Here is a 461,373-nt window from a genome sequence, read left to right on the forward strand (position 1 = left end):
ATAGATATGGATATAGTAGAGTGATAGTTTGGCGGAACAAGCGTAGCTATGTTGGATATACGCAGGTGTGAGATAGAGATGGCCGGGCCGAAGTTTGATGGTTTCGTCCGTTAAGATTATGGATGCTTCTCCTTCACAAACATAGTGTATCCGCGCAAAAGGACTCTGAATATCTTTGAAATTCCAATTCGCCTGATGTTCCGCATAGCCAATGTTCAATAGTGTAAAATCAAGTTTATTATTTTCGTTATTCATCATCGCCCGAGGAAGAAATAGTTAGCTACAATATTAGTCGTTTTCTTAAAAAGAATAGCGTTTTTAAAGGGAAAATATCGATAATGTTATAGTTCATTTATCTGTATATGAAGTCTTTTTACATATTTATTTTTTAAATAGCGTGTAAGTGTTTGATATCTAGTTTTCTAAATGTTTATTTTCGTTGCTAACAGTATGGTGTTGGATCATTGCGCTTGGATCGATATCGTGTTATTTTTTATCGTTAATGGAGTTTCTTTATCCGTTCTATATAATTATTTTTGGCTATACCATAGTACCAAAGATCTCAAGACCGTAAATCTCTGAAGTTTGAGCTTGAGCTTTGTTGTGGTAAGTAACAATAGCAAGTGCTATTTAAATCTTGATGCCATTTATAAATGAAAGCTATTAAAATAGTAAAAGAGGGACGGGTAGAAATCGCGGATATTCCTCAGCCTACCATTAAGGATGGACATGTCCTTTTAAAAATAGATTATGTTGGTTTCTGCGGCTCTGATCTAAATACATTTCGGGGCTTGAATCCATTAGTTCAGCTACCGGTTATACCTGGACATGAAATTGGGGCAACAGTAGTTGAATTGGGGACGAATGTTGGACCTGATATTAAGATTGGTAACAGAGTTACCGTAAATCCGTATTCGAACTGCGGTATTTGTACTGCATGTAAAAATAATCGACCTAATGCTTGCCGCTACAATGAAACGATGGGGGTACAGCGCGACGGTGCCATGACAGAATACCTTGTCGTGCCCATACAAAGGGTCATTATGGGTGGACAGCTATCGTCCAAAGAATTGGCCTTGGTGGAGCCTATGAGTGTTGGTTTTCACGCCGTTGATCGGGCCAATGTCACCGACAGCGATATCGTATTGGTGTTGGGATGTGGTATGATCGGAGTTGGAGCGATTGTTCGGTCTGCTTTACGGGGTGCCATCGTTATAGCAGTTGACGTTAGTAAAGAAAAACTTGAGTTGGCAAAAAGCCTCGGAGCGACATTTACCATCAATAGCGCTGAGGAAGACCTGGCGGCTAGCTTGGACATATTGACGCACGCCATGGGGGCTGACGTAGTTATTGAAGCCGTAGGACGCAAGGAAACCTATTTAGCGGCCGTTGATGCCGCTGCGTATACAGGGCGGGTAATATATATCGGTTATGCAAAAGAAGCTATTCCTTTTGATACACAGTTTTTTGTCAAAAAAGAATTGGATATCAGAGGTTCACGCAATGCTACAGCAAAAGATTTCGCAGCGGTAATGCATTATTTAAAAATGAAAAAGTGTCCGATGGAACAGCTCATAACAGGAGTGTATCGTGTAGAAGATGCGCAGTTAGCTTTAGAATCATGGCTAAGCGATCCTGGGCGTGTTTTTAGGCTTTTAATTGAATTTTAAAATTCATATATGTCTATTTTCACGGACCTACCAATAGCGCGATGCATCATCTTTATGCTCAATAATGGAGCAATAATTTATTTTTTAAAAAATACAAAAAGCCTTTTTCATATCGTCGAAAAAGGCTTTGACTTAAATCTCTTATCAGTCCATAACTGATGCCGTGGAGATACAAACTTATTTTTTCTTTCTGGATTTTTTCTCTTCTTCAGCAGGTAAATCTAAAATAGCCATCAATAGTAGATAATAGCCTTTTTCTAATCCCATTTTTTGTGCTTTTTGGTTGATAGTGTCCATATCTTTATTCAATTATTGTTTCTTAACTAATTTGTATTTGGCTAAGTAGAATCAAATGCTGTACCCAAAATTTGTTCTCTATATGCTACCCGTATTTTTAAGCGGTAAATTGCGTAGAGTTTTCTCTCTTTAACAAAAAAATACGTATAATCTGGGTATTAAATGCGATCAAATTATAAGTTAGACCCGAGCTTATAGTAATAATAGCCTGAACATGTTTGCGGTAAAACATTTTCAGGTGAATATTGTCTTTATTTTAGATTAATATTAAAACAGGTATTTATGAAAAAGATAATTCCATTTGCACTGATGTCAAGTTTATTGGTGCTCGTATCAAGTTGTGCAGCGATTGAAGGTATATTTAAAGCCGGCGTATGGTCTGGTATTCTATTAGTTGTCGTCGTGGTTGCACTTGTAATTTGGTTGGTAAGCAAATTATTTGGTGGATCAAGGTAATGACGATTAATTGATTTCTAATTTTTACATGCTTAGAAAGCTATATTTTTTCTACTAGGTATTTCCAGTAGCGTTTCGGAACATGCCTTAAATGAAGTTTCACATTTTTTCGTGATTCAATGGTTGTACTCTTAAAGTATGTTTTCCAAAGATGCTGATAAGCCTTTTCTTGAGGATCGAGATCCACTTCTAGCTGATATGGATCTCGAATCTCATCACTTTCATTTGGAGATACTTCGACAACAGTATTTCCATCGTAATGAAAGCCATAATTTCTTCTTAAATCATAAATTAACCAACATTGGTCTGCAAATCGATTTTTAAAAAATTGTACAACAAGTGGAATGACATTAAAATCGGGCTCAACAACCGCTGTATACAGATAGTCATTAGATTTGACAAATCGTATAAATGCTTTCATACGGTGCCGTTCCCGATTGATCTTTTTAATCGATTGATGCAAACGTAGTATAGGAGGATAACCATAATTATGAATATCCAATTGTTTTTTGCGAAATAATTCGACAATCAGCCGAAATCCATTGAGCCATTCGATCTGATTATCGGACAGAAAATTATGGTAAAAAAAAATCGTTTCTTGCTTTCCAATTATTTTTTCCATCCCTGTGAGAATGCGGTTAGCTTTCTTAGTATCTGTTGAAATCATTCGTTTTTCCGAAAAAAGAGTAATTTCTGCCGCTTTTCCTGTTTTAGGAATGCTGTCGAACTCTTTCCTTTCAAACGCTTCAAATACGCAACACAAATAACCCAAATAACTGCCGTCAAAAATATAGTCCATTAAAATAAAGTTAACTGGCTATTCGGACCTTTAATTTGCGACTGGGGATTATGTTCCAGAATGGACTTTCTGATTTTTTCCGGATAGTGAAAGCCCGCAGTGATCAATGTGTCCTGACAAAGCATAAAATATTTCGCTCGATTATAAGCTATTCCAATTTTTTGCACTTGATGTTCTTTTAATTTTCCATATTTGCGTGCCTGTATTATTTTTTTAGCGGATTGTCTTCCTATCCCCGGAATTCGTATGATCCAATTATAATTAGCGGTGTTAATGTCAATAGGGAAGAATTGTGGGTTGCGAAGTGCCCAGGCAAGTTTAGGATCTATTTCTAGATCGAGGTCCTGATGTTTACTATTAAGTATTTCATGGAGCGAAAAGCCATAAAATCGAAGTAACCAATCTGTTTGATAAAGTCTGTTTTCGCGAACCAGCGGTGGAGCTGTTCCAATTTGAGGAAGGTTGGAGTCCGTTGCGTTAATAGGAATGTAACCCGAATAATACACCCTTTTGAGGTTATAATCTTTATAGAATGTATTTGCAGCCTCCATGATTTGGAAATCACTTTCTGGTGTTGCTCCAATAACCATTTGAGTACTTTGTCCTGCTGGTACAAATAAAGGTATTTTCTTATTGGTTTTTCTGTCCTGCTGAACATTTTGGATTTCATTTTTAATTATTGTCAGCGGTTCGCGAACAGATTGATGATCTTTCTCTGGAGCGACAAGTTTTAGTCCTGCTTCAGTAGGTATTTCGAGATTTACACTCATACGGTCAACATAAAGACCTGCTTCCTTTAATAAAGATTCACTTGCTCCAGGAATAGCCTTCAGATGAATATAACCATTAAACCGCTCTTCAGTTCGAAGTTTCTTAACCACTAACATTAAGCGTTCCATAGTATAATCTGCAGATTTAAAAATACCAGAGCTTAAAAAAAGCCCCTCAATATAATTTCGACGGTAGAAATTCATCGTCAATTCGACAACTTCCTTGACCGAAAATGCTGCTCGCTGTACATCATTGCTACGCCGACTCACACAAAAGGAGCAATCGTAAATGCAAAAGTTAGTCATTAAGATTTTTAGAAGGGAAACACAGCGCCCATCTTCGGTATACGTATGGCAGATGCCACTTGCTGATGAATCACCGATACCACCATTATTTTTTCGCTTACTTCCACTTGAGCTGCAGCTCACATCATATTTAGCAGCATCTGCTAGTATCTGCAGTTTATCATCAAATCCAAACATAATCAATCCATCCTTTTTACAACTGTAAAAATACTAATATTATTAGTAAAACGAGCGCGTAGAATTACGTGTTTTAATTTAGAAAATATCCTACCCTTTTATTTAAGATATACTGTCTGAATTTGGTTAAATAGAAAACGATTTATGGGGGCACGTTGTTCTTTATTAAAAATAATATTATGGCAGAGAATAATTTAAGCGATAAAGACGCTTTAGCAAAGCTAAAAGAAATCGTTGATAAGATTGACGTAGGTACAGTATGCTCTTTTCCACAAGATTCGGACTACCCACATGGTGTCCCGATGAGTAGACAAGAAGTTGATGAAGAAGGTAACATTTGGTACATCTGCTCAGCAGAAAGTGAAACATTTACAAATCTTTCACAAGATTCAAGAGTGTCTTTGTTTTATGCGGATCCTGGAAATTATACCTTTCTCAGTATAAATGGCGATGCGAGTCTTTCCCGGGATCAAGAAAGGATAGATCGTTATTGGAATAAGATGATGGAGGGATGGTTTGAAAAAGGAAAAGAGGATCCAAATATTCAGTTGTTAAAAGTTACTCCCCAAGAAGCTCATTACTGGGATTCAAACTCGAATATGATTGTCAACCTGTTCAAAATGCTTAAAGCGAAAGTAACAGGCGAGTCAGAAGATATAGGTAAAGAGGGAGATCTTAATTTATAGTGTGCTTCATATCAAATGTATAAAAAGGCTCCTCAGTATTGAATATTGAGGAGCCTTTTCTGTGACATGAGCAACATCCCGACAGGTTACGCATTTCCTTTAATAACACGAAGGAGAACTGCTATGATAGCGATTACCAATAGTATATGGATTAGTCCCCCGCCAACAAAGCCGCCGAAAAAGCTGATCGCCCATATGAGCACCAAAATAACTGCAATAGTATATAATAAATTTCCCATAGTAATAAATATATATGTTTATTGAATAACAATATTTATCGAATGATGGTTTACTCTATTTGATCTTTTTTAATCGTTAACCAAATCCTACTACTGGTTATTCTTCTGTGTTTTTTTCCATTTACGGATTTTCCGGTTGCATTTTGATATGGCGAAGCGGTATTAAATTCTGTTATGTGGGTTAAGGTCGATTTGCCATACCATGTAAGGCATAGAGTTTATTGATCGGCAAGGCGTATGATCTAGCCTGAGTTATTGTTTAATGCAATAGCTGTTTTTGAACTTATTATTGAAATGAAGAAAATTGCACGGTTATAAATGAAAATAATATGGTATAGAGTATTATTTTTTGTAAAATTTATTGTTTAAATATGATATGGTTGTGTTTTATTCTGTTTATAACGAATATTGATGTGCGTATTTAAGTGCAGGTTCTTGTAGTGAGTATGCTGTTCAGATATACTGCCAATGAAATAATAAACTTAAAAATTCATAAAAGATGAAAAAGATTTTAATTTTAGTAGCCCTGGTTATGTTTTCCGTTACTGGTACTTTCGCTCAGATTCATAAACCCGTTAAATGGACTGTTGCCAGTAAGAAACTTAATAACAAGGAAGCAATTATTTACGTTAAGGCGACTATTCAAAATGGTTGGCATATCTATTCTCAACATGTAAAAGATGGTGGTCCGATCCCAACTTCCTTTAATTTCAGTAAAGCTACGGATTATGCGCTAGTCGGCAATACAGCCGAACCGAAACCCAAGATCAAACATGAAGAGGTTTTCAAAATGGATGTGGGGTATTTCACCAATGAGGTCATCTTCCAACAAAAAGTTTCACTTACTAAAGGAGCTGCGACAGTAAAAGGCACTGTGGAATGGCAAGCTTGTGATGCTTCACAATGTCTACCTCCTGATGAATACGCTTTCGCTATAACGGTAAAATAGCCTAAAACCATTCAAATTTAAATCAATTGCACGCTTATCTACCAGCTATGGACGACTATGAATAAATTTTATTTAGAATTATTTTAAATAGCTATCTTTGCTTAGAGATTGGAACAAGAGAGGGTATATCTCTACTTATGTAAGTTAAACGATTATTCTTATTATCATGAATACAGTAGAACTGTTTGAAAATGAGCGTGCAAGTGGCTATGATCAATTTGTTGAAACCTGGATCCCCAATTACCATTATTTTTTAGATCAGCTGCCTAAGCTCCTTCGCGAAATAGAGCACAAAGACTTATTAGTGGTCGGATGTGGTACAGGAAATGAAATCGAACGTTTTGTCGACACATCGGAATCTTGGAAAATAACAGGCGTTGATCCCTCACCCGAGATGATAAGTCAAGCGAGGGAAAAATTTGAAGCGGATGAGCATGTTAATCTTGTGGAAGGTTTGGTAAGTGATTTGGATGAAGGAAAACAATATGGCGCCGCGACACTTTTGCTAGTATTACACTTTTTAAAAGACGATGGCCAAAAATTGGGTATGTTGCAAGATATTTGCAAAAGAATGATGTCTCAAGCACCATTATTGTTATTAGACATTACGGGCAATAAGGAGCAAATTCAGCAAAACTTGCGGCTGTTGAAACTTCTTCTGCCTAAAGGTATAGATGAAACACAGATCGCTCAAAGATTGCGACGAATCGAACATGAATTGTTGCATGTTTCTGAAGAGCGCTTAGCACAACTCTGCGAAGAAGCTGGATTTGAACCTCCTGTTCGGTTCTTTCAATCCTCAATATACATGGGCTGGATAACCCGTAAAAAAGATATTATTTCCTTTTCATAGCAAAGGGATTAAAGGAAAGCCCCACATTCATATAACATTAAATATCCCCAGTGCTATTAACTTCACTGGGGATATCCTACTATACATTTTCTATCGATCTTACTAATCTTTCTGATAGAAAAAAGATGCTTTGGGGATATCGACCACCGGTGAATCTTTGACGCTATATTGAAGTTTTAGGGTGAATCCTCCACCTGCTTCGATGAAATCTATAGCAATTGGATGGTAGCCGGGTTCTAACGCAATCTGTCCACTTTTCATAATTGGCGCATGCTGTCCATCATTATCGACGACAGGCTGATCGTGTATCCGAAGGACACCACCATCATCACAAGTGAAATAGAAATTATAAATTCCTTTTTCTTTGACATAGAGGTATCCTCTTATTTTAGCACCAAAAGAAGGCATTTTGATCGTATCACTTAGTGCTACATTGCTGATCACTTCGTGGTGTACTTCGGGACCAGCAATAGCAGATGTATTAGCAAAAGTTCCATTGAAAAAAGTTGCTTTAAGTCCTGGTGCCAATGTTGTTTCATCCACGCTCACACTTTTTTTCCAGGTATCATACTTAAAATTAATTTGATAAAGCTCACTTTTTGCACCTGAAGATGAGATTGTTGCAAATCGAATAGGACCTTCTTTTTTTACTGCGAGCGAATCTTTCAGTAAGGGGCTCTGCTGGGTCGGAAGACTACCGTCGGTGGTATAGTGTATTGGATTTTGAGGAAGTTCATTTGCGACCCTTAATATCGATTGTCCATCGACAATTACCTGTGTTTCGGCAAAACCTTCGAGGTCTGGCATGCGATAGCGCAAACCCATTTTGTCCCAGAGTCCAAAGTGGGAAATCACACGATTTCTATAGCTATCGAATAACGGTTTATTGGTCCATACGCGTTCAGATAGCGCACTTAAACGCGGGAGAATCATAAACTCTAATCGCGCGGTGGAGGGGATCATTTCTGTCCAGATATTGGCCTGAGCACCTTGGATCAAATGTGCTTTTTGGCTGGATATATCCGAAGGGACCACACTCATATTATACACAGCGTCGAGGCTGCTACTATTTGGAAGATAATCAAAATAGAGCGGATTGGTGGGCGTCATTACAACCCTGTGCCCACGGTTCACAGCCTCCTTAGGTGCATTTTTTTCCCAACCACGCCAGTACATGACCATCATGCTAGTGTCTGAGCTGCCGTCCAATATCTCATCCCAGCCGATGCTCTGTTTATTTTTTGAACGGATAAAATTGTTTACCCGTTTGACGAAATAGCTCTGAAGATCATGTAAATTGGCAATTTGCTTTTCTTCCATAAAAGCTTTAGCAGCAGCAGATTTTGCCCAAGAATCTTTTTCTACTTCATCGGCACCGATATGAATATAGTGGGAGGGGAATAGTTCAATGATTTCACTGAGCACATTTTCAACAAAAGTATAACTGCTTTCTTTCCAGGGGCTGATCGGTACGGAGAATTGTTTTCCCCAGCCGGCGGTTTGGCTGTCCAACAGCAGTTCGGGATAGGCTTTTGTAGCGATCATCATATGCCCGGGCATATCTATTTCGGGAATGATTTCTATTTGTCGGCGCTGCGCATAAGCAACAATGTCTCTGATGTCCTGTTGGGTATAAAATCCTCCATACTCTTCTTTTCCGTTTCTTGTTCGGATCAATTCCTTGGGCAAATTAAAGTCTGGATTTTCTTTGGCCTTTGCAAAGCAGGCGGAATCTTGGTTGTTATACGTTCTCCAGGCGCCATCTTCGGTAAGTTTAGGGTACTTCTTAATTTCTATCCGCCAACCCTGATCGTCGGTCAAGTGCAGGTGGAATTTGTTGAACTTATAGCTTGCAATTAGATCGATAAATTTATAGAGGTATTCTTTTGGAAAAAAATGGCGGGCAACATCGAGTTCCACCCCGCGCCATTGAAAAGCAGGCTGGTCTTTGACTGTAAGATAGGGAAGAGCCAGTTTAGCTGTTGTGCCCGAAAGTAAATATAATTGCTGAATTGTCTGTAAGCCATAAAATGCTCCCTTTTCCGAAGCAGCAATGATCTGAATGCCTTTTTGATCTATTTTCAATTCATAGGCCTCATCGGAGAGCCCTTGACCTTTGATCAATTGCAGCGAAGCGCCAGCCCGCTTAACGCTTTTTTTATTCAATTTCCCGAACAGCGCATGGTCGATCCATCCAGATAAAGATGGAGAAGATAGCGCTGGATCGATGTAGTAACCCAATTCTTGTCCCTTTAGCTGAAAAAGACCGGGATTGGATGCTAATTGTTGAGGAAAAGGAATAAGTTGCGGAACAGTAGTTTTGTTTTGCGCAAAGCTCGTCGTCGGCAAGTATAGGGCGCAGGACAGAAGAATGGTTGATAGAATTTTATTCATAAATTGTACTCTTTTGTAATCCACAAGTATGTTAGAATGAGCTGCAATATACCAATATTTCAGGTATTCGATCGCAAAACGCTTCTTTTACTGTTGCTAATTCAATTCATTTGTATTGATAAATGTTTAACCGACATTTATGAATAATGTAGTATATTTAGCGCTGAAATAACCTTTGGACGAGGAAATATTGTGTAGTACACCTTATTTTCGATATTTTAACCTGTTTGCTAATTTGATAATGTGCTGTTTGCTGACTGGGCGCAGTGTATCTCAATTGAAAGTAAACTGTGGTTAAATGTGGAGTTAGATTTTATGGTGTTGTGAATGTTGTATCTATGAAAAATTTGCTAGTAGTCGTTATTTTTCTGTGGCACTTGAGCCAAGTTTTTGCGCAGCCTATTCGCGCCCATTTTTTTTCTATTCAAGATGGTCTGACCAATCAACAGGTATTGGACCTTGTTCATGATGATGAAGGATTTATGTGGATAGCGACAGAGCTTGGCTTAAATCGATTTGCAGGTAAAGCATTTAAGAGCTACTACGCTTCGGACAAACCAGATGGCTTGTCTGTCAATAGTAATGAAATCAATACCTTACTGTACGATAATAAAAAAGTTTTTATAGGTACGCGTGCCAATGGGCTTAATGTCATCGATCTGAAGACCAATAAATTCAGTTATTATACACACGATTCGAATAATCCGAAGTCTATTGCCACCAACGATATTACGGACATGATCAAAGGTGCGGACGGCAATCTATGGCTGGCAACTTACCATCAGGGATTACAGCATTTTGACATCACGAAGAAAGAATTTCGCTGTTTCAATAAAAAGAGTTTACCTATCCTTCCCGAAAATAGTATCTGGTCGTTGGCTGAAGATAGAAAGAGGATACTTTATATTGGTCATGTAAATGAAGGGGTCACCATATTTAATACTATTAGTCAATCTTCCAAAAGATTGACTGTTCAAAATACAAAAGGGCAATTGCCCGACAATGAGGTGAAAGCGTTGTTTTGTGATCGTTTTGATAACATTTGGATAGGCAGCCGAAGAGGGCTTGCTGTCTATTGTCCTTCAACAGGTGAAACTAAGCATATACCGTTGGCAGGAGCATCAAAAAATGGAAATGAACCATTTGTATATACGATTGAGGAAATTGGAAATACGATTTGGATCGGAGCCGAATCTTCTCAGCTTTTTCTTTTTCAGCCAGCATATGGTTTTGATCAGCATGTCTCGGGTATTAAAGAGTTGAAAACTATCGATTTGGGAAAAGGTAATAATGCAATGGTGCAACGTATTGTAGCAGATCGATTTGGGAATGTTTGGCTGGGGTTGTATGGTGGAGGTGTTGGTGTTATAAATCATATTCGCCCCTTTTTTAATGTATTCCCCAAAGAAAATATGCTGCCTGATCGCCTAGCAACAGTAAGTAACATCATCGTTCGCAATAGCCAAACAATTTGGTTGACAACAGAAGGGTCGGGTATCATTGAGATGGGTAAAGATGGTCGTTTGAATAAACAGATAACGCATAAGGACGGCAGTCCGGACGATTATATATTGACTGCTTTTAGCGATCACAATGAACATGTTTGGGCAGGTTTACGCAAAGGTGGAGTAGCTGTCAGATATGCGGGCTCGTCCACATGGCGTGAAATTGATCTTGGAGAGCGCGTGACAGAAGTCCGTGCAATTTATGAAGATCACCGCGGAGGAATTTGGATTGCTGGATATCAAGGTATATTTATATATGATCCAATAAAACATACTGTAGAAAAAATGCTGATTAATAACCCTATGTTAGGTGACTATGCTCCGAGGACGCTAGTCGAGGACGGGCAGCATAATATGTGGGTGGGCACCTATGGACAAGGCCTCTACATCTACAACAGCAATCATCAATTAATTCGAAAAATGGATAGTGAGCATGGCTTACGAAATAATACCATCAACTATCTCTTGCGTGATAGGAATAATAACATTTGGGTGGCAACAAACCAAGGTTTGGCATTACAGGAATCTCAGAAAAAAGTTGGAGACCTAAACATATTGCCCGTTCCTGGCGGCAATGCCTGGCTGTTTGTCAATGGCCTTGCGGAGGATCAGAATGGTCACATCTGGTGTTCGACGAAGTCTGGAATGCTCAGGTTCTTACCTTTAGAAAATCGCTTTCTACAATATGATCAGTCATTTGGTCTACCACTTGGCGGGTTTATTAATGGTAGCGTGGGCAAAGATTTGAAGAATAGGCTGTTCTTTGGAATGCAAGACGGAATATGTTATTTTGATCCGAATGAGATCCCCTCAAATCTACCGTTATCGCCTGTCCGGATAAGCCGATTTATGGTTTTTAGATCCGGTGAATCGAATACTCAACAAGACGAGTATCCCTCGCCTAAAAATGAGATTAACCTCAACTATAAGGAGAATAGCTTTCGTGTCGAACTTGCCGTAATGGATGTTGCGTTGGATGGATTGGTTGAATTCAGTTATCAACTGCAAGGACTCAACAATGATTGGATCTTCCTTGGAAACGAGACGAATCTAGATTTTCGGAATATTCCGTATGGGGATCACGAATTGTTGATCCGGACACGGATGAAGAATGGGCAATGGTCCAATACATATCAACGACTGCTTATTAAGATTGCACCGCCGATATATTTAAGTTTAGGCGCTAAAATAGTTTATTTGATTCTGATACTGCTTATTGTTTTTACACTCATATTCTTTTACTTCAAAAGAATGAAAGCGGAAAGCGAATTGAAACTTAAAGAGAGGCAACATCAACAGGATGAGCAGCTACACTCCGAGCGGATGAATTTTTATACGCGAATTACCCATGAACTCCGCACTCCATTGACGCTTATTTTAGGGCCGCTGGATGATTTGTCAAACGAAGGGGAGCTGTCCGCAAAAAATAAAAGTTTGGTTCAGACTGTACAGAAAAGTGCGAATAGACTTTTTACGTTGGTGAATCAGCTTTTGGAGTTTCGCAAAGTGGAATCACAATTTAAACCTTTGGTACTCGAATCCGGATCTTTACGTGACTTGCTTAATGACATCATTCATAAATATAGAACACTAAACAATAAGCCGCAGCTTCAAATATTATCGGATTTTCCAGAAGTTGAAACTCGTACGCTGTTTGATGCCGAAATTATGCAATTGATTGTCGATAATCTTTTATCAAATGCCTATAAATATACAGATTCAGGTTATATCAGATTGAGTCTGACATATGAGGAAACCAATCTTGCCAACTGGGCCGTATTAATGGTAGAAGATACTGGTTGTGGTATTCCTGCTAAGGATATTGAACGGATTTTTGAAAAATTTTATCAAATCTCCAAGGTTGGAGTTCAAGGTACAGGAATAGGTTTAGCATTAGTTAAAGAATTAACAGCAATCCACCAAGGAAAAATAAGCGTAGTCAGTAAAGAAGGTGGAGGTACAACAGTTTCAGTTCGATTTTTCTTAAATCGCGTGGTCGCTAAAAAATCTGAAGAGCCGGCGTTAAATGTGGAAGAAAGTCGTCCATCACTTGATCCTATTCGTCCACTTATACTCTTGGTTGAGGATAATGTGGATTTGAGCGAGTACCTGGTGAAGGTGTTAAGCAATCATTATGATGTACAGACGGCCGAGAATGGAGCAATAGGATTTGAGCGTGCTCAAGCTGTCGTTCCTGATTTAGTGTTAAGCGATGTCATGATGCCCGATATGGACGGATTTCTTTTGGCTGAAAAGCTGAAAAAAGAGCGGGCAACAAGTCATATCCCAATCATTTTATTAACTGCAAGAGATACCGATGTGGATAGACAGCGGGGGTATGAGCTTGGGATTGATTCTTATCTGACTAAGCCCATAGGGAGTATGCTATTGTTGAAACGTATTGAAAACCTTCTGCAGAAGCAAAAAACAATGAATGCCGTTGTATTGCAAAAGTTAAAATCGGATAATCCGTCGGAACTAAAAGGGGAGATGATTGAAAAAGATGATTTATGGCGTGAGAATACATTCGTTCAGGATTTTATCAAGATTGTAGAAGAGCATATGCAGGATGAAGTTTTGGACGCCGCTACGCTAGCAGAACGGATGAATATGAGCCAGTCCACACTGTATCGGAAACTTAAAGGGATTACAGGGAAAAATATCAATCAACTGGTACGTAAGATCCGGATACATAAGGCAGCCGAACTGCTTCGTTCCGGAAATCACAATGTGACTGAAGTTTCCTTCTTGGTCGGTATCAATAGCGCTATTTATTTTCGTCAATGTTTTAAAGAAGAATTTGGCAAACTTCCGTCCGAATACCAAAAATCAGATGGGAAGGGGAAATAACTTCCATTGGCCAAAGAATACGCTCTAAGAGTCTTTAATCAGTGATTTTGACCGAATATTGTATGTTTTTTGACGGATTTATATATGTTTTGGTGCGGTAAAACTCGCTAAGTTTGGCTTATAATTCAATTATAAATCTAGGGAGGGAGGGCAGCGATGCCGCTGATATAACCACAATAAACCATGGTGTGACATCTATATGTCTTTTCTAACCTGATTATATTTTTTACTGTTTAATTAGCATAATTACTTTATGAACAACCTAAAAATTGTTTCTCTTTATACCCTGTTGAGCGTTGCTCCAACATTGGTATACGCACAACAAGGGAAAATTACGGGGCAGGTTTTGAACAAATCAAACGAACCGATTCTTGGCGCAAGTGTTATCGTTGAAGGGGCGGGTAAAGGGACGAAGACAGACATGTCAGGTAAGTTTGAACTCAATGCCAATAAAGGTATTCTCGTCGTATCATTTGTCGGATATAAAACTTTAAAAATTCCATTGGATGGAAAGTCAAATTTAACTATTCAGTTAGAACGTGATGAACATGTATTGGAAGATGTCGTCGTTGTAGGTTACGGTACGCAACGAAAGGCGACATTAACGGGATCCATTTCAGAAGTAAAGGGAAAAGATCTTGTAAAAAGTCCGCAGCCAAACCTGTCCAACTCTTTAGCTGGAAGATTTTCGGGAGTGGTGATCAACAATCGTAGTGGAGAGCCTGGATATGATGGTTCATCAATCACGGTGCGGGGCCAAGCGACAACAGGTAGTAATGACGTGTTGGTTGTTGTCGACGGAGTGCCGGGGCAGATAGGGGGGCTGGAACGCCTAGACCCAAACGATATCGAAAGTATCTCGGTGTTGAAAGATGCTTCCGCTGCAATTTACGGAAATAGGGCCGCTAACGGAGTAATTTTAGTAACCACCAAACGCGGAAAGAGTGGTAAGCCATCCATCACCTATAGCGGGAATCTTGGATTTAGTTCGCCAACGAGATTGCCCAAAATGGCGGATGCGGCAACTTATGCGCTGTTGCGGAACGAAATCGCTTATGGTAACAGTTCCTCAGGTGGAATGAACCAAATCTATTCAGAAGAACAGATTCAAAAGTTTAGGGATGGATCCGATCCTTTATTGTATCCCAATACCAACTGGGCTGATGTCACCCTGAAAAATACCGCCTTACAAAGTCAACAAAATCTATCTATTGCAGGAGGAACGGAGGATGTCCGCTATTTTATGTCCTTAGGTTCGGTCTATCAAGACGGGATCTACAAAAAAGGTGTTACGAAATATAAGCAATATAATTTTAGAACAAATCTGGAGGCCAATATCACCGATCGATTTAAAGTTGGCCTATCGCTTTCGGGCAGACAAGAAGACCGCAAATTCCCGATAGCGTCGGCTGGAGATATTTTCCGTTCGATCTACCGTGCTTACCCCACAGTAAGTGCATATTATCCGAATGGCTTACCTACAAAGGGAATCGAAGGCTCCAATCCAGCTTTAATGGTGACCGATATAGGTGGCACTGTTGTCAATCCCAAGCAGGTGTTTAACGGTATCCTCAAAGCGAGTTATCAACTTCCTTGGGTAGAAGGATTATCTGTAGATGGTTTTCTTTCAATAGATAAATCCACTAATTTTAGTAAGAATTTTAGTGTTCCATATGTTTTAAATGAATATAAGCAAGCAAAAGATAGCTATGAGGAGTCGATTGTTGGCGGAAACAATAATAAAGCTACACTGACTGAGTCGCATACGAACGAGTCGTTGATTACAAGTAATATTAAGTTAAATTTCGAACGAAAATTTGGCGATCACGCCATCAATGCCTTTGTGGGATATGAGCAGAGTAAGCGACATTTGGAGTATTTCGATGCACAGCGCTTCAATTATCTGTCTACGCAATTGCCCGAATTATCTCAAGGTGGATCCGCTGCTACAGATTATCTCAACTCCGGATATAGCAACAATTACACCCGTAAAAGTGTCATTAGCCGTATAGCGTATAATTATAGCGAAAAGTATTTGTTTGAAGGACAGCTCAGGGCTGATGGCTCGTCAATTTTTCCTTCAAACAAACGTTGGGGGTACTTTCCTTCCGTATCCGCTGGATGGCGAATCAGCAAAGAAGATTGGTTTTCCGACAAGATTGGATTTTTAGATGATTTAAAACTGAGAGCTTCTTACGGCAGCCTTGGAAACGATAATGTGGATGCATTCCAATATTTTGATAATTATACACTTGTGGGAAATGGATTAGTCGCACTTTTAAATGAAAAAAGCCAGATCGAGCCGAATGTTAAATTAGCGAAATTAGCCAATCCTGATATCACTTGGGAAGTATCGAAGAAGCTTGACGTTGGGCTAAATGCACAATTTCTTAAGAATTTTACACTGGAGGCCATTTATTTCAAACAAAAAAGATCAGATATTCTGACCGAACGAAATGCATCGATTCCGGGAGTTTCAGGTATTGTCAATCCCTATAAAGAGAGCAGTTCCAAACCGTTAGTCCCTTCGGAGAATATTGGCAAGGTGAATAGCGAAGGATTTGAAGGAACTTTGTCTTATCAAAAGCCGGGAGAATTTAGCTGGGGAATGTCGGGTAATTTTACCTTTGCTAAGAGTAAAATTATCTTTATTGACGAGGCAAGTGGGACATTAGATTACCAGCGTCAGACAGGACGACCTTTGGGAACCTATTTGCTCTATAATGCTATTGGATTAAATAGAACTGAGGCAGATCTTAAAGGATCTCCGCAAGCTCCTGGTGCGCAAATAGGCGATTTAATTTTTGAGGATTATAATCAAGATGGTAAGATCACCGCAGATGATATGCTGCGGACAAAGTATGGAAATATACCACAGATCACCTATGGTTTTAGCTTAAATGCGGCTTATAAAAACTTTGATGCAGCAGTATTATTTTCTGGGCAAGCCAGGGTTAGCCAACATGTACTTCCCGAATCTGGTACGGTAGGGAACTTCTACAGCAGTTGGGCCGACAATCGATTTAATGCCGTTAATAACCCGAATGGCACATATCCAATGGTTCCCGAACGTGCTTCTTCGGCGGTCAGCGGGGGGCAGTATGGAAATAATTTTTGGTTAAATAATGCTTCCTTTCTGCGTTTGAAAAATGTGGAAATAGGATATACACTGCCACATGAGGTTCTTTCGCGATGGAAACTGGGTGGACTGCGCTTCTACGCGAATGGATTCAATCTGTTGACTTGGACAAAAGTGAAGGATTATGATCCAGAAGGAAGTAGCGGTAGTGGACAATTCTATCCGCAACAACGAATTATTAATGTAGGTGTAAATTTAAAATTCTAAGGAGGAACATAACAGATGAAATCTTTAAGTAAATATTTCCTGCCTTTGGCTTTGGGAACGACTATCTTTTCAGCTTGCAACAAAAACCTATTGGACGTTACAGCAACTGATCGTATTTCTACGGAAGCTATTGAAACAGATACAGCCGTTTTAGAAGCCTTTGTCATCAATAGATATATTGGCGAGAAAATAATATCAAATGAGGCAGATGGTACTAATCCAGGCTTCGGTCGCGGATTTGAATATGCGCTGTGGTCTTCTCTCACAGACGAATCCATGTATACCAATGATGATAATACCTGGCTTATTACCCGTGGACAATTGTCTCCAGAAAATTTAGGTGCTGCCGGATCGCTTTGGGCGCGTAGCTACCGAAGTATCCGCGAGTGCAATTACGCTAAAAAAGTATTGGCTAATATACAGATGAGTACATTGCATAAGCGCCAATTGGAAGGCGAACTTCAATTTATAAGAGCATTTAGGTATCATGATCTCATTCGAAATTTTGGACGCGTTGTGTTGGTGGGAGATACCGTATATGGATTGAAGGATGATCTAACCAAAGCAAGTCTTTTTGAGCGAAAATCCATGCAAGAAGGTATGGATTATGTAATCAAAGAATTGAATGAAGCGATTGAAAAGCTGCCCGCTGAAAATAACGACAAAACTTGGGTCATGGGGCGGGCCACAAAGGCTGCGGCCATGGCTTTAAAATCGAGATTACTTTTGTATGCCGCAAGTCCATTGTATAATGTCGGAAATTGGGCGGCCGCTGCTCAGGCAGCGCAGGAAGTGATCGCCCTAAATAAGTATAAGCTATACACGGGCGGATACCAATCGTTGTTTTTAACAGACCGAAATCCGGAAACTATTTTTGCCAGATACTACACCAAAAATGCCAATCACGTGCACCTCGAAATTGCCAACGGACCAAATGGCTATGGCGGATGGGGCGGAAATACACCTTACCAAAACTTGGTCGATGCCTATGAAATGAAAAATGGAAAAGCCCCTTTCAACGAGGACGGTACCGTCAACACGGCTTCAGGTTACGATCCGAAAAATCCTTATGTTAACCGCGACCCCCGTTTTGACGCGACTATTTTATATAATGGCGCTTTATACAGAGGTAGGGCCGTGGAAACATTTATACCAAAGGGACAAGATAGTCCGCAAGGAAGTGACAACTGGAATACTTCTAAAACCGGATACTATCTGCGTAAATTTATGAACGATGCCTATCCGCTTCAAAATCCTTGGGGTAATGCGGGATTTCAACCGTGGAATTACTTTCGCTATGCAGAAATCCTTTTGAATTTTGCAGAAGCAGCAAATGAAGCTTACGGTCCAGATGTGTTACCTGCTGGTGGTAGCTTAACAGCGCGACAGGCTTTAAATTTGGTTAGAACACGGGCATCTGTCGATATGCCCGAAATTCCTATGGGACAGTCGAAAGATGAGTTTAGAAAGCAAGTGCGTTACGAGCGCAGAGTTGAGTTAGCGTTTGAAGAACATCGTTTTTACGATGTCAGAAGATGGAAGATTGCGATGGTAACAGAAAATATCCCTGCTTATGGCGTGACTATAGATAAAAATGGTGAGAGTTTTACGTATACACGCAAGGAAGCGCTTTCAGGACGCCGATTTGAAGAAAAGCACTATTGGCTACCGATTCCACGTTCTGAGATATTATCTTCGAATGGACAATTGGAGCAAAATCCTGGCTATTAATTAGCATATTTGTTTACGTAAGTTATTCATCCTCTTGGTTCTGTAAGAAGAGCCAAGAGGATGTTTTTGAGAAATAAATCAACCTTTAATAAATCAAATACTCCATGCGATTAACACTTATTACATTTTTATTGATGAATATTGTGGCGGCAGTTTACGCACAAGAATACAAGTATGGCCCAGCAGAAAAAGATTTTGCGGGTTACCTATTCGCTTATTTTAAAGGGAACGCTGTAGCTGATGAGGCTGTGTGTTTTGCGATTAGCACTGATGGCTATACATATAGGGCTCTAAACGATAATCAACCCATCTTAGACTCAAAGGTTATCAGCAAAACTGGTGGTGTAAGAGACCCGCATATTCTTCGTGGCGACGATGGGAAAACATTTTATATGGTACTGACCGACATGACCTCCTCCAAAGGCTGGGATTCCAACCGCGGAATGGTCTTGTTGAAGTCCCAAGACCTCGTACATTGGTCGCATCAAACAATCGACATTCAGCAGCGCTTTAAAGGCCAGGAAGCCTTGAAAAGGGTGTGGGCACCGCAGACAATATTTGACCCTTCGGTAGGAAAATATATGGTGTATTGGTCTATGCAGCATGGAAACAATCCCGATATCATTTATTATGCTTATGCTAATAAGGAGTTTACCGATTTTGAGTCCGATCCTAAAGTACTTTTTCTACCGAAAAATGGTAAATCTTGTATCGACGGCGATATTATTGAAAAGAATGGTCTGTTCTACCTCTTTTACAAAACCGAAGGACACGGCAATGGTATCAAACTAGCGATAACAGATTCACTGACGTCAGGAAGATGGATTGAACAGCCAGGATATAAACAGCAGACTAAAGATGCTGTGGAAGGATCTAGCGTCTTTAAGATCAATCAGTCCGACAAATACATCTTGATGTATGATGTATATGGCAAAGGAAAATATCAATTTTGCATCTCTGATGATTTGGATCGTTTTAAAGTTATTGATCATGAAATTGATATGGATTTCCATCCAAGACATGGTACCATTATCCCCGTTTCCAGACAAGAACTACTTGATCTGACCAGCAAATGGGGAAAACCGAAAGACATGCAATTTACATTTAGAAAGAATCCAGTTTTGGATGGTTTTTATGCTGATCCGGATGTACTTTATTCCAATAAAACCAAAAGATACTACATATACCCCACGAGCGATGGTTTTGACGGTTGGGGCGGCTATTATTTTAAGACCTTTTCGTCCCCGGACCTCAGCAAGTGGAAAGACGAGGGGGTGATTTTGGACCTGAAAAAAGATGTTGCCTGGGGACCTAGAAATGCGTGGGCACCAACAATTACGGAAAAGAAAGTTAAGAACGACTATAAATACTATTATTATTTCACGGCGGCGCAAAAGATAGGCGTTGCGGTAGCAGATTTGCCGACAGGTCCTTTTAAGGATTCGGGAAAACCATTGATAGATTTTAAACCTGAAGGTGTAAAAGGTGGTCAGGAGATAGATCCTGCAGCGTTTAACGATCCAAAATCTGGTAAAAGCTACCTATATTGGGGAAATGGCTATCTAGCCGTAGCTGAACTCAACAAGGACATGGTTAGCATCAAAAAAAACACTGTAAAAGTCATAACTCCCGATAAGACGTTTCGCGAAGGTGCATATGTAGTCTACCGTAAAGGCCGCTATTATTTCTTTTGGTCAGAAGACGATACACGGAGTGAAAATTATCGGGTACGTTATGGAACAGCCACTTCCCCCGATGGACCGATCACTGTTCCGGAAAATAATCTAGTCTTACAAAAAGATCCTGCAAAGGGGATATATGGAACAGGACATAATTCTATTTTGCAGATTCCAGGGAAAGATGAATGGTATATTGTTTACCATCGTTTTAATTATCCCAAAGGTATCGATATGGGTGACGCTGCAGGATTTAATCGCGAGGTGTGTATGGATCGGTTGTATTTTGACGATGAGGGCCATGTAATACCAGTAGTTCCCACGCTTTAATCACTAAACCAAATCTACATATAAATAAAATGAAAAGAATAATAAGAAAGTTGGCCGTTTTAGCGATCTCCAGCTATATAGGTATCCATACCCTATATGCACAGCCCGGGTTTGGCATCGCCGAACGCGTAAACTCAGACTGGCGCTTCCATTTGGGGGACATGGAGATAAAAGCGGTAACGGAAATGAATCGCGTTGGATGGCAACAGGTGAGTTTGCCACATGATTGGAGTGTAAAATACCCGTTAAGTCCTAATTTAGCCAGTGCGACAGGATATTTGCCCGGCGGCATAGGATGGTACAGCAAACAATTGACGATACCCGCAGACGATCAAGGTAAAAAGATTTTTATCTATTTTGAGGGAGTGTACAACCGAAGTGAAGTCTTTATCAATGGTAAATCTGTTGGCAAAAGGCCTAATGGTTATGTATCCTTTTCTTACGATATTACGCCATACATTGAGTTTGGCAAAGAAAATACCATAGCCGTTAGGGTAGACCATAGCCAAAGCGCCGATTCGCGGTGGTATACTGGGTCTGGAATCTATCGGGATGTATGGATTGTTAAGGCCAATCCGCTGCATATCGACCAATGGGGTGTGTACGCCTATCCAGAAATGAAAGGCGGAAAGGGAATTTTAAATACCGAAGTAACTGTGGTCAATAGCGCTGCAGCATCTTCTGCAATTGCAGTCGAGCAGCAGTTGATTGACATGACAGGCCGTATTGTTGCAAAAAAAACGCAAAAAGTACAGGTCGGTGCCACTGATAAGGCAACCGTACAACAGCAGTTGACCGTGTCGAACCCCAAGCTATGGAGTTTGGATCAACCCCAACAGTATACCTTACGGACAATTGTGACGCAAAATGGCCAGCAGATCGATCGGTCGGAGGTGAAAACTGGTTTCAGAGCATTCACGTTCGATGCGAACAAAGGGTTTGCTTTAAATGGAGAGTGGATGAAGGTAAAAGGAGTGTGTTTGCACCACGACGCTGGCGTATTGGGCGCTGAAGTGTATCCAGAAGTATGGCGTCGACGTCTCCTAACCTTAAAATCACTGGGAGTCAATGCTATTCGTACAAGTCATAATCCGCAGGCATCTTCGTTGTATGCACTATGTGACGAGCTTGGTCTTTTGGTGATGGATGAAGCTTTCGATGAATGGGAATTTCCAAAAAGAAAATGGTTGCAGGGATGGAATTTTGGTACGCCCGGCTTTCAAGGATCATACGACTTTTTTGAATCCTGGGGAGAGCAGGATCTTGCTGACATGGTCAAAAGAGATCGCAATCACCTTTCGATTTTTGCGTGGAGTATAGGCAATGAAGTGGATTATCCAAATGATCCTTATTCACATCCTATTCTTAACGGAGAAAAGAAAGAGGGGGGCTTTACACAAGCTTCGTATGGGGGCTACAAAAAGGATGCACCCGATGCGATGCGGTTGGGTGATATTGCCAAACGCTTGGTCGCGGTTGTAAAAAAGTACGATAAAAGTAGAGCGGTTACAGCAGGGCTTGCCGGGGTAGCGATGTCGAATGAAACCGCCTATCCAGCCGCACTTGACATCGCTGGATACAATTATACAGAAAGCCGTTATCAACTGGATCATCAATGCTTTCCTGAACGCGTTATTTTCGGCAGCGAAAATAGACATGATCTTTCTGCTTGGTTAGCGGTACGTGACAATGCGCATATTTTTGGTCAATTTCTATGGACAGGAATCGATTATCTCGGCGAATCCGGACGTTGGCCTTCCCGGGGATTCTATTCGGGACTGCTAGATTTTGCGGGATTTGTCAAACCGAGAGGTTATTATCGCCAATCGCTGTGGTCGGATAAACCTATGGCTTATTTGGGAACCTATCCATTGAAGGGCGGAGCAACGACTACCGATGTCTGGTCTGCATTGGAATCCGAACAGGGGCAACGGAAAAATGAAGCGCCCTCCATGGATGCCTGGCCAATTTGGAACTATCAGGAGGGACAGCAAATCAGGGTGGTCTGTTACACCAATAGCCCTCAGGCGCGATTGGAGCTCAATGGTAAAGTTGTTGGCGAAGAGAAAAATTACGATGAGAAGACAGGTATCATCTTTTGGGATATTCCCTATGCAGCTGGTAAACTAGAGGTTGTTGGTCTGGACACGAATAAAAAAGAAGTTGTTCGGCATGCGATTCAATCCAGCGAGAGGCCCGCAGTTATTCAAGCTGTCATGTTGGGTAATCAGCAAGTCGAAGTAGGTGGAGTGATCCAGATTGCTTTGCAGATCCTGGATGAAAAGGGCGTTCCTGTCTTAATATCTGAGGATGAAATTACATGTGACATCGTGGGGAATGCGCGTCTACTTGGAATGGAAGGAGGAAATAATGCCGACATGGGCGATTATACAGATAATAAACAGCGGGTATATCATGGTAAAATGATTGCTTATGTTCAGGCTTTGGGTAAATCTGGAGAAACGGTCGATGTACGTTTTACCGCATCTTGGTTGAAAACAGCAACGGTCAAATGCCGGATCAAATAAAGAATAAATAAAGTTTACGAAATAAGTAAGTCAATCGATTACCAAGCGTTTAATCTTGGGAATAAAAAGAGCATAGGAAAAACCTTCCATGCTCTTTTTTATTTCAGCGCTTTATCCGTAACTACTTCTTTATAAAATAACGTAATCCAACATTATTAAATAAAAAAAATTATTAAATACTTTTTTTATTGTAAATTTTATTATTAATTTAGCTTCACTATAAATCTAAAGACTGACTCAATTATATCCATGCGTTTAATCATATGCCTTTTATGTGCCGTTGGTACAATGTTGGCCAAAGGACAAGAGCTTTATACGTTACAGTCTGCTCATCTTTCTGGAGTAGATTCTGGCTACGTTTATACACCAAAGATGAAGCCGGACAACCGTGCCTTACCTGTTGTATATGTGTTGCATAGCCATGGGGCGAATTATAAAAGCCTGTCAAGATTTATCGATTTTCAGGCATTGAGCGATCAATATGGCTTTGTCGTTGTATGCCCTGATGGTCTTCGGACGAGCTGGTTTTTAGACAGTCCACAAAAAGGCGGAGCACAATTTGGTCGGTTCCTGACAGGGGAATTAATGCCTTACATACAGGGCAAATATCATACGGATCGGGACAACTCATTTATTACGGGTGTGAGCATGGGGGGGCATGGTGCACTTTGGCTCTTTTTTAACTATCCATCATTTTTTAAAAGTGCTGGTAGCAGTTCGGGAGTCGTCAATCTGAGACATTCGGCTTTCAAGAAGACAAGTCTAGCACAACATTTAGGGCAATACAGCGATCAAAATCCATTATTCGATCGTTTTAGTGTCATCCATAATGTCCATAAGATCGTAGGGACTGAAAAGACATTTATTTTTGATTGTGGTACTGAAGATTACCTATATGGGGCCAATAAGTCCCTTCGGGATAGCTGTGATGTACTCAAGATCAAAGCCACTTATATTGCTCAGCCCGGCGCTCATACCTCTGGCTATTGGGCTAAAACCATTCCGGTTCATTTCGCTTATTTTAATCGTCTGATCCATTAATCGATAACCTATGTTTTATTCACCTTATACTGATCCTTTAGTCCGACAACAAAACCGTGTATCTCTGGTTCTTACGTCGGTATTTGGCGCGTATTTTTCAAATTATTTACTGCAATTAACTTCATATGAATTGGTTTAAATCTTTTTTTTCTATTTTATTGGTTTCTGTCACGCTCTCCTCGCAGGGGCAGGCTGTTGCTTCATACGATGTATTGATTGCTGGGGGAGGCGCAAGCGGTGTTTCTGCGGCTTTGCAGGCTGCCCGTTTGGGAAGTAAGGTCCTTGTGGTGGAAGAGACAAGCTGGTTGGGTGGTATGCTCACTGCCGCTGGGGTCTCCGCTATTGACGGTAACCATCGTATGCCTTCGGGAATATGGGGCGAATTTAGGGCAGAGCTTTATGCCTATTATGGTGGTCCAAAGGCCGTGGAAACAGGCTGGGTAAGCAATACGCTATTTGAACCTTCGGTCGGTAACCGTTTGCTAAAAAAGATGGTTGGAGCCGAAAAAAATATTGACGTTTGGTATAAAAGTACCCTTTTAGACCTGAAAAAACAGGCTAAAGGCTGGACCGTTGCCATTGAACAGGAAGGAAAAAAGAAAACCGTAAACGCTTCTATTTTAGTCGATGCGACGGAATTGGGTGATCTCTTGCCGCGTGCGGGTGTTGCTTACAGCATCGGTATGGATAGCCGCTACGATACGAAAGAAGAATTTGCCCCCGAAAAGGCCAATTCAATAATTCAAGACCTTACTTATGTCGCTATTCTGAAAGACTATGGTGCTGATCCAAAGAGATTGCTAAAGAAACCTCAGGGTTATGATCCTAAAGAATTTGAACATGCCTGTGATGTTAAAGATCCTGCTTCACACAGTGATACGCCTATCATCAATTGTGATCAAATGATTACCTATGGGAAATTGCCGAATGGAAAATACATGATAAACTGGCCTAAAGATGGAAATGATATCTACCTGAATATTATCGAAATGTCGCCAAAGGCGAGGGCTTTGGAGTTGCAAAAGGCGAAAGATCATACCTTACGTTTTGTATATCATCTTCAAAATCAGCTTGGTTTTAAAAACTTGGGGCTTGCCGATGATGAATATGATACAGCCGATAAACTTCCCTTTATTGCTTATCATCGCGAGTCTAGACGCGCTAAGGGCTTGGTCCAGTTGACATTGCCCTATGTGCAGCGTCCTTATGAGCAGGAGCTGCCTTTATACCGCACTGGTGGGATAGTAGGCGACTATACCATCGATCATCATCACCTGAAGAACCCGAATGCACCCAAAATCGATTTTGTTAAGATTCGGGTACCTTCTTATAATGTGCCCCTTGGAAGTTTGATTCCTGAGAAAGTAACGGATTTTATCGTTGCTGAAAAAAGCATCAGTGTGAGCAATATTGTGGCTGGAGCCACCCGCCTTCAGCCAGTGGTATTGGGTATTGGTCAAGCTGCCGGAGTACTTGCAGCGCTGTCCGCAAAACAAGGTGTAAGCCCCAAAGAACTTTCGTTGCGACAAGTGCAACAAGTACTTTTGGATAATCATGCCTATCTCATGCCCTTTATCGATGTTGATCCAAAAGATAGCCTTTTTCAGGCAATCCAACGTATTGGAGCAACAGGTATTCTTAAAGGCAGAGGTGTGCCATACAAATGGGCCAATCAGACCTGGTTCTATCCCGAACACCGTATAAGCGAAGTGGATCTGATCGATGGTATGCGTAGTTATTATCCTGCGGCCGATAAAGTCGCTGGCTCGGGTGCCGATGTGACCGCAGGATTTTTTGCGGCTCTATTGCTCCAAGTCGATCCCACTTTGGATAAAGATAAAATCTGGTCCGTCATTGCAGCAAAAGAAAATCAAGTGTTAACAAGGGCTCAAGTGGCGGTTGTGTTGGATGATATCCTAAAGCCGTTTGAACGGCCAGTGGATTTTACCGGCCAATTTATAACAACAAAAAATTGATTTCCTAACGCATAGAAAAACGAGATGATACCAATTTTACCAAATTCCACAGCGACTCCACAGCAGCGAAACGATAGTTTAGATGTGCTGCAGAGGAATTGCCATCCTTTTAATGGTGCTTTCATCGAGCATTTCATTTGGAAACCTTCCTGCTTGGATGTACCATGCACAGGTGCCACCGCCTAAACATGTATTTGATCCCAGTATAGCGGGTATAACCTGGGTAGATCTGGTTTTTCCGATTTTCCTTTTTACGATGGGGGCGGCCATCCCATTGGCTATGCGGAAAAAAGTGGCTAACCTAAACGCTTGGCGTATTGTGAGTACAATTTTTAAGCGTTTTGTTGCCTTATTCTTTTTCGCCTTATTTTCTTTTTATATGCGCGCTTGGGTTATGAGTGGTGAGCCTGCTGCGTCGCAGTATCTCTTGTCAATTGTGGGGTTTGTCCTGCTCTTTGCACTCTATGCCGATTTAACGTCCTATTTGCCGATGCGGACCGCGAGGCTTGTTCACGTAGCGGCCCTGTTGCTATCTGTAGGGATGCTATATCTGCTGTATGCACAAACGGATAAATTTACCCTCCAGAAGACAGATATTATTATTCTGGTACTGGCCAATATGGCTTTGTTTGGAACACTGTGGTGGTGGCTGACGGCGAAATCCATGTGGTTACGTATGGCGATTTTACCATTTATTATGGGCGTTCTTTTGGGCGCGAAAGAAGTCGGCAGTATCAACGAATTTATCTACAAACTCAGCCCTGCGACTTGGCTTTATCAATTTTATTACCTCAAATACCTCTTTATTATCCTTCCGGCTACAGTTGTCGGCGAGTGGATTATTGCTGATAGGTCGTTGGCCGACAAACCCAGGATGCGGCGGTCTCAACTAGCGTTACAAGGTTCGCTCTGTGCCATTCTCATTGGGCTGAATGTCTTCAATCTCTATATGCGTTATCTCGATATCAATATCGGACTTACCCTGATGTTGATCTTTTCACTATGCTTCTGTTCAGATGTTTTTCGGAAGGGCGAAGTACTGACACTACAGGCAAAAATGGCTGTGCTCGGAAGCTATCTGCTTTTTTTAGGACTGATCTTCGAAGCGTATGAGGGGGGAATAAAAAAGGATTATTCCACATACAGCTATTATTTTGTCTCTACGGGCTTAGCCTGTTATGCGCTAACAATGTTGTGTTGTATCGAGAAACTTGCTTTTGGAAAATCGCTGTTTCGAGGTATAGCACTGGTTGGTAAAAATCCGATGGTCGCCTATACCGCAGGAAATCTAGTGTTGATCCCACTTTTGGCGCTTACGGGACTACAGAGCGCTCTTGATCAGATGGGGGCACAGGGTGTTTTTGGGGGAGTGATGCGAGGTGTATTATTCACTGGAATCGTGGCGCTGTTGACGATCGTGAGCAGCCGGTTAAAACTTTATTGGAAGTCATAAAATGAATGAATTATTAGAACAAACGATGGAGCTTCGCAAAGGGCGTAAGGCACTTCCGCCTATTTTTTGGATCTCCACAACATGGTTTGCCATGGGGCTACCTTTTGTTGCCCTTTCGGGTGCGAGCTCCATTATGTATAAAAATTTGGGGGTATCGGACGCAAAGATTGCTTTTTGGACCTCTTTGATTATGCTGCCCTGGACAATAAAACCCTTATGGGGTCCTTTTTTGGAGCTGTATAAGACCAAGAAATTTTTTGTCTATACCACCCAGCTGCTCACGGGACTACTCTTTGGTCTGCTTGGTCTTACGCTGCAGTTGGATCATTTCTTTAGCTTCTCCATTGCCTTGTTGACCCTGATTGCATTTAGTGGTTCCACACATGATACCGCAGCCGACGGGGTATATTTGAATGAACTGAATGCAAAACAACAGGCAAAATATGTCGGCTGGCAGGGTGCCTTCTATAATGTGGCCAAAGTGTTTTCTGGAGGCGTACTCGTTTATTTGGCGGGGCAATTGGAGCAGGAAATCGGCATTAAATCCGCGTGGATGGTGGTGATGTTTGCTTATGGATTTATTATGTTGGCGATTGGATTGTACAGTATACGTGCTTTACCTGCTCACCACGAAGCTCCCAAATCCACTTCTTTAAAGGAGGGGATGGATACGCTTAAAGACGTTATCATAACATTTTTTCAGAAAAAGAATATTTGGTTTAGTTTACTTTTTATTGTCTTTTATCGTTTTGCTGAAGGGCAGGCCATTAAGATCACTCCGTTATTTTTTAAAGCACAACGTACCGAAGGCGGGCTTGGCCTGAGTACTTCGGAAATTGGATTGCTTTATGGTGTATTTGGTGCCATAGCTTTTGTGTTGGGGTCGATTGTCGCAGGGCATTTTGTATCCAAAAAGGGCTTAGACCGGAGGACACTTATGATCCTTTGTGCCTTCTTTAATATTCCATTTGTAGCTTATGCCTTTCTTGCGATCACATTGCCGACAAACCTTTATCTCATAGCTACTGCTGTCGCCATCGAGTACTTTGGATATGGTTTTGGCTTTATCGGAATTATTCTTTTTATCATGCAAAATATTGCCCCAGGTAAATATAAGATGGCACACTACGCTTTCGGAAGTGGACTTGTTAATCTGGGATTTATGATTCCTTCGATGATCAGCGGCTGGCTGAGTGATCATTTGGGCTATCAAGAATTTTTTATCTGGGTGTTGATTTCTACTATTCCGGCCTTTTTGGTTTCCTGGTGGGTGCCATTGCGAAAACCCGAAAAAGAGCATACCGACGAAAATAATTAATGCATATGAACATACTTTCTTATAGGAACTGGAAGGCCTTATGGTTGCCTTTTTTTTTACCGGCATTGACTTTAGCGCAATCAAAAGGCATTGATTCTACGTTTGATAATCAGCATTATCGCGCAAGGCTTGAGTTTTTTAAAGCGATGCCCAACCAGAAGGACGAAATCGTTTTCCTTGGTAATAGCATTACCGAAGGTGGAAAATGGCAAGAAATCCTCCAACGTAAGCATGTGATCAATCGGGGGATTAGCGGTGATGTGACTTACGGTATTTTAGCACGACTAGACGAGATATTAGCGTCCAGACCACGAAAAATATTTCTGCTCTGTGGGGTGAACGACATGAAAAGAGGAATACCGATTTCCATTATTTCAACGAATATAGAAAGGATAATAAAGCAGGTTAAAAAGCAGTCGCCAAATACAGCGCTTTTTGTGCAGGGAATTCTGCCTGTGAATGAAGCTTTACTGCCAAAAATCTATGAAGAGGTTCGGAATGACAGGATAGTGCTACTGAACAATGCGTTGAAGGAATTGTGTAAGGCACATCAAGTTCGTTTTGTAGACTTACAGCCGATATTGGCGGACGGTAATGGGGAACTAAAAGCTGAGCTAACAATTGATGGCTTACATCTGAAGCAAGCCACCTATTTAATTTGGGCCAATTATTTAAAACAGCAAAAACTATTATGAGATCATTGGAATTTTTTAAGGTGTATCGTATTTTCCAAGGTTGCTTCCTCATTGGAATATATCTATCGGTATTTTCCCAGTCCCTCTCAGCTCAGGAGACTAAAATAGATAGCAGTTACGCCAACTGGTATTATCAACAACGAATGGCCTATTTCGAACAAAGTCCAACCATTAAAGGAGCAATCGTGTTTTTGGGAAACAGTATTACTGAACGGGCAGAATGGCAGGAATTGCTTGCAGATTCAAGATATCCTGTACTGAACAGGGGGATAGGCGGAGATAATTCGTTTGGGATTCTTGCGCGTACCGATGAGGTGTTGCGCGGACGTCCGCGGGCAATTTTTCTGATGGATGGCATTAATGACCAATTCAGAAAGCTTCCGCAGGAAGTGTCGGTCAATAACTACAAGCGTATCATTAAACGAATAAAAAAGATCTCACCAAAGACCCTTATCTATCTTCAGAGTGCTTTACCAATCAATGAAGAACTCACAAAAGAGCCCTATACAAAAGGTAGAAATGTGCTGGTTCCAATCTTAAATGAAAAACTAAGACAGCTTGCAGCAGATGAAAATATTCCATTTGTCGACCTCTGTCCACTTTTTCAGGACAATGAGGGAAAACTTAACGCAGTTGATTCTGCTGATGGTATCCATCTGATACCAAGTGCCTACATAAAATGGGTACAATTATTAAAAGAAAAGAAATATTTATGAGAATTACAGGGACATTTATTGACGAGATTTCCCACGATATTCCGCACCAAAATTGGGGCCCGGAAGAGTGGGATCGGGATTTTGCATATATGAAGGCAATTGGTATAGACACTGTTATTATGATTCGCAGTGGCTATCGTAAATTTATAACCTATCCATCGGCTTATCTGATGGACAAATATGGCTGTTTTAAACCATCGTTGGATCTTGTAGCACTTTATCTGCAGCTTGCAGATAAGTATGAGATGAAATTCTATTTTGGACTTTATGACAGCGGTATTTATTGGGAGACAGGAGATCTGAGTCACGAAATCGATGCCAATCAATATGTAATTGAAGAGGTCTGGGCTAAATATGGGCATTATAAAAGCTTCGGTGGATGGTATATCAGTACGGAAATCAGCCGTAAAACGAAAGGGGCTGTTCATGCTTTTCGTACACTTGGGTTACAGTGCAAGGCAGTCAGTGGGGGCTTGCCGACATTTATATCGCCCTGGATTGATGGGAAAAAAGCTGTGCTTGCCGCTTCTCCCGAGCTTAGTAAAGCCGATGCAGTTTCGGTATTGGAACACGAACGGGAATGGGGCGAAATTTTTGAAGGTATACAAGGAGCTGTCGATGCAGTGGCCTTTCAGGATGGACACATTGATTACGATGAGCTTCCCGATTTCTTTGAGGTCAATAAGAAATTGGCTGATAAATATGGTATGGCCTGTTGGACGAATGCCGAATCTTTCGACCGGGATATGCCGATCAAATTTCTTCCGATCAAGTTTGATAAACTAAGGCTAAAACTTGAAGCTGCAGCGAAGGCTGGTTATGATAAGGCTATTACTTTCGAATTTTCTCACTTTATGAGTCCGCAATCTGCTTATTTACAGGCGGGACACCTTTACAATCGGTACCGAGAATATGCACTGAACCACAATTGGTGATAGGGATCGCGTGTTTACAGCACGCGAAATGACGACAAAAGCAATCTCGAAGAAGTCAGAGAACAAGAAATCGCATTATTGATAAGAGTAGGCCAGAGATTTTAAATGGCCTTTAAAGAGCAAATTCATTTATATATGAATCATTATAGTACAATTTATAAAGACGAATTATTTAATCATATTCTTCCTTTCTGGACGGAGCATTCGCTCGATAGGGAGTATGGGGGCTATTTTACCTGTCTGGATAGAAGAGGTGGAGTTTTTGATACGGATAAGTTTATGTGGCTGCAGGGGCGGCAAGTTTGGCTCTTTTCGAGTATTTACAACAAAATTGAAACACGGTCATCCTGGTTGGATATTGCAGTTCATGGTGCCAGCTTTATGGAAAAACATGGACGTGACGAAGAAGGGAACTGGTATTTTTCACTTGATCGACAAGGGAAGGCACTTGTGCAGCCCTATAATATTTTTTCCGATTGCTTTGCTGCTATGGGATTTGGTGCCCTGTATACAGCAACTCAGGAGCAGCGTTACGCGGAAATTGCTCAAGATACCTTTCATAATATATTGAAACGTCGAACACATACCAAGGGCATATACGATAAGGCTGTTCCAGGGACACGTCCATCAAAGAATTTTGCGTTGCCCATGATTCTTAGTAATCTCTCCATCGAACTGGAGCATTTATTGGAACCTAACCTGGTGCAGGAATTGATTGAGGATATCGTGGTGGAGGTAATGGATGTATTTTATAAAGAGGAGCAGGGGCTTGTCTTTGAAAATGTAAGTCCCAATGGTTCATTGCTGGATAGTTTTGAAGGAAGATTGCTCAATCCGGGACATGCGATAGAGGCCATGTGGTTTATGATGGATCTGGGAGAAAGATTGCAGCGACCAGCGTTGATTGAAAAAGCCATGCGTATTGGTCTTCGTATGTTGGAGCATGGATGGGATGAGAAATATGGAGGTATATTCTACTTTATGGATGCGCAGGGTAAACCGACCCAGCAGTTGGAATGGGACCAGAAGTTATGGTGGGTGCACTGTGAAACACTGGTCTGTATGGCGAAAGCTTGGGTACTAACGGGAAATGAAGAGGCTAAACGTTGGTTCGAACGGGTTCATGAATATACCTGGACGCATTTTAGGGACCCCGAACATGGCGAATGGTTTGGCTATCTCAATCGAAGAGGTGAGGTATTACTCGATCTCAAAGGCGGAAAATGGAAGGGATGCTTTCATGTGCCTCGTGCCTTATGGAAGGTATATGAGGTGTTTGAAAAAGCAAAAATAATCGTGTAACTTAACTGGTATGGATGCTCTCAATGGAATAAATGCGTTGACCCTAGTTTTCGCAGCGATATTGATCTTTGCGATCACGTATCGTTTTTATGGCTTGTTTCTAGCAAATAAGCTGCTCAGGTTGAATGGAAGTCGCCAGACACCGGCGGTGGAGTTTGCTGATGGCCATGATTATGTGAAAACCGATAAAAAAGTGTTGTTTGGCCATCACTTTGCGGCTATCGCGGCGGCAGGGCCATTGGTTGGTCCAGTACTCGCGGCACAGTTTGGTTATCTGCCGGGCGCCATGTGGATATTAATTGGTTGTGTATTAGGTGGTGGTGTGCACGATATGGTCGTGCTTTTCGCTTCTGTACGACATAAAGGAGAAAGTTTGGCAACCATTGCCTCCAAGGAGGTCAGTAAACCTATTGGCACTATTGCCGGTATTGCCGTACTTTTCATTCTGATCCTAACGTTGGCCGGATTATCACTGGCCTGTATCAGTGCGATGCACGAGGCACCATGGTCTTTATTTACGATTGTACTGACAATGCCAATTGCTATTTTAATGGGCTTGATGATGCGCTATCGGGAGGGCTCGGTGACCTTGGCGAGTATCATTGGCGGTATCCTGCTTATTGCAGGTATTATAGCCGGTCATCACCTGATGCAGGTTCCAACTTTTCACGCACTTTTCAACTGGGATGTGAAAACGATCTCTATCGGTATTGCTGTATATGGTTTCTTCGCTTCAGTATTGCCCATCTGGCTATTATTGGTTCCGAGAGATTACCTTTCGACCTATCTCAAAATAGGTACAATTATTATGCTGACGGTAGGAATATTTTTTGTTGCACCAACAATTCAGATGCCCGCCTTGACCTCATTTATCCATGGTGGCGGACCCGTAATTTCAGGACCTGTCTTGCCCTTTATCTTTATTGTGATTGCCTGCGGAGCCATATCAGGGTTCCACGCTATTATCGCAACCGGGACGACACCCAAAATGATCGGTAATGAACGCGAGATCTTGTTTGTGGGATATGGCGCCATGCTTGTTGAAGGCTTTGTTGCCTTGATGGCATTGATTGCAGCTTGTACGTTGATGCCTGGTGATTATTTTGCAATCAATACACCGGTAGCCGATTATGCACAGTTTCTAACGCAGCACCCCCATCTTTCAGCTGTGGATTTACCACATTTTATAGACAGAATAGGTGTAGATCTGCACGGTAGGACGGGCGGGGCAGTGTCGTTGGCTGTAGGGATGGCTCATATCTTCGATAAGGTTCCTTTTATGAACGATATAATGGCCTATTGGTATAATTTTGCTATCATGTTTGAAGCTGTTTTTATTCTTACAGCGATTGATGCAGGTACCAGGGTGGGACGTTTTTTTCTACAGGAAATGCTTGGAACTGTTTTCCCTAAATTTAGCGATAAAAACTGGAAACCAGGTGTATGGATTTGCAGCGCCCTGTTTACGTTCTCTTGGGGATATTTGGTTTATACCGGTAACGTAAGTAGCATCTGGCCATTATTTGGTATTAGCAATCAGCTCTTGGCAGCCTGTGGTCTGATTGTATGTACAACGATGCTCATCCGGATGAATAGGCGAAAATATGTCTTGTTTGCAGCCGTTCCCGGTGTCTTTATGGCCGTGATTACATTTTGGGCCGGCTATCTTCAGGTGGTACAAGGATATGTGCCTAAAGGACAGTACCTACTGGCGGGCTTGGCCGTAGCTGCGATGTCATTGATGGCGATTGTATTTATCGGAACGTTTAAGAAGTGGATACACCTTGCACAACGGAAAGAGCAAGTGAAAGATCAATATGGAGAGGTTGTGAAGGAAATTGTGGAAAGATAAAGTAGCGCGTGGATTTCCGTGAAATCCACGTCTTATGTCTTAATCGATAATAGAAAGCAGACGGTCCCGAATGAGAAGGCAGGCTCCAAAGGCTGCAAGTTTTTCTCCATTATTTGAATAAGCAAGTTTGGTATCCTTGTTAACAATAGACAATGAAAACTTATTGACAGCATTCTTCAGCGGTAACATCAGGTATTCCTCACTTTTGGCTAAAATTCCACCGACGATGATGATTTCTGGATTGAAAATATTGATCAATGTGGCAAGTCCACGACCTAATTTTTCCCCAAGTTCATTGATCAACTCAATAGCGAGATTGTCATCTTTTTTTGCAGCAGCGATAATATCGCTGAGCCGGATATCTTCCAGATCATTGAATTTTTTTGTTAGGATGCTCGTTGCGCCATTTTGCAGTGCTGCTATTACACGGTTTCTAAGTGCAAAACCAGATGCTTCTGTTTCGAGGCAACCCTTTTTTCCGCAGCGACAGATGATATCGTTGTCAAAAATGGGAATATGTCCAAATTCACCCGCGAAACCCGATTTCCCATAATAGATCTTTCCGTTGATTAAAATTCCTAGTCCGATGCCATTGTCCACATTGACAAAAAGAGCATCTTTCTCATCCTTTAAAATTCCGCTGGAAAATTCGCCATAAGCAAGCGCCTTACTATCGTTTTCAAGATAGGTGCGCAATTGCAGCTCCTGTTCGAAATATTTTGATAAAGGATCTTCATAAAAATTAAAATAACTGTAGGAATAACCTGTTCGATAGTTGATACGACCAGAAAGATTGATACCTACACCCAATATTTTATCCTTTTGAATCTGATGTGTGGCAATAAACTGATTGATCTCCCGGCATATATTCTGGAGTGATTCCTGATTATTCTCCAAACGATGTGGAATTTCCTCCTGGCTGGCAATAATGTCTTTTTTCATATTCATGACCACAATACTGAGATGATCATGGCTTACCTGAACACCGACAAAAAATGCTGCATTCGGAAGTAGACCGTAGGAATTCGGTTTTCTGCCAATTCCCGAAGTCGACTTTCCATTGTCCTGGACCAATGCATCTTCTATAAGTTCATTAATAGATTCGTTGATTTTTGGAATACTGATGTTGAATTCCTTGCTTAGTTCAGGAATAGTTGAAGGCCCCTTGGTCGCAAAAAAGGTCAAAATCTCCTTTTTAAGCAAAATATTTTTATAGGCTACACCGCTATAGCTTGCATCATGTAAGTCACTCAAGAATTTTATACTCATAACTGTGTTACGTTAACTTATGGGTAAATATAGTAAATATATCATCATGCAAAATTAAGTTTGTGTTTTTTCTTCTTTAGTTGATCCTAATTAATAAAAAAAATTAGAAATAATTTGAATATTTAAAATTTTATTTCTTATTTAGTGTTGTATAAATAATATACCTAATAATTGTAAACCAAAATACGTTGCCGTGCCGGTGTCAGAACGTTGCATGTTTTATCCAATGAAAAATGTCTGATCATGGTTTAGGTAACCGAGTGACCATAAATACTTATTTTTTAACATAACACTATTTTTTCATTCCTAAATTATGAAACCAACACATGTAAAACGCAGGTATCTTTTTAAGGCATTGGGATTACTTATTGTTTTTATGCAATCCGCAATAAGCTTTGCTCAATCCATTGTAAATGGTACCATACGAAGTCGCGATGAACAGCCTATTGCTGGCGCGACGGTTAAAGTAGTGGGGACTTCTGTAACAACGCGTACAGATCAAAAAGGGAGTTTTACCGTACAGGTAGACCGACTTCCGGCCGAACTTCAGGTTAGTTATATCGGCTATTTGTCGCAGTCGCGGAAGATCACAGTTGCCGGTACACAAAGTTTTGTTTTGCAGTCCGATGAACGTCAGATTGACGAGGTCGTTGTTGTGGCTTATGGTACGCAAAAGAAGAACAACGTTGTTGGTTCTGTCGTACAGATCGGAGGTGATCAGCTCAAGAAAGCCCCGTCGATGAATTTGACCAATGCACTTGTCGGACGTGTTCCCGGATTGACAGCATTACAACAATCAGGACGCCCGGGGGCAGATAATGCGACCTTGTATCTGCGCGGAGTTGGAACTTACGGCGGTAATCGAAGTCCTTTGGTGATTGTCGATGATATCGAAAGACCGCTTTCTACCTTGGCTTATCTGGACCCAAGTGAGGTAGAAACGATTTCCTTTTTAAAGGATGCAGTTTCCACGGCCGCTTATGGTGTACAGGCCGCTAATGGTATTATATTGGTTAAAACAAAAAATGGACGAAAGGAACAGACCAAAGTAACCTATGACTTTGGATACAGCATTGGCCAAAATACCCGCTTTCCAAAATTCCTCAATGGACCGGATTATATGAACTGGTATAACAAAGGAACAGAACTGGACAATGATTTTCTCCGTAATACGAAGCAAACTGAAGCACCTTACATCTACACGCAGGAACTCATCGATGCTGTGGCAAATGGAACCAATACCAATCCGTTATTTGGGAATACAGACTGGATTGGCCTATTGGCAGATAATAATAGCTATTCGCAACATCATGCTGCTACAATTTCTGGTGGAGCGAGCAAAACGCAGTATTTTGCTTCGGTCAGCCATATGAACCAGGACGGGGTGATCGACAATACCAATTTTAAACGCTACAATGTCCGTACAAACCTTAAAAGTGAACTTAATGAATACCTGACGGTTGGTTTGAACATTGGTTTGCGTAATCAAAATACCAATTTACCCGGTATTTCACCCGATAACTCGGCCTATATGAATCCATTTTACCAAGCTGTTCGGATGCTGCCAAATTTGCCTATGTATGCCCCAAATGGACTCCCGGTAGCATATCAGGCCGGAGCAGGATGGGTCAACCCAATTGCTTCCGTAGCAAATTCGGGATACCAGAAGCTCAAAAGCAATATCTTTCAGGGAACAGCAAACATTGATTTTAAAGTTCCGGGAGTAACAGGTTTGCTGGCAAAAGTTCAGGGCGCATACGACTATAATTCGGATGAATCCAAATCTTGGCTGACACCGTATCCGACGATGGGAAGACAGCGGGACCAGGTTGCAGGTGATTTCGTAGCCATGACCACATTGCCCGGGATCACCAAAACATCCCTTCGTCAGAGCTTTGCGGCTAGCTACCGAAGCACATGGCAAGCGAGTTTAAATTACAACCGGACTTTTGGTGATCATAGCATCGGTGTGTTAGGTTTATATGAATATGCAAAAACTCATGGTAATCAATTTGGTGCCGGGGCAAGTAATTTTCCGATCAGTATTATTCAGGAAATAAACTATGGTTCGGCTTCCCAGGAAGATATTATCAAGTCTACAGGTTCCAGTGATGCGGAATCTGCACGGGCGGGATTTGTGACGCGACTGAATTATGCTTTCCGCGATCGTTATTTAGTGGAGTTGGTGTCGCGTTGGGACGCCTCCGCTAACTTTGCCAAGGAAAACCGCTGGAAATCTTTTCCGGCCATTGGATTGGGCTGGGTTGTCTCAAATGAGTCCTTCTTTAAGGAAGCTGTCCCTTTTGCAGATTTCCTTAAATTAAAAGGATCTATTGGGCGTACTGGCAATGATCGTGCGCAGGTGGGTAGTTTCCCTTACATTAATACCCTTTCGCAAAATACAACACCAGTCATTGTCATAGACGGCAAACCGGTCAAAGCCTTATATACCAATGCACCTCAAAACCCACTATTGAAATGGGAAGAATCCACCACATCCAATGTTGGATTTGAATCACGGTTTTTAAATGGAAAATTTGGTTTTGATTTCGAATGGTTCTACCGTTATACTTCCGGTATTCTGGGACAGGTAGGAAACCTTTATCCAGCGTCGATGGGTGGTTATTTTCCGAGTTTGGCCAATATTGGCGAAGTTGATAATCGCGGTTTTGATGCTCAATTGCGTTATAACGACCGTTTTGGTGAATTCAAACTGGGCGTAACCGGCAATATCAACTGGGCGAAAAACAGGTATCTGAAACTGGATGAAGCGAACGGTATCCCTTCTTGGCAGAGTCTCATTGGCAAACCTATCGGAACAAAAATTGGATTTGTCAAAGAGGGGATGGTACAGACCTGGGAGGAAGCACGCAATACACCTTCACCAAGTTCGGGATTTATGGCGCCCGGTTTTTTCAAATTTAAAGATTTGAATGGTGACGGCCGGATTACCCGAACAGATGATATGACCTATATTGGACGCTCCAATGTACCTGAATTAACATTCGGTTTGAATTTCGATATGGCTTATAAAGGCTTCGACTTTTCAGCATTGTTGCAAGGTGCTGCACGTGTTGATGTTGCCCTAGCAGGAGCCTACGAAGGATCGTCCGGAACTTCAGGGGTAGAGGATAATACACCTTTTACGCGACCTTTTTATAATTATGGAAACTCCCCTTATTTCTTGGTTGAAAACTCATGGCGCGAAGACAATCCGAATGCCGAATTTCCACGAATGAGTGCCTATAAAGCAACAGGCATGTCGACGAACAATGCAAATGCCAATTCAGGATGGATCAGAAAAGGAGATTATCTGCGGCTTAAATCCGTGCAGTTGGGCTACACTTTCCCGAAAGGATTGCTGAATGCAGCTAATATTGAACAGGTACGCGTGTTTGCTTCGGGCTCAAACCTTTTCACATGGGATTACTTGAAATACCTCGATCCCGAAATGCCAAATGTCAATAATGGATTTTATCCGCAGCAACGGATTTTTGAATTTGGTTTAAGCGTTACTTTTTAATCTCCTAAAAATTATTATTACAGATGAAATCAACTCTATATACCAGCTGTCGGCAGCTTTCATTTTTAGGCCTGTTGTTTATGGCGTTGGAAGGTTGTTCTGTCGATCTAATTCCACAGGACCGGATCGCAGAAGAGAAAGTATGGGCTGACCCCAATTCGGCAGAACTATATGTGTCGGGTATCTATGCTGAATTTAAAAAATTCCAGTTTGGTCAATTTCCCAATTTAGGCTATGACAACGCAATGGATGCCTTAGCCGATGGAATGAAATTTACCTCAAATACGGCTGGGAATGGTACCGTCAATATTCTTGTATCCAACTCAAACCAGTTTTCTTCCGCAAGTGTGGGCCTGAATTATTGGGCGAGCGGATATGAACGTATCCGTCGTATCAATGAAATGATCAATGGGATTAATACCAAGTCGAGCCTTTCCGATGCGCAAAAACAGGTTTATGAGGCTGAGGGCAGGTTCGTGAGAGCATATGCTTATTTCTGGCTGGTAAAGATCCATGGAAGCGTGATTCTATTCAAGAGTATGGATCAGTATACTGAAAAAGATCACGAACGCTCGAGTGAGGAAGCCGTTTATGATTTTATCCTGGAGGATCTCCAATATGCGGTGGATCATCTTCCGCTCAACAATCTTGCTGGCCGGGCTACCCAGGGCGCGGCCTATACCTTGATGGCACGTGTAGGACTGTATGCAGGCTCTATTGCTAAATATGATCTCAAGCAGTTCAATCAGGATCCTTTGACGGGCATTTCACAGGCGAGGAGCGCGGAGTATTTTAAAAAATCAGCCGATGCAGCGCAAAAAGTCATCGATATGGCTAATGGGGGACTCTATGCCTTGGACGATAATTTTGCAAGCATTTTTACCAATAAAAATACAAAGGAAGCAATCTTTCGGGTAGATTTTGCAGCACCTGATGTCACGCATCAATACGACCTGGGCTATGCCCCACCTCGAGATGCTCCGGGTAATACATTGGTTTATGGTGTACCAACGGCTGAATTGGTCAATGAATTTGAAATGGCTGACGGATCCAAATTCTCCTGGCAGAATGCTGCGCAGGCAGCGGCTCCCTATACAAATCGTGAACCTCGTTTCTATGCGACGATCTTATACAATGGTGCAACCTGGAAAGGAAGAACACTGAATACGTCGACGACCGATGCGATAGAAGGATTTACAACATTTGGCGCGAGTGGTGACCCCAAACGTACCGTTACGGGATACTATGTACGCAAAATGCTTGATCCTACAAATACGACATTCGTTCAAAATAAAAGTACACAAAGCTGGATCGAAATGCGCTATGCCGAGGTCTTGTTGATTATGGCGGAAGCGAAAGCGCAATTGGGCGATTTTGCCTCAGCGACAACCTACATCAATCAGCTCCGCCAGAAACGTGGACTTAATGCTCTTAGCCTTGCCAACAATAATCAGGCAATGGCCGCTGTAGAGCATGAGCGTAAAGTTGAACTCGCTTTCGAGGGACACCGTTTTTGGGATTTGCGCCGTTGGCGAAAAGCTCACATCCTGTTGGATAATGTGAAGTTTACAGGGCATAAGATCAGTCCGAACGGAACAGGATTAACATACGAGGTTGTCTCAGCAGACGCAACCAACAGAAGTTTCAGTACAAAATTATATTATCTGCCCATACCTGAAAATGAAGTGCAGTTGAATGGTGCGTTGACTCAAATTAAAGGTTGGTAAAAATAATAAAGACTAACAATGGACAAAATAAAATTTTATAGTTTATGGGCCTGTGCGATCCTTTTGGGAGGATGTCAAAAACCTAATTATCTGGAGCGGAATGTGAAAAATCAATTGATGGATTTTTACGCTACGATTGATGGGAAAGGGCAAGATCGACTTTTTCTGAGTACGATCAGCAACGATACGGTGTATTTGCACGTAGATTATTATTATCCGATCGATTCGGACAATGAAGTAGATCTTTCGCGACTGATGTTGCGTGCTTCCGTTCCAGCTGATGCCCAGGTGACGCCGGGATTAAATGGATTTACAGACTTGACGGCACCCAAGAAAATTACTGTCACCTCGGGAAACGGTGACGCAAAGGACTATGTGGTCATTGCCGAGAAGAAAGGCAATACGGATATTTCGGGAGTCAAAATTACATTCAAAGACAGCGAACAAAAGGTCAATGAGGTTGAGGGGATCCTAAACGGGAATACGGTGACGTTTTATGTGGTGCCGGGCATGGATCTTTCACAATCTACGCTGAGTTACGTTATTAATAAGCATTCCAGTGGTTCAATAGCAAGCGGTGGTCAGGTCAATTTGGCAAACGGTGCAGAAGTACCCCTGACGATTTCTGGAGCCGGAAATATCAAGCGGCAGCTCAAATTGGTTGTTAAAGAACCTGTCAAACTTGAAAAAGGGGTGGGCATTAGTCGGCGCTTGTTCCTGAAGAAAGCGGCAGACTTGGGCTTCACTGCAAATAGTGAAACGTCCTGTTTTGTGAGTGGCGATTACTTGGTGATTGTGAGCCGGACTTCACCATCTGTATTTAAGGTGTACAACCGTTTCACAGGAGCTTATTCCCATAACCTAACAAATCCTTTCCCGGCAGGTCGCTTGATCTTCCAAGGTGTGAGCGATGAAAAAGGACGATTTATGCTAGGAACTTATACGCCGAATGGACAGAGCTTTGTGTTATACAAATACAAAGATGTTTTTGATACCAGTCCTGTCAAGTTATTGGATCTACTTTATAGCAAACCTGCTGCGGTAGCTGCCGGCGATGGCAATATCGGTCGTAAACTTAACTGGGTAGGGGATATGGACGGAAACGGTCAGTTACTTGCTTCGGTTGCAACCAGTCGTTACCTACTGCGTTGGACAGTCGAAAATGGCCAGATAAAATCTACCGCTGCCGATGTCCTGGAATATAAGGATGGTGCGGCATCATTAGGCTTTCTACCGGAATATCTTCCTTTAGGGGTCGGCGCTAACGCCGAACTGATCGCGAGCACTAACGCCGAACTTGCTTATGTTTCGGGAAGTACATGGGGGCGGCTAGCAGCATTCCCGGCAATTACCGGTACTGCCATGAATGGTGGTATCGCCTTTCAGCGTTTTAACAGTGCAGATATTTTGGCTCAGGTCAAATTGTTTGGAAGCAATGAGATCGGGCAGATGTATGTCTATGATATTAGCGATCGAGCCCGCATTGGTACCACACTGAGTTCACCTACCTATAACCAATTGCGTGTTTATGAGTCGGAACTGTTTACTGGCGGTACCAACGGTAATGCAACCAGCGACATCTGTATGGGAACCTCAGAAAATGGACAAAGGCTTCAGGTGTATATGTTGACAACCTTTGGTTATCTCGTTGCGCAGGAGTTTACAATTTATGCCGATTCAAATTAAAATAATCGTTCCTTCATGCAGCTTGTGTTGCAGTGGAGGAACATTGTATTCATTCGTAAAAAAATAAAATTATGAACAAGCACATCAAAACAAGCTTATTGTTGATGTTAGGTTTAGTTTCGTGTAAAGTTGGATTTGCACAAAAAAATGATTTAAGTAGCGTGTCCAAAAAGATTGTCAGCGCAAATAAAGGCGATATCGTCCTGTTGGAGGATTTTCTAAAAACGGACTTTCCTAAGTTGCCTTACACAAAGACCGTATTACCGGGACCGCAGTATATCATATCTGATGATCCCGAGTATATTCGTGTTCCTGAGGCTATTGCATTACAGGAGACGGTTGACCCTGGGGCTGTTAGGTTGTATGTGTATAACGTCAATGGTGTTAAAGAACCACAAAAAATGCCGCGTAAGATTTCAGCGGTCATTAAAAATCTAGGCCATGAAAATATGCATTTTCGCATGCTGAAGTATGCCTCACAAAAACCGAGTTCAAACTATTTTGAAATTGGAAAGAAGGGGCTTGAGGACTACTTTTTATCTGCTGTAAACAATCAGGTGAAAGTGCTTAAACCAGGAGAAGTAATGGCTATCGATGAAAAACTGGAAAAACAGCTGGTACAATACGATGAACTTGTCCATGGATTTTATGAGTTTGTGGTTGACCAGCCGGCGCAGATCGCTGTCATTCAATTTGCTCCAGATGAGTCTGGGCCAAAAGTGTTTCCGCGGATCAAGACCTTGATTCCTCATAGTCACGCAAACGCTGGTCGCGGTATTTTTCCGATTTCTAATTATCAGATTAATCCGACTGATACGCTCGATACCAAAAAAGGAGCAGTGCAGCTGATTGTGGCCGACGGGCAGGACGATCCATGGATCACGGGAACGATTGGTGCGAAAAAAGAATTTGCCAAGAATGCCGGAAACTATGGTGTGCTGTATAAAACAAAGATCAAATGGAAGAGTACAGACGGAAAAGGATTAGCTTTGGTTAGCTGGAACAGCCGTTCTGGAGACAACCAATGGTGTGGTGGCATGGGACTGACCATGGAACTTGTGGGTAAAGATGGTCAAAAGACCGTGATGCAATATCCCAAAAATGCGCTGATTACAAAAGGTTATCCAGAGGCAATTCTCATCGAAACTTATTGGCCCGACCCAAAGAAGGAAATACAGGAAATTGAATTTACCTATTCTCCTCCGGGAGCTTCCTGTCTACCGACCCCATTAATTTTTGTACCCATTGATCCCAAGAAATAATGAAACATATACTCTTACTTTTTTTACTAGGCTTGACCGCCTGTAGTGCAAAAAATGAATTTGTTAAACCAGAATTTCCGGTTGTAGGTGTTGATGGGAATGAGTATCTCAAGAATGAGGTGCGTCCGGCTTCTTCAAAAGCTTGTTTTCAAGGAGCCTACTATCGAAAAGTTGTTTCCAGTACGGATGTTTGGGTTGGAATCAAAGCCGAGGTTACCTTGCCAAAGATGGAATTTGATCCAGCGCGTTTGAATCCGAGCAAACCAAAGCAATACCTGGATAATCCCTCTGTTTATATGGGTGGTAACATGGGGGGACAAGAAACGGATATTGGTCTTACTTGGGAAGTTATTAAAGATGAAAAAGGAAATGTGACAGAAGACAGGCGGGCTTTTCGACCGTTTTTACGAAGGGCGGCACACAGCTCTGGTCAAGTAAGTCTTTACCAAAATGCACCAGCACAAGACGAATATTATTGGTATCCTGGCGAAAAGGTGCTGATGACATTGGAAATTGTTGGTCCAGGCATATTAAAATTTGCTATACAGGGTAACGGCAAGAAATATGAAGCTACGTTTGAAAGTGCTGGATATACCCTAGGTGGATTGGGTGAGTTTAAGCGGGTGAACGCTATCGATCAGGTGGCCAATGAAGGCAAACCTGTAAAGGCAACAAAAACGAAAGTATTGGAAGCGATTTGGTCCTACAGCACTTTACTCCGCTATGATGCAAAGCAAGTGATCGAAGTGCCTATGCATGCGGGACGAATGACGCAGATGGCTTGCCCAGCGGCACAATATTTTAAAATCCAACAGAATGCTGCCAACCTCAAAAAAGGAGGGGAGACTGTTGTGATTAATGGGGACGGTTTTTAAGATTGTTCAAAGAAAAGTATATTGGGTTGAAAGCCGGTTTTAAGTAACTGGCTTTCAATGTTTCTAACTACGATTAGTTTTTCCTATTCGTATTGCTAAAGTCCTGTTTAACCGATTTAGTGAATGATAAAAAATGCTTTTTTTAAAGTTTTATTTTGTTTATACAAAGTTATTTTCTATTTTAGTGTTGCCCATTCAAGGGCACTTTTCATAAAATAGGTTAATAATATGGCTAAAACACCCGGGGTACCCCATGCTTTCGGGTGTTTTTTTTTATTAATTATCACCTTCTAATGGGCCCTATATATTGGGGTATACCAAAATTATATCATCAATATTTTTTATTTCGATACAGCATCTACATGTTGTTACATAAGCATAATTTTTTCACTTTTTTTTCTTCAATTTTCAACAAGATTACCTTATGATCAAAGCGCAACCAAATCTTGCGTTATCACAGTGCTTGTTCAGTGCTTGTTCAGTGATCGTTCAGTGCTTATTCAGTATTGATTCAGTAAGCACTGACTAATCATTGAGCGACTACTGTATTAAAAATGAATGAAAACTGTTATTGCCCGGAATTTAGTGTTTGATTGTTTCAGTTTTAATCACTATATTGGATATTTATAGTTCTTTGATTGTGGCAATCATTAAAAAGATCGTCGATGCCATAAGGATGAATAAGGTTGCGTGTTATAGATGATCTTTCTTTAAGTATTAATAGCATATCTTATTTTTAACTTTTTTTTGCGTAGGCTCCCTTAGCATTGTATCGTGTTGTTGTTCTTATTTTTATGTATGCTGGGTTAGGAATTTTGTATATATTTGAGAAGAATCTAAAGGCCATTGTCCGACGGGTAGATGAGTGAGAAGTGCTTCATCAGAAGTGACTATTAATTGTTTAAATTATGAAATATCTGTTCCTGTTGTTGTTAAGCATTTGTTTTTTGTCAAGTTGTGACAAAGAGGATGCTGATATTGACGCTACAGAGATTGATGGAATAGCAATGGGCAAAAGGTATCATTTTGAAGGACGTTCTGTTGGCTTTTCTGTGACTCAGTTTTATGTAGATGGTACGGTAGACAAGAATTTCTATTTGGGCACGGTCTGGGGATTGAAAGACACGACGCCGCAGCTAAAGTTAACCACTCTTCGCTCTTATTATAAACCTTTTAAAAACACAGTTTCATCCACACAGCCAACTTTACCTTCGATTCGTATTATCCCAAGTTATGATGCTATTCGAGCTTTTGCAAAGAAAAGCAGGGGCGAACCAGCTGTTTTGGAGCAATCTTCTGTAGGCGCGTTTTTCGACTATAGGGCGATACGTTATCATCTCAATAACAGCCCTGACGTAGATAGTGTGCTGAAGTTGATTCGCCATCACGATTCGACCACAATAAAGAGGGCAAACAGCTTACTATTGCGTCGGGAAAATATTGCATTTAGCCTTCAAGTTGATCTAGCGGATTATGTAAAGGGTTTTAACAAGGAGGAAGTTGAAAAGTTAAAAAAGACTGGATATCATCCGTATTATGTTTCATCCGCAAATTACGGTACACATTCCATTGTAATGGGAGAAAGCGATTTTCCGCGTGGTGATCTGAAAAATGTCCTGGAAAAATTACTTTACAACCAAGAACTGACCGAACTGGATAAAGCGATTTTAAATGGTTCAGACGTATTAATATATCTGCGCGGCGGACGACAAAAAGGTTTTATTAGACGAGCAACAGGTCTCAACCCCATTAAAAAACTTGTTGCAGATTATAAAAATGAACTTGAATTGCAACAGCATAGCTATGATTATCCTATTAGCTATAGTCTAGGTGATCTCAATTCTTATGGACACCTAAAATTTTGGTATTCTTATGATTTTCTTGTACGGGAGGAGAAGGAGTGAATTTGAGTTTAGTCCTGCTCTTAATCCATTGAAGTGCAATAGCACTTGGTTCATCCGAGGCTGAAAGGTTTGTGTTGTGATCTAGTGCTGGGAATAGGCAATACTCGAACGGTTTTCCCTGCGCTTTCAATGCATTGAGACGTTCTATGGATAAGCCTACCGGTATTTGAATATCCTGCGAACCGAACAGCCAAAGTCCAGGTGCAGCTGTCGTTTTTAGCGATGCGACTGGATCGGTATTGATAAATTGATAACGGTCTGGATCATTCATCACATGTTGACGAGCCTCAGTTTCCGTATGTTTATCCCAAAAGTCTTTTCTTCCGTTTGTGAAAAACTGAAATCGGAGCTGTTCGCGTGCCGGAATTACTGCACCACTATACAAGACAAAAAAGTCGATCAATGGATTTTTGTTGGCCGCCAACGGGATGATCCATCCTGCTTGACTAAATCCCAACAGTCCGATTGGAATATTCGGGTTGTCCAGTTGTTGACGGAAAGTTGTTACAGCCTCCTGTGCATCTTTTGCAAGCAGGTTGAGGTTAGCGGAGTCAATATTATTTGTACCAACCTCAGGGCCCGCATAGATTCCCTCCGATTTTCCAACCCCGCGTTTGTCATAGGTAAATACAGCGATACCATTTCGGGCTAAAAATGAAGCGAACTCCGTCATCCTTTTCTCTTGCCCAGAGCCGTGAACAAGGACAATGGCCGCACGGGCATGTTTAGGCTGAAGTATGGAACCTGCCAATTGAATGCCCTCACTCCCAAATATGATATCTTTTGTTAACCAATCTGATTGTTGGGCTTTTGCATTCTGTGGATAGGGTATAAAATATAGAACCATCAACGATAGCAGCATGTTGAATCTGATCCTTTTTACCGAAATGAGCTTCGACGGAAAATAGTCTAATAAATGGATCTTAGGCATAAGAATTTCTCTGTTATATTTGTTGTTATCGAAGTTAATCACTTGAACTTTAAATAATTTGTTTTTTAGGCGGACTGTTCATTTATGTCGGTAAATAGCAGTTTTTTCGCTGTGAATGAATTTAGGACTATTCCAACGCCGGATCAGATCGCATGCTAATCACTTTAAGAATTTTTAGGCGGGAAGTATTTTTGTTGATATGCTGATGGAGACATTTTTGTTCGTTTCTTGAAAAAATGCGAGAATGTAGACAGGTCTTGAAAGCCGAGTTCAATCATGGTCGCCTTGATTGGATTGGGCGCAGCCCTTAGTAGACGCTTAGCTTCTCTTAATAAGCGCAGGTGTATCAATTTAAGTGGAGCAACACTCATATGGTATTTAGTGAGCTTCCTAAGTGCATTTTCAGTCATATTAAGCGCATCTGCATAATAGGCAACATCATGTTGCTCCTTGTAATGTAGCTCGATCAACTCCAGGAATTTATTTAAAGTTACTGAAAGGGATGACGATTGGGGATATCCAATCCGATCCATCAGAATCCGACTAATTTCCTGTAAGCTAATTGATGCACGATTCCCTAAAAGTGGAAATAGCGGTTGAATTCGAGAAAGTTCCGATCCTATTTGTTGTAAATCGTTACGTAGTATTTCAAATTGGTATTCCGTGATGTCTATTATAGGGTGATGCATTAGTAACTTCATATTGATAGGAAGGCAAAGACATAGCTTTTCGAAATTTTGTCTAGAGAGTTTAAACTGATAAGCAGTGGTCTCTTCCATACAAGAGAAGGAACTTGACTGTCCTGGAAAAATTAAATGAATTTGATAGCTTTCTAACGGATATTTTTTCTGGTCAATTAGATGAATACCACCTTTTGATTGCAATAAAGTAAATACAAATTTTTCATTATTCTTAACTTGAATGGTGTAATTTGTAACCCTCCATAATTTGAATAAAAAACCTTGATGTTCTACATGTGAACCACAAACTTTTACATTGCCGGCACAGAATGTAATCCATTTTAATGCGAGAGGATAATTTGGCACGAATTTTAACTATTTTTTAATGTTTGCGTGCGTATTTGACGGACGTTTCCGCTTTCTATGCACACGTGAAAAAAATTATTGATGTATTCGGCGCAGTCGACGCTCAAACTCTTTTGATTGAAAAGCATTGGTGATTAATGTTTCTAGTATTCAAGTTAATATTTTTTTTTGAAATATGGTATTTTTATTGAAAAATAATCGATTGAATAATGAATAATGGATCGTGATACGGTGATTTTGGAGGTCCACTTCTTCGGGGCTATTAAACAAAAAAAGGGTATTTTCGTTAGAAAATACCCTTTTTTTTATAAAATATTCGCTATTGCATTTGTATGCCTTCCATGGCATTCGTGTTTTTGTTTTTCTTAAACATGTTCATATCCATTTTCCCAAAACGGTAGGAAAGGTTCAATTTGATCAATTGCGGATTTGAAAGACGGTAATAGGTTTGAGAAAATCCTTCTCCGGAGGAAACGATTGTATTGCCTCGTGTTCTGAAGATATCGTTGATTGCCAGAGTTGCTGAGGCAGCCTGATTCTTTAAGAAGCTTTTTTTGATGGCAAAGTCGATACCATAGAATGGTTTGATATACCCTTGTGAAGAGCTTTGCGCTTGGTTCATAGGTGGGCCAAATGTTTGAGCCTGCGTTACGGGCATATTTGTTTTGCCCTGATATTCAAAGGCAAGCTGCAGATTCCAGTTTTTCTGTAAGTTGAACGTATTGTTCAATTTTCCAAATACGGTCCACATACCTTCCGATGGTGTTTGTTCGTCGACTTCAATTTTAGAATTGTAGAAGTTAAGGTCTGCCGTCAGATCCCACCATTTTTTAAGCGTATTGGTATACGTGAATTCGGCCCCATAATTTTTGCTGGAGTTGGCATTGATATAGGTGTTAATGAAGTCCATTTTGTTTGTGACCGGATTCAGTTCCTGTGTCAGATAACGTGTAATCAGGTTGTTTGTACGTTTATAGTATACCGTTGCCAAAAATGTACCTTTTCCATGTGTACGACTATAGGACAATTCGCCGGATGTAGTAAATTCAGGTACAAGATCCGGGTTACCGCGCGTAATATTCAAGCTATCCGTGTAGTCAACAAAAGGGATGAGCTGGAAAAAATTAGGACGGTTGACACGACGCGTTACGCTCATCTGTATTTGGTCTTTTTCGGTTATTTTCTTGCTCAAAAATAATGAAGGGAATAAGCTAAGCGGGTATTTATTGTGGAACTTTTCATTTGTATTCAGAAGTTCTCCGTCGTAAGTTGAACTCTCGGCACGTAAACCAACCTTATAAGAAACCCAATCTTTTAAATTACCACCCAATGAGGCATAGGCAGCATAAACGCTGTTCTTATTATTATAGTTTGCCGAAGCTGCTGTGATATTTTCAAAATCATCTTTATCTAAGGCTTTTAAGAAGTTATTGTTGAGGTTTTTAAGTTTATTGATCTGCGCTCGTACGCCAGTTTCGAGTTTCATCCCATTTTTGAATGGTTTGACATAGTCTGCCTGAACAGTCATGAACTGATTGTCACCAGAACCAATGTTTTTTTGGATCTGTGTTCCGCTGATCTCCTTGTTTAAATTGAGATAGTTGGTTGTATATAGGCCGTTCGATGTGTTGGTGCCGCCAAAGTAATTGAAATCGACAGACAATTCCTCGCCTTCAGTTTTGAATTTTTGGACAAGACCGGCTTGCAATCCGCGTGGTTTGAAGCTTCTTTCAGATTCGGAGATCCGATCGCTCATTGAAGTACTGCCTGCAGAAGTGGTCGATATTGTTGAGTTTTCATTGGGTTTAAATTTACCTTGTACCAATACTCCTGCAACAGATAGTGTAGTCTTGGGGCTTAAATCGTAATCTACACCCAATCGGCCAAAGGTGATCATACCTTTTGTTTTGCCTTCGATATCCTGACCTACTTCAGACTCCACACCATTGATTGTACTGATACGGCGACTGTCGCCTTCGGTGTTGGTGCGCATGCGCATATTCATTCCCGTCAGTGATATATTGAATTTATTCTGACGTAGATTTAGACTACCCATAAAGTTGGTGCCGCCAAAACGATCTCCCCCCAAGGTGACCATACCGTTATATCCTGCTTTCTTATTTTTCTTCAGAATAATGTTGAGGATTCCGGCCATACTTCCCGAAGCGTCATATTTGGCAGATGGGTTTGTAATAATTTCGATTTTGTCGATCACGTCGGCCGGAATCTGTTCGGGAGTGAGTGTAGTCGGTTTTCCATCGACAAAAATGGTAGGAGCTGCATTTCTCAATTTTACGTTTCCGTCAATATCGACTTGTACCGAAGGCATATTTCGGAGTACATCAATTGCTGTTCCACCAGCGGCAACAATATTTTTCTCTACATTGAATACTTTTTTGTCAATGTCCATTTCGAGAAGTGCCTTACGGCCAGTGACGGTAACTTCATCGAGCTTACGGTTGTCATTTTCCAATTTGATCGCACCCAGATCTTTACTTGATGTTTTATTGTCGCTATAATCTACCGAAAGATCTATTGGAGCGTATCCGACAGAGCTGATTTTAATCTTCCATTTGTCTTTTGCCGAAATGGCGGAGAAATTGAACTTTCCGTTTTCCGATGAACTGGTGCTTTTTACAAGAATTTCCCTTTCCTTACCTGTCGTTTGGTCTATAATGACCTTCAATAGATTAACCGAAGCTTGCGAAATAGGTTTCCCTTCATTGTCTACAATTTGGCCCGAGATCTGGCCTTCAGACACTGCTAAAGCAGGTCGTCCTCCTGCGGGTGCTTGAGCGTGTACGGCGGCAACTGTGGTTGCCATTAATGCTATTGCTATCAATCTTTTCATTTTTTTTCTTTGCTATGCTATCTTTTATGCGGATTAGGCTACATCATAGTACACAAATTTGAAAAGGATTTTTTAGCTATGCAACCATCTGTAGACCGAAGGAGCGAATGTGTAGACGAATGGATCATTATCATGATGCAATCCGGCGATATTAGGTAAACTGTTCAATATTTTTGATGTATTTTTTACCAATAGGAAGGGCAGCTTCGGGCAAGATTAATCTATTTTGGAAGATCTGCTCAATACGGTTTTTGTTGACAATAAAGGAATTATGTACGCGGAGAAAGTCTGTAGTAGGTAATATTTTTTCCATCCCGCGTAAGTTACTACGCGTAAGAAGTGGCGATTCTCGGTCTACAAGATAAATCTTTACATAGTCTTTCAAACCTTCAATGTAACTGATCTCATGGAGTGATATTCTTGTCTTTTTGTATTCTACATTGACCATAATGTGATCTTGTACAGCAGGTTTTTTCGAACGGAGCAGTATGCTTTCTTCCGCTTTTTGGACTGCGGCGGCAAGTCGGGTCTTTGAAATCGGTTTAAGGAGATAATCTAGGGCATTTAGCTCGAAACCTTCGACTGCATATTGGTGGTAGGCCGTGGTAAAGATAACCAGCGGGCGAGGAGTGAGTTCCCGAATAAATTGCGTGCCCAATTGATCGGGCATTTCGATATCAAGAAAAATCAAGTCAATATGGTGATCTTTTAAATATTCTTTAGCTTCGGCCGTGGCATTAAATTTACCGGCGACCTCAATATGTTCAAAATTTAATAAGTCGTCTTCAAGAATATTGAGCGCGAAGGGTTCATCATCAATCAATATACATTTAATCTTCATCAGTCATCAGTTTGAGTGTTACTTCAAAATCTCCATCGTCGGTCTTTGTAATCGTAAGATCATGACGATTGGGATATAGTAATTGCAATCTTCTATGTACATTCATCAGTCCTATACCTTCATTTGGACGTGTTTCTGTATGTTTTAAGATTCTATTGCGGGATGTGAAGACAATTCCACCTTCAATTTCCTTAAATTGAAATTGTATCTGGGGTGCAGTTTTACTGTCCACACCGTACTTGAAAGCATTTTCTACAAAATGTATGAACAGAAGAGGGGGGATGAGCCTGTTTTTGACGGTATCTTCAATAGCTAGGCTTACATTTCCTTCAATCGGAAGACGAAGAGTTTGTAAATCAATGAAGTTGCGCATATGATCGATTTCTTTAAACAGCTCGACTTTGGGGCCATCTACTTCATAAAGGATATACCGAAGCATTTCGGATAGCTTAACAATAGTCCCTTCGGAATCGGGAGACTGTTTGCGGATAAGCCAACGGATATTATTGAGTGTATTGAACAGGAAATGCGGGCTGATCTGAAGTTTTAACATGGTTAGTTCTGCCGTAGTTTTTTCCAGTGCAATCTGTTTATTGAGTTCTTTTTGTCTAGCCTGTTCGTCATACAGAAAGATCATGGAAGAAGTAATCATACAGAGGGAATAAATAATACCCGGACCGATCACCAGGCGGACAAAAAGAATATTCTCCTTCATCAGATGAGCGAGTTCTCCATCTGGGTTAAAATAGACTATGGTATAATTCAGGGCTACATAAGTAGCGAATCCCAGTGCTATCAATAGTACAAAGATCTTTCTACGGCCGAAAAAATAGGTCGGTGCGACAATGTAACAATGTAAATAAAAATGGGTAGCCAGGAATACGATATTTACTAAATGCGATAATGCTGAATAGGGCTTGAAATCTGCAATCTTATCCGGTTGGTAAAGATAGATAATAAAGGGTAAGAGCAGTAATATTGTCCAGATGACAATATGTAAATAGAATTTTCTGAAAAATCTGCCGATCATGTGATGCCTAATTAATCCCTTTAGTTTTGGATAACCCCAAACTTAGATAAAATGCTTTTTATATACAATATAAATACTTTTCAAAGCAAAAAAAATTATTCAGCAAAGCCTATTGTACAAAGTCATCTGATCTTGCTGCTAATCGATAGGATATTTAAGGCATTCGGTTGAATCCTATGAAAGCGGAAAATAAGCTGAACCGTTGCGAATAGTTTTGTATTTTGCAGGTATAAACTTTAGCGTGCAGCAATAAGTCCAAACCGATAGCAGAACATGAATTTGACATATAATCCGTATTGCGGAAAAAAAACAGTAATCGCTTTGAGTTTTGGTATCACTCAATTGGTCTTAGGTTAGGGAATAATGTGGAGTACTTTAGCAATAATTTGAACAGATCTTATGGAAAGTCATAAAGTTGTATGGGGCATCATCGGATGTGGTGATGTCACGGAAAAAAAAAGCGGACCTGCGCTCAATCTTGTTGATAATAGTCGGCTTATGGCTGTCATGCGAAGGGATGCGGCCAAAGCTGCTGACTATGCTGAGAGACATCAAGTCCCTTTGTGGTATTCACAGGCAGAAGATTTACTTGACAATAGCGATATCAATGCGATTTATATTGCAACACCGCCGTCGTCTCATCTTGGGTATGCACTGGCTGCTTTACGTAAAGGAAAACATGTTTATGTAGAAAAGCCTGTCACTTTAAATTCACTCGAAGCTGAATCTTTACTGGAGGAAGTGAGAGCCAGGGGCGGAAAGTTGGTTGTCGCGCATTATCGAAGAGCATTGCCTCTTTTTTTAAAAGTTAAGGAACTTATTGACCAAAGTGCAATCGGCGAGTTAAGAACCGTACAACTACGTTTGTGGCAAAGCAGAACACCAGATTTGGTGACGCAGCGTGCCGGCGATTGGCGTACTGATCCTTCCATTTCCGGAGGAGGTTATTTTTTTGATTTAGCGCCTCATCAGCTGGATTTGATGCTTTATCTTTTTGGGATGCCTGTATCCTATGATGGTTTTAGTTTAATTCAGGGTGAAAAGATTGCTGTTGCGGATCAAACGACAGGGATCATTTTGTTTGAAAACCAACTTGTTTTTCAAGGAAGTTGGTGCTTCAATGTTGCCAAAGAAAATCAGGTAGACAGGTGTGAAATTATTGGAAGCCTTGGTCGCATTACTTTTTCCATTTTTGGAAATACTGTTGCTGTTCATACCAAATCAGAAGAGAAGGAATTTACATTTGACCATCCTGAAAATATTCAATTGCCGATGATTTCGCGTACAGTTAAATATTTCACGGGTACCGGGCCAAATCCATCTCCGATTGAAGAAGCATTGGTTTTGATGAAGATTATAGATAATTTTTCGGCAATAAGATCATAATACATGACGCCGTTTATACACAGGTGTCTGCTGGCTGGAGTATTTGTGTCAGTTACTATTGATCGTCTTATGTACCGATATTTGTCGGGGAGTCTTCTCAGACATTCAAACAACTTGAGCTGAGGTTGTTTGTTTAAATTAATATTCTTGATACTAAAGACTAAATGTTATATTAGTACTATCACTGGGGAGATGCCAAGCTAATCATCTTCTTGGTATTGAACACAATATCAATATCAATATAAACCAAATTAAACAATGGAGAGAAAAGAATTTATCCGAAGCACGGGCCTATTGGCGGCATCAGCATTTTTTGCACAGTCTAGAGTATTCGGTTTTCAAGCCGATACTGTCCGTGTGGGGCTGATTGGTACTAACGGTATGGGCTGGTCAAATTTGAATGCGATCTTGCATATACCTGGGGTGCAGTGTACAGCACTATGTGATGTCGATGAAAATGTGTTGCGGAATCGCGTGGAGGAATTAAAGAAGCGCCAGATAAATGTGAAAGCTTACGTTGATTATAAAGATCTGCTGAAAGCAAAAGACGTCGATGTTGTTATTATCGCTACGCCAGATCATTGGCATTGCCTACAAATGGTTGATGCTGTTGCTGCCGGAAAAGATGTATACGTCGAAAAACCAATTGGAAACTCCATTCGCGAATGTGAAATTATGGTTGCAGCTGCTAAAAAGCATAAACGTGTTGTTCAGGTCGGGCAATGGCAGCGAAGTCAGCAGCACTTCAGAGATGCTATGGATTTTGTCCACAGCGGAAAACTTGGAAAGATACGTCTTGTTAAGGCTTGGGCGTATCAGGGCTGGATGAAGAGTGTTCCAGTCCAACCAGATGCTTCTGTTCCAGCAGGAGTGCATTACGATAAATGGCTAGGACCTGCTCCAAAGCGAGCATTTAATCCCAATCGTTTTCATTTCAATTTTAGATGGTATTGGGATTACGCGGGTGGCTTGATGACCGATTGGGGTGTACATATGCTGGATTACGCTTTGATTGGCATGAAGGTGTCGGATCCGGTGTCTGTAATGGCTGCGGGGGGTAAATTTGCTTATCCAGAAGACGCTGCTGAAACACCAGATAGCTTAACTACGGTCTACGAGTTTGAGGGATTCAATGTGCAATGGGAGCAGGCAACAGGGATAGATTTAGGACCTTACCAGAAGAATCATGGCGTAGCATTTATTGGTAATAATGGCACCCTTGTGGTAAATCGCGAGGGATGGGAAGTTATTCCAGAAAAAGGGCGAATGGATGCTGTGTCTTTTCAACGTTCACAGGATAACGGATTGGACAAGCATATGGTAAATTTTGTTGAAGCCGTTAGAAAGAGGTCAGCAGAAGGTTTAAATGCTCCGATAGAGGCCGGTGCGCATATAGCCATTTTCTCCCAGATGGGAAATATAGCTTATAGGTCAAAAAAGAAATTATTTTGGGATAAACAAAAGCGCAGTTTTAACGATAGAGATGCAGACCAATATTTGGCAAAAGTGTATCATAATGGCTATAATCTGCCTAAGGTATAAGATCTGCAAATAACCTTATTCTATGTGATCTTAGCAGAATGAATTGCTAGCCAGTCTTCCTTACGATAGCAGATCAGGACTGAGGATAAAAGAAGTAAGGCAGACGATTGATCAGTCTGCACCATGGATAGCTGCAATGGTTTGAATATCGATTTATAAGACGTAATCCATTGCAGCTATTCTTGCAAAAGCGTATGTATTTTATCAATAGACGCCTCGTTCTCCAAAAATTCAATATAAGGTAGCAAAGGTTCGAGGTCGCTCTTATCCATTGTTTCTACGTCGTCAAATAAAGCATTTACAAAATCAGTACAGAAGGATTTTCCAAAACTGTAGGTACTAATTCGGGTAAGATCCTCATAATTGATTTCTGTAGCATTCAAATTAAATACAAGTTCAGGAATTTCGTAATCACCTTCTGATGGATAGCCGATATACTTAAACATACTTTCCTTCCATACACGAAATAAAATCTGATGCGAAACATGTTTTCCGAAGTATTCAAATACCTTGGAAAGTATATCTCCAGCAACTTCCCGCTCAAAAATACCGGTAATGCTTTTGTCAATCAATTCGGCATAGGGAATAAAAATTGTGCTCTCAAAATCAACATCAAAATTAGCTGTGAGCATTTTGGGGATAAGGTCTTTGGGCTGGATTCTTAAAAGTTGTCTTGCTGTTAAGGAGGTTAAATTGTGCTTTTGTTCTCGACCATGGCTGTCGGGGAGGTGTACTGTATGTTCTTTATCGAGAAGCGAAATGACGAATTTCCAATCTTCGGACCTTTTGAGAATCCTACAGTTATGAGCGAGATAGCCGCTCCTCTTGGGGTCGACCTTCTTATCACCGACGATAACTTCTCCAGGCTGAATAATATGTTCTGGAGGAATTTTAAACCTACGTATATGTACAAAGAGTTCTTCTCCGGCAGGTAATGCAATCGTACCAAATCCTTTGTTATTGTCGAACCATTTTACTGCGCCGATAAACATGGCTGGGGTTGAGTTTTGTTTCAATACCATAAAGATAAGTAATAAATGCGTTTATTACGTATTGAAAATGAAAAATTGTTCTATATACCATGTTGTGCTAGCCATTGTCCACTTATCCAAACATTTGGTTAAAAGGTTAAAGTATATATTATTGTTTTACAATTTTTTTTAAAGTTTTGTATTTCAGTTTGTTGACTCTCTGAAGAACCATTTAGTTTATTTTTTGTATATGGACGACGATAATGGCTGATTTGTTGTCACAAATGCAGGGAAGCCAAAATAAAGCCGATACGGCAAAAGAATGGATCAAGAAACATAACGATCTCGTAAAGGAGTGGACACAGTGGGCAATAGTAATTAAATAGTCAACCCATAGGAGAACGTCTATCTTAATTACCGCACCCCAATATTTTGGTGTAAATAGCACTTAAGTAGCGATCGCGGCAATAGATTGGATCATTTCATGATAGTCATCTATGCGGTTCGATGCAGCAGGCAGAAGCTCAATATGCAAATTGATGTATAGGAGATTGCAGCGTGAACGATGTTAATGTTAAGTTAAGCAATCTTTAAGATTGCATTGTTAATATACTACTCATCTTCTAGTAATATAGGTTTCATTTTTTTGGACAAAATTCAAAATAATGAAACCTATTAAACTACCTCAATTTAGGAAAGCAGCTCAGGTGACCTTAGCTATTGCGTTGCTGAATGCGGCACATGTCGATAGCGTATGGGCAAACTTTGCGAATGAAACTACCAAGCTCGAAATTGCCGATCAAGCTATTATTAAAGGGATTGTTAAGGATCAGGACGGCAAACCTATTGACGGCGGCACGATCATCAATGAAACCAGCAAACAGAGTACGCGTACAGAGTTTAATGGTAAATTCAATCTGAAAGGTCAGGTTGGCGATCAAATCCGTGTTTCTTCTTTAGGGTATAAAACAACTACAATAACTGCTACAGATGGGGATCTTGTAGTGGTTTTAGAAAAAGATGATTCAAAGTTGGATGAGGTTGTTGTCACAGCAATTGGTATCAAGCAACAAAAGAAGCAAATTGGTTACGCTACCCAAGAAGTCAAATTAGACGTACTTAAAGAGTCTAAAACAATGAATATTGGTACAGCGCTAACGGGACAAGTATCTGGTCTGATCGTTAATAATCCAACGGGGATTTTTCAGGCACCATCTTTTCAATTGCGTGGTAAGACCCCACTTATTGTCGTAGATGGTATTCCTGTAGAATCTGATTTTTACGACATGTCCAGTCAAAACATTGAGAATATCAATGTATTGAAAGGAACAGCCGCTTCATCTTTATATGGATCACGCGGTAAAAATGGCGCGATCTTAATTACAACCAAAAGTGCAAAAAGTGATAGGCTGGAGTTTTCGGTTGGAACTAGTAATATGTTTTCTGCAGGATTTACGGTTTTTCCTGAATCGCAAAAGGAGTTTGGAAGTGGATCCAACGGTAAATATGAGTTTTGGGATGGTGCTGATGGGGGGATTTCAGATGGAGATATGACATGGGGACCCAAATTGAACTCCGGAATAAAGGTTGCACAATGGAACAGTCCGATTCGCGATAAGCAAACTGGTGAAGTGATTCCTTGGTGGGGTGATGTGAGTGGAACCAAGTATAATGATAAGTCACGTTACGAATGAGTGCCGATTGATTGGGTCGCACATAACAATTTAGAGGATTTCCTTGGAACTGGACTGATTACCGAAAATAATGCGACGTTATCGTATCGTTCGGAAAAGGTAAGCATATTTGGAACAGGGAAATATGCCTATCAAAAAGGTCAGGTGCCCAATACAAAGCTTTCTACAGGTGGGTTAAATTTGAATACCTCTTACCGTTTTACTCCTGAGGTACAATTCGATCTTAACTTATCCTATAATAAAGTGAAATCTCCAAATTATCCAAGGTATGGATATGGGCCTAAAAATCATATGTATACGATTCTGTTGTGGATGGGAAATGATGTAAATGGACAGGAATTAAAGGATCACCTCTATATTCCGGGACAGGAAGGCTATCGTCAAGCTAACTATAACTATGCTTGGTACAACAACCCTTACTTTGCGGCCAATGAGCTGAATCAGGTATACGACCAGGATATTTTGGCCGGGCAGACTGCTTTAACTTGGCGTATTTCACCCGAATTTACCATTAAAGGTCGTGCAGCAGCAAGACAAAAAAATCTATTTCAGGACATGCAAAGTCCGAAGTCTTACATGAATTATGGCGATTCACGGAATGGTGATTACAAAAACTGGGACAGCAAGCAGCTCAACTTTGATGCGGACGTCTTAGCAACTTATATTAAGCAGTTGTCTGATAATTTCGGTGTAACAGTTAATGCGGGATCTTCCACTTTCAAAAGAGATTATCGTGAGCTTTATCAAACTACTGATGGTTTAGTTGTACCATTTGTCTACAACTTAGGTAATACCCAAGGCCCAGTTAAGGCAACAAATACAACAACTGAGAAAATAATCCGAAGTGCTTATGCGTCGGTAAACTTAAATGTGTTTAAGTCCACCTATCTGAATTTTTCGGGAAGAAATGACTGGTCATCCACATTATCAAAAGCAAATCAGTCCTTCTTTTATCCATCGGTTTCACTAAGTAGTGTTATCTCCGATTATTTTAAACTGCCTGCGCAAATTGACTTTGTTAAATTGTACAGTTCCTGGGCATCGGTATCTTCTGATCTGGATCCTTATAGCATTGCTGCGACTTATAAAAAAGATGTTACCTATGGTTCGACGCCATCAGTAACTTATCCTGCAGGTATTATTAATCCTGATATCCTTCCGCAGCAGTCCATTTCTTTAGAAATTGGTGCATCTATGGCTTTCTTTAAAAATAGGCTTTCAGCTGATGTAACGTACTATAATGTTGTTGATAAAAATCAGATTATCGATTTGAGTATTTCTCAAGCATCCGCTTTTACTTCGCGTAAAGTAAATGGAAATAAATACCGTACAAAAGGATTAGAGATTTCTTTGACAGGGAATATAATTAAAAATGAACAATTTTCGTGGACGTCTACTGTAAACTGGTCTCGTGCAATTCAGCGTTTGGAAGAAATTTATAATAACCAAGCGAAATACGGTAATCTTAAAAAAGGCGATCGTGCAGACAGCTATTATGGTACTGTTTGGGAAAAATCGGCTGATGGTAAGGTTATCTTGAATCCGAATACGGGTATGCCGATCAAAAATCCATTTCCACAGTATTTAGGATACTTTCAACCGGACTGGCAATTTGGTTTTGCAAACCAGTTTAAATTTAAGGGATTTCATGTAAATCTTGATTTCGACGGATCTATTGGCGGCGTGATGAATTCGACAACCATAGAAAAAATGTGGTGGGGTGGAAAGCATCCTTCTTCGGTCTTATATCGTCAGGAACAATATGATGCTGGAAAACCAGTTTTTGTGCCAGATGGGGTGATCGTAACAGGAGGTGAGCTTACCCGCGACGTGAACGGTAATATTACTTCAGATACCCGAACGTATACTAGTAATACAAAAGCTGTTGATTGGCAGGCTTGGAGTCAAAATTATCCTTACCAGGCCAGAGTTACAGAGTCTGAAAGTAAACTGTTTGCCAATGTATTTGATCGATCATTTGTAAAACTACGTAGACTGTCGGTAGGTTATGATGTCAATAAGGTGTTTAAATTAAAACAGCTTACGGCCTTAAATGCATCACTATTTGGCTATAATTTAGCCATGTGGAAGAAAGTACCTTATATCGATCCTGATTTTGGCGTTGGAAATGATGGTAATCTTCAGGATCCTTCCACACGATATATCGGTTTTTCTCTAGATTTTAAGTTTTAACAAAATAGTACGATGAAATTATTTAATAAACATATATTTCTTGGATTATTTTCTCTTTCAATCATGACTTCTTGTCAGAAATTGACTGAAGTAAATGTTAATCCAAATGAAGCGACGACAACCCACCCGCAAGCTTTATTGACGAAGGTAGAATGGGATGCTTTTCGGACCTGGCACGGTACCTCACCACTATATGCCTTGAAAATGATTGTGCAAACGGATGGTGAAAATGCGAATCAAATTTATAATTGGCAACGAGGAAGCTTTGAGCAATATGGTAATCTTCGCAATATTACCAAGATGACTGAAGAAGCTGAACGTATTGGCGCTGAAAGTTATTTGGCATTAGCAAAATTTTTCCGTGCGTATTATTTTTATAATCTTACCTTAACGTTTGGTGATGTCCCTTATTCAGATGCAGCAAAGGGTGAAAATTCTGCAATTTTTGCACCGAAATACGATACACAGAAAGACGTTTTGGTGGGGGTATTGAAGGAACTTGAGGAAGCAAGTATTATTCTGAAGAAGAACAAAAACACCATAAATGGGGATATTATTTATGGTGGAAATAGTGGTAATTGGAACAAGTTAGTCAATTCATTTCGCCTAAAAGTATTATTGACGCTTTCGAACAAATCGACTGATCTCCCATTTAATGCAGCAACAGAATTTTCAAAAATATTTACCAATGAGTCTAGAATCACTGATGTTAGTGGTGCTGAAGATGGGCAACTCGTCTTTTTGAATCAAGAGGGTAATCGTTATCCGGAGTTTAACTCTAGCGGTTATGGATCGGGAATGTATATGGATTCAACATTTATCCAACGATTGCAGGACCTGAAAGATCCGCGGTTATTTGTCGTCGCTACACAAACAAGACTGGGTAAAGAAGCGGGTAAAGCGATTAATGACTTTACGGCTTATGAAGGCGGTGATCCGATTGTTCCTTATGCACAGGTGAATGCAAAAGCTGTATTAGGTAAATTATCGAAAGTCCACGAACGATTTTATCAAGATCCCACAGCTGAGCCATTGGTCTTATTGGGCTGTTCGGAGATGCAGTTTATTTTGGCTGAAGCCATTTTGAAAGGTTGGATAACGGGCGATCTCAATGCAACGTATACCAAAGGAGTACAGGCATCGTTCAAATTTTATGAAAAATATGCGAAAAATTTAGGAACTTATACAAATGAAGCACAAGCGGCCAAATATCTTGAACAAAATTCGGTAAGTCTTGACGGAGCTAGCTCCAATGAGCAAAAGCTAGAACGTATCTTGATGCAGAAATACCTACGCTCATTTCATCAGGGGGGATACTCGGCTTATTTTGATCATTTGCGCACAGGATATCCGAGTTTCCGTAAATCTGCGAATGTGAAAACAGCCTATCGCTGGATGTATCCTCAAGATGAGTACAATAATAATACTGCGAATGTATCTGAAGCGATCAAATCACAATTTGGCGGAAATGACAATATTAATTTACAGGCTTGGTGGTTAAAATAATGGATTCAAGGAGGGTATTTTTAAAAAAAGCAGCCATGCTGGCTGGGAGTACAGTCGCTATAAACTGGCTGCCTGAATCAATACAAAAAGCATTGGCGATTGAAGCTCCAAAAGGATCAACTTTTTTGGATGCCGAACATGTTGTATTTTTGATGCAGGAAAATAGATCGTTTGACCATTGTTTTGGAACTTTGAAGGGCGTACGTGGCTTTAACGATCCCCGCGCAATGAAATTACCGAATGGTTTACCTGTATGGATACAAGGAAATAAGGAAGGTGCATATTTTGCACCTTTCCATTTAGATATCGTCAATAGTAAATCGACTTGGATGGGGTCGCTTCCGCATGGCTGGCGTGATATGGTTGCGGCTCGTCATGACGGGAAAATGGATAATTGGTTGGAAGCAAAGAGCTCTGGTAATTCAGAATATAAGGCCATGCCTTTAACAATGGGTTATTATAACCGTGCAGATATTCCTTTTTATTATGCTTTTGCAGATGCATTTACGGTTTGTGACCAGCATTTTTGTTCGTCACTGACGGGAACGAGCGCTAATCGATCGTATTTTTGGACTGGTACAGTGCGCGAAGAACCCCGTAATCCCGAATCTGTTGCGCATGTAGACAATGGTCAGATCAACTACAAGGATGTCAAATGGAAAACCTATCCTGAACGACTGCAAAAAGCAGGGGTCTCGTGGAAAGTTTATCAAAATGAACTAAGTTTACCAGTAGGCTTTAAAGGAGAAGAGGAAGATTGGTTGGCCAATTTTACAGATAACAACCTGGAGTTTCACCAACAATATGGTGTAAGATATCATTTGGCACATTATCAGTGGATGAAAGAACGGGTAAAAGAGCTGCATAAATTTTTGGAAACAAATCCAAAAGAAGAATTGCTGCACAAAGCCAAAGCGGAATTGGAAGATTTGAAAAGAGATGTCATTCATTATACCCCTGAGAATTTTGAAAAGCTATCCCAGTTCGAAAAAGATATCCATCGCAATGCATTTGTGACTAATCTAGCTGATCCCAATTTTCACAAACTTGATAAATTAAGTTATAAAGAAGGTGGAAAGCGGCAGGAAGTTGAGGTGCCGGCCGGAGATGTTTTTTATCAGTTTAGAAAAGATGTTGAAGATCGCCAATTACCTACAGTGTCATGGTTAGTGGCACCTTGTCGTTTCTCGGATCATCCGGGCTCACCTTGGTATGGGGCATGGTACGTATCCGAAGTCCTCGATATATTGACCAAAGACCCTGAGGTTTGGAAAAAGACGATTTTCATCTTAACTTATGACGAAAATGATGGATATTTTGACCATATAGCTCCTTTTGTTCCGCCATTGAGCAGGAACAAAGATCAGGGTGCCGTGTCAGAAATCGACACTTCGGATGAATATGTTACGCTAGAACAGGAGCGAAAAAGGAAAAATAGTAAGAATGTAAGTTTTGAAAGTCCTATTGGTTTGGGCTATCGAGTACCAATGGTGATAGCTTCACCCTGGTCTAAGGGTGGTTGGGTCAATTCCGAAGTTTTTGACCACACCTCCTGTCTTCAATTTTTAGAACATTTTTTGGGGAAGAAAACGGGTAAGGTGATACGGGAAGAAAACATCAGTCAATGGCGAAGAATGGTCTGTGGCGACTTAACAACTTCTTTTCGTCCTGTAGATAACATTTCCAAAACAAGGCTTAATCCGGTAGACAGAGACGGGTATGTTGAACGTATATTCTCCGCCAGGAATAAAAAGCTTCCAACAGATTTTGTGAAAATCGACAGCCAAAAACTAAAGGAAATCAAATCGACAGGTCAGTATCATGCAGCTATGCAGATGCAAGAGCAGGGATGGAAGGATGCTTGTGCTTTACCATATGAATTGCAACTAAGAGTACAGCATACACCAACGATGCTTTCCATCAGCTCAACCTTGGAAAGAAGGCTTAATACAGCTAAAGCGGGAGCGGGTTTGCCTTATCAGGTTATTTCCTATGTGGCTTACGATGGACATCCAGTGGGTAAAGTTTGGAATTTTACGGTATGGGAAGGGGATCAATTAGCGTATGAATGGGAACTCGATAAAATTGTAGGAGAGTACATATCATTTGCTTTGCATGGCCCCAACGGTTTTTACCGTGCGATTGAAGCCGCAAAGTCACATATTCCTGCAATTGATGTATATACGAAAGTAGTTGCTGGAAAGCCTATTCTTTGTGTACAATCAGAGTCGCTAAATTGGGATTTACTTCTTAAAGACTGTTCCTATGATCTTTTCCATGCGAAGGCAATGCGCAAGGATGATCCTGCTTTGGTTGAAATCGATTGCAGCAAGAGTGAAGGTTGGTATGATATCGAAATAACGTGTTCAGAAGATCATGCGGTCAAATTCCGCTATGCTGGACATATAGAGACTGGTAAATCAAGTAAGACGGATCCGTTGATGGGTAAAGTAAAATTATAGCTATCAGTGCTAATCAGAGAAACTTATGCTTGGCAGAAAAGTTCGAGGGGATGATGTTTAACCTCATGTTTTAACTTGAAGCATTAAATGAAAGCGCTGTTTCACGATCGATGAACACAGCGCTTTTGCTTTTGCAAAATAGAGCAAGTTTCTTTTTGTGTGCATTCGGGCAAAAAATGGGATTTGTGTCTCTTAAGTCAAAACGTTATTTTTATGGTTTGGATGGGAGTTCATTAAACAGAGCTAAACGTAATGACGAATATGGAGAAGCAAAAAATTATTTTGGTTGAGGACGAGCAGGACGTCGCTGATTTGATTGTACAAGGCTTAGGCGAGGATGGTTATCGGGTCATTCATTTGGGTCGGTCGGACGGATTGGAGCAGCTTTTGGCGAAGCAAGATGTTTCACTTGTGCTGTTGGACATCCTCTTGCCAGGAACTAATGGACTGGATATCTGTAAACAAATCAGGCAATGGGGGTATACGGATCTTCCAGTAATGATGCTCACAGCCTTGGGAACACCCGAAAATGTGGTTTTAGGGCTTGATAATGGAGCTGATGATTATCTTTCAAAGCCATTTAAACTTATTGAGCTTAAAGCACGCATTCGATCATTGATTCGCCGGCAAAAGTCTATTGTCCAGGCCACACAGCGTGAGCTTCAACCATCAAAAGACACCTATAGTTATGGTTTTTTAAGTATAGATGATTATAAAAAAACAGCCTATTGCGACGGTCAGGAACTTATTTTGACAAGTACCGAATATCGTTTGCTCTTATTGTTTATTCAAAGCCCGAAAAAGGTATTTGAGCGAACTGAACTTTTAGACAAAATATGGGGAATTAATTTTGATATTGGATCAAATGTTGTCGATGTTTATGTGAATTATCTGAGAAAAAAGATTGAAAAAGTAACGAGAAAGAAGGCCATCCATACGGTTATTGGTATGGGATATGTACTAAAAATTGAAGACTGAATATTTCAATATGCACAATTATAACCGTAAGCTTATCTATCTTATTGCAATCCTAGTCATATACGTGAGTTGTTTTGTTGGGTTTATCTTTTATTCCGTTACGAATTTTGCTTTTACTGATTTTTACAAGCGGCTGGATCTCCGGCGAAATATTGCCGCTGAAAAGTTCCTGAATAGTGAATCTGCTTCCCAAGCAGATCAGTGGAGCCTTGATTTTATTGAAAATCTCAATAATCAGCATGAATTTTTGGTGGAATTTGATGGCAAGGATTCTATTTTAAGAAGCCAGGGATTCCACCATGAACTTTGGGATAAAATTAGTAAAAAGGGAACGTCAAATTTCAAGTCGGGCAAGCAATTTTATTCAACCAAATATTTCTCGCAAAACGGACGTCACTATATTGTTGGGGCATCTGCGGAAAATTATTTTTATACCCATCATCTGGCTTACCTCCGGAACTTGCTTATTATAAGCCTGATTTTAGGTATTCTCTTTATTTTTGTCGTTTCTGTTTTCATGAAACGCTCATTCTTAAAGCCCATATTGACCATGATGAAGGAGGTGCAGGCCATTGGTTCCGAAAATCTTTATAAGCGATTGGATGAGGAGAAATATAAAGGTGAACTTCATGGTCTTGCACAGACATTCAACCGTATGTTGACGCGGTTAGAGACCTCTTTTGAAACTCAAAAAAACTTTATCAGCAATGCATCCCATGAACTGAACACGCCATTAACTTCTATTATCGGGCAGGCAGATCTTGCCTTATCTAAAGAGCGCAGCAATGAGGAATACCAACGCACATTATCGAAAATTATTGAATCTGCAGAGCATCTGGAAAAAAAAACTAAAGCACTCTTATTGCTGGCGCGTACAGGTTTTGTGAACAATGCGACAGCGTTCAATCCAGTTCGTATTGATCAGATCGTAATGGATGCCGAGCTGACAGTCAAGGCTATCAACGATAAATTTAAGATTATAACAGATTTTAGCCTATTGCCAGATGATAGCATGCGGCTTAAGGTGAATGGAAATGAAATTTTGCTGCAGCTTGCACTGTCTAATATTATCAGTAATGCCTGTAAATATTCATCCGATAGAACCGCTTACATCGCATTAGGTGCATTGGACAACAAAGTTTTTATTCTTATAAAAGACAAGGGGATAGGAATACCATCCCGAGAATTAGATCATATTTACGATCCTTATTTTAGAGCATCCAATACGAGTGGTATCGATGGCTATGGAATTGGCTTACCTTTGGCAAGAAATATCATTAAGCTGCATGGCGGTTCGTTGAAAGTCAACTCTATTGTAGGGGAAGGGACAACTGTTGAAGTGGAATTACCGACTTATCTGCGATTTTAATCCAGTTTTAATTTCAGTGCATTTTCTAATCCAATTTTAATACTGTTGTTAACTTTCTAATGAAAAGCTAATTTTAGATTCATACCATTGCCATAACTGCGTTTTAACTTTGCTTAAAAAAATAGCATGGCTAAAACAATGCGCATATTAATTCCCAGCGATTTTACGGTTGATTCGCTTGATTTTGTCCGGCAGAGTATAGAAGAATCGGTGGCCGAGCAAATTGATATCATCCTGGTATATGGTAATAAAAGCAGTAGTTCAGCAAGTGAATTGCTCGGTATTGGATTGGATGATCAGCTCGATATGCTCCAATCTGAATCTTTCTTAAATGCTTGTCGTGTGCTGTATCAGCTTTATCAAGACCGCCATCTCAATATCTTTGCCGATATTTTATGTACAGACAATAAAAATTATCTCCGACATTACCTCCGTGGGCAAGCTGTTGACGAAATTAGAATTCCATGCAATTATAACTATAAAAAGAAGACACGTCATTTTTTTAATGTTGCTGAAGCGCTTCGAAATCTCGGGGGCCAAATTCGTTCGACCGTACTTTTTAGCGATAAGGGAGATCCCTCTCATCATAAAATGGCACTGACGAATGGGTAATCAGCAGAAATTGTCCAACTGTATTTGGATTAAATCATAATTTTTAAATTATCTATTTTTTATTTTTATGGCGAAATTTCATGGTGGACCATCCCCTTTGCAGCGTTTGGTTAGCCTCCTACATCCCGAACGTAAAACAATCAATTTTATATTTATTTATGCTATCGTCATTGGTATGTTTAGTCTGACAATTCCAATAGGGATTACAGCGATATTTAATTTTTTAAGCAACGGAGCCATGTATAGCTCTACTTATATTTTAATTGCTTTTGTGCTGTTTGGCGTGGTCATGGCCGGCACGTTACTGATCGGACAACTCACGCTGGTTGAATATTTAGAACAGAAGATCTTTCTAAAATCAGCAATGGAATTTTCGTATCGACTTCCGCGAATTGATCCCAAGGAATTGTTAGGGGAAAATCTTGTGGAATTGGTGAATCGATTTTTTGATGTGATCATTATTCAAAAAGGGATTATTAAACTTTTGATCGATATCATTGCTGCAGTTGTAACCATCTTCTTTAGCGTGGTGTTATTGTCCTTTTACCATCCTGTGTTTTTGGCTTTTGGGCTGGTCGTGATCTGTGTTGTTATCATTATATTGGCGCTATACTATAAAAGGGGATTACGGACGAGCATAGAAGAGTCCGAATACAAATATAAGACGGTGGCCTATCTAGAATCTGTTGCGGAGAATATAGCGCTTTATCGCGGGGACAAAGAAAAAATGCAGGCAGTGACAGACAATACAGATCATATTGTCGGTAAATATTTAGGAGCTCGCAATGATCATTTTAAGGTCTTAAAAAGGTTTTTCATAGGCTCTGTCATGCTTCGTACCCTACTGTTTGGGGCGATGCTTTTACTGGGATCTTATTATGTTGTTGAGCGACAAATGACTTTTGGGCAATTTGTGGCTGCCGAAGTCGTTATCGTTCAAATCGGTTATGCGATCGAGAAACTGATGACCAATCTAAATACAATTTTTGATATGCTGACAGGAGTAGTCAAGTTAGCGGCGATAACAGATCTTGCGTTGGAGGAGGACGCTGCTAATTATGTGGATTAACAAGGATGAGACGAGTCAAAAGACAGTCTCGTGGAGAGATCTCTCTCAGGATGCAGTATCTAAACTATTAAAAGAACGTGGATCACTTGTTTTGGGACGCCTTTTGGTATGCTCTGCGGTTATCTTTGCGCTTGCATTATTCCTGCCTTGGAGGCAGACAATTGCTGGAATAGGTACTGTAACCGCGCTGCGGCCAGAAGATAGACCACAGACGATACAAAATCAAATTGGCGGTCGTATCGAGTATTGGGCGGTTACAGAGGGACAGGAAGTAAAGAAAGGTGACACAATTTTAGTGCTTTCGGAAACTGCCCAATCTTATTTTGATCCAATGCTACCCTTGCGTTTGAAAGAGCAATTGGATGCTAAACAAAGCGGAGAGGATGCCGCAGATCAAAAAATGAAAGCCACCGAAGCGCAGATTCTGGCTTTACGCAACGGTTTGGAATTTCAACTCGAGTCTGCAAAAAATAAGGTGATACAGTCTCAAAATCTCGTGAAAATTGATAGTGCTGAACTCGTTGCGGTTATGAGCTTTTTCGAGACCAGTGAAAAGCGGCTTAAGCGCTACGAAGAAGGGTATAGAGATGGACTGTTTTCTTTGACAGATATTGAAACAAGACGTCTAAATCTACAGAATGACCGAGCTAAAGTTGTTAGTGCCGAAAATAAGCTTTCAAATTCAAGGCAATCTTTAACCAATGCCCGAATAGAATTAAATAACATTCGTGCAAAATATAACGAGTCTTTGGCGAAAGCACAATCTGATTTAAGTTCTGCTTTTTCCTCTAAAGCTTCTGTACAAGGTGATATTGCTAAACTCAGAAATGAAATTTCCAATATCGATGTGAGAAGAGGGTTGTATATTGTTAGAGCCCCACAGGACGGATTTATTGTCAAAACCTTCAAAGCTGGAATAGGTGAAAATATGAAAGAGGGAGAGTCTGTGGCGACATTGCAGCCTAAAAATCCCTTGCTTGCTGTTGAACTTTATGTAAATGCGATGGATGTACCATTGATAGCACCGGAAAGCGATGTAAGGCTACAATTTGATGGATGGCCATCGATACAGTTTTCCGGTTGGCCTTCAGTGGCTGTTGGTACTTTTGCAGGAAAAGTGTCGGTTATCGATAAAGTGAGCAGTACGAATGGCCGATTTAGGATCTTGGTCCGCGCAACAGCGCCGGTTCCTGAAGGGGATGAACCCTGGCCGGTCCAGTTAAATCAAGGGTCAGGGGTATTCGGAAGAATTATTTTAAATAAAGTCCCTTTGTGGTATGAGATATGGCGACAGTTAAATGGATTTCCGCCGAGTTTGGAGCGTGAACCTAAGGATAGTGGAAAAAAGTGATTATACTATGAGCAAATTGAATCTCATTTTTATTGTATTGTATGTTTTTCTATGCCATGTGCTTCCCGCGCAGGAAAAGGTGAATACGGCAAGTAAAACGTTCACTTTGGGCGACATGGAAGAACTTTTGATGGCTAACCATCCGATTGTAAAACAAGTCAATCTATTGAGTGAGACGGCTAAGGCGCAGGTGATGCAGGGATTAGGTAAGTTTGATCCGACTATCAATGCAAGTTTTAAAAATAAACACTTTGGCAATAAGGAATACTACAACGAGTGGAATAGTGAGCTGAAAATTCCACTTTGGTTGGCTGGAGCCGACCTTAAAATTGCTTACGACAGAAATGTCGGTGACTATGCCAACCCTCAATCCAGGACGAACAACGCTGGCCTGTCTGCCGTAGGCTTAAGTATACCACTGGGACAAGGATTAATTATTGATAGCAGAAGAAATACGTTACAGCAGGCAAAAGCAATGGTACGCTATTTAGAAGGCGAGAAGATCAAGCAAATCAATAGCATTTGGTTCCAGGCAGTCTCCGACTACTGGAATTGGTATTTTGCCTATCAGCAGTATCAGTTTTTACTGGAGGGTGTAAAATTAGCAGATCAACGTTTTAAGGCCATCAGTGAACAAACCATCTTGGGTGATAAACCTGCGATTGATTCGATTGAGGCCTCTGTCGTGGTCAAAGAAAGGTGGATAGAGCTTTCGAAGTATGAAGCCGAGTTAAAAAATGCCCGGATTATGTTGTCCAATCACCTTTGGAATGATCAGCAATTTCCAGTGGAACTTCCAGACTATGCAGCTCCTCATAAGGCAGCTGGCGAAATTCTCTTGCCGGACAATAAAGTGATCCATGCACTACTAGATTCAGCCAAAATTGCCCATCCTGAATTGATCAAATTGGCGAGTAAAAATCAACAGCTCGAAATTGAGGAACGCTACCGTAAGGAAATGCTCAAACCAAAATTTACGGTTTCGGGAACATTGATATCAAGCCGCCGCAGTTTCAATGATTTTATACCACCACAGTATGATTTCAACTGGCAGAATTATAAACTGGGGTTTGAATTTGCATTTCCCCTATTTATTCGAAGCGAAAGGGGTAAATTAAAAGAGGTGAGAATTAAGTTAGATCAATTGCATTACGAACAGGCGGTTACCGAGCGCAATATTTACAATGATGTTATTAGAAAATACAACGAATTATTAGCTTATAGCACGCAATTCGAACTTCATGCTTTGAATGTGACTAACCAGGAGCGTTTACTTAAGGGAGAGTTAAACAAGTTTGAACTAGGCGAATCAACCTTGTTTGTGGTCAATAGCAGAGAAAGCAAGCTGATCGAAATGCGCATCAAGCAAGAGAAGCTTTTTACGGATTTTAGGAAGGCACTGGCAGAATTATACTATAAGGCCGGAACTAAATTTTAATCTGATTTTAATCTAGGTATTCTTTTTAATCTCATTTTAATATCCGTTCATACATTCTAATAGAAAGTTAATTCCAGATTCATTCGATTGCCATGGTGGCCTATTAATTTTGTATAAAAATAATTGGATATGGCAAAGGCAACGCGGGTATTAATCCCAAGTGATTTTACAATTGATTCGCTTTTTTTTGTTATTCATAGCATCGAACAATCGACGGCAGAAGAGCTTGACATCATTCTAGTCTATGGGAATAAGAGTAGTACTTCGATCAGTGAATTATTAGGAATCACGTTGGAAGACCAACTCAGCAATCTTCAATCCGAAGATTTCTTGAAAGCCTGCCAAATGATCTGTCATCGGTATGAAAATCGTAGGCTAACAATCTATACCGATATCCTCAGCTCGGACAATCTCAATTATTTAAAGCATTATTTGCGTGGAGCTCGGATTGATGAAGTCAAAGTTCCAACAGATTATCAATTTGAAAAAAGAACACGGCACTTTTTCGACGTCGGACAGGCTTTGCTTCTTTTGAACAGAAGTAAACAGAAGAATGTGAGGATTGTCGAAAAACCTGGAACAAACAAAACCGGGAGGAATGTGTTAGCGGATTTATTTTTTAACAAAAAATGGGATGTTAATTATTAAGAGAAAAATACTGGCAAAATTCAACTTTGTATTGTTGACTTTTCTGCTTTTGGGAGCGAGTTCAATGGTTGTTTTTTATGAAAACCCTGAGCGGCTTTTAGAAGGCGAGTGGGAAGAGCAAGGTTGGTACTTTGAGAAAGTGGAGAAGTCACCTATGTTTAAAAAGCAGACTGTTATTCATGAAGGAATAAAAGATGCCGCAATAGCTCATCTTCCTCCGTTGCAGGATGGGTTATGGCATTTTGAGAGGATGGGTGATAAAAATTTTATTGCACATCATGAGGATCAACAATACAACTGGTTTTTGAAGGGGAGGGGTCACATCCTTGAGCTTCGAAAGAATGATGAGCTTATCGAAAGTTTTGTTATTCAGAAACTGAACAAAAACCAATTGGTGCTGCACCTTAATTTGGATATGCAGACAAAAGGTATAGCGCGTATCGTGTTGAAAAAAGGAGGAAAGGAAAAATATGCTGAGAAAATATAGCAATCATAGGACCATCGAAGATAATATCAAGTTGGGAGGGATTACCGCTTTTTCGGCGGGAATGGTCAATGTCGCTTCCGTTATTGTCTTTTTCTCGTTTACATCCAATGTAACCGGTTATTATGCCGTTTTTGCGCAGGAGATAGCGAAAGGGAATTGGTATCAAGGGGCAGTGGTGCTGTTTTGGATATTACTTTTTTTGACGGGAAGCATGCTTTCGAATCTCATCATTATCCACGGTAAAGGACGTTTTAGTTCCTACCTGACTCATTCTATTCCCTTGGCGTTGGAAATATTGAGTATATTATTTGTAGGGATATATCTGGATGTCTTTTATGAGGACTCTTTAAAGGAAACAGAGATACTTGTTGGTGCATTATTGTTTGCGATGGGATTACAAAATGGTTTAACGGCGAGCATATCAAATTTTGTCGTAAAAACTACACATTTAACTGGGTTGACAACAGATCTTGCCATATTAATTTCGATGTTTACAAAAGAATCAAACCGAAATAATAAGGCATTGGTGGATAAATTTCATTTGCTCTTGAGCATTGTGGGAGCTTATGTACTCGGTGGGCTTTTAAGTGGTATTTCTTTTACCTACTTATCGAACAAAACTTTTTACATAGTCTGTTTTGTTCTTCTAATTATCGGCTTGTACGATCATTATAAATTGTATATGCTGAAAAAACAATTTGTAAATCGTCACCGCTAGGGGGGGGCGACCTAAACTGGGGGCTATATAATTTTATCCAGTTGGTATGGGAAATCTTCGTTCATCAGCTGTTTATAATTGAGGCAGAATTGTTGAAATTTTATACGGGCATCCTCTTGCTGATGTAAGGCAAACATCGCTCTTACTTGAGAGAAAATAGCCTGCTCATTCAAGGGATCCAATAACAGTATGGCATGGGCTAACGCAATGCTTTTTTTATGTTGATGTGCGAGATCCGCTTGTTGAAGTTTCGCCAACAAAATAGGGAGCAAATTTTGTTCAACTTCAGTTTTTAGGGTATCAAATACAGGGTGATCCAATCCTTGCAAGAACTTTCCCCGCTGAATGACTTGAGTTAATCTGCTTTCATTGATGTACGAAGGATCAAGCATTAACTGGATACATGCTACATAATCACAATAGAATTCTTGTGTTGTTTCAATAATAAATCGGCCCTTCTTATGCACAAGTTCTATTCCTGTAAATTCGTTTAGTACTTTTCTTAAATGGTTGATCGTGACTCCTCGCGAGTTCTTGACCTTATCTTCTGATTTGTCAGGCCACATCATCTGGCTGAAGTATGGAGAACTTATACCCGATCGGTGGGATAGGATGAGGCAAAATGCCTGCTTAAGCTTTGTGCTAAATAAATAGGAAACATCCCGTTTGTTTCGATCAAACGCACGAAACTCACCGAAGAGAAAAACTGCATTCGGACGAACAAAATCATCTTTTTCTGGCAATTCAGCGGTCACTGCTATTGGGTAGGTGATGAGTGCCTTCTCATCTAGTAGATTAGTTAACTGTCTTTTTCCTTTTCTTCGCCTCCAAATAAAGTAAGTAATTAATCCAACTACCCCCAATACCATCAAGGATAGGAATACCTTGCGGTGTGAATTGTATCTAGGAAAGCTGTTTAGCTCGGTCAAAGTTATAGGAGTCATGTTTAATGAATAGACCTTTAATGTCGATTGGATATCATCCTTTGATTCCTGAACCAACACTAGGAGTCTGCCTAACTGCTTATCCATATAAAGTTGGGCATGCGTACTTATTTTATCCGAGTAGATCGGGACGGAGTCGCCTACTATGGCAAAATTTCCGTCTTGAATCGAAAAGCGATAGAGTTGAATATTGGATTTTGTTAGATACTCTGGATAGCATAAAACATAAAAGTGCGCATCATCCGGGAAGACCAACCCTCGGGCTGGTACGATATGCTTGTCTTTCCACATGATGTCCCATTTTTTAATGATTTTCTTAGTGTTCAAATTAATCTGATAAAAATCATACAGATATTTTCGTCCAACAATATGTTCTCCGGATTCATTGCCCATACCTCCGAATATGTAGGCGGTATGATCTTGGGTACCTTTTCCAGCGGTAAGAAAATAACGCGGGAAAATTTTATCGCCTGACCATCCCTCTACGGTTTGCCATTTGTTGGAGTCGACATCGTAACGTCTAAATTCATCACTGTATGTCATATTGCCATAGCCCCCGAAAATATAGAACTGCCGATTTCTTTCGTCATAAAAAGAGCCATGATGATTTAGCTCCTTCTTGATCAGGTCGTAACTCTCGACTTTCCATTCGAAATTTTTAAGATCAAGACTGGCGACTGTGGGACCTAAATACGATTGCGTATAAAAAAGTTCATAAACATAGAGTTTATTTGTCGCGGAGTCGATGAAATTATTTCCTAAAACCAGTTTAACAGGACAGGGGTTTTGAAACGCTAACTTATTTGTCTGACTGGTTTTTACATTGTATATGGTTATGGAATCCTGATTAAAATAGTAAATCTCTTTCGTTCGCTGATTGTAACATGAGCCAGCTTGTGAGGGTGAACTGTTCGAAAAAATGTTTTTCCATTTGTAAGAATCTAGCATCAGCCATGTTGGATTGGAAACACTCCCGTAAGCATTGCCGTCTTCATCGTGGACAATATGTCCCACATTCTCCTTTAGCGGAAAGAAGTACTGATGCGTTGCATTTCCAATACGTACATTTTTGATCGACATCATGGGTACATCAATCAGATAATCACTTTTTCCAAAAATAATCCGGGGACTGTATACGCGCGGTAGCTTGACCTTTGGCGATTCAAACGCCTGATCCTGGATCTCGAGCTTAAAGGCTTGTTTTTCAAGATCAAAGGTCAACTGAATGTTTATCCATTCCTCTTTAAACAGTCGCTGCTGATTTATTTTCGCGATGATCAGACTAGTTTTACCTTCTTCATTCAGGCGGAAGATACAGTTTTCTCCCTCTTCATCATAAAACAGATTATATATCGTGTTGTTGTCCTTATTCTTGACACGGAAAATATTACCTAAAGAGTTTGATGCGTAAATGGATAATTGAAATGCTAAGGTAAACTGCTTCTCGAATGAAATCTCCTTTTTATTAAATAATTCGTAGGAGGTTCGTTTATCTATAGGTTCATGGCGCGGCGCTAAACTTGAGCCCCTGAGATAGGGAAAGTCTCGGAATTAAAAGTAAAAAAACAATGTATAGTGTACAGCGTGGCATAGCACAATCAAAAACTTAAACCAATTAGTTGTCGACAATGAGCTGCTTCATGTTACCTGTTGTCTCTTGTCGGCTTTTAATGCAATCGTAACGGTTAGGATATCCCTTACCAATATCTAACAGCGTTAAAAGTATGTAAAAAAATGCGGCCAATAAAATAAAACCTATGTTACAATCAACAAGGGGTATTTGTATCATTAATGATAATATAAAAACAAATGGCGGCTAGGGTTATCGTTTTATTTTTGCGTTTTAACCCAAATTTAACCCAAAAACTAATCAGTCAATACTACCTTGCGGTCGAATTCCTACAGGTATTTCCGGTAGAAACTCGAACTAATTATAAATCGAAAATATTACTTATGAAAGTCTTTAAAAAGCTGCAATTTGTTATTGTTGCTTCTGTATTCATGATGATTGTTCCGTATGGATATGCCGAGGCACAAAAATCTTTTCCCGCTGCCGATATCAAAAACAGTCACACTGTTCAAGAGCAAAACTTACGCCGTTCGATGGAACTTTTTGATCGATCAATGGAAGTTTATTTCTCGGCCGATCGACAAGCTATGTATCGTTTTTATAACCCGGATACAAAGGTTCGCTCCCAAGAAAAAGCAAGTGTATGGATGTATTGCGCTTCGATAGAAGCTGTCAATGCTATCTTAGGTGGGCTTAAGTCGCAGAAAGAAAAGGGAAACCATCGTTTATTTGATCACAACTATAAACGCTATGTAAACCTTTTGGCGGAGCTCCATGGTAATGCAGCCTATTATTTAGGTTCCTTCAACCTTACTTCCTTTACACAGACAAAGGACTGGACAGTGTATGCTGTGGATCGTGTCGGGGAAAAAGGCAAAGCCAATGTAACCGGCGTACTCAATGTTTATGACGATCAGATGTGGATGATAAGGGAGTTGATAGAGGGGTACCGTCTGACTGGTAAAGATACTTATCTAAAGGAAGCCGAGTATCTGACTGCTTATGTGCTGGATGGATGGGACTGTACACGCGATAATCGGGGGCGTGAAAATGGTGGAATACCTTGGGGACCGGGCTACGTAACAAAACACGCCTGTAGCAATGCACCAATGGTTAGCCCGCTGGTTTGGTTACACGAAATCTATAAAACCAAGAAGGACCTGATAACATATCGATATATTGATATAGAAGACCAACAATCTCGTCGTTCGAAAACGATTCGGAAGAGCGAGTATTATTTGGATTTTGCTAAAAGGATTTATGCTTGGCAAAAGGAGCATCTATTGAACGATAGAGGTGTATATGATGATATGATGGGAGAATGTTATCCGGATTGCAGTGTTGCCTACGAAATTGTGGATGGCATTAAATACCGAAAAAATACCCAATTGAGGAAAGCTGTTGGGACCTCTTTTTCTTATAACAGCGGTACAATGATTTCTGGAGCTGCCGATCTGTATCGGGCCACTCAATCAATAATCTATTTGGAAGACGGGGAGCAGTTGACTGATGCCAGTTTCCAATATTTTGCTAAACCAGATTCGCAGGTTGCTGCACACTATACTTATGCGTCGGATGGGTTTAACAACTGGTTTAATGGGGTATTGCTTCGAGGATTTCTTCAGATTTCCCCAGTTTTTAAAAAGGCTGGAAGTTATAAGCAATCCTTTCAACAGAATTTGGACTATGGATACACACACTTTCTGCGTTCAGGCTTATTACCGCAAGATCTTCTCGGGGGGTGGCATGCAGACACAGGTAAAAACAACCTAGAGGGAATGTTCATGTTTGCCTATGCGGCACAGTACGCAATGCTATCTCACGATCATAACGGGAAATAACAGGATGAGGTAGAAGATCAACGGGAGCAAGATTTATTTTAGAAACAAATACCAATAAAACCGAGCCTAAACGCTCATGAAATACTTCAAATAGCACAATCACTAGTTAAAACCAATTTATTAAGATGAAAAAGGATATAGGGAAATCGAGGCGGCGAATCAGCACACTGCTTGTGCTGATGGCGCTGGGTATTCCGTCGATCGGATGGGCCCAACAACGGAATGTCAGGGGAAAAGTATTGGATAGTAACAATAAGCCGATTGCTGGAGTGACGATATCTGTTCAGAACGCAGATAGTCGTATAGAGACAACGACTAATGCGGACGGAAGCTATTCCATTAGTGTTCCTGAAGGTAAAAAGCTATTATTTAAATCCCTCGGTTTCAGTGCAAAGGAGGTGGTTACTGAGGGTAAATCCACCATTAATATCGTATTGCAAAGCGATGACATGCAGCTGGAAACAGTTGTCGTAGTGGGTTATGGTACGCAGCGTAAACAATCACTAACCGGTGCCATTGCATCTGTCAAGGGGACAGAAATGAGGCAGACGAAAAACGAAAATCCACAGAATATGCTAACTGGTCGGGTGGCCGGTGTACGCGTTTGGCAGAAGAGTGCAGAGCCAGGAGCTTATAGTGCTAATTTTGATATACGTGGTATGGGAGCTCCTTTAGTCGTAATTGACGGGGTACCCCGTACAAGTGAAGACTTTCAGCGTCTCAATCCAAGTGATATTGAAGACGTTTCGGTACTGAAGGATGCATCGGCTGCTATTTATGGGGTGAGGTCGGCAAATGGTGTTGTACTTGTAACGACAAAAAAGGGAAAAGAAGGGAAGACGATCGTCAATTATAATGGATCTTATACTTTTCAAAGGCCTTCGGGACTGCCTGTATTGGCTGATGCAATCAGCGCCATGACGGTCTACAATGAGAAATCCATGAACAATATCAATGGTGGTAGCCCCATATATACCGAAAAGGATTTTGAAGATTTTAGAAATGGTACACGACGTTCGTCCGATTGGACGGGTCTGATTTTTTCAAAATATGCGCCGCAGACTCAACACGATGTTAGCTTTTCTGGTGGAAGTAATAAAGTTCAATATTTTATTGGGGGTGGTTATTCCTACCAGCAAGGCTTTTTTAAATCAGGTGATCTCAATTATAATAAATACAACTTACGGTCTAATATTTCGGCAGAATTGGCCAAGGGATTGAAACTTGACTTAAATATCAGTGGCATGGCCGATCAGCAAAATAATCCTTACAACAGTGCTGTTGATATCATTCGGAATTATTGGCGTCAGGGTGTATTGTTCCCTGCATACGCAGATCCTGACAATACCTTGCTAAATTATGAGGGGCTTGATCTAGAGCAAAATACAGTCGCGATGATGGATGCATCTATTTCCGGTTATCGCAAATTCAAAAAGAAGACCTTTCAATCTTCCGCCGCGTTGAATTATGATCTGAGTAATTTATCTCCTTTTCTTCAAGGATTTTCGGCAAAGGCATTGATTAGTTACGATTACCGTGCAGATAACAATTCCCTATTCAGAAAGGAATATTATCAGTATGCGTTGAATAAAACAACGGGTAAATATGATCAGAAACTCTATAACTTGAGTAGTCCAAATCAAATGAAGCGGGAGTTTTATGACAAGCAACAGGTATTGGGACAATTTATTTTGAATTATGATCGAACTTTTGGGGATCAACATAAGCTAGCTGCACTTGTCGGCTGGGAATCACAAAAAAACGATGGCGATAACTTCTATGGATTGAAAAATCTTGCTTTTGGTTCAGATCAATTGCTCGCTGGTGTAGAAGATGGACAAATGACTTCCATGTATGGTGGGATCGGTGACTATTATAATGAAGCGAAGTCTGCGCTATTTGGACGTGTTAACTATGATTTTGCTGGACGTTATATTGCCGAATTCCAGTTTCGCTATGATGGATCTTCCCGTTTTGCAAAAGGGCATCAATGGGGTTTTTTCCCTTCCGCTTCTGTAGGCTGGCGTATCTCTGAAGAGCCGTTTTTTAAATCGATCGACGCTCTCTCTTTTGTTAATCAACTGAAATTACGAGGCAGTTATGGTGTGCTGGGCGATGATTTGTCAGACTCATGGGATTTTGGTTGGGTACCAGGTTATGTTTATCCTGCAACCAGCGGAAACGCTGAAAATGGATACAACAATCAATATGCACCAGGCTATATGTTCGGTGATAAATACATTACGGGTGTAAGTCGAAAGGCTATCGCTAACGAGTTAATTACTTGGTATAAAGCGAAAACCTTTAATGTAGGTTTAGATTTTGAAGGCTGGAACGGATTGTTCGGTTTTACCTTGGATTATTTTGAACGTACGCGATCAGGATTATTTCAACGGCGTACAAGTGAATTCCCTACAGTAATTGGGGCCATAGCCCCGATGGAAAATGCCAATAGTGATCGTCATATGGGATTAGAATTGGAATTGAAACATCGTAATAAAATCAACGATTTCTCCTATAATATTCGCGCGATTGCCACGGTGACTAGAAATAAATATCTCACAGCTGTTCAAAATGGCCCATACAAAAACTCGTACGACCGTTGGCGTAATGACAACTTCAACGACCGGTATCAAGGGATACAATTTGGCTATGAATCGGCAGGACGCTTTGAAAATTGGGCCGATATCTGGAGTTATCCAATTTACAAGGAACGTGATGTATTGCCTGGAGATTATAAATACCTAGATTGGAACGGGGATGGTGAAATCAACGATCAGGATGAACATCCATTTGCCTTTGACCAGACGCCTTGGGTGAATTATAGTTTCAACCTCGAAACCGCGTATAAAAATTTCGATATGAACCTCTTATTTCAAGGCTCAGCTTTGGGTTCAATGGAATATAAGGAACCACTTTATGCAATATGGGGCACAAACGGAGGCGGAACCCTCGAACAATACCTTGACCGCTGGCACCCTGTTAATCCATTGGCAGATCCTTATGATCCCGCAACTGAATGGGTTCAGGGCTATTATGGTTTCACCGGACGATATCCAAAATCCAATTCTGAATTTAATCGGGTGAGTACAGCTTATTTACGTCTTAAAAGCGTTGAATTGGGCTACACCTTTTCGAATTTAGAAACATCCTCTTCGATGCGATTACGTGTTTATGCAAATGCTTACAATTTATTTACGATCACAGGCGTGCGATATGTGGATCCAGAACATCCAGACGATAATTTAGGTCGGATGTATCCATTGAATAAAACCTATTCATTAGGCTTATCGCTTACTTTTTAGCAAGCAAAAAAATGTTACGATGAAAACATCATGATTTATTCAATCTTATTGAGGAATGAATAAATCGGATAGCTTCATCCCAATTGAAAAGCAAATTTATACAGATGAAAAAATTACTCGTTATATTATCATTAGCTGGCTCCATCGGATTTGTAGGTTGTGCCGATCTGGATATCATGCCCAAAAATATTGTCACAGATCAAGATCTATTGAATACCCCAGCTGGTATGGATATCTATATGGCTCGGATGTACAGTCTAATGCCATTTGAAGATTTTAAATATATGGCGCAATGGGGGATAGAGTTCAATGGTTGGCTGGCTGCGATTGGCATTGAAGGAACGGGCGAAGCTGTGACCAGGGATGGAATCAGTACTTCGTTTACTGGCGAGCGGACAGCGTATTGGGAAAGAGCGTTCGAATTACTTCGGGATGCCAATCATCTGATTGAAACTCTACCCAATTACAAGGATAAATTTTCTGAAGAACTTTATAATCATTACTTAGGTGAGGGATACTATGTTCGGGCAACCGTATTTTATGCCATGGCACGACGCTTCGGGGGAATTCCTTTGGTGACGAAAGAACTGCAATATCCGAATACATTGGATAATCTGGAAATACCTCGTTCCAGTGAGGAAGATACCTGGAACCAAATCCTTAAAGACTACGATGAGGCCATTAAATTGCTCATGACGAAGAGTCCTAAAACAGGTTATTCCAACAAGTTTGTAGCGCTGTCTTTTAAGTCCGAAGCCATGCTTTATGCTGGAAGTGTGGCCAAATATAATGAAACTGTTTCTGGTCGCTTGACTGGTCTTGGAAGGAAAACTGGTGTACGGGTGATTGGTTTCGATGCGACCACAGCAAGGGCTGCATCACAAAAGTACTTTGGCGAAGCTTACGCCGCAGCTCGACAGGTAATAGCAGCTGGGGGCTATTCGCTGTATAAAAAGAAATGGGCAGCGAACGATAAAGAAGCTCAGTATCAAAATATGGTGGATATGTTTAGTGACCTCAGTAGTCCGGAAAATATATACGTTAAACAATATGTTTATCCGACATTGACACATAGTTTTGATGCGTTTAGTTCGCCCTTCACTTTTCGATCGCCACTTTCTGCGGGTACTTGTCCAACGCTAGATTTTATGGAACTGTTTGATGGATTTGACAGATACGCCGACGGAACAGTCAAAGTGACTACCGGACAAAGCAGCAAGGACGGGGAGTATAGACTTTACGACAAACCGATGGACTTCTTTAAAAATGCGGAACCTCGCTTGCGTGCTTATGTTATCTTTCCCGATGATATCTTCAAGGATCGAAAAATGGAAATAAGGGCAGGAATATACACCGGTTCAGCACCCATAAAACCCTTGTTCACGGATTATTCTTATGCAAACGCGGATACACGTTACCAACAGCTGGGTGCTTACACAGGCTCACCTAAGACGCTGTACCTGAGTCCAAGAGATGGTAGTGGTCAGCAAACTGTTGATTATAATGGACAAAAAATGAATGCTGCCGGAAACGAAGGGCCATTCTTCGATAATGGTGAGGCGACATTAACTGGTTTTTATGTACGTAAATGGCTGAATACAAATCCTGCAAAAGAAGTGGGGGAAGGGAAGTCTGATCAGCCTTTTATTTTAATGCGTTACGCTGAAGTTTTATTAAATGCAGCTGAAGCAGCTGTCGAACTCAAAATGCTAGGTGCGAATACTGCTGATGGAAGCGATCCTTTACAGATAGCAACCAGTGCTGTTAATGAGATTCGCTTGCGGGCGGGAGCAGATTTGCTAACAGGTGCGATCTCTGGAGATAATACCGGAAGAGATATCGTCCGAAGAGAGCGTCGCAAGGAACTTGCGTTTGAACATAAAGCAAAATGGGATTTGCGTCGATGGCGGGTACTGCATTTTGATGGCCGGGATGGATTTTGGGGAACACAAAAGGATAAAAATCTATATAGCAACAATGAAAATTTTAGGTTCAGGGGGTTATATCCATTTTTTTCCACCTCAACGGGTAAATACTTCTTTGATGCACGATTTCAATGGGTGAGTACCAAAACATTCCGGTATACACCTATAGACTATTATTTTGAAATTCCCGGAGGAGAGGTAGCGAAAAGTCCAGTGATTGACCAGCAACCTAACCGATAAACAAGTATGCTGTGCTGAGCGATTCGAGACGCTAGGCACAGGTCACTTGTAAGGCCTGAAATTCTAATAACAAAGTGAATTATTGGTGGAGCAGCGTTCCGGAAAATAGCAGGCAACTAAATTCGGAACATTCAACCCATCACTAAACGTAAAGAGATGAAAAATAATATTTTCGGCGCGATAGGCATCATATGTATGCTAAGTTCGTGCAGCCTTTTTGAGGCAGATAATTATGAAGCTCCTTCGGTGGCATTAAAAGGTATTGTGGCCGACGCATCGACCGGAGAACCCATATTGACCGATCAGGGAAGTGAGGGTATCCGTGTTCGATTGACAGAGCTGAGTTGGGGTGACAATGTGGAGCACAACCCTGATTTCTATTGCATGCCCGACGGGACGTTTCAAAACACGAAATTGTTTAAAGGTAATTATAATATCACTGTTGATGGGCCTTTTATTCCATTGGTGCGTACCGATGGCGATGGGAAGGTGCTGTCAGATGACAGCAAAAACATGGAGCTGAATGGCTCTCATGAAATCAAGATGGAGGTGCATCCTTTTCTTAAAGTCGAATGGGTCGGAAATCCAGTTGTGGAAAACGGAAAGGTAAAAGCCAAGGTAAAAGTTACCCGCGCCGTAACCGAACAGTTTTTTCGGGATAAAATTGAACCTCTAGGAAATTATAATGTGGATTTTTTAAATGTGACAGATATACAATTCTTTGTCAGCTATTCCTCCACGGTAGGGTATAGAGCGCGGGATGAACGTTGGTCTAGCAAAATTGAGTATGGTGGCAATAGCTTTAACTCAAAATTGGGGCAGGTTATTGATCTCGAATCTGTGGGCGAAATCCCAAAAGGGCGGACGGTTTTTATTCGGGCAGCGTCGCGGATTAATTACGACACGCCTCGGGGAACGGGAACGCGAAGATGGAATTACAACGAAGCCAAAAGGGTCGATATTCAATAAGCACATCTTTATCCATGTTGAGCGAGTCTGTTAAAATCATCGACTCGCTCAACATTTGCTGGATTTTATCGACTAAATCTGTTGAATTATAAGGGGAATATAGGCGTAAACTGTACGTAGTAGAAATAGACAATAACTTATGATAAAAACGAACATACTTTCGCTAATGATGCTAGCGGCGCTGACGACGGTCGCCCAAAAGAAAGATCCGATAAAGACGACATTTCAAAGCTCCAGGGAGTGGCGCCCAACAATTGATAACCGGGCGGATGCGGTGATGGTCTATGGAACAGGTGGGAACCCATCCGACAAATCCCGAAAGATACCCTTTGAAGATCGTGTGAAATCTTGGCGTGATAAGGGGTATATTGCTCATTTTATGACCGGGATTGCCTGGGGCGAGTACCAAGATTACTTTACAGGGAAATGGGATGGTAAGATGCACCTGGATGAGGGGCAGGTCGATGTCAAAGGCGACACCATCTGGCATGGTCATATGGTTCCCTATATTGTTCCTACTGAAAATTATTTAAAGTATATCAAGGAGATGCATGTCAAAAGGGTCATTGATGCTGGTATCGACGCCATATTTATGGAAGAACCCGAATTTTGGGCACGTGCCGGATACAGTGAATCGTTTAAAAATGAATGGAAAAGGTACTATGGTTTTGATTGGCGACCGCAACACGAATCGCCCGAAAATACTTACTTGTCGAATAAATTGAAGTATGCTTTATATCTTCATGCGCTGAATGAAGTCTTTACTTATGCTAAAGCTTATGGAAAAATTAAAGGGATGGACGTAAAATGTTATGTGCCGACACACTCTTTAATCAACTATTCGCAGTGGATGATTGTTAGTCCCGAAGCAAGTTTGGCTTCTCTTCCCTGTGTAGATGGTTACATTGCGCAGGTATGGACGGGAACTTCGCGTGAGCCTAATTATTTTAATGGCGTCGCGAAAGAACGGGTTTTCGAAACGGCATTTTTGGAATATGGTGCAATGGAATCGATGACTGCACCAACTGGACGGAAGATGTTTTTTTTGACAGATCCGATCGAAGATTGGCCCCGGGATTGGGCTGACTATAAGAAAAACTATCAGGCGACATTCACAGCGCAGCTTTTGTATCCAAATATTGCCGATTATGAGGTGATGCCCTGGCCCGAACGTATTTATGAGGGACTGTATAAAACAAGCCCTAATAGTGATCAAAAAGAAAAAATACCACGACATTATTCGACCCAGATGCAGGTGATGATCAATAGCTTGAACAGTATGCCCAAATCAATCAGCAAAGTGTGTGGATCGACAGGGATCAGTGTGCTCTTGGCAAATTCACTGATGTTTCAGCGTTTTCCGGCACATGCCGGATATGATGATCCACAATTAGCCAACTTTTATGGACTCGCCCTTCCTTTCCTAAAACGCGGGGTACCTATAAAAACAGTTCATTTGGAAAATTTAGCGGTCAAGAATGCCCTCGCGGACACGAGAGTCCTGCTCATGTCTTATTCCAATATGAAACCTTTAGCCCCTGAAGCACATCATCGCCTCGCGGATTGGGTGAGAAATGGTGGCGTTTTGATTTACTGTGGAACAGATCTCGATCCTTTTCAATCGGTACAGGAATGGTGGAATAGCAATGGTAGACAGTATCAAAGACCATCCGATCATCTATTTAAGCAGATGGGACTGAAGGACGAAATGGCAAAAGAGGGAAAATACAGGTACGGGAAAGGTACTTTGTACGTATTACGATCCGATCCTAAGGAATTTGTGATTAAACCGAATAATAGTCAGAAACTGCTGGATGTGACCAAGAATCTTTATGAAAGTATTGGTCAAGGGAAAAAGCTGCAATTTAAAAATTATTTTACACTGACGCGAGGCAATTACGATCTGGTCGCTGTATTGGATGAGAGTGTCAGCAATCTTCCTTATCAGGTTAAGGGAAATCTAATCGATCTTTACGATCCGGCTTTGCCTGTTATCACGTCTAAAAGTATTCAGCCGAATGAGCAGTGTTTGTTTGTGAATATTGATCACATAAAGAACAAAAAACAACCACAGGTGTTGGCTTCCGCAAGTCGTATCTACAGCGAAGTAACGGCTAATTATCGGTATTCATTTATTGCAAAAAGCCCGATTAATACGACCAACATTTCGCGTATATTATTGCCTAATAAGCCAAAGCGTGTTTTAGTAGGGAAACGCGATGTGTTTTCGGAAGTAAATTGGGATACGAGAACGAAAACCTATCTACTGGGATTTGAAAATAGTCCTGATGGTGTGCAGGTTGATATTGAATGGTAACCTCCATGTCAAGAAAAAAAACACCGATATGTATCTTGAAGAGTAATTTGAATTTAATTTCGAACAGATGTATTTGAAAGCTTATATGTTTACCTAAGTTTAATGTGTCTAGCATGGATGTTGTGGCTCAAGTAATAGGTCACTTCGATTGTGATTCCTGAAATTCAGTTGGGCTTTGGCCAAACTGTTTTTGAAAATTACGCGAAAAATGTGTTGCGGAACTGTAACCTAGTAAATTTGAAATTTCGTACACTTTATGCTGTTTTTGAATAAGCAGTTCTGCTGCTTTTCGGAGCCTAGTCAAATTAATCAATTCATTGGGCGAGAGGCTCGATACAACATTAATTTTGCGGTAGAGTGTCGGTCTACTCATACAGAGTATGTCGGCCATTCGGTCGACATTGAACTGTGGATCATCGAGGTGCTGCATAATAATTTCTTCAATCTTCAGCAGGAACTCCTGTTCACTTTGATTTTGGCCGATCTGTTGTATCTGGGACATGGGATTTTTGATAAAAAACTCCTTAACCTTTATCCGGTTCTTTAACAAACTAGCTATCTGCGCCCTCAAAAAAGCAGGCGAAAAAGGTTTTTCAATGTAAGCATCAGCACCAAATTCCAGCCCTTGAATTTTTGATTCAATACTATTTTTTGCAGTCAAAAGGATAACTGGAATGTGTGCATACGCGATGTTTTCCTTGATTCTTTGACAAAGCTCAAAACCATCCATTTCCGGCATCATTACATCGCTAACAATCAGATCGAAATATTCAGAAGCTAGTAAATCCAACGCTTGCTTTCCATTAGAACTTGTCGTTATCTGATAATCTTCATTGAGATCATCTGCGATGAATTCGAGCAGTTCGGTGTGGTCATCTACTAGTAATAAATTGGATTTGGCATTCATAATTATGGATTTGTATTGTGATTCAAAGGTAACGTCAAAGTGAATACGTTCAATTGAAGGTCATTTGTAGTATATAACAAGTTACCTTGGTGTTTCAACGTCAGGGATCTTGTCAATGCCAAGCCCAGACCACTTCCAGGAACATTTTTATTTTGTTTTAAGCGATTGAATGGTTCAAAAATTCTTTCCCTTTCTTCTGAAGGAATTAAAGCGCCGTCGTTTTTCACGGTCAATATAAAAATATTTTTCTGTATATCCATATTCAAATTTACCTCAATAAACGATAAGGAATATTTAAGGGCATTATTCAATAGGTTATAACATATCTTGTCAAATGCATCCGAATCGATTTGACCGATAATATCAGGCATAATTTGCGATACAATCTGTTTTCCTTGCGACTGTAAAGTCACTGTAAAGTTACCGATGATTTCCTGAACCATCAGGCTGATGTTTTCCGATTCAAAGTGCAATTTAAACCCTTCCGTTTCGACTTTTCTAAAATCCAGCAATTGATTGCTAAGGGCAATTAGTTTCTCCGTGTTGTTTTGCATGGTCAATAATAGTTTGTCGGTGACGGGATTGTGATCTACCTTATCCATAAGTTTTTCTAAGGGGGCTTTGATCAAGGTCAATGGCGTGCGTATTTCATGCGCAACATCGGTATAGAAATTGATTTTTGAACGATAGAGTTCTTGTTCGCGTAGGTTCTGTACGGTTAAGAGATGTTGTCGATTGCGTTGTTTGATCTTTTCATTAAAATGATAAATTATAAATATAATCAGTCCAGCGGCTATTAATGCATAGCAAATAAAGGCCGGTATACTTGCCCAGATGGGTGGGAGGATCGTAATTTTAAGACTAGCAAAAGTAGGGATTGTATTGCCATTGGGATCTTCTGCTTTTACTGTAAAAATATATTTTCCGGGAGAGAGCTTGGTAAAATATGCACGTTGATTGCTCGTAATGTCTATCCACCTGTCGTCGAGTCCTTCCATCTTATAACTATAATGAATAGAGTGGGGGGCTTGATAATGCAAAGCCGCAAAATCAAGGCTGAAGGATGATTCGTCGTGTTTTAGTTTTATATTCTTAGTGAATAATATTGATTTGGATAGAATATTGGGATCGGTATATTGATTGATCGCTCTGTTGTTGATGTAAAAATTAGTGATATAAATCGGTATTTGATTCTTATAGTTAATTTGGTTTAGCTTTTCCGGATTGAAACGAATAAGTCCATTTATAGTGCCGAAATAGAAGTTTCCATTCTCATCATCAAAAGATGAATTGTAATTGAACTGAATAGTTGGAAGGCCTGACTCCAAGTTGAAAATCCGTTTTCTACCATTGGGAAGGTGGTAGCGTACCAAGCCCTTAGAGGTACTCACCCAAAGATTATTTTGTCTATCTTCTAAGAAGGCGAGCGTCACATTGCTGGGCATTCCTTCTGCTAGACCAATGTTTTGAAAGCCCTCTTGATTTATTTTTTTCTTTGCCATTCCACCTTCTGTGGCTATCCAAATCTGCTGTTGAGAATCCTCAAATAAGCTATTGATCCTATTATTTGGCAAGGAGCTAGGGTCGTTCTGCCGATGTGTGTAATGTTTGAAGTAACGCGTCGTCGGGTGATAACAAAACAGTCCATCTCGCCAGGTGCCTACCCAGATGTTCCCCTTTTTATCTTCCAAAATGCTTGTGTAAAACATGTATTCTGGAACATTATTGATGAGGTGGAACGATTTTTTATCAAAATCAAAGCGGTACAATCCACGTGTTGAAGCTACAAGGATATCCCCTTTCCGGGTTTTATAGAGATAAAATAGAAAATTACTTTGGAGATCGGATGATGGTGTATTACTGTTGCGGTCGATGTGATAGATCACTTTTTGAAGCTTGGGCGAAAAAATGTCGAGACCATTGACGAAAGTGCCTATCAGCAATTTGTCGCCAATAGGGAGAATACCATGGATGTTATTATTTGCCAGATTGCCTAGTTTGTCCGAGAAGTTTTGAATTCTACCCGATATGGGGTCGAGTTTTGATAACCCACCGTTTTCGGTGCCTATCCAGATATTATGGTCGATACCTTTTTTTATAATGCGTACGGCAGACCCTTTTAAGCTCCCCGGGCGGTCCTGTGGTAGGAATTTTTCGATTATACTGTTGTTTTTATGATAATAGTTGATTCCACCAAAATACGTCCCCAACCAGATACCTTCGTCTTTATCCTGTAAGACGTTATAAATAGCATTGTCGGATATGCCCCAAGGATTTTCTTGCTCTTTTTGAATATTGATAAATTGTTGACTAGCTATTTGATAAATAAAGAGACCAGATTCTGTTGCAAACCAATATTCATGATCGTTTGGCTGTAAAATATCTCTTACATAGAGAAATTGCTTCAATTGTTCGGGGCCCAGTATAGGTTTAAGCGATTTGTCTTTGAATCGGTAGCTGTATACCCCAGTTTTGGAAGTACCAATCAATAAGTCTCCTTGGTGATTTTCTTTTATTTTCTCAATACTAAACCAATCTTTAGCACCATATTTTGCTTGAAAGTCGAGCATCAGCACAGGGTTGCCCCCAGCATCTATTTGGAAAATCTTCCCTTCAGGAGTGCCAAAAAACACCGTTCCATTTTTTGTGCAGCTGATGGATGTGATGTACAGGTCTGATTTGGTCAGTTGTCGAATTTCATGACTGATCAAATCATGGAAATAGAGCATTCCGTTGGATATAAACCAAATCTTTTTGCGTTGATCGGTAATAATAACCGGGACATCTGCATTTTCAAATTGTTTGCTCAAGAGTCTAAATTCTTCATCCACGGGATCGTAGCAATAGATTCCCTGATCTGTACCAATCCATATTCTTTTTCGAAAGTCTTCTGTTAACGAAATGATGTTGTTACCACCTAGGTTGTTTTTCCCAACGCTCGAGGCATTAAAATGTTTGAAATTATTGCCATCGAAGCGATTTAGGCCATCTTTTGTGCCGAACCAAAGAAAGCCCTGACTGTCCTGCATACTACAGATGACGGCATTGTTTGACAGTCCTTCATTAATTTGATAATGATTAAAATAATAGGGCTGTGCATGGAGCAACCGCGGAAGCAGCAGAAAGAATAGAAAGCGTAGAAACCTCAGGTTGATCATGATTATTTGGTTATTGATACAAAATAGTGCTAAAATGAAACAATTTAATCTTAAAGTATCTCAAAAATTTAAGACTTTAGCCTATGTATTGTAATCGCTAAAATTATAAAAAAATCTAGAAAAGGACACAAGTTCTATCTAAACAAAGATTATAAACCATTTTAAAATACGACGAATGAAAGGAAAAATGACCTTGCTTGGTCTTTCTGCAATGCTCGCTTTTTGTGTGTCTTGTCAGCAATCGACTGGCTCCAAATCTGCTAAAGTAGATTCTTTAGCGGCCCTTATGGATACTGCACAGTTCCGTGCAACTATTGATCAAAAACAGGCTTACCTCTATAAATTGAGTAATAAAAATGGCGTTCAGGCTTACTTCACCAACTTTGGTGCACGATTAGTGGGTTTGTGGGTTCCAGATAATAAAGGGGAGTTATGCGATGTAGTTTTAGGATTTTCTAAAGCTTCCGATTATAATAATCCAAAAGAGCCATTTTTCGGTACCATTGTTGGACCTTTTGGCAACCGCATCGCCGGAGGGAAATTTAAACTGGGGGACGAAACCTATACGTTGGCGGTAAATAATGGCCCCAATACCTTACATGGAGGTTTCAAAGGGGTGCATTTTGCCCATTGGTCATTAAAATCTTCCGATCCATCATCGCTTACTTTTGCCTATACCTTAACGGACGGAAATGAGGGCTTTCCGGGTAATATTCAAATGGAAGTGACGTATACGCTCAACGACGACAACGAATTGATGATTGGTTATCGGGCTACTTCAGATAAAAAGACGGTGATCAACTTAACAAACCATGCTTACTTTAATTTAAATGGTGAGGGGAGTGGTACCATTCTGGATCATCAACTCCAGTTGTTTGCCAACCAATATACACCTGTAGACAGCACCTTGATACCTACTGGACAGTTGACGCCAGTGAAAGGAACCCCTTTTGATTTCACGAATTTAAAGTCGATTGGAAAAGATATCAATGCCAATGATCAGCAACTTAGCTTTGGAAAGGGATACGATCATAATTTTGTGTTGAGTAGAGAAAAGGAAGGAGACTGGTATAAAGCGGCGCATGTAGTCGGTGATAAATCAGGTATCGTCATGGATATATTGACGGCTGAACCCGGTATTCAGTTTTACAGTGGCAATTTTATGAATGAGCAGGTACAATTGAAGAATGGAAAAAAAGATTCATTTCGCACCGCTTTTTGTCTAGAACCGCAGCATTTCCCGGATGCTCCGAATCAACCTGCTTTTCCAACGACAGTCCTTAACCCAGGAGAAGTTTATCAAACGAAATCCCTGTATCGTTTTTCGGTAAAATAATACATATTTAATAGTGATTGGTTTGAAAGTGCACCGCTGTGAAGTGGTGCGCTTTCTTCATTTAATAGGCTTAATATGATTTTTCAGTTGCGTTTTATTGATTTGATACAAATAGGCAGTTTTTTGAGAAAAATCAATCATCCAACTCATTCATTAAACCTTATTTTTGGATAATCTGTTATAAACTAATCAAGCCAACAATGACGAAAAAAATCGGTTTATTATCTTATTTGATTGGAATTTGTTTTCTAAGTTCAGCGCAAAGCCATGTTGTAATTGCTGTTGATCATCTGCCTGTGGAGGGGAAAAATTTAAGCTATATTAATAACCGATTGCCTTTAAAACAAAATGCCCTGCTAAAATTACCTGTAGGAAGCATCGTACCCGAAGGTTGGCTTGGAAAATATCTGCAGCTGCAAAAAGATGGTCTTACGGGTCATTTGGGCGAAATTAGTGCCTGGTTGTCCAAAAAAAATAATGCATGGTTAAGTACGGATGGGAAAGGAGATTATGGTTGGGAAGAAGTTCCTTATTGGCTAAAAGGTTATGCTAATCTGGGCTACATCTTAAAAGATCCTACAATCCTAGCGGAGTCAAAGATATGGTTGGAAGCCGCACTAAAAAGCCAGCGTCCTGATGGATACTTTGGGCCATTGATGCTGCGTAACAACAAACCGGATCTTTGGGGGAACATGTTGATGTTGTGGTGCCTGCAATCCTATTATGAGTATAGCGGCGACCAACGTGTCTTAACCTTAATGACCAATTATTTTAAATGGCAGGCCAATTTGCCGGATAGTTTTTTTCTGAAGGATTATTGGGAAAACAGTCGTGGTGGTGACAATTTGCTGTCCGTATATTGGCTCTATAACAGAACACCAGGCAATGAATGGTTGATGGATTTAGCAGATAAAATCCATCGGAATACCGCCAATTGGCGGCAGAAAGATGATCTGCCCAATTGGCATAATGTCAATGTTGCCCAATGTTTCAGAGAGCCAGCAACCTATTATCTGAAAAGTCAGTCGACTGCAGATCTTAACGCAACCTACGATAATTTTCATTTTGTCAGACAAGTATTTGGTCAGGTTCCGGGCGGCATGTTCGGTGCTGATGAAAATGCGCGTCCGGGATATACCGATCCCCGTCAAGGGGTGGAAACCTGTGGTATGGTGGAGCAGATGGCTTCCAATGAAATCCTTCTCGGGATAACAGGCGATCCTTTTTGGGCGGATCACGCGGAAGAAGTTGCTTTTAATACTTACCCAGCCGCTGTGACAGCCGATTTTAAAGCATTACGCTATATCACGAGCCCTAATATGACTATCAGCGATAGCCATAATCATGCTCCTGGGATCGATAATAATGGACCATTTTTAATGATGAACCCCTTCAGTTCACGTTGTTGTCAACATAATCACAGTCAGGGCTGGCCATATTATGCGGAGCATCTGTATATGGCAACAAATGATAATGGTGTTGCGGCAGTACTTTATGCCGCATCAAAAGCTGAAATCAAAGTCGGAAACAAGCAGGCTATTCAGATCAGACAAGAATCCAATTATCCGTTTGAAGAATCGCTGCGATTTGAAATAGGAACACAGGGTAAAACGGTTGATTTTCCCTTTTATCTCCGTATACCTGCCTGGGCGAAACAAGCCAAAGTAACTATTAATGGTAAAAGTCAGGCTATAGAAGCTGGAGCAAAATATATTCGGATTGAACGGAAATGGAAAGACGGCGACAAGGTCGAGCTCTCCTTACCGATGACCATAGATCTGAAAACATGGACGGCCAATAAAAATTCAGTGAGTATCCAGCGTGGACCATTGACCTACGCACTTAAAATCAAAGAAAATTATGTGCAAAAGGATAGTAAGGCTTCGGCAATAGGAGATTCCAAATGGCAGGAGACTGCAGATCCATCAAAATGGCCATCCTATGAAATCCTTCCTGCAAGTGACTGGAATTACGGACTTGTACAAAATCAGCTCCAAGCTGTTGACCAACTAAAAGTGGTCAAACGACCATGGCCTAAAGATGCATTTCCTTTTGACGCAGAAGCAGTACCTATTTCGATTCTTGTGAAAGCGAAACGTATTGATGGATGGAAAATTGATGAAAATGGATTAACGGGCGTATTGCCTCTGAGTCCGGTGGAAAGCAAGGGTGCGGTGCAGGAAGTTGAACTGATTCCCATGGGAGCAGCACGTTTGCGCATTGCTGCTTTTCCAACTGTAAAATAGTATAAATACGATATAAATAAATGACTCAACGATTTTTTATGATGAAGAAAACCTTACTTTTTGCCAGTTTGATGATGGCAGCACAATTGAACTTTGCTCAGGATTGGAAACCCGCAGGGTCACATATATTAACTCCTTGGGGCGAGAAAGTAACGGCACAAAAGCCACATCCTGAATACCCTAGGCCACAATTAACCAGAACAAACAATTGGCAAAATTTAAATGGCTTATGGAAATATGCAATCACTCCAGTAGGTACTAAAGAGATTCCTCGTCAATGGGACGGCAATATCCTTGTTCCTTTTGCTATTGAATCGGCATTGTCCGGTGTTGGTAAAGAGGTCGGGAAAGATAAAGCGTTGTGGTATAATAATACCATAACATTGGACAAGTCTGTCAGTAAAAATAAGGTCCTGCTGCATTTCGGTGCCGTAGATTGGCAGTGTGATGTGTATGTAAATAATCAATTGGTCGGAAGACATGAAGGTGGTTTTGATCCATTTTCGATGGATGTGACAAGCTTCCTAAAGAAAGGAGCGAAACAGGAAATAGCCATTCGGGTATGGGATCCGACTGATGATGGTCCACAACCACGGGGTAAACAAGTGAACAAGCCGAATGGTATATGGTATACACCAGTGACGGGAATTTGGCAGACCGTTTGGTTAGAAAGTGTCCCCCAAACTTATATTGTGAGTACCAAACAGACTCCGCGTTTGGACGATGGAGTCTTGGCCTTTCAGGCTTCCGTAGAAGGAAGTCAAGCCGGTGACGAAATAAAGGTGCGTGCATTGGATGGCGGAAAGGTTATTAAAGAACAAACAGGACAACCGAATACATCTTTCGATCTTTCGGTACCTAATCTGGAGCCATGGTCCCCAAGTAACCCTAAGCTCTATGATCTGGAAATTCAGCTGATTCGAAAAGGAAAAGTCGTAGATCAGGCGAAAAGCTACTTCGCCATGCGGAAGATAGCCATGCAGAAAGATGAAAACGGCGTTCAACGTTTAATGTTAAACAATAAGTTTACTTTCCAATATGGTCCATTGGATCAAGGCTGGTGGCCAGATGGTCTACATACCGCACCAACGGATGAAGCGCTGAAGTTTGATGTCGTCAAAACAAAGGAAATGGGATTCAATATGATCCGTAAACATATCAAAGTTGAACCGGCGCGCTGGTATCGGTACTGCGATAGTATAGGTATGCTTGTCTGGCAAGATATGCCTAGCGGCGATCTTGGCGGAAACCATTGGGATATGCAACCAGGAAAGATTTCAGGAGGAAATCGGGATAGAGTACGTTCACAGGAATCTGAGAATTACTACCGGAAAGAGTGGAAAACCATTATGGAAGTGTTGCATAATTATCCAAGTATTGTCATTTGGGTACCTTTCAATGAGGCTTGGGGGCAATTCAAAACAAAAGAAATAACGGAATGGACAATGTCTAATGATCCTTCAAGACTCGTCAATAGTGCCAGCGGTGGTAACTTTATGGAAACTGGACATATCTTGGATATCCATAATTATCCGGATGCAGCCATGCCTGATCCAAATTTGTTTGGCGCTAAGCAAGTGCTTGCATTGGGTGAATTTGGTGGTCTGGGATTACCGATCGATGGGCACTCCTGGCAACAAAAAGACAACTGGGGATACCAAAGTTTCAAGAATAAAACGGAATTATTGGAGCGTTACAAACGTCTTATCCATGATTTGACACGTCTAATTCCGATGGGATTGTCGGCCGCTGTTTATACACAGACAACAGATGTGGAAGTAGAAACAAATGGTTTGATGACTTATGATCGAAAAGTTGTAAAAATGCCTGAAGCAGAATTGAAGGCTGCACATCAGGCGCTTTATAATGCACCTACCAAATAATTGATAGCGATATGGCCGCAACTCGGGTTGCGGCCTAAATTTATAGCTGAAAGTATACCTGTCAACCTAAACCTATTTTATACGAAATCAATGAAATTAAAATTACTAATTGCAACGGCTATTGTATGTCAATCGGTATCGTCGTTTGCACAAAAACAAGTTTTTAAGAATGAGCTTCGTGCGCCTGCCTATCCTTTAGTAACAATCGATCCCAATACAAGTGCCTGGTCCTATAGCAACGAATTAAATGCGGATGTTGTACGTCATTGGACCGGCAAATCCTTCCCCTTATTAGGGGTACTTAAGGTGGATGGAAAAACCTATCGTTTCCTGGGTAAAGAAGAGGCTGAACTTTTGCCTTTGGCACGGATGGGCGAACATGCGGCTTGGACGGGAAGTTACGTTGTCAGCGAACCTGCCTCGGACTGGATGAAACCTTCATTTGATGCACGGCAATGGAAAACCGGGGCAGCGCCATTCGGTACCAAGGATAAAGAGCCCAATGTAGAGACTGATTGGCAGGAACCTAAAATTTGGATTAAAAGGGAAGTTGAACTGACAGAGGATCTGACAGGAAAATCTGTATATATCGAATTTACACATGACGATGACGCTATTTTGTACGTCAATGGTATTGAAGTTGTTAATACAGGTAATTCGACAGGTAAAAATAGTCGGGTCAAACTGCCAGATCATGTCGTAAAAACATTGAAAAAAGGAAAAAATATACTGGCGGGTTATTGCTATAATAGGGTAGCGAACGGATATTTTGATTTTGGACTCTTTACAGAAAAAGAAGGTAGTATTCAATTCGATAATGAAGCGAAGCAGATCACTTCCAATGTGCAGGCAACACAAACACATTATTCGTTTAACTGCGGGCCCGTTGATTTAAAAATTACATTTACTGCGCCCATGTTTCTGGATAAATTGGACTTAATGGCTAGACCCGTAAATTATCTTTCCTATACGGTCCATGCGAAGGATGGCAAGAAGCACCAGGTACAACTCTATTTGGAGGCAGCACCAAATTGGGCACTGAATTCTCCTCTTCAAGATGCTGCAAGCAGTTTCTTTACTTCCGGAAATCTCCAGTTTGTAAAGACAGGAAGCAAAAGTCAGCAGGTTCTAGCAAAGAAAGGTGACGACCTACGGATAGATTGGGGGTATTTTTATATGGCTGGTGCAAAATCAAAGACAAAGTCCGCGGTCGGAAGTAGCCATCAATTACGCTCTAATTTTCTGAAGAGTGAAAATGGCTCTTCTTCAAATGGAGGGCAACAATTGGCGCTGATACAAAGTTTTGATGTTTCATCAAGCTACCAGGATAAGATCTTGTTGGGCTATGATGACCTGTACTCGATCCAATATTTTGGACAAAATCTACGGCCATATTGGAATAATACTGGAAATAGTTCCATTGAAAAGCAATTTGAACTGGCCGACAAAGAGTATACTGTTCTCAAAAAGGCTGCTGATAAATTCGATGCCGAATTATGGGGTACAGCTTTGCGCAACGGCGGTGAGGACTATGCTGCATTATGTGCCTTGGCCTATAGACAGGCAATCGCCGCTCATAAACTTGTAAAAGCACCCAATGGCGATCTGCTTTTACTGTCTAAGGAAAATGATAGCAATGGGTCAATAGGAACTGTTGATGTAACCTATCCTTCGGCTCCGATTTTCCTTTACTATAATCCTGAACTGGCCAAAGCACTAATGAACGCCATTTTTTATTATAGTGAAAGCAATAAGTGGACAAAACCTTTTGCGGCGCATGATGTTGGGACCTATCCTTTGGCGAATGGCCAAACCTACGGTGGGGATATGCCCGTGGAAGAATCAGGCAATATGCTGCTATTAACTTATGCTTTGGCCAAGGTGGAAGGCAATGCAGCTTATGCCAAAAAACATTGGAAAGTGCTGTCTACCTGGGTAGATTATCTAGTCGATAAAGGTCTTGACCCCGAAAATCAGTTGTGTACAGATGATTTTGCAGGCCATTTTGCGCATAATGCCAATTTATCTATTAAAGCTATTTTGGGTATTGCATCTTACGGTTATCTGGCCCAAATGCTTGGTGAAGAGGCTACGGCGAAAAAGTATTTGACCGAAGCAAAAGCAATGGCGATGAAATGGAAAAAGATGGCCGAAGATGGGGATCACTACAAGTTAACTTTTGATAAAAGTGGAACCTGGAGTCAAAAGTATAATATGGTCTGGGATAAATTGCTTAAGATGGATATTTTTGACCCTTCTATCCGTGAAACTGAAATTAAATACTATCTCAGCAAACAAAATAAATACGGACTTCCCCTGGACAATCGTCAGCCTTACACCAAAACCGATTGGATTATTTGGACGGCGACCATGGCAGATGATAAGCCTACCTTTGAGGCATTTTTGAAGCCAGTCTACCGTTTTATGAACGAAACAACCGATCGCGTTCCCATGTCGGATTGGACCTATACAGACCGTCCTAAAAGAGCTGGATTTAAAGCAAGATCCGTTGTCGGGGGCTATTTTATCAAAATGTTGGAAGAAAAATTGGGAAAAGCAAAATAGCTTTCCCTGTGATGCAGAAAATAATATAACAAGATAATAAGATGTTGAATGCAATGTTGTTCAGATATTGGATCGGCGGAGTTGCCGTACTGAACCTGTTGAGCTCCTGTGGAAGCGCTACAGGTTCAGTGAAGCCGTCGGGACAAATAACAGATGCTACGGCTCAGCATAAAACCTATAGCAATCCGGTTTTTGAGCCCATACTTGCTGATCCTACAGTCGTTAGAGACCCACAGCGCAAAATGTTCTATGCATACGGGACAGCCGACAATTGGGGCGACGGAAAGGGACAACGTTTGGTGTCTATTCTACAATCCACCGATCTTGCTCATTGGACCTGGATTGGAACGGCTTTCAGCTCAAAACCGAGCTGGAAAGCCGAGGGGGGAATCTGGGCACCAGATGTGGTGAGGTTAAATGGTAAGTATATCTTATATTATGCTTATTCAACATGGGGAGACCCCAACCCCGGTATCGGTGTAGCCCTAGCAGGTAGACCGGAAGGCCCCTTTATCGACCAAGGTAAACTTTTTGATAGCAAGGAGATCGATGTGCCGAATTCAATAGACCCTTATTTTTTTACGGAAAATGGGCGTAATTATCTGTTCTGGGGCAGTTTTAGCGATGCGAATACGCAAGGGACTTATGGTGTTGAACTGGATAAAAATGGGACAGCGGTACCCGATTTAAATAAAAAATTTAAAGTTGCCGCAGGAGATTTTGAAGCCGTTGTGATTCATAAACGGAAAGGGTATTATTACTTTATCGGGTCCAAAGGCTCCTGTTGTGAAGGAGAAAAAAGCAGTTATCATGTTCTTGTGGGGCGCTCTCGTGATCTGAAAGGGCCCTATGTGGATCAAGAAGGCCGCAACCTTACACAGCGGGGGAGCGGAACGCTGTTGTTAAAAGGAAATGATCAATTTGTGGGGACAGGTCACACTTCGCGCATTATTACAGACGACAAAGGAAAAGATTGGATACTCTATCATGGTATTGATCCAAAGCAGCCTCGTGTCGCTACGGGGGGAAATCGCCGGATGCTATTGTTGGATCAGGTTGTTTGGGATAGGGACTGGCCCAAAATTGAAGGGGCAACCAGCAGTGTTGCGCCGCAACCGACACCAACGTTTAATACTAAATAGAATTTTCAATAGCTAGCAGCGGATCTCCGATCTTCGTCGGTCTTAATTTTCGCTGCCAATAAAAAATATGATACATCAAACGAAGAAACATTTTGAACTTCTTGACGCCATGCGTGGGGTAGCCGCAATCGCAGTCGTCCTGTTTCACTTTATGGAAATTGCACAACCGGATTATCGCAATAGTTTTATTCCACATAGCTATTTAGCCGTTGATTTTTTCTTTTGTTTATCGGGTTTTGTCATTGCCTATGCCTACGATCAGAAGCTGGCCACAATCGGTCTAAAACGATTCTTTCTCTTGCGTTTGCTGCGATTGCACCCATTGGTTATCATCGGTACGTTGATTGGTTTATTCGCATTTATTTACGATCCATTCAGCAGTTTGGCTGGCTCATTTTCTGTTTTGCAAAAGATGGGGATGTTTATTAGTGGGATAACGTTGATTCCATACCCGGTTGTACCAGAACGCTATTTTAATCTTTTTCATTTAAACCCACCTACATGGTCGCTATTTTGGGAGTATATCGCCAATATAGCCTATGCTTTGGTACTGGTACGGATTCCAAAAAAGTTTCTTTGGGGGATAGTGCTCCTTGGTGCAGCAGCGCTATGTGCCGAATCATTTCGTTCGGGCTATTTAGCTGTCGGTTTTGGAGCAGACAACTTTTGGGCTGGTGGAATTCGTTTATGGTTTTCGTTTTCAATGGGACTACTTATTTTTAGATCGAACTGGGCCATTTCCAACAAGCTTCCTTTTTTCAGTGTTCTAGGTCTACTTGCCGCCGTATTTTTTATTCCATTTTCTGAAGCTTATGGTAAATACATTGATCCTATTGTCGTTATCTTCTATTTTCCTTTATTACTCTTACTGGGGATAGGAGGGCAGCCTGTGTTTGGAGGGGTCAAGAAGTTATACAAGTTTTTAGGTGATATCTCCTATCCGCTCTATATCATTCATTATCCATTTATCTGGATTTTTATGAGCTATGTAGAACTTAATCACCCATCGAATAAGCAAATGGCTGTGATTATTGTTATTGGAATGCTGTTGTTGATTTTTTTATCTTTATTAGTCTTTAACTATTTAGATGAGCCTATTCGGAAATATTACAGTCGGAAACTAAAGTAAATGGCGATGAAGCCAGCTACTGATGAACTGGAATACCTCCATTTTGCAGTCTTCATTAAGAATTTCATGCCGCATGCCTGCATATAATTTAAGGGTTATATCGGTCTGTCCCTGTGCCCTTAACTGTGCCGCACTTTTTTCAACGCCTATTCCAAAATCTCCTATTGTATCATCTTGTCCGCTGATAAATACAATTGGTAGATTTTTTGGGATATTCTTGGTAGCCTCGATAGCTGTCGCTTGCAAAGAAAGGTCTAATACGGTATGAAACCCATTGTTGGTAAACAATCCCCCACAAAGTGGATCTTCCAAAAATGAAATACGGTTTGTCTTCCTTACGCTTAACCAATTGCTGTTATTTTGGTTAGGCTCGTTCTTAAATCGAGCATTATTACGTTTGTCAAAAATGCGATTGATCAATTTACTTCTTTCTTTAGGGGCAATACTATTGAGAAGAGTGAGTAAAAGGCGAAAGGCCATGGATCCTTTTTGACGTTGGCCTGTCCCCACGATAATGGCCCCCTTAAATTGCCAGCCAATTTTTTGCAAAACACAGCGTGTGACAAAGGATCCCATGGAATGCCCTAAAATAAATTGAGGAAGTTGCGGATAGGTTTCACGTAAGAAGTTACTCATTGTAATGGCGTCATCAATAAGTTGTTCTTTAGCCTTTTCTTTTTGAAAATAGCCTAAAAGATCAGGTTGTGAAGCTGTTAATCCGTGTCCCAATTGATCGTACGTTAAAACAGCGAATTGCTGCGCTGTCAAATAACTGGCCAGTTCCTGATATCGACCACTATGCTCTTGCATACCATGGATGATGAGTATCGTGGCCAATACAGGATGATCTGTAGGTTCATAGAAGTTATAAGAAATTTTATACTTATTTTCTGCCGTATTAATGACATAAAAATCTGACGATACCCTATTCATGATGCGTTTTGTTATTTATAGTAAAGTAAGACAAATTTATGGTATTTAAAAGGTCAGTAATCATTATAGCTTTCAGGAGCATTACTGTTATTGCCTAAAATAGGGACAAAAAAATAGCGCTATTAATTGTGTTGTTTGAGGCTGTTTTTTAGATTTTACTTAATTTAGAATACACAAAGCGTACACAAAACAAGAAGAAAAGAAATTTGACATGTTGTTCATGATGCGGGGTGAGCGAGAAGAGAGTGATGTAAATAATTTAAAGTAAAAGTTTTGCTGGTTCGTCTAGGCTGCTATGGACATTGCATACCAAAATCATATGGCAGAGAAAAATTCCAGATCATTTACGGATACCGTTAAGACTTATGGGAGTCAGCTGCTGCGTTTTGTTAAGGGTAAAGTAAAGAAAACTGAGGATGCAGAGGATATCTTACAGGAAGTTTGGTATCAATTCAGCCGTTTGACCAATATGGATGAACTGGAGAATGCTGGGGCCTGGCTTTATGCCGTTACACGCAATAAAATTACCGACAGCTATCGAAAAAAGAAAAGTGAATCACTTGATGATCTGATCGCAGGCGACGATGATAGTGAGCGTTCATTTCCTATCCGTCAGTTTCTTTTGGCTGATGACTCCAACAATCCCGAGCTAAAATTATTTAAGGATATTTTTTGGGACGAACTGATGAAAGCATTGGACGAATTGCCAGAAAAACAAAGACGGGTTTTTATGTTGAATGAATTGGAAGACAAAACGCTTCAAGAAATTGCCGTGATGGAAAATGAGCATTTAAAGACCATCATTAGCCGCAAAGGGTATGCAGTGAAGCATCTAAGAGTACGGTTGCGGAGTTTGTATGAAGAATTAAAATTTTAAGGATTACGCTATGATTGGAAGAATGAAAAGACAGCGGAAGGGTAAATTCGCTTTTGTGTTTGTCGCTATTATCGTGGGTGTTTTTTTATTGGTAGCGTTGCTTCAATATTTATGGAATACGTTAATGGTGGACATTTTCAATTTAAAAGCAATTACCTATTGGCAGGCACTAGGACTCTTTGTTTTTTCAAGAATCCTGTTCGGCAGAGGATTTGGTAAACCGGGGGGGGGGAGATTCCGAAAGAGTTTTCCGAGTCACATCGAAAAAGAAGCGGATCTCTCCGAAGAGGAGAGGGAGCGTTTGCGTGAGGAATGGAAGCGTCGTTTCAGCGGACGATGCGGATTATGAAAAAACAATAAAAATTTTAAAGTAAAAACTGTTTTTGGGCGTCTTCTTTTATAAAGGCGCCTTTTTTATGTCGATATACCGAAAGAAATAACAGAACGCGATGATCTGTCAGAATGGATGTTGGCGACACTAATTAATTACAAATATGAAGGTCAAGAAGAAGTACAATTTCAGACAAATGAAGGTATGTGCTTACGGAAACCTTAAAAAAGATGTATTCAAATGAAAAATAAACTTCGATTTATATTGCCGCGCCTGATCGTGCTTACGGCAATAGCAGGATTAGCAACGCTACTTATTGGGACGATCTTTAAACTCTTGTTGTTTGGAACAGTGCTGTTTGGTATAGTAACCTTTGCCGCAGCAAGAATGCGTACGAGAGATCGGCGGGCTTTCCAAATGGACACCCCTCCAGTGCGCCCGAATGTTCAGCGTCACTATGAGACAGTCGTAGCGATCGTGCCGTTAAATGCAAAAAGACGTTATAAGAAAGCAACAATAGTTCCTGTTTATTAATAGTTGCAGAATCGCAATTGCCAATGCAATCCTGCGATCATCAATTGACATTTAGTATTCAAAATTAAAAATTAAAGACATGTTTAAAAGAGATAATTACAGCAGCGGATATTCAAATCCTGATAAATTTTGTGGAAAGCATTTTAAGGACCGTTTTGAAAAATTTCAGCAGCATTTTTTTGATGGCGAACCCATGCAAAGCGCACGGAGACAGCAATTTTTTCCTGTAAATATTGTTGAGAATAAAGAATTTTTTGAAGTACAGCTTTTTGCTGCTGGTCGCAAGAAAGAACAATTCCAAGTCAGCATACAAGAAGGAGTGCTTAAAATTTTATGTACAGCGAATAGACAAGACAATTCCATAGATTATATTTACAAAGAGGAAGCTGGATTAGCATTTGAGCGTGAATTCCAATTAAATGAACAGGTGCTTACAGATAATGTACAGGCCAGTTTTGAGGATGGGGTGTTGACGGTCATTCTCCCAAAAGATCTTGAAAAGGTAGCGAGACCACAAGAGGTCGTTATTGATTAGTAACAATAGTAAACGTAAATCAGTATTTGAGCTGATTTTGAAAAAGGGCAGCATATAGAAATTAGCTGTCCTTTTTTTATTTCTCCGTATGGTTACGATACCACTTTCCATTATACGAAGCTTAAAATGTTGAAAAGCTATTATCACTTATGTAGATAGTACAGCTGTTATGGTATAAGTTTTGTCTATGGTTTATCAAATCATTCGATGGAACAGATCGACTGTATTTATGTACTTTTATGAAAGTTAAAATCAAACAATTTGATCAATTAAAGTATTATATAAAAAAACTTTCTTTTAATATGGACAACAACGAAAAAGACATTAGCAAATGCCCCTTTCACAATGGTACCATGCGCAAATCCGTCGCAGGAGGTGGAACTCAGAATCAAGATTGGTGGCCAAATAGACTACGTGTAGACCTGTTGAGACAGCATGCGAGCAAGTCAAATCCAATGGATGAAGGCTTTGATTATGCAGAAGCGTTTAAACAACTAGACTTGGAAGTTGTAAAAAAAGATTTACATGCATTGATGACTGATTCTCATGATTGGTGGCCGGCAGATTTTGGACATTATGGTCCATTATTCATCCGAATGGCATGGCATAGTGCAGGAACTTACCGGGTAAGCGACGGTCGGGGCGGCGCAGGATCTGGTCAACAGCGTTTTGCACCTCTAAATAGCTGGCCAGATAATGTGAGTCTAGATAAAGCGCGTCGCTTGTTGTGGCCTATCAAACAAAAATATGGTAAAAATATTTCTTGGGCAGATTTAATGATATTAACGGGTAATGTTGCCCTAGAGTCCATGGGCTTCAAAACTTTCGGTTATTCCGGTGGACGCGTCGATTCTTTTGAACCAGAACTGGATGTATATTGGGGGTCTGAAACCACATGGTTGGGCGGAGATATCCGCTATGCCGATGGTTCGGAAGGCGTAATGAAGTCACACGGTGTACTGTCGGCCGATGATGATGCAGACGGTAAATTACACACCCGCAATCTTGAAAAACCATTGGCAGCGGTACAAATGGGATTGATTTATGTGAACCCAGAAGGACCGGATGGAAATCCTGATCCGATTGCTGCAGCAAAAGATATACGGGATACTTTTGGTCGGATGGCTATGAATGATGAGGAAACTGTCGCTTTGATCGCTGGAGGACATACTTTTGGGAAAACTCACGGCGCGGGGCCTGCCGACAATGTTGGAAAAGAACCAGAAGCTGCTGATATAGAACAACAGGGCCTTGGTTGGAAAAGCACTTATGGCAGTGGAGTGGGAGCAGATGCTATTACCAGCGGACTGGAGGTTATTTGGACACAAAAGCCAACAGAGTGGACCAATCTCTTTTTTAAAAATCTGTTTGAGAATGAATGGGAATTAACAAAAAGTCCTGCAGGGGCACACCAATGGGTAGCTAAAGGTGCCGATTCGACTATTCCCGATCCTTTCGATCCAAGTAAAAAGCGGCGGCCAACGATGCTGACTACCGATTTGTCTTTACGTTTTGATCCAGTTTACGAAAAGATCTCGCGTAAATTTTATGAAGATCAAGAAGCATTTGCCGATGCATTTGCCCGGGCTTGGTTTAAATTAACACACCGTGATTTGGGACCGCGCGAACGTTATCTCGGTGCTGAGGTTCCGACTGAGGAATTATTGTGGCAAGATCCCATTCCGGCTGTTGATCATGCGCTCGTTGATTCGGATGATATTCGTGCGTTGAAAACGACGATATTGAATACTGGGCTCAGTATAGCTGAGCTTGTAACAACAGCTTGGGCTTCGGCATCTACCTTTCGCGGATCAGATAAGCGAGGCGGGGCAAATGGCGCTAGAATACGTCTGGCTCCACAGCGTTATTGGCAAGTTAATAATCCGACACGATTACAAAAAGTGCTTACTGCTCTCGAGCAAATTCAGCACGATTTTAATGGAAAACAACAAGCTGGAAAGAAAATCTCTTTGGCCGATTTAATTGTCTTAGGGGGAGTTGCAGCGATAGAACAGGCAGCTCGTTCGGCTGGACATGACATCGAAGTTCCATTCCTTCCCGGACGTATGGATGCATCTCAGGAACAAACTGATGTTGAATCTGTGGGATATCTCGAGCCAATTGCAGATGGATTCAGAAACTACCGTAAAGGCGCTTATACCGTATCTACCGAGTCCCTATTGATTGACAAAGCACAATCGCTTACACTCTCTGTACCGGAATTAACTGTGCTTATTGGCGGAATGCGGGTTCTTCAAGCGAACTTTGACGGTTCTCAACTGGGCGTAATGACAGATCGCCCGGGCCAATTGACCAACGACTTTTTTGTTAATCTATTGGATATGGGGACAACTTGGAAAGCCATCTCGCAGGATCGGGAGATTTTTGAAGGGTCAGATCGTAAATCCGGTGTTAAAAAATGGGAAGCGGGACGGGCAGACCTTGTTTTTGGATCGAATGCGGAGTTGAGAGCAGTTTCCGAAATATATGGAAGTGACGATGCGAAAGATAAATTCGTACAAGATTTCGTGAAGGCTTGGACTAAAGTGATGGAGTTAGATCGTTTTGATTTACATCGCTAATACGGCCGGACAATTAATTCGATCATCGTATTTTAAGATTAGAGTTGGTTTACAATCAGGGCTGGTACACTTATAGTGCCAGCCCTGATTGTATTTTAATGTTAAGGTGTAGTCTTCCGGTCTTCCTGCAGAAATTCGGAGGTGAAATGCTGTTGTTGCTTTTTCTGTCTGAATTTCTCCTCATTATAGGAATGGGAGTGCCCTTTGGGTATCGATAAGGATGACCATGTATCATCCAAACATATTTTTCCGATATAAAGAATCTGCCCAATGTGGTAGGGATAATGTGCTAGCTGCCGTAAGATAGCTTCCATAACGGTGTGTCCTTGATGACGGATATAAATGATTTTAGGGAGATCTTCTTCTTCGAGCGATTCAATTGCTTGAAATAGACAGGCCCATCCGGCATTTCAATAGGTAATAAGCTCATCGCGATCTACCCAGCTGTTCTCAAACTCCTGGTCCCGGTTTCTATTTTGTTTTTCGCCATCGGTGGTGAGAAAATCGGTCCATCGGGAAAGCATATTTCCACCTAAATGTTTAACAATTAATGCAATGCTATTGCTCGAATCATTGGGTTGCCAAAAGAGTTGTTCAGAACTCAATTGTGCAAATGTTTTATCACCCAAAGATTTATAATATTGAAATTGTTTTATACAAGTCCCTAAAAAATTATTCATTACTCCAAAAGTTTGTCATTTATATGCATATTAATATACAAAAATGTCTTGAAACCGAGACCTAAAATAGTTTTTTTGAGCAAAGATCTGGTGTTGCTATCGTTCTCATTAATTTCCTGATACTGGTTTTTTAAGGTGATCAATCTGTAAATTTAGAAGGAGAAGTGGGAGCAAACAGGTCGATAAAAGCAAAGGTGATACCGGGGAAGTACCACCTTTTTGCTAACTAAACATTAAACATAAATAAACAGTCTTTTTCAAGACCACACTAAAAATTACATCACTACTTTGCCGCTAGTTGATTTGTCAACCTGGACATTCTTGGGTTGATTTTTTAATACAATTTTCGCAGATGTAGAAACTTTTCCTTTTAAGTTTTCTTTCACGCTGAGCATAACATTTGCAGACGAATTTGCTTGTATTTGAGCATTTGTCGCTGTAAAACTACTCATATCAACCGATGCGGATGAGTTGGTGCTCAAATTTAAATTTGAAGCATTCCCTGAAATGTTCTGCCTGGATGAACTACTTGCCGAAACCTGCAAATTCTTACTGCTCACTTCGGTTGTTAATTTACTCGAAGAACTTGTTGCAAGGTTGATGTCATCTGCCACTATTTTCTTCAGAGATACGCTGGCTGAAGACGATACGTCTACAGAAATTTTGTTTGCCTTAATCGTTTCATCCGTATAGATCGAACTGCTGGATGATGCCGAAAAACGCGTCGGTATCTTGCTCGAGTAGACAGTTACGCGATTGTTTTTCGCATTTCTGATTGAACTGTTTCTTTTATACTGTACATACAGTGTACCGTTTTTTACAGTCGTTTCGATAAGGGATAAATGTTCGGGATTATCCGCTTCAACAACAACCTCGTTGCGATTCGAGTGAATATAATCTACACGTAATGAAGTTGCCGATGAAATGCCATCTGGAGCAGTGATTTTGCGTGTTTCTCGTTCTTGTGCCTGAGCTATATATAGAAATGAAATAAAGGCAATAGTTAAGATTCTTTTCATTATTTTACTGTTGTTAGTTTAAAATTTTCCCTTTTGTACTATCTTATGTGCTTACACGTACACCTTATTGTGTAGTATAATAGTAATGCCAAAACTTTAAATCCGTTTAACCTATTGATTACCATTGGTTTTGTTCCTGAGTGCTATTTTTGTTAATGCTCATTTTTGAACATACACTGTTCGGTTTCGGACAGTGGGCTGCTTACCATACTCTTTTTACCATACCCTTCTTGTATAGGCTGCTAACCAGAATTGATACTCTAATTGGGAAGCTGTTATAAATGCTTGTCGCATCTTCTCCCGTTTTGTTGCAGTAGTTTCCGCAGCAATTTTGTCAACGTAATTTTTGGCCTTGATTACTCCCTGCGCAAAATCGTCACCGCTATACGTTTCTATCCATTTGGAATAGGGATTTCCCTGCGTATTTGCGGTCGACACAATGTGATCTCCAACCTCCTTATAAATCCAAAAACAAGGGAGTGTTGCCGCCATAGCGACTTCAATGCTCTCAAAGGCACTTACGCTTTTGAGAAAATGGATATAGTGATGGCAGGTTGGCTCAATTTTGCTGCTGTTGTCTTCAGATGTTAAACCAAATGCTCGAAAGTAATTTTCATGCAGTGCTCTTTCAACAAGAAGTGCATTGCGTCCAAACTCGAAATAGTCCAATGCCTGTTGGTAATCTGTGCTTTTAGCACCAATAAAAGCAAGCACGCGACCAAACTCTTCCAAATAAAAAGCGTCCTGCTGCATGTAAAATTGAAATTTATCCAGGGGGAGACTACCATCACTAAGCTCAACGATAAATGGCATAGCAAGTATATCTGAATAAATTGGTTTTATAGCATTCCAGGCATGATCAGTCCAGTTCATATTGTATCAGTTTAAGGGGGGTATGGAAGTGATTTAATGGCCCATTTCCTTTGCCAATGCGGAGATCTTTACTTCCCACTATCGCCGCGTGTATATAGGACAGTGCGATGTCTACTGCGCGATCGAGAGCAACACCTTGTGCCAACTGGCTCGCAATTGCTGAAGAGAGCGAACAACCGGAACCGTGTGTATTTTTGCTGTTAATTTTTTGTGACTTGAATTCAATTGGAGGCTTTTGTTGTTGAAATAAGAGCGATGTTAACTCTTGACTCTCGAGATGTCCACCTTTAATCAGAACAGATTGACAACCTGCGGCCAGTAAACTATTTCCAGCTTTTTCCATCTTTTGAATAGTATGAATAGGTTCATCGACTAAGACACTCGTTTCATCTAAATTTGGTGTAATCAGTGTTGCTAAGGGAAAAAGACGTGTTACGCAGGCCTGAATGGTGTCGTCATGAATAAGTTTGTGCCCACTCGTCGATACCATGACCGGATCAAATACGATAGGTCCCTTATACTTTGTTAAATAGTTACTGATAAGTACTACAAGCTCTATATTGTGCACCATGCCTATTTTGATTGCATCGGGATAGATATCCTCAAAGATTGCATCCAGCTGGTCTTGTACAACCGAGGTAGGTATCTCATAAATACGTCTCACACCTTGTGTATTCTGAACGGGGAGTGCGGTTAAAACATTCATGGCATAGCAGCCCAGTGCTGATATCGTTTTGGTATCAGCTTGTATGCCGGCTCCGCCGCTTCCGTCGAATCCCGCTATGCTGAGTACAGTAGGGACCCTATATTTTTTGTTTTTTGTCATTTTAGTAATGCTTTTAATTGTGCACTGGCCTGTCTGGGATCCGCACTTTGACATATGGCCGAAACAACTGCGATGGAATCTGCTCCCGCGTTCCAAGCTTGTTGTGCGGTTTGGAAATTTATGCTTCCGATCGCAATCAATGGCTTTTCGGTACTATTCCGAAGTTGCTTTAAACCCGTAATTCCCCATTCAGTAACAGTATCTCTTTTGGTAGGTGTTGAAAAGATGGGACTTACACCGAGGTGGTCGACGAATAACATCTGTTGGCTCTCTAGCTGTTGCACAGCTTCTATAGACCATCCAATGGTTAATTTATCACCATATTTTTCGCGAATAGCGAGCGGCTGCAAATCATTTTGACCCACATGTATTCCCCATGCCTCGATTTGGGCAGCGATTTCTACGGCATCATTGATAACGAGCGGAATACCATAATGATCGGTTAGTTTTTTCAAACGGACGGCTTTATCCAAAAATGCGGCTGCATCGTCAGCTTTTTCGCGCAATTGAATCAGATCAACTCCACCAATAATAGCCTCTTCGGCGACCTTAAGCCAATTTTTGGGATAACAATCCCGCTCGGAGATGACTAAGTACAAAGGATACGGGAAAAGCGGATTAATGTGCATATCGTTTGATCTTGAGACTTGATTGTATACGATCTGCATTGAGCCGATAGAGTTCGTCATAAAGATGCAATTGCAGGGTACCCGGCCCACTAGCCGATTGGGCTGCGAGCTCTCCAGCCAGGCTCAAGAGGGAGACCCCTGCGGCAGCAGCTTCAAAATAGCGATCTGTAACAGCTAGGAATGCACCAATGATGGCAGTAGCACTACAGCCAAGTCCCGTCACTTGCGTCATTAATGGGTGGCCGTTATACACTTCAACCGTGTGTTTTTCCGAAAGGATGTAATCTATGTTTCCAGAAATACAGATGATGGAGCCCGTATGCTGTTGCAATAGCTTTCCAAACCTGAGCGCATCTTTACTATCCGCGGTGCTGTCAACTCCTTTTGTATTTGGTTGGTTGGAATTGTAAAGCGTTATGATTTCCGATGCATTGCCACGGATTACTGTTGGTTTTAGCGCTAGTAGGTTGGAAAGTAGATCATTGCGAAATGCTGATATCCCGGCACCAACAGGGTCCAATACCCACGGTCGTCCGATGGTATTGGCGTGTTCCGTAGCGACCAGCATGGCTTCGGCTGTATGTTCACTTAAAGTACCGATATTAATGACGAGCGCTTGTGAAATATCGACAACTTCGCGTACTTCCAATGGGCTGTGTACCATTACGGGGGATGCTCCTAAGGCTAAAAGTGCGTTGGCCGTAGTGTTCATCACAACGAGGTTTGTGATGTTATGCACGAGCGGTTTTTCAATCCTCACCTGCTCCAGTAAATTGATAATAGAATCTTCCATTGTTTTTGCATGTTAAGCTATATTCGTGTGGCTTTGAGGGAAGGAAGAGCGATGGGCTGTGCAGTATAAAGATATGCTGTACAGTGGATTGTTGCTTTTCCCTACGCCGGTATAAACCGAATCAGGTTCAAAGGGACTATCTCAATTCTATACAGAATACCCCCAAAGCCATTCCAAACTTAAACAAAAAAGTGGACTTTTCATATTAAAAGAGGGTGCATCATCATCATGAAAATGAATTGCGCCTTTCAGTCGGAACTAATTTCAGTGTATTCATCCGGGGTATAAGTAACTCGCGCAAAATTTTTGGTTAAAAGTTCTGTTTCTAAAATCTTTCCCCCTTGAAATTTTAAAAACTTCTCGCGCCAGATCTCATTCTTCCGAAAGAATTGATTGTCTATTTTAAGAAATTGGTGCTCTTTTTCAAATACATGGTACGCAAAATCCAACTCTTGGTCGATTCTCAATTCACCTTCTAAACATTTGTGGGTAAACCACAGATTTATTTGAAAGGTGTAAGGGGTATTGTTAGTGAACTGATAGTCCCTATAGTTATAAAATACCGTAGCGCCACTACCGAAAGGTAGTACACGGCCATCATCGGGAAAAGGATCAAAAGAGTGGTGGTAGCGTTCGGTGACCGTAAGCGGGCTATGAAGGACAAGCCAATGGATGAGATTTGATATTTGACAGATTCCACCGCCAATGCCCGCTCGCGCTTCGCCGAAAGAAAGTTCCATTCCAGGCAGATACCCTTTTTTTGCGGTAGGTAGTCCTACCAATTTACAAAATGAAAAAGTTTCTTGGGGCCTGATCAGAATGCTCGTGATCTGTGACGCTGCAATTTTCAGATTGGTAACTTTATTGATCTGCAATTGCATGTTGTTTTCGCCCAGTTTTTTTAATAATACAGACTGGTGTTTTTTAACGCGGAAGGGAAGTTTCTCAGCTAATTTAACAGCCGCGTATTTTTTATCATCCAACAGCCAGCCGGCTTTTCGGTAAATTCTTCGTATGCATACCGCAAGAAAGTAGAGGATTGGATGACGTTGACTTAGCAGTATTCTTTTTCTCAATTCGACCTTTTTTGCTTTCAAAATTAATGAAGAAATGTATGTATTCACACTCTTTTTCTCCTTTTTGAAAAGTTTGTCCCATGATTTGTCCCACGATTTGCGACACGATTTGTACCCTGGTTTTGAGGGCTTGCTATCTTTAGTGATTATAAAGGACGGGTTACAACAGCAATATCAAGAAATAAACAATAGTCGGATAGATTTTCAGCTTCAAGTTATCATTCATGTGTAGAGATATTGCTGTCGTAGGTTTTGCTAGCTAGTTTAACACTTCTTTCAAAAATAATAACGTATGCGCCCAGGCGCGTTTGGCCATCACTGGATTATACTCTGGAGACTCTGGATTCGTAAACGTATGCCCTGAATTTGCATAGGTAACTATTTGCCAGTCTGCTTTTCCTTCATTTAATTCGTTGACCAACCCATCGTAATCTTCTTTGGATACACTTTTATCGTCGGCAGGATGCTCAACAAGCACTTTTGTTTTGATAGCACCATTGGGTCTGTTTGCAGATTTGGATAGGCCGCCATGAATACTGACCACTGCATTGACGGGTAAATGCGCTCTTGCGGCTTCGAGCGCGCCGGTACCTCCAAAACAGTAGCCAATGATAGCAATCTTGTTGGGATCCGCTCCTTCTTTTTTTAGTTGTTCTAATGCTAGCGTGATGCGATGCTGATAAGCCTTATAGTCGGTTTTATAATGTCCGGCAATTTTCGATGCTGCCGTGTTGTCTGAGGGAATGTTCCCTTCACCGTAAATGTCAGCAATGAAAGCAATGTAGCCTTCTTTTTCCAGTTGTAATGCGGCTTGTTTCGCTTCGTTGTCAATTCCCTTCCATGCCGGGAGAATGAGGACAGCTGCTCCTTTTTTTGCCGTATTGGCGGTAATCAATCCGTTGAGTTTTTGCTCACCATCTTGATACGGAATTTGTTTTAGTTCTTGTGCTTGTGAGGTCATGGTAACCATGGTAAGCAGCAATAGGGTCATTACTTTTTTCATATGTAAATAATTTTTCTGACTATGTATTTGCAATCATCGTTACGCTAATATTTATCCTTTTTGATTGGGCTGTTTTTTGCTCTTGGCAACTGAATCAAGACTTTATAGATTCAATAACGCCAATAACGTCGAGTTGCCCAAAACCGTTTTCATGCGCTTTTCCGTACGTCTCAAGCAGTGCTTTTAAAAGCGGATAATCCGCGCCAGCCTGTTGGGCCAGCAGGATATCTTTTAGCATAAGATCCAGCGCGAACGCTGGAGCGTAATTTTCTTCCACAAGCAAAGGCGTTTTCACTTTTGTCGCACCACTGCCGCTGGCACTATCGTTGATAATTTCGAGCATTTGCCCCCGATTAATGCCCAATTTGTCTGAAAACAGGATCGTCTCCGCAAGCCCTTGATAAATGGTGGATAGAAAATAGTTTATGGCAAGTTTGGCCGAGATCCCCTGGCCATTTTCACCAAGATGTTTGATCGATTTGCCCATTTTCTCAAGGTAGGGTTTAGCGCGATAAACATGTTCTGATTTGCCACCGACCATAATAATAAGGTTGCCTTCAGCCGCTGGTTTAGTACTGCCGGCTACAGGTGCATCAATAAAAGCACCGCCTTTTTCTTTTAATTTCGATGCAGTAGAAATGGAGCCTTCGCGCGAGATTGTACTCATATCGACAAATAGTTTACCCTTGACATTGCAGTGAAGGATTTTTTCATATACATCGTCGACAGCATCATCATTCGTGAGCATGGAAAATATGATATCACTTTTATCGACGAGTTCGGCGATATCTTTACTGATCAAATGCTCTTCAAAACCCACTGTCTTACTGCTGTTTCTGTTAAAAACAGCAAGTGGGTATCCAGCTTTTAATAGATTTTTAGCCATGGGATAACCCATATTTCCGAGTCCTATAAATCCTAATTTTTCTATCTTCATCTAAAAATAAAATGATATGAATACCTTTCGAAATTTACTTATAGCTAAAGATACGAATGTTTTGTTCAATCCACCAATACTCTTATTTCGTTGCGAAGCAATACAATTTTATCCTCCTGTTCCAGCTTTTTTAGAATTCGGGAAACAACCACACGGGATGTGTTGAGGTCGGAAGCAATCTCTTGATGGGTGAGGGTGAGTATTCGGTCGTCATTCAGTTTTACCTTCGCCTGGAGATAGTTCATAATTCTTTCTTCCATATTAGAAAAGGCTAAGCTATCAATGGCTTGTAACATTTCATCCATACGGCTTGAATAGCTTGAGATTATGAAATTTCGCCAAGAGGGATATTTTCCCATCCAAAGATTGACAAGTTCGTTGGGAATCATTGCCACCGTAGTTTTTTTCTCAGCACGTGCACGGATTTCACTCTTTTTATTTCCCAGACAGCAGGCAATTGACATCGTACAGGTTTGACCTTTTTCCAAATAATAGAGCAACAATTCGCCTTTATCTTCATCCTCCCGGACAATTTTTATTGCCCCATCTAGGAGAAGGGGCATAGACTTAATGTATTGATTGGTATCGATGATCAGATCACCTTCAAGGAAGGTTTTTATATGCACGTTTTCAACTATTTCAGCGATTAATTGCGTTTCAAGAATGCCTGTATAAGCTTGTTCTATGGATAACATATTTTTTAAATTAGTTAAAGTTAATTATTTTTTAGGCTTATTTCAGCTGTTGTGGGAAGAAAACGGGTAGGAGGAAACGACGGATTGAAAGAAATAATTTTCAGTACCCCATGAGTATAGGCTATAAAATCTTTTATGTAATTCATAAAGACCGGGAAATGATAAATTTTGATTTATTTAAAACCGACAAAATATTATTCTAATTATTTTTGATATTTTTTCATGAATAGAATGAATATATTGTGTTTATTTTATGTATGCAGTATTTTTATTGAGTCTTTTTGCTGAAAGTTACTGTTATTCTGTTGAAGATTAAAATTTATTTTTTCTATATAGAGATATGGTACCATATTGGTATTGTTAAAATTAGTTAAAAAGACAATCAATTCCTAATTTTGCGGCACAAAAACAAAACAATCACATCTAACATGAAAAAGTCTTTACTTTTTTTTGCCCTTGTTTTTGCTAGTTACGGTGCCGTTCAAGGTCAAACAGCAAATACTGGTTCGGTTTCAGGAGTTGTCAAAGAAGCTACTGGACAAACGGTTAAAGGAGCAACCATTAAAATTACCCACATCCCAAGTGGACAAGTTGTAAGTGGCTCGGCCGATGCCCAAGGAAAATTTCAAATTTCAAATCTTCAAGAAGGTGGGCCTTATAAAGTTGAGGTCACTTATATCGGAGAAACGCCAGTTATTTTTGAAAACATCCTATTGAAATCGGGGGAATCGTTGAATATCAATCCGACTTTTACGGGTGGATCTTCAACAAATTTGGATGAGGTTGTTGTTGTCGGTCATGGGGTTATCGATATTGCTGCGGGAAGAAAGACACCGATTGCCGTTTCTACGATCCGTAAGCAGGATTTAGAGGAAAGGGTAGGTGCACAGGATATTACTTCCGCATTAGCTAATACCCCTTCGGTCTATATCACCGGTCAGGCAAAAGGTTTTGGGGAGTCTTCCATGACAACACGCGGTTTTGATCAATCCAATACCGCATTTTTGTTGAACGGTCAACCTATCAATGGTATGGACAACGGAAGTGTATATTGGTCAAATTGGTCGGGACTCACAGATATTGCCTCTTTAGTGCAGATTCAACGTGGTTTGGGATCATCTAAATTAGCAATTTCATCTGTCGGCGGAACCGTGAACTACGTGACACAGTCCACCGCAATGAAAGAAGGTGGTTTTGTCCGCACTACTGTTGGTAACGATATGTTTATGAAGGCAACAGTGGGTTACAATACCGGTCTGATGAAAAACGGTTTTGCTGTTTCGGCAATGTTTACACAGTGGTCAGGTAACGGTTATATGGACCATACGGAAGGTGCTGGACAAAGCTATTTCTTGTCTGTCGGATATAAAGCCAACGAAAAACACAACCTGAACTTTATGGTAACAGGTGCTCCCCAATGGCATAATCAAGGATATACCTCAAAATTGTCGAACTATCTTGCTAATGGCCGACGTTACAACGACAATTATAAGGATGCAAATGGCGTAATGATGAATGCGCAGAAGAATTTTTATCATAAGCCTGTCGCCAACTTAAACTGGGACTGGACGATCGACGATAAATCATCTTTATCTACCGTTGTATATGCTTCTTTAGCAGCAGGTGGGGGCCAATCTTTGCGGAGTGACAAATACAATACAGGTAAATATTTAGCTGCTGATGTGAACAATCACCAATGGTTTGGTATAGTTTCTAACTATAACCGTAAACTTTCAGAATCCTTAAATTTCAATGTGGGTTTTGATGTAAGGGATTATAAAGGTACACATTATCGTAAATTGACTAATCCACTTGGAAATGCAAATGGTGTTGTATTGGGCGGTAATGTTAATTTTCCTAATAAGCCATTGGTTACGAATACATACTCGACAAATCCTTGGAAAGCGTTCTCCAGCAAACCTGATTCGCGTGATGAACGTTTAGCTTGGGATTACAATCAATACATCCGTTATGGAGGTCTGTTTGGTCAATTGGAATATGCCAAAGATGGCTTTACCGCATTCTTCCAAGGATCGGTTTCTGAACAGCAAAACAAACGTTCTGATTATTTTCAATATACACCGGGTAATGAGGATTCTAAAGACGTGAACAACTTTGGATACAACACAAAAGGTGGTGTAAGTTATACCTTGGGGCATCATAGTATTTTTGGTAATGCAGGGTATTATTCCCGTCAGCCTTATCAAAACAATATTTTCATGAATTATGCAAATGATATCAATGAAAATGCCGAAAATGAAAAAATCTTGGGTTTAGAAGCTGGATATAAGTTTGCTTCTCGATTTTTGGATGTGAATGTCAATGTTTACCGCACAACTTGGGAAAATCGCGTTACTGGAAGCTCAAGTTTAGCGACGGCTGATGATGTGAAAAAATACAATCCGACAAATGACCCTGGTATTTTAGTCGAAGGAGCCTATTTATATACAACGAATTACGGCGTAAAACAGGTACATAGAGGGGTAGAAGTTGATTTTGAGGCGCGCCCAATCGAAAAATTAAGCCTGACAGGATTTTTATCGATAGGTGACTGGAAATACGATGGAGCAGTAAACTCGGTCGTACGTAACGATAACCGCGTAGAATTGGGACGTTCACAGGTAAACTTGACAGGTGAGCATGTTGGTAATGCTGCGCAAACTTCCTATGGATTTGGTGCTAAATATAAGGTGTTTAAGGGGCTATCTGTAGATGCAAATTATAGATATTATGAGCGTTTGTACGCATCGAATTATCGCAGAGAAGTAATTGATGGTCAAACATATGGGCGTTATCTGAAATTACCGTGTTTTAATCTTTTGGACGCAGGTCTTTCTTACCATCTTCAGGTGAGTGATAAGAACGACATAAGTTTCCGTGTTAACATGAATAATGTATTGAATAAGTTTTATATTTCTGAAGCAACATCCAGCAATTTGGTAACAGATGTTAACAATTCTTGGAATGGTATAGATACATCCAATTTCGTTTTAATCGGACAGGGTAGAACTTGGAACGCATCGGTAAAATTTACCTTCTAGTAAATTTTACTCTAATTACAAAAAGCTCACAATATTTTGTGAGCTTTTTTTGTTTTTAAATAAAAACTTAATAATTTTAGGTGATCTAATTGTCAACCTGATGTTGCATAAATTAATTTGTTTGGAAAGTTTACAGATCGGTACTGTCTATTTTTCTGCTTTTGTCGTTAATCTGGATGGTGGAAATACTGGCTTTGCTTTATTTATTAACCAGGAAAATGATCCAATTTTTATTTTTCGAAAAGAAAAGCACAATGAGGTTTCCTTCCACGTGAATGAAGAGCAATTCTTCTGGATTGTTAAGAACAGCCAGTTTACACCACTCGAGCGTCAGAACTTTTTTGCTGAATTTGTCGAATTTTTGCGTTTGATGGAAGAAAAGGTTTCAAATTATGTTTTCAAAAAGGAAAAATTAATTCGTTTTACCAATTCAAGAGATATTATCCGTTATAAATATTTGTACCTAACAGGTGAAGTGAACAGATAAGCTTAAGCAATATAGCAGTTGATCGATTGTTAAATTTCTTTTGTAATGAAATTTAGCTTAGTTTTGAGTATGAAGCATATGTTTTCGAATCTAGCTGTTATTCTTCAAAACAATACTCTTGTGGAATCAGATTTTACACTGCCAGTACCCATCCTTCTTGCTAAGTTTTCTTTTTTGCCCATTGCATCGTTTTTTCCTCAATCTTGTCCGCCTTTTCCGTCTGATTGGCTTTCTGCAGTTGGCGATCGCGCTCTTCGATGCCTATTGGAAGGGTTTAATATTGGTATCCTTGCGAATGGTAATCCTATTCCATTGTTTGAGGAGGCTATTCATTTAGCTCATCATGCGCTCGCCTATAGCTATTTGGGACTTTATTATGTTAAGATAGGTTCTTATGACAAGGCCATTGCAACGTTCACAAATGCTATCGAGCACTTTCCAGAAGAACCATTTTTCTATGCCAGCCGTTGTTTGATCTACAGACAGATCGAGGAAGATGAGGGGGCATTTTATGACTATCAGATTGCGAAGAGACTGGATTTTAATTATCATAGTGTATTGGAATGGCAGGAAAATCAGGCTGAATTAACTTATTTCGAGGCTGAAAACCTGGTTATTCAGGAGCTGGAATCAAAATCTCAACAGCTAAGTAAAGACGAGATAAATTCACTGGGGCTTGAATATGTTCATTCCTATAGTTATCTAAAGGCTATCAATCTTTATTCCTGTGCTATTAGTGAGGCTGGCGGTAGCGATCGTAATCTTTTTGTTTTCAGGGGAAGTTTGTACTTGAAATTGACCTGTTTTGAATTGGCATTGTCTGATTTCAATCAGGCCATCGCTCTTGATAAGAACCGAGCTGCTGCTTATATATTTCGCGCAAAAGTTTTTGAATCTTACCGCAATTACCAGCGTGCATTGCAAGACTACGCTCAGGCAGAAGAAATCGATGGTAACTCGTCAATTGTGTATGAAGAAAGAGCGTCTTTATTCGAGCGTTTGGGTAATTTTAAGGAAGCATTACTGGATTTTAACCGCCTTGTAAGGCTCAATCCGGAAGATTTTTATGTGTATTCATTGCGAGCCGATCTGAATGAAAAGCTCGAGAATTTTACCGAAGCGCTGGCAGATTATTCCAAAGCGATCGATCTGAATCCATATTATTCTGATTTGTATTCTTATCGTGCCGTAATTCGCGAAAAATTGGGTGACGCTGTGGGAGCGAGAGCTGACTTGGATAAGTTCAATGAATTGGAAGATGAATAAACAAGGCCGGCCTGAGTAGGGGCCTTGTTTATGCGTTCTATTTCTAGTGGTAAACCCTTATTTGATAATCCTTTTTATTTTATTGGAACGGGTAATGAGTTTGTGTAATTTGTCATAGTCCTCTGTGGCAATAGCGTCATGCAAGGATTGAAGTTGCTTGATATGCTCTTCGAGCACTTCGAGTACGTTTTCTCGATTCTGCTTGAAAATAGGTGTCCACATATCCGGTGAGCTTTTGGCCAGACGAACCGTAGATTCAAATCCGGAGCCTGCAAGTTCGAAAATACGTCCTTGAGATTTTTCTTTTTCCAATACTGTTAAGGCAAGTGCAAAAGAAGTGAGATGGGAGATGTGGGATACATAAGCGGTATGTACATCGTGTTCATCGGCATTCATAAAACAACTTCGCATCTCTAGTTGGTCCGTAATAGCATCGGCGATCTCGAACGCATCCTCATCGGTTTTAAAGGCTTCGACATATACCATCATTTTGCCTTTGAACAAGCCGGCTACAGCTGCTTCCGGTCCCGAATATTCTGTTCCAGCCATTGGATGGGCTGCTACATAACGCCCCCGGTTAGGATGATTCTTAATTTTATGGAGAATATTTGTTTTCGTTGATCCCATGTCAATGACGACCTGATCGGTGACGAGATCCAAAATTTGAGGAACAACATGTAAAATGGCATCGACAGGAATCGTAAGCACCAATACTTTACACCTCTTAATCGCATCCTCTAAGCTTGCCGTTTCGTCAATGAAGCCGATATGCATTGCTTTATCTAAGTTCTTCTGACTTTTATCTACACCGATGATTTTGTCGCAGAATTTTGTTTCTTTTAGGCGAATGGCAGCTGACCCGCCGATCAAGCCTACGCCTACAATGGCAATGTTCATATGTAAACAATTATATTAAGCGTATTTTTGTTCAAATGTTATACATCGAACGCTTCATACCCTGGTTGTTTGTTGATCAATTATTCTTTCGATAATTTCAAAGCAGTTAAGCTGCGCCGAAATCGAATGTGTTAGAAATTATCTTTAATACGTTGGATTGATTCTTTGAGTACCGTTACTGTGGCGCAGAGACTGATGCGAATATATTGATCGCCTTTATCTCCGAAAATTCCGCCAGGTGTGATGAATACCCGTGATTTATCCAAAACAGCGTCGCTGAGCGCATACCCATCTTTATATTTTTCAGAAATATGGGCCCAGACAAACAGGCCTACTTGGTCTTTTTGATAGGAGCAGTCAAGCAAATCCATAATTTCATAAACCTGTTGACGTCTTTCGGCGTAAATTTTGTTTAGATCGGCATACCAGGATGCATCAAGTTGTAAGGCTTTTGCAGCCGCCAGCTGAACAGGTAAAAACATACCGGAGTCCATGTTGCTTTTGAAACGCAGCACTTGATTTATACGTTCTTCGGCACCGACGAGCACACCAATGCGCCATCCGGCCATATTGGAAGATTTGCTCAGGGAATTCAATTCAATGGCCACGTCTTTCGCACCAGGCATGCTCATAATGCTTCTTGGCGTATCCGTTAAAATAAAGCTGTATGGATTGTCGTGGCAAATCAGAATGTTGTGCATTTTGGCAAATTGAATCAGTTCCTGATAAAATGCATCAGGCGCAGAGGCACCGGTTGGCATGTGGGGATAGTTTATCCACATCAATTTAACTTTTGACAAGTCCTGTTTTTTGAGCTCATCCAAATCAATAAGCCAATTCTTCTCTTGCGTTAGGTTATAGGTAATCGCTTCGGCACCACTCAGCCGTACGGCTGCAGCGTAAGCTGGGTATCCAGGATTAGGGATAAGCGCTTGATCTCCTTCTTGAAGATAAGTCATGCAGATGTGCACAATCCCTTCTTTTGATCCAATTAAGGGGAGTATCTCTGTATTTGGATTAAAAGTTGCATGATAATAACGTTGATACCAATCCGCAACGGCCTGTCGTAGGGCAGGAGCACCTTTATAATTTTGATAGCCATGCGCATTTGGGAGTTGGGCATTCGTACTTAATGTCTCGATTACTTCCCGATGCGGGGGCAAATCTGGACTTCCGATTCCTAGGTTGATCACGCGCATACCCTGTTTATTTAAATCATCTATTTCCCTTAATTTTTTGGAGAAATAATATTCTTCGGTGTGCTGCAATCTTTTGGCAACGTCTATTTGCATTTTATTTTACTAAATATGGTGTTTGAATAAGGCTAAATTAGGGAATTATCCATTAAAATGAGATTTTTTTATCGATTTTTCAAGCAGAGCAGGTTGAACGCTTTTGTTCTTTGGATGCAACAATTTAATAGTCCCTTGACACGATAGCTGCTTTTGTTGATTAATTTGTTATTTTTGTTCAATTTCCTCCATAAAAATCTGAAAGGAAGAGGAGAGATCGACGAGTTACCTTTTTGTTAAAAAGTAGTTTGTCTAAGTTGAAATTAAATGAAAACATATTTTAGGCTCTTATCGTTTGCTAAACCCATTGAGAAATTTGCAATCCCATATGTAATTTTCACGCTGATCACGGTTATTTTTAGTACATTAAATTTAGCATTGCTTGCTCCATTACTCCACACACTTTTTAACGCTGGTAATACGACCGTCGAAGCGGTAGAACCCGAGACTTATACCGATATTCTCGCGTGGTTTAATTACTATGCAAGTGTTGCCAATAACCAGCTTGGCGCCTATGGGGCGTTGAAATATGTGTGTATTGTTATTGTAATCTCAGTTTTTATCAGCAATCTGTTTCGTTATTTCTGCCAACGTATCATGGAAAACTTTCGCATTCATACTTTACTCAAATTGCGCAGAGCGGTTTTTGATAACGTGATGGATCTTCATGTTGGCTATTTTACGGGGCAGCGAAAAGGGGATATTGTGTCTAAGGTTGCTTCAGATGTACAGGTGGTGCAGTATTCTGTTACAGGAACTTTACAAGTTGTTTTTAAAGAGCCTTTGCAGCTAATAGCCTATATCGTCATGCTGTTTAACATTTCAGCACAATTGACATTCTTTTCGCTCTTGGTTATTCCCATCTCTGGTTTTTTTATCGCTCGGATTGTTAAAAATCTCAAAACTCAGGCGCATGCTGCTCAGGAATCTTATGGAAACATGATATCCTATTTGGATGAAGCGTTGTCTGGCATCAAAATAATTAAAGCTTTTAATGCGGTATCGTTTATTAAGGACAGGTTTCATAATGAGAACGAACATTATGCGAATATTGGCCGTGCTATGGCTAAACGGCAACAGTTAAGTTCACCCGTTTCAGAATTGCTTGGCGTTATTATGGTGGCAATTATTCTTCTGTATGGAGGTCATTTGGTCCTTTCAGGCGACAAAAGCTTGACCGCACCGGAGTTTATTGCCTACATCGCTATTTTTTCGCAAGTCATGCGTCCTGCAAAAGCTTTAACGGATTCTTTTAGTGGTATCCACAATGGTCTTGCCGCGGGTGAACGGGTTTTGGAACTTATTGATGAAAAGACTGAAGTGAAAGATTCCGAAGATGCCAAACTTGTTAAAAGCTTTGAGAAAAGTATCGTATTTAACCAGGTGAGCTTTTCGTACAACCAAGACAAGGAAATCTTACAGCATATTGATTTAACAATAGAAAAAGGGAAAATCGTTGCATTGGTAGGTCCTTCAGGAGGAGGTAAATCGACTTTAGTCGATTTGATTCCGCGATTTATGGACGTTACGGGTGGGCAGATTCTCTTTGATGGTACAGATTTAAGGGCGCTAAATCAGGATTCTTTACGGGATATGATCGGTGTAGTGAATCAGGAATCTATTTTATTTAATGATACGATTTTTAACAATATTGCTTTTGCAAATGTTTCTGCCAGTCCGGAGGAAGTAGAAACTGCTGCACGGATTGCGAATGCGCATGAATTTATTTTGAAAACAGAGCATGGTTACCAGACCAACATTGGTGATAGGGGTGGTAAATTATCAGGTGGTCAACGTCAGCGCATATGTATTGCGCGAGCAGTATTAAAAAATCCGCCAATCATGCTACTTGACGAAGCAACTTCTGCTTTAGACACTGAATCTGAGAAATTGGTACAGGACTCTCTTTATAAATTAATGGATAATAGAACAACAGTTGTCATTGCGCATCGCTTAAGTACCATTCAGAATGCAGACAAAATTGTTGTTATTGAAGCGGGGAAGATTGTAGAGATGGGCAGTCATAGTGAGCTGATACAGCGTGAAGGATTGTATCGGAAATTAATCGAAATGCAACAATTTACAGATTAGACCACTTTTTAAGCGCTTTGTCAAATTTAGTTGTTGTCACATTTTTTTATTATAACTTTTGTAGCCTTTTCGGTACATTTGATTTAAGATAGGAGATACATTTAATGAACGCAATAGATAAATTGAATTTCTTGATTAACGACAAAAACTTAGCTGTCGACTGGAGAAATATAGCGGAGAAAGTTTTGCGAGAGGAACGTATCACGTTTGATGAAGGGGTTCTTTTGTATGAAAAAGGTGAATTGGGCTATCTTGGTGTACTTGCGAATTATATCCGTGAGAAACGTCATGGTGACCGTACTTTTTTCAATCGTAATTTTCACATTGAGCCGACCAATGTCTGTGTTTATGACTGTAAGTTCTGTTCGTATTCCAGGCTCATAAAGGAGCGGGCAGAAGGCTGGGAGATGGAGGTTGACGGTATGATGGATATTGTCAAAAAGTATGACAATGAGCCTGTGACGGAAGTTCATATCACGGGAGGTGTCGTTCCTAAACAAAACCTCGAGTTTTACGCCGATTTTTTCCGTAGATGTAAGGAGCACCGTCCTGAATTGCATATCAAAGGACTTACACCTGTTGAATATTACTATATTTTTAAGAAGGCAAAACTGAGCCATTACGATGGCCTCAAGTATTTGCAATCTTGCGGGTTGGATTCTATGCCGGGGGGAGGTGCAGAGATTTTTCATCCAGAAATCAGAGAACAGATCGCGCATGATAAATGTACGGCTGAACAATGGTTAGATATTCACGAGCAGGCACACAAGCTAGGTATGCACACCAACGCAACCATGCTTTATGGTCATATCGAACAGTTTTGGCACCGCGTAGATCACATGGATCGCTTAAGACAATTGCAGGATAAGACGGGGGGCTTTCAGACATTTATTCCTTTGAAATTTAGAAATAAAGGGAACCAAATGTCCCATATTCCAGAAGTATCCGTGATAGAGGACTTGAGAAATTATGCCGTTGCTCGGATATACATGGATAATTTTGATCATATTAAGGCCTATTGGGCAATGATCTCAAGAGATACAGCGCAGTTATCCTTGGCGTTTGGCGTAGATGATATCGATGGAACATTGGACGATACAACAAAGATATACAGCATGGCAGGAGCGGAGGAGCAAAAGCCAGGAATGACCACACAAGAAGTTGTTGAACTCATAAAAAATGTTGGCCGTCATCCTATTGAAAGAGATACGCTGTATAATGTGGTTACAGATTATAAAGATGTTGTATTTGATCAAGGTAATCAAAAGAAAAGCTATTACGCATTACCCGTTGTTAATTCATAACTAGACTCATACTTTGAAAAAGACATTTTATTTTATACGGCACGGACAGACTGATCTAAATTTAAAAGGCATTGTACAGGGGAGAGGAGTTAATTCGCCGCTGAACAAGATGGGGGTAGCGCAAGCTCAGGCTTTCTTTGATCGTTACAATACCGTGCCTTTTGATAAAATATATACCTCAACCTTATTACGTACGCATCAAACTGTACAGGGATTTCTTGATTTGAACTTACCTTGGGAGCAGCTCGTTGGATTGGATGAAATAAGCTGGGGAGTTTATGAGGGAAAAGAGCAAACACCGGAGTTGTTAGCTGGTTTTGAAAAATTAGTCGCAGCATGGCGCAATGGAGAATTGGATGTCAGTATTGAAAATGGAGAGTCTCCCAATGAGCTGATGGCCCGTCAGCAGGTCGCCTTGGATCATATGCTAGCTCAGACAGACGAAAAGAATATTCTCGTATGTATGCACGGACGTGCATTAAGGATTATGCTTTGCCTCATGACGGGCGTAGAGGCCCGCTATATGGATGATTTTCCGCACACCAATACTGCTTTATATAAATTGCTGTATGATAATGGTCAATTCGAGATTGTAGACCATTACAACATTGCACACTTAGAAGCATTGATAGATGAATAAAATTAGAGTTTCTGCCGTATCGTATACAAATACGTATCCATTTCTGAATGGTATACGTCAATCAAAAATAATGGAGCAGATCGATTTGAGTGTCGATTATCCAAGTGCTTGTGCACAGAAAGTAATTGATGACGAAGCTGATATCGGTATTATCCCGACAGCTGCTTTATTAAGTCTTCCTGAATATTATATCAATACGGATTTTTGTATAGGTACAGAAGGTGCCGTCGATTCCGTATTTATTTTTGCTAATAAACCTATTGAGGAGGTGGAAACCTTACGCTTGGATAAACAATCGCGCACTTCAAATGGATTAGCCCGTGTATTGATTAAGAACTATTGGAAAAAAGAAGTAGAATTGATCACTGACGAATCTACCGAGCCAGATGCTTATGTATTAATTGGAGATCGCACCTTCGGTAAAAAGAACGCAGTTCCCTATGTCTATGATTTGGGAAAAGAGTGGTTTAATTTTACAGGACTGCCCTTCGCTTTCGCTTTATGGGTAAGCAACAAAGAGCTTCCAGTATCTTTTGTGGAACAATTTAATGAGGCTTTAGCATATGGTGTGGAACATGCAACTGATGTTATTGCCGGTCTACCCGAGTTTGAAGGCTTTGATTACACAAAATATTTAACACAGCATCTCGATTTCCATCTAACAGATAAAAAGCGAGAGGCTGTAAAATTGTATCTTCGCTACTTAAAAGCATTGGGTTAATCGTGAGGTCTTTGACCTGGGCGGAATAATGCTTAAAATTACTACCCTAAAGATTTTCGGATTCAATCGCCAGACGAGCTATTTACATTGATGTATACTGCTTATCTGACGATTGTATTTGTAGCCTAAACTCACCCAACCAGTGTCATAAATAATAGCTAATTGCTCCATAGCATTAAACGAGCGCTTAATGATTGATCAAGAATTTATCTCTTGAAAGAGAGAATATAAGTTAAATAAGGATGGAATTAACACGGGGGGAGAAGGCATCATATCCTGAAAAAAGAAATGCAAGCATAAAATTTGATTCAATACTTGCATCTTTAATGGATTTATCTTGGGGTAATTAGGTGCGTCCAATTTTCACTTTACGTCCCTTAATTTTTTGCCCATTCGCTTTATTGATAATAATGGAAGCAAATTTTCTTCGGACAGCAACGTATGCTGATTTGTCTTTTACTTCTATGATACCAATGTCATCCTTCTCAATTCCTTCCAAATTGAGCAAAAATCCGACAATATCGATCTTGTTGATCTTATCCTTTCGCCCGGCACTAATATAGAGTGTCGCAAATGGTGAGTTTTCAGGGAGATTATAGAATTCCGGGAATTCTTCCTCAGAAATTTCTGTTGGAATGTATGGGTATATTTCTTCCGGTTTGAGGATTACATAGACATCACCCTGAGCTTGCATACGGGCTGTACGTCCATTACGGTGAATAAAATTGTCTTCTTTGTGTGGCAGCTGGTAATGTATAATGGCATCAACTTCTGGAATATCCAATCCCCTTGCAGCAAGGTCTGTTGTGATCAGTACATGATTAGAATGGTTTCGGAATTTGAGAAGTGCCAGCTCGCGATCCTGTTGTTCAAGTCCCCCATGAAAGGTATCGTGGATAATATTGCGATTGGCTAGAAGTTCACTAATGTGGTCTACTGCATCGCGGTGATTACAGAAGACAATCATTTTTTTTGTGCCAATCTTGCAGATGAGTTTAAGTAGTGCCTCTAATTTCTTTTGAACTGGAGCAACTACTTTTCTAATTGTAATCTGCGGGGTATGTTTTGAGTTGTGAAGAAAGTCAACAAGGATGGGCTGCTTTATTTGCGTGAACGGTGGGAGCGTGTCCATCATCGTTGCGGAAGTTAATATTCTTGATTTGATCGTGGGGATGCGTTGAATAATAAAATCCATTTGATGCTGGAATCCGAGTTCCAAGGATTTATCAAACTCGTCGAGCACAAGAGTGTGGATGTTGGAGGGATCAAAATTTTGCTCTTCTATATGCTGTTTTATACGTCCTGGTGTTCCAATGATAATTGCAGGGGCATCTTTGAAAGCATTTTTTTCGATGCGTGTGTGATGTCCACCATATGCGCAAGTGATTTTGTGGCCTGTAGCGACCTTGCGTAGCACTTGTTCAATCTGTAAAGCAAGCTCGCGTGTAGGCACTACTATTAATACTTGAACTTTTCGAGCCTCCGCCTTCAATTGTTGCAAGATGAGTAATGAAAAGGCTAAAGTTTTGCCAGATCCGGTGGGCGAAAGTAGGAGAAAATCGTGATCCTTCTGATACGATTCCAATACCCTTTGTTGCATTTCATTTAAGGATGAAATATCTAATTTGTCTAAAATAGCTTTTAACTGCATTCGACAAAAATACGAAATACTACTATTCTGCAGGGAACAAACAGCGATGAATATTCAAACCCAAGATGATTAATACCATAAGCACCAGGATACCGCTCTAAAAAAGATGATTACCGGGTGCTTGTTTATAGTATAATTAGAATAAGGTCAAATATAGGATTATATTGATTCTTAATAGGTATCGTTTTATAAGATATCAATACCTTCTCTTCTTAAGGACACTTTTTTGTCCTCTTCCCATATACTGACTTGAACTTCGCCTATATGCTGTTTCTTGAGCATAAACATACAGACGCGGGATTGTCCGATACCCCCGCCCATGGATTCAGGCAATTCGTCATTCAGCAGCATGCTGTGAAAAGTCAGTTTTGATTTTTCTGTGCAGTTTCTGATTTCCATTTGATGTGCTAGCGCCGTTTTATCAACACGAATTCCCATGGATGAGAGTTCAAAAGCTGAATTTAGAACTGGGTTCCATACAAGAATGTCTCCGTTCAATCCTTTGTGCCCGTCTTCATTAGCAGTACTCCAATCGTCGTAGTCCGCTGCGCGACCATCGTGAGCTACGCCATTGCTGAGGGCGCCTCCAATGCCATGTAAGAATACGGCACCGTGCTCTTTTGTAATGGCATTTTCACGTTCTTTTGCCGTTAGGTTGGGGTATTTTTGCAACAAGTCTTCAGATGAAATAAAAGTAATGGTTTCTGGAAGAATCGCTTTTGTATGAGGATACTTGTTTTCCACCTCTAATTCGGTAAATCGCAAAGCTTCATAAATTTTTAGTACTGTTTCCTTTAACGAAGCCAAATTGCGCTGATTTTTATCGATTACCTTTTCCCAATCCCATTGGTCTACATAGATGGAATGAATAGGGGTGTAATCTTCATCAGGACGCAGTGCTTTCATATCTGTAACGATGCCTTCGCCAGATAACATCTCGAGCTCTTTTAAACGTACTCTTTTCCATTTTGCAAGGGAATGTACGACGACAGCTCTTTTTTCATTCAATGATTTTATTGGAAATGATACCGGACGCTCAATTCCATTCAGGTCATCGTTTAACCCGGTCCCGTCCAAAACCACCAGTGGTGAAGAGATTGGAATTAGATTTAAGGCTTTTTTTAATTGTTGGACAAATGTATCTTTAACGAAGCTGATAGCAACTTCGGTATTTAAAAGTTTTCTTCCCTCCATATGTGTTAAATGAAATACCATGCGCGGACTGCTACGCATAGTTTTTTATTTTTTATTCAGTTATTTCCTACAAAAGTATGAAAATATCATTGGTTAACGTGTTTGATTGTGATTTTTAATATTTATCTATTAAAAACTTGAAAAAATAAAAAGAATCTAACAAAATGGAGATAGGTTAATATTTAATTACAAAACTAATAATCTTTTGAATAGCTAAAAAGTGTTGGGTTACTTACCAAAAGAGCCTTGAAGTAAATTCAAGGCTCCTTTATATAGTCTACATTATCGGTATTGGCTATACGGAAAAGCTTTCGCCACAAGCACATGTGCGACTTGCATTGGGATTGTGAAATTCAAATCCCTTTCCATTTAGACCATCTGAATAATCCAGCTCTGTACCAGCTAAATATAAAAATGATTTAATATCTAAACAGACTTTCACTCCTTTATCTTCAAAAAATTGATCACCTTTTTTTTCTTCGTTGTCGAAGTTAAGCTTATAGCTTAAACCTGAGCAGCCTCCGCTTTCTACAGCAACGCGCACAAAGTAATTGCTGTCATATTGCTCATCCTTCATGATTTCCTCGATACGAGTTTTTGCCTTGTCAGTAACTGTAATCATAGTATTATCCTTTGTATAGCGCAAAGATACATACAATCTTGCTATATTTCTGCTGTGATAAAGTTTTTAGAATGTCATAAATTAATTGATCAGACTATCTTTGAACATTTTCCATATAGGCGATTGATCGCGTATTTTTTTGACAGTTTCTTTGATCATTTCCGCGCACTGGATAATCTCCTCTTTGGTGGTCAATAGGCTTAAGCTAAATCGAATAGCTGATAATGCGTTTTCTTTGGATTGTCCCATGGCCATTAACACATGCGAAGGTTCCCTGGATCCGGTCACACAAGCCGAGCCAGAAGAAAGTGCCAGTTTGGGGCAGGCAGTCATTATTTCACCGGCTAGGATATGTCGGAAACTGATGTAACTGGTATTTGGTAGACGCGGTACATTTCTTCCATGAATGATGATTTCGGGAATATCGTTTAGCAACTTTTCTAAAAGGTCACGGTTCCTTCCCACTGTGCTATATAATGCGGGATGAATGATTGAGATTGCCTTTCCAAGTCCAACGATTGCAGGGACGTTGTATGTACCGCCTCTAAATTCATTTTCTTGGCCTCCACCTACGATGAGCGGGCTAATTTGAATGGGTTTAGATTTTCTCCGGATGTAGAGTGCGCCGACTCCCTTTGGCCCATGAACTTTGTGGGCACTTAAGCAGAGTATATCAATATTCAGCTGCTGTAAATCAATATCGACTTTTCCAATGGCCTGTGTTGCATCACAAAAAAATAAAACATTTTTTTCGGTGCAGATTTGGGCAATATCTGTGATCGGAGCCAATACACCTGTTTCGTTATTGGCCGCCATAATACAGACCAATATTGTTTGCTCGGTTATTGCGTTTCTCAGATCATCCAGGGCAATCATGCCCTGGGTGTCGACTGGAAGATAGGTAACAACTGCTCCTTTTTTAGCCAATTGCTCACAGCAACTTAATACGGCTTTGTGTTCCGTTGCGGCGGTGATAATGTGCTTTCCTTTCGACTGATATTTTTCGAATATACCTTTAATAACGGTATTGATACTCTCCGTCGCGCCAGAATTGAAGAATATTTCTTTCGGAGCACAGTTAAGCGCAGCTGCAATATTGCTGCGAGCTTGCTGTACCGCAGAATTGGCTTCACGGCCCATTTGGTGATAGACACTTGATGCGTTTGCATAGTTTTGGATGAAGTAAGGTGTCATTTCATTCCATACTTCGTCCAAAATACGCGTCGTGGCATTATTGTCTAAATATATTATATCCTTCATTCGGTTAAAGATATGAATAATGAAAGTTAAGCTGAAGCCTTCACGTCAACTTCCTTTTTTTTGACATTTGGGTCATACCTTAAGCCCGGGGTTAACCAATACATCAGGATGATACGGGAATAGCGGTAGTTGAACGGAGACATTAACACAACGCTCATGATAGCGACTGTCGCATAGAGTATAAATGAAGAATCGTTGCCGGTCAAAATATACGTTGCCATACAAGCGGTAACCATTTCAGCGATTGCGAAAGCATAGGTTACATACATTGCACCATAGAAATAGCCTGGTTCACGCTCATAGCGCAGACCGCAGTATTCACAGTGGCTGTTCATTTTTTGGACTTTCAGACCGTAGGCAGGTCCTTGATACACATGGCCGATTCTGCATCTTGGACATTTTGCTTGCCATGCAGCTTTAAATTCAGATAATTCGTATTTAACTTTTTCCATAGTTATAATTGTTTTCTGAACTCTTCAGGTGTGAGCCCAGCGGATTTTTTAAAAAATTTAGTGAAATAAGAGTTGTCCTTAAATTGCAGTTCATCTGCAATTTCGGTAATATTTAAATTTCGATTGACCAGAAGTCGTTTCGCTTCAAGAACGATACGGTTCCGTATAATTTCTCCAGCAGATTGTCCAATATAGGATTTACAGATCGCATTGAGATGATTTGGTGTGATAAATAACTGATCTGCATAAATGCTGGGCAGTTTTGTGGTTTTAAACTGTTGCTCCACTAATTGCTGAAAGCTATTGAATATTTTATGATTGTAAGGGTTGCCTTTTTCGAGGTGCTCCTTCTCTGTACCAATGGATATATATAATATAAACTGCAACAAAAGTGTACGGATGTAGTCTTCCGATAGTTGCTCAGTTTTCGCAAATATGATTTGATCCAAAATTGCTGTTGCTTGATTTCGATATTGTTCAGTCAAAATAAATATCAGATGTTCAATTTTGCCCTGTAAAAAACTAAAGCGTTCGAGGTAATCTGTACGTAGGAGAAAGGATTGAAAATAATCGATAGAGAAATTGACAACATAGCCGGCTTCATCTCCCACAAAATTCCAGGTATGGACTTGGCCAGGAACCATAAAGTAGATCTGATAAGGCTCAATCTTATACTGATTAAAATCGATAATATGTTCGCCCGAACCTTGAGTGAAGAGAACAAAATGGAAAAAATTATGCTTGTGTGGAAACACCATATCTTGATGTTTGATGATATATGCTTTAAGATCATCAATATGAAGGGTTGTGTTGTTGTTCAGATCAATACTACAACTATCAAGGATAGGTATGGTGTTTTTTATAATCATACTACAAAATTAAGGTAAATATTCTTCTAAAAGTGGTGTTTATTTGTTTTTTTATGGTATTTTTCAATGATTTTGCTGTTTTGGTTGGTAAGGGTGATGTCGTGGTTCAACGGCTGTTTGAATACGCAAGTTGTTTTTGTTTCGCTTAATTTGTAAAAAAAAAGTTTAAACCATCAGATCAAACGTAATCTGCTCGGAAGAAAAAATAATTGGAAAAGGATTTGGCAAGAGCCTTTATCAAGTAATTGGCAATACTGTTTCGAACTCAAGTGAACGAGGGAGTCCAAAAGTTTAATCCTGATCGTCTCCCAGCGCGTGGATAAGGACAAAGTACCTGTAGGCAATAATCGCCTGCTGGTACTTTTTTAATTTTAGCGGATCCATCTGACTGTATCGAGGTAAGATGGCCTTATTTACGCTGTTCAACAGCTGGTAAAATCTTCTTTTCATTGGTGTAATTATTTATTGATAAACTTTTTCATTGATAATTTGTGGCATTTTTTCACCTCTGATCGCTGCCAATAAATTGTTGGCAGCCATTAAAGCCATATTATCCCTGGTTTCTACGGTGGCAGACCCGATATGTGGAAGAATGCATACATTGTCCATTCCTAAGAGTGGATTATCTGGCCTCATCGGTTCAGGGTTTGTCACGTCAAGTCCTGCACCCCATAATTCGCCAGCCTGCAATGCTGCTGTCAGATCGAATTCATTGACCAATCCACCTCTTGCAGTATTGACTAATATGGCGGAGTTTTTCATGCGTGCAAATGCATTTTTGTCAAACCGGCTTTTAGTCTCCGCTGTCAAAGCAGCATGTATGGAAAGTACATCGCTACGCCTTAGCAATTCATCGAAATGTACATATTTGGCACCCAAAACCCGTTCCGCTTCCTTATTTCTACTTCGATTATAGTAGATAATTTCCATGTTATACGCTGCTCTAGCTTTTCGGGCTAGTTCGAATCCAATCCGTCCCAGTCCGTAGATGCCCAGTGTTTTATTGTTGAGTTCGATGCCCAGGTTTTCAGTAGGATCGAACCCTTCCCATTTACCCTGCAATATTCTTTTATGGTTGAAAAATGCTTTTCTTGATACCGCTAGCATTAAAAGAAAGGCGACGTCTGCTGTTGCCCCAGAAAGTATACCCGGGGTGTTGCTTACAGGGATTCCGTGCTGTGTGGCGGCTGAAATATCCACATTATCATAGCCTACGCTCATGAGTGATAGGGCTTTCAGGTTGGGGCAGTTTTCGAAAAAATGGGCATCAAAATTTTGCATCCCACCGTTAAGAACATAGTTGCATTGTTGGCTGGCTTCGATGAGCTCTTTTTCGGATAGTGGTCTGGCCGATTCGTGAATTGTAATCTCGTGGCCTGCGGATTGTAATAGATCTATGCCTTTTTGCGGAATTTTTTTTGTGATGAATATCTTCATGTATGTAAATGCTTTTTTATTATCATAAAAACTTATTGACACTATGACAACAAAAAAAGCCATATTGTTGTTTCAATATGGCTTTTTATTCGTGACGTTTTATTCTTTAATTCTGATGAAGGAGATAATTTAAAATAGCTTTACCTTGATCATCGGTAGAGATAGCTGAATTTGACAGCATGACCACTCCACTTTTTTTATCTGGGGATAAAGCGAGATAGGAACTACTTCCGGCCGTTGCGCCGTTGTGCCAGAAGACTGTAAGGTTGTCGATCAAACTCATATGCCATGCCAAGCCGAGGTCTGTGTCGGGTGGTAGAAAGAATGTAAATAATCTGGTATTTGCCATGGCATTTTCCAATGGAGTTTGCGGCATCTTGAATTGCGCGTTCGCAAATTTCAGTAGATCCTCGAGGGTGCATTTTAGCGCACCAGCTGGAGCAAATACGTCAAAAGACCAAGGCAATGCTTCTTGACCATGTTTGTTGTATACTTTAAAAGTATCTTTCCTCTTAGGTTCCAATACTTGAAAAGTATTGTTCATTTCAAGTGGTTTACAGATGATATCCCTTACAAGCTGATCGTAACTTTTTTTATAAAGACTGCATATGATATCCCCGAGAACAGCATAACCTAGATTGCTGTACTCATACTCTTCGCCCGGATTTTTCTTGTTTTTAAAGCGTGAAAGATAGTTGTAAAGTGCTTTTTTGTCATATGTTTTGTAAGGATCGTTCTCGTTGAAACCGTTAACTTTGTCAAAATTATCCGGAAGCTTCGGTAAGCCGGAGGTATGATTAGCCAACATTTGAAATGTTATTTTTGAAAGCGCTTCATTTTTTTTGAGTGAGTCGGGAAGGAATAGGGCTATAGGCTGATCTAAAGTGACTGTTCCTTCTTCGACAAGATTTGACAAAAGGATAGCGGTAAAAACTTTACTCAACGAGCCAATTTCATAAATAGACGTCTTTGTGGGTGGAGTCTGGTTTCCTTTGGCCGTCTCGCCATAAAAATAAGTTTTGGTTTGTCCATTCTTTATAATACCAATGGCAAGGGATTGCGTATTTTGTTGTTTGAAGTAAGCGCGCGCAACAGAATCGATGAAAAGGTCATCGTTATCTACTGATTTTTGTGTCGCAGGCACCATTGTCATTTTTTCGACTTGTGGTGTTGTGGTTGAAGGAGTAAACTTTAGCGTATGGAATTTTAGGGTAGGATCTGTTGCGAAGACGACATCGTAAGATTTGCTATCGAAGTCCATCTGATAAGTTGCGATTCCTTTTTCAAATTCTTTTTGCGTTGAGCTTTTTACTCTTCCTAATGGGTATAGATTTTCGAGTACCTGCGTGAATCGGGCAAGGCTAAATTGCTGTTTAAATGAATCGCTGGCCAAATTGTAGGCTGAGTCGGTCATCTGGGAATTGATAAAAAACTCCAGCCTATTATATACCCCTCTGTTGATCTGTTCTTCGGAACCTGTTTGGGCAAAAGAGTACGATGAGATGCCCAGCAATATGAGTGTAATAAAATGTTTCATAACTATTGATGGGCACAAATCTACGGAATGTTTAAATTCCAATCAATTGTTTTAATCGCGCATAGCCTGATTTACTGATGTTAAGCTTTTCGCCTGATACTAGTGCTGCAATGTAAGAATCCTTTTCATAAGGTTCTAGTTTGGCCAATTGGTCAACTTTAATGATAAAAGAACGGTGGATACGGACAAATTGATTTGAATCCAACGCTTTTTCGAAAAATGCCATTGTTTTATTTTTTAGGTACATACCGTCTTTGGTATGAATTTTAACATAGTCATCGTAAGATTCTAGATATTTGACTGTATCAATAGGAATAATCTTGATCTGTGTACCTGTTTTGACAACGATACGGTCAATTTTTGTTTCGTCTTGGGCTGTAAGCACCTCATAGTTGGGCTGTACTTTTTTTTCTGGAGCCGAGAAGTTTGTCCTAAATTTTTCTAATGCTTTCTTAAAACGCGCAGGTGATACCGGTTTTAATAGGTAATCTAATGCATTTTTTTCAAAAGCTTTCAAAGCGTATTCATCAAAAGCAGTTGTAAAAATAACGGCTGGCGGGCTGTCAATGAGTTCAAGCATTTCAAAACCCGTTAATTTGGGCATCTGAACATCCAGAAAAATTAAGTCAGGTTCATGAGTATGAATAGCCTTAACGCCTTCAAAACCATCTCCACATTCGGCAACGACAGTTACATCGGTCTCGCTTTTTAAGTAACCGGCAATAATCGAGCGTGCCAGTGGTTCATCATCGATAATAACGACTTTAATCATATTGAGGTATTTTTAGGGTACTGATAAATATATTGTCTAGTATTTGCGTTTCCAGCAGGTCATTTCTTCCATAGAGAAGATACAATCGACGTTGAATGCTCGAGAGTCCAAATCCAGTGCCTTTTTTGGGTTTAGATTGTTCTTCAGTGTCGAAAGGATTGGTGATTTGGATCCATAATTGACCTTCATTTGACTGGCATTTTATTTTTATTTCGACCTGATCCCTTATGTTGTAGAGACCATGCTTAATCGCATTCTCTACAAGGGGTTGGATGATCATTGCGGGTAGTCTGTTGTTAAAAATTTCTTCGGACGAGGAAATGGATGTATTTAGTCTATGGCCAAAACGTACTTTCTCGATATCGAGATAAAGCTGTAGATGGTCAAGTTCTTCTTCGAGTGTGATGATTTGGTTATTTCCCTTCCTTAACGTCCCTCTCAGAAAATCCGAGAGCTGGAATGTCATATTGCGGGCTTCGTCGGGATTTGCACCAATAAGCGCTATAATGGAATTAAGGCTATTAAATAGAAAGTGTGGTTGCAATTGTTGCCTGAGATTGTATAATTCGGCTTCCCGAAGCAGATTTTCGGACTCTTGTTTGCGTTTAATATTATTGATATTGTCTTCTTGAATATTCCAAACGATGTTGATAATGGCAACCGATGTTAATATGAGAAAATTAACAATGCCGCGATACGGTAAAGTTAAATCCAGGAGGGGGGTGAAGTTAGATTGAATAAAATAACTCATTAAAAATCGGCTTAATCCGATGCTTATTCCGCCCATGATTAAGCCGATAATAAGTACTTTCCATATTTCCCTTGGTTGTGGGGTATAGAAGTTTAGTGCAGATGACATGCCATAACAACAGAACATCATGACTACACTATTGATAAAAGAATCTTTGAATGCGAGTTGTTGGTCAAAGCCAGAACGAAGCATTAATAAGTATTGTAACGCGAGATATCCGATAAATACGGATATACATATAATGCCAATTAAACGACTTTTAACACTGAGAAACAGCTTGTTTTTCATTTATTAAGCATTTTTTATGGTTAAATTACCTAGAATACAAGTACCTGTAATATAGATTTTTTTATCCGTATCGGGGTTATAGATCGTTTGGAACCGGCGGTCATCTACAGATCCTAAGATGGAAGCAACGTTACTGAACACCGTCCAATGCGGGGGGATTATTATGCGTGCGCTACCAAACAATTGAAACGTATCGATCACAATCGGCTGTTGGATGTCAGCTTTTGTTAAATCCAGTTCTATACTTCCAAATACATTGGTCAAATTACCTCCTCTAAAATTTTTAGAGTAAATAACTTTCTTTTGCCCTGCAAAGATCGTATTCAGATTGAGGTTATCCTCAAATGACTGTTGGAAAGGATCTTTTCCATTGTCGCCAAAAGCCTGCTGATTAGGCGAGGCTTGTCGGTTTGGATCATATTGTTCATTAAATGGTTTTGATTCCTGGTCATTGAGGCTACCGTCTGTAGTCCCTTCGGTAGGCACGGTTACTCGCTTGTCCCAGTCATAAGATCCTTGTGGCGGATTGGGATAAGTGGGAGGAACCATCGGAGGTTTCCTTTTACTCATAATAAAGTAAATTCCAAGAGAAATGATAATGATAGGAACGGTTACCGAACCAAAGTCGGTACGCATCATTCTCGAGATGAGGCTTGCTCCACCGATGATCAATAGAATAATCGCCGATTTTTTCTGAAATTGGGAATTTATGCCAATGACTAATCCAATAATAATTAATATCGTTTGCCAACCAAATAACCAATCTGGAAACCAGCTTCCTAGATTGAGGTTATTCAGTAATAAGAATATACCTACGATAATTACAATTGCTCCTACAATATTGCGGCTATTATTGCTGTTTGGTATGATGGGTTCTTTTTCCATAATGTTTTTACTATTTATGACTCAAAGATAGCGTCACAAATATATTCTACATATTTGCTTTAGGTAATACAACTTATATTTTCGGTAAATGTAATGATTTCGTCGGTAAAAAATCTCGTTGTTTAATTTTTCATCTTATTATAAAAAGTAGTGGACTGCCACTTTTACGCGTTATTGTGTTTTTTTTTAATATTATTTGGTGGATTAAAATGAATTATTATATATTTATCAAAGATTAAGATTACTTTAAACTTAAATAACAACCAATGGGAGATTTTGAAAACAAAGAACGTGAAGAAGTTTTTTCAAAAAAGGTGAGAGCAGGTAAGCGTACTTATTTTTTTGATGTAAAAGCAACTCGATCGAACGATTACTACATTACTATCACAGAAAGCAAGAAGCGCTTTGAGGATGGCCAGTTTATTAAGCATAAGATTTTCTTGTATAAAGAAGATTTTGAAAAGTTCGCAGAAGGTTTGACGGATGTGGTGAACTACATCAAATCTAACCAGGAGGTAATCGAGAAACGTTATGAGCCTAACTTTGACGATGCATACGCTGAAGAAGCGGGAGCGCGTTCCAAAGACGAGTTTTCGTTCTAGCACTGTAGCGCGAAATCTTATTGAAAAAAAGAAATAAAAGCCACTGATGTGGCTTTTTTATTGTTTGACGAGTATTCCCAGTATGCCGTTCTAGGATGAGAATAGTGGAATGCTTCGCAGAAAATCATTTAATACGGTATTGAATTTTTCGGGTTCCTCAAGATTGGGCAAGTGACCAGATTCGTCAAATTCCATATAGCGGACATCGGGGATATTTTCGATAAGTATATTGGTCTGTTCCTCGCTCATTAGCTTGTCGTGTTTACCTTTTATAACCAATGTCGGGATAATAATTGTTTTTAGTGAATGGCTTGTGTCTGTCCGGGATGCGAGAGCGAGCTGTGTCGCGCAGATGCTGGCGACTTCATTTCTGCGGATACAGCTTTTAATCAGTTCAACTGCTTCGGGATTTTCGCGAATTGTTTTGTCGTGAAATACATTGCCTATAAAACCAATGGCAAAAGGCCGTCTGCCATATTTTAGTAAAGCCTGGATAGCATCGAATCTCTTTTGCTTGGCTTTGTTGTCATCAGCAAGGGAGTTAGTGTCGCATAGGATAAGCCCTTTGAGCTGTTGCCCGATCAATTCATAGGTCCGCAGTGCGATGTAGCCCCCCATGGAAATGCCGCACAGGATGACGTGGTTGAGGTCGAGTTTGCGAATAAATTCTACCAGATCTTTGGCAAAGACATCAATGGAGAAAAAACCATGACCGTTGGTACTGAGGCCATGCCCTCGAACATCAATTGCTATACCCGTATAGTCTTCATCCAAATGCTGAAGCTGTTGTTTCCAGGTGTTTTTATTAAATGGGAAACCATGGATAAATATAATGGTTTTGGGGGAAGGGGCTAAGATGCTTGGTCTGATGTAATAGGAGATACTAATATCTCCAATGCGTATTTTACTGCGCTTTAATTCTCTTTTGTTCATGAATAATAGCATTTGTCCGTGTTTGAAAAAAAAAGTTGATATTTTAAATATAATATTATCAACGAGATAAAAGAAATGTTGTTGTGCAAAGTTTAAAAAAGAGAAAAAATGTTTGTTAAATTGATAAATATAACGATATTTGCATCACCAAAACGGAAACAAATACTGTTTTATTTTGGATGCCTAGCGCTCCTAGCTCAATTGGATAGAGCATCTGACTACGGATCAGAAGGTTAGGGGTTCGACTCCCTTGGAGCGCACGATACAGATTCTGTACGATAAGAAAAAGGCATTCCTAGCTCAATTGGATAGAGCGTCTGACTACGGATCAGAAGGTTAGGGGTTCGACTCCCTTGGAGTGCACGTAATGAAGCCAGTCAATTTGATTGGCTTTTATTTTGGAAGCTGTTTACCAGCTGTCAAAGGAAGGCGATAGACTTCTTTTTGAAAAAAAATTTGTAAAAAAACGAATTCTGACTATATTTGCATCACCAAAACAAATGGGACGGAGTTCTAAACGTATTGGTTTATTGCGCTCCTAGCTCAATTGGATAGAGCATCTGACTACGGATCAGAAGGTTAGGGGTTCGACTCCCTTGGAGCGCACGACTGAAAAGCCTAGTCATCATCTGTGATTAGGCTTTTATTTTTAACCTCGTTTTAATTTCTTAAATAAAACTATGCTAAACCTTGTAATATTTGGCCCTCCGGGTGCAGGTAAGGGAACCCAATCTGCAAAGCTTATTGAAAAATATCAATTGGTGCACGTTTCTACTGGTGATATTTTTAGAGCACATATTAAAGGTCAAACCCCGCTTGGTCAACAAGTGAGTCAGATTATTGCTGAGGGGAATTTAGTGCCAGATTCGATTACAATAGCGATGCTGGAGGAGGAAGTGAAGAAAAATCCGGATGCAAAAGGATTTATTTTCGATGGATTTCCTCGTACTGTTGCGCAGGCTGAGGCGTTGGACGCTTTTTTAGAAGGTATCAACACCTCCATCGCAGTCGTAATCGCACTGGATGTCAATGAGGATGAATTGAAAGATCGTATTGCCAAACGGAGAGAGATTTCTGGACGTGCGGATGATGATGCAGATAAATTAGTGAAGCGTATTGATGAATACTTCACAAAGACGATTCATGTATTGCCTTATTATGAGGCTCAGGGTAAGCTTTCTAAAGTGAATGGTATCGGTGAGATCGAGACTATCTTTAAGAGCTTAACCGATATCATCGATAATTATTAATTAAGGTAAATACTTTTTAGACTGTAATAAATTATAATGGCGCAAGGTTCGAATTTTGTTGATTATGTGAAAGTGTGTTGTCGTTCTGGACATGGTGGGGCAGGTTCGGCTCACTTGCACCGTGATAAACACACGGCTACAGGCGGGCCTGATGGTGGTGATGGCGGTCGTGGAGGGCATATTATCCTAAAAGGAACGACTAATCTTTGGACGTTACTTCATTTAAAATATCGTAAGCATATTATCGCATCAAACGGTGAATCTGGAGGCAGTTCTCTGCGTACGGGTGCAACTGGTCGCGATGAGATATTGGAGGTTCCGTTGGGTACTATAGCAAAGGATGCGGAGACTGGCGAGGTGTTATTTGATATTACAGAGGAAGGTGAAACCAGGATACTGGTGCCGGGTGGAAAAGGTGGTCTGGGTAACTGGCATTTTAAGTCGCCTACGCAACAGACACCACGGTTTTCACAGCCAGGCCTTCCTGGTAAAGAGCAGTGGATGATACTGGAACTAAAGGTTCTTGCAGACGTGGGATTAGTTGGATTTCCAAATGCTGGTAAATCGACGTTGCTTTCGGTCGTATCTGCTGCAAAACCAGAAATCGCAAACTATCCATTTACTACGCTCGTACCTAATTTGGGTATGGTGGGCTATCGGGACAATCGTTCCTTTGTAATGGCTGATATTCCGGGAATTATTGAGGGTGCTTCTGAGGGGAAAGGCTTGGGTTATCGTTTTTTACGCCATATTGAGCGGAACTCAGTGTTGTTGTTTATGGTCCCTGCTGATACCGACCGGACGATCCGTGAAGAGTATGCCATTCTTTTAAATGAATTGACCGCTTATAATCCTGAATTGGCCGATAAACCAAAATTGTTGGCTATTACCAAGTCTGATATGCTCGACGAAGAGTTGGAGAAGGAGATGGAACAAGAACTACCGGAAGATGTTCCTTATATTTTCATTTCTTCGGTTACTGGTAAGAATATATTGCCATTGAAAGATATGATCTGGAAAGCGATCAACTCTTAAAATTCGAAAACATAAACAGTAAAGGCGCTTTAAGATACGAAGCGCCTTTATTGCTTATGTTAATTTCTATAGACAATTAAAAAAAGAGATTTTTTGAAGTTTTTTTGCTAATTTAACTCCATTATTTTATCCATGATGGGAGGAGGCTTTCCATTCCGTCGCCAAACTAAATCTAAATGAAAACAGAAGACGAAAAGTATTGCGTGCAGTGCGGTAAATTGATTACGATCAAGGCCGAAGTTTGTCCGTATTGCGGTGTAAGACAGCCGATATTTTATGCTAACCAGCCCTTTCAACAACAAAATAATACGTTTCAGGACGATAGATGGTTACCGGCCCTGTTGTTTTGTATCTTTTTGGGACCATTTGGTGCGCATCGGTTTTATTTGGGACAAATTGGTACGGCTGTTATTCAGTTGGTCACTTTGGGCGGCTGTGGTATTTGGTATCTGATCGACTTGATTATGATTATTGTCGGAAAATATAAGGATGCGGACGGCAATTACATTAAAAGTCCGATAAACAATTAATGTTTATTTTTGTCCTGAAGTACCTAAGACATCATTGGATATACGCGTTGATCATCGGGTATTTCGGGATTGCTATTGGCTTGCACCTTTTCGCAGATATCCACATTCTTATTCCCTGTGTGTGGAAGGCGATAAGTGGATATAACTGTCCGGGATGTGGCCTTACGCATGCTTTTATTGCGTTGTTGCAATTACGGTGGCAAGAGGCGTGGTTGGAAAATCCATTGATCTACTTGATTGTGCCGGTGTTGATTGCGCTGACTTTGAGAGACTTTATTCGTTTTTGGCGGTTGGAATCAAGGTGAAATAAAAAAATGAAAAATGTTTTCACTTTTAAGCGATAAGTCTTAACTTTGTCTCCCGTGAAAATTAAAGAAAAGACTTTATTGGTAGGTGCCTTAGGAAACGGTTTGTCAATCGTGATGATGCATTGTTAATTGATTTAGCCCATTTTAGGGCTTTTTTTATATCCAATCAAGAAGGCTTTAAAATTCATAAAAGTAAGGATACACATTTTATAATATTACATCGATAATGACCAACTACAGCAAATTGCCTGCAATTTTAGTTTTAGAAGATGGTACAGTTTATCACGGTAAAGCCGCTGGTAAAATTGGTACGACTACTGGGGAAATCTGTTTCAATACAGGAACAACCGGTTATCAAGAGATTTTTACAGATCCATCTTATTTTGGACAAATCATGGTAACCACCAATGCCCATATTGGTAACTATGGTATTGATGAGGACGATACCGAATCAAATCACATTCAGATTGCGGGATTGGTTTGTAAGAATTACAACATCAACTATAGTCGTAAAATGGCTGATGAATCTATCCAAAGCTATTTTGAGGAGGGGAATTTAGTTGGTATTTCAGATGTGGATACGCGTTCTTTGGTAAGACATATACGTGATAAAGGAGCGATGAATGCAATTATTTCTTCGGAAACATTGGATGTGGAAGCATTAAAGCGTCAATTGGCGGAAGTTCCTTCGATGGATGGACTTGAGCTGTCATCAAAAGTAACAACAACAGAACCTTATTTCTTCGGTAATGAAAATGCTTCGTTGCGTGTAGCGGTTTTGGACTTGGGAATCAAGAAAAATATTTTGCGGAATTTTGAAGCTCGTGATGTATATACGAAAGTATTTCCTGCGAAGACAACATTCGAAGAAATGGAACAATGGAATCCTGATGGTTACTTTATTTCCAATGGCCCGGGTGATCCAGCTCCGATGGATTATGCTATTGAGACAGTAAAAGCTATTTTGAACGCGAATAAGCCAATGTTCGGCATTTGTTTAGGTCATCAGATCCTCGCATTGGCAAATGGTATCCGCACCAGTAAATTGCATAATGGGCACCGTGGGATCAATCATCCCGTGAAGAATATCATTGCTAATCGTTGTGAAATTACGTCGCAAAACCATGGTTTTGGGGTTGTAGCTGAAGATATTGAAAATTCTGAGCGCGTTGAGGTAACACATGTTAATCTGAACGATCAGTCTATTGAGGGAATCCGTATCAAAGGGCAAAAAGCATTCTCGGTGCAATATCACCCCGAATCATCACCGGGTCCTCATGACTCACGTTATTTGTTTGATGATTTTGTAGCAATGATCAAAAACTAAACGTATAATTTTATATAAAAACCCTTCATATTTTGAAGGGTTTTTTATTGACGCTACCATAGCAATTGTTCAGAATATGCACATTTTATTCAGAATAAATAGGGGAATAAATACATTTTTTGTTATATTTGGTTGTGGAAAATGTCTGTAGATGAGAGTGTGTCTTATCTACACTAAGTAATGAAAATAAATTATAGTCTAATAAAGAGATGAGTTTAATTATCGATGTTCATGCGCGTCAAATTTTGGATTCGCGCGGTAACCCTACAATCGAAGTAGATGTTACTACACAAAATGGTTTTGTTGGTCGTGCAGCTGTACCTTCAGGTGCTTCAACAGGTGTTCACGAAGCAGTTGAATTGCGCGATGGCGACAAGTCAACCTATTTGGGAAAAGGTGTTTTGAAAGCTGTTGAGAATGTAAATACTACAATTGCTAAAGCTTTAGAAGGTGTAGATGTTTTCGAACAAAATGCCATCGATAAAATTATGATTGATTTAGACGGTAGCGAAAATAAAGGTAATTTGGGTGCAAATGCAATTTTGGGTGTGTCATTAGCGGTGGCAAAGGCTGCTGCCCAAGAGTCACGTCAGCCATTATACCGTTATATTGGCGGTGTAAATGCAAATACATTGCCTATTCCGATGATGAATATTATCAATGGCGGTTCTCATTCTGACGCACCTATCGCATTTCAGGAATTTATGATTATGCCTGTTGGCGCTCCTTCATTCTCTGAAGCCTTGCGTTGGGGTACTGAGGTTTTCCATACGTTGAAAAAAATATTACATGACAGAGGTCTATCAACTGCTGTAGGTGACGAAGGTGGTTTTGCACCAACTTTTGAGGGTACTGAAGATGCTATTGAAACCGTGCTCAAAGCGATAGAGATTGCTGGTTACAAGCCAGGTCAAGACATTTGTTTAGCATTGGATTGTGCTTCTTCTGAGTTCTACAAAGACGGTAAATACGATTATGCTAAGTTTGAAGGCGATAAAGGAGCTGTACGTTCTAGTGAAGAACAAGCAAGTTATTTGGCTGAATTGACAGCAAAATACCCAATTATCTCTATTGAAGATGGTATGGCTGAGGATGATTGGTCAGGATGGAAAACATTGACAGACAAAATCGGTGACCATGTTCAATTAGTCGGTGATGATCTTTTCGTAACAAACACAAAACGTCTTCAACAAGGTATAGATACGCATACTGCAAACTCTATTTTGGTAAAAGTAAACCAAATCGGTTCATTGACTGAAACGATCAACGCAGTGACTTTAGCGCAAAATTCTGGATATACTTCTGTCATGTCGCACCGTTCGGGCGAGACTGAAGATTCTACTATCGCAGACTTAGCTGTAGCGTTAAACTGTGGTCAGATCAAAACAGGTTCTGCATCCCGTTCTGACCGTATGGCTAAATACAATCAATTGTTGCGTATCGAAGAAGAATTGGGTGGTAATGCCCGTTTTATCGGTAAAAACTTTAAATACGCTAAAAAGTAAGCAAAAGCTTGTTTTTAAATATTAAAGCCGAAGTATATGCTACTTCGGCTTTTTTTAGTAATGAATTTTCCAACGATTTTCTTGATGTTTAACTCATTTACGCTCGTGCTTTGTCTTAATTAAAACAGAGTATTGGGGGTATTTTTATTTGGATGAGTCAGATCCAAGTTTAATGTTGTGTTCAGTTTTTTTATAAAATGTGTCGCCAGTAGGGGGGATTCCACCTCAATGTTCTGGTGAATAAAGAAATACAGTTTTTGTAGGCCATTTTCGCGCCATAACTTCAACACATCGATCCATTGATCCAGCCTATCATAATCTGACGAGTGGTTGGCACCAACATAACGGATAAAAGCAGTAGGTGTGGTTAGACGCATATGCAGCATATCTCTTCGGCCTGCAGTATCGACCAGAACATTAGTCACATTGGTCTCTTCCAATAGAGCATATAGTTCTTTTGTGACATCAGGTTTTGAAAACCACTCTTTATTTCGCACTTCCAATGCCAGAGGAACTTCTTTAGGCCAGTCATGTAAGAATAATTTTAAACGAGCCATATCCTTTGGGTTATAATTATCGTGCATCTGTAGGAAGGCCATGCCCAGTTTTTCATCGAAATGAACAATAGCGTCTGTAAAAAGTTTCACCTTATCAGCTGTGTTTAACAGTCGGCTAAAATGACTGATAGATTGTGGAATCTTTGGAAAGAACTTGAAGTTAGCAGGTGTTTTACGTTTCCATGTCTCTACCTGATCTATGCTAGGCGAATTGTAAAATGTAGCATTGAGTTCAATGCTGTTAAATTGTGTGGAGTAATACGCAAGTTCATCTTTTGTACCTCTCGGGTAAAAACCCTTTAAATCCTGTTTATTCCATTTTGCGCAACCTACAAATACCTCGAAAGGCTTGTCATTTTTGAAATGCTGCAATAGTTTTAAGGTTTCTGGTGGAGTTGGGGGAAGGGTAAAGTCAATTTCTTCAGGATGTTCTACTTGGCCGAATTTCATATCAGTTTTTTCTTAATTTATAATCAAATAATACATGAGCCAACAGAGCCAAAAGCGTATAGCATGTACCTACAAAAATAACGCCTGGCCATTGAAAGTGTTGCCATGCCTGTGCAGCAAAAAAGGTGCCTGTTGATCCGCCAATAAAATAGCTGACCATGTATACTGTGTTAAGTCGGTTATTGGCGCCAAGGTTTAGTGCATAGAAATCACTTTGGTTTAGGATGTGCATGGATTGTAGGCCAAGGTCAATCAAAATAACGCCGAAGATCAGTCCCCAATAATAATTTCCAAAGAGGGCAAATAACAACCAGCTAAATAACATTAATAGAATAGCGTACAGGATAATTTTTGCTTTGCTCATGTATACAGTCAGTTTATTGACGAAAGCAGCGGCTAGTGCGCCACATGCGCCAACGAGGCCAAATGCTCCGGCGGTTGCCGGGCCATCGAAGAAAGGTGGGGCTGCAAGGTGGAACACAAGTGTTGTAAAGAATGCAGAAAAAGCGCCAAAGCCCATGGCTCCACGGAATGCAGCTAATTGCAGTACAGGCTGTTTCTTGGCAAAGTCCCAGACCGATTGCATCAATTCGCTATAGGTACCTTTAAAATTAGGCATCACTTCAGGTAACCTGATGGCTATGGCTATGGCCGTAACGATCATGATCGCTGCGGCGATCCAGTACATTTCACGCCACCCGAAGTAAGAACCGATAAATCCGCTTAAAACTCGCGAAAGTAATATGCCGATCAGCAGACCCGACATGACCATTCCTATGGCCGAAGCCTGCTTTTCTTTCTGCGCAAGTTCCGCAGCCATAGGAACAAAAACCTGAGGAATAACCGACGTAAAACCTATCAAAAAGCTGAATATTAAAATCGATAAAATTGAGGTAGAAATAGCCATACCGACCAAAGAAAAGATAATAAAAACGAAGTCGATTAAGATCATTTTCTTTCGTTTAAACATATCTCCTAAAGGAACAATCAGTAAGAGACCACATGCATATCCGATCTGAGTCAACATAGCTGAATTGCTAACCGTAGCCTCATCAACATGGAGATCTTTAGCAATCAAGCCTAGTAAGGGCTGATTGTAATAATTGTTGGCGACAACCAAACCAGTGGCAATGGTCATAAGCCACAAGGTTGCTTTCGGTAATTCTTTTTTTGAATCTATTGTTTGCAACATGGGTAATTAATGTAATTCATCCCAAAGATCCTGAAACTTCTGTTTCAACACTGCCACTTCTTCCTCCAATTGAGCTACTCGATCTAATAAGACCTGGTCATTTGAGGCGCTACCGACGGAACCGCTAGTTTCATAAACTTCAAGATTGATTTCTCCCAATAAATGAATATAACGGACTTCTTTATGTCCTATTTGTTTCGGTAAAGATTTAATGTAACCTTCTTGGGCTAATTTTTCCAATTGTGCATTGATTTCGCTCAACGACTCAAATTCATACAATCTTCCCGAGTTTGAGTTGATTTCACCTGCGGTCATTGGTCCCCTAAGAAGCAATAAACAGATAATGGATAATTCAGAAGGCACGAGTGGAAACTGGATGGCAAAATTGTGTTTATACTTCGTGACACGTGATCCGCCACCTATAACAGTAGCGATTAAGCCCTTTTTCTTCAATACATCCAGTGTAGCAACAATATCTTCTTCTGTATACTGTACAACTGGCTTACGGGAAGTTTTTTGATTACAAGCAGCTTGCAAGCTGTTGATGGTCATCGGGTAATATTCAGGGGTAACTCTCGATTTTTCGATTAGTGAGCCTAGCACACGTTGTTCCATGGCAGACAATCGGGGCAAATTAGTTGTTTCCATTTATTTTCAATAATAAAAATTTATGATCGAGTACAAGTATGCTGTTATGGTCTAATAACAATGGCTTACCGGTTGTTCTTTCTCAAAGATGCCCTTTTTCTCATATAACTCCAAAGATCCAATCGATATTGTTGAAACAAATTGGTACGGGTTATGTATTTAGATTTCTTATATTCGCATGAGTAATATAAGATTTAAGGTGCTTAAGATAGCTTTTCGTCCAGAATTTGTCCACCCCCTAAAAGAAGGGCATCGTTTTCCGATGTTGAAGTATGAGCTCATTCCTCTACAGTTAAAACATGAAGGGATGGCGGATGAGTCTAATTTTTTCAGTCCTGAACTTGCGAGCTTTGAATCCTGTTGTCTGGTGCATGATCCGGTATATGTAAGGCAGTTATTTGAGCTTACACTGGATTCCAAAATGGTCCGTAGAATAGGTTTTCCATTGAGCCAAAGTCTTATTGACAGGGAACGCTATATTCTCGATGGGACAATCCAAAGTGCAAACTATGCACGGGCGCATGGGGTAGCATTTAATATTGCCGGAGGAACCCATCATGCTGGTTATGATTTTGGGGAAGGCTTTTGTTTGATAAATGATCAGGCAACCGCAGCTGGGTACCTATTGAAGCAGCAATATGCCAGCCGTATCCTCATCATTGATTTGGATGTACATCAAGGTAATGGTACTGCGCATATTTTTAAAGGACATCAGCAGGTATTTACATTTTCGATGCATGGCGAGAAAAATTATCCCTTTATCAAACAGCGTTCGCATCTGGATATAGGTTTATTGGATGATATCTCGGATGCAGAATATCTTGGGTTATTGGAAGATAACTTAACGGATATATTCAGGAAATTAGAGCCTGACTTTGTTTTCTACCAAGCTGGGGTGGATATTTTAGAAACAGATAAGCTGGGGAAGTTAAATTTAAGTATTAACGCCTGTCGTCGCAGAGACGAACTTGTCTTTCAGATGTGTTATAAAAATGGCATCCCAGTACAGGTAAGCATGGGAGGAGGCTATTCTCCCGAAATTAAAGATATTGTCAATGCACACTGTCAGACTTTTAAAATAGCAATAGATTTATATAATTTATAAGATAAAAATATGTTTTTTCACCAAGATGCAACTTTTGAAGCGTTATCTATTCACCGCGTGGGCAATAAGGCCCAGGATGAATTTTATATTTTGTCAGATGCACCCGTTTCTCTTGCGGACGATGAAGTACTCCCGGGGCTATTGATGCAATATTTTATGAGTCCCTTTGCTAAGGTGAATGAGGTATATCGTCTGTATCATCCCAATGAAGAATTAGAGCTGAATGAGATTTTCTATTTTGTAAGACAGTATTTCAAGAATCAGCTTCCATTTCATGATTTTTCCCAACAAATTTCAAAACACCTGTATGAAGTTTCCAATCATCCTAAAATCAAAGCAGGAGAGGTGTATGTCGTAGCGTTGAAGAACGTTCAGATCGAAGGGGAAGAACATGATGCCATCGGTATATTCAAATCCGAGAATAAAGAAACTTATCTGAAAGTATATCCAGAACAAGGTGCATTTTTGTTGGAGTATGAACAAGAAGCAATTAATATTAATAAACTGGATAAAGGCTGTATTATTATCAACGTAGAAGAGGAAGAAGGATATAAGGTATTGGTGCTTGACCAGACAAATAGGCAGCAGGAGGCGGTTTACTGGAAGGATGATTTTCTTCAACTGCGCGTGCGCAATGATAACTTTAATCAAACAGGCAATTATCTGAAAGTTTATAAGAATTTTGTGGAGGAAAAATTGGATGAGACTTTTGAATTGGAAAAAGCGGACAAGATTGATCTGTTAAATAAATCCATGAACTACTTTAAGGAAAAGCAAACATTTGTACAAGAAGAGTTTGAGGAGGAAGTGTTGGGGAATCCGCAGGCAATTGCTTTATTCCAAGATTTTAAAGCTGGTTTTGAGGATGAATTTGATACGCCATTTCAGGCAAATTTTGAAATAGCAGACAAAGCCGTAAAAAAAATGGAATCTTCTTACAAGTCTGTTTTAAAGCTTGATAGGAATTTTCATATCTATGTTCACGGTAAACGTGAATATCTAGAGAAAGGTTATGATGAGGATAAGGGTATGAATTTCTATAAGGTTTATTTTGAGAACGAAAGTTAATCGTTTTAAAAATTATTGAATGGAAAAGCGGGATAAAATAGCGGTTTTTACTTTGTTCGTTCTATTTATTGGGACTTTAATTTTCTCCGTGAAGGAGAAAAACAGCCAATGGATTGAGGTCTTTTATGCACAGGGATTTTATCGTTTTTATAGTCATGTGCCGAGGTTTGTGTTTGGTTATATTCCCTTTAGTCTAGGCGATCTCTTCTATGTCGCAGTTGTTGTGTTTTTTTTCTATTTAGCTGCGAAATTAATTGGAAACCTATGGAAAAGAAGATGGAAAAGTTTTGTTCGTTTAGTATTGTCCATGATCAATTTGTTAATCGGACTCTATTGTTTCTTTTACCTATCTTGGGGGCTCAACTATTACCGTCAACCAATCAGCACAAATGTACATCTGCAAGTCGATAGCTTAAGACTAGCCGATTATTTAATGGTATTGAATGATTTTTTGGATAGTACAAATACCTTGCGTGAACATGTAAATCCATCACAATGGGAAGAGCGTAAGGAGGTAATTCAAAAAGAGTTGACCAGGTGGGTCAAAAATGATACAGCTTTTGCGGATTTTTTATCAACAGATCAAATTGGCGCAAAATCACCAATTAATAGCCGTATGGTTTCTTTTTTTGGTGTGTCGGGCTATTTTAATCCATTTACCCACGAAGCTCAAGTGAATAAAGCCATGCCAGCAACTTTTTTACCATTTACTACTGTGCATGAACTTGCTCACCAGCAAGGCATCGGGTTTGAGGATGAGGCAAATTTTATTGCTTTCGTCCGCTTACAGCATCATCCTCAAGCTTTTTACCGGTATTCGGCCTATCTACAGACTTCCCTATATATGTTACGTGAGCTTCAGGGCATGTATCCTGCATTATGGAAAGATTATAAAGAGCGATTAAGTGTAAAGATATTGATAGACTTAGAAAGAGAAAGACAATTTTGGAGTGAATATACTGGTTGGTTCGACGATGTCATGGGATTGTTTTATAACCAATACCTAAAACACAATAATCAACGGGAAGGAATAGCCCGATATGATCGGATGACGCGGCTGGTATTGGCCTATGAGCTTAAAACAAGAGGGTGTAGGCAGTAGTATTGGGATTATATATATAAAGCCGTATTTAAAAAAGAATACGGCTTTTTTATGATTATAACGTTAGTTTTATCGGGTTGAAATTAGTTCAAATGTTCCTTCTATACCGGGGCTCCCAGAGAAAATTTGCCCTTGAGGCAGTCCTCTTAATCCGGTGGGGGCGGTTTTAATCCGGTCGTAAATATTTCTTAAGTCCGAATTAGCATTGACTGCACGTCCACCTGCTACTACATCTGCATAAATATAATTTGTCGCTTTCTTGTCCGTTGTTTGGGGTTTAAGGCTTCCGTTTGTTAAAGTGACTTTAACTTTTCCTCCATTTCCGTTCGGAAAAGTTTTGGTTCCATTGAAAGCGTCATCTCCTTTTGCAATGATATATAGAGATCCTAATTTTTGAAAATTAGCCTTGATGTCAAAATTAGTTCCGTTATTCTTCCCATCGGTTCCATGGATAGTTGCTTTGTTTCCAATTTCAGCATAACCAATGCTGAGCTTGACATTTTTCTTACCATAGAAAGAAAAAGTAGAATTATCCTTCATGATCAAAGTATCGATGTGTATAGCGACAGTAGAATCTCTATTATCGATATTTTTTTTTGCCTTTTTACCAATTTCTAATTTAGAAATATGTTGTACTTCCTGTGCTTTACCTGTTAAGGTCATTGCAAAACAAAGAAAAACGCCTAGAACAATTTTACATTTCATAACCCTTTTAATTAATAGTAACTACTGTAGTTTGACAAATGAAAGGGAAAAGAGTTTAAATTTTAGCGAGATATTTTACAATCAATTTGGCCGTCTTCTCTGAAGCCCCAGGAGAACCAAGTTTTTCAGCAAGGATATCGTAGTTTTCCATCACACTTGCGCGATGCATTTTGTTATTGATCAATTCACCCACTTCATAGGAAATATCGTATGCTGTGCAGTCGTCTTGAATCAATTCTCTTACAGATAAAAAGTTATTGATTAGATTTACGAGCGAGATAAATTTGACTTTGACGAGGAGTTTTGCTATCCATACAGATAGTGGGTTAGCTTTATAGACAACTACCTGGGGCACTTTCAAAATACCTGTTTCCAGCGTAGCAGTTCCACTGGTAACGACTGCGGCTTCTGCGTTATTGAGAATATCGTAGGTTTGGTTGAAAACTACGGGAATATCGATACCTTTAAAAAACTGCCTGTAGAACGCTTCATCAAAATTAGGAGCACCTGCAATTACAAATTGATGAACAGGAAAAAAGAACGGAAGTTCGGCCATGATAGGCAGCATATTAGTAATTTCCATTTCCCGGCTTCCCGGCAAGAGGGCGATGAGTGGTTTTTCTGAAAAACCATTTTCTGCTCTGAAATTGGGGTTGAATTGGTAGGTTGAAATCGCATCTAATAGTGGGTTTCCAACATAATCTACGGGCATGCGCCATTTTTTGTAAAAATCCACCTCAAAAGGCAGAATGCAAAACATGTGATCGACTATCCGTTTGATTTTCTTTACACGGCCCTGATTCCAGGCCCATACTTTGGGGGAAATATAATAGCAGGTTTTAATTCCATGTTTTTTTGCAAAATCAGCAATTTTCAAATTGAAGCCAGGGAAATCGATCAGAATAACAGTATCTGGTTTTTCTTTTAATAGATCATTTTTAACTTGTTTGAGGTTCCTTGATATCTTTGGCAGATTTTTTATAACTTCTATAAAGCCCATAAAAGCCATTTGCGAAGTATGAATTAATGGTTTTATTCCTGCCTCTTCCTGCATTAGATTTCCTCCAACAATTTGAAAAGTTGCATCAGGATCTTCAATTTTTAATGCCTTAATAAGGTTTGCACCGTGTAAGTCTCCTGAAGTTTCGCCTGCTATAAGATAGTATTTCATATGTCAATGATTTATTCTTCAATCATCCTATTGAATATACCTTTCTATTTTAAAATCGGGTATAGTTTTAAAATGGATATTCCCTTTAAATGATCGTTTTTCAACTGTTAAAGATAAGATTATTCTAGGGATATGATGAATTTGCCTATATTATTCCATATATTTAATCAAAGATGGTGAACTTGTAAAGAAAAAATCTTGAGTATAAAAGCTAAATAGTATTTTTGCCTTATGCAACGATTGTGGTATTTAATAAGAAATAAGTATTTGTTAGCCGCTTTGGCTTTTTTGGTGTGGATGTTATTTTTTGATAGAAATGACTTTGCCACACAGTATAGTTATCAAAAACAGAAAGCGAACCTGGAGAGTGAGCGCTCTTTCTACCTTAAGGAAAATGCCGCAATCATTAAAACAATTAACGATATTCGTTCCAATCCACAGGAAGTACAACGTATTGCGCGTGAGAAGTATAAGATGAAAAAAGATAACGAGGATATTTATGTTATATCTAAAGTGCCACCTAAAGAAAATCCTTAATAGCGGAGAAATATATTCAAAACATAAAAAGCAAGCGGCCATCACATTTACATGATGGCCGCCGTTATAAAAAGTGAATAGATATGGGTATTTTAATTCGCTGCTTGAGCTACTAAACCAATGTATAATGGTTTGTTTTCATCATTTGCCTTACCGATAAGTATTAAAGAATAATAATAGCCTCCAGCCAATTTAATTTCGCTCCGGGTCGCGATTGTTTTCCCTGCTTTATCACGTGCTGTTACAGTAAATGTTCCACTTTTTTGCGCAATAAATCCCTGATGCGCGTTTGCCGAGTTCTGTGTTTCTTTAGCTCTATTTGTCCATTCTGAAGGGGAGGTCTCACTGCCGATCTGAAGGGTTACCTGATCTGTTCCCTCCGCGAGATTAAAGAAGCGTAAACCGGATTCGGTGTTTTTAATTTCCTTGTTGATTCTGTCGGTCGTGATTATCTGTACCGGTTTTGATTTTGTTCCAAATAGAAAGGATGTATATATCGTACTGTCTTTTACAGTAATTGTTGTATCAGTCAAGATACTGTTATATTCGGAGGAAACAGCTATTTTTCGAGCTCCGGTGAATAGTCCAACGATTGGCCTATAGCTTTTAAATTCCATAGGATAATTGGGGTTTTGTAAAGCCCCGCCATCCGCATAATAGACGACAGCATTAGCGTCGCTGTAACCATTAACCATGGTAAAGAGCGCCATAGGAATTTTTTGGTCATCATTATCTTTCAGACAGCTTGAAAGTAAGAATGTCGCTAGAACAAGGGAGATAAAATTGAATAATCTATAGTTTTTCATAACTGTGTAACATTAAATCTTTTGTTGTATAAAACACATTGCGCTTGTGTTGTCTATTATACGCACATTAAAGATAGTTTGCTACAGCTAGCTATAAAAATAATAAATTTTTGTGTAGCTGTCATTTAATCCAGCGTGCTTTGGCTATTCCGAGTGTAAAATAGCTCGTATTGCTTGATAGTAAATCTTTGCCGTATCATATCTTCACCGTAGTGCAAATAATTTGGTTGTCCTGATCTGGTGATCCTGATTGAGCGTGAGTCAGCTGAAATATAGGGATTTGGATTATTAATCTAGTAATCCTAATTTTGGGGTATGAACAGTAGAATCAAGAAGATTGCAACAGGTCTGTTTGAGCGCTTTAGACAACGTAAAATTACGGAGACGGAGTTATCACAGGCGGAATCTAAGGCAAAAAACTTAGGTAGCTATGTTGGCGAATTTAAATTACTGATCGCGATGTGTAAAGACGCAATCACAGGTAAGTTTAAGATGAACAACTGGAATCTATCCATCATCATCGGAACGATCATTTATGTGATTTCTCCGATAGATGCCATCCCTGATTTTATTGCTGTTGGCGGCTGGATAGATGATGTAGCTATTGTAGCTTATGCCATCCGTAAACTGTCGGAGGAGATAGAACGTTATAAGCTCGAAAGATTGAACGTTGAAATAAACAATTAATAAAAAAGCAACTTTGTACAAAGTTGCTTTTTTATTAATTGTTGAAGTCTGCTTAGTGCTTAAAGTGTCTAACTCCCGTTGTCACCATTGAAATTCCTTTTTCATTGGCCATATCTATCGACAACTGATCCTTGATTGAACCACCGGGTTGCAATACGGTTGCAATACCTGCTTCCGACGCGATTTCAACGCAATCAGGGAAAGGAAAGAAAGCATCTGATGCCATTGCACAGCCTTTGAGATCAAAACCGAAAGAAACCGCTTTCTCGATAGCTTGTCTTAATGCGTCTACACGGGATGTTTGACCTACTCCTGACGCTAATAAAGTGCCATTTTTGGCAAACACGATTGTATTTGACTTGGTATGTTTAACGATTTTGTTCGCAAAGTATAGGTCTTGAAGTTGTTCGTCAGTAGGTTCTACTTTCGTTACAGTAACCATTTGCGCTGCATTTTCAATTGTTTTGTCTTTATCTTGTAGAATAACACCGTTCAACAATGTTTTGAACTGTTGACTAGGTAATGTAACCTCTTTACGAACAAGAATAATTCTATTCTTTTTCGCGGTAAGTATAGCGATAGCTTCCTCAGAATAAGAAGGTGCGATCAATACTTCAAAGAATAATTTATTAATTTCTTCAGCTGTTGAAGCATCTACCTGACCGTTTGTTATTAAAACTCCACCAAACGCTGAAACAGGATCACAAGCCAATGCATCTAACCAGGCTTGTTTTATCGTTGGTCTGGAGGCAACTCCACACGCATTTGTGTGTTTTAGAATCGCAAATGTAGGTTCTGTAAACTCATCGATTAAATCTACCGCCGCATCAATGTCAACAAGATTATTATAAGATAACTCTTTGCCGCTTAATTTATCAAACATGTTATCTAAATCGCCAAAGAAGACGCCTTTTTGGTGAGGATTTTCACCATAGCGCAATACTTGGGCTTTTTGTTCAGATTGTTTAAAAACTTGAATTGGGTTTTCTTGATTGAAGTAGTTGAAGATTGCTGTATCGTAATGCGACGATGTATTAAATGCGCGTTTGGCAAATTCTTTACGTTGTTCTAGCGAAGTACTACCATCTTGATTTGCTAGTATTTCTTCCAATGTTTGATAATCATTTTTGGAAGAGATAATTACAACATCGTTAAAGTTCTTAGCCGCTGCACGGATCAGAGAAATTCCACCGATATCAATTTTTTCGATAATATCTTGTTCGGATGCACCAGAACCAACTGTTTCTTCAAACGGGTACAAATCCACAATAACCAAATCGATCTCAGGTATCTCATATTGGGCAAGCTGCTGTTGATCAGACGCAAGGGGGCGGCGAGCCAAAATACCTCCAAACACTTTTGGATGCAAAGTTTTTACACGACCACCTAGAATAGAAGGATAGCTCGTGAGGTCTTCAACTGGAACAACATCTATACCTAAATCTTTGATAAAGGTTTCTGTTCCGCCAGTGGAATAGAAGGTAACACCGTATTTGTTTAATAATTCAACTAAAGGAGCTAGGCCGTCTTTATAATAGACTGAAACCAAAGCATTTTTAATCTTTACAGGATGGTTCATTATGATGGATTTGTTTCGTGGCGCAAAGATAGGTATTTAAAATCTTGATATCAATAAATCTACTTTAAAATAAAGGAGAATCTATTTGATAGCTTCTCCTTCGTAATTTTATACCAAATTGAGCTTTAACTTTAGCTCTTCAGAAATTTGATTGGTGATCTCCCATATTGGTTCTGGCTCATCGGTATTATTGAATATTACCTGATCGCAAGTATCTTGATAGGGTAATAGATACTCGTTGTAAGATGGAAGTACATGGTTCACCCATTTGTACATCACATCGTCTTCAAAGTAGCCCCTTTCAACCAAATCGCGGTGTAGGCGTCGTCTCAATGCAATATCTTGATCGGCACTTAAAAATATCTTATGATTGATTAAATCATTAATTTCTGTGTAATAGAAAATGAATAAGCCTTCGATAATTAAAATCGGAGCCGGTTTAATCTCTAGAATTTTTGGTGTTAAGGCAGGATTGTTAAAGGTATACTCTTCCTTATGGATTGTCTCACCATTAAAAAGTGCTTTGATATCTTTATAAAAAGCTTGTCTGTCGATTGATGTTGGAATATCGAAGTTATAGAGCCTATTTTCCTCCTGAGTTTTGGTATTGGCAGGGATGTAATAATCATCTTGGGAAATTAAGGTGACCTCACTAGGCTTGAAATGTTTTAAAAAACTATTTAAGAAAAAAGTCTTTCCAGAGCCACTACTACCGGCAATTCCTAGGACATACGGTTTGTTATTCATTTGTATTGTGCTGTAAAAGCTATTTGATTGTGTTAATTTTCTAGCGGTAATCCATACGCAATTTCCACCTGGAAGCGTTTATCTAATGCTCCTATACTTGCGGCAGCTGATTTTGACAACACGACAATTGCATTTTGGTTCTCGGCATTATCATTAAATTTGCCCACTACTTTTGCGTATGTAACACTTTTCGTCATCGGGTTGGTAATTTTTAGAATGGTACCTACTGGAGCCGACTTGTGTAGCGCAAGGTTACTGGTGCCCTGAGATGAAAGTCCATCAATCCACACACCAATACCACGTTCTGATTTCTCACGGATTCCATAACGGTTTGTTGAAATTTGATTTTCTTCTTTGTTATCATCGTCTGTGGAGTCGGGGCTTACAATTTCGATTCCTTTAGGCTCTACTAATTTTGGTCTTTCCGGTGGGAGCGGTTGATTGGGGATCATGAGTTTCATTCCACCGCTAATGATATTATTTTTTATATTGTTCGCTTTTTTGATATCTTCAACAGAGATACTAAACCTTTTGGATATCGCGTAAAGTGTTTCTTTTTCACCAACAATGTATTCCGTAAAACCCTCTTGCTGCTGCGGATTACGCGGATTTAGCGCTGCCGGATTGCTACGGTCGTTAGTAATGACAGGTTTCGCTTTTCGACCGGTCGGAATCTTAACGATCTGACCAAGATTTAGCGTACCATTACCATTTATTTGAGTCAATTGTCCTACCGTTGTTTTATACTTCTTACTTAGCTGGTAGTAATTGTCTCCTTTTTCAATTTTGAATAGTATAAATTCTTCACCATTAATCACCTCATTTCCGATTGAATCGGGAATAGAATAAGTAGATAAAGATGTTGAATTTTTCGCTTCAACGTGTTGAATAGCTACTACCACGATGGATAGCATAGCTATCTTTTTATATGTCTTTAATTCGAATAAAACTTTCATATATTTTGCAATTATACTAAATACGAAACAAACTCCCGTTTATTATCTGTCAAAAGGAATATTTGTCTGTGAATAAGAAAATAAATGTTGAAGAGCTTTAATTCCAGTCCCGAAACCGCAAGGATAGACTCTATCAACATTTCTCTTGTCGATTGAACTAACCTGATTTGATAGCGATTATTTTTTTGTTTTTCATAGAAAGCCCAAATAAAGTAGTCATTCACGCTATTTATCCAGATATCACCATCAATAGGGAAGTCCTTCAAAAATAGGGGTATTTCACCATTATAGATAATTGGATAGACAAGTTGACTGCTATAAGGTTTAATGGTAATCAAATTTTTGCTTTCAATTGACATCGACTGGATATTCAAAAATAATTCAAGACCCTGCACTACTGTTTTGGGCCTAATAATCAATCCTTGATCAACAAGATTGATGAAAACATAATTAAACCAAGTTTCTTGATACTGTGGGTTGAAGCAATCGATTATCTGTATCCCTGCATCGATAGGTGAATTATTAGAAATCTTCTTTAGTATTAATTTTTTGCATTGAATTCCACCAAGTACCCATTCTCTGGTGATTGCCTTGAAGTCTTGCAGGACATAAGTTCCTTCAAAAGTGATGACGTTGAAATAGGGGAAGGTATCTTCTGGATTTCTTGTTTCTATGGCGATCAATTTATTTTTTGCATCAATTTCTACGCGCCAAATTGGGTATGTAAAAATGAGATTGAAAGCTTTTGAAATTTCCTGATTTGTCATGTGATTTAAATCCAAGGGAACAAACTTAGATAAAGTATGAGTTAAATGCAAAAATAATAGCTAACGGACGTGTCAAAAAAAAAGTCCAGACAACGCTGGACTTTCTTGAAGACAAATATATCTTAAAATTTTGAACCAATTGTTAGTATAACATTTGTTCGTTGGTTTTTTATATCTGCAGCGGGGCTTGCAGCGTTCCAATAGTTTTCGTCGATAGTATAAGGGCTTTCTTTGTAATTGATGGCATTGTAAGCTCCTGTCAAGTCAATATACATGCCACGGCCTAGTTTTGCACCGATGCCCAGCGATGCCGTATAATTTGTATAGTCTGAATTTTTATAAGGGTTACCACTATAGTTGAATCCAGCTCTTCCACTGAAGACATTATCAAACAAAACTTCACCACCGATCCTGGCATTAAATGCGCCTTGATATGTATCTTTGATGTTTTGATTCATGTCTTTTTCTAACGTTTTGCTGTAGTTACCTACATCTCTAAAACGCATAGCAGCATAATCCACCCACTCCACATCTGCGGTTATTAATCCTCTTGAAAAAATTTGGCTTGCACCCACAGCTAATTTATAAGGTGTATTCATATTGTACTCCAGGTAACTATGTCCTGCGTCATCGCTGGTTCGGTACTCTTTAAATGACTTATCTTCATTAGGCCTGAAATAACGAAATTCTGCATTACTATAAGATTCATCCCTGATGCTCATAAATGTTGGCGATTTCGCCGTGAATCCCATGCTGAAAGTAGGCGTGAACTTGTATATGACCCCAAGTTTAAAATCAACTCCAGTACCATCCGTTGCTTGCGCATAATCGTCATACAATTCATAATCTTTATCCAACATCTGATTCTTACTGACGTTCTTTGGATCTAAAAATTGAGAATCTGGATTACTTTTGGCCAAATTTTCGGCGGTTATTGTTTGACCATATTCAGTAAACCAACTTGAGTTGTCATAACTAAATGCTGTAAACCCTAGAGCAGCTCCCAGATATAGCCTGTTGCTATAGTTTGCACCAAACGACAGAACAGATTCGGATTTGCTTCCCTTTTCTAAGATGGAATTGACTTGATTAAAGCCATTCTTTCCATCGTAAGTTCCGCCAACCGTAATCGGTATATATGATCCAGCTTTTTTAGGATCTACGTCGAATAATAATGAATTACCATAAACTTCCTGTCCCCAGCCATTCATACCATTAGGTGACGATAGCCGATCGGAATAGGCATCCGTAATCGAGCTTGTGTTATTAACACCATTATATTGCAATAGATTGTTGTAGATATTGTTGCGGTTATAGGCAATACCCACATTGAAATTTAACCAGCCTCTTTCTAAATTTCCACCATTTCGATAGGTTGGAAGGTGAAAAACAATACCCGCATTATCGAGATTGAAATTATTCTTACTGCTGCTTGAATTTTGACCAAAATAGTCGGTTTTATTTTTGTAGTTAAGGTATCTGGCTGTTACTGAAACGTCAGATTGATTAAAGTACCCCAAACCCGCTGGGTTACCTGTAATCGAACTTATATCTCCACCTAATGCGGTAGATGCATTTCCCATGGCTTTAAAACGAGCTGTTCCCCCATTGTCCCCTTGGGAGAATAAAAGTACATCTTTCGTATATTGCGCTTGAGTAGTCCCTGCTGCACCTAAAACGAATGCAGTTCCAAAAAGTAATTTTTTGATTGTCATATGCTGAAATATCATCAATAATAAAGTAGTAGCACACAACAAAGTGTATGCTACTATTCAAAATGCCATTTAACTAGCGAGTACGTCCTCCGCTTGATCTTGAGCTACCTCCTCCAGAGAAACCTCCACCCGAAGATCTTGAGCTTCCGCCTCCAGAAAAGCCTCCACTAGAGCGGGATGAACCACTATCATAACTTCTAGTCGGTGGTGTATATGAAGGTCGTGATGTCGAGCTTGGGTTGCTTGAACGTGTGTCCATAGACCGACTCATTGGACGTGATACTTCACCAGAACTGTTTCGTGTTCTCGAACCATTATTATAGTAACCATTTGTGCTTCTAGTACTATTTTGATAAGAACCATTCACTCTGTCCGATGTTCTTGAGCGTGCGCCATCTGAGTAAGCTCTGTTTGAAATACCATTTGACGTTCTTGTTCGGCCTCCTGTTCTATCAAAGGAAGAGCTGCGTGTTACGGAACCGTCAGAAGTTCTTGACCTGTTGGAAACAGAAGTAATACGGCCTCTAGAATCACGAGCTACCCCAGTACGATCGTAAGCGCCAGAATTTCTAGCTACGCTGTTGCGGTCATATCCTCCCGAAGTGCGGGATCTTGAAGATGAACTACGCGTGTTGTAGTTGTCCCTATAAACTGATCTACTGGAAGCATAACGTGGTCTTGAGTTGCCCCAGTAACCACCACCCCAGTAACCATTTCCGTACCAACCAGATCCCCAGTAGCCTCCGCCGTACCAGCCACCCCAAGGTCTGTAACCACCATACCATGGCGATCCCCATCCCCAGCTCGATCCCCATCCGACACCAATTGACCAAGAAGAACCCCATCCAGAGTTCCATCCCCATCCCATTCCGAATGATGGACCGTATCCGTACCATCCTCCAAATCCATAACCATACCATGGATCAAAAAATGGGTCGAAGTAGGTCATACCTGGACTAGCGTAATAAAAACGGTTGATCCGATTGGCATATTCCAGATCTTCATAAGAATCACTATTGTAATCCTGATCAGAATATTCATCCTCATAGTAGCCGCCTTGTGCCTGTCCGTTTTGTTCGGATTGATCTGCGTCTGTGTAATAATAATCTGGGCTTTGGTAAACCTTTTGTCTCGCCTGCCCATTATTGCCGTAGACATCGTCGCCATAAATTTGCCTACTTGTACCGCAGGAACCTAAAATGAAAGCTCCTGTTATGGCAAGTGCTCCGATAAATAATCTATTTTTTTTCATAATATCCTAAATCGTTATTTTCGATTATACAGCCTTATTTACTATCTTAGACGCAAATTTCTCGAGGTGGTTTAATCGAAGTAATCAAAAATACAAATATTTTTTTTGAACGCTTTTCGCATTGGAATTACAGACGGGATTTAAGGTAATAATGTTACAATAATTTATCAATCACATATGAGTAAAGGAATAACAAGTCGTGCAGAAGATTATTCGCAATGGTATAATGAGCTTGTAATTAAAGCTGATCTGGCTGAAAATTCAGCTGTACGAGGATGTATGGTGATCAAACCATACGGATATGCTATCTGGGAAAGAATGCAGGCAATCTTAGACAAAAGATTTAAAGAGACTGGTCATAGCAATGCTTATTTCCCTTTATTCATTCCCAAATCATTTTTCTCCAAAGAAGCAGCGCATGTGGAAGGATTTGCGACAGAGTGCGCGGTCGTAACCCATTACAGGTTAAAAAATGACGGTACAGGTAAGATTGTCGTGGATGAGGAGGCGAAATTGGAGGAAGAGTTGATCGTGCGTCCAACTTCAGAAACGATTATATGGAATACTTATCGCGGATGGATCGAATCGTATCGTGATCTCCCTATTTTAGTCAATCAATGGGCAAATGTGGTGCGTTGGGAAATGCGAACACGTCTTTTCTTACGTACAGCTGAGTTTCTATGGCAGGAGGGGCATACTGCACATGCCACAAAAGAGGAAGCTATTGCGGAAACAGAACGTATGCTTGATGTATATGCCGAATTTGCAGAAAAGATTTTAGCTGTGCCCGTAGTCCGTGGAAGGAAAACAGAAAACGAGCGTTTTGCGGGGGCATTGGATACCTATTGTATTGAGGCATTGATGCAAGATGGTAAAGCATTGCAAGCAGGGACATCCCATTTTCTTGGCCAAAACTTTGCCAAGGCATTTGATGTGAAATTTACGTCTAAAGAAGGTAAGTTAGAACATGTATGGGCAACTTCGTGGGGGGTTTCCACCCGACTCATGGGCGCATTGATTATGGCTCATTCCGACGATCAAGGATTGGTATTGCCACCGAAATTGGCCCCGATTCAGGTTGTGATTGTTCCGATTTTTAAGACTGAGGAAGAAAAGGCGCAAATTGATGTATTTGTGAATCAGTTAACAACTGAACTGCGGCTGAAAGATATTTCGGTAAAATATGATGATCGCGATACACAGCGTCCGGGTTTTAAATTTGCTGAATGGGAATTAAAGGGAGTACCTGTTCGCGTCGCTGTCGGTGCAAGAGATATGCAAAATGGTACAGTAGAATTGGCCCGTCGTGATACACAAACGAAAGAAACTGTTGCTCAAGAGGGTCTAGCCAGTACGATTAGTTCGTTATTGGATACAATACAAGAAAATATCTATCAAAAAGCGTTGAATTTCAGAACTTCTCATTATACGGAAGTAAATTCTTATGAAGAATTTAAAGAAGTACTGGAAGGTAAAGGTGGATTTATATCCTGTCACTGGGATGGAACAACAGAAACGGAGAAGCGGGTAAAAGAAGAGACTAAAGCAACAATTCGTTGTATTCCTTTGGAAGCAAAGGAAGAGCAAGGGGTCTGTATATTTACCGGCAAACCTTCCAGTAGGCGTGTGCTTTTTGCTAAAGCTTATTAATGTTTTGCAATATGAGGATACTCATTTTAGGATGTGGTTGGCTTGGAGAGTCTTTTGCGGTCTACATGAAGCATCAAGGCCATGAGGTCTGGGCAAGCACAACAACAGATGAAAAATACCGTCGGCTAAACGCTGAGGGTATTTTTTCGTTTATGCTTGATTTTGATGGAGAAAGCTTTCCGGAAAAGGCTGGTATACCCAATCAATTTGACTTCGTGTTAAATAGTATACCAGCAAGTCAGAAAAATAGCGTAGAAATGCTAGATAACAGATTTTCTAATATCAAGCAATTTTTTAGCCGGATTAGTTGGCAAGCGCATGTGTTTTTAAGTTCTACTGGAATTTATCCGGCTAAAGATGTGGTGTTTGATGAATCTTTTACGAATAGGGCTGAGCTTGCACCGAAGCTCTTGATGGCTGAAGAGTATATGTTGAAATTGGCCAATACCATTGTTTATCGTTTAGGAGGCCTATTTGGTAAGAATCGTGTCTTTGCAAAATATTTCTCTGAGCGTATCTGTACCACTGGAGAGCAGCCTGCTAATTTTGTTCATATTGACGATGTGGTCGCTCTGCTGGAAGCGACTACTAACCGCACACTTAAACATGCCGTTTATAATGTTGTTGCTCCCTTACATCCTAAGAAAAAAGATGTCATTCTTGCTTCTGCAAAAAAATATGGTTATGCTTTGCCTCTCGCGTTCGAAGCAGCTGAAACGACTCAGAAAATAGTGAGCGGGGAATTGCTGCAAGAAGAGCTGGACTATCAATTTGTTTTGCCTGACCCATTGCAGTTTTAGTCTGATTTGTATTTTTTAAAATTAAAAAAATGATTGTCTGAGTGAAGAAAATTAAATAAATTAATTAATTTAATGTTAGTCCTTGCAAGGTAAATTCAGTTACGTTAAATTCACCTAAAAGGTCCTATACGCTGAAATTTGTGATAGCCACGGATCATTTCGGACATCAGGATTTCCTTTAAACAAACCAAGTAATAGATTTATTATTTTAACAGCTTATTATATAAAGCCATGACAAATGTAGAGAGACATCAATATATCTTAAAACAATTAAAAGAAGTCGGCGTAGTTCAAGTAATTGATCTGTGTGAAGAATTGGGAGTTTCTTCTGTAACTATTCGGAAGGATTTGACTTTGTTGGAAGATAGTGGATTGTTGTTTAGAACGCATGGCGGGGCGACACAATATAATCCGTATACCACTGACCGTACTGTATTCGAAAAAGAGAAACTTCGTTCGGATGATAAAAGCAGGATTGGAAAGAAAGCAGCTGAAATGATCGAGGAAAACGACTCTATCATTATAGCTTCTGGCACGACGATGCAGTCGCTTGCCAAGCAGATTGTTCCAAAAGGCAATATCACTGTAGTAACTTCGGCATTGAATGTTGCTATGGAGTTAATAAAATATCCTTCTGTTGAAATTATGCAGCTGGGAGGGACGCTTCGCAAAACATCTACTTCGGTAACAGGGAAATATGCGGAAAATTTGTTAAAAGATTTTTATTGCAGCAAATTGTTTTTGGGAGTTGATGGTATCGATTTGGAATATGGTGTGTCAACTTCAAGCGCTCAGGAAGCACAGTTAAATCGGATTATGATTGATACTGCTCAAAAAGTAGTGGTGCTTGCAGATTCTTCTAAATTTGGCCGGCGAAGCTTTGGGAGAATTTGTGGTTTTGAAAAAATTGATATGTTAATTACAGATAATAAGGTTAATGCAAGCTTTGTAGAATCATTGGAAAAAGCTGGTGTAAACGTGATTGTTGTTTAATACGAATTGAGTTCATGACCATTCTGATTGTTAATTAAAATTCCCCCAATAACTGAATGACTTTATGGGGGAATTTCTATTTTGGATAGTTCGTTTAAATAATCGCTGGTTCCTGCTGGCTCAGGCAGTGGAAACTTCCCAGTCCCCAAATGATGTCGACCGAATTTATTCCAATGACTTTACGTTTAGGAAAGCAGCTTTGGATGATGTCCAATGCTTTTTGGTCGTTTATGTCGTTGAAGACTGGCACAACAACAACATTGTTGGCAATGTAGAAATTAGCATAAGAAGCGGGTAATCTGGTACCATCATAAATAACAGGGGCAGGCATTGGGAGCTCAATGATATGCAGAGATTCTCCATTTAAGAGTTTAAATGAACGGAGCATTTCCAGGTTTTCCTGAAGAATCTGGTAATTCTCATCTGAAGGATCTTCTTCCACAACAGTTAGTACTGTATTTTCATTGACAAAGCGTGTAATATCATCAATGTGGCCATCCGTATCGTCTCCTACTATACCATCACCAAGCCATAACACTTGTTCCTGACCGTAAAATTCTTTTAAATAGATTTCTATTTGTTCTTTCGTTAAGTGCGGATTTCGGTTTTTATTCAATAGGCACGCCGTTGTTGTCATAATTGTTCCTGCACCATTAAATTCAACCGATCCTCCCTCCATGACGATGTCAGGGGTAAATAAAGGAAGATCCAATTTTTGGGCAATGCGAGTTGGAACGATGTCGTCAAGTTCAAATGGCGGATATTTACCACCCCACGCGTTATATCCCCAGTCAACAACTGCTTTTTGATTTGTCGACGGATTAATAATAAAAGCAGGGCCATGATCTCTACACCAAGCATCATTGGTCGGATTAAAATAGAATTCGATATTGCTAAAATCTGTCGTCACTTCTTTGAGGGCCTGTATAGCAAAATTTTGCATTTCCTCATTAGCGACGTTAATTCTTACTTTTTGGCTTTCAGATACGACCCTAATAAATTGACAATAAGGTTTGTATATCGTTTCGATTTTTCCGGGCCATGATTCCTCTTTGTGTGGCCAGCTCAGCCATAAGGCCTCTTGCTTAGCCCATTCTGGAGGAAACGAAAACCCTTGTTTTTTTGGGGAATTGTCAAAGTAGGTCTGTGTAAATGTATTTTTCTGTTCCATACTTATTTTAAGGGGATAAAAAAGCCATTTCAGTTCAACTCAGCACAGCTATGTACCTTCGCAACCGAAATGGCAAGTATATGCAATATTAGTCTTCGTCAATAAAACGTTTGGTGATTGGTGCGTATGTCTCAATTCTTCTGTCCCGAAGAAATGGCCAGTGTTTTCTAAAATAATCCGATTCATTTAAGTCCAATTCGACGACTTCAATTTCCTCTTTGTCATGAGAAGCTAGGTAAAGCAATTTCCCCTGACCATTTGTTACGAAACTTCCGCCCCAGAATTTCATGGCACCATTCTGTTCATATCCAACCCGGTTAACAGCTACCACTGGAACGCCGTTAGCAACTGCATGGGAGCGTTGTATGGTTTGCCATGCGTTATATTGATCTTTGTTGGTTTCTTCGTCCTGATCAGTTGCCCATCCGATAGCAGTAGGATAAAATAAAATTTCAGCGCCCATTAAGGCGGTAATCCGAGATGCTTCAGGGTACCATTGATCCCAACAGATTAAAATTCCTATTTTGCCAAATTTTGTTTTGAATACTTTGTAGCCTAGATCACCCGGCGTAAAATAGAATTTTTCATAAAAAGCGGGGTCATCTGGAATATGCATTTTCCGATATTTTCCCAAATATGAGCCATCCGCATCTAATACGGCGGTTGTATTATGGTAAAGTCCTTCGGCTCTTTTTTCAAATAATGAAGCGATAATGACGACTCCAGCTTCCTTGGCGATAGCCGATAGTGCATCGGTGGATGGACCAGGGATGGATTCAGACAATGCGAAATTGTCATAATCTTCTACATCGCAGAAATATAAAGAGGTAAATAGTTCTTGCAGACACACGATTTGCGCACCTTTTGCAGCGGCCTCCTTTACTTTAGCGATAGCTTTTTCGAGATTCTCTTGTTTGCTTGCGGTACAGCTCATCTGTACAACTCCAACTTTTACTTTGCTCATTCTTTAATGCTTATTTAATTCAAGCACAAAGATACTATTCTTAATTTGGATTTGGTCTTTAGGTAAAAACAAAAAGAGCTCTTAGAGCTCTTTTCGTAATCTTGCCACAGGGATATTCAATGCCTCCCGATATTTTGCTACTGTTCGTCGGGCAATATTATAGCCTTTTTCTTTCAGGATCTCAGTAAGCTTTTCATCAGCTAATGGTTTTCTTTTATTTTCTTTTGAAATACACTCCTCCAATATTTTTTTCACTTCCTTATTGGATACCTCTTCCCCAGAATCTGTTTGGATAGCTTCGGAGAAAAATGATTTTAGAAGAAAAGTGCCGAATTCTGTCTGTACATATTTTGAATTTGCAACCCGCGATACTGTCGATATATCCATGTCAATTTTATCCGCAATATCTTTCAATATCATGGGCTTTAGCTTTCGATCATCACCGGTCAGGAAATAATCATATTGGTATTCCATGATCGCGTTCATTGTTTTGAGTAAGGTTTGCTGGCGTTGTTTAATTGCATCAATAAACCATTTTGCTGAATCAAGTTTTTGCTTGACGAATTGTACAGCTTCTTTCATTTTCTTATCTCTTTGATCCGATTTTTCATAATGCTCGAACATGTGCTGGTAATCACGGCTTATACGGAGCTCGGGTGCGTTTCGGCCATTTAAAGTCAAATGTAGAATACCATCATTGTTACTAATATGGAAATCCGGGATAATATGAAGCTGTTTACCAGCCACTGCGCCAGAGTCTCCAGGCTTAGGATTAAGTTTTAGGATCTCATTCACTACATTTTTTAAATCCTCCGATGAAATGCCCAATGATTTTTCTAATTTATCATAATGCTTTTTGGTAAATTCTTCAAGGTAGTTTGCTACTACTTTAATAGCAAGTTTAATGGTGGGATTTTGAGTGTCTTTTTTTTGCAGCTGGATCAAAAGACATTCTTGCAAATCCCGGGCGCCAATTCCGGCCGGCTCAAAATCTTGAATGACTTTCAAGATATCAAGCACTTCATTTTCTTCAGTCATTACGTTTTGGCCAAACGCTAGATCGTCTACAAGATTGATAATAGGACGTCGTAAGTATCCGTCGTCGTCAAGACTGCCAATAATTTGTTGGCCAATTAGAAAATGTTTGTCATCTAAAGCCAACAGGTCTAATTGCTGTTGTAACTGTTCATAAAAGGAATGCTGTATTGCAACAGGCATTTCTTTCCGATCATCGTCATCATCGCCATACTCATAGCCGTTACCATAATCTTTAAAATCGTCCTCCTGAATATAGTCTTCCAAGCTAAAGTCGTCTGAGTCGAATCCCTCTTCATTGTCAAAATTATCATCGGGATCTTTGTCAGGATATTCTTCTATAGGATCGGTCATATTAGTCAAGCTACCATCTTCTAACGCAGGGTTTTCCTCTAATTCTTCCTTGATTCTTGCATCTAATGAAACCGTTGGAACCTGCAATAATTTTATAAATTGTATCTGTTGCGGAGACAATTTCTGTAATAGCTTTTGTTGTAATGTTTGTTTTAACATGCTAATAGTTGACTTTTTTACATCTAAATTTAAACAAATATCATTATTATTTTAAAATAAAATCGATAATAAATAAAAAAGGGGTATAATATTTGTGGAAGACGGCTAAAAATGAGAAATTAGACCTATCGAATTATGCTCGGTTTTCACGTTATTTTGCGCATACCATTTATTGTTAAAAAATGTAAATAGTTGATTACAGCCATTTATTTAGTTGTATATTTAGCCCCTGAAAATAGATAGAAAGGCACGTCAGGCGGGGTTAAAACCTTTTGCTGGTCAGATGTGTTGAATATAAGGTAAATTTCCATTTATGTTTAAACGTATTAAGAATAGAATTCTTCGTTATTTCGTTATAGCAATATACTTTGTCATTATATTGGTTTGTGCTATACAATTGAATTTTATGTGGCTATTCGGTTATTCTCCGACTAAAAAGGATATTGTTATGCCTAGTGTTAATATCTCAACGGAGCTGTATACCGCGGACAGCGTTTTAATCGGCCGGTATTTCGACGAGGATAGAAATCCAATTCCCTTTGACAGTATCCCGAAAACAGTAACGAATGCTTTGATAGCAACCGAGGATGTGCGTTTTTATAGTCATAAGGGTGTTGACTTTTTTGGATTGGGATCGGGAATTTTATCGACCTTAAAAGGAGATAAGCGTGGTGCAAGTACTATTACGCAGCAATTAGCTAAAAATCTTTATCGCACTCGTTATAATAAGTCGGGTGGTTTGTTGACACGTCTTCCTGTTGCCGGATTAGTGGTAACTAAATTTAAGGAGTGGATGACGGCTTACAAACTGGAGCAGCGTTACTCCAAAAACCAGATATTGGAAATGTATTTGAATACTGTATCGTTCAGTAATAACGCGTATGGAATTGAAACCGCTGCAAAACGATATTTTTCAAAAGGAGCGAATCAGTTGACTCAAAACCAAGCGGCTGTTTTGATAGGGATGTTAAAAGGTACCACCTTGTATAATCCAATTCGAAATCCTGAAAATGCATTTGTACGAAAAAATATTGTATTAAGTCAAATGTATAAAAGTGGCTTTTTAAAAAAAGAAGAGTACGATGGTCTGATTAAAGAAAAGATTGTTTTGAATACAAATAGTCAAGATATCAATGCTGGTGGAGACTCTTATCTACGTACCGCTGTAGCGAAGTGGTTGGAGAAATGGTCAGAGGACAATAATTATGACATTTATACCGACGGGCTGAAAATTTATACCACTATAAATTCTAAACTTCAAAAGCATGCTGAGGAAGCGGTTGCCAAGCAAATGGTAGAATTGCAGCAACGTTTAAATAATACTTGGGATGGACAGGAGCCATGGCGCGATTTGTCAGGTAAAGTTATTCCTAATTTCTTGGATAATTTGGCTAAGAAGACCCCTTATTATGCTTTTTTGAGTAAAAAGTACGCCAATACTCCTGATAGTATTTCTTATTTCCTCAACAAGAAGAAGGAGATGGAAGTCTATAACTGGAAAGATGGAGGTAAGATCGAAAGGGAGATGTCTACAATGGACTCTTTGAAATATTATGCGATGATGCTGAATGCGGGGATGATGTCAATGGACCCTTATTCAGGTGAAATTAAAGCATGGGTTGGTGGAATAAATCATCAATATTTTAAGTATGATCACGTGATGCAAGCGAAACGGCAGGCGGGATCTACGTTTAAGCCTTTCGTATACTTGGCAGCCTTAGAATCGGGAATGTCTCCTTGTGATAAAATTACGGATAAGCCTGTTACCATCAAGATTGATAAAGGTGATTCTGTTGAGATATGGGAACCTAAAAATGCTGACTGGAATTTCTCCTACCGTGAAATGTCTTTACGGCATGCGATGGCCCGCTCCATCAATTCAGTTACGGTTCAGTTAACTGATATGGTCACGCCTTCGAAAGTTGTTGATGCGGCTCACCGTTGTGGTATTACAAGTAAATTAAATCCAGTTGCTTCGGTGGGGCTGGGACCTAATGATGTTTCTGTTTTTGAAATGGTGAATGGGTACTCAACAATGATGAACCATGGTGAGCGCGTGACACCTTTACTGGTTTCTAAGATTGAAGATCATGATGGTAACGTGATTGCAACATTCCAGGCAGAACGTAAACAGGTCATTGATAAGCAAGATGCGTGGTTAATGACTTATATGCTCCGTGGTGGGATGGAAGAGCCAGGTGGTACCTCTCAAGGATTGTGGGAGTGGGATTTATTTAAAAAGGAAAATGAAATAGGAGGGAAAACAGGTACTTCTTCTGAATATGTAGATGGCTGGTATATGGGGGTGACAAAAGACCTGGTTACAGGTATTTGGGTAGGGTGTGATGAGCGGAGCATTCACTTTAAGAACTCGCATACGGGCGAAGGTTCTCGTACTGCATTGCCGATTTTCGGAGTTTATCTGGAATCCGTTTATAAAGATAAAAATTTAGGGTACACCATGGGTAAGTTTCCAAGCCCTTCTGTTGAAATTACAAAATCATACAAATGTGAAACACCGCGTTACAGTGATCCGGAACCAGAACAGGTAGATTCTACTCAGTTAGCTTTGCCTACTGATGAAGGATTTATCGGGCCGGAAGAAGAGGGTGGTGAAGAAGGTCAACTTGAACGTAATAATACGGATCAACTTGATCTTAACAATACTGAAGGTGGTGCGGATAGTTTGCAAGTTGAAAAATCATCCTAGTCGGAAGATGATTCTTTTCAAAATTAAATAACTGCTTTTAATATAGTCTTCAAAAATATAAAATTGCCGCCTAGTTTTTATAGTGGTGGCTTTTTTTTGCTAAGCGGCGTAGCTTGCGCCTCTCTTGGCAAAATCTCGGTGTGGCTGCGGGAATAGATTATTCCAGTTCGGATTTGATTTACGGATCAGTCTTTCAATCTGCATGGCTGTAAAATGCTGTAGTTCGTCTATCTTTTTTTTTGCAGCCTCTAAACTTGGGAAAGCTTCCGTATAGATTATTCGATTTAAACTTGGACGTTGATTGAAGATAAGACTGTTGAATTTCTGTAATTTCATTACTGTGGTCATTATATCGGTGCTGAAGCCAATTTCGAAGTGTTTCCGATTGCTGTCTGTCACTATATATAGAATAAAATTGCTCATAATGCTAAATTATTTGGACGTTTAAAATATATTTACTAATTTTATTGGCACAATATTACTAATAAAATTAGTTTTTGCAAAATATTTTTTTGAAAAAATAACATGTCAAATATTTCGTCCAATCTGAAGTTCCTTAGAAAAGGAAAGAAAATTACACAGCAGCAATTTGCTGATATCATGGAAATTAAGCGAGCGTCTGTCGGGGCCTATGAGGAGGATAGGGCTGAGCCCAAATATGAGTTGTTGAAGAAGATTGCGGAATTCTATGGGTTGACTATGGATGAACTGGCAAACGATGTTATTGACGACAAATGGAAGCCAGTTCCGAAAAGTAATGCATCCAATTTGAGGGTGCTAAGTGTTACTGTAGATACAGATAACCGTGAGAATATTGAACTTGTGCCTATAAAGGCTAGTGCTGGGTATTTAAATGGGTATGGTGATCCGGAGTATGTCGCAGAACTGCCTAAGTTTTCACTTCCAATGGTTGGTCAGGGCACATTTCGTGCTTTTGAAATTAAAGGTGACTCAATGTTGCCTTTGCCGTCAGGATCTATTATCGTGGCGGAGTACGTGGAAAACTGGCATGATATTAAGCCTGGAAGTACATACGTAGTTGTGTCGAAGGAAGATGGCGTGGTCTATAAACGTATCGCTTTTAAATTTAAAGAAGATAAAGGTTTGAAGCTCGTTTCTGACAACAAAACATACGAGCCTTATTGGGTTGAGACGGCAGATATCCTTGAAGTATGGAAGGCGAAGGCTTTTATAAGTACACAGCTTCCTGAACCGACGCCTGAGCCGACAATGGAAACGTTGACGAGTATGATGGCACAAATGCAGAAAACGATTAATGCAGTTGTTGACAACTCCAAGTAGTGAAATATTATTAGCATTTTGAGTGATATTTGTTTTTTATTTTATAAAGTGCTATATTTGCATATCTGAAAGGAAGGGGGCTCGTATTGCCCCCTTTTTTTAATTCAATTAAATAGCATTTCTAGAGGAAGAATAATGCAGCATATAGAGAAACGAGTTGTTGAACTCATAGAAGAGAAAATAGCGGATCGCGATGACTTATTCATTGTCAGCGTGAAGATGCATCCAAATAAAATTCTAGAGATTCTTTTGGATGGGGATAAAGGTATTAATATTGACGATTGTGCACAAGTTAGCCGTCATGTGGGGTTTCATCTGGAAGAAGAAAATGTAATTGATAATGCCTATCGTTTGGAGGTTTCCTCACCAGGTATCGATGCTAATTTTGTAAATATACGACAGTATCAAAAGAATATAGGTCGTACGATTCAGGTTAAGTTGATCGATAATACTAAAATTGAAGGTACATTGGTGACGCTGGATGATACGAAGATCAATCTTCTTCAGAAGATTAAAGAAAAAGGTAAAAAAGCGCAAGAGGTAGAAAAAGAACTTCCTTTTGATCAAATAAAAGCAACAAAAGTGGTAATTTCATTTTAATAATAATGAGTAACAGCAACATCAATCTGATAGACTCTTTTCAAGAGTTTAAGGAGTTTAAGAATATCGATAGACCTACTGTTATCACAGTATTGGAAGAGGTTTTTCGTAGTATGATCCGTCGTCGTTTTGGTACGGATGAAAATGTGGATGTTATCGTGAATCCAGATAACGGGGATTTGGAGATTTGGAGGACACGTGTCGTTGTTGAAGATGAATTTTCAGAAGATGATGATCTTGAAATCGAATTAGCTGAAGCTAGAAAACATGACGAAGACTTAGAAGTGGGTGATGATTTTATTGAACAGATCACTTTGGAGAGCTTTGGTCGCCGTGCAATTCTAGCGGCTCGCCAAACGCTTGTGTCGAAAGTTTTGGAATTAGAAAAAGATGAGGTCTTTAAAAAATATAAGGATAGAGAAGGAGAGTTGGTTATTGGTGAAGTGTATCAGATTTGGAAAAAAGAGATCTTGGTACTCGATGAGGATGGTAATGAATTAATTCTTCCGAAGTCTGAACAAATTCCTGCCGATTACTTCAAAAAGGGCGATGGTATACGTGCAGTTGTACATAAAGTTGATATGATGAATAATAATCCAAAGATTATTATTTCGCGTACCGCACCAGCGTTTTTACAACGTTTGTTTGAATTGGAGGTCCCTGAAATTTTTGATGGTTTAATTACGATCAAAAAAATCGTTCGCGAACCTGGAGAGCGAGCGAAAGTTGCTGTTGAATCGTATGACGATCGTATCGATCCGGTAGGAGCCTGTGTGGGTATGAAAGGATCGCGTATTCATGGTATCGTGCGTGAACTGCGTAATGAGAATATCGACGTTATTAATTTTACAACAAACCATTCCTTGTATATCGCTCGTGCTCTGAGTCCCGCCAGGATTAGTTCAATCAAAATTGATGAAGAAAATAAAACCGCAGCGGTTTACCTAAAATCTGATCAAGTTTCGTTGGCAATTGGGCGTGGCGGACACAATATCAAATTGGCAGGAAAATTGACTGGTTATGAAATTGACGTTTATCGTGAGAATGATGAGTTTGATGAGGATGTTGATATCGAAGAGTTCAGCGATGAAATTGAAAGCTGGGTAATCGATGAATTAAAACGTGTTGGTTTGGATTCAGCGAAGTCTGTGCTATCTCTTAGTGAGGAGGAGTTAGTGAGACGTACAGATTTGGAAGAAGATACAATTCGCGAGATCGTACGTATTTTACAAGCTGAATTTGAATAAAATTCAGCTCGTTAATTTTTTTCTATCTAACATTCGGAATAAATTGTTTATGGATGGAAAAAAACATATTTTTGTAATTATATTAAAATAGTTTATATTATAGATGACTGAAGGAAAAGGAACAAACTTGCTTAAAGCAGCAAAGGAACTCAACATCGGGATACATACCGCCGTCGAATGTTTAGTGAAAAAGGGATATGATGTAGAAGCAAAGCCTAACACTAAATTGAACGGAGAGATGTATGGTGTGCTGTTAAAAGAGTTTCAGGGAGACAAATCACTGAAAGATGAAGCTAAACAAATTGTTATTGGCAAAATTCGTCGTGAGGAGTCGCCGTCCACTTCTCCTAAGGAATCATCTAAGAGTGAGGATACCGAAGATCATGATGAATCTAAGGAAATCTTGGTCAAGAATACGGTAGAAATTCCATCTGCTAAAGAAGCTACTCCTGTAAAGGTGGAGGAACCTGCGCACCAAGGTGGTATGAAGGTTGTCGGTAAAATTGATCTTGACGCTTTACGTAGAGGCGGAAATAAGGTGAAGCGGGAAGAACCTGTTAAGGAAGAGCCTAGAAATACCAAAGAAGTATCTGCAGAGATAAAAGCCGAAGTTAAGGCGGAAGAGAAGAAGGACGTCGAAGTGAAAGCGCCTAGTGTTGAAGCAAAAAAAGAAGAACCAAAGGTTGCTGAAAATAAGCAAGAAGCTATAGAGCCCAAAGCGGAGATCAAAAAACCGGAAGTAGATAAAACAGAAGTAAAAGCAACTCCGGTTGTAGAGACAAAAACTGAGCCTGTGAAGGTAGAAGAGAAGAAAAAAGAAGAAACAGCACCCAAAGCTGTACCAGTAACTCCAATAGTGGAGCCTGTAAAAAAACAAGGTGATGATATTTTTTCTGCTCGCGCAGAAAGATTGACAGGTCCTAAAGTGGTTGGTAAAATTGAATTGCCAACAGCGAGACCTTCCCACAAACCGGTGGCTTCATCTTCTAATGCTGGAAATAACAATGAGAAACGTAAGCGTAAGCGTACGAATCCAAATGGTCCAGTTAATCCGAACGCGGGTCAAGGTCATGGTAATAATAATCAAAACCGTGGGCCACGTGATGGTAATAATCCCAACAATCGAGACCAACAAAACACTCGTGGTGGGAATCATGGTAGTAACAATAATCCAAACAATCGTCAAGGGCAAACCGGAAACCAACAAGGTAGACCAGGTCAAGGTGGTGGAAATAACCAACACCCGGGGAGACCAGGTCAAGGTACTCGACCGCAATATGGAAATCGTTTTGACAATAGAGGTAAGGGAAGACCTGTTGAGAATAAGGAAGAACCTACTGAAAAGGAAATCCAAGATCAAATCAAAGCAACACTTGCTCGTCTAAGTGGTGCAGGTAAGTCGGGGAAATTTGCGCAGCGCGCCAAATTGAGAAGACAGAAACGTGATGATGTTGCCCAACATGCAGAAGAAGCTGCAATGGAGCAAGAGATGATGGCTAAAGTATTGCGTGTTACAGAGTTTGTAACTGCAAACGAATTAGCAAACTTGATGGACGTTCAAGTAACTCAGATTATTGCAACTTGTATGAGTTTGGGTATGTTTGTGTCAATTAATCAACGTCTAGATGCTGAAACTTTAGCAATAGTAGCGGATGAATTTGGTTATCAGGTAGAGTTTATCAAACCTGAGGATGAAGAAACTGCTGAGCTTGAAGAGTCTGATACTGAACAAAACTTGATTTCGAGAGCGCCTATTGTAACGGTAATGGGACACGTCGATCATGGTAAAACCTCATTACTGGATTACATTCGTAAGGCAAACGTTACTTCTGGTGAGGCCGGTGGTATCACCCAACATATCGGTGCATACGCGGTGAAATTGGAAGATGATCGTAAAATCACATTTTTGGATACACCTGGTCACGAAGCTTTTACGGCTATGCGTGCTCGCGGTGCCAAAGTTACTGATATTGTTATTATCGTTATTGCAGCCGACGACGCTGTCATGCCACAAACTAAAGAAGCGATCAACCACGCGCAAGCGGCAGGAGTGCCAATCGTATTTGCATTTACGAAAGTGGATAAACCTGGAGCAAATCCTGATAGAATCCGCGAACAGCTTTCTGCGATGAATATCTTGGTTGAAGATTGGGGTGGTAAGTTCCAAGCGCAAGAGATTTCAGCAAAAACGGGAGAAAATGTTGACCTTTTATTAGAGAAAGTTTTATTGGAAGCTGAGATGTTAGATCTAAAGGCTGATCCGAAAAAACGTGCTGTTGGTTCAGTAATTGAAGCAGCTTTGGATAAAGGCCGTGGTATTGTAACAACGGTATTGATACAAAGTGGTACATTACGCGTTGGAGATCCTATATTAGCGGGATCTCATTCCGGTAAAGTTAAAGCGTTGACTAATGAAAGAGGTGAACGTGTGAAAGAGGCGGGACCTTCTGTTCCAGTACAAATATTGGGGATGTCAGGAGCGCCAACAGCAGGGGATAAGCTTTATGTTCTTGAAAGCGAATCTGAAGCTAGAACTGTAGCCAACAAACGTCTTCAGTTACAACGTGAACAAGGCATGCGTGCTACTAAACACATCACTCTAGATGAAATCGGTCGTCGTTTAGCGATCGGTAACTTTAAAGAGCTTAATATTATCGTTAAAGGTGATGTGGATGGTTCTATCGAAGCATTATCAGATTCTTTATTGAAATTGTCTACTGACGAGATTCAAGTTAACATTATTCATAAATCAGTCGGTGCGATCTCTGAATCGGATGTATTGTTAGCTTCTGCTTCTGATGCGATCATCATAGGTTTCCAAGTACGCCCAACTCAAAATGCACGAAAGTTAGCTGAGAACGAGCAAATTGATGTACGTTTATATTCGATCATCTATGATGCGATTGATGAAATTAAGTCTGCGATGGAAGGTATGTTAGCTCCGAAATTTGAAGAGAAAATTGTTGCTGAGGTTGAAATCAGAGAAACCTTCAAAATTTCTAAAGTTGGTACGATTGCGGGATGTATGGTTCGCGAGGGCAAAATTAATAGAAACAATGATATCCGTGTAATTAGAGATGGTGTTGTTATCCATACTGGTAAACTGGCATCTTTGAAGCGTTTCAAAGATGATGTGAAAGAAGTTTCACAGGGTTACGAATGTGGTTTAAATATTGACCGTTTCAATGATATTGAGGTAGGAGATATTGTTGAAGCTTACGAACAAGTTGAAGTGAAACGTAAATTATAATCAGCGAGTTGACATACGCATAAAACAGAAGGCGGCATTGATTAAATAAAATCAATGCCGCTTTCTTTTACGCTTCATATAATTCTATTGGGAGCTGATCAGGATCAAAAAAGAATGTAAAGCGTCTATTTGTTAGCTCATCTATTCTGATCCCTTCGTGTGATATGCCTGCTTTCTCTAGCTTACTTAATTCCGAGTCGAGATCATCTACTTCAAATGCAAGATGCCTTAAACCTGCAGCTTCTGGGAAGCTAAGTCTTTTGTGTGGAGAAGGAAAAGAGAAAAGTTCGATAATATAGTGATCATTTAGTCTGAGATCCAGTTTATATGAATCGCGTTCTTTGCGGTAATATTCTTGCATAATCTCAAGGCCCAGTACGTCGGTATAAAATTCTTTTGAACGCTCATAATTGCTACATATAATGGCAATATGATGTATTTTATTAAGGTTTAATTTCATCTATAGAAATTTATAGCTTTGAGCCTATTGTGCATTTGTCCCTTTGTATGGTAAAAAACATATGGTATTATCTTTAAAGTTGTTTTGCTCTTTCATATTGTTTAGGCCATGGAATGTCAGCAGCTAATTCTTTCGCAAAATGTAAAGGAAGGTGAGGGTCGTCGAGAAATCCCCTGCCGATTAAAATTAAATCAGCTTGTTTTTTTGCAATGATCTCGGCGGCCTCAACAGCTGTTTTGATCAAGCCTACAGTGCCCACCTTATTCTCCGTATTTTCTTTAATTGCTGTGGCAAAAGGGAGCTGATATGCAGGTTTGATATCTATTTTTTGATGCGAGACTAAACCTCCACTTGACACATCAATGAGATCTACGCCCAATGTATACAATAGTTTTGATAAAGAGATAGACTGTTGTAAATCCCACCCATTCACAGCCCAATCTGTCGCAGAAATACGGATCCATAAATTTTGAGTTGTTATTTCCTGTTTTACTTTTTTAACGATTTCAACAAGAAAACGGATTCTATTTTCGAATGTACCGCCATAAATATCCCTACGTGAGTTGCTCAATGGGGAGAGAAATTGATGGATCAGGTATCCATGTGCAGCATGGAGTTCAATAATTTCATAACCGGCTTGTATAGCTCTTCTCGTTGCGGCTCCGAATTGTTCAATCAATATTTCAATAGCAGCAATACTGAGCTTTTGTGGTTCGTGGTCTCCCGCATGGAATGCGATGGGCGATGGAGCCACCGTTTGCCAGCCCTGAGGGTCCGTTGGTGAAAATTGATTCCTGCCAAGCCAAGGTTTATTGCTGCTTGCTTTGCGGCCAGCGTGCGCTAGTTGTATCCCCGGGACAGAGCCATTTTCTTTGATGAACGCGGTTATTTCTTTTAATTTGTTGATGTGGCAATCGTCCCATATTCCAAGGTCTCCATCACTGATTCGGCCTTCAGCAGTAATAGCGGTTGCTTCTTGTATTATTGCGGCAGCACCGCCGACTGCAAACTGGCCCAAGTGTACCAAGTGCCAATTATTCGCCAACCCATCTGTTGCCGAATACTGACACATCGGAGAAACGACTAAGCGATTCTTTAATAGTATACTTCCGATATTTATTGTTGAAAATAATTGACTCATAATTCCTTGTTTAAACGAGACAGGAATAAAGAACACACCTGCCTTAATACCATTAATATATAATTATATGAAGCCTTTAAAAGGCTTCTATTTAGGTCGTCCTACCTTCTTTTCGATCATTACGGATTTGTAGACCATAAAGAAGCCGATTTAAGCATAGCTCGTCTAGGTAGCTTTAAGTTGGCTACGATCAACGCTGCAAAATCTTCAGGCTGTAAAACTTTTTCTGGATCACCATCGGTAAGTCCAAGATCTTTGGACATATCCGACGCAATCGTACTTGGCATTAGCGTACATACCCGAATATTGTGTTTTCGTACTTCCCGCATTAAAGAATCGGCGAAGCCGATGACGCCAAACTTTGATGCACTATAAGCGGAAGTGGTGGCTGCGCCATTTAATCCTGCTGTCGAAGATACCATAATGATATCGCCCTGATTTTTTTCAATCAGTTGCGGAAGAATAGTTTTTGTAACAAAATACGTACCCACGAGATTCGTTTGAATGATCGATGTCCAATCGGCAGCATCCATGTCGAGCACACTGGAAAACGATGCTACTCCCGCATTGTTAACTAATATGTCAAAGCTACCGAAGGTATTTTTCAATCGCTCGATCTCCTCCTGTACTGCACTATAATTTGATACGTCAAAGACGGCATAAGTGACCTCAGTGCCCAGCTCGGCAAGTTCCGTGGCCGTATCCTTTAAAGCAGCTTCATTTCTACCGGTAATCGCGATATGAACACCTTCTTTCGCTAATGCATAGGCAATAGCTTTCCCCAATCCTCGCGCACCACCCGTAATTAAGGCTCTTTTTCCTGTTATATTTTCCATAACATAAAAATAGGCATGATCTTTTTTATTCCTGTCAGATGAACCTAAAAAAGGCAAATTATTTTGCCTTTTTTAGGATATTTTCGATAATAGGGTAAGTGTTGTTGCGTATGTCTTCAAATTGGTCCACATGACGCCATTCTGCTTTTGTGATATCTTCTGCAGTTTGCGGAATCAATTTAGGTACTTTGTTAACACCCATTTCATACCAATTTGTTGTTTTTAGAACAAATTCACCGTTACGCAAAAAATAAGTATGATAGGAGGTCGTAATTTTCTTCCCTAAATAGTCAATTTTTATACCACATTCTTCTTCGACTTCACGTACTGCGGCTTCTCGCATTTTCTCATTATCTTCCACTTTACCTTTAGGAAGGTCCCATTTCCCTAGGCGATAGATGAATAAATAATCTCCATCACCGTTTTTAACAAGCCCCCCGGCTGCCTTAATAATCTTCATTTTGTTTTTTAAGTTTTGAAACACGGTTTCAAAGTCTTTGTTGATGTAGAGATATGTTTTTGGAACCTTATCAATTTCAGATTGTTTGAAAAGTTTTTGAAGGTCAATCTCTTGAAAACTAACCGTTTGTGGGTTTTTAGTTTTTGAAGGGACGAAATCTGCCAAAATTAGCAGGGTTTCGTTCATATAAATTTTATAAATTTGCGCCATGAATAATTTAAATGAGGTTGAACAAAAAGTTGCTGAATCCTTATTGCAAATTAAAGCAATAAAATTGCAACCTAAAAGTCCTTTTACATGGGCGTCGGGTTGGAAGTCTCCAATTTACTGTGATAACCGTATCACTTTATCTCATCCTGCGATTCGTACATACATTCGTCAAAAGCTTTCTAAGCTTATTCAAGAAGAGTTTGGATCAGTGGATATGATTTCTGGAGTTGCTACGGCAGGTATTCCACAAGGCGTTTTGGTAGCACAGGATTTGGGACTGCCATTTTCTTATGTCAGAAGCTCAGCTAAGGATCATGGTCGTCAGAATTTAATTGAAGGTGAAGTAGTTAGCGGTCAACGCGTAGTTGTAATTGAAGATCTAATTTCGACAGGTAAGAGTAGTTTAGTGGCTGTAAAGGCGTTACGTGAGGCTGGCTGCAATGTTGTTGGCTTGGTGTCTATTTTTACTTATGGATTGCAACAAGCTACTGATAATTTTGCTGATGCAAAATGTCCTTATTTCAGTCTATGTAATTATGATGCTTTGATTCAGGTCGCTGCTGAAAATAGTTATGTATTGGAAGAGGATATTGAGATCTTGAAAATGTGGCGATTGAACCCGGCTACTTGGGGCGACAATTTTCAATAAAGAGGATTAATTTATCGTTATGACTACTATTCAGAATACAACAGAAATCAACAAAAATGTCGGCGAGGTGTATGCGTTTTTGGCGGATCTCAACAATCATGAGCAGTTGATGCCTGAAAATATCTACAATTGGTCTTCGACTACGGACGAGGCGCGATTTACAATACAGAATATGGCAAAATTGGCTCTTCGCGTAGAAGAGCGTGTTGAGAATCATCTTATTAAGTTGACTCCTTTAGAGAAGGCACCTTTTGACGTAACTCTTCGTTGGGAATTGCAAGTTATTGCTGATACAGTGACAAAGGCAACCTTTATCATAGATGCTGATCTCAACATGATGATGAAAATGATCGCTTCTGGGCCGCTTCAAAAATTGGTTGACTTTCAGGTCAACAAATTAAAAGAAAAGCTAGGGTAGGTTGGTTCATAGCGAATATAAAAAAAGCTCGATTAGTAATAATCGAGCTTTTTTTATGCTAGTCTTTCATTGACTTTTTTCCAATTCACAATATTCCACCAATTTTTAATATAATCAGCTCTTTTGTTTTGATAGTGCAGGTAATAAGCATGCTCCCATACATCAAGACCTAAAATGGGAATACCTTTTACCTCTGCAACATCCATTAAAGGATTGTCTTGGTTTGGAGTAGAGCTAATTTTTAAGTTACCTGAGTCATCCAAAAGCAACCAGGCCCATCCCGAACCGAATCGTGAGGTTGCTGCAGCGGCAAACTGTTCTTTGAATTTGTCTAGAGAACCAAATGTCTTATTGATCATAGTCAATAATTTTTCGGATGGCTGGCTCGGCTTATCGGACAGACTTTCCCAAAAAAAGTTATGGTTCCAGGCTCCTCCAGCATTATTCCTTGCTTTTGGAGAGTACTTAGATATGTTTGCTAGAAGTTGCTCCTCTGAGGCTTCCTTGATGTTTTCAGCAAGAATGGCTTCGTTAACGGCATTAATATAGGCCATATGGTGCTTTGTATAATGGATTTCCATCGTCAACGCATCAATATTAGGCTCCAAAGCGGCATAACTGAATGGTAATTTTACTTGGGAAAACTTTAAGGTAGCGGCATGTAATTCAGTAGCTTTCGCGGAAGCAATATCTTGTAATATTGATCCAGATACAGCGATGCCTAGCGTAGCTTTTGCTGCATTTTGAAGGAAGTTTCTGCGTGTTTGCATATAATCTTATTGTGATTAGTTTTGATATAAATATAACGTGAAATTTTGCAAATATTGTCCAAGAATTGTCTGTTAATTGTAATACAACAAAATTGTTATAAATTCATCTGTAGAGCAGCATGCTTTGTTTCGAATTTTGATGTACGGTAATTTTGCTACCCCTAATTTCTATTGTTTTAAAGGCATTTCATGGCAGTTATAGGACAGGTTGGCTAAAGAATTATAATTGTTTATAAAATCAAATTTAGCTAAGTTTGATCTATGTATACATTAAGGATTTCAAAAATCATCCCCCAACCTAATAATAACCTTACTTTTCAGCTTGAGTCTATAGCAGGAGACTATCCTTACTATAAAGCTGGGCAGTTTATTACACTTTCTTTTGTGTTTGGTGATCATGAGGTACGTCGTTCTTATTCTTTTAATAGTTCGCCGGATAATAATGAGCCCTTAAGTATCACAGTTAAGCGTGTCGAAAATGGGGAAATATCCCGACTGCTCCACCATACTATTGTGGAGGGGGATATCGTCAATGCAATGGAACCTCAGGGTTTATTTGTATATGAACCCAAACCGGAAAAGGTTCGGACCTTATTTTTGTTTGCTGCAGGAATTGGCATTACACCCTTGTATGCTATTCTGAAAACAGCGCTTCTTGCTGAAAGTAAGTCCAAAATAGTTTTAATTTACAGTAATAGTACGCTGGAGTTAACACCGTTCCGATCGGAATTGGAGCACTGGGCAGATCGATTTCCTGATCGCTTAACTATTGTGTGGATTTACTCCAATAGTAAATACTTGATGAAAGCCAGGTTAAATAGAGACTATATACATGCTATTGTTAACGATCATTTGTTTGGAAATAAGGAAGATGCTTTGTTTTATACCTGTGGTCCTGTGATTTATATGGACTTATGTCGTTTTACCCTTTTGGGGATGGGGTTTGATTCCAATCAGATAAAACGAGAGACATTTCTATTGCCCGAAAATGAAGAGGATGATGATGACGAGACCGAAAAGGAAGTCGATAGAACAACCTATGCCATCGAACTATCTTTTCAAGGTAAAACTTATCATCTAGAGGTTCCCTACAATAAATCTATTTTAGATATAGGGCTGGAGCATAAAATTAAATTGCCTTATTCTTGTAAATCCGGTATGTGTAGTACGTGTATTTCGCAGTGTACAAGGGGGAAAGTAAGAATGGACTATAATGAGGTGTTAACAGACCGTGAAGTTGAACAAGGAAGAATACTGTTGTGCACAGGGCATCCGATAGAAATGAATACAGCTATTGAAGTGCTATAATTGAGCATTGGTATTTAATCCAAAAATATGCTGTGCAATCATGGGGTGCCAGAAATATTTAAAATTGCATATACACGTAAATTTACCTAAGTTTGGATATAACCGTTTTATAGCTAACTATTATGGGAAAATTACTCTGGAGCCCAACAGAAGAGCAAAAATCTCTAGCTGAGATCAATAAGTTTAAACAATATGTGGAGAATGAGCATGGCTTATTCTTTCCATCCTATCAGGACCTTTGGGCATGGTCAACCACGGAACTGGCTAATTTTTGGAAGAGTATAGCCGCCTATTTTAATTTAAAATTTCATTCAGCCCCTACAAATATTGTCGAGTTACCGGCAGATTACAAAAGCTTTATTGGGACAAAGTGGTTTAGTGGGGCTACCTTGAATTATGCTGAACACGTATTTCGGAACACAACGGAAAAGCGTCCTGCATTAATTTTTCAATCTGAACAGCACGCTAAAAGAGAGGTGTCATGGACTGAGTTGGAATCCATGGTTCTCAAACTCCAAGTCTATTTGAAAGAATTAGGTGTACAAAGTGGAGATCGTGTCGCTGGTGTATTGATTAATGGCATCGAAGCCGTTGCGTTATTTTTGGCTGCTAATTCCATCGGTGCGGTTTGGTCCTGTTGTTCGCCCGACTTTGGGCAGGCAAGTATTCAGGAACGTTTTGAGCAGATTGAACCCAAAGTACTCTTCGCAAATTCCAGTTATTACTATAATGGCCGTCTTTTTGAAAAGGCGGAAAGTATTCAGCAACTTTCGCAGCGGCTACCATCCTTAGTGGCTTGTGTTTTGATTGATGATCCTATTTGGGAAGAGATTATGAAAAAGGATCTTACACAAGTTAAGCTCCAATTTACGGCAATGCCTTTTGATGCGCCAATATGGATTTTGTATTCTTCGGGAACTACCGGGAAGCCTAAAGCCATTACACATGGAGTTGGTGGTATGCTGCTGGAACATATGAAAGCACTTGGACTGCATCAAAATGTGCAACACGGCGATCGATTTATGTGGTATTCTACTACAGGATGGATGATGTGGAATTATGCGCTTTCGGCCCTTTTAATGGGAAATACATTGTGTATATATGATGGAGCTACGAATTATCCCGACAAATTGAGTTTATGGAGGTTTGCACAAGAAAGTAAAGTGGATCATTTTGGCGTTGGTGCTGCTTATCTCATCTCCTGTCAAGATCAAGATTTAAAATCCATGACTTATCAGCCGAAAACAATAGGGTCGACAGGCTCACCACTACCACCAGATGTGTTTGAATGGTTAAATGTACAGTTTCCAGAGAGTCAAATTGTCTCATTAAGTGGTGGTACAGATGTTTGCAGCGCCTTTCTTTCGGGGTGCACGTTGCGTGATGTTTATGCCGGGGAGATTCAATGCCGCACCTTAGGAGCTAAGATAGAAGCGTTTGATGAAAATGGTCATCCACTTTATGGGGAGGTTGGAGAACTCGTTATTTTAGCTCCCATGCCCTGCATGCCCATCTATTTTTGGAACGATGGGGCGAATAAAAAATACTTCGATAGTTATTTTGATAAATATAGCGGTGTTTGGAGCCATGGTGATTGGATTAAGATTACTGACCATGATGGAGTAATTATGTACGGGCGTTCAGATGCAACGCTGAACCGTGGCGGCATACGTATTGGTACTGCGGAGATCTATAATGTTTTAAATAGAACCGAGGGGGTCTTGGATAGTTTGGTTATTTGCGTAGATCATGAAAATGGATCATCTGATATGTTGCTTTTTGTTCAATTGGACACTGGCTTATTGAATGACATGTTAAAAGGTGAGATTAAACGGGTGCTTCGGCAGCAATATAGTCCGCGACATGTGCCTGACGATATTTTTCAAGTAGCGGCTATTCCTTATACGTTAAGCGGCAAAAAACTGGAGCTGCCTATTAAAAAAATCTTTTCGGGGATACCCGTAGAAAAAGCGGTGTCAGTAGACATTATGCGGAATCGAGAATCTTTGTTGGATTTTGAAGCGATTAGCAAAATCTGGAGAAGATCCTAAATATAGCTATAAAATAGCTAATTTAAAAACCCCTCAGATGACGAAGTTTGCCGTTTGAGGGGTTTTCGAATTTAACTTTACTCCACTCAGACCTGTATAACACCTACATTATACCGGTCTAAGATAGGTTTTTCGTTGGCAGCTTCAATTCCCATGCTGATAACTTTTCGTGTTTCTTCAGGTGCTATAATTCCATCAACCCATAGTCTTGCAGCAGCGTAATATGGACTCAATTGCTCGTTGTACCGGTCTTCGATGGATTTAAGGAGGTCGTTTTTCTCTTCTTCATTAATTTCTTGACCTTTGGCCTTTAAAGCTGATTCTTGGATTTGAAACAGTGTTTTGCCTGCTGCGGCACCGCTCATGACTGCCATTTGGGCGGTAGGCCAGGCGTAGATTAGTCGTGGGTCATACGCTTTTCCACACATTGCATAATTTCCTGCGCCATAACTGTTTCCGACAATAAATGTAAATTTTGGGACTACGGAGTTGGCCATTGCATTGACCATTTTTGCGCCATCTTTGATAATCCCCCCTTGTTCAGATCGGCTCCCTACCATAAAACCAGTGACGTCCTGAAAAAAAACAAGTGGAATGCGCTGCTGGTTGCAATTCATGATGAAGCGCGCCGCCTTATCTGCTGAATCACTATAGATAACTCCGCCCATCTGCATTTCCATGGTTTTGCCAGGTTTTTTGGCTTTAATGATCTCGCGTTGATTAGCAACGATCCCGACAGCCCAGCCATCTATGCGGGCAAGGCCGCATACAATGGTTTTCCCATAATCGGGTTTGTATTCTTCGAAAGTCTCTGCGTCTACAATTGCATTCAGGATATCCTGCATGCGATAAGGTTTTGTCCTGTCTTCGGGAAGAATCTCTACTATTTTACTCGGATCAGTTTTTGGGGGTAGGCTTATCTTTCTATCGAAATTAGCTTTTGGATTTCCACCGATTTTATCGATAACATTTTTTATAGCCTCTAAACAACTTTGGTCGTCGGGAAATTTATTGTCTGTCACGCCGGATATCTCCGAATGTGTAGAAGCTCCGCCGAGTGTTTCAGCGTCTACGGTTTCACCTATCGCAGATTTGACCAGGTATGGGCCTGCTAAAAATACAGAGCCTGTTCCTTCGACGATAAAGGCGTAGTCGGACATAATAGGGAGATAAGCGCCTCCTGCCACGCAACTTCCCATGATTGCTGCAATTTGAGGTATTCCCATGGATGACATTCGGGCATTGTTACGGAATATGCGGCCAAAGTGTTCTTTATCGGGAAATATTTCATCCTGCATCGGTAAAAACACGCCTGCAGAATCTACCAAATAAATAATTGGAAGATTGTTTTCCATGGCAATCTCTTGTGCGCGTAGATTTTTCTTGGCAGAAATAGGGAACCAGGCTCCTGCTTTTACGGTTGCATCGTTGGAGACGATGACACATAGTTTGGATTTTACATAGCCCAGTACCGCTGCACAGCCTGCATTAATGCATCCACCATGTTCTTTATACATTCCTTCGCCGGCAAACATGCCTATTTCCAAATATTCTCGGTCTGGGTCCAGTAGATATTCTATTCGTTCCCAGGCTGTCATTTTGCCCTTTTCTTTCAGTTTTTTTATTTTATCGATGCCACCACCTAGTTTTAAATTTTCTCTTTTTTGGCGAAGTAATGCGAGTAGCTCCTTCATAATTTATAATCTTGGTTTTAAAAACTGTTAAATTAAGAATTTCTTATTTTTAGATAAATTTAAAATAAAATTTTAAAATATTTGCAATTTTATTCCTAATTATTTTGATATATTTGAATTGAATTACCGATTGTAAATTTAATATTCATGCTTATGTTTATTGAAAATAAACAACAAATGGATATGATCAGACAAAGTGCACGAGATTTTGCACAGTATCATATCAAACCTTATGTGATGGAATGGGACGAAGCCCAAATATTTCCAATAGAAGTTTTTAAAAAGTTAGGCGAACACGGTTTCATGGGAGTAATCGTTCCTGAAGAATATGGCGGGTCAGGGCTCGGGTATCAGGAATACATTACCGTTTTGGATGAAATCTCCAAGGTATGTGGTTCAATCGGGCTTTCTGTGGCGGCGCATAATTCCTTGTGCACAAATCATATATTGAGCTTTGCCAGTGAAGAACAGAAGAAACATTATCTTCCAAAGTTGGCGACAGCTGAATGGATCGGTGCCTGGGGGCTTACAGAAACCGGTTCCGGTTCTGACGCCGGTGGAATGACGACATTTGCGGAGAGAGATGGTGATCATTACGTGTTAAATGGTTCTAAAAATTTTATCACGCATGCCATCAGTTCAAGTGTTGCTGTCGTTATTGCACGAACTGGGGCTAAGGGGGATAAAAAAGGGATGTCGGCTTTCATTGTTGAGAAAGGTACACCTGGATTTACTGCGGGAAAGAAAGAAAATAAATTGGGGATGCGTGCCTCAGAAACTGCCTGTCTTTTTTTTGATAATTGTCGGATTCATCGGGATCAACTCATCGGTGAGGAAGGGCAGGGCTTTGTGCAGGCTTTAAAATTATTGGATGGCGGACGTATTTCGATTGCGGCACTTTCTTTGGGTATTGCCCGCGGAGCTTACGAGTGTGCGCTGAAATATGCACACGAGCGTGAGCAATTTGGGAAAAAGATTTACGAATTTCAGGCAGTTTCTTTTGCACTTGCAGATATGGCTACACAAGTAGAGGCAAGCGAATTGTTAACGAGGCAGGCGGGCTATTTAAAGGATCATGGGGACCGTGTTTCTAAAATTGGAGCGATGGCTAAACTTTATGCGTCGGAGGCTGCTGTTAGTGTCTCGAATGAATCTGTGCAGATCTTTGGTGGTTATGGATTTACAAAGGACTATCCTGCCGAGAAGTTTTTTAGAGATGCTAAACTATGTACCATAGGTGAAGGGACTTCAAGTATTCAGAAAATGGTGATCGCCAGAGAGATTGAGAAAGATATTTTATAGCATAATGATGAGGGATCAAGTTGTATTGGTTGATTGCCCAAGAGACGCTGTTCAAGGGCTTCATAACTTTATTGAGACAGATAAGAAAATTAAACATATCAATACGTTAATCGAAAGTGAGCTGTTTGATGTTATTGATTTTGGATCTTTCGTTTCGCCGAAAGCAGTTCCGCAGTTGGCGGATACAAAAGCAGTCCTAGAAGGAATCAGAAAGAATGAAAAAGTGAAGTTATTGGCCATTGTCGCCAATCTTCGGGGCGCGCAGGAGGCAGCTCTAGAGGAGAAAATCGACTTTTTAGGGTATCCATTTTCAATATCGGAAACATTTCAACTTCGAAATACCAATATGGGCTTGGCGGCTTCTTATCAGCAGGTGAAAGAAATGAAAGCTTTGGCCGACTCGCAGGATAAATCTCTAGTCGTCTATATTAGCATGGCTTTTGGAAACCCATATAGTGACCCTTGGTCCCCACTTTTTGTAGAAGAGTGGATTGGAAAATTATGCGATCTGGGTATCCGGGAATTTTCTTTGGCAGACACAACTTCAGAAGCCGATGCAAATCAGATTTCGGAATTATTTAGTTTTGTTAAATCTCGTTTTCCAACTCTGGAAGTAGGTGCACATTTTCATGCAAGGCGAGAGGAAAGTCTTGCAAAGATTGAAGCAGCTTACCTCGCAGGTTGCCGTAAATTTGAAGGCGCATTGCTTGGTTATGGCGGCTGTCCATTTGCAAAAGATGATTTGGTTGGTAATATACCTTCAGAACTCTTGTTGCATTATTTTGGACGAGGAACTGATGCTGAAATAATCGGATTGGAGCATAGCTTCAGACAAATGATTTTGTAGATGGAAAAACTGAATTTTATTAAAGTGCACGTTGAGGGGCATGTGTTCAACTTGACCTTAGCCCGTTCGGATAAAAGAAATGCTTTTAGTCCGACAATGGTGAGCGAGATAGCCTATGCATTGAATCTGGCGAATAGCAATCCTGATGTTCGTTTAGTACAAATAGAGGCTGAAGGTCCGGTGTTCTGTGCTGGTATGGATCTTAAAGCTTTTGAGGACCCTACGGTAGATATTGGAAATTCGACAATTCCCAAGGTTGAAAAGTCACTGGCAGAAATATTTGCCTGTTTAGATAAGCCTTCAATCTGTGTTGTTAGGGGCGATGTTATTGCAGGTGGTTTTTTGATAGCATTATCCTGTACGTATCTGTTTGCTCTCCCTCAGGTACGTTTTTCTTTGCCTGAAGTGAAAATTGGGCTCTTTCCATTTCAGGTGTTAGCGTTGCTTACAGAATACATGCCTGAAAGAAAAGCGATGGATCTCTGTATCAGCGGTCGGTCTTTTTCTGCTGAGGAGGCTTTGGAAAAGGAAATCTTGTATGGCATGCTGGATCCCGAAGAAACAGTATTGACAGAATTGAAAAGGACGATTTTGGAAAATGCTCCCTTGGCTATATCACGGGGATTTGTAACACTGCGAAAATTAAAAGAGCAAGATTATGATGATAAGTATAACTTTCTCTTAGAGAGCTTGGCAGATTTGCGTAAAACCAATGATTTCAAAGAGGGGATGGATGCAATGCGAAATAAAAGAAAAGCCAACTGGCAAAATAGCTAATTAAAATGATCGAAAACTAGGTCTGCTTGTCAGCGGTGAGAATTCCCAGGGAATGGAGCTAAGAACGATCAGGAGAGCTAGTCCAAACCAGATTAATAATATTTTAAAACGTCGATCGTTTGTATCGGCGTTTTTGCTTTTAAGGGCACCTAATGTTAAGCAGATTGCGGCAATAATCATCATGCTACTGTGTTCCATGCCAAAGAAGCGAATTTGCCTGAGGTGAACAGCCTCGTCGAAATGTTGCAGGAAGTACTGTGTGATGGGGCTCAGTACATAGAGGCTAAAACCTAAAACTAGCTGAATATAAAAAGAAATAACCGTAGTTTTTACAAGAAATTGATCGGTAGGGGAGAATGGAAGTTCCTTTTTTCTTTTGTAAAAAAAGTTCACGAGACTAATCGTTAGTACAATCAGTACCTCCCATCTCCAAAAAGAATGCATCGCTAGAATGAAAGGATAAATGTAATTCATCATGCAGACAAAGATGGTAATAAAATAGATTTAAAGCTATTTTAAGCAATAGCATCGCATAAAATAAACGGCTGTTTGTCATCAGTTGACTAATCTGTTGTTCAAGGGGTGTCATATTTATATGTATTTATTGTTTATATAAGTACTTTATTGTTTTGGTTATTAGATTGTTTTGCGTTTTTTTTAACTCTTGGTTAATGCTGTTGTTATGTTTAATTCGACGTTTATCTATTAGGCGGAGAATAACGATTAGCTGGACCAAATAGGCCGTCTAAGTGATCGAGAACGAAGGCATTTGCTCGTTAATAACTAATAATGGGGCTGTGCGTCCTATTTTTAGTTGTTTTGAGCCTCTTTGAGGTGATGTTTGTCATTCCCGAAAGGTTTGGTGTGATTTTGATTTGTTTTAGCTTAGAATGCGGTTATTTTGGGTTTTTGAAGGTACTTGCGATTTGCGTTTTTTTTGAGGATGATGCGCATCGAGCGAAATGACGATTTATTTGATTACGAATTTCATAATTTTTTTTAATAAATATCTGTTTGTCATTATATTAAGTTTATTACATAAACTGAGTGTTTATGTTTTCATATGTCCGATCTGCGCTATTAAATTAAAATAATGCCTGAGCGTAAGCAAAGCTCTGCCTGTGTTTTTTAAAATATTTTTGGAATTATACAAAATACGTTTCTATATTAGTGTATTAATTAAATAATACAGTAGTATGGTTACTATCCAAAATCTAAATTTCAGCTATAGTAAATCAAGGCTCCTTTTTCTTCATATGGATCTTGAATTGAAGCAGGGGCATATCTATGGGCTATTGGGAAAGAATGGTGCTGGCAAATCAACTTTGCTCAAGAATATTGCCGGTTTGGTATATCCAGTTTCGGGACGGGTTGATGTGCTGGGGCATAACCCTAATCGAAGGGAACCTTCCTTGTTAAGGGAGATTAGTTTTATTCCGGAAGAGTTTTATCTCCCTGCCGTAAAATCAGAACAGTTTCTGAAGGCTAATGCAGGGTTTTACTCCAACTTCGATCAGGTATATTTTGATCAGCTTATTCGTGAGTTCGATATTCCCATTGAGCAAAAATTAGCAAACATGAGTTATGGACAGAAAAAGAAATATATTATTTCTTTCGGTTTAGCGTCTAACACAAAATTGATCATCATGGATGAGCCAACGAATGGTTTGGATATTCCTTCTAAGGTTCAGTTTCAAAAGATCATGGCTTCTGCCATTACTGACGATCGATGTGTAATTATCTCCACACATCAGGTGCGTGATCTGGATAATCTTATTGATGCTGTTATTTTACTTGATGATCATAAGGTTGCACTAAACGCTCCGATGCATGTGATTACTGATCGCTTATGCTTTAAAAAAGTAAGAGAGTTGCCTTTGGATACACTCTATTCCGAAGAAGGAGTAGGCGGTTTTAATGTTATTCTCCCAAACTCGGCGGCAGAAGATTCGAAACTGGATTTGGAGTTGCTATTTAATGCAGTGTTACAGTGCAAGGAAAAAATTACGGACCTTATTAAACATCATGAATATGTCAAATCTATTTAATTCTACACGTTTTTTTGGACTGATTCGAAGACAATGGATTGGTTTTGGGCGAATTTATCTGATGTCAATAGGGATTATTGCCGGGATAATTTTTGGTTTTTATGCAGTTAATTTGGGATCAAATTATGATGGGATCAAAAATCAGACTGCTTACTCGTTGCTAAATTTCAGAGCACCGTTGTTTTGTATCTTGGGACTCATTTTTGTAACGGTTATCTCGAGCAGTTATTTTGCTGATTTAGGGAAGAAGACCCGGGCGATTTTTGAGCTGATGATTCCAGCGTCACAATTGGAAAAGTTTCTGGTCAGCTTATTCTATACGGTTGTCGTGAGTATTGGTTCATACTTATTGGTCTTTTATTTGATTGATTTGGCATTTGTTTCTTATTTGAGGAGCGTTGGTTCTGTGGTTGTAAATGAAGTACAGCCATCAGGAGAAACGATCAGAGTGGATCTATGGCAATACTTTTTCAAGGTCCAATACCCTGAACCGGCTTATTATTTTTGTTTTGTACCAATTCTTCTGAATGCAATTTTCTTACTTGGTGGGATCGTCTACCAAAACTATCAATATGTAAAGACGGCTATTTTTCTTGTGCTTTACTGTGTAGTTTGGATGTGTCTTTTTGTTTACTTAATGAAGACTCAGACCCAGGATACCGTAGGTACAATGGATAATAACTATTGGTCTGATTCAAATCATATTTTTGCATTGATCGGCGCTGTAGGAGTGTTGCTTGCCATAATGATTTGGGCGGTTGCTTTTTTAAGGTTGAAAGAAAAGGAGATTTAATATGGAGTTCAATGCAAATAAAGCCATTTACCTTCAGATTGCTGAGTACGTATGTGATCATATTCTACTGGCAACCTGGAAAGTGGATGAAAAACTCCCCTCAGTAAGGGAATTGGCAGTTCAGATGGAGGTTAACCCCAATACTGTTATGCGGACCTATGATATGTTGCAGCAGAAAGAAATTATAGCTAATAAGCGCGGGATCGGTTTTTTTCTGACACAAGAATCGGTGAAGAATGTGAAGTTATATAGAAAGGCAATTTTTCTAGAAGAAGATCTTCCCTTGTTTTTTCGTAATATTTATTTATTGGAAATCGGTCTGGATGAGTTAGAGCAACGTTATAGACGGTTTGTAAGTCAGAATTTTAATCAAAATGAGTCATGAAATTAAGTACAAAAATAATAATGGGATTAGCAATAGGCTTATTCGCGGTTCCGATGCTTGTCGCGTCCTACCTTGTTCGTATAAATCGAGTGGATGCGAAAAAATATAATGCTGATGTTGAGCAGGAGGTATCCAAGCCAGGTGCAAAGGATGTTTATTACCGGTCGTTCCCCTTGGCAGCTTTCGATAAGCTTTATATTGTAGGTACCAATGCAAGCGGTGTAGGGTTGTATTGGGTGAAAAGCGATAAGTTTATGGTTAAAGTTAATAAAAGTCAAGCCGACTTTGTGAAAGCGAATGTCGATCAATCTGGCAATCTTACCTTGGATCTTTTATCAGGAGGAGAGGGGGGGTATAAGTCGATCTATATTTTTTCACCTGATCTTAAGGTTTTAAAATTAAAAAATGCGGATATTAACGAGTTGTCCGCCAGGTTGAACGAGTTGACTGTCGTAGGTGATAGCGTTGAGGTATTTTCCCTTGCGGAGAAATCCGTTATAAATACATTGAATCTGAACCTGACAAATTCCACTATTGATGATCTTGGCGGGACGGACAGTAAGGGGAATTCTCTTGTCGGTCGTTTATTTGTTAACACAACGAATAGTGTTTTGGGACTTCCGCGTACGAATTATCAAAGTGCAGATATTGTGGCAAACAATTCAGAAGTTTATTTCAATAGGAAGGGACCTGAAGCCAAAGTTGGTCTTCTGAATATCAAAACTGAAGGAAAATCATCTGTCCGTTTAGATAGTATGCAATGGGGAACATTGAACGGGAATCTATCCAATGATACTAAAATAGATTTGCCTGTCCATGCATTGCGATCATTGATTAAGTAAGGTTTAATTGGTGGATGTTGCGGTCGATCGTTAATAGTAGAGATCGGTATTTTCTGAAAAGGTCAAAATTCCATAGTGGGGTTTTGACCTTTTCTTTAAAGGGATGATGTAGATTTTCGGTGTTCGATACTGCAGTCCAAAAAATACGTCTCGAATTCGAAATAATTCTTTTTGTTTTTTTTCTTTAACATCTGCAAGAGAAGCTCTACTGATTTTTCTGCCATAAGCTGTGTTGGCTGGGTGATTGTTGTTAAAGATGGGTTGAGGCTGTTGGCAAAAGGGGTGTTGCTAAAGCCAATTAAGTTCATGTCATCAGGAATTTTCACCTCTAATTTATTTAATATGTGCAAAACTTTTAGCGACAAGGTGTCTGTCGTTGAGAGGAGTGCATTTGGAGCGGAGGGCTTATTTAATAACGTGTTTATTTTGCTTTCCAGTTCGTCATCGATATTATCTTTTGGGCTTGAGTAGGATATTTCAACAATATTTTCTTCTTTAAAAGGAATAGAGGCATTAAAGAGGGCATCTTTATATCCTTTTATTCTGCTTACATTTCCACCGATATCTTTGCATAATAAAAGAATGATATTTTCGCGTTTGTTTTTGATCATTTCTTCTGTTGCTTGATAGATGACTTTGTTGTTTTGGATTCCGATTTTAAAGGTGTCAAGTTGATGGTTTATCCGGTCAAAAATAATCACAGGGCAGATCTGTTCCATGATATAAAACAAGAGTGATAAACTTGAATCATTTTTTACAGGAGAAATGATTATTCCTTCGATATTGCTTTGTATGCAAAGTTCCAGTGCTTCCTTTTCTTTTTTCTCATCGTTAAATGTCTGCAAGAGGATGAGTTTATAATTCGTCTGTGATAAAATGAGGGAGATGTCTTCATAAAAATCAAAGAAAAAAGAGCTTGAGATAAATGGAACAATGATCGCTAGGGTGTTTGATCGCCCCGTTTTTAAGCTTTTTGCGGAGAAATTTGGTATATAATTAATTTTCTGCGTGAAATCTAAAATTAACTTTTTTGTTTCTGCGCTAATTTCATGGCTATCGTTTAGTGCTTTGGAAATGGTTCCTGGAGATAGGTTTAACTGTCGGCCAATCTCTTTTAACGTAAATCTCTTCATGTGCTCGATCCTCTTTCATTGATTGTAATTGTTCTAGCGTCAATAGATGGTAAGATAGCGCTAGAATTATTATTGAATTATCGGTTAGTGTTTTTAATGTATTAAGCCCGAAAATTCTTGAAATTATAAAGATAAGATAAAAAACATGTTTTCAAATGGAGATCAAGAAAAGCGTTGTTGATGAAAAAGAAGTTTTCCGCAAGTGTTAAACAAAAAAAGCTAATCCTGCGATTAGCTCTTCTTTAGTGATCCCGCTGGGATTGGCTCAGCCCCTCATTTCCCAAGCACGCCCCTGAGCCTCCATTGGATCGAACCCGGCCGACCCTTCTTTCGAATCCTAATATCTTTAAAACAAGAAGAGCTAATCCTGCGATTAGCTCTTCTTTAGTGATCCCGCTGGGATTCGAACCCAGGACCCATACATTAAAAGTGTATTGCTCTACCAGCTGAGCTACGGAATCCTTTCTGTTTTTGAAAGTGATGCAAAGGTAGAATTTCTTTTGATATATGCCAAATTATAGCGTGCAAATTTCGACGAAAAGGCCTTAACTGCTTAATAAATAAACGGATTATTTTTTTATCGCGCTTTTTTTGCATGGATTATTCGGTCTGCTCCATTGATATCTTTTATGAGTTTGACCTGTTCAAATCCTTTTTTGACCATAAGTTCCTTCATTTCTGGACCGAGATATTGATTGATTTCAAAATATAGATCTCCATCTGGGGTTAAATGTTTCAAAGCAAAGGATGAAATAACATCATAAAAAATCAATGGAGCGCTTTCTTCAATGAATAATGCGAGCTCAGGTTCATGAGCCAATACGTTTTGATTCATATGCTGCTTTTCTCCCGGGGTTATATAGGGCGGATTGGATACAATGATATTATAATGTTGGTCGGAGAAAATGTATTCCCATTCAAATATATCCGCATTGATAAATTGAACCTGAGTTTTTAAATTCTTAGCATTTTCTTGTGCTGTTTTTATCGCCTCTTTTGAGATGTCTATCGTTGTTACTAGGGCATTATTGAGATGCTTTGATAAGGTGATCGGGATGCAGCCAGAGCCAGTTCCGATATCTATAATTTTTAGGTTTTGAGAAGATTTGTGGTTTTTGATGATCAGATCGACAAGTTCTTCAGTTTCCTGGCGTGGAATGAGGACCGATTCATTGACCTGGAAAACTTCACCATAAAAATCTGCTTTATTGAGTATGTACTGTATAGGTCTGTGCTTTTTTAGATTCTGAAGGATGCTAAGTACTTCAGCCTTATCCGCCTCCTTGACGATATCTGTTTTTCTCAATTGATAATTGGTTCTATTTAACCCAAACTTTTCGGCAACAACCACTAAGAATATTGCTTTTATTTCATCCTCATCATATAACCCCTGAAGCTCATGTTGAAATAATAATTCGAAATCTTGAAGTATTTTCATGTGTCAAAGGTACGATTTTCATAGCTTTGTATCTATGGATATGCACAAGCAATATATGCATCGTTGTTTGGAACTCGCCCAAATGGGGGCGGGTTCAGTAAGTCCCAATCCAATGGTTGGGGCAGTCATTGTTTTGGACGGTAAAATTATCGGTGAAGGGTATACTTCTCCTTACGGTGGACCGCACGCTGAAGTCAATGCTGTACAACAGGTTATGCAAAGGTATGGTGAAAAAGCAAAGGAGCTTATCGAAGGAAGTAATTTTTATGTCAGCCTCGAGCCTTGTGCGCATTATGGGAAGACACCCCCCTGTGCCAATATGATTGCTGAGCTAAAACCTTTGAAAGTTTTTATAGCATGTTTGGATCCCTTCGGCAAAGTCAATGGTAGAGGAGTGCAGATACTGCGCGAAGCAGGTATTGAAGTTGAAATCGGTCTGCTCGAAAAAGAAGCCGTTTGGCTCAACCGTCGTTTTTTTACCCGTATTGGTCAATACCGCCCATATGTTATTTTAAAATGGGCGCAAACCAGGGATGGTTTTATAGGGAAAAAAAATAAGCAGGTTTGGATCAGTAATGCCGCAAGCCAACAGCTCGTTCATCGTTGGAGAGCAGAAGAGGATGCTATCTTAGTTGGTACAAATACCGCAGTTGTAGATGATCCCAGTCTGAGCGTGAGAAAGTGGAAGGGTAAAAATCCATTGCGTATTCTTTTAGACAGGGATCTTGCCATTCCGCTGGATGCACATATTCTCGATAGTCAGGCCGATACTATTGTGTTTAATGCTAAAAAGACAGATTGGATAGCAAATGTTAAGTATATTGAGCTTGAAAATTATGGTCTGTATCTACCGCAAAATATCCTTTATCAACTTTATTTAATGGATATTCAATCTATAATCATAGAAGGCGGGCGAGCAACCCTGCAAATGTTTATAGATGCGGGGCTGTGGGATGAGGCCAGGGTCTTCGAGTCTGAAACGAATTTATCGAGCGGGATTAAGGCTCCTCTATTCAAGGGGCAAATACTAGAAAGTAAATTAGTTTCCAATGATATTTTAAAGATCTATAAGAAACAGTAATTTTTGTATATTTAGGGAATTATAAGCCATAGCCGGTTAGTTGAATTCTTAAAATTACAATTATGTTAGTTACAGAAAACTTAATGCAGTTTATCTGGAAACTTCGGCTATTCCGTGCAAATGGGTTAAATTCCACAGATGGTGGGGCCCTAGCCGTCGTTCAAGTGGGGCAATACAATACAGATTCTGGCCCCGATTTTCTCATGTCGCACATTAGATATGGAGATAAGGATTGGTTTGGTCATGTAGAAATACATGTTCAATCATCAGATTGGGATCGACATGCTCATCAAGAAGATGTCACTTACAATAACGTGATCTTACATGTTGTTTGGAAAAATGATAAAGTTATCTACCGAAATGATGGAACATCTATTCCTACTTTACTACTTTCGAACTACGTAGATAAAAATTTATTGGAAAAATATGCCAATATGATGAATACCAAAAGCTGGATTCCATGCGAGTATCAGATTAGGCCTATCAATATCTTAAAAAAATCAATGTGGCTGAATACCCTGTCAATTGAGCGTTTGGAAATGAAAGTTCAGCGGATTTTCGTAATTCTGAAACATTTTGACACTGATTGGGAAAAAACCTTCTGGGTATGGATGTGTAGATCTATGGGGTTAAAAGTTAACGCTGATACTTTTCAAGAATTCGGTGAAAAACTGCCTTTGCATATTCTAAAAAAATACCGTTCAAACTTATTTAAAACGGAAGCTATTTTTTTTGGTATCAGTGGTTTATTGCTCAGTAGACCAACTAGTGGGTATGTGAAGCGATTAGTAGACGAATTTAAATACCAACAGCATATTCACGATATAGAAATCGTTTTTGGTGTATGGAAGAGGTTGAGGATGAGACCTTACAATTTCCCCGAACGACGGATTGCTCAGTTAGTTGTTTTATTCAGTAAGAACGAGTTGGGGGTGGCAAAGCTTTTGGCCGTAGATAGCTTGGAGGCGGCGAGAGAATTGTTTAAAATAGAACCTTCAGGTGATTTTTGGGAATCACATTTTTGTTTAGGCACAAAAGACAAAGCTAAAAAATGTGCTTGGATCGGGAAAGAAACTGTTGATCTTCTGGTAATTAATGTAGTTGTCGTATTCCTTTTTTCATATGGAAAATATTTTGGCATTCAGTCCTATATTGAAAAGGCTTTACAGTTATTGGAGGAGCTTCCTGCTGAAAAAAATAATATCGTGCGGCAATTTGCTAAATATGATTGGGATGTTAAAGATGCAGGCAAGACGCAGGGAATGTTGCAGCTGAAGCAGTTTTACTGCGATAGGAAACGTTGTCTTCAGTGCAGAATCGGTATGGAGATTTTAAAAGGTAGCTAGTTTTTTAAAATTTCTGCAATCTCTTTATGACCTTTTTCATACGCTAGATCCATTGGTGATAATCCGGCACTATTGATTATTCTTGTGTCTGCTCCATTTTCAAGTAAGGCAACGATAAAATCGATGTTACCATATTGGGCAGCAAAATGAAGCGGAGTTTCGCCTGTGGCCTGAATAGCATTGACATTGGCGCCCGCATCGATAAGCAATTTCCCAATTTCTTCATTGTTGTTTGAGGCGGCAATATGCAATGCTGTAGTGAGTTGTTCATTTTTGGTTACGGTGTTTGGATTTGCACGTTTGGATAGCAATAAACGAACAATGTCTACTTTGTTGAAATATGTAGCTAAGGTCAATGGCGTAAAACCCTGCGATGACCATTCATTGATTACAGAAGGGACCTGCGAAATAATAGCCTCAAGATAGGATGTTAATCCTGCAGCACAAGCCTCATGTATAGTCATGGACTTGGTATGTTGTAAAAGTACCCGTATGATCTGAGGTTTGTTGTAATAGCATGCTAATAGAAGTGGCGAAATCCCATGACTTGTTGTTTCCTGTAAAAGTTCTGGATTTCCAATTAATAACAGATCAATGTCGTGGCTTTTTCCTTGTTCTATGTATTGTTCTAAAATAGAGAGGCTCATGTGTTTATTAATTGTCTAAATTCTTTACTAAAATAAACTTTATTCATGACAATAAATGTTTGAATGGAGAAATTATTGATAATTTGTGACGATCCATATCCGAATTAAAAGTGAGAGCTTAGCTTTTTTAAAAGGTGTATTGAAATCGAAATAGCCCAAAGAGCCTATTTTTTGATTTTTTATATACACAAATGTGTAGTAATGCACATAATATTTCCGTAAATTAAAAAGTAGATGTACTTTTGTTAAGCCCCTCCCAAGGGCATGTTTTTCATAGGTAGATGTAGGGTCGGGTGTTTCTCACTGCGACCCTTTTTTTATAGCTTTGTTTTATATTTTAAAAGAGATGTCTAAAAGGAAGATAGTTATAGCCATTACGGGAGCTAGTGGCTCAATTTATGCTAAAGTTTTACTTAGGAAGCTGTTGGTATTAAAAACACAAATCGCGGAAGTTGGTATTGTTATGTCGAATAATGCGAAGGATGTATGGCGTGCGGAATTAGGCGATGAAAGTTACCAGGATGTACCTTTCAAATTTTATGATAAAGGAGATTTTTTTGCTCCTTTTGCATCGGGGTCCGCTCGCTATGATACCATGATTGTATGTCCTTGTTCGATGGGTACATTGTCGCGAATAGCGCATGGCATATCCTCAGATCTCACAACACGCGCTGCTGATGTCATCTTAAAAGAGCGGCGACGACTGATTTTGGTTACACGTGAGACACCTTTAAGTATCATTCACATTCAGAATATGAAATTGGTGACAGAGGCAGGTGGCATCATTTGTCCGGCATCGCCTTCATTTTATAGTTTGCCAAAGACGCTTGAAGAGGTAGCAGAAACCGTTGTCGATCGTATTTTGAGTCTTGCCGGATTCGACTTTAAGCATTATCAGTGGGGAGAAAATTCCTAGGTAATCGATGCCGAAATCTATTTTTAATGTTCTTTAATAAATTTGTATTTTGTAACTTTGTTTCTCGAAATGAAGCAATCACAAGCATCAAGCGAAAAAGTTATTTATAGCTATATGATTTATAGTGATAAAGCGCCTTTCCACCTGTTCACGATGCACAAGCTACGTGCTTCGATTAAAACTTTGTATCCTTTTAATTTCAATCACAATCATATATGAAAAGCTTATTGATTACTTCTGTTAAAGTAATTTTACCTGGAAATAAATTTCATCAGCAGCAAGTGGATGTATTTATTGAAGAGGGAAAGATTGCACAGATTGGAAAATCTGTCAAATTAGCGGATAAAGATCGTGAGACCCTCGATGGCTCCGGAAAAATTTTAGCGCCTGGTTTTTTTGACTTACATGCTAATTTTGGAGAGCCTGGGCTAGAAACCAAAGAAGATATCTTAAGCGGAACAGCAGCAGCAGCTGCAGGTGGCTTCACTGGGGTAGCCGTGATGCCTAATACCGAGCCAGCTATTCAAAGCCGTTCAGAGGTCGCTCTAATTGTCAATACTGCGAAAGGAAATATTGTGGATGTACATCCTATTGGTGCTATCAGCAAAAAGAGAGAAGGCAAAGAATTGGCCGAATTATTTGATATGAAGCAAACCGGGGCTGTTGCTTTTAGTGATGGAAACAGGAGTGTTCAACAAGCGGGACTAATGAGCAGAGCATTGTTGTATGCTAAGGGGTTTAATGGATTAATTTTTTCGCATGCTGAAGATGAGTCGATGGCAGGAGGAAACAAGATGAATGAAGGGGCTATGAGTACTTATTTAGGTATGAAGGGCATTCCAAACCTTGCCGAATCATTAATGGTTTCGCGCGACCTCTATCTAGCAGAATATACAGGAGCTCCTATTCATTTTGCTTCCATAAGCACACCAGAAGCTGTTGATCTGATAAAAAAAGCAAAAGCAAAAGGTCTTCAAGTCACTTGCGATGTTGCCGCACATCAATTGGTGTTTACTGACGAAGATATTGTTGGTTTCGATAGCAATTACAAGGTTAGCCCCCCATTAAGAACGAAAGCAGATCTTAAGGTATTACTTAAAGGAATCAAGGATGGAACTATTGATGCTGTTGTCTCGCAACATACACCGCAAGAAATAGAATTCAAAAATGTCGAATTCCATATTGCTAAAAATGGCATTATTGGTTTGCAGACAGTGCTGCCGCTGTTGATTCGTGCCGGATTGAACGAAGAACAAATTGTAAATAGCCTGTCCGTCAGACCAAGGCAAATTTTAGGACTTGAAGTACCTCAGATTGAAGAGGGAGCAGAAGCCAATCTTGTTTTATTTGACACATCGAAAGCATGGAATTTCGATGAGAAAACCAATAAATCCAAATCAAAAAATTCACCTTTATTCGGAAAGACCTTAAACGGTGCTGTCGAATTGGTCATCAATAATAGTCAAATTATTAAAAACGATTAAAAACCATGGAAGCAAATATTAAAGCAGCCGTTGAGGCAGGTATATTAAATTATGGCAAGGTTGATGGAATTTCGACAGCCCCGGAATTCCTTGAAAAGATTATTCGCGTATTCAACACCGAAGTAAGCTATTTGGAAAAGTTAGAACTCTTGGATCAGTCTTTCGATGACTATCCTTTGTTTGACGAACTTCGCGAAATATATGTTGATCTTTTATTGATGAATTTTTTCTCCAACGATGTATTGAAGCTGGAAGATGATTATTTGGATTCAGAAGAATGGGAAGCAATCGAAGATGAAACCATCGATCGTGGGACTGAATTATTGAATATCTTTCTTTATTTAGGGGAATGTAAAGACGATGAGATTGAACCTGAATTGGATGACTTCTTAAAAGAGTTTTTACTGGTTGATGAAGACGAATTTCAAGACGAGCATGAAATTTATGAAGATATCATTGCCAATCAAATTGTGGTCGATAGTCCATATGCTGAAATCGCGAAAGTCGGTAAAGGAATAAATCCAAAAAGCGAGGTATTTGAACTTTTCTATCCTATTATGAGCTTTTTTAGTGAATTTAAGCCCTCTGAAAAGCAATTTGAGGAATATGCTGAAGCGTCTTCCAATAAAGCTTTTGATATTGCCCTTTATCAAATAATGAGTACTTATTATAATAAATAATTTTATGGCAGATTTAATCAACCCAAGTAATGTAGGATTTGATGCGGTAATCGACAAAAAGAAAAGTATTATCTATGGTGTCATATTGGGAATAATTTCTTTTATCCTAGGATTAATTGTCCTGTTTGTTGTCAAAGACTTAAATTCCTTCTGGGGGGTAATGTCGATGTCATTTATCGTTAATACAGCGGTTTTTGTTATCATCGCTGCCTTGTTCGCTTTCGCTCTTCGGAAAGCAAATGGTGGCTACTGGAACTTTTCAATAGCATTGAAATCGATCTTTATGATGCTTGCTATTTCTACTATTATTTCCACCATCGGTACACAGCTCTATGTTAACTTCGTTAATCCAACGTTACAAGAAAAGGTCGTGACTCATACCATTAACGTAACCATTGAGTATATGGAAAAGAATAATGTTCCCGACGAAGTTATAGATTCAAAAATAGCGGAGCTTGAAAAACAAGTTGATTCTATCGGCAAAATTACCTTAGGACAAATATTTAAGGGGTTGGCGATCACCTTGATGTTTCAATTTGTTTTTGCATTGTTACTATCAGCTTTGACAAAGCGAGAAAAATTAGCGATTAGACAGGACGCCATTTAGTGCCTAACAAAATAAAACTGTTCCTACAAGGTATTGCTGAAAAAGTAATACCTTTGTTGGTATTATAACACTATACTTTTAGCATGATTAACATTCACATGGATATTTCTGTTGTTGTTCCTTTGTTTAATGAAGAAGAATCCTTACCCGAATTGACAGCTTGGATCGACCGTGTTATGGCGGCCAATCATTTTTCATACGAAATTATTTTAGTTGACGATGGAAGTAAAGATCATTCCTGGAAGGTTATCGAAGAGTTAAAGTTAAACAACACGAATATTTCTGCTATCAAATTCCGACGTAACTATGGAAAATCTGCAGCATTAAATGTGGGTTTTGCTGCTGCACAAGGTGATGTCGTTATTACAATGGATGCTGATCTCCAGGATAGTCCCGATGAGATTCCTGAATTGTACGACCGAATCATAAATAAGGGGGCTGATCTAGTATCGGGATGGAAACAAAAACGATATGATCCACTAACCAAAACACTACCTACCAAATTGTTTAATGGCGTGACAAGGTCAATGTCTGGCATTCACAACCTGCATGATTTTAACTGTGGTCTAAAAGCCTACAAAAAGGAAGTTGTTAAAAATATCGAAGTGTATGGTGAAATGCATCGTTATATACCTGTAATTGCAAAATGGGCAGGATTTACAAATATACAAGAACAGATCGTACAGCATTATCCACGAAAATATGGTACAACCAAATTCGGCCCAGGCCGCTTTGTGAAAGGTTTTCTCGATTTATTGTCCATATTTTTTGTCGGTAAGTTTTCGAAAAGGCCGATGCATTTTTTTGGGGTTATGGGCGTTATTAGTTTTCTGGCAGGTTTATTTATATCTATTTATCTAATTTGCCATAAATTGATAAGTATTGCCAGCGGAACACCTTTTAGAGATATAACAGATCAACCATTGTTTTTCTTTGCGCTAACCGCTATTATTTTGGGAACGCAATTATTTCTGACAGGTTTCTTGGCAGAATTAGTCTCTAGAAGCAGCTCCGATCGGAATGATTATCAAATTGAGAAAGTCATTTAAGTCGTTATGCGCATTGTGATTTTAGGATCTGCTTATCCATTAAGGGGTGGTGGGATAGCGTCTTTTAATGAACGGTTAGCATCTCACTTTCAGCAGTTAGGCCATGAAGTGGATATCTACTCGTTCAGTCTGCAGTATCCAAATTTTCTTTTTCCGGGAAAGTCACAATACTCGGATGAGTCTGCTCCAGAGGGACTTCATATCAAAACAAAAGTAAATTCTATCAATCCATTTAATTGGATTAGTGTGGGCAAGGAACTTAGAAATGCCAAATATGATCTCCTTATCGTACGATTTTGGATGCCTTTTTTTGGGCCGTGTTTGGGAACCATCCAGCGACAGGTTCGGAAGAATAGGCATACTAAAATAGTATGTATCGCTGATAATATAATTCCCCATGAACAGCGACTAGGAGATAAGTTCTTGATCCGGTACTTTTTGAAATCTGTTGATGCTTGTCTCACCATGAGTAAAAGCGTTCTGGAAGATCTCAAATTGTTAAGCCCGAAAATGCCTGCGGTGTATACCCCTCATCCCCTTTATGATAACTATGGCACTCATCAAAGTAAAAAGGAAGCTCGTAGACTACTTAATATTCATCAAGAGGATAAAGTGATCCTGTTCTTTGGATTTATTCGTCAGTACAAAGGTTTAGATATTTTGTTGCAAGCTTTAACCGATGCCAGGTTGCGTGAGATGGGGGTTAAATTATTGCTTGCTGGGGAATTTTATGATGACCCGGCACTATACTTGGATCTTATAAAGAAGTATAAGCTCGAAGAGTTTATTCTTATGCATACTGATTTTATTCCAAATCAAGAGGTTGGGCGTTATTTTTCAGCTGCGGATTGTGTCGTGTTACCTTATCGTAGCGCTACGCAAAGTGGGATCACCCAAGTTGCTTATCATTTCGATCTTCCAATGATTGTGAGTAATGTCGGTGGATTGCCCGAATTGGTTCAAGATAGCTATGTTGGTTATGTTGTCGAGCCCAAAGCGGAGGAAATCGCAGAACGCATTTTTTCTTTTTACCATTACAACAAAGAAGAACAATTTAGAACAAATATCATAGACGAAAAAAGAAAATTTAGCTGGGAAACTTTCAGTGATGAACTTCTTAAATTGGCCCATTGATCGATAAGGGGTATTTTATTTGTATATAAAATCAAATTTATCTAAGTTTGGAATACTGAGGTAGAATTTTAAAAGAAGGAGAGATTTTGTTGCCGTTTACACAAAGCAGCTTAACTAAGCTAGAGGAATTTTTTAAGGAACAAGGGTATAGAGTTAGGTATGAAAAGGGGTCATTCCGTACAGGTGCTTGTATGTTGCAGACGACAAAAGTTGTAGTAGTCAATAAGTTTTCGAATCTTGAAATAAAAATCCAGTCATTGTGGAACATATTATTGGATATTGAGATTGATTCGGAGGCCATTTCTGAGAAGCTTCTTCCAATTTATGAAGAGGTATTGAAATCAAAAATTATAGCTTGAGAGTTACATTTTTAGGAACCGGAACATCCCAGGGGGTACCTGTCATAGCGTGCCAATGTCAGGTCTGCCAATCGGAAGATCAGCGTGATAAGAGATTACGTTCTTCTATTCTTATTGAGTATAATCAACATACAGTAGTGGTAGACACTGGTCCCGATTTCCGGTATCAGATGTTACGTGAGAAAGTTATGCACTTGGATGCTGTTTTAATGACACACTCGCATAAAGACCATATTGCCGGTTTGGACGATGTAAGAGCGTTTAATTATCAGCAGCATAGTTCTATTTCCATTTACGGTACAGCTGATCTACACGAAGCGCTAAGGCGCGAATTTTATTATGCCTTCACTGAAACGAAATACCCGGGAGCTCCGAGGTTGGATTTGGAGGAGATAAGGGCTGGTGCTTCTTTTCCTTTATTCGGAACGGAAATCATGCCTATCGAGGTACTTCATTACAAAATGCCAGTCTTGGGTTTCAGGATCGGAGAGTTTGCATATATCACCGATGCAAAATTTATCAGTGAAGAATCACGACAGCTATTGAAAGGTGTTAAAGTACTTGTTGTAAACGCACTCCAGAAAGAATCTCATATTTCGCATTTAACCTTGGACGAAGCGATTGAATTTGCCTACGATATTCAGGCAGATAAAACTTATTTTACACATATAGGACATCGAATGGGATTGCATGAAATTGTTTCGAAAGAATTGCCAAAAAACATGTTGCTGGCCTACGACAGGTTACAGCTGGAGATCAGCTAATCTATTTATTATAAAACTATATTTCCGTTTTTCTTGTTATACCTATAAAAATAGATTTAGGTATTAAATTATTAAAAGAAAATGGGAAATTTACTGTATATCATCGCTGTTATTTTGGTTATCATTTGGGCGATAAGTTTTTTTGGAGGTTATGCAGCTGGCAATAACATTATTCACGTCCTTTTGGTCATTGCAATTATTGTGGTATTATTGCGTGTCATCCGTGGTAACGCGTAATACATTTCAAATCAAATTTAAATAGAGCTGGGCAATTTGTAGATCTTGAGGGTAGGTGATCTTTATATTTTTAGCATCACCTTCTATAATAGCGATACTGTTGCCCATCTTCTCTACCACAGACGCATCATCCGTAAAAAGGGGATCTTCCACTTGCTGATAGGATTTTAATAGCAACTCTCCATGAAATACCTGCGGAGTCTGTATTAACCAAATATGATTTCTAGCTACAGCCGAATTAAAGGATACATCTCCCATCCGGACGGATTCAATACTCTTTTTCCCTAATACAATCGCTTGATGATCATAGGCTCCCTCAAATGCTTTGTTTATAAGGTCTTCAGTAATGATAGGCCGCGCCGCATCGTGTACTGCTATATAATCTTCTGAACCGATTTTAAAATTTTCCTCAATGTAATTAATCCCATTTTTAACACTTTCGAATCGGGTTCGACCACCATAAGTGAGATGGATAGGTAAAGTAAAGTTATGCTCCGAACACAATTCATTCCACAATCCCTCCATTACCTTACTGATCACTAGTATTACTTCCGATACAATCTTAGATTGACAAAATCGATTAATTGTATGCATGACAATAGGCAGTTCATTTAAGCAAAGAAACTGCTTTGGAAGATCGCTATTCATTCTGCTTCCTGTTCCGGCTGCAACGATAATGACAAAGTTCATGGTATTGAAAGTTAAGATTTATAAAAGACGTGGATAGCTTGTGACTATCCACGTTTTTTATTTATTATTAAACATAGGATTAAACGATCAACATCGCATCGCCGTAGCTATAGAATCTATATTTTTCCTTCACAGCAACTTCATATGCATTCATTACATTTTCATAACCTGCAAATGCGGCAATCATCACGAGCAAAGTGGATTCCGGTGTATGGAAATTCGTGATCATGGAATTTGCAATACTGAAATCGTAAGGCGGATAAATAAACTTACTTGTCCAATCCGACGCCGCCTTTAAATGATGGTCAGCAGAAACAGAAGATTCTATTGCCCGCATGGAAGTCGTTCCTACAGCACATACGCGACGTTTATTGTCGATAGCTTTATTAACAACTTTTGCAGCTTCATCAGTTATGATAAACTGTTCAGAATCCATTTTATGTTTAGTTAAATCTTCCACTTCAACAGTACGAAAAGTTCCAAGGCCAACGTGAAGAGTAACCTCTGCAAAATCAACGCCTTTCAATTCTAAGCGTTTCATCAATTCTCTAGAGAAATGAAGTCCAGCCGTAGGAGCGGCAACAGCCCCTTCATTCTTTGCGTAAATAGTTTGGTAGCGGAACTTGTCTTCTGGTGTAGCTTTACGCTTGATGTATTTAGGTAGTGGTGTTTCACCTAAGATCTCGATATTACGGCGGAACTCTTCATCGGTACCATCAAATAAAAACCGGATCGTACGGCCCCGAGAGGTTGTATTATCCACTACTTCAGCAACCAGCAAGTCTTCATCGCCGAAATATAATTTATTGCCAACACGAATTTTGCGTGCAGGATCGACCAATACATCCCAAAGGCGAAGCTCATTGTTCAATTCACGCAGCAAGAAAACTTCAATCGTAGCTCCAGTTTTCTCTTTATTACCATAAAGACGCGCTGGAAAAACTTTAGTATTGTTTAAAATCATGACATCTTTGTCATCGAAATAATCCAATACATCTTTGAAAATTTTGTGTTCAATTTTACCACTATCTCTGTGTAGGACCATCAAGCGCGATTCGTCACGATTTTCAGAAGGTTCAGAAGCAAGTAATGATTCTGGTAAGTTGAATTTAAATTGAGATAACTTCATCTTTAATGATATATATTTTAATGTCTACCTTTTAGTGCATTACAGTGCACCAAATATTAGGTTGCAAAAAGCATACAAAGTTATAACTTTTTTGGGTATAGAAGGGCGGTAATTCTAATTTATGTAGATATTTTTAACGATTTTGACATTAAATCAAAACTATATTGTATTTTAGAATACAAATTATGCTATTCTTTAGATTGATATTGGAGAGTTGTCAGTTTGCTTTTTCGGCATTAAAAGACAATCGTACACGCACCCTACTGTCGCTGTTAGGTGTGACCATTGGTATTTTTACGATTATTGGCGTATTCTCCGCAGTAGATACACTTCGGAATAATATTGAGGAATCAGTAAAGAAGATAGGAAGCAAGACTCTCTACATAGAAAAATGGCCTTGGGATGGAGGACCAAATTTCCCCTGGTGGAAATACTTGAATAGACCGGAACCCACATATAATAATTACTTGGATTTAAAAAGCCGAATGACGACTGCTGAATATATGGCTTATATGATCAATATTGGCAATACGACAATAAAATATAAAAGTAATTCTGCACAGGGTTCATCGGTTAATGCCGCGACCTACGAAAACCTATATATTCAAAATTTAAATATCGTAGATGGCCGTTACTTTGCCGAAAGTGAATCGAGGGGGGGCGCCCTCGTGACTGTATTGGGGGCCAATATAGCGGAAGGACTTTTTCCTAATGATGAACCGGTTGGCAAATATATCAATATGCTAGGCCGAAAAATTCAAGTGATTGGCGTGTTAAAGAAAGAAGGAAATGGTGTATTAATCAATACCTCACCTGATGATACCGCCTTTATTCCATTTGAGCTCGCGAGGAATTTGGTCAATTATGATAATTTTTCACCAAGTATAGCGATGGTTATTAAACCGAACTATACGCTGGCCGAGGCAGAGAGTGAAGCAAAGACACTTATGCGTTCAATTCGCCGTATATCTCCTCAGCGGGAGGAAAATTTTTCTATTAATCAGACAACAATGATTACAGGTGCATTGGATCAGCTCTTTGGAATAATTAATCTTGCGGGTTTTTCGATTGGTATTTTTTCAATCCTAGTCGGTGGTTTCGGTATTGCCAATATCATGTTTGTTAGCGTTAAGGAGCGTACACACATCATCGGAATTCAAAAGGCGCTGGGAGCCAAAAATTTCTTTATACTTTCGCAGTTTTTAATAGAATCTATCGTGCTCTGCCTCTTGGGGGGAGGAATAGGTCTGATCGTTGTATATTTTTTAGCATTTCTTGTGCAGGCTGCGACTGGTGTTGCTATCGTCGTTAGTTTGAAAATGGTTATCCTGACAATTTCACTCTCTACTTTTATTGGGCTAATATCCGGCATTGTTCCTGCCTTAATGGCCTCTCGATTGGATCCCGTGGAAGCTATCCGAAGCAATTAAGAGAAGATATGTTTAAAAAAGCTCAATTTTCGATATTGCAGGGATTTTGGCTTTTAATTTTTGCCTATAGCTGTGTGCTGATGGCAGAAATCACTCTTCGCTATCGTGGTTTCTCACTCGACGCTAATTTCCTGATGATTAAACAAACGGAAATTGAAGATCTTTGGTGGTATCGCTACGTGTTTTATGTCCATGTTTGCACAGCTATCTTTGCCTTGCCAGCGGGCTTTACACAGTTTAATACTTATCTATTAAATAAATATCCGCGAGTCCATCGGAGTATCGGGTATTTGTATGTATTCGCCATTTTGCTTTTTGCCGCTCCCTCAGGTTTGCTTATTGGATCCGTGGCAAATGGCGGATTAACATCTATGATTGCATTTGAACTCCTGGGATTGGGATGGTTTTATTTCACCTGGATGGCAGTTCGTTTGGCGAGTCACCGGAAATTTGATAAACACCGCGATTTTATGATCCGTAGTTTTGCCTTAACCTGTTCAGCACTTACCCTACGTTTTTGGAAGCTGGCTTTAGTCTATTTGTTCCAGCCCAATCCAATGGACGTCTACCAGATTATCGCATGGCTGGGATGGATACCAAATTTGTTATTGGCGGAATGTATTATTTATCAAAAAAATCAAAAATTATGAGGAAGAACCTTTATTTAATAGTAATGCTTGCAGCAATAGTTGGCTGTAAGGACGGGAAAAGCAAAAAGAATGAAGCCCACGGGACAAAAGACAGTGTTGTTGTTGAGCATGAGGCACATCAGGAACTCTACGGCAACTGGGTGGGCGAATTTGTGGTTGATGAAAAGACACTGCAAGAAGGAGACGGTTTGCCAATTACAGATTATTCTCCAAAGATAAATTTGACCATAAAAAAAATCACCGATAAGGGTCGTGTATTCGGACAGAATGTGGTGAAAGGAAATCTGCGTTCTTTTGTGGGAAAGCTGGAAGAAAACGGTAGTGACTTTCGGCTATTGTTAGATGAGCCCGGCGATAATAAGTCCGATGGCCGTTTTGAAATTAAGCTTAATCATGATACGTTAATTGGCAGTTGGACTGCTTACGATCCAGGCGTAAAGATTAAAAAACGAAGTTTCAAACTGTTGAAAAAGCAATTCGCATATAATCCTAATCTGATGCTGAAAAATCAGGATGAGGAAAATGGGACTTTGGTTGACTGGATTAACGAAAAGAGAAAAGAGGAAACCGATGTAGATGGAGATTCAACTTATACATACGTTATCCAATATTACAGGTCGGCATCCCCTGCAGTTTTTACGGTCAATGCATCTAAACAAAAGTTGACCGAGAAAGACCTGAAAAATCTTAAGAAATTGGATCTGGAGATTATTCGGAATACGATTTTTGCCCGTCATGGCTATGCGTTTACTAAACCAAGCATTCGCCAATTTTTTGAGCCTGTAGACTGGTATGTCCCTATTTCAAAAGATGTGAATGCAGATTTAAGTCCATTGGAAAAAGATAATATCGCTTTATTGACGAGATTTGAAAAATATGCAACGGATAATTATGACACCTTTGGAAGATAAGGTATAAAATACATTCCGAAACATTTGAAAGATCAATTTCACAAAAAGGGCTTTACAATGTAAAGCCCTTTTTGTGATTTAAACGGTCTATGTTTTATCATTTTTTTCGAATGGAAATCGCATTTTTATGCGCCTGCAAACCTTCAAGTTCAGCGAGTATTTCAACTACAGTCCCAATGTGTTGGAGCCCAGTTTCGCTAATATGTTGGAAAGTAACTTTTTTTACAAAAGAATCCACCGATACGCCCGAGTAGGAGCGTGCATATCCCGATGTAGGCAGCGTATGATTAGTACCCGAGGCATAATCACCCGCGCTTTCCGGGGTTAAGTGTCCTAAAAATACTGAACCAGCGTTACTGATATAGCGTGTTAAAGACTCCCATTGGTCCGTTTCTAAAATAAGGTGTTCCGGAGCGTAATCATTTGAAAATTGTAGCGCTTCCTGAAGGTTATCAACAGTTACCGCATAAGAATTGTCAATAGCTTTTGCAGCAAGTTCCTTGCGCGGTAAGACCGCCAATTGGGCTGCCAGTTCTGTGTTGACCGCATCAACTATAGCCGTAGAAGTTGCAACCAAGACAGCTTGGCTGTCGACGCCGTGTTCGGCTTGTGCCAAAAGATCGGCGGCAACAAAAGCCGGATTAGCTGACTCATCAGCGACGACTAATACTTCGGATGGGCCGGCAGGCATGTCTATACTAACATTTGCCAGACCCTGTATAATGGATTTTGCCTTCGTGACAAATTGATTTCCAGGGCCAAAAATCTTATCGACTTTGGGTATTGTCTCTGTTCCAAATCCCATAGCAGCAACAGCCTGAGCACCTCCAACCAAGTATATTCTATTTATCTTCAGTAATTTTAAACAAAAAGCGACAAACCCATTAATTTTTCCGTTGGATTGGGGGGGAGAACAAACGACAATTTCTTTGCACCCAGCTATTCTTGCGGGAATACCAAGCATTAAAAGTGTGCTAGGTAAGACCGCTGATCCTCCAGGGATATAGAGACCGACTTTTTCAATAGGGCGCACCTCCCGCCAGCATTTTACGCCGGGCATGGTTTCAACAGTGCGTTCTCTTTTTAATTGCGTACTATGGAACTTATGAATATTTTGAAAAGCAATTTCCAGTGCTCTTTGCTGATCACGGTCTATGGTAGATGCTAACGCATCGATATCTTCCTCGTCCAAATACAGCCGCTCAAGTTCAACATGGTCAAATTTAGCCGCATATTCGCGTAACACGACATCTCCTTGCTGGCGTACCTGTTGAATAATTTCCTGGACAACTTCCTGTATCGCATTGTTCGGATCCGTGTTCCTGGCAACCAGTTGTTGGATTTCGGATTTTCCTAACGTCTTGTAATCATATTTTTTTAACATGGTTGTATAAGCGCATCAAGTTTAAAGAATGATTTTTTCAACGGGCATCACAACGATACCTTGGGCACCTTCAGCTTTTAATTTGTTGATCTTATCCCAAAAGTCATCTTCGGTGATAACGGTATGTACGGCTACCCAACCTTCTTCTGCAAGTGGAACAACTGTAGGGCTCTTAACGCCGTGGAGTAAAGAAGTAATAGCTGGCAAATTCTTCTTTTCGACATTCAATACCACATATTTGGTTTCTTTTGCTAAAAGAACAGATTCGATGCGTTGTACTAATTCAGTCAAAACTTCATTACCCTCTAATCCTTTTCTTCCCACCAAAATGGCTTCTGAATTCTTCACATCAGCAAAAGGTTTTAAACCATTGCTTTTTAACGTTCCACCCGTAGATACGATATCACAGATTGCATCACTAAGGCCCAAGCCGGGAGAAATCTCAACGGAGCCAGAGATCAAACGGATGTCTGCATTAATATTATACGCGTTTAGAAAGTTCTTGAGGATATTTGGATAAGAGGTCGCGATTGCTTTACCATTAAGGTCTTTAATGTCCTGAATGCTACTATCTTTGGGGATAGCTAATTTCAATGTGCATTTTCCAAAACCGAGCCTCTTGATGTATTCTACTTTGCATTCAGTCTCATCAATGATGTTTTCACCGACGATACCAAGATCGGCTATGCCTTGTTCTACATAACCCGGAATATCATCGTCTCTCAAAAACAATATTTCCAATGGAAAATTTCCCACTGTGGTAATTAAAGAGCTCTTGTAGTTCTCGAAGTCTAAACCACAGTTTTTCAGTAATTGAACAGATTTTTCGTTTAACCTACCCGATTTTTGGATAGCAATTTTTAAGATTTTTCAACGCTTTATAATGTTAGCAGTAAATTATTAATAATAAGAAATCAAACAAGAGGGAAGGTATTCTACGTAAGAACACATTAAATTAACATATCGCCACAACGGCGATGATGGAAATGAAAATGATGTACGTAAGTATAAACCATGTTTGTATTAATAACTGTAAGCAAATGTATAGTAAATAAATTGGAAATCCAAGGCCATCATTTTAAAATTGTCATCTAAACAGGCTTATTATTAAGCGGATTCTAATTTGGATACAAAAATAAGTGGAAAATATAACGAGTGTCGACTACATGCCAAATCTTGGTGTATGACAATACTGATTTGATGGCTTGGAGCATACAGTTTAGTATACGTTACAGACCAGTAATGAGTTTGATTCAAATTTAAACGTCTTTAATAAGGTGACAACTCACATAAATTTCCTTATTTTTAAGGGGTGAAGAAATTATAAATAGAGAGATTATTTACTGGATGAAAAGATTAGTTTTTATTTTTGTTTGCTGGTTGAATTGTTCCTATATCGGTGCTTTAGCGCAGGAAACACCTGCTTCTACATTAGATATCCAGATATTGGAGTCGATTGTTGAAACCAGGACTGTGCCGCAAACACAAACATTTAAAGTGCTTTCTGATATCAATAATTATGTTCAGATTGCAGTTCCCGTCGGTTTACTGGTTGCTGGTGCTGTCAATGATGATAAAATAATGCGTCAGAATGCTTTGTATGTTGCTAGCAGTACGGCTGTAACTGCCTTGGTGAATGTGGGTTTGAAACATTTGTTTAAGCGCAGTAGGCCTTTTAAAAAATATCCTAATTTCGTATCGGTTCGTACGGCCAGTGGATATTCCTTCCCCTCTGGGCATACGTCTTCCGCTTTTGCTACCGCATCTGCTTTGTCACGTGCCTATTCGAAGTGGTACGTCGTCGCCCCATCCCTTTTATGGGCAAGTAGTGTTGGTTATTCACGGATGTATTTGGGCGTACATTTTCCCACCGATGTATTGGCTGGTGCTGCACTGGGAACAGGAGCAGCATTCGCTTTAGATGGATTAAAGAGATAATATAACATGAAAAAAATGATGCAACAGATTGTTAAAATATTGGTTGTTGGATGTGGAAATATGGGCGCATCTCATGCAAGGGCTTATCACGATTTAGATGGCTTTCAAATTGTAGGTCTAGTAGCTCGTGGAGAGAGCAAAAGTAAGCTGAATGAAGAATTGGGAGGAAACTATAAATTATTCTCGTCTTATGAACAGGCACTTCAGGAAACGAAACCGGATGCTGTGTGTATAGCCACCTATCCAGATACACATAAAGATTATGCTATAAAAGCCTTTCAGGCTGGGGCTCATGTCTTTATCGAGAAGCCTATCGCTGAAAACGTAATTTCAGCGCAACAGGTAGTGGATGCAGCAATAAAATACGATAGAAAATTGGTTGTTGGTTATATCTTGAGATACCATCCATCCTGGATCAAGTTTATCGAGATTTCTAAAACGATGGGAAAGCCACTTGTTATGCGTATGAACCTCAATCAACAGAGTCATGGATATATGTGGGATGTGCATAAAAATTTAATGTCTAGCTTAAGTCCCATTGTTGATTGCGGGGTCCACTATATTGATGTCATGTGTCAAATGGTGGGCGCAAAACCATTGTATGTATCTGCAATAGGTGCACGATTAACCGATGAGATTCCAGCTTGGAACTATAACTACGGGCAACTTCAGTTGCATTTTGAGGACGGTTCTGTAGGATGGTACGAAGCCGGATGGGGACCAATGGTGAGTCAGAACGCTTTTTTTGTAAAAGATGTTTTTGGACCAAATGGTGCAGTTTCCATTGTCGCTAACAAAGCCAGCGATGAGGGGAAATCGGATTCGGTCGCCTCCCACACACAAACGGAAAGCCTAAGAATACATTATAGTGATTTAGATACAGCCAATGAATTTAAGAAGCCCGATGAATGGGTTAACTTATCGGATGAGCCTGATCATCAAGAATTATGTAATCGGGAGCAGCTATTCTTTCTGCGGGCAATTTTAGAGAATTTGGATCTTACTGATTCAATGGAAGATGCTATCAACAGTCTGCGAATCGCTTTGGCATGCGATGAAGCTGTGAAAACTAGATTGATGATAAAGTTGTAGTGCTTTTTCATAAAATATCTTATGAATATTGCACTAGAATATACAGCAAGAAAGCACTTAAATAAAAAAATAGCTTAAAAAATAGAATTTTTGGTCTGTCTTTTGTTATTTAGCTACATATTTAACATTCTTATGAATAATTTACTCAAAGTTGCACTATTATTTGGATTATCAATTTCAACAACTTATGCGCAAGATAAGCAATGGCAGATGGAGTTGGTTTTTAAAGGTGAAGTTTCGCCTGAAAAGTTTGAAAATGACGTTCCAGAATTTGCAAAGGAGTTTTATGAGCCATTTTTGAAAGGAAAAATGGCTTATCGGAATGTAGAGGTTTTGGCTGATGCCGATTATTCTTCCACTATAGTGAATCAAAAAGTCCATGCTGTTTTAAATCGAAAGTTAGCAAAAACGTATTCGTATTCAGCAGGAGATGATGTCGTCACTGCCGAAGCATATCATCCATCGTATAAGATTGTTGGTGTAAAGCCGGAAGAATCCGAAGGCCCTTATGTGCAGCTGCAAGATATGGGCGAAATAAAATCAATTGCGGGCATTACCTGTAAAAAAGCAAAGTTGTTTTTTAAAAACAATGCAGATTCGGCTATCGCAACCGTTTGGTATTCGGAAGCAGTACCGACTTATTATTTGACTGCCTTTCCATTTATAAATGATTTGCCTGGTGGTGTGCTTAAATTGTCTTTAGGTGAAAGCAATGAGCTTGGTTTCGAAACAACAAAAGTGGCCAATACATCTTTTGTTGCAGACTTTCAATTACCTAAAAACGCGAAGGTTATTGACATCTCCGGGGGAGATAATGATAGCCAGGCAGAAAATGTCGGTTTATTTGAAGATACTTTCCCATTGGATAAATCACTTAAATGGACGATGGTTAAGGATAAAAATACCAATGATGAATATTATGGTATAAAAAACACGGCAGGAGAAGAAGTATTGCCTTGCTCTCTTTTCTCTTTAACATACTTTAATGAGGAAACTGCCATTGTTTCAGATAAAGATAATTATTTTTGGTTATTGGATAGGAAGGGGGGAAAGGTAAATAAAGAAGGATTTGACTGGCTGACGCCAGCAAATCAAAAAATTGCCATATTCCAAAAAGACGGTAATTTTGGATTGGTCACAGAAGAAGGCAAAATTCTGCTCGATAAGAAAGAAAACATTAGTAAATTTTTGGACACTTATCTGATGTTCTCTGAAAATGGTAAAATTGGATTGCTGGATGAACATGGAAAAATTATATTAAAAGCGAATCTACTATTTCTAGATGCTGATCACGTCGGGAATGTTTTAGTTCGTGAGAAAGAGGGCGAAGAAACAAAGAAGATGGATCTAAATACTTTCCTAAATGCTTATGTTAAGTAATTTTAAATCCATACAATCTATATTTTATCGGTTACAAAAAAAGGCTTTCAATAGTATGAAAGCCTTTTTTGTATCCGATAATTGAGAAGATATTCAATTATTAGGGAATATTTAAAAACTTATGTGTTTGTAGCGAAATATCCCATTTCGGATTTTCTTTTACGTATTCAATAATAAAAGGGGTCATTTCTTTTGATTTTGACCATTCAGGTTGAAGATATAATCTGCAGTTTGGTCCAACGAGTTGTGCGTATTCTTCTCCCCATGCGAAATCGCTTTTATTGAAAACGATCACTTTAAGTTCACCAGCAGCTTCTAATACATCTTTGCGAGGCGCTTTGAATTTCTTCGGCGATAAACATATCCAGTCCCATTCACCACTCAGAGGATACGCACCCGAGGTTTCAATAAAGGTTTTAATACCCGCCTGATGAAGGCCTTTTGTTAGGTAATCCAAATTATAGATAAGTGGTTCTCCACCTGTAATGACAACTGTTTTCGCAGGATATTTCTTTGCGTTTTCGATGATCGAATCTGCTGTTGTAAGCGGATGTATCGAAGCATCCCAGCTTTCCTTTACATCGCACCAATGGCACCCCACATCGCAGCCCCCCAATCGTATGAAATAAGCAGCAGTCCCGGTGTGGTAGCCCTCACCCTGAATAGTGTAAAATTCTTCCATTAAGGGCAATAGTGTTCCGTCTTCTGGTACTTGATTTGACATAGTTAAAATTTCAGTCTGCAAAAGTAGCAAATATTAATGAGATGCTCAATTTGTCAACTCGCTTTTATCGGGCTTGCTATCATTTTTTAGTTATTCCAATTAACTATTGGATTTATCTATCACATTACTTTACAATAAACTGCTTTCGGAGGTGTAGTAGTAATCTCAACAGCGAGTCAAATGGATACCACTTAGTATACTAACAACGAGAAAACACCCCCTGTTAACCCCTTGTTATTACCCTGTTAATGTTTAACGTGGTGAGAAGCAATTATCACAGCTTACTCCAAGGAGTGCGTGGCCTTCCTTGGCCATAATACCGGTGCCCCATTCGGGTGTAAAATAGAAATGAGCAAGAGAACAATTATAATTAGACCAAAGAGGTATAGTCCAAAGAGGTATAGTGTATTTAATTGATGGGCGGGAATGAAAGGAGGGCTGGCACGATTATAGCGGCCCGTTCAGCACAAAGACATATTATTTATCAAAAATTTTACTAAATTTGTGACACAATTTATTTATTGAAACATAAGTGTAATAACATAATTGTACATGTTGTTTTATGTTTTCTATTTTTTAACGATTTAAAGATCATAGTTGTAAATGATTAATATTACACTACCGGATGGTTCCGTAAGAGCGTATCAAGAAGGGATCACTGCTGCAGAGATTGCGTTATCAATCTCGGAGGGGCTTGCAAGAAACGTTCTTGCTGCCGAAGTAAATGGTGAAGTGTGGGATTCTGCCCGTGCTATTGAAAATGACGCTACTGTCAAGTTACTGACCTGGAATGATACCAAAGGTAAATCCACTTTTTGGCATTCTTCAGCCCACTTATTGGCTGAGGCTCTGGAGGCATTGTATCCTGGGATTAAATTTGGTATTGGTCCCGCGATTGAAACCGGATTTTACTACGATGTTGACTTTGGTGATCGTGAATTTTCGTCTGATGACTTTAAAGCGATCGAAGACAAGATGCTGGAGCTGGCCAAACGAAAAGAAACATTTGAACGTAAAGCTGTTTCGAAATCGGATGCATTGGCTTACTTTACTGAAAAAGGAGATGAGTATAAGCTGGATTTAATCAAAGACTTGGAAGATGGAAAGATTACTTTCTATACTCAGGGGGAATTTACAGATTTATGTCGTGGCCCTCATATTCCAAATACTGGCTTTATCAAAGCGATTAAATTGACTAATGTCGCCGGTGCTTACTGGAGAGGTGATGAGTCTCGCAAACAGTTGACACGTATTTATGGTGTTACGTTCCCGAAGGCATCGGAGCTTACAGAATATTTGAAATTTATAGAAGAGGCGAAAAAACGCGATCACCGTAAACTGGGGAAAGAGTTGGAACTTTTTGCTTTTTCTGAAAAAGTTGGCGCGGGGTTGCCACTTTGGTTGCCTAAAGGTGCTGCATTACGTCAAAAGCTTATAGATTTTTTACAGAAGGCACAGTTGAACTCAGGGTATGAACCTGTTGTAACGCCTCATATTGGACATAAACAACTCTACGTGACTTCTGGACACTATGAGAAATATGGTGCAGACTCATTCCAGCCAATAAAAACTCCTATCGAAGGTGAAGAGTTTTTATTGAAACCCATGAATTGTCCGCATCACTGTGAGATTTATAAAGTAAAACCACGTTCTTACAAGGACTTACCTGTTCGTTTCGCTGAATTTGGTACGGTATACCGTTATGAGCAATCTGGTGAGCTTCATGGTTTAACAAGGGTGCGTGGGTTTACTCAGGATGATGCGCATTTGTTTTGCCGTCCCGATCAGGTTAAAGATGAATTCAAAAAAGTAATTGATTTAGTTCTTTATGTATTCGGCGCGCTAGGATTCAATGATTATACTGCACAGGTATCGTTACGTGATCCGGAGAATCGTACAAAGTATATTGGTACCGACGAAAATTGGGCTTTGGCTGAGTCTGCAATTATTGAGGCCGCAGAAGAGAAAGGGTTACCAACGGTAGTGGAATATGGTGAGGCTGCTTTCTATGGTCCTAAACTAGACTTTATGGTGAAGGATGCTTTAGGACGTAAGTGGCAATTGGGAACAATACAAGTAGATTATAATTTGCCCGAACGTTTTGAATTAGAGTATACTGGGAGTGACAATATGAAACATCGTCCAGTAATGATCCACCGTGCACCGTTTGGATCTTTAGAACGCTTTGTGGCTGTATTGATCGAACATTGCGCCGGGCAGTTTCCGTTATGGCTTGCGCCTGAGCAGTTTATCGTCTTACCAGTGTCAGAAAAATACGAAGAATATGCGCAAAATGTTTTAAATTCGCTAAATAATTCCGATATTCGCGGACTGATAGACTTACGTGACGAGAAAGTGGGCAGAAAAATCAGAGACGCCGAAGTGAAAAAGCTTCCTTATATGTTGATTGTTGGGGAGAAAGAGGTGGAAAATGGCACAGTTTCTGTACGTAAACATGGCTCAGTGGAATTAGGAACTATGACTGCTGAAGCATTTAGAGATATATTAATTAAGGAAATAACCGTTTAATTTTTAAACATTTGGCATTAAAAAGACCAGGTGGTCCAAGACCACCAATGAGAAAGAAAGAACCAGATCACCGCATTAATGAGTTAATCAAGGTACCTGAGGTACGCTTGGTGGGAGATAATGTGGAACAAGGAGTTTTCCCTACACGCAAAGCGTTAGAGTTGGCTGATGAGTTGGAACTTGATTTAGTGGAGATTTCGCCAAATGCTGTACCGCCGGTTTGTAAGATTATCGACTACAGTAAGTTTGTTTACGAACAGAAGAAGAAACAAAAGGAAATCAAAGCTAATGCAAAACAGACTGTTATTAAAGAAATTCGTTTCGGACCTAACTCTGGTGAGCATGATTTTGAGTTCAAATTAAAACATGCAATTAAGTTTCTAGAAAGTGGAGAGAAAGTGCGTGCGTATGTACATTTTAAGGGCCGTGCTATTGTACACAAAGATCAAGGTGAGATTTTATTGTTACGTTTCGCTCAGGCTTTGGAAGATTATGGAAAAGTGGAGCTTTTACCAAAATTAGAAGGTAAACGCATGTTTTTAACAGTAGCTCCAAAGGCTCCAAAAAAATAAAAAGAATTCTAACAGATTGATATAAAATTTATAAGTATTATGCCAAAAGTTAAAACCAATTCCAGCGCAAAGAAACGTTTCAAATTGACTGGAACAGGTAAAATTGCAAGAAAAAATGCCTTCAAAAGCCACATCTTGACAAAAAAGAGCACAAAACGTAAACGTAACTTAACACAAACAAGTTATGTATCTGATGGCGATATGGGCAACGTAAAACGTATGCTTGCTATCGGTAAATAAGTTTTATTCGATTTTATTTAATAATAATTTTTTAACCGGGTATAGGGTCGTAAGTTCATTGAAATACATGGCACCTTCTACCAAACTAATTTTAAAAATATGCCACGTTCGGTTAACGCAGTAGCTTCTAGAAGAAGACGCAAAAAAATCCTAGGCCTTGCAAAAGGGTACTTTGGATCACGTAGCAAAGTTTATACTATTGCTAAAAATACAGTAGAAAAAGGTTTACAATACGCTTACCGCGATCGTAAAACCAAAAAACGCGAGTTTAGAGCTTTATGGATTCAACGTATCAACGCTGGAGCTCGTCAACACGGAATTTCTTATTCCCAATTGATCGGTAAATTAAACGCTAAGAATATTGGTTTGAACCGTAAGGTTTTAGCTGACTTAGCTTTAAATAACCCAGAAGCTTTCAAAGCAGTTGTAGACGCAGTAAAATAGAGTTTTTAATCCGCTGTCAATTTGTTAGAGATATTAAAGGAGCCTATTAGGCTCCTTTTTTTGTTTTAACGACCTAACTCAATAAAAACCATGTTCATCACAATTCTACAAAAATAAATCTGGACAGGTCAAGGTCTCTACAGCAGGTGCAGACAATACGGTAATGAAAGTGAAATAGTATACAAAAGAAAATGGGCTAATATAACAGGTATTAGCCCACCGTTCTATTATTTTTTATATTTACAATTTACTTTCACTCTTTTTCTTTTTCTTGATTACTTTAGGCATCTGAGCCCTTTTTGCTTCATATTGTCGCTCAATGTATTGTATAATTTCTGAGGCAATATCCTTTTTTGTGGCTTTCTCAATACCTTCCAAACCCGGCGATGAATTCACTTCAAGTACTAAAGGACCGCGATCTGAAGGGATCATATCTACACCACAAACCGTAAGTCCTAATTGCGCGGCAGCAGCGATTGCCGTTTCCCTCTCGGCTTTACTTAACCGGATAATCTGGGCAGTGCCACCCCGATGGATATTTGATCTAAACTCGCCCTCTTTGGCTGTGCGTTTCATCGCGCCAACAACTTTGCCGTCAACCACAAATGCCCGGATATCTGAGCCCTTAGATTCTTTTATGAATTCTTGAATAAGAATATTATTGCCAAGACCGTAGAACGCTTCAATAACAGATGACGCCGCTTTTTTAGTTTCAGCAAGTACAACACCGATGCCTTGCGTACCTTCCAACAATTTAATGACCAATGGAGCTCCGCCAACCATACTAATGAGATCGTCGACGTCAGAAGCTGTACGTGCAAAGCCGGTAATAGGGAGTCCAATACCTGCTCCAGATAAAATTTGTAGACACCTTAATTTGTCCCTAGATCGCGTAATAGCTTGACTGGGATTGGCAGAAATGACATCCATGACTTCAAATTGTCTCACAATGGCAGATCCATAGAAAGTTACTGAAGCTCCTATCCTGGGAATAATGGCATCAATATCGCTGAGATCCTGACCTTTGTAATGAATGCTGGGTTTACCTTGCTGAATACCGACATAACACTTGCTGTGATCAATGACAACACATTCGTGTCCTCTTTGTTGTGCGGCTTCTACGAGACGACGAGTTGAGTATAAACTCTTTACTGTCGATAATACGGCAATTTTCACGATTTGTATATTGAGTATATTTTGTGCTAAGATAACAAAATAGCTTGGCTATTTGTTTTATTTTACCAGAGTCTTCTTGGAGAGATTTTCTTTAGAAACATCCACCAAAAACCTTTTGTTTAAGAAATTTTTACCCAAAAGCATTGGATATGTCATCTGAGATCGATTTCTAAAAGAGATTTTAATGCTAAACACTTGGTTGTACAACGCTGCTGTAGTGCGGATGTAATAACGCTTTTCTTCTTGGCCAAAGGAACTTTTTACCAACTTTGTCCTATAGAGTTTTAACTTAAGAGTTTTTGTTTCTTTTGTTTCGAAATTGATGATAAGTTCACCGACAATCCAGTCCTGGCCATCTTCATTAACGATTTTGTAAGAATTACAATGGAGTACAGATGAAGCAGCGCCAGTATCGACTTTCGCTTCTATACCATATATTCCCAACTCAGGTAGATCAAGGGTTTCTTTCCAACCAACAAGAAGTTTTTCTTTCATTTATACCAAATACAAAAAATTGCTTCTAGTGTAGTCATCCGAATGACCACACTGGAAGCAATTATCTTTTATTCGTAGATAAATTCTCCATAGGGAGATGTTATAGTAACTTTTTTAGATATAGAGTCTTCTACCCGGCCAATGATCTGGGCGGCAATTCCAAATGACTCAGAAATGGCGATAATATCCGATGCAATGGATTCAGGGACATACAACTCCATACGATGTCCCATATTGAACACCTTGTACATTTCTTTCCAGTCCGTATTCGATTCTTTCTGTATTAAATCAAAAAGAGGAGGGATCGGGAAAAGATTATCTTTGATGATGTGTACATTATCGACGAAGTGTAGGACTTTTGTTTGTGCTCCGCCCGAACAATGCACCATCCCGTCAATTTGAGAACGATACTTGTCTAGTATTTGTTTGATTACAGGGGCATAAGTACGCGTGGCTGAAAGAACAAGCTTACCCGCAGTTATTTTTTCTCCTGTTTCAACCTCAATTTCATTGGTGAGGTTCTGGCTTCCAGCGAAAACTAGTTCGTAAGGAACAGCTGGATCATACGCTTCAGGATATTTTTCAGCTACTTTTTTGTTAAATACATCATGACGTGCAGAAGTTAGTCCATTGGAACCCATTCCACCATTGTACGCCTGTTCATAGGTTGCTTTTCCATTCGATGCCAATCCAACAATGACGTTGCCGCCTTTGATACGATGATTTGAAATAACATCTTCACGTTTCATCCGACAGGTGACCGTACTATCCACAATGATGGTGCGAACTAGGTCACCCACATCAGCCGTTTCACCACCAGTAGAATAGATGCCAATTCCCAAATCCCGAAGTTCAGATAGAATCTCTTCTGTGCCATTGATGATTTCTGCAATCACCTCTCCAGGAATAAGATTTTTATTTCTGCCAATCGTTGAGGATAAAAGAATGTTATCGATGGCTCCCACGCAAAGCAAGTCGTCAATATTCATGATGATAGCATCTTGTGCAATACCTTTCCAAACAGAAATATCACCAGTTTCTTTCCAGTAAACATATGCCAATGAAGATTTGGTGCCAGCCCCATCAGCATGCATAATATTACACCATTCTGGATCTCCACCCAAAATATCTGGAATTATTTTGCAAAATGCTTTGGGAAATAGTCCCTTATCTATGTTTTTTATCGCATTGTGCACATCCTCTTTCCCTGCGGATACGCCCCGTTGATTGTATTTTAAATCTGACATCTTACGGCAAAAATAAGCAATAGGACTGAATTAATGAATCTAATTCGTGTAATTTAATCACTTATTATTATCCGCCAATGTGCAATCAAATTTTCAAGATTACTTTTTGCGTTCGCTGGACTTGTGCTGGGTAAACAGCTATAAATAATACCTTCCTTTTTGTCGAAATGCTTCAGATACAAACTGTATGCTTTTTGTCCATTAAAGATAATATGTTTGATTGAGGTGTGGGTTTCTAGCAGCTCAGCAATCGGATTGGGGCGTTCATCTTGTATGGCTAAATCCATGCTTCCAGGGCGAGAGGCTTCAGCACAAACATCCCAAAGACCGATATGGTTTCTGAGTAAGATATTTATCCGCTCCGTATAGCTTATCCGCTGCTGTGCATTGAACAGATATTCAATGACTTTCCAAAATCGATTTTGGGGATGTGCATAATATTCATTTTCTGCTAATGATTTATCTCCTGGTAACGAGCCAAGTATAAGAATTTGAGTCGTGCAATTTACTATGGGTAGAAAATGATTTTTTAAGCATATTCAAAAATATGAATTTTAATATTTCATTTGAAAAATTGAAAATAGTATACTATATTTATGATATTAAAATGATATCAAAAATATATTAACAAATTATGGAAAAACTAATTAAACCCATGTCAGGCTATTTAGCTTTATTGATAGCGGTATTTTCATTTGTAGCAGCGGTATTTTCATTTGCCAACGTAGAGGAAAGTTCACTGTATGTCGTATTGGGAGTAGCCTTGATGATTGCTACATTTTTTATTCTAAAGGGACTGATGATTATTAATCCCAATCATTCCCGTGTACTCAATTTCTTCGGAAAATATGTAGGTACCGTTAAGGAAAATGGTTTGTTTTTTGTCAATCCCTTGTATTCAACGATTAAAATAAGTCTTCGTTCGGATAACTTACAGGGACAGACACTGAAAGTAAATGATAAGATGGGAAACCCAATTGAGATTGGGGCAGTGATCGTATGGCAAGTGGGTGACACGTATAAAGCTGCTTATGATGTGAGTAATTATACATCTTATGTACGCACGCAGAGTGAAGCAGCCGTAAGACATTTGGCTGGAAGCTTTCCGTATGATAACTTGGAAGATGAAGGTGCTGAAATAACCTTAAGGGAGGGAGGAGATACTGTAAACCATATTCTTGAACAAGAATTGTCCGATCGTTTGGCACCAGCTGGGGTTATTATTAAGGAGGCAAGAATAAGTCATTTGGCTTATGCTTCTGAAATAGCCGGCGCAATGCTTCAAAGACAGCAGGCAGCAGCTATTGTGGCGGCAAGGGCAAAAATTGTAGATGGTGCCGTTGGAATGGTCGAAATGGCTCTTCATAAGTTATCTGAAAAGGATATTGTGGTGCTTGATAACGAGAAGAAAGCTGCGATGGTCAGTAATTTGATGGTGGTACTCTGTGGTGAAAAAGCGGCCACACCAATTGTAAATACAGGTACGTTGTATCAATAAATGGGATGAAATGGCAGATAAGAAAAACTTTATGCTACGCTTAGATGACCAGATGTATAAAGCATTGGAAAAATGGGCTGCGGACGAGTTTAGAAGTGTTAACGGGCAGATGGAATATCTTTTACATAAAGCACTGCTAGAAAATAAAAGATTAGATCCGGATAAAAAAGCTGCTGACAGGAAATAAGTAATAATAAGTACGAAAAATGTACCTTTGATTTCGTTATCAACGAGGTTAAAGGTATTTTTTTAAAGGTATCAACTACAGAAGATGAAGATTAATCCAGCATACAAGTTATTGGTCGTAAGCACAAGTACAATTTATGGCAGTGAGTTTTTAGAATACATTAAGCATGACTTTGTCGAATTTATTCAGTCAGACGAATTATTGTTTATCCCTTTTGCGAGACCTTCGGGCATCTCATTTGATACCTATACGGCTAAGGTTCAAGAAGCCTTAACAGATAAGGGTGTAACTGTCATGGGATTGCACTGTTTCGCGAATATGAAGAAAGCAATTCAAGATGCCAAGGCTATTTTTATTGGCGGCGGGAATACATTTTTACTGTTAAAAACCTTATATGAATTGGATTTGGTCCAGCAATTGCGTGTACAAATAGCAAAGGGAATTCCATACGTTGGCACATCAGCGGGTTCCAATTTAACAGGGCTAACTATTGGAACCACAAATGACATGCCTATTGTTTATCCGCCTAGCTTTGATGCGCTTGGTTTTTTACCATTTAATATCAATCCACATTATTTGGATCCAGATCCAAAGTCCACACATCGAGGGGAAACGAGAGAAACGCGAATTAAGGAATTTCATCAGCTGAATACGCAGCCCGTCATTGGTTTACGTGAAGGTAGTTGGTTGCATGTAAATGATGGAAAAAAACAACTGCAGGGTGATCTGGCTGCGTTACTTTTTAGGCCTGGCCTAGAGCCCGTCGAGCTAGCGCCTGGATTAATTAATTTTTAAGCTATTGTTAAATCTATAGCAATAATAAACTAAATACATCCATCCACGCAGCACAAGGGGATTTAAGGCAGTATTGGCCCGAACTATCATTAGAAAAAATAGTGTTTCTATTTGTTGGAAATAGTACAAAATAAGCTACTTTTGCCCTAAATCCATTAATTATCTTCCAATGGAACAAAATTCAGCATTACACCCAGCCGATATCGCGGAAGAAATCTCGCGTCTAACTAAAGGGGAACAACATCAGCAGTTTATGAACTATCCACTGGAGGATAGATTGGAAATCTTTTGTTTTTTTGAATTGGATGTTCAGTACACGTTGATCAAATCAATGACAGAACATGAACTTTCTGAATTGCTGAATAATCTGAAACCGGATACCCGAAATGATCTGTTATCGGAACTTCCCGATGATTTAATTAAATACCTAATCAATCTTTTGAATGAGCGGGAGAAGCAGATGGCTTTGGAACTGATCGGTTACAAGGAGGATAGTATTGCTCGCTTGATGACGCCAATGTATGTGCAGGTTCGTCCTTATTATACGGTTGACGACGTCTTTCGGCATATTAAGGTGTTTGGAAGAAAGGCTGAGACGCTCAACTTCATCTATGTAGTTGATGAGAAAAATGTCTTGATCGACGATTTGAAAATTGGTCAACTACTGCTATCGGATTCGTCAACAAAGATTTCTGATCTGATAGACTATAATTTTGCTGCGATTAAAGCTTCAACGCCTATGGAAGAAGCTTTTGAGATTTTTCAAAAATATGATCGAAGCGCCCTGCCTATCGTTACTGAAGCTGGTGTATTAGTCGGAATTGTCACATTCGACGACGTGTTGGACCGAATCGAAGATCGGGATACAGAAGATATACAGCGATTTGGGGGTATGGAAGAATTGGACCTGGCGTATACGAGAACACCCTTGCTTCAATTAATTCAAAAAAGGGCAGGCTGGTTGATCATCTTGTTTTTCAGTGAGATGCTTACAGCGTCGGCAATGGGGTTTTTTGAAGGGGAATTGGAAAAGGCCGTTGTACTGGCTCTATTTGTTCCCTTGATTATATCCAGTGGTGGTAATTCGGGGTCACAGGCTGCATCTTTGATTATCCGTGCGATGGCGCTTGGTGAATTGAAGCTTAAGGATTGGTGGTATGTGATGAAGCGTGAAGTTTCTTCGGGTTTAATACTAGGAGGAATATTGGGTACGATTGGTTTTCTACGCATACTGGCTTGGCATTTTCTGGGCCTATATGATTATGGTCCTTATTGGATCGCAATTGGTTTTACGGTAGCAGTGTCCCTATTGTTTATCGTGCTATGGGGAACGCTATCGGGTTCGTTTATTCCATTTATTTTACGTCGATTTGGTTTGGACCCTGCTACAGCGTCGGCACCATTTGTTGCTACACTAGTGGACGTTTCGGGATTAATCATTTATTTCACTGTCGCTGCTTTCTTTTTGCAGGGAAAGTTACTATAGTTCGATACTAAAGTTAACCATCAAGAGCCTAAATCATACCGCTCATTTTAGGCTCTTTTTATTGAATAATTTCTTTTTTGCTAATGAACTTCTTCCGTTAAACCTTTCATTTATGTCTGCTTGATCAAGGGCATTTCCTGAACGATGCGTTTGTAGTTAAATTTGTCCATATTGATTATAGTTATTATACGTATAGAACCTGAAAGCAAAGACTCTGTTTATAAATTTAGTCTTCGGTAGAGTCTTCCCTTTAAACCTCCTTTTTGCGCAATATAAATTCCTTTTTTCCCTGAAAAGATAAACGCGGCGATACATGCTATTGTTATAAATAAAATAGGTTGGCTCCCAAATAATTCATAACCCATGACAATACAGGCGAGCGGGGTGTTTGTAGCGCCTGAAAATACGGCAACAAAGCCCATGGCAGCCAGCAGGCTGATGGGAAGTGGAATAACGGTGCTTAATGCACTCCCTAAGGTTGCCCCGATAAAAAACAGCGGGGTGACTTCTCCGCCTTTAAATCCGGCAGAAAGGGTGAAAGTCGTTAAAAGTAATTTGATGATAAAGTCATAATAATTCGACTGATCGACAAATGCGTTTTGAATCATCGGGATACCAAGTCCAATATAGTTGCTGCTGTGCGATATGGTAACAATGAGTACCAAAATAATACCGCCGATCACAGGCCTTAGTAGCGTAGCTTTAATTCGTTTGAATTGAAGGCTAAAGAAATCGCTGGTAAATGTAAAGAGCCATGCTGTAACACCGAATAGAATGCCTGCGGCAAGGCTAAATCCAATATTGGTCAAAGACAACATTGGAATAACATCATGAATTGGATAATGAGTGTGTGAAATATTCCATAATTGACAGCTGAAGTTCGCAAGATAGGCGGTAAATAAACAGGGTAGTATACCGAAATATCTTTTTTTTCCAACGAGTAGGACTTCCATACCGAATATTGTTCCGGCGAGTGGGGTACCAAACACAGCGGCAAAGCCTGCAGTGATGCCGATTGAAATTAAGATACGGCGTTCAGTTTTATCGAAGTCAAACCAGCGATTGAGCTGATCGGAAACTGCTCCACCTATTTGTACGGCAGTTCCTTCACGGCCTGCCGAACCTCCAAACAGATGGGTAAGTAAAGTTCCGAATAGGACAAGAGGCGCCATGATAAGCGGAATGCGGCGTTGGGGATGAAGGTATTCTTCAATGAGTAGATTATTTCCTTTGCTTGATGGATTTCCCCAATACTTATAGGACAATGCAATGGCAAATCCCGCTAGGGGGAGTCCATAAATTATCCAAGGATGAGCTTCTCGGTACTGCGTTACCCAATTGAGGGAAAAGAGAAAAAATGCACAAATAGATCCTACGATGAAACCTATCGCACTACAGGAGATAAGCCATTTAAGAAAAAAATGAAGATTGCTTTGATTAGAATGTGTTATAGCCATAAGTCTACACTTTATATAAAATTATTGTTTTATACTAAAATAGTAGACGTCATCAGCTTATTAGGGCGGTTCAGGGCAGACATCATTGCCGTATTTATTTCAAATCTACAAAAAGCGAATGATAATAGCAACCCAGCCTGCGATCATCAGTAATCCGCCGAGCGGGGTAATTGGGCCAAGAAACTTTAAATTCTTTTTCCAGTATTCGGCAAACGATAGAAAATAGATACTTACCGAGAATAAAAGAGTTCCTAATGTGATCAGATAAAATGCAACTCGTTCAGACTGAAGATCAAAGGAGAAATTAAATCCTAAAATCAATAGGGTTAGAGCAGCATACATTTGATATCGAACGCCGACCTCAAACGATTCCAGCTTTTCAGCGGATAGGATTTTTTTGAATGCATGGGCGCCAAATGCACCTAGGATAATAGCGAGGCCGCCAAATAGGGCGGCTGTGATGATGACAACGTTTTGCATGCCTAAATTTACTAAATTGTGGGTTTAATCATATCAATATGAAGGATTCCATAATCAGGGTAGGGCTCGGAGATTTGTTTAAACCCTAATTTTTCATAAAAGGATTTTAAATGAAATTGTGCACCTATCTGTATCTCGCCTTCCCCAAATTCTTTATAGAGCGATTCGATGGAATGAATCATTAATTGTTGACTCAAACCGGTACCGCGGGCTTGCTCAGCGACAATGACCCGACCGATGGAAGCCTGCGGATAGGAGAGACCAGGGGGAACTAATCTCGTGTATGCGATGATATCATCATTGTGTTCTGCCCAAAGATGGAGACAAGCAAAATCCTTATCGTCCAATTCAGGATATAAGCATTCCTGTTCCAAAACAAAAACTTCCATTCGAAGCTTTAAGATACGATACAGTTCTTTATTGTTAAGTTCGTCAAACTTCTTGAGGTTCCACTGAAAATCCATCATTAAAATAAAAAAAAGAGTCAAATTAAATCGATATATCAGGGAAGACATACCCAATTTAATTTGACACGAGTGATTTGAAAACTTTTATGCGAGAAGATTTTTAACGACTTCAGAGATTGTTTTACCATCTGCTTGTCCAGCAAGCTTTTGATTTGTCGCGCCCATTACTTTACCCATATCTTTAATGGAAGAAGCTCCTGTTTCGGCGATAATTGCTTTGACAATCGTTTCAACTTCTGTCTTGCTTAACTGTTTCGGTAGATAAGCCTCAATAACTTTTTCTTCCTCAACTTCAATTTCATACAGATCTTCGCGGTTTTGACTTTTATAAATTTCCGCAGATTCGCGACGTTGTTTGACAAGTTTTTGTAAAACTTTTATTTCCGCCTCTTCGGTAAGATCTTCTGCATGACCTTTTTCTGTTTTCGCTAAGAGGATAGCTGCTTTAATCGCACGTAAACCACGTAATTTTGCCGTGTCTTTTGCGATCATTGCTGCCTTAATGTCTTGGTTGATTTGTATTTCTAATGACATGATATTTAAATTATTTTCGATTGACAATGGTGCCCGTTGCTTGCGCTGTAGGCATTATTAATAGATCGTTGATATTGACATGTGCAGGTCTAGTAATGACAAAAAGGATGGTTTCGGCTACATCTTTTCCTGTCAGAGGCTGCACACCACTATAGACATTTTTAGCTTTTTCGCGATCTCCATGGAAACGAACTTCAGAAAACTCTGTCTCCACCATTCCTGGATCGATAGAGGTTACTTTAATGCCCTGAGTTAGCAAATCAATACGCATGGCCTTAGTCAGCGCATCAACAGCGTGTTTCGTAGCACAGTATACATTCCCATTCGGATAAACCTCTTTCCCTGCAATAGATCCTAAGTTAACAATATGAGCGCCATTTTCGGTATCCATGAGTGGTATCACTGCCTTACTTACATACAATAGGCCTTTAATATTGGTATCAATCATTCTGTCCCAATCGCCGATATCACCATCTTGGATGGGATCCAATCCTTGACTCAGGCCAGCATTGTTGATGAGAATATTTATTTTTTTCCATTCGGGGGGCAAACCGTCAATTTGGTTTGCAACTTGCTCAGCATCCCGAACATCAAGTTCAAAAATATGGATTTGAATTGTCGGGTAGGTAGCGAGAAGAGTATCTTTTAATTTTTCTAAACGATTTAGCCTACGGGCGCAGAGTAAAAGATTGTAGCCCTCTTTCGCAAGTAGCTCAGCGCAGGCCTGACCGATTCCAGAACTTGCGCCTGTGATAAAAACTGTTTTAGTCATATATTCTCACTCTTTGATAACTCTTTGATAATAAAATGTAATTAGATCAGCCTCAACCAATAGTTGTAGTATTGCGCTATTTTGTTGCAATGTAAATCGTACAGATGCCAAATGTTTGCGGCCTAACAATAGTTTCATTGAAACCTGCCTTTTTGTTTATAGCAACAAATTTTTGTCCGTCCGGAAATTGAGCGACAGATTCTGGTAGATATTCATACGCGCTGGAATCTTTTGAAAAAAATTTTCCAATGGTCGGTGTGATAAACTTGAAATAAAAATTGTAGAGTTGTTTAATCGGGAATTTCTTAGGATTTGAAAATTCCAAAATGACAGCCTTTCCACCTGGTTTTAATACGCGGTAAATGTCTGATAGCCCCTTTTCTAAATTTTCAAAGTTCCGGACTCCGAAAGCTACCGTAACAGCGTCGAACGTGTTATCTTCAAACTGAAGCCGCTCAGAATCACCGAGGGCAACTTCAAACTGATTGCTCAAACCCTTACTGGCTATCTTCTTTTTAGCAACCTCAAGCATTCCTTGGGATATATCAACTCCGATAATCTTTTTTGGATTCAAGATTTTAATTGATTCCAGAGCAAAATCACCAGTTCCTGTCGCTACATCCAACATCAGTTGCGGTTTTATGGATTTCAAGGCATTAATGGCTTTTTTGCGCCAGATAATGTCGATTCCCAAAGACAGGAAATGGTTTAAGAAATCATAGGAATGGGAAATGTTATCAAACATATCTGCTACCTGTTTTTTCTTCCCATCCTTGGTATCTTTATAGGGTTTTAATGTTGAGGAGTCGTGCGTCATTTTACAAAGATACGATATATGAATATTTTTTAGTACTTAAAAAGGGATTTGTTTTATGCAAAAGTAAGTTTGTTTCGATGGTAGTGGCAGCTATTGATTTATTCTGTATCATTTTGCTTATTCACAACAACTTAAGTTATTAACATTTATTAATGTGCTGGTTTATAGCGTTATTTTTTTGTTTTCAACATTTTTTTCAACAACACATGTTGAAAACTGTTGGTGTAAAACTGTGTTCTTCAAAGCTTTTGAGGTTTAGATGCTGTTCTTCAAATTCTGCTGTGTGTAACTATGCATGGTGGTGAATTTTATTTTTTATACATTTGTTATCCTATCTAGAATTTGTAAGGATAGGAAAGCTATATTTCTGATATAATATCATGATGAACGACAGTAATTTTGAAGCGAATAATACGGATAATAACAAACGGGGAAGTTATGGTGAGCGCCGTACCAAATTGAATAATTTGGTAAGCGGTTTGGGTAAACTTCCGCCGCAGGCAGTAGATTTAGAGGAGGCTGTTTTGGGTGCTTTAATGCTTGAAAAGAATGCGCTGAGTGAGATTATCGATATTCTGAAACCGGAGTCGTTCTATAAGGAATCACATCAAAAGATCTTTGAAGCGATTTTTGGTCTTTTTCAAAAAACTTCCCCAATTGATATTTTAACCGTTACTTCTGAACTTAGACGGATGGGCGCCCTTGAGATGGTCGGCGGTGCTTATTACATTACGCAGTTGACGGATCGAGTCGTATCGGCTGCTAATATTGAATATCACGCACGTATCATTTCTCAAAAATATATTCAACGCGAACTGATTAAAGTTTCGACCGAAATTATTAATAGTTCATATGATGAGACCTCAGATATTTTTGATCTATTAGATCATGCTGAGAAAAGCTTATTTGATATCGCACAGAATAACCTGCGACGAGATTCAAGAAAGATGGATGATATCATGCGTGAAGCGATTTCAAATCTTGAAATGCTTCGAGATCGCACGGATGGTTTGACGGGTGTCCCTTCAGGCCTGACTGCATTGGATCGAATGACCTCAGGTTGGCAGCCTTCTGACCTTGTAATTATTGCGGCACGTCCAGCGATGGGAAAGACGGCATTCGTGCTTTCCGTTGCACGTAACGCCGCTGTGGAACACGGCAAAGCAGTCGCTGTATTCTCGTTGGAGATGTCATCGGTTCAGCTAGTCAATCGTCTTATTGCCGGTGAAACTGAAATTGAGCAAGAAAAATTGAAAAAAGGAAATCTAGCTGATCATGAATGGCAACAATTACATTCGCGAATCGGACGGTTGACTGATGCGCCTATTATTATTGATGATACTCCTGCACTGAATGTGTTTGAATTTAGAGCAAAATGTAGGCGTCTGAAAGCGCAATACGACATTCAAATGGTGATCGTCGATTACTTGCAGTTGATGCACGGAAAAGCTGAAGGTAAAGGTGGTGGTAACCGTGAACAAGAGATTGGTAGTATTTCTCGTGCTTTAAAGTCTGTTGCAAAAGAATTAAATATTCCAGTGCTTGCATTGTCGCAATTGAGTCGTGCGGTGGAATCAAGGCCAGGTAATAGCAAACGTCCTATGTTATCCGATTTAAGGGAGTCGGGATCTATTGAGCAGGATGCTGATATGGTACTTTTCTTATATAGACCAGAATATTATGGCTTAACAGAAGATGAAGAAGGGCGTCCTACTGCTGGTGTTGGCGAAGTTATTATCGCCAAGCATCGTAATGGGGAGACTGGAATTGTTCCGCTTCGCTTTGTCGGTAAATTTGTAAAGTTTGTGGATCTAGAAGATGAGTTTTCTGGTATGGGCGGGGGAGATGGATTCGGTGATGCACCTGCTACATTCTCTGCTTCGGCATTGAACCCATCACCAAACTTTGCCGATGATTTTAGTGCCGGAGGTTTCAGTGGTGGCATTACCATGCCGTCTCGAATGAATGATATGCCTGATGATGCACCATTTTAGTGATTAATTTTACTTATGTATTTCTAATAAAATAAAAACCGAATGATTAAGTTCGGTTTTTTATTTTATAACTACCATGTTATTTACACTCCTTATGTGGGGGGGGGGGGCATCGTAGTAGGTAGTAATATAGTAGATTGACTGTATATGCTGTGGTATTATTTAATACACTTGTTAAATGCAGAATAGATGAAGAGGGAATGAATATAGAATTAATCGGAGTAAACAATTTTTGTCTTTTTGGTTGGCTTTATTTTAAATAATTTAGACCTTTACTTAGTTTACACGCATACCCAATTTATTAAGATTTTAGGGCTTGGCTAAACGTTGTGATCCGATTTAAAAGTTGTCGGCAACTAGACAGGCGCCATTTTTTGCAAACACTTATAAAACGTCTAGATGAAGATAACATTACTTTGCATAGGTAAGACGGATGAAAAATACCTGCTTGAGGGAATTGAAAAATACACTAAGCGATTAAAGTTTTATGTCAACTTTAGTATTGTTGTTCTTCCCGACATCAAAAATGTTAAGAGTTCTTCTGCTGAACAGCAGAAAGACAAGGAAGCCCTTTTGATTTTAAAGCAACTACAGCCCCAGGATTTTGTTGTTCTGTTGGATGAACATGGAAAAGAATTTAGATCTTTAGAGTTTTCTGCTTATCTGGAGAAGATGATGATACAAAGTGTCCAACATCTGGTGTTTGTCATCGGAGGGCCTTATGGTTTCGATCAAAAAATTTATGATCGAGCGAAGTCAAAAATCTCGTTATCCAAAATGACATTTTCCCACCAAATGATCAGATTGTTCTTTACAGAGCAGCTATATCGCGCTTTTTCCATCATGAAGGGCGAGCCTTATCATCACGAATAATATGGAAAAAAGTTGTTAACTTCATCATGAATAAAAACAAGCTTATGAATTTGCCAAATAAACGACATTACCACTATAAAAGTGACGAAGGAGAGAAAAATAGCCAATTGAATAAATACATTATGATTGCTTGTATCATTATAGTAATCATATTGGCATTTTTTTTCGCATAGGTTGATACCTCGCCATACGGATGTTAGTAAAAGAAATAAATCTCTTACTTAATATCCGTATGGAGGATATCAGCAGATGATTTTAGTAAAATTTAATTGAATTGTTTAAGCAAGAACGCTTAATTTTTGGGAGAAGGTTGGCAGGTTTTGCGCGCTCTTTTTGGGGCAGTGTTGTTTACGAATCCCCAGTTGGTCATATAGAAAGACAAGGGATTAATTTCTAATAATTTTTTCATTTTTTCTTTTTTTACCATATAATAATTTATTGATTTACTGTTAGATTATCAATAATCGAGCCAAACTCTATTATTTGCCATTTTTGGCTGAATAACTACCTGTCTACTGCGGCTATTTTTGAATAGAATTTAAGTCGAATTGAAAAAAAAGCAGCCCAGTGGGAAAGGGCTGCTCTAGATCAATGCATTTATTTTTTATCAATTTTATATAATTTTCCGAGGTCTGTTATAGCATATAAAGCACCATCTTGACCCTGTGTAATATCTCTAAATCGCTGTCCTTCATTACCTAATAGACGCTCTTCTCCAACTACCTTGTTATCCTTTAGTATAATTCTAGCAATATGCATGCTACTTAGTCCGCAAATGAAAAGATTATTCTTCCATTCTAGAATGTTTTGCCCGGTATAGAAAGTAATTCCACTCGGAGAGAGGACAGGATCCCAATAATAAACGGGTTGTTCTAATCCATCTTTTTGCTGTATACCCTCACCAACTTTATCCCCTTTATACTCTATGCCATACGTAATCGTTGGCCATCCATAATTCTTGCCAGATTCAATTCTATTCAATTCATCACCTCCACGTGGGCCAAATTCGGTTTCCCAAAGATCACCGGTTTCCGGATGTAAGGCGAGTCCCTGAGGATTGCGATGCCCATAGCTGAGAATTTCAGGAAGTGCATTCGATTTGCCCAAAAATGGGTTCCCTTGGGCAGGTTTTCCATCGGTGGTAATACGTAAAATCTTTCCTAATGCTGCATTTAAATCTTGCGCCAGAGGTCTTGTAACCAAGTCAGACCGCTCGCCGGTGCTGACAATAATATTTCCATGTTTGTCAAATATAATGCGTCCCCCATAGTGCAAGTTGCCTTTATGAGCAGGAGTGGCTTGATAGATCACCTTAGCACCTTCTATGGATTTTTCGTCGGCAGATAGTTTTCCCTTTGCTACAGCAGTTAATGTTCCAGCGGCTGTATCATCGGAAAAAACCCAATATACCATACGGTTTGACTCGAAATTTGGATCAAGCCGTACCCCCAAAAGTCCTCCTTGCCCGCTGCTGTTGACCTGAGGTAAACCCTTAATTGGCTCACTTAATTCACCTGCTGCTGTCGCAATTCGAAAATCCCCCTCTTTCTCTGATATCAATAATCGGCCATCAGGCATTGTGGTGATGCCCCAAGGTGATTTTAATCCCTCTGCAATCACTTTACCGTCATAAGGTGTGGTGGTTTTTGCACCCTGAATTCTAGTTTGTCCTGCAAATGCCGGTTTATAATTTGTGTTTGCCTTTTGGGTTTCTACAGCAGGATAGCTTGTTGTATCCATCGGAGCATTCGCACTGCTATCCGAACCGGAGGTCGAATTAGCAGGGCTTGAATGGCATGCCGTCAATCCTAATGATACTGTTAAAAGGCTTATAGTCAATTTGGTTTTCATTATCTGTAAGTTGTTTTGGTTTGATTATCTATTTGAAGATATTAAAAATTAACGAGATATTATTTTACGGGAATGTAATATTATCAATAGGATTACGGCCTCTCACAATGAAGACATATAGATCGATCCTTAACAGATGATTATAACTCGTCAAGACACTATTTTCCCGAAAGGCAACTATTTACGATCTGCTGTAGTTCTCTATCCTTGTTGACGTAATAGTCACTTATATCTAGAATCGTATTGGTGTTTAAATTATACGTACATACAGGAAGGTAGTTGGGCTCTGCAGAAGTTTCCAACGTTTTAAAATACTCCGCACTTTCCTGAATACTTGAAAACTCTTTAGATTCGCAATGCTGTGTATCCTGATTATATGCAATGGTTATAAAGTTCTTTTTCATTTTATTCACCTTTTAACAGAATAACGAAAATTGTGGAGTAAAAGTTTTAGAAATTTTTCAATTTAAAAATTGGTGTCTTCTATTTTATCAAACAGTAATGTGGCTTGCGGCTATTGACTTTCCAAAAAATATCTTTGCTTTGCTTTCAAAATCATGCGGGTCATCAGTCGTATAGAATGCCAATTGTTCATTTTGGGAACAAAGTATCTCAATTTCTTTATGTCTATTCAGATAGTCTTTTAAGCTAGCCGCGACAATAGGGCCCTGGGAGATAATCTGAATATGGTTTGGTACATACTTCTCAATTACAGGCAATAATAGCGGGTAATGCGTGCAAGCAAGCACTATGGTATCAATCTGAGCCGATTGCTGTAACAGTTCCCGTATATCCTTTTCGACAAAATAATGAGCGCCTTTGGTATTCATTTCATTGTTCTCCACTAATGGCACCCAAAAAGGGCAATCGTGCTGAAAAACCTGAATTTCCGGATTAAATTTGTGAATTTCTATTTTATAGGATTCTGATTTGACGGTACCCGTAGTGGCTAAAATACCAATCTTATTGGTTTTGGTAAAATTATGAACCATTTCGGTAGTGGGTCTAATCACTCCAAGTACTTTCTTTCCGGGGGGAAGGTCATTTTGTTGAATGGTTCTTAATGCTTTAGCTGAAGCTGTATTACAGGCCAATATGATGAGGTTACATCCCAAGTCAAATAGTTTAAAAACGCATTGTTTGGTGTAATTATAAACGGTCTCAAACGAGCGTGTACCATAGGGAACACGAGCATTATCACCTAAATAGATGTAATCGTATTGAGGTAAAAGGTGTTGAATTTCTTTAAATACGGAGAGACCACCATAACCAGAATCAAAAATACCAATAGGACCGGAAGTTTTTAAATTATTCATAACGCACTGTTATAAGTTCCTTCACTTATAACAGTGCGTTACAAGATTCAGATTTATTGAAGCAAAGATGGTTTCTCTTTATATATTTTCCAAATTAATTCGCCAAATAATGTATTCGTCCAGGCAAACCAATGTCTTGTGAACTTTTTAGGATCGTCTTTATGAAAAGATTCATGCATAAATCCGGTTCCACCATGAGTATTTACCAAAGTCTTAATGCAGTTACGGATCTCCTCATCATTTGTAGATGTTTGGGCGCGCATAATAATAGACATCGGCCAAATCATATCCCTGCCTATGTGCGGACCTCCAATACCTTCCGCTGCGGTTCCTTTGAAAAAGAATGGATTTTTATCGGACAGCACAAAGTTACGGGTACGTTGATAGACTTCATTATTGATATCGACAGCTCCTAAGTACGGTAAGGCCAGTAAGCTGGGTATATTCGCATCATCCATCATCAAATGACTCGAAAAGCCGTCCACTTCGAAGGCATATATACGACCTAGCGTTGGGTGATCGATGATGCCGTACTTATTTACTGCTGCTTCTACCTCGTTTGCAAGTGCCTCCATTTTATCGGCGAGTGCCTGTTCATTTTTAACTTTTTTCAATATCTCTGCAGATTGCCTAAGACTCACAATTGCAAACAAATTGGAAGGAATCAAAAAGGAAAAAATGGTAGAATCGTCCGAAGGTCGAAAACTAGAACAGATCAATCCAACAGGATTCACAGGATACCCATAACCATCAACCTGCAACGTATCTGAACCTCTTGCAGTCGTTCGTTCAAATTTATAAGGACCAAGACTGTCTTTTCGTTGTTGCTCAACGAAAGTTTGATATATTTTGTGTTGCGCATCCAGCCATTCTTCATTAAATGGACTACTGTCTTTGGTTTCTTTCCAGTAATGATAAGCTAATCGAATTGGATAACACAACGAATCGATTTCCCATTTCCGTTCATGAATCCCAGGTTTCATGTCGGTATGATCGCTAAACCATTCGCCCTTTTTTGTTGGATCATTATAAAATGCATTGGCGTAAGGGTCAATATTGATGCATTTACTCTGCTTTTGGATTAGTCCAACAATCAGATCCTGTAGTTTTTTATCCTTTTTCATAAAGGGAAGATAGGGCCATACTTGCGCACTGCTATCACGTAACCACATGGCGTCTATATCTCCTGTAATAACATACGTGTAGTTTCTTCCGTTTTGGACATAGGGGAAAACTGTGGTGTCAAGGGTATTGGGAAAACAGTTGTTAAATAACCACGACAGCTCCTTATTTTTAACATTTTTCTGAAATTCTACAATTGCATCCTCTATTACTTTACTCGAAAAAAGCCTCTTCTCTTTGACGGTGCGCACTGTAGGAAAAGAATGTTCTTGAGCAAATGAAAATTTGCTGGTAAGTGCACCCGCGGTTAACAGGCTTGCGTTTTGGATAAATGTTCTGCGCTTCATGCTTATTAGGACTGTTTATTTATGATATAAGGTTATTTACTAACGTGCAAGATATAAATATTTTTGAATAAAAGGAATAGCAAATACGATTTAGCATTATAAAATTGACCAAGGATGTGAATTAAGTCATTTTTATTCGGTTAATTTGCGTTTAGGAATGCATTTTGCTATAGAAAACAATCTTTTAAAAAATTTTATGAGGCTTAATATAACGAAAAACAAAAATTTACTTCAACTGGCGTTGGCAAGCATTGGAGTAGGCGTTTCCTTAGGAGCTGTTGCCCAAATTAAAAGCCAGCCTTATTCGTATCATTTTTATCAGAAAATGAACGATGCAGTTTATTCTACGGAAACCAGGATACATACTTCTGCTAAACCCTTCGTCATTAAAGACTCTTTATTGTTAGCCAAGTTTGATTCAATTCAATCCAACAAACCCGTGTCCTCGTCCAACTGGTTTATGCGCAAGATTTTTAATGAGCATCTTGTCCAAGTCGAGAAGGATGATTATACATTCTATGCTGATTTTTTACCAGATCTTTATATTGGAAAAGATATGCTAGGGGATAAACGGCGTACTTGGATGAATAGTAGAGGATTTCAGGTGGGTTTAAATGTAGGGAACAAATTTACTTTCAATACGTCAGCATTTGAAAGCCAGGCAGTTTTTCCTAAGTATCTGGATGACTACATTGTTGCGAATAAAGTTGTTCCTGGCCAAGGAAATACGAAATTTCAGTCTAAAAATAAAATGGACTGGATGTATGCGACAGCGAGCATGACTTATGATGCACATAAATATATCCAGGCCACTTTGGCTTACGACAAAAACTTTATTGGAGATGGTTATCGCTCGATGCTTTTGTCCGACTTTTCTTCGAACTATGCCCATCTTAAATTGACCGGAACGATAGGAAATGTTCAATACACTTCAATTTGGGCCTATATGAACGATCCGACACACCCTAGACAAGATTTAACGGGCACATATCCTATGGAAGGGCAAAACAACACCCGCTTGGGAGATGGAAAGAAATGGGGGGCCTTTCAATATTTGGATTGGAATGTAACCAATAAATTATCTGTAGGTTTTTTCCAATCCGTTGTTTGGGCCGCGCAGGATGAAGGAGGAAGAAGAGGTTTTGATTTTAGTTATCTGAGTCCAGTTATCTTTATTCGCCCTGTCGAAAGCAATAATACGACTTCGCCGGATAAAATGTTTTTGGGCTTAACTTCCAAATATAAACTTCCATATCGATTGACAGCATATGGCCAGTTCCTGTTAGGAGAGTTTACGGCGAAAGAATTTTTTGCAGGAAATGGATACGCACATAATAAATGGGGCGCACAGCTTGGCGTAAGAGGGTATGATATGTTTGGCGTAAAGAATTTAAACTTTCTAGCCGAATACAATACGGCTAGACCATATACCTACGCGCACTTTAAATCGTATTCAAACTATAGTAACAACGCCGAGCCATTGGCGCATCCAAAAGGGGCAAACTTTAGAGAGCTTGTTGGACTGCTTAATTACGCATGGGACAGATGGGACTTTTCATTACAGGGAATGTTTACTCAAAATGGGCTGGATCTACCCGACGGAAGTAATATGGGGGGAAACATCTTTCAGTCCTATAATACAATACCAAACTTATATGGCAATCATATTGCACAAGGTATAAAGAATAATATCTATTATGCAGACGCGAAGGCAGCCTATGTACTTAATCCAAAGTATAATCTTCGTCTGGAACTCGGATACACCCAACGTTATGCAAAAGCGAAATACGAAGCGCCTATCGTCAATAAATCTGGCGTGATCTCATTCGGCCTTCGCTCAAGTTTCCGGGCAATTTATAATGATTTATAACAATGATATTCCGATGAAAAAGATCCTTATACTGAATGGCCCAAACTTGAATTTATTGGGTGTAAGAGAAAAATCAATTTATGGTAGCCAGGATTTCCTTAGCTATTTTGAGGAGCTTAAACAGCAGTTTGAAAGTTTGCAACTGCACTATTTTCAAAGTAACTCAGAAGGAGGCCTAATCGATAAGATCCATGAGGTTGGTTTTGAGTTTGATGGAATTGTATTGAATGCCGGAGCGTATACACATACTTCTGTTGCAATTGGCGATGCGATTGCAGCTATTACAACACCTGTTATAGAGGTCCATATCAGTAATGTCCACCAAAGAGAAGAATTTCGCCATCACTCATTTTTAGCGAAGAATTGTAAAGGTGTAATTTGTGGTTTTGGTTTGGACAGCTATCGATTAGGCATCGAAGCTCTTATCAAATAGAAAAGCGGGAATTCCCCGCTTTTCTATTTGATAATCATACGCTGTACTAACCAATAAGACTTCGAATTTGGGCTTCGTCCGCTCTGATCTGCTCTTTCATTGCTTCTAACGAGTCGAAACGTTCATCATGGCGGATAAAGTGAAGGAATTTTACACGCAGTGTTTTGCCGTAAATATCCTGATCGAAATCAAATAGGCTGATTTCAATAGCACGGTTCATGCCATCGACGGTGGGTCTAGTTCCTATATATCCCATACCTTTAGCAATTGAAATAGGGCTTTCTTCTCTGTATTCCCCAGTAGTAATGTTTTGGATCTGATTGTAGATATAAACCTCAACAGCATATATACCATAGGCTGGTATAAGTTTATGCGGTTCGTGAACCTGTAAATTTGCCGTTGGAAAGCCGATTGTACGTCCGATTTGGTCTCCTCTAATCACCGTGCCTGTCAATTCGAAAGGATATCCCAAATATAGATTTGCCGTTTTTATGTCACCCTTTATAAGTGCTTCGCGTACCCGTGTTGAGGATACGGCAATATCATTGATATCCTGCTCGGGGATTTCGTCGACACTGTAATCAAATATGGAGGCAAACTGTTCTAAATCACCCATACTTCCCTTTCGATCCTTTCCGAAGTGGTGATCGTAACCTATCACAATTTTTTTGGTGCCGAGTTTTCCTACAAGAACATTACTAATATATTCTTCTGGAGTTTGATTGGAAAAATCACGGGAAAAGGGAATGATAATCAAATGGTCAATACCAACTCTACTCAACTGACTGACCTTTTCTTCGATATCGTTGATTAAGCGTAAGCTATCATCATCTGGATTGATAATCAAGCGAGGGTGTGGAAAAAAAGTGAGCAAAATTGTCTCCCCATTGATTTTATGAGCTGCTTCCTTTAAGTGGGCCAATATTTTTTGGTGGCCAATATGAACACCGTCAAAAGTGCCGATGGTTACAACTGCATTTTCAATAGGTGAGAAATCATCTAAACTTCTGTAGATTTTCATTTATAGGAGTTTTTGCAAAAATAAGATAAAGAATCAATAAAACGGGTTGGTAAAATTATTTAATGATCTCTTTATGACGTTTTATTTCCGCGATAAGTTTTTCTAAATTCCAGGCATTTTCTACGGAATAATCCCCACTTTTGGTGCGCCTCAAAGAACTTAGATGTGATCCACTCTGTAAGGATTTTCCGAAGTCATAGGCCAGAGATCTAATGTATGTTCCCTTTGAACAGGATATGCGAAAATAAACGTTGGGGAGCTCGATCTTTTCAACAAGAAAACTATTGATTCGAACTTGACGGGATTTTATTTCAACCTCTTCGCCACGGCGTGCTTTCTCATAGACACGTTCGCCATTGATTTTTATAGCCGAATGAGCAGGCGGAAATTGTTGAATTTCGCCTTCAAATGCTTTCGCAGCTTGCAGTATCATGTCATCAGTAATATGATCGATAGGAAATGTTTCGTTAATTTCGGTTTCCAGATCGTAGGAAGGCGTTGTGGCACCCAAAGTAATTGTTCCAGTATATTCTTTGTCTTCGGCTTGGTAACTATCTATTTTCTTTGTGAATTTGCCTGTACAGACGATCAGTAAACCGGTCGCAAGCGGATCTAAAGTTCCTGCGTGACCGACTTTTAATTTTAACGGTTTGATGGAGTTTCTGATTTTACCAACCACATCAAAACTAGTCCAAGTTAAAGGTTTATCAATCAACAACATTTCTCCTTCAGCAAAATGAAACTTCGCTGAGTTTTCACTAACCTCTATATTTTCCATCAAAAGATTTTAAATAATTTGTAAACTATGACCCGAAAGTAGGAGGGCAAGAATAATAACACCGACGATTATTCGATACCATCCAAATGCTTTAAAACCGTATTTAGTCAAGAAGCCGATAAAAGACTTAATCGCAACGATTGCGACAACGAAACCAATCAGATTACCTATAATAAGCAAATTAAGCTCTTCCCCATTAAAGGTGTTCCCTTCTTTAAAGAACTTTAACAGCTTTACAGCAGAAGCACCAAACATCATCGGCAGGGCAAGGAAGAAAGAAAATTCTGCAGCAGCTTTACGTGTCAGTTTTTCGGCCATACCACCGATAATTGTGCTAGCAGATCTTGAGGTACCAGGGATTAACGCAAGGCATTGGTATACCCCAATCATAAAAGCTTGTTTGTACGAGACTTTGTCGGAATCTTCTACGGTTGGCTTGTTAAACCACCTGTCGACGAAAAGTAACACTACGCCGCCCACAACCAACATGATCGCGACCATTAGCGGACTTTCCAATAGGGCATCAATATAATCGTTAAAGAGCAACCCCAACACAGATGCAGGAATAGCAGCAATGATCAATTTATAGTAAAATGAGAGCGATTTAAAAAAACGCTTGTAGTATAATACCAGAACGGACAATATCGTTCCCATCTGGATAACAATCGTAAATAACTTGACAAATGCCGAGGGCTGTATACCCATTAAGGCAGTGGCTATGATCATATGGCCTGTCGAAGACACAGGCAAAAACTCCGTTAATCCTTCAATGATAGCAAGGATGATCGCTTCAATAATAGACATCTGTTAGAATTAAGATTATACTTTAATTGGATTTGTTCTTGGGACGGTATAAAATTGCTGCAAAGCCTATTGCAAAACCGAGAACAACAACAATCGGCGCCAAAGTAATCTTGGTGAAGCTATAAATATCGGTTTCACCGGACATCAATGTAAAGCCAATGATTACAACCAACACGCTAGCTATAAACAGTTGATAATTTATTTTGGAGAATACAAATGAACCTTTATTGACTGATTCAGTAGATTTCTTTATTTGAGCCATTTTTTTATCTGTATAAATCGTTAGATTGTGCCTTTAAGTATTTTGTTACTGCGAAATACGTGCTAAGTCCCGAGATGAGAATACCAATGAGGATTACTCCTAAAAATATTACAGCAAATTCAAACCAGTTGCGTAAAAATACCAGTTCAGGTATTTGCTGTTGCGCAAACTTCAAGGTTAAAATAAGCAGTAGAATCGCGATCAAGGAACCGAGCAAACCATGAATAATACCATACGTTATAAATGGTTTACGGATAAAGTTTTTAGTAGCCCCAATGAGCTGCATACTTTTAATTAAGAAACGTTGCGAGTAAATCGCTAGACGTATCGTATTGTTAATTAGAGCGACGGCTATAATTAGCAGGATAACAGCAAAAGCTAATACAATCATCCCTATGATCCGGACGTTTTTGTTCACCATGTCGATCAGAGACTCCTGATAAACCACCTCTTTAATTTTATTGTTTTTGGAGATTTTCTCAATAAAAGTTTTAATACTATCTGTATTGGCATAATTCTCTTTCATATAAACATCTAAAGAAGGTAAAAGAGGGTTATGTCCCAGATACTGTACGAAATCTTCGCCAAGGTCTTCCTTTAGATTTTTTGCTGCTAACTCTTTACTGATATATTCGGTACGAAGCACATAGGTATCTTTTTCGAGGTCTTTTTGCAATGAAAGAACATCACCTTCGCTCGTACCATCGTTCACAATGACATTTAAGACGATATTTTCCTTAACGTATTTCGATAGATTTTTAGCATGCACCAAGAGCAATCCCAACATACCTGTTACCAATAACACCAGAGCGATGCTAATAACCGTAGATACATATACAGATTTTGTTTTTCTTTTTTGTGTGCTTAATTCGTATTCTGGCATAATAAGCGAAAATTTATTTGCGAAAGTAACTATTTGAGTGGAAGATTTCGAATTAATCTTGTAATTACTTTGATAAAAATCAATTCGAACCCTGTTTTCTACCTATGCTTAATTAACTTTTCAATACTATAATTTATTGTTCAAACTACAAAACTTTTATCACATTTCAGTATTAAATCGTAATTTCGCCAGTCATAAAAATTCCTTAAGAATAAAAATGGAGTATAATCACAAATCATTAGAGAAAAAGTGGCAAAAATTCTGGGCGGATCATCAAACGTTTAAAACGTCTGATACGCAACAAAAGCCAAAATACTATGTATTGGATATGTTTCCTTATCCTTCCGGAGCGGGGTTGCACGTTGGTCATCCACTGGGCTATATTGCTTCGGATATCTTTTCCAGGTATAAACGTTTAAAAGGATTTAATGTATTGCATCCGATGGGGTATGATTCGTTTGGTCTTCCTGCGGAGCAATATGCGATTCAAACGGGCCAGCATCCAGCTGTAACGACTGAAGTCAATATCAATCGTTATCGGGAACAGATGGATAATATTGGATTCTCTTATGATTGGAGCCGCGAAGTGCGTACTTCAGATCCTTCGTATTACAAATGGACGCAATGGATTTTTATGAGATTGTTTGATTCTTGGTATAATAAAGAATCAGATAAAGCCGAACCGATCGAAACGTTGATTGCAAGGTTTGCTAAAAATGGCTCTGCCGCTATTGCAGCAGTTGCTGATGAAGATATTTTGGAATTTAGCGCTGAAGATTGGAAATCTTTTGATGAAGAAAAACAACAACGTGAATTGCTGAAGTACCGGATTGCTTATTTACGTGAAAGTACAGTAAATTGGTGTGCTGCGCTGGGCACAGTATTAGCGAATGACGAGGTAATCAATGGGGTTTCTGAGCGTGGAGGATTTCCCGTCGAGCAAAAGAAGATGATGCAATGGTCTATGCGTATCACGGCTTATGCCGATCGCCTACTAAGCGGATTGGATACGGTTGATTGGCCCGAACCTTTGATAGAAATGCAACGTAACTGGATCGGAAAATCTGTGGGCGCTTCTGTGAAATTTCCCGTACCTCAATTAGATACGGTCATCGAAGTTTTTACGACGCGTGTAGATACGATTTTTGGTGTTTCATTTGTCGTTTTAGCTCCAGAGCACGAATTGGTACCAGCATTGACTACCCCTCAGCAACAATCGGAAGTAAATAACTATATCGAGAAAACTTCCAAAAAATCTGAATTGGATCGTATGGCTGATACGAAAACAGTTTCAGGAGCTTTTACAGGATCGTATGCCAAGCACCCACTTTCGGGACAAGACGTACAGATTTGGATCGCAGATTATGTATTAGCCGGTTATGGAACAGGTGCTGTTATGGCTGTACCTAGTGGCGATCAACGGGATTATGTATTCGCTAAACACTTCGACCTTCCTATTATTCCTATTTCAGATATCCAAAATATTGAGGAACAAGCTGATCCCAATAAGGATGGAAAATATATTAATTCCGATTTTATCAATGGTATGACTTATCAAGAAGCTGTTCCTGCTTTAATTGCGAAGTTGGAGGCGATCAAATTGGGTAAGGCGAAAATAAACTTCCGTATGCGCGATGCTATTTTTGGACGTCAGCGCTATTGGGGCGAACCCGTGCCTGTATACTTTAAAAATGGATTACCTTATTTAATTAAAGAGGAAGAATTGCCCCTATTATTGCCCGAAGTTGATAAATATTTGCCAACTGAATCAGGCGAACCTCCTTTGGCAAGGGCAAAAGGTTGGAAATATGAAGATCAATATGAGTATGAATTGAGTACAATGCCCGGATGGGCAGGCTCTTCGTGGTATTGGTTTAGATATATGGATCCGAAAAACGACGGCGACTTTGTGTCAAAAGAAGCGGTAGACTATTGGAAAGCAGTAGATTTATATATCGGTGGTTCGGAGCATGCTACCGGGCACCTGTTGTATTCGCGCTTTTGGAATAAATTCTTAAAAGATTTGGGCTACCAGAATGAAGAAGAACCATTCCGTAAATTGATTAATCAGGGAATGATTCAAGGGCGTTCCAATTTTGTATATCGTGTGTTGGATGAGGACGGGAGAGGTACAAATCAATTTGTGTCTTACGGGTTGAGAGATGAATATAAAACGATACCGTTACATGTTGACGTGAATATTGTCCAAAATGACGTGTTGGATTTGGAAAAATTCAAAAACTTCAGACCTGATTTTTCAAATGCTGAATTTGTATTGGAGAATGGTAAGTATATCTGCGGTAGCGAAGTGGAAAAAATGTCGAAGTCCAAATTCAATGTAGTGAACCCAGATGATATTATCGAATCATATGGAGCGGACACACTGCGTCTGTACGAAATGTTTTTGGGGCCTTTGGAACAAGCTAAACCTTGGAATACGAACGGTATAGAGGGAGTTTACAAGTTCTTACGTAAGGTATGGCGTCTGTTTCATGATGCAGAGGGCAATTTCAATGTTTCCGACGAAGAGCCTACAAAAGCAGAATTTAAAGCCTTACATAAGATTATTAAAAAGGTGGAAGACGATATTGAGCGTTTTTCTTTCAATACTTCGGTTTCAGCATTTATGATCTGTGTGAATGATTTAACGGATTTAAAATGCAATAAGCGACAGATACTGGAACCATTCATTGTCACCCTCCAACCGTATGCGCCGCACATTACAGAAGAGCTGTGGACGCTATTAGGAAATGAAGCCGGTACACTTTCTTCCGCTTCTTACCCTAAATTTAGACCGGAATATTTAGTCGAATCAGAATTTGCGTATCCGGTATCCTTCAATGGAAAAATGAAATTCAATCTATCGCTAGCGCTCGATCTAGATCAAAAGACGATCGAAGATATCATTAGAGCACATGGCGATGTACAACGTCATCTAGATGGCAAAGCCATAAAAAAGATTATTTTTGTTAAAGGGAAAATAATCAATATTGTGATCTAACCAGATTCACTTTCAAAAAAAAGCCGTTTTATCTTCTCGATAAAACGGCTTTTTTATGCTAATACATCTTGAAACGCTATTGTCTTTTCAAAGATTGCTTTGGCATATGGACAATTAGGAACAATTTTTGCGTCGTTCTTTCGTGCATAGTCAACTGCCTCCAGTACTAATTTTTTGCCTACACTCATTCCTCTGTATTCTTCGTACACTTCCGTGTGGTCAATCGAAAATTCATGATCGTTTTGCCACGTGTACTCTAAAATTCCGGCTTCATTATTTTCAATTTCTGCAACGAAATTACCTTTTTCGTCTGTCTCAATGTTTTTTATTTCCATAATTTTTTTTAAAAAATAACGTCTTAAAGGACGTTTTGTTTTATGTAATTTTTATTTTTTTGCTCACTGTCATGTTTGTCTAATTCGCACTTCTTTTGCATCTACCCATGATTAAAGCAAAGCACTTGTTATCGTGCAACAGTAAAGCGAATAAGGATAGGCAATATGTATTTTTTAAAGAATTTTTCGTATATTTGCAATTATCTCCTCAGAATAAATCGCATTTTTATCTTTTCAACGAAGCTCTAAAGGTCCGAAACCTCCGCGGGAACATTTACTTTAATCCATATTGAATGAGCAAAAGCCAAATCACATTTAACAAAAAAGAACGAGAAAAAAAGAAATTACTCAAGAAACAGCAAAAAAATGAGAAAAAGGAATTCAATAAAACAAACAATGACAAGGGAAAATCTTTGGAAGAATTGTTTGCTTATGTTGATGAACATGGGAATATCTCAGACAGACCTGCAATAAAATTGAAAGAAGGTGAGAGTCCAAGTATGGTCTCAAATCATCATGATGAGTATTCCTTTGGAAAAGTCGTGCACTATAATAACGATTCCAACTATGGATTCATCAGAGACAATGAAACGCAGCAATCTGTTTATTTCAACGACCGCCTGGTCGGGCAGAAATTGAATTTAAATCAGAAAGTGAAGTTTAAATTTAAGAGTGCTAAGCAAGGCGCGCAAGTGACTGAAGTCTTGATCGAATACTAGCAAGAAGAAAAAACACTGGAAATTTCAGGTGTTTATGATAGTAAGGCCCTTTGTTTGATGTCAAAGTTGTTGAAGTCAAACAAAGGTTTTTTTTTGCATTTTTATTACTGTGCATAGGAAACAGACCAATCCTCCTAATATGATTTATGGCATGGTTACATGATTTACTTTTTGCGCAGCTCTTACGTTACCGATTCGTTTTCCATTCAGATTTACAAATCTGCATGTTGAGGCTTTTCCAGGTTTCATCCTCAATTGATACTTCCGAACTAATGTTTTCGTTGATCCGAAAACCTACTCCTTCATAGCATCGAATCGCGCTGGAATTCCATTCATAGACATTCAGATCAGCTGTGTCATAGTTGCCGTCTATAAAAAGTAGCTTAAGGAGTGCATTTACAGTGCTTTTGCCATAGCCTCTATTCCGTTTGGAGCTTTTTGCAATTAAAATACGGCAAAGTCTTGGGGTGTGCCGCTCGAAGTTTAATTCACAATGTCCAATAATTTCTTTAGTTGCTGTATCAGTTATCTTAAAGATTTGTCGCTTTGGATCTCTAATGTATTTTTCAAGTTGCTGGTCGGTAAGCGGAAAAGAAAAATAAGGCCCTGCAAACTGCAATAGTTCCCTTGCTGATCCAATCCACGATTTAAATAGTGGGAAATCTGACTTTTCGAATTGAAGGAGTGTTATCATGATTGTTGTTTTTTGTAGCCATTCGGATAGCGAAGATCCAATTTAGACAATTTTGGCAACCGATTCCAAAAATAACCCCTAATTTTACGAAATTGATATACAATTTATTACCAGACATTATGCCGCAGCTTATTTTAAATACCATGATAGACGCTCCTTTATCTGTCGTTTTCGACTTGTCACGTAGTATTGATCTGCATAAGTATTCTGCAAAGAAAACTGGAGAGGAGGCAATCGGAGGGGTGACGACTGGCTTGATGGAGATGGGACAGCAGGTTCGGTGGCGTGCAAGACATCTCGGGGTCAGACAAACCTTAACTGTGCGGATAACTGCTATGGAAAGGCCTTATTTTTTTGAAGATAAAATGATCCACGGGATCTTTTGTTTCATGGAGCATCAGCATTTCTTCGAAGAAGTTGAACATGGAAAAATAATTATGCGCGATATTTTTAATTTCGAGGCACCGTTTGGGGTTTTGGGAAGACTTGCAGAATGTCTTTTTTTAACACGTTATATGCGACGCTTTCTTGAGGAGCGCAATCAGGTAATCAAAGAAGTTGCTGAATCAGGTCGTTATATAGCCTATATTCCAGACGAGCTTTTTTACTAGTGGGCGAAAGATTGATTGCCTTCGGTTAGCGCATTTTGCTATTGGTCTAAAATTTTATCGAAGGTAGCGTTGAACTTTCCTATTGTTTTCCCGAAACAATTCCTGCGCTTTCCTGTATTTAATCATTCCGTGCAACGACAACCAGATTTGGATTTTTCTCACGAAGTTGCTCCTGTAAGAAGTCAAATGCCCCTTTTTGATTCATTGTAACTTGGTGGATTTTGTTGAATTCATTGTAGAAATAGACGCGATAGCTATTAGGGCCCCGGTAATTGCGCATGATTTTCGTTTCAATGCGATGGATCTGATTAATTTCAATACGTTTATTTCCGATCAGCGGGAAGAACAGCAGCTCATTTTTAAAAAAAACATAAGGCGCTATCGCTGAAAAGATGCGGGTCAATCGTTTGGTGTATTGCTCGTAGGTAGCAAGGTCATCGATGTTTAGGTATTGTAATGCCCGAATAAATTTTTGGTTCTTCCTATAAACTACCCAGCTTAAAAGCCCAAATACAAAACCTAAATAAATGAAAAGAAACGATAGGGTAGGGAGTGATTTGTAGAAAAATGTAAGCCTATCTTCACTGCCTAACCAGTGTTGAAAAAAGGCGGACAGGAAAAATCCGTAGGAAAATGCGAACATCGTGATGAAAATTCCGACGATTACATTGCGGGTCTTCCTGATCTTTTTAAGCTCTGTTTTTAAGAAAAATTGCAATGCTGAAGGTTCGTAGCGCATGAAGTTTTTAAAAATTTAAATATAGTAAAATGGTTTGTGTTCTAATGTGAAAATTAAATCTTAACAATTTATAAGCCGCTTTTATATGATGTGTAGCTTTATATTTTGCTAGTTATCTAATTGTATTATAAATTTCTATGTTTTTAATAGGTTGCCTTTGGGTTGTTTACTATTTTTTAAACTTATTATTTACTGATGCGAAGCATCTTATTTTCAATTTTTTGCTCTTGTGGCTGACACCACGCGGTTAAGCTGTTTTAGCGCGTGTATCCTTTTATTTTTATTGACGGCCTTTGGGGCTAGAGAAGTAGAAGATGCTGTCTTAAATCAATTAAAAATACGCTTAACAGCTATATCTTATGGCAATATTATATTTGCTGCTCTTAATTTCATCATCTATTCACAAGGATAGGTAAGATTTCTATTGGTTAAGCGTTTCTTTTTCCACAGTTCCATTTAGAGGCTTTGTAGCCATTTTTAATTTTCCGCAATATGAGTATGCGTGAATTTCCGTTTATTGCATTAGATCGCATCAAATACCTGCTAAATCGAAAGTTTGCACATTGCCTGGATCAATTCGGTCTATGTCGATTTACATCAATGTACCATGGACAAGCCGAAAGAGGTATATGGTAGGCGATCGCTCCAAACCGATGCTATTTAATACGGGACAAGGGGTGGATAAAATTTTATCCACCCCTTGTCCCGTATTAAAATATGCCTTTAAAAACTTTTTTATTGCTAATTTTTTTATTTAATTAAAATCGACAAAGTATTGTTTTTCAATTTTTAATCATTATTATGTGTAGTATTTTTGTAACCTTATGCTATATCATGTGAAATCGCTCTTATAGTCAGTAAATAATCTTCTTTTTTTACTATTTAATCCAAAGGAAAGATGAAATAAAGGTGTAGGCATAGCAATATAGGCTCTTAGAAAATGTAATCATTTTCCTTGTTTGTAGTGCTGCGTAACTATAATGTGTATTATCCTCAATCGGTTATATTGAGACGGTAGTTCATTGTCATACCGATTCCGACATATGACTGTTGCTTATGTTTTAGGGAATTTATCAGTTTATAAGGCGATCGTATCGATTGAAGTTGGGGTGCGGTAGATACTATTTTTTTTAACTATTTTTTTAATATAAAAATCTTATTTTCAGTACTATTGTGTAGTTTATATATATTCATGGTTACTATTTAAAATAACAACATCTGGACATGACAATTACACTGCAAACATGTTTGCAATCTTAATCTTTAGCCTGATTATTATGTTTTTTTCGGATGGATATGCATTTTAGTCAATAGAATTTTTCCTTTAATAAGCTCATCATTAAATTGGCCAACGGTCGTTTTTTGAAGCATTTCCGAAAGGTTATTGCGTATGGTCTTGAACTCGTGGTGTAGGGGGCAAGGATACTGTTCGGAACAAAATTCAAGTCCCATGCCGCAGCCAACAAAAAGGCTTTCACCATCGATAGCTTTAACGACTTCAGACAGTGGTGTAGACATATCTCCATGGTCGAGGTAGAATCCACCACCAGGTCCTTTCATGGAGCGAATAATACCGGCTCTGCTTAGATTCTGTAATATCTTACCTAGAAAAGCTTCCGGAGAATGAATGCTTTCAGCTATTTCTTTTATGCCAACACGCTTATTCTCCTGAGAGCTTTGAGCGATAAAAAAAACTGCCCGTATTCCATATTCACAAGTTTTAGAAAAAATGCCCATAATTTTCTTGCTTTTTGCAAATGTACAAAATCAAAAATAGCCATCCGCTAATGATTACAAATTAGGGATGACTATTTAAGGGATGGGGTGCAGCTGTTAATTTAATGGCAAAGATGCCGGGCCAAATTCCTCGAAATGTATGTTGTCAATATCAACACCCTGAGTGGTTAAATATTGAAAGTGTTTTTTAATAAAGCCAGATGGGCCACAAAGGTAATAGTTTGCTTCCTGTGGAAGATGAGCGGCGTCTATCTTAGCCAGATCGACCCAGCCCTCGATTACGTTCGTACCTACATCTACTGCCTCATCGTAGAAAGAAAAAGTAATCATATGCTGCTGCTGGCTTTCCAATGTTTTTATCCTTTCTTTAAATGCGTGAAAATGCGGATTTCTACAACCGTGGATCCAGGTTACAGGTGTCGATTTTTTCTTGTCAGCCAACTGTTCCAGCATGGCAATTAATGGAGTCTGGCCGACACCGCCACTAATAAACACATGCGGTTTTTCATTCTCCATTAGCAGAAAAGAACCTGTTGGCGCTGTGAGTTCTAGTTGTTTGCCCACCTCCAAGTATTGGTGTAAAAAATTGCTCACCATACCCTCGGGCTTTCCTTCAGGAACTTCTCGTTTCACAGAAATCCGAAGATACTCGCCATTGCTAGCGTCTGAAAGACTATATTGTCTTGGTTGGTAGAGCTGTAATTCAGGAAGAAACACGCGTACACTGACGTACTGGCCTGCCTCATGTTTCGGGACGGGGCCACCATCCGTCGGTTTGAGATAAATAGATTGGATCTCGGAAGTCTCATAAACCATTTTTACAATCGTAAATGGTTTCCAGCCTGTCCATCCACCATCTTTTATAATCATTTGATCGTACAGATCCTTTTCCATTCCGATCATCAAGTCTGCTAATTGGAAATAGGCAACTTTCCAGGCTTCAATAAGTTCCTTTGTCGCAGCATCACCCAATACTTCCTGTATAGAAGCCAATAGATGCTTACCAACAAGCTGATAATGCTCGGGGCGAATATTTAGGCTACTGTGTTTTTGTCCAATATGCTTTACTGCAGATAGAAGAACCATAGGGTTTTCGATATGCTCTGCATAGGCCAACACGGCGTTAGCCAACGCCGTTTGTTGTCTCGTATTTTCTTGGTTTCCCATATTGAAAATATGTCTAAGCTCGGGATTATGCCTGAACATACGTTTGTAAAAATAACTGGTAAGCGCTATACCATGTTCTTTTAAAACAGGAACAGTACTCTTTACTAATTCTTTTTGTGCTTCAGTAATCATGATAAAATATTTAAATAGCTTTTTATCTTTTATTTGATCGGAATAAAAAATGAAAAAAATCCGCTCGCTGTGAGGAATTTTGAAAACCTTGATAGGATTCATTTGCAAATGACTATCGACACAAAAATATAAATTTAATAATAAAAGACAAAAAGATCTTTTATTTTATTGTAATTGTTGAGCTAGCAAACAGTCGAGGCGTTTAGTTCGATCTGGACCGCTTTAGGCTATTCCCAGGTTTTTAGGTTTTTCGGATAAAATGTCCATTCAGGAGTTTTTATCAGGTCTTGATCTATATCATACCAGGGACTGAGTTTGCTATCGTTCCAATTGTTTAAAATTTGTATATCTTGAGCTGGCATGTAGCTTTGGGCGAGCAGCACAATTGTCTTCCCACTATTATCCTTGGCCAGATCAACAACGATAACTGCATGGCCAATGGGCGACCCTTTTTGAATGAAAGTGTCTCCAATTTTAACTTCTTGGGTAGTCTTTACATGATGAAGTTCGTCGTGTAGTGAAGCGGTATTAGCGTAGGCGAAGATGTACTCCAAGTACTTCCAATAGGTTGGGTAGGAGTAGTCTCCCTTTGCGTAGTTTGTATAGGCTCGGGGTTTGCCATCAGAGAGAAAGTTGAATTTTATATCCTTATAGCGCTTTTGTCCGTATAAATAATCCGCCCGGAGCCGCATGACTGCATCGGCACACTGATGTAAATCTCGTTTTCCTATGTCCAGTTTTACAACACTATTGTAGATATTTTGTCTAGGTTTAATCTTTCCATTGTAATAATGTACCTCCCGATCGATAGGGTAAAGTGGAAGATTTTCAAGGAAATTTCCAAATGCATCAGCTTTGTATTGCAACCTTTTGAATCCTTCTGGTAATAAAAAACGTGATCTGACCGTCATTCCATTGGGGTCAATAAATTGATTTCCGTTAGTCCGTATAGCTTCCTTGGATGCTGAATCGATAGCTTGTGTTTTCGACGCAGTGATATTGGGCTGTCCACAACCTAGGAAAATCTGACAAGAGAATAAGGGAATGAGTATAGATAGTGGTCTCATATTTCTACGTAGCGTATTGTAATCTAGCGAATATACTTAATTTTAAGCGGAAATCGAGCGAGGAATAGAGCTTTAAAATTAAGAAATTTTTAAGCTATTGATTGGCCCTTTGGATCATTTTCTGATGTAGCTTAGCCGAAGTTAATAAGAATACGATTATGTCAGAAAAACAGATTTTTCAGACGTCAAGCAAAAAGCGCTGGTACGCTTTTTCATGGATGAGCAGGGCATTGGTAATTGGTTTGATCATTGGTGTTATCGGTGTCGTTTATACATTGGGTAAGATCCAGATTCCTCCGTTTCCAACAATTAATACCAACACGCCGTTGACTGAAAAGTCTACTGCAAGATTAAAGAAATCAAAGCGATTCAAGGAATTTACCATTCTAAAATCCGAATTGGAGAAGATCAAACACGATCGTGATCTCAAGCATCTAAAACATATTGGCTCAAAAAGTAGGATCAATATGGGATTTTACGTCAGTTCCTGGTCAAACGAAGTCCGTGAGCAGTCCCTATCTGATTTACGGCGCAACATCGGTCATTTGGATATGGTCGCCATGGAGTCATTTTTTACAGTACCCAATCAGGATACGGTGGTAGATAAAGCAGATACTGCCGCGCTTAAGGTTATTCATCAGTATAAGCGTAAAGCTATCGCACAGATTTCAAATTTCAGTGGTAATGATTTTGACGGGCAAACCGTAAAAGCAATCTTAGTGGATCCAGATAAACAACAACGTTTTATAGACGACATCCTTCTTAAAGTGAAGCGCAATGGTTTTGCAGGCATAAATATCGACTTTGAGAATTTACAGTTGGATGACCACCAGCCATTAAACGATTTTATGGCCCATATCTATACCGTATTTCATACGGAGGGCCTGCTTGTCACGCAAGATATTTCGCCCGAAAATGATGATTACGACCCGATTGCCTTGCAGAAATATAATGATTACATTATCTTAATGGCCTATGATCAGCATTCTATTGAAAGTAATGCAGGCGCTATCTCCCATCAGGCATGGGTCGAAAAAAATCTCGATGAGCTCTGCAGTAAGGTCGACGCGGACAAGGTAATTTTGGCGTTGGCATGTTATGGCTATGATTGGCCTAAAGGTAGTGTTGGACAGACATTGACTTATGATAATGCCGTCATTTTGGCGCATAATTACAATGCCAAGATTGCTTTTGATCCCGAATCGGCAAATCTAAGTTTTAATTATACCGACGGAGGAGGAATGTACCACGATGTTTACTTCACAGATGCAGCAACCTATTTTAATCTTATCCGTGAAGCTGATGACTGGGGATTAGCCGGTATTGCTCTTTGGCGTTTGGGTAGTGAAGATGCCCGATTATGGTCTTTTATTTCAAGATCATTAAGTCAAGAAAGCTTAAAGAAAGATCCATTTGACTTTGGAAAGATACAACACATCCTTGTTGGAGGGATTCAATATATTGGCGATGGGGAAATTTTGGATTTGGTGAATAGTCCCGCCCCCGGGGAAGTTAAATTTACTTACGATCCACTGACGCTAATGATTCAGGACCAAGTGTATGTAAAAACACCGAGTAATTACGTTATTAAGCGCTTTGGAGAAAGAGACAAGACGGTGGTGCTCACATTCGATGATGGGCCTGATCCAACATACACACCGCAAGTATTGGACATCTTAAAAAAAGAACGTGTTCCGGGAGCTTTCTTTCTTGTGGGTGTGATGGCTGAGAAAAATATGGATCTGGTCCGTCGCGAATACCAGGAGGGACATGAAATCGGTAACCATACTTTTTTTCACCCCGATATGTCCACAATAGGGCCAAATCGTGTTAAGTTTGAGTTGAACGCCACCCGAAAGATCATTGAATGTATAACCGGTCATAGTACAATTCTTTTCAGAGCTCCTTTTAATGCGGATGCCGAACCACAGACGGTGGCCGAAATTCTGCCCGTGGCCCAGAGCCGTAAAGAGAACTATATCAATATTGGCGAATATATCGATCCCAACGATTGGTTACCTGGCCGTACAGCAGATGAAGTCTATAATGAAGTCATCAAACAACGCGATAATGGAAACATTATCCTATTACATGATGCTGGAGGCAATCGAGAAGCGACCATAGCCGCCTTGCCACGTATTATTCATTATTTTAAATCTCATGGATATAAATTTGCAACGATTGGTGATTTAATGGGCAAAAAACGAGATGAATTGATGCCACCTGTTGAAAATGCTTCCGATTCGGGATTTAGTGGATCTTCCAACCGCTTGTTCTTAGGAACCTTGTTTTATGGTAACATCTTCTTGAATCTGGTTTTTTCCATTGCCATTGTATTGGCAATTTTTAGAACAGCAATGATTGCTTATTTGGCAATCCGGCAAAAACAAAAAAGTAAAAAAGAGCAATCTCAATTGGTTGTGGATCCTCGGGAGAAGGTAAGTGTGATCATTCCTGCCTATAATGAGGAAATAACCGTACTGGCTACGATAAAAAGTCTTTTGAATTTGGATTATCCAGATTATGAATTGGTTTTTGTGGATGACGGATCGAAAGACAAAACGTTTGAGCTGGTTAGTAAGGTGTATGGCGACCATCCTAAAGTACGGCTGTTTACCAAACAAAATGGGGGCAAAGCTTCTGCGCTTAACTATGGTATCCAACAATCCCAAGCGCAGTTTGTACTCTGCATCGATGCCGATACGCAACTAAAGACAGATGCATTAAAACAATTGATGAAGTATTTTAATAAGGGCCAGGTTGCAGCGGTTGCCGGAAGTGTGAAGGTCGGTAATGTACATAATATTTTGACGCATTGGCAATCGATCGAGTACATCACCTCACAGAATATGGATCGACGAGCGTTTGATCTGCTCAATATGATATCGGTAGTGCCCGGAGCAATTGGCGCCTTTCGTAAATCCGCTGTTTTGGAGGTGGGTGGATTTACAACCGATACCCTGGCGGAAGATTGCGATTTAACCATGCGTATATTAAAAGCCGGTTATATCGTTCGGAATGCATCAGAAGCAATTGCGTATACCGAAGCGCCAGATACGGTTGGCATGCTCTTTAAGCAAAGATTCCGCTGGAGTTTTGGTGTATTGCAAAGTTTTTGGAAGAATAAACAGACCTTATTAAATCCTAGATACGGCTATTTTGGTATGGTTGGAATGCCCAATATTCTGATCTTTCAGATCATACTACCGCTATTTGCGCCTTTGGCGGATATATTTATGTTGTTCTCCTTGGTGAGCGGTCTTTTCTCCCTAAGTGAGGTAAATGGTATCAGCTGGACAGGAATTGCAGGACTGTTTTCATTGCATACCGGTTTTGGTCAGGTGATGTTCTATTACTTCCTTTTTGTGGTCGTCGATATTTTCTTTGCGGCTATTGCGTTTAAGTTGGAAGGCGAAAAGCTCGTCAGTTTAATTTATTTGTTTCCACAACGTTTTTTCTGGCGCCAACTGATGTATTTCGTTTTATTCAAGTCGGTCAGAAAAGCCATTAAAGGAGAATTAAATACATGGGGTACTTTGAAACGAACTGGAGGCGTGAAGCAGGTCACAGCAAGTGAATAGAAAATACTTATTGACAGCGAAAGCATTGGATCGGCATGACATACTGTATGAGCACCACTATCCTTTGCTAAAAAGTATACTGAGTATTTTTATTTGATCTCAGGATTAGTTACTTTCAATAAAAATAAGAAGAACGATGAAGATACTATCCGCTCAGCAAATGAGGAGTGTTGATGGCGAAACTTTAAAGGATCAAGGTGTCAACAGCCTGGATCTTATGGAGCGTGCCGCAACTGGTGTTTTTGAGGAAGTTAAAAGACTTCATCCCAAGGTGGAGTGTGAAACTTTTTACATTTTTTGTGGCAAAGGGAACAATGGTGGTGATGGTCTGGTGCTTGCTCGCTTATTGAGTCAAGAGCAGGCAGTGGTAGAGGTCTATCTCATCGATGTGGAGGAGTATTCCGCTGACAATCTTGCTAATCAAAAGCGTTTGTCCAACCAGGTAATCCAAAAGATCAATCCCGAAGAGCAGGTGGTTATTCCTAGCAGTGCAATCGTATTGGATTGCCTTTTTGGTTACGGGTTAAATACAGTACTCACAGCAGAATGGAACGGTATTATTTCTAGTATAAATGGATGCGGTGCAAGAATCTACTCTGTGGATATGCCTTCTGGGCTTCTCGCGGATAAAAATACACCACCTGAAGCTCTAGTTGTTAGGGCAGACTTGGTGTTTACTTTTCAGGCGCCCAAGCTCGCCCTACTACTGCCAGAAAACCAATGGTATGTCAAAGACTTTAAGGTGTTGGATATCAATCTCAGTCGGCTGGCCATTGACGAAACAGAAACTAATCTCTTTTATGTTGATCAGCTCCTTGTCGCCGCTTTTTATCGAAAGCGACGGAAATTTGATCATAAAGGGACATTTGGTCATACGTTGATTATTGGCGGGAGTAAGGGTAAAATGGGAGCTGTGCAGCTTGCACTACGGGCAGCTCTTCGCGCCGGATGCGGTTTAGCCACAGCATATGTTCCCGCCTCTGGCAATACGATCTTACAGACTGCTGTGCCCGAAGCAATGATCTTGACAGATCCTGAAACGGATTTTATTAGCCAAATCCCCAACATCACGAGTTATCAGTCTATTGGTATCGGTATTGGTATGGGTACAACGCAATATACTATTGATGCCTTAAAGGTATTTATTTCTACTAAAAGTAATACCCCGTTGGTATTAGATGCCGATGCATTGAATATTCTTGCTCGAGATCCTGATCTATGGGCATTTGTACCGGCAGAGAGTATATTGACTCCACATCCAAAAGAGCTTAGTCGAATATTAGGTCCTTGGAAGGATGATTTTGAAAAGATGGAAATGGTGAAAGCTTTCGCCCTCAAACACCAGTTTTATATGCTGGTTAAGGGGGCCAATAGCATGATGGTTATGCCCGATGGGACACTCTATTTCAACAGTACAGGGAATGTTGGAATGGCGACGGGTGGCAGTGGCGATATCCTGACTGGTATTATTACAGCGCTTCTAGGACAGGGGTATTCTTCCAAACAAGCTCTTATTATGGGAGTGTATATCCATGGACGTGCAGCAGATATTGCGGTAGAGAAGATTGGAGTCTATTCCTTGTTGCCTTCCGATACAATCAACTATCTTTCCAGTGCACTGATTGCAATAGAACAGGAGTATGATGGATTGGTACATTGAACAAGTTTTTGCTGCCCGAACTTGGAAACTGCGAAAAGAAGTCTTTTCTCCGGGTGGGAAGCTTGGAGAAGTGATGCTAGATGGTGATTTTGAGGGCACGCATTTTGCAGCCTACGATGGAAATGATGTCGTTGGTGTTCTCAGCCTAATTTCTCTCGGTGATAACTACAAGATCCATTTTCTTGCCGTTGCTCCACATGTTAGAATGAAGGGGATAGGCACGGCATTATTAGGCTATGCTACACGATTTATATCTACATTTAACGGTAGAGTTGTGCTAGCCGAAGCCCTTCTTGATCAACAGCACTTTTGGAAAAAGAACGGTTTTGATGCGGGAAAGCAAAACGATACCACCGTCACCTATTCATTAGCGCTAAGGTAATTTTATTCGCCAAGGTCAGTAAAGACAATAATAGGGTGCTCCCGATCCATCCAGCATGTGTGGCTTTATTAACTTTCGACGTAGTCGATTCGATCCGATTCAGTTATCGGGCGAAGGATCCGGCAAGGATTGCCAGCCGCTATGACGTTTGATGGAATATCTTTAGTAACGACTGATCCGGAGCCAATCACCGAATTTGTTCCGATCCGCACGCCGGGATTGATAACAACATGTCCACCTATCCATACATTATCTTCGATAACGATTGGCAGCGCAAATTCCCAGCCTTGATTTCTTGCTTCAAAATGAATGGGGTGACCAGCGGTGAATAGGCTCACATTAGGTCCAAACAGTACGTTATCGCCGATAGTAACTGGAGCACAGTCTAAAATAGTGCAATTATAATTGCTGTAGAAGTTTTCACCAATGGTAATGTTATAGCCGTAGTCACAACGAAAGGGAGGCTCTAGAAAAAAACGATGTCCTGTTGCGTGAAATAGTTTCTGAATAATCTGTTTTCTAAATTTAATTTGTTTAGGTTCCGAATCGTTAAATCGCTTAAGCTCTTCTTTGGCGTATTGCCTATCTTTAAATAACTGTCCATCCGAATCAAGGTAGGGAAGGCCAGCAATCATTTTCTCTTTTGGTGATTTCATTCAGTACTTAGTTTTAAGTGGCAAACATAGATAAATTGATGATTAAATACAATACTAATCTAACGACCGTTCATTGAGGGAATTCACTCCCCAAGCACGTTTTCTTTGAAATCTTACTGATGTCACAAAACAATTTTCATCCGAAAAGCATTTAGATAATGTAGCACACGTATGCTTCGGCCCTGTTCTGGGCTTTATCCAATAATTATTATTTCAATGAAGATCGCTTATATAAGTACCTATTTACCGAAAGAATGTGGTATTGCCACCTTTACATCAGATTTGTTGCAGGCTGTTGCGCTGCATAATGAGGAATTGACACAACATGTTTTTGCTGTTGCGGACCGGGATTATGTATATCCCAGTGAAGTTGTTTTCCAAATAGACCAACATGCTCAGCTTTCGTATATTGAAGCGGCCAACTATATTAATGAAAACGGTTACGATTGTGTGATATTGGAGCACGAGTACGGTATCTTTGGTGGTAATAGCGGGATGTATATCTTATCCTTGATTAATGCACTGCATATTCCATTACTGGTTAATTTTCACACCATCCTTGAAAAGCCGAATGTCGATGAAAAAGCTATTCTCATTGAAATCGTTAAGCGGGCTTCCATTGTTACTGTAATGAGCAACTATGCGATAACATTACTCAAAAATATTTATAGGGTCAATACGACAAAAGTTGTATTAATACATCATGGAGTGCCGGAATTTACCTTGGATCACGAACTTGCAAAGTTTAAAAAAGGCCTTTCGGGGAAGAAGGTTCTGTTAACCTTTGGTTTTTTGGGACGAAATAAGGGCATTGAAATGGTGATTGAATCCCTACCCGAAGTTGTGAAAGATGAGCCTGACCTCGTGTATCTCATCGTTGGTAAAACACACCCGAATGTATTGGCGCATTCGGGGGAGGAATATCGGGAGTATCTCGGCAGTCTAGTAGAAGCCTACCATTTGGAGCAACATGTTCGATTTGTGAATTCCTTCGTCAGTCAGACCGATCTTGTCGAGTATCTATGCGCCTGCGACGTCTATGTCACTCCTTATATTAACGAGGCGCAGATTACCAGTGGGACATTATCGTATGCCATCGGAGCGGGAGCAGCGGTAGTGTCTACTCCTTATTGGCATGCCAAGGAATTGCTTGCCGATGGAAGAGGGGTGCTTGTTGAATTTAAAAATTCCGCCAGAATGGCTGAAGTGCTTAAAAATCTGTTCTCAAATTTAGATTATCGCACCACATTGCGAGACAATGCGGAGGCGTTCGGGAAAGAGTTAACTTGGAAAAATATAGGCCTTCGGTATACGCGGGTTTTGGAAAAAATCATTCCAACCTCAGACGGCCTCAAAGAAAATGTAGCCTTTACGAAAGATGAGATGCCCAAATTCAGCTGGAAGCATATTGATCGACTTACTAATCAAGTCGGTATCTTACAGCACGCCACGTATTCCCTGCCAAACTATAAAGAAGGCTACTGCATCGACGATAATGCCAGAGCACTTCTACTCACCTTATTGGCTCAAGACGATTTTGCTGATAAGAAGTTAGATCGTCGAATCTCCACTTACCTCAGTTATATCTATTATCACCAGCGCGAAGATGGACTATTTCATAATTTTATGGATTTCCAGCATAATTTTCTCGATGACATCGGTTCGGAAGATTCTTTTGGGCGGACAATATGGGCCTTGGGCGTACTTCTTCGTAAAACTGAATTGACAAGCTACTATCAATTGGGACGCGAATTATTTTTTAGAGCTGTGCCCAATTTTAGTCAGTTACGCTCCATCCGTGCGATAGCGTATACCGTATTGGGAATTGCAGAATATTTGCACGACCAATCCAACGATGAAGTGATGATAGAGCTGATTCGGACTCTTATTGGTAAGTTGGTGTGGGAATACGACGCGAGTTCTGATGAACATTGGCAATGGTTTGAACCTGTATTGACTTATGACAATGCGATATTGCCCTATGCGTTATTGGCTGCTAGTTCATTTTTAAACGACGATAAGATAAAACAGTTGGGACTATCTACACTCAAATTTCTAGAAAGCATAACCATACAAAATGGCGCTCTTTCATTGGTTGGAAATCAGGAATGGGCTAAGCAAGGTAAGCATATCAGCAAATTTGGCCAGCAGCCTCTCGATGTAACGGCGATGGTATTTATGTATCGCGAAGCATTTAAACTGACGAATAAGAAAATCTATTTTAACCGAATGATTGCCTCGTTTCGCTGGTTTTTGGGAGAGAATGATCTTCGTCTTGGACTTTATGATGAGGAAACCAAGGGTTGCTGCGATGGTTTGGAATCGTATGGCATCAATAGAAACCAAGGGGCTGAAAGCACCCTTTGTTTCTATTTGGCTTATATTGAGGTATATCGTGCTTTTAAATATAGCGATCAGGGTTTAAGATAGCGAGTAGTAAATCTTCGAGTTTGATAGTAGCGTAAGTGGACTCATAATCAGACATCGCATACGGTAGAATGAGGTGGTCATTGTGCACAATCGCTCCACACGAATAAATGACGTTGGGTACATATCCTTCCCGTTCTTCATCATTGGGGGTCATCAAGGGGCTATGTAGGCGACCAATTTCAACATGGGGGTTATCCAGGTCCAAAAGGGAGGCCCCCAAAACATACTCCCGCATTGGTCCTACGGCATGAGTAAGGATCAGCCAGCCATATTGCGTTTCTATTGGTGACCCACAATTACCAATCTGCACAAATTCATATGGATACTCGGGCTCTTGGATGCGGATCGCAGTTTCCTGCCATATATTAATATTATTAGAGTAAGCAATATAATTGTTCTCACCGTCGATGCGGCAGAGCATGGCATAGCGTCCGTTTATTTTTCGGGGAAATAACGCAGCCCCCTTATTGGCGATTTCACCATAGATAGGTTTCACTTTAAAATGGTAAAAATCTTTTGTGGTCAATAGCTTAGGGAGAATGCTAAATCCGTCATAGGCGGTATAGGTGGCATAATAGACGCTCTCACCCTTCTCATCTTTGAATTGGACAAACCGCGCATCTTCAATACCTCTCTTTTCGGTGTCAGCGAGCGGAAAGATCACGCGTTCTGAAATAGAAGTGTCCCAAGAGAATGTCATTTCATAATGCGAGGAAGCGAGCCAGAATGCCTGCTGTAAAAATGTTACATTTTCAAGGTTTTCCTCGCTATCCTGGCGCACCTCATCAATGTATCGCTTCAGTTCCTCGTACGTAAAGGTATCTGTCAGTTTCGCCTCTAGTTTAGACTTTACTTCAGTAGGCTCGGCATGTAGCTCATTCATCTTCTTTAAGAAAGATTCCTTATGATAACGATGATTTTTGACTTGAATAGGTTTATCCAATAAACTACCGACATAGTCAATATGAATATTATTGTTAACATCCAATGTGCCCGAGCGAAAAACGATAGAAGAAACATGGCCTTCACCAGTGGCCCTGAAACTTAAAATAATACGTTTTTCCCCTTTAAATAATTCTGTTTGGTCCGGATGTTCTATGATGGACGGATTAAACAAGGCCGCCGACTCTATCGAATACTCCATGGTAAAGTACGAGCCGATCAGTAACTTGTCAATATGACTTAATTTCTCTTTTGAAAAAGGAATCTTTGCCAATAAGTGGCTTACCCGATCAAAATTTCGTTCAAAGATATGAACAATGCTCCGATGTCTTTTGGTATAGCTTCGCAGAACCTGCCCAAAGACTTCCTTCCGTTGCGATTCGTTAAGGGATAAAATGCGTTTAATGACTTTGATGGTACGATCATCTCCTAGAAAAAAGAAACGTGCTAGTACTCTTTTTTTATCTGGCTTAAAGTAAATATCTTTTCGTTCAACTTGTACTGGTTTATGCATAATATTATGTTCATGTTTACATCCTTATTAGAACGAATCACGCCTATCTTTTGTTTTTATTCCCAGTCAATAATCAAAGGATATCTGATAAAAATCGAGTAACTTTGGCTGAGGAAAATTTTAAGATATGATTGAATATAGTTTAGATACGTTAGAGCCGAAAGCAATTTGGAGGAATTTCGCTGCTCTAAATGGGGTGCCAAGGGCTTCAAAAAAAGAAGCACGCGTGATTGCTTTTATGGTAGACTTTGGAAAATCACTGGGGTTAGCGACAAGTGTAGATGAGATTGGAAATGTGCTTATTAAAAAGCCTGCTACTTTGGGAATGGAAGATCGTAAAACGATTGTACTGCAGTCGCATTTAGATATGGTGCACCAAAAAAACAACGATACTATTTTTGACTTCGATACCGAAGGTATAAAAATGTATGTGGATGGTGATTGGGTAAGAGCAGAAGGCACCACTTTGGGTGCGGATAATGGTATTGGTGTCGCGACAATCATGTCAATTTTGGAGTCATCTGCTATTGTGCACCCAGCTATTGAAGCTTTATTTACCGTTGATGAAGAGACCGGAATGACTGGAGCGTTAGGATTAAAAGGTGGTGTGCTCTCGGGCGAAATCCTGTTGAATCTGGATACCGAGAATGACACCGAGATTGATATTGGCTGTGCAGGAGGGATTGATGTAACGGCAACACAGTCGTATAGTGCAGAACCTTGTCCTTTTGACATGCTATCCTTTGAACTTACGGTGAAAGGACTGCATGGAGGACACTCCGGAATGGATATTCATAAAGGTTTCGCGAATGCAAATAAGGTGATGAACCGCTTACTATATAAAGCTTATCAACAGTATGGGCTTCGTATTGCGTCGCTTTTGGGCGGAAGCCTGCGCAACGCCATTCCGAGAGAAAGCGTTGCCAAAGTGGTTGTCGTTAAGGATAAGGCAAGCAGCTTTGTTCAGAATCTGACTCAATTGGCGCAGGATATTAAATTGGAATTTGCCACAACGGAACCGGCTATGGAAATAGTCGTTAGGCAGACTGATGCTGCTTACGCAGCCGTAGTTCCGGTAGAGGTCCAGGAAAATCTAATCAACAGTGTTTATGCGGCCTTGAATGGAGTATACCGTGTGAGTGCCGATTTTGAAGACCTGGTAGAAACCTCCAATAATATTGCTAAGGTTGAAGTCGGTGGCGAAAAGGTTTCCATCAAATGTTTAATGAGATCTTCGGTGGAAACATCTAAATTTGATTTAGTCCAATCTTTGCAGGCTGCATTCGAACTAGGTGGTTTTAAGGTGGATTTTTCGGGCAATTACCCCGGATGGTCCCCCAATCCGAATTCTGAAATTTTGGAAATACTAAAATCCATTTACACGGTACAACACGGTGAAGCGCCAGAAGTCGTGGCCTGTCACGCTGGACTCGAGTGCGGTATTTTAGGCACTAACTACCCTGGAATGGATATGATTTCTTTTGGCCCCACAATCTTAGGGGCACATTCGCCCGCAGAACGCGTCTCCATTTCTTCTGTGCAGAAGTTTTGGAGTTTTATGCTCGAAATTCTTAAAGAGATTCCTAAAAAACAAATTTAAATAGCAGCATTTTTAGTCATCGACAGATAGTCGATATAATACGGCAGTAGATCATGTAAAAAGAAAGGTATGGTGATAAACCATACCTTTCTGCTTTATACTAATTTATCTTTTTTATAGCAAAAATGAAAAAATATCCTTACTTTGAAACTGAAAAAACGATTTACTAGACCAAAATAATATGTAATCTCTCTATTCGAGAGAGTCCTAATTATGATATAATGACTATAATCCTCATTGTAATCAGCATTTGTTTGCTCATCGTATGCATCACTTATTTTAAGATCAATGCCTTTCTCGCTTTTTTGATTGTTTCGTTATTCAGTGGATTTTGTTTGGGTATTCCACCCGCAAAGCTAGTGGGCACTGTCGAAAAGGGAGTAGCCGGAGTGATGGGGAGCCTGACTTTAATTCTTGTCCTGGGGGCTATGCTGGGGAAAATTATCGCTGAGAGTGGTGCTGCCGAGATTATTGCAGAAAAAATGGTAAGACTGATGGGGACACGGCGTCTCCAGTGGGGACTGATGTTGACAGGCTTTGTTGTTGGGATACCTTTATTTTATGGGATTGGATTTGTCCTGTTAGTCCCGCTGATATTTTCGATTTCCTACCGGTATAAATTGCCTGCAGTATATATTGGGTTACCAATGCTGGCAGCCTTGTCGGTCACCCATGGATTTATTCCGCCACATCCTTCACCTGTCGCTCTCGTGGCGTTGTTTCATGCAGATATGGGATTGACGCTTATTTATGGTCTCGTAATTGCCTTGCCGGCAATTGTTTTGGGCGGACCTGTATTTGGGAGAAGCCTGAAAAACATACGACCAATTCGAGAATCAATTTTCCGCGAAGAAGATCGCTCAAATACTGCAGAATACCTCCGTCCGACTGTAGGCGTAAGTTTGACTGTCGCTTTGCTGCCGGTATTACTCATTGTTCTATTTACATTGCTTCCTTATTGCTATCACATAAGGGACGAGACATTGGGGCAGGCATTAAAGTTTTTCGGCAACCCTACCGTTGTTATGTTGATCGCTGTAGGTGTGGCCACTTATTTATTGGGATTAAAACTGAGGCGACCGATGGCCAGTGTGATGACAGTCTATGAGTCTGCCGCGAAAGATGTTGCCATGATTTTATTGATTATTGCGGGATCTGGAATCTTTAAACAGGTGATGGAGGATAGTGGGGTAAGCCTTTTGTTGGCAAACACCTTGCAGCAACTTCCTATTTCGCCATTACTGCTTGCCTGGCTCATTACGGCCGTTATTCGAGGTTGTGTCGGATCAGCTACTGTTGCGGCATTAACAGCTGCAGGTGTTTTACTACCTATTGTTACTGCTGGAAAAGCCGACCCCAATCTCATGGTATTGGCTATAGGAGCCGGAAGTCTGATGTTTTCACATGTCAATGATGCTGGCTTCTGGTTATTTAAAGAATATTTTGGCCTAAGTCTCAAAGATACGCTATACTCGTGGTCGGTGATGGAGGCGATTGTTTCCATCGTTGGGCTTTTAGCCCTTTTACTAGTACAATTAATTTTATATTAGCTATTATTTTAAATTTTAAAATCGTTAAAGATGTATAACGCAGATGAACAATTCGAAAAATTAGGTTTGACTTTACCTCCGGCGCCGGCACCAAAAGGCGTTTATAAACCATATGTTATCGATGGGAAGTACCTATATCTTTCTGGTCATGGTCCGGTGCTAGATGATGCCACGCTGATTATCGGTCGAATTGGAAGTGACATGAGTCCGGAGGAGGGCAAACTTGCCGCAAGACAAGTTGGTCTAACCATGTTGTCGACCATAAAAACCAATTTGGGATCATTGAACAAAATTAAACGGGTTATCAAAGTATTGGGTATGGTCAATTGCACCTCCGATTTTCTCTATCATCCCGGGGTCATTAATGGCTGTAGTGAACTATTTGCTGCGGTTTGGGGAGAAGAGAATGGTATTGGAACACGTAGCGCTGTTGGTTTTGGCTCGTTGCCCGATAATATTCCAGTAGAAATAGAAGCCTTATTTGAATTATACTAACCCGCTTCATATGGAAACTTGGTGTCATATAGATAATCTTGATCGGGTCGATTCGCCAGCTTTGCTTGTTTACCCCGACCGTATTGTAAAGAACATCGAAAGCGCTTTACATAGGGTGCATGGACAGGCTGACCGGTTGCGACCGCATATTAAAACAAACAAGTGCCGGGAGGTATGCCAACTTATGATAGATAAGGGAATTACGAAATTTAAGTGTGCAACAATTGCAGAGGCAGAGCTGTTAGGTGCGATCGGCGCCAAAGATGTTTTGCTGGCGTACCAGCCTGTAGGACCTAAAGTTGATCGTTTTCTCAATTTAATAGCGGCATTCCCCGATACTCATTTTGCCTGTCTTGTGGATCATGTCGATGCTGCCCAGGATATTTCAAAGCGAAGTCTTTCGAAAGAATTATGCAGCGATGTTTATCTAGACGTCAATGTGGGCATGGGACGAACTGGCGTTTCGTTAGAGCGAATTGAACGACTGGTTATGGATATCCATGTCTTGGAAGGAATTCAGCTTATCGGCGTGCATGGTTATGATGGTCATATTCATGAAAAAGACTATAAGTCTCGCCAAAAAGAAAGCGAACGTTCTTATAATATACTCGAAACCGCCTACCTTATGGCACAGGTGTCTACTTCGAAACCTTTAGCCAAAGTTATTGGTGGTTCACCAAGTTTCCCTTTTCACGCTGAGCGCACCGACGTAGAATGCAGTCCCGGAACGTTTGTGTTTTGGGATTTTGGCTATGCGGAAAATTATGTCGAGCAGGATTTTATACTGGCAGCAGTGCTCTTGACCCGTGTAGTTTCGATTGTTGATCACAATCATCTCTGTCTGGACTTGGGGTATAAATCTGTTGCATGTGAGTTGCCGCAACCCCGTGTCAAATTTTTCGATCCCCGTGTTGGACAAATAAAGATGCAAAGTGAAGAGCACTTGGTGGTCGAAGTTGCAAAAGCTTCCGAATTTAACATTGGCGATGCCCTTTATGCCGTACCACGGCATATCTGTCCTACGGTAGCTTGTTATGGTGACCTGCAAGTGGTTCACAAGGGGCAGGCAGATCAGGTTTGGACTGTTTATGCGCGAGATAAAAAGATAAATTATTGATATGTATGAATTTGAAATGCCATTCTTGGTAGACGCACATTTGGATTTAAGCATGAATGCCATGGAGTGGAACCGGGATCTTCGGCTTCCGATTACCGAACTTAATCGTCGGGAAGGTGGGATGAAAGATAAGCCAGATCGTGGTAAGGCAACAGTTACTTTTGATGAATTGCGTCGTGGCCGTATTGGTTTGGTCGTTGCGACTCAAATTGCCCGTTTTGTGACACCAGAAAGTTCCTTGCCCGGTTGGTATTCGGCAGAACAGGCTTGGGCGCAGACCCAGGGGCAGCTCGCGTGGTATAGGGCAATGGAAGCCGACGGTCAGCTAAAAATGATTCGTACAAAGGCCGATTTGGATCAACATATAGCCCTGTGGTCGGATGGTATTGATCATATGCATAAGCCGATTGGTTATCTGTTGAGTCTAGAAGGTGCAGATTCCATCGTGGATATCAGTAATCTGGAAACGGCATATAACAATGGTTTGCGCGCTATTGGGCCAGCACACTATGGGCCAGGTAGGTATGCTAATGGGACAGATGCCACTGGTAAGCTTAATGAGCAAGGCATCATGCTGTTACGCGAGATGGAGCGCCTAGGGATGATATTGGATGCGACCCACCTGAATGATGATGCCTTTTGGGATGCTGTCGAACGTTACCATGGTGCGATCTGGGCTAGCCATAATAATTGCCGCAAATTTGTGGACCACAATAGGCAGTTTAGTGATGAAATGATTAGAGCCCTTGTTGAGAAGCAAGCCGTCATCGGTGTGGCACTAGATGCTTGGATGATGGTGCCCAACTGGATCCGAGGTATATCGGACCCTAAAACAAGCAATTGTTCCTTGGAAATTGTGGCCAACAATATTGACCATATCTGTCAACTGGCGGGAAATGTGAACCACGTGGGGTTAGGAAGTGATCTCGATGGAGCCTTTGGCCGGGAGCAATGCCCTTATGATCTAGAAACGATTGCCGATATCCAGAAAGTCTTTCGTATTCTCGGAAAACGAGGATATGGGAAAACCGATCTTGAAAAAATCGCCAGTAAGAATTGGCTGAATTTTATGCGAAATGTGCTGCCACAATCGTAAAGATAGCGGTGTGGCAGCATTGGGCACTGATGAAATCAATGATTATGTCCAGTGATTTAGGATGTTTTAAGTTGCTAATTAGGTCGTTACGGGCGATATCACTTAGAAGACCTTATAGTCGCAGGACGCGTTGTTGTGTTTAATAGAAAAATCAACTTCTTCCAATACTAATGAACAGATGAATCCAGTATTACGCGTGAAATTATCCCTAATGATGTTTTTGACATATTTTGTCAAAGGGGCTTGGTTTGTAACTTTGGGAACATACCTTATTAATTCGCTTCATGCTTCCGGTATGGAGGTCGCGAATATTTTTGCGACGCAGTCGCTTGGAGCCGTATTTGCTCCTTTCTTTGTCGGTTTTGTCTCTGATAGATACTTTAATGCCGAACGCGTACTATTAGCTTTACACTTGATTGGAGCAGGGCTACTCTATGGAATGTCACAGGCACCCGATGCGACGCATTTTTATCCCTATGTATTTATTTACTTTATGGCATATATGTCATCGCTGTCTTTATCTAATGGAATAGCATTCCGTCATATTGAAGATGCGAAGAAAGATTTTCCGGGATTGCGTGTTTGGGGAACGATTGGTTGGATCTGTTCGGGGCTTGTGATCAGTTATTTGTTTCGTTGGGACGCACCCGAATCGATAGCGGAAGGCGCCCTTCACAATACTTTTATTATGGGGGCAATTTGTTCACTGCTATTGGCAGTCTTTAGTCTCGCATTACCAAAAACGCCACCACAAGCCAACCTTAAGGGTGAAAAATTTGATTTTGGAAAGGCGATTGGTTTAGATGCGCTAAAGCTTTTAAAGCAGCGGAGTTTTCTGATTTTTTTTGTAACAGCCATTGTCATCTGTATTCCGATTTCGTTTTATTACCAAAATGCTAATCCTTTTTTGGTGAATGTTGGCATTCCAAATCCGACTGCAAAGATGGCCATGGGTCAATTTTCTGAGGCAATTTGTCTGTTGTTGATCCCATTTTTCTTTAGAAGACTTGGGTATAAAAATATGATTCTATTAGGAATCTCCGCCTGGGCGCTCCGATACTTGTTTTTCGCATTTGGTGATGGTCAAGAAAGAGCATTCTTACTTGTATTTGGTATTTTATTGCATGGCATCTGCTATGATTTTATGTTTGTTGTCGGCCAGATCTATACAGATCGAATTGCTGGTGAAAAATACAAGGCTTCTGCACAGGGACTTATCACCATTGCCATGTATGGTGTAGGGATGTTGATCGGTTTTTGGGTTGCTGGTGCTGTATCGGATTATCTCAAATCGGCCTATTCTTCACAATTTTGGGAATACCTTTGGTTTATTCCTGCCGGTATTTCTGGTTTTTGCCTTGTGTTATTTGCCGTTTTTTTTAAAGAAGAGAAAGCCATAGTGGATCGGGCAGTCAGCTAAAAAATGCGTTCTGCCCGATCAAGATCAGCGTAGTCTACATCCTTTAGTTAAATTCAGGATATCTAAACTATTCGACTATACTTTCCAGTAACTGTTTTTCATGGAGTTCAAAATATTCACCTCTTTTCTCCATCAGTTCAGTGTGCGTACCTTGTTCAACAATTTTGCCTTGATCCATCACAAGAATATGATCTGCATTCTTGATGGTTGAGATGCGGTGCGCAATAAAAATACAAGTCTTGCCTTTCATAATGCGGCTAAGTGAGCGGAGAATTGTTTCCTCCGTTTTTGTGTCCACGGCTGAAAGACAGTCGTCAAATATCAATACTTTGGGTTCTTTAATCAGGGCGCGAGCGATAGACACCCGTTGTTTTTGTCCACCAGAGAGGGTGATACCACGTTCGCCAACAGCAGTTTCAAAACCATCTTCAAAGGCGATAATATTGTCGTAGACCGCAGCATCCTTAGCGGCCTGCTCCACTTGTTCCTGAGTAAATTGATCCAGTCCAAAGCCTATGTTATTGGCAATGGTATCCGAGAATAAGAAAACATCTTGTGGGACAAATCCAATTTGTTGGCGCAAGCTTTTAAAATCAAAAGCTTTGATCTCCAGATTATCGTAATATATTTTTCCATTATCGGTGTCATACATACGGAGAAGTAAGTTGGCTAGCGTTGATTTTCCGGATCCTGTTTTTCCTATAATAGCGAGTGTTTTCCCGATCGGAATTTGAAAGGATATATTTTTAATGGCTTGAATGCCTGTTTCCGGATAAGTAAAGGAAATTTCCTCAACCCGGATTGCACCAGCTAATTCTTTGGTGCCTGTTCCATTTACAATTGGAGATTCCGTCTGAAGAAATTCATTGATGCGTTTTTGTGAAGCTGCGGCACGCTGCACCAGTGAAGTTACCCACGCCAAGGACATCGCAGGGAAAGTTAATTGATTGACATAGATAATAAACTCCGCTATGTTTCCAGCCGTAACAGTGCCTTTGGCAACTTCAATTCCACCAATATAAATGGTGATTACCGTACTGAGTCCAATAAGCAATAGAATAAGCGGAAAGAAAACAGCCTGCACTTTGACTAGATCAAGAGCGGTGTTTCGATAAATGGTACTTTCCTTCTCAAATTCCTGCATTTTATTTTGTTCTCTGGTATAGGTCTTAATGACGCGGATACCTGCAAAAGTTTCCTGAACGAAAGAAGAAAGGTTGGCCAATTGCTTCTGTATTTTTAAGCTACGCTTATTAATAATTTTGTTGACAAAAAGAATAATGACCGACAATACTGGTATTGGAGCTAATGCGAATGTCGCCAACCGTCCATTTACGCTGTACATCGCATAAATAACCATGATAGAAAGGACAACAGTGTTAATCGCATACATGATAGCGGGTCCTAGGTAGTTACGTACCTGATTGACATCTTCAGTGGCGCGGCTCATCAGATCCCCTGTATTATTCTTTCGAAAGAAACCGAAGTTTAAATTCTGATAGTGGTTATAGATCTCATTTTTGAGGTCGTATTCAATGTAACGTGACGTTAAAATGATCGTCTGCCGCATAAAGAATAAAAATATGCCCCGTAACAGCGAAAGGAGAAGTACAACGAATCCAAAAAACAGGAGGCTGGTGCCAAACACTTGATAGATGAGTTCCTGTCTATCAAAACCTGCGAATAGGCGGTAAAGGTAGATGTTTTCCTGGACCAAATCAAAAGCTTCGCGAATCACCTTTGCAGGCAATACCCCGAAATAGTTGGAGATGATAACAAAAATAACCCCTGGAATCAGTTTCCAGCGGTATTTATAAAAGTACTTATTTAAGTAGGCGAGATCCTTCATATTGCGAATACAAAAGTAGAACTAATTCATCAAAATGCTTCACGATTTAAATGAATTTACTGTCATTCGGAAATCAAATGTTAAGTCTTGGATAAAAAAAGTTGTTAGGCACAACGAATAATTTTCCTACTTTTGCATCAAGTACCTTAAAAAATTAAAACAAATTAGAGTAGTACATTTTATGTCAACATCTCAAAATTCTATTTTTGAATTGATGAGCCAGTCTGGCCATCAAAACTTATTTTTCTGTAATGATGAATTAGTGGGCTTAAGAGCTATCGTTGCGATCCATGACACAACATTGGGACCTGCGATAGGGGGAGTTCGTATGTTACCATACGAAAGTACAGAAGAAGCTATTGAGGATGCTTTACGTTTATCCAAGGCCATTACCTATAAGTCTGCCATCACCGGATTGAATCTCGGTGGGGGAAGTGCTGTGATAATCGGTAATAGTCGTTTGGACAAATCTGAGGTTTTATTGCGCCGTTTGGGCCAGTTTATTGAAGGATTGAATGGTAATTTCATTGCTTCACTAGACGTAGGTACGACACAACGTGATTTAGAACATATTTATACCGAGACTGACCACGTTGCTGGTCTACCAAAGGCTATTCATGGTAGCGGTGTCGGTGATCCTTCCATTTTTGCTGCACAAGGTGTTTATTTTGGTATAAAAGCCTGTTTAAAGGAATTATACGGATCGGAAAATGTTGCGGGTAAAAAAGTTATTGTACATGGAGTAGGTGGTGTTGGTGAGCGTTTGATTGCAATGTTACGTGAAGAGAATGCACGTGTATATGTCAGCGATATTACGGAAGAAAAAATGCTGAAAGTAGCGGCTAAGTACAAAGCTGAGCCAATACCTTACAATGAAGTATTCGATCACGAATTTGATGTATATTCTCCTTGTGCGTTAGGTGGTACGGTAAATCCGGAATCCGCACAGAAAATGCAATGCAAAATTATTGCTGGTTCTGCCAATAATCAATTGAAAGATGAACTTGTTACAAGTTCTATTCTGCATGAAAGAGGTATATTATACGCGCCTGACTATTTGATCAACGCTGGTGCATTAATCGGCTGTTACTCAGAAATTCAAAATTACGGCGTAGATCACACTGAATTTGTGATCAAAAATATTTATAATGCGACTAGAGACGTCTTAAAAAAATCGAAAGAAGAGAATATTTCGACTTTTGAAGCGGCTAATCGCATCGCGGAGAAGCGTATCCAAGATATTAAAAAAATCAAGCGGTAGTCTTCATCCCAAAATCGTTCTTATTTATTATTTTATAAAAAAAATCGTTCTTTAAATTACTATGTTAAACAGGAGACACCTGAGGGTAAAAGTAGTGCAAACGCTTTATGCGTACAGTCTTTCAGAAGATAAAGACATCAAAACATTTGAAAAAGCACTATTAAAAAATGTGGATGAAGTCTATGAGATGTATATGTGGACACTGAATCTATTAGATGAGGTATCAGATTATGTTTTAATAGATGCAGAAGGTAGAGCCAATAAGTTCTTGCCTACTGAAAAAGACTTGTCTTTAACGACCAAGTTAAGTACAAACACTTTTATTGAGTCATTGAGACAAAATCCACAATATGGAGAAGGTGTCAAAAAGTATAAGATTTCGTGGAGTTTTGATCCGGAGATCGTGCGTACTGTATTTTTACAGTTAAAGGATTCCGAGGCTTATTTGGAATACTTGCAGCAAGAAGACCGTTCGATCGGTACGGAAAAAGATATTATCAAACATATCTTTAAAAAGATCATCTTGAAATCACCGGTTATCGAGCAGGTTTTTGAAGAAAAATTTATCAACTGGCCGGTAGATAAGGAAGTTTTGCAAGCACTTATTGCGAAGACATTTAAGAATTTCAGTTCGGAAGATCCGCGTAGAAATAAACTTGCAGAAATTACACAAAATTGGAATGACGATAGCGATTATATCATTGCATTATTGGGTAAAACTATTCGTAATACAAATGAGTATCAAAAGCTTATCTCTGACAAAACAAAGAATTGGGAGTCAGATCGGATTGCTTTAATGGATACGTTATTGATGCGTATGGCGATATGTGAATTGATTAATTTTCCATCAATTCCCGTGAAAGTAACAATAAATGAGTATATTGAAATTTCTAAGGTATTCAGTACATTGAAAAGTAATACATTTATTAATGGTATCTTAGATAAAATATTGAACGACCTGAATCAGCAGGGACGAATCCAGAAGGCAGGTCGTGGTTTAAGAGATTAAAACCAAACGCATAAATAATTTTTACGAATGAAAAACATTGTTAAATATTCGGTTTTAGCTTTATCAGCAGTGCTTTTATTTTCTTGTGGAAATACAAACAAGGGAAAAGAAGAAGGAGCGAAGATAGCAACCGACACCGCCGCTGCAGATAGCCTTTCTAAGGCTGCAGCACAATTGGGAAAAGTAGAATTTGAGGAGTCTGCATTTGATTTCGGCCAGGTAAAGGAAGGCGCACAGGTAAAACACACTTTTGTACTTAAAAATTCGGGAGATGCACCTGTTATTATTTCTAAGGTCACTGCTTCATGTGGTTGTACACAACCGGAGTTTTCGAAAAGTCCTATTTTGCCAGGTGGAACATCTGAAATTCATGTAACTTTCAATAGTGAAGGACAAGTTGGTAAACAGCAGAAGATTATTACGATTCAATCGAATGCTTCCAATGGCTTGACAACCGTACAGTTAAAAGGCGAAGTATTAGCGAAATAACACATTATTAAACGATATAATTACAAATGAACACAGTATTATTACAAGCAGCAGGTGGCAATTTGATGAGTTTTCTACCAATGGTTTTGATTATCGTGGTATTTTATTTCTTCATGATCAGACCGCAAATGAAGAAGCAAAAAGATCACAAAAAATATATTGAAGAACTTGGAGTAAACTCTAAAGTAGTAACTACAGCTGGTATCCACGGGCGTATTGTAGAAGTATCAGATACGACTTTCTTAGTTGATGTAGGTTCGGGCGTTAGAATCCGTTTTGACAAATCAGCCATTGCTTTAGATGCTTCTAAAGCTGCTAACAACACAGAAAAGAGCGCTTCATAAGCTTTTTCGAGAAAGAAAAAAAAGCCAGTTTTCGTAGGAAACTGGCTTTTTTTATGTACCGGTCAAATCTTTATATTACCTAAGTGCATACTGTCTGTATTACCTCCGCCATAGCTCTCTACAAAAAAGATATACACTTCATAGGTCACTTGCTTTTTATGTTTCGGTATATCAATGTTTTGTCTACCCGTTATTAAGCTATTTTTCGCCTCATTCGTCAAAAATGGATATTCAGCCCCATTATACGTTGCATTATACAGGAATAAGAACGAATCATAAGTTCCCATGTCAAATTTCTTCTCCAGATAGGGGTCGTATTCCCAAGTAACCAGAAATACCTGGTTTTCTTGATCGAAATCCATCGTGTAGGAAGTGATGGGATTGGGACTTCCTTTGGCAATCATAAATTTTTGCCAGTCCACCACAAAACCGTTCTCTTCCTGAATAAGCGCATGGTTCAAATTATAAGACATTGCGACATCATAGGCCCGTTTCGGATAACTGTATGCCTTGTAGCCTATAGTGATGATCGGGTTTAACATGCTTATATGCGACCTCATAGTTTTGAAGCGTGTTCTACTCAGCAGCTGTTCAGGTGTGGGCTCTCGTTTTTTAACGCGAGGGAGAGAGCGTACATAATTTCCTGTTTTAGTCGACACAAATACAACAGAGCCTGCTTTCCCGGAAACAGTCCCATTAACGCCATTTTTGATGATTGCCATAATGTATTGATTAGCTTATAGATAATTAAGATAAGCATTAAAAAGGAAATATGCTAATACAAGGTAATCCCTAAACACAATTTTTAGTCTATGTTTAGACAGTAATCAGTCATTGTTTATTCAGTCTGCACTGAACAATCACTGAACGATCACTGAACAATCACTGAACAATCACTGTAAAAAGTGATAAGTTGGTTACCAACTGATATTCTTTTGTTGCAGCTAAAAAATTAAATGAGACAATAGGGAAGGGACTACACTCTGTAACAAAAAAGTGTGTCGCAAGAAGTATTTATTAGACGCTCTTTTCCTGCTGACACCAAGCTGTCAATCGAGCTTCTAATTTTGTGAAAAAGATTGCTATGGAAAATCTTAAACCGTTTGATGGGCTACATTGTGAAACTACCGCAACAGGTACTTTATTGAAGCATATTGGCATTGAACTTTCTGAACCGATGCTTTTTGGATTAGGGGAGGGACTTGGTTTTATCTATTGGAAAATGAAAACCATGGACTTTCCATTTTTGGGCGGACGAATAAAAACGGATCTCCTGACGCAGCATATCTGTAAAAATCTCGGTCTCGAACTCAATGTTCATGAAACCTCTTCAAAAGTAAAAGCCTGACAGGCTGTACGACAGCTCTTGGATGAGGGGCAACCTGTGGGATTAAAACTCGATGCCTATTACCTGGAATATTTTGCTAATCCATTTCATTTTGCGGGACATTATGTCGCTATATATGGCTATGACGATGAGCACGCCTATTTGGTGGATACGAGGCAGCAAGGCGGTAATGTGAAGATGTCGCTTGCGAGTTTAGCTTTAGCGCGGGCAGAGAAAGGGCCTATGTCGTCCAAAAATTTGTATTATACCATAGCAGGTAATATGGAGAACGTTGAACTGAAAGAAGTGCTGATTGCCGCAATGGTCAAAAATGCAAAGCAATATCTTGCACCACCTATCAGCAATTTTCAAAACCCTTGCCACAAAAGAGAAAAATGCAATGGAAATATTGGCTTCATTAGGATAGGCCACTTGAATGAAAAAATCTTCTGTAGCAATAGGTTTAACCGTTTTTCTTTAAAAATAAATAACAAATTGAATTTAAACGTGTTTATATTCAATTTGTTATCAATTATATTGACCTAATTTGGTGAAATAGAAATAAACCTGGCACTATACTGTTCAGTGTCTTTTGGGGTTACTCTATATCAAGAATGTCTCCGGGCTTGCAGTCCAGCACTTTGCAGATGGCTTCTAAGGTTTCAAACCGGACGCCTTTAGCCTTTCCCGTTTTTAAGATGGAAAGATTGACAAGGCTCAAACCGACTTTCTCCGATAATTCTGTCAAAGACATTTTACGCTTGGCTAAGACAACATCTAAATTAATTATAATAGGCATGTTTAATTAAATAAAGGATTCATTCTCCCTACTCAAGACGACACCGGATCTAAAAGCTGCGCCAAAAGCCAATAATACTAATCCAATAATGGTCTCCGTATCGAAAACATGTGTTCCATTGTGTAACAAATAGTTCGAATTATTTAAACTTAATTTTGTAATACAATTAAGGAAAGATTCCTGTGTAATCCATCTCGTAACAGGTAAAAGTAGTAGACAGATTGAGCTGAAAATAATAAACGAAGCATTCTTATCTGTAAAAAATGTATTGTTACTAAACGATTTGAAGAGCTTTTGCACGAAGAAAATTAATAAACCTATTAGAAACCAGTAACATAATTGTGCAATTTGATAAAGAATAGATGAAAATGAAAGTAATTCTTTAAGGGATTGAAATCTCAGCTGCACTAAGCCCTTCCCTTGGTACGGACTGACGATCAATGTGTTGTTGAACCAGTGATCCAATGTTTGAGAAATATCCTTTTGTTGATTTGCCTGGCTATTTGTGTCTTTGGGTATAATATTAACATTACAAACCTGATAAGCTTTAAGGCCGCTACCTGCGGCCGGTATGCCGGAAGTAAATAAATTTGATACCAAAAATAGGATATAAAATACCATTACTATGCAAGAAAGATAGTAGAGATAGCGCGCTGTTTTATTATTGGATAGTTTAATAATTGATTTTTTTGATTGATACAAACTTAGTGAAATTTAAAATAAAACACATATTATTTAATGTTTTATTTTAAATTTTTATCGAATTATATTATTTTTTCTAGTTCTGCTTGTGCTGCTTGTCCCATCGAATACATTCCTATTAGTACGGATCAGATGAACAGGTCTTTTGGTTTTGGACAAATTTCCAGTATATCTTATTTGAGTATTGGAAAGCAATTGGTAGTGTTTAGTCAGACCAAGTTTTTACCCGCATATGAACTGATTTTTACGCAAATTGATTAAGTTTGTGTCATGGCGAATGCAGTTCGAATAAATAAGACCCAACAGCGTAAGATTAATGTCTTCGTGCGTTGTGTTGGAATTTCGTTGTTAGCTTGGTTATTGTTTTCGATTTCCAATCAATATACTGTGTCCGTTAAGGCAGCAATTGAATATGTCAATCTTCCCGAGAAACGCGCATTTCACCCGCAGCAATCCGATACGGTAAAGGTGAAATTGGAGATGACGGGATGGCAATTTTTATTTTCAAAGGCTGCTTTGGAAACACCTAAAGTTCAGGTCGACCTAAGCTCACTAAAAACCAAAGATTGGATCGTTTTTTCTAATCAGCTAGGATTTATAAATCGGCAATTTCCGCATGAACAGCGGGTCGTGTCGGTGAGTCCCGATACCTTATTTTTCGATTTTTCGAAACAGACACAACGTAAAGTGCCTGTGAATCCCCTAGCTAATATTGCATTTAAACGGGGATATGGCTTTATCGCTGAAACTAAAGTCACACCTGCTTATGTCACCATCACCGGACCTTACGAGGATGTTTCGGAAATTGAATACTGGGAAACCGATACCGTTCGCGGGAAAGACGTAGAAACTGATGTACGAACTGTTGCGAATCTGGCGAAAAATCAAAAAGGGAATATCAATGTTTATCCAACGTCTGTTGAGGTGCTGATGCCAGTAGGTGAATTGACTGAGAAAGTAATCGAATTACCTGTCAAGGTGGAAAATGGGCAACGTTATAGTTCGGTCAGACTTAGTCCAAGTAAAGTTGTTGTCACCGTATTGATGTCCGTAAAAGATTACAATAGGTATACTTCGCGCGATTTTGAGGCAGTGGTAGATCTTTCAGATTGGGAGAAGAATCAGGTACAGTACTTACCCATTTTATTGACCAAAGTTCCGGAATATTGTCAGATAATTAGCATTGTGCCTCAAAATGTAGACTTTTTTGTACGTAAATAACGATATTTTCATGAAGATTGGAATAACAGGCGGAATTGGATCAGGTAAAACTTTTATCTGCAAGCTCTTTAAAGCCATGGCAGTACCTGTTTATAACGCGGATGAGGAAGCTAAAAAACTGATGAATAGTGATATTCGCATTAAAGAACGATTAATCGCGGAATTTGGAGCAGAGACTTATCCGGACGGGAAGCTGGATCGAGCTTTCTTAGCTCAACGTATATTTTCAGAAAGAGCGAAGCTCGAACTTGTGAACGGAATTATACACCCTATTGTTATACAGGAGGCCAAGGAATGGGCAGAACAACAAAAATCCCGTTATACGCTCAAGGAGGCTGCTTTGCTTTTTGAAAGTGGCTCTTACAAGGATCTTGATTATACCATCCTGGTTACTGCGCCTTTACACATACGTGTTAAACGTGTTATGGAGCGTGATGGCGTCACTGAAGAACAGGTCATGGAGCGAATAAATACGCAACTAACTGATGAAGAAAAATTAAAACTGGCAGACTTCGTCATCATTAATGATGGAACCACACCACTATTGCCACAAGTGTGGAATCTACATCAAAAATTTTTAAAATAATAGTATGTCTATAATATTGCCTGACTTCTTCGTCAGAAAGCCAGAAGGTTATTACTGCCGTTACGGTGATTTTTTTATCGATGCCAGCAATCCAGTTATGCATAATGTCGTATCTCATGCCCATGGCGATCATGCGAGCTCAGGGCACGATTATGTGTATGCTACCCATGTGACAGCTTTGTTTATGAGTCACCGTTATAAGCAAAATCGCAAAGACTCCTATCAGGTTAAAATATATAACAGTCCTTTTAAACTCGGTGCTGTCGAGATTACGTTAATACCTGCAGGGCATATTCTCGGGTCGGCACAGATTCTAATGGAATATATGGGCGTGCGATATTTGTATACCGGCGATTATAAATTACAGCCCGATGATACCTGTGAACCCATCGAAATGCATCAAGCCGATGTATTGATTACCGAAAGTACCTTTGCAAATCCGGCTGTTATCCATCCTAACCCGGCCGAGGAAATCAAAAAATTAGATGGTCATGCCAGCAATATCTTATTGGGTACTTATGTACTGGGAAAGGCGCAACGCGTTACTGATTTGATCAATAGATACTGTCCAGATAGAAAAGTACTTGTGCATAGTGGAATACTGCCGTACCATCGCCTTTACGATCAGCACGGGTTAAAGAAATTGTCCTACGAGCCCTACAACAGAAAAGAAATGAAACAGGGCGAACAGAATAAAGTTTATCTGGTCCCCCCAATGACATTTAATAGCTACTTCAGAGCGACCAAAGTATTGCGGGCGTTCGCTTCGGGCTGGAAGCGCCTGCAGGCACAGAATGATATCGAACTCTATATATCCGATCACGTGGACTGGAACGACATTCTCCAGTATATCAAAATGGTTGATCCTCGGGAAGTATGGACACTCCATGGTGATGGAACGATTCTGAAAAGTTATTTCAAAGATAAACTGATCGTCCGCGACGTCTTTCTGGCACAAGCGTGAAGCAACTAATATATTTTGGCGTATCTATAACAGCACCATACAACTGATTTCGACCGCTCATCTGAAAACTTCGCTGACCATACAGCGAAGTTTCTATTTCATATTAACAATCTTGTCAACAACATAGACAGTATTTCCGCGCCAAGGAAGTACTCCATGATACTCTTTGTAACGTAGATCGAAATATTTTCCACTGTTGAGCTCCAATTGTTGGAAAACTGAATCGTCTTCGATAGAAAATTCAAATTGATTGCTGGCTATTCCTCCAGTTTTGATGCTTCCAAATCCTTCTTGGATGAGCTTGCCCTCGTATGTCTTAAAAATATTACCTTTTCTTACAGCGTAATTAAGATAGCCAGACTTGACACCCTCACCGAATACATAATAATATTTCCAGTAGGCATATGAGCCACCTCCGACGAGGATAAAGAGGATCAGGATGAGCAAAAATTTTTTTAATCCGGATTTCTTCTTTTGTTGTTCAGGTAAATTTTCCATTATGTATTTGAATTAAAATGGTTTCAAACAATTTGTAAAGCAGTTAAAAATGTATTCTTCGATACCCTATTGTAAAACTTGATCTAAAGATAAATAATGAACCGCATAAATGCTAGTGGTTTTTACTATAAGTCAATGAAAAAGGTGATTTGTTGGATGCTAATTCTATTAGTTTCTTTATCCTTCGTACGTGCTGTTATGCTAATTTTTGTAAATTTGTCCAATGGACTCAGACCAGATATATCGCAAGATCATTCATTTAGATATGGACGCATTCTATGCGTCTGTAGATCAGCGCGACTTTCCCGAATATCGGGGGAAGGCAATCGCTGTCGGCGGATCTCCAGATGGGAGAGGGGTGGTTGCGACAGCGAGCTATGAAGCAAGAAAATTTGGTGTCAAATCTGCTATGAGTTCAAGAAAGGCTCTGCAACTGTGCCCTCATATTATCTTCACTTATCCCCGTTTTGATGTGTATCGCCAGGTTTCGTATCAGATCAGGGAGATTTTTCTACGGTATACTGACTTAATTGAACCACTTTCCCTGGATGAAGCATATTTAGATGTTACAGTGGATAAACAGGGCATTGGTTCGGCAATCGATATTGCCAAAGCGATTAAAGGAGCTATTAAGGACGAACTGAACTTAACGGTGTCGGCTGGTGTGTCTGTCAATAAATTTGTAGCGAAAATTGCTTCAGATATGGATAAACCCAATGGTTTGACGTTTATCGGTCCTTCTAAAATTGTTAAGTTTATGGAGTCATTGCCTGTAGATAAATTTTTTGGCGTCGGGAAAGTGACTGCAAAGAAAATGCACGAACTGGGTCTTTTTACGGGGCTCGATTTAAAAAAACAGCGTGAGGATGATCTGGTCCGTTGGTTTGGAAAGACAGGTCACTTTTTTCACCGTATTGTCAGAGGTATCGATGACCGTCCAGTTGTTCCTAATCGCAGCAGTAAATCGATTGGTATTGAGGATACTTTTGAAGAGGATGTAGAAGCATTTGAAGAATTAAATAGCATTTTGCATCGACTCTGTCAACAGTTGTGGTTACGTATCGGCAAAAAGGAAGTTTCTGGACGAACGTTAACTTTAAAAGTTAAGTATGCGGATTTTGTTCAACTTACACGTAGCACGACCATAGAAAGTAGTTTCGACTCCGAAGACAAAATTTACGCCACTGCACATCGTTTGTTAAGCAAGGTTGAGCTGCTAAACAAGGTGCGGCTATTGGGAGTTTCAATATCCAACTTTGTGGAAGAAAATGATTTTCCAAAAGAAGGTATACAGCTAAACCTTTTTGAGCATCGTCTTTAATCAATAACCCGCACTATTTTTCAACTTTTGATAAGCTACAGGATATACCGCATGTGAATTAAGCTTGTTACAGGCAAAATCATCGTTATTTGTCACAATTCTTTATCTTAGCCCAAATAATAATAAACATATCCAAAAAGTAATGAATACGGTATCAAGAGTACTCTTAGGTGCGTCGATCGTTTTTTTTGTGCACGAGACTGGTGTTGCGCAGAAGAAATTGGATTTTGCGCAGTCCTGGGGGCAAAAGCAATCTTTGACAGTTCGCACCAATCAGTATCCGGGCTGGGCAGACGGGACAGCTTACCTGGAGAATGATGTAAACGATGGTCATTTGTATCAGGTCAACGTTAAATCAGGCAAAAGAAGTATTTATACAATTCCTGCTAAAGATGGAACAGTTGTCTACATCGATAGCAACGATATCTTCCTAAAAAGCAGTGATGGAGCCGTAAAAAAGCTGACCAATTCGCCTGATATTGCCGAACAGAACCCAACGTTGTCACCAGATGGTAAATACGTGGCTTTTACGCGCAAAAGTAATTTATACAGCGTGGATGTGGCGTCCGGAGAAGAGATGCAATATACACATGATGGTACTGACGTCATTTACAATGGTTGGTCATCTTGGGTGTATTACGAAGAGATTCTTGGGCGTCCGACAAAGTACAAAGCTTTTTGGTGGTCTCCAGATAGTCGTAAGATAGCATTTATGCGGTTCGATGATACAAAGGTTCCGATGTTTCCGATTTATTCGTCCAAAGGCCAGCATGGTTACCTGGAGGAGACAAGATATCCCAAAGCCGGTGACCCAAATCCGGAAGTGAAGGTAGGAATCGTTCACCTCGAAGGGGGCAACGTTACCTGGGCTGATTTCAACGAGAAAGACGATCAGTATTTTGGCCAGCCTTATTGGGCCTTTGATAGTAAAAATGTGATGGTACAGTGGATGAACCGGGATCAGAACAATTTGAAGTTTTATCAAGTGGATCCGAATTCAGGTTCGAAAAAAGAAATCTATGATGAGCGTCAGGCTTCATGGATCAATTTGGATCACGATGAGCGTATCACGTATCTGGCGGACAACAAATATTATATCCTAAAATCGGATAAGACAGGCTGGGCGCATTATTACCTCTATAAATTGGATGGAACATTGGTTAATCCAATTACTTCCGGCGAATGGCAGGTAACGGAATTAAAACGGATTGATGAAAAAAATAAGGTGATCTATTTTACCGCACGTAAAGAAAACTCAGCGCGTTTTGATTTGTACCGCGTGGATTATTCGGGTAAAAATCTCAAACGTCTGACGTTCGGTGAATACTCGCACGATGTGAATGTCTCGCCTGACGGCAAGTATTTTATTACTAAATACTCCAATGTGAGTACACCCGATCGGTTCGCTTTGTTGGATAATCAAGGTAAGGTCGTACGTCAGCTAGCGGATAGTAAAGCTGCTGATTTTGCCTCGTATACCTACGGTAAAACCGAATATTTACATCTTAAATCGGATGACGGATTGTTCGATCTTCCCCTAACAATAACTTATCCGACAAATTTTGATAAATCAAAAGTTTACCCGGTTGTTTTCAGTATTTACGGTGGGCCTGACGCGGGAACGGTAAAAGATACCTGGAAAGGAACGGCCAATCAGTACTGGGCCAATGAAGGAATTATTCAAGTCTCTGCAGATCACCGGGCATCTGGTCATTTTGGTAAACAAGGTGTTGCTTATATGCACCGCAATCTTGGTCACTGGGAAATTATTGATTATTCGACAATTGTTAAATGGTTAAAATCGCAACCTTGGGTCGCTAAAAACAAAGTACTTATCACCGGGCATAGCTATGGTGGCTATATGACTTGTTTGGCGATGACGAAGGCGGCTGATGTATTTGATTTTGGTATTGCTGGCGCACCGGTTACCTCTTGGGGTCTCTATGATAGTCATTACACGGAAAGATGGATGGATACACCACAGGACAATCCTGAAGGCTATAAAACCGGATCTGTATTGACTTATGCTAATCATTATAAAGGTGTGCTGCGCATTATGCATGGCGATATGGACGACAATGTACATCTGCAGAATACAATCCAGCTGGTCGATAAATTGACTGATCGAAATGTTCCTTTCGAATTGATGATTTATCCTGGAAGCCGTCATGGATTTGACCGATCGAAAAGTAAATATGATTTTAATGAACGTGCGCGTTTTTACTATCAATATTTACTGGAAAAGCCACTTCCAAAAGAGTTTAAATAACTCTAAGTAAGGCAGAAATAAAGTATCCCCTATCAGTCCGATAGGGGATTTTTATTTTTTGGAGTATTTTCATTCATTCACGCTGCCAAATATGCTCTATCGGGTTCTTCTTTATGTTAAATATCACAAAAAAGTGATTTTTCTGTGTGTGTAAATTGTTGAAAATTAAAAAATATGGCATCTTTGTATAAGTTTATTTAAAGATCAAATGATTCAATTCCTAAAGGAAAGTACTTTTGCCGTTAATGAGGTTTTTAATAAGTCATTGGAGTTGCTGAAAAAGCATTATTTTTCGGTTGCCGGGCTTTGTTTTCTGTTATTTGTGACTTCTGGACTCTCCAATTATCTCGCAACATCGATTAGTGATTTCAATGTAGTGTTGAGTGGTTTTATGGCGTTTTTTTTCATGGTGATGTATTTCGGATTGAATATGACTTTGTTTAAGTATATTTTGAGTCTGATTGATGGAAATCATGATAAGAAGCTGATTCAATGTATTCCAAGTTCAAAGGAACTCGTTTACTTTTTCGGAGCTATGCTCAGTATTATGGTACTTTCAATAATGCTCTTAATGCTATTGGGGGCAGTTTCTTTACCTTTCCTTTATTTGTTTGAAAACGGTGAAAATCGTGTGGAGCTGATGAGCAAGTTTACGATGTTTGTTGTTTTTGTGGCAGCTATATTAACTTTTCTCCTAATTATAAGAGTGGCATTTTATCCGTTCTTCATTATAGATAAACACGCGGGGACTTTCAAATCTTTGCGTTTTAGTTTTGCACTGACAAAGGGTAACGTGTTCAAACTGTTGTTGATTTTGGCTGTGTTTGCTTTCTTTCAGTTGCTGCAGATGTATTTTAATTTTTTAGAATATTACATAATTTTTATTATTTTGAACCTCGTGAGTTCTTTTTTGGTTGTACCTTTAGCTTGCATTGTCGTTTCGGTAGCTTATCGTTCGATGATGGCCGACTACCATGGTGGAGAGGATCCAAAGATTTTAAAAAATATATTTTAATTAATAGCAAAGGTTTTGAGTAAAAAAGGAATTGCCATTTTAGGGGCAACGGGAAGTATAGGCACACAAGCCTTGGATGTTATAAGAGCCTTTCCTAATCAATTTGAAGCAGTCGTTTTGACATGTGGTAGCAATGCAGCATTGTTAATTCAACAGGCTTTGGAGTTTAAGCCCAAAGCAGTTGTTGTAACGGATTCCCTTCAATATAGTTATGTCCAGGACGCCCTAAAAGGGCATAATATCGCTGTTCTTTTGGGTGAAGTGGGGTTGGTTGAAGTGGTTCAATATGAGGGTGTTGATGTTGTTTTGAATGCGATTGTTGGATCTGCTGGATTAAAACCTACTGTGAAAGCGATTCAATCCAAAAAGGATATCGCTTTGGCTAACAAGGAAACGCTGGTTGTCGCTGGTGAGCTGATTATGGCTTTGGTGCATGAACATGGCGTTCGAATGCTGCCTGTGGATTCAGAGCATTCGGCAATTTTTCAGTGTTTGACCGGAGAGGAGCATAATCCGATAGAGAAAATCTACATTACCGCTTCTGGGGGGCCTTTTAGGGGAAAAAGTAGACCGGAGCTTCGCTATGTTACCAAGGCTCAAGCTTTGAAGCATCCCAACTGGTCTATGGGAGCCAAAATCACGATTGATTCCGCTTCTTTGATGAATAAAGGCTTAGAAGTCATTGAAGCAAAATGGCTTTTCAACCTGTCCATAGATCAAGTCGATGTCATTGTGCATCCTCAGTCGATTGTGCATTCCCTGGTCCAGTTTCAAGACGGTTCTATGAAAGCACAAATGGGGGTGCCTGATATGAAATTGCCGATCCAATATGCGTTGACATATCCAGGACGTTTCGAAAATAATTTTGAGCGTTTTAATTTCATGGACTATCCAACCCTCAGTTTCGAAAAAGCAGATATGGAAACCTTCAGAAATCTGGCTCTTGCTTATGAAAGTTTGCGGGCTGGTGGCAATAGAAGCTGCGTATTGAATGCCGCCAATGAAGTCGTTGTAGATGCGTTCTTGAAAGATCGAGTTGGTTTTCTGGAGATGAGTGATGTTATTGAACAGACATTGGATCAAGTAGAATTTATTGCCGCGCCTACGTTGGATGATTATCTGGAGACGGATCGCGTAGCAAGATTAATAACAAAGGAAATAATCAAAGATTAAATTTAAAAAGCATACATGGGTGTTTTAATTATGGTCGGACAAGTGATTTTAGGCTTGTCAATTTTAATTGTTCTACATGAGTTAGGACATTTCTTAGCAGCGCGTGCATTTGGTATCAAGGTAGAAAAGTTTTATTTGTTCTTTGATGCTTGGGGAGTGAAATTGTTTAAATTCAATTATAAAGGATGTGAATATGGTATTGGCTGGTTACCGTTAGGTGGTTATGTCAAAATTGCTGGGATGATCGATGAGTCGATGGATACGGAGCAATTAAAAGGTGAGCCACAACCTTGGGAATTTCGGTCAAAACCAGCTTGGCAACGTTTGATTGTTATGTTGGGCGGTATTATTGTCAATATTGTTGTCGGTGTTGTTGTTTTTTGGATGCTGACTTTTAAAATGGGCAATACAGATATCAAAATGGACCAGCTGGTAAACGGTATTGTGCCGGGGTCTATTGGTGAATCTATTGGTTTGAAAGCCGGTGATAAGGTGGTCGCTATTGATGGTCACCGCGTAGAGAACTACTCCGAACTGATTAGTTCCAAAGTCTTGATGGGCGGCGTTACCCTCGCCGTTGAACGTGGTGGTGTGACTGAAGATGTCAAAGTTCCAGCCGATTTATTAAATACACTATCTGACAAAAAAGGAGAGAAGTTTATAGAGCCACGTGTTAAAACAACAAGTGTTGCTGAGGTTTCTACGGGATCGGTGGCTAGTAAAATGGGTTTTGTGAAAGGCGACAGCATTATCGCTGTAAACGGTACGCAGGTTCCGTTCTTTGACCAATTTAAGGCACAAATAAAAGCAAATATAAATAAAACTGTTGCTATTAAAGTGCTGCGTAATGGAAAGGAAGTTTCACTGCAAGGGAACGTTCCTGCTGATGCTATGCTGGGAATAGGTATTAACCGTGATTATTCCATCAAGTCCTTTACAACGCAATATACTTTGACAGAGGCATTTCCAATTGGTGCAAAAAAGGCTTTTACAGTTATTACCGATAATGCCAAAGGATTTGGCAAAATTTTTAAAGGCGAAGTGCGTGCTGATAAAGCCTTATCGGGTCCTATTGGTATCGCAACTTTGTTTGGTACGGAGGTGGATTGGATCCGTTTCTGGTCTTTGGTCGGAATGTTGTCGATGGCATTGGCATTTATGAACCTATTGCCTATTCCAGCTCTGGATGGTGGGCACGTATTATTCTTATTAATTGAAATGATACAAGGTAAGCCATTGAGTGAAAAATTCTTGGAAAAGGCGCAGATGGTAGGTTTCTTTATTCTTTTGGCTTTGATGGTCTTTATATTCGGAAACGATATATTTAAGCTGTTTAAATAGCTCAAACGATCGTCAGCATAGCCTGACCGCATGTATCTCATAAAGTAAAGGGGGCTAAATTCAAAGCCCCCTTTACTTTATGAGATCGGTACGCTTAGGGGAAAAGGCTTCGCGGTCTATAATGCTAGCTTAATTATCCTTTCATATGTATTCACCGTGAGTATTTGAGCATTTAGGATGAAGATTTTTACTACAATAAATTCTCTTTTTATATTGCATTTGAAAAACAATTTTTCTAAGTTTGGTTATGGATGGAAGAAATAGAGCAGATGTAAAACCTGGTATGTTGGTGAATATCATCTTAAAAAAAGATCAACGTACTGGAAATTTTACGGAGGGAATTGTGAAGGATTTGTTGACCTCATCCTCTTATCATTCGAGAGGAATTAAAGTGAGGTTGACAGACGGCCAAATAGGAAGAGTGGCCGAAATTATCGAAGATGATTTTTAGTAGGTGTTCTACTGATTTTCCGTTCTTTTTTATTTAATCTTTTCTCGTACTATCGACAGATGCGTTGCCTATGGTTTTCTTTTTGAATAAAACACATGTAAAGCTTGTCGAGTCATTAATAGTGGATATTTTGAAATAAAACTTGTAAAACAACATTATTAATAACTTTTCGCTATATCATTTATTTTATTACATATTTATATAATATTGTTTTCATAATTACTATATGACGTTTTTTTCAAATGGATACCAAAAGTAAATGTACGATTGTCTATGCCGATGATGCGTTGATTCATCATATACTGATGCGTGCTATGGCTCAATCCCATTTATTGAATTTGGTTTATTGTGCTTCAAATGGTATGGACTTAATCGATTACCTCCATGAAAACGGACATAAACTTCCTCAAATATGTATATTGGACTTACATATGCCCGTGCTAAACGGAATAGAAACGGCAAAAATTATGAAAGAAAAGTTTCCTTCCGTCAGAATATTTGGTCTAACATCAAGCAGTGATGAAGATGAACGTATGAAAATGCGGGAAGCTGGTGCAGAAGATATTTTTTCGAAGGAGCAGATGCCTTTATTAATGAAGCAACTTGCTTCTTGAATATAAAAAGAAACTAAAGAAAAAGCCTAACACCTGTTAGGCTTTTTCTTTAGTTTCTAAAGCATCCTTGAATTTTAGCAGTCTAATCCAAGACGGACATTTACTTAAATCTTTTTTCCATAAGCTTACATGGATAAAACTTGTGCTTAAGAAGCGTTGAACGTCGAAGACTTGCATATCCTGCTGTATTTCTAGCGTATCAGGCAGGTCTTTAGATTTAAAATATTCTTGTAATTCCTCTGGAGTCATACAACAAAAGTAAAGTTTTAAATCTTTATCTCCAACCTCCGCCAAGCGCGCGGTAAAGATCTACAAATGCATCCAAATGCTGCTGTCTTAACTCCACAAGATCGAGATCACTATTTAATGCATTGCTTTGCGCTGTAATGACCTCTAGGTAAGTGGCATATCCGCTTTTGAAGAGTAGATTGGCATTTTTGACCGCAAGTTGCGCATTATCCACTCTTTCTTTTGCCAAAGATAATTGTTCACGCTGTTTGTCTACTGTGACAACTGCATTAGAGACTTCGGCTACTGCCTCCACAACCTTTTGCTGCAACTGAATTTCAGCCTTATCTCGTTCCAATTTGGCTACTTTCGTACTGTGTTTTTAATGTTCTGTTTTTGAAAATAGGTGTCGTTAAATTTCCAGTTATTCCCCCAAGTAATGCCCCAGGAATATGAAACCAATTTTTTGGAAGCATGCTATTAACCCCTAGTACGCCACCGATAGTTAAGGATGGATAACGCATGGCTTGTTGGATATTAACATTCGCATTGGCAGCCATCAATTGGAGCTCAGACGATCGAATATCAGGCCTATTGCGAAGAATTTCTAATGGAGAACCGAGGGAGATGTCTTTGCTCTCGGCGAAGAGATGCTCGTAAGAGGTACCTCTTTTGATACTGTCTGGTAATTTTCCGGTGAGCGTCTGAAGTGCATTTTCCTGAATGACAATTTCTTTTTCCAGTTCGGGTACAAGGGATGCTGCCAAGAGGCGCTGCGATTGTGTTTGTTGGATCGCCAAAGCGGTGATTTCACCAGCTTCATATTGTAACCTGATCATACGGAGCGTACTGTCGTTTAATTGCACGTTACGTTTAGCGACTTCTATTTTAGCATCAAGCATCAGCAGATTGAAATAGCCTTTTGCTACCGAAGTTATGATGGAGGTCTGTACAGCGTTTTTTGCTTCCTCGGTATCCAAATATTCGGCCAGTAGCTGCTCTTGTTTGCTTCCTATCTTCTTCCAGATATCTATTTCCCAGCTAAAGTTAATGTCTGAGCCAAACATTGACTGATAGACGAACATATCTTGCGGTGCTTTTTCACCTTTTTGATCATAGTATTTGGTCAGTGGGCCGCTGCCAAAATCCTGCGATCGCCAAGTCCGGTTTCCATTGGCAATCGTTGCATTTATACTCGGTAGATAATTTGCCTTATTTTGGGCTAATAGCCGGTTTGAAATCTGCAGATTTAGTAAGGCGGTCCTCATCTCAAAATTGTTTGACAACGCAGAATCAATTAATAACTTCAACGTCGGATCATGGAAGAAAGATTTCCAATGAATTAGTCCCATACTTGAGGTGTCTCCGAAGAGGTCCAGTGTATCGCCACGAAAATTTTCAGGAAGTTTTACTTTGGGCTGCACATAATCTTTTCCTACTTTACAAGCATTCATCATTCCTAATATGCCTATGATTATACCGACTCCCAAAATGTATTTTTTTATGTTTTTCATTATTCTTCCTCTTGTTTAGCTAATTTATCATGTAGTTTTTCATCCAAGCTTTTAAATACGACAAATAATACCGGGATGATGAAGATACCAAACGCTACGCCAAATAGCATACCGCCGGCGGCGCTGAAACTGATGGAGTGATTCCCGATGGCTGATGGCCCTACAGTCCACATCAGTGGTACTAGACCGGCTACAAATGCCAAACTTGTCATCAAGATAGGCCTTAATCTAAGCTTGGATCCATTGATGGCCGCTTCGACAATACTCTTACCATTTTTGCGCTCCTGGACTGCGAATTCTACAATTAGAATTGCATTTTTGGCCAAAAGACCTATAAGCATGATGAGTCCTACCTGAACATAAATATTGTTTTGAAGTCCTACCAGGTTGATGACAGCGAAAACGCCAATCAATCCTACCGGTATCGACAAAAGTACTGCCCACGGAAGGATATAGCTTTCATATTGAGCCGAAAGCAGGAAGTATACAAAAAGAATACTAAGTGCAAAAATCAGCACAGTCTGGGATCCAGATTGGCTCTCTTCGTAACTCATGCCCGTCCATTCAAATCCATAATTCCCAGGAAGATTGCTATCGGCCATTTTTTGGATAGCCTGCATAGCGTCATCTGTACTGTAACCGTCGGCTGTGGTGATATTTACAGCGATAGCATTGTACAGATTATAACGGGTTATGGTTTCGGGCCCCACCGTCTTTTCTAAGGTCAGGAGGGTATTTATAGGAACCATTTCACCTTTGCTATTCCTTACAAAAATTGAATTGAAGGATTCGGGATCTTTACGGAAATCAAAATCCGATTGAACATAAACGCGATACTGGCGGCCAAATCGATTGAAATCACTCGCTTGTACACGAGCAAAGTAAGATCTGATGGTGGACATAAGATCTTTGATATCGACGCCCAGGGATTTAGCTTTCACAGCATCAATATTGACTTCATACTGCGGAAAGTTTGATTTGAAGCTTGTGTAGGCGCTTCGTATCTCTGGTAAGGTATTTAATTGGTTGATAAATGTGTCGGCAATGGTGTTAAAGTCTCTGATATCGCCACCCATCCGATCTTGAAGAACCATTTCAATGCCGGCAAAATCCCCAAAACCCTGCACAGTAGGGCGAGGGAACACTGTAAACGTGGCTTCATTAATCTGGGATAGATCTTTTCTGATGGTATCCATAAAGGCATTGATATTCTGGATATGCTCACGCTTGGCGTGTGGTTTTAGGGTAATGTAACCAGCAGCAAATGCCGGACTTGAACTGCCATCTAGGGCATTAAAACCGGAAACTGTCGTCATTCCATTGATATCCTCTCTTTTCTTTAGAATACTATCGGCACGGTGAAGTACCTCTGTCGTCCGGCTCAATGAGGCACCAGGAGGGAGGGCGATATTGTATGTAATAAAACCGTCGTCCTCGGTCGGAATGAAACTTTTAGGTGTTTTGATCATAAAAAATGCGCCGAGTGCAGTAATCAAAACTAAACCTGTCCAAGCTATTTTTTTGTTCTTGATAAGGACTGTTACCACGGCAACATACCGTAAAGTAAGTCTATCAAAAGACGTGTTGAACGCCTTAAAGAAGCGATTTTTAAACTGATTTATCTTGCTGGTTTTTTGATCGTTGTGATGTTGTGGCGTTTTAAGCAGGAGTGCACATAGTGCAGGGCTTAAGGTCAATGCATTGAGTGCTGAAATCAGAATTGCCGTTGCCAACGTGTAAGCAAACTGTCGATAAAAGATTCCAGCCGGCCCCTCCATAAAGCCAACGGGCAAAAATACGGCGGCCATGACCATCGTTATTGACAGAATGGCACCTGTAATTTCGGACATCGTCGACAATGTCGCAGCTCGGGCTTTTAATCCTGTGCTGTGCATTTTTTCGTGGATCGCCTCAACGACAACGATTGCATCATCCACCACAATTCCAATGGCTAATACCAAGGCAAACATGGTTAGGACATTCAGTGAAAATCCAAAGAGTTGCAGAAAAAAGAACGTTCCTACCAGCGATACCGGGATTGCAATAGCTGGAATCAAGGTAGACCTAAAATCTTGTAAGAAAATAAATACAATAACAAATACGAGGATAAAGGCTTCAAAAAGTGTGTGTTCGACTTGATTGATCGATTCGTCGATCTGGTCCCTTACCGAGTATGTCACTTCGTAGTGTATGCCTTTTGGAAATGTTTTTAATTGTTCTTCGAGTACTTTTCTGACGGCAATATCGATATCATGAGCGTTAGAACCACTAGTCTGTGTTAGATTGAGGGTTAGACCCGGATGTCCATTTACCTTATTATCGCTACTTAGATTGGTCGCTCCGAATTCTATTCTTGCGACATCCTTTAGATAGAGTACTGATCCATCATCGTTGGTCTTTATTACAATATTTTGGAATTCCTCCGGTGTGGTGAAGCGCCCTTTATGGCGGATCACCGTCTCAAAGGCTTCGTCTGAGGTCTCTCCAAATTTACCAGGGGCGATCTCAAAGTTCTGATCTTTTATTGCGTCAGTGACATCCTGTGGAACCAAGTTGTAAAGGGCGAGCTTTTCGGGATTTAACCAAAGTCTCATGGCGTAATCCCTAGCCCCTAGGCGGGACACTTGAGCTACTCCATCTACGCGCAGTAAGGGTCGCATCAGGTTAATCTGTGCAAATGCCTGTAGAAAAGTTTCGTCATAGGCGCTATCTTGATGATCGGAGTATAAGTTGATTGTCATGATGACACCGGTTTGCCTTGGCATGACCGTGATACCCGCTTCATTTACTTCCGCGGGAATGGAGCTAATGGCTTTGGAAATCCGAGTCTGTACATTAACTGACGCAATGTCTGGATTGGTTCCTGTTTTGAAATATACAGACACACTTCCAGAGCCTGAGTTGGAAGCAGAGGATTTGATGTAAGTCATATCCTCTACACCATTGATGGCTTCTTCGATAGGTAATAAAACACTTTTCGCCACTGTTTCAGCATTCGCTCCAGGATAACTGAGTGAAACAAGCACGCTGGGTGGGGCAATTTCTGGAAAGCGCGATACAGGCAGCAATTTTAGGCCTACTAAGCCTAAAATAACCAAGATAATGGAAACCACCGTGGCCAATACGGGCCTATTTATAAATGTTTTAAGCATATATATAGAATTTTAAACATGCTACTTTCAGCGTAAAGTTTCACGGGTACAAGTAGCATGTAAAAACGATCAATAATTATTTCTGTAAAATTGGGGTTACCGGTGAACCGTCGGTCAATTTGTCAAAGCCGCTAGTAATAACACGATCGTTTTCATTTAAACCTGAATCGACGATGTAGTTGTTTTTACTTTTGCCCGAAAGTTGGATATTTCGTTTCTGTGCCTTATTGTTTTGGTCCAATATATAGACAAAGGTTTTATCTTGCAATTCGTTTACAGCAATCTGAGGTATTTGGAGAACACCTTTCTTAATTTCAGCGATTTTAAGTGTACCGCTGCTTCCAGATCGGAGAATGTTATCATGATTTTGAAAGGTGGCGCGTAAGGAGATTGCTCCCGTGGTACGGTTGATCTGGCCATTGACCGCATCAACTATTCCCTTTTTCGCATATTCTTCACCATCAGCGAGAACTAAAGTCACCTCGGGAAATACAAGTTTTTGATTTTGGTTGTATTTCTTACCCTCTATGCTATCTTTTTTTGCCTGTGCTTTTGAAAAATACAGAAAATCAGATTCATTCATAGAAAAATAAACATACACTTCCTGAATATCGGAAAGATAGGTGAGAGGTTCTTTATCGCCCTTTGATACCAAATTCCCGATACGCTTTGGGATCCGGCCAATGTATCCGCTTACGGGTGCCGTTATAACCGTAAAGTCTTTACTGATCTGCGCTGAGCGTACGGCCGCGATAGCTTGGTCAAGTGTTGCCTTGGCAACTTGATAATCTGACTTGGCAGAAGAAAGTCTGACATCGGAAATAACATCATTTTGAACAAGCGGTTTCAATCGGTCTACTTCAAGTTGTGCATTTTTAAGTTTGGCTTTAGCGACCTGTTCTGTAGCGACCATGTTATTGAGGTTTTCCTGATAGGTGGAAGGATCAACTTTAAATAGCTTTTGGCCTTTTTGTACAAAGGAGCCTTCATCAACATAAATTTCCTGAAGTAGTCCCTCAACTTGGGGGCGAACTTCTACATTTACCTTACCTTCAATTGTCCCCAAATAATCTTTGATAGTAATTGCATCTGATTTTTTTACGGTATAAACCGGTAAAGCTACGCTTTTTTCTTTGCTTTTATTTTCTTTTGAAGAACTTGAAGAACAACTTACCTGAGTGGCTAAGGCTGAACAAATCAATAGAGATACGTTGAAAATAGATAATGTTTTTTTCTTCACAATGATTGATTAATTTTTACGATATATGTGTGTGTAATATGAATATTACAATATAAACGTCAAATAGTTTAATTATTGTGAAGATTAACATTTGTTAACATCTCCAATTGGAGATAGTAATTCTTGAATTATTAATCAATATTAATGATTAATAGTTTCACCTGTTTGATAATGAGGTTTTTAGGGAAGGGATACATCATATTTTCCCTCGGAGGAAAATATGATGTTATTAAGATGGATACTTAAAATTTTAGGTGCTTTACGGTCAGCCCGTTATTAATAAGTTGTTTTAAAGCGTCAATTCCTATGCTAATATGCGCTTCTACATATTTCGCTGTAACGGTTACGTCGCTGACAGATGTTTTAACTCCTTCCGGAACCATTGGTTGATCCGAAACGAGCAGTAAAGCACCGGTAGGAATTTTGTTGGCAAAACCGACACTGAATATCGTTGCGGTTTCCATATCAACGCACATCGCGCGGATTGATTTCAAATATTTTTTAAAGGCCTTATCGTGTTCCCAGACTCGTCTATTTGTAGTGTATACCGTTCCTGTCCAGTAATCCCGTTGATGATCCCTTATCGTAGTTGATATAGCCTTTTGCATAGCGAAGGCAGGCAGGGAGGGGACTTCGGGTGGGAAATAATCATTCGATGTTCCTTCGCCACGGATAGCAGCAATCGGTAAAATCAATTCACCCACTGGAATCTTTTTCTTGATCCCACCGGTTTTACCCAGAAATAGTACTGCTTTTGGCGCAATAGCCGATAATAAATCCATAATGGTTGCGGCCATAGGGCTTCCCATACCAAAGTTGATGATAGTGATTCCGCCAGCAGTGACCGATTGCATCGGCTTATCTTCACCGTAAATGGGCGCATTATCATGCATTTCGGAAAACAGCTGTATATATTTAGAAAAGTTTGTCAAAAGGATGTATTCTCCAAACTCTTCTAAAGGTCTTCCCGTATACCTCGGAAGCCAATTGTTTACAATTTCTTCTTTACTTTTTAAACCTGGTGTTATCGGACTATTTACGGTACTTTTGGCACTTTTCTTTTTTGTCATAGTCATTGTATTTAGTTTTTCGAATCTATTATATTCCTATAAACACTCCATTATGGGTATGTTATTATTGTAATATAAGATTTTTAGTTCTTTAAAAAAAAATCCCGTTCAGCTGAACGGGATTTTTTTAAGCGACTTTAAGCTTTTTCAAATCGGACTTCTCGAATTTTTTCTTCGCGTATTCCAGGGTGATTTCCAAAGCTTTTTGTCCCGTCTGCTCTTTTGTTGATGGAATCTCAAACATCGCATCCAGCATAATGGCTTCACAGATACTGCGTAAACCCCTAGCTCCGAGTTTGAACTCATCTGCTTTATCGACAATAAAGGTATAAACATCAGGATCAAATTTTAGTTCGATACCTTCATATTCGAACAACTTCTTATACTGCTTTACCAATGCATTTTTGGGTTCAGTCAAAATGCTTAGTAAAGTTTCTTTATCCAACGGATTCAGATAAGTCAATACCGGTAGACGCCCTATTAACTCTGGAATCAAACCAAAGTTCTTTAAGTCTTGAGGAGTAATATATTTGTATAAGTTATTCAAATCAATTTCCTCTTCGTCTTCATTCATTTTATAACCTACAGTCTGTGTACGTAAGCGGTTTGCAATTTTCTTTTGGATACCATCAAATGCACCGCCACAGATAAAGAGTATATTACTAGTATTTACCGCGATCATTTTTTGATCAGGATGCTTCCGACCACCTTGAGGTGGAACGTTGACCACTGTACCTTCTAGAATCTTCAACAAAGCCTGTTGTACACCTTCACCTGATACATCTCTAGTAATAGAAGGATTATCGCTTTTACGCGCAATTTTATCTATTTCATCGATATAGATGATTCCGCGCTCTGCCGACGCTACATCGTAATCTGCTGCTTGAAGTAAGCGTGTCAAAATACTTTCTACATCTTCGCCAACATAACCTGCCTCTGTCAGCACTGTCGCATCTACAATACAAAATGGTACGTTTAATATCTTAGCAACTGTCTTTGCTAACAATGTTTTACCCGTACCTGTTTCTCCAACGATAATTAGATTCGATTTTTCGATCTCAATTTCGTCTTTATCCACTTTCTGATTTAAACGTTTATAGTGATTATAAACTGCTACCGAAATTACTTTTTTTGCATCATCCTGACCGATCACATATTGATCCAAGTGAGTTTTGATCTCAAAAGGGCGGATCAACTTTAATGCAGTCTGTAATGTTTTGCTTTTTCGTTGTTTTAATTCTTCTGCTAAGATTTCGCCTGCCTGCTGGATGCATCTATCACAGATATGTGCACCGTTGCCTGCAATGAGCATCTGAGCTTCATTTTTGCTTATCCCACAAAACGAACAATGAATGTCTCTATCGTTATTCTTTGCCATTGTTATTTAATATTCTCCTTCTTAGGAAGTAAAATCTCATCAATCATACCGAATTCTTTCGCCTCATTGGCTTTCATCCAGTAATCCCGATCAGAAGATTTTTCTACCCATTCGTAAGTTTGTCCAGAATGATCTGAAATAATGGTGTATAATTCTTCTTTTAATTTCATCATTTCACGTAAGTTGATTTCCATATCGGCTGCGACGCCTTGAGCGCCACCAGAAGGTTGGTGAATCATAACACGTGAATGACGTAACGCTGCGCGTTTCCCTTTCGCACCAGCAACCAAAAGCACAGCTCCCATCGAAGCAGCAATACCGGTACAGATTGTTGCTACATCTGGCGTGATATATTGCATGGTATCATAAATTCCCAGCCCAGCATACACACTCCCGCCTGGAGAATTAATGTAGATCTGGATATCACGTTGTGCATCGGTTGACTGTAAAAACAAAAGTTGTGCCTGAATAATGTTGGCAACCTGATCATCAATGCCGCTGCCTAAAAATATGATGCGATCCATCATCAAACGTGAGAATACATCCATCTGTGCAACGTTCAATTGACGCTCTTCAACAATGTATGGTGTAAGATTTGTCGGAATGCTTGTCTCTGTGCGAGCAATGAAGCTGTCAACGTGTTGACTTCCAATACGGTGATGCTTTACTGCATATTTTCTGAATTCGTTTTTATCTATATTCATCTTTTTATTTTTTTCTGTTCTGTAGGACTAATATAAAACTATATTTTATAAATCAAATAAATTGAAAAGATGTTTTACATCTACTTTACATTTTTTTTGTGGGCTCGACTCACCGCCTGGCGATTAAGGTATAGACTACCTCCCTTTTTATGTGTTTCATGCATAGCTCCTTAGCCAAGTTCGTTATAGCTGGGGAGGTCTTCTAAAAATTCATAGGATTCAGTCTTAAAATTAATTTTACAATAGTAATGATTTATGCCATTGCTCACTACTAAGTAGGGGATGCGATGAACGGTGTTATAATTTGCAATTTGCTCAAACACTTGTTGAGTAATTTTTATATGCGGTGCCTTAAATTCGGCCAAAACGATCTTATGTCCATTGCTGTTGTAAATTAACAGATCACTTCTTTTCTGAAGGTTATTTAATTTTAATCCGCCTTCGATATTCATCAGTGATTTGGGGTAATTTTTATTGAGTGACAGATAGTTTATCCAATGCTGCCTAACCCACTCTTCTGGAGTTAAGACCAGATTCTTTTTTCTGAGCTCATCAAAAATGTAAATCGCATTGTTTTTTTTGGATATTTTAGCTTTAAATGGAGGTAAGTTCAGTGGAGTGGGTGAAAACATGAACAAATGTACTAAAATTTTGGTAATACTAATAAATTGCCTAGTTCGGAAATATGCTGTTTTTTTTATAAACTCTGTCTTTCTACGGCAAAGAGGTAAACCAACCGCGCTAGTTTGCCAGCTGCATTTTCTCGCCTTTAAAGCAGTCAATTACTGCAAAGCTAAGTAATGAACAGAGATATAAAAGTATAACTTTGGGAAGTTCCGGTTTGATTTGCTATTAAAATTGTAATTTTGCTTCTCATGCACGCGCGTTTTTACATATGAACATACATCCGATCTTATCCGATATCAAAAATAGGGTTTTTAATCCCGTATATCTATTGCAAGGGGAGGAAAGCTATTTTATCGACACCATTGCTGAAGCGCTTGAAGCGACGGTATTGACCGACGCCCAAAAGGGCTTTGACCAATCCATTTTTTATGGAAAGGATGTTGATATGTCTACAATAGTCAATTCGGCTAAACGATATCCTATGATGAGCGATAATCAGGTTATCATTATTAAAGAGGCGCAAGAGTTAAAATGGAAGTCCGATACCGAGGAGCTGTTGACCAACTACCTGGAGCATCTTACGCCAACGACTATTCTTGTTTTTTGCTATAAACATGGCAAATTTGATAAGCGTAAAAAAATTTACAAAGTCTTCGAGAAAGCAGGATTGGTGATTGATGCTGCTAAACTTTATGATGATAAGGTAGCGCCCTGGATCGGATCCTACATGAAAGACGCTGGTTGGCGTATTCATCCCCAGGCTAGCGTACTGATTGCAGATTATCTCGGTAATGACTTGTCCAAAATATCCAATGAACTGGATAAGCTTATGCTCAATGTTCCCAAAAATCAGGAAGTGAGTACGGATGACGTCGAACGTAATATTGGTATTTCTAAAGATTATAACGTGTTTGAATTAAATACTGCATTAGCAAAACGGAATGCCTTAAAAGCGTATCAGATTGTCGACTATTTTGTGGCAAATCCCAAAAATAATCCTTTGGTTATGGTCATCGGTCAAGTGGCGACCTACTTTACTAAAATTCTAAAATATCATTATCTTATTGATAAGACCGTCGCCGCAAAAGAATTAGGTGTCCATCCATTCTTTTTGAAAGAATATGAACTTGCGGCAAGAAATTACAACCGTAGAAAAACGTTCGACGTGCTCAATGTTCTAAAAGAGACTGACTTAAAATCGAAAGGTGTTAATGTTCCAAGCAACTTTAATAGCGCAGAGATTCTCAAAGAGATGATCTATCGGATACTCAATTAAGTAGCCAAACCGAGTATTAAATAAACAAACAGACTTGCTCAGCTCTAAGACACCCATTAAGGTGTCTTTTTTTTACATAAATTTAATAATTAAACATTTGTTTAAATTAAACGTTTGTTTAACTTTGTCCCGCATTTAATAGCACTGCGATTCGTTTCGTTGCTTAAGATGCGATTGTATCTTTAAAGAGGTAGTTGTTTATAATGGAATTTAACGAAAAACAGATTGATATACTGCTAGCAGCAGAGCGTCTTTTTGCAACAAAAGGGTTTGATGGAACTTCCGTTCGTGATATCGCCAATGAAGCGAATGTCAATGTGGCGATGATCAACTATTATTTTGGTTCTAAAGACAAGCTATTGGATACTTTCTTTGAATGGCGTGTTCCCGATTTCATGATCAATGTGGATGAACTTGCGGGTATTGATCATGCGTTGGATAAAATTGATGCGATGGTGGATCGATCAATTAAATCGATGAACTCTCACCGAAAGCTATATCACATTATTACCATCGAAAGTTCACTAAAGCAACGGATGCTTATATCTGAGGCTTTTAGGAAACTCAAATTACACAATTTAGAAGTGATCTCTTCCGTCATCAATGATGGGGTTGCTCAGGGGGTATTTAAAGCGGGGTATGATCCAATTTTGATTCACTCGATGATGATGGGAACTTTTATGAATTTCCAGATGAACCATAGCTTTTTACAGGATCAGTTGCATATCAATAATGATAAAGATTACGCACATTATATAGAAACAACTTTGACAGAATTTATACAGAAAACAATTAAAGCTTTATTGACATATGAAAAATAAGTTGGCCAATTTAAGTGCTTTATTACTTCTAAGTCCCATGGGTTTGTTGGCACAAGACAATAAGCATATGACTTTGGAAGAGATAATTCACTTGGCCGCAAATCAAAGCGTGGAAGCGAAGTCCGCTGATACCAAGATATTCGGAAGGCAGCTCGAAGTCGAAACTGCCAAATCAAAGCAACTTCCCGACGCAAAATTGGGTGGACAATACATGGCCATGACTACTCCAAATGTGAATTTAAAGTTGGCATTGGGTGAGGGAGGTGCTACTCCGGATATTGCAGCAAATCAATTGTGGTTAGGACAGGCTTCGGTAAGCCTGCCAATCTATACCGGTGGCAGAATTAAGGGCGGCATTGATATTGCAAAGGATGTATTGAAAGCTGAGGAATACAATGCTGTAGCGAGCAAAGAACAATTGGCTATACGTGCAGTAAATCTTTATTTGAGTCTTTATAAGGCTCAGCAAACAAATTTGTTGATTGCTGAAAATATCAAGCAGTCGGAGCAACGTGTTTCGGATTTTAAAGCAATGTTGGATAATGGTTTGATCGCACGTAATGACTTATTAAAAGCAGAACTGCAGCTTTCAAACTATCAGGTTTCGCTTCAGGAAGCACAGAAAAATATCAAGGTGCTGAATTATCAATTGGCTAACTTCTTGAAAATTGATGAAGATACCCAACTGGATCAGATCAATTTGGGCGAAGTCACAGGTGTGGATTTGGGCTTAAAAGCATCATATGATGCAGCAAAAACCTCGCGCTCAGATCTAAAATCGATGGAATCGCAACGTTTGGTTGCTGAAGATCAGCTGAAAGTCACAAAAGCGGCTGCCATGCCAACTGTTGCTGCAACTGCTGGATACAATGCTTTTGGTCTTCAAAAGGTGGTTACCGTGACGAATGCTGCCATGGTTGGCATCGGCGTTTCTTACGATATCGGTTCGCTTTACAAAAATAAAAGAGAAGTGAATGTGGCAAAAAACCGTATCAAGGAAATTGATGAGCATATTGAATTATTAAATGACAAGGTAAAAGTGCAGGTTCAACAGGCCAATGAAAACTATATGCTGGCACAAAAGCAGGATGTGGTCTATCATCAGGCGGTGGATCAGGCTGTTGAAAATTATCGGATCACCAAAGATAAGTACGATAATGGTATCGCAGATACCGACGACTTGTTGACCGCAGACGTACAGCAGCTGCAAAGCAAGATCAATCTGGCAATCAGCAAAGCAAACACCATTGAAAAATATTACGACCTGCTGTTAGCAAATGGGTCTTTAAACATTAAATAGCAATTAATCTAGACATGGAAAATACAGTAGAAAACGCACCTGAAAAAAAAGGTACAAATAAAAAATTTACAATTGTTTTGGCTGCATTGGTCATCTTCGGAGGGGCTTATGGGGCGTATAAATATATGCATGGCCAGGCGCATGAGACTACAGACGATGCGCAGGTAGAGAAAAACATGAGCCCGATCATTCCACGGGTGGGTGGTTTTATCGCTAAAGTCTACGTAAAGGACAATGATTTGGTTAAAAAAGGGGATACGTTATTTACCATTGAGAGTCAAGACTATCAGGTTCGTGTGGACGAGGCATTAGCAGCCTTGGCAGCAGCTCAAAGTAGCTTTGATGTTTCAAAGGCAGATGTATCTGCGTCTTCGGCTAATGTGGCGATCTCAGATGCAACGATCCAATCCAATTTAGGCAGCATCGATGCGGCACGTATTCGTGCTAAGCAAGCGAACAATGATTATATCCGCTACCAAAACTTATACAATAACCAGTCCATTACGAAACAGCAGTACGAGCAGGCATTGACTGCGAAATTGGAAGCCGACAAGCAGGTTGAAATTTTGCAACAGCAACGCAATGCCAGTGCGTCGCAACGTAATGCAATCGTCAGTAAGACTACAGTGGCTTCAAAACAAACTTCTGTTGCTGAGGCGAATATAAAAAGAGCGAATGCACAGCTTGAGGCGGCTAAATTGAACCTTTCTTATACCGCGGTACTTGCATCGGTTGATGGGCAGGTGTCTAACATTAAGGTTCAGCCCGGTCAAATGGTCAATCCAGGTCAATCTTTGTTCTACATTGTCGATAATATTGAAACTTGGGTCGTTGCCAACTTTAAAGAGACGCAATTGGAAAAAATGAAGCCTGGTCAAAAGGTGGGGATCAAAGTGGATGCTTATCCTAATATCGAATTTGAAGGTGAAGTAAATTCTTTCTCACCGGCGACAGGATCGCGTTTTTCTTTATTGCCGCCAGATAATGCGACTGGTAACTTTGTGAAGACTGTTCAGCGTTTACCTGTAAAAATTAAATTGACAAAAGACAATAAAGCAGAAAATGTGGCTTTGCTCAGACCGGGCATGAATGCTGACGTAGATGTGCATGTTCAATAACTATGGAAAATTTAAATCAACAAGATAGTCTGGTTGAATATGGTTTTCGACGTGTTGTAATTACGATTACAGCGGTGCTTTGTGCGCTGTTGGAAATCGTGGATACAACCATCGTCAACGTGGCTCTGAACGACATGAAAGGTTCGTTGGGGGCGACCTTGACCGATGTCGCTTGGGTTATTACCGCGTACGCGATCGCCAACGTAATTGTGATTCCGATGACCAGCTGGTTGTCCCAACAATTTGGACGGAGAAATTACTTTGCTGCGTCTATTATCATATTTACGGTATCTTCATTTTTATGTGGTAACGCGACCAATATTTGGGAGCTTGTTGCATTTCGTTTTATACAAGGGATGGGCGGTGGAGCTTTGTTGGTAACAGCACAAACCATCATTACAGAAAGTTATCCGAAAGAAAAACGTAGTATGGCTCAGGCCATCTATGGTATGGGGGTTATTATTGGTCCTACATTAGGTCCTCCTTTAGGTGGATATATTATCGATAATTTCTCCTGGCCTTATATATTTTATATCAATGTGCCCTTAGGTATTATTGCTACATTGTTGACCTTATCTTTTGTACGCAGCCCCAAATACAGCCAAAAACAATCTGCAAAGGAGGTGGATTGGTTTGGTATGATCTTTTTAATCATGTTTATCGGTTCTCTTCAATTCGTTTTGGAGCACGGACAGCAGGATGATTGGTTTGACGATCCATTGATTTTAGGCCTATCAATCTTGTCTGTTTTCGGACTATTATTCTTTATCTGGCGGGAACTGGTGTACGACAAACCCATTGTTAACTTGCGGGTATTGAAGGATAAGAATTTGCAGGTGGGTGTAGTGATGAGCTTTATCCTCGGTTTTGGCTTATTCGGCTCGACTTTTATTATTCCAATCTATACCCAGTCGATATTGGGATGGACGGCCACAGACGCAGGTTTGTTATTGTTGCCAAGTTCGATCATGACCGGTATCATGATGCCTTTTATAGGAAAGATGATCCAAAATGGTGTTCCTCAAAAATATATGGTTGCCGTGGGGCTTAGTATCTTTTTTGGATTCTGTTTTTGGATGTACAGTCTCATGACCAATGATACGGGATCTGAGCACATGTTTTGGCCCCTGATTCTACGTGGAGTTGGCTTAGGATTGTTGTTCGTACCTGTCATGACACTCTCACTATCGACATTACATGGTAAGTCAATTGGTGAAGGTGCTGCCTTTACAGGGATGATGCGCCAGTTGGGTGGTTCATTTGGAATTGCCTTGATCACGACATTTATTGCCCGTGATAGCCAAAAACATCGTGTTGACCTGGTTGCCAATTTAGATCCAAGTAAATTTGATGTGCAACAACGGGTGCAACAATTGCAAATGAGTTTTCAGTCGAAAGGCTTTTCGCCTAATGAGGCGCTTGCCAAAGCGCATCAAATATTAGACATGAGTGTGATGAAGCAAGCGACCGTTTTATCTTATATGGATGTGTTTTTGTATCTCGGGGTTGTCTTTCTGATTTGTGTTCCTTTTGTATTGATGATCAAACAAGGGAAAACACAGATCGATATGTCCAGTGTACATTAGTATTGGATTCTTCTGCTGCGCTGTTATCATAGTGCACCATCCGTGAAGAACAATTTATCGTTCAATTAAAAAGTCCTCAAAAAGTGTTTAACTTTTTAAGGACTTTTTTTATGCACCAAGCAAGCAAGTTCTCTAAACAAGGCCTTTTGAAGAGCTTTTCCGCGTGGATGACAGATGCAGTCAACTTGATGCGGTATTACGGTCAATTATTTATCTGCTGCTGTAACTAAGTCTGCAAATGATTGGCAATAGGATCTAGCCATAATATCCCAGCTATATTGTTTTAAGGTGTTCTGTTTAAATTGTAGGCTTAGCTTTTTATAGTGGACTGGATCTGCTAAGATGGCTTGAAGTTGTTCGATCCATGCGTGTTGGTTTTCGCTTGGCAGGACAAGCCCATTGTAATTGTGTGTAACGGCGCTTGTAATTCCTTCTAATTCGGCGGCGACAACAATTGTGCCTGCTGTGGAAGCTTCTAGGCAGACGAGCCCAAAGCCTTCCATATCACCGGTCACTTCAATATTGGGCATCAAAAAGGCCTGTGCGTTGGTCAGGAGGCTTTGCAGTTGTTCGAATGGAACTTTTCCAAGATGTTCAATTTTTTCGGGGTATGCTTTCAGTAATTTTCGGATGGCCCCTTGATCGGTGGGAAATCCTAGGAATAGGGTGATTAAATGATTTATCTTTTTTGGTGTAAGCTGCAATAGGCGTTCTTTCCATGTCGGTTTTTGATCGAATGGCCCCACCATTAGTAATTTGAAATCGCCCTGAATCGCGGGGATGACATGTTTCATCAACCACGAGAAGCCCTTCCGCTTAACAGGGCGTCCCAAAGTGATAAAATAGGGCCTGCTTTCGCAGGTTGGTTCATTGTTTTGAGTGGAGCAGTGTATCGGATCTACACCGTTGGGTATAACAATAATTTTGGATGGATCGATACCACGTAACTGGGCGGCGTCGGCGGTGGCTTGGCTAACCGCAATAAGCTGATCAAATGTATTAAACCGCGGTATGATCTTACGTTGAAAATAACGAAGTGGAAAAACGATATCCAGACCGTGAAGCGTGACAGCACGTTTTAAATGGGTATATCCTTTATGAAAAGAGGCTAAGGACGCAATTAATCCATCGTTAAAGTGGATAAGCTTGATGCCGGGGTTATCGTTAATTTTGGCGAGAATGCGGCGATTCAGCTGGAAGAAGAAGGCTAAAAGAGGTTCCTTATTGTCATAGACTAAGGTGTGTACCTTCAAGTAAAGAGCTGCGGTATTGATGAGTTCAAAGCTTTGCTTTTCCATACCGCCAACACTTGGGGGATATTTGTGGCTGACAAATAGTATTTCTATTTCAGATGGGGACATGAACTGGTTTCTTTTTGATGCATAGATAAAATATAAAACCCAGCGCTACCCAGATAAGCTGTCGGCCGCGACGTAATAATGAAGCACTGAGCCAAATACTACCTCCTGTAATACCGATCATATGGAGTAGGAGCTTATTGGCGATTTCTTCAATACCCAGTTGCCCTGGAATAAAAGCACCGATGCTTTTCAGCACAATGACACTCATATCTACTATTAAACCATGTATTGGTAGAACTGCGACACCCAAAAATTTTAGAATATAATAGAATTCAAGGCTGCCAATAATCCAATGTAGTGCAAAAAGTAAGTAAGAATACCAAAAAACCTTATTTTGATGTTTATAAAAGTCTTTTACACTCCAAAGTAGTGACTGAACATGCGCTTGTGCTTTTCCAAAAGGTGTTGCTGTTGAAGCCTTGGTTTGTGAGGGAATTTTTGCAGCTATTAACCAGTAAAGTATCAGGATCATCAAAAGGAATAAAAATAGACAGATAATATATATTATTGGGCCTGTGTAGCGTATAATTTCATTTTTTAAAGGAGAAAATACCAACCAAAGCATAGCAATCAAAAAGAGTGTCAATTGAGACAGTACGGCAGTAATACGGGATATTGCAACCGAATTCAATCCTTCTTTTAAAGGAATGTCATAACGGGTTATCAATTGTGCCTTTAATAAATCGCCACCGATAATGCTTGTGGGATTGAATAGTCCAACGGTTTCCCCGATTTGATGGACGGCAAAGAGTTCGAGCAGATTGACCTTCTTTTTTGCAGGGCCTAAACATATCCACCAAGCTAATGTACCTAAAAAATAGGCCGCGCAAGTTGTAAACAAAATAACGATGAAGCGATAACCAACAGAGGAGAGCTCTTTTTTCAACGCATTTAAATCGCTTTTCGCTAAAAAGATCGTGATGGACGCCAGAATCAAAAGTAAAAAAACACCTTTGATGAGTTGGCTTGGGTTTGTTAATTTGCCCATGCCAAATCGACTTCCTGTGTTTTGTCTATCAATAGTTCAATGTCATTAAAATAGCGTCCAGCTAGTCTATTCCAATCCAGTTGCCCAACATAGGATAGACCTTCAATGACGAGATTACTTTTTAAGCTTGCGTCGGAGAGAATTTTTTTGAGGTAGTAAACATATCCAGCCGCATTTTCAGGTTGACACTTAAATCCATTTTTTCCGTGCTGAATCAAGGACGCCGAGCCTCCGCCGTTGGCGATAACACAAGGAAGTCCGGATGCTAATGCTTCGACGACGACGTTTCCATACGTTTCTGAGACCGACGGAAAAACAAAGACATCGGCCGAAGCATATAAAATTGCGAGCTCATCATGGCTTTTCTTTCCTAAGAAAATGGCTTTAGGCATCTCTTGCATCGCAATTATTTTGGCTGTTCCTTCACCGACAACAATGAAATTATAGTCGAGGTTTTGGGCATGTATCTGTTGATAGATTTCAATAAGCGTTTTAATATTTTTTTCCCAGACGATACGACTGACAAAAAGGATTGTTGGTTTGTCATTCTTTGTGATGGTCTGCAGTTGAGATAGATTCTTTTTTTGGGGGTTAAACAGAGCTGTGTCTATTCCTCTTTGCCAGAGCTTTAATCCTTCTTGTTGTAAGCCGATCTGCTGTAATTCATTTAGAATGGATTTGGTCGGTACATAGACAATATCACATTTATTGTAAAAGTTATTCATTGCTTTTTTTATCCATTGTTCAGTCGGTTTGACTAAGGGTAATATGTTTTTGAAATAATAGGCAATGTATGAAATGAAGTGTGTATGATAGATTGTAAGGACAGGAATACCTTTCCGTTTGGCATAATTTAAAGCAAAAAAACCTAAAAGGGAAGGAGTTGCAATATGGATCATGTCGGGAGCAAATTTATCTAAAGCGAGCTCAAGTTTCTTTTTAATAAGCTGTGGAATAGCGAGACAATAATCGTCATTGACCGGTATTTTGAATGTGGGAACCTTGTAAGAATGGAAATTTCGAAATTGCGTAGGGCCGCCGCCATAAATAAAGAAATAGTTGAATTTCTGCTGGTCTATACGGTTTATCAGCTGAAACATTGTCCGTGATGCACCGTCAAAATCCTCGACGAGTATCTCTGTAAAGAAGGCTACCTTTCTCATGTTATTCTTATTAGGGGTTGTATAAAAATAGTTGAAAGCTGTAACCCCTATGCTATGCAGGTATTAACCTTTTGTCATTATAGTGTTTATAAATTATTAGTTTTTAATGATTTGTGTATAATTATTAAAAGTAGAATTAATTGAATATGATAACAGAGCTAATGTTGGTGGAGTACCTTTGGAGTGAACAAAATATTCAGTCCATGCTATTAGATCTATTGTTCGAAAAAAAAATTAGACCCAAGGGTTTTCGAAAGATTGTCATCTTATTTATTTGTGCGTCTGCCGGTGTTATGTTGGGCTTTAAGTTGAAGCCAAAACAACAGCCGAAGTTTAGTAATTCGGTGTATGCAGCTATGCCGGAGGCGACATACGGAAAGCTAAATTTGTTAACATACAATATAGCTGGCCTTCCTGAATTGATTTCCAGTGCTGTAACCGAGCGGTCTTCCAGTATTACGTCGATCGGCAATCGGATCAATGCGTTTGATATTGTCAATGTACAGGAGGACTTTAACTACAACAAGTTTCTTTACAGCGAAAATAAGCATAGCTACCGAACGGCAAATATGGGTGGAGTACCTTTTGGAGACGGACTGAGTACACTTTCAAAATATCCGATCGTAGAGTTTGAGCGAATAAGCTGGACCGATTGCAATGGTGCAGATTGTCTGACGCCTAAAGGCTTTTCTTATGCTCGAATTCAATTGGCCAAGGCAGTATTTATTGATGTTTATAATGTACATGCGACAGCGCAGGATGATCAGAATGCAACGATTGCCCGGCAGAAGAATATAAATCAGCTAAAAGCCTATATCAAAAAGTATTCGGCTGGCAGACCACTTTTGATTATGGGTGACTTTAATGCACATTATGCTTACGAGCTGGATAACATCGGTTCTTTTCAGAAGGACTTAGGTTTGGTAGATGCATGGGTAAGTTTACGCAACAAAGGTGATATTCCCGGGCATAAAGTGAATTTTGAAGCGAAAACAGCATTGGAGTTGACAGAGGATTGCGAAGGTATTGATAAAATTTACTATCGCAATAACCATCTTTTGCTATTTGAGGCAAAGAATTATCAGGTTCAAAAAAAGCTTTTTCAAAACGAAAAGGGCCAAGATTTATCCGACCATTGTGCGGTGTCCTTACAATTAGGTTGGCGTGTTGTCAAACCTTCGGTTCAGTAAAGTAAAACTTTCTCAATTCTTTCATATCAATCGCGATTAGCACTGAACCCCTCAGTGCTTTTTTAATGGACATCAAAAAAGCCCCATAAAATGAATTATGGAGCCTTTATTAAATTGGGATAAATTATCTTATTTATACATTTCTTCACGTTGTGCTTTCACTACATCGCTATTAATGTATTCATCGTAAGTCATCAATTTGTCGATGATACCTTTCGGGGTCAATTCGATGATTCTATTGGCAACAGTTTCAGTCAATTCGTGGTCACGGGATGTGAACAGCATGGATCCTTTAAAATCAGACATTCCATTGTTCAATGCAGTGATAGATTCCAAGTCCAAGTGATTGGTTGGTTCATCGAAGATCAGGAAGTTGGCACCTTGAAGCATCATACGGGAGAACATACAGCGCATTTTTTCTCCTCCCGAAAGCACAGATACTTTCTTCATAACCTCTTCACCGGAAAACAACATTTTCCCCAAAAATCCCCGTATAAACTGTTCATCTGCTTCTGGGTTAGTTGTATATTCTCTCAACCAATCAACCAAATTATCACTTTTTCCTTCAAAGAACGCAGCATTTTCAATCGGCATATCGGCAGGAGTGATGGTAACGCCCCATTTGAATTCGCCGCCGAAATCGGTGTCTCTACCAGTGATAATATCGTAAAATGCTGTGGTAACCAATGAATTTGGACCTAGAACAGCGATTTTATCGCCTTTATTAATCATAAACGTAATATCCTTAAAGAATACCTCGCCATTGACCGTTTTGCTTAATCCTTCAACTTGTAGCGTTTGATCTCCTGGTTCACGATTCATGGTATTGAACATGATGGCAGGATATTTACGGTTGGATGGTTTAATCTCGTCAATATTGATCTTATCCAAGGCTTTTTTACGAGAAGTAGCTTGTTTGGATTTGGAAGCATTGGCAGAGAACCGACGGATAAATTCCTGGAGTTCTTTTACTTTATCTTCCATTTTCTTGTTTTGATCAGAACGTTGTTTTAACGCTAATTGAGAAGATTCGTACCAGAATGAGTAGTTACCCGTATAGATTGTCATCTTACCAAAATCAATATCCACTGTATGCGTACATACAGCATCCAAGAAGTGACGGTCGTGGGATACAACGAGGACGATTGCTTCGTAACTCGCTAAAAAATCCTCTAACCATGCAATGGTATTAATATCCAAATCATTGGTAGGCTCATCGAGAATCAAAATATCGGGTTTACCGAATAATGCTTGCGCTAAAAGTACGCGGACTTTTTGGTTACCGTCGATTTCAGAAACCAACTTATAATGTAGTTCTTCTTTAATACCCAAACTGCTCAATAAAGTTGCGGCATTTGATTCGGCATTCCATCCATCCATTTCAGCAAAAAGACTTTCCAATTCGCCGGCACGTTCGCCGTCGGCATCAGAGAAATCCTCTTTCATGTAAATGGCATCTTTCTCTTTCATGATTTTGTAAAGCTCTTGGTTACCCATCATGACAGTTTCAAGAACAGTAAACTCATCGAAGGCATAGTGATCCTGACTTAAAACAGACATGCGTTCGCCTGGCGTGAATGCCACTGAACCTGTCGAAGGATCAACTTCCCCCGAGATAATTTTTAAGAAAGTAGATTTACCCGCTCCATTAGCGCCAATAATACCGTAACAGTTTCCAGGTGTGAATTTTAGATTGACATCTTCGAATAGTACACGTTTACCAAAACGAAGGGAGAGATTTGACACATTAATCATGCTGCAAAGATACGTTTTAATATTGTATTTTTAACTATTTACGGTGATCAGTTTCAGGAGAAATTGAGGAGAGTAATGTCGGGGAAATCAACTGTTTTTAGCTTCTTTTGAAAATCTGTTTGCTGTGAAATTTCAATGGATGAATAGGATCTTTGAAATGACGTGTGAAATCCGGTAATGTGTGCAAACAATGAATTAATAAATTATAAATATTGTGTTGGTGATTTAAATTGGCTTCTTTTTTGTGGACAAGAGCTGAAATGAAATCAATTATGAAAAGAAATAGAATAACCGGTGTCGTTATACTTACAGTTGCTTTTTTATTTAATATCCAAGGAGCCTCGGCTCAATTTGGAGGGCTATTGGATAAGGCAAGCAAAGCCGTTGCTTCCAAGGGAAGCAAAATGTTGGGTTTGGATAAACTGCTAAAGGAACCAGAAGCGATCAGTACAAGTTTTGAGGATGTAAATAGGAAGGGGGAGCAAATGCCTGATTTTCAAAATACGGCTGTTTATAAACCTTTAGAAAATTTGCAAAAGAATGGCAATGATGGTTACCTATTGGAGGCTGGACATTTTGAAATGACCAATAAGAGCTATTGCTTGAAAGCAGGTACTTATGCGCCTTCGAAAGGTGATGGATATATGTATGCACCTACATTGGGCAAGAAGAGAGAAGTGGTCATTGCAATTTTGAAAAGTGCTGAAAAGCACCCAGAAGTTGCCCAATCTGACATACAGATGCTATTGTGGACGATCATAGCGAAGACAAAATTTATTGATTATTCGGGTCCGGTGAAAGAGACAGCCTTAAAATTGCTTACAGCTGAACAAATTTTGCATTTGGAAGGTGGTGCGCTCGGCGTTTTGCCATTCGATGTTGTCCAAAAGGCAAAAGACCAAATGCCTCCTGCAGTGCAGACAATCTTTGAAGCGGAAAATAATATTCGGCAGCTCGTTTCCTCAGGAAACTATTCGTACGCTGATTTTGAACAATATGCAATCTTAGCTGGTATGGCTGAACCTCGTACGGACGTTCCAAGTGGTATTTGGACGCTTCACCCCGATGGTTATTATGTTCGCTATTTTCCAAGTGGTTATGCGATTACCAAAGTTCAGGTGTATGTCCCTCAAGAGTTGATTACAAAATTGAATGGCAAGAAGCTTGTATACGATGCAACAGACGATATTGCATGTCCGGCAAATACGGGATCGCAACGATTAGCACAAACGAATGAACCGATTCGTGATTAAGATGTGAGGCATTGAAAGGTCGATAGGAAAGAGAAGGGTATAAAGAGGAAATTTAATGAATAAGGGAGATCTACTGATCTCCCTTATTCATTAAATTTCCTCTTTTGCCTCCTGTATAATATATAAACAATGACAATAATAGCGATGATTGCTAAAATAATGTAATGGGAACCTGAATGTTGGGTTTTATCCTCTGTCGTCTGCGCATATGTAAAATTTGCCACGAAAAGAAGTACCATGAAAATCCACTTCTTGCACATAATAAACGGTTTATTAACTATAGTAGCAAGCTAAGTATTTTTTGCAACAAAGCCAAATTATTTCATTAAAAAATGACAAAGCTTTTTATAAAAATTTAATGTATAATTTCTGTTTCTCCCATTTGATTTGTTAGGTTCGAAAAATAAAAGGGTAGCTACATTGGATATAACCCGGGATATCGTCGCTCGAATTCGGTAAATGGTCATAAAAATCGTATCTTGTGAACCTTTGTAAGCGTTTTTAGATATTCAAATCATGTCAAAACTTATCAATTTAACTGTCTTTAGAGAATTCTTAAAATCCAGCTTTGCAGGTGGAATTATACTTTTTTCCTGTGTTATTCTAGCATTGATCGTTGCAAATACACCTTTGTATGCCAGTGTAATGGAATTCCTGAACAAGGAAGTAGGCTTTGAGAGCGATCATGTTCATTTAAAATATTCGTGGTTATTGTGGCTCAACGATGGTTTGATGGCTATTTTCTTCTTACTGGTGGGGCTCGAGATAAAACGTGAAATTGTAGAGGGTGAACTCTCATCGCCAAGTAAAGCAATCCTGCCCATTTTGGCTGCGGTTGGGGGGGCACTTTTGCCAGCCATCATTTATTTAGCTTTGAATCAGGGCACCTCGACTGTACATGGTTGGGGTATCCCCATGGCAACGGATATTGCATTTGCTTTAGCCGTTATCACGCTTCTCGGGAATAAAGTTCCTGCCAGTCTTAAGATCTTCTTGGCTGCTTTGGCCATTGTTGATGACCTACTTGCCATATTGGTGATTGCGATCTTTTATAGCAATGGTATTCATGCGACCTATTTATTTATTGCTTTAGGCATCTTTCTGTTTTTGATCGTGTTGAATAAACTGGGCGTTAAAGCGATATGGGCTTACCTTATTCCGGGTCTATTTATTTGGTACTTTGTTCACCATTCTGGCATTCATGCTACAATAGCGGGTGTGCTTGTTGCCATGACTTTGCCAACAACACCCGACGCGGAAGAATCCCCCCTGGAAAAATTGGAGCATCTGTTGGCCAAACCCGTCAATTTTATTATCATTCCGCTGTTTGCATTTGCGAATACGCTTATTCCAATCCATGGGGAAATGATTGGTGGTTTGACTTCAAAATTGGGGATTGGTATTATCTTCGGTCTAATCGTTGGAAAATCAGTTGGAATATTTTTGATCTGTTTCATCGCCAAAAAACTGAATATTGCGCAATTACCGGAAGGGGCTGGCTGGAAACAGATTTTTGGAGTAGGCTTATTGGGGGGAATCGGTTTCACGATGTCGATCTTCATCTCGATACTGTCTTTTGATGATAACATATTAATTGAGGAAGCAAAGTTTGCTGTGCTGATCGCTTCTTTTTGCTCAGGCATGCTTGGTTATACTGTTTTGAGTGTTGTGTCATCTGGAAACAGAAAACAGATTACCGATTAATTTCATCTACAGAAACATGCTATGTTTGGCTTGCAACTTCATTCCTAATTTCTGCGTGGATTAGTCCCACGGCGACGTTGTTTGGAATAAGTAACTAGCTATCGGTATTAATTTTAGAGTTTTATGAATTAGATTTAGTAATTTAGGGCACAACAATAAAAACAATACGTTGAGATTTGATGAATTTGGCTTTGTTCCAGCTTTGGAAGAAGGTTTAGAAAGTATGATGTTTGAGGAAGCTACGCCGATCCAAGAACAGACCATCCCGATTATTAAAGAGGGAAAAGATATGATTGCCTGTGCACAGACAGGTACAGGTAAAACAGCGGCTTATATGTTGCCGATCCTCGATGCGATAGCGCGGGATTCAAAGGAATCCATTCTTGCTATTATCCTTGTTCCCACCCGGGAACTTGCTATGCAAATCGATCAGCAAATTATGGGCATGTCTTATTATACCGGTGCAACATCCATAGCCATCTATGGTGGGGGCGACGGTATGGGGTACGAGCAGCAAAAGCGCGCTATACGAGAGGGAGTAAATATCATTGTTGCTACGCCGGGTAGGTTGATAAGCCATCTTACCTCCATGAAGATTGATCTCTCTCACTTAAAGCACTTTGTTTTGGATGAAGCCGATAGTATGTTGGATATGGGATTTCAAGACGATATCTTACGTATTGTAAGTTATCTGCCGAGGAAAAAGCAGATGCTTTTGTTTTCAGCAACTATGCCAGTAAAAATCAGGTCCTTTGCCCGAAAAATCCTACTAGATCCTGTGGAAGTCAATATTGCCATTTCCAAACCCTCGGAGGGAATTGATCAACGTGTATATCTTGTCTATGATCAACAGAAAATGGAGCTCCTAAAAATGATACTGAAGGATCCGAACTATGTATCGGTTATTATTTTTGCATCCCAAAAGACCACGGTCAAACTTCTTGCTCAGGAATTACAGAAGCAAGGAATTGATGCCGAGGGATTCCATTCGGATCTCGAGCAGTCGAAACGAGAAGATATCATGGGCAGATTCCGCTCCCGTCAGGTACGGGTACTGGTGGGTACCGATGTCATCTCCCGTGGTATCGATGTTGTGGGGATCAGTTTGGTCGTTAATTATGATGTTCCACCAGATCCGGAAGACTATGTTCACCGTATCGGGCGTACCGCGCGGGCAGCGACCACAGGAACGGCCATTACCTTTGTTAATGAAAAGGACCAGAATCGCTTCGTCCAGATTGAAAGTTTAATAGGTTATCCGATTGAACAACTGCCATTGCCTGAGGGGTTTGAAGCGGGACCTATTTACAACCCTGGCAAAAAAAATCCGCAGCATAAGAAGAAGCGTTTCAATAGGAATAAAAATAAAAACTATCAGAAAGCTAAAAAGGCTTAGTTTTAGACTATAAAGCCCCCATATCAGAAGAACATGGGGGCTTTATAATAAAATGTATATTTTTATTCTATAGTCCACACGGCTAATTCATATCCATCAGGATCCTGGAACTGAAATCTTTTTCCGCCCGGGAAACTGAAAATATCTTGCAATATCGTGCCGCCAGCACGGATAACCTGATCACGCGTAGCCTGTAGATCGTCGGCATAGATAACGACGAGAATACTGCCATTTCTGGGGGCACCAAGTGTAAAACCACCATCAACATATTTTCCTCCAAAAGATGTATATTCCGGCCCGTAGTCTGTAAACTCCCAACCGAAGCTCGTCGTATAAAATGCTTTGGAACGTTCAAGGTCGCTTGATACAAACTCAAGGTATTGGATCTGCTGGTTAACAAATTTTTGTTCAGTATCAGTATTGCTCATAAAGGTAATATCTATTTAATGTATGTATAATAAATTGTTAGATCTGTTTTTACGGTTTAGGAATCAAAAGCCAAACCGTTTGATAAATATAGGGCTTTGTTGAAAATGATACGCATTTTTTCTTTTTAACCTGTCTTCTTCACCATTCAATCTGTTCCGCCACCCAGTGCACGGTAAAGATCTATGGCTGCGTTGAGCTTTTCCCGTTTTACTGTAATACGATCCAAATCATTTTGAAGTGCATTGTTTTGGGCAGTTATCACCTCCAAATAGTTTGCCATCCCACTTTTGTAAAGTAAGGCCGCATCAGCGGTGGCTTTGGCGAGGGCATTTGATTTGGCGTGGATAAGTTGCAGGCGCTGTTCTGTATGTTTGATTTTTGCCAAGGCATCCGAAACTTCCGAAACTGCGACCATAACCGACTGTTTAAACTGCAAAGCTATCTTTTCGCGTTCGATGACCGATATCTCATAGTTTGATTTCAAGGCCCCTTTCTGAAAAATCGGTTGAGCAATATTCCCTGCTATTGTTTTCACAATAGAACCCGGTAGATCAAACCATTTGCTAAATTGAATGGAGTTTGTACCAATGGACGGAGTCAAGCTTATGGAGGGGTATATTGCTGCTTTAGCGAGTCCCATTCTGCTTGTCGCAGCCACAACAGCGTATTCAGCTGCTCTGACATCTGGTCTGCGGCTTAATAGTTCGGCCGGTACCCCTGCGGCAAGTCCGGCTCCAACAATCGTATCATCTAAACTTGCTGTACGTTGAATGCCCTCGGGGAAACCTCCGCAAAGAATGCTCAGTGCATTTTCTTCGACCGCCATATTTTGATGGGCTAGGGGAATCAATAATTCAGCAGTTTTCTTCTGAGCTTCGGCTTGCTCCACAGCAAGCGAACTGACCAGTGATGAGTTGTATTGCAAACGTATCATATTCAATGTGCTATCGCTCAATTGAACATTTCTTTGTGCAATCGTAAGCTGTTCATCCAAAGCAATCAGATTATAATAGGACTGGATGACCTGTACAATAACCCGGGTTTTCAGGGCCGATAAATTTTCCTTTTGGCCAAAAAAATTGGCCAAGGATTCCTCTTTTTGCATTTTTACCTTTCCCCATATATCGGCTTCCCAAGACAATCTGAGCGTAGCACTATAATCGTCCATATAGGGTGTCCCAATAAATTGGTCGCTCAGTGAGCCATTCAAGGAGTTGCTCGATAACCAGGTTCTATTCGCTCCAATGCTTAAATCAGCTGTTGGCAGTAATCCTTTCTTAGACTGCTTGTACGCGAGTTCCAATTGTTGCATGTTCAGGAGTGCTACATTGACGTCCGTATTATTGGACAAAGCCTTTTCAATGAGTGATGTCAACAGGGGATCCTGTACAAAGTTACGCCAGGATAGCTGTAGCGTATCAGACGTCACGACAACCTCGCTGTTTTTGAAATTTTCGGGCATTGCTATCTCCTGACGGGTGTATTTTTTGCCCACGCTGCATGCGGACAACAACAGGGTAGTGCTTGCGAAAATTGTTATATAGTGATGAAATTTTTTCATTTTAATCGTTTGTATTGTGTACTGTATTGTCCGTAAGTTTTTTACCCGAAACTTTTTCTTGCAAATATTGGAACACCAGGTACAGTAATGGTATAATAATTACGCCAAGGATAACACCGCTTAACATACCCATTGCTGCTCCTGTACTGATGGAATGGTTGCCTGTGGCCGTTCCGCCGGTCGCAAACATCAAGGGGACCATACCCGCAATGAAAGCCAATGAAGTCATCAAGATTGGGCGTAGACGAGCTCTTGCGCCTTCTAAAGCCGAATCAATGAGTGAGGAGCCTGCTCTTCTCCGCTGTAAAGCAAATTCAACAATCAAAATGGCATTTTTTGCCAAAAGACCGATGAGCATGATCAAGCCGACCTGGACGTAGATATTGTTGTCCAACCCAATAGCACGTGTTCCTAGGAAAGAGCCGATCATACCTGTTGGGATGGATAACAGGACGGCAAGGGGCAATAAGTAACTTTCGTACTGTGCTGATAGTAAGAAATAGACAAATAGCAAGCTTAATGCTAAGATAAGTACGGTTTGATTGCCTGATGACTTCTCTTCCAAACTAAGTCCCGTCCATTCGTAGCTGTAGTCTCCCGGTAACTTGGTCAATACATTTTTCTCCAATGTTTCCATGATCGCACCATTACTGATACCAGGCGTACTAACAACGTTTATCGTGAGCGAATTGTATAAATTATAACGGGTTACCGACTCAGGACCATACACTTTACGAAGTGTGACCAAGGTATTCACAGGGACCATTTGGCCAAGGTTATTTTTGACAAATATTTCGTTGAATGCTTCTTTATCGGTTCTATAAATGCCATCCGCTTTAACTGCTATCCGATAGAATTTACCAAAACGATTGAAATTCAATGATTGGTCACCCGCAAAGTATGTTTGAACGGACGAAAGCATTTCACTGACATCTACACCAAGTTGGGCCGCTTTGTCTTCATCTACTTCTAACTCCATCTGTGGATAATCTGCTCTGAACATGGTATAGGCAAATTGCACTCCCGGTTGTTTCATAATCTGCGCAATAACGGAGTCGGACATTGCTTTAAGCTCTACCGGCGATTTACCAGCTCTGTCCTGCAAAACGAGTTCCGCGCCATTCATCATACCATAACCATCAACAGGAGGGGAGCGAAATGCCATTGCGTTACCTTCTTTGACACTGGATAATTTTTGTGAGATCACTTGGTGAATCTGATCAATATCGTTCATCTCACCACGTTTCTTTTTATCTTTCAAGCGTATAAATCCTGTCGCATAGGCTGCGCTGGAGTTGTTACCGATCATATTGAATCCAGTAATACTTGTATGGCTTTCAATCGAAGGGATATCGGCCAGTAGTTTTTCGATTTTTTCTACTGCTTTTGTTGTTCGGTCCAGTCCCGTTCCTGGGGGCATTTCCAAACTGTATACGACAAAGTTATCATCTTCCATTGGTACGAAACTTTTGGAAGTGCTTGTCATGAGGTACCCCGCAACGCCAATTGTAGCCAGGATCAAAAGTGCGGAAATCCATTTTTTCTTTGCCAGGAATTTTAATGAACCAACGTATCGGTTGGTCAAGTTTTCGAAGCCTGCGTTAAACGCTTTGAAAAAACGCTGAGAAAACCCAGTTTTTGGGGTCTGTCCATCTTGATTTTCGGCGTGTGTATTTTTAAGTAATAATGCACATAGTGCAGGTGTCAGCGTCAAGGCATTGATCGCAGAGATCACAATGGCGATCACAAGAGTGTAGGCAAACTGTTTATAGAACATACCCGATGAACCTGTCATAAACCCAATGGGAATAAAAACTGCACACATCACCAGGGTAATGGAGATTACAGCTCCTGTGATTTCACTCATGGCACTATGGGTAGCCTGTTTACCTGTTAAATTGGAAGTCTCCATCTTTCCATGTACTGCTTCGACAACGACAATTGCATCATCGACAACAATACCAATGGCGAGTACGAGGGCAAATAACGTCAATATATTGATGGTAAAGCCAAACACGAGCAGGAAGAAGAAGGTACCTACAATAGCTACAGGGACTGCAATTGCTGGAATAATAGTCGATCGTATGTCTTGTAAGAATAAGAATACAACGAGGAAAACCAAAATGAAGGCTTCAATCAATGTCGAACGTACTTGAGCTGTACTTTCATCCAAACGCTCTTTGGTACTGATCAATTTAAAAATCTTGATTCCAGGAGGGAATGAGCGTTGCGCTATTTCAATCTGTTTGTCGATTCCAATTTCAATTTCATTGGCGTTGGAGCCTGATGTCTGGAATATACCGATGGTGACGGTATTGAGACCGTTATTTTGGGAATTACCGCTATAGCTGATCGAGCCAAACTCAATACGTGCCACATCCTTTAAACGTACGATCTGGACATTATTGTTTTTAACGATAATGTTTTCATACTGCTCTGGAAGATTCTTTTTCCCCTTATAGCGTATAACATATTCAAGAGGTGCTTTTGATTCTTCACCTAATTTTCCAGGTGCAGATTCCAGACTTTGTTTGGAAATTGCAGCAATAACTTCTTGCGGCACAAGTCCATAACTTGCCATTTTTTGCGGATTCAACCATACACGCATCGAATAGTCTTTGGAACCAAATACCATCGCCTGACCGACCCCTGGAACACGCTTGATCTGTGGGATCAAGTTGATGTTCACATAATTCTGTAAAAATAGTTCATCATATTTTTTATTATCTTCTGTATAGATATTAAATATCATGATCATACTATTTTGTTGCTTGGAGGTTGTTAATCCCATTCGGACAACTTCCTGTGGCAAGATCGGAGTAGCCTGTTGTACTCTGTTTTGCACGTTGACGGCTGCTTGATCTGGGTTTACACCTGCTTTAAAGACAATGCGCACAGAGAATGTACCATCGTTACTTGCAGTCGATGTAATGTATTCCATGTCCTCCACACCATTGATTTGTTCTTCAAGGGGTGTAACAACTGATCTCAATACTGTTTCGCTATTTCCTCCGGGATAGCTTCCGGTAACTTGGACCGTGGGCGGGGCGATATCCGGGAATCGCGTTTGGGGCAGCCTAAAAAGACCGATGACCCCCAGTATGACAAATATGATCGATATAACAGTTGCCAAAACTGGCCTGTCAATAAATTTCTTTAACATTTTAGTATAATTTTTATAAAGCTTTTAGTACCATTTTTTAAAAGTGCATACGGAACGTATAGGCGTGTTATAGCTCTTTGGACGTTGCAGCTTTTGCCATGATTGCTATTGCCTGGATTTCTCCCAAATATTTAAAAAGGAACTTTTTCAGCAGCTCTGTCGTTGCTATCTACGCTCCATCTGGTTACATGGTGGATTTTTTAGTCGGTTGAACTTGCATTCCATCGTTAAGCATGTCAATCCTATTCATAACGATTTTTTCACCAGCTGTAAGTCCTGATTTAAGTAAATAGGCGTTGGCGGTATTTCCCGCAATTTCAATCTGTTTCATGGAAATTTTGTTCTTTTCGCCAATAACATAAACGAAGTAGCGATCTTGAATATCCTTGACAGCCGCCATAGGGACCAACAAAACGTTTTCGTGCGCTTTTTTCAAGATTACTTTGGCTGAACCACCCGAACGGAGAATTTTATCAGGGTTGGTGAAACTTGCTTTAAGTGCCATGCTTCCGGTTGTTCTGTCGATGTTACCACTGGCTAATTCTACTTTCCCCGAATGGTTGTATGCCGTTCCATCAGCTAGTAATAGCGTTGCTTGTTGATTGGATGTTTTGTTATTCTGATCTTTGATAAAGGCTATAAAATCGGCCTCACTCAATGAAAAATACACATTTACGGTATTGATTTCAGATAGCGTTGTTAACGGTGTCGCATCTGCTGCGGTAATTAAATTTCCGATCCGATTAGGAATACGGCCGATATAACCACTCACTGGTGCATTGATCAACGTAAATTTGGCATTTATTTGAGATGAACCGAGTGCAGCTCGTGCTTGCGCTACCTGTGCTTTAGCTGCGGCATAATTGGCCTCTGCAGTTTTTAATTGTAATTCGGTATACACTTTACCTTCAACAAGTGGTTTGATTTTTTCAATCTCCAATTTCGCGTTTTGTTCTGCCGATAAAGCAGCTTGGTAAGCTGCCTTGCTGTTGTTTACTTGTTCGTTGTAGACATCAGCTTTTATTTTGAAAAGGGGTTGACCCTGGGATACATAGTCTCCTTCTTTGACATAAATCTGATCCAGATATCCCGTTACTTGCGCTTTGACATCGACGTTGACGGTCCCCTCTAATGTACCAGGATATTTTTTTTCGGTCTCCGCGTGGGTAGGAGATAATTCGATAAAGTCAACAGTAACTGCCTGCTCTTGCGGTTGTTCTTGGTTGCCTCCACAGGACGATAATAATGCTGCTGCTGTAATAAGTGTAAGGAAAGGTTTTAAAGTCATCGTTCTTTGTGCCATTTTATCATTTTATAATGAAACAAAGAAAAGAATTCTTTTAAGCCATAAGGCAAAGAAATCTACCGAGACGTTACAATTGCTTACTGAAACGTATCAGTGATGAGCTGAATTTTACGATATTAAATGGTACGATCCAATTGTGTTGAAGATATTGGTCTGATCGATTGGCATTCCCTTCTTCATCGCGAAAACTTACTTTACCTTTCTGAGGAAAAAAGGAGCAAGCGGATCAGTTTAGCATTAATAGTCTAACCAATTTTTTAGCAGTTGAGCCTTTTCTCTGCTCACAAGGATTTCCACTTGATCGTTATTTTTAATTTCTATTTTTAGTTTTCCGTTGAAGTGGTTATGTAATCTTTTGATCGCATCTATATGTATAATGAATTGCCTGTTGGCGCGAAAAAATACTTTTGGATTCAATTGCTGTTCGAGTTCTTCCATTGTTTGAGGGACAATTTCGACAGTACCACATTTGAGTTGCGCATGGGTAAGTTTAAATTCGGAGTAAAAGTATAATATTTCTTCGACGAGAATGGTCTTATAGCCGTCTTTGAATGGAATTAGAAAACGTGAGCGAAAATCTTTTGGATAGATAAAATCCAATAAACCTTGAAGCGGTTGTTGGTTGATCTGGAGATCTTTTTGATAGTCAAGTTTTTGGATGGCATTTCCCAGCTCTATTTTTTCTACAGGTTTGAGCAAATAATCTATGCTATTGAATTTAAAAGCCCTCACAGCGTATTCGTCAAATGCTGTTGTAAATATGATTGGGCAGTCTATTTTTATAGTCTCTAATATTTCAAAGCTTAAGCCATCGGATAAACGAATATCCATCATGACCAGGTGGGGAAGTTCATTGCTATTAAACCAATTGATGCTATCCGCAATATTATCAAGTACATCCAAAATAACGATGGATGGTTTTATTTCTTTCAAAAGTCGCTTTAAACGATCGGCATTGAGTTTTTCGTCCTCGATGATTAATACTTTGGTTATATTCATTATGCTTGCGCTAAAAGTGGGAGGATAACGTTAAATGTTTTGCCATCATTCTTTATTTGCAGTTTTAAGTTGGATAGCAAATCGTATCTTTTAATGATGTTTGAAATTCCGATTCCCGATGATTCGGATACATTCTCAATAGGAATTAATATATTTTCAACAACAAGTTGATTCTGGGCGTTGGTGTAGACTTTAATTTTCAGCGGTTTTCTCTTATTTGTCTGATTATGCTTTAGTGCATTTTCTACCAACAACTGTAAGGTAAGAGGAGGCAATTGGAAATTGCGTTTGGCGGGGTTAACGTTTATCTCGAAGTTAACTCCATCGCCGAATCGGCTTTTGATAAGAAATATATATGCATTTAGAAAATTGAGTTCTTCTTCAAGTGAGATAATATCTTTTTTAGAATTGATAAGAAGGTAGCGATATATTTTGGAGAAGTTTTCTGCATACTCGTAACCTGATTGCTGGTCTTCGAGAATGATTTCTGAGAGTACGCTCAGGTTATTAAATACGAAATGAGGGTCGATTTGTAATTTTAACGATTGAAGTTCTGTTTCTAGAATGACCTGATCGAGCTTTGCTGCACGCATGGACTCATTTTTCCAGTTGGTGATCAAATGACTACCGATATTGATACCCATTATCATGAGCGCAATCAAAACACTAATTGTAATATTTTGTATCATGCCTCTTTTTTCCTCCAATGATGGGGCTATAGTAACATTTTGGGGACCAACGTAATATTTTGAGATGAGGTACTCCAAGAGTAAGTTGATAAATAATACCGTCAAGAGATTGATGACGGTTTCAAGTAGTAGTCGCTCCGTAGGGCTATCTTTCCAAGTTAAAAACTTGTCAAGTTTGTCATGGACAATGATGCTGAATTCGGATATGATAAAGCTGTAGATGATCGTAAAAGTCCACTCGCCGAGTATTTCGAACATGTTTCTTTGAAAGTAGCCAGCCCAACAATTCGAGAAAGGATCTATAATATAGGCGACCAAATAAATGAGCAGAAAGGACAGAAAGGTGAATATCAGCCTTCTTTTATTTTTACTAATTAGATTATTCTCGTCTTTATAGATCCTAATATCCCGCATTTGTTTAACTTATATTTCTAAATGAAATCTATACAAATTTTGTAATTTCTTTTAGTATTAGACGACAAATTTATGCTGAAGCGTATAAAGCCCCTACTGAAATATCAATTTGATGCTCTCAGGCGTATAATGCTGGAACAAACAAAAGATGGAGACCCTAGGGTCCCCATCTACCAGATATGTATAAATAAAATTAGAAAATGCTTGTTTAAAGTATTAATTATTGCTCCATCCACCCCCTAAGGACCGGTAAAGGTCAACAACAGCAGCAAGCTCCGCTTTTTTTACTTGAGCAAGCTCAAGCTCGCTTTGTAAGATGTTACTCTGGGCCGTTATCACTTCCAGATAGGTGGCCATTCCAGTTTCAAATAGGAGGTTCGCATGTTTTGTAGCTTCTTTTAACCGGTTAGTTCTATCCGAAGTAATCTTTTGTTTTTCTCTCAATTTTTGAATTGAAATTAAAGCATCGGAAACTTCTCCAGCTGCTGAGATTACTTTTTGCTTGAAAATCAATACGTTCTTTTCTTGTTCGACACGTGCCAGTTCATATTGGGTTTTCAATTCCTTCCGCTGTAAAATTGGCTGCGTAATACTTCCTGTAATTGCACCAAATAATGAAGCCGGTAAGTTGAACCAATTGCTTGCCTTGAATGCATTTACTCCTGCCTCGGCGCTAATAACCAAGGAAGGATACATGCGTGCCTTTGCGTATTGTTGATAAGCTTGTGAAGCTGTAATAGCCAGTTCAGCTTGTTTTACATCCGGACGATGACTTAACAAATCGGCTGGGACGCCAGTTGCTAATTCTTCGGGGAATTGAATATTCGACAATTTCTCCGCTATTTTAATTTCCTGCGGGAGTTTTCCGCTAAGAATCTGGATGGCATTTTCCTGAATAGTGATCTGCAGTTCAAAGTCGGGGATTAAGGCAGCTGCAGACAACCGCTGCGCATCGACCTGCTCCAACGCAAGCAGCGTAATGTCACCAACGTCATATTGTTGCTGGACGATGCGTAAGGTTGTATCGCTCAATTGCAAGTTTTGTTTGGCGATATCACGCAATTGATAAAGCATCAGCAGTTGATAATAACCTTGTGCAACTTGTGCAATTAATTGGGTTTGTATTACTTTTTTCGCTTCTTCTGTCTGTAGATAGGAAGCTAAAGCAGCGCTATTTTGATTTTTGATTTTACCCCATAGATCGGCCTCCCAGGATAAACCTAAGGATGCCGTATAATCCTCCACATGATGTTGGCCTAAAAACTGTCCGAGGCTCAATCCATTCATACTGTTATTGGATGGGTTGGTGCTATTTCCCCTGATCTGTAGTTGGGCTGAGGGAAGATAGTTCGCTTTTGCTTGTTTCAGGCTCAGTTGAGACGCTTCAATGTTTTTCAATGCTAGCTTCATATCTAAGTTATGTTGTATCGCACTGTCAATTAATGTCTGTAGGATTTGATCTTTAAAAAAATCACGCCATGGAATAGATCCAATGCTAGTTTCCTGCGGAGCTTTAGCCTGGTCGCGGTACTGTTCGGGTAAGTTAGGGGCAAGGTATTGATTGCTGACCAACTTATCTGTTTTACAGGACCATGCGACAAAAGATAAGATGAAAACCGTCAGTAACTTTGCTTTACTATTCATATATTTAAATTTTGTCATGATATACTAATTGTTTTTATGCACGGGTATTTCCAACGAAGCGGTCACGCTTTCATACTGTTTTTGCTTCGGGACACCAGCTATTTTCTCTTGAATAAATTGGAAGAAAATAAAGAGAATCGGGATAATAAAGAGCCCTAAAACTACTCCGGTGAACATCCCACCCGCAGCGGCAATACTGATGGAATGATTTCCTTGAGCAGACGGACCTACGGCTGTCATCATTGGAATCATACCAACAATAAAGGCTAAGGAAGTCATGATAATAGGCCTCAAACGTAATCTTGCGGCTTTAAGTGCAGCGCTAGGAATCGATAGCCCCTGTTTGCGCCCTTGAATAGCAAATTCCACAATCAAAATGGCATTTTTGGCCAGCAAACCAATCAACATGACAAGTGCGACTTGTACATAGATGTTGTTGGCGATATCAGTGAAGCTAATTGCTGCAAAGACGCCAAATATGCCGGTCGGAATGGATAGAATAACCGCTAATGGAATGATGTAGCTTTCATATTGTGCCGCAAGCAAGAAGTAAACAAATATCAGACAGAGAATAAAAATCAATGTAGACTGTCCTCCGGAGACAATTTCTTCCTTGGTCATACCTGAGAATTCATAGGTAAATCCAGTAGGCAATTGTTGTTTTGCAACTTCCTCAACTGCACGGATAGCGTCTCCGGAACTATATCCGGGTTTTGGTATTGCATTTATGCCAATCGAATTAAACAAGTTGTAACGCGATGCTGTTTCGGGTCCATATACACGTTCTAATTTGACTAATGTATTGATGGGAACCATATCACCTAATCTGTTTTTTACAAAAATACCGTCCATTGAAGTTGGTTCACTTCTATCCTTGGCATCAGCTTGGACCATCACACGATAGTATTTTCCAAAACGATTAAAATCTGAAGCTTGAGCACTACCAAAATAGGCTTGCATGGTTTTTAATATGCTTTTTGTGCTTACGCCAAGTTGCTCTGCCTTGATATCATCTACCTGGAGCTCATATTGTGGATAATCCGCTTTAAAGGTTGTGAAAGCCATCATGATTTCAGGACGTTTCATCAGTTCGCCAATAAACTTTTGGCCTACGCCACTGAATTTTCCAAGTTGTCCGCCGGTTCTGTCCTGTAAAACCATGTCCAAACCGTCAACATTACTGAACCCTGGTACTGTAGGGAAGGTAAAGACAAAGAAATTTGCGCCTTTGATATTTGCCAGGCGTTGATTCACATCGGCCATAATCGCATTGATGTCTTTTATCTGACCACGTTCTTCATGTGGTTTAAGGAGGATAAATGCAACACCCGCTGAAGGACTTGTGGATTGTGTTAAAATATTGAAACCAGCAAGTACATTTAAAGTCTTGGTAAAATCAGCATGTTGAAGTTGCTTCTCAGCTTCGGCTAATGCCCCAGAAGTACGATCTAAAGAAGCGCCTGCAGGCATGGATAAAGAAATGGCAATAAATCCTTGGTCTTCCGACGGAATAAATCCAGTAGGTGTTTTACGGATCATAAATATTGTCAAAAGTAGGGTAATCGCCAATCCTGCAAATGCAACCCATTTGTAACGGATCAAGAAGCGCAGACTTCCTAAATAGTTTTTAGTCAACCGGTCGAATCCAACATTGAATCCAGCAAAGAAACGTTCCTTGAATTTAAGTTTCTTAGCATCAGAATGACCATGATGCGTTGGTTTTAAGAAGAGTGCACATAACGCAGGACTTAGTGTCAAGGCATTAATTGCTGAAATAACGATTGCAATCGCCAACGTGAAAGCAAATTGTCTGTAAAACACTCCGGTAGAACCTTCCATAAAGCCGATGGGAAGGAATACGGCAGACATCACCAATGTAATCGAGATAATTGCCCCGGTGATTTCGCTCATGGCAGATGTTGTAGCGAGCTTAGGTGGGAGATTTTCATGTTCCATCTTGGCGTGCACTGCCTCGACGACCACAATTGCATCATCGACGACAATCCCAATGGCAAGCACCAGGGCAAACAAGGTCAATAGGTTGATTGAAAAGCCGAAGAGCTGCATGAAGAAAAATGTTCCAACGATGGCTACTGGTACTGCAATCGCTGGTATTAATGTCGATCTAAAGTCCTGAAGGAATAGAAAGACAACTAAAAATACCAATATAAATGCTTCAACTAGTGTATGTTTTACTTGGTCAATAGATTGATCAAGTGCATCTTTTGTGTTGTATAAAACGAGATATTTGACACCTTTCGGAAAGCTTAAAGAGGCTTTCTCCATGAATTTTTGAATCGCGATCTGAATTTCATTTGCATTCGAACCTGCCAGCTGCATTACCCCAATATTCAATCCTGCTTTGCCATTGATACGGGTGTGGCTCGCATAGGTATAGGATCCCAGTTCAACACGAGCGACGTCTTTGAGTTTAAGTACTGAACCGTCAGTGTTGGAGCGGATAATAATATTTTCGTAGTCACTTGGTTGGTTGAGTTTACCTTTATATTTGATCACAAATTCAAAAGCTTCACGGCTGCTCTCGCCGAATTTACCCGGAGCAGCTTCAACGTTTTTATCTTGGATGGCGGCCATTACTTCCTCAGGCGTTAATTTATAAGTCGCCATTTGATTTGGATTGAGCCATACCCGCATGGAGTAGTCTTTGCTACCACCAAATGGCAATGCTTGTCCTACGCCGGGTATCCGTTTCAGTTCGGGAATAATATTGATCTGGGCATAATTGGTAATAAAGGTCTGATCGTATTTACTCTGATCTTCCGTATAGAGATCCAATACCATGATCAAGCTGTTTTGCTGTTTTGCCGTGGTGATTCCGGCTTGTACAACCTCAGCTGGCAATTGGCTGGTTGCCTGAGCCACACGATTTTGGACGTTCACAGCAGCTTGGTCAGGGTCAGTGCCCAATTTAAAATATACAGTAATCATTAATGAACCGTCGTTACTGGCGGTAGAGCTCATGTAGCTCATATTTTCAACACCGTTAATTGACTCTTCGAGTGAGGGAGCTACGGCACGAAGGACCGTTTCGGCATTTGCCCCGGGATATAATGCCGTTACTTGCACTGCCGGCGGTGCAATATCGGGAAACTGCTGCAATGGCAGTTTGAGGATACCAATCACCCCCAATATGACAAGTAGTATGGAGATAACGGTAGCAAGTACAGGTCTTTCTATAAATTTCTTAAGCATGTGATTGTAATATTATAATGAATTGATGCTATCTCTTGATAAAGCTTGTGGCGTGATTTTCTGCCCATCCTGAAGCAGGTCAATGCCTTTGTAGACAATCCGATCTCCCGCATTCAGTCCTTTGCTTACGAGGTAATTTGCACCACTTTTTCCGATGACAGTAATGGGCTGTTGAACAACTTTATTTTCTTTGCCAACGGTGTAAACGAAGATTTTATCCTGCATTTCAAGGGTAGCAAGTTGAGGTACCAATAATGCTTGTGCATACTTCTTCTGTAGCCTTACACGGCCGGTATTTCCGTTACGTAAAACTCCTTCCGGATTGTTGAACGTCGCGCGGAGGGTAATCGCACCGGTATTTTTATCAAACTGGCCATCCACCATATCAATTTTTCCTTTCTGATCATAAATTGTCTGATCCGAAAGAACTAAGCTGATCGGAGGGAGGTTGTGAAGCTTTTGTTGTAAATTACTACCTTCTGTATTGTTTTTGAATGCGATAAAGTCATTTTCTCCCAATGAGAAATAGACATGGAGATCTCTTACATTTGACAATGCTGTAAGTGGTTGGGAGTCTGTAGGTCCCACTAAACTCCCTTGTTTGCGCTGCAATCTACCGATGTATCCTTCGGCTGAAGCCCGTATTAGCGTGTATCCGACATTGATTTTTGCCGTTTCAACCGCCGACAGTGCCAGTTGTACATTTGCTCTAGCGGCGTTACGTGCGCTAATTGCAGTTTTTAACTGAAAGTCTGTCAGTACTTTGGTGTTCACCAGCTTTGTTTTCTTTTCCACTTCTAACTCGGCGTTTTCCAAGGAAGCTTTTGCTGCCAGCAAATTTGCCTTCGCTTGATTTAATTGTTCCTGATAAGGGCGGTCGTTAATCTTAAAAAGCGCCTGACCTTTATTTACTTTAGCACCTTCATCGACATAGATGTTTTCCAAAATCCCTTCGACTTGTGGCCTGATCTCAATATTGGCCGAAGCTTCAATAGTTGCTGGATATTCTTGATAAACCGTCTCGTTACCATTCTCGATGGTAACGACCGGAAGTTTAACCGGTTGTGGATCAATGGGTTTGCTCGTGCCTGTTGAACAACTATATAGAAAGATTGCACTGAGCACATATGCAGTCTTTACGATATTAATTCGTTTAACACTGTTAAGTGTTGGAACGTAAATCCTTTTAAGACTTGGTGATAGATTTGTTTTCATGTGATATTAAAAATTGAAGTTTTGGTATATTTAACGGTGTTAGATTTCTTAACGTTGTATTTTTTGGTGTAAAAAAAATTAGTCAGTCAGGGAGCGTGTGATGCCGTAAATAGCATCTTTTAAAACCTCTTGATTGGTATTGTCGCCATTGCCTTGGTTTACCAAATTGATCGAAATCAATCCATGTATAATTGACCAGTACGTAAAATACTTTCTGCAGATCAATTCTTCGGATGGGTTTTTCTCTTTCATGATTTCACGGATGACATCACTTATCAATTTTCCATGGGATTCAGCACATTTATAGGTTTTTTCAAAACCACAACAGGCCGTTCCCACACCGAACATTAATTGGTACAATTCGCGTTCTTCGAAGGCGAAATCCCAATAGCTAAACCACATTGCTTCCAATTGTTTCTCCAAATCGGTTTCAGTTGATTTGGCTTGTTTTACTTTTTTGGCAAGCAGGAGATAACCTTGGTTAGCAAGCTCCATCAAAATGGCATCTTTATTGGCGAAATACTCGTATATCATGGGGGCAGTATATTCGATGATATCTGCAATTTTGCGCATACTCAAGGCCTGCCATCCTTCTTCTTTGACGATTTGGAGCGCAGCATCTAGAATATTAGTTCTATTCTCATCTTTGAGCCGTTGTATGCGTTCTTTGCTACCCATGCTAATGCGTAAATAATTTAACAGTGTTAAGCAAAAGTGATACTTTTAATTTTATTTATTGACATCTAAAAGTCATTAAATAAAAATGTATTATTTTTGATGCTCGGAAGAAGTGTTTTCATCGTTCGCAGCGCGGGTTACAAGCTGTTTTATGCGATTCTTTTCTTTGTCAGTTAGAGGAAGTGCCTTTTCAATAATTGGGAGAATTTCTGTGCTTTTTTCCGATTGCAATAACAGGTCGATGAAACCGAGATAGGTGCGCATAAGGTCTGTTTTAAGGCCGAAGAAAATCCGTGGATCTACAATATATAGTTCCTGTATTAATGCTAACAATAGGTTTTTTCTTTTTTTATCTTGTTCCGAGCTGCTGTATTCGGGCAATAAGCCTTTTCTTTCTAGATCTGTTAATTTTACCGCGACAGCGTGCTCTAGTACATATTTTTTTTTGCTTTCTATCCAGTAAATCACGTAACTCAGCATGTAAATTCCGATAAATAACTTGTTTGGCCTTCCCCGAGAAAAGATTATCTTCTGTAGATAGGAGGATATCTTGTTGTTCAAAATGATCAAAGAAGGTAGATTCAACATAGACGGAGTGGTGGAAATTGATCGCGTTATTGTTGAAACTGCTAAGTACTTTGGCAATTTCCTTTTTATCGCTATTCAGAAAATAATAATAATATCGATCACCAATTTGTTGGTTCCAGCGAATGTAATTGATGGTAAAATGATAAGAAGTATCACGATCAGGGCTATATCCTGTCCAAGAAAGCTGGTCTGTCTCTTCGATTAAATGGTCATAAGCTAATAGCTTTCCATTGACGCGTATGGCGTAATTCCTATCCTTATTCAAGTAGAGAAACCATCCAAACTCTTGTTCGAGGAAATTGTTAAAGTCGTCGCTTTCAAAAAATGTAGCATTAAGTCCAAAAACGCCTTCAAGAGTAACTTGCGTTCCCGTATTTTTAGATTCTACCAGCCTGCTTTCACTGATATCGTATTGCTCTTTACTTTCGCGATCAATTTGAATTCGGTAGCTTGAGAAATATTCATTCTCCTGAAAAACGGTATCCCAAATCGCACGTGTTGCAAAAAGCGAGAAAGAAAATCGACCCTTTCCCTTTTTTCCTCTGGTATAGGAGCTCCGTTTGAGACTATTTTTTTTATAGAATCCAAAAAGTTTCCAAATGAGGAAGAAAGTGTCTCTAGGGGTATGCCTTCGCCATTGTCCTGTATGCTTACACGATTAATGTAGCCTAATTCATTACTGTCTATAGAGAGTTCAATCTGTGTGGCTTTTGCATCAAATCCATTCCAGAAATATTCAGCGATGGCATGTTTAGGGTCTTTGGGAAGTCCTGCTGATTCGATACTTTGGTTCGTTATTTTTGTGCTTTTCTTCATCATAAAGACGGTTTAGCTTAAAACTTGTATAAAACAGATGGAAATAATTTGGTCGATTAATTCCATTTCAATGTACGCTATTTTTTAGATCTCTGGATTAGAAATGTGAAAAAATAAGCAAGTCCAAAACAGATAATAAGATCGAAAAGAAAATAAATAGAATTGAAACTACTTCGATTCTCAGGTTCCACTGAGCGCTTGCCACCCATATATTCATAAAAAGGAAATGGAAAACCCAATCTGTCATTTCCATCGGATATGCTATCGCATTTGGCGAAGAGAATGGTAGTCGTGACTGTTATTACACTAAAAATTACCCAGGTTTTTTTTGGGAAATTTGAAACTATCTTCATGGTTATAGCTCTTTAAGTTGTTTAAAATTACATAATATCATGCGGAGATGTATATTTCTGATTCGTATCAATATGGCTATTTAACGCTAAAGCTGATGTGTTGATATAGAAATTGCTTTTTTGAGTAGAAATATATCTAAATTTAGTCTATGCTTATAGAAACTTTAAAAAACCTTTTCCGACGGGACTTAAACAGGCTGCGTGATGAAATTTCTTTGTACAAACAGGAAGGAAATATATGGCTTATTGAACGTGATATTTCCAATTCAGCTGGCAACTTATGTTTACACCTGATCGGAAATCTTCAAACATATATTGGTGCTGAAATAGGCAAGACGGGGTATATCAGAGATCGAGCGGCTGAGTTTTCGTTAAAAGACATTCCTCGAACACGATTATTAGATCAGATAGATGATACGATTGATGTGGTTACACGTTCTCTGGATCTGTTGTCGGAGGAGAACCTTCTTGAGATATATCCCATACTCGTGTTTGAGGAAAAAACAACAACGCAGTATTTGCTTGTTCATCTGACCACCCATCTAACTTATCACCTTGGCCAAATAAACTATCACCGGCGACTACTGGATCAACCTGAGGTATAGTTAATGTATTGGTAAACCTATTCTTGTTCTAAAACATAGGAAACAAATTTATAGTATGGACATAAGAAAAGCGGTATTATCTGATGCTCCGGAGCTCGCAACCTTGACCGAACTGCTGGGTTATCCAGCCGATATTGAAGGAACGAAAACTATTTTGGAGGATCTGTTGCGGTAGCAGGAGTATGCTGTATTTGTGGGGATTATTGATAATAAAACAGTTGGCTGAATTCAACTTCATCAGGTCATCAGTATGGAGACTGGTGTTTATGTAGAAATCATTGGCTTGGTTGTCGATGAAGAATATCGAGGGTTAGGCCGATTATTATTGCATGCGGCATCCGATTGGTCTAGGTCTGTCGATTGCTACCGTTTGCGTGTAAGATGCAATATCATTCGGACCGAAAGCTATAAGTTTTATCAAAATAGTGGTTTTATACTAAAAAAGGAGCAGAAAGTTTTTGATTCTTTGCTTTAAAAGGTGAACTTTAGCCCAATTAGATATCGAGACCATCAAACATTCTACCTGTATCGACTGTTGATTTCTCGAAGACCCGACTTAGATAAAATGAGAAGAATCTTTACATTAATTGCCTGTTGCTGTGTTTTTAATTCGCATGCGCAGCGTATGGACAGTATTACCACGGTGATCGCACCTGAGTATGACCGAGTGGGGTTACTGCATCGATTTTGGCTTGGAGATAGTTACCGTAAATTATATAATACTCCTGTTAAGATGCGTGTGATGGATCTCGCTACAGAGCGGGGCGGGCTTCAGATTGTTAAGTTGGGTGGTGGCATGCAGACACAGTCACTTCGACTGGTAGATTCTATGGGTAGGGAGTGGGTTCTTAGGTCTATTCAGAAATACCCTGAACGTAGCCTACCGGAAAGCCTTCGAAAGACATTTGCAAAAGATATAGTACAAGATCAGATTTCGATACATCATCCATTTGGTGCATTGACCGTTCCGCCATTTAATAAAGCCTTAGGTATTCCTTCAGCTTCGCCAGAACTGGTTTTTGTAGGAGATGACCCTAGGTTCGGCGAGTATCGTGAGGTATTTAAAAATAGGGCCTATATTTTTGAGGCGCGTACCCCTTTTGAGGATCAAAAAACGGATAATAGCGCAAAAGTCATGCGTAAAGTGTTGGAAGACAATGATACACAAATTGATCAGAAGCTCACACTACGTGCACGATTGTTAGATTTTACGTTGGGCGACTGGGATCGCCATCAAGACAACTGGCGTTGGGACCCTGAAAAAGAAAAAGGTAAAAAGATCTATACGCCTGTCCCTAGGGATAGGGATAAGGTGTATTATAAAACTTCGGGGGTATTTCCAACATTACTTTCCTATCAATGGTTGAAGGCCCATTTGCAACCCTTTAGTCCACATATCCGAAATGTGCCCCATTGGAATTTTAATGCAAGTACTTTTGATCATTTTTTTCTCACGCATCTTACGGTGGACGAGTGGATTGACGAAATACAATTTGTTCAGAAAACATTGACGGATTCGTTGATTCATCAGGCTATGTTAACGATGCCTGATACCATTGTGAAAATGAGCGCGAATGAACTGGAAACAAATATTCGTTCAAGAAGGGACGAACTGATGGAAAGTGGATTAACCTACTACCGATTTCTAGCCCGTGTCGTTGAACTACCATTGTCCGCCAAATCTGAATTTGTAGATGTCGATTACAATAGTGATGGTTCGGTCACTGTCAATATCCATAACAAGAAAAAGGATGGCACCGAAGGGCGAAAATTGCTAAAACGTACTTTTGTACCTGATCAGACCAAAGAAGTTCGCATATATGGTATATCGGGCGTTGATGAATATAACTTCCATGGATCGGGCAAATCGCCCATAAAGTTTCGGATTATTGGTGGTGATGGTCAGGATTTGTACCGTACAACAGACAAATTTGCCAATGGCAGCAAAGTTTATATTTATGATGGTAAAGACCAGGTTCAGGGTACTATCCAGATTGATGATGCTATTCATCTGAAATTGAGCAAAGACAGCGCTGTCCATACGTTTGACTATGACAATTTTGTCTATGATCGTAAAGGAGTTGTTTTTAATTTGGACTATGGCGTTGACCGCGGACTTATTTTTGGACTGGGGTATATGATCGAAAATCAAGGATTCAGAAAAAAACCTTATGCGTATAGGCATCAGTTTCTTGCCAGTTATTTGACCGGTCGCGAATCATTTATGTTTGATTACAAAGGTAATTATAAGGAACTCATTGCAGGGCATGATCTTTACATTCATCTTTCATCCCTTGGGCCCAAAAACCTGAGCAACTTCTTTGGGTATGGAAATAATACCATTTTTGATAAATCGGATTCAAAGCGCATTTCCTATTACCGAAATCGATTTGATCTTGTGAATGGTGATATTTTTCTAGAAAGATACCTAGCCCCCAAATTCAAGGTTTTCTATGGATCCTCCTCCGAATATTATAATAGTAAAGAATTAAATAATGTTGGACGATACTTTGAAGAGTTTCATGAAAAATATCCTTCGGAGCCTATCTACGGTAGTAATTTTTTCACTGGGGTCACCACTGGTATAGATTACGATACCCGCGATAATATCAGTAATCCAAAATCGGGAGTACATTTTCACACTAGATTGGGGTGGAATGCTGAAATCGGAGGGGAGGGCCGCAACTATACAAAATTACAGCATTCCATGAGTTTTTATAAAACGGTTGCCGACAACTATATTACTTTTGCTAATCGTGTGGGATTTGATGCGGTATGGGGAGATCCCTACTTTTATCAGCACGCACAAATTGGAGGAGAAATGAGCTTAAGAGGGTATAATTCTCGGCGATTTACTGGGAAAACAGCGCTTTATAATAATTTTGACATGCGATTGAAATTATTTAGCTACTCTTCTTATATCGTTCCTGGAACAGTCGGGGCAATTGGTTTCTATGATGTAGGAAGGGTCTGGATGAGTCATGAAAATTCCAATGACTGGCATATGGGATATGGTGGCGGAATTTATTTTATGCCAGGAGATCTATTAACTATTCAAGGAGTAATAGGGTTCAGTAAAGAAGCAACCTTGCCCTATCTCCGAATTGGACTTTCTTTTTAAAGACCTAAAACGAAGCTTTTAAGTATAAAATGAAATCAGAGATCAAAAAAAAATTAGATAGAAATTTTGCTGAGCGTAGATTACGAAATAGCAACATCGATTTATCTGTGCTAAAACACTATAAGAGTTACGCAAAAACTTTTGCCGACATTCATAACGGTATAGTCGTACTGAGTGACCTGACGGCAAACTGGAGTTATACCTATATGGGGACAATTGCAGAACGACTTTACCTTCCTTCATATGACAAGAAGCTGGAAATAAATGGTATTTGGGAAGATTTTCTTCTCGAACGTGTTTACCCCGATGATTTGGCCATTAAGCATGCTTTGGAGCTTCAATTTCTCAACTTGGTCAAAAAAAAGGATCTGGCGGAGCGATTCAATTATCAAGCAAACAGTATACTTCGGGTCGAAGGGAGAGAGGGGCAAATCATCCAGCTGTCCCATCAGATTTTTTACTTGGACACCCCAGGACCGGAATTCCCCCAGCTGGCTTTATGCTGTTATACCTTAGTACCAGAAACTGAAACTTCAATCAATCTTCGAAATTATATCCTCAATCAGGTAACAGGCGTAGTCCATCACTTAGATGGCTATGGTGCGAAAACTTCGATTAGTACACGAGAGAAAGAAATTTTAAGCTGCATCAAGGAGGGGATGATTAGTAAACGAATTGCCGAAAAACTAGGGTTGAGCATTAATACCGTTAACAGGCATCGGCAAAATATACTCCAAAAGCTTCGTGTACGAAATTCATATGAAGCAGTGAGTGTGTTTAACAAGATGCAGCAGGACATACTGACTTAAGATGACGCCCGTCTATGGGGCTGTCTTAGACGGGCGTCGATATTTTTTAGTTTGAATTATTCTCTTTCAGCCATTTGCTTCGACGTTGATCTGCAAGGTGTTTGATCGTAAAATAGTCAAATTTCGCCTGAAAGCCATTGCCGTCTGGTGAAGCTGCCATTAAACCAACCATAACAGGGTGATTATCCTGCAGCCAGGCATTCCTCATCATGATATACTCCTTGTCATCAAAAGAATAGAAAAATTCGACAGCATCTAATCGACGTATTGCTTTGATCCAAATAAAAGGGATTTCCTTATCTATTGGAATAATGCTCCAATCACTCGTTTTATGCGTAACGACCGTACTCAAATTGTATTTTCCATCCACAAATTCTATCCCTGCTTTTATATAGTTTTCATGATCAATGCGCAGCATGAGACCTGCTTGGTCAAAGCGGGTTTGGTAGTTCGCCGAGATCTTTGCCTTGACTTCAAACTCTCCCCCGCGTAGCGTATAGAAAAAGGGGGCGTCGTCTACTGTAAATCCATAATGAGAGATACGCCAATAATCGCTTTTAGGCGTAACGAACATCGAAAGTGAATTGTCTTTGATGTTCCATTCTGTTGGTTCGTTAAACCAAAGCATCTTATCCAATTTTTGTGCGCTGGCCTGTGTCGTAAGCAATGGAAATAATGAAGCTGCTAAAAATGTCTTTATAGTTTTCATGTTTTTGTTTTTGTGATGATATTCATTTTCATCAGCAAAGATATTTAAGCATAGCACAGGTTTTCAATACTGATAAATAACCATGATTTCAATAATTCATCCTATTGTAATTTATTTGCAATTTAATTGCATTTAATGTTTTTGCTACATAGTTGCAATAGTGAAAAATACTATCTTCGCTGAGTTGACTTTTAATCCACTGTAGTACCGAATCGGTATAGCAAACAAGATCGATTTCAATTTTAAACAATATAAGCAACAGCAGTATGGAATTTTGGGAACGTAATTTTATAGAGAAGCAAGAAATGTGGGGGGATGAAGCCGCAAAGTCTACAACGTTTGCAGTAGGCTTTTTTTTGGAACACAACATCAAAAATATACTGATTCCTGGGTTCGGCTACGGTCGCAACGGTCGCCCTTTTTTGGAAAATGGAATAAAAATTACAGGCATTGAGATTTCGAAAACGGCAATAGAACTCGCCCGGAAATCCTTTGGGACAAATACGATAATCCATCATGGTTCGGTTAATGAAATGCCTTTTGATCAGGATATATATGACGGTATATTTTGTTACGGGCTTATTCATCTATTGGATGCTGAAGAACGTAATGCGTTAATCCAGCATTGCTTTGACCAATTAGCTGAAGGAGGTTATATGATTTTTACGACCGTATCAAAGCTAGCGAGTATCTATGGAAAGGGGGAGGCCATAGGCACTGATCGATTTGCAATGTTTGATGGAGTACATATGTTTTTTTACGATATTGATTCCATTCATGCCGAATTCGATCCCTATGGATTAATGGAAATTAGGGAGGTAGAGGAAAATTTTCCATTCTACTTCATCATTTGTCAGAAGAGGATTAATATTTAAATATATATATTTATGAAAGATGATAGAAGCTATGAGGTAATTATCGTTGGGGGAAGTTATGCGGGGCTTTCTGCAGCGATGGCATTGGGACGTTCCTTGCGGAATGTGTTGATTATCGATAGTGGGCTACCTTGTAATCGACAGACGCCGCACTCTCATAATTTCATTACGCATGATGGTGAAAAGCCGCTTAGTATAGCGAAAAAAGCGAGGGAGGAAGTTCTGAACTACCCGAGTGTCAAGTTCCAGAAAGGGCTTGCTGTGAGCGGCATGATGACAGCTACAGGGTATGAAATAACCACCGAAAATGGGGACGTCTTTCAGGCTAAAAAGCTCATTTTTGCGACTGGTGTGGAAGATATTATGCCTAGTATACAAGGATTTTCAGCCTGTTGGGGAATTTCGGTTATCCATTGCCCATATTGTCACGGTTATGAATTCCGAAAAGGAAAAACTGCTATTATGGCCAATGGAGAGCGTGCGCTTCACGTAGCGGGATTGGTCAATAATCTCTCGAACGACTTAACGCTATTGACTTCGGGTAAGGCTAGTTTTGATGTTAAGCAGAAAGCAAAACTGAAGTTACATGGTATTTCGATTATTGAAGAAGAAATAACTAAAATCCAGCATAAGAATGGATGGGTCCAACAGGTACAATTAAAAGACGGTCGTGAACTTGCCTTTGATGCTGTTTATGCTGCCATACCTTTCAGGCAACATTCGCTTATTCCTGCTATGTTAGGTTGCGAATTGACCGATCAGGGACATATAAAAACAGACAATTTCCAGAAAACAACAGTCGCGGGTGTTTTTGCCTGTGGAGATAATTCCAGTATGATGCGTTCTGTAGCGAATGCGGTTGCTGCAGGAAACCTAGCTGGAGCAATGGTTAATAAAGAACTTGTTGATGAGGTTTTTTAGTGGCCATATTGATCTGTTTTCCGGCAGTGGTGACACATTGTTAATTCATCAGGAAGTTTTTACAAAAACTTCCTGATGCGTAAATGCTGTCTTTATTAAATTTTTTTGTCCAAATTTTACTGAAATAATAGCTGCCGATAAGATAAACCGACACCAGGAAGTGATCCTTTATGATGGATAATCGTTTTAAAAGTCGACGGTTCCTACTCTACATTTGTTGAATACGTTCGGTCCGACTAGCCGTTTCCCGTCCCCATTCTGCAATAGATTCTAATAGCGGAATAAGCGTCTTGCCGAATGGTGTAAGTTCGTAATCTACTTTCAAAGGAGCTTTTTCGGTATGTACTGTACGCTTTACTAAACCATCAGCCTCAAGTTCCTTTAATTGTAAGCTTAATGTACGCTCGGTAATTAATGCACATTCTTTTCTTAATTCATTATAACGTTTTTTTTCAATTAGATGAATCAAAATTACTGCTTTCCATTTTCCGCCTATGTATTTCATAGTTAGGCTGGTACTGCATGGGTATTGTTTGTTGTCTATCAAATACATCTGTTACTATCAAGTTTGACCGTTATTGCAAATATATAATACTATATTTAAGTTTGCAACTATAAAATATATAGTTAATTTAATCTTGTATGTTATGGCTTTTTTAGAAACTGCAAAGCAACGTTACACAACGAAAAAGTATAATTCAGAAGCGCTAATTCCGGAGGAGAAAATCGCTGAATTAAAGGAAATAATCCGATTGAGTCCATCTTCCATCAATAGCCAGCCATGGAAATTCTTCTTTGTCTCTTCTGGGGAGATGAAACAAAAACTCGCTGCCGCATCCTATTGGAACGCACAGAAGATAAATGAGGCAAGCCATCTGGTTGTCTTTAGCGCACTTACCGATGTAGATCGCTTTGAAGAGCAGATCGCAAACACGCTTCCAGAGGGATCGATTAATTACTATAAGCAATTTTTGCAGTCGAAAGGGGAGTTCCATGTTCAATCCTGGATGAAGCAACAGGTGTATCTTTCTTTGGGATTTTTCCTTGCAGCCTGTGCTGCAAATCATATTGACGCAACCCCAATGGAAGGAATTGAAAATTCCGTCTACGATGAAATACTGGAACTCGATGGCTATCAGACGCTGTTTGCAGTTGCTATTGGCTATCGACATGTGGAGGATGCAAATCAGCCTGCAATTACCGCAAAATCACGTTTGACAATTGCAGATATAATTGAAGAGTTCTAGGTAAAAAAAGATGAAACCAATAGTGGTTTCATCTTTTTTACATTAGTTTAAACTTATCTTTTTGCCCTGTTCGGGGAAAACATAATTTATTTTAAGTGGATTATTGTTGAGCAATTCGTTTTTAATGATTTCAGGGTTGTTACCAGTTGGTTTTCGGTGTGTGACTACTATGCTTAGCCCTTCCAAGTTTTTTAGTCCCGTTTTTTCTTTGAGCTTTACGAGTTCTTCTAGCAGCAAATTGGGGGTTAGGTGACCGAAGAGTAAATTTTCTGGCTGATTATTTGGGAAGGAGACTTCAATCAATATGCTGTTTAATTGTTTATTTTTGATCAGAGGGGTCATCTTATTCCAGAGCTTATCTAGCTGATCGGATTTTTCCACCCGGTCCGCGCCAGTATCGCCGAGGTAAAGGAGGTAGTGATTATCATGGCGGACAAGTGCTGCACTACTTTTATATGGATTTACATGGCTCAGCTCATATGCCGTCAAAGATAATGCTGTATTTGGTACTTGCATTTCCAGCCCCTCCTGTAAACTGTTGTAATGATACTTTCCTAGTATGGGTTTTTGGCCCTGATCCCCAAAATTGATCCAGGTATCCGTGATGAAATAGTGATTTTGTAGAATTTGAAGGACCGGATCAATAGCGAAAATGTTCTTTTTGCTATCGGCAGGAGAATTAATAATAAGACCCGATAGATGATCGAGATGTCCATGGGAAATGAAATATCCCTTTATTTGGTTATGCAAAATTGTTTCGACCGATCCATTTAGACTTTTCAACACAATAGCTTTTCTAATCCCCGTATTTATGGTTCCGGCGTCGAGGCAAAGGAAGGCCGTATCTCTTGGAGTGCCTACTAAATAAGCAGAAAGATTGTCTTCTTGTTCGCCACCATATATTCCCAGCGGGACAAGGTCAAAATGCTGTGCCTGACAGGTCATGGTCACAAGAAATGTAAAAATGGAAAGCGCTAGTTTTTTCATGATTATTAAACTAAAAACCCATCCGTTGTTATAGGATGGGTTCAAATTTACGTTATTTTTTGTTTATTGGTTGAATCGGTAACGTACACCCAGCTGAATTCTCCAGCGTGAAGTTTCATCCACACTGTTCGAGAAAGTGTTGGTTAAAGGAATCTGATTTGTTGCATCTAAATACGGGAATGAGAATGTTGGTTGTCCCTGCGCATTCAATCCTTTGTAATTTAAGATACCGTTCGCTTTGTTGGCAAATTGGGCAACTCCCCAGCTTTTGTTGATCATATTACCGAAATTAAATACATCAAAAGTAATCTGCAATTGATGTTTCTTACCGCTGGTATTTAAAAATACATCTTGCGCGATGCGGATATCCAGTGTTCCGATCATTTTTCCTACCAATGCGTTACGTTTCGCGTATTGGCCTCTGTGCGCGTTCAGGTAATTGTCCTGATTAATGTATCCGTTCAATTGAGACCATAATTGATCAGCTGTCCGAGTGTCTTGCACATTGTCGCCAACAAGTGCAATTTCAGCTTTACTATTTGGAATGTAGATCAAGTCATTACCAGACAAACCATCATTGTTCAGGTCACCGCCATAAGTATAAGAGTAGCGAGGCCCGTCCTGCAGTTGATAAAATAAGGAGAATGTCGTTCCTAAATGATCCAGGTATTCTTTACGGTAAGAGAAGTTGGCAATAAATCTATTTTTAACCAAATAAGTTGAATAAGATAGGTCAGCGCTATTTGGATTACCCGACACATAGCGATCACGCCACATGGATTGAGCAATAGATCCTCCATCGTTCACAGATCTTGAATCTGTATAGGTATAACCGATATTTGCAAAAAATCCACCTTTGAACTCTTTCGACAATGTTCCTGTCAAGGTATAACTATAACCTTTTGATGTATTGGACATCACAATGGCGTCGGAAATATTCGGATTTTCGGGAGTAGGTTGAGCAGCACCATAAATACGTGGAGTATTGTAACGCATACGGTTATCGGCACCAACTAAAGCTTTACCGTCCGTCGTATTTAGATTGACGTTACGGAAATAGACCGAATTGATATCTTTTGAATACATGGCTTCAAAAGTACCAATAACACCGCCTGGTAATTTTTGGTCAATGGCAAGGTTCGTTCTCCAAAGCTGCATAAATTTGAAGTTATTATCCGTTACCGCCAAGTTATAACTCGAGTTGTTGGCTGCAGTTTGGTGGTTCACATTGCGATAAGCATCTACATCAGGTGTAAATGGGCGGTTTGTAGGATTATTAATAGATTCAGAACCAAACATAACACCATTATTGCCGGCCTGATTAGAAATCCATACTAATGGCGGACGACCCGTAAAGATTCCCGATCCACCACGTACCTGCGTTTGATTTGTTCCATTGACATTCCAATTAAATCCAATTCGTGGCGACCAAAGAATTGCACTCTTTGGATATTTTGATACATCGATCTTTTCACCTTGATCAAAATTCAACTTGGTTACATTATCATTTTTCAGTTCATTGGGGGATGATATGTTAGTCAAATCGGCTCTCAATCCAGCAGTCAATTTAAAATGATCATTTACAGCATAGGTATCCTGTGCATATAGACCAAACATACGTGCTGAAATTTCTGCATAAGGAAATGACCCATCAGGTAAAACAGAATATTGGATTTGGTATTTGGTTGCGTTGGAAACATTATTTTTTGCAGAGTTGTAGAAGTCATCTAAACTGGCAAATGTATAGGCTCCATAATAGTTCGGTGCAAATCCATTGGTGGTTTTGTAATTTTCAAAATTGGCTCCCAAGGTAATCTCATGCTTTCCGGCATAAATATTAAAGTTGTTGGTTGCTTGAAATACCTTCGTCTTTAAGCTATTAAATGCTGTAAATGGTTCGTAACCAAATGCTGTCATGCTACTACCGTCGGGGTTCATGATGTCTACCAAAGGAAATGGTTGGCCACCTTTCGACTCTCTATAGTCGTTCATGACATTGTATCCTACGGTCAATGAATTAGAATATTTGCTACTGATACGCGTACGTAATTCTAAATTCACATTGTCCATGTTGTTGTTTATACCGTAGCCTGCTGAGCTGAAAGGTAGGCCAAGGTTGGACGGTTGCCGATTATTTTTGGGCGCACCACTATTGGACGGTAAGATGTCGCGATAGGAACGAAAGTAGAAATATTTAGCGCTTAAGGTATTTTTTTGATCGATATTGTAATCTAATTTAACGGAAAATTTGTCACTGCGTGTATCCAAAGGATAATCTTGATAAGATCCAGGATTATACCCGATCGATTTAAGGTAGTTGGCTAGCTCATCAAGTTTCTCCGCAGATACGGTTGAAACATTCGGCCCCGTATTTCCTCCGCGTGAAGCTATAAAATTTGTTCCTGGGTCTGTTCTTCGCTCAAGCTCGCCGCTTGCAAAAAAGAATAGCTTGTTTTTGATAATTGGTCCCCCCACGGTAAAACCATAGCCTTTTAAGCTGAAGTTGTTGACTGGTGCTCTTAGTCCGGCCGAATTGTATTTGTTGACTAAATTCTGATTTCTGAAATAATAATTTAACGAACCTTGTACTTCGTTGGTACCACTTCTTGTTACGGCATTGATTGCAGCACCGGTAAAACCATTTTGTCTTACGTCATAAGGAGCAATGTTTACTGAAATCTCCTCAAAGGCATCCATATTGATAGGTTGCGAGTTTGTTTGGCTTCCGATGGTTCCTTGTAGTCCAAACGCGTTGTTAAATAGCGCGCCATCGATGGTAAAGTTATTGGCAAGGTTGCTTCTTCCTGCAAAAGAAGGATTACCGTACTGCATCGAAAATTGAGGGGTCAGTTTGACAAAGTCTGTAAAGCTTCGATTGAGTGTGGGTAGATTTTGAATCGCTGTGCGGGAAATGTTTTGTGCCGCACCTGTTCGGCCGGAGTTGAAGACTTTGCCCTGTCTCGTACCTACAACGACAGCTTCATCCAATACTTGCGATGCGGACTGCATCTGAATATCTAATGTTGAGCTTTGTCCCAAAGCCAGTTTCTCGATCTGCTTGATATTGGGTGAATGCCCAAGATAAGTTACAGTGATTTGATAAGGGCCACCAATTCTCATATTGGGGAGATTATAGCGTCCATCACTTCGCGATGAAGTAACGTACTTTGTCCCAGAAGGTAAATGTATGGCTTCAATTGTCGCCCCATTGATTGGCGAATTTCCCTCTCTGACGGTTCCATTCAGAGCAGAGGTGGTTTCATTTTGCGCATAGGTAAGTGAGGTACCGATTGTGCTTAGCAAAATGCTGGTAATCAAATGTTTTCTCATTTGTTTTGTAGCTGTTTAAATGACTAGGTGATTTTTAAACCGCGATAAAGGTAGGAGAGTAGTATTGATTTTGTGTTAAGTAAATATTATTTAACGGTTTCCACTGTCGTAGGTATAAACCGTTTTTTATTATTGATAATTCAGTCCAATCTTGCTTGCGGCTATTTTTTAATTTTGATTATGTTTACGTTTTTTCTTTTGTTGTTTAGTATATTCAAACCTATCTAACCGGATTGGATTTTATCGTTACTTATGACCATAAATTTTAAAAACATAGATTATTTGAAGTCTGGAAACGACGTGCAGAAAAAAGCCTATCGGTTATTGACTGACTATCAAATTACTACTCTTCTTGATGCTTATGATCCGATTGTAGTTGGTACGATACCGATTCAGCTAGATGTGGGTGGGAGTGATATAGACATTATTCTTTGTGTCGACGATTTTGATGCTCTTGAAGAAATGCTGTCTCTTAATTTTTCGAAACATGCACATTTTCGGTTACAGCGGCCGGCCGATCGTGTAATCATCTGCCGTTTCACGATTGAAGAGCAGCTTTTTGAAATTTATGCAACGGATAAAGCAACTGAAATTCAGAGTGGATACTTACATATGCTTAAAGAGCATGAAATTATTCAATTGAGGGGTGGAGAATTCGCTGAACAGGTCAGACAGCTCAAGAGGAGTGGGATAAAAACTGAGCCTGCATTTTGTCAGCTATTGGGAATTGAAGGCGATGCATATACAGAACTTCTAAAGTATAATCCAGCAGATAACACGATGAACTATGAATGATTTTAATCTATAATAGAATGAATCCCCTAGTTGAACAGTTCAAAAAATATGGCTATCTCAATGAAGCAATTGAGAAAGCGGTAGAAAATAGAACGCGTTATTTCTTTAAGAAAAAGGGCGAGCATTTTTTGAGAGAAGGGCAGCATTTATCCAGCTATTTTGTTTTAAGTACAGGATTACTACGAGCTTATTTTTTTAAAAACGGACGTGAAATGAACAGCTGGTTTGGTGAGGAAAACCAGATTTTTGGATCGATTTTACCCGTTTATACTGAAAAACCCTCTTTTGAAAATATTCAGCTTCTTGAAGATTCCGAGATCTATGCTATTTCTGTAGACGATTTAAATGAATTGTATAGAATTTATCCTGAACTAAATCTTATCGGTCGGAAGATTGCCGAGGAGGTTTGTATTATTCTTGAAGAACGGATTATGTCGCTGCATACCGAATCTGCAGTAGAACGATATCAATCGCTCATACGCTTACAGCCAAATTTGTTAAATAGAATTAATCTCGGTCATATTGCATCATATTTGGGGATTACACAAGAAACACTTAGTCGGATCCGGCGATAAGGTACGATTTTGATATAAGTCAAAAAATGCCCCTCATTTAGCGATTATCTTTGCTGTAGAAATTTAAACTATTGAAAATGAATTGGATTGCATTGATCATCGCTGGCATTTTTGAAATTGGCTGGCCGCTCGGATTAAAAATGGCTCAACAGCCAGATTCAAATAAATTGGCTTGGATCATATTGGCTATTGTTTCTATGAGCATTAGTGGAGGATTATTGTTTTACGCTCAAAAGGCAATTCCTATCGGTACAGCTTATGCCGTATGGACAGGTTTGGGAGCTGTGGGAACATTGATTGTTGGAATCTTTTTTTTCGGAGATTCTGCCAATATATTTAGGCTCCTTTCAGCAACATTGATCGTCGCTGGAATTATCGGTTTAAAAATATTCTAAAAAGCCACAGGAAATGCTATTTATGTTAGGGAAGATTTAAATAAATTATAAAGGTGAGCTCAATTTGCTTGACTAGAATGTTCAAAGTCGTTTGAAACGCACTTTTTTAATCAAAACTCCTTATAAAAGAGTAGGTTGGGATGATTTTTGCTTGATAATCAAATTATGAGGCAAGAACTAGCAGAAAAAATAGAATTGTATAGTAAAAGGTACGGTCTATTTATGCGGCCGGAGTATGTTAGCTTTGCTCGGGACAAGACTTTTGCTTCGCAATGAATGTCTCCGTGAAGGTGATATAAAAGCGTACCAAGACTATATTGCTTCGCATTATCCGGAAGATCTTCCCTGGGAAATGAAACAATATCAGGAAACGACCAAAGCATTGGAACGAATGAGTAAGGAAATGGCAATTGCTTGGGTGAATACGCATCAAATCAATATTTTCGAATCCGATATTTTTATCGATGATGAAGATTCAATTTTGCGCCCTATTCAGTCAAAGGATGAAGATATGTTTCGCTATAATTTTAATGCGTTGGAAGAACTCATCTACAATCACCAAAGACCAGAAGATCTATTTCGGGGGAATAGGGATTGTTTTTGGATAGATACAAGAATTGAATGGCGGTAGTAATACTTCTTGCGATATTTTTTATAATCGAGACGCTAAAACAATTTTTTGTTTTAGCGTCCAAGTCCTTCGCATATCTGAAGGACTTTTTTTATAAAAGCTTTATTTTTAGATTTCTAAACGATACGCCTCTCGACCAATCCTGCAGTGCTAATTTCCCATTGATATGCTTACCAAACTCCGGATAATCTTTGAAATTACTATGCTTTACTAAATCTTTCCATTTAGCTGAATTAAAATCCATTTCAGCGGTGATTTTTCCATTTAGGAAGAATGTAATTTTTCCATCTTTCTGAACGATACTGGATTCATTCCAATCATCTTGCGTTTTAATGTTGACAAAGTTTTGTTGCGGTAGAAATGTATAAAGACAGCCCGAACGCTTTAGCGGTTTATCAAAATCAGGATGGGAATCTGCCAACAGTTGGTACTCCGGTCCAGAATGGTAGGTCGCATTAATATCGGGTCTTTCCTGTACGTTGACAAAAACGCCACTATTTCCCTCTTTTTCCAGCTTCCATTCAAACTTAAACTCATAATTTTTATACGCTTTGTCCGATACCAAGTCGTATTTTTGGCTTTCACTGTTTGGGTCACAGTAAATTGTTCCATTTTTTACAATCCAGGCCGTAGGCGCATTTTTGCTATTATTGTACGTATGCCAATTGTTGAGCGTGCTACCATCAAATAAAAGTTGCCAGCCATTACGTTGCTCTTCTTCTGTCAATGTATTGGGACTGCTTTTTTCATTTTGACAGGAGAGTAAAATACAGCCCAGAAAGACCCATAAGGTGATTTTTTTGAAAAGGTTTAAGTTTATCATTGTTTTTATTTTTATAAGTGTCTTTTTAATACGTTTTCCCAACCAATATGTATTCCCTAAAATAATTTTTAATGTGAACTTTTGGAGACAATTTCATATTCCTTTGCAAATTTGTTACATAGTGCTTCTGCTAATACTTATCCCGAGGTTCACATATTCTCCCATTCATTCATGAATTTTTAAAATGTGCTGGCCCATCATTTTAAAAGATAAATCGGCTCAAGCCGTCTATACTTTTTTGGTCACCTTTCAAGCATAGATGACAAGGTACACATTATAATGATTTGATCACATTTTCAGCATAGTCATTCTCATTTTGATAAAATAACCTTATCAAAATGATAGGATTCTCCAATTCTATTTTGTCACTTATTTTTTTATATCATCTGATTAATAGCGTTTTATGATGTTTTTCGGTACAGTGGAACAGGATTTGGCTTATGGGGACAAATGAATGTAAATATGAAAACAGGACGGAAAAGAAAAGTATGTGGTAAGAGTCCGCCGAGGGGGACGATCGGCAAAGCTACTAGCATTAAATTCAAGTTTAAAAAATGAAATCGCAAGTCACTAATAAAGTTTAACAATGGTAATAACAATCATACTCATCATAACTGGACTATTTTTCTTCTGGTTATTCTATAAAATGGTCGACTTTTTCGGCAAAATATAAAATAAATAATATGAAAGAGAAGCAAGAAAATAAAGGCAGAGGTTCCGCTCATAATGTGTCGGGCGACCGTATAGCGAAGGTCATCGTAGTATTATTGATTATTGCAATGATTTTTCAACTCTATATCGGGTAGATTTTGATACATAGTTTTACGAACAACATGAAAAAATTAAATCAATACGGTGCAGGTCTGTATATGGCGCTCCATTACAAAGAAATCCGATCAGAGATTAGTTTCCTATTACGGAAGCACAATTTTGCAGGAGCTTTACAGGCTGTTATTAATCATCTTCGGAGCTTAATAGTACTGCAAAGCACGGACAAAATCTGCCAGCATATTCATTTTCTCGGAATGATTTATGGACGAGGAAACAATTATGTAAAATACATTTTGGAAAATCTTTTTGTTAGATCTTTAGGAGGTCTTCGACGTATAAGTTCGGTCAATGCATGGGCAGAAATCGAAGCCCAGCTACCAACACCATTTTTAGAGGTCCTCAAAGGACAACAAATCCATAACCTTCTAAAATCAAAGTAAATGACAGCTTTATTTATTGTAGCACTACTGGTTTTTACATACATCTGTTATGTACTCTTAAGGCCAGAAAAATTTTAATAACAAGATTACTCATTCGTCATTGTCAGCGATGAAACTGCGCTTTCAGTCAGTCCTTTTGGCATTACGAAGTCAAAAGAAGGGCTTAAAGTTAGCTGACGATTGATCATGATACACTTTTTATACAAATCAATTAAAGAAATGAATACAGAGATTCTTGGAATCATAGTGATGTTCATCGTAACATTACTACTCGGACTTCCCCTCGGGAAATATATAGCTAAGGTATATGGTAACGAAAAGACCTGGTTAGATCCATTGTTTCAACCATTGGAACGTTTTTTTTATCGAGTGACAGGAATTAATCCCAATGTTCAGATGACTTGGCAACAGCACCTCGTTGCTCTTCTGACAATTAATCTAGTGTGGTTCCTGTTGAGTATGGCTATCCTGATGAATATGGGAAGTTTGCCTTTAAATCCAGATGGAAATCCTGGAATGACTGCTGATTTGGCTTTTAATACCAGTATATCCTTTTTGGTTAACTGTAATCTCCAACACTATTCTGGGGAGTCGGGCGTGAGTTATCTAGGACAAATTTGGCTCATGTTTCTCCAATTCGTGACTGCAGGCGTGGGAATGGCTGCTGCAGTGGTTATTTTTAAAGCTTTTAGGGATAAAACAACAACGCAATTGGGCAATTTTTACGATTTCTTTGTGAAATCTTGCACCCGCATTTTACTCCCTATCTCGGTCCTGGTTGCTGCCATTTTCGTGTTCCAAGGCATGCCGATGACATTCGAAGGTAAGGACAGTATGATTACAGTTACTGGAGATACCGTACAGGTAAGTCGAGGACCAGTAGCTGCCTTTGTTCCAATTAAACATCTGGGAACAAATGGAGGTGGTTTTTTTGGTGCGAACAGTGCGCATCCATTCGAAAATCCCAATTATTTGACCAACATGGTGGAAATGATTGCCCAGTTTATTATCCCGATGGCGATGATATTTGCATTCGGCTTTTTTATTCGCAAGCGTAAATTTTCATGGATGATGTTTGGCGTGATGACCATTGGGTTTATCATCCTGACGATTCCAAATATAAAAATGGAAATGGCTGGAAATCCAGCGATCGCACAGATGGGTATTGATACGTCTATGGGGGCTATGGAGGGAAAGGAAGTACGTATTGGTGCCGCAGCATCCGGCTTTTGGAGTATTGTCACAACGATGATTTCGACGGGATCAGTCAATTCTATGCATGATAGTTACATGCCCTTATCTGGTATGAACGAACTGATAGCCATGATGGTGAATGCCTTTTATGGCGGTGTGGGCGCGGGGATACTCAATTTCTTCATTTTTATTATACTCGCCGTTTTCATTAGTGGCTTGATGGTGGGGCGCACACCAGAGTTTATGGGTAAGAAAGTTGAAGCGCGCGAAATGAAAATCGCTATGATTGTTGCTCTTGCCCATCCTTTTCTAATCCTTGTCGGTACAGCACTTGCGACAGCATTTCCAGCCCAAGGTGCTTCTACATTGAATAACCCTGGATTCCATGGTTTTAGTGAAATATTGTACGAATATACTTCATCCGCAGCCAACAATGGTAGTGGTTTTGAAGGTCTTGGAGATAATACCATTTGGTGGAACATTTCGACAGGTATCGTATTGTTACTCGGCCGATTTATACCGATTATAGGCCCAATTGCTATTGCTGGGTTATTGGCTGAGAAGAAATTTATACCTGAAGGCGAGGGAACGCTAAAAACTGATACAAGTACATTCGGTTTAATGGTATTCGCTGTGATCGCGATTATTGCAGCACTCTCTTTCTTCCCTGCGTTGGCACTGGGTCCAATTGCGGAATATTTTTCCATGTAATACGTAAAAATTAAAGAATTCTAAAAATGAGCAGTCAACAAACATTGTTTCAGAAAGAGCTTGTACAACAAGCGTTAAAGCAATCTTTCGTGAAGCTAAATCCTAAAATAATGTTCCGTAATCCAGTGATGTTTACCGTGGAAATCGGGACGTTGATTATGGCCGTGGTTTGTCTTTGGATAATGACCGGAGAAAAATCACAAGGTACACTTGGTTATAATTTTACAGTATTTCTTATCCTATTTTTAACCTTGCTGTTTGGCAATTTTGCGGAGGCAATTGCCGAAGCCCGCGGAAAGGCGCAAGCAGATAGTCTTCGGAAAACTCGGGAGGAAACTCCTGCAACCCTGCGCGATGGTCGGGTCGTTTCATCCGCTCAATTGAAAAAAAATGATGTTTTTGTTTGTCAGGCTGGTGATGTAATTCCATTGGATGGGGAAATTATCGAGGGGTTGGCGACAATAGATGAAAGTGCAATTACCGGTGAATCAGCACCGGTGATCCGCGAGGCTGGGGGCGATAAAAGTTCAGTTACAGGTGGCACCAAGGTTTTATCCGATCGAATTGTCGTGCAGGTAACGACAGAACAGGGTGAAAGCTTTCTGGATAAGATGATCGCACTGGTCGAAGGGGCAAGCCGCCAAAAAACACCTAACGAGATTGCCTTAACCATCCTTTTGGCAGGTTTTACACTTGTTTTTATTATCGTAACGGTGACCTTAAAACCATTTGCGGATTATGCCAATGTCGGTATCACCATTGCTTCGTTTATTTCACTTTTTGTCTGTCTGATTCCAACGACAATAGGTGGTCTTTTATCGGCGATTGGTATCGCGGGAATGGATCGCGCACTTCGTGCAAATGTTATTACAAAAAGTGGCAAGGCAGTTGAAACGGCGGGTGACATTGATGTCTTGTTGCTTGATAAAACTGGAACCATTACGATCGGAAATCGTAAGGCGACAAATTTTTACCCCGCCGATGGTGTCATGAAAGAAGCGCTGGTACGTGCAGCAACATTGAGCTCCATGGCGGATGAAACACCAGAAGGGAAATCAATTGTTGAATTGGCTGGTGTCAACCCATCGAGCTATAAGGTCGAAAACCCGGCATTCATTAAGTTTACCGCCGAAACCCGTAGCTCGGGAATAGACTTTGAACAGACACGTATTCGTAAAGGTGCAACAGATGCTATTCGAAATATCATTGTAAAGGCTGGAAATCTATTTCCTCAGGAAATAGATGAGCGCGTAAAGCTTATCTCTCAAAATGGGGGGACCCCATTGGTCGTAGCCGAGAATGAACAAGTACTCGGTGTCATAGAATTGCAGGATGTGATAAAACCCGGGATTCATGAACGCTTTGAAAGGTTGAGAAAAATGGGTATTAAGACTGTTATGGTGACAGGAGACAATCCGTTAACGGCCAAATATATTGCAGAAAAAGCAGGGGTGGATGATTTCATCGCCGAAGCGAAACCCGAAGACAAGATGAACTATATCAAAAAAGAACAGCTTGACGGGCGATTGGTCGCCATGATGGGGGATGGTACAAACGATGCTCCGGCACTTGCACAAGCGGATGTTGGTGTAGCAATGAATAGCGGTACGCAAGCTGCAAAAGAGGCTGGAAATATGGTCGATCTCGACAATGATCCGACCAAATTGATCGAGGTTGTGGAGATAGGTAAGCAATTGTTGATGACCCGGGGTACGCTGACAACATTCAGTATTGCAAACGATGTTGCCAAATATTTTGCGATTATTCCGGCCCTGTTTATTGCGGCAATACCGGCACTTCAAGGTTTAAATATTATGCAGCTCAGTAGTCCACAAAGCGCCATACTATCGGCTGTCATCTTCAACGCAATTATTATCCCATTACTGATTCCTTTGGCATTAAAGGGAGTTGCATACAAACCTATAGGCGCAAGCGCATTGTTACGGAGAAACCTGCTCGTTTTTGGACTTGGTGGAGTGCTCGTTCCATTTATTGGTATCAAGGTCATAGACCTGCTGGTTTCGCTATTTATCTAATACATTTTTAATAATTAAAGCAAAGATGAAAACACATATATATCCAGCAATAAAGATTACAATAGTTTTATTGCTCCTGCTGTCAGTTGTATATCCGGCCCTTGTTTGGGCAATAGCTCAGATAGCACCTAATCACGGAAAAGGGGAAATGCTAGCGTACAACGGGCAAAAGTATTACAGAAATATTGGACAGGCCTTTACGCGTGATGATTACTTCTGGTCGCGTCCTTCAGCTGTTGGTTATAATGCAGCAGGATCGGGAGGAAGTAACAAAGGACCCTCTAATGAGGAATATCTTTCGGAAGTTAAGGCCCGTATTGATACGTTCTTAGTCCACAATCCCACTGTAAAACGCGAACAGGTACCGGTAGACATTGTTACAGCCAGTGGCAGTGGTTTGGATCCAGATATCTCGGTAGAGGCCGCAAAAATACAAATCGATCGTGTTGCGAAAGCAAGAGGTATATCGGTAAATAGCTTACAGTCTCTCGTTGATGCTCACGTTCAGACCCCTCTATGGAATATGTTTGGACCTCGCAAAATCAATGTCCTTGAACTAAATATTGCTTTGGACAAGATGGTTGAAAAATAAAATTGACCTGATGGGTCATTGATTTACACTTTACAAGAACGATATACATGAAAAAACTAGCGATGTTGGCCTGTTTACTCGCAGGAGCAACACAATTATTTGCACAGCAAGATACAACTCAAAATACCCAATTGTCTATCAGTGGTTACCTTGAAGCATATTACCTTCGGGACTTTAACAACCCAATTGGAAATACACGCCCAAGCTTTGTATATAGTCACAACAGAACAAATGAAGTAAACATAAACTTGGCACTTTTAAAAGCTGCGTACGAAACAACAAATACACGTGCAAATCTTGCTTTAGGTGTCGGTACATATATGAATGCGAACTACAGTGCGGAACCCGGTGTCTTAAAAAATATTTACGAAGCGAATGCCGGTGTTCGTATCTCGAAAAAACATAATCTATGGATCGATGCTGGCATATTTTCTTCCCATTTGGGCTTTGAAAGCGCTATAGGAAAGGATAATTGGACTGTAACAAGGAGTATTTTTGCTGATAATTCCCCTTATTTTGAAACCGGCGCAAAAATATCCTATACATCCGCATCAGGAAAACTATTTTTAAGCGGGCTTATTTTAAACGGATGGCAGCGGATTCAAGGGGTGGATGGTAGCAGTTTACCTGCATTCGGACATCAATTAGTCTATAAACCGACAGCTAAATGGACTATCAATAGTGGTTCTTTTATCGGCACTGATAAAGCGGATAGCGTCAGACAGATGCGCTATTTTCATAATCTATATGCCATTTATCAAATGAATGAAAAGCTGGGAATTACATTCGGATTTGATATTGGAGCGGAACAAAAAGCAAAAGGCAGCTCAACGTACAATGTATGGTACACGCCTGTGTTAATTGCACGATATGCGACGACCGAAAAATTTAGCTTAACAGCAAGAGGAGAATATTACAACGATAAGCATGGTGTAATCGTTTCGACTACGACAGATCAAGGTTTTCAAACGTTTGGCTATTCTTTAAATGCAGATTATGCCATTCTTCCCAATGTCGTTTGGCGCACGGAACTACGTAATCTCACCAATAAAGATGCTATTTTCCTTGATCGGACAAATAAGTTGGTGAAAAATAGTTTGACGGCTGTCACAGCACTTACAGTTAGTTTTTAAAACAATCGTTCCTGCCGTGTGTTGGATCGGCAGGAACTTTCTGAAATGAAAGGCAATAAAAATGGAAGAAAGGAAAAGCGCTGAACACTTTTTGGACCTTATCCGAAAATCGAGAAGAGGTCGCTTCAAACTTTATATCGGCATGAGTGCAGGCGTCGGAAAAACTTACCGCATGTTACAGGATGCCCATACACTTTTACAGGGCGGAATCGATGTGCGTATTGGCTATATTGAGACACATAATCGGAAGGAAACCCATCAATTGCTGGATGGTCTACCCGTTATAGCCCGACGCCATCTTTTTTATAAAGGCAAACAGTTAGAGGAACTGGATCTTTATGCTGTTTTGAATTCACATCCTGAGGTCGTCATTATCGATGAGCTGGCACATACCAATATTGAAGGTAGCAAAAATACCAAAAGGTGGCAGGATGTTATGGAGATTCTGGAAGCCGGGATTAATGTGATCAGCGCTGTAAATATCCAGCATATTGAGAGTTTAAACGAGGAGGTTAAAGCGATTACAGGGGTTGAAGTGCAAGAACGTGTCCCTGACAGTGTTATTGATTCCGCCGATGAAGTCGTTAACATTGACCTTACTGCAGAAGAACTTATCATCCGCCTAAAAGAGGGCAAGATCTATGACGCTTCAAAAATTCAGGCAGCGCTTCAAAACTTCTTTAAAAGCGAACATATCTTGCAATTGCGGGAAATGGCGTTGAAAGAAGTGGCTTCCCAGGTTCAACGTAAAGTGGAGATCGAAGTTCAACCTCAACGATGGGTACGAAAGGAGCGCTTCCTGGCTTGTATAAGTTCCAATGAAATAAAAGCAAAAAACGTGATCCGAAAAACAGCGCGCTTAGCAGGATATTACAATAGCAGTTGGTTTTTGCTGTATGTACAGTTGCCAAAAGAGCGTGGCGATCGGATAGCCTTAAATAAACAGCGGCACCTGATCAATAACTTTAAGCTGGCGACAGAACTTGGTGGTGAAATTATCAAAGTGGAAAGTCATAGTGTGGCAAAAGAGATTATCGCTTTGTGCGAGCTCCGCAAGATCACCACAGTTTGTATTGGTAAACCACGATTGTCTCTTTTAAGGATGTTACTTGCTAAGGATACATTTAGCAAATTGCTGACGCAACTGTCGACAGAAGACATCGACTTGATTATATTGTCATAATGATAAAGGTAAACTGTGAATAAGATGAAAATAAAAACGAAACTTACCTTTGGTGTAGGATCACTTTTTCTCATGATCTTTCTACTCGCCGCTTTAAGCGGCTGGTATGTAAACCGGTTAAAAAAGGATACCGCAAATATATTGACAGCAAATTACAATACGCTGCTGTATGCCAAGAATATGTTATTGGCTTTGGAGGAAATTCCTGTTGAAAAAACTGCTTTTAAGAACTTCGAGGTCAACCTTGACAAACAACGGAGAAATGTTACTGAAGTCGGAGAGCAACAAACAACGAACGCGATTGCTGAACATTTTTTAAAACTGAGATATAAGCCCTTAGACATCACTCTTATCTCGTCCATCAGAAAGGATATTGCTTTGTTAATGGAGCAAAATATGACGGCAATTTCTCGGAAGAGTATTGTTGCGGATCGCACCGCAGAACATGCAATTTTGGTCATTTCATTTGCTGGGGCACTCTGTTTTATTATTGCTTTTATATTGCTGGTCAATTTGCCATCCAATATAGCTGATCCCATAGCAAAATTGACAGCGAGTATTCGACAGATTGCAGGACAGAACTACAAAGAACGAATTCAGGTACAGAGCGGAGGTGAGTTTGCTGAACTCGTCGCTTCATTCAATTCCATGGCAGAGAAACTTGAAGAATACGCTGAAAGTAAACTTGAAAAAATTTTAAAGGAAAAAAGTCGAATCGAGTCTCTTGTGGATCATATGCATGATCCGGTGATAGGCTTCGACGAAGAGCGGCGTGTTATTTTTGTCAACGAGGAAGCGCTTCGCATCACCAATCTACATAAAGATCAACTTCTCGGAAGATCTGCTTTGGCGGTTTCAGATGAAAATGATCTTGCTAAAGATATTTTTAAAGACCTGTTCCTTCCTGTGGAGCAACGTGAAAAGAATGCTGTTAAAATTTATGCGGACGATAGAGAAAGCTATTTTGAGAAAGATGTTATCGATATCAATGTTTTACCGACAGGTGAACTGGAATCAAAGTTTATTGGGCAGGTGGTTATCCTAAAGAATATTACGCCATTTAAGGAACTTGATCTTGCAAAAACAAACTTTATCGGCACCGTTTCTCACGAGTTCAAAACACCTATTGCTGCAATTCAGATGGGGGTTCAATTGTTGGAAAATGAACAAATAGGCCATCTGAATACCGAACAGCTCACCTTGTTAAACGGAATAAAAGAGGATTCTAACCGACTGCTTCAAATAACCGGTGAACTGTTAAATATGACCCAGGTTGAAAGTGGTTCCATCCAAATTAACTTACATACGACAGAAATACAGCCTATTATTGAATATGCTATCATGGCGAATCAATTTGCTGCGAATCAAAAAAAAATACACTTTGTTATCGAGGTAGATCCCAAAGTGAAAGCTATATTTGCTGACAATGAGAAAACGGCTTGGGTTCTTACCAATTTTCTTTCCAATGCGATACGTTACTCGCATGAAGATTCGGTCATTCGTATAGGGGTGGAAAATAACGAACTTAAAACAAAATTTATCGTTACCGACAGCGGGCAAGGGATCGAGCCTAAATATCTGGATAAAATATTTGCACGCTACTTCCGTGTACCAGGGTCCAAAAAAGGTGGAACAGGACTTGGTTTAAGTATTAGTAAAGAGTTTATAGAAGCGCAGGGAGGCGAGATTGGTGTTGAAAGTGATTATGGCGCAGGAAGTTCTTTCTATTTTTCATTACGTACTGCTATTCCCGATAATTAATACATACTAATCGGATCGTATCTGTTCCTATAGTGTATTATGACAACACGACAAAGTTGGATCAGATGAGAACAGTTTTTGAGATTATAAGTGGTGCCGGCGAGCCACTCATAATCTCAAAAATGGATTAATGGTTAACTAAAGCCATAGCACCTTCGCTGTATCGAGCTCCGATATTAGGGTATTTATGGAGTATTTCATCGATTGTTTTTAAATCAACATTCGATAATTGTATGTCAAGGGCGCCCACATTTTCTTCCAGGTATTTTCTTTTTTTAGTTCCTGGAATGGGAATGATGTCATTTCCCTGTGCCAGTACCCACGCTAAAGCGAGCTGTATAGGACTACAGTTTTTATCTTTTGCCAGTAGAGAGAAGTCGGCGACCAATTGTGCATTGTTCAAAGCATGTTCGCCTTGATTACGCGGTAAGGTTCTTCTAAAGTCGTCCGAAGCGAGATTTTCTAGATTTAAAGAATTTGAAAATAATCCACGCGCTAGCGGTGCATAAGGAATTAAACTTATCCCCAATTGACGTACAGTCTTTAGGATTTCTTTTTCTACATCGCGTGTAAGGAGCGAATATTCGCTCTGTAAAGCAGCTATAGGGTGTACGGCATTTGCTTTGATGATTGAGGCGGGGGATGCTTCGCTTAAGCCAAGATACCTCACTTTTCCCTCTTTAACCAATTCCGCCATAGCGCCTACGGTCTCTTCGATGGGAATATTGGGATCTACGCGATGTGCATAATAAAGATCTATGGTATCTATTCCAAGGCGTCTTAAACTTTTTTCCACCGCTAATTTTATCCATTCGGGTGAGCCATCGAAATAGGTGTTTGCCGTACCACTTGGACCTGCTATTTCATCTTTAAAGCGAAACCCAAATTTTGTTGCAATAAAAACTTTGTCACGGTTGGGAACAAGTACTTTTGAAATAAGCTCCTCATTGGCACCGTTGCCGTACATATCTGCGGTATCCCAAAAATTAATGCCTAGGTCCAATGCTCTTTCCAATGTAGCAATGCTCCCTTTCTCGTCCGTAGGTCCGTATGCAAAGCTCATTCCCATACAACCTAATCCAATCGCAGAGAGTTTTTCATTTGTCGTTCCAAGATTTCTATATTTCATAATAATGACATTTTGTTTAATACAAAAGTACACATGGAATAAACGAAGGGAGTTAAGACAATCAAACAGATTGTTATACAATTCAAACAGTACAGCTTCGGACTTGGTTTGGGGACATCCCCGTTTGCTTTTTGAAGAAATTGGTGAAATAGGATGGATATTCAAATCCTAGGCTGTAGGCAATATCCGATATATTCCAATTGGTATGCAACAACAAAGCTTTGGCTTCTTGGGCCACACGGTTTGCAATGTGTGTACTGGTGGTTTTGCCTGTGGCTTCTTTTACCGACCTGTTGAGGTGATTGATATGAACCGAAAGCGCATGAGCATAATCTGCAGGGCTTTTCAACTGTAGGCTAAGCTGAAGGGTATTGATTGGAAATTGTCTTTCTAGCAGCTCAAGAAATAGTCCCGATACCCTGGTTGAGGCGTTGGTATAAGATCCAAAACTCGCTGCGGGACTTGATTTCATCGTTTCATGAATTAGAAGATGCAGATAACTTCGCAACATATCATCTTTATGAACGTAGCTTGAGTTCATTTCAACCATCATCTTTTGGAAGATTGCAGAAATTTCTACTAATTGTGTTTCATCCGGAAAATAGATCGGATTGCTGCCTATCTTGAACAGCGGGGAGTCTTTTAGACTCTCTATCCGTTCACTATGCTGTATAAATTCCTCTGTAAAAACACAATACCATCCTGATTGTTCTGAGGATTCCGGTTCCCAAGCATAGGGGACAACTGGATTCGCAAATAACATGGCCGGTTTATCGATTTGTATCCACTTATCTGCGTAATATAGCTTTCCACGCCCTATAATAAGGGAAGTTTTATAAAAATCACGGCGATTGTACGGAGATACGACGGTACAGGATTCTCTACTGAAAACATTGAAATGACCAATTCCGGTATTATTTAGCGGCAAATCCAGATGAGTTAAACCTGGTTGCCTTTTGTAAAAATCTGTTACACTTTCGGCTGATTTCATAGCTCTAAATTAAAAAAAGTGAAACAATCCTACGTCATAAATGGATCAGTTTCTCAAAAATAATTTCCAATTTTTGGTTAGCTAATGGTATTTTATTTAAACTGTTTGTGATCTTGTTCGTATATCTTGGATGTCTATGACCTACTCTAGTGAATACGGAACTGATACAGTCTACTTATATTTAATTGGTTAAAATATTTGAAATTAACAATTGTCATGTTGTTTTCAAATATTGATTATTAAGCTACAAATATCGCTATATTTTGACCAAATATGGGTTCCAGATTTAAGGGGTGAATAATTATGTGCAGATTTACGGTGATCAATGAAAACATGGGGTATGTTTTCACGATTTTACAGATTTAAATACTTCATTAAATATTTTTAGTTTGAAAAGAGTCCTCATTTTCCTGTTCATATTGCTGGTTTCATTTTTAATTGCAGCGTTTTTTATAAAAGTCAACAAGAGGGAAACCTTACTCTATAAGATACAGCAGTGGGTTAGCTACGATGCAGCAGATTGGGAAAATTACGAAAAAAATAAGCAGCTGTTGGCTTCCGGAGCCACCGAAGTAACGACGACAGAAGTGACGGCTGCCGAAGATGATCTATATCCGGTCGATACGAATCGCATATCGCCGGAATTTAGGGCTTTAGAAATCGAAAAAATTAAAAAGGCAGATTTTGGGCGATTAGTAATAGCAAAGTTACGACCCGATCATGAGGATGCACAAATTGCATTAATTCATCTCACAGATCGTAAATTGACCGATGTGATAATCAATCAGAAGATTAATATTAAAGTTGGAACTTGTTTTGAAAACCCAAAAACAGCAGGTAATTATCGCTGTGTAAGTTGTATGATTTTACTTTACAATCGAGAGAAGAAAGATTGGGTTGAAGCTCCAAACGGCGAGAATTTCTTGAAAAATGCCTATGATTTCTACCAGGCGTCCGAAGGGGATATTTGGCAAGCACGCGAGCTGTCCATGAGAATCCCGTACGATTATGCGCTGGTAGCAAAATATAGTAAGTAAGATTTCTTTTAAGTAGTTAATATCAATACCGTTATGTTTAAGTTTTTGAAAGAATTATTGAATGCGGCAAAGGAAGGTGTAAATGAAGCCAAAGATGAACTTACTTTGAAAGCCGAAGAGGAAAAAATGGCGGGAAGTTTAGTACCTGATAACACTATACTTCTGAATATTCCTGATGAAGAACAGTTTGGTAATGCGCTAGGAGCCGCATTTAGAGTGATTGTTTTTGGGGATTGGTTTACAGTATTCGGAAGTACCGGAGATGATGGTAGTTATCCCATTCACTTATATCAATTTGGTAATTATCCAAGAATTGATCAATATAGAAGTGATTTTATCAAATTGCTAAAGAGAGATTTTGGTATAACGAATAGAGAAACTTGTCTTCAAATGTTGAGTTCATACTTTACGTTACTTGGGATAGAAAAGACAGGGACCGCATTGGAGGAAAAAAACGGCAAAATTGATACATCCATTTGGGATATCTCCAAATCAGGGGTAAATGCCTTTGTTGTTGCTGTAGTAAGTCATATTACGACATCCGCAACGGACGTTGGATATTTACCAAAACCTGTGGCATTAAATGTTCTCAAGAGTTTGTCACTATATGCGAGAAAGCATTTTATTGATTGGTTGCAATTTTCCGATTATTTCCTGGAAGGAGAAGATCAAGTTGGTGTAAACAGTAAAATTGGGAAATCTTACTTGAAAAGGTATATTGGGTATCTTAAAGAAAAGAAAGGAAGTCCTTGGAATAATATCGCATGGTAGAATGGTAATCATTCCGTCTGAGTGTTGTCTCACGTGGCCTTCACATCCACTACATTTTACAGCTTTGGATTTGCTTTATCAATTTGAACAACAAATCGCTCAGAAACAATTCGGTAACCATAGCTATTTCGAAGGATTAGATGCTATCGAGAAAGATGAAGGGGGAATTCCGATGTTCTATCTGACTTGTGGAAGTTAATTTCTTTTTGTGGAATAAATGAATTCTAAAGGCATCATTTTGGTTCTCAGTTGTGTGTTGATCGTTGTCATGTCGATAGAAGTCTATAGAAAAAATGTAGCTAAGAAATATTTATACGGTGTTAAAAAAAGCTATGAAATGAATGATCATTTTGAGACAGATAAATTAAGAAAACTGTCATCACGTCCCTTTTTATTTGGTATAGAAGATAATCTGCTAAGTGACGAAGATTATTTTTTTGATGAAAATTATTTCTACGCTGTCGGTCGAAGAGGCGGGGCAGGTAGATCCTTTAGGTTAGTGGATATCATTGAGCTTCGTAGGACATCGACTCAAATTAATAATCACTATATCTGGCAAGTCGTCGTTCAATTGGATAGTAAGGGACAGTCCATTTTCAGTTTTACGCATAACTATTCCCTCTGGAATAGGAATTTCTATGCTTTTTATCAAAAAATACGGGAACTAAATCCACATGCAATCAAATCAAAATGGAGTTTGTGGAGGATGTAACAAATTCAATTTCAGCGTTTGTTTTGTACTGAAAAAGTTGTCGTAACTAAAACCGTAATCTAATAACTTTTGTTATTTTAAGTAAAACGTTATTGGCAAATTACGATTATTGATCATGAATGTGTTGACAATTTTTATTTATGGAGCTTGTCAATTTCCTCAGCGCCCACCACAATCCAGTACAAATGAATCTAAGCACAAGGCACAGGAATTACCTTCTAACATCACGTTTTTTGGTGGTGGAAGATCTAAGGAAATGAATATGGTATCAGGAAAAACAGATACTATTTTCATTTCAGTCCATCAGGCCGATTCGGTTCTTATCAAAATAAAAACTCCCATGGATACAGCCAATGTACGAATTAGTCAGCTTTTTCTGCCCAATGGTTCGGCTGATGGCCCCTTTGGCCAAGAGCTTGCCTATAGATTTAAAGATATTGGCCGATATCATATTACTGTGAATGAGAACAAAATGATAGGGAATCATTACTCAGGGCCTTATGTAGTACAAATTGTGCCAATAGTTCAATAGTACACTTGAAACTAACAGAATTGAACAATAGTTATTCCAAGTAAAATGGATTCAGAATAACTATTGTCGCATTTAGGAATTTAATACAGCAGGCCTTCTGCTAATATAATATAGGATTAAAACGAGATCTTCTTTCTGGGCTACTCAACATCACCTGTGTACTTAATCGTATTATTTACATAAAGCGCTGATTTTTTAGCATCGTATCTATAGCTATCCTTCTCATAGATGTCATTCTCAACTTTATCCAAGATAATGGTATTTTTATTGTCATCAGGTAAGAATAATTCTAGCTTTGATTTATCCTCGCTAAGGATAACAAAGGCACTAATGACAGCTTTACCTTCTTCTTTCTCCGTTGGATTTAGGCGTAAGCCAACATTAAAGACCTGGATACATCCTTGTTTGATCTCACTCCAAGTTTGTCCTGCCGCGACCAAACAACCGTGCTCATCCTTTTTGCCGCCGATCGACTTGGTTGCTTCTTCCTTGCTTTGATCAACTGCTTCTTTGGATTCATTGTTCTTGGAAGTATTATTACAGGCCGTGAAAGTAACAACACTCATTGCTATTAATGCTAATTTTCTCATTTGAATCGGTTTTTATATGTTCCATGAGGTTCGTACAATAAATATACCACAGTCATCTGTTTATTCTTTACCCGACCCACTACGTTAGATTTTCATCCTTTAATTAGCTATAAAGTGTATCCCTAAAGTATCGCAAAAAAATGTGTAGCGTACGTCAATATTGTCATAGGACAAGTCGAATTTCTGTATAGTTTATTAATATTGTGATGTCGTTCAATGTAGCCTTTTATCTCAGTATATTAAACCGAATGATTTTAAACCAGTGTAGATAGATAAAAGGATTCTTATCATTTAAAACATCCTATGAAACATAAAGATCAGCCCGTAAAAAAATTGATTCCGGTTATTTTAGTTGAAAAGCAGCTAGCCGATGTTTGGAAATACTGGAATGATGCTGAAGCAATTATGCAATGTAAAATTCCATTTGACAATTGGCACTTTCCGGCTGCTGGTATCGATTTTAGGGCGGGAGGGATGTTTAATTTTAGAATGGAATAAAAAAATAGTCGCGAAGGATTTGATTATGTGGATGTGTACGATGAGATTATTTGGATGTTTTTTTTGAAAGTATGGAAGCTTCAACGATAACGATATACCGTCTTTTCTCAAAGAAAATTTTAGGAAGCTGAACCCAGATCCGGAGAAATTTCGAAATATGTATGAAAAAAATAGCCAGCGCATGATAAACTTTAAAGACTTCGAAACGAAATCCTTAAGGCTTTTGACCTGCTCGGTATTTTGATAGGCGGAGACCAAGATGTTGTAAAAACGACACATCTAGCTGCCATGCAACAGCAGATTCCTCATGCCCGACTGCTTATTTTACCTGCTAATCATGGGAACTATATGATGGCTGATTTTGATGGCGATGTCAATGACAACTGATCGATCTTACACTAGGACAAATACAGCATTTTTTGGCACCAAATTGATACCTGCCCAATCGAATAAGTGCGAGCCAAAGGTTTATCGATAATTACGCATATTACGTTCCATCTTACGTATGCGCTGTTCGTTTTTTCCGTCAACACGAGATGCAACCGCCCAAATGGCTGCGGGTATCCAACCCAGTATAGTCATCTGTAGGATCAAACAGAGAATGCCACTTAGAATCTTACCGCGTAAGAAAAACGATAACCAAGGAAGTAAGACTGCTATTAATATCATAAAAAATAGGGCTATAAACGTTAAAACACAAAAGTACGGTATCCACTATTAAAAATCGCGAATAATATGAACTAAAGCAAATTAAGTTATTTTTTTTTTGCTTGGTTGTAATGTATTGATATTTAGTGTGTAATAGTTTTTTTGTTGCGAGAATAGGGAAATGTTAAGAAAACTTAAAATAGGCCTTTCGACATATGAATTTTAAGATTTTAAGGAGGTGTGGCACCAATGTTGATGTTCCCCTCTCGAATATTTTAGATGCAGATTACATAGAATAAATGGCGGAAAACATGGGAAACAACAATAATATTATTGAAAATTTAGACAGCAAATATCGTCGATATCTAGAGGATGAGGGGAAATGGCTTAATGAAGGTTTTAAGAATATTTTCGTGGATGGGGTACCGAGTAAAGCAAATCTGAAAACCTCGGTTTATCTGATGTTACCCCAAGAGATCAGAGACGATGTCGATCAGTTGTTGCCCAACGATTGATTATAAGTTATAACAACAGATCGTTCAAAGTAAAAGTTTGCTAGAATCAGGTTTTTCCGATTTTAGTAGACTTTACCTGTTTAAATAGGAGCGCAGGGACAGAGCCATATTACAGTCCCTGTGAATCCGAGATGAACCCGACATTCTCTTGACGTGACAGCCCCTTATTAAGGTCGACTCAACTTGGACCCAACGCGAACGATATACGACGATGTACTTTTGGATTGCGCTGTACTGCTAAAAGTCAAAAGGTGTTAATCCCGCACAATTTCATTTGCAAATGAATACAAATTTATTTTAGTTTGATGATCTTTACATCGATGTAAAGATCATAATCCAAAAAATAATTTGAATGACAATTTCGATGAAGCCATTTCATTTTTTATATTATAGTGTATGCTGTCTGATCCTTTTATCTGGTATGCTATATTCCTGTCAATCGCAAAATCCGAATCGGGTGATACTTGAAAAATTGGATAGCACCTTTAATGCATCCAAATTTTATGGCCCTAAAATAAAAAGGAGCGAAGAGTTGCTGCATGCGGACGTTAAAAGTATGGATAAGAAAGAGTTGAAAGAAGTCTTTGAAACCGCCATATTTAAAAAGGATACGCTTGCTATTTTTAATTCAGAAGGGAGTCTGCCTACGTTATTTTATATCGAATCTACCGCAGCTTGGGGAACAAGGAAGTTAAAGCCAGTCAAAAATTTTGGGTATCGTTATACCACAGTGTCTTACAATGAAGAAAAAGATACCATAGCGCTATTTAACGGAGTCTCTTTTCCTGCCCTAACGATGACGGAAGATAACGGTGGTAAATTTGCTTACCTATATGCGATGAAGAGCTCAAAAAGGAAAGACGATTTCAATAAAATTCATCGCTATTTACAAAAAAGCTTTAAAGGGCTAAAGCTTCAGAATGATGCCGGGGGTTGTATAGAAGGTTGGGAAAGTGAAGATTTTTATTATTTTTTATTTAAAAAAGATAGACGGGAAGAACAGATTTTCTCATTTGGCGAAGATGAAGACAATGAACCTTCCATCACTGAAATTGTCGATATCCGTTTGGAAATCTATACCAAATTGTATATCGAAACGATGAAAAAAGAACACATTTACCTACCAGATTATATCCCTAATGTTAACGAATAATCGTATAAAAGGTTAGATACGCAGCCTTTTGATAAATCTACCCGATTTGAATCTATTTTGATTCCTCAATCAACTGCAGCATACTAACAATACAGAACAAAAATTGAAGCTAAAGGATATCAATACCAATAATAAAAAAAATAACAGATACACCTTTTTTTCGACATTTTTTGTATGTTTGTCGAACAATGACAGGTCAGCAGGAAAATATTAGAGAAGAAATTATTCTATCATCCATGAAAGTGTTTGAAACATATGGATTTGCAAGAGTCTCTATGCAGGATATTTCAAAAGCTTGTGGAAAGGGGCGGAGCACTTTGTATTATTATTTTACCAGTAAAATGGATGTGTTCGATGCAATTGCCGAGTATTTATGTCAACAGGTATTTCAGGTAGCGAGTCAAACATACCATAGAAACGCTTCATTGGAAGATAACCTAGTTGGTTTTTTACAGGCAAAATTGCGCCAAATTAACTTAATCACTAAGCGTTTTCATCTCGCATTTGAAGACATGAAGTCCGATCCAGCTTTGATGGTTTCAAAAACGCGTTACATGTTGGATGATGAAATCAAGCTGATCCGTAAAATGATTGAATTAGCCATTAAGAAAGAAGAAATTCAGCCGCTTGGTGAAAAAGACATCTTATTCTTATCGGAAATGTTAGTGACCACATCGCGTTGTTTTGAACAGGAAGTTTTACTCTTTGACCGTTTTCCAGATTTTGAAGCTAGACTTTCCTGGCTGATAAGTATCTGCGTCAAAGGCCTTCGCTAATGATTGTATAGTATGGCAAATTTTTGGATAGTAACGAATATACGTACTGTTTTTTTGTGTTCAGATTCGACATAAATACAAAATATGTCTATATTGATTTTTAAACTCTTATTTAATAAAAAACTTAGATGGGGAAAATACTATGGAATTAAATGCAAAAGTGGGCACGTCGGTAAAGAGCGTTGCATCAGAAAGGTGTATTTTAATTATGGTGGAGGCAGAGCAACCCGGCCGTACTGAGATTACGGGACTGTTGGATCCAGATATAGATTGTTATTTATTAATCAACAATGATATAGAGCGGTTGGATGGGCTCGCTCTTGCGCTGGAAAATGAAAATAAAAAAGTTCGACTAGCCCGTGACATTGAAGAACTAAAGCAGATGCACCTTTTGAACCATCAGCTACAACAAATTGCCGTTAAAATTTTGAAATAATCTAATTATGTATAAAGTAGTTTATTCCTTGTCCCGCAAGCTAAAATGGAGAGCTAGCGAGATTTATAATTTCCTCTATCAGAGTTTCCCTGAAATAAAAAATATTGATCTCATGTTAGATGACAAACAATTTTTGCTTGTCCTTCGAATGAGTAGTCGATTGGAATTCTCTATTCTAAATATATGTCAGAAGCAAGGTTTGGCAATGCAGTTTGTACAAGTAGAGGACACTGATTAGCGCATCTTGTTTATAAAGCATTGTGAATTTATAGTGCTGTTTAGCCCAGTATTTAATGAGTTGGAAAGAAACCTCTATTCGAACCTTTTAATCATGCTAATTTAAAAGTTACTTTTTACTTTTAATATAATTCCCTCAAAACATTTTTCACATCCAATGGTTATTTTTATCGCGTGGATGGATTTAGGCGATAGGGGGATTTTAGGCATTTATTCAAAAATAATATTACGATTTTATCAATTATGAGTACATTTTCAATTAAAGCGTTTGGCACAAGCGCACCAGCTGAAGAGCTGCAAAAGATGGCTATTGAGCGGCGTGAAGTCACTGAAAAAGATGTCGAGATTGATATCTTATTTTGTGGCGTTTGTCATTCTGATTTACATACAGCTCGAAACGAGTGGGGTGGGACTGTTTATCCCAATGTACCTGGCCATGAAATTGTGGGACGAATCACTAAAGTTGGGGATGCTGTAACAAAGTTTAATGTCGGCGATCTAGCCGGCGTCGGTTGTATGGTAGACAGTTGTCGCGAATGTGAAAGTTGCAAGGAGGGACTCGAACAATATTGCGAAAATGGAAATATCCAAACATACAATGGACACGATAAACACCTCAATAAACAGACGTTTGGTGGTTATTCCGAACGCATCGTGGTGGACGAGGATTTTGTACTCCATATCCCTGCAAATTTGGATCTCGCAGCAACAGCTCCTCTATTGTGTGCCGGAATTACTACCTATTCCCCGTTGAGACATTGGAATGTGGGACCGGGAAAAAAAGTCGGTATAGTTGGTATTGGCGGTTTGGGACATATGGGGGTTAAAATAGCGAAAGCTATGGGTGCTCAGGTGGTTGTGATTACAACTTCTGCTTCGAAAGTCGATGATGCCAAACGTTTAGGTGCTGATGAAGTTATCTTATCAACCGATACACAACAAATGAAAGAGCATGCGGGAACATTACATTTCATTTTAGACTGCGTTTCGGCACAGCATGACATCAATGCCTATTTAAGTTTATTGAAGCGGGATGGTTCACTGACGCTTGTCGGTGCTCCAGAACATCCATTACCCGTCGCTCCCTTTAGTCTTATTCCAGCGCGTAAAAGTTTTTCAGGCTCGATGATCGGAGGAATTGCAGAAACGCAGGAGATGCTCGATTTTTGTGGTCAACACAATATTATGTCTGATATTGAGCTCATTAAAATGCAGGATATCAATAACGCCTACGACAGGTTACTGAAAAGTGATGTTAAATATAGGTTTGTTATTGATATGGCAAGTTTGAAAAACTAATCCAATACAATTTTTAAACGCTGAACAATCAGGCATAATATGTAATTCAGGTGATGGTTTAGTTTGTATAGCATTAATTATGACTAATTGCTGCATTAACCATTTGTGCCGAACAGTTGTGAGCTATGATTAGGGGACGGAAAATTCGTCATTTTATGGAAAAAAATAAAGTTACTATATTTTGGTTTCGGCGCGACTTACGCTTGGACGATAATAGCGGACTTGCTCGCGCGCTGACGATCGGATTCCCTGTATTGCCCATATTCATATTTGATGAGGATATTTTGGAGCAATTGGAAGATAAAAGTGACCGTAGGCTTCATTACATTCATCAAGTGCTAACGCATATCAATGCTGTACTGCAAAAAAGTGGTGCCTCGTTAAATACATTTTATGGTAAACCTATCAATATTTTTAAAGACCTAGCTGAAAAATTTGACATCCAGGGAGTTTATTGTAATAGAGACTATGAGCCGAAGGCAATTCGTAGGGATAAGGAAATTTTCGAATTTTGCAAATCGATTGAGATTCCTTTCAAAGCTATAAAAGATCAGGTAATTTTCGATAAGGGAGACATTTTAAAGAATGATGGAACGCCATATACAGTTTATACACCGTATGCAAGAAAATGGCGCGAGAAACTGCGTCCCGATGATTATCGTTCCTATACTTATGGAACGGAATTTTTCTTTCAGCAAAAGCAGCAGCAAATCATTCCGTTACAACAGATGGGGTTTATAGAAACAGACCTCATTTTTGAAGAACCGCATCTCGATGCTAGTATCATAGATCGTTACGATGAAACTCGCGATTATCCAGCTTTAAAGGGTACCACCAAATTGGGGATAGCACTTCGTTTTGGAACCATCAGTGTCCGTAAATGTGTTGCATTTGCATTAAAACATAATGCAACATGGTTATCTGAATTGATCTGGCGTGAATTTTTTATGCAGATACTTTATCACTATCCCCATGTCGTTACCGAATCCTTTAGAAAGCAATACGACGCTATATCCTGGCGGAATAATGAAAAGGAATTTTTGCAATGGTGCAATGGAGAAACCGGATATCCCATGGTCGATGCAGGCATGCGACAATTGAATACTTCAGGCTATATGCACAATCGTGTACGGATGGTGGTGTCAAGTTTTCTTTGCAAGCATTTATTGATCGACTGGAGGTGGGGGGAGGCTTACTTCGCTCAAAAGCTAAATGACTATGACTTGTCTGCAAACAATGGCAACTGGCAGTGGGCCGCCGGGAGTGGCTGTGATGCTGCACCCTATTTTCGGGTTTTCAATCCGGCTCTCCAAGCGGACAGGTTTGATAAAAATCAGGAATATATAAAAAAATGGGTGCCGGAGTTAGGTACTGCAGATTATTGTCAGCCTATGGTAGATCACCAAATGGCTCGCGATAGGGCGATAAAAACCTACTCAAAGGCTTTAAAATAAAAATGCCAATATCTTCCAGCACGTCAGGTTTTACTAACTGGCGAACAGGGATAGATATTGGCTTTTTATGAATTTACTGATCTAAGAATTCGGCGACAAAAGCGTCAAATACCTTTGGATTTTCGGCTTGAACCCAGTGACCTGCATTCGGGATTGTTTTAAATTCGGCCTTTGGAAATTGCTTCTTGATCATTACCCTATCTTCCGGTAATATATATTTTGACTTCTCGCCCGCCAAAAATAAAGTGGCACCGTTATATAGCCCTGATTTTACCCCTACTGTTATAAATTCAGTATATTTATTTTTTAAAACATCCAAGTTAAAGCGCCAATCTAATTTTCGATCTTCTCTGATATATACATTTTTTAATAAAAATTGGATAACACCAGGGTCACTTAAATAATGCTCAATCTTATCTTGCACATCTTTTCTGGTTTCCAACGTCGTTATAGCTACAGCAGACAATGCATCGAAGATATCTTCATGGTGTGGTGGATAAGCTTTGGGAGCTATATCAGCGATAATCAGTTTTTCAATTTTTTCTGGATGATCGATAGCAAATTGCATGGCGACTTTTCCACCCAATGAGTGCCCAAGCAGCACTATTTTATCTGTTCCGATGGACGAAATATAGGTAAGAAGGTCGTCTACCATCACTTCTATTGACATGTCGTTACTGTGAAAGCTACGGCCATGATTACGTAGATCGAGTAAATGTACCTGTCTTTTCTCTCCGAAACTACGGCCAAAGGATCCCCAATTGTCTGCCATACCGAATAGACCGTGAAGTACAATTAATGGCGTTCCGCCATTATTTGCACCATATATTTTACTGTGTTGTAGTTCATTTAATGTCATGATAGCTCCAATTTCAAATTTTCATTTGTATGCGACGAGTATATGTAGCGAAGTTAGCTTTTGTTGCTGAATTTTTGAACCAAATTATGTAAAACATTTATGCCTCGGGTAGTCGATTCCATGTTATTAGTATTGCCACTCCGTGAGATTTCGCAAGGCACGTCCGGCCACATATTCTTTGTCCATCAGATAAGCAAAATGGTTGATTTTTTATAATGGGAATAAATCTTTATTAAAGGTGATTTTCATCACTTTTTTCTTGAAAAGTAAAAACTATCTTTACTGCAATAGCAATTACGAGGATATTGTTGAACTTGCTATTAATAGATTTAGCCATAAAAAATATATTATTTGGGGGCTTTCTCTGAAAAGAGGCCCCTAATTTTTTTTCGATCGCCCAGGCTCCGTGGTGTGTTTATCCACGTTTTTATAGGCTTAATTCTTGTTTAAAGAAATGTCCAATTTTAGTCGCTTTCGATGAATGATTCGAAATGACCAAAGAGTATCTAACTACTGAAGACTAAAAAATTGCATTTTCTGCAGTTAATATAATGGGAGAGCCATCAGTAATCAGAATCGTGTGTTCATGCTGAGCCATGAACCCGCCCTTATCGCCAACCATAGTCCAGCCGTCACTGAGTTCAGTCGCGTACGTAGAAGCTGTTGAGATAAAGGTTTCAATAGCAACCACAGTGTTTTTACGAAACCTGCGTTGGTCGAAGCGATTTTTATAATTCAGCAATTCATCAGGCTCTTCGTGCAGACTTTTTCCCACACCATGTCCACCAAGATTTTTGATAACTTTATAACCTCTTTTTTTAGCTTCAGTTTCAATAAGATGCCCAATGTCTGCTATTTTTACGCCGCCACGGATGTTACTGATTGCCTTTTGAAGAATTTCTTTGGAAGCTGTTACCAATTTTTCATGCTGATGTATATCTTCTCCGATAACAAAGGAACATCCATTATCAGCCCAATAGCCATCAAGCTCTGCAGATACATCAATATTGATCAAGTCACCCTGATGCAGTATCCTTTCTGCATGCGGTATTCCATGACAGAATTCGTCGTTTATACTAATACAGGTATAGCCAGGAAATCCATACGTAAGTGCTGGAGCAGAATTTGCACCCATGCTTTGTAATATTTCGGCTCCATATTCGTCAAGCTCTTTCGTAGACATTCCCACTTGAGCATATTCTATCATGGATTTTAACGTCTTTGCAACAGCATTGCTAGCTTTTTGCATGCCTGTTAATTCGGTTTCATTCGTTATGGACATCGCTAATATTTATTGTGAAGCATGTAAGATCCGTTCCCAGACCATATGAATTTATTGGAATATAAACCGATATGAAATTCTTAATTTAATTAAAACAGCGATTTAATTCCGATTAAAAGCAAATATACGACATTTTAGCAACTAAAATTAGCAAACAGTTTCATCCTTGAGATTTGATGTTTAGACATTTGATTTTTTATGTATCTTTACATAACTTTAATGAGTTGCTATAGATCATTTAAATTGGAACAAAAATGGCATTGTTAGATAATCTGCAGTGGCGCTATGCCACAAAAAAATACGATCCTTCGAAAAGGGTCGCCCAAAAAGATGTAGACAAGATCTTGGAAGCTGCGCGAATGGCACCCAGTTCATCTGGGCTTCAGCAGTTTCGTGTAATCGTGATTAAAAATCAGGAATTAAAAGAAAAAATAGTACCCATAGCCTGGGGGCAACAGATTGTTGCTGATAGTTCGCATTTGCTGGTATTTGCAGGATGGGATAAATATACGGACGATCGAATTGATAGTACTTTTGATCAAATGAATGCATCACGTGGATTACCACTTGATACAACAGATGAATATAAGAATAACTTAAAAGCACAATTGGCGACTTTTACCGAAGAGCAGCAGGCTGCACATGCGGCAAAACAAGCCTACATTGCTTTTGGTTTGGCAATTGCGCAAGCAGCAGAACTAGGTATTGATGCCACACCAATGGAAGGTTTTTCAAATGTGGAGTTGGATAAATTGCTAGGATTGGACAAACTTGGATTGAAGAGCGCGACCATGCTCCCTTTGGGATATCGTATGGAAGGGGAAGATTGGTTGTTGAAATTGAAAAAGTTTAGACTTCCAAAAGAAGAATTTTTGATCGAACTCGCCTAGGAAGTCGCTTTAGCATACTAAAAAGCGTTTCAATTAATTTTTGAAACGCTTTTTTTTCGCTCTAAATGCTATTGAGATTGATAAGCAGTGCGATTGATTATCTTGCAGACATTTTTAGGCTCACTATTGTCCAACGGCTAAAATAATTCTAATTTTCCAACGTAATTGCCTTTACAGCGAATGCAAAGTGATTATAGGTAGAGGATAAACTTGCATTCAAAAGTGTTTAGAAGAAAAGGGCGTATATTTGTTGAAACACTGCCGGAAACTCCTGCGGAGCACAATTTATTGAAAACATGAAGGATTTTGTTGCTATGCCTTGATAAGTTTCAGCGTACAATTCAATGTCCAATTTTTCGCTGGGTCTATACACGATAGCTTGTGCAATGATAAACAACTCCTCTTTATCTTTTTGCTACTATATTTTCCAGCAATTCGATGGCATCGTAAAGGACACCTGCTTCACCTCTAAAAGTTCCAGAGCCCTCTGGTTTGTTATCTTTTGTGTACCATTCATAAAATCCTTTGTTTTTGATAACACGAGCAAGCATCGGCTGTATTTGCGCATAAGCTTCCTGTTGAAAGCCATTTTTAACAAGCTGCTGAATCATACGACCACCAAACCAAGTCCAGTCCCCACCATTTTGATAACCGTAAGGATACATGCCTTTGTTCTTAAACGAGCCTGCCGGATAAGTCGGGTACACGGTAAGTCCAATTGTTGCCGCACCAGCATCTTTTACATTTTTAATCATTTTATCCAATGAAACTTTTATTTGCTCTTTGCTGAGCAAATTAGCCTCAATAGCAATTGCTGTTCCACCATGATAATAGATTTGATTTTCATCAAAATCAGCCGCAAATGGAGAGCCTTTGATATAAATATGGGGAATAAACTTTTGGTTCTTTTCGTCCCAAAGGTGTTTCATGGTATTACTTGCTATAGACGCTCTGATTTTTCCCCACTTTTCTTTTTTCTCAGGGAAAAGATCCATGTAATTGTCAAGCGCGATCAAAAACATTGCATTGTCGTAGATGTCCAAAGCAATATGCGAATTTTCATCCAGGTGGACACCCCAATCGTGTTCAGGTTGAACGTCACCCCAATCGACTGTAGTTGCGCCCCAAAGTAAACCATAAGTAGCATTATAACGTTTGTCCAATAAAAATTGTAAAGCATGCTCCATGCGATCCTTTACAGCCGCATTTCCAATTTTTTCATCGAGAAAAGCCTTATCTTTCGTTGCAACGATATATTTATGTACCGCTTGGATCAAAGAAGACTCCTGGTCCGTTTCAACTGTATTTTTGTGTGCTGCATAATCAGGAGCTAAGGGACTAGTGATGGTATAATAGTCCGATACGCCATTTTTTAAGCTGGATTTTTTGACAAAACCATCGGCAATATTACCATCAGGACCTTGTAGCTTAAAAAACAAAGCTAATTGATCTTTGATCTGTTCATGGGGATGGACTTTTGTTGCTAAGGTGATAAATGTATTGTAATCTCTAATCCACACCTCACTGTATCCATCCCCCGCATTGAATCCACTTTTAATGACGTTCGTAGCCATATCTTTGACAAGATTGAAGCTGCTGTCTTTTTGGATGCTGTCCTGTAAATTGTTTGTCGAAACCTTACCGCCAGCATTTTGGCAGGACAGTAATAGGAGAGACGAAGATAACGCAAAAAATAGAGTTCTCATTGTGCTGTTAGTTTATAGTAAATGGTTTGATTAACATTTGGATTCTTTGACAAAAGATTGGATAACCTTTGCCTTATCGTTTCCTAAATTACGCAATGTATAGGATCCGGCAGCAGCAGGAACAGCAAAAGTCTCAGCATAATGAAAGACTTTCTTCATGCCATTTGCTGTCGTCAGCTCAATTGCCTCCCCCTCCACAAGCATCATGATGTGACACTGTCCTTGTGTTTCAATTGCAACATCCTGATCGAATTCGTATCTAAAAACATCGTAGAAATGATCTTCATGCGTTGGCAAATGTATTCTTGTTGCTTGCGCATCAAGGGCTACTTCAGTGGGCTGAGCAAGCAGCGTGTTTTTTACGACATCACCTTTTCGGCTAAAATTGAGGTTGGCGAATGCTCTATCAATATTTAATGGGCGCGGTTTCCCATCTAAATCCGGACGCACCCAGTCGTACATTTTAAAGGTATAATTGTAAGGTGTTGCACTGATTTCGAGTACGAGATTATTCACGCCGGAAGAATGTACAGTACCATGTGGTATCAAATACAATTGGTGTTTCTTGGATTCGAATTTTTGAACGTATTGCTCGATATCCATGGCTGTTCCGGTATGGAAGCTCTCTTCTAAAGCTGAGCGAAATTTGTCTGCATCAATGGATTGCTGAAAGCCCAGATACACTTGTGCGTCCTCTTTTCTATCAACGATATAGTATGATTCGTCCTGTGTGAAGTTTTCTCCAAATTCTGTTTTTGCATAGGCTGGACTAGGGTGACATTGAATGGATAGGTTGCCGCCATCAAAGGTATCCAGAAAATTGAAGCGTATCGGGAATTCAACATCGAAACGTTGCTGGGCATGACCAAGCACATTGGCACTTTCTTGAAACATCAATTGATCAAATGAAATTTCGAGTGTATGTCCATCTGCTTCGAGCAAAATGCCATTCTCAGGGACAATCATTTCGAAGGACCACGCATAGTTTTTGACATGCTGATCTATGCCTGAAAGGTGCTCTTTCATCCACTGTCCACCCCATACGCCGGGTTCAAAAGTTGGTCGTACGCGGAAGTAATTTTGGGACATGGCCAGCAAAGTAGCATGTAGATCCTTCCCTGTGATCCATGGTAGGTTTTGGGACGATTGTTGATCGGCAAGAATTTCGACACGGGAAAGGATAGACCTTTTATGTCTATTCAATATTTCCCAATCGACAAAATAGTAACGCTTGTAGGTTTCCTTTTGATTGGTCTGTGTTGAACAACCTAAGTTTAAAGCTTCTCCCGCACGCATACGTTGAATTAGCACGTTTTTGGGCAGATCAATAAACATCAGCTGACTAGACGTATCGACTAATGATGCTCCAGGGCCATAAAAGATGGTATACTCAGCTTGTATTGATTCGGCGTTTGCTCGTATGGTTTGAAGGTCCGCAAGCTTTTGGGTGTCAAAGTATTCAATGAGTTGAATCCCGGCCTTTTTTCCAAATAATGGATCGTCGCCACCGAGGTATGGTGCGACAAGCTCCTGGATCGCTGATTCAGTTTTTAAAGCTGAATCCATGGCAATAAATCGTGGAGTTACGCCCTGTTTTTCAAATTCTTGCTTTAGCTTGGGGATGATTGTAGCCCAGTCAACACCTACAAAACCATCAATGCTATGTATATTATGTGTAATGAGATGTGCAGCAAGATCCGTGTAGGAATTTGATAGTGTTCCTTGAACCGGAAACGTCGGTGTGATTTCGTACTGAAAAGGTTTTGTTTGAGTATTAGAATACATATAATGTAATTTATTGCAAATGAATGATGTTGGATTAAGTCGCTTTTTGCTTACTTGTTTGTTGATTTTTTATTGTGCTTTTCAATCCAGAATTTTTCGATCTCTTCCAAAGGTTTACCCTTTGTTTCCGGAAGGAATGCAAGTACAACAAGGAATGCGATGGCACAGAAAAATGCAAACAACCAGAACGTATAGCGGGCCCCCCAGGAAGCGAGTAGAATGGGTGTTAGTTGTCCCACGATAGCATCGGAAATCCACATCACCATAATACTGATACCCATGGCACGAGCCCGGATGGCATTTGGGAAGATTTCGGCGGCGACAACAAATTTTAGCGGGCCAATGGAAAAAGCAAAGAAAAATAAGAACGAAAGTATAGCGATAATCAATGCGATATTATTGACTTGACCTTGATTAAAAAGATATCCAGTAACCAGCAAACTCAGGGTAGCACCTACCGTTCCCAAAAGATATAAGGGACGTCTACCCCAATTGTCAACCTTCCAGATGGCAAAGAAAGTAAATAACACATTGGCGGCTCCAAAGAATAGTTGAGCATGATAGGAATTATTTAATGAAATACCAGATTCAAGCAATATGCTCGGACCATAGTAGACAATTGCGTTTATGCCACTGAGCTGTGAAAATAAAGGAAGGAACAAGCCCAATAGGAAGGCCTTGCGATAAATAGGCGAGAAGAGATCACGTAGATTTCCCTTCGAGGAAACGTTGCCGACCTCTTGTATATCCGATAGTCCTAATGCGCCACTGATCGCTGCTACTTCCGTGTTCCGCCCATTTTTAGATAGCCAACGTGGACTTTCAGGAATAAAGTAAACTCCGATGCATAACAATAAAGCCGGTACTGCACCAATTAAAAACATAGTTCGCCAGAGTTCATTTTGCTGTGCGGAGCTATATTCGAGAATCAAATAATTGCTGATATACGCAAAAAGGATCCCGAATGTAATAGCGAGTTGGTAACAGGTGACTGATCTTCCTCTAAATTTACTTGGCGATATTTCCGCGAGATATAAGGGCACAACGATTGAGGCTATTCCAACACCCAAGCCCCCAATGCTTCTACTTGCAATTAATATGCTATAAGAAGAACTGAATCCACAGCCAATTGCTGAACATAAAAAGAGCAGGGCCGCAGTAACAAAGGCTGGTTTTCTGCCGTATTTATCTGTTAATGGTCCTGTGAAAAATACACCAACAATACAGCCTAGCAGGGCTGAACTGACAAAAACGCCCTCTTGAGCAGGAGATAGTCCGAAAAATTGCTTTACTAACGGCAATGCACCTGCAATTACAGCCATATCGAAACCGAAAAGGAGTCCTCCAAGTGAAACGATACATAAAATGATGATAAATCTCTTTGACATCTGCGGTTTATATTAATATGTATATACATACAAACATATATCTATTTTTTTAATTATGCAAAAAATCTTATTTTAGCACAAGCAATCCAACTGATGAATTTAAAAATAGATCATAAAAGCCCTGTTCCGCTGCATATACAAGCAGAGAATCTGTTACGCGAATTAATTAAGCAGCCTGAATATATAGAGGGTAAGTTATTGCCCAACGAAATTGAATTAGCAAAAAGATTGGCAATTTCCCGTTCTACTTTGCGTTTGGCGATCAATAAACTAGTCTACGAGGAGTTGCTCATTAGAAAGAAGGGAATAGGCACGAAGGTGGCTAGTTCCAAATTTAGTTCCAAATCCAAGAATTGGCTGAGTTTCTCACAAGAGATGAAAAACCGAGGAATTGAGGTAAAGAATTTTGAGCTTCACGTCAGCTGGGTTGTTCCGGACAAAGCAGTCTCGAAGTTTTTTAATGTAGATGAGGACCAAAAGCTATTAAAACTAGAACGTCTGAGAGGAAAGAAAGATGACCCATTTGTTTATTTTATATCTTACTTCCATCCGCGTATAGGTTTAAACGGCGATGAAGATTTTAAGAGACCTTTATATGAGATCTTAGAAGCAGATTATCATGTCGTTGCAGATCTTTCTCAGGAAGAGCTGGATGCAATGGCCGCAAATAAATTTATAGCTGATAAATTGGAGATTAATATCGGTGATCCTATTCTGTCCCGCAAGCGCTTTGTATTTGACCAATCTGGGAAGCCGATTGAATATAATTTGGGGTTCTACCGCGCGGAAAGTTTTACCTATACTGTCGAAAGCAGAAGAGATCATTAGGGAATTCACTCATCCTTTTTGAATGGATCAATTAGATGAGTGAATAGCTAATTTATTTATTCTTTTAATGATTCTTTTCCAGGGTAGTTTCAGCCCAGCTTTCTAGGAGAGCTATTGCTTTACTCAGCACGCCTGCTGAACCTTTGAATTTTCCTGATCCACTGGGTACGTTATTTTGATCATACCATTCGTAAAATCCTTTGTTTTTCACAACCCGATCGATCATCGGTTGGAGTTCGGTATAGGCTTCCTGATAAAAGCCATTTAAAACGAGTTGCTGGATCATCCGTCCGCCAAACCAGGTCCAATCACCACCATTTTGGTATTGGTAAGGCTGAGCCATTCCGCCGATGAAAAATCCAACTGGATAGGTTGGGTATAAGGTCAATCCAATACTCGGCATGCCAGATAACCGCACGTTTTCAAGCATTTGTTTGTTGACTGTTTTTATTTCTGAAGGAGTTAGTAGCCCCGCTTCTATAGCGATGGCGGTGCCGCCATGATAATGGATCGTATTTTCATCAAATCCTTTAGGAATAGGTGATGTCTTAGGGTATATGTGCGGAATGAATTTTTGTTTTTTCTTATCCCATAAATAACGTCTACTGTTCGTTTCGAGACTCTTTTTTAATCCTTTCCATTCCACCTCCTTGGGAGAGTTGGGCTGGATTTCAATCAAGGCCTGCAATGCAATAATAAACATCGCGTTGTCATAAATATCGATTGCCTCATTGGAAAGTTGGTCATTCCAATCACAACCAAAGCTGTCGTTGGGCTGTACATCTCCCCAATCTGCTGTCATCGCACCCCAAAGTAGCTGATACTTTTGGTTGAACCGTTCCTTTTTCAGATAATCCAACATAAGTTGGATACGGTCTTTTACAGAAATTCCACCGACAGACTCCTCCAAGATACTGTAATCCTTTGTTTTTATTATGTATTTACCCAACAATTGGATGAGTGACGTTTCCTGGTCGGTTTCTACCGTGTTTTTAAAACCCACATGATCAGGAGCGTTTTTTGAATAGTAGGGTGTATCATCATGCCAGGTAAAGTCTTTCTTTAGTACATAGCCGTCTACCATTTCGCCATTGGGCTGTTGCATCCTAAAAAATACTAAAATAGCCCCTCTAATGTCCGCTTGGGACCGCTCTTCCAATGCGGTTTCGATGAATGTATTGAGATCTCTGGCCCAAATTTGTGAGTAGCCACTTCCCGCATTGAAACCTTCTTTGATGACCTCTCGGGCAAGGCTGTCCACATATTTTAGGTTTTGATCCGCTAGAATGCTTTTTGCTAACTTAAGTTGCGCGATACGGTCGGATTTTGTTTGTTGTGCTGATAGTTGGGTTCCGAGTAACAGAAGTATTAGACTAAAAAATGGGGTGTTTTTTTTCATTGTGGTTGTATTGTAATTAATTAGGATTGACAAGTGTACCTGTCAATCATTGGTATTTATTTCAACGTTAATTTGTATTTATTTCAGGCTTGTGATCGAAGATCAGCCGTTCGATGTGTATTTTTTTTGAATTTATTTACTGGTTATATTTTAATATGTATGTACAATCAAAGTTATGGAAAAATGTCAGTATTTAAGCTTTAATAGTGTTTTATTTGATTAGTATTTAAAATTTTACAAATTTAGGCGTTGCGATGCAATCTGTTAAGTCGTTAAATTAAGTAATAAAATCTAACTCATGTTTATACATACTCTATTTTTTTGTAAGTTTGCTGTAGAACCTAATTGAGAACAATGGTAAAGCGTATCATTTATTATTTTTGTAGTTTATTTGTGAGTACGGCAGCTGTTTCCGCACAGCAGAAAACAGATTTGACCGTTTTTGTAAAACCTAATATTGGATCCGTCCATAGTCGGTATTTCTTTTATACACCAGCAGCCGTACCTTTTGGAATGGCTAAGCTCGCTCCGAGCACAAATGGAAGCTATGGGAACAAGTCGGGCTGGGAGGCCGTGGGTTATGACGATAGGCATACCTCAATAGAAGGCTTTGCTAATTTTCACGAATTTCAGGTAGGCGGAGTGGTATTTGCACCATCCGTTGGAAAATTGAAGACAATGCCCGGTCAACTTGATCGTCCACAAAGCGGTTATCGTTCCGATTTTGACAAGAAGGATGAATTTGCCACTTCTGGCTATTACCGTGTCATGCTAAAAGATTATAATATACTTGCTGAGCTTACGGCAACGAAGCGTGTCGGTTTTCACCGCTATACTTTTCCAAAAACGGAAGAAGCCAACCTTATTTTCGATATTGGCCATGTGATGGGGGAAAGTGGACCGGTCGTTGATGCCGAAGTAAATTATGACAAACAGCACGTCTGGGGATATGTGGTTACCAATCCTGTCTATGTACAAAAATATCAGCAGGGGGCTACGGTCAAAATGTTTTTCTTTGCGGAGATCAACAAACAACCGAAGTCTTTTGGGACATTTAGAGATTCTATAACTTTTGACCAACATACGCGCATAAAAGGAAAAGGAGCTGGAGTATATCTGAAGTTTGGCACTGAAGCAGGCGAATCAATAGACATCAAGACAGGTTTATCTTATACTTCTGTAGAAAACGCACAACTGAATTTGCTTAAAGAGGCGAAGGATATGTCGTTTGATGCTGCAAAGAATAATGCCTTGCAAACCTGGAATAGTGAACTGGGAAGAATTTTGGTGGAAGGGGGCAAAGCGGACGACCGCATTAAATTTTATACGGGATTGTATCATGCTTTACTTGGCCGTGGGCTTGCAAGCGATGTAAATGGTGCATATCCCAAAAATGACGGCTCGGTGGGGCAGATTGCCCTAAATAAGCAGGGGCAACCGATTCATCATCACTATAATACTGATGCCATCTGGGGTGCATTTTGGAATTTAACACAGTTGTGGTCCATTGCTTATCCAGACTATTACAACGACTGGATTCAGAGTCAATTGTTGGTCTATCGCGATGCCGGTTGGTTAGGAGACGGTATTGCCAACAGTAAATACGTTTCGGGTGTAGGAACTAATTTTACAGGTTTGGCAATTGCTGCGGCGTATAATGTCGGTATTCGTGACTATGATGTGAATCTTGCTTATGATGCGGTACGCAAAAATGAATTGGAAGCGAAGAATCGTCTGCCTGGAGCAGGAAAGTTAGATGTGGGAGTTTTCGTCCGCAAAGGCTACTCACCGTATATAAAAGATGATCATGGCAGTCCCGAACTATTGACCAATGGATCTCCTTTTGGCGCTTCGCATACCTTGGAATATGCCTTTTCCGCTGGAGCGGCTGCGCAATTTGCAAAATCATTGGGGCGTCAAAAAGACTATGTTAAATTTCAGGAATTATCCAATGGATGGCGCAATCTGTATGATGCCGAGACGAAGTTTATGCGGCCAAAGGATAGTACTGGACGATTCATTTCAAACTTTAACCCTTATGAACCATGGCGTGGATTTCAGGAAGGAAATGCATGGCAGTATACGTTCTATGTTCCGCATGTCCCACAAGAATTGGTTAAACTCGTTGGAAAGGATCTGTTCAATCAGCGGTTGGATAGTATCTTTACGGTGTCGCAGAAGAATGTGTTTGGAGGCGGTACACAAATTGACGCTTTCGCAGGGATTGAAAGTCTTTATAATCACGGTAATCAACCGAACCTGCATATCTCTTGGCTGTTCTATTTTTCTGGTAGACCTGATTTAAGTCAGAAATGGGTACGGGCAATTTGCAATGAGTTTTATGGTAACGATGCGATACATGGCTATGGCTATGGACAAGACGAAGACCAAGGACAGCTTGGAGCATGGTATGTATTGTCGAGTATCGGCCTATTCGATGTCCGAAGTCTCACCACCGAGAAGCCCGCACTTCAGATAGGCGCGCCACTTTTCGATCGGGTAACGATACAATTGCCGAAGAAATTAAGAAAAAATAAATTTATCATTCAGGTGAAGAAAGAGCAACCCAATAGTTCTATTGTTGATCAAGTTCGGTTGAATAATCGCCTGTGGAAAGGTTGGCAACTTCCTTTTGAACGTTTGGTGGAAGGTGGGATTTTAGATCTCAAGTTGAAAGGTGACTAAATATAAGATAAAAAAATAGCCCCATTCGGGGCTATTTTCAAGGTAGGTTGGTTTGTTGATTGCCTACGCGATTTCAGCAATAAAATTGCCCTCTTGATCCAAATCAGCTTTATGGGCTGCGATTTGTTGAAGATTAATATGTCCGATGACATATTTGAAATCTGGTGCGTAATATCGTTCTGTGATTTCACTGAAATTTAACTTTTCAATCAGTGTATCATCTGTATATCTCAAATAAACCTTAATTAAATAATCTTGGCTATAATTTAATGTGCTGGATTCTAAGTGTTTTTTATACTCATAGCGGTACCCATAGCGAAGAGCCGCGATATCCGATAGCACAGCAGAACCTGTTGGGTGGCCTCCTGCTCCTTTACCATAGAAAAATTGTTCGTCTGCAAAGGCCGCTTTCACCAATACTCCATTGTTCTCATTTTCTACATTATAGAGCATGCTGTCTTTGCCTACTAGGCGTGGTAATACATAAAGTACAACTTTGTTGCGATCGATCTCTTTTGCCGTCGGTATCAATTTGATCTTGAGGTTCTTTTCTTTCGCAAAACGAATATCTTGCTGTCCCAATTTATCAATACCAATATTGAACACATCTTCTGGTTTGACATAGATACCGTACGCATGCGAAGCAACAATGCATACCTTAAATTTGGGGTCAAATCCACCTACATCCAAGGTTGGATCTGTTTCTGCAAAACCGAGTTCCTGTGCTTTCTTCAAAGCATCTGCATAGTGCTGGTTTTCGTTGAAAACTTTTGATAGAATATAGTTGGAAGATCCATTAAAAATACCACTAACAGAGTGGAGCAGTTCATTATCATAATACTCTTCTAAATTTCGGATAATGGGAATACTACCACAAACAGCACCTTCATACAAGAGGCTTGTGCCATAATCATGTTGGATATCGACCAGTTCTTCCAAATGGCTAGCAATCATTTTTTTATTGGCTGAAACCACATTTTTCCCCGATTTCAGTGCGCGAACAGTTAGTTGGTAGGCTGCTTCGGCATCATCAATCAGTTCGACAACAGTATTAATTTCTGGATCACCTAAAATTGCCTCTGCATCAGTAGAAAACAAATCTGCTGGTAGCGAGCGTTTTTTATTACCATTTTTAATGACGAACTTCTTGATTTCCAGATTAAGATTTTTGGTTTTGATAATATCATAAAGGCCTTGGCCTACAACACCAAATCCAAACATCCCTATTGTTAATTTATTGCTCATATCTCTTCTTATATTCTCTTATTATATTCTCTTATTATATTGTTCAATCTCTTATACTAATTCAGCAGCGTACACTTTGTGGTCGCTCAGAAAGTGGCTAATAGCTTGCGTTAGTTTTGTTGTTTCGATCAAAAAGCCGTCATGACCATAGGTTGATTCAATCTCTTGGTAACGAGCATTGGGAATATGCTGTGCTATGAATTGTTGCTCTTGTGGAGGAAACAATAAATCTGTATTGACACTCAATACCAATGTTGGACAGCTAATGCTTGATAGTGCAGATTCAATAGACGATCTGCCACGCCCCAAATTGTGGCTATCCATTGCTTTGGTTAGGAAATAATAGCTGTAAGCATTATAGCGGTTTACTAATTTTTCCCCTTGATAGTTCTGATAGGAGGATGCTTTATAATGATCGAGTTTTTCGTTATCATCTTCCTTTTGCGTGTTGGCATACGTTGTATAGTTTCGGTAAGACAACAGTGCCATAGCGCGTGCAACTTTCAATCCTTTAGCTCCGCCATCAGGATGGTTGGCATAAAAGGTACGGTCGGTTGTAATGGCAAGGCGTTGGCTCTCATTGAATGCAATACCCCATGGTGAATGAACAGCATTTGTGCCAACGACGATTAAATGATCGACTGATATCGTGTTGGAAGCCGCCCATTCCAATGCCTGTTGTCCCCCTAATGAGCCCCCGATAAGAACGTTAATACGCTTGATGTCCAAATGGTCAGCAAGAAACTGGTGAGCACTGGCCAAATCCCTTACTGTAAATTCAGGAAAAGATAGGTAGTAAGGCTGTCCAGTAGCTGGGTTAATAGACAATGGGTTGCTACTATTATAGGCCGACCCAATAACGTTGGCGCAGATGATATAATAGTCGTTCGGATCAAATAAATCATCGGTTCCAAAAAGGCCTGGCCACCAATCCAAGACATTTGCATTGGCAGTTAAGGCATGACATACCCAGATCACATTGCTGCGATCTGGATTAAGTTTGCCAAACGTCTCATAACTGATTTGTAAATCAGTAAGCTCTTTTCCATTTTCAAATACAAAAGGCTCCGGGTGCAGATAAGTATGCTTACTCATTTTACGTTTAAATTTTATAGCCGACTAAAGTCCAATTAGTTGATTTTATCAAAAGCCTGTTGTAAATCAGCTTTGATATCATCAATATGTTCTATTCCAACTGATAGACGCAACAGTCCTTTGAACACACCAGCATTCGCTTGATCTTCGTCACTCAATTGTTGGTGGGTCGTTGCTGCAGGATGAATAATCAGCGATTTAGTATCGCCTACGTTAGCTAAATGACTGATTAATTCTAAACTGTCGATAAAGTCGTTGGCTTTTTGCGCTGCGTCGCCCTTTAGCTGGAAAGAAAGCACTGCACCGTAGCCGTTCTTAAGATATTTTTGCGCATTAGCGAAGCTTGGAGAGCTTTTTAATCCTGGATAATTTACTTTTTCGACCTGAGGATGGGCCTCAAGCCATCTAGCTATTTCCAACGCGTTGTCGATATGCCGTTGTACACGTAGAGACAATGTTTCAAGGCCTTGTAACAACAAGAATGAATTGAAAGGAGAGAGCGCTGGTCCGAAATCTCTTAATCCCTCTACACGCGCGCGAATTGCAAATTGTATATTGCCAAATGGGCCATTTTCACCAAAAACATCTGAAAACACCAATCCATGATAACCCTCGGATGGTTCAGAAAATTGTGGATACTTCCCATTCCCCCAGTTATAGTTACCCCCATCAACGATGACGCCACCAATGCTGGTTCCATGCCCCCCAATCCATTTCGTTGCCGATTCAACGACTACGTTTGCCCCATGCTCTAATGGTTTAAATAAATAACCCCCAGCTCCAAATGTGTTGTCAACAATTAATGGCAAATCGTATTTCTTCGCTACAGCGGCGATTTTTTCAAAATCAGGAATATTGAAACTCGGGTTTCCGATTGTTTCGACATAGATAGCCTTAGTTTTATCATCAATGAGCGCTTCTATTTTATCAGCTTCAGCATCGGTTGCAAAACGAGCTTCAATACCTAGCCGTTTGAATGAAACTTTGAATTGATTGAATGTGCCTCCATATAAGTTGGACCCTGCAACAAAATTGTCGCCGTTTTCAAGAATATTATTTAATGCAATAAACTGCGCTGCCTGACCAGATGCAACTGCGACTGCTGAAATGCCACCTTCTAAAGCTGCAATCCGTTGTTCAAATACATCCGTAGTTGGATTCATGATCCGGGTATAAATGTTTCCAAACTGCTTTAACGCGAATAGATTGGCTCCATGTTCTGCATTTTCAAATACAAAAGATGTTGTTTGATATATAGGAACTGCTCTGGATCCTGTGGTAGGATCAGCGACCTGGCCAGCATGAACCTGTAGTGTTTCGAATTTTAAATTTTTGTTAGAAGACATAATATATCAGATTTTAAGGTTTCAAAAAAGAATTTGTAAAGGTAAAAGAGAAGCATACACACCTACTTCGAAGGTCTGTCAAATCGTTATCCAAGGAAAAAGGAAATGATTTTTAACAAGCAGGGAAGTGTGTATGCATACGCATTCGCATCGATACTTTTTTACGATGTAGTACACTTTTGCTGTTCGCAAGGTTCAGTTCTATTGAACCTGAATTTTTAATGGATTTCAGTAATTTAATAAGCATTGTCTTATATCATTTATATGCTCCAAAACGATATTATTTTGGACAGGAATTGGCACCTTTTCAAGCAAATTGAAGGTTGCCAGTGGGTCATTGAGCCAGTCTCTCGCCACTTCTTTATAAATCAAGACCTACTGATTAAGGAAGGTGTTGATTAGAAATCTTCTTTCGAAGACGACACAAATATAAACTTCTTTTTTATCAATGCAAAAGAAATACGTTTTTTTTAGTTAAAAGAGAACTGCCTCCTTAGCTGTAATCGCATATTCGTTATCCAATAGCGATACATAAATGCATCGTTTGGCCTTATGTTTTAGTAAAGTTGATATTTTCAGCAAGCTGATCTAAATCGGTTAAAAGAGGTTTCAAAGCATCAATCCTACCGTGGATACCCTGCTGTATTTCGTGATTCGCCTCTCGACCTAAGGATATGGAGAGACCAACCAAATGTGAATTGATGCGATAGGAGAGTGCTTGAAAATGATGGATATGAGACCAGTCGACCCATTTGTGCTCAGGTTCTTTTTTCATTTGATTGATTGCTTCGGAAAAGAGAGCCATGGCTGTCTGTGCCTTTTTTCGAGCGAGCCGAATGTCGAAAGAACTTTGCAGATCGTCGGAAAGGCGTTTGTTGATAATTTGAAAATAATGGTGGTTATATAATGCGACCTCTTTTGCTAAGTGGACCATACTCGTGCTTTGGCGCACTGGTATCAAGAAATAACCCGCTATTGCCAGCAGCGCACCTACTAAAGTAAAAATTATTCTACTGCCCAAAATGATATTAATATTTCCTTCAAATAAGTTTAATGCAATGACTATGCCCAGCGTAATAAAGATCACACTGACCATATAGTTTGATCGGTTGAACAAGAAGAATCCAAATAGTCCAGTAGCGGCAATTAGAAGAAGAGCGGGCAGAAAATCAATGGAGACCAAACAGAGTATTCCGACGGCAATTCCCGAAAATGTACCTAGTATGCGTTCTATATTGCGTGTTTTGGTCATTGAAAATGCGGGTCTTGCAACAATGGCAATAGTGAGTAAGATCCAATAGGTATATTTAAAATCCAAGAAAGAAATACCTATCAATGCACCCGTTCCGAATAGAACGGCCATCCGGAGTGCAAAGCGGAAAAGTGGATTATGGAGATGGAGTCTGCTCTTGATGTCACTTAGATTACGCAAAGGACGACTGATAAATTGCTGATACTCATTGGCGTCAATTTTGTTTTTGATTTCTTGATTCTGAAAAAAAGCAATTTGAATCCGTTTGAGAACTTCAATAATAGCTTCGATATTGTGGATGATGGAAGCTAGAATACCATCTGCTGGGGCGGTTTGTTGTTCTTGAATTTTCTTTAGATCCGAAAGCAGCATACAGATTTTAACGTGGTTATCGTAGAGCTGTTCAGCATAGCGAAACCTTTTATTAGGCTGCGAAAAACTATCGATTTCCAGGGCCAGTAATGTTATGCTACGACGAATTAGCGGAAGGCTACCAGTATCTATCAAATTTTTTCGAATGGCATCATAATCATGATCCAGTGCAATAATTAATTCGTGTAAATCAATTAACCCATAGACTTGACTAAGCCAATAGTTGCTTTTGTGCCAGCGTTGGCTTATGATTTTTTCTTCCCTAAATAAGAGTGATCTGATTTGCTCCTGTTGTTCGCTGATCTGGCCATAAATTTTTCCGACGCGGCTGTAAGTCAAATCCAGCGGAATATCCGGATCGTAAGATTCAGAGCGTATCAATAGAAATTCAGATAAACCGTGAAACCCATTGGCCATAGCGTGTTTTAAAGAGCGATAGGGGTGTATGTGAACCTGTAATAGACTAAAGAAATAATAGATGCTGGCGCCTGCAGTAATTTGCAAGCTCACTGAAAGTGGATGCTGAGGGGCCATGCCGATGACAAAGCTCATCAGAATCAATGTCATGTTTCCGATTGCGGCATAACGGGGGCCGAAAACCCCATAAAAAGTGCAGATAAAGCCTGCGGAACTCAATAAAATAACTAGCGGCCAATGAAAAGGAAAAAGAAATGCTGTAAGAAGCGAAGAAACAAAGAAAGTGGGAATACAGACAAGAGCAGAAGAAAATTTATCTTTCCGATTACCTGGAGGATCAGTTAATGTAGTCAATAATGATCCCACCCCAATACCGATGGCCACATTTGCCGGCGTGCCCAACACATAGATCCCCAAACTGGGCAAAATGCTGATTGATACATTTCGCAAAGCATCGCCAGTGTGTTCACCCCGGATGAATCGGATAATATGGGTATAAAAAAGGTAGAATCTTTTCTTTAACGATTCAATGCTCATCAATCAGTTTACTAATTTTCGGTGTAAAAATACAAATATTATGCTTAATATTTATAGTATACATTTTATTTGTTTTGAATACTATGTATTTTTTAGGTTTTTATTTTGATTCGATGTTATTTTCCTACGATATGTTTCAGAAGATTCAAAATTAGCTCGCATGATCCTATCCGCTGTAAAAGCGATCAGCGAAGGATAGGGTTTACCGATATTATTTGCTTGTCTACCGAGTGAATCGGACTACCTGTCTATTTCTGCTAGTCGACGTGTAATGAATACGCGAGGTTTGTTGTCAGTATTATGAAATTGACTATCCGATTGATAGCCCAAAGAGATTAAATTATGAAACTAAAAAAAATTAAATTGCTCTTATTTTCTCTTGTTTTATTCCTGTGTTCTAATGCCGGACCCATTTCAGCACAGTCTGACGGGGGGAAATTACGTACTGTCGTTGTTGGGCAGGACAACCAGCCCATTGCTGCCGCAAATATTTCACTGTTTCGTAAACCCAATGATATCTTGTTAAAAGGAACCTTATCCAACGAAAATGGAGAAATTGTGTTGTTTGCGATACCCGAGGGGAAGTACAGCTTACAGGTGTCCACGGTGGGTTATATTACTTATCGTTCTGGGGAAATGATGCTGCGTGCAAGTGATTTCAAGGTGCTCGATACGATTCGATTACAGGTGGAAAGTAGAGTGCTGGATGAGGCACAGGTAATTGGTAAGAAACCATTAATTGAAAGTCACTTGGATAAAGTTGTGCTCAATGTCGAGAACAGTATTTTGGCAACCGGAAATAACGCATTGGAACTCTTGCAAAAGGTTCCGGGGGTAACTTTAGACAACAAAAAGATCAACCTACGTGGAAAAAGTAATGTGATCATCATGATTGATGGTAAGCCTACTTATCTTTCTGCAGATGAAGTGTCGCGCTTATTGGAAAATACAGCGTCAAATGCAATAGCCTCGATCGAAGTACTCACCAATCCACCTGCAAAATATGATGCGGCAGGGAATGCAGGAATTATTAATATTAAGACAAAGAGGAATACGCAATTTGGAAGTAATGTTAGTTTAAACCTCAATTTAGGGCAGGGTAAATATACAAAGGCTGATGGTGGCTTTCTCATAAACCATCGTAATAATTGGGTGAACTTATTTTCTTCCTATAACTATGCAACTGCCTTAGGCTTTAATGATTTAGATATCGATAGGGCTGTAGATATTAAAAGCGGGACGACTTTTTTCAATTCGGATTCTTATTCGAAATTCCGCTATCGAGGCCATAATTTCAAATTTGCGGCAGATTTTAACCTGGGGAAACAGGAGGTCATTGGATTTGTGGTTAATGGTAATGTAAGCAATGGTCATTCAACACGGGAGGGAAGCAATCTGATCGCTTCTCAAAAAGGAAAGCTTGACTCGGTAGTATTAGGAAGTAATTTGTCAGATTTTAAATACCATTACCTCACTTATAATCTGAATTACAAAAAGACATTTGATACCTTAGGGACTGAATTGACATTTAATGGGGACTATTCATATTCTAAAAATAATGACAATAGCACTGTTACAAACCATTTTTTGGACGCAAACTGGGAAGAATTTAAATCACCGCATATTTTCCGGAATGATATGCTTTCTAAGACAAAAATATTAGTTTTTAAAACCGATTTTGTCCATCCTTTTAATAAAACGACGAAACTCGAGGCGGGGTTAAAATATAGCCGCGTAAAAACAGATAATAATTTGTTGTACGAAGATCAGGATCAGCAAGGCGAGTTTGTGCAAAATAATGGTCAAAGTAATCATTTTTTGTACAATGAAAATATAGCAGCAGCTTATTTCAGTTTAAATAAATCGTTCGGAAAGTTTTCGATACAAACTGGACTGCGTGTTGAAAATACGAGCTCCCTAGGAAACTCAGTGACGCTTGGGCAACAAACAAAACGTACCTATACCGATTTTTTTCCATCCATATTTGTACAGCAACAGATTAATGATAATCACAAGTTTGGTGCGAGTTATAGCAGACGTATTGACCGTCCTGATTATGGCTCATTGAATCCTTTTGTGTATTATTTGGATCAATACACGTATCAGTATGGCAACCCTTATTTAAATCCGCAATACACCAATTCGTATGAAGTAAATTATACCTTTAAAGATCGCTATTTACTGAGTTTGGGCTATAAGAGGACCAACGATGCAATCACTCAGGTCATAGAAAGTAATTCAGAGACCAAAGCTATTGCACAGACCGATCGAAATTTGGCTTATTTTGATTATTACAACATGAATGTCAATATACCCGTTAAGCTTTTTAAATGGTGGAGTATTGCTAACAATGCCAGCGCTTTTTATAATAAGTTTAGTTTTGATGAGCACTCCGGAGCGCAACGCCAATTGGAAAAGTTATCGTTCCAAGTAAGTTCCAATCATGATATCCGAATCGGGGAAACGACAAACCTGGAGCTAACGGGCAATTATTTCTCGCCAGCAGTATATGGCGTATTCAGTTTTCAGTCTTACTATGGCATTGATCTAGGTGCAGGTAAAACATTTCTTGACAAAAAATTGAATGTCAAGTTGGGTATAAATGATGTCTTGAATACAAGAGGCCAGCGCAGATTGTCGAGTTATCAGGAAAATGGATACTATCGTATACGAAATGCATATGATAGTCGGGTTATCCGATTCTCTGTTTCTTATCGTTTTGGTAATATGAATATGAAATCAGTCAATAAAAAGGGGGGGAATAATGACGAAGATAATCGTTTAAAAAAATAGGAGCTATTGTTGTGAGAGGAAGTAAGGAGCAAGAGATGACGCATGTTCCCCTAAAACAAAAAAGCCAGCAATATTGCCGGCTCTTTTTGTTTTATTGGGAAGTTATCTTAACTTAAAAATAAGATCTCTCTCAATTTTGGAAGAGGCCATTTTTTGTCATCAACAATTTTCTCCAATTTGTTGACATGATAACGGATCACATCGAAATATGGTTTAACCAATTCATCGTAAGCGATTGATCTCTCACGTACATCATCAATTTGGTTTGCTTTTTTACGTTCTTGACGCATTGCTTCAGCTTGCTCCAAGATGGTATTTACATGTGTTGAAATACGTTCTACAAAGTTTAATTGAGAGCTGAATGCTGCTTGTGCCAGACCCAGGTCTTTTAATCCTTTGACGTTTTCAATCAGTTCATTTTGATAAATGAAACATGCTGGGGCGATTTGGTTGTTAACCATCTCTTCGATGACACGCGCCTCAATTTGTAATTTTTTATAGAAGTTTTCAAGCAAAATTTCGTGGCGAGCTTCTGATTCACGTTTGGTATAAATACCTAGTGATTCAAACAGGGCTAAAGATTCTTCTTTTACATAAACATCTAATGCTTTAGGTGTCGATTTGATGTTAGAAAGACCACGAGCTTCAGCTTCTTTTTCCCAATCTTCACTATATCCATTACCTTCAAAACGGATCGCTTTTGAATCTTTGATGTATTTTCGGACTACGTTTAAGATCGCAAGATCTTTTTTGGTGCCTTTTTTGATTTGTTTATCAACTTCTGTTTTGAACTCGATCAACTGTGCAGCGACGATTGCATTCAATACCGTCATTGGTAAAGCGGAGTTTGCTGAAGAACCGACCGCGCGAAATTCAAATTTGTTACCAGTGAATGCAAATGGTGATGTACGATTACGGTCAGTATTGTCTAATTTTAATTCAGGAACTTTAGGGATTCCATGCCATAAATTCGCCTCTGCTTTCACTTTTTTAGCTACGCGAGCCGATTCAACTTCTTCCAAAAGTTCATCCAATTGAGAGCCTAAGAAAATTGAAATAATTGCTGGAGGAGCCTCATTTGCCCCCAAACGGTGATCGTTGCTTGCACTCGCAATAGAAGCGCGCATTAAATCAGCATATTCATAAACTGCTTTGATAGTGTTGACAAAGAAAGTCAAAAACATCAAATTATTCTTAGGAGTTTTACCCGGAGACAGTAAGTTTATACCTGTATTTGTGATTAGAGACCAGTTGTTGTGTTTACCCGATCCATTAACACCAGAGTAAGGTTTTTCGTGCAATAATACTTTAAAATTATGTCGTAAAGCTACTTGCTCCATGAGATTCATTAACAATTGGTTGTGATCGATTGCCAAGTTGATTTCTTCATACATTGGCGCACACTCGAATTGGGATGGAGCAACCTCGTTGTGACGAGTCTTTAAAGGAATACCTAATTTTAGCGCTTCGTTTTCCAAGTCCACCATGTAGGCCAATACGCGTTCTGGAATCGCACCAAAATAGTGGTCTTCCAATTGTTGGCCTTTGGCCGACATGTGGCCAAATAACGTACGGCCCGTTAACTGAAGATCTGGACGAGCATTATATAAGGAAAGGTCAACCAAGAAATACTCTTGTTCAATACCAAGAGAAGCGTTTACTTTAGTGACCGATTTATCAAAATATTGAGCGACATCAGTTGCTGCTTTATCAACGGCATTGATTGCTTTTAACAAAGGTGCTTTATAATCTAATGATTCTCCTGTATAAGAAACAAAAACTGTAGGAATACAGAGTGTTTTACCAGCTCCTGTTTCATAGATGAAAGCTGGAGAAGATGGATCCCAAGCAGTATAACCTCTAGCTTCAAACGTGTTGCGGATACCACCATTCGGAAATGAGGATGCATCAGGCTCTTGTTGAACTAATGCGTCAGCTGTAAATTTTTCAATGGCTTCACCGTTTTCATCAGGTTCAAAGAACGCATCGTGTTTTTCAGCAGTCGAACCAGTTAGGGGTTGAAACCAGTGTGTGTAGTGTGAAACACCGTGATTAAGTGCCCAAGTCTTCATCGCTTGTGAGATATGCTCAGCTAAATCTCTTGAAATAATTTGGCCCTCTTCAATGGATGCAACTAACTCCTTATATGAATTTTTAGGAAGGTAGTCTTTCATTTTGTTTACGGAAAAAACATTCTTTCCGTAGATGTCAGTTGCTTTTTTAGTTTCAACTTTTTCAAATGAAGCGATTTGGCGTGAGCCAGCTGCTTCTACTGCTTTGAATCTTAGGTTCGACATTTGTATTTTGTAGTTAAATTACAGTTTTGTTGATTTTGTTTTTCAAAAATATTGTGTTTTTGTTAAAAATTGAAATTTTTTTTGATGTTTTTTTTGAAATAATTTGTGAAATAGGGTTTTTCGCCATTAAAAAAGGTGTGATTTTTAAAAATTACACCTTTTTATTGTTTTGTGTTAGAATTCAAGTCCCCAGTCTATTCCTTTTTCCGTGGCTGGAATCCCCTTCTTCATCCAATTGGGTGCAGGAGCTCCTTTTAGAAAATGGTCGAAGAACTGCTGTTCTCGAATTTGTATATCTTTTCGGTTTTGTCGCAGCATCAGATTGTGCTCGTCACCATTGTAATTCAACATCCATACAGGTTTTTTCAATCGGCGCAATGCGGTAAACATTTCAATCCCTTGATACCATGGGACAGCCCCATCATTGTCATTTGCCATGATCACCACAGGAGTATTTACTTTATCCAAATGGAATAATGGTGAATTTTCAATATAGAGTTCTGGTGCTTCCCATAGCGTTTTACCGATACGACTTTGTGTATGTTCGTATTGAAATTGACGCGACATGCCGCTTTGCCAGCGTATTCCGCCATAGGCCGAGGTCATATTGACGACAGGAGCACCAGTCCAGGCTGCCGCATACATATTCGTCCGTGTAATCAGATGTGCCACTTGATAGCCGCCCCAGCTTTGTCCTTGGATCCCCATTTTCGTACTATCGACCCAGCTGTTTTGAGCCATGTATTCCATCCCCGAATTAATGTATTCTTCCGCCGATTTGCCAGGATGCCCCGTTTTGTAACTGATGTTTGGTGCAAAGACCAAATATTCGTTACTAACAAAATAAGGAATGTTTAAACGCGACGGGGTAGGTGCAGGAGCCTGATAGGTGTATAGACCATCGGACAGCTTTTCATAAAAATAAGCGATAATCGGATATTTTTTTGTCGGATCGAAATTTTCCGGTTTATACAAAATACCTTCTGCTTGATTGCCTTCTGGCGTAGTCCAGCGAACCAATTCCGCTGTACCCCAGTTGTAATCAGCCTGTTGCTGGTTTATATTGGATAACTGAGATTCATCATTGAATTTTGCGGTATTTGTATATAGATTGGGAGACATGATATAATCCTCCTTGCTGTAAAGAATGGTTTTTTGATCTGCGGAGGCACTAATGTTCTTAAAAGATTTAGGTGCAATCAGGAGGCTTTTTGGGTCATTGCGTTGTCCTTTGAACTGGTAAAAACCCGATTCTTTAGTCTTGTTGTTGAAGGATGTCAGATAGCCGCCCTTTTTATAGTCAAGTGTTGTGGCTTGATTTCGGTCTTCTTCTCGCCTAAAAGGCAAGTAACGGAATGTTGTCTGTGACGCCGCACCATAACCATTGGTTAAAATAGATTTATTTGAACCGTCTAAATTAAAATACCAGATGTCATATCTTGAATTGACATATATCCCCTTATAGTCGGGAGTCCAGGCAGCCATGCCATAGCCCTGTGGAGTGGTAGGCATATCATTTTCTTCATCGGAGAACGATGCGGGTATGCCTTCATTCAACACAATCTTTTTCTTGGAACTGATGTGGTAAGAATTCCAAGTTCCCTTGTCCTGATCAAAAAATACTATATATTTTGCATCGGGACTTAAAATCGCATTTCCTGAAAAGTTTGAGAGAATTAATTCTTTATTTCCTGTTTTCGTCGATACCAGGTAAATATCATCCCGTGTACTACCTTCCCATTGGCTTTCAATCCGTTTGCCGAAGTCAGTTCGCGCCAAGATATATTCAGCATTTGCATCTGGGGTAAGAGAAGTTGAATTAAACGTGTTGTCTGTGAGTGGAATAATCGTGCGATCATATTTGGGGTAAGTGACTGCTAAGAAGTTTTTTGCGAGTTCTTTCTTCAGATTTACCAGCTGCATAGGTTGCAAATAGTCATCTTGCCAATGCCAAACATCCACTTTCGCATGCTCGAAATCCACTAAGGTAGTATCTTTGACACGAGGTATTGGTGCTATTCCAAAAAACAACTTCTCTCCATTTTTACTAAAACGGATTTCCCCATCTCCGCTAACGGCCCAGTTTTTAGGAATACCATTGCTGGTTTTTGTAGCAAGATATTGTGCTGTATCTATCGCATTTGTATAATAATAAAGATTGAAATTTTTTAGTAATGCTTTTTCATTGGAGAGGTCACCTACGTAAGCGAGCTGATCGCCTGATTCATCAAACTTGAAGTTTTTGTAATTGCCTTTTCCATTTGATATCTTCTTGAGCTTTTTAGTTGCTAATTCGTAAAGGTATACACCAGATTCTTTTGAAAGGCTGTCTTTTGTATCAGTTTTTTTGGAGAAAACGATTTTCGACCCTGATTTATTCCATTCATACTGATCCACAGCTGAGAATTGGACGGAATCTCCAGTATTTAAATCGTATAAAGCAAGGGTTGCAATCGTCTTTTTCTTTTTATCACCGTTCTTATTTGTTGAACCAGCAGTTGTGGCAGCATTTGGTACGGCTTGCTCACTTACTTCTTTATCAAAAAGGAACGAAACGAAATTATTGTTCTGTTCGGAAATTTTATAGGACTTTACCTGCGGAAATTTAACAAGGGCAGCGGTCGTCAAATTGTAAATGCCGAGTGAATCTTTTGGAAGATCTTCAGCTTTTTTCTTTTTGATCTTAGCCTCGCGGGTGGCTGCAAAAGGGGCTTTGATTAAGCTGACTAAATTATTTTCATTATCCGTTATTTTCGCATTATAGCCTCTAGGAATTTGGGCGATTTCTTTGCTATCTTTTGTTTTTAAAAAAAGTTGACCGTCTCCTTCTTGGGGAGTGACTTGAAATAGGATAAATTTACCGGATTTACTGATGTATGGCGAGGAGATATTTTGCCAACCATCATATACTGTATGATCCAATGGTTTCTTTTGAGCATGGGCAGCAAATGCTGCTAAAAAACAAAATGGAATACAGATATTTTTCTTATTCATATTTTAATACTTTTTGTCGCAATTTATCTATAAAAAATAAAAAACGGTTGATTTTTTGGTATATTCATTGTTACGTAAACATAAAAAACTGGTTATGAAATCTTCATCCGCTATTATTGCTTCAGTTATTTTGGGGCTTTTAATCGTAGTCACTGCCTGGGTCGCGGGATCGGCATACCGATACAAGTTTAAATCCATGCAGACGATCACCGTAAATGGGAATGCCAAAAAAGATTTTGAGTCCGATTTGGTCAAATGGAGCGCTACTTTTAGCAGAAAAAATTTCGAGTTGAGTGCAGCCTCTGCTCAATTGGCAACAGATCGTGATTTGGTCCGTGAATTTTTAGTTCAACAAGGGGTGAAAGCCGACGAGATCCGTTTTGAAGCGGTTAACATTGCTAAGGATTTTGAATACCATACCGATGGGAAGGGCAATGGTTACAATACTTTTTCTGGATATACGTTGTCTCAAACCGTTAGTGTGGAATCAAAAGATTTGAACAAGGTAGATAATGCTTCAAGAGAGATATCCACATTAATATCTAAAGGAATTGAACTTAGTTCGAGCACACCTAATTATTATTACTCTAAGTTGGAAGATCTGAAATTGGAACTCATTTCGCAAGCCTCAAAAAATGCACATCAGCGTGCTAATAATATTGCGAGCGAGTCGAATGCTGACTTGGGTAATCTCGTAAAGGCCGATCTTGGAATTTTTCAGATCACTGGGCAAAATGATAATGAAGAATATTCCTCTGGAGGTGTTTTTAATACAACTTCACGAAAAAAAACGGCGAATATTACCGTAAGAGCAAGTTTTCTCAGTAACTAATAGAAAATTATTTGACTGAATGTCAGCTTTATATTCATTTATGCTGTAAATTTATTCAAAAAGTTTTCTCTTTTTCGTGAAAAAACCTACTTTTGCATCATCCCAAACGGATATGCCCGGATGGCGGAATTGGTAGACGCGCTGGTCTCAAACACCAGTGGGAAACCGTGCCGGTTCGACTCCGGCTCCGGGTACTGAAAGGGTCTTAACATTACACATGATAAGGCCCTTTTTAAGTAAAATGCCCTTTTGGGAACATAGAATCAACTCCTTGACACGGGTGGTTTAGTTTTAATGCCGAAATTTTGTAGACATGATGTAGACAAGATCGAGGCCTGTATTAATCTTTATCATCACCCGTAGTAATGTTCAAAATTTCTTTAAAACTCTTTACGTGGAAAGCACGCATCCAGCAAAATGGAATGTCGGCTCTGTATGTTGAATCTTATATTTCAGATATTGGGCCAAAGGCCGATCGCAAACAGTTCAATTTAAACCTGGAGTGGCCAGCAGACAAAATAGATTTTGGGAAGAATGAGCTTCGCCAGCGATTCAAAAATGATCCTGACGTCAATGATTATAACTTGATCATTCGCGACCATATATCGAAGATCAACGAGATCGCAAAAAGGTTTCGTCTTCAGAACCGGATCTTATCTAATGAAATGGTTGAGCGTGAACTTTTATATTTTGATGCTTCCCGATCGTTGGTCGCATTTATGCAACTATCCAGGAGAGAGCGCTACGCTTCAAAAGAGATTGTCAAGCGCACTTATATGAATCACCTTAGTACAATCAATTCGATCATAGATTTTAGACCGCTAACAGTATTTCCAGAGATCGACAAGAAATGGTTTGCAGATTACCGAAACTATCTTAAGTCTGAGATCAGAGAAAACGGCCGGGTGGTCAAGAAGGCTATCCAAGATAACACCATTTGGACACGGATCAAAGATGTTAAAGCTTATTTGGCAATAGCAAGCGATCAGCATGGTATTTATGTTCCAGAGTTTGGCCCGAAAGAGGTTAAAAATTCATACCATAAAAAAGAAGCTGTATACCTTCGCAAGGAAGAAGTGATCAAATTGATCAACAAATTGGATGAAGGTGTTCTGGGTGCTCAAGATTACCAAGTACTTTCTGCGTTTCTTTTTTGCTGTTTTACAGCGTTCCGGATTTCAGACCTTTACGAATCGACTTATCAATGGATGGTGTCTGATAATTTCCTCCAGTTCCTTATGATTAAAAATTCGGAGAATAAACCTAAGACAATAACGATCCCTCTGATCCCGATCGCCAAAAGATTTATTTCGAATAATAGAGGTAAGTTCTTCGACTTGCCGACAGAGCAGGAGTATAACCGTACATTAAAAGTATTTATGAAGGAATGTGGTATCAATAAAAAGGTGACTAGCCATACTGCTCGTCATACCTTTGGCCATTTGTTTATGAAATTTGGGGGGAATATACTCGCTCTGAATAAAATATTAGGCCATACTAAAATAGAAACAACTATGACGTACGCCCATTTAGACGATGATGATAACCTAGATCTGGCACTGAGAGTAAATGATGAATTTAGTGATCTACCAAAGTTTAAGGTAATCGCATAATAAAAACGATTTTTAATATTACAATTAAATATAAAATAAATAAGTAAATTAATTGAAGTCTAAAATTTAACTTTATTTAGTATGTATACACAACTTGTTTTTATCGAAAACATTGAATTAGAAAATAATGTAGGTGAGTTTGGAATTTATCATGGAAGTTACTTTATAGATAGGTTGCCAAATGAATTTTTCGTCAACTATGGTAAAATAATGAATTATCAACTAAAGACCAGAGGGATAATTTTTCGAAAAATAAACCGCGAAAACTTACCAGATGGCCATTATGATCTTCATAGCGAATTGGCACAGATTTTTACATTTGGCACCTGGTTAATAAAAGACATGTCTGTATATACTTCACGATCACTTCTTTTTGATGTAGCTAAAGAAGAGTATCACTTAGATATGAGAAATGTCTTTCTATCTAGAGCTGATGGTACTTACAAAAAGGAAAAGATTAATTTATCTATTTTGGTGAAGGCTGGTGATTTGCTAGGTCGGTTAGGTAAAATTTTAACTACATCTCAAAGGACTAAGATTGAGAACGGTGAATTCAATTATGCTAAAAGTATTAATACAATTGATTACAGCTTAACAAATAGAATTGATAGAGCATTGAATTTTGTATTTAGTGCGCGAGAAACCAATGTAGTGTTAAAAAAGATATCATGGTATATTGTAGCTTTAGAAGCTCTTTTTTCGGACGGCAAATCGAATAAGGATATTAAACAAAAATTAATGGCAAGAGTCTCTTCGTTTATAGGTGTTGGCAATAAGGACAGAGAAAGATTGAAGTCGGATATAAACTCAGGGTTCTCACTACGATCGGCATTTCTCCATGGTTCCGAGACTGCCCCAAAAAAATCAGCTCACATAATGCATGTACGTATTAGCGAAAGTTTAGATTCAATGATCCGCAAAACACTGGTTTCGATTATTTGTGATGCTGAAATTCAAGAAATCTTTGGGGATCAAACCAAATTCATGTCATATTTCAAAGTAAAAGCCCGAAAGTAGGGCTTTTACTTTACAAAACATAATCATCGAATCCGATACAAAAATTATCTATTTTGTAGTCAATATTTTTGTTTCTAATGGTGATATTCTGGGAGTCACATAAGTTTCCTCCACCGAAGTGCCCATCTACAGCATATTGAATTATAGCACCAGCAGGATTAACGTTAACTGGGATTACAACGGTATTCCCACCAATTAGATAAGGCTCTGATTTAATAATATTTGAGCTTCCAGACATGACTCTAAAACCAAAATTAACCTGCTTTCCATTGGGGTTATGCCAAGGATCACCGCTTACATCTAATCTAATAGGCAATACAGGAGCGTCCATTTTTAGGTGAATAAAATAACTGGTACCACTACCAACAACCTGATGAGAAATAGGTTGAAAAGTTTTAAAGTTCACGCCGTCAACAGCTATCCTTTTCATGGCTACCCCTCTTTGTTGACCTACATTTGCACGGTCGGTCGGATGAAAATAGTCGGCATAAGGAAATTGGTACATAGCACCACATAGGAAGACGTTAGCCATATCATTAGCAAGCTGAACTTGTGCTGCCTGAACACCAATACCCTGTGGCCCAGTTGCTAAATCTCCTGGCTGTTGTGTTAAGGCTCCAGAAGGATACCAACGTTCCTTCCAAGGCGATGTTTGATATGTGATGAACTTTACATCATCCGTTTGACCTGTTATCGCCTTAATATCTGTGTTGAAATCTTCAAACAACTGTTTCAGTCTAGTATAATACCAATTCTTCTCTTGTCCTCGATCAGCTTCACCCTGAGCCCAGAATAAAAATGGAACTCCAAACGTTTGCCCGAGGGCATTGGCTATCTGTTTAGCTTTGGTAACAGCCTTAATAATATTGATATATGACTGGGTACCTTTCTTATGGTATTCAATTGAGGCGCCGCTTACACCGCCAGTTAAAGCAAGATATTTGTTCCCGTAATCAGCAAGTTTAATATTATTTTCCCTTTCTAACAATGTATTGAAGGCAGCTAATGTTGCTACAATAGGAGTTCCTCCTCTTGCCGCCGGGGCATCATTTAAAGGCACAAATGAATTCAAGTCAGCGTCGGGAACTTCTACAAGGGAAGATGTATTCGGTGTATAATTACCGATTGTTACTCCACCATTAAAGGCAATGGCATTACCAATATTCGCTGTATTATTAGCCGCACCACTTCCATCCTCTAATGATTGTCCATCACCAATAATCATCAAGATACCATATTTAACAAAATCCCAGCTAGATGGTGCCGCACTTATATTTCCACTAATTTCGCTGATCTTATCATCAACATATTTTTTTGATGGAACTGATTCGGGGATTAATCTATCATTCAGTTTTTCATATTTTCCCAATGCAGCATTTACGAAGTCGTCATCGGAGAATTTGGAGGTAATATCATTTTTTTCAAAAATTGAAAACACTTCAAAAACTGAATCGAACGCCACCTCTGTTTGCCCCGCATAAACTGTGTAATCAGTAAATATATACCTATCTGTTGTTGAACTTCCAACAGGGTAAGATATTTCAATTACTGATTTAAAAGCTGTTGGTGTTAGGCTATTAGTAAGATCTTGAGCAATCGTAACACTAATACGACTCGCTCCGCTTCTAATCATAAAATCTCTTACGTTCTTTACCTTTATCGTACCTTTTACAACTATGTAGAACGATTTGGCTGCCGAAGCATATACCGCTGGAGTAATATCCACACCCGCCCATAACCTATGAGCCCCCGAAGAACCCGTAAAAGAATCCACAGCTCCCCCGAATTGTAATTTTCCTCCGGTTCTCGTTAAATAATTAGTCGCAGATCCTGTGTAACTATTATACTCAACCACTCTTGGAGAATCCCATTTAGGGGTGACCTTGCTTACATAGTCTTTTTGAGTTACAAAGAAGTCGCCTGAAAGTGTTTTAGCGCTATCTGCTTCAGTAGCAGATGTGGCGAAATCCGATAATTTTGACTTTAATACTTTCGTTTTATCTACAGGAAGAAATGAATCTTGAATTTCTTTCAAAGTATGAGCTCCGGAAAATATACTCCAATCTTTGATAACAAAGGTTGCAGGTTGCGTACTACCTTCTTGATATCTAGTCCGAAGTTGAGAAACTATACCAGTTGTTATTTCGCTAATTACTAAAGGAAATACGAACTCAAAATCCTGATTTAAAGGTATATCAGTTGCTAAAATAGTACCCAGCATAGTTGTTTGTCGCCAGTAACCTAAATCAAGTAATTGACCTTTATTTGAAATATTGATCTTAACATAACATGTGTATGTTCCTGCCGGTACAGTTGGTGGAGCATATATTTGCCCCTTGTCTGTGCCCGCGAGACCAAGTGCAGCACCACCTACAACAGCTCCGATGGTATCAGGGTTAACTTGGGCGTTGTCCCTATATTTTTTATATAGAGGAACACTGCTATCACCATATAAATTTTCTTCCAATGCTTTGAAATCAGTCTTTGGCGTTAATGTTGACGTGTCTATTTGTGGAAGCTCTAGTGTAAACTTCTTCACCCACTTAGTCCCATCAAATAACGTAAGCCCCCATTGCGTAGCGCTATATTCTAATGATACTCCAGTGGGCTGGCTATACTTACCATTAGCTAAAAAACCGAACTTATTAGGAACCGTAGGAATAGGAAGTGCAACTGGTGTCGAAGAAGTAGCCACTGGTAAGTCATAAAAATCAGAGCCTTGTATTTCAACATCTCCGATGATTTGTTTCCCAATATCTTTTAATGTCGCACCTCTTAAAAATGCTTCATTGGCTTGTTGCAGTGCCAAAAATACTTTTTGCCAGTCAGTAACCGGCGGTAGTCCATTAATGGTAGGTTCTAAAATATTATCGCTCATTATCGTAAAATTATAGTTGTAAATAGTTAGGTGCTTGATCTAAGTATGGATAGGCCAGGAGCGTATCCGAATAGGTGAATTCAAAGTCAACCTCGTTGACTGAGTTCTTGGTGATATCGACAGCTGGATCCTTTACGTTGATCGCTCGCATTGCACCGTCCAAAAAGTGATATCGCTGTTTTGAAAAGGCAAAGTCGATCAACATCATTCGATGCTGCCGGCTCTGGATATAGCCTGAATTCTTTTTTACGGTACGTGTCCTGGTACCGCCATATTCGATGTTGTATTCGTCCATCAATGCCACCGAGGTTTCATTTTTAAAAGTGGATTTTTCTTCTCCGGACATGACCAGGGAATCAAAGCCGCCCAGACGGTTCCTCCAGACGAAAAAGTCATGGATCAGGTGATTATAATGCTCAACAATAAAAACCTGCTTGGCCAACTGTAATGCCGTACCCTTCAAACCATACACGGTATACTGAATAAGCTTCTTTGTGGACTTTTGCTGCATCAGGTATGCTGCCACATCAATCGTTTGAAGTTTCGAAGCGACCAGGGATCCGTGCGTATATGTGGCTTTACTTCCATCATCATAAACGCAGTCAACTTTTACTGTGATATCGGAAGCGGGTAAGGCCGTGAGGTATACCGGTTGATGTGTTTTGACAGATTGCGGCAAGCTCGCGATATTAAGCCAAAAGTTTGCTGTCTTAAACTCGATATCGACAGGTTGACGTACCCAAAATCCTTTGATCACTTTAAACGTTCTTTCAAAAGTCTGATCTGCATCGATGACTTGAAAAGTGTATGTCCGGAATCCCTGATCATGGATCGTCACCAGATCAGCGGAAGGTTTTTCGATGGTCAATAGGTCATCGATCAGCGAACCGAACTTAATCACTAATGGAGTTGTCAGATTGAACGGGTTGTAGGTTTCCTGAATTACTTCCGTAGCACCATCCAATAGCTTTACGGTGACTTCTGATTGTGTCGAAGCCACTATGATCGGCGGCAAACTGATCGAATAATTTAATGCACCAGGATAGCTCTTTATAGAAAGCATATTAAAATGATATTATGTCATAAGTCAATCCAAGTCCAACGCCATACGATAAGCCTTTAGGCGTAACAACTGGCCCGCCAATAAAGCTAATTCCCCATCGTGGTGATTTGGGTACTTTATTGACATCATAGAGATTGGAGATAGTTACCCGCGGATCCCGAGCTCTAATAACGCTACGGTATTCATATCGGCTAAAGATGTTCTTTTTATAGGGAGCATAGGCTCGGTCGAGCGCGATGGTAGCGCCGGTATATATCGAATCATTCTCCAGGTTGATTTTTACATCAAAAACTGGATCCTTCATGGCTAACCACTTGGTTTTTGTAATCGTATCGATGTATCGTTCGCCTTTGCCTTTACCTTTTATACTCACCAGTTCCGACTGAAGCCGGTCTATCTTTTCAGTTGCCACGCCAAGGGCGCGAGCCAAAGTATCGGCCAAGCCTTTTGAAACATAATTCGTCACCGGCTTCTCGGTCTGTATAGGATTATACATGTACGTCACTGTGCCTGCAACAGTATCGTAGATCGTATCGCGGATGTGAAGTGGTGCGCCTTTTCCAGACAGTAATGCCTGTTCATAGGAATTTTTTAATGTACTGTACTCTTTTTCCGATTTTATCCAATTCCTGGACAAAATAACAATAGCAACAAGGGAAATAATGAAAGCTGCTATTAGGATGATGCTTGTTGTCTTTTTCATGGTAATACTTTATTAATGTCTCTTTGTGCTGTTTCTCGTATAGCCGAGTCGTTTTCTGATGCCTTGCGCTGCATTTGTTCCCGTTCGAAAAAGGCATCTTGAAATTTCTTATTAACGGCCCTGATTTCGGCCCTTAATTCTTCATTTTCCTTAATGTCATTTTTCCGGTCTTCATCGCAATTTTCCCGGCTACTCTTCACACGTACTTCGCCCGATATTCCCCAAGATATCAGGACGGCCAATGTAAGAGCCATAAGCGTCAGCTTTACATCTTTTCGCAGTCCGGCTAAAATGGTTTGGAATATCTTAATCATGTTCAAAAATGCTTTTATATGGCTTAATACTAAAGGACAACGGATCAGGCTTCGATCAGATCGGCCACTACCGGATCAATGCGATCCCGGCGTATGGTATACTGCAATTTTTCGATGTAAAAGTTGCGCCCCTGAAAGTGCACTTTATCTATGATCGATAGCCGGTTAAGTTCCAATGCTGATAGGAGGAAAGTTCCATTAAGCCGAACTTTTGACTTCTCAATCCAAGCCTTGAACTCTTTGTGGAACTGGTTTAAAAGACCGTTGGTACCTTCCCAATTCAGACTGAGGTTCGCATTCTCATACGGCGATAAAAATGGATAGGTCATTCCATCTACCTGCTTGGTACCAGCATAAAGCAATAGCGACAGGGCAGAAGATCGGACATTACGTGATAGAATCGTACTGCCGTCACCCTGATCAGGATCCCATTTCGGTACAATCCAATATTTTTTGTCATTTGGATGCAAAGTCATATCCGGAAAATAGATCGACGGGATCAGATAGAGTTGGGTGATATCCGTCCGGGCATTGTACTTATCTCGATCTCCAATGTCCGGCTGCTTGACCGGCGCAAAGCCTTTGAACTCATAAGCAGCGATCAATTCCCACGATTCTTCATTATCGGTCAGTACTCTTCTCCAAAATCCTTTTTTCATGATGTACTGCTGTGTACTTGAAATATAGAAAAGCTGTTCGTATACATCTTCATGATTGACGAGCTCGAAGTGATCATCGTGCATTGCTTCCAGCGTAGCTACTGTTCTATACCCGACATTGTCGGCAAATGATTTACGATCGTTAAATCCATAATCGTAAAATTTCCCCGAATCCGACGATATATCGACCTGATACATGATTTTGTCAGACCAATTATGTTTAACCGCCCTGGTCAGGATATCTTTATTCTGAACGATCTTAAATTTTCCTTTCTCGGCAAGCAAGGTCATGCAAAACACATTGAAGATCATCTGAAGAAACTTGTTCGCATCGATATCGGGCATAACATCCTGCAATTTAAGGTAGGCAGGAACCTGACCGTAATCCGAGGATATCCACGGGCCATACATCGACCAATTACCGACTTTGGGCAGATAAAAAGTAGGCAGCAGCACATCACGCAATATGCCTATATCAAAAGGCGATGATATCAGCGCAGATCCGATTAATTGATTGATGATATAACCGATCCGGAATTGCGGATACATCAAAGCATGATAACCTTCGAGGCCGCCTGGATAATAAAAACTTTGATTGTTGGCATTGAAGCTATTGAGATACATGTCCCTGATCATCCAATAGGGTTGGTTGATCACGTTGGAATAATACATCTTACCATCCCGCGGATCTGCATATCCTCTGACATCTGCTGAATAGTATCCGAATTCGTCCTCTTTGGTTTTTACAGCGATCGGAGCGAATATATAGTCGTTTGCCGTATTGTATGAGTGAGCGGTGGCCCATTGGCGATAGCTATAATAGTATGAGCTCGACACGTTATAGCCGGGGGATGAACTTCCGGGAAAGTTGGCCGTTCCTAGGTCTTTTGTAAATAAGGCTTTTTTAAGGTTCTCATTGAAATCGACACCGGTGAACTGGACTTTGATCGATTTTTCAGCACTTGTGGCATTCATTACCCCGTCCTGGATTAATATCGACTGAAAATAGATCTGGCATGAATAGGGCTGAAATAGACTATCACCATTATGCGATCCCAATCGATTGATATGTTTGAATACCTTTAGATTTTTTGGGGTCGGGGGGAGTTCAAAGGAAAGTGAAAAAGGCAACGGTAATTTTTCCGTTGTAAACATCGGATTTTCGACGGTGATAGCAACCGAAATATCTTCCGGAAGATCAATATTGATATTGTTAACCTTTATTTCAAGCATAACACGAAGGTAAATCCGTGCTATGCTCTATTAAAGGACATTAGAGGGTGCCCGCATTCTGATCAGACTCCAATTGGCGCATCTGTTCGATAAAACCATTCTTACCGAGCAGGGATACATCAGCACGGATATTTTGCATCTTATCGCCGAGCTCATTGACCCGAGTTGAAAGCGTATCGAGCACCTCGATCATACGCGGATCATAGAAAGGCATAGACGAATTACTATCACTATTGGAGAACGACCCACCAGTGGCACGACCTGGCATCATTGTCGAACGGATCACGTTGGATAGCATGGCCGGGTTGATCGCACCATTGCGCTGCACACTATCGAGCCATGCTATTAATGGCCCCGTTGTCGGATTGGTGACAAGCTTATCGTTAGCGACCCATTCACGTCCGGATTCGCCGACGAGCACAGTAGGTTTGCCTATGTATCCACGTTGCTTCGGACTGCTCTTTGCCCGGAACTCTTTTTTATCCTGCTCCCTGGTCACATCGAAGTACCCGCCATCTTCACGGCCTGACACTCTTTGATTGGATGTTGACGAACTTGATGTAGAACTACTACTGGATGAAGACTTACTTGATTTTGCCGTAATTCCTTTTATAGTTGTCCCAGCGATCGTTGCAAGGGAGATGCCCGCTCTAATTTTTGCAGCCAATACTTGCTTAGCTGCAATTGCAGTACCTATGGGGCCAAGTGTAGATGAAGCGGCGTAATATCCCGCCATTTCCTTCTGTAAAGATATAATTACGGAGGCTGCCGCAGCAGCTTTTTCCAAGATTAAAAATATTTTAGCCGCTGCTGTATTTTCTTCAAAAAACTGACCTACAACCTGAAAAGCTGCTTCAGAAGCTTTTGCTGTTTCAATCTTAACATTCCATGTTGCATCCTTTAATTGCTTTTCTATCTGTAAGCGCCGATCCATTTCACGTTGTGCCTGGGCAATGGATAAATTGACGAGTTGCTCTTGTATTTTGGCTTTTTCACTCGCAACACGTTTTGCTTCCTCAATTTCCAGATCACCGACGGCGATAGCTGCGTCCAGCATCATGTATCTGGTCATCAGATCCTGTTGCTGTGCATTTTCTTTCGCAATCCGGTTTTCCTCTTCCAACAGTTTAAGCTTCGCATTCTTCTCTTCTTCTGAAAGGGTTGTTTCGTTGATCGCCTGAATTTTGAGCAAATATTCCTTATCAAGATCAGCAGCTGTCTGCTGGGCTTTTTGTTCAGCTGCTTGCTTTTGGCGATCCAGCTCCGCCTTTGCCGATTCCTGGTCAATCTCATGCTCACGTTTCAAACGGAGTGCCGCATAGGTCTCAGCGACTTTTTGACGGCCTTCAAGATTATCTTTGGTCGTACGCAGATACTCTTTGTATTTTTTTTCGAGGTCGGCAAGTTGCTTATCCATACCCTCATTTTCGACAGCATCTATATTATCCCAATAGTTTTGCTCTTTCTCGATCTGACTATCTCTTCTTTCTTGCGCTTTCCGTTCCTTCTCCGCTTCTCTGGCAGCTTTTTTAGCAGCTTTCTCCGCTTCTTTATCTCCTTTGGTAACTTTATTACTGTTACCGTCATCCTCTGATCCAGGAATCTTTGAAAGATCCTTAGCGAGATCCGTTTGAATTTTTAGCACTTCCTGTCCAAATCGCATTTCCTGAACTTCTACCGCTTTGATACGCTGGTTTACATCATCCTTATATGCTTTTTCCCAATCCGCGGAAAAGAAGGTGCTTCCGTTCAATGCTTCCCATCTTTCCTTAAAAGATGCTTTATTAAACCCGCGTTGTTTTGCATCGAGCAAATCCCGCTTTTCAACCGCCAGTGCATCTAACTTGGATTGCATAGCCGTTAGGGTCGAACGCTTAATCAACTCCTGTACGTATTCTTTGACAGCCTTGGTTGCCTTACCTGCTTTGATCGCTTCATCGTCATAGGCTTTAAGATGATCTGGCATTAATTTACGTAGCTGGTTAACAGCTGCTATGCGTTCCTTGTCTGAGCGGTTCTTGTCGGTTGCAACAGCTAAATTTCGCTCAAGAGCTCCGCGCTCTGCTTCGACGGCATTTTCGCCCTGTTTAAGCGCATCGTTGTACTTTTCTTGAAATAGAGTGGCCGCACTGATCCGCTGGCCTTTTAAATAAAGTGCCGCTGTCAGTGTCGCGATAGCAGTCACCACTAATCCGATGGGATTGGCCAATAGTGCTGCATTCCATAAACGTGTGGCAGCAGTGGCAACAGTTGTCGCTTTAGCCTGGGCATACTGCGCTATTGCATTCCAGTTAGCAGCAATCGTCCATCCGGCAATGGCAACGGTAAGGATACTTATCGCTTTATAGTTGTCAATCAAAAAGCCAACAGTAGAGGAAAGAATCCTGAGGAAAGTTGTTTGAATGCTATTACCCTCGATTAATACTGGCCAAAGCTTTTCGCCCAATTCACGACGATATTTTAACGCTTCCTTTTGGGCCATTTCCAAACGAGCAGCTGCTGTCTGATTTTTGATATTGTATTCATCCGTGATCGAAGTTCCATCCGAAAAAGCTTGGTTGGACATTTCGATCTGTTTTTCCAATATGCCAGCATTGTTGGCCAAGGTACCTAATACACCGACCACACGTCCGGAGTCTTCGCCCAGATCGCCTAATGTTGCCGCAAGTTCGTTAATGCCGTTTGAATTGGTTTTAACCCCTTTCATCACCTTCACGAAAGCGCCCATGAAATCTTCTTCAAGCAGCTTTTTGAAATCGGTAATACTCATACCGGCGTATTTGCTATACGTCTCGGCATCGCTAGACATTTTGATAAATAGCTTCGATAATGCCGTAGACGACACCTCTTCCGTTTGCCCGAGCTGATCGAGCGTTGCACCGAGTCCGAGAATCTGCTCAATGGTCACACCGGCCAATGGAGCAACACCGGCCATACGTCGGGAGAATTCGACCATATAACCCTCATTGGCCGTACTGGCCATACCAAGCGCGTTGATGGCCGAACCAACTTTTAAGAAAGCATCTTCCGTGGTATACAGATCTTTCAGCTTAAAGATATCGACCAGCTTTCCGATCTTGTTGATCGTCTCCTCAACGTTCCCGCCCAGATCTTCATTTAGGGCTACTATGATCTTATTATTGGCTTCGACAAACTCCGTGATCTCACTGATCTCCGTATAGCCCAATTTACCCGCTATACGACCTATCCCGAGCAAATCATCCTGACTAGTTCGCGTCTGGATCTTTTCAAGTTCATCATTCAGTTGCTCAACACCGCCCCGGGTCAAGTTGGTCGTTTTCATGACATCGGCGAGGATATCATCCAACTTCAGATATTCCTCACTCACGGCCTTGATACCGTTCCACATCGCTGTAAGAGAAGCACCACCCGCCACGAGCGCACCGATATATCGGGTCAGCTTATCGCCTGTATTCATGATGCCCTGTCCGGCACCTTCTGCCCCCTGGCGTAATTCATTCAACCTATTTCGCACCAATTCGATCTGCGCCAGATAGGACTGATAGTCTTCTGAATTTGGGATCGATTGTTTACGGAGGGATATCAACCGTTTAAGCGTTTGCTCCAGCTGCTTCTCGTTCTGATCCTCCAGCTTTAACGATTGATTCAGTTCGTTGAGTTTACGTTTCGCCTCAGCAATGGCAGCATTGTATTTTTCCACCTCAGCGCGTAAGGTCTGATACCTGGAGCTATTGGTCTTTCCCTGCTTTTCCAGCTGCTTCATTTCTTCGGTAGCACCCTTGAGGTCGGCTTTGGTATCACGGAGGGATCTAGCTAGCTTACCAATTTCACTCTGCGCCTTATTACCGTTGACGATAATGTTCAATACCAAATCTTCTGTTGAAAGCTTCTTAGCCATTGGCACCTCCGATCTGCCTGATCTGTGCTTTCACCTCATCGGTAAAGTCATTGGCTACCCTGAAGGCAATAGAGTAGTAAGCACCGTAAACAAAGCGATTATAAATACGAAGGGATCGAAGGGACGTGCCGATGCCCGACTTTTTCTTGCGCTCCTGTTTGATATCCAGTAGCCGGTTATAGACCGGTACCGTGTAGACAAGCGTACCACCGCTGGCAGGTGTGTCAAGTACTTTGACGGTCCGTTCATCCAGTAGGCGTTTGGTATGAAACTTAACCTCCCTGGATATCGCCTTGCCTGCGTTACGCTTCAAACGCTGGCCCTCTTCCTTCAGTACGTTTCGGATAAATGTAGATTCAAGTGACATGCTGTTCGTGTTGATATCCGAAGGTAGATAGGCAAACAGGCAGGGGAAAGGACAGGGGGTGAGGCCTCAAAGTCGGTAGTATGGCCTGTGGGCGCTGATTTCGTCGATTTTGCCGATCGAAAAATCGATATATAGCATTAAAAACGGCCTTTAAAGCGATTTAAAGGCCGTTTTTTAAGGGGTGTCGTCATATTTCACCCTTTTTTCCTTCGGGTGCAAGTGCATCCCACCCTCAGGGCGGGCTGCTGTCGATCTTGAGTGAGCAAAAAAGGCGTTTTGCTTGCAGCCCTAAAATCGATTGATTAACAGGTTTTTGAGCCTTTTTTAGTTAGTTAAAGGCTCATATGTCGGTAGTTTTTTAGGCAAAGTCGGTATTTAACCCTTCTCGCAATTAGGGTTTAGCATGTTGCTCATCTGTTTTTGGTAGATCAAGGATCTTTACATGATCTGCAAGCACTGTTGCTAGTGCTGCATGTGGATCGTCTATATCTCGGATGGTTAGGATATCGCCTTCTTTCAACAAATCCGTACTACGGCCATAGATATAAAAATTTCGCAACAGAGCTTCCGGATTATGGCCCATCTGGAGTACTTCCGGAAATGTATAAAAAACACCAGTGTCTGTGGTTTTTAAGATCCTGTTGTTTTTCATTTTATCGATCAACAAAAACAGGTTTGCGGCACTGCCTATTTTGACACCTACAGGCTTTTTCTTTAATTTTTTAAGGATTCCCATACTGTAAAGTTAACAAGTAAATTTGATTGAATAACCAATATAACCACCAAATATATTGTATTCAGGATCAATCTGTAATGATTCTGCATCAATACGTGGAAATCTCTGACAATAGCTGTTTTCTTTTGTGCCAAAGAGGTAATCTTTTAGCTTGATCATTGCTTCGAGCGTATCAGCATATTGCTTTATTTCCTGATCGTCGCTGCCACCTTCAATCTGTCTGGTGACAATGTACAGCAACATCTCGTTTACCGTGGAGCTACCGTCCACATTCCCCTCAAAATGATAGGCAGGATATACGCCTACCAAGATTAATCCGGCTTTATCTTTAAGTTTTTTTGTGCCCTGTTCGTATGTACTGGCCATTACATAGCCGTTTATTCCTACAGCCGGAACGATATCGGCGCACAGCTGCTTAAATTGGTTTACGTTTATCATCTGCTTTTATTTATTGCGTCCATTTATTGTTTGTGATCATCCTGCTTTTTGAGTAGGTAGAATAATATTTCGTAGAGCGGTGTTTCATTCACTTCAGCTGCTTTTCCAAATACACCTGACTCGGCTACATCCAGCAAAATTCCATTCCATCCAAGATTGAGCCCTTTTCGTTTTGACCTGGGTTTTTCTTCAGCCGGAAATAGCGGACTAAAATTAACCTCAACACCACTTAGGTGCAGGTCTTCTTCTTTAATGGCCTGTATGCAGTTGGTAAACCACATCAGGGTAACTTTAAGCTTCCAGTCCGGCACGGATTTAAAGGTTGCTTTATCCCGATATCCCGTCAACGCTACACGCTGCCCTTTTACCTTTGGGCGATAGAGCAGCTTTATGAATCCGTACAGCGGTTGATCGGTAGGAGATTCGCTTTCCTGGCTTTCCGTATATTCATTCATCAATACCAAGGCTTGCTGAAATTCACCGAAGGTCAGATCAGCCAGGAGATCAGCCGGGCCATAACATCGTTTTATCTCCGGAAAATAATTGATCACCGAATCAAAGGTCAATTGATATTGGTCGTCGTCTTCCTCAAAAATCCAGTCACAGTATATTTTCGAAAGCCGTGCAATTTCCGAATTGACTTTTTGATTGAGGCCCAGTCGCTGTTTGATCCGATAGGACGTGCCAAATTTTAAGCCGGTGAAATGCTGAAAAGCTACGATCCGGAACATGCCGATAGACATTTTCCCCGATATCACCTTAAAAGCTTTTTCCAATAGAAAATAAACCTGATCAGACGAACACTCATCCCAGCTGGAAGGAATTTCGATCACAATGTTTTTTTCGGGGATCTCGATTGTATTCATACGGCTAGGTGCTTAGAAATTTATCGTTAGGATCGTGATTTGGCAGCATCTGGTATTGAAGATATTCTGCACTGTTGCGAAAGCGATAGCGCTTGATCTTGTCGATCGATGTAAAGGCATCTGCCTCCATGCGCTTGCTGAAATAATCGATCTCTTTGGTAATGGCAGCGCGTGAGGCGTTGACGGTCTGGGATGATGATTTGAGTGTTTTAACAATGCCTTCTGGCAATACCTTCGCATTGAGCCGGCGTACTGCCAAGGCGATTGTGGCCAGAGCCTGGGCACGGCGCGCATAATCCAATAGCGTTACCTGATAGTCTGATAGCTCTTCATTTTCCTGAAAAGCATCCAGCAATATTTTGTAGTCAGCACCCATAACCTCTTTTAAATGCAAGGTCTGTACTTCGCGCAGCAGTGGAATGGCCATGTAATAAAACCGAGCCGAATTATCGATCGGATAATATTCGCCAAATACTTTTGTCGAATTGACAAACAATGATTTTGCTTCTTTCTTAGCGTCACTATCATTCCATTCGGTGAAATCCGACTTGTCCAAAAATGAGATCAATCTGTCTATTGCCCGCTGCGCCTTGTTGAGATGAGCTTCATCATCCTTATCCAGCATCCATTCCCAGGGAACCGATTCGTTATCCTTATCGATCTTGATCTTCCGGGTGGACTGATCATGTGAAACTAAGTTGGACTGGTAGAAACGCAATGCAGCCATGATGGCTATCGGCCGTTTGACCAGCTTCAGCAATTTCTGCTCATTTTCGCTTGGATCGGTTTTATCCTGTATTTCTTTCGCCTTGTCAATGATATCATCACCTACGACCAAAGCCAGATCATCCGTTTCGTCTTCGATATCCTGCTTGATCGGATCAAATTCATTCGACGCATACCAGGATCCCGTCAATTCTTTTAATTCTTGTGTCGTTCTGATCAACATAATGTATGTATCTAAATTATACGTTATTTATTACGCGGTTTTTGGGCGACACCTCATCTTCCTTCATGATGATTTTGCGCGCAAAACCCATTTTGATGTGCTTTTTATCCGGCCAATTGATCGCAATAGCATCATTTAGAGCCTGAAAAATCACCTTTTCGGGCTTATTCACATCCGTTAACACATGGAATTTCATGGCGTAGAGCTGTTGGCTTCCACCGCTTAGGCCATTTGTGGTGACTAAATTTGCGAGGGTAGGGTGCAATCCCATACCGGAGGTTGCCGCCGAATCAGCTTTCTCTGATATTTTGACCTGCGCTTCGATAAAATCTTTGATCGATTGTTCGATAGGCTCGATCGTCCATTTGCAGAGGTTTCCATCCATATCGTAGAAATCTACCGTCTGGATAAACTTTCCGGTATTTGCTTTACCGGCCAATGTATTTGCGATACGCTGGAAGAGTTCGGTCTTTAGATCCTCCAAACGCTTATCGATCTGCGCGTCGGTTTCCTCCGGATATCTATCCTGAAATTTTTGGCGCTTGTCATCCCAATATGCTTGCGGACTGTGGATATGATAAGCTGCCGTGATCCCGTTATCGGTGAGATAATTGATCACATCCGGAATGTCGCTTGCCGTCTCTAGCCAGGGAATGGTACCGTAATAGGATGGGATAGAATAAAATGTCCGGGCATAACTGTATAAGTTATGGTAGGTCATGGAAACACGATTTTTAAAAGGCTTCTTTTTGTCCAGGACAGGGTAAGTCGCAATACCCGATCGCATACAATTGTTTTCAAAATCACCCACGTAAATCGTATCGACATTCTCCAACCTTTTCTCCGGATGTTTTGGCCAGCCTAAACGCGCCCAGGAAGCAGGGACACATTCCAGTTTGAGGATCTTGTTTTTTGTCTTGATGCCCATGGCTTCGATATCGTCTAGCTGATCATCGGAGAGCTTATTGGTACGGTTACGGTACCAGCGCGAAAAGAATCCCTCGCCATACATAAATTCAGTCAGTATCATATCGTGATAGCGGTCAAAATCCCATGACTCCAGCCAGGCTTCAATCTCCGGATCCCGAACCGGAATGCGGACTTCCTGATTTTCCTCATTGATTTCTTCTTTGTACAACTTTGGGCCGTCACCATACTGTAAACCAATTTTTCGCTTTAAAATACCCGGGCCGATGTTGGACTTATCCATGACGCGTTTGATGATTGTCGGAAGATCATTATTGTGGCCATACGGCACGATCTCTTTTCCCATCACGATAGCAGGATCAGATTCCCAGCTATTCGTAAATGATGCTAGCCTCGTAGAAAAGTTGTAGTCAGTTTTGTAATTGGATGATATCGTGTACACGTCGCCATCGGCTAGATGGATAGCAACAGCATCTTTGGATATTGGTTTTATTTGAGGTTTATTGTCCATCTTCTGAAGTGATAAATGTGAGTGATTGTCCATTTAATGATTGCAGGCAACAGTGCCAGAATTTACGCGGTTCCATGGTGTCCAGATTGATATATTCTTCCTGCAGCTCAGCATACTGATTGTCCTCTACACGGCCCCTTTTTCTGAGCCTGGCATTGTGAACGGTAACAATCCCAGAGGTATGGTTACGGCTAAGCGAATAGCTGTAAAAGCTAAAAGAAAACGACCTGTTCAATTTGGACAGTCTCCGCATTTCGGCTATCGCCTCGTAAATAGTCATATAAAAGCACCTTTGTTTTGACTCAAAGGTGCTCTTTCTAGGTAAGGTGATAAAGGACAGTTCGGTCGATCTATACCGATGACGTATCTTCGATATTGGTCGCTTTGGATTTGACGAGGGCACGCCACTCCCGGCGCATCATCAGGTATTTAAAACTATCTGACGGATTGGTTGACTCCATGGGAAGACGATGTATCGGAAGTGATTCCGATGTTTTGTTTTTCGTGATCATCTTGCCACCAGTTTTAGTCGGCTTGATTTTAGTACGTGCCAGCTCAAGAGATGCTTTCAGTGGTTTGCACTGGTACATATCGATAAATATCTTTGGCAGTTTTTTGTTGTATCCGCCAAAAATCGTTTGCATAAATATATACTCTTCCTGTTGCGGGATGATACCCTGGTTTCTAGAAAGCAAATTTACTTTCCATTTTGTCCGGGTTCTTGTTTTGGTCTTTTCATTGGTTACCCATTCAATGGCATTCTTAAATGCTGTGGCCTGATCGACTCCAGCATCTTTCTGGTTATTACCGGCGCGGTCATAATAGAGGTTGAGCACTTTTTCTTCCTGCGTGTCGAAATACTCCCGAAATTCAGCTGCCAAATGGACGATATGTTTTGGCGATAGGACGTGCATAAATTTCAATACACGATACTCATTGTTTGGCTTAGGCTGACCAATGGTCAATGACATCATATTACCAAAGTCCAAACCGCCCTCAATCGCTCTTTTCCTGTTGAGATATTTTAATTCCCGACAATCTGCAATATCAGCAATACCAAAACGGTCGTGCCACTTTGGATCGAGCCCGTCCTTATAAAAATGAAAGTCCGCAATGTTGGCGTAGAAGCGGTCGCCAGATTCCAGGGAAGGCTTAAGCGATAGAATCGCTGTATCCACATCACCCAGATCACTGGCAACTGCATCCGCAAACCAATTTGGGGTAAGGATATCCACATTGACCAGGGAAGAGGCTATAAAAAACAGCGTGCTGCCATCCTTATGCATGCGGGCCATACGCCATCGTTCTCTCCACCGCTCTTCTGTACGAAGCTTTTTGGCTGTTTCCTCCAGATCATTTCGCTGCTGATAATAAATCCTTTCCTGGATAGCTTCATTCAGTACAAAAGCAGCTTTCAATACCCGCAGTATTCCCCACTTGCGCATCTTATTGACCTGCTTCAAGATCCAGTCATACTCTCCAATATTGGCTGTGTTGGGCATATCGGTGGTGAATGTATGGCCAAGATAGAAGGGTGATTTACCATACTTTATGATATACCCCCGCAAGGCTTTCATCAGGTTGGCGATCTTATGCTCAGGGAAATATTTTACTTCGTCACCGATCACGTGCACATACGATCTACCGGCCAAACTGGCCGGACGATCCAGTGATCCAAATGTCACGTTTAATCCGGTATACCAGATCATGGTATGTTTATAGGTGACCAGCCTGTTGTATGGCTTCCAGAAATGTTCTCTTAATTCCGATGGCAGATCTTCTTTCTCTGCCTCCGAAAATTCGGGCGGCTGCTTTCCAATAACGTAATGAATACCTTCCCTATAGCCTTTTCGTTCGAGCCCTTCCAATACTGACGGCAGCACGTTTTTCTGTAGGTTGGAATAGGTATCAGACACCCACACAATGGGCGCTCCGGGCATATCCTCTGCCATGGCGATCAGACGCTCCACAACGATCTCTGTTGTTTTAGCAGATCCACGTCCCAATACCATGTAGAGAAATTTTGGCAGGATCATCAGTGCCATCTGGGCGAGCCAGTTCATGTATGCAATAGCGGTATCTACAGTCTTTTTTATTTTCGGTCTCCAAGCCATGGGTTAGGGATGTTATTTTTTAAATTCTTCTTCGATGATGTCAAACTTGTCGAGCAATTTGATCGGTTCCAGCATCGCATCCTGGCGTAAATTCGATTTGACAGACTCAGGCTGATCGAGTGCGTCGATCTCTGCTGCGAGATCATTCCGGTTGATAGGAGGAAGGCCAACCAATTCAGTATTGAGGGTGAACACTTTGATAGGAGGTAGGTACATTTCCTTTGGAAGCTTGTTGACATCTGGCTTGTCAAGTTCCAAAAGTGTCGCTGCCTGTTTGGTCAGGTTTCCGTAAACTTCATAATCCCGTGATGATTCGGCATTTTGAGCAACTACGTTTGCGGCCATTTCCAAACGTTCGGCAAACTTATGTCGCAAGGCTTTTTTATTGATGTTACGGTCGCCATAAAACAGGTTTACCGCTTCATCATACATCTGCGATGCGCGTTGATGTTTTAATCCAAAATTTTTGACGAAGAAATCAACAGTAGCACGACGGCCGTAGATACTGTCCATGTCACGGATAAAAATTAATGCATCGATGTAGAGCTGCTCCTCGACACTGATATCAGCGATCGCTTTTCCTGCCTGTATATAATCGTTTAATTTCTCCAGGATATGGCGATGTTCGAACGTTCCGAAGATATCCATCTTGGATATCTTGAACGCACGGCTGCGCTTGATCTCATGGATCTGCTTTTGTGCCGGTACGTCTCCGGACAATGCCACGCTGTACAGGGCAAGGCGTTCGTCCATATCCTGTTTGAGCTTACCTGCTTCCAGACGTTCTGCTAAAAAGGAGTTGCCGTCTTCAGCGACTTGTCTAAAGACGGTTTTGTTGATACCGAAATAGGTAGCGATCTTATCATTGGAATATCCCAGGGCGGAGAGGGTTTCCAATTTGTCCCACTCTTCATCAGATAGGTTAAGATTAGCGTGTTTTATGGGTCTGTTTTCCTCCATAAAACAAAAATGCCACTAACATAGTGGCAGGGAAAGGACGGAAATTTATGCCAGCAGCCGGTTAACTTCGGCCAGTTGCATCTGGAGCTCTTTAATTTTTTCGTTGCGCTGCCGGACAAGATCTTCGCGCTTTTCTTTTTTCAGTTTTGCTTTAGTTCTCCAGAGGTTATTTTCAATATTTTTCTTCTTTTTGAAAAGCTCCATGGTATTGAGATTACGAAGATCTTTGATCCGCTTGATCTGGGCAAATATCGGGTGTTCACCGAGCGTGGTTTTCGTTTTTTTGTAGTGCTGTAGTTCCTGGTATATCCTGTGATTATCGACGAAGTTGGTCACGAGGATCCGTAGTTTATCACACAGCTCGTTTTCTTTTGCATCAGATAATGATTCGTAGGTTTTTACACAATTTGAATAGATGGTGATCTTATCTGAAATCAACAGTTTTAATTCATGCGGGCAATCTGGATCAGCCAGGAATGGCCACTGTGTCCGCACTCTATATTGTTCCTTTCGATTAGACTCTTGTGTCTTTGCTATGACAGCCGCTTTTGATTCGATATGAGCTTTGTTGACCTGAAAATCAAGCGGTATATCCGCTTTCCTGAATAAAGCTGTTTTCATAAGCTGTAGGTGCTTTTCAGGATTCTTTGATACAATGTTAGCGATCGACTTATTCGGATCCGTATAGTCCATAAATAAGCGAAGGCCGACCGTTGGGTCAGCTCCGCCTAATAACCAATTATAAACTAAAGATGAAAGCATTAACCGTTCCAAAATCTAGTACGACCTGTATCGATGTGAACAAACGTTTTGTAATAGCCGATACCGCCGGACTTTTTGTTCTCCTTGACAACTTTCTTCCAACCGGCGATATCGTTATGTAAAGGATAAGTGTCCAGGGCATTACCCAGTATGTGCTGACTGGAAGTAGCTCCATTCACTGATCGGTTATATTCCGGAGATCGATAACTGCTAGATATACCAATAGGTGACCCGAATGCGTCCCTGAGCGTCTGAACTTCAGCAATGATATTCGCATTTATGCGCGTAAATGAGTTCTTTTGATTTTTGGTCAGGAACTCATGCAGATGAAAATTTTCAGTTAGACGAATGTTAGGCGAATTCTTGTTGAATTCTAAATAATCACCATCCGTTTTAACACCGTATTTTCCAGCAATCACTAGAATGCTGGAAGCCAAATTTTTATTATTGCTCATATCTGGAAGGTTGAGGGAATACTTTTGCAATAACATTTTTGACCGATAGCCATCCTTTGCTATTGCAGTTGATAAATTTCCGTTGCTGGAATAGATCCCACATCATTGCAGGCTCAACGCTGTCGCGGTAAACAGATGCAAGTACACCATCTTTGATATTACCCGTAATCTGGATTGGACGCGCGTCGGGGAACCGGTAATTGAAATACAACGATGTCAGTAGATACCCTTTTTCAGTGGCATTGTATTTCTCAATCACTTCCGCAAGGATTTCAGCGTTTACAAACATCGGTGTATGTGTGCCGTAATGATGCGTGGATAATCCTTCTTTTGCCAATGCCTGTTTGGTACGCAGGGAATTCTGGCAAAACAGAGACGTTCCTTTGGCATGATCTTCCAGATCACCAAAAGCTTTCAATACCTGGATATCGATCAACGCCGTAGGACCTGCCAGATAGATATCATCGTTTGTCAAAATGAAATCGCCAGTTACTTCTCCCGAGGCGATCAGCGTTAGGATTTTATGCGTCACGTCAGCCTGTGGGTTTCTGATTTCAGCAGGAGCAGCACAGTTGCAGTCTTCTAAGATCAATACCGGATCCAGTGGAACGTGCGTAATTTCCGGAGAAAACCAATCTTCCTTGTCTCCGACAATAATAATGCGATGATCTTCGAGGAAGTGATCAGCCCAGGAGCGCAGCGCATAACGGAGCTCTTCTCCAGCCGCTTCTGATTTTAGATACGGAATAACGACAGCGATAGGTTGCTGCCCTTCGATGTGCGTAGGATCTGTTGAGCTGTTTTCTTCGCCTTTAGCATCTTTCGCTGCTTGATCGCTTTCGTTAAGACTTTTTTTATATTCGACACCTGTTGCTGTAAGCGATACCGATTTATCTTCATTACGTAATAGCAAATCTTTATTGATAAGCGAATTTAATACGGCATTGACTGATCCTACAGATAGCTCTGATTGCTCAGCGATAGCACTGGCAACCAATACCCCAGCAATGACCAAGGCTAAAACTTTGCTTTCTTTTTCTGATAAGTTCATTGGTTTATTGTATTGAGTGCCGGCAGGTTACCGGCACTTAGTTTACTAATTTGTTTTATACTCCAGCACCGCCTGATCCAGCAGATCCTGCAACGTCATTCCAATCTTCATTCGGAATAGCGGTACCTCTGTAGAATCCAGCACGAAGCCTTGACCGCACCTGTTGTGCCATCGTGACCGTAGTCTTTGCAGCGTCGTTGTTATCCTGACCGGCAGGCGATAAGTAAATAGGGTTACACTTCCAGCCTATTACGCGGGTACCTTCTCCAGAACAGTCATTGGAAAGGGCGATGAAAGGTTTACCGAGGTATTTCTGGAAAAATAATTCCGAGTCCACCTGTACTCCGGGATGCTCAAAAACCAATTTTTGAACAACGCCCTCAGCATCCGGATCTCCGTCTGGATCATTTGCGATATCGATAGACTGTGCTGTAACCTCAATAGCAATTGCTTTTGCACCTTGCTTTAGGGTAATATTTCCGGTGACAACGATATCATCTTCAGTACGGGCAGGAAAAGTGGCGATATCATCATAATGTACCAGTTGGATGACACCTTCTTTAGGTTTTGGTGCTGCTGATTTTTTTCGCAGTGAAACTTTAATTGCCATATTATTTTAGTTAGTTGATTGTGAATGGATAAAAGGGGCCGAAGCCCCTCCTGTGATTTTGGTTGATTGTTATACGCCACCGCCAGCGGAGCCTGACCCTTCAGAGCCAGTTACCGGTAGTGTACCGTCAGGGAATTTTCTTGAATCAGGGAGTTCAGCCTGAGGATCATAGTTGTCCGGAACATAGGCAAATACTGCTTCAGCGATCTGAAAGCCTACAGCTAGCCAGAACTCACCGATAAGCCACACTTCATAAGGCGCTTCGTACACCTGGTTGATTACATTTGGCGCTTCGTTTTTATGACGGAGCTTCACCATGTTACCATCTACCGTAGAGAATACAATCGGTGAACCTGTCATACCATCCAAGGCAACTACAGTAACATTGGAGAAATCAATACGACGCGTACCGAAGTCACCGACTTGTCCGGAATTGGTACCCCAGATTTTTTTGTAAGCACGTTCGTATCTGGTCAAAACCTCCGGCGCACAGTACAAGTTCATTTTCTTGTTCTTGTACAGTGGTTTCAGTTCATCGACGAAAGCTTCGAAAAATGCCATTACCTGTTCATCCGTAGCTGTTTTCCAGTTGATGGTCAATGATGTGAAATTTACTTTCGCATTGGCGCCCAAGGCTTTTTGCTGAACTAAGATCGTTTCCAAACCATCCATTGAATCCTCAGGATCTGTAGGTTTGTTCGGATCGGTATTCTCCACATACTTACCCTTAAAGATCATTCTATACTCGATGTCTTCCAGGATCTGCGGATAGATCAGCTCTTGCCAGATGTACTTTGTGATCGGCATATCTTTTGGCGATACCTGCTCATCGTACAATTTGAAAAGGTATGAGTCAAGCACTTCAGAAGGTACGATCGGCACGTTTATCTTGTGGCGACGGTTAACGATGGTCAGAGGCGTAAACTTGGTCTGGCCTTTAGGTGTCCATTTGTTGGTAAACTGTTGTACGACGGAATTGATCTGCGCCTGAATTGAACGGAACTCAGTAACAGCCGGCACAGATTTGAAATACTGAGATGAGGTGAACCCGCCAAAAAGCTGTTTAATAATCTCTAGATTATTATTGTTCTGGCTGAGGTAAGTCCCAAACTCTGTGCGCACCTGTGATACGTCCATTGTTGCTCCGGCAGCAGGTTGCATTGTAGCTGCGCCCATTAAAGCTAAAGCAGCAACATAGTGAGAGGCTGTAGCAGCAATGTTAAAGCTTTTGGATGCCTTTGGTTTAGACGGTTCCTGAACTCCTTCAGCAGCTGGTAGATCTTCCGGAGTATCCATCAGCGTTGCGATCAATTCTTCCTGTTTGGCAATTTTCGCCAAAGCAGTTTTAAGATCAGCAGCTACTTTTTGAGCAGCTTCAGTGGCCCCAGGAGTTAGAAATTCTTTGACAGCATCATGGATCTGAGGTGCAGTTGCTTCCGGATTTTCAGAGGCTAAGCCTTCTTTGAATTTTGCTAGGGCCGGTTCGCCGTAGGTTCCTTTCAAAGTTGTTTCCTGTTCCTCGGTTAATTGGTTGTTGTCAGGCATTGCCGACAAACCAATTGCCTTTAAGAAAATCGCTTTGATTTGATTAAACTTCATAGTGAGTGGATTTAGGATGAAAAATTATTTATGGTTTGTCCAGTATTGGATGTTGACATAGTCAATAGCGGCTTTAAGCCCGCCCAGCTGATCAGCCAGACCGAGTGCAATAGATTGCTCTGCATCAAAGGTTGCCCCTGTCAGCACTCCCTGTGCATCGTACTTAAGATTAGGTCGGCCCGCTTTCACTGCTGTGTGGAATTTATCGGCGAGCGGATTGAGCATCTCCTTGCGGATCAGGTCGTATTCTCCTTTTAAAAACTCCTTGAATGGCTTGTTTTTATCTGGCGACTGATCGGCGTATACTTCGTGATATTTGGCTCCCTCTTTTTCGTAGTAGGGAATAGGATCCAGATAAGAGATCATGACACCGATAGACCCTGTACCCGATACGGTATCATTGTCTAAGAAAATACGATCTGTCGCAGCTGCTGTCCAGTATCCGGCAGAATAGGCGGAATCAATAGCCGACACAATAGGTTTATTGAGCGATTTTGTATAGTTGATCGCATCTAGTAGTGGAGGAACAGCATTACAGGCACCACCTCCAGTATCGATATCCAGGACGATACCTGATACATTTTCTTTGGCAGCAAAGTGTCGGATGTAATGGGCGATCTCATCCATGCCGTACGTGCACATGGTGCCATACTTCAGCATTACACCTTTGACTGGCAACACCACAACACGTTTCTGCTCCGTATCAACTTCGGCTGTCACCTCGTCATCAGACCCGGCAGAGAAAGCGCGGATATCAATTTCTTTAAGTTCCTGGATCTGATTGGAGAAAACGCCATTATTAGCAATGATACCTTTGGCCTGTGATAACAGACCTTGTGCCTCTGTAGGCGATATCATGAAATGGCCCTTGAGGATGGTGGATAATAAATGGAATTGCCAATTGCCCGCTAGTTTCCTTTGCATAATTCTTATGATTTGATGCAAAGGTGTCGAAGCAGGCTAGGCTAGGAAAGGACGTTTTGAGGGGTATTTATTATGCTATGGAAGCATTGGTATAGGTCGGTAGAATGTATTGTGCGATATGGTTATTGTATTTAAAAACAGAGAATTATTATAAGTTACGTAGACCGGTATATCCGGAGAACCAACTATTATATTGGTTCCATTACAAAAGTTAACTCTGATAATTAGCGTCTCTGGCAAAGTGACTTCTTCTTTTAAACGTGCACTTATCGTTATGGTATTCATTCGGCCGGATTTGTCATCTTTACTTGTTTCGGTATATTCCCCCGAAGCGACATGCATAGGCAAGTCTGCCCAGCCGTTCAAGGGCTGCACTGTAATGCTGTTGCCGGCAGGGATCCAGCGTACGATCTGGTCGGCTGGAGCGTATTGTATAGATTCTATCAATTTCATAGGGCATCTTGATATTCGTTAATAACTTTTTTGATAGCTGCGTTTTGGATACGGACACGTTTGGCCAGTCTTTCATACAGTTGCTTGATCTGTTTCTCCTCCGATCGGTATTGCCTTTTTTTTAGTTGCTCGGGATCTCCGATCTTAGAAACCAGCTTTCTGGAAAGAATATAAGTTTGAATAACATCCTTTTGCTTCAACTTTAAGGCCATTCCGTTGTAATAAAATTGTATCCAGTCGTTTTCAAACGTCGCGGTGATATAATCTTCGATCTTTTGCTGATCGTCGATAGAGATATAGCAGAACCTTTGGAATAACCCTGGCATAGCTGATGTTTTGGGAAGTTTAAAACTCACCGATTTGTCGGGGTCAAATTTCTGTTCAACAGGGAAGTCTGAATACTTGACCATCGAGCATATAAACTTGCCAACCTTGGTATCACGGAAGATACTGAACGCATCGTTTTCATAGGCAAAAAGGTGATGCAGGTAGTCGCGCAGGATATCTTTTTTGATATGGCAAAAAACATTCATAAATACTTCGAGATTGGTACAATCAAAGATACTTATTTTTCCGCTTGAATCGGAATTTAATGTATTGGTTTTTAGTGTTATTATGCTCTTTTATTTAAACAGATTATTCCGGTTTTTTACAGCCTATTTAATACATATTTTTCCTCGCCGATCGGAATTATATGTGATAAATTCTTGATAAAAAAAGTGTGACGTTGTTAACACTTTTTGCAATGGGTACCTAAAAAATCGGCTAATTTTCTGTAATTCTGTAAACTTGTAATATAATGCTGATATACAGATAGTTAAGATGTAATATTTTGTGCTTTTATAGGTTACAATTTTTTTTTGATTTTGTAATCTTTGGAATGGAGCTGTTGTGATTACATTTTTTTGTAATATCTCTATTTAGTGTTACATTTTTTTGTAATCACTTAATTTTCTCTAAATCACTCCTTTATCATATTGTTTTTTATTTGTTTACAGAATTACAAAAATTTTAAAGTTAAAAGAGTTAAAGGGTTAAAGGGAAAAGCCGGGACGGCAGCGGGGTATAAAAAGGTGCAGCCGGCCTTTGGGGCCAGCTGCTATTTTGCGCTGCTACGCGAGCGCTGGAAATTCAACCAATGAAAGGCGGGGATTAGGGTTATAGTCGGCCGAGAAGCGTACTAATTATCGTCAACATCTCGGATGTCGAAAGTGTGGATCTCTCGATGCGGCCATGGGTCATCGATAGGAATATTTCCTCGACCTTATCGCGTATGGCCATGTGCTTATCGTTGGAGTGATTAAGCAATTGAATGATGGATTCCTTTGGCAAATAGTTCAGCTCATCTTTTAAAATGTTCGTTTCTTCCATAGCATAGTTGTTTAGTTTTGTAATTATACTAAAAATATTAGTAATTCACCAAATGAAAATGTAGTTTTGTTTATGAAGATAAGTAAGCTACCACCACAGGGATATGTGGAACACATGAAACGCTCCGCTCTAATGGCTTCTCAAGGGGTCGGCATTGAAGCGGGGATAATAATTCTTACCGAAGGTTTAAAGCAATGGCCCCAGGAACTTGACGATTGTATCAGATGGGTTGTCGGGGAGCGGAAGAGGTTGAAGGAGATCGAAAAAAATAACGCCTAGCTTTATATAGGCGTTATTTTTTAATTTTATTGTTAGTCATCATCGCTATGTCTGTTAAGATCTGGCAAGACTCCAAGATACCAGTATGTTCCATCTGGATAACTGGCGACAGTCATGTAAGTATATCGTTCTCTACTTTCTCCATCATCAAACGAGGCTGCTGCCTCGCCTTGTTGATCAATGTAATAACCCTCTGAAATGTAACCAACATAATTTGACGCTACATAACCATGGGATATATGATGACAAAGTTCTTCGTCAATCTCGACTGGTTTAGATCCTAGATATTCTTCTAGATCTATTTCCTCAATTGTTTCAAATTCGTTTAATGTTTTCATATTTCTCTATTTTTATTGTGGCCCGCAGCTTTCACCATAAGCTCCAGCTGGCAATACCCATTCCTCGTTATCGTTAAAAATTATTTGTTGATCATAAATTTTTGAAGTAGCCTGTCTGGCCAATTCTGCTGTAATATTAGCGTATGCATTTCCACAAGAGATAAGGGAACGTAAGTCTGTGTTGCGTTTCATTGTGACGCCGAAACGTTCTTCATATCCCATTATTTCTTCCCCTTGAATTGGGCTTATTTTATATGCACTGGCAAACTGATCCGCATTGCCGAAAATGCAGAATTTACAGCTGCAGCGAGACCATCCCATGTAATAGCATGGATGTACTCGTACGCGATATTTTCTAATGATATCCCATATTTCTGACTCTTTCCAATCACGTAATGGTCTCCAGCGATCAACTAACCTATTCAATTTCCCACTTCTATTATCAGATCGATCTGCTTCAAATATTTTATACTTTGATCTCGCAGTGCTTTCTTCTCCGCGCTCTCCAGATAGTACAATTGTCTTTAGTCCGTTAAATCTCTCTTGGTTTCGGATTGCAATTGAACAAACGTCTATCTTCAAGTATGCCGAGCACCAGCGTACTTTTAAATCAGCTGCGACTTGCGGAAACTTTAACCTGGTAGCCAATTTACCTGCTATACCGCCAACTTTTTTTAGGATCTTTCCGGGTGTTTCGAACCAAGTGGGCGCTGTTCGTTGGTTATCCCTAAGCATTTCGCGTTTAAATCCCCCTTCCTTCCAGCTAAAGTATATTTCTAAACCAAAAGCATCAGCAAATTTTTGGCAGTAATCGTGCGTACATTCCCAATCCATAAACGCTTCGTCGTTGCCATCGATATCGTGATGCCAAAGCTCTATTTTACATGGATCCACACCCAAGTCCAATAAATATAAGACTAGGGCGATCGAATCTTTACCGCCACTAAATGCAACAATATATTTGTCATAGCTAAGATTCATTGTTGATCTTTTTTATTTCATGTTTTAAAAGCATTTCTGCACGCCTCACTTCAATCAATTCGGAATGATTGTTTAATATTTCTGATCGCAGTTCCGGATCCAGACCATATCTACCTTTCGATGCTAATCTAGATGCGATGGCCGTGTCCTGGAGCGAGTTCAATCTTAAATTTTCCGCCATGGTAACGCACTCCAAATTTTCGATATTGCAGTTCATAGAATCACCGTCCTTAAACCGGATAACGTGCTTATCAGGAACCTCACCAAAGTGCTGCACCCATATATATTGATGGTATAGTACCCATTCGCCTAGCTTAATACAGATAAACTTGTATTTCTCACTACCATCCTTTTTTGCACGGACGACTACTTTACCGATTTCGTTATAAGCATTGTGTGGAATATCGCCCTTCTTAAAGGTTGTTTTCCGGCTTTTCTCCTGTTGCTCCGGAGTTAGGTAATCTTCCCACTTTTTACCCTTATTCACCGGAATGTTTCCGGTTTTTATATAAGAGTCCCGTTTTCGCTGTTCAATAATTTCGACAGGAATGGTCAGACCGAAATGTTCTAATCTGCGTTTAACCAGTGTATCGCTTACACCCAGCTGTCTGGCCAATGCTTTTATTGGAACATCTAGATATTGTTCCTTTATTGCTTTGTCGATTTCTGGAGTAGATCTTGTCTTGCCTTTGATTTTCTGCCCAGCGAGTTTATAGGAGAGCGATCTGGGTATGATGATGCCTTGCTTTTTCAAAAACCGATTGACAACAGCACCATCATAGCCGAACTTTTTACCAAGGTCTTTACAGGTCATGGATTGCCAATTGGCCAGCCAAAACTTTTTTGCATGATCAGTGACTGGAAATTTTGATTTCATGTCGTTATTGTCTAAGTGTACGGATCAGATTTATTTCTTCTTTGGCCAGACTGGTCATCTCCCGGGCGATGGAGCATATCGATTCAGCCTGATCTTTTTTAATGATTCCGGCTTTAACCTTTTTCATCGTATCCATTAGCATCGATGCGAGCTCGCTGCCATGTTTGTGGATAGTGGTTTCGATAGGTGATTTTAAAAAGCCTTCCTCAGGCATTACCGTGATACCATTTTCCTCAGATCTGCTTGCAATAACTTCGGTAGAAGTATGATCTTCCAGATTCTCTGCAACCCGGGAAATTTTGTTTTTTACTCGTGTTGGAGTAGCTTCAGGACTCTCGCGTTCATAATCTTCAAGATCTTTCCGATCACGGGATATTAGAATTGCATCCAGAAAGTCACCCTCTTCTTTTTTCAGCACATTGATCCGGCCGATATCGCTGTTGAGAATAAATACTGATCCGGACGTTTGGATCTCATTAACTAGGTGGATCCTATTTTCATAAAGGATATACTTTCTTTTGCACTCGTAAATGTGATTTGCTTTCATTTTATATTTTTTTGTTTTTAACTAAATAAATGCATGTCATTTTCTTCAATAATCGTGGTGTGAAAAGGGAATCCATCTTTAGGGACTTGCTTTATCTGCTCCTTCAGCCGCTTGGATCCCGAGAAAACCACTCTCTTTTGTCCTTCAAATTCAATCTGTAATGCTAAACTTTCACCAGCATAAAACTTGGACGGATCCAGTTTAAAAGCATGTACAATAATTGGCCTATTTAAAATTTTTGTCACCCGGATTTTATCTCCAATGAAATTTTCCGCTTCCACGGTGATATTGAAGTCACTGAACTTTTTCATGTAAAATTTTTCTTTCTAGATTCCGGCAATTGGCATGCTTCGTCCAGCCCAGGTAACTTGCTATGCTTGATCGAGGCTTATGCGATTTTATAGCTTTAACGAAATTCTTCTTTATGGTTTTGCGTATCCGGATATACTTTGAAAAATGCACATATCCCAGAAAGTCTATTCCGCGGGAATCCACAGGGAACACCTGATAATTGCCCTTTACTTTCAGTTTTAGATTGGTGTCCAGGTACTCTGAAATATCGGATCTTAATTGATGTAAAATACGCTTGTCTGGAGCAAGTATGACAATATCGTCGGCATACCTGAAATAATAGCGCACACCTTTAACTTCTTTGATCCAGTGATCAAGTCCTGTCAAATAGAAATTTGCCAGATACTGGCTTAGATAGTTTCCGATGGGTAAGCCTTCAGCACTGTCTATGATCTCATCCAGCAGCCACAAAAGATCTTCATCTTTGAATTTACGTCTAAGCAGTGCTTTCAGGATATCGTGGTCAACGCTTGGATAAAACTTCGTGATATCAAGCTTCAGGCAGTATTTACTATGCGAAGTATCTTTTAATGCCTTTGCTAGCCTTCTAGAAGCTTTATGCAGCCCCATGCCTTTAATGCAGCTGTATGAGTCCGTTGTGAATGATCGAACAAATATTGGCTCCAGAACATTCATGATCGCATGGTGGGCGATCCTGTCCGGAAAGTAGGGGAGTCGGTATACTTCTCGTTCCTTTGGCTCATAAACTTTGAACACCTGATACTTTGATGTCTGATATGTTTTGTCCATCAACATGCGTTGAAGCCTCAGGAGATTCATCTGTTGATCCGCCCGATGCGTGACCACACCGTAAGTTTTCGTTTTACCTTTGCCGGCCAATTGATCTGCCAATTCCAGATTAAAAATGCTGTAAATCTGCTCGTATAAATTATTTATTCTTTTCATGCCTCTGTTTTAGTTGGTCATCTTCACCGGTACCGGTTACCAATGACCGTTTAAACCTTTATTTTTTGCCATGATGGCAGGGTGCCCATCTTAATATCTTTGTTCACAGTTTCGGGAGCTGACGTTCGAATTCGAGTTATCGTAGTTGTAGTCGTTGAACGAAAACCTGGAGGCCGAACCGACTCAGCAGCAAAGATGGGCCACCTTGTTTTTTAGTCGATCACGTAGATATCTCTGTAAAGAGCATAGTGTTTTTTAGCGACGTACTCCAGTGCTTTTCTTGTTGGAAATACGAGGCGGGAGCCGACGAACGAAGTCGAGTGATCGAAGTAGGAGTCGCCGAACGAAAACCCGGAGGCCGAACCGACCGAATTATCTTCTGAGCGCATTTTCCACCAAGCGAAATACTTCCCTTGTGACCGGTTATTCCAGTCTATTTTGACACCTTCTTTTAGCCATGCAGCTGCACTGATCACTGACAATTTAAAAAGGGCTACTGGCGCTTTTTGCATTGACTCAGGTAAGTGCGATACGATTGGTAGTTGAGTAGGATCCAGTCCGATTGTTTTGGCTGCCGCCTCGAATGTTGCTAAATGTTTCATGCTATTTTTTATTTTTAAGATTTAACCATTGATGTGCTGATCGTACAATTCAATGAACTGTTTGCCCGCGTACTCTGCTATCTCCCTTGATTTGTATGCGAGGCGGGAGCCGACGCACGAACTCGAGACACCGCAGTCGAAGCCGTCGAACGAAAACCCGGAGGCCGAACCGACCGAATTGAAATAAGGAAAGTATTTGTATTCATCCACATCCTTATAATCCATATGCTCACCACCATTAAGAGCGCGCACGACAACTTTCAATTGCTCATAAGCATTCGTGTCCGGACTAAGATTCTTTATGCCATCGAGGAAGGCAATAGAATCAATACCTAAGGCTGCACATGCATCTTCAATCGTTTTGATGTCTTTATAAGAGTTGAATACTTTAGGGTCAACGCTAGAAGATATTTGGTTTTCAATGGCCAGATCGTTTGCATTAAGGTACCTATCATAAATGTCAATAAACTGTTTACCCATATACGCTGCCTTCTCAGCACTCTCAACACAGAGGCGGGAGCCGACGTACGAATGCGAGAGACCGTAGAAGCAGCCGCCGAACGAAAACCCGGAGGCCGAACGTTTCGAATTGAAATATGGAAAGTACCATTTATCGCCCTGTTTACGACCCAAAGTGTTACCCTGACGGATAGCTAATGCGATAACTTCAAGTTCTTTACCCGCCTTTTGTGCATCATCATCAAATTGCGTGCGTCGATTGAATTGATCGGTAGTTTCGCCAACATAATCCAATGCATCCTGCAATGTTTTGATGTTGGTAAAATGCGATGTTTGTTTTTTAGCTTGTGCTAATTGATCAGATGTTAGTTCGATAACAGCTGATTTACCGTTGAATTGAATTGTTGCTTTCATTTTTTGTTATTGATTTTTTTTTGAATTAGAAAAATATTGTTGTCTTCGTCGATACGGAATTTTGACCCACAGCACCTGCACTTTACATTGACAAAGAGCTCCTCGAGTTCGGTAACATAGTATTCGTTGTCTAAGTGCGCACTGTTTGAAACCTCTATAGTCGATCCGCATTTGAAACATTGAAATTCGATACTGATCCAGGCTTTCACTTTCAAGTCGTACAATTGGATGCCATTGTCAATCGACTCCTGGAGGAACTTGTTCCGCTTGATCACAAGCTCGCGATCTTCCGGACTGTTCAGATCTATCGGCTTACCTTTATCGTTTAGTTGATAGGGTGGTAGGATCTTGTCTCTTTTCATGGCTATTTCCGATTGATTAATTGATACACGTGACATACCTGGCTAATCTGGTTAGCTACATCTTGTTTTGATATATGCGTGGTGTTATTTTCGGTCTGATCGATCAAGTTCACTGCCGACCATAAGTAAGTCCGGACATCGCGCTCATTTGAATAGTCCCAATAGGGTTCTTGTTCAAGCTCATCATAAGCATGTTTAAGTATCGAAAGATCGAACGCTGGAGCTTTGGCCCATACATACCTATCCGTATAGCAATACTTATTGAAATATCTTCTCAGTTCGATAAGCGCTTCCCATAGGGGCATGTTACCCCCGAATGCTTCTTCTTTGGCTTCTTCGGACTGTTTGCCCCACCAAAGCATGGTATCGACAGAGATTGTCCGTCCTTCCTGGATCTGCCGCTCGTAATTGAGCGTTGCATAGAAGTTATCCGGACATACTTCGCCAGTTTCAATATTGAAAGCTTGTGCAGCGATGCTAAGAATGGCTGTTGAATCTTTGGTATCCAGGGATTCCAAGTCAATCATGATGTCCGTAAACCGACCGTCTAACTGTCTTTCTGGTAAGTTGTTTTCTAAATTGTTCATGTTAAAATTTCTAAGTGCCATAAGGCAGGTAATCAATATTGTTTGATCGGTACAGTTCTTCAAGTTCATCGACCGATATCGTCTTCATTTCTTCAGATCCGTCCTGGACAAATCCTACTGCTGTCTGAGGTTCATTACTTGCGTTAAAGAGGATCAGCCCCTCATCGATACAGATCTCATTGCACTGTCCCTCTACCGCGTTCCCGAATACAATTTTTCTAATTGTGAACCTTCGTTTTTTGTAGTCAATGAACCGGCAACCAAGGGGCCACCGGATTGATTTTTTGCTCAGTGTCATGGCTCATCCAGTTGTCTGACAGAAATTGACCTGACCCGGATATCGACTTTAAATATTTGAAGTGGCCAATTATTTTCCCTGATCAGCCTTTCGGCTTCCTGCCGTAATTGATCAAGGCCACCAATAGCCCGGAACTCCAATCCACCTTCGTAATTCCGAGGTTCAAATGATCCCTGTATCTTTTCTGCAAATTGCTGCAGCGTATTTTTTTCGGTTGTACTTTCCATTTTTGTTATTTATTAAAAGGGTAATGTTTTCTTTTCGTCAGGTTGTGGCACTTCAATGTTTTCAATCGCATCCTCCGTCGGATCAAAAACTTCCATATTGATTTCAGTATCCTTCGTACGGAGATAGATCATCGATTGTGTTTTCATCTTCTTACGATTGGTTTTCTGCCAGCATTTATCCCGGTTATCATATTTTATCTCATACCAGTTTTTGGTCAATCGTCCCTCAGAATTCAATAGCTCTTTAGGGTTGCATTCCAGGTGCTTAAGCTGCGCATACATCTTGATCTTTTGGTTAAATCCATTTGGCGTTAGCGCTTTTACATTTGCCTCAGCTTTATAATCTTCGATGGCATAGGTTGTCGGCACGTGGATATCCAATCGCCCGGACTCTTTGCTGAAAAATACTTCAGCCCATGCCAGGAAGTTGAAGCCCATGTTATTCGTTAAAGCCCGATCCATGATATTTTCCATCGGAGCTTCAATCATCTTTGGCTGTGAAAGGTAGAACTGACAGCACTGAGCCATAAAGTTTAATGAGTCATTCCATTCCTTTTCGTTGTACTGGGTAAATAGCTCTTTGCCGAAATCATCTCTTGGGATACGCGCCTCATTGAACATGCCCATTTTATTGTCATGGTACCAATTCGACATACCTAAAAAGAGGATCCGCCGCATACTGGAGGGACCGAGATCATCCGGAGCAAAGTTTGTCGTAAGTCCCATTTTTGGCGACAGGTGATAGGGAATAGATGTCCTGGTCTTACCCTTTGGATTGACAGTAATATCACCGGTGGTCATACTAAAGGTTCTTTCCATTGGGAAATTGCGTGAGGCATCATCGATATAAATAATATCTGTATTTGTTGTGACCTGTTCGAACACGTGGTTATCGTTAAAAAGGTTGTCATTCTTTCCATCCAGTTGCAGCACATTGCGGATCTGGCGAAGACCAAGGAAGAAAAGAGATTTACCGGTACCCCCGTGCGAGCCGCTATCTTTATTCGGCGTATCATCCATGGGCATAACAATCCACGGGCGGGACATTGCTTTGTACCTGTGCATCATGTAGCCGAATGCAAACATTTTATTTAGACAGTGCTGTTCTTGTTCCTGGCATTCTTCGTCGGTCAGGTTTGGCCCCGAAATATTAAATTTGTTTTCCGCTCGATAAGCGTCCCGTTCCTCATTGCTAAGATCTTCCAGATTATCTTCAAATTCTTTTCTCCAATGTACACGTGATGTTTGGATCAGGATCCGGAAAAACATACAGTCCTGATTCAAAACCTTAAGCCTAAGCCTGCCATTTTCATCGGTGTAAGATTCGAACATAGGATCCAACTTTTTAACAGACTTATCAATGATCCGGGACTCCCATACCATCTTATTGACTTTCTCATTTTTGATCTCTTCGATAGATTCAGCCGTGATCTTCCAGGTGATATTTTTAAAAAACATGTATTGTGCATGCTCTTCGTAATCTCTAAAATCAGGATCTAGAATTGGCAGTGAGTCGAAGCTAGCAGCTGAAAGCATTGGAGACCGGTGGACAACGTTCAGCAGCTCTTCGGGCATAAAGCGTGTCCGGAGGAAATTCAACAGAAATGCCTTAATATCTTCCGGCTTCACTTGACGTACTAGGTTGTTATCTATCTGGATAAACTCCATGGTCTCGTCATTAACTTTACGACGGCCGAATCCGGATTTCTTCAGGAAGTTTAGGACACGCTCTGTCGAAAGCTTATATTCATAAAGCTTTTTGCCGTAGCGGATCTTCTCTTTTCCGGATCTATCCAAAGCTATGTGGGCATCCCAAAACCGGAGCATCAGTGCTACTTTAACCAGGTTCTTAAAATCCTGACCGCGGTAGAACTTTAAGAAATCGCGAACATCTTTACACGGGCGACCATACTGATCCCGACGTGATTTTAATGATTCAGGAAGTTCAATAGTCCGGATGTTGAGGTACGACTCATGGCTATCAGTAAGACATAACCTAAGATTCTGAAGCTGTCCGGTAGCATCTAGATCGGGGCAGGTAAAGATGTTGTCCGCCATTCTGTTGAGCTCAAATAAGTGATCCTTTGTCAGCTTAAAATATTCGCTGGATGGATAAATTACCTGATATCCCAGAGCTGCCAGATTCAATGCATCGGAACCGCCGGTACAAAAGATTATTTCGGGTAATTTCGGATCAGGGTTCTCTTCTGTTTCCTGATCATCGAACCACTCTTCATAAGCCCGCTGTACCTGATTTAATCCATGCAAAAACTGCGGGTCGAAATCACCATGATAAAAAAACCGTCTGCTCTTATCTTTTGACTTAGGCTGATAAACCTTGCTGAATGTTTTATCATCTTTACGAACCTCCTCAATTCTGAATATGGGATAGAACTCCGTAGCAGTAAACGTGATCGCTTTACGCTTTTTGATGATCGTATAAGATTCAAGGCAATGCCAGTGCTGGCTGATCAGCAGTTTTCTCAAATGGGAGAGAGCCGCTTCCTTTTTTTCTTCCGGAGTCTTTTTGTCTTTATAGGTTGTGTACTCCAGGTATGTAAAAACCTTTTCGCTAAAAATAATGCGAAGGTGATTTTCCGAAACTTCCTGGCATGGGTTAAATATCCATGTACCATCGGCCTGATCCGGGGCAGCATCGGTCGTGCTTACCTCAGGTTCATACATCGACTTTATTTCCTCTGAAGAACCGATGCCGTGGCGCTCAGCTATAATTCTGATTGCCTCACCGTACTCTACCTTTTCTTTGTCCTGGACAAGAGCGATACCGTTCATCCATCTACCACCGTCACCAAAATCTGCAACGACATAATTGCCATCGCTCATTTTCTTGATCGACGAGGAAGGTGTTTCTTCTTCGTGCAATTTGAATTTCTTCTTAGTCCGCAAGCATTCGTCGATCTCCGGAACATAATACCGGATGATATCGAGTCCGCCTTCGGTTTTTTGGAAGATATCCTCTTTGGTGATTTTGTAGTTCTTCATTTAGTCTTGGTCTTCGGATTGTATCTGATCTTTACGGTATAGTATTAGGCATAGGATGACGAGTATAAGGCCGCATCCTGCGATGAACATGATCAAAATGATATTGCTCATATATGATATTTGCACCTGCTGCGCATCGATCTGCTGTTGCTGCATTTCGATCACTGTTGATAGATTATTCATGGTGATAGGTTTTTAAAAGTGAGTGTTAATGATTCGTGGTTTATTCAGATTCGGCCGTACATTTGCCTCGCTTTTTAGGATCAGGTCAAAATCAAAATCAACAACAACTCTTTTGAAATTGCTATCTCTAGCAACTTGTATATTGATAGATTCAGGTTTTGATTCTAATTCTTCCTTAATAGCTTCGGTGACACAACCTACTACCTGATCAGTAACTACTTTAGGCATAGTGCTTCGGCCTTGAGATAGCTCAGCTGAAGATATAAGGGTAAGAGATTTACTATTGAGATCAGAATAAGGAACCATCAATCTACCCTGGATATTTCTCTTAGATTCTTTACAGGCAAATTGAGTGTGCTTTCTCTGATTACCTTTTCGGAATATCATAATAATGGCAGTTAATGCTACGTTAAGTGCCATTGATGCGATGATAAGTAGTGTGGCCATCTTTACAGTTCGTTTGAATATTTCAACTTCAGATCATCAATTGACTCGAAAATGCCGAGCTTAAAAAGGACTGCTGCATCGCGTTCTACTTGCGCCCCATTGGAGTAAGCCCATCCATCCAGAAGCAGGATGTCGGTACACTCTGTCAATACTTGAAAGCCCTTTTTGTAGAACTTTGGATCAGACGGATCTGAGGATTTAATCCCGATACAAAACTCATGTGGATTGCGAACATCAAAACCTAAAGCGTTGAGCTCTTCTTGTGCAGCATAAAATGCTTGTCTATTTAAATCAGGCTGACCACTTACTGGCCCTGCGATATATACGATTGGTGTTTCCATTGTTGTAATTTTTTTTAGTCAATAGTTCAGAACCCTCCCGGCTAAATGGGAGGAATAGAGGCGAAAAGAACGAGGTACTTTAGCCTGCCTTACCTTGACACGGGTTTCCTATGAAATGGGATTTGATAATACTGGGTAGATGCTTCCGCACACCAGCGAATAATTGGATAAATGGTTCCTATAAAATATTCATAACAGGTCGATTGCTTGGACGGCTGAAGGAAAAACAATGCATTCTGCTTATCCGTTACCGCTTTGACAAACTTGGGCAACCGGCATTCGTGATTAGCCTTGAGCATTGCTCGGATCATCTGTATGGTGAACACTTCTTTTTTACCATAGCATTTCCGAATGATGAAAGCTTTCTCCCGTTGGTTGACAAATTTTGTCAACTTGTCCTGCATGTATTTCAAAGTTTGAATCTGCAGAACAGTTTGGACTGATAACGCGGGTACATTTGTCAATCTTTTTGATGGCATCCTTAAGTGACTTGGATACTGTACGACCAGGATCTGATCCTTTTCGTAGTAGATATGAGACAACATCGCAAAAAAAATTAATTATTTTTTGGGTTGAATTCTAGATCTAAATTTTCCTTTAGAACTGCGCGAATCTCTGCAATGATAATAGGATTATATTCACGTTTAAGCTTGGAAACTTCTTTAGTTATCAGAAGCTTAGTGTAATTGTGTCCCTGCTTTTTTAAACGTTCAAATACCACAGACTTGATACTGGCATTGCAATTTTTGTACAAGAATAGCACCTCTTCGGGCTCTAATTTGATTTGTGATTGTGTTGTTTTATTTGACATTGATAAATTTTATTATACCTTTGTCATACTTTTTAAGTGGTACATAAAATGTATGACAAAGAAAGTGAGTAAATAATAGCGAGAATGAGAGGTCCAATTCTAGTTCTCGCTATGTATTATAAATTTTATTACACAACAAATGTATCATATATTATGACAAGTGTCAAATAATATATTACATATTTTTATTTTTTTAATGCAAAGCCCTATAAACGAGAGGATTAATTTTTTAATAAATCATTATACGCAAGGAAATGTATCCTCATTCGCAGAGAAAGTGGGATTGACTAGACAATTGGTTAATCGTTTATTTCATCCAGATATATCATCAAATAAGTATCCTTCTCCTTCTTTAAACATGTTGACAAGCATTCTTAAAAATTTCCCTGAAGTTGATGCAAATTGGTTAATGATAGGAGTAGGAGAGCCATTTAAGTTGGTTCCAAGTACATTAGATAATAAATCAAACGTAGGCGATAAAGACTGGAAATCAATGTACTTCGAACTGCTTGATGAAAAAGATATATTAACTAAAAAATATATGACTCTACTTGAAAAAGTAGCAAACCCTTAAATTTTTTATTATGAAAAGAATCATATTATTGGCCTTTATGCTAATTGGCAGTAGGTTATTCGCTCAGGAATGGAAAGTTGTAGAATGGGAGGGGAAGCCTCAATCAGAAATTCGGTCGTCTCTTAAAGCTTGGGTTGCTGATTATTTTAAAAGCGCTAGGAATGTAATCCAGCTTGACGAAGTGGATCGAATTATAATAAAGGGTAATAATTCAATTAATGAAGTTTCGGAAACCAAATATGGATCAATCCCTGTTAATTACACAGTACACTTTACAATTGATTTTCAAATTAAAGATTCGAAGTATAGATATATTATAAAAGATATATCACTAAAGACCCCGCTAGTTTCTTTTACACCTGAATCTTTAAAATTAGCAAATGATGAAAGTCGCAAAACTGCTTTAAAATATAAAGGGAACTCTAGGCAAGCAATGGAATCCGGGGCAGATGCTGTTGATCGGGTATTAGATCAAAGCAATACATTTTTATCAAGCCTTGGTAGAGATATAGAAGCTATTCCTTCAAAGACAAAATCAGAAACTGAAACTTGGTAAAACCATATTTTATTCTAAAAAAATGAAAAAATTATTATTTGTTGCGGCGCTATGTTGCATATCTAAACTAGGAGTGTCACAGGAAAAAACTCAAGAGCTTAGTAAAACTATTGCTAAAGAGGAATATTGTATGGTATTAGCTAGTTCTAAACTTTTGAGTACTAAAGTTAATATTGCTGTTGACTTCGGGCAGGAGTGGTCTTTCTGGAAAGATAAAAGATCTTTAAAAGATGACAACGGTAAAAAACTCGAATTTGATAGCGTTATTGATGCTTTAAATTATATGTCTTCTCAAGGTTGGGAATTTGTTAATGCTTATGCGCTGACTACATCTGGGCAAAATGTCCTGCATTATGTAATGAAAAGAAATCTAACGCCCCCAGTTGAATCTGAAATTAAGTGATAACTTTTCTAAAATTTGTAGACAATCTGTAGACAAACACTGTAACTGTCTATATATCAAGATCAATAGTATTTCGGCTCCGGGTACGCAAAGCCTCTTTATTTTAGTAAAGAGGCTTTTTTGTTTTAGAGGTTTTTTTTCAATAAATCATCCCGGATCGTACTGAAAGTTTGGGGATAATCCCAATAAATGATCATGCGAATATGATCCCTTTTTTGTTACAGATCACAAATTCCCTAGCTTTTTTTTCTTTTAATTTTCAGCTACATCTGAAGGGGATCAAATGGCAACCATTTTAATGGTTACGTCACTGCTTATTCAGTGCTTGTTCAGTGATTGTTCAGTGCTTGCTCAGTGGCCATTGAATAAGCAGTGACTGATTACTGTCCATATATAAATCAATTAGTGTTTTTTGGTCCCTGTTGGTATTAGGTTGTATTCATTTTATTGTTTATCTTAGTGAATTTTAAATAGCTCAAAGCTAGCAGGGATTATGGGATCTGGTTTTATTCTCTTCAAGCTAGTTTTTTTTAGTTTTCTGCATCCACATTAGAACAGGTATACGATAGAATCTCGTCCGAAAGGAATTAAATGCATGCGCTGCGATAAATCAAAATGTCGTTTTGGTAAAAAAGTGACCAAAAAAGAAAAATGCTCAGGCAGTTTTTCGTCTTTTAGAAATCTTTTTTTTATATGAATTTTGTTGTTTAAATTGGAAATACCAAATGTAAACTTGAATGAAGGTGTTTTTTCTATCGCTGGGATTGTTCTGCTTTCTCCTCTCTCAGGGGCAAGTAGGCTTTGTGTTGAATGGAAAAAAGAAGGCTAAATTTTCTTTCCTCTTTGTACATAACTTGGTCATCATTCCTGTTTTAGTGAATGGTTATCCGATGAACTTTCTCTTGGATACAGGCGTAAAGGAAACCATGATTTTTGGCGAGACATTAAAATCAATCGACACCGCAGTTTTTGTCAACAAATTTCAGGGTTTAGGTCGTGAAGAGGGGCTGGATGGCTATCTATCAATTAATAACCATGTCGATATAGCGGGTGTATATCAAGATTTGAGCCATCCAATATACATTCTAAAAAATGCTCATATTGATATCTCTACTCGCATAGGAATAGAGGTAAATGGCATTATGGGAAGTCGTTTTTTTGAAAACCACATGATAGAAATTGATTTCCAAAAACATCGCATCACATTATTTCCTCAGACAAATCGGCCCAAGACGCTGGAGAAAATGCAATGTCTACCATTGGATATTGTAAATAGCCGCCCCTATATTTCAGTTGCTTTTAGACAGGATAATGCAGTGATCGATGGCCGGGTATTGATCGATATGGGAAATAGCGATGCTTTGATGCTCATTCCGTCGAAGTTAAACAATTTCGATATTAAACCTCCGTTTATCGACGATTATATAGGGCAAGGCTTTAATGGCGAGATTTACGGGAAGAGAAATCGAATACGGTCGCTCGAGCTTGGTCCGTTCACAATGAATTACCCACTTGTCGCCTATCCTGAGTTGAGCTCTTTACAACATGCGACATTTGTAAGTGAAAGAATAGGTTCACTTGGTAACGAATTGTTGCGTCGATTTAAGGTCATCTTAGACTATCCAAACAAAGCAATCTATCTTCGGAAGAATAAGGATTTTGATCGCTTTTATTATTTAAATATGAGTGGTCTTGAAATTATACATGATGGTATTCAATACGAGAGAGAAGAAATCCCTGTTGTCCTTCAAAAAGATGGTGGTACAGAGGTGAGAATGGGAAATAGCGTGCAATATCGCTTTGTACTTCGAAATATGTATAAGATTGCAACGGTGCGCGAGGGGTCACCTGCGGCAATCGCAGGACTACTCCCCGATGATAAAGTCATTAGGATCAGTGGTCGTCCCGCATCTTCATTTTCTTTGGAGTCTATTCATAATCTTTTTAAAACGGAAGAGGGTAAGGAAATGCATTTTCGTGTGATAAGGGGCGAGAACGCATTAGATTTTAAATTTGTGTTAAAAGATCCTCTTCCATTTAACGTAGATTAAATATTTGAAGTTTTCTTATTAGCTAAACTTACTTATATTTTCACTCCATAGTATTCTATTAACACTTTAAATACGAAGATATGTTGGTCGCTAGAAAGATAACACAGCAAGCTTTTGAGGTAAATGGATTTGCCGAAAGCATTTTTCGTGCTTTTTGTAAGATATAAGATATTCTTCGAGATGTAAGCGTATCCTGATAGATTCACTGATCACAAGGTATCGTAAGAAAGAAGAGAAAACAACTATTCTTCTTGAACTTACGGAGCTTTTAGAAGTTCCTGAGCGGTTTATGGGTCATAATACATGGGGCAAAGTCTCTGAAGGACTCGTTAAGCCTGTTGAGCTGCGTCTGCGATAATCCCCGGGTCGATGACAGCGCCAGGATTTATTGTGGAGGGGAAAGGAAACCCACTAAGTTTACAGTCTGCATCACATGGAGCTGGGCGCGTAATGTCGAGGTCAGCCTGTAAAAACAGTCTGACAAAAAGCGCGATGCTAAAAGACCTGGAGGCCCACGGGGTACATTTAATTGGCGGGGCGTTGGATGAATCACCGCGCGCTTACAAAGATATTCATCGGGTCATGAAATTACAGGCAGAACTGGTTTGTGTTCTCGGTACATTCAGTCCGAAGATCGTTCGTAAGGATAAATAATATGATGGAGGAAAAGTACGTGCAAGTAACCTCAGTACGAGGTACTAAGGAATGTAATTTGGCGGTTAAATTAGTTGCTAACCGCATTTCTTTTGAAGCTAGTAAAGTGGGGTAATAGTCGAAGGATTAGCAACAGAAGAAATTGATGGACTTCCTTGTTCGTCGACCTTCCGGCTGAGGGGGAATGATCTGGGACGATTGTTGCATAAAAGCAAAAATTGGTTTGTGGAAGTAAAACTCGATTCTCCTGTAGCAAAGGAAGAAGTCATGCATCTGAAAGATGTCTATTTTCAGGCCATGCGTAGCAGCGGAGCAGGAGGCCAACATGTCAATAAGGTCAGTTCAGCAGTCAGGGCAACGCATGTGCCTACTGGTATCAGTGTACACGTGATGGATACGAGATCGCATTTATAGACAAAGCCATGAATCCATGCGGTCATTTGGATTTAAATAGAAGCCTTGAACCTGATGTTCAGGGCTTCTTGAATTAGGTGAAGTGTTTTTTGTTTATAGCCGTATTTTCTTCTGTAAATAACCTTGCGTTTAGAAAATAATTTGTTTTATTGGTGTGGTAATGTGTATCTTTAAGAATAACGCTCTAAAGAGGAGTGTTCAGACTAGATAAACTTAAATAGTCGCTGTTGCCTGTAGCTAAAGGCGATTGCACGGCTTGGAATTTCAAATTCTATATTATGATAAAATCCCCAGGTTTCCTCTTTAGGGAAGCGATCAAGAACGAAAAACCGTTGCAAATTGTTGGGGCCATTAATGCTAATCATGCACTTTTGGCTGAGCAGGCGGGTTTTAATGCAATTTATCTTTCTGGTGGTGGTGTTGCTGCCGGTTCATTAGGAATTCCAGACCTTGGAATTACCACACTTCACGATGTTTTGATTGATGTAGATCGCATTACAAATGTATGTCATCTCCCTTTGATGGTGGATATTGATACCGGCTTTGGTCCGTCGGCCTTTAATGTTGCCCGAACGATAAAATCGTTAATTAAGGTGGGTGCAGCAGCAGTACATATGGAAGATCAGGTAGGAGCTAAACGTTGTGGACACCGACCGGGTAAGGAGCTAGTCTCTTGCGTTGAAATGGTCGACCGCCTAAAAGCAGCAGTGGATGCGCGAACGGATGATCATTTTGTCATTGGTGCGCGTACGGATGCACTCGCTTCGGAGGGTATTGAATTGGCTCTGGAACGCGCTGTTGCATATAAAGAGGCTGGAGCAGACTTTATTTTTGCTGAAGCAGTATACCATTTGGACCAATACGTTCGATTTAGTGCAGCAACTGGACTCCCTATTCTGGCGAATATCACGGAATTTGGACAGACACCGTTGTTTAATCTGGATGAACTGCGTCAGGCGGACGTTTCTATTGTTCTGTATCCACTTTCTGCCTTCCGTGCAGCCAACAAAGCGGCCACGGAGGTTTATCGTCACATTCGGCAAGATGGCGGACAGGCTAATATCGTGGACCACATGCAGACAAGAGAGGAGTTATACAGAAGTATCGATTATTATGCCTATGAAAATCGATTGGATCAATTGTTTAATAAATAATTTTATCAGATGGAAGAGACAAACGGTACAGGTTTTAAGCCTAAAAAAAGTGTAGCACTCTCTGGTGTGCCGGCAGGTAATACCGCTTTGAGTACTGTCGGGAAAAGCGGTAATGATTTGCACTATAGGGGGTATGATATCTTGGAGTTGGCGCATCAAGCCAGTTTTGAGGAGGTGGCCTACTTGCTTGTTTATGGAAGTTTACCAACTCAGGCGCAATTAACCAGTTATCAAAGTCAGATCTTAAGTCAGCGTGGGTTGCCGATTACTGTTCAGCACGTACTAAAGCAATTGCCATCTACTGCTCATGCCATGGACGTCTTGCGAACTTATGTATCATTTTTTGGAAGTGTTTCACCCGAAAAAGAAAGCCATCCGATTGCTGGGGCTCGGGATATTGCGACTCGTTTGATGTCGTCAATGGCTTCAGCACTGCTGTACTGGTACCATTTTAGCCAGCATGGGCGTGAAATTGAAGTTGAGACAGCTGATGCAACTTTAGGCGGCCATTTTCTGCATCTGCTACATGGAAAGGTACCCGCTGCGTCTTGGGTAAGAGCCATGCAAATTTCACTCAATTTATATGCAGAACATGAGTTTAATGCATCCACATTTACAGCGCGCGTCATTGCTGGGACCGGATCTGATATGTATTCCTGTATAGCCGGTGCGATCGGTGCGTTACGCGGGCCTAAGCATGGCGGGGCCAATGAGGTAGCTTTCGAAATACAGAGCCGTTATGCAAATGCTGATGAGGCGGAAGTGGATATCCGGAGACGATTGGCTAATAAGGAAGTTATTATTGGGTTTGGTCATCCCGTATATACAATCTCGGACCCGAGAAATGAAGTGATAAAACAAGTAGCAAAGGAGCTGTCGGAGGAAGCTGGAAACATGACCCTCTACCTGATCGCAGAACGATTGGAAAAGGTAATGTGGGAAGAAAAGAAAATGTTCCCTAATCTAGATTGGTACTCGGCAGTGTCCTATCATATCATGGGCATTCCGACAGAGATGTTTACTCCTTTATTTGTTCTCTCACGTATTACCGGATGGTCTGCGCATGTTTTCGAACAGCGTCAGGATGGAAAAATTATCCGGCCAAGTGCACATTACACGGGTCCTGACAATAGAGCTTTTGTGCCTATTTCTGAACGGTAAAGAGTGCTGGGGGCAGGAGGTCAAACCTCTAGCTAGCATGTAGCTATTAGGAAAATTAAGCGTAAGAGCGGATTTTAATCAATAAGTAAAACCACAGTCTTATACAAAATACACGAATGGGTTCAGCAATATCAAATGAAAGACCACAGCCAGATCAGGTTTTAGTGGACATTGTGGACTATGTCCTAAACGATCAAATTGGAGGGCAAGTCGCTTGGAATACAGCTTTTTATTGTTTTCTTGATACAGTCGGTTGCGGCTTGGAAGCATTAACATATCCCGCCTGTACCAAACTCTTAGGGCCTGTTGTTGCCGGTACCATTGTGCCAAACGGCGCACGGGTACCAGGTACAAATTTTCAGTTAGATCCCATACAGGCGGCATTCAATATCGGCACAATTATTCGATGGCTAGATTTTAATGATACCTGGCTCGCTGCAGAGTGGGGACATCCATCAGATAATCTGGGTGGTATTTTGGCCGTGGCAGATTGGTTGAGTCGAAGCAATATAGCTATCGGTCAAAAGCCGTTGAAGACTAAAGCCGTGCTGGAAGCAATGATTATGGCTCATGAGATACAAGGTGTTTTAGCACTTGAAAACTCTTTTAATAAGGTGGGGATAGACCATGTTATTTTGGTGAAGGTGGCTTCAACAGCTGTTGTAGGTAAGCTTCTTGGTCTAACAAGAGAAGAGCTTCTCAATGCGGTTTCGTTGGCTTTTGTTGACGGGCAAGCATTACGCACGTATCGACACGCACCAAATACAGGTAGCCGAAAATCCTGGGCTGCCGGAGATGCTACTTCGCGTGCTGTTCGGCTCGCATTAATCGCAAAAACTGGAGAAATGGGCTACCCCTCTGTTTTGACTGCGCCAACGTGGGGATTTTATGATGTATCTTTTCGAGGGAATCCATTTAAATTTCAACGGGAATATGGATCTTATGTAATGGAAAATATTCTTTTTAAAATCTCATTTCCTGCCGAATTTCATGCGCAGACTGCAGCTGAAGCTGCTATGCAACTTTATCAGCAACTGAAGGAATTTGGAAAGAGCAGTACGGATATCGCTCGAGTAACCATCCGCACGCATGAAGCCGCTATTCGTATTATTGATAAAAAGGGGCCTTTGCACAATCCAGCAGATCGAGATCATTGTATTCAATACATGGTGGCAATTCCGTTGATTTTTGGCCGGTTGACAGCTGACGACTATGAAAATCATATCGCTTCTGATCCAAGAGTCGATACGCTCCGCGATAAAATTTCCTGCGTTGAAGACGCGCGGTTCACTGCCGACTATCACGATCCTCATAAACGTGCAATATCAAATGGGTTGACAATTGAACTGATTGACGGTACAATATTGCCTGAATTAGTGGTTGAATACCCGATAGGTCATCCCAGACGTAGGGCAGAAGGTATTCCTAAGTTAATTGAAAAATACAAAACAAATCTTGCTCGTGTATTTTCGGAAAAGCAACAGCAAACCATTCTTGCTGCAACTCTGGACTACGATACTTTCCTTGAGCAGGATGTCTCGCATCTCATGGATTTATTTGTCCGCCAATGCTAGTGAAGTAGGGTGGCGTTAAATGTTACCCTACTTTTATTTTTTATCACCGCGCTACATCACTAAATCGAATATGCTATTTTAAGATCGTAATCGGTATGCTGTACCCCTGGGTGTTTTGATATCAGGGCCAGTTTGACTCGAAACCATGGTAAAATCTAAAATTCTTATCCGCCAGCTTTTTTAAAGATTCGGGGATGTCCCATTGATCGCCAAGGGGCTGAAATACCTGACATTCGGCCACGAAAAGCGGAAGCGTTGTGCGGTCGATGTGGCTAAATACCCCACCGGTATAAGAGGCATAACCTACGCCTAAAATAGCGCCGATGTCACCGTCGATGGGTTGATCGAGTATGCCTTCTTCGAGGCATCGATAACTATCCAATGCCATGACATGCAACAAACGCTTATGGATCGTCGCAGGCTTTACATTTTCCTTTGGAGATGCAATTTTGGGATTATTCCAAATCGTTTTGTTTTTGTTTTCATTTGTGTAATCGTAAAATCCTGCTCCCCATTTTTTTCCTTTTCTTCCCTGGTCGACTAGCATTCGCAGGTAGTTATATGCACGCTTTTGGCTGGCGTGCAGCCGCGGTAATTGATCATAAACATGTAACATCAGTTCCAATGAAATTTCATCCAATACTGCCAAGGGCCCCACTGCAAATCCTGCTGCCGCCGCTTCTTTTTCAATCAACTCCGGTGAGATACCCTCTAGAACCATGGTAATCCCTTCGAGTAAATAGTTGAAGAAAACGCGTGAGGTGAAGAAGCCAGGGCCATCATGTACGACTATTGGCACTTTATTGAGGCACAAAGCTGTAGTAAGTGCTTTTTCCAACGTTTTTTGCGCCGTTTGCTTACCGCAGATGATTTCGACAAGGGGCATGCGATCTACCGGAGAGAAGAAATGCATACCTATAAAATTCTCGGGATTGTTGGATGCTTTTGCAAGCTCCGTAATGGGCAATGATGTGGTATTTGTGGCGAAGAAACCATCTTGGTGCAAATAGGGTAAACTTTCTTGTGTTACTTGTGCTTTAAGATGGAAATCTTCAAATACCGCTTCGATAACACAATCAGATCCATCAAGATCTGCCACTTGATCGGTAGGTTTGATACGAGCAAGTAATTGTTGTTGTTGTGAGGACGTGATGCCACCGAAAGCGAATAGTTTTTCGCAAATCCGATTGGAATAGCCTTTGCCCCGTTCAGCATGGTCGAGTGTAACATCTTTTAAAATCACCTCAATTCCCGCTCGTGCAGCTTCAAAAGCTATACCAGATCCCATCATACCGGCACCCAATATGCCAATCTTTTTTAGGTCGTAGTCGTTAATATGTGTGATCTTCGTGGATGATTTGGCTGATTTTACGCCATAATGGAGTGTGCGGACCATACTTAGTGTCTCGGGGAGATTGAAGACTTCCACGTACAGCGTTGCTTCCTTCGCGGCGATTTCAAGAGGGCTGGATGAAGAGTTTGCTGTTAATAACTCAATGACAGCATTTATGCCGGGATATAAGCCATGTGCCTTTTTTTGAATATTGAAAACTGCATCGGCTGTTATTTCGTCGGTATGCCGACTCCCTTGCTTATCCAAACACTCAGGTCTATGGCGGATTGAGGTTTTGGCTAATGATAAGCAGTCATCCGAGCGATACGTTAATTCGTCCACCAATCCCATTTGATGAGCTTCCTCACTACTTAAGAGTTTGTTTTGGGTCAGCAAGCGGAGTGCATCGTCGGCGCCAATCAATGGTGGTAAATAGACGGTTGTACCAAAAGCTGTAAATAGCCCGTATTTAGCTTCCGGGAATCCTAATGCTATTTTTCTTGGTGCGATTCGATAGCTAGACCATAGCATAGTTGCTAATGCTATAGCTGAACAATTACCGGTAAAGATGGAAACAATCGGTATATGAAACGTCTTCCAGCGCAATACCTTTGAAAGAAGCTTGAATAAGTCCGATGAAGTTGCACGGTTCATTGAAAATTGCTCAAATAACTGAATATAGTCAATTTTTTCATCTGGAATAGGACAAGTATACACCACCCCTTTGATTTCTTTGGTTTCGAGAACAAGCGTGACCAGATCAACAAATTGCGTGAGATAACCTACAATGTCCAGCTGCTCGGCTATCGTTGAGATAGGGGTTATTGTAATGATAAAATGATCATCCTGTTCTACCCAAAAGAGGGGATGTGTAAGATAAGATTTTTTCTCCTGCATAATACGTGACAATAGGTGTTGCGTTACTTCGACGATTGATTCGAACTTTTGGATGGATAGGTTACATGATCTATCGTCATTTTGGCGATGATTTCGAGCATGATTTCTGATGTGCCGCCAATAATAGTTCCTACACGCACATCGCGATATAACCGGGCGATTTTATAATCTTCTGTAAATCCATAGCCACCAAATAATTGAAGACATTGATTTACAACACTCAGCGCAAGCTCACTCGCTTGTAGTTTAGCTATCGAGCATTCCTGGACGGCATATTCCTGCTGATTTTGCAGGTCACAACAATGGTAAATAAAAGCCTTCGTCGTAGCTATATTCGCTTTCATCTGCGCGAGGCGATGCCGGATAGTTTGAAATTCCTGAATTTTCTTCCCAAAGGCTTCACGTTGTGCAACATAGTCAAGTGTATACTGAAATGCAGACTCTGCCGTAGCAAGACTATGGATAGCTGCAGTTAGTCGTTCCAATTGGAGTCCATCCATTAAGTAGCGGAATCCTTCTCCTTCTTTACCAATGAGGTGCGAAATAGGGACACGAACGTTGTTAAATGCTAATTCAGCTGTATCAGAGGCATGCCAGCCAAGTTTTTTGATTTTGCTTGACGAAACGCCAGTTGCATTTCGGTCGATAAGTAGCAAGCTGATACCTTTTGTACCCTGTTTAGGAGATGTCTTGACAGCCGTAATAAAGAAATCACCACAATACCCATTCGTGATAAAAGTTTTAGACCCGTTGACAATGTAAAAATCTCCATCGCGTACGGCTGTTGTCTTGATTTGCTTTACATCAGAACCGGCTCCGGGTTCTGTTATAGCCACAGCACTCACCATATCACCTGCAATAACGGGCTGAAGATAATGCGCTTTTAGATCTTCTGAACCATATTTGAGTAAATATGGAGCGGACATAAACTGAATAACAAGTGCAGAAATGGTAAATCCTCCAGAAAAGCAAGCGGATAATTCTTCACAAAGGATTAAGGAATAATAGAAATCCAGGTCTACACCACCGTAAGCTTCTGGCACGTTTAGTCCCATAAGCCCCATATCACCCATTTTTTGCCAAATATTCCGATCTATTTCACCTCTATTTTCCCAGTCGTCGATGTAAGGTGTAATTTCTTTTTGAATAAATGCGCGAAGTGTATCGCGAAAAATATGATGTTCGGCTGTGAACCTGACTGTCTGCATAATCGTTTATTTTCCTTATTGGTTATTTCTGAAATACGAGCGTGTTTACGTATCTGTTCTTTCGGGATATTAGCTATACTAATTTAATGAAAAGCTTTGGCTTTTTACAAATATTTATTCTTTATTTTTCGTTCAATAGTTTAAGTAGGGAAGTTTTTCAAATGTTTTTTTGCTATTTATTCTGTTTTGATGTGTAAAAATAAAACGGAGTTGTTGTGCTGTATCTGTTAAATTTTTTATCTTTAAACATCAGGAAGGTGGCCTGCTTATCATCAGGAAAGCCATCTGATTTTAGCAAAACAATTATAAACTTTTATAAGATGTCAAAAAGAGTATTTATCGTTGCTGCGAAACGTACGCCGATTGGAAGTTTTGGTGGTGCATTATCGACCCTATCGGCACCAGAGCTTGCAGCTCACGCTGTTCGTTCTGTTGTTAAAGAAGCCGGCGTTGCTAGCGATTTGGTTGAGGAAATCATAATGGGTTCAGTTTTGCAAGCAGACTTGGGGCAAGCGCCGGCGAGGCAGGTGGCGAAGTTTGCTGGTCTTTCGGATCATACGGTTGCAACAACCATTAATAAGGTATGTGCGAGCGGTATGAAGGCAATAGCCGCTGCTGCGCAGGCTATTTTTTTAGGCGACGCCGATATTATAATTGCGGGCGGGATGGAGAGTATGAGTAGAGTGCCTTATTATGCTAATTCCATGCGTTGGGGTGCTAAGTTTGGTACGCAGCGTCTGAGTGATGGTTTACAGCGTGACGGCTTGAGTGACGCCTATTCAAATGAAGCTATGGGCTGCTTCGCCGAGCTATGTGCCGAAAAATATCACATAAGTCGTGAAGAGCAGGATAGTTATGCCATCCGCTCTTATAAACGCAGTCTCGATGCCTGGCAGAAAGATAAGTTTTTAAAGGAGGTTCAATCTGTAACAATACAAGGTCGTAAAGGGGACACGGTAGTTTCGGAGGACGAAGAATTTTCCCAGGTCAATTTTGATAAAATACCCGAACTTAAACCAGCCTTCAAAAAGGAGGGGACTGTAACTGCAGCAAACGCATCAACCATCAGTGACGGAGCGGCGGCTGTCCTTTTGGTGTCTGGCGAAAAAATGGAAGAACTTGGACTTCATCCAATTGCAGAAATTGTCGCTTATGCTGATGCGGAACAGGCTCCAGAATGGTTTACAACGGCTCCAAGCGTGGCTACCGAGAAAGTGCTGAAAAAAGCTGGATTGACACGCCAAGATATTGATTACTTTGAATTTAATGAAGCTTTTTCCGTTGTGGCTTTGGTAAATGCACAAATTTTGGATTTGCCAATGGACAAAGTCAACGTGTATGGAGGAGCTGTCTCTTTAGGTCATCCATTAGGTTGTTCGGGAGCAAGAATCGTGGTTACATTAAATAGTATTTTAAGACAAGAGGGAGGCTCATTGGGGCTTGCGGCAATCTGTAATGGTGGCGGTGGCGCATCTGCCATGATAATCAGAAGAACTTAATTCTTCTTCCAGATCAGATTATTGTACTTACCTGGAAGAAGCTCTA

The 461,373-nt window shown here is 39.9% G+C and carries 402 protein-coding genes, 5 tRNA genes, 3 pseudogenes and 3 riboswitches (1 of these 413 running past the window's edge); of the genes and pseudogenes, 214 read left to right on the forward strand and 196 right to left on the reverse strand.

What is annotated here, in order from left to right; translation table 11 throughout:
* A protein-coding gene (locus QE382_RS08770) for an AraC family transcriptional regulator (protein WP_307185559.1) crosses the window boundary here: on the reverse strand, positions 1-258 show its 5' portion. Its footprint begins 606 nt before the window's first position; 258 of the gene's 864 nt are visible here — the first part of the coding sequence; the start codon lies at positions 256-258; its stop codon lies off the left edge, out of view.
* A 395-nt stretch (positions 259-653) separates the two neighbouring features.
* On the opposite strand from QE382_RS08770, the gene QE382_RS08775 reads away from it, so the two are divergent.
* Together QE382_RS08775 and QE382_RS08780 are read left to right on the forward strand one after the other, a co-directional pair.
* Positions 654-1,670: a zinc-binding alcohol dehydrogenase family protein gene (locus QE382_RS08775; RefSeq protein ID WP_307185560.1), complete on the forward strand. Its 1,017-nt coding sequence runs from the start codon at positions 654-656 to the stop codon at positions 1,668-1,670.
* Between the two features lie 579 nt (positions 1,671-2,249).
* Complete coding sequence (locus tag QE382_RS08780) at positions 2,250-2,423, forward strand: hypothetical protein (protein WP_209574955.1); 174 nt, start codon at positions 2,250-2,252, stop codon at positions 2,421-2,423.
* A gap of 40 nt (positions 2,424-2,463) precedes the next feature.
* Here the strand turns inward: QE382_RS08780 and QE382_RS08785 are convergent, their stop codons facing one another.
* The gene (locus tag QE382_RS08785; RefSeq protein ID WP_307185561.1) at positions 2,464-3,222 is read right to left on the reverse strand and encodes a TIGR03915 family putative DNA repair protein; all 759 of its coding nucleotides are present in this window, start codon (positions 3,220-3,222) and stop codon (positions 2,464-2,466) included.
* The gene (locus QE382_RS08790; RefSeq protein ID WP_307185562.1) at positions 3,222-4,475 is read right to left on the reverse strand and encodes a putative DNA modification/repair radical SAM protein; all 1,254 of its coding nucleotides are present in this window, start codon (positions 4,473-4,475) and stop codon (positions 3,222-3,224) included. Before QE382_RS08790 ends, QE382_RS08785 begins: the two co-directional genes overlap by 1 nt.
* A 179-nt stretch (positions 4,476-4,654) precedes the next feature.
* Between QE382_RS08790 and QE382_RS08795 the strand changes: the two genes are divergently transcribed.
* A complete protein-coding gene (locus QE382_RS08795) occupies positions 4,655-5,161 on the forward strand; it encodes a pyridoxamine 5'-phosphate oxidase family protein (protein ID WP_307185563.1) in 507 nt (168 codons plus the stop codon).
* Between the two features lie 86 nt (positions 5,162-5,247).
* Here QE382_RS08795 and QE382_RS08800 read toward each other — a convergent pair whose 3' ends face one another.
* Positions 5,248-5,400, reverse strand: coding sequence for a lmo0937 family membrane protein (locus QE382_RS08800; RefSeq protein ID WP_112376008.1), 153 nt, complete (start codon positions 5,398-5,400; stop codon positions 5,248-5,250).
* A 499-nt stretch (positions 5,401-5,899) separates the two neighbouring features.
* On the opposite strand from QE382_RS08800, the gene QE382_RS08805 reads away from it, so the two are divergent.
* Both QE382_RS08805 and QE382_RS08810 read left to right on the forward strand, forming a co-directional pair.
* Positions 5,900-6,349 carry a protein-disulfide reductase DsbD domain-containing protein gene (locus tag QE382_RS08805; RefSeq protein WP_307185564.1) on the forward strand — a complete coding sequence of 150 codons (450 nt, stop codon included), beginning with the start codon at positions 5,900-5,902 and terminating at the stop codon, positions 6,347-6,349.
* Between the two features lie 166 nt (positions 6,350-6,515).
* Positions 6,516-7,202 carry a class I SAM-dependent methyltransferase gene (locus QE382_RS08810; RefSeq protein WP_307185565.1) on the forward strand — a complete coding sequence of 229 codons (687 nt, stop codon included), beginning with the start codon at positions 6,516-6,518 and terminating at the stop codon, positions 7,200-7,202.
* 102 nt (positions 7,203-7,304) lie between these two features.
* Here the strand turns inward: QE382_RS08810 and QE382_RS08815 are convergent, their stop codons facing one another.
* Positions 7,305-9,596: a family 20 glycosylhydrolase gene (locus QE382_RS08815; RefSeq protein ID WP_307185566.1), complete on the reverse strand. Its 2,292-nt coding sequence runs from the start codon at positions 9,594-9,596 to the stop codon at positions 7,305-7,307.
* A 338-nt stretch (positions 9,597-9,934) separates the two neighbouring features.
* Between QE382_RS08815 and QE382_RS08820 the strand changes: the two genes are divergently transcribed.
* From QE382_RS08820 to QE382_RS08885, 14 genes are all read left to right on the forward strand, one after another.
* Entirely contained in the window at positions 9,935-13,951 is a 4,017-nt protein-coding gene (locus tag QE382_RS08820; RefSeq protein WP_307185567.1) for a hybrid sensor histidine kinase/response regulator transcription factor, read from the forward strand.
* Positions 13,952-14,204: 253 nt separating this feature from the next.
* On the forward strand, positions 14,205-17,297 hold the full coding sequence (locus tag QE382_RS08825; RefSeq protein ID WP_307185568.1) for a SusC/RagA family TonB-linked outer membrane protein: 3,093 nt from the start codon (positions 14,205-14,207) through the stop codon (positions 17,295-17,297).
* 15 nt (positions 17,298-17,312) lie between these two features.
* Positions 17,313-19,028 carry a RagB/SusD family nutrient uptake outer membrane protein gene (locus QE382_RS08830; protein ID WP_307185569.1) on the forward strand — a complete coding sequence of 572 codons (1,716 nt, stop codon included), beginning with the start codon at positions 17,313-17,315 and terminating at the stop codon, positions 19,026-19,028.
* A 104-nt stretch (positions 19,029-19,132) separates the two neighbouring features.
* Positions 19,133-21,034 (forward strand): glycoside hydrolase family 43 protein, encoded by a 1,902-nt coding sequence (locus tag QE382_RS08835; protein WP_307185570.1) that lies wholly within the window; start codon positions 19,133-19,135, stop codon positions 21,032-21,034.
* Positions 21,035-21,063: 29 nt separating this feature from the next.
* The gene (locus tag QE382_RS08840) at positions 21,064-23,562 is read left to right on the forward strand and encodes a glycoside hydrolase family 2 TIM barrel-domain containing protein (protein WP_307185571.1); all 2,499 of its coding nucleotides are present in this window, start codon (positions 21,064-21,066) and stop codon (positions 23,560-23,562) included.
* Positions 23,563-23,811: 249 nt separating this feature from the next.
* The gene (locus QE382_RS08845; RefSeq protein WP_307185572.1) at positions 23,812-24,603 is read left to right on the forward strand and encodes an alpha/beta hydrolase; all 792 of its coding nucleotides are present in this window, start codon (positions 23,812-23,814) and stop codon (positions 24,601-24,603) included.
* A 125-nt stretch (positions 24,604-24,728) separates the two neighbouring features.
* A complete protein-coding gene (locus QE382_RS08850; RefSeq protein ID WP_307185573.1) occupies positions 24,729-26,579 on the forward strand; it encodes an FAD-dependent oxidoreductase in 1,851 nt (616 codons plus the stop codon).
* 82 nt (positions 26,580-26,661) lie between these two features.
* The gene (locus QE382_RS08855; protein ID WP_307185574.1) at positions 26,662-28,032 is read left to right on the forward strand and encodes a DUF5009 domain-containing protein; all 1,371 of its coding nucleotides are present in this window, start codon (positions 26,662-26,664) and stop codon (positions 28,030-28,032) included.
* A 1-nt stretch (position 28,033) separates the two neighbouring features.
* Complete coding sequence (locus tag QE382_RS08860; protein ID WP_201638927.1) at positions 28,034-29,350, forward strand: MFS transporter; 1,317 nt, start codon at positions 28,034-28,036, stop codon at positions 29,348-29,350.
* A gap of 5 nt (positions 29,351-29,355) precedes the next feature.
* Complete coding sequence (locus tag QE382_RS08865) at positions 29,356-30,045, forward strand: GDSL-type esterase/lipase family protein (protein WP_201638928.1); 690 nt, start codon at positions 29,356-29,358, stop codon at positions 30,043-30,045.
* Positions 30,042-30,761 carry a GDSL-type esterase/lipase family protein gene (locus QE382_RS08870; RefSeq protein WP_307185575.1) on the forward strand — a complete coding sequence of 240 codons (720 nt, stop codon included), beginning with the start codon at positions 30,042-30,044 and terminating at the stop codon, positions 30,759-30,761. The genes QE382_RS08865 and QE382_RS08870 overlap by 4 nt, the downstream gene beginning before the upstream one ends.
* Positions 30,758-31,696 (forward strand): DUF4434 domain-containing protein, encoded by a 939-nt coding sequence (locus QE382_RS08875; protein WP_307185576.1) that lies wholly within the window; start codon positions 30,758-30,760, stop codon positions 31,694-31,696. Before QE382_RS08870 ends, QE382_RS08875 begins: the two co-directional genes overlap by 4 nt.
* A gap of 135 nt (positions 31,697-31,831) precedes the next feature.
* Positions 31,832-32,998, forward strand: coding sequence for a n-acyl-d-glucosamine 2-epimerase (locus tag QE382_RS08880; protein ID WP_307185577.1), 1,167 nt, complete (start codon positions 31,832-31,834; stop codon positions 32,996-32,998).
* A 10-nt stretch (positions 32,999-33,008) separates the two neighbouring features.
* Positions 33,009-34,850, forward strand: a complete 1,842-nt coding sequence (locus QE382_RS08885; RefSeq protein ID WP_307185578.1) for a carbon starvation CstA family protein — start codon at positions 33,009-33,011, stop codon at positions 34,848-34,850.
* A gap of 39 nt (positions 34,851-34,889) precedes the next feature.
* Here the strand turns inward: QE382_RS08885 and QE382_RS08890 are convergent, their stop codons facing one another.
* Positions 34,890-36,119, reverse strand: a complete 1,230-nt coding sequence (locus tag QE382_RS08890) for an ROK family protein (RefSeq protein WP_307185579.1) — start codon at positions 36,117-36,119, stop codon at positions 34,890-34,892.
* A gap of 313 nt (positions 36,120-36,432) precedes the next feature.
* Between QE382_RS08890 and QE382_RS08895 the strand changes: the two genes are divergently transcribed.
* From QE382_RS08895 to QE382_RS08920, 6 genes are all read left to right on the forward strand, one after another.
* Positions 36,433-39,642: a SusC/RagA family TonB-linked outer membrane protein gene (locus QE382_RS08895; RefSeq protein WP_307185580.1), complete on the forward strand. Its 3,210-nt coding sequence runs from the start codon at positions 36,433-36,435 to the stop codon at positions 39,640-39,642.
* 23 nt (positions 39,643-39,665) lie between these two features.
* Entirely contained in the window at positions 39,666-41,369 is a 1,704-nt protein-coding gene (locus tag QE382_RS08900; RefSeq protein WP_307185581.1) for a RagB/SusD family nutrient uptake outer membrane protein, read from the forward strand.
* Positions 41,370-41,387: 18 nt separating this feature from the next.
* Positions 41,388-43,055, forward strand: a complete 1,668-nt coding sequence (locus tag QE382_RS08905) for a DUF5018 domain-containing protein (RefSeq protein WP_307185582.1) — start codon at positions 41,388-41,390, stop codon at positions 43,053-43,055.
* 71 nt (positions 43,056-43,126) lie between these two features.
* Positions 43,127-44,317, forward strand: a complete 1,191-nt coding sequence (locus QE382_RS08910) for a hypothetical protein (RefSeq protein WP_046675316.1) — start codon at positions 43,127-43,129, stop codon at positions 44,315-44,317.
* Positions 44,317-45,192, forward strand: a complete 876-nt coding sequence (locus QE382_RS08915) for a hypothetical protein (RefSeq protein ID WP_307185583.1) — start codon at positions 44,317-44,319, stop codon at positions 45,190-45,192. The genes QE382_RS08910 and QE382_RS08915 overlap by 1 nt, the downstream gene beginning before the upstream one ends.
* 908 nt (positions 45,193-46,100) lie before the next feature.
* Positions 46,101-47,096, forward strand: a complete 996-nt coding sequence (locus tag QE382_RS08920) for a hypothetical protein (RefSeq protein WP_307185584.1) — start codon at positions 46,101-46,103, stop codon at positions 47,094-47,096.
* On the opposite strand, the gene QE382_RS08925 is transcribed toward QE382_RS08920, so the two are convergent.
* From QE382_RS08925 to QE382_RS08945, 5 genes are all read right to left on the reverse strand, one after another.
* A complete protein-coding gene (locus QE382_RS08925) occupies positions 47,029-48,027 on the reverse strand; it encodes an alpha/beta hydrolase family protein (RefSeq protein ID WP_307185585.1) in 999 nt (332 codons plus the stop codon). The genes QE382_RS08920 and QE382_RS08925 overlap by 68 nt on opposite strands.
* A 164-nt stretch (positions 48,028-48,191) precedes the next feature.
* Positions 48,192-49,073, reverse strand: coding sequence for a helix-turn-helix domain-containing protein (locus QE382_RS08930; RefSeq protein WP_307185587.1), 882 nt, complete (start codon positions 49,071-49,073; stop codon positions 48,192-48,194).
* Between the two features lie 319 nt (positions 49,074-49,392).
* Positions 49,393-51,924 (reverse strand): TonB-dependent receptor, encoded by a 2,532-nt coding sequence (locus QE382_RS08935; protein ID WP_307185588.1) that lies wholly within the window; start codon positions 51,922-51,924, stop codon positions 49,393-49,395.
* Positions 51,925-52,075: 151 nt separating this feature from the next.
* Complete coding sequence (locus tag QE382_RS08940) at positions 52,076-52,765, reverse strand: LytR/AlgR family response regulator transcription factor (protein ID WP_307185589.1); 690 nt, start codon at positions 52,763-52,765, stop codon at positions 52,076-52,078.
* Complete coding sequence (locus QE382_RS08945) at positions 52,755-53,795, reverse strand: sensor histidine kinase (protein WP_307185590.1); 1,041 nt, start codon at positions 53,793-53,795, stop codon at positions 52,755-52,757. The genes QE382_RS08940 and QE382_RS08945 overlap by 11 nt, the downstream gene beginning before the upstream one ends.
* 399 nt (positions 53,796-54,194) lie before the next feature.
* On the opposite strand from QE382_RS08945, the gene QE382_RS08950 reads away from it, so the two are divergent.
* Both QE382_RS08950 and QE382_RS08955 read left to right on the forward strand, forming a co-directional pair.
* Entirely contained in the window at positions 54,195-55,181 is a 987-nt protein-coding gene (locus tag QE382_RS08950; protein ID WP_307185591.1) for a Gfo/Idh/MocA family protein, read from the forward strand.
* A gap of 258 nt (positions 55,182-55,439) precedes the next feature.
* Entirely contained in the window at positions 55,440-56,723 is a 1,284-nt protein-coding gene (locus QE382_RS08955) for a Gfo/Idh/MocA family protein (protein WP_307185592.1), read from the forward strand.
* Positions 56,724-56,899: 176 nt separating this feature from the next.
* Here the strand turns inward: QE382_RS08955 and QE382_RS08960 are convergent, their stop codons facing one another.
* Positions 56,900-57,745, reverse strand: a complete 846-nt coding sequence (locus tag QE382_RS08960) for a cold-shock protein (protein ID WP_307185593.1) — start codon at positions 57,743-57,745, stop codon at positions 56,900-56,902.
* A 614-nt stretch (positions 57,746-58,359) separates the two neighbouring features.
* Between QE382_RS08960 and QE382_RS08965 the strand changes: the two genes are divergently transcribed.
* The 13 genes from QE382_RS08965 to QE382_RS09025 all read left to right on the forward strand — a co-directional run bounded on the left by QE382_RS08965 (position 58,360) and on the right by QE382_RS09025 (position 74,219).
* Positions 58,360-59,388 (forward strand): TonB-dependent receptor plug domain-containing protein, encoded by a 1,029-nt coding sequence (locus QE382_RS08965; RefSeq protein ID WP_307185594.1) that lies wholly within the window; start codon positions 58,360-58,362, stop codon positions 59,386-59,388.
* Entirely contained in the window at positions 59,389-61,581 is a 2,193-nt protein-coding gene (locus QE382_RS08970; RefSeq protein ID WP_307185595.1) for a SusC/RagA family TonB-linked outer membrane protein, read from the forward strand. It abuts the gene before it with no gap.
* A gap of 12 nt (positions 61,582-61,593) precedes the next feature.
* Entirely contained in the window at positions 61,594-63,087 is a 1,494-nt protein-coding gene (locus tag QE382_RS08975; protein WP_307185596.1) for a SusD/RagB family nutrient-binding outer membrane lipoprotein, read from the forward strand.
* Entirely contained in the window at positions 63,087-65,549 is a 2,463-nt protein-coding gene (locus QE382_RS08980; RefSeq protein ID WP_307185597.1) for a phosphocholine-specific phospholipase C, read from the forward strand. The genes QE382_RS08975 and QE382_RS08980 overlap by 1 nt, the downstream gene beginning before the upstream one ends.
* Before the next feature lie 261 nt (positions 65,550-65,810).
* Complete coding sequence (locus tag QE382_RS08985) at positions 65,811-66,527, forward strand: response regulator transcription factor (RefSeq protein WP_209574870.1); 717 nt, start codon at positions 65,811-65,813, stop codon at positions 66,525-66,527.
* Positions 66,528-66,537: 10 nt separating this feature from the next.
* On the forward strand, positions 66,538-67,896 hold the full coding sequence (locus tag QE382_RS08990) for a HAMP domain-containing sensor histidine kinase (RefSeq protein ID WP_209574868.1): 1,359 nt from the start codon (positions 66,538-66,540) through the stop codon (positions 67,894-67,896).
* 138 nt (positions 67,897-68,034) lie between these two features.
* Positions 68,035-68,508, forward strand: a complete 474-nt coding sequence (locus QE382_RS08995; protein WP_307185598.1) for a hypothetical protein — start codon at positions 68,035-68,037, stop codon at positions 68,506-68,508.
* A 67-nt stretch (positions 68,509-68,575) separates the two neighbouring features.
* A complete protein-coding gene (locus QE382_RS09000; RefSeq protein WP_307185599.1) occupies positions 68,576-69,577 on the forward strand; it encodes an ABC transporter transmembrane domain-containing protein in 1,002 nt (333 codons plus the stop codon).
* The gene (locus tag QE382_RS09005) at positions 69,567-70,928 is read left to right on the forward strand and encodes an HlyD family secretion protein (RefSeq protein WP_307185600.1); all 1,362 of its coding nucleotides are present in this window, start codon (positions 69,567-69,569) and stop codon (positions 70,926-70,928) included. Before QE382_RS09000 ends, QE382_RS09005 begins: the two co-directional genes overlap by 11 nt.
* Positions 70,929-70,935: 7 nt before the next feature.
* Positions 70,936-72,366 carry a TolC family protein gene (locus QE382_RS09010; RefSeq protein ID WP_307185601.1) on the forward strand — a complete coding sequence of 477 codons (1,431 nt, stop codon included), beginning with the start codon at positions 70,936-70,938 and terminating at the stop codon, positions 72,364-72,366.
* Positions 72,367-72,495: 129 nt separating this feature from the next.
* The gene (locus QE382_RS09015; protein ID WP_307185602.1) at positions 72,496-73,014 is read left to right on the forward strand and encodes a hypothetical protein; all 519 of its coding nucleotides are present in this window, start codon (positions 72,496-72,498) and stop codon (positions 73,012-73,014) included.
* Entirely contained in the window at positions 73,001-73,501 is a 501-nt protein-coding gene (locus tag QE382_RS09020) for a hypothetical protein (protein ID WP_293954572.1), read from the forward strand. Before QE382_RS09015 ends, QE382_RS09020 begins: the two co-directional genes overlap by 14 nt.
* On the forward strand, positions 73,485-74,219 hold the full coding sequence (locus QE382_RS09025) for a YoaK family protein (protein WP_307185603.1): 735 nt from the start codon (positions 73,485-73,487) through the stop codon (positions 74,217-74,219). The genes QE382_RS09020 and QE382_RS09025 overlap by 17 nt, the downstream gene beginning before the upstream one ends.
* A 23-nt stretch (positions 74,220-74,242) precedes the next feature.
* Here QE382_RS09025 and QE382_RS09030 read toward each other — a convergent pair whose 3' ends face one another.
* Positions 74,243-76,384, reverse strand: coding sequence for a Kelch repeat-containing protein (locus tag QE382_RS09030; protein ID WP_307185604.1), 2,142 nt, complete (start codon positions 76,382-76,384; stop codon positions 74,243-74,245).
* Positions 76,385-77,116: 732 nt separating this feature from the next.
* On the opposite strand from QE382_RS09030, the gene QE382_RS09035 reads away from it, so the two are divergent.
* The 5 genes from QE382_RS09035 (at position 77,117) to QE382_RS09055 (ending at position 87,330) form a co-directional block, all read left to right on the forward strand.
* Positions 77,117-78,574, forward strand: a complete 1,458-nt coding sequence (locus QE382_RS09035; protein WP_307185605.1) for a glycoside hydrolase family 76 protein — start codon at positions 77,117-77,119, stop codon at positions 78,572-78,574.
* A gap of 125 nt (positions 78,575-78,699) precedes the next feature.
* Positions 78,700-81,879, forward strand: coding sequence for a SusC/RagA family TonB-linked outer membrane protein (locus QE382_RS09040; RefSeq protein ID WP_307185606.1), 3,180 nt, complete (start codon positions 78,700-78,702; stop codon positions 81,877-81,879).
* Between the two features lie 104 nt (positions 81,880-81,983).
* A complete protein-coding gene (locus QE382_RS09045) occupies positions 81,984-84,044 on the forward strand; it encodes a RagB/SusD family nutrient uptake outer membrane protein (protein ID WP_307185607.1) in 2,061 nt (686 codons plus the stop codon).
* Positions 84,045-84,200: 156 nt separating this feature from the next.
* Complete coding sequence (locus QE382_RS09050) at positions 84,201-85,013, forward strand: DUF3823 domain-containing protein (RefSeq protein ID WP_307185608.1); 813 nt, start codon at positions 84,201-84,203, stop codon at positions 85,011-85,013.
* Positions 85,014-85,152: 139 nt separating this feature from the next.
* A complete protein-coding gene (locus QE382_RS09055; RefSeq protein WP_307185609.1) occupies positions 85,153-87,330 on the forward strand; it encodes a hypothetical protein in 2,178 nt (725 codons plus the stop codon).
* Between the two features lie 139 nt (positions 87,331-87,469).
* Here QE382_RS09055 and QE382_RS09060 read toward each other — a convergent pair whose 3' ends face one another.
* Both QE382_RS09060 and QE382_RS09065 read right to left on the reverse strand, forming a co-directional pair.
* Positions 87,470-88,237 carry a response regulator transcription factor gene (locus QE382_RS09060; protein WP_293954587.1) on the reverse strand — a complete coding sequence of 256 codons (768 nt, stop codon included), beginning with the start codon at positions 88,235-88,237 and terminating at the stop codon, positions 87,470-87,472.
* A 2-nt stretch (positions 88,238-88,239) separates the two neighbouring features.
* On the reverse strand, positions 88,240-91,395 hold the full coding sequence (locus tag QE382_RS09065; protein ID WP_307185610.1) for a sensor histidine kinase: 3,156 nt from the start codon (positions 91,393-91,395) through the stop codon (positions 88,240-88,242).
* A 175-nt stretch (positions 91,396-91,570) separates the two neighbouring features.
* Between QE382_RS09065 and QE382_RS09070 the strand changes: the two genes are divergently transcribed.
* From QE382_RS09070 to QE382_RS09095, 6 genes are all read left to right on the forward strand, one after another.
* Entirely contained in the window at positions 91,571-92,731 is a 1,161-nt protein-coding gene (locus QE382_RS09070) for an aldose epimerase family protein (RefSeq protein WP_307185611.1), read from the forward strand.
* 200 nt (positions 92,732-92,931) lie between these two features.
* The gene (locus QE382_RS09075) at positions 92,932-94,977 is read left to right on the forward strand and encodes a beta-L-arabinofuranosidase domain-containing protein (RefSeq protein WP_307185612.1); all 2,046 of its coding nucleotides are present in this window, start codon (positions 92,932-92,934) and stop codon (positions 94,975-94,977) included.
* Positions 94,978-95,015: 38 nt separating this feature from the next.
* Positions 95,016-96,860, forward strand: coding sequence for a glycoside hydrolase family 2 protein (locus tag QE382_RS09080; RefSeq protein WP_307185613.1), 1,845 nt, complete (start codon positions 95,016-95,018; stop codon positions 96,858-96,860).
* 90 nt (positions 96,861-96,950) lie between these two features.
* Entirely contained in the window at positions 96,951-99,425 is a 2,475-nt protein-coding gene (locus QE382_RS09085) for a glutaminase family protein (RefSeq protein WP_307185614.1), read from the forward strand.
* Between the two features lie 53 nt (positions 99,426-99,478).
* Positions 99,479-100,567 carry a family 43 glycosylhydrolase gene (locus QE382_RS09090; protein WP_307185615.1) on the forward strand — a complete coding sequence of 363 codons (1,089 nt, stop codon included), beginning with the start codon at positions 99,479-99,481 and terminating at the stop codon, positions 100,565-100,567.
* A gap of 67 nt (positions 100,568-100,634) precedes the next feature.
* Positions 100,635-101,696, forward strand: a complete 1,062-nt coding sequence (locus QE382_RS09095) for an acyltransferase family protein (protein WP_307185616.1) — start codon at positions 100,635-100,637, stop codon at positions 101,694-101,696.
* Here QE382_RS09095 and QE382_RS09100 read toward each other — a convergent pair.
* Positions 101,688-102,629 carry an alpha/beta fold hydrolase gene (locus QE382_RS09100; protein WP_307185617.1) on the reverse strand — a complete coding sequence of 314 codons (942 nt, stop codon included), beginning with the start codon at positions 102,627-102,629 and terminating at the stop codon, positions 101,688-101,690. The genes QE382_RS09095 and QE382_RS09100 overlap by 9 nt on opposite strands.
* A 319-nt stretch (positions 102,630-102,948) precedes the next feature.
* Here QE382_RS09100 and QE382_RS09105 point away from each other — a divergent pair, with 319 nt between their 5' ends.
* From QE382_RS09105 to katG, 5 genes are all read left to right on the forward strand, one after another.
* Positions 102,949-103,506 carry an RNA polymerase sigma factor gene (locus QE382_RS09105; RefSeq protein ID WP_293954602.1) on the forward strand — a complete coding sequence of 186 codons (558 nt, stop codon included), beginning with the start codon at positions 102,949-102,951 and terminating at the stop codon, positions 103,504-103,506.
* 10 nt (positions 103,507-103,516) lie between these two features.
* On the forward strand, positions 103,517-103,855 hold the full coding sequence (locus tag QE382_RS09110; protein WP_307185618.1) for a hypothetical protein: 339 nt from the start codon (positions 103,517-103,519) through the stop codon (positions 103,853-103,855).
* Positions 103,856-104,077: 222 nt separating this feature from the next.
* Positions 104,078-104,371 carry a hypothetical protein gene (locus QE382_RS09115; RefSeq protein WP_307185619.1) on the forward strand — a complete coding sequence of 98 codons (294 nt, stop codon included), beginning with the start codon at positions 104,078-104,080 and terminating at the stop codon, positions 104,369-104,371.
* A 79-nt stretch (positions 104,372-104,450) separates the two neighbouring features.
* Positions 104,451-104,906, forward strand: coding sequence for an Hsp20/alpha crystallin family protein (locus tag QE382_RS09120; RefSeq protein WP_307185620.1), 456 nt, complete (start codon positions 104,451-104,453; stop codon positions 104,904-104,906).
* Between the two features lie 302 nt (positions 104,907-105,208).
* A complete protein-coding gene (katG, locus tag QE382_RS09125; protein WP_307185621.1) occupies positions 105,209-107,488 on the forward strand; it encodes a catalase/peroxidase HPI in 2,280 nt (759 codons plus the stop codon).
* A gap of 101 nt (positions 107,489-107,589) precedes the next feature.
* Here katG and QE382_RS09130 read toward each other — a convergent pair.
* From QE382_RS09130 to QE382_RS09175, 10 genes and pseudogenes are all read right to left on the reverse strand, one after another.
* Positions 107,590-108,168, reverse strand: a pseudogene (locus tag QE382_RS09130) (DUF1572 family protein).
* A 275-nt stretch (positions 108,169-108,443) separates the two neighbouring features.
* The gene (locus QE382_RS09135; RefSeq protein WP_307185622.1) at positions 108,444-109,187 is read right to left on the reverse strand and encodes a GIN domain-containing protein; all 744 of its coding nucleotides are present in this window, start codon (positions 109,185-109,187) and stop codon (positions 108,444-108,446) included.
* Positions 109,188-109,403: 216 nt separating this feature from the next.
* Positions 109,404-110,060, reverse strand: coding sequence for a thiaminase II (gene tenA, locus QE382_RS09140; RefSeq protein WP_307185623.1), 657 nt, complete (start codon positions 110,058-110,060; stop codon positions 109,404-109,406).
* Positions 110,047-110,886, reverse strand: coding sequence for a bifunctional hydroxymethylpyrimidine kinase/phosphomethylpyrimidine kinase (gene thiD, locus QE382_RS09145; protein ID WP_307185624.1), 840 nt, complete (start codon positions 110,884-110,886; stop codon positions 110,047-110,049). The genes tenA and thiD overlap by 14 nt, the downstream gene beginning before the upstream one ends.
* A complete protein-coding gene (thiE, locus tag QE382_RS09150; RefSeq protein WP_307185625.1) occupies positions 110,883-111,515 on the reverse strand; it encodes a thiamine phosphate synthase in 633 nt (210 codons plus the stop codon). The genes thiD and thiE overlap by 4 nt, the downstream gene beginning before the upstream one ends.
* Positions 111,505-112,308, reverse strand: coding sequence for a hydroxyethylthiazole kinase (gene thiM, locus QE382_RS09155; protein ID WP_307185626.1), 804 nt, complete (start codon positions 112,306-112,308; stop codon positions 111,505-111,507). The genes thiE and thiM overlap by 11 nt, the downstream gene beginning before the upstream one ends.
* 81 nt (positions 112,309-112,389) lie before the next feature.
* A riboswitch (TPP riboswitch) is annotated at positions 112,390-112,482 on the reverse strand.
* 74 nt (positions 112,483-112,556) lie between these two features.
* Positions 112,557-113,384 carry a VanW family protein gene (locus QE382_RS09160; RefSeq protein WP_307185627.1) on the reverse strand — a complete coding sequence of 276 codons (828 nt, stop codon included), beginning with the start codon at positions 113,382-113,384 and terminating at the stop codon, positions 112,557-112,559.
* 259 nt (positions 113,385-113,643) lie between these two features.
* The gene (locus tag QE382_RS09165; RefSeq protein WP_307185628.1) at positions 113,644-114,387 is read right to left on the reverse strand and encodes a dienelactone hydrolase family protein; all 744 of its coding nucleotides are present in this window, start codon (positions 114,385-114,387) and stop codon (positions 113,644-113,646) included.
* 94 nt (positions 114,388-114,481) lie between these two features.
* Positions 114,482-115,324 (reverse strand): NAD(P)-dependent oxidoreductase, encoded by an 843-nt coding sequence (locus QE382_RS09170; RefSeq protein WP_307185629.1) that lies wholly within the window; start codon positions 115,322-115,324, stop codon positions 114,482-114,484.
* A 65-nt stretch (positions 115,325-115,389) separates the two neighbouring features.
* Entirely contained in the window at positions 115,390-116,019 is a 630-nt protein-coding gene (locus QE382_RS09175; RefSeq protein ID WP_307185630.1) for a Crp/Fnr family transcriptional regulator, read from the reverse strand.
* A 428-nt stretch (positions 116,020-116,447) separates the two neighbouring features.
* On the opposite strand from QE382_RS09175, the gene QE382_RS09180 reads away from it, so the two are divergent.
* The 3 genes from QE382_RS09180 (at position 116,448) to QE382_RS09190 (ending at position 120,813) form a co-directional block, all read left to right on the forward strand.
* Positions 116,448-119,060: a TonB-dependent receptor gene (locus QE382_RS09180; protein WP_307185631.1), complete on the forward strand. Its 2,613-nt coding sequence runs from the start codon at positions 116,448-116,450 to the stop codon at positions 119,058-119,060.
* A 121-nt stretch (positions 119,061-119,181) separates the two neighbouring features.
* On the forward strand, positions 119,182-119,547 hold the full coding sequence (locus QE382_RS09185; RefSeq protein ID WP_307185632.1) for a hypothetical protein: 366 nt from the start codon (positions 119,182-119,184) through the stop codon (positions 119,545-119,547).
* Positions 119,548-119,592: 45 nt separating this feature from the next.
* Complete coding sequence (locus QE382_RS09190; protein WP_307185633.1) at positions 119,593-120,813, forward strand: tetratricopeptide repeat protein; 1,221 nt, start codon at positions 119,593-119,595, stop codon at positions 120,811-120,813.
* 57 nt (positions 120,814-120,870) lie between these two features.
* Here QE382_RS09190 and QE382_RS09195 read toward each other — a convergent pair whose 3' ends face one another.
* Both QE382_RS09195 and QE382_RS09200 read right to left on the reverse strand, forming a co-directional pair.
* The gene (locus QE382_RS09195) at positions 120,871-121,710 is read right to left on the reverse strand and encodes a prephenate dehydrogenase (RefSeq protein WP_293937913.1); all 840 of its coding nucleotides are present in this window, start codon (positions 121,708-121,710) and stop codon (positions 120,871-120,873) included.
* Positions 121,711-121,841: 131 nt separating this feature from the next.
* A complete protein-coding gene (locus QE382_RS09200; RefSeq protein ID WP_307185634.1) occupies positions 121,842-123,002 on the reverse strand; it encodes a pyridoxal phosphate-dependent aminotransferase in 1,161 nt (386 codons plus the stop codon).
* 267 nt (positions 123,003-123,269) lie between these two features.
* On the opposite strand from QE382_RS09200, the gene QE382_RS09205 reads away from it, so the two are divergent.
* The 4 genes from QE382_RS09205 (at position 123,270) to QE382_RS09220 (ending at position 127,758) form a co-directional block, all read left to right on the forward strand.
* The gene (locus tag QE382_RS09205) at positions 123,270-125,093 is read left to right on the forward strand and encodes an ABC transporter ATP-binding protein (RefSeq protein WP_307185635.1); all 1,824 of its coding nucleotides are present in this window, start codon (positions 123,270-123,272) and stop codon (positions 125,091-125,093) included.
* A gap of 104 nt (positions 125,094-125,197) precedes the next feature.
* The gene (gene mqnE, locus QE382_RS09210; protein ID WP_307185636.1) at positions 125,198-126,397 is read left to right on the forward strand and encodes an aminofutalosine synthase MqnE; all 1,200 of its coding nucleotides are present in this window, start codon (positions 125,198-125,200) and stop codon (positions 126,395-126,397) included.
* Between the two features lie 13 nt (positions 126,398-126,410).
* A complete protein-coding gene (locus tag QE382_RS09215; RefSeq protein WP_209574791.1) occupies positions 126,411-127,037 on the forward strand; it encodes a histidine phosphatase family protein in 627 nt (208 codons plus the stop codon).
* Entirely contained in the window at positions 127,030-127,758 is a 729-nt protein-coding gene (locus QE382_RS09220) for a menaquinone biosynthetic enzyme MqnA/MqnD family protein (RefSeq protein WP_307185637.1), read from the forward strand. Before QE382_RS09215 ends, QE382_RS09220 begins: the two co-directional genes overlap by 8 nt.
* Positions 127,759-128,104: 346 nt before the next feature.
* Here the strand turns inward: QE382_RS09220 and QE382_RS09225 are convergent, their stop codons facing one another.
* From QE382_RS09225 to QE382_RS09280, 12 genes are all read right to left on the reverse strand, one after another.
* Positions 128,105-129,409, reverse strand: coding sequence for a DEAD/DEAH box helicase (locus QE382_RS09225; RefSeq protein WP_307185638.1), 1,305 nt, complete (start codon positions 129,407-129,409; stop codon positions 128,105-128,107).
* A gap of 186 nt (positions 129,410-129,595) precedes the next feature.
* Entirely contained in the window at positions 129,596-130,642 is a 1,047-nt protein-coding gene (asnA, locus tag QE382_RS09230; protein WP_307185639.1) for an aspartate--ammonia ligase, read from the reverse strand.
* 256 nt (positions 130,643-130,898) lie between these two features.
* Positions 130,899-131,225: a HesB/IscA family protein gene (locus QE382_RS09235; RefSeq protein WP_046675441.1), complete on the reverse strand. Its 327-nt coding sequence runs from the start codon at positions 131,223-131,225 to the stop codon at positions 130,899-130,901.
* An 81-nt stretch (positions 131,226-131,306) separates the two neighbouring features.
* On the reverse strand, positions 131,307-132,485 hold the full coding sequence (locus QE382_RS09240) for a cysteine desulfurase family protein (protein ID WP_307185640.1): 1,179 nt from the start codon (positions 132,483-132,485) through the stop codon (positions 131,307-131,309).
* A 26-nt stretch (positions 132,486-132,511) separates the two neighbouring features.
* Positions 132,512-132,937: a DUF983 domain-containing protein gene (locus tag QE382_RS09245; protein ID WP_293954640.1), complete on the reverse strand. Its 426-nt coding sequence runs from the start codon at positions 132,935-132,937 to the stop codon at positions 132,512-132,514.
* A gap of 2 nt (positions 132,938-132,939) precedes the next feature.
* The gene (locus QE382_RS09250; protein ID WP_307185641.1) at positions 132,940-133,806 is read right to left on the reverse strand and encodes an AraC family transcriptional regulator; all 867 of its coding nucleotides are present in this window, start codon (positions 133,804-133,806) and stop codon (positions 132,940-132,942) included.
* A gap of 291 nt (positions 133,807-134,097) precedes the next feature.
* On the reverse strand, positions 134,098-134,256 hold the full coding sequence (locus tag QE382_RS09255) for a hypothetical protein (protein WP_307185642.1): 159 nt from the start codon (positions 134,254-134,256) through the stop codon (positions 134,098-134,100).
* 12 nt (positions 134,257-134,268) lie between these two features.
* Positions 134,269-135,243, reverse strand: coding sequence for a 2-hydroxyacid dehydrogenase (locus QE382_RS09260; RefSeq protein ID WP_307185643.1), 975 nt, complete (start codon positions 135,241-135,243; stop codon positions 134,269-134,271).
* 106 nt (positions 135,244-135,349) lie between these two features.
* Positions 135,350-136,780, reverse strand: a complete 1,431-nt coding sequence (locus QE382_RS09265; RefSeq protein WP_307185644.1) for a serine hydrolase domain-containing protein — start codon at positions 136,778-136,780, stop codon at positions 135,350-135,352.
* A gap of 31 nt (positions 136,781-136,811) precedes the next feature.
* Entirely contained in the window at positions 136,812-137,552 is a 741-nt protein-coding gene (locus tag QE382_RS09270) for a LytR/AlgR family response regulator transcription factor (protein WP_307185645.1), read from the reverse strand.
* The gene (locus QE382_RS09275) at positions 137,545-138,591 is read right to left on the reverse strand and encodes a sensor histidine kinase (protein ID WP_307185646.1); all 1,047 of its coding nucleotides are present in this window, start codon (positions 138,589-138,591) and stop codon (positions 137,545-137,547) included. Before QE382_RS09275 ends, QE382_RS09270 begins: the two co-directional genes overlap by 8 nt.
* Positions 138,592-138,594: 3 nt before the next feature.
* The gene (locus QE382_RS09280) at positions 138,595-139,476 is read right to left on the reverse strand and encodes a LiaF transmembrane domain-containing protein (RefSeq protein WP_307185647.1); all 882 of its coding nucleotides are present in this window, start codon (positions 139,474-139,476) and stop codon (positions 138,595-138,597) included.
* A 266-nt stretch (positions 139,477-139,742) separates the two neighbouring features.
* On the opposite strand from QE382_RS09280, the gene QE382_RS09285 reads away from it, so the two are divergent.
* Complete coding sequence (locus QE382_RS09285) at positions 139,743-140,078, forward strand: DUF3276 family protein (RefSeq protein WP_293954654.1); 336 nt, start codon at positions 139,743-139,745, stop codon at positions 140,076-140,078.
* A gap of 90 nt (positions 140,079-140,168) precedes the next feature.
* On the opposite strand, the gene QE382_RS09290 is transcribed toward QE382_RS09285, so the two are convergent.
* Positions 140,169-141,011, reverse strand: coding sequence for an alpha/beta fold hydrolase (locus QE382_RS09290; RefSeq protein WP_307185648.1), 843 nt, complete (start codon positions 141,009-141,011; stop codon positions 140,169-140,171).
* Positions 141,012-141,197: 186 nt separating this feature from the next.
* Between QE382_RS09290 and QE382_RS09295 the strand changes: the two genes are divergently transcribed.
* The 6 genes from QE382_RS09295 (at position 141,198) to QE382_RS09320 (ending at position 143,826) form a co-directional block, all read left to right on the forward strand.
* A tRNA-Arg gene (locus QE382_RS09295) sits at positions 141,198-141,271 on the forward strand.
* 29 nt (positions 141,272-141,300) lie between these two features.
* A tRNA-Arg gene (locus QE382_RS09300) sits at positions 141,301-141,374 on the forward strand.
* Positions 141,375-141,543: 169 nt separating this feature from the next.
* Positions 141,544-141,617: transfer RNA gene (locus tag QE382_RS09305), tRNA-Arg, on the forward strand.
* A 74-nt stretch (positions 141,618-141,691) separates the two neighbouring features.
* Complete coding sequence (locus tag QE382_RS09310; protein ID WP_307185649.1) at positions 141,692-142,261, forward strand: adenylate kinase; 570 nt, start codon at positions 141,692-141,694, stop codon at positions 142,259-142,261.
* A gap of 36 nt (positions 142,262-142,297) precedes the next feature.
* A complete protein-coding gene (gene obgE, locus QE382_RS09315) occupies positions 142,298-143,296 on the forward strand; it encodes a GTPase ObgE (RefSeq protein ID WP_307185650.1) in 999 nt (332 codons plus the stop codon).
* Positions 143,297-143,472: 176 nt separating this feature from the next.
* Positions 143,473-143,826: a TM2 domain-containing protein gene (locus QE382_RS09320; protein WP_307185651.1), complete on the forward strand. Its 354-nt coding sequence runs from the start codon at positions 143,473-143,475 to the stop codon at positions 143,824-143,826.
* Between the two features lie 23 nt (positions 143,827-143,849).
* Here the strand turns inward: QE382_RS09320 and QE382_RS09325 are convergent, their stop codons facing one another.
* A complete protein-coding gene (locus QE382_RS09325) occupies positions 143,850-143,996 on the reverse strand; it encodes a hypothetical protein (RefSeq protein WP_307185652.1) in 147 nt (48 codons plus the stop codon).
* Between QE382_RS09325 and QE382_RS23535 the strand changes: the two genes are divergently transcribed.
* From QE382_RS23535 to eno, 3 genes are all read left to right on the forward strand, one after another.
* The gene (locus QE382_RS23535; protein WP_366770006.1) at positions 143,946-144,131 is read left to right on the forward strand and encodes a DUF2752 domain-containing protein; all 186 of its coding nucleotides are present in this window, start codon (positions 143,946-143,948) and stop codon (positions 144,129-144,131) included. The genes QE382_RS09325 and QE382_RS23535 overlap by 51 nt on opposite strands.
* A 229-nt stretch (positions 144,132-144,360) precedes the next feature.
* Positions 144,361-145,461: a glutamine-hydrolyzing carbamoyl-phosphate synthase small subunit gene (gene carA / locus QE382_RS09330; protein WP_307185653.1), complete on the forward strand. Its 1,101-nt coding sequence runs from the start codon at positions 144,361-144,363 to the stop codon at positions 145,459-145,461.
* A gap of 209 nt (positions 145,462-145,670) precedes the next feature.
* A complete protein-coding gene (gene eno, locus QE382_RS09335) occupies positions 145,671-146,966 on the forward strand; it encodes a phosphopyruvate hydratase (protein ID WP_307185654.1) in 1,296 nt (431 codons plus the stop codon).
* Between the two features lie 119 nt (positions 146,967-147,085).
* Here the strand turns inward: eno and QE382_RS09340 are convergent, their stop codons facing one another.
* The 3 genes from QE382_RS09340 to QE382_RS09350 are packed head-to-tail and all read right to left on the reverse strand — an operon-like array spanning position 147,086 to position 149,813.
* Positions 147,086-147,973 (reverse strand): DUF72 domain-containing protein, encoded by an 888-nt coding sequence (locus QE382_RS09340; protein ID WP_307185655.1) that lies wholly within the window; start codon positions 147,971-147,973, stop codon positions 147,086-147,088.
* Position 147,974: 1 nt separating this feature from the next.
* Positions 147,975-149,165 carry an MFS transporter gene (locus tag QE382_RS09345; protein ID WP_307185656.1) on the reverse strand — a complete coding sequence of 397 codons (1,191 nt, stop codon included), beginning with the start codon at positions 149,163-149,165 and terminating at the stop codon, positions 147,975-147,977.
* Between the two features lie 6 nt (positions 149,166-149,171).
* The gene (locus tag QE382_RS09350) at positions 149,172-149,813 is read right to left on the reverse strand and encodes a YceH family protein (protein WP_307185657.1); all 642 of its coding nucleotides are present in this window, start codon (positions 149,811-149,813) and stop codon (positions 149,172-149,174) included.
* Between the two features lie 178 nt (positions 149,814-149,991).
* On the opposite strand from QE382_RS09350, the gene QE382_RS09355 reads away from it, so the two are divergent.
* The 3 genes from QE382_RS09355 to QE382_RS09365 are packed head-to-tail and all read left to right on the forward strand — an operon-like array spanning position 149,992 to position 153,088.
* The gene (locus tag QE382_RS09355; RefSeq protein WP_307185658.1) at positions 149,992-150,918 is read left to right on the forward strand and encodes a histone deacetylase family protein; all 927 of its coding nucleotides are present in this window, start codon (positions 149,992-149,994) and stop codon (positions 150,916-150,918) included.
* Positions 150,919-150,927: 9 nt separating this feature from the next.
* A complete protein-coding gene (locus QE382_RS09360; protein ID WP_307185659.1) occupies positions 150,928-151,986 on the forward strand; it encodes a nucleoid-associated protein in 1,059 nt (352 codons plus the stop codon).
* Between the two features lie 19 nt (positions 151,987-152,005).
* Positions 152,006-153,088 (forward strand): DUF3810 domain-containing protein, encoded by a 1,083-nt coding sequence (locus QE382_RS09365; RefSeq protein WP_307185660.1) that lies wholly within the window; start codon positions 152,006-152,008, stop codon positions 153,086-153,088.
* 69 nt (positions 153,089-153,157) lie between these two features.
* On the opposite strand, the gene QE382_RS09370 is transcribed toward QE382_RS09365, so the two are convergent.
* Together QE382_RS09370 and lpxB are read right to left on the reverse strand one after the other, a co-directional pair.
* Positions 153,158-153,793 (reverse strand): hypothetical protein, encoded by a 636-nt coding sequence (locus QE382_RS09370; RefSeq protein WP_307185661.1) that lies wholly within the window; start codon positions 153,791-153,793, stop codon positions 153,158-153,160.
* A 55-nt stretch (positions 153,794-153,848) separates the two neighbouring features.
* Positions 153,849-154,964, reverse strand: a complete 1,116-nt coding sequence (gene lpxB, locus QE382_RS09375) for a lipid-A-disaccharide synthase (RefSeq protein WP_307185662.1) — start codon at positions 154,962-154,964, stop codon at positions 153,849-153,851.
* A gap of 231 nt (positions 154,965-155,195) precedes the next feature.
* On the opposite strand from lpxB, the gene QE382_RS09380 reads away from it, so the two are divergent.
* A complete protein-coding gene (locus QE382_RS09380) occupies positions 155,196-155,501 on the forward strand; it encodes an FtsB family cell division protein (RefSeq protein ID WP_293954684.1) in 306 nt (101 codons plus the stop codon).
* A gap of 92 nt (positions 155,502-155,593) precedes the next feature.
* Here QE382_RS09380 and QE382_RS09385 read toward each other — a convergent pair whose 3' ends face one another.
* A complete protein-coding gene (locus QE382_RS09385; RefSeq protein WP_307185663.1) occupies positions 155,594-156,307 on the reverse strand; it encodes a DUF4397 domain-containing protein in 714 nt (237 codons plus the stop codon).
* A gap of 315 nt (positions 156,308-156,622) precedes the next feature.
* Here QE382_RS09385 and QE382_RS09390 point away from each other — a divergent pair, with 315 nt between their 5' ends.
* A complete protein-coding gene (locus tag QE382_RS09390; RefSeq protein WP_307185664.1) occupies positions 156,623-156,994 on the forward strand; it encodes a YkvA family protein in 372 nt (123 codons plus the stop codon).
* 52 nt (positions 156,995-157,046) lie between these two features.
* On the opposite strand, the gene purH is transcribed toward QE382_RS09390, so the two are convergent.
* The 6 genes from purH to QE382_RS09420 all read right to left on the reverse strand — a co-directional run bounded on the left by purH (position 157,047) and on the right by QE382_RS09420 (position 164,010).
* Positions 157,047-158,573 carry a bifunctional phosphoribosylaminoimidazolecarboxamide formyltransferase/IMP cyclohydrolase gene (gene purH, locus QE382_RS09395; protein ID WP_307185665.1) on the reverse strand — a complete coding sequence of 509 codons (1,527 nt, stop codon included), beginning with the start codon at positions 158,571-158,573 and terminating at the stop codon, positions 157,047-157,049.
* 108 nt (positions 158,574-158,681) lie between these two features.
* Positions 158,682-159,320 (reverse strand): uridine kinase family protein, encoded by a 639-nt coding sequence (locus tag QE382_RS09400; protein ID WP_293954692.1) that lies wholly within the window; start codon positions 159,318-159,320, stop codon positions 158,682-158,684.
* Positions 159,321-159,352: 32 nt separating this feature from the next.
* On the reverse strand, positions 159,353-160,276 hold the full coding sequence (locus QE382_RS09405; protein ID WP_307185666.1) for a LysM peptidoglycan-binding domain-containing protein: 924 nt from the start codon (positions 160,274-160,276) through the stop codon (positions 159,353-159,355).
* Positions 160,277-160,287: 11 nt separating this feature from the next.
* Positions 160,288-161,043, reverse strand: coding sequence for a hypothetical protein (locus tag QE382_RS09410; RefSeq protein WP_307185667.1), 756 nt, complete (start codon positions 161,041-161,043; stop codon positions 160,288-160,290).
* 122 nt (positions 161,044-161,165) lie between these two features.
* Positions 161,166-162,758: a hypothetical protein gene (locus QE382_RS09415; protein WP_307185668.1), complete on the reverse strand. Its 1,593-nt coding sequence runs from the start codon at positions 162,756-162,758 to the stop codon at positions 161,166-161,168.
* 73 nt (positions 162,759-162,831) lie between these two features.
* A complete protein-coding gene (locus tag QE382_RS09420; RefSeq protein ID WP_307185669.1) occupies positions 162,832-164,010 on the reverse strand; it encodes a hypothetical protein in 1,179 nt (392 codons plus the stop codon).
* A 177-nt stretch (positions 164,011-164,187) separates the two neighbouring features.
* Between QE382_RS09420 and proS the strand changes: the two genes are divergently transcribed.
* From proS to agaR, 3 genes are all read left to right on the forward strand, one after another.
* Complete coding sequence (gene proS / locus QE382_RS09425; protein WP_307185671.1) at positions 164,188-165,660, forward strand: proline--tRNA ligase; 1,473 nt, start codon at positions 164,188-164,190, stop codon at positions 165,658-165,660.
* A gap of 11 nt (positions 165,661-165,671) precedes the next feature.
* Entirely contained in the window at positions 165,672-166,460 is a 789-nt protein-coding gene (locus QE382_RS09430; RefSeq protein WP_307185672.1) for a Rossmann-fold NAD(P)-binding domain-containing protein, read from the forward strand.
* Positions 166,461-166,691: 231 nt separating this feature from the next.
* On the forward strand, positions 166,692-167,453 hold the full coding sequence (gene agaR / locus QE382_RS09435) for a transcriptional repressor AgaR (RefSeq protein ID WP_307185673.1): 762 nt from the start codon (positions 166,692-166,694) through the stop codon (positions 167,451-167,453).
* Between the two features lie 94 nt (positions 167,454-167,547).
* Here the strand turns inward: agaR and QE382_RS09440 are convergent, their stop codons facing one another.
* The 3 genes from QE382_RS09440 to rpoN all read right to left on the reverse strand — a co-directional run bounded on the left by QE382_RS09440 (position 167,548) and on the right by rpoN (position 171,136).
* Positions 167,548-168,624: an agmatine deiminase family protein gene (locus QE382_RS09440; protein WP_307185674.1), complete on the reverse strand. Its 1,077-nt coding sequence runs from the start codon at positions 168,622-168,624 to the stop codon at positions 167,548-167,550.
* 88 nt (positions 168,625-168,712) lie between these two features.
* Positions 168,713-169,588: a carbon-nitrogen hydrolase gene (locus tag QE382_RS09445; RefSeq protein WP_307185675.1), complete on the reverse strand. Its 876-nt coding sequence runs from the start codon at positions 169,586-169,588 to the stop codon at positions 168,713-168,715.
* Between the two features lie 81 nt (positions 169,589-169,669).
* Positions 169,670-171,136 carry an RNA polymerase factor sigma-54 gene (gene rpoN, locus QE382_RS09450; protein ID WP_293954711.1) on the reverse strand — a complete coding sequence of 489 codons (1,467 nt, stop codon included), beginning with the start codon at positions 171,134-171,136 and terminating at the stop codon, positions 169,670-169,672.
* 448 nt (positions 171,137-171,584) lie between these two features.
* Here rpoN and QE382_RS09455 point away from each other — a divergent pair, with 448 nt between their 5' ends.
* Positions 171,585-173,846: a transglycosylase domain-containing protein gene (locus QE382_RS09455; protein WP_307185676.1), complete on the forward strand. Its 2,262-nt coding sequence runs from the start codon at positions 171,585-171,587 to the stop codon at positions 173,844-173,846.
* Positions 173,847-173,945: 99 nt separating this feature from the next.
* Here the strand turns inward: QE382_RS09455 and QE382_RS09460 are convergent, their stop codons facing one another.
* Complete coding sequence (locus tag QE382_RS09460) at positions 173,946-174,269, reverse strand: GIY-YIG nuclease family protein (RefSeq protein WP_307185677.1); 324 nt, start codon at positions 174,267-174,269, stop codon at positions 173,946-173,948.
* A gap of 102 nt (positions 174,270-174,371) precedes the next feature.
* Here QE382_RS09460 and QE382_RS09465 point away from each other — a divergent pair, with 102 nt between their 5' ends.
* The 4 genes from QE382_RS09465 (at position 174,372) to infB (ending at position 180,245) form a co-directional block, all read left to right on the forward strand.
* A complete protein-coding gene (locus QE382_RS09465; RefSeq protein ID WP_307185678.1) occupies positions 174,372-175,148 on the forward strand; it encodes an XRE family transcriptional regulator in 777 nt (258 codons plus the stop codon).
* A gap of 135 nt (positions 175,149-175,283) precedes the next feature.
* Positions 175,284-175,748, forward strand: a complete 465-nt coding sequence (gene rimP, locus QE382_RS09470; RefSeq protein WP_307185679.1) for a ribosome assembly cofactor RimP — start codon at positions 175,284-175,286, stop codon at positions 175,746-175,748.
* Between the two features lie 5 nt (positions 175,749-175,753).
* Positions 175,754-176,995: a transcription termination factor NusA gene (gene nusA / locus QE382_RS09475; protein WP_046675481.1), complete on the forward strand. Its 1,242-nt coding sequence runs from the start codon at positions 175,754-175,756 to the stop codon at positions 176,993-176,995.
* A gap of 103 nt (positions 176,996-177,098) precedes the next feature.
* Positions 177,099-180,245, forward strand: a complete 3,147-nt coding sequence (gene infB / locus QE382_RS09480) for a translation initiation factor IF-2 (protein WP_307185680.1) — start codon at positions 177,099-177,101, stop codon at positions 180,243-180,245.
* Between the two features lie 67 nt (positions 180,246-180,312).
* On the opposite strand, the gene gloA2 is transcribed toward infB, so the two are convergent.
* The 4 genes from gloA2 to QE382_RS09500 form a co-directional block, all read right to left on the reverse strand.
* On the reverse strand, positions 180,313-180,705 hold the full coding sequence (gloA2, locus tag QE382_RS09485) for an SMU1112c/YaeR family gloxylase I-like metalloprotein (RefSeq protein WP_307185681.1): 393 nt from the start codon (positions 180,703-180,705) through the stop codon (positions 180,313-180,315).
* 73 nt (positions 180,706-180,778) lie between these two features.
* Positions 180,779-181,846 carry an NADH:flavin oxidoreductase/NADH oxidase gene (locus QE382_RS09490; RefSeq protein ID WP_307185682.1) on the reverse strand — a complete coding sequence of 356 codons (1,068 nt, stop codon included), beginning with the start codon at positions 181,844-181,846 and terminating at the stop codon, positions 180,779-180,781.
* A gap of 119 nt (positions 181,847-181,965) precedes the next feature.
* Positions 181,966-182,682, reverse strand: a complete 717-nt coding sequence (locus QE382_RS09495; RefSeq protein WP_307185683.1) for a 3-ketoacyl-ACP reductase — start codon at positions 182,680-182,682, stop codon at positions 181,966-181,968.
* A 58-nt stretch (positions 182,683-182,740) separates the two neighbouring features.
* Positions 182,741-183,328: an NUDIX domain-containing protein gene (locus QE382_RS09500; RefSeq protein ID WP_307185684.1), complete on the reverse strand. Its 588-nt coding sequence runs from the start codon at positions 183,326-183,328 to the stop codon at positions 182,741-182,743.
* A 22-nt stretch (positions 183,329-183,350) separates the two neighbouring features.
* Here QE382_RS09500 and pyrE point away from each other — a divergent pair, with 22 nt between their 5' ends.
* Both pyrE and QE382_RS09510 read left to right on the forward strand, forming a co-directional pair.
* The gene (gene pyrE / locus QE382_RS09505) at positions 183,351-184,001 is read left to right on the forward strand and encodes an orotate phosphoribosyltransferase (RefSeq protein ID WP_307185685.1); all 651 of its coding nucleotides are present in this window, start codon (positions 183,351-183,353) and stop codon (positions 183,999-184,001) included.
* Between the two features lie 19 nt (positions 184,002-184,020).
* Positions 184,021-184,419 (forward strand): SRPBCC family protein, encoded by a 399-nt coding sequence (locus QE382_RS09510; RefSeq protein WP_070567739.1) that lies wholly within the window; start codon positions 184,021-184,023, stop codon positions 184,417-184,419.
* Positions 184,420-184,472: 53 nt separating this feature from the next.
* Here QE382_RS09510 and QE382_RS09515 read toward each other — a convergent pair whose 3' ends face one another.
* Positions 184,473-185,189 (reverse strand): superoxide dismutase, encoded by a 717-nt coding sequence (locus QE382_RS09515; protein WP_115050679.1) that lies wholly within the window; start codon positions 185,187-185,189, stop codon positions 184,473-184,475.
* A gap of 261 nt (positions 185,190-185,450) precedes the next feature.
* On the opposite strand from QE382_RS09515, the gene QE382_RS09520 reads away from it, so the two are divergent.
* The gene (locus QE382_RS09520) at positions 185,451-186,497 is read left to right on the forward strand and encodes a ferredoxin--NADP reductase (protein WP_307185686.1); all 1,047 of its coding nucleotides are present in this window, start codon (positions 185,451-185,453) and stop codon (positions 186,495-186,497) included.
* A 122-nt stretch (positions 186,498-186,619) separates the two neighbouring features.
* On the forward strand, positions 186,620-188,548 hold the full coding sequence (locus tag QE382_RS09525) for an acetoacetate--CoA ligase (RefSeq protein ID WP_307185687.1): 1,929 nt from the start codon (positions 186,620-186,622) through the stop codon (positions 188,546-188,548).
* Between the two features lie 86 nt (positions 188,549-188,634).
* On the opposite strand, the gene QE382_RS09530 is transcribed toward QE382_RS09525, so the two are convergent.
* Positions 188,635-190,242, reverse strand: coding sequence for an acyl-CoA carboxylase subunit beta (locus tag QE382_RS09530; protein WP_307185688.1), 1,608 nt, complete (start codon positions 190,240-190,242; stop codon positions 188,635-188,637).
* A 153-nt stretch (positions 190,243-190,395) separates the two neighbouring features.
* Here QE382_RS09530 and QE382_RS09535 point away from each other — a divergent pair, with 153 nt between their 5' ends.
* From QE382_RS09535 to QE382_RS09545, 3 genes are read left to right on the forward strand one after another with little or no spacing between them, the layout of a single operon-like run.
* Positions 190,396-191,544, forward strand: a complete 1,149-nt coding sequence (locus QE382_RS09535) for an acyl-CoA dehydrogenase family protein (protein ID WP_307185689.1) — start codon at positions 190,396-190,398, stop codon at positions 191,542-191,544.
* Between the two features lie 4 nt (positions 191,545-191,548).
* Positions 191,549-192,391 carry a hydroxymethylglutaryl-CoA lyase gene (locus QE382_RS09540; RefSeq protein ID WP_307185690.1) on the forward strand — a complete coding sequence of 281 codons (843 nt, stop codon included), beginning with the start codon at positions 191,549-191,551 and terminating at the stop codon, positions 192,389-192,391.
* Positions 192,392-193,168 carry an enoyl-CoA hydratase/isomerase family protein gene (locus tag QE382_RS09545; protein ID WP_307185691.1) on the forward strand — a complete coding sequence of 259 codons (777 nt, stop codon included), beginning with the start codon at positions 192,392-192,394 and terminating at the stop codon, positions 193,166-193,168. It begins immediately after the preceding gene.
* On the opposite strand, the gene QE382_RS09550 is transcribed toward QE382_RS09545, so the two are convergent.
* Positions 193,169-193,645 (reverse strand): glycosyltransferase family protein, encoded by a 477-nt coding sequence (locus tag QE382_RS09550; protein WP_307185692.1) that lies wholly within the window; start codon positions 193,643-193,645, stop codon positions 193,169-193,171.
* Positions 193,646-194,364: 719 nt separating this feature from the next.
* On the opposite strand from QE382_RS09550, the gene QE382_RS09555 reads away from it, so the two are divergent.
* Genes QE382_RS09555 through QE382_RS09570 form a run of 4 tightly spaced genes read left to right on the forward strand, consistent with a single transcriptional unit; the run spans position 194,365 to position 197,236 of the window.
* Entirely contained in the window at positions 194,365-195,216 is an 852-nt protein-coding gene (locus QE382_RS09555; protein WP_307185693.1) for an ABC transporter ATP-binding protein, read from the forward strand.
* Complete coding sequence (locus QE382_RS09560) at positions 195,200-196,009, forward strand: hypothetical protein (protein WP_307185694.1); 810 nt, start codon at positions 195,200-195,202, stop codon at positions 196,007-196,009. The genes QE382_RS09555 and QE382_RS09560 overlap by 17 nt, the downstream gene beginning before the upstream one ends.
* Before the next feature lies 1 nt (position 196,010).
* On the forward strand, positions 196,011-196,394 hold the full coding sequence (locus QE382_RS09565) for a GntR family transcriptional regulator (RefSeq protein WP_070567719.1): 384 nt from the start codon (positions 196,011-196,013) through the stop codon (positions 196,392-196,394).
* Positions 196,391-197,236, forward strand: coding sequence for a hypothetical protein (locus QE382_RS09570; RefSeq protein WP_307185695.1), 846 nt, complete (start codon positions 196,391-196,393; stop codon positions 197,234-197,236). The genes QE382_RS09565 and QE382_RS09570 overlap by 4 nt, the downstream gene beginning before the upstream one ends.
* A gap of 95 nt (positions 197,237-197,331) precedes the next feature.
* Here the strand turns inward: QE382_RS09570 and QE382_RS09575 are convergent, their stop codons facing one another.
* The 3 genes from QE382_RS09575 to prmC form a co-directional block, all read right to left on the reverse strand.
* Positions 197,332-198,369 (reverse strand): LacI family DNA-binding transcriptional regulator, encoded by a 1,038-nt coding sequence (locus QE382_RS09575; protein WP_307185696.1) that lies wholly within the window; start codon positions 198,367-198,369, stop codon positions 197,332-197,334.
* A 388-nt stretch (positions 198,370-198,757) separates the two neighbouring features.
* Positions 198,758-198,830, reverse strand: a tRNA-Lys gene (locus QE382_RS09580).
* A 116-nt stretch (positions 198,831-198,946) separates the two neighbouring features.
* Positions 198,947-199,807: a peptide chain release factor N(5)-glutamine methyltransferase gene (gene prmC / locus QE382_RS09585; RefSeq protein WP_307185697.1), complete on the reverse strand. Its 861-nt coding sequence runs from the start codon at positions 199,805-199,807 to the stop codon at positions 198,947-198,949.
* A gap of 34 nt (positions 199,808-199,841) precedes the next feature.
* Between prmC and ribD the strand changes: the two genes are divergently transcribed.
* Entirely contained in the window at positions 199,842-200,888 is a 1,047-nt protein-coding gene (gene ribD / locus QE382_RS09590; protein WP_307185698.1) for a bifunctional diaminohydroxyphosphoribosylaminopyrimidine deaminase/5-amino-6-(5-phosphoribosylamino)uracil reductase RibD, read from the forward strand.
* 62 nt (positions 200,889-200,950) lie between these two features.
* Positions 200,951-202,234: a DUF2851 family protein gene (locus QE382_RS09595; protein WP_307185699.1), complete on the forward strand. Its 1,284-nt coding sequence runs from the start codon at positions 200,951-200,953 to the stop codon at positions 202,232-202,234.
* Here the strand turns inward: QE382_RS09595 and QE382_RS09600 are convergent.
* Positions 202,231-202,881, reverse strand: a complete 651-nt coding sequence (locus tag QE382_RS09600; protein WP_307185700.1) for an ankyrin repeat domain-containing protein — start codon at positions 202,879-202,881, stop codon at positions 202,231-202,233. The genes QE382_RS09595 and QE382_RS09600 overlap by 4 nt on opposite strands.
* 346 nt (positions 202,882-203,227) lie before the next feature.
* Between QE382_RS09600 and QE382_RS09605 the strand changes: the two genes are divergently transcribed.
* The 8 genes from QE382_RS09605 to QE382_RS09640 all read left to right on the forward strand — a co-directional run bounded on the left by QE382_RS09605 (position 203,228) and on the right by QE382_RS09640 (position 210,111).
* The gene (locus tag QE382_RS09605) at positions 203,228-203,797 is read left to right on the forward strand and encodes a UbiX family flavin prenyltransferase (protein ID WP_307185701.1); all 570 of its coding nucleotides are present in this window, start codon (positions 203,228-203,230) and stop codon (positions 203,795-203,797) included.
* 215 nt (positions 203,798-204,012) lie between these two features.
* Positions 204,013-205,281 carry a dihydroorotase gene (locus tag QE382_RS09610; RefSeq protein WP_307185702.1) on the forward strand — a complete coding sequence of 423 codons (1,269 nt, stop codon included), beginning with the start codon at positions 204,013-204,015 and terminating at the stop codon, positions 205,279-205,281.
* Between the two features lie 5 nt (positions 205,282-205,286).
* On the forward strand, positions 205,287-205,961 hold the full coding sequence (locus QE382_RS09615; protein ID WP_307185703.1) for a hypothetical protein: 675 nt from the start codon (positions 205,287-205,289) through the stop codon (positions 205,959-205,961).
* A 4-nt stretch (positions 205,962-205,965) separates the two neighbouring features.
* On the forward strand, positions 205,966-206,568 hold the full coding sequence (locus QE382_RS09620; protein ID WP_307185704.1) for a DUF4199 domain-containing protein: 603 nt from the start codon (positions 205,966-205,968) through the stop codon (positions 206,566-206,568).
* A 98-nt stretch (positions 206,569-206,666) separates the two neighbouring features.
* The gene (locus QE382_RS09625; RefSeq protein WP_209575127.1) at positions 206,667-207,617 is read left to right on the forward strand and encodes a glycosyltransferase family 2 protein; all 951 of its coding nucleotides are present in this window, start codon (positions 206,667-206,669) and stop codon (positions 207,615-207,617) included.
* Positions 207,618-207,623: 6 nt separating this feature from the next.
* Positions 207,624-208,751, forward strand: coding sequence for a glycosyltransferase (locus QE382_RS09630; RefSeq protein ID WP_307185705.1), 1,128 nt, complete (start codon positions 207,624-207,626; stop codon positions 208,749-208,751).
* 355 nt (positions 208,752-209,106) lie between these two features.
* The gene (locus QE382_RS09635) at positions 209,107-209,874 is read left to right on the forward strand and encodes an MBL fold metallo-hydrolase (RefSeq protein WP_307185706.1); all 768 of its coding nucleotides are present in this window, start codon (positions 209,107-209,109) and stop codon (positions 209,872-209,874) included.
* An 81-nt stretch (positions 209,875-209,955) separates the two neighbouring features.
* On the forward strand, positions 209,956-210,111 hold the full coding sequence (locus QE382_RS09640; RefSeq protein ID WP_209574636.1) for a lmo0937 family membrane protein: 156 nt from the start codon (positions 209,956-209,958) through the stop codon (positions 210,109-210,111).
* A gap of 6 nt (positions 210,112-210,117) precedes the next feature.
* Here the strand turns inward: QE382_RS09640 and ispD are convergent, their stop codons facing one another.
* Together ispD and queA are read right to left on the reverse strand one after the other, a co-directional pair.
* The gene (ispD, locus tag QE382_RS09645) at positions 210,118-210,801 is read right to left on the reverse strand and encodes a 2-C-methyl-D-erythritol 4-phosphate cytidylyltransferase (protein ID WP_307185707.1); all 684 of its coding nucleotides are present in this window, start codon (positions 210,799-210,801) and stop codon (positions 210,118-210,120) included.
* Positions 210,802-210,880: 79 nt separating this feature from the next.
* Positions 210,881-211,930 (reverse strand): tRNA preQ1(34) S-adenosylmethionine ribosyltransferase-isomerase QueA, encoded by a 1,050-nt coding sequence (queA, locus tag QE382_RS09650; protein ID WP_209574631.1) that lies wholly within the window; start codon positions 211,928-211,930, stop codon positions 210,881-210,883.
* A gap of 185 nt (positions 211,931-212,115) precedes the next feature.
* Between queA and QE382_RS09655 the strand changes: the two genes are divergently transcribed.
* The 3 genes from QE382_RS09655 (at position 212,116) to QE382_RS09665 (ending at position 214,921) form a co-directional block, all read left to right on the forward strand.
* On the forward strand, positions 212,116-213,360 hold the full coding sequence (locus QE382_RS09655; RefSeq protein WP_209574629.1) for an ABC transporter permease: 1,245 nt from the start codon (positions 212,116-212,118) through the stop codon (positions 213,358-213,360).
* Between the two features lie 80 nt (positions 213,361-213,440).
* Positions 213,441-214,010 (forward strand): DUF2306 domain-containing protein, encoded by a 570-nt coding sequence (locus tag QE382_RS09660; RefSeq protein WP_307185708.1) that lies wholly within the window; start codon positions 213,441-213,443, stop codon positions 214,008-214,010.
* Positions 214,007-214,921, forward strand: a complete 915-nt coding sequence (locus QE382_RS09665; RefSeq protein WP_307185709.1) for a YARHG domain-containing protein — start codon at positions 214,007-214,009, stop codon at positions 214,919-214,921. The genes QE382_RS09660 and QE382_RS09665 overlap by 4 nt, the downstream gene beginning before the upstream one ends.
* Positions 214,922-215,018: 97 nt before the next feature.
* Here the strand turns inward: QE382_RS09665 and hisD are convergent, their stop codons facing one another.
* The gene (hisD, locus tag QE382_RS09670; protein WP_307185710.1) at positions 215,019-216,305 is read right to left on the reverse strand and encodes a histidinol dehydrogenase; all 1,287 of its coding nucleotides are present in this window, start codon (positions 216,303-216,305) and stop codon (positions 215,019-215,021) included.
* Positions 216,306-216,326: 21 nt separating this feature from the next.
* Positions 216,327-217,172 (reverse strand): ATP phosphoribosyltransferase, encoded by an 846-nt coding sequence (hisG, locus tag QE382_RS09675; protein WP_307188018.1) that lies wholly within the window; start codon positions 217,170-217,172, stop codon positions 216,327-216,329.
* Between the two features lie 480 nt (positions 217,173-217,652).
* On the opposite strand from hisG, the gene QE382_RS09680 reads away from it, so the two are divergent.
* The 3 genes from QE382_RS09680 to QE382_RS09690 all read left to right on the forward strand — a co-directional run bounded on the left by QE382_RS09680 (position 217,653) and on the right by QE382_RS09690 (position 220,715).
* Positions 217,653-218,243 carry a phosphatase PAP2 family protein gene (locus QE382_RS09680; RefSeq protein WP_307185711.1) on the forward strand — a complete coding sequence of 197 codons (591 nt, stop codon included), beginning with the start codon at positions 217,653-217,655 and terminating at the stop codon, positions 218,241-218,243.
* A 15-nt stretch (positions 218,244-218,258) separates the two neighbouring features.
* A complete protein-coding gene (locus QE382_RS09685; RefSeq protein ID WP_307185712.1) occupies positions 218,259-219,335 on the forward strand; it encodes a Gfo/Idh/MocA family protein in 1,077 nt (358 codons plus the stop codon).
* A gap of 132 nt (positions 219,336-219,467) precedes the next feature.
* On the forward strand, positions 219,468-220,715 hold the full coding sequence (locus QE382_RS09690; protein ID WP_307185713.1) for a hypothetical protein: 1,248 nt from the start codon (positions 219,468-219,470) through the stop codon (positions 220,713-220,715).
* Between the two features lie 100 nt (positions 220,716-220,815).
* Here the strand turns inward: QE382_RS09690 and QE382_RS09695 are convergent, their stop codons facing one another.
* A complete protein-coding gene (locus QE382_RS09695) occupies positions 220,816-221,439 on the reverse strand; it encodes a 7-carboxy-7-deazaguanine synthase QueE (RefSeq protein ID WP_293879434.1) in 624 nt (207 codons plus the stop codon).
* 603 nt (positions 221,440-222,042) lie between these two features.
* On the opposite strand from QE382_RS09695, the gene thrS reads away from it, so the two are divergent.
* From thrS to rplT, 4 genes are all read left to right on the forward strand, one after another.
* Positions 222,043-223,968 carry a threonine--tRNA ligase gene (gene thrS / locus QE382_RS09700; RefSeq protein ID WP_307185714.1) on the forward strand — a complete coding sequence of 642 codons (1,926 nt, stop codon included), beginning with the start codon at positions 222,043-222,045 and terminating at the stop codon, positions 223,966-223,968.
* 11 nt (positions 223,969-223,979) lie between these two features.
* A complete protein-coding gene (gene infC, locus QE382_RS09705) occupies positions 223,980-224,540 on the forward strand; it encodes a translation initiation factor IF-3 (protein ID WP_075993338.1) in 561 nt (186 codons plus the stop codon).
* Between the two features lie 39 nt (positions 224,541-224,579).
* The gene (rpmI, locus tag QE382_RS09710; protein ID WP_002993964.1) at positions 224,580-224,780 is read left to right on the forward strand and encodes a 50S ribosomal protein L35; all 201 of its coding nucleotides are present in this window, start codon (positions 224,580-224,582) and stop codon (positions 224,778-224,780) included.
* Between the two features lie 99 nt (positions 224,781-224,879).
* Complete coding sequence (gene rplT / locus QE382_RS09715; RefSeq protein ID WP_046674462.1) at positions 224,880-225,224, forward strand: 50S ribosomal protein L20; 345 nt, start codon at positions 224,880-224,882, stop codon at positions 225,222-225,224.
* Positions 225,225-225,464: 240 nt separating this feature from the next.
* On the opposite strand, the gene rimK is transcribed toward rplT, so the two are convergent.
* The 4 genes from rimK to QE382_RS09735 all read right to left on the reverse strand — a co-directional run bounded on the left by rimK (position 225,465) and on the right by QE382_RS09735 (position 228,681).
* Complete coding sequence (rimK, locus tag QE382_RS09720) at positions 225,465-226,400, reverse strand: 30S ribosomal protein S6--L-glutamate ligase (RefSeq protein ID WP_307185715.1); 936 nt, start codon at positions 226,398-226,400, stop codon at positions 225,465-225,467.
* Between the two features lie 57 nt (positions 226,401-226,457).
* Entirely contained in the window at positions 226,458-226,895 is a 438-nt protein-coding gene (locus QE382_RS09725; protein WP_307185716.1) for an ATP-dependent zinc protease family protein, read from the reverse strand.
* A 68-nt stretch (positions 226,896-226,963) separates the two neighbouring features.
* Entirely contained in the window at positions 226,964-228,142 is a 1,179-nt protein-coding gene (locus QE382_RS09730) for an AIR synthase related protein (RefSeq protein ID WP_307185717.1), read from the reverse strand.
* Between the two features lie 53 nt (positions 228,143-228,195).
* Entirely contained in the window at positions 228,196-228,681 is a 486-nt protein-coding gene (locus QE382_RS09735) for a DNA-deoxyinosine glycosylase (protein ID WP_307188019.1), read from the reverse strand.
* Positions 228,682-228,776: 95 nt separating this feature from the next.
* Here QE382_RS09735 and QE382_RS09740 point away from each other — a divergent pair, with 95 nt between their 5' ends.
* The 4 genes from QE382_RS09740 (at position 228,777) to mgtE (ending at position 232,108) form a co-directional block, all read left to right on the forward strand.
* Entirely contained in the window at positions 228,777-229,640 is an 864-nt protein-coding gene (locus tag QE382_RS09740) for an SPFH domain-containing protein (protein ID WP_307185718.1), read from the forward strand.
* A gap of 10 nt (positions 229,641-229,650) precedes the next feature.
* A complete protein-coding gene (locus tag QE382_RS09745; RefSeq protein ID WP_307185719.1) occupies positions 229,651-229,827 on the forward strand; it encodes a type II toxin-antitoxin system antitoxin in 177 nt (58 codons plus the stop codon).
* 84 nt (positions 229,828-229,911) lie between these two features.
* On the forward strand, positions 229,912-230,622 hold the full coding sequence (gene pepE / locus QE382_RS09750) for a dipeptidase PepE (protein ID WP_307185720.1): 711 nt from the start codon (positions 229,912-229,914) through the stop codon (positions 230,620-230,622).
* A gap of 169 nt (positions 230,623-230,791) precedes the next feature.
* Complete coding sequence (gene mgtE, locus QE382_RS09755; RefSeq protein WP_307185721.1) at positions 230,792-232,108, forward strand: magnesium transporter; 1,317 nt, start codon at positions 230,792-230,794, stop codon at positions 232,106-232,108.
* Between the two features lie 218 nt (positions 232,109-232,326).
* Here the strand turns inward: mgtE and QE382_RS09760 are convergent, their stop codons facing one another.
* The 6 genes from QE382_RS09760 to ubiE form a co-directional block, all read right to left on the reverse strand.
* Complete coding sequence (locus QE382_RS09760; RefSeq protein WP_307185722.1) at positions 232,327-233,565, reverse strand: voltage-gated chloride channel family protein; 1,239 nt, start codon at positions 233,563-233,565, stop codon at positions 232,327-232,329.
* 36 nt (positions 233,566-233,601) lie between these two features.
* Positions 233,602-233,664, reverse strand: a riboswitch (Fluoride riboswitch).
* Positions 233,665-233,670: 6 nt separating this feature from the next.
* Positions 233,671-234,045 carry a DUF423 domain-containing protein gene (locus tag QE382_RS09765; RefSeq protein WP_307185723.1) on the reverse strand — a complete coding sequence of 125 codons (375 nt, stop codon included), beginning with the start codon at positions 234,043-234,045 and terminating at the stop codon, positions 233,671-233,673.
* A gap of 11 nt (positions 234,046-234,056) precedes the next feature.
* Positions 234,057-234,560, reverse strand: a complete 504-nt coding sequence (locus QE382_RS09770; RefSeq protein WP_236560229.1) for a GNAT family N-acetyltransferase — start codon at positions 234,558-234,560, stop codon at positions 234,057-234,059.
* A gap of 36 nt (positions 234,561-234,596) precedes the next feature.
* Complete coding sequence (locus QE382_RS09775; RefSeq protein WP_307185724.1) at positions 234,597-235,046, reverse strand: GatB/YqeY domain-containing protein; 450 nt, start codon at positions 235,044-235,046, stop codon at positions 234,597-234,599.
* A gap of 10 nt (positions 235,047-235,056) precedes the next feature.
* Positions 235,057-235,818 (reverse strand): SDR family oxidoreductase, encoded by a 762-nt coding sequence (locus QE382_RS09780; protein ID WP_307185725.1) that lies wholly within the window; start codon positions 235,816-235,818, stop codon positions 235,057-235,059.
* Positions 235,819-235,894: 76 nt separating this feature from the next.
* Entirely contained in the window at positions 235,895-236,635 is a 741-nt protein-coding gene (gene ubiE / locus QE382_RS09785) for a bifunctional demethylmenaquinone methyltransferase/2-methoxy-6-polyprenyl-1,4-benzoquinol methylase UbiE (protein ID WP_307185726.1), read from the reverse strand.
* Between the two features lie 383 nt (positions 236,636-237,018).
* Between ubiE and dnaB the strand changes: the two genes are divergently transcribed.
* Together dnaB and rlmH are read left to right on the forward strand one after the other, a co-directional pair.
* Entirely contained in the window at positions 237,019-238,629 is a 1,611-nt protein-coding gene (gene dnaB / locus QE382_RS09790) for a replicative DNA helicase (protein ID WP_370877891.1), read from the forward strand.
* Between the two features lie 399 nt (positions 238,630-239,028).
* Positions 239,029-239,502 (forward strand): 23S rRNA (pseudouridine(1915)-N(3))-methyltransferase RlmH, encoded by a 474-nt coding sequence (gene rlmH, locus QE382_RS09795; RefSeq protein WP_307185727.1) that lies wholly within the window; start codon positions 239,029-239,031, stop codon positions 239,500-239,502.
* A gap of 597 nt (positions 239,503-240,099) precedes the next feature.
* Here rlmH and QE382_RS09800 read toward each other — a convergent pair.
* From QE382_RS09800 to QE382_RS09815, 4 genes are all read right to left on the reverse strand, one after another.
* Positions 240,100-241,353, reverse strand: coding sequence for a PQQ-dependent sugar dehydrogenase (locus QE382_RS09800; protein WP_307185728.1), 1,254 nt, complete (start codon positions 241,351-241,353; stop codon positions 240,100-240,102).
* A 158-nt stretch (positions 241,354-241,511) separates the two neighbouring features.
* Positions 241,512-241,757, reverse strand: a complete 246-nt coding sequence (locus QE382_RS09805; RefSeq protein ID WP_307185729.1) for a hypothetical protein — start codon at positions 241,755-241,757, stop codon at positions 241,512-241,514.
* 87 nt (positions 241,758-241,844) lie between these two features.
* The gene (gene murI / locus QE382_RS09810) at positions 241,845-242,669 is read right to left on the reverse strand and encodes a glutamate racemase (RefSeq protein ID WP_307185730.1); all 825 of its coding nucleotides are present in this window, start codon (positions 242,667-242,669) and stop codon (positions 241,845-241,847) included.
* Positions 242,670-242,722: 53 nt separating this feature from the next.
* Positions 242,723-244,138, reverse strand: coding sequence for a glycoside hydrolase family 125 protein (locus QE382_RS09815; RefSeq protein WP_307185731.1), 1,416 nt, complete (start codon positions 244,136-244,138; stop codon positions 242,723-242,725).
* Positions 244,139-244,334: 196 nt separating this feature from the next.
* Here QE382_RS09815 and QE382_RS09820 point away from each other — a divergent pair, with 196 nt between their 5' ends.
* Both QE382_RS09820 and aroQ read left to right on the forward strand, forming a co-directional pair.
* Positions 244,335-246,008: a gliding motility protein RemB gene (locus QE382_RS09820; RefSeq protein WP_307185732.1), complete on the forward strand. Its 1,674-nt coding sequence runs from the start codon at positions 244,335-244,337 to the stop codon at positions 246,006-246,008.
* 13 nt (positions 246,009-246,021) lie between these two features.
* Complete coding sequence (gene aroQ / locus QE382_RS09825) at positions 246,022-246,441, forward strand: type II 3-dehydroquinate dehydratase (RefSeq protein WP_209574570.1); 420 nt, start codon at positions 246,022-246,024, stop codon at positions 246,439-246,441.
* Between the two features lie 46 nt (positions 246,442-246,487).
* On the opposite strand, the gene QE382_RS09830 is transcribed toward aroQ, so the two are convergent.
* Genes QE382_RS09830 through QE382_RS09850 form a run of 5 tightly spaced genes read right to left on the reverse strand, consistent with a single transcriptional unit; the run spans position 246,488 to position 250,189 of the window.
* Positions 246,488-247,462: a bifunctional riboflavin kinase/FAD synthetase gene (locus tag QE382_RS09830; RefSeq protein ID WP_307185733.1), complete on the reverse strand. Its 975-nt coding sequence runs from the start codon at positions 247,460-247,462 to the stop codon at positions 246,488-246,490.
* Between the two features lie 55 nt (positions 247,463-247,517).
* Complete coding sequence (gene truB / locus QE382_RS09835) at positions 247,518-248,240, reverse strand: tRNA pseudouridine(55) synthase TruB (RefSeq protein ID WP_209574566.1); 723 nt, start codon at positions 248,238-248,240, stop codon at positions 247,518-247,520.
* 9 nt (positions 248,241-248,249) lie between these two features.
* The gene (locus QE382_RS09840; protein ID WP_307185734.1) at positions 248,250-249,044 is read right to left on the reverse strand and encodes an undecaprenyl-diphosphate phosphatase; all 795 of its coding nucleotides are present in this window, start codon (positions 249,042-249,044) and stop codon (positions 248,250-248,252) included.
* Between the two features lie 22 nt (positions 249,045-249,066).
* Positions 249,067-249,306, reverse strand: a complete 240-nt coding sequence (locus tag QE382_RS09845) for a DUF3098 domain-containing protein (RefSeq protein ID WP_209574562.1) — start codon at positions 249,304-249,306, stop codon at positions 249,067-249,069.
* A 4-nt stretch (positions 249,307-249,310) separates the two neighbouring features.
* Positions 249,311-250,189 (reverse strand): cell division protein FtsX, encoded by an 879-nt coding sequence (locus QE382_RS09850; RefSeq protein ID WP_307185735.1) that lies wholly within the window; start codon positions 250,187-250,189, stop codon positions 249,311-249,313.
* A gap of 217 nt (positions 250,190-250,406) precedes the next feature.
* On the opposite strand from QE382_RS09850, the gene leuS reads away from it, so the two are divergent.
* The gene (leuS, locus tag QE382_RS09855; RefSeq protein WP_307185736.1) at positions 250,407-253,190 is read left to right on the forward strand and encodes a leucine--tRNA ligase; all 2,784 of its coding nucleotides are present in this window, start codon (positions 250,407-250,409) and stop codon (positions 253,188-253,190) included.
* A 53-nt stretch (positions 253,191-253,243) separates the two neighbouring features.
* Here leuS and QE382_RS09860 read toward each other — a convergent pair whose 3' ends face one another.
* Positions 253,244-253,525: a GNAT family N-acetyltransferase gene (locus QE382_RS09860; protein ID WP_307185737.1), complete on the reverse strand. Its 282-nt coding sequence runs from the start codon at positions 253,523-253,525 to the stop codon at positions 253,244-253,246.
* A 293-nt stretch (positions 253,526-253,818) separates the two neighbouring features.
* Between QE382_RS09860 and QE382_RS09865 the strand changes: the two genes are divergently transcribed.
* Positions 253,819-254,244, forward strand: a complete 426-nt coding sequence (locus QE382_RS09865) for a cold-shock protein (protein ID WP_209574556.1) — start codon at positions 253,819-253,821, stop codon at positions 254,242-254,244.
* 187 nt (positions 254,245-254,431) lie between these two features.
* Here QE382_RS09865 and QE382_RS09870 read toward each other — a convergent pair whose 3' ends face one another.
* A complete protein-coding gene (locus tag QE382_RS09870) occupies positions 254,432-254,938 on the reverse strand; it encodes a GNAT family N-acetyltransferase (RefSeq protein WP_307185738.1) in 507 nt (168 codons plus the stop codon).
* A 119-nt stretch (positions 254,939-255,057) separates the two neighbouring features.
* Here QE382_RS09870 and QE382_RS09875 point away from each other — a divergent pair, with 119 nt between their 5' ends.
* Positions 255,058-255,549, forward strand: coding sequence for an SRPBCC family protein (locus QE382_RS09875; RefSeq protein WP_307185739.1), 492 nt, complete (start codon positions 255,058-255,060; stop codon positions 255,547-255,549).
* A gap of 118 nt (positions 255,550-255,667) precedes the next feature.
* On the opposite strand, the gene QE382_RS09880 is transcribed toward QE382_RS09875, so the two are convergent.
* The 4 genes from QE382_RS09880 to QE382_RS09895 all read right to left on the reverse strand — a co-directional run bounded on the left by QE382_RS09880 (position 255,668) and on the right by QE382_RS09895 (position 260,391).
* Positions 255,668-256,288 carry a hypothetical protein gene (locus tag QE382_RS09880; RefSeq protein ID WP_307185740.1) on the reverse strand — a complete coding sequence of 207 codons (621 nt, stop codon included), beginning with the start codon at positions 256,286-256,288 and terminating at the stop codon, positions 255,668-255,670.
* A gap of 1,275 nt (positions 256,289-257,563) precedes the next feature.
* Positions 257,564-258,025 carry an RrF2 family transcriptional regulator gene (locus QE382_RS09885; RefSeq protein ID WP_307185741.1) on the reverse strand — a complete coding sequence of 154 codons (462 nt, stop codon included), beginning with the start codon at positions 258,023-258,025 and terminating at the stop codon, positions 257,564-257,566.
* Between the two features lie 96 nt (positions 258,026-258,121).
* The gene (gene hmpA, locus QE382_RS09890; protein WP_307185742.1) at positions 258,122-259,324 is read right to left on the reverse strand and encodes an NO-inducible flavohemoprotein; all 1,203 of its coding nucleotides are present in this window, start codon (positions 259,322-259,324) and stop codon (positions 258,122-258,124) included.
* A gap of 227 nt (positions 259,325-259,551) precedes the next feature.
* A complete protein-coding gene (locus QE382_RS09895; RefSeq protein ID WP_307185743.1) occupies positions 259,552-260,391 on the reverse strand; it encodes a DUF4846 domain-containing protein in 840 nt (279 codons plus the stop codon).
* A gap of 158 nt (positions 260,392-260,549) precedes the next feature.
* Here QE382_RS09895 and QE382_RS09900 point away from each other — a divergent pair, with 158 nt between their 5' ends.
* From QE382_RS09900 to QE382_RS09910, 3 genes are all read left to right on the forward strand, one after another.
* The gene (locus QE382_RS09900; RefSeq protein ID WP_307185744.1) at positions 260,550-263,972 is read left to right on the forward strand and encodes a trifunctional glycoside hydrolase family 18/polysaccharide deacetylase/glycosyltransferase family 2 protein; all 3,423 of its coding nucleotides are present in this window, start codon (positions 260,550-260,552) and stop codon (positions 263,970-263,972) included.
* A gap of 136 nt (positions 263,973-264,108) precedes the next feature.
* Positions 264,109-265,632: an NAD(P)H-hydrate dehydratase gene (locus QE382_RS09905; protein WP_307185745.1), complete on the forward strand. Its 1,524-nt coding sequence runs from the start codon at positions 264,109-264,111 to the stop codon at positions 265,630-265,632.
* Positions 265,613-266,014, forward strand: a complete 402-nt coding sequence (locus QE382_RS09910; protein WP_307185746.1) for a GNAT family N-acetyltransferase — start codon at positions 265,613-265,615, stop codon at positions 266,012-266,014. The genes QE382_RS09905 and QE382_RS09910 overlap by 20 nt, the downstream gene beginning before the upstream one ends.
* 68 nt (positions 266,015-266,082) lie before the next feature.
* Here the strand turns inward: QE382_RS09910 and QE382_RS09915 are convergent, their stop codons facing one another.
* A complete protein-coding gene (locus QE382_RS09915; RefSeq protein ID WP_307185747.1) occupies positions 266,083-266,670 on the reverse strand; it encodes a sugar O-acetyltransferase in 588 nt (195 codons plus the stop codon).
* 216 nt (positions 266,671-266,886) lie between these two features.
* Here QE382_RS09915 and QE382_RS09920 point away from each other — a divergent pair, with 216 nt between their 5' ends.
* Positions 266,887-269,100, forward strand: a complete 2,214-nt coding sequence (locus QE382_RS09920) for a glycosyltransferase family 4 protein (protein WP_307185748.1) — start codon at positions 266,887-266,889, stop codon at positions 269,098-269,100.
* On the opposite strand, the gene QE382_RS09925 is transcribed toward QE382_RS09920, so the two are convergent.
* The gene (locus QE382_RS09925) at positions 269,072-270,556 is read right to left on the reverse strand and encodes a glycoside hydrolase family 130 protein (RefSeq protein ID WP_307185749.1); all 1,485 of its coding nucleotides are present in this window, start codon (positions 270,554-270,556) and stop codon (positions 269,072-269,074) included. The genes QE382_RS09920 and QE382_RS09925 overlap by 29 nt on opposite strands.
* A gap of 127 nt (positions 270,557-270,683) precedes the next feature.
* Here QE382_RS09925 and QE382_RS09930 point away from each other — a divergent pair, with 127 nt between their 5' ends.
* The 6 genes from QE382_RS09930 to QE382_RS09955 all read left to right on the forward strand — a co-directional run bounded on the left by QE382_RS09930 (position 270,684) and on the right by QE382_RS09955 (position 277,834).
* On the forward strand, positions 270,684-272,156 hold the full coding sequence (locus QE382_RS09930) for an aminoacyl-histidine dipeptidase (protein ID WP_307185750.1): 1,473 nt from the start codon (positions 270,684-270,686) through the stop codon (positions 272,154-272,156).
* A 221-nt stretch (positions 272,157-272,377) separates the two neighbouring features.
* On the forward strand, positions 272,378-273,706 hold the full coding sequence (locus tag QE382_RS09935; RefSeq protein ID WP_307185751.1) for a GntP family permease: 1,329 nt from the start codon (positions 272,378-272,380) through the stop codon (positions 273,704-273,706).
* A gap of 30 nt (positions 273,707-273,736) precedes the next feature.
* Entirely contained in the window at positions 273,737-274,201 is a 465-nt protein-coding gene (locus QE382_RS09940; RefSeq protein ID WP_307185752.1) for a RidA family protein, read from the forward strand.
* A gap of 10 nt (positions 274,202-274,211) precedes the next feature.
* Complete coding sequence (locus QE382_RS09945) at positions 274,212-275,318, forward strand: D-TA family PLP-dependent enzyme (RefSeq protein WP_307185753.1); 1,107 nt, start codon at positions 274,212-274,214, stop codon at positions 275,316-275,318.
* 1 nt (position 275,319) lies between these two features.
* Positions 275,320-276,414 carry a dipeptidase gene (locus QE382_RS09950; RefSeq protein ID WP_307185754.1) on the forward strand — a complete coding sequence of 365 codons (1,095 nt, stop codon included), beginning with the start codon at positions 275,320-275,322 and terminating at the stop codon, positions 276,412-276,414.
* A gap of 178 nt (positions 276,415-276,592) precedes the next feature.
* On the forward strand, positions 276,593-277,834 hold the full coding sequence (locus QE382_RS09955; RefSeq protein WP_307185755.1) for an MFS transporter: 1,242 nt from the start codon (positions 276,593-276,595) through the stop codon (positions 277,832-277,834).
* Between the two features lie 67 nt (positions 277,835-277,901).
* On the opposite strand, the gene QE382_RS09960 is transcribed toward QE382_RS09955, so the two are convergent.
* Positions 277,902-279,683 carry an ABC transporter ATP-binding protein gene (locus QE382_RS09960; protein WP_307185756.1) on the reverse strand — a complete coding sequence of 594 codons (1,782 nt, stop codon included), beginning with the start codon at positions 279,681-279,683 and terminating at the stop codon, positions 277,902-277,904.
* A gap of 181 nt (positions 279,684-279,864) precedes the next feature.
* On the opposite strand from QE382_RS09960, the gene QE382_RS09965 reads away from it, so the two are divergent.
* The 4 genes from QE382_RS09965 to yajC all read left to right on the forward strand — a co-directional run bounded on the left by QE382_RS09965 (position 279,865) and on the right by yajC (position 282,786).
* Positions 279,865-280,944: a Glu/Leu/Phe/Val family dehydrogenase gene (locus QE382_RS09965; protein WP_307185757.1), complete on the forward strand. Its 1,080-nt coding sequence runs from the start codon at positions 279,865-279,867 to the stop codon at positions 280,942-280,944.
* A 61-nt stretch (positions 280,945-281,005) separates the two neighbouring features.
* Entirely contained in the window at positions 281,006-281,953 is a 948-nt protein-coding gene (gene nusB, locus QE382_RS09970) for a transcription antitermination factor NusB (RefSeq protein WP_307185758.1), read from the forward strand.
* 27 nt (positions 281,954-281,980) lie between these two features.
* Entirely contained in the window at positions 281,981-282,442 is a 462-nt protein-coding gene (locus QE382_RS09975) for a DUF1573 domain-containing protein (RefSeq protein WP_307185759.1), read from the forward strand.
* Between the two features lie 26 nt (positions 282,443-282,468).
* The gene (yajC, locus tag QE382_RS09980; protein ID WP_209574516.1) at positions 282,469-282,786 is read left to right on the forward strand and encodes a preprotein translocase subunit YajC; all 318 of its coding nucleotides are present in this window, start codon (positions 282,469-282,471) and stop codon (positions 282,784-282,786) included.
* 62 nt (positions 282,787-282,848) lie between these two features.
* Here the strand turns inward: yajC and QE382_RS09985 are convergent, their stop codons facing one another.
* Entirely contained in the window at positions 282,849-283,508 is a 660-nt protein-coding gene (locus QE382_RS09985) for a DUF6266 family protein (RefSeq protein WP_307185760.1), read from the reverse strand.
* Positions 283,509-283,870: 362 nt separating this feature from the next.
* Between QE382_RS09985 and QE382_RS09990 the strand changes: the two are divergent.
* A pseudogene (locus QE382_RS09990) lies at positions 283,871-284,275 on the forward strand (BtrH N-terminal domain-containing protein); the annotation flags it as partial.
* A gap of 36 nt (positions 284,276-284,311) precedes the next feature.
* Entirely contained in the window at positions 284,312-284,659 is a 348-nt protein-coding gene (locus QE382_RS09995) for a DUF4872 domain-containing protein (RefSeq protein ID WP_307188020.1), read from the forward strand.
* A 52-nt stretch (positions 284,660-284,711) separates the two neighbouring features.
* Here the strand turns inward: QE382_RS09995 and QE382_RS10000 are convergent, their stop codons facing one another.
* Positions 284,712-284,912, reverse strand: coding sequence for a helix-turn-helix domain-containing protein (locus tag QE382_RS10000; RefSeq protein ID WP_307185761.1), 201 nt, complete (start codon positions 284,910-284,912; stop codon positions 284,712-284,714).
* A gap of 6 nt (positions 284,913-284,918) precedes the next feature.
* Positions 284,919-285,512 carry a hypothetical protein gene (locus QE382_RS10005; protein ID WP_307185762.1) on the reverse strand — a complete coding sequence of 198 codons (594 nt, stop codon included), beginning with the start codon at positions 285,510-285,512 and terminating at the stop codon, positions 284,919-284,921.
* A 372-nt stretch (positions 285,513-285,884) separates the two neighbouring features.
* On the opposite strand from QE382_RS10005, the gene QE382_RS10010 reads away from it, so the two are divergent.
* The 3 genes from QE382_RS10010 to QE382_RS10020 are packed head-to-tail and all read left to right on the forward strand — an operon-like array spanning position 285,885 to position 288,385.
* Positions 285,885-286,835, forward strand: coding sequence for a CdaR family protein (locus QE382_RS10010; RefSeq protein ID WP_307185763.1), 951 nt, complete (start codon positions 285,885-285,887; stop codon positions 286,833-286,835).
* A gap of 10 nt (positions 286,836-286,845) precedes the next feature.
* Positions 286,846-287,421: a dephospho-CoA kinase gene (gene coaE / locus QE382_RS10015; protein ID WP_307185764.1), complete on the forward strand. Its 576-nt coding sequence runs from the start codon at positions 286,846-286,848 to the stop codon at positions 287,419-287,421.
* Positions 287,422-287,425: 4 nt separating this feature from the next.
* Positions 287,426-288,385 (forward strand): exonuclease, encoded by a 960-nt coding sequence (locus QE382_RS10020; RefSeq protein WP_307185765.1) that lies wholly within the window; start codon positions 287,426-287,428, stop codon positions 288,383-288,385.
* A gap of 93 nt (positions 288,386-288,478) precedes the next feature.
* Here the strand turns inward: QE382_RS10020 and QE382_RS10025 are convergent, their stop codons facing one another.
* Positions 288,479-288,883 (reverse strand): hypothetical protein, encoded by a 405-nt coding sequence (locus QE382_RS10025; RefSeq protein ID WP_209574508.1) that lies wholly within the window; start codon positions 288,881-288,883, stop codon positions 288,479-288,481.
* A 223-nt stretch (positions 288,884-289,106) separates the two neighbouring features.
* Here QE382_RS10025 and dinB point away from each other — a divergent pair, with 223 nt between their 5' ends.
* From dinB to QE382_RS10060, 7 genes are all read left to right on the forward strand, one after another.
* Positions 289,107-290,204, forward strand: a complete 1,098-nt coding sequence (gene dinB, locus QE382_RS10030) for a DNA polymerase IV (protein ID WP_307185766.1) — start codon at positions 289,107-289,109, stop codon at positions 290,202-290,204.
* Between the two features lie 142 nt (positions 290,205-290,346).
* Positions 290,347-292,473 carry a S9 family peptidase gene (locus QE382_RS10035; RefSeq protein WP_307185767.1) on the forward strand — a complete coding sequence of 709 codons (2,127 nt, stop codon included), beginning with the start codon at positions 290,347-290,349 and terminating at the stop codon, positions 292,471-292,473.
* 208 nt (positions 292,474-292,681) lie between these two features.
* Positions 292,682-293,488 carry a beta-carotene 15,15'-monooxygenase gene (locus QE382_RS10040; RefSeq protein ID WP_307185768.1) on the forward strand — a complete coding sequence of 269 codons (807 nt, stop codon included), beginning with the start codon at positions 292,682-292,684 and terminating at the stop codon, positions 293,486-293,488.
* Positions 293,489-293,503: 15 nt separating this feature from the next.
* Entirely contained in the window at positions 293,504-294,661 is a 1,158-nt protein-coding gene (locus QE382_RS10045; RefSeq protein ID WP_307185769.1) for a 1-deoxy-D-xylulose-5-phosphate reductoisomerase, read from the forward strand.
* Positions 294,662-294,676: 15 nt separating this feature from the next.
* Positions 294,677-296,002 (forward strand): RIP metalloprotease RseP, encoded by a 1,326-nt coding sequence (rseP, locus tag QE382_RS10050; RefSeq protein WP_307185770.1) that lies wholly within the window; start codon positions 294,677-294,679, stop codon positions 296,000-296,002.
* 247 nt (positions 296,003-296,249) lie between these two features.
* Positions 296,250-296,453, forward strand: coding sequence for a YwbE family protein (locus QE382_RS10055; protein ID WP_307185771.1), 204 nt, complete (start codon positions 296,250-296,252; stop codon positions 296,451-296,453).
* Between the two features lie 242 nt (positions 296,454-296,695).
* Positions 296,696-297,067, forward strand: coding sequence for a response regulator (locus QE382_RS10060; protein ID WP_307185772.1), 372 nt, complete (start codon positions 296,696-296,698; stop codon positions 297,065-297,067).
* Between the two features lie 36 nt (positions 297,068-297,103).
* Here the strand turns inward: QE382_RS10060 and QE382_RS10065 are convergent, their stop codons facing one another.
* From QE382_RS10065 to QE382_RS10105, 9 genes are all read right to left on the reverse strand, one after another.
* Entirely contained in the window at positions 297,104-297,316 is a 213-nt protein-coding gene (locus QE382_RS10065; RefSeq protein WP_307185773.1) for a DUF6965 family protein, read from the reverse strand.
* 25 nt (positions 297,317-297,341) lie between these two features.
* A complete protein-coding gene (locus tag QE382_RS10070; protein WP_307185774.1) occupies positions 297,342-297,653 on the reverse strand; it encodes a TolC family protein in 312 nt (103 codons plus the stop codon).
* Positions 297,640-298,809 carry a TolC family protein gene (locus QE382_RS10075; protein ID WP_307185775.1) on the reverse strand — a complete coding sequence of 390 codons (1,170 nt, stop codon included), beginning with the start codon at positions 298,807-298,809 and terminating at the stop codon, positions 297,640-297,642. The genes QE382_RS10070 and QE382_RS10075 overlap by 14 nt, the downstream gene beginning before the upstream one ends.
* Positions 298,809-301,961 carry an efflux RND transporter permease subunit gene (locus QE382_RS10080; protein ID WP_307185776.1) on the reverse strand — a complete coding sequence of 1,051 codons (3,153 nt, stop codon included), beginning with the start codon at positions 301,959-301,961 and terminating at the stop codon, positions 298,809-298,811. Before QE382_RS10080 ends, QE382_RS10075 begins: the two co-directional genes overlap by 1 nt.
* A gap of 76 nt (positions 301,962-302,037) precedes the next feature.
* Positions 302,038-303,201 (reverse strand): efflux RND transporter periplasmic adaptor subunit, encoded by a 1,164-nt coding sequence (locus QE382_RS10085; RefSeq protein WP_293954938.1) that lies wholly within the window; start codon positions 303,199-303,201, stop codon positions 302,038-302,040.
* A gap of 242 nt (positions 303,202-303,443) precedes the next feature.
* Positions 303,444-304,277, reverse strand: coding sequence for an AMP nucleosidase (locus QE382_RS10090; protein WP_293879326.1), 834 nt, complete (start codon positions 304,275-304,277; stop codon positions 303,444-303,446).
* A gap of 121 nt (positions 304,278-304,398) precedes the next feature.
* Entirely contained in the window at positions 304,399-305,649 is a 1,251-nt protein-coding gene (clpX, locus tag QE382_RS10095; RefSeq protein ID WP_293954940.1) for an ATP-dependent Clp protease ATP-binding subunit ClpX, read from the reverse strand.
* Between the two features lie 2 nt (positions 305,650-305,651).
* Positions 305,652-306,353: an ATP-dependent Clp endopeptidase proteolytic subunit ClpP gene (gene clpP, locus QE382_RS10100; RefSeq protein ID WP_209574482.1), complete on the reverse strand. Its 702-nt coding sequence runs from the start codon at positions 306,351-306,353 to the stop codon at positions 305,652-305,654.
* 170 nt (positions 306,354-306,523) lie between these two features.
* Complete coding sequence (locus QE382_RS10105; RefSeq protein WP_307185777.1) at positions 306,524-306,985, reverse strand: type I restriction enzyme HsdR N-terminal domain-containing protein; 462 nt, start codon at positions 306,983-306,985, stop codon at positions 306,524-306,526.
* Positions 306,986-307,248: 263 nt separating this feature from the next.
* On the opposite strand from QE382_RS10105, the gene holA reads away from it, so the two are divergent.
* The 5 genes from holA to QE382_RS10130 all read left to right on the forward strand — a co-directional run bounded on the left by holA (position 307,249) and on the right by QE382_RS10130 (position 313,081).
* Positions 307,249-308,256: a DNA polymerase III subunit delta gene (gene holA / locus QE382_RS10110; protein WP_307185778.1), complete on the forward strand. Its 1,008-nt coding sequence runs from the start codon at positions 307,249-307,251 to the stop codon at positions 308,254-308,256.
* Positions 308,257-308,459: 203 nt separating this feature from the next.
* Positions 308,460-309,077 (forward strand): TetR/AcrR family transcriptional regulator, encoded by a 618-nt coding sequence (locus QE382_RS10115; RefSeq protein WP_307185779.1) that lies wholly within the window; start codon positions 308,460-308,462, stop codon positions 309,075-309,077.
* Complete coding sequence (locus QE382_RS10120; RefSeq protein ID WP_307185780.1) at positions 309,067-310,377, forward strand: TolC family protein; 1,311 nt, start codon at positions 309,067-309,069, stop codon at positions 310,375-310,377. Before QE382_RS10115 ends, QE382_RS10120 begins: the two co-directional genes overlap by 11 nt.
* 14 nt (positions 310,378-310,391) lie before the next feature.
* Entirely contained in the window at positions 310,392-311,495 is a 1,104-nt protein-coding gene (locus tag QE382_RS10125) for an HlyD family secretion protein (protein WP_070565508.1), read from the forward strand.
* A gap of 2 nt (positions 311,496-311,497) precedes the next feature.
* Complete coding sequence (locus QE382_RS10130) at positions 311,498-313,081, forward strand: MDR family MFS transporter (protein WP_293954952.1); 1,584 nt, start codon at positions 311,498-311,500, stop codon at positions 313,079-313,081.
* Between the two features lie 206 nt (positions 313,082-313,287).
* On the opposite strand, the gene QE382_RS10135 is transcribed toward QE382_RS10130, so the two are convergent.
* From QE382_RS10135 to QE382_RS10145, 3 genes are read right to left on the reverse strand one after another with little or no spacing between them, the layout of a single operon-like run.
* Positions 313,288-314,442, reverse strand: coding sequence for a glycosyltransferase family 4 protein (locus tag QE382_RS10135; RefSeq protein WP_307185781.1), 1,155 nt, complete (start codon positions 314,440-314,442; stop codon positions 313,288-313,290).
* Positions 314,429-315,430 (reverse strand): lysylphosphatidylglycerol synthase transmembrane domain-containing protein, encoded by a 1,002-nt coding sequence (locus tag QE382_RS10140; RefSeq protein WP_307185782.1) that lies wholly within the window; start codon positions 315,428-315,430, stop codon positions 314,429-314,431. Before QE382_RS10140 ends, QE382_RS10135 begins: the two co-directional genes overlap by 14 nt.
* Positions 315,418-316,593: a glycosyltransferase family 4 protein gene (locus tag QE382_RS10145; RefSeq protein ID WP_307185783.1), complete on the reverse strand. Its 1,176-nt coding sequence runs from the start codon at positions 316,591-316,593 to the stop codon at positions 315,418-315,420. The genes QE382_RS10140 and QE382_RS10145 overlap by 13 nt, the downstream gene beginning before the upstream one ends.
* A gap of 146 nt (positions 316,594-316,739) precedes the next feature.
* On the opposite strand from QE382_RS10145, the gene QE382_RS10150 reads away from it, so the two are divergent.
* Positions 316,740-317,783: an endonuclease/exonuclease/phosphatase family protein gene (locus QE382_RS10150; protein WP_307185784.1), complete on the forward strand. Its 1,044-nt coding sequence runs from the start codon at positions 316,740-316,742 to the stop codon at positions 317,781-317,783.
* Between the two features lie 129 nt (positions 317,784-317,912).
* On the opposite strand, the gene QE382_RS10155 is transcribed toward QE382_RS10150, so the two are convergent.
* Positions 317,913-319,538, reverse strand: coding sequence for an ABC-F family ATP-binding cassette domain-containing protein (locus QE382_RS10155; protein WP_070565495.1), 1,626 nt, complete (start codon positions 319,536-319,538; stop codon positions 317,913-317,915).
* 272 nt (positions 319,539-319,810) lie between these two features.
* Here QE382_RS10155 and QE382_RS10160 point away from each other — a divergent pair, with 272 nt between their 5' ends.
* The 3 genes from QE382_RS10160 (at position 319,811) to QE382_RS10170 (ending at position 323,891) form a co-directional block, all read left to right on the forward strand.
* Positions 319,811-320,791 (forward strand): hypothetical protein, encoded by a 981-nt coding sequence (locus QE382_RS10160; RefSeq protein ID WP_115045738.1) that lies wholly within the window; start codon positions 319,811-319,813, stop codon positions 320,789-320,791.
* Positions 320,792-321,307: 516 nt separating this feature from the next.
* Positions 321,308-322,495: a Na+/H+ antiporter NhaA gene (nhaA, locus tag QE382_RS10165; RefSeq protein ID WP_307185785.1), complete on the forward strand. Its 1,188-nt coding sequence runs from the start codon at positions 321,308-321,310 to the stop codon at positions 322,493-322,495.
* Between the two features lie 169 nt (positions 322,496-322,664).
* Positions 322,665-323,891: a DEAD/DEAH box helicase gene (locus QE382_RS10170; protein WP_307185786.1), complete on the forward strand. Its 1,227-nt coding sequence runs from the start codon at positions 322,665-322,667 to the stop codon at positions 323,889-323,891.
* 62 nt (positions 323,892-323,953) lie between these two features.
* Here QE382_RS10170 and QE382_RS10175 read toward each other — a convergent pair whose 3' ends face one another.
* The 13 genes from QE382_RS10175 to QE382_RS10235 all read right to left on the reverse strand — a co-directional run bounded on the left by QE382_RS10175 (position 323,954) and on the right by QE382_RS10235 (position 340,609).
* Positions 323,954-324,319, reverse strand: a complete 366-nt coding sequence (locus QE382_RS10175; protein WP_293954969.1) for a VOC family protein — start codon at positions 324,317-324,319, stop codon at positions 323,954-323,956.
* 146 nt (positions 324,320-324,465) lie between these two features.
* Positions 324,466-325,881: an efflux transporter outer membrane subunit gene (locus QE382_RS10180; protein WP_307185787.1), complete on the reverse strand. Its 1,416-nt coding sequence runs from the start codon at positions 325,879-325,881 to the stop codon at positions 324,466-324,468.
* A gap of 1 nt (position 325,882) precedes the next feature.
* The gene (locus tag QE382_RS10185; RefSeq protein ID WP_307185788.1) at positions 325,883-329,044 is read right to left on the reverse strand and encodes an efflux RND transporter permease subunit; all 3,162 of its coding nucleotides are present in this window, start codon (positions 329,042-329,044) and stop codon (positions 325,883-325,885) included.
* 184 nt (positions 329,045-329,228) lie between these two features.
* A complete protein-coding gene (locus tag QE382_RS10190; RefSeq protein WP_307185789.1) occupies positions 329,229-330,347 on the reverse strand; it encodes an efflux RND transporter periplasmic adaptor subunit in 1,119 nt (372 codons plus the stop codon).
* 240 nt (positions 330,348-330,587) lie between these two features.
* Entirely contained in the window at positions 330,588-331,349 is a 762-nt protein-coding gene (locus tag QE382_RS10195; RefSeq protein ID WP_046674547.1) for a LytR/AlgR family response regulator transcription factor, read from the reverse strand.
* Positions 331,349-332,296 (reverse strand): sensor histidine kinase, encoded by a 948-nt coding sequence (locus QE382_RS10200; RefSeq protein ID WP_307185790.1) that lies wholly within the window; start codon positions 332,294-332,296, stop codon positions 331,349-331,351. Before QE382_RS10200 ends, QE382_RS10195 begins: the two co-directional genes overlap by 1 nt.
* Before the next feature lie 372 nt (positions 332,297-332,668).
* Entirely contained in the window at positions 332,669-334,096 is a 1,428-nt protein-coding gene (locus QE382_RS10205; protein WP_307185791.1) for an efflux transporter outer membrane subunit, read from the reverse strand.
* A gap of 24 nt (positions 334,097-334,120) precedes the next feature.
* Positions 334,121-337,309 (reverse strand): efflux RND transporter permease subunit, encoded by a 3,189-nt coding sequence (locus tag QE382_RS10210; protein WP_307185792.1) that lies wholly within the window; start codon positions 337,307-337,309, stop codon positions 334,121-334,123.
* 12 nt (positions 337,310-337,321) lie between these two features.
* Positions 337,322-338,524, reverse strand: a complete 1,203-nt coding sequence (locus tag QE382_RS10215) for an efflux RND transporter periplasmic adaptor subunit (RefSeq protein ID WP_307185793.1) — start codon at positions 338,522-338,524, stop codon at positions 337,322-337,324.
* 78 nt (positions 338,525-338,602) lie between these two features.
* Positions 338,603-339,202, reverse strand: coding sequence for a TetR/AcrR family transcriptional regulator (locus tag QE382_RS10220; RefSeq protein ID WP_046674552.1), 600 nt, complete (start codon positions 339,200-339,202; stop codon positions 338,603-338,605).
* Between the two features lie 90 nt (positions 339,203-339,292).
* The gene (locus QE382_RS10225; protein ID WP_307185794.1) at positions 339,293-339,535 is read right to left on the reverse strand and encodes a hypothetical protein; all 243 of its coding nucleotides are present in this window, start codon (positions 339,533-339,535) and stop codon (positions 339,293-339,295) included.
* A gap of 16 nt (positions 339,536-339,551) precedes the next feature.
* On the reverse strand, positions 339,552-340,055 hold the full coding sequence (locus QE382_RS10230) for a hypothetical protein (protein WP_307185795.1): 504 nt from the start codon (positions 340,053-340,055) through the stop codon (positions 339,552-339,554).
* Between the two features lie 119 nt (positions 340,056-340,174).
* Entirely contained in the window at positions 340,175-340,609 is a 435-nt protein-coding gene (locus QE382_RS10235) for an ATP-binding protein (RefSeq protein WP_307185796.1), read from the reverse strand.
* A 499-nt stretch (positions 340,610-341,108) separates the two neighbouring features.
* On the opposite strand from QE382_RS10235, the gene QE382_RS10240 reads away from it, so the two are divergent.
* The 4 genes from QE382_RS10240 (at position 341,109) to QE382_RS10255 (ending at position 345,494) form a co-directional block, all read left to right on the forward strand.
* Positions 341,109-341,564 (forward strand): DUF1572 family protein, encoded by a 456-nt coding sequence (locus QE382_RS10240; RefSeq protein ID WP_307185797.1) that lies wholly within the window; start codon positions 341,109-341,111, stop codon positions 341,562-341,564.
* Between the two features lie 250 nt (positions 341,565-341,814).
* Complete coding sequence (locus tag QE382_RS10245) at positions 341,815-342,039, forward strand: GNAT family N-acetyltransferase (protein ID WP_286767118.1); 225 nt, start codon at positions 341,815-341,817, stop codon at positions 342,037-342,039.
* Positions 342,040-342,129: 90 nt separating this feature from the next.
* Positions 342,130-344,685, forward strand: a complete 2,556-nt coding sequence (locus QE382_RS10250) for a BamA/TamA family outer membrane protein (RefSeq protein ID WP_307185798.1) — start codon at positions 342,130-342,132, stop codon at positions 344,683-344,685.
* A 29-nt stretch (positions 344,686-344,714) separates the two neighbouring features.
* Positions 344,715-345,494: a helix-turn-helix domain-containing protein gene (locus QE382_RS10255; protein WP_307185799.1), complete on the forward strand. Its 780-nt coding sequence runs from the start codon at positions 344,715-344,717 to the stop codon at positions 345,492-345,494.
* A gap of 46 nt (positions 345,495-345,540) precedes the next feature.
* Here QE382_RS10255 and QE382_RS10260 read toward each other — a convergent pair whose 3' ends face one another.
* Positions 345,541-346,203: a DUF1349 domain-containing protein gene (locus tag QE382_RS10260; RefSeq protein WP_070565465.1), complete on the reverse strand. Its 663-nt coding sequence runs from the start codon at positions 346,201-346,203 to the stop codon at positions 345,541-345,543.
* A 266-nt stretch (positions 346,204-346,469) separates the two neighbouring features.
* On the opposite strand from QE382_RS10260, the gene QE382_RS10265 reads away from it, so the two are divergent.
* Entirely contained in the window at positions 346,470-347,078 is a 609-nt protein-coding gene (locus QE382_RS10265; RefSeq protein ID WP_070565463.1) for a class I SAM-dependent methyltransferase, read from the forward strand.
* A 12-nt stretch (positions 347,079-347,090) separates the two neighbouring features.
* Positions 347,091-347,999 (forward strand): NAD(P)/FAD-dependent oxidoreductase, encoded by a 909-nt coding sequence (locus QE382_RS10270; RefSeq protein ID WP_070565461.1) that lies wholly within the window; start codon positions 347,091-347,093, stop codon positions 347,997-347,999.
* Positions 348,000-348,207: 208 nt separating this feature from the next.
* Here the strand turns inward: QE382_RS10270 and QE382_RS10275 are convergent, their stop codons facing one another.
* The gene (locus QE382_RS10275; protein ID WP_201303552.1) at positions 348,208-348,504 is read right to left on the reverse strand and encodes a winged helix-turn-helix transcriptional regulator; all 297 of its coding nucleotides are present in this window, start codon (positions 348,502-348,504) and stop codon (positions 348,208-348,210) included.
* A 142-nt stretch (positions 348,505-348,646) separates the two neighbouring features.
* On the opposite strand from QE382_RS10275, the gene QE382_RS10280 reads away from it, so the two are divergent.
* On the forward strand, positions 348,647-349,246 hold the full coding sequence (locus tag QE382_RS10280) for a nitroreductase family protein (protein WP_070565457.1): 600 nt from the start codon (positions 348,647-348,649) through the stop codon (positions 349,244-349,246).
* 42 nt (positions 349,247-349,288) lie between these two features.
* On the opposite strand, the gene QE382_RS10285 is transcribed toward QE382_RS10280, so the two are convergent.
* The gene (locus QE382_RS10285; protein WP_307185800.1) at positions 349,289-350,233 is read right to left on the reverse strand and encodes an MBL fold metallo-hydrolase; all 945 of its coding nucleotides are present in this window, start codon (positions 350,231-350,233) and stop codon (positions 349,289-349,291) included.
* Between the two features lie 63 nt (positions 350,234-350,296).
* A complete protein-coding gene (locus QE382_RS10290; RefSeq protein ID WP_070565453.1) occupies positions 350,297-353,563 on the reverse strand; it encodes a TonB-dependent receptor in 3,267 nt (1,088 codons plus the stop codon).
* Positions 353,564-353,845: 282 nt separating this feature from the next.
* On the opposite strand from QE382_RS10290, the gene QE382_RS10295 reads away from it, so the two are divergent.
* The 4 genes from QE382_RS10295 to QE382_RS10310 all read left to right on the forward strand — a co-directional run bounded on the left by QE382_RS10295 (position 353,846) and on the right by QE382_RS10310 (position 355,959).
* Positions 353,846-354,358 carry a DUF4269 domain-containing protein gene (locus QE382_RS10295; RefSeq protein WP_286779231.1) on the forward strand — a complete coding sequence of 171 codons (513 nt, stop codon included), beginning with the start codon at positions 353,846-353,848 and terminating at the stop codon, positions 354,356-354,358.
* Positions 354,359-354,375: 17 nt separating this feature from the next.
* Positions 354,376-354,933, forward strand: a complete 558-nt coding sequence (locus tag QE382_RS10300; RefSeq protein ID WP_070565449.1) for a Crp/Fnr family transcriptional regulator — start codon at positions 354,376-354,378, stop codon at positions 354,931-354,933.
* 77 nt (positions 354,934-355,010) lie between these two features.
* Entirely contained in the window at positions 355,011-355,328 is a 318-nt protein-coding gene (locus QE382_RS10305; RefSeq protein ID WP_307185801.1) for a DMT family transporter, read from the forward strand.
* 235 nt (positions 355,329-355,563) lie between these two features.
* Positions 355,564-355,959, forward strand: a complete 396-nt coding sequence (locus QE382_RS10310) for a hypothetical protein (RefSeq protein ID WP_307185802.1) — start codon at positions 355,564-355,566, stop codon at positions 355,957-355,959.
* A gap of 91 nt (positions 355,960-356,050) precedes the next feature.
* Here QE382_RS10310 and QE382_RS10315 read toward each other — a convergent pair whose 3' ends face one another.
* On the reverse strand, positions 356,051-356,782 hold the full coding sequence (locus tag QE382_RS10315; protein WP_307185803.1) for a 3-keto-disaccharide hydrolase: 732 nt from the start codon (positions 356,780-356,782) through the stop codon (positions 356,051-356,053).
* A 683-nt stretch (positions 356,783-357,465) separates the two neighbouring features.
* On the opposite strand from QE382_RS10315, the gene QE382_RS10320 reads away from it, so the two are divergent.
* The 9 genes from QE382_RS10320 to QE382_RS10355 all read left to right on the forward strand — a co-directional run bounded on the left by QE382_RS10320 (position 357,466) and on the right by QE382_RS10355 (position 366,603).
* The gene (locus QE382_RS10320; RefSeq protein ID WP_307185804.1) at positions 357,466-357,588 is read left to right on the forward strand and encodes a hypothetical protein; all 123 of its coding nucleotides are present in this window, start codon (positions 357,466-357,468) and stop codon (positions 357,586-357,588) included.
* A 27-nt stretch (positions 357,589-357,615) separates the two neighbouring features.
* The gene (locus tag QE382_RS10325; RefSeq protein ID WP_070565445.1) at positions 357,616-357,993 is read left to right on the forward strand and encodes a DUF7674 family protein; all 378 of its coding nucleotides are present in this window, start codon (positions 357,616-357,618) and stop codon (positions 357,991-357,993) included.
* Positions 357,994-358,071: a potassium-transporting ATPase subunit F gene (locus tag QE382_RS23540; protein WP_084823209.1), complete on the forward strand. Its 78-nt coding sequence runs from the start codon at positions 357,994-357,996 to the stop codon at positions 358,069-358,071. It abuts the gene before it with no gap.
* A 141-nt stretch (positions 358,072-358,212) separates the two neighbouring features.
* Complete coding sequence (gene kdpA / locus QE382_RS10330; protein ID WP_286767114.1) at positions 358,213-359,898, forward strand: potassium-transporting ATPase subunit KdpA; 1,686 nt, start codon at positions 358,213-358,215, stop codon at positions 359,896-359,898.
* 26 nt (positions 359,899-359,924) lie between these two features.
* Positions 359,925-361,934 (forward strand): potassium-transporting ATPase subunit KdpB, encoded by a 2,010-nt coding sequence (kdpB, locus tag QE382_RS10335; protein WP_307185805.1) that lies wholly within the window; start codon positions 359,925-359,927, stop codon positions 361,932-361,934.
* A gap of 25 nt (positions 361,935-361,959) precedes the next feature.
* Positions 361,960-362,526 (forward strand): K(+)-transporting ATPase subunit C, encoded by a 567-nt coding sequence (locus QE382_RS10340; protein WP_307185806.1) that lies wholly within the window; start codon positions 361,960-361,962, stop codon positions 362,524-362,526.
* A gap of 47 nt (positions 362,527-362,573) precedes the next feature.
* Positions 362,574-363,659 (forward strand): porin, encoded by a 1,086-nt coding sequence (locus QE382_RS10345; protein WP_307185807.1) that lies wholly within the window; start codon positions 362,574-362,576, stop codon positions 363,657-363,659.
* Positions 363,660-363,720: 61 nt separating this feature from the next.
* Positions 363,721-364,842: a histidine kinase gene (locus tag QE382_RS10350; RefSeq protein WP_070565435.1), complete on the forward strand. Its 1,122-nt coding sequence runs from the start codon at positions 363,721-363,723 to the stop codon at positions 364,840-364,842.
* 24 nt (positions 364,843-364,866) lie between these two features.
* Positions 364,867-366,603, forward strand: coding sequence for a HAMP domain-containing sensor histidine kinase (locus tag QE382_RS10355; protein ID WP_307185808.1), 1,737 nt, complete (start codon positions 364,867-364,869; stop codon positions 366,601-366,603).
* Positions 366,604-366,730: 127 nt separating this feature from the next.
* Here QE382_RS10355 and QE382_RS10360 read toward each other — a convergent pair whose 3' ends face one another.
* Together QE382_RS10360 and QE382_RS10365 are read right to left on the reverse strand one after the other, a co-directional pair.
* Positions 366,731-367,732 (reverse strand): aldo/keto reductase, encoded by a 1,002-nt coding sequence (locus QE382_RS10360; protein WP_307185809.1) that lies wholly within the window; start codon positions 367,730-367,732, stop codon positions 366,731-366,733.
* An 82-nt stretch (positions 367,733-367,814) separates the two neighbouring features.
* Positions 367,815-368,723 carry a helix-turn-helix domain-containing protein gene (locus tag QE382_RS10365; RefSeq protein WP_307185810.1) on the reverse strand — a complete coding sequence of 303 codons (909 nt, stop codon included), beginning with the start codon at positions 368,721-368,723 and terminating at the stop codon, positions 367,815-367,817.
* Between the two features lie 389 nt (positions 368,724-369,112).
* Between QE382_RS10365 and QE382_RS10370 the strand changes: the two genes are divergently transcribed.
* The 5 genes from QE382_RS10370 (at position 369,113) to QE382_RS10390 (ending at position 371,775) form a co-directional block, all read left to right on the forward strand.
* On the forward strand, positions 369,113-369,760 hold the full coding sequence (locus QE382_RS10370; RefSeq protein WP_307185811.1) for a hypothetical protein: 648 nt from the start codon (positions 369,113-369,115) through the stop codon (positions 369,758-369,760).
* Between the two features lie 33 nt (positions 369,761-369,793).
* A complete protein-coding gene (locus tag QE382_RS10375) occupies positions 369,794-370,531 on the forward strand; it encodes a DUF1266 domain-containing protein (RefSeq protein ID WP_307185812.1) in 738 nt (245 codons plus the stop codon).
* Position 370,532: 1 nt separating this feature from the next.
* Positions 370,533-370,730, forward strand: a complete 198-nt coding sequence (locus QE382_RS10380; RefSeq protein WP_307185813.1) for a hypothetical protein — start codon at positions 370,533-370,535, stop codon at positions 370,728-370,730.
* A 138-nt stretch (positions 370,731-370,868) separates the two neighbouring features.
* A complete protein-coding gene (locus tag QE382_RS10385; protein WP_139144972.1) occupies positions 370,869-371,243 on the forward strand; it encodes a hypothetical protein in 375 nt (124 codons plus the stop codon).
* Between the two features lie 115 nt (positions 371,244-371,358).
* The gene (locus QE382_RS10390; RefSeq protein ID WP_307185814.1) at positions 371,359-371,775 is read left to right on the forward strand and encodes a hypothetical protein; all 417 of its coding nucleotides are present in this window, start codon (positions 371,359-371,361) and stop codon (positions 371,773-371,775) included.
* A 140-nt stretch (positions 371,776-371,915) separates the two neighbouring features.
* Here QE382_RS10390 and QE382_RS10395 read toward each other — a convergent pair whose 3' ends face one another.
* On the reverse strand, positions 371,916-372,365 hold the full coding sequence (locus QE382_RS10395; protein ID WP_307185815.1) for a hypothetical protein: 450 nt from the start codon (positions 372,363-372,365) through the stop codon (positions 371,916-371,918).
* Positions 372,366-372,668: 303 nt separating this feature from the next.
* Between QE382_RS10395 and QE382_RS10400 the strand changes: the two genes are divergently transcribed.
* Positions 372,669-372,863, forward strand: coding sequence for an SRPBCC family protein (locus QE382_RS10400; RefSeq protein ID WP_307185816.1), 195 nt, complete (start codon positions 372,669-372,671; stop codon positions 372,861-372,863).
* A gap of 240 nt (positions 372,864-373,103) precedes the next feature.
* Complete coding sequence (locus QE382_RS10405; RefSeq protein ID WP_307185817.1) at positions 373,104-373,250, forward strand: hypothetical protein; 147 nt, start codon at positions 373,104-373,106, stop codon at positions 373,248-373,250.
* 81 nt (positions 373,251-373,331) lie between these two features.
* Here the strand turns inward: QE382_RS10405 and QE382_RS10410 are convergent, their stop codons facing one another.
* Entirely contained in the window at positions 373,332-373,532 is a 201-nt protein-coding gene (locus QE382_RS10410; protein ID WP_075994862.1) for a YqaE/Pmp3 family membrane protein, read from the reverse strand.
* Positions 373,533-373,822: 290 nt separating this feature from the next.
* Between QE382_RS10410 and QE382_RS10415 the strand changes: the two genes are divergently transcribed.
* From QE382_RS10415 to QE382_RS10440, 6 genes are all read left to right on the forward strand, one after another.
* Entirely contained in the window at positions 373,823-374,026 is a 204-nt protein-coding gene (locus QE382_RS10415) for a hypothetical protein (protein WP_307185818.1), read from the forward strand.
* 457 nt (positions 374,027-374,483) lie between these two features.
* Complete coding sequence (locus QE382_RS10420; protein ID WP_307185819.1) at positions 374,484-375,179, forward strand: hypothetical protein; 696 nt, start codon at positions 374,484-374,486, stop codon at positions 375,177-375,179.
* Between the two features lie 188 nt (positions 375,180-375,367).
* On the forward strand, positions 375,368-375,955 hold the full coding sequence (locus tag QE382_RS10425; protein WP_307185820.1) for a TetR/AcrR family transcriptional regulator: 588 nt from the start codon (positions 375,368-375,370) through the stop codon (positions 375,953-375,955).
* Positions 375,956-376,097: 142 nt separating this feature from the next.
* Entirely contained in the window at positions 376,098-376,391 is a 294-nt protein-coding gene (locus QE382_RS10430) for a hypothetical protein (protein ID WP_307185821.1), read from the forward strand.
* Between the two features lie 480 nt (positions 376,392-376,871).
* Positions 376,872-377,927: an NAD(P)-dependent alcohol dehydrogenase gene (locus QE382_RS10435; protein ID WP_307185822.1), complete on the forward strand. Its 1,056-nt coding sequence runs from the start codon at positions 376,872-376,874 to the stop codon at positions 377,925-377,927.
* A 155-nt stretch (positions 377,928-378,082) separates the two neighbouring features.
* Positions 378,083-379,381, forward strand: coding sequence for a cryptochrome/photolyase family protein (locus tag QE382_RS10440; protein WP_307185823.1), 1,299 nt, complete (start codon positions 378,083-378,085; stop codon positions 379,379-379,381).
* A gap of 73 nt (positions 379,382-379,454) precedes the next feature.
* On the opposite strand, the gene QE382_RS10445 is transcribed toward QE382_RS10440, so the two are convergent.
* Entirely contained in the window at positions 379,455-380,240 is a 786-nt protein-coding gene (locus tag QE382_RS10445; RefSeq protein WP_307185824.1) for an alpha/beta fold hydrolase, read from the reverse strand.
* A gap of 520 nt (positions 380,241-380,760) precedes the next feature.
* Positions 380,761-381,522 carry a type I methionyl aminopeptidase gene (gene map / locus QE382_RS10450; protein ID WP_307185825.1) on the reverse strand — a complete coding sequence of 254 codons (762 nt, stop codon included), beginning with the start codon at positions 381,520-381,522 and terminating at the stop codon, positions 380,761-380,763.
* A 254-nt stretch (positions 381,523-381,776) separates the two neighbouring features.
* Between map and QE382_RS10455 the strand changes: the two genes are divergently transcribed.
* Positions 381,777-382,412, forward strand: a complete 636-nt coding sequence (locus QE382_RS10455; RefSeq protein WP_307185826.1) for a nitroreductase family protein — start codon at positions 381,777-381,779, stop codon at positions 382,410-382,412.
* 404 nt (positions 382,413-382,816) lie between these two features.
* Here the strand turns inward: QE382_RS10455 and QE382_RS10460 are convergent, their stop codons facing one another.
* From QE382_RS10460 to QE382_RS10470, 3 genes are read right to left on the reverse strand one after another with little or no spacing between them, the layout of a single operon-like run.
* Positions 382,817-384,118 (reverse strand): glucosidase family protein, encoded by a 1,302-nt coding sequence (locus QE382_RS10460; protein ID WP_307185827.1) that lies wholly within the window; start codon positions 384,116-384,118, stop codon positions 382,817-382,819.
* Between the two features lie 30 nt (positions 384,119-384,148).
* Positions 384,149-385,903, reverse strand: coding sequence for a class I mannose-6-phosphate isomerase (locus QE382_RS10465; protein WP_307185828.1), 1,755 nt, complete (start codon positions 385,901-385,903; stop codon positions 384,149-384,151).
* Positions 385,904-385,953: 50 nt separating this feature from the next.
* On the reverse strand, positions 385,954-387,291 hold the full coding sequence (locus tag QE382_RS10470) for a sugar porter family MFS transporter (protein ID WP_307185829.1): 1,338 nt from the start codon (positions 387,289-387,291) through the stop codon (positions 385,954-385,956).
* A 93-nt stretch (positions 387,292-387,384) separates the two neighbouring features.
* On the opposite strand from QE382_RS10470, the gene QE382_RS10475 reads away from it, so the two are divergent.
* Positions 387,385-388,119, forward strand: coding sequence for a GntR family transcriptional regulator (locus QE382_RS10475; protein WP_307185830.1), 735 nt, complete (start codon positions 387,385-387,387; stop codon positions 388,117-388,119).
* A gap of 64 nt (positions 388,120-388,183) precedes the next feature.
* Here the strand turns inward: QE382_RS10475 and QE382_RS10480 are convergent, their stop codons facing one another.
* Entirely contained in the window at positions 388,184-389,518 is a 1,335-nt protein-coding gene (locus tag QE382_RS10480) for a glucosidase family protein (RefSeq protein WP_307185831.1), read from the reverse strand.
* A gap of 354 nt (positions 389,519-389,872) precedes the next feature.
* On the opposite strand from QE382_RS10480, the gene QE382_RS10485 reads away from it, so the two are divergent.
* Entirely contained in the window at positions 389,873-392,203 is a 2,331-nt protein-coding gene (locus tag QE382_RS10485) for a GH92 family glycosyl hydrolase (protein ID WP_307185832.1), read from the forward strand.
* 63 nt (positions 392,204-392,266) lie between these two features.
* On the opposite strand, the gene QE382_RS10490 is transcribed toward QE382_RS10485, so the two are convergent.
* From QE382_RS10490 to QE382_RS10505, 4 genes are all read right to left on the reverse strand, one after another.
* Positions 392,267-393,448, reverse strand: coding sequence for a homoserine dehydrogenase (locus QE382_RS10490; protein ID WP_307185833.1), 1,182 nt, complete (start codon positions 393,446-393,448; stop codon positions 392,267-392,269).
* 51 nt (positions 393,449-393,499) lie between these two features.
* Positions 393,500-394,543, reverse strand: a complete 1,044-nt coding sequence (locus QE382_RS10495; RefSeq protein ID WP_307185834.1) for a homoserine O-acetyltransferase family protein — start codon at positions 394,541-394,543, stop codon at positions 393,500-393,502.
* Positions 394,544-394,578: 35 nt separating this feature from the next.
* Positions 394,579-395,889: an O-acetylhomoserine aminocarboxypropyltransferase/cysteine synthase family protein gene (locus QE382_RS10500; protein WP_307185835.1), complete on the reverse strand. Its 1,311-nt coding sequence runs from the start codon at positions 395,887-395,889 to the stop codon at positions 394,579-394,581.
* Positions 395,890-396,146: 257 nt separating this feature from the next.
* Positions 396,147-396,259: riboswitch (SAM riboswitch) on the reverse strand.
* 180 nt (positions 396,260-396,439) lie between these two features.
* The gene (locus QE382_RS10505) at positions 396,440-398,467 is read right to left on the reverse strand and encodes an FUSC family protein (protein WP_307185836.1); all 2,028 of its coding nucleotides are present in this window, start codon (positions 398,465-398,467) and stop codon (positions 396,440-396,442) included.
* Positions 398,468-398,809: 342 nt separating this feature from the next.
* Between QE382_RS10505 and QE382_RS10510 the strand changes: the two genes are divergently transcribed.
* A complete protein-coding gene (locus QE382_RS10510) occupies positions 398,810-401,260 on the forward strand; it encodes a TonB-dependent receptor domain-containing protein (protein ID WP_307185837.1) in 2,451 nt (816 codons plus the stop codon).
* Between the two features lie 107 nt (positions 401,261-401,367).
* Here QE382_RS10510 and QE382_RS10515 read toward each other — a convergent pair whose 3' ends face one another.
* Both QE382_RS10515 and QE382_RS10520 read right to left on the reverse strand, forming a co-directional pair.
* Positions 401,368-403,557, reverse strand: coding sequence for a glutamine synthetase III family protein (locus QE382_RS10515; RefSeq protein WP_307185838.1), 2,190 nt, complete (start codon positions 403,555-403,557; stop codon positions 401,368-401,370).
* 174 nt (positions 403,558-403,731) lie between these two features.
* Entirely contained in the window at positions 403,732-406,551 is a 2,820-nt protein-coding gene (locus tag QE382_RS10520) for a S9 family peptidase (RefSeq protein ID WP_307185839.1), read from the reverse strand.
* Positions 406,552-406,645: 94 nt separating this feature from the next.
* Between QE382_RS10520 and QE382_RS10525 the strand changes: the two genes are divergently transcribed.
* From QE382_RS10525 to QE382_RS10540, 4 genes are all read left to right on the forward strand, one after another.
* Entirely contained in the window at positions 406,646-407,383 is a 738-nt protein-coding gene (locus tag QE382_RS10525) for an SIMPL domain-containing protein (protein WP_307185840.1), read from the forward strand.
* Positions 407,384-407,497: 114 nt separating this feature from the next.
* Positions 407,498-407,577, forward strand: a tRNA-Leu gene (locus QE382_RS10530).
* Between the two features lie 171 nt (positions 407,578-407,748).
* Positions 407,749-408,996, forward strand: coding sequence for a site-specific integrase (locus QE382_RS10535; RefSeq protein ID WP_307185841.1), 1,248 nt, complete (start codon positions 407,749-407,751; stop codon positions 408,994-408,996).
* A gap of 81 nt (positions 408,997-409,077) precedes the next feature.
* Positions 409,078-410,013: a HEPN domain-containing protein gene (locus tag QE382_RS10540; protein ID WP_307185842.1), complete on the forward strand. Its 936-nt coding sequence runs from the start codon at positions 409,078-409,080 to the stop codon at positions 410,011-410,013.
* Between the two features lie 10 nt (positions 410,014-410,023).
* Here QE382_RS10540 and QE382_RS10545 read toward each other — a convergent pair whose 3' ends face one another.
* The 41 genes from QE382_RS10545 to QE382_RS10745 form a co-directional block, all read right to left on the reverse strand.
* A complete protein-coding gene (locus QE382_RS10545; protein ID WP_307185843.1) occupies positions 410,024-412,891 on the reverse strand; it encodes a sialate O-acetylesterase in 2,868 nt (955 codons plus the stop codon).
* 10 nt (positions 412,892-412,901) lie between these two features.
* On the reverse strand, positions 412,902-413,954 hold the full coding sequence (locus QE382_RS10550; RefSeq protein ID WP_307185844.1) for a hypothetical protein: 1,053 nt from the start codon (positions 413,952-413,954) through the stop codon (positions 412,902-412,904).
* Position 413,955: 1 nt separating this feature from the next.
* Positions 413,956-414,657 carry a DUF6808 domain-containing protein gene (locus QE382_RS10555; RefSeq protein ID WP_307185845.1) on the reverse strand — a complete coding sequence of 234 codons (702 nt, stop codon included), beginning with the start codon at positions 414,655-414,657 and terminating at the stop codon, positions 413,956-413,958.
* The gene (locus tag QE382_RS10560; protein ID WP_307185846.1) at positions 414,654-414,971 is read right to left on the reverse strand and encodes a hypothetical protein; all 318 of its coding nucleotides are present in this window, start codon (positions 414,969-414,971) and stop codon (positions 414,654-414,656) included. The genes QE382_RS10555 and QE382_RS10560 overlap by 4 nt, the downstream gene beginning before the upstream one ends.
* 44 nt (positions 414,972-415,015) lie before the next feature.
* On the reverse strand, positions 415,016-416,863 hold the full coding sequence (locus QE382_RS10565) for a hypothetical protein (protein WP_307185847.1): 1,848 nt from the start codon (positions 416,861-416,863) through the stop codon (positions 415,016-415,018).
* Between the two features lie 40 nt (positions 416,864-416,903).
* Positions 416,904-420,743: a phage tail tape measure protein gene (locus tag QE382_RS10570; protein ID WP_307185848.1), complete on the reverse strand. Its 3,840-nt coding sequence runs from the start codon at positions 420,741-420,743 to the stop codon at positions 416,904-416,906.
* Complete coding sequence (locus tag QE382_RS10575) at positions 420,736-421,110, reverse strand: hypothetical protein (RefSeq protein WP_307185849.1); 375 nt, start codon at positions 421,108-421,110, stop codon at positions 420,736-420,738. Before QE382_RS10575 ends, QE382_RS10570 begins: the two co-directional genes overlap by 8 nt.
* A 391-nt stretch (positions 421,111-421,501) precedes the next feature.
* Complete coding sequence (locus tag QE382_RS10580; RefSeq protein ID WP_307185850.1) at positions 421,502-421,846, reverse strand: hypothetical protein; 345 nt, start codon at positions 421,844-421,846, stop codon at positions 421,502-421,504.
* 9 nt (positions 421,847-421,855) lie between these two features.
* On the reverse strand, positions 421,856-422,284 hold the full coding sequence (locus tag QE382_RS10585; protein WP_307185851.1) for a hypothetical protein: 429 nt from the start codon (positions 422,282-422,284) through the stop codon (positions 421,856-421,858).
* Between the two features lie 23 nt (positions 422,285-422,307).
* The gene (locus QE382_RS10590; protein ID WP_307185852.1) at positions 422,308-423,150 is read right to left on the reverse strand and encodes a hypothetical protein; all 843 of its coding nucleotides are present in this window, start codon (positions 423,148-423,150) and stop codon (positions 422,308-422,310) included.
* 4 nt (positions 423,151-423,154) lie between these two features.
* Complete coding sequence (locus QE382_RS10595; protein ID WP_307185853.1) at positions 423,155-424,099, reverse strand: DUF6712 family protein; 945 nt, start codon at positions 424,097-424,099, stop codon at positions 423,155-423,157.
* Between the two features lie 16 nt (positions 424,100-424,115).
* Entirely contained in the window at positions 424,116-425,537 is a 1,422-nt protein-coding gene (locus QE382_RS10600; RefSeq protein ID WP_307185854.1) for a hypothetical protein, read from the reverse strand.
* On the reverse strand, positions 425,527-425,817 hold the full coding sequence (locus QE382_RS10605; RefSeq protein ID WP_307185855.1) for a hypothetical protein: 291 nt from the start codon (positions 425,815-425,817) through the stop codon (positions 425,527-425,529). The genes QE382_RS10600 and QE382_RS10605 overlap by 11 nt, the downstream gene beginning before the upstream one ends.
* Positions 425,818-425,887: 70 nt before the next feature.
* On the reverse strand, positions 425,888-427,651 hold the full coding sequence (locus QE382_RS10610) for a hypothetical protein (protein WP_307185856.1): 1,764 nt from the start codon (positions 427,649-427,651) through the stop codon (positions 425,888-425,890).
* A 12-nt stretch (positions 427,652-427,663) separates the two neighbouring features.
* Positions 427,664-428,611: a hypothetical protein gene (locus QE382_RS10615; RefSeq protein WP_307185857.1), complete on the reverse strand. Its 948-nt coding sequence runs from the start codon at positions 428,609-428,611 to the stop codon at positions 427,664-427,666.
* A 45-nt stretch (positions 428,612-428,656) separates the two neighbouring features.
* Positions 428,657-429,373: a hypothetical protein gene (locus tag QE382_RS10620; protein WP_307185858.1), complete on the reverse strand. Its 717-nt coding sequence runs from the start codon at positions 429,371-429,373 to the stop codon at positions 428,657-428,659.
* Positions 429,373-429,828 (reverse strand): YcbK family protein, encoded by a 456-nt coding sequence (locus QE382_RS10625; protein WP_307185859.1) that lies wholly within the window; start codon positions 429,826-429,828, stop codon positions 429,373-429,375. Before QE382_RS10625 ends, QE382_RS10620 begins: the two co-directional genes overlap by 1 nt.
* Complete coding sequence (locus QE382_RS10630) at positions 429,818-430,879, reverse strand: helix-turn-helix domain-containing protein (protein ID WP_307185860.1); 1,062 nt, start codon at positions 430,877-430,879, stop codon at positions 429,818-429,820. The genes QE382_RS10625 and QE382_RS10630 overlap by 11 nt, the downstream gene beginning before the upstream one ends.
* Before the next feature lie 55 nt (positions 430,880-430,934).
* Positions 430,935-431,489 carry a hypothetical protein gene (locus QE382_RS10635; protein WP_307185861.1) on the reverse strand — a complete coding sequence of 185 codons (555 nt, stop codon included), beginning with the start codon at positions 431,487-431,489 and terminating at the stop codon, positions 430,935-430,937.
* A gap of 69 nt (positions 431,490-431,558) precedes the next feature.
* Entirely contained in the window at positions 431,559-433,088 is a 1,530-nt protein-coding gene (locus QE382_RS10640; RefSeq protein ID WP_307185862.1) for a hypothetical protein, read from the reverse strand.
* Between the two features lie 24 nt (positions 433,089-433,112).
* Positions 433,113-434,012: a S49 family peptidase gene (locus QE382_RS10645; protein WP_307185863.1), complete on the reverse strand. Its 900-nt coding sequence runs from the start codon at positions 434,010-434,012 to the stop codon at positions 433,113-433,115.
* A gap of 75 nt (positions 434,013-434,087) precedes the next feature.
* Positions 434,088-434,465, reverse strand: a complete 378-nt coding sequence (locus tag QE382_RS10650; protein WP_307185864.1) for a hypothetical protein — start codon at positions 434,463-434,465, stop codon at positions 434,088-434,090.
* Entirely contained in the window at positions 434,462-434,998 is a 537-nt protein-coding gene (locus QE382_RS10655) for a hypothetical protein (RefSeq protein WP_307185865.1), read from the reverse strand. Before QE382_RS10655 ends, QE382_RS10650 begins: the two co-directional genes overlap by 4 nt.
* Positions 434,999-435,623: 625 nt before the next feature.
* On the reverse strand, positions 435,624-435,836 hold the full coding sequence (locus tag QE382_RS10660; protein WP_307185866.1) for a hypothetical protein: 213 nt from the start codon (positions 435,834-435,836) through the stop codon (positions 435,624-435,626).
* A gap of 311 nt (positions 435,837-436,147) precedes the next feature.
* Positions 436,148-436,453: a hypothetical protein gene (locus QE382_RS10665; protein WP_307185867.1), complete on the reverse strand. Its 306-nt coding sequence runs from the start codon at positions 436,451-436,453 to the stop codon at positions 436,148-436,150.
* A 12-nt stretch (positions 436,454-436,465) separates the two neighbouring features.
* Positions 436,466-437,434, reverse strand: a complete 969-nt coding sequence (locus QE382_RS10670; protein ID WP_307185868.1) for a phosphoadenosine phosphosulfate reductase domain-containing protein — start codon at positions 437,432-437,434, stop codon at positions 436,466-436,468.
* Positions 437,424-438,311, reverse strand: a complete 888-nt coding sequence (locus tag QE382_RS10675; RefSeq protein ID WP_307185869.1) for an HNH endonuclease — start codon at positions 438,309-438,311, stop codon at positions 437,424-437,426. The genes QE382_RS10670 and QE382_RS10675 overlap by 11 nt, the downstream gene beginning before the upstream one ends.
* Before the next feature lie 4 nt (positions 438,312-438,315).
* On the reverse strand, positions 438,316-438,858 hold the full coding sequence (locus QE382_RS10680; protein ID WP_307185870.1) for a hypothetical protein: 543 nt from the start codon (positions 438,856-438,858) through the stop codon (positions 438,316-438,318).
* 17 nt (positions 438,859-438,875) lie between these two features.
* Positions 438,876-439,169, reverse strand: a complete 294-nt coding sequence (locus tag QE382_RS10685; RefSeq protein ID WP_307185871.1) for a DUF8468 domain-containing protein — start codon at positions 439,167-439,169, stop codon at positions 438,876-438,878.
* Positions 439,153-440,115: a reverse transcriptase/maturase family protein gene (locus QE382_RS10690; RefSeq protein WP_307185872.1), complete on the reverse strand. Its 963-nt coding sequence runs from the start codon at positions 440,113-440,115 to the stop codon at positions 439,153-439,155. Before QE382_RS10690 ends, QE382_RS10685 begins: the two co-directional genes overlap by 17 nt.
* A 212-nt stretch (positions 440,116-440,327) precedes the next feature.
* Positions 440,328-440,717, reverse strand: a complete 390-nt coding sequence (locus QE382_RS10695) for a hypothetical protein (protein WP_307185873.1) — start codon at positions 440,715-440,717, stop codon at positions 440,328-440,330.
* 21 nt (positions 440,718-440,738) lie between these two features.
* Complete coding sequence (locus QE382_RS10700) at positions 440,739-441,590, reverse strand: hypothetical protein (RefSeq protein WP_307185874.1); 852 nt, start codon at positions 441,588-441,590, stop codon at positions 440,739-440,741.
* Positions 441,587-441,952, reverse strand: a complete 366-nt coding sequence (locus QE382_RS10705) for a hypothetical protein (RefSeq protein ID WP_307185875.1) — start codon at positions 441,950-441,952, stop codon at positions 441,587-441,589. The genes QE382_RS10700 and QE382_RS10705 overlap by 4 nt, the downstream gene beginning before the upstream one ends.
* 2 nt (positions 441,953-441,954) lie before the next feature.
* A complete protein-coding gene (locus QE382_RS10710; RefSeq protein WP_307185876.1) occupies positions 441,955-442,539 on the reverse strand; it encodes a 3'-5' exonuclease in 585 nt (194 codons plus the stop codon).
* Positions 442,540-442,833: 294 nt separating this feature from the next.
* Positions 442,834-443,064, reverse strand: coding sequence for a hypothetical protein (locus tag QE382_RS10715; RefSeq protein WP_307185877.1), 231 nt, complete (start codon positions 443,062-443,064; stop codon positions 442,834-442,836).
* Between the two features lie 12 nt (positions 443,065-443,076).
* Complete coding sequence (locus tag QE382_RS10720) at positions 443,077-446,067, reverse strand: primase-helicase family protein (protein WP_307185878.1); 2,991 nt, start codon at positions 446,065-446,067, stop codon at positions 443,077-443,079.
* Complete coding sequence (locus tag QE382_RS10725) at positions 446,068-446,250, reverse strand: hypothetical protein (RefSeq protein WP_307185879.1); 183 nt, start codon at positions 446,248-446,250, stop codon at positions 446,068-446,070.
* A 12-nt stretch (positions 446,251-446,262) separates the two neighbouring features.
* On the reverse strand, positions 446,263-446,697 hold the full coding sequence (locus QE382_RS10730; RefSeq protein ID WP_307185880.1) for a hypothetical protein: 435 nt from the start codon (positions 446,695-446,697) through the stop codon (positions 446,263-446,265).
* Positions 446,698-446,699: 2 nt separating this feature from the next.
* A complete protein-coding gene (locus QE382_RS10735) occupies positions 446,700-447,038 on the reverse strand; it encodes a DUF4406 domain-containing protein (RefSeq protein ID WP_307185881.1) in 339 nt (112 codons plus the stop codon).
* Between the two features lie 89 nt (positions 447,039-447,127).
* On the reverse strand, positions 447,128-447,583 hold the full coding sequence (locus QE382_RS10740; protein ID WP_307185882.1) for a hypothetical protein: 456 nt from the start codon (positions 447,581-447,583) through the stop codon (positions 447,128-447,130).
* Positions 447,584-447,594: 11 nt separating this feature from the next.
* On the reverse strand, positions 447,595-447,849 hold the full coding sequence (locus QE382_RS10745; RefSeq protein ID WP_307185883.1) for a hypothetical protein: 255 nt from the start codon (positions 447,847-447,849) through the stop codon (positions 447,595-447,597).
* 160 nt (positions 447,850-448,009) lie between these two features.
* Here QE382_RS10745 and QE382_RS10750 point away from each other — a divergent pair, with 160 nt between their 5' ends.
* The 9 genes and pseudogenes from QE382_RS10750 to QE382_RS10790 all read left to right on the forward strand — a co-directional run bounded on the left by QE382_RS10750 (position 448,010) and on the right by QE382_RS10790 (position 456,390).
* Entirely contained in the window at positions 448,010-448,423 is a 414-nt protein-coding gene (locus tag QE382_RS10750; RefSeq protein WP_307185884.1) for a hypothetical protein, read from the forward strand.
* A gap of 10 nt (positions 448,424-448,433) precedes the next feature.
* Positions 448,434-448,979, forward strand: a complete 546-nt coding sequence (locus QE382_RS10755) for a DUF4468 domain-containing protein (RefSeq protein WP_307185885.1) — start codon at positions 448,434-448,436, stop codon at positions 448,977-448,979.
* Positions 448,980-449,001: 22 nt separating this feature from the next.
* Complete coding sequence (locus QE382_RS10760; RefSeq protein ID WP_307185886.1) at positions 449,002-449,382, forward strand: hypothetical protein; 381 nt, start codon at positions 449,002-449,004, stop codon at positions 449,380-449,382.
* A gap of 737 nt (positions 449,383-450,119) precedes the next feature.
* Positions 450,120-451,433, forward strand: a complete 1,314-nt coding sequence (locus tag QE382_RS10765) for a PDZ domain-containing protein (RefSeq protein WP_307185887.1) — start codon at positions 450,120-450,122, stop codon at positions 451,431-451,433.
* Positions 451,434-451,790: 357 nt separating this feature from the next.
* The gene (locus tag QE382_RS10770; protein WP_307188021.1) at positions 451,791-452,087 is read left to right on the forward strand and encodes an RtcB family protein; all 297 of its coding nucleotides are present in this window, start codon (positions 451,791-451,793) and stop codon (positions 452,085-452,087) included.
* A gap of 258 nt (positions 452,088-452,345) precedes the next feature.
* Positions 452,346-452,492: pseudogene (locus tag QE382_RS10775) on the forward strand (peptide chain release factor family protein); the annotation flags it as partial.
* Positions 452,493-452,779: 287 nt separating this feature from the next.
* Complete coding sequence (gene prpB / locus QE382_RS10780; RefSeq protein WP_307185889.1) at positions 452,780-453,655, forward strand: methylisocitrate lyase; 876 nt, start codon at positions 452,780-452,782, stop codon at positions 453,653-453,655.
* A 9-nt stretch (positions 453,656-453,664) separates the two neighbouring features.
* The gene (gene prpC, locus QE382_RS10785) at positions 453,665-454,816 is read left to right on the forward strand and encodes a bifunctional 2-methylcitrate synthase/citrate synthase (protein WP_307185890.1); all 1,152 of its coding nucleotides are present in this window, start codon (positions 453,665-453,667) and stop codon (positions 454,814-454,816) included.
* 116 nt (positions 454,817-454,932) lie between these two features.
* Complete coding sequence (locus QE382_RS10790; protein ID WP_294347190.1) at positions 454,933-456,390, forward strand: bifunctional 2-methylcitrate dehydratase/aconitate hydratase; 1,458 nt, start codon at positions 454,933-454,935, stop codon at positions 456,388-456,390.
* A gap of 121 nt (positions 456,391-456,511) precedes the next feature.
* Here QE382_RS10790 and QE382_RS10795 read toward each other — a convergent pair whose 3' ends face one another.
* On the reverse strand, positions 456,512-458,620 hold the full coding sequence (locus QE382_RS10795) for a 3-hydroxyacyl-CoA dehydrogenase NAD-binding domain-containing protein (protein WP_307185891.1): 2,109 nt from the start codon (positions 458,618-458,620) through the stop codon (positions 456,512-456,514).
* Between the two features lie 23 nt (positions 458,621-458,643).
* Positions 458,644-459,828: an acyl-CoA dehydrogenase family protein gene (locus QE382_RS10800; RefSeq protein WP_307185892.1), complete on the reverse strand. Its 1,185-nt coding sequence runs from the start codon at positions 459,826-459,828 to the stop codon at positions 458,644-458,646.
* 320 nt (positions 459,829-460,148) lie between these two features.
* On the opposite strand from QE382_RS10800, the gene QE382_RS10805 reads away from it, so the two are divergent.
* Entirely contained in the window at positions 460,149-461,327 is a 1,179-nt protein-coding gene (locus QE382_RS10805; protein WP_307185893.1) for a thiolase family protein, read from the forward strand.
* The last annotated feature ends 46 nt before the right edge of the window (positions 461,328-461,373 follow it).

It is taken from the genome of Sphingobacterium zeae (assembly GCF_030818895.1).
GTDB lineage: Bacteria > Bacteroidota > Bacteroidia > Sphingobacteriales > Sphingobacteriaceae > Sphingobacterium > Sphingobacterium zeae.

Bases quoted from the DNA above. Each gene is read 5' to 3' on its own strand.
- QE382_RS08775 (WP_307185560.1), top strand. From the start codon at position 654: ATGAAAGCTATTAAAATAGTAAAAGAGGGACGGGTAGAAATCGCGGAT.
- QE382_RS08780 (WP_209574955.1), top strand. From the start codon at position 2,250: ATGAAAAAGATAATTCCATTTGCACTGATGTCAAGTTTATTGGTGCTC.
- QE382_RS08785 (WP_307185561.1), bottom strand. From the start codon at position 3,222: ATGGACTATATTTTTGACGGCAGTTATTTGGGTTATTTGTGTTGCGTA.
- QE382_RS08790 (WP_307185562.1), bottom strand. From the start codon at position 4,475: ATGTTTGGATTTGATGATAAACTGCAGATACTAGCAGATGCTGCTAAA.
- QE382_RS08795 (WP_307185563.1), top strand. From the start codon at position 4,655: ATGGCAGAGAATAATTTAAGCGATAAAGACGCTTTAGCAAAGCTAAAA.
- QE382_RS08800 (WP_112376008.1), bottom strand. From the start codon at position 5,400: ATGGGAAATTTATTATATACTATTGCAGTTATTTTGGTGCTCATATGG.
- QE382_RS08805 (WP_307185564.1), top strand. From the start codon at position 5,900: ATGAAAAAGATTTTAATTTTAGTAGCCCTGGTTATGTTTTCCGTTACT.
- QE382_RS08810 (WP_307185565.1), top strand. From the start codon at position 6,516: ATGAATACAGTAGAACTGTTTGAAAATGAGCGTGCAAGTGGCTATGAT.
- QE382_RS08815 (WP_307185566.1), bottom strand. From the start codon at position 9,596: ATGAATAAAATTCTATCAACCATTCTTCTGTCCTGCGCCCTATACTTG.
- QE382_RS08820 (WP_307185567.1), top strand. From the start codon at position 9,935: ATGAAAAATTTGCTAGTAGTCGTTATTTTTCTGTGGCACTTGAGCCAA.
- QE382_RS08825 (WP_307185568.1), top strand. From the start codon at position 14,205: ATGAACAACCTAAAAATTGTTTCTCTTTATACCCTGTTGAGCGTTGCT.
- QE382_RS08830 (WP_307185569.1), top strand. From the start codon at position 17,313: ATGAAATCTTTAAGTAAATATTTCCTGCCTTTGGCTTTGGGAACGACT.
- QE382_RS08835 (WP_307185570.1), top strand. From the start codon at position 19,133: ATGCGATTAACACTTATTACATTTTTATTGATGAATATTGTGGCGGCA.
- QE382_RS08840 (WP_307185571.1), top strand. From the start codon at position 21,064: ATGAAAAGAATAATAAGAAAGTTGGCCGTTTTAGCGATCTCCAGCTAT.
- QE382_RS08845 (WP_307185572.1), top strand. From the start codon at position 23,812: ATGCGTTTAATCATATGCCTTTTATGTGCCGTTGGTACAATGTTGGCC.
- QE382_RS08850 (WP_307185573.1), top strand. From the start codon at position 24,729: ATGAATTGGTTTAAATCTTTTTTTTCTATTTTATTGGTTTCTGTCACG.
- QE382_RS08855 (WP_307185574.1), top strand. From the start codon at position 26,662: ATGTGCTGCAGAGGAATTGCCATCCTTTTAATGGTGCTTTCATCGAGC.
- QE382_RS08860 (WP_201638927.1), top strand. From the start codon at position 28,034: ATGAATGAATTATTAGAACAAACGATGGAGCTTCGCAAAGGGCGTAAG.
- QE382_RS08865 (WP_201638928.1), top strand. From the start codon at position 29,356: ATGAACATACTTTCTTATAGGAACTGGAAGGCCTTATGGTTGCCTTTT.
- QE382_RS08870 (WP_307185575.1), top strand. From the start codon at position 30,042: ATGAGATCATTGGAATTTTTTAAGGTGTATCGTATTTTCCAAGGTTGC.
- QE382_RS08875 (WP_307185576.1), top strand. From the start codon at position 30,758: ATGAGAATTACAGGGACATTTATTGACGAGATTTCCCACGATATTCCG.
- QE382_RS08880 (WP_307185577.1), top strand. From the start codon at position 31,832: ATGAATCATTATAGTACAATTTATAAAGACGAATTATTTAATCATATT.
- QE382_RS08885 (WP_307185578.1), top strand. From the start codon at position 33,009: ATGGATGCTCTCAATGGAATAAATGCGTTGACCCTAGTTTTCGCAGCG.
- QE382_RS08890 (WP_307185579.1), bottom strand. From the start codon at position 36,119: ATGAGTATAAAATTCTTGAGTGACTTACATGATGCAAGCTATAGCGGT.
- QE382_RS08895 (WP_307185580.1), top strand. From the start codon at position 36,433: ATGAAACCAACACATGTAAAACGCAGGTATCTTTTTAAGGCATTGGGA.
- QE382_RS08900 (WP_307185581.1), top strand. From the start codon at position 39,666: ATGAAATCAACTCTATATACCAGCTGTCGGCAGCTTTCATTTTTAGGC.
- QE382_RS08905 (WP_307185582.1), top strand. From the start codon at position 41,388: ATGGACAAAATAAAATTTTATAGTTTATGGGCCTGTGCGATCCTTTTG.
- QE382_RS08910 (WP_046675316.1), top strand. From the start codon at position 43,127: ATGAACAAGCACATCAAAACAAGCTTATTGTTGATGTTAGGTTTAGTT.
- QE382_RS08915 (WP_307185583.1), top strand. From the start codon at position 44,317: ATGAAACATATACTCTTACTTTTTTTACTAGGCTTGACCGCCTGTAGT.
- QE382_RS08920 (WP_307185584.1), top strand. From the start codon at position 46,101: ATGAAATATCTGTTCCTGTTGTTGTTAAGCATTTGTTTTTTGTCAAGT.
- QE382_RS08925 (WP_307185585.1), bottom strand. From the start codon at position 48,027: ATGCCTAAGATCCATTTATTAGACTATTTTCCGTCGAAGCTCATTTCG.
- QE382_RS08935 (WP_307185588.1), bottom strand. From the start codon at position 51,924: ATGAAAAGATTGATAGCAATAGCATTAATGGCAACCACAGTTGCCGCC.
- QE382_RS08940 (WP_307185589.1), bottom strand. From the start codon at position 52,765: ATGAAGATTAAATGTATATTGATTGATGATGAACCCTTCGCGCTCAAT.
- QE382_RS08945 (WP_307185590.1), bottom strand. From the start codon at position 53,795: ATGATCGGCAGATTTTTCAGAAAATTCTATTTACATATTGTCATCTGG.
- QE382_RS08950 (WP_307185591.1), top strand. From the start codon at position 54,195: ATGGAAAGTCATAAAGTTGTATGGGGCATCATCGGATGTGGTGATGTC.
- QE382_RS08955 (WP_307185592.1), top strand. From the start codon at position 55,440: ATGGAGAGAAAAGAATTTATCCGAAGCACGGGCCTATTGGCGGCATCA.
- QE382_RS08960 (WP_307185593.1), bottom strand. From the start codon at position 57,745: ATGGTATTGAAACAAAACTCAACCCCAGCCATGTTTATCGGCGCAGTA.
- QE382_RS08965 (WP_307185594.1), top strand. From the start codon at position 58,360: ATGAAACCTATTAAACTACCTCAATTTAGGAAAGCAGCTCAGGTGACC.
- QE382_RS08975 (WP_307185596.1), top strand. From the start codon at position 61,594: ATGAAATTATTTAATAAACATATATTTCTTGGATTATTTTCTCTTTCA.
- QE382_RS08980 (WP_307185597.1), top strand. From the start codon at position 63,087: ATGGATTCAAGGAGGGTATTTTTAAAAAAAGCAGCCATGCTGGCTGGG.
- QE382_RS08985 (WP_209574870.1), top strand. From the start codon at position 65,811: ATGGAGAAGCAAAAAATTATTTTGGTTGAGGACGAGCAGGACGTCGCT.
- QE382_RS08990 (WP_209574868.1), top strand. From the start codon at position 66,538: ATGCACAATTATAACCGTAAGCTTATCTATCTTATTGCAATCCTAGTC.
- QE382_RS08995 (WP_307185598.1), top strand. From the start codon at position 68,035: ATGCGCATATTAATTCCCAGCGATTTTACGGTTGATTCGCTTGATTTT.
- QE382_RS09000 (WP_307185599.1), top strand. From the start codon at position 68,576: ATGGCGAAATTTCATGGTGGACCATCCCCTTTGCAGCGTTTGGTTAGC.
- QE382_RS09005 (WP_307185600.1), top strand. From the start codon at position 69,567: ATGTGGATTAACAAGGATGAGACGAGTCAAAAGACAGTCTCGTGGAGA.
- QE382_RS09010 (WP_307185601.1), top strand. From the start codon at position 70,936: ATGAGCAAATTGAATCTCATTTTTATTGTATTGTATGTTTTTCTATGC.
- QE382_RS09015 (WP_307185602.1), top strand. From the start codon at position 72,496: ATGGCAAAGGCAACGCGGGTATTAATCCCAAGTGATTTTACAATTGAT.
- QE382_RS09020 (WP_293954572.1), top strand. From the start codon at position 73,001: ATGTTAATTATTAAGAGAAAAATACTGGCAAAATTCAACTTTGTATTG.
- QE382_RS09025 (WP_307185603.1), top strand. From the start codon at position 73,485: ATGCTGAGAAAATATAGCAATCATAGGACCATCGAAGATAATATCAAG.
- QE382_RS09035 (WP_307185605.1), top strand. From the start codon at position 77,117: ATGAAAGTCTTTAAAAAGCTGCAATTTGTTATTGTTGCTTCTGTATTC.
- QE382_RS09040 (WP_307185606.1), top strand. From the start codon at position 78,700: ATGAAAAAGGATATAGGGAAATCGAGGCGGCGAATCAGCACACTGCTT.
- QE382_RS09045 (WP_307185607.1), top strand. From the start codon at position 81,984: ATGAAAAAATTACTCGTTATATTATCATTAGCTGGCTCCATCGGATTT.
- QE382_RS09050 (WP_307185608.1), top strand. From the start codon at position 84,201: ATGAAAAATAATATTTTCGGCGCGATAGGCATCATATGTATGCTAAGT.
- QE382_RS09055 (WP_307185609.1), top strand. From the start codon at position 85,153: ATGATAAAAACGAACATACTTTCGCTAATGATGCTAGCGGCGCTGACG.
- QE382_RS09060 (WP_293954587.1), bottom strand. From the start codon at position 88,237: ATGAATGCCAAATCCAATTTATTACTAGTAGATGACCACACCGAACTG.
- QE382_RS09065 (WP_307185610.1), bottom strand. From the start codon at position 91,395: ATGATCAACCTGAGGTTTCTACGCTTTCTATTCTTTCTGCTGCTTCCG.
- QE382_RS09070 (WP_307185611.1), top strand. From the start codon at position 91,571: ATGAAAGGAAAAATGACCTTGCTTGGTCTTTCTGCAATGCTCGCTTTT.
- QE382_RS09075 (WP_307185612.1), top strand. From the start codon at position 92,932: ATGACGAAAAAAATCGGTTTATTATCTTATTTGATTGGAATTTGTTTT.
- QE382_RS09080 (WP_307185613.1), top strand. From the start codon at position 95,016: ATGATGAAGAAAACCTTACTTTTTGCCAGTTTGATGATGGCAGCACAA.
- QE382_RS09085 (WP_307185614.1), top strand. From the start codon at position 96,951: ATGAAATTAAAATTACTAATTGCAACGGCTATTGTATGTCAATCGGTA.
- QE382_RS09090 (WP_307185615.1), top strand. From the start codon at position 99,479: ATGTTGTTCAGATATTGGATCGGCGGAGTTGCCGTACTGAACCTGTTG.
- QE382_RS09095 (WP_307185616.1), top strand. From the start codon at position 100,635: ATGATACATCAAACGAAGAAACATTTTGAACTTCTTGACGCCATGCGT.
- QE382_RS09100 (WP_307185617.1), bottom strand. From the start codon at position 102,629: ATGAATAGGGTATCGTCAGATTTTTATGTCATTAATACGGCAGAAAAT.
- QE382_RS09105 (WP_293954602.1), top strand. From the start codon at position 102,949: ATGGCAGAGAAAAATTCCAGATCATTTACGGATACCGTTAAGACTTAT.
- QE382_RS09110 (WP_307185618.1), top strand. From the start codon at position 103,517: ATGATTGGAAGAATGAAAAGACAGCGGAAGGGTAAATTCGCTTTTGTG.
- QE382_RS09115 (WP_307185619.1), top strand. From the start codon at position 104,078: ATGAAAAATAAACTTCGATTTATATTGCCGCGCCTGATCGTGCTTACG.
- QE382_RS09120 (WP_307185620.1), top strand. From the start codon at position 104,451: ATGTTTAAAAGAGATAATTACAGCAGCGGATATTCAAATCCTGATAAA.
- katG (WP_307185621.1), top strand. From the start codon at position 105,209: ATGGACAACAACGAAAAAGACATTAGCAAATGCCCCTTTCACAATGGT.
- QE382_RS09135 (WP_307185622.1), bottom strand. From the start codon at position 109,187: ATGAAAAGAATCTTAACTATTGCCTTTATTTCATTTCTATATATAGCT.
- tenA (WP_307185623.1), bottom strand. From the start codon at position 110,060: ATGAACTGGACTGATCATGCCTGGAATGCTATAAAACCAATTTATTCA.
- thiD (WP_307185624.1), bottom strand. From the start codon at position 110,886: ATGACAAAAAACAAAAAATATAGGGTCCCTACTGTACTCAGCATAGCG.
- thiE (WP_307185625.1), bottom strand. From the start codon at position 111,515: ATGCACATTAATCCGCTTTTCCCGTATCCTTTGTACTTAGTCATCTCC.
- thiM (WP_307185626.1), bottom strand. From the start codon at position 112,308: ATGGAAGATTCTATTATCAATTTACTGGAGCAGGTGAGGATTGAAAAA.
- QE382_RS09165 (WP_307185628.1), bottom strand. From the start codon at position 114,387: ATGAAAAAAGTAATGACCCTATTGCTGCTTACCATGGTTACCATGACC.
- QE382_RS09170 (WP_307185629.1), bottom strand. From the start codon at position 115,324: ATGAAGATAGAAAAATTAGGATTTATAGGACTCGGAAATATGGGTTAT.
- QE382_RS09175 (WP_307185630.1), bottom strand. From the start codon at position 116,019: ATGTTATCCATAGAACAAGCTTATACAGGCATTCTTGAAACGCAATTA.
- QE382_RS09180 (WP_307185631.1), top strand. From the start codon at position 116,448: ATGAAAAAGTCTTTACTTTTTTTTGCCCTTGTTTTTGCTAGTTACGGT.
- QE382_RS09190 (WP_307185633.1), top strand. From the start codon at position 119,593: ATGAAATTTAGCTTAGTTTTGAGTATGAAGCATATGTTTTCGAATCTA.
- QE382_RS09195 (WP_293937913.1), bottom strand. From the start codon at position 121,710: ATGAACATTGCCATTGTAGGCGTAGGCTTGATCGGCGGGTCAGCTGCC.
- QE382_RS09200 (WP_307185634.1), bottom strand. From the start codon at position 123,002: ATGCAAATAGACGTTGCCAAAAGATTGCAGCACACCGAAGAATATTAT.
- QE382_RS09205 (WP_307185635.1), top strand. From the start codon at position 123,270: ATGAAAACATATTTTAGGCTCTTATCGTTTGCTAAACCCATTGAGAAA.
- mqnE (WP_307185636.1), top strand. From the start codon at position 125,198: ATGAACGCAATAGATAAATTGAATTTCTTGATTAACGACAAAAACTTA.
- QE382_RS09220 (WP_307185637.1), top strand. From the start codon at position 127,030: ATGAATAAAATTAGAGTTTCTGCCGTATCGTATACAAATACGTATCCA.
- QE382_RS09225 (WP_307185638.1), bottom strand. From the start codon at position 129,409: ATGCAGTTAAAAGCTATTTTAGACAAATTAGATATTTCATCCTTAAAT.
- asnA (WP_307185639.1), bottom strand. From the start codon at position 130,642: ATGCGTAGCAGTCCGCGCATGGTATTTCATTTAACACATATGGAGGGA.
- QE382_RS09235 (WP_046675441.1), bottom strand. From the start codon at position 131,225: ATGATTACAGTTACTGACAAGGCAAAAACTCGTATCGAGGAAATCATG.
- QE382_RS09240 (WP_307185640.1), bottom strand. From the start codon at position 132,485: ATGAAGGATATAATATATTTAGACAATAATGCCACGACGCGTATTTTG.
- QE382_RS09245 (WP_293954640.1), bottom strand. From the start codon at position 132,937: ATGGAAAAAGTTAAATACGAATTATCTGAATTTAAAGCTGCATGGCAA.
- QE382_RS09250 (WP_307185641.1), bottom strand. From the start codon at position 133,806: ATGATTATAAAAAACACCATACCTATCCTTGATAGTTGTAGTATTGAT.
- QE382_RS09255 (WP_307185642.1), bottom strand. From the start codon at position 134,256: ATGAAAAGAAGATTTTACCAGCTGTTGAACAGCGTAAATAAGGCCATC.
- QE382_RS09260 (WP_307185643.1), bottom strand. From the start codon at position 135,243: ATGAAGATATTCATCACAAAAAAAATTCCGCAAAAAGGCATAGATCTA.
- QE382_RS09265 (WP_307185644.1), bottom strand. From the start codon at position 136,780: ATGAAACATTTTATTACACTCATATTGCTGGGCATCTCATCGTACTCT.
- QE382_RS09270 (WP_307185645.1), bottom strand. From the start codon at position 137,552: ATGATTAAAGTCGTTATTATCGATGATGAACCACTGGCACGCTCGATT.
- QE382_RS09275 (WP_307185646.1), bottom strand. From the start codon at position 138,591: ATGAAAAACAAGCTGTTTCTCAGTGTTAAAAGTCGTTTAATTGGCATT.
- QE382_RS09280 (WP_307185647.1), bottom strand. From the start codon at position 139,476: ATGGAAAAAGAACCCATCATACCAAACAGCAATAATAGCCGCAATATT.
- QE382_RS09285 (WP_293954654.1), top strand. From the start codon at position 139,743: ATGGGAGATTTTGAAAACAAAGAACGTGAAGAAGTTTTTTCAAAAAAG.
- QE382_RS09290 (WP_307185648.1), bottom strand. From the start codon at position 141,011: ATGAACAAAAGAGAATTAAAGCGCAGTAAAATACGCATTGGAGATATT.
- QE382_RS09310 (WP_307185649.1), top strand. From the start codon at position 141,692: ATGCTAAACCTTGTAATATTTGGCCCTCCGGGTGCAGGTAAGGGAACC.
- obgE (WP_307185650.1), top strand. From the start codon at position 142,298: ATGGCGCAAGGTTCGAATTTTGTTGATTATGTGAAAGTGTGTTGTCGT.
- QE382_RS09320 (WP_307185651.1), top strand. From the start codon at position 143,473: ATGAAAACAGAAGACGAAAAGTATTGCGTGCAGTGCGGTAAATTGATT.
- QE382_RS09325 (WP_307185652.1), bottom strand. From the start codon at position 143,996: ATGCGTAAGGCCACATCCCGGACAGTTATATCCACTTATCGCCTTCCA.
- carA (WP_307185653.1), top strand. From the start codon at position 144,361: ATGACCAACTACAGCAAATTGCCTGCAATTTTAGTTTTAGAAGATGGT.
- eno (WP_307185654.1), top strand. From the start codon at position 145,671: ATGAGTTTAATTATCGATGTTCATGCGCGTCAAATTTTGGATTCGCGC.
- QE382_RS09340 (WP_307185655.1), bottom strand. From the start codon at position 147,973: ATGAAATTCGGCCAAGTAGAACATCCTGAAGAAATTGACTTTACCCTT.
- QE382_RS09345 (WP_307185656.1), bottom strand. From the start codon at position 149,165: ATGTTGCAAACAATAGATTCAAAAAAAGAATTACCGAAAGCAACCTTG.
- QE382_RS09350 (WP_307185657.1), bottom strand. From the start codon at position 149,813: ATGGAAACAACTAATTTGCCCCGATTGTCTGCCATGGAACAACGTGTG.
- QE382_RS09355 (WP_307185658.1), top strand. From the start codon at position 149,992: ATGAGTAATATAAGATTTAAGGTGCTTAAGATAGCTTTTCGTCCAGAA.
- QE382_RS09360 (WP_307185659.1), top strand. From the start codon at position 150,928: ATGTTTTTTCACCAAGATGCAACTTTTGAAGCGTTATCTATTCACCGC.
- QE382_RS09365 (WP_307185660.1), top strand. From the start codon at position 152,006: ATGGAAAAGCGGGATAAAATAGCGGTTTTTACTTTGTTCGTTCTATTT.
- QE382_RS09370 (WP_307185661.1), bottom strand. From the start codon at position 153,793: ATGAAATGTAAAATTGTTCTAGGCGTTTTTCTTTGTTTTGCAATGACC.
- lpxB (WP_307185662.1), bottom strand. From the start codon at position 154,964: ATGAAATACTATCTTATAGCAGGCGAAACTTCAGGAGACTTACACGGT.
- QE382_RS09380 (WP_293954684.1), top strand. From the start codon at position 155,196: ATGCAACGATTGTGGTATTTAATAAGAAATAAGTATTTGTTAGCCGCT.
- QE382_RS09385 (WP_307185663.1), bottom strand. From the start codon at position 156,307: ATGAAAAACTATAGATTATTCAATTTTATCTCCCTTGTTCTAGCGACA.
- QE382_RS09390 (WP_307185664.1), top strand. From the start codon at position 156,623: ATGAACAGTAGAATCAAGAAGATTGCAACAGGTCTGTTTGAGCGCTTT.
- purH (WP_307185665.1), bottom strand. From the start codon at position 158,573: ATGAACCATCCTGTAAAGATTAAAAATGCTTTGGTTTCAGTCTATTAT.
- QE382_RS09400 (WP_293954692.1), bottom strand. From the start codon at position 159,320: ATGAATAACAAACCGTATGTCCTAGGAATTGCCGGTAGTAGTGGCTCT.
- QE382_RS09405 (WP_307185666.1), bottom strand. From the start codon at position 160,276: ATGAAAGTTTTATTCGAATTAAAGACATATAAAAAGATAGCTATGCTA.
- QE382_RS09410 (WP_307185667.1), bottom strand. From the start codon at position 161,043: ATGACAAATCAGGAAATTTCAAAAGCTTTCAATCTCATTTTTACATAC.
- QE382_RS09415 (WP_307185668.1), bottom strand. From the start codon at position 162,758: ATGACAATCAAAAAATTACTTTTTGGAACTGCATTCGTTTTAGGTGCA.
- QE382_RS09420 (WP_307185669.1), bottom strand. From the start codon at position 164,010: ATGAAAAAAAATAGATTATTTATCGGAGCACTTGCCATAACAGGAGCT.
- proS (WP_307185671.1), top strand. From the start codon at position 164,188: ATGAGTAAAGGAATAACAAGTCGTGCAGAAGATTATTCGCAATGGTAT.
- QE382_RS09430 (WP_307185672.1), top strand. From the start codon at position 165,672: ATGAGGATACTCATTTTAGGATGTGGTTGGCTTGGAGAGTCTTTTGCG.
- agaR (WP_307185673.1), top strand. From the start codon at position 166,692: ATGACAAATGTAGAGAGACATCAATATATCTTAAAACAATTAAAAGAA.
- QE382_RS09440 (WP_307185674.1), bottom strand. From the start codon at position 168,624: ATGGAACAGAAAAATACATTTACACAGACCTACTTTGACAATTCCCCA.
- QE382_RS09445 (WP_307185675.1), bottom strand. From the start codon at position 169,588: ATGAGCAAAGTAAAAGTTGGAGTTGTACAGATGAGCTGTACCGCAAGC.
- rpoN (WP_293954711.1), bottom strand. From the start codon at position 171,136: ATGTTAAAACAAACATTACAACAAAAGCTATTACAGAAATTGTCTCCG.
- QE382_RS09455 (WP_307185676.1), top strand. From the start codon at position 171,585: ATGCCTAGTGTTAATATCTCAACGGAGCTGTATACCGCGGACAGCGTT.
- QE382_RS09460 (WP_307185677.1), bottom strand. From the start codon at position 174,269: ATGAGCAATTTTATTCTATATATAGTGACAGACAGCAATCGGAAACAC.
- QE382_RS09465 (WP_307185678.1), top strand. From the start codon at position 174,372: ATGTCAAATATTTCGTCCAATCTGAAGTTCCTTAGAAAAGGAAAGAAA.
- rimP (WP_307185679.1), top strand. From the start codon at position 175,284: ATGCAGCATATAGAGAAACGAGTTGTTGAACTCATAGAAGAGAAAATA.
- nusA (WP_046675481.1), top strand. From the start codon at position 175,754: ATGAGTAACAGCAACATCAATCTGATAGACTCTTTTCAAGAGTTTAAG.
- infB (WP_307185680.1), top strand. From the start codon at position 177,099: ATGACTGAAGGAAAAGGAACAAACTTGCTTAAAGCAGCAAAGGAACTC.
- gloA2 (WP_307185681.1), bottom strand. From the start codon at position 180,705: ATGAAATTAAACCTTAATAAAATACATCATATTGCCATTATATGTAGC.
- QE382_RS09490 (WP_307185682.1), bottom strand. From the start codon at position 181,846: ATGAGTCAATTATTTTCAACAATAAATATCGGAAGTATACTATTAAAG.
- QE382_RS09495 (WP_307185683.1), bottom strand. From the start codon at position 182,682: ATGGAAAATATAACAGGAAAAAGAGCCTTAATTACGGGTGGTGCGCGA.
- QE382_RS09500 (WP_307185684.1), bottom strand. From the start codon at position 183,328: ATGAACGAAACCCTGCTAATTTTGGCAGATTTCGTCCCTTCAAAAACT.
- pyrE (WP_307185685.1), top strand. From the start codon at position 183,351: ATGAATAATTTAAATGAGGTTGAACAAAAAGTTGCTGAATCCTTATTG.
- QE382_RS09510 (WP_070567739.1), top strand. From the start codon at position 184,021: ATGACTACTATTCAGAATACAACAGAAATCAACAAAAATGTCGGCGAG.
- QE382_RS09515 (WP_115050679.1), bottom strand. From the start codon at position 185,189: ATGCAAACACGCAGAAACTTCCTTCAAAATGCAGCAAAAGCTACGCTA.
- QE382_RS09520 (WP_307185686.1), top strand. From the start codon at position 185,451: ATGTATACATTAAGGATTTCAAAAATCATCCCCCAACCTAATAATAAC.
- QE382_RS09525 (WP_307185687.1), top strand. From the start codon at position 186,620: ATGGGAAAATTACTCTGGAGCCCAACAGAAGAGCAAAAATCTCTAGCT.
- QE382_RS09530 (WP_307185688.1), bottom strand. From the start codon at position 190,242: ATGAAGGAGCTACTCGCATTACTTCGCCAAAAAAGAGAAAATTTAAAA.
- QE382_RS09535 (WP_307185689.1), top strand. From the start codon at position 190,396: ATGTTTATTGAAAATAAACAACAAATGGATATGATCAGACAAAGTGCA.
- QE382_RS09540 (WP_307185690.1), top strand. From the start codon at position 191,549: ATGATGAGGGATCAAGTTGTATTGGTTGATTGCCCAAGAGACGCTGTT.
- QE382_RS09545 (WP_307185691.1), top strand. From the start codon at position 192,392: ATGGAAAAACTGAATTTTATTAAAGTGCACGTTGAGGGGCATGTGTTC.
- QE382_RS09550 (WP_307185692.1), bottom strand. From the start codon at position 193,645: ATGATGAATTACATTTATCCTTTCATTCTAGCGATGCATTCTTTTTGG.
- QE382_RS09555 (WP_307185693.1), top strand. From the start codon at position 194,365: ATGGTTACTATCCAAAATCTAAATTTCAGCTATAGTAAATCAAGGCTC.
- QE382_RS09560 (WP_307185694.1), top strand. From the start codon at position 195,200: ATGTCAAATCTATTTAATTCTACACGTTTTTTTGGACTGATTCGAAGA.
- QE382_RS09565 (WP_070567719.1), top strand. From the start codon at position 196,011: ATGGAGTTCAATGCAAATAAAGCCATTTACCTTCAGATTGCTGAGTAC.
- QE382_RS09570 (WP_307185695.1), top strand. From the start codon at position 196,391: ATGAAATTAAGTACAAAAATAATAATGGGATTAGCAATAGGCTTATTC.
- QE382_RS09575 (WP_307185696.1), bottom strand. From the start codon at position 198,369: ATGAAGAGATTTACGTTAAAAGAGATTGGCCGACAGTTAAACCTATCT.
- prmC (WP_307185697.1), bottom strand. From the start codon at position 199,807: ATGAAAATACTTCAAGATTTCGAATTATTATTTCAACATGAGCTTCAG.
- ribD (WP_307185698.1), top strand. From the start codon at position 199,842: ATGGATATGCACAAGCAATATATGCATCGTTGTTTGGAACTCGCCCAA.
- QE382_RS09595 (WP_307185699.1), top strand. From the start codon at position 200,951: ATGTTAGTTACAGAAAACTTAATGCAGTTTATCTGGAAACTTCGGCTA.
- QE382_RS09600 (WP_307185700.1), bottom strand. From the start codon at position 202,881: ATGAGCCTCTCTATTTTAGAACAATACATAGAACAAGGAAAAAGCCAC.
- QE382_RS09605 (WP_307185701.1), top strand. From the start codon at position 203,228: ATGTCTAAAAGGAAGATAGTTATAGCCATTACGGGAGCTAGTGGCTCA.
- QE382_RS09610 (WP_307185702.1), top strand. From the start codon at position 204,013: ATGAAAAGCTTATTGATTACTTCTGTTAAAGTAATTTTACCTGGAAAT.
- QE382_RS09615 (WP_307185703.1), top strand. From the start codon at position 205,287: ATGGAAGCAAATATTAAAGCAGCCGTTGAGGCAGGTATATTAAATTAT.
- QE382_RS09620 (WP_307185704.1), top strand. From the start codon at position 205,966: ATGGCAGATTTAATCAACCCAAGTAATGTAGGATTTGATGCGGTAATC.
- QE382_RS09625 (WP_209575127.1), top strand. From the start codon at position 206,667: ATGGATATTTCTGTTGTTGTTCCTTTGTTTAATGAAGAAGAATCCTTA.
- QE382_RS09630 (WP_307185705.1), top strand. From the start codon at position 207,624: ATGCGCATTGTGATTTTAGGATCTGCTTATCCATTAAGGGGTGGTGGG.
- QE382_RS09640 (WP_209574636.1), top strand. From the start codon at position 209,956: ATGGGAAATTTACTGTATATCATCGCTGTTATTTTGGTTATCATTTGG.
- ispD (WP_307185707.1), bottom strand. From the start codon at position 210,801: ATGAACTTTGTCATTATCGTTGCAGCCGGAACAGGAAGCAGAATGAAT.
- queA (WP_209574631.1), bottom strand. From the start codon at position 211,930: ATGAAGTTATCTCAATTTAAATTCAACTTACCAGAATCATTACTTGCT.
- QE382_RS09655 (WP_209574629.1), top strand. From the start codon at position 212,116: ATGCTATTCTTTAGATTGATATTGGAGAGTTGTCAGTTTGCTTTTTCG.
- QE382_RS09660 (WP_307185708.1), top strand. From the start codon at position 213,441: ATGGCAGAAATCACTCTTCGCTATCGTGGTTTCTCACTCGACGCTAAT.
- QE382_RS09665 (WP_307185709.1), top strand. From the start codon at position 214,007: ATGAGGAAGAACCTTTATTTAATAGTAATGCTTGCAGCAATAGTTGGC.
- hisD (WP_307185710.1), bottom strand. From the start codon at position 216,305: ATGTTAAAAAAATATGATTACAAGACGTTAGGAAAATCCGAAATCCAA.
- QE382_RS09680 (WP_307185711.1), top strand. From the start codon at position 217,653: ATGAAAAGATTAGTTTTTATTTTTGTTTGCTGGTTGAATTGTTCCTAT.
- QE382_RS09685 (WP_307185712.1), top strand. From the start codon at position 218,259: ATGATGCAACAGATTGTTAAAATATTGGTTGTTGGATGTGGAAATATG.
- QE382_RS09690 (WP_307185713.1), top strand. From the start codon at position 219,468: ATGAATAATTTACTCAAAGTTGCACTATTATTTGGATTATCAATTTCA.
- QE382_RS09695 (WP_293879434.1), bottom strand. From the start codon at position 221,439: ATGTCAAATCAAGTACCAGAAGACGGAACACTATTGCCCTTAATGGAA.
- thrS (WP_307185714.1), top strand. From the start codon at position 222,043: ATGATTAATATTACACTACCGGATGGTTCCGTAAGAGCGTATCAAGAA.
- rpmI (WP_002993964.1), top strand. From the start codon at position 224,580: ATGCCAAAAGTTAAAACCAATTCCAGCGCAAAGAAACGTTTCAAATTG.
- rplT (WP_046674462.1), top strand. From the start codon at position 224,880: ATGCCACGTTCGGTTAACGCAGTAGCTTCTAGAAGAAGACGCAAAAAA.
- QE382_RS09725 (WP_307185716.1), bottom strand. From the start codon at position 226,895: ATGAAAGAAAAACTTCTTGTTGGTTGGAAAGAAACCCTTGATCTACCT.
- QE382_RS09730 (WP_307185717.1), bottom strand. From the start codon at position 228,142: ATGTCAGATTTAAAATACAATCAACGGGGCGTATCCGCAGGGAAAGAG.
- QE382_RS09740 (WP_307185718.1), top strand. From the start codon at position 228,777: ATGGAAAAACTAATTAAACCCATGTCAGGCTATTTAGCTTTATTGATA.
- QE382_RS09745 (WP_307185719.1), top strand. From the start codon at position 229,651: ATGGCAGATAAGAAAAACTTTATGCTACGCTTAGATGACCAGATGTAT.
- pepE (WP_307185720.1), top strand. From the start codon at position 229,912: ATGAAGATTAATCCAGCATACAAGTTATTGGTCGTAAGCACAAGTACA.
- mgtE (WP_307185721.1), top strand. From the start codon at position 230,792: ATGGAACAAAATTCAGCATTACACCCAGCCGATATCGCGGAAGAAATC.
- QE382_RS09760 (WP_307185722.1), bottom strand. From the start codon at position 233,565: ATGGCTATAACACATTCTAATCAAAGCAATCTTCATTTTTTTCTTAAA.
- QE382_RS09765 (WP_307185723.1), bottom strand. From the start codon at position 234,045: ATGCAAAACGTTGTCATCATCACAGCCGCCCTATTTGGCGGCCTCGCT.
- QE382_RS09770 (WP_236560229.1), bottom strand. From the start codon at position 234,560: ATGTCTTCCCTGATATATCGATTTAATTTGACTCTTTTTTTTATTTTA.
- QE382_RS09775 (WP_307185724.1), bottom strand. From the start codon at position 235,046: ATGTCATTAGAAATACAAATCAACCAAGACATTAAGGCAGCAATGATC.
- QE382_RS09780 (WP_307185725.1), bottom strand. From the start codon at position 235,818: ATGACTAAAACAGTTTTTATCACAGGCGCAAGTTCTGGAATCGGTCAG.
- ubiE (WP_307185726.1), bottom strand. From the start codon at position 236,635: ATGACGCACGACTCCTCAACATTAAAACCCTATAAAGATACCAAGGAT.
- dnaB (WP_370877891.1), top strand. From the start codon at position 237,019: ATGAACGACAGTAATTTTGAAGCGAATAATACGGATAATAACAAACGG.
- rlmH (WP_307185727.1), top strand. From the start codon at position 239,029: ATGAAGATAACATTACTTTGCATAGGTAAGACGGATGAAAAATACCTG.
- QE382_RS09800 (WP_307185728.1), bottom strand. From the start codon at position 241,353: ATGAAAACCAAATTGACTATAAGCCTTTTAACAGTATCATTAGGATTG.
- QE382_RS09805 (WP_307185729.1), bottom strand. From the start codon at position 241,757: ATGAAAAAGAACTTTATAACCATTGCATATAATCAGGATACACAGCAT.
- murI (WP_307185730.1), bottom strand. From the start codon at position 242,669: ATGAATAATTTAAAAACTTCCGGTCCTATTGGTATTTTTGATTCTGGT.
- QE382_RS09815 (WP_307185731.1), bottom strand. From the start codon at position 244,138: ATGAAGCGCAGAACATTTATCCAAAACGCAAGCCTGTTAACCGCGGGT.
- QE382_RS09820 (WP_307185732.1), top strand. From the start codon at position 244,335: ATGAGGCTTAATATAACGAAAAACAAAAATTTACTTCAACTGGCGTTG.
- aroQ (WP_209574570.1), top strand. From the start codon at position 246,022: ATGAAAAAGATCCTTATACTGAATGGCCCAAACTTGAATTTATTGGGT.
- QE382_RS09830 (WP_307185733.1), bottom strand. From the start codon at position 247,462: ATGAAAATCTACAGAAGTTTAGATGATTTCTCACCTATTGAAAATGCA.
- truB (WP_209574566.1), bottom strand. From the start codon at position 248,240: ATGGAAAATATAGAGGTTAGTGAAAACTCAGCGAAGTTTCATTTTGCT.
- QE382_RS09840 (WP_307185734.1), bottom strand. From the start codon at position 249,044: ATGTCTATTATTGAAGCGATCATCCTTGCTATCATTGAAGGATTAACG.
- QE382_RS09845 (WP_209574562.1), bottom strand. From the start codon at position 249,306: ATGGCTCAAATAAAGAAATCTACTGAATCAGTCAATAAAGGTTCATTT.
- QE382_RS09850 (WP_307185735.1), bottom strand. From the start codon at position 250,189: ATGCCAGAATACGAATTAAGCACACAAAAAAGAAAAACAAAATCTGTA.
- leuS (WP_307185736.1), top strand. From the start codon at position 250,407: ATGGAGTATAATCACAAATCATTAGAGAAAAAGTGGCAAAAATTCTGG.
- QE382_RS09860 (WP_307185737.1), bottom strand. From the start codon at position 253,525: ATGGAAATAAAAAACATTGAGACAGACGAAAAAGGTAATTTCGTTGCA.
- QE382_RS09865 (WP_209574556.1), top strand. From the start codon at position 253,819: ATGAGCAAAAGCCAAATCACATTTAACAAAAAAGAACGAGAAAAAAAG.
- QE382_RS09870 (WP_307185738.1), bottom strand. From the start codon at position 254,938: ATGATAACACTCCTTCAATTCGAAAAGTCAGATTTCCCACTATTTAAA.
- QE382_RS09875 (WP_307185739.1), top strand. From the start codon at position 255,058: ATGCCGCAGCTTATTTTAAATACCATGATAGACGCTCCTTTATCTGTC.
- QE382_RS09880 (WP_307185740.1), bottom strand. From the start codon at position 256,288: ATGCGCTACGAACCTTCAGCATTGCAATTTTTCTTAAAAACAGAGCTT.
- QE382_RS09885 (WP_307185741.1), bottom strand. From the start codon at position 258,025: ATGGGCATTTTTTCTAAAACTTGTGAATATGGAATACGGGCAGTTTTT.
- hmpA (WP_307185742.1), bottom strand. From the start codon at position 259,324: ATGATTACTGAAGCACAAAAAGAATTAGTAAAGAGTACTGTTCCTGTT.
- QE382_RS09895 (WP_307185743.1), bottom strand. From the start codon at position 260,391: ATGAGACCACTATCTATACTCATTCCCTTATTCTCTTGTCAGATTTTC.
- QE382_RS09900 (WP_307185744.1), top strand. From the start codon at position 260,550: ATGTCAGAAAAACAGATTTTTCAGACGTCAAGCAAAAAGCGCTGGTAC.
- QE382_RS09905 (WP_307185745.1), top strand. From the start codon at position 264,109: ATGAAGATACTATCCGCTCAGCAAATGAGGAGTGTTGATGGCGAAACT.
- QE382_RS09910 (WP_307185746.1), top strand. From the start codon at position 265,613: ATGATGGATTGGTACATTGAACAAGTTTTTGCTGCCCGAACTTGGAAA.
- QE382_RS09915 (WP_307185747.1), bottom strand. From the start codon at position 266,670: ATGAAATCACCAAAAGAGAAAATGATTGCTGGCCTTCCCTACCTTGAT.
- QE382_RS09920 (WP_307185748.1), top strand. From the start codon at position 266,887: ATGAAGATCGCTTATATAAGTACCTATTTACCGAAAGAATGTGGTATT.
- QE382_RS09925 (WP_307185749.1), bottom strand. From the start codon at position 270,556: ATGCATAAACCAGTACAAGTTGAACGAAAAGATATTTACTTTAAGCCA.
- QE382_RS09930 (WP_307185750.1), top strand. From the start codon at position 270,684: ATGATTGAATATAGTTTAGATACGTTAGAGCCGAAAGCAATTTGGAGG.
- QE382_RS09935 (WP_307185751.1), top strand. From the start codon at position 272,378: ATGACTATAATCCTCATTGTAATCAGCATTTGTTTGCTCATCGTATGC.
- QE382_RS09940 (WP_307185752.1), top strand. From the start codon at position 273,737: ATGTATAACGCAGATGAACAATTCGAAAAATTAGGTTTGACTTTACCT.
- QE382_RS09945 (WP_307185753.1), top strand. From the start codon at position 274,212: ATGGAAACTTGGTGTCATATAGATAATCTTGATCGGGTCGATTCGCCA.
- QE382_RS09950 (WP_307185754.1), top strand. From the start codon at position 275,320: ATGTATGAATTTGAAATGCCATTCTTGGTAGACGCACATTTGGATTTA.
- QE382_RS09955 (WP_307185755.1), top strand. From the start codon at position 276,593: ATGAATCCAGTATTACGCGTGAAATTATCCCTAATGATGTTTTTGACA.
- QE382_RS09960 (WP_307185756.1), bottom strand. From the start codon at position 279,683: ATGAAGGATCTCGCCTACTTAAATAAGTACTTTTATAAATACCGCTGG.
- QE382_RS09965 (WP_307185757.1), top strand. From the start codon at position 279,865: ATGTCAACATCTCAAAATTCTATTTTTGAATTGATGAGCCAGTCTGGC.
- nusB (WP_307185758.1), top strand. From the start codon at position 281,006: ATGTTAAACAGGAGACACCTGAGGGTAAAAGTAGTGCAAACGCTTTAT.
- QE382_RS09975 (WP_307185759.1), top strand. From the start codon at position 281,981: ATGAAAAACATTGTTAAATATTCGGTTTTAGCTTTATCAGCAGTGCTT.
- yajC (WP_209574516.1), top strand. From the start codon at position 282,469: ATGAACACAGTATTATTACAAGCAGCAGGTGGCAATTTGATGAGTTTT.
- QE382_RS09985 (WP_307185760.1), bottom strand. From the start codon at position 283,508: ATGGCAATCATCAAAAATGGCGTTAATGGGACTGTTTCCGGGAAAGCA.
- QE382_RS09995 (WP_307188020.1), top strand. From the start codon at position 284,312: ATGTCGCTTGCGAGTTTAGCTTTAGCGCGGGCAGAGAAAGGGCCTATG.
- QE382_RS10000 (WP_307185761.1), bottom strand. From the start codon at position 284,912: ATGCCTATTATAATTAATTTAGATGTTGTCTTAGCCAAGCGTAAAATG.
- QE382_RS10010 (WP_307185763.1), top strand. From the start codon at position 285,885: ATGGCGAATGCAGTTCGAATAAATAAGACCCAACAGCGTAAGATTAAT.
- coaE (WP_307185764.1), top strand. From the start codon at position 286,846: ATGAAGATTGGAATAACAGGCGGAATTGGATCAGGTAAAACTTTTATC.
- QE382_RS10020 (WP_307185765.1), top strand. From the start codon at position 287,426: ATGTCTATAATATTGCCTGACTTCTTCGTCAGAAAGCCAGAAGGTTAT.
- QE382_RS10025 (WP_209574508.1), bottom strand. From the start codon at position 288,883: ATGGAAAATTTACCTGAACAACAAAAGAAGAAATCCGGATTAAAAAAA.
- dinB (WP_307185766.1), top strand. From the start codon at position 289,107: ATGGACTCAGACCAGATATATCGCAAGATCATTCATTTAGATATGGAC.
- QE382_RS10035 (WP_307185767.1), top strand. From the start codon at position 290,347: ATGAATACGGTATCAAGAGTACTCTTAGGTGCGTCGATCGTTTTTTTT.
- QE382_RS10040 (WP_307185768.1), top strand. From the start codon at position 292,682: ATGATTCAATTCCTAAAGGAAAGTACTTTTGCCGTTAATGAGGTTTTT.
- rseP (WP_307185770.1), top strand. From the start codon at position 294,677: ATGGGTGTTTTAATTATGGTCGGACAAGTGATTTTAGGCTTGTCAATT.
- QE382_RS10055 (WP_307185771.1), top strand. From the start codon at position 296,250: ATGGATGGAAGAAATAGAGCAGATGTAAAACCTGGTATGTTGGTGAAT.
- QE382_RS10060 (WP_307185772.1), top strand. From the start codon at position 296,696: ATGGATACCAAAAGTAAATGTACGATTGTCTATGCCGATGATGCGTTG.
- QE382_RS10065 (WP_307185773.1), bottom strand. From the start codon at position 297,316: ATGACTCCAGAGGAATTACAAGAATATTTTAAATCTAAAGACCTGCCT.
- QE382_RS10075 (WP_307185775.1), bottom strand. From the start codon at position 298,809: ATGAAAAACATAAAAAAATACATTTTGGGAGTCGGTATAATCATAGGC.
- QE382_RS10080 (WP_307185776.1), bottom strand. From the start codon at position 301,961: ATGCTTAAAACATTTATAAATAGGCCCGTATTGGCCACGGTGGTTTCC.
- QE382_RS10090 (WP_293879326.1), bottom strand. From the start codon at position 304,277: ATGACTATGACAAAAAAGAAAAGTGCCAAAAGTACCGTAAATAGTCCG.
- clpX (WP_293954940.1), bottom strand. From the start codon at position 305,649: ATGGCAAAGAATAACGATAGAGACATTCATTGTTCGTTTTGTGGGATA.
- clpP (WP_209574482.1), bottom strand. From the start codon at position 306,353: ATGAATATAGATAAAAACGAATTCAGAAAATATGCAGTAAAGCATCAC.
- QE382_RS10105 (WP_307185777.1), bottom strand. From the start codon at position 306,985: ATGTTTTCACCCACTCCACTGAACTTACCTCCATTTAAAGCTAAAATA.
- holA (WP_307185778.1), top strand. From the start codon at position 307,249: ATGAACATACATCCGATCTTATCCGATATCAAAAATAGGGTTTTTAAT.
- QE382_RS10115 (WP_307185779.1), top strand. From the start codon at position 308,460: ATGGAATTTAACGAAAAACAGATTGATATACTGCTAGCAGCAGAGCGT.
- QE382_RS10120 (WP_307185780.1), top strand. From the start codon at position 309,067: ATGAAAAATAAGTTGGCCAATTTAAGTGCTTTATTACTTCTAAGTCCC.
- QE382_RS10125 (WP_070565508.1), top strand. From the start codon at position 310,392: ATGGAAAATACAGTAGAAAACGCACCTGAAAAAAAAGGTACAAATAAA.
- QE382_RS10130 (WP_293954952.1), top strand. From the start codon at position 311,498: ATGGAAAATTTAAATCAACAAGATAGTCTGGTTGAATATGGTTTTCGA.
- QE382_RS10135 (WP_307185781.1), bottom strand. From the start codon at position 314,442: ATGTCCCCATCTGAAATAGAAATACTATTTGTCAGCCACAAATATCCC.
- QE382_RS10140 (WP_307185782.1), bottom strand. From the start codon at position 315,430: ATGGGCAAATTAACAAACCCAAGCCAACTCATCAAAGGTGTTTTTTTA.
- QE382_RS10145 (WP_307185783.1), bottom strand. From the start codon at position 316,593: ATGAGAAAGGTAGCCTTCTTTACAGAGATACTCGTCGAGGATTTTGAC.
- QE382_RS10150 (WP_307185784.1), top strand. From the start codon at position 316,740: ATGATAACAGAGCTAATGTTGGTGGAGTACCTTTGGAGTGAACAAAAT.
- QE382_RS10155 (WP_070565495.1), bottom strand. From the start codon at position 319,538: ATGATTAATGTGTCAAATCTCTCCCTTCGTTTTGGTAAACGTGTACTA.
- QE382_RS10160 (WP_115045738.1), top strand. From the start codon at position 319,811: ATGAAAAGAAATAGAATAACCGGTGTCGTTATACTTACAGTTGCTTTT.
- nhaA (WP_307185785.1), top strand. From the start codon at position 321,308: ATGTCAAAACTTATCAATTTAACTGTCTTTAGAGAATTCTTAAAATCC.
- QE382_RS10175 (WP_293954969.1), bottom strand. From the start codon at position 324,319: ATGAGCAATACTGATACTGAACAAAAATTTGTTAACCAGCAGATCCAA.
- QE382_RS10180 (WP_307185787.1), bottom strand. From the start codon at position 325,881: ATGAAAAAATTTCATCACTATATAACAATTTTCGCAAGCACTACCCTG.
- QE382_RS10185 (WP_307185788.1), bottom strand. From the start codon at position 329,044: ATGTTAAAGAAATTTATTGACAGGCCAGTTTTGGCAACTGTTATATCG.
- QE382_RS10190 (WP_307185789.1), bottom strand. From the start codon at position 330,347: ATGGCACAAAGAACGATGACTTTAAAACCTTTCCTTACACTTATTACA.
- QE382_RS10195 (WP_046674547.1), bottom strand. From the start codon at position 331,349: ATGAATATAACCAAAGTATTAATCATCGAGGACGAAAAACTCAATGCC.
- QE382_RS10200 (WP_307185790.1), bottom strand. From the start codon at position 332,296: ATGTTCGAAATACTCGGCGAGTGGACTTTTACGATCATCTACAGCTTT.
- QE382_RS10205 (WP_307185791.1), bottom strand. From the start codon at position 334,096: ATGAATAGTAAAGCAAAGTTACTGACGGTTTTCATCTTATCTTTTGTC.
- QE382_RS10210 (WP_307185792.1), bottom strand. From the start codon at position 337,309: ATGCTTAAGAAATTTATAGAAAGACCTGTACTTGCTACCGTTATCTCC.
- QE382_RS10215 (WP_307185793.1), bottom strand. From the start codon at position 338,524: ATGAAAACAAATCTATCACCAAGTCTTAAAAGGATTTACGTTCCAACA.
- QE382_RS10220 (WP_046674552.1), bottom strand. From the start codon at position 339,202: ATGGGTAGCAAAGAACGCATACAACGGCTCAAAGATGAGAATAGAACT.
- QE382_RS10235 (WP_307185796.1), bottom strand. From the start codon at position 340,609: ATGATGAAGAAAAGCACAAAAATAACGAACCAAAGTATCGAATCAGCA.
- QE382_RS10240 (WP_307185797.1), top strand. From the start codon at position 341,109: ATGCTTATAGAAACTTTAAAAAACCTTTTCCGACGGGACTTAAACAGG.
- QE382_RS10245 (WP_286767118.1), top strand. From the start codon at position 341,815: ATGGAGACTGGTGTTTATGTAGAAATCATTGGCTTGGTTGTCGATGAA.
- QE382_RS10250 (WP_307185798.1), top strand. From the start codon at position 342,130: ATGAGAAGAATCTTTACATTAATTGCCTGTTGCTGTGTTTTTAATTCG.
- QE382_RS10255 (WP_307185799.1), top strand. From the start codon at position 344,715: ATGAAATCAGAGATCAAAAAAAAATTAGATAGAAATTTTGCTGAGCGT.
- QE382_RS10260 (WP_070565465.1), bottom strand. From the start codon at position 346,203: ATGAAAACTATAAAGACATTTTTAGCAGCTTCATTATTTCCATTGCTT.
- QE382_RS10265 (WP_070565463.1), top strand. From the start codon at position 346,470: ATGGAATTTTGGGAACGTAATTTTATAGAGAAGCAAGAAATGTGGGGG.
- QE382_RS10270 (WP_070565461.1), top strand. From the start codon at position 347,091: ATGAAAGATGATAGAAGCTATGAGGTAATTATCGTTGGGGGAAGTTAT.
- QE382_RS10275 (WP_201303552.1), bottom strand. From the start codon at position 348,504: ATGAAATACATAGGCGGAAAATGGAAAGCAGTAATTTTGATTCATCTA.
- QE382_RS10280 (WP_070565457.1), top strand. From the start codon at position 348,647: ATGGCTTTTTTAGAAACTGCAAAGCAACGTTACACAACGAAAAAGTAT.
- QE382_RS10285 (WP_307185800.1), bottom strand. From the start codon at position 350,233: ATGAAAAAACTAGCGCTTTCCATTTTTACATTTCTTGTGACCATGACC.
- QE382_RS10290 (WP_070565453.1), bottom strand. From the start codon at position 353,563: ATGAGAAAACATTTGATTACCAGCATTTTGCTAAGCACAATCGGTACC.
- QE382_RS10300 (WP_070565449.1), top strand. From the start codon at position 354,376: ATGAATCCCCTAGTTGAACAGTTCAAAAAATATGGCTATCTCAATGAA.
- QE382_RS10305 (WP_307185801.1), top strand. From the start codon at position 355,011: ATGAATTGGATTGCATTGATCATCGCTGGCATTTTTGAAATTGGCTGG.
- QE382_RS10310 (WP_307185802.1), top strand. From the start codon at position 355,564: ATGTTAGCTTTGCTCGGGACAAGACTTTTGCTTCGCAATGAATGTCTC.
- QE382_RS10315 (WP_307185803.1), bottom strand. From the start codon at position 356,782: ATGATAAACTTAAACCTTTTCAAAAAAATCACCTTATGGGTCTTTCTG.
- QE382_RS10320 (WP_307185804.1), top strand. From the start codon at position 357,466: ATGAAAGAGAAGCAAGAAAATAAAGGCAGAGGTTCCGCTCATAATGTG.
- QE382_RS10325 (WP_070565445.1), top strand. From the start codon at position 357,616: ATGAAAAAATTAAATCAATACGGTGCAGGTCTGTATATGGCGCTCCAT.
- QE382_RS23540 (WP_084823209.1), top strand. From the start codon at position 357,994: ATGACAGCTTTATTTATTGTAGCACTACTGGTTTTTACATACATCTGT.
- kdpA (WP_286767114.1), top strand. From the start codon at position 358,213: ATGAATACAGAGATTCTTGGAATCATAGTGATGTTCATCGTAACATTA.
- kdpB (WP_307185805.1), top strand. From the start codon at position 359,925: ATGAGCAGTCAACAAACATTGTTTCAGAAAGAGCTTGTACAACAAGCG.
- QE382_RS10340 (WP_307185806.1), top strand. From the start codon at position 361,960: ATGAAAACACATATATATCCAGCAATAAAGATTACAATAGTTTTATTG.
- QE382_RS10345 (WP_307185807.1), top strand. From the start codon at position 362,574: ATGAAAAAACTAGCGATGTTGGCCTGTTTACTCGCAGGAGCAACACAA.
- QE382_RS10350 (WP_070565435.1), top strand. From the start codon at position 363,721: ATGGAAGAAAGGAAAAGCGCTGAACACTTTTTGGACCTTATCCGAAAA.
- QE382_RS10355 (WP_307185808.1), top strand. From the start codon at position 364,867: ATGAAAATAAAAACGAAACTTACCTTTGGTGTAGGATCACTTTTTCTC.
- QE382_RS10360 (WP_307185809.1), bottom strand. From the start codon at position 367,732: ATGAAATATAGAAATCTTGGAACGACAAATGAAAAACTCTCTGCGATT.
- QE382_RS10365 (WP_307185810.1), bottom strand. From the start codon at position 368,723: ATGAAATCAGCCGAAAGTGTAACAGATTTTTACAAAAGGCAACCAGGT.
- QE382_RS10375 (WP_307185812.1), top strand. From the start codon at position 369,794: ATGTTTAAGTTTTTGAAAGAATTATTGAATGCGGCAAAGGAAGGTGTA.
- QE382_RS10380 (WP_307185813.1), top strand. From the start codon at position 370,533: ATGGTAATCATTCCGTCTGAGTGTTGTCTCACGTGGCCTTCACATCCA.
- QE382_RS10385 (WP_139144972.1), top strand. From the start codon at position 370,869: ATGAATGATCATTTTGAGACAGATAAATTAAGAAAACTGTCATCACGT.
- QE382_RS10390 (WP_307185814.1), top strand. From the start codon at position 371,359: ATGAATGTGTTGACAATTTTTATTTATGGAGCTTGTCAATTTCCTCAG.
- QE382_RS10395 (WP_307185815.1), bottom strand. From the start codon at position 372,365: ATGAGAAAATTAGCATTAATAGCAATGAGTGTTGTTACTTTCACGGCC.
- QE382_RS10400 (WP_307185816.1), top strand. From the start codon at position 372,669: ATGAAACATAAAGATCAGCCCGTAAAAAAATTGATTCCGGTTATTTTA.
- QE382_RS10410 (WP_075994862.1), bottom strand. From the start codon at position 373,532: ATGATATTAATAGCAGTCTTACTTCCTTGGTTATCGTTTTTCTTACGC.
- QE382_RS10415 (WP_307185818.1), top strand. From the start codon at position 373,823: ATGGGAAACAACAATAATATTATTGAAAATTTAGACAGCAAATATCGT.
- QE382_RS10425 (WP_307185820.1), top strand. From the start codon at position 375,368: ATGACAGGTCAGCAGGAAAATATTAGAGAAGAAATTATTCTATCATCC.
- QE382_RS10430 (WP_307185821.1), top strand. From the start codon at position 376,098: ATGGAATTAAATGCAAAAGTGGGCACGTCGGTAAAGAGCGTTGCATCA.
- QE382_RS10435 (WP_307185822.1), top strand. From the start codon at position 376,872: ATGAGTACATTTTCAATTAAAGCGTTTGGCACAAGCGCACCAGCTGAA.
- QE382_RS10440 (WP_307185823.1), top strand. From the start codon at position 378,083: ATGGAAAAAAATAAAGTTACTATATTTTGGTTTCGGCGCGACTTACGC.
- QE382_RS10445 (WP_307185824.1), bottom strand. From the start codon at position 380,240: ATGACATTAAATGAACTACAACACAGTAAAATATATGGTGCAAATAAT.
- map (WP_307185825.1), bottom strand. From the start codon at position 381,522: ATGTCCATAACGAATGAAACCGAATTAACAGGCATGCAAAAAGCTAGC.
- QE382_RS10455 (WP_307185826.1), top strand. From the start codon at position 381,777: ATGGCATTGTTAGATAATCTGCAGTGGCGCTATGCCACAAAAAAATAC.
- QE382_RS10460 (WP_307185827.1), bottom strand. From the start codon at position 384,118: ATGAGAACTCTATTTTTTGCGTTATCTTCGTCTCTCCTATTACTGTCC.
- QE382_RS10465 (WP_307185828.1), bottom strand. From the start codon at position 385,903: ATGTATTCTAATACTCAAACAAAACCTTTTCAGTACGAAATCACACCG.
- QE382_RS10470 (WP_307185829.1), bottom strand. From the start codon at position 387,291: ATGTCAAAGAGATTTATCATCATTTTATGTATCGTTTCACTTGGAGGA.
- QE382_RS10475 (WP_307185830.1), top strand. From the start codon at position 387,385: ATGAATTTAAAAATAGATCATAAAAGCCCTGTTCCGCTGCATATACAA.
- QE382_RS10480 (WP_307185831.1), bottom strand. From the start codon at position 389,518: ATGAAAAAAAACACCCCATTTTTTAGTCTAATACTTCTGTTACTCGGA.
- QE382_RS10485 (WP_307185832.1), top strand. From the start codon at position 389,873: ATGGTAAAGCGTATCATTTATTATTTTTGTAGTTTATTTGTGAGTACG.
- QE382_RS10490 (WP_307185833.1), bottom strand. From the start codon at position 393,448: ATGAGCAATAAATTAACAATAGGGATGTTTGGATTTGGTGTTGTAGGC.
- QE382_RS10495 (WP_307185834.1), bottom strand. From the start codon at position 394,543: ATGAGTAAGCATACTTATCTGCACCCGGAGCCTTTTGTATTTGAAAAT.
- QE382_RS10500 (WP_307185835.1), bottom strand. From the start codon at position 395,889: ATGTCTTCTAACAAAAATTTAAAATTCGAAACACTACAGGTTCATGCT.
- QE382_RS10505 (WP_307185836.1), bottom strand. From the start codon at position 398,467: ATGAGCATTGAATCGTTAAAGAAAAGATTCTACCTTTTTTATACCCAT.
- QE382_RS10510 (WP_307185837.1), top strand. From the start codon at position 398,810: ATGAAACTAAAAAAAATTAAATTGCTCTTATTTTCTCTTGTTTTATTC.
- QE382_RS10515 (WP_307185838.1), bottom strand. From the start codon at position 403,557: ATGTCGAACCTAAGATTCAAAGCAGTAGAAGCAGCTGGCTCACGCCAA.
- QE382_RS10520 (WP_307185839.1), bottom strand. From the start codon at position 406,551: ATGAATAAGAAAAATATCTGTATTCCATTTTGTTTTTTAGCAGCATTT.
- QE382_RS10525 (WP_307185840.1), top strand. From the start codon at position 406,646: ATGAAATCTTCATCCGCTATTATTGCTTCAGTTATTTTGGGGCTTTTA.
- QE382_RS10535 (WP_307185841.1), top strand. From the start codon at position 407,749: ATGTTCAAAATTTCTTTAAAACTCTTTACGTGGAAAGCACGCATCCAG.
- QE382_RS10540 (WP_307185842.1), top strand. From the start codon at position 409,078: ATGTATACACAACTTGTTTTTATCGAAAACATTGAATTAGAAAATAAT.
- QE382_RS10545 (WP_307185843.1), bottom strand. From the start codon at position 412,891: ATGAGCGATAATATTTTAGAACCTACCATTAATGGACTACCGCCGGTT.
- QE382_RS10550 (WP_307185844.1), bottom strand. From the start codon at position 413,954: ATGCTTTCTATAAAGAGCTATCCTGGTGCATTAAATTATTCGATCAGT.
- QE382_RS10555 (WP_307185845.1), bottom strand. From the start codon at position 414,657: ATGAAAAAGACAACAAGCATCATCCTAATAGCAGCTTTCATTATTTCC.
- QE382_RS10560 (WP_307185846.1), bottom strand. From the start codon at position 414,971: ATGATTAAGATATTCCAAACCATTTTAGCCGGACTGCGAAAAGATGTA.
- QE382_RS10565 (WP_307185847.1), bottom strand. From the start codon at position 416,863: ATGCTTGAAATAAAGGTTAACAATATCAATATTGATCTTCCGGAAGAT.
- QE382_RS10570 (WP_307185848.1), bottom strand. From the start codon at position 420,743: ATGGCTAAGAAGCTTTCAACAGAAGATTTGGTATTGAACATTATCGTC.
- QE382_RS10575 (WP_307185849.1), bottom strand. From the start codon at position 421,110: ATGTCACTTGAATCTACATTTATCCGAAACGTACTGAAGGAAGAGGGC.
- QE382_RS10580 (WP_307185850.1), bottom strand. From the start codon at position 421,846: ATGGGAATCCTTAAAAAATTAAAGAAAAAGCCTGTAGGTGTCAAAATA.
- QE382_RS10585 (WP_307185851.1), bottom strand. From the start codon at position 422,284: ATGATAAACGTAAACCAATTTAAGCAGCTGTGCGCCGATATCGTTCCG.
- QE382_RS10590 (WP_307185852.1), bottom strand. From the start codon at position 423,150: ATGAATACAATCGAGATCCCCGAAAAAAACATTGTGATCGAAATTCCT.
- QE382_RS10595 (WP_307185853.1), bottom strand. From the start codon at position 424,099: ATGTTGATCAGAACGACACAAGAATTAAAAGAATTGACGGGATCCTGG.
- QE382_RS10600 (WP_307185854.1), bottom strand. From the start codon at position 425,537: ATGGACAATAAACCTCAAATAAAACCAATATCCAAAGATGCTGTTGCT.
- QE382_RS10605 (WP_307185855.1), bottom strand. From the start codon at position 425,817: ATGACTATTTACGAGGCGATAGCCGAAATGCGGAGACTGTCCAAATTG.
- QE382_RS10610 (WP_307185856.1), bottom strand. From the start codon at position 427,651: ATGGCTTGGAGACCGAAAATAAAAAAGACTGTAGATACCGCTATTGCA.
- QE382_RS10615 (WP_307185857.1), bottom strand. From the start codon at position 428,611: ATGGAGGAAAACAGACCCATAAAACACGCTAATCTTAACCTATCTGAT.
- QE382_RS10620 (WP_307185858.1), bottom strand. From the start codon at position 429,373: ATGCTTTCATCTTTAGTTTATAATTGGTTATTAGGCGGAGCTGACCCA.
- QE382_RS10625 (WP_307185859.1), bottom strand. From the start codon at position 429,828: ATGAGCAATAATAAAAATTTGGCTTCCAGCATTCTAGTGATTGCTGGA.
- QE382_RS10630 (WP_307185860.1), bottom strand. From the start codon at position 430,879: ATGAACTTATCAGAAAAAGAAAGCAAAGTTTTAGCCTTGGTCATTGCT.
- QE382_RS10635 (WP_307185861.1), bottom strand. From the start codon at position 431,489: ATGGCAATTAAAGTTTCACTGCGAAAAAAATCAGCAGCACCAAAACCT.
- QE382_RS10640 (WP_307185862.1), bottom strand. From the start codon at position 433,088: ATGAAGTTTAATCAAATCAAAGCGATTTTCTTAAAGGCAATTGGTTTG.
- QE382_RS10645 (WP_307185863.1), bottom strand. From the start codon at position 434,012: ATGCAAAGGAAACTAGCGGGCAATTGGCAATTCCATTTATTATCCACC.
- QE382_RS10650 (WP_307185864.1), bottom strand. From the start codon at position 434,465: ATGAAATTGATAGAATCTATACAATACGCTCCAGCCGACCAGATCGTA.
- QE382_RS10655 (WP_307185865.1), bottom strand. From the start codon at position 434,998: ATGAATGTTTTTTGCCATATCAAAAAAGATATCCTGCGCGACTACCTG.
- QE382_RS10660 (WP_307185866.1), bottom strand. From the start codon at position 435,836: ATGGAAGAAACGAACATTTTAAAAGATGAGCTGAACTATTTGCCAAAG.
- QE382_RS10665 (WP_307185867.1), bottom strand. From the start codon at position 436,453: ATGAAAACATTAAACGAATTTGAAACAATTGAGGAAATAGATCTAGAA.
- QE382_RS10670 (WP_307185868.1), bottom strand. From the start codon at position 437,434: ATGAATCTTAGCTATGACAAATATATTGTTGCATTTAGTGGCGGTAAA.
- QE382_RS10675 (WP_307185869.1), bottom strand. From the start codon at position 438,311: ATGAAATCAAAATTTCCAGTCACTGATCATGCAAAAAAGTTTTGGCTG.
- QE382_RS10680 (WP_307185870.1), bottom strand. From the start codon at position 438,858: ATGAAAGCAAATCACATTTACGAGTGCAAAAGAAAGTATATCCTTTAT.
- QE382_RS10685 (WP_307185871.1), bottom strand. From the start codon at position 439,169: ATGAAAAAGTTCAGTGACTTCAATATCACCGTGGAAGCGGAAAATTTC.
- QE382_RS10690 (WP_307185872.1), bottom strand. From the start codon at position 440,115: ATGAAAAGAATAAATAATTTATACGAGCAGATTTACAGCATTTTTAAT.
- QE382_RS10695 (WP_307185873.1), bottom strand. From the start codon at position 440,717: ATGAAACATTTAGCAACATTCGAGGCGGCAGCCAAAACAATCGGACTG.
- QE382_RS10700 (WP_307185874.1), bottom strand. From the start codon at position 441,590: ATGAAAGCAACAATTCAATTCAACGGTAAATCAGCTGTTATCGAACTA.
- QE382_RS10705 (WP_307185875.1), bottom strand. From the start codon at position 441,952: ATGAAAAGAGACAAGATCCTACCACCCTATCAACTAAACGATAAAGGT.
- QE382_RS10710 (WP_307185876.1), bottom strand. From the start codon at position 442,539: ATGAACAATTTAGAAAACAACTTACCAGAAAGACAGTTAGACGGTCGG.
- QE382_RS10715 (WP_307185877.1), bottom strand. From the start codon at position 443,064: ATGGAAAGTACAACCGAAAAAAATACGCTGCAGCAATTTGCAGAAAAG.
- QE382_RS10720 (WP_307185878.1), bottom strand. From the start codon at position 446,067: ATGAAGAACTACAAAATCACCAAAGAGGATATCTTCCAAAAAACCGAA.
- QE382_RS10725 (WP_307185879.1), bottom strand. From the start codon at position 446,250: ATGAATAATCTATCAACAGTGATCGAAATGCAGCAACAGCAGATCGAT.
- QE382_RS10730 (WP_307185880.1), bottom strand. From the start codon at position 446,697: ATGGCCACACTACTTATCATCGCATCAATGGCACTTAACGTAGCATTA.
- QE382_RS10735 (WP_307185881.1), bottom strand. From the start codon at position 447,038: ATGGAAACACCAATCGTATATATCGCAGGGCCAGTAAGTGGTCAGCCT.
- QE382_RS10740 (WP_307185882.1), bottom strand. From the start codon at position 447,583: ATGTTGTCTCATATCTACTACGAAAAGGATCAGATCCTGGTCGTACAG.
- QE382_RS10745 (WP_307185883.1), bottom strand. From the start codon at position 447,849: ATGTCAAATAAAACAACACAATCACAAATCAAATTAGAGCCCGAAGAG.
- QE382_RS10755 (WP_307185885.1), top strand. From the start codon at position 448,434: ATGAAAAGAATCATATTATTGGCCTTTATGCTAATTGGCAGTAGGTTA.
- QE382_RS10760 (WP_307185886.1), top strand. From the start codon at position 449,002: ATGAAAAAATTATTATTTGTTGCGGCGCTATGTTGCATATCTAAACTA.
- QE382_RS10765 (WP_307185887.1), top strand. From the start codon at position 450,120: ATGAAGGTGTTTTTTCTATCGCTGGGATTGTTCTGCTTTCTCCTCTCT.
- prpB (WP_307185889.1), top strand. From the start codon at position 452,780: ATGATAAAATCCCCAGGTTTCCTCTTTAGGGAAGCGATCAAGAACGAA.
- prpC (WP_307185890.1), top strand. From the start codon at position 453,665: ATGGAAGAGACAAACGGTACAGGTTTTAAGCCTAAAAAAAGTGTAGCA.
- QE382_RS10790 (WP_294347190.1), top strand. From the start codon at position 454,933: ATGGGTTCAGCAATATCAAATGAAAGACCACAGCCAGATCAGGTTTTA.
- QE382_RS10795 (WP_307185891.1), bottom strand. From the start codon at position 458,620: ATGCAGGAGAAAAAATCTTATCTTACACATCCCCTCTTTTGGGTAGAA.
- QE382_RS10800 (WP_307185892.1), bottom strand. From the start codon at position 459,828: ATGCAGACAGTCAGGTTCACAGCCGAACATCATATTTTTCGCGATACA.
- QE382_RS10805 (WP_307185893.1), top strand. From the start codon at position 460,149: ATGTCAAAAAGAGTATTTATCGTTGCTGCGAAACGTACGCCGATTGGA.